Genomic DNA, 461,373 nt, shown 5'->3' with positions numbered 1-461,373 from the left:
GGCGATTTCCAGAATATCCGAATTAATGACTTCAGAAATGATTTTATTTTTTAGCAGCAAGCCTATTACTTTTTCAACCGATTCTCCTGTTATACCATATGATTTTTCCATGAGTTCCTTCAATTGTGCAACTTTTCTCTTCCCATCAATTTTTTCAAGCAGACAAATCATTTCATTGTTTATTAGGAAATTTTTCCTTCGCCGGGAATTCATAAAAAAAGCCGTCAGGTATTTTTCATCAGTAAGGAATAAATCAACAGAATCCTTTATCTTGTATATTTTTGAGTCTATTGAATCAATCAAAGTCATTAATGTGCTCCCGAATCGATAAAATATCATCAGAATTTGTTACAATCAGAGAATCAATCAATTGAATTCCTAGCATTCTTGCAAGATTTCCAATGGATTTTGTTGTACTTATGTCATTTGCGGTAATTTCTAAAACTCCGCTTGGGTGATTGTGTGCGACTATTATTTTTGAAGCATTTGATACAAGTGCCGTTTTTATAATTTGAGCGACAGGAATATTTACATTTTCAATATTTCCGATGGCCACATTTGAGTAATTTATAATTTTATTTGTGAAGTCAAGACACAGCAATCCTGCATATTCTATGTTGCAGGAACCGATTTCTTTTTGAAAGATTCTGCCGGCGGATGCAACACCATAAACATGAGCGTTTTCTATGTCAAAATCTGCAGAATATTTTTTTACAATTTCGAGTTGAACAATATCTATCTTCATAAAAATAAAGGCTGTCTGACAAGAAGACAGCCACAATTGAAAAAGTAATTTTAGTATTGAATTATACCGCCAGAAACTTCAAGGAATTTTCCCCACTCGGCTTCTGTGGCAACGTAATCATCTCTTGTACAGACTCTTGTGCAGCAGTCCGAAACATCCCCCGAGCAACCTGCGGTGTAATCCGCAAACATTTTTTCTTCAGAAATTTCTTCGAATTGAAGTTCCATATCTGTTCTCCTTAAAATTTGCACTTTATTTGTGTTGTGTTAATTTTCTAAAAATAAACTCAAGCACTGTTTAATATTTTAAATCAATACGAAAACATTGTCAATAAATTAAATTTTTACCCGCATAGGAATTAAGATTTTAATAAAGTAAATTATGTCTTTTTGGAAAAATGTTGAGAATGAATTGGAATATCAGAATATCAGCAGAAAAGAACTTGCAAACCAAGTCGGATTTGCAGTAAGTGGAATTTCTCTTGGACTTACGAATAATAGTGTTCCAAGTGCTGATGTTGCCGTTCGCATAGCAGAAGTTCTCAATGTTACGGTGGAATATCTTGTGACAGGAAAAACCAATGAAAAGACAGAACTAACTCCTCAATTGAATCAACTTTTTTCAAATATATTACATCTAGATGAGTATGATTTAGAAACTGTTTGTTTATTAGTTCAGCGAATTAAAAAAAAACAAAGTGATGAAAAATCTGTCTGATACGAATCCTTTGCTTAATACAAGGCGTTTAATTGTATCTCTGGCTGATTTTCGCTATAATTCCTTACATGGTAATCGCTTCAATCGACATGAAAGACGGACACGTTGTCCAGCTTAAAAACGGAAAGGATTTGGTTCTCCAGAGAGATGATTCTGATTCTTTGATTTCTGATTTCAATAAATACGGCGAAGTTGCAATAATCGACCTTGACCAGGCTCTCCGCAACACAGACGAAAAGGGCAACACAAAAAACACAGCCCTGCTTAAATCCCTGCTCAGAAAGGGAAATGTCCGTGTCGGCGGCGGCATCCGCGATGTCAAAAAGGCACGCGAGCTTATTTCACTTGGAGCAGAAAAGGTAATCGTTGGTTCAGCCGCATGGAATCCTTCTCCAAAAGCCGGCGAATCCGTTTTGAACGAAGCATTCCTTGAAGAACTCTGCAAGACAATCGGAAAGCAGCGCGTGATTATTTCCGTTGACTCAATCGGCGGAAAGATTGCCGTCAAGGGCTGGACTGAAACAGTCGATATTCCTTTGATTGAAGGCGCAAAACAGGCAGAAAAATACTGCTCTGAGCTTTTGTTTACATGCGTCGAAAAGGAAGGCTGCATGCAGGGAACAGACATGGATTCATGCCGTGCCCTCCGCGAGGCTGTAAAATGCCGCGTCGTTGTTGCTGGCGGCGTAAACACACTGGAGCAGATTGTTGAACTTGAAAAACTCGGCTGTGACGTTCAGCTGGGAATGGCTTTGTACACAGGCAAAGTCAACCTCAAGGACGCTTTCATCGGTTGCCTTAACTTTGAAAAAGTCGACGGAATGATTCCTGTAATCGCCCAGTCGCCAAGCGGCGAAGTTCTGATGATGGGCTATTCAAACAAAGAAGCATTCGAAAAATCATTTGATACAGGCAAACTTACATTCTTCAGCCGCACTCGAAACGTCCTCTGGACAAAGGGCGAGACAAGCGGCCACTTCCTCGAACTCCTCAAAATGCGCGTAGACTGCGACCGTGATACAGTTCTTGCCACGGTAATTCCTCATGGCGGCGTATGCCACACAGGAAGCTTCAGCTGCTTTGGTGCAGAACCGGATGCTAAATCAGACCTCGAGCGCCTTTACGGAACAATCGCAGAGCGTTTCGCAAATCCTCGTCCGGGCAGCTACACAGCCACACTTGATGCAAAACGAGTCCGTGAAAAAGTCATGGAAGAAGCCGAAGAGTTGTGCGACGATGCAGATTCAAAAGAAGAAGTAATCTGGGAAGCTGCCGACCTGCTTTATTTCGTAAGCGTCCTCATGTACAAAGAGGGCGTAAACTGGCAGGACGTCTACAACGAATTGGACAGACGACACAAAGAAAAATAGGAGCATATAAAATGAGCACAGCTGTACCAGAAATTTTTGGAAGCATGGTTTTTAACGATGATGTGATGAGGGCTCGTCTGCCTAAAGACACATACAAGTCGCTTAAAAAGACAATCCAGCAGGGCTCGCCACTGGAGCTTGACGTTGCAAATGTGGTTGCAAATGCAATGAAGGACTGGGCGATCGAAAAGGGTGCGACTCACTTCACACACTGGTTCCAGCCGCTCACAGGCGTTACTGCCGAAAAGCATGATTCCTTCATTTCTCCGAACGGTGCAGGCGTCATCATGGAATTTTCCGGAAAGGAACTTGTAAAGGGCGAAGTTGACGGCTCTTCTTTCCCTTCTGGCGGAATCCGCGCAACTTTTGAGGCTCGCGGCTACACTGCATGGGATCCGACATCTTACGCTTTCATCAAGGACGGCTCCCTCTACATTCCTACAGCTTTTTGTTCATATACAGGTGAATCACTCGACAAAAAAACTCCCCTCCTTCGCTCAATGGAAGCCCTGAACACACAGGCTTTGCGAATTTTGCGCCTCTTCGGAAACACAAGCGCAAAACGCGTTACAACTACGGTTGGTCCTGAGCAGGAATATTTCTTAATCGATAAGAAACTCTGGGAACAGCGCAAGGACTTGATTTTCACAGGCCGCACCCTCTTTGGTTCAATGCCGCCGAAAGGTCAGGAAATGGACGACCACTACTACGGCTCAATCAAACCGCGCATCGCTGATTTCATGGCAGACCTGGACAATGAGCTTTGGAAGCTCGGAATCTTGAGCAAGACAAAGCACAACGAAGTTGCTCCGGCTCAGCACGAAATGGCTCCGATTTTCACGACCACAAACCTCAGCGCAGACCAGAACCAGCTCACAATGCAGCTGATGAAACAGGTTGCCTTGAAGCACGGCCTCTACTGTCTTCTTGCAGAAAAGCCTTTTGCCGGCGTAAACGGAAGCGGCAAGCACAACAACTGGTCAATGAGCACGGACGACGGATTCAACCTTCTTGAACCAGGTGAAACTCCGCGCGAAAACGCTCAGTTCCTCTTGATTCTCACGGCTGTAATTCAGGCTGTAGACAAGCATCAGGATTTGCTGCGTGACAGCGTTGCTTCTGCCGGAAACGACCACCGACTCGGCGCAAACGAGGCTCCACCGGCAATTATTTCAATGTTCATCGGCGACGAGCTTCAGGCTGTCCTCGATTCAATCGAAAACGGCTCACCTTACAGTCAGAAGACAAAAGAAAAGATGCAGATTGGCGTTTCTGTCCTTCCTGCAATTCCAAAGGACACGACAGACCGAAACCGCACTTCACCGTTTGCATTCACAGGAAACAAATTCGAATTCCGTTCGCTGGGTTCTTCACTCTCGATTTCCGGCCCGAACGTCGTTTTAAACACAATCGTAGCAGAAACTCTTGATGAATTTGCAACAAGGCTCGAAAAATCTTCTGATTTGAACGCAGACTTGCAGGATTTGATCAAAGAAAAAATCATCGAGCATAAGAAAATCATCTTCAACGGCAACGGCTACGATGACGAATGGGTTAAAGAGGCAGAAAAACGCGGACTTTTGAACCTCAGGACTCTTCCGGACGCAATGGAGCGATACCTCGACCCTCAGAATGTTGAGATGTTCGCAAAATACGGCGTTTACAGCGAAAGCGAAATGAAGAGCCACCACGAAGTTAAGCTCGAAAAATACTCAAAAGTGCTTAATATCGAAGTGAACACAATGCTCGACATGATTTACAAGGACATTTTGCCGGCAAGCTACGCCTACATGAACGACGTTGCAGAAAGCGCAAGCCGCGTAATGGCAGTAGTTCCGAACGCAAAATGCAGCGCACAGGCAAATGTGCTCAAGGAAATTTCTGCCCTTGCAGACAGGCTCGACTCAGAGGCACAGAAACTTGCCAAGCTCCATAAGGAAGCAAACGCAATCGACGACGTGCCAAAGCAGGCAAGATTCTATGTTGATAAGGTAATTCCTCAGATGGAAGCAACAAGGCTTGTCGCAGACTCAATCGAGCCGATTCTTGGCGAAAAATACAAGCCATTCCCGTCATACGCAGATTTGCTCTTCCGAGTTTAGGTTTGGAAGATTAGAAGATAGAAAGAGGGAAAGAAACCTTTTTAAGGTTGCGTTCCCTCTTTTTTTATTTTAGTTTGATTCAGCTGCTCCCGGAAGACCGATGTCTTTTCGGAAGAACATTCCTTCAAATTTTACGCCGCTCATGGCTTCGTAAGACTTTTTCCATGCCTCTTCGAAAGTGTCTCCGTGGGCAGAACATGCGAGTACGCGGCCGCCTGAAGTGAGCAGGGTCGGAGAATTTTCCCGTCTGTCCTTTACGGCTCCGGCGATGAAGACTTTTGCTCCGGCTTTTTCAATCAGCGGTTTTGCGAATGTGATTTCCTTGCCTTTTGCATATTTGAGCGGGTAACCGCCGGAAACTGCAACAGGTGCAACCTGGAAGCCGCTCTTCCACTTCATTTCGAATGAATCAAGAGTGCCATTCATGATTGCCTGACACAATTCAGCAAAATCAAAATCCATCATCGGAAGGACTGCCTGTGTCTCAGGGTCGCCCAAGCGGACATTATATTCGAGGGCTTTCGGCCCGTCTTTTGTAATCATGAGACCGAAGAAAATAAATCCGCGGTAGTCCATCTTTTCAGCGATGAGGCCTTTGAGGGTCGGCTGAAGGATATTTTTTTCGAAGGCTGCCATTGTTTCTGGAGTTACGTCTTCGAGCGGACATACGGCTCCCATTCCGCCTGTGTTCGGACCTTTTGCTCCGTCAAGAAGACGCTTGTGGTCGCGGGCTGGCAGGAATGATTTGATGCAGGCTTTACCGTTTGCGGCGCTTTCTTCTGTAACGCTAACTGCTGCAAGGACTGAAATCTCAACGCCCTGCAAATATTCTTCGATTACGAGCTTGCTTGCCGCCTCTCCGAGACCTGCCATAAGGTCTTCGACGGCATTTTCTGCTTCTTCAAGTGTTTTTGCAACGACAACGCCTTTTCCTGCTGCCAGACCGTCTGCCTTTACTACGATTGGAGCGCCCTTCTTGCGGATGTAGGCGAGTGCGGAATCTTTATCGGTGAAAGTTTGTGAATCAGCGCATGCGACACCGTATTTCTGCATGAAAACTTTTGACAAATCTTTTGATGCTTCGAGGGCCGCACCCTTTGATTTTGGTCCAACGGTCGGAATTCCTGCATCCCAGAGGGCATCGGCAATTCCTTCGGCAAGAGGATCTTCCGGTCCGATTACGGCGAAATCAACTTTTTCAGACTTTGCGACTGAAACTGCGACTTCGTTGCGTGAAAGGTTTGCCAGAGCCGGACTGTCTTTGGGATCAATATTGCGGCATTTTGATTCAACTGCTGTTCCACCGTTTCCTGGAACGCAGATAACATCTTCAATAAGATTTGACTGGGCAAGACGCCATGCGATTGTGTGCTCACGGCCGCCGTTTCCGATTACTAAAACTTTCATATTCTTATATTTTACAGAATTTCAGAAAGTTTTCTAGCTACCAGAAGTGCAAATGTGATTTTGTCTTTTTTGAAGGTGCGGGCCGGCTTGTAGAGGTCGTAGCAAATTAGGAGATTCTCGCAGTTTTTGTTTTTGGTCAGAACTTCAATCGTGGAAGAAATGTTGGTCGAGCGGTAAAGGTCGTAGCGTTCTCCGTCGATTGAGTTGAGGACGTTTGTGTTGTCCAGATGCAGGAAATTATATTCGTTGAAGAATTTGAAGTAATTCTGCGTGTACCTGACATAATCTTCGCGGGAATTTACCTCGTCGATACCGGCCAGATAGAGAAGCTTGAAATCTTTGTCGTAAATCGTGATTTTTGAAATCTGGAGATAGGAAATCATCAGGTTTAAGATTTCGTAGACCTGTTCTTTTTTGCTGCTGTCAAGTTTTTGAATCTTATTGAGGATTTCCAGCTCCGAATTTACGCAGTCGAAGAAGAATTTGCCTGAGGTTACCCGGTCGTCAATCTGCTTGTTTTCGATGAGGATTTTGTCGTGCAGCTCAGGGCTGTAAAGAATGTATGTGTTGCGGCCCCGGTACTTTGCAATGTAAAGGGATTTGTCGGCAAGTTCAAAAAGATCCTCGTAGTTCTGGGCGTTGACCGGGAATTTTGCGATTCCCATTGAGCATGTGACTACGCTTTCAGGATCTACGTTTGTGATGCTCCACTGGATGCCGGTGCGGATGTTCCGTGCGATTTGATGAATGTCATCTTCGTTGTTTACGTCGAGAAGAATCAAAAATTCGTCGCCACCGATTCGGCCTGCTATGCCCCTGCCCTTTATTGCGTCATTGATGCAGTTGGCGATTGAAACCAGAACCCTGTCTCCAAAAATATGACCATAAGAGTCGTTGCATTCTTTGAATTTGTCGGCGTCAAGGATAATCAGCGAGCATGGAGATTTTTCTTCGTTGATTTTTTTGATTGCAAGCTCGGTGATGGCCTTTTTGTTGTAAAGACCTGTGAGACCGTCGCGGCTTTCGGAATAAGTGTTCATGACGGGCTCGTTTTCTTTGTGAAGGTTGATTGAAGCTACAATCAGCGAGCTGTGCCTGGTGCTTGTCTTAAGTGTATGAATTGTGAGGATTTTTTTGTCGATTTGAAGAAGGGTATAATATTTGCCCGCGTTGAAATTTTCGATGTTTTCAAACATGGCGTTGAGCTGGGCCTGGGTGTCTTCATTGCTGATGTTGATTTTGAAAGTGTTTGTTATGTAAATCTTGAAATCTTCCTGGGGGCCGTCAAAAATCGTGTTCAAATCCTTGGTGTTTTTGAGCGTATATTTTTTGCCGTCAAAAAGGAAATAGTAGGAATCGAAATTCTGCATGAGGGCCGTAAGTTCGCGGCTTTCCATGAGGGCTCTGTCCAAAAGCTGTCGTGAGTAAGAAAGTTCCTCGATGATTACGTTGAAATATTCTCCCGCCCTTGTAATCGTAAAAATGCAGGAAATATAGTTTTCAAAAGGCTTTATGGACGCAAGGAAACTTCGCGTGGGAAAAGAATCGTCAAAGTTAGCAAGAAAAAATTTGAAATTTTTGATGTCGGAATCTTCAAAAATGTATGAAAGATTAACGTTGAAATTTGTTTTGTGGATAAGGCGCAGGAAAGATCTGTTGCCGCTTTTGACATTTAAATCTTTATCGATGACAAAAGTGATGTCGCTAAGCCGCCTTTTTGCCAAAGGATCCAATTTTCTCTCCATATTTTTAAATAAACCTCAGTTTATTTTAACATGACTTTTTAAATTTTTCAAAATGAATTTTTTGCAAATTCATGAAAAATCAAGCAAATTTTTGATTGTTTTGCACAATATTGAAAATCTTCCGATAATAAAGGCATGGATTATTTCTTTTTGTTTGTTGGTTCGATAATTCTGATTTTAGCTTTGATGCTTTTTATGAAATTCAAGAAGATGCAGGCAAGGACTTCCCCGAAAGATAATGGACTTCGCACCCAGAAAAGCGAAAACGGCGTAGTTGAATTTGTCCGCTGCCCCCTCTGCTCTACCCCGCTCGCCAAAAATGAAGACATGTTTTCGCGCATTTACCGCCCCATGAACACTCCCGACCAGAGAATGACCGTTCACGGCTGCCCCCACTGTTATCCCCGCCCGGAACCAGGTGTAAAAAGAACCTGCCCTGTCTGCGGAAAGGAAGTTCCCCTCGAAGGAGAGCTGATTGCCCGCCTTTTTAACCGCTCGGAGGGCAAAAAACACGTAATGATTACAGGATGTAGTGTGTGCTATAGAGGACGAGGTTAAATGCCCTGCATGGATGCAGGGAAAAAGGCAGGAGAGAAAATTCTGTTTGCCTTTAGGTGAACAGAATTTTCTCGTAAAAACACAAAATACATGGAGGTATTTTGTGTTTTAGAATTTCATTCTTCCGCGGAAACTTCTTGCCAGGGTGAGCCTGTCTGCGTATTCGAGGTCGCCGCCTACCGGCAGGCCGCTTGCAAGACGAGTGACCGTAAGGCCTTCAATTTCTGATAAAAGCCGCTGGATGTAGAGGGCTGTCGTGTCGCCTTCAACCGTCGGGTTTGTCGCGATAATCACTTCCTTTACCGAGCCGGAACGGACTCGCTCCAAAAGCTGGGCAATTCTCAGCTGGTCAGGGCCGATTCCTTCGAGCGGGGCAATTACTCCGCCCAGAACATGGAAAAGCCCGGAAAATTCGTGTGAGCTTTCGATTGTGGCAACGTCCTGGGGCTGCTCGACAACGCAAATCACGCTTTGGTCACGCATTGGATTTGAGCATATCGGGCAGGGATCACTTTCTGTCCACGCGCCGCAAATTGAACATGCGTGAATCTTTTCCTGCAAAGTTGCAAGCTGATTTGCAAATCTTTCAATCCAGGCTGAATCTGCTTTGAGGATGTAATTTACGAGTCTTCCCGCTGATTTTTTGCCGATTCCCGGAAGGCGGGAAAAAGAGTCGGTGAGTTCGTCAATGGCAGTCATCTTAAAACCTAAAGTCCCAGGCCTGGAATGTTGAGGCCGCCGAGCAAGGCGCCAGACTTTTCTTTGATTCTTTCCTGAACCTTTTCCATTGCCGCATGGTGAGCCGCTACAATCAAATCCTGAAGCATCTGCACGTCTCGCGGGTCAACGGCAATAGGATCGAGCTTAACTGCCGTAACTTCAAATTTGCCGTTAAGCGTGACCTGAACGATATTTCCGCCCGAAGAGCCTGTCTCGCTGATTTGAGCCAGTTCTTCCTTCATTGTGTTCATAGTTCCCTCAAGATTTTTGAGGTTCTTTACCATATCAAATGGATTCATATTTGCTCCTAAAATTTTGGGATATTTACTCTTTGATTATTCCTCGTCTTCTTCATCAGTAGCGTTTTCATTTTCTGTAGCCGCCTTTTCTGCGTTGCGCTGAGCTGCTTCATTGGCGATTTCCTGCTCGGTTTTCTTTGAGTGACCGATTATCTGACCCTTGAATGTGTCGCAGAGGATTTTTACCTGTACCGGTGCGTTCTGCTCAATCGGGGCTACGGCTACAATCTGCTTCAGAACGACTTCAAAGCGTACTTTTTCGCCCAGCAGTTCCGAAAGGAAAGCCGAGATGTTCTGTGCGTGCGAGTCCAGCTGCATTTTAAGGAATGTCGAGCTGACCTGAGTTGTAACGCTTGAACCTGATTTTATCCATTCACCAGTCTGCAAAAGGGAACTTCCAATCATTGGATCACGGATAGAAAGTTCCTTGATTGCAAGGCTTCGGAAATCTGAGGAATCATTGCTCTGGTTCGGTGTGGCTGCCGCTGTTTGTTGAGGCGGTACAGCTCCGCCGTAGCTAAAAGATGGCTGACTTACGCTCGGAGCAGCATCGGGTGGCGTGGGATCAGGTGGAGCAAAATCGTCTGTTGTTGTTCCCATGTCAGGAGGAACGGACTGGGTGTTGAAAAACTGAGGCGGATTGTTCGTCTGAGCCGAAAGAGGAGCCGTTGCATGATTTGAAGGAGCTGCCTGGGCAGGTGCGCTTTCTGCTGCCGGACTTGCCGGTGGTGGCGCGAAAATATTTCTTACCGGAGCCGAAGATGGCGCTGGCTGCGTATCTCTCGGAAGGTCTGTAATCACCCGGTTGAGGTAGGGATTTGCAGAAGCGCTTGCCTGAGCCGGAGAAGGCTGAGAGGCCGGAGCTGCTGAAACTTGCGGCTGAGGAGCCTGGACAGGTTCGCTCTGTGGCATGGAAATAAACTGGCGCGGACTAGGATTCTGGGGCTGGGCATGAGCCTGCTGTGAGCCATTTGCCATTGCCGGAGCCTTACTTCCCTGCATCAAAAGAGATTTTGCCTCATCAATTGCCTTTTTGACTTCGCTCGGAGAAACGTACTGGGAAAGCCAGCTCAAGCGTGAGAAAGCCAGTTCAAGCTCATATCGCGGAGAAAGGGAATAGCGGATGTCGCGGTAAAGCTGCAGAAGGATTGAAAGGGCGCGCTCAAGCTGAATCGGATTCCAGGCCTGCAAAACGACCTGAGAATAGCGGTCGCGTGACTGGCCCAGCAGGGCTTCTTTTGTGATTCCAGCCCTAATTAATAGAAGAGAACGCAAATAATCCGTGCAGTTTACGATGAACTGTTCGATTGAAACGCCGTTCTGCAAAAATTCGTCGATTTTAAGAAGGGCTTCCTGAGTCTTGTTCTGGGCGGCATCCTCAAAGATTGCGTTGAGGCGGTCGACTCCGACAAGGCCGAGCTTGTCACGGATTTTGTCGTAAGTGATATGGTCGCCACTAAAGGCTGCAACCTGGTCAAAAAGAGTGTATGCGTCACGGACAGAGCCGGTTGATTCGCGGGCAACCCAGTAAAGAGCCTCGTCATCAGCCTTGATGTTGATTTCTGCGGCGGCCTCAGCCAAAAGCTGCTTGACCCGTTCAATCGGAACGAGACGGAAATTGAACTGCTGGCAGCGGGACTTGATTGTAGCCGGAACTTTCTGCAATTCAGTTGTCGCGAAAATGAAAATACAGTATGGAGGCGGCTCTTCGATTGTCTTTAAAAGTGCGTTGAAAGCCGAGGTGGAAAGCATGTGCACCTCGTCGATGATGTAAATCTTGTATCGGGAACTCTGAGGCGGGAAAAGGACTTCATCCTTAATCTGGCGCACATCATTTACGGAAGTATTTGAGGCACCGTCGATTTCGATAACGTCAGTGCTGGCACCTTTGGTGATTTCGAGACATTGCTGGCATTTTCCACATGGAGTGGCGGTTGGCCCGTTTGCACAGTTGAGTGCCTTGGCTAAAATTCGGGCAGTAGAAGTCTTTCCACAGCCGCGCGGGCCTGAAAAAAGATAAGCATGTGCAATTTTCTGAGATTGAATCGCATTTTTGAGCGTTTCGGCAACAAATTCCTGACCGGCAAGAGCCTCAAACGCCTGTGGGCGACGGCGGGTCGCAGTAACTTCGTAAGACATAGATGTATTTTAGCCGAGCCTTTGAATTCTTTCAACTTGTCCGCGGAGAAGTCGATAAATTTGTAGGGAAGGCCCAACAGTTTGACGACCTGACGATGCTTGCGTTAAAATATAATGGTAGAAAACAATAGGAATCAAAAATGAAAAAAATTATCTCTCTTTTTGCGGGCATCTGTCTCGCATTCTCACTTCTTTCTTGCGGAGGCAAAATCGATTCTTCCGGCTGGCTCACAAATCTTGGGGACGCAAAAAAAGCGGCTTCAAAGGAAAACAAAAGAATTTTCCTCTTTTTCAGCATGGACGAAGACGACAACAAGAGCGCAAAACTCAAGGAAAATCTTTTCAATACAGAGGACTTCCTCAAAGCCTATACCGAAAAATATGTCCTTGTGAACATTGACTGCTCAAACAGCCTTTACGACACAAATCAGGAAGAAGCCAAAAAAAGACTGAGAATTTTTGACATTTACAGCGCAAAGGGCACTCCTTACTTTCTGGTCCTTTCTTCTGAAGGATATGTAATTACTCCGATTGCCTTGGCTGAGGATGCAAATCTTGATGAAGTACGACGCACTTTTAACGAAGCTGATGAAACCATCTCCCAGTTCGAGGAACTTCTTGCCCAGATAAAAACTGGCACAAAGGAAGAAAAACTTGCTGCTATCAACAAGCTTGTCGAGCTTACGGATCCGTCGGTTGCATACCACGTTACTCCGCTCAACAAACTCTATCTTTCCCTCGACAAAAATAACGAGTCGGGCGACTGCCTCAAGCACCTGATTGCAATAACTTACGCAAAGGCCGAAGATCATTTCCTCAATGACGAGCCGGAAAAGGGCAGCGAGGAATTTGTCAAGCTTTCAAAAAACAAAATCCTCACCGATGACGACAGGCAGCTTGCCCTTTATACGGCCGGCTACCTTCTCGCATCAAGCGGAAGCGATGATTTACAGAAAATCCTTTCTTATTTCCAGCAGTCTTATGACATCAATCCTGAGTCAGATGCTGCACAGAACATCAAGATGTCCCTCAATTATGTCCAGACTTTGATTGACGGCGAGGGCGATGATGTTCCGAATGAGCAAGCGGCTGCTGAATGATATTCCGATTCATCCTTGCGGCAGTCTGTATTACTCTTTCTTCACTTTTTTCGGCCAGTGAGAGTGCCTTTTTAGGTCTTAACAAACTTCGCGTACATTTTTTGCGTGAAAAGGGCGACAAGCGGGCAACCAGGGCCGGAAAACTCCTTGAGCGCAAGGAAGAATTGCTCAACATGCTTCTTGTCGGCAACGAAATCGTAAACGTTGCCCTTTCCGTTACCCTCACGGCGATTTTCCTTAAGCTTTTCGGCACGGCTGGTCTTCCAATCGCCACCTTTATTGCCACAGTCCTTCTTTTGATTTTCGGCGAAATCACTCCAAAAAGCGTAACGACGACCCACCCGGAAACATGTGCCTTTGCCCTCAGCGGCTTCGTAAAGATTTTCTTCTATCTCTTGCGGCCTTTCGTGATTTTTTTCACCTTTATTTCCCGCATAATCCTGCGCCTTTTTGGAATCAGCACAAAGAAAAAGGCCGTTTCCTTCACCGAAGATGAAATCAAAACCTTGATTGACGTGGGCGGCGAAGAAGGTGTTCTGGAAGCAGGCGAAAAGAAAATGATGAGCCGGGTTTTCAAATTCACTGACTTGAACGCCACCGACATCATGATTCCCCGCCTCAAGGTAATCTGCATCGATTCAAGCATGAGCTACCGCGATGTAGTCCAGCTTTCCGAGCAGACAAGAATCTCGAAATTCCCGGTTTACGAAAATGACGACATCGATAACATAATCGGCGTACTTTATGTTAAGGACATGCTTTTCTTTACAGAAGTCCGCGACGAATTTTCAGTCCGCAAGGTCATGAGGCCGCCGCTTTTTATTCCCGGAACCACGAAAATGTCTTCGATTCAGGAACTTTTGCACGAAAATCACCAGAGTTTTGCCATCGTAATTGATGAATATTCGGGCACCGACGGAATCCTTACGATTGAGGACATTGAGCAGGAAATTTTCGGGGCTGTGGCCGACGATATTTATCACGAAGAAGAAATTGAAGAGCGGGAACCAAGTGAATTTGAGGAATTTTTCTCAAAGTCGATTGAAGGTTCGACCCGCCTGATTGATTTGAATGAAATGCTGAGAATCAAGCTGGAGTCCAAGCTGAACGAAACGATTGCCGGCTACATTTGTGAAAAACTCGAGCGAATCCCCATGGTCGGTGAAAGCATCGAGGAAAGCAATTATGTCTTTACGGTCGAAAAACTTGAGGGACACAGAATTGCCAAAGTCCACGTTGAACAGCATATTGAGCGCGATGATGAGCTTCCCCTTTCTGAGAATGGCGAAGAATTAGGGCATAAGGGAGGCGATGAATGAACGGACTCAATCTTCTGATCGAAATCATTCTCCCGGCTGTCGCAATTTTTCTGCTAGTGGGCGTGGTCGCTTTCTTTGCGGGCAGTGAAACGGCCTATCTTTCAATTACCCGACTCATGCTCCGTCACCTGCAGAAAAAAGACCTTTCCGGCAAGAAAAATTCTCCTGCCAAGAAAATCACCTTCCTCAAAAAAGATACGAACAGGCTTCTTTCTCTGATTCTGATTGGAATCAATTTTGTCACTTCCCTCGTTTCTGGTCTGGCGGCGGCGCTTGCAATCAAGCTGCTGGGAAGCAAGGGAGCCACAATAGCCACTTTTGCAATTTCCTTCATTTTGATTATTTTTGGTGAAATCGTGCCAAAGACGATTGCGGCTGTTCATCCGGTGGGCTTCGCCTCTTTTACGGCAAGCACTTTGATTTTCCTGCAAAAAGCTTTTTTCCCGATTGTCTGGATTTTTTCGAAAATCACTGATGGAATCACTTCCTTCTTGCAGATTTTCTTCAAAAATTCAAAGGAACTGATTACCGAAGACGAGCTGAAATCACTGATTGAAATCGGTGCCAAGGAAGGAACTCTTGAATCGAGCGAAAAAAAGATGCTCTACAAGATTTTTGATTTCACCGACCTGCACATCAAGGACATAATGAGGCACAGAAGTCTGGTTCAGTTCATTCCGATTGATGCGGATTATGACGAAGTCGTTAGGATTTTTGCCCTTTCCGGCTATTCCCGCCTGCCTGTTTGTGACGGTGATTTTGAAAAAGTCGAGGGAATGTTGTTTTACAAGACGGTTTTGCTGAAGGCTCCGTCAAAAGAAGTGAATTCCCTGCGCTCAAAAAAATCTTTTGCCCGAAGATACATGCGCCCTACCCTTTTTGTGCCGGAAACTCTTTTTGCCACCGAGCTTTTGCAGAAATTCAAATCTGAAAAACAGAATTTTGCGGTTGCGGTAGACGAAAACGGCTCAAATTCAGGAATCGTTACGATGGACGATATTTTGCGTGCTGTTTTTGGACGCAGCATCAACTCGATTCACAACGAAACTCCGCCTGAAAATAGGATTCACCCGGTTTCAATCACGGAATATCTCGTGCCCGGCGACATCAAAATTGACGATGCAAATGAACTTTTGGACTTGGATTTGGAAAGCGAAAATTATACCACTTTTGGCGGATGGCTTTTGGAACAGTTTGGCGAGCTCCCCGAAGTCGGAGCCGTGCTTAAAAATGACGGCGTGATTTACAAAATCGAGGAGCAGAGCCAGAGGCGGATTCAGAGCGTGAGGGTTACTTTGCCTCACCCGCCTGTTACTTCAAACCGCAGAATTCAATAAGATTTTTGTGATAGCCTTCTTCGTCGATGAAATAAGCGATTGCGTGTGGACAATGCTCGACAAGGAAAAGCTGTTTTTCACTGGTGCAGTACTGGAAATTTGCGATTGTCATTTCAATCGGAACGAATGCATCTTCGGTACCGTGAATGAAAAGTACCGGCAATTTGTTGTATCGTAAGCCTTTAAATGTATCGTACTCATTAAAGTCAAAATCGGCCAGGGCATTTGCCATGAGGTTTCCGACTCCAAGAATGAGCCTGACCATTGGTACGTTTTTGTCTTTTCGGGCGACTTTCCACATGATTTCATAGGGCGAAGTGTAGCCGCAGTCAGCGACGACAGCACGGATGTTTGAAGGCAAGTCGAATCCGAGAGTCATGAGGACTGTGGCGCAGCCCATGGAAATTCCTTCGAGGTAAAGGGGACTTTTGTCTCCGTAAATTTCATTGATTTTGAGAATCCAGTCACGCATGTCGTAGCGCTCCTTGATTCCGAAAGTGATGTAAGTTCCCTCGCTTTTTCCGTGAGCCCTCTGGTATGGAAGGACGACGTTGTAGCCGATTTCATGGAAAAATTTTGCAAGCCCGGCGAATTCACGCAGAGGGCCCGACTGATGACCGTGAACCAAAAGCCAGGTGCCTTTGGCGTTTTCGGCAGGGAGATTGTAAGCCAGCAGTTTTAATCCGTCAAAGGAATCTACGGTAATTTCTTCTGGATTCTGTGAGTAAAACCATTCTGTGTCAGCCTTGTTTTTCTCTTCATTTTCTTTGGTCAAAAAATGATTAGCGTCCATTGCCGTATGGCTTCCGCGCATAAAATTGGGCTTGAAGAGGACGTAGTAAATTACAAGGGTAAAGCCGATGATGAGTCCGAAAAAGATTCCAACTGGGATGGAAATTTGCTTGATGAGAGATTTTGTTTGTTTAGTCATAAATTTTTACCGCCGAGACCATATTAGCAGAAAAAACTTACTTTGACGACACAAAATCTCCATGCAGGCGACTATTGTCTTTTCAATTTATTCGATTTCGTAGCTTTCGCCGTACTTTACAATCTGGACTTCCGGGAAGCCGTGCTCCTTCAGATGCTTCTGGAAGAATTCCTGGGCGTCCTTTTCACCGTGAACCAGGAAGATTTTCTTGAGTCGGCTTGTGTCGATTGCTTTGAGCCACTTGGTACATTCCTCGTAGTCAGCGTGGGCAGAAAAGGCGTTGATCTGCTCGATTTTTGCCTTAACGTCGAATTCGTCGCCCATGATTTTTACGACTTTTGCTCCGTCCCGGATTTTTCGTCCCAGAGTGTTTTCGGCCATGTAACCTACGATGAGGATTGTGTTGCGCGGGTCTGAAATGTTGTTGGCGATGTGGTGAACGATTCGGCCGCTTTCACACATGCCGTCGGCTGAGATGATAATCATCGGACCTTCTTTTTTGTTGAGGGATTTTGACTCTTCCAGACTGTTGACGAAGGAAAGGTTGCCAAAGCCGAAGGGGTTTTTGTGGTGCTGGAGGAAGGCCTCGTGAACGTCGTCTGAATAACATTCCTGATGAACCTGGAAGATAGACGTGGCATTGACAGCCATTGGAGAATCGACGTAAATCGGAATGTTTGGAATCTTTTTTTTGTCTACGAGAAGGTGCAGATAGTAGACGATTTCCTGAGTGCGTTCAATTGCGAATGAAGGAATGATGATTTTGCCCTTCTTTTCGATTGCGCGGATTACGATTTTGCGGAGTTCGTCCATTGCGATTGCCGTGTCCTCGTGCTTGCGGTTGCCGTAAGTGCTTTCGAGGAAGATGTAGTCTGGCGGCGGAACGTTTGTCGCCGGGTCACGGATAATCGGCTTCATCTTGCGGCCCAGGTCGCCTGTGTAGAGGATGCGGATTTCGTCCTTTCCTTCGCGCCTATCGTGTCCGCTTCGACGTTCAGGGCCTGTGTAAGCGGCCTGCTCTTCTGGAGTTGCCCGGCGGCGGTCCGGAGTGCTTCGTTTTTCATCCTTTTTCCAGCCGAAAAGCTTGTTCCAGATTCTGAGGGCTGTGTTGTCGTTGTTGCCCAGAGGCTTTCCGTTGGCATCGCGCTGGCCCTTGATTGTGATGTAAGCGTAAGCCGAACCGAGAATGTGGCCTGCATCAAAATATTCAAGCTCTACTTCCGGTGAAATGTACATTTTGCGGTTGTATGAGAGCGTGATGATTTGATTAGCGGCTTTGAGGCAGTCCTTTTCGGTGTAAAGCGGAGTCCAGTTGAATTTTTCACCCTTCTTTTGAGCCTGCTTGCGCAGATATTCGGCGTCGCGGGCCTGGATTCGGGCACTGTCCATCATTACAAGGTCTGTGAGGTCGCGGGTGGCCGGGGTGGCGTAAATATTTCCGTTGTAGCCCTTTTTGACGAGAAGCGGAAGAAGACCGACATGGTCGAAATGGGCGTGGGTGAGAATGACGGCATCGATTTTATCGACAGGAATCTCGAAATTGCGGTTTTTTTCGTCTGATTCGGCACGTTTACCCTGAAAAGCTCCGCAGTCAATCATGTATGAGCGTCCGTTGATTTCGATGATGTGCTTTGAACCGGTGACTTCCTGTGCGGCACCGAGAGAATATACATTTACAGCCATAGTTGCCTCCCCAGAATCTTCTATATTCTATATATATTTTCCCCCATAATTGTGAAATTCACAAGGAAATTTTTCAGCTAGACTTTTATTCTTTTTACTTTTACAATTAGAAGATTAGAAATTTTTTCAGAGGATATTTTGTATAACAGAGAAATCAAAACGCCACCAGCAAAGATTGTTCACAACGGCAAAATTGAGTTTGGTACTTTTTCCGGACTTTTGCCGCGTCTTGATATCCGTGGTGTTCGGGCTCCTTTCGCGGGTACCCCTCTTCCGACAGTAATTACAAATTTTCGCATTCAAAGCTCGCTGATGTTCCTTTTCAACATCGGTTCTTACATTGGCACTGTCGATTTCTTTGACCACAAAATTTTCGGTTTTGCAGACGTTGTTTTCTGGAACAAGGAAAACGGCCGTAAATTTGCCTACCGTTCCTTCATGGGCCCCCGCCGCCGCTTTATTCCCCACAGCATGGAGACTGGATTCTGCGCGAGTTTTAACAAAAAGCGCTATATTCGTGTGAGCTGGGATCATCAGCGTGATAAATTTTCAATGATTTTCAATTTAAAAGGCGATTCATCACGACCCACGACTCAGGCTGCCTTTGTTGCCCATTATTCAAATCCCCTTATGTGCGAAATTTCAACGGTCGTTCCGGCTCCGTCAAAGCGCCGCTGCTCTGCAACATATCTGTCAAATCCGCAGATTCACGGCTCAATTACCATGGAAAAAACCAAGCTTTCCGAAGAAGCCAATCAGGAAGACCTGGACGGAACAGCACTTTTAAGCATCAACCGCGCTTACTACAATCTTCATTCGCTTTCAGAATTCGTAGTCGCCTCTGGTGTAATCGATGGCAAAAATTTCAGTTTCCAGATTTTTACTACGCAAGAAAATGCCGTAGATTCCGACAATATAAATGGAAACATTCTTATCGTTGACGGAGAATGTACGCCTTTGCCGCCTGTTACAATCACTCATCCTTTCGGACTTTCAAAAAAATGGGTGATTCAGGATTTTGAGAATATGGTCGATTTGACTTTCACTCCAGTTTCTGATATCCGCAGGGATGTGACTTTCCTGGTTATGAAAAGTCAGCTCCGTACAATTTTTGGAACTTTTGAGGGGGTAATAAAAACCAAAAACGGAGAAGACATAGTTCTTCATAATTTTGAAGGCGTGGCAAAAAATCAGCTTTTACGATTGTAGGGGAATTTTATGGGAGATAAACCAGAAGCAAAATGGGAACCAGGAACCCTTGATAAAACAAGGCAGAATATCGGTCCTATTGATGCAGAAGAAGCAAAAAGGATGATGCAGAAACTCGGCGGTGAAGTCTTTGCCGAAAAATCTGCCCCGATTGACTATTCAGCATTTCCAAAAGCAAAAGAATTCTCCAAACGCGTTGTAGGACGCTCTGCTTCAAGCATTGCCTCTCAGACAGCAGCTTCTGTTCCATCCGGCGGAAAAGTCGGTTATGCCCCAAAAGAAAAGAAAAAGCGAACCGGTTCTTTGCCGGAACTTACCTCAAAAGAAAGACACTTAATGGACAGAATCATGATGAGCGAGGATTACAAAATCAAGACTAACCTCGGCCTCTTCAATTTTGTCCGAAGATTCAAGAGAAACGGCGATGAATTAGTCCGCAAGAGCTTTGTCGAATACAATCTGCAAAAGCACGTTGAGCATCTTCAGGAATTCATCACTACGGTCAAATCAATAATTCAGATTGCCCCTGACACCTACAAGGCAAAAATCGTCAGCAGCAACGAAGATAAATTCAGATTCCTTAAAACCGTCGGTTCGTGGACCATGCGCGACATCAAAAAATACTATTTCGACGTTCAGAATTCGGCGGATGAGTGTACTGTTGCCATGCTGATTCCTTTTGTAAAGGAAGTTTACCGCAATCTGATTAAAATTTACTACATCGGTGAGACAAAAATTTCTTCATATTTCAAAGATATTTACAATGATCTGGCAAAATATCCGAAATTCGACCTTAAAAAAGCGCAGACTCTTTCAAAAACAGGCATTACCGAGTGGTTCTACATCTACAGCCAGGTAATCAAGGGCCTTTATCCCCTTCTCATGCGCATGTCCAGCTCAAAATTCGATTATTTCCAGGACTTTTTCTTAGTTCAGACTGGAAATATCCTTACATTCCTTGAGCTTACAAAATTCGACCTTCTTCTTCCGAACAAAAAAGGCGACCGCCAGGAAGAAGGCAAGGCAGAAGAAGAAAAATCCGAAGAATCTGCTGAAAAGTCTGCCGAAAATGAAAAAAAGGCCAAGACTGCCAATAAAAAGAGTGAGCTGGTTGAGGCCGGCCTTAAGCTTTTGGACAACCTTTTCCCGGAAGCTGGATTCGACCAAATTGAAAAAATGCCGGATATGTTCCCCTATTTCCAGCCGATTTATCAGTTCCGCGACGGTTACAATCTTCTTGCGCCGGAAAATCCCCTTCAGGTTACGGTTACTTTGCTTCGAATCACCGAGGATATTTTCCAGGGCTGCCGAAACATTGTCTTTACTGAAGAAAACGAAGAAGACGTTACCAAAACTGATGAAAAACTCTCTTCAGTCCTCAGCGAATGGTCTGTTTACCGTGAAATTCTTTTTGAAAGGGACTACTCTGACCAAATCACTGACTTTGTAAATAACGAATATTCCCAGGGTGACTACAAATCAACCCTCTTTGGCAAAAAAATGCTCACTTCAATCCTCTGGCAGACCAAGTACAACTTCCTTCCATATTTTGAATTCGAGCAGCTGCTTCTTGAAAAGCCCAAGAACGACAGTCAGTATCGGCCAATGTGTATCCGCGTAGGATTCTTGTTCCGTTACCTTACAATGCTTTCAAAGAATATTGACTCGGCCAAGGGGCAGGGGCTTGTCATGGGCATTCAGAATCCATGGGACAAGTACAAATTCGACATTCCGAATGCGATTTCAAAGCGAATGGACGTTCTTTTGGGAGCGAAAAAGCCTGATTCGGCTGCGACAAATGCAAACCTCATAAAATACGCCCTCATGATTATCGCTGTTTTGGACTGGTGGGTTAATAATCCTGAAAGTCCGGCATATTCAACTGATTCTACAAAAATCTACCGAATCAATGAGGAAGACGGTGCTCCTGCATTCAGCGTTCCAACCCGCACGGACCAGAACAAACTTTTTGCGGAACGTGTAAAAAAGAACATCGAAAAGAGCAAGTCAGCATCTGCACCACAAAAGGCATAAAATGGAAAAGGAAACAGAAGAAAGATTCATTGCATTGGAAACGAAAATCGCCTTTATGGACGATTTTATCACCAAGCTGCAGGAAGAAGCCGTTGAAAATCAGAAGATGATTCAGTTTTTGCGGGAAGAAAATCAGATTTTGGCGGGCAGGATTCAGGATTTGTCAGAGAATCTGGAAATCCCGAACCGCAGGCCGCCACACTATTAATCCCTGTTTTTAATCCAACCTAAAAGGGCGAGTACCCAGCCTACGATGATGATAATCAAGCCGATGCCTGGTTTTGAGCCGGTGGCTTTTAGGCCTAGTTTTACGGCTCCTTTTAGGAGGGCGCCGCCGTTCATGTAGCAGATCCAGACGTAAAGACCGCCTACGATTGACGCTGCAAGGGAAATCAGTTTGAGCGGCAGTTTTACGCCGAGATTTACGAAGCAGAATACTATGCCTGCAATTGCACCGCCGAGGGCCAGGATTGAGCCGATTTTAAGGTCGCCGGAACCGTTTGTGATTGCCTTGAATGCACTTGAGCCGCCGCCGAAGAATTTACTTGCCGTGAGCGGAAGGAAACATCCGATTACGACGAGTACCAGACCAATCAGATAAAGATTGAGATTTGATTTTTTAGCCATTTTTGAATTAGCCTCCTTTCTTTAATTATAGCTTAAAAACACTATTTTTCAATTATCTGATACATTCGACATCCATGTCGTGACGAGAATTTCCATTCGGAAATTCTCGCAGCCAGCTTGCTTTAGCTCGCATCCGTGCGAGCAATTATCTGATACATAGGAGTCTCTTTTGGTTTAAGTTCCAGAATGTGCTTTTCACACGGCAAGGCTTCGCTTGGGTCGTGGGTGACGTGGAGGATTGTCGTGGTGCCGGTTTCTGCTACTGTCTCAATCAGGTCGAGGATTTTCTGGCGGTAGTTTTCGTCAAGTCCGTGGCAGGGCTCGTCTAAAATCAGAACTTTGGGGCTTTTTACGGCCGCCCGCAAAATCAGAATTGCCCGCTGCTCGCCGTAACTCAGGCTGCCGAAATTTTCGTGCTCGCGTCCCTCAAATCCGCCCAGCTTGAGCCAGAGCCTTGCCGCCTGAATTTCAACGTCGGTTTTCTGCTCGTAAAGGCCGATTGAGTCTTTAAATCCTGAAATGATTACGCTTTCCAAATCCGTGCCGCCGACCATCCTGTATTCGACATGCCAGCGGTAGCTTACGATTCCGAGATTCTTTTTGATGTCCCAGATTGTCTCGCCTGTTCCCCTCTTGCGGCCGTAAATCCAGACGTCGTTGCAGAAAACCTGATGGTTGTCGCCGGTAATCAGTTCAAGCAGGGTGGTCTTGCCGCTGCCGTTGGGGCCCCGGATAAGCCAGTGCTCGCCTCGCTTTACTTCCCAGTTAAAATCAACAAGAACGCGGTGGTCATCCCAGCCTACGTTTACATTGCTCATTTTGACAAGGCTTTCGTTTGCATCGCTTACGGCATTTTGATTCTGCAAAACTTCGGTTTCGCTCTGGATTTTCTTCAACTCGCTGATGAATTCATTTCTTTCTTTTTCGCGGGATTTTGACTTTTCGGCTTCTCGCTCAGAAATCAGCTTTTCGTATTCAGCTTTTGTGCCGCAGAAAGAGATTTTTCCGTCAGCAAATTCAAGAACGTTTGTGATTGTGTCCGGGATTTCGTGGTAGCGCTCCATTCCGAGGATAATCGTTGTACGCGGGTCGTTTGAAGCGGAATTCTTCTGCTTTCCGACAATCGTTGCAAAAAATTCAAGAAGAATCGTGCGGCTCTGTGCGTCCAAGCCGGCAAAAGGGTCGCTCAGAATCAGGAGCTTTTTACCAGAAAGAAGGGCCCGGCAGAGCAAGGTTCGCCGAATCTCGCCTGTGGACATGAATTTGAGCCCCCGGTCGAGGATTTTTTCGACACCGCAAAGCTTAACTTCAGGCAAAGTTTCAAGCCGCTCCGCAATCGCTGGCAGAGGAAGGTGTCGGTGCTTGGCATCCGGGCCTCCCAAGACCTCGCAGATAAAGCGCCTGCCAGTGCGGCCCTCGTCAATCTTGTTGATGTATTCGCTTTCGTCCAGGTCTCGTTCTTCCTGAATCAGGCTGGCAGCCCGCTCCAGAGAGACAATTTCGACCGAATTTTTAAAAAGACTTGAATAGTCGCCGGTAGAATCGTTGGCAAGAATCTGTTTTTCACCAGCCAGAGCCCGCAAAAAATCAGCCTTTCCGCCGCCGTTAGGTCCGATTACAAGCCAGGCCTCGCCAGCTCGCATTTCCCAGTCAAGTGAAGGAATTTTTGTGCCGTGCAAATCCTGAACCCGGCAATTGTTTATGTAAATCAAGGAATTTTCTTTCATAATAGGTGAAGTATAACAAAAAAACTGAAAAATGTTATACTGAAAAAATGAAAGGCAAATTTTTTCTCGCAATCCTGATCTTTTCTTCTATAAATATCCAGTTTTTTGCAAAAGACTACACGCAGAAAATCTTCCTCTGGGACGGCGTGCCCAAAATGGAAACTCAGAAACGCGACACGATTTTGTATTATGTTCCGGCGAAGGACTCTCTTCCTGAGAAAAAGCCCGCCGTCATCATCTGTCCGGGGGGAAGCTATCACCATCTTGGGATGCCGCATGAGGGCTTTGCCTCGGCACGATGGTTTTCTTCACATGGAATTGCTGCTTTTGTTTTGCGTTACCGCGTGGCTTATAACTGCCACCACTATCCTGACCAGCTCGAAGACCTTCAGATGGCAATCGTTTACGTCCGGGAGCATGCGGAAGAATTTGGAATCGACAAAAATAAGGTCGGTGCAATCGGTTACAGTGCGGGCGGACATTTGGTCACTATGGCAGGCGAATTTGCCTCAAGTCACGATGAACTTTCAAAACTGGGCATTAAAACTTCGGAAAGTCTCCGGCCTGATTTTGTGATGCCGATTTATCCCGTGGTCTCGATGCAGGACGACATAGGCCACAGATGGAGCCGCAGGAGTCTTCTCGGTCATCAGTGGAAAGAGCCGAATGCGACAAAGGGCTGGTCTCCCCTTAATTTCTGGGGACACGCTTATTCTCAAAGTCTCAAAGATGAATTTTCGATGGAACTTAATGTTCCAGACGACATGCCGCCAACTTTTATTCTTGCCTGTGAGGACGACCCGGTCGTAATCTACGAGAACTCGGTGAGGCTTGAAGCGGCACTGGCAGCCAAAAATATTCCCCATCTATTTGTGAGTTATCCAAAAGGTGGCCACGGATTCGGCATGAAGGAATCAAGCTTTATTATGGAAGAAAGTCACTGGAATGACGAAAAACTGCTCCCCTGGCTCAAGGAAATTGGTGTTCTTGAATAAAACTTAAACATAAAATAATTTTCTTGACAATTTTTTTTTTCATATTATAAAATAATCATAAGATAAAGAGGTCGCATGAGTTTTTCTGCGGCCTTTTATTTTAAATAAGGAGTCTTTATGGAAAAAGCTCAAAATCCTAAAAAGATGTCTCTGGCGGCGCAGATTTTAATTGCGCTTGTTCTTGCTGTGATTGCAGGTTTGCTCTTGCAGAAAATGCCGGAAGTTGCCGGAAATTACATTAAGCCCTTCGGTACGATTTTTCTGAATCTCGTTAAATTTATCGTCGGCCCGATTGTTTTATTCTCAATCATGGCAGGCATTGTTTCAATGAAGGATTTGAAAAAGCTGGGAGCGATTGGCGGCAGCACTTTGATTTATTATTTCTGCACTACGGCGGTTGCGGTTACAATCGGTTTGATTGTTTCTTCAATTTTTAAAGGTTCTTTCCCAGCTCTTTCTACTGCAAGCCTTACTTATACTCCGCCAAAATCGGCAAATGCTTTAGATACGCTTGTAAATATTTTCCCTTCAAACTTCATCATTCCGATTTCAAGCGCAAACATGCTTCAGGTCATCGTAATGGCAATTCTTATCGGATTTGCGGTTATTTTGCTTGGTCAGAAGGCAGAGACTGCAGTCAATGCAATTAATCAGCTTAACGACATTTTCATGAAGTGTATGGAAATGATTCTTAAGCTTTCTCCAGTCGGCGTTTTTTGTCTGCTCACTCCGGTTATCGCGGCTAATGGTGCTGCTGTAATCGGCTCACTGGCAAAAGTCCTGTTCGTTGCATATATCTGTTATCTTCTCCACATGCTGATTGTCTATTCTTTTACGGTCAGAACTTTCGGTGGAATTTCTCCTCTCAAATTCTACAAGGAAATGGCTCCGGCAATCACTTTTGCTTTTTCAAGCGCATCATCAGTCGGAACTTTGCCGCTCAACATGGAATGTACAAAAAAACTCGGTGTTCCAAAGGAAATTTCTTCTTTCGTTCTTCCGCTCGGTGCAACAATCAACATGGACGGAACTGCAATTTATCAGGGTGTCTGTGCTGTCTTTATTGCAGCCTGCTATGGAATTGATTTGACTTTAGCTCAGATGGTTTCCATAGTGCTCACGGCAACCCTTGCTTCAATAGGTACAGCCGGCGTTCCTGGTGCCGGTATGGTTATGCTGGCAATGGTTCTTACATCAGTAGGACTGCCTGTTGATGGAATCGCCCTTGTTGCTGGCGTTGACCGAATCTTTGACATGGGACGAACAACGCTCAACATCACAGGCGATGCCTCATGTACCATTATTGTTTCAAACCTGATAAAAAAACGCGAAGCAAAACTTGCCGCTAAAAACCAACAATAATCTTCACAAGAAGCAGGGCTAAAACAAAGATGATGAGGGGCTTTACGATTTTAGGGCCTTTCGTCATCACAAGCCCTGAACCGAAATAATTTCCAAGCATGTTGCTCGCCGCCGCCGCAATTCCCAGCGGAATCAAAACCTGTCCGTGAAGCAGAAAGACAACGAGGGCGGCGACATTTGTCGAAAAATTAATCACTTTTGTGTGGGCGTTTGCCTGTTCAATCCTCATTTTTGCGAAAACTGTAAAGGCAATAATCAAAAATGTCCCGGTTCCGGGGCCGTAAAGTCCGTCATAGGTTCCGATAATCAGGGCAGAAATCATTACTATCAGAAAAGTCTTTAAGTCGCACTTGAGTTCTTTTGTTTCTCCGGCTTTAAAAATCTTTTTGTTGAGGACACAAAATGCGGCTACCGGAAGAACGGCAAGGAGAAGGTATTTGAGTACTTTTTCCGGTACAAGAAGAGAAAGCCTGGCTCCGATTGCAGATCCGAGAAATCCAAAGAAAACCGAAGGAATTGCAAGTTTTGCGAGGACAAGTCTTTGTTTGATAAAACGCGCCGTTGAAAGGGCTGTTCCGAAAGTGGAAGAAAATTTGTTTGTGGCAATTGCTGAATGAATCGGAAGTCCTGCAAAAAGATAGGCTGGAAGCGAAATCAGGCCGCCGCCGCCTGCAATGGAATCAACAAAGCCTGCCAAAAAGAGCATGGGGCAGACAATCAAAAAAGAATAAAAAGGCATGACGTGATTGTAGCAAAAAGGCAAAAAATGGGCAAATTGGAAATAAAAAGTCACCGAAGCAATCGCCCCAGTGGCTGTGTAAAATTAATTTCCTGATTTATTCATTTTCAGCGCCATTTTGATACCAATGACTTTTTCTGTATTTTCTGGTATAATAAGGTGAAATGAAAATAACACCAGACTATACCGTAATTTATAATGATGATGACATTGTTGTCCTCAACAAGCGGAGCGGGCTTTTGATTGCCGCCGACCGCTACGACGAAGACGCACCCCGCCTTGATTTGGAGGCAGAAAAAGAATTCGGCAAACTTTTCGCCGTTCATCGAATCGACAAAGACACTTCAGGCTGTGTAATTTATGCCAAAAATCCGGAAGCTCACCGCGATCTTTCAATGCAGTTTGAAAACCGCGAAGTCACGAAGATTTATCACGCCCTTGTCCTCGGCCACCCAATGTGGGAAAGCAAAAAGGTGGATGCCAAGCTTTTGGTTGACGGAGACGCCCGCCACCGCACGATTTTGAACCAGCGCTACGGCAAAGTCGCAATCACTGACTTCAAAAATCTCGGAAACTGCGGTCCTTATTCCTGGATTGAGGCACGGCCACACACAGGCCGCACTCACCAGATCCGCTCTCACTTGCAGTCACTGGGAATTTCAATCGTCTGCGATCCCCTTTATTCAGGCAATCAGCACCCGGTCCTGCTTTCAGAAATCAAAAAACGCTGGAACGGCAATGCTGACCAGGAGCGCCCTCTCTTGAGCAGGCTGGCCCTTCACGCATACAAGCTCACTATCAAGCATCCAAAGACAGGCGAGCAAGTCACTTTCACGGCCCCCTACCCCAAGGACATGGATGCAACCCGCAAGCAGCTGAGTTCAATTTTTGGCGTTGACCCGCTTGCGTAACATACGCTGAAAAATCCTTGCAAAAACTGGAATTTCCGCTATAATTGAACTATCGGTATGACGATATATCGTTTTACCGATAGTTTGTTTATGGCAAAAATCCAAATTTTTCACGGCTCTGAAAACATTATACCTTCTCCTCAATTTAATTTGGGAAATCCCAAAAATGATTACGGGTATGGTTTCTATTGCACCGAAAATATTGAACTTGCAAAGGAATGGGGCTGTTCCGAAGAAAAAGACGGATTTGCAAATGAATATATTCTTGAACTTGAAGGTCTTGAAATTCTAAATCTTTCTAACCATGAATACAACATTCTGAACTGGCTTTCGATTTTGCTTGAAAACCGCACTTTTGAGCTTTCTTCTGATGTCGCACGAACTGCGAAATCTTTTCTCCTGGAGAATTTTTTTATTCCTTATCGGTCTTATGATGTTATAAAAGGCTACCGTGCTGACGATTCTTATTTTTCCTTTGCGAATGCATTTTTAAACAACACGATTTCGCTTCAAAAACTCAACCGTGCCATGTACCTTGGAAAACTTGGTGAGCAAATTGTCTTAAAATCAAAAAAAGCATTTTCGCACCTTGAGTTTAAAGGAAGTTTAGTTGCCGAACGAAGCATTTATTATCCAAAAAAGATGTTCCGTGATACAACGGCACGGAAAACATTCTTTGAGATGCGTTCAAAATCAGAAATCACTGATTCAAATGCAATTTTCGTTATGGATTTAATCCGAGGAGATATAAAACATGGTGATCCGCGCATACCAGCAGTTTTATTTGAGTGACGCTCAACAGAATCTTGCGGTCATGTTTGACTATGCAATTCGTTCCCTTTGTTACGAGCCGAATCAATTTTTCCTCTATTTTATTCAGTCAGGAGTTGCCGAAAAATTTGGACACGCTAACCCAAAATACATAGTTGGCATGTCTGGAATTGACCTGTGCGAACATGTCCTTCAAAAAATTGGCTCAGAAGTTCCTGTTGTGCCCGAAGTTTTTTTTGTCGAGCAGGGGGCAGAATTCTGGCTTGGCTGGGTGCTTGCTTATTATCAGTGGTATTCAGGACTTAGATTTTCAGATTTTCAGGAATACGGTCTTGTACCTTCAGAAATTCTTCCACGATATATTCTTCATGAAGCCGACATCTCGAAATTCGTCACGGTTGCAAATAAAATCATCTTGACAAATAAAATGGCCTCGCCGACGCACCTTCAGAAAATACGCAAGTCTCGCGGGCTTACACAGAGACAGCTTGCAGAGCTTTCAGGCGTTTCTCTGCGAATGATTCAGCTTTATGAACAGCGCCAGAACGACATCAACAAAGCGTCTGGAAGTGTAATAGATTCGCTTGCACGGGCTTTATGCTGCAATTTTTATGAAGTTATGGAAATCAATCTGAATGACTAATATGAGTTTCTTTGATAGAATAAAGGGAACTGAATCATGAAAAAAATTATAATAATCCTTTGTTTATTTTTTACAATTATCAATAATTTTTTTTCTCAAGCTGCAATAAATGAAGATGATTATATTACTGTTTTATCGCCTGATTTAGACTCACTTTCTAAATTAAAAGTTACTGGCAATAACTTAATTTTGGATGAATCGGTTTCACGTCAAATAAAAGACCGAATCATATCCAACTTAAAAACATATACAAAATTTAAAGTTACTGATGAATCTTCGTATCTATCAAACTATGCAATAATTTCCTATGTTGACTGTGTAAATTCATTATATATTCTATCTCTAAGTATGATTTCTTTTTCGACAGCTGAAATTCTTTTTAATGTTCAATCAGAGGGAAGAAAAAAAATTGAGGATATTTGGTTTTCATCCCCTTCAGCCGTTGATGAAGTTACCATGCTTTTTTGCAAGCAATTAAATATTGAGCCTTCATTTGATAAAAATAAGAAAGTCTCACCAAGAAAGACATTAAAACCAAAAGACGAAAAAAAATCAGCATTTTCCCTTTCTGTCGAACCTCTTTTTGGCATGAGATGGGGTCAGATAAACGAATATGTTTTTTTGAAGGAATCATATTTTAAACGGGACAAGCTGAGTGAATTAAACTGGGAAATCAAGCCGGAATGGTACTACGGAGCCAAAATTTCCGGTGGCTGGAAGAATATTTTTTTAGAGACAGGATTTAAAATCGGCATTCCGATGAGAAGCGGAAAAATGATGGATTCTGACTGGCAGAACATTCAGTTCGCTGCGGAAGACGGCGGAAATACCTGGAAAACGAATTATTCCGAGAGCAAAAACTATCTCGAAGAAGATTTTCAGTTTTCCGTCAAAGCCGGATATGACTTTCATCTTTACCAGATTGTTAAAATCAAGCCTGCGGTCGCTTTTGACTATCAAACGATAAAATTTATGGGAAAGGGCGGAACCGGCTGGTATGGAAAATCCATGAATCAGGCCGGCGCTCCTTATTATCATTACTCAGATACTTCGCATCAGGAGATAAAAGATTTTTCAGGTCGGAAGGTCATTGGCTACAGGCGGGTTGCTGACTATCTGTGGCTGGGAAGTGATTTTTCTATTGATTTGCCCATGAATTTTGAGGCGAATACAGGATTTTTCTTTGCTCCCTATGTTTATGCAGTTTCCTACGACAATCATTTCTTAAAATCTGTTGACTATGCTGATTTAACTTACGGATATTTTGCTGCCTTTAAGTGGAATCTCGGACTGTCTTACACAATCGCCAAAAGACATTCCATTTTGTTCAACGCAAATTATTTCTTCATGCGGGTTCTTCGTGGTGAAGATTATTCCAAAAGCAGTTCAAAAAATTCATACGATCTTGCAAGCGGTTACGAAGGTGGTGCCGGAGCAAGATATTTCGACATGACCCTCTCTTACCGTTTCAAAATTTTCTAGCAATTCGATTTTATTTTGACAGTTTTGACAAAAATGTCATTTTCGTGTAGACTGAGCACATGAATACACTTATAGCATTATGTGCCGTTGGCGCAGAAAAAATCTTAGGAAACGAAATCAAGCTTCTTGGTTACAAGCTCGCTGGCAATGCCCCGGGACGTGTTTTTTTTACAGGTGATGATGACGCCCTTTTCCGTGCGAACCTCTGTCTCCGCACAGCCGACCGCGTCTATCTTGAAATGGCCCGCTACCACGCAGAAGATTTTGACCAGCTTTTTGACGGCGTTTACTCAGTTTCATGGCAGGATTTCCTCAAAAAAGATTCAAAGGTAACTGTTGATAAAGTAAGGACTTACAAATCAAGACTGAACTCAGAGCACGCAGTTCAGGGAATCGTACAGAAGGCAATTTACAAAAAGCTCGGTGATGTCTGGCACATGTCCAGCCTTCCTGAGTCCGGCGAAGAAAGCGACATCCGCGTTTTCATCACTGAAGATGAGGCACAGATTTGTCTCGATTTGAGCGGACTTCCTCTCCACAAGCGAGGCTACCGTACAGACGGCGGCGTTGCTCCATTGCGCGAGACGACGGCAGCAGTCATGCTCCAGTTCATGCTCTGGAGACGAAAAACTCCCCTTCACGACCCATTCTGTGGTTCAGGAACTCTCCCAATCGAAGCAGCCCTCTTTGCCCACAATGTAGCACCGGGATTCGGCCGCCGCTTTGCACTCGAAAATCTTCCTATTTTTAACGCAAACCGTGCCCGCGAAATCAAATGTGCCGAGGCAGAAAAAATCCGCACAGACGTTGAATGCAGAATCACAGGCACCGACATCGACCCAAGCGCAATTCAGCGTGCAAGAACCAATGCCGAACATGCCTGCGTAATGGCCGGACGCGCCCTTCAGATGATTGGAAGCGACGCAAGAATCGAACGCCCTGATTTTGACGTGGCAGATTTTAAAGACCTTCATGCACCATACGAATCAGGACTCATCATCTGCAATCCGCCATACGGAGAGCGACTTGGCGAAGAAGAGCAGGCAAAAGGGCTTTACCGCGATATGTCTTCCCTCTTCACTGACTTCCCCAAGTGGGAAATCGGCGTAATCACATCGAACAAGCATTTCCAGGAATGCATCGGTCACTACGCAAGCACGCTCAAAGACCTTAAGGCAGGAAACCTCGACACCACCTTCTACATGTACAACGGAACTGAAAAGGCAAAAAAGAGCCGTCCTGAAGGAAATGGTGGCGAAAGAAGCGACTGGAACCGAAAGCCATCCCGCAATAAATTCAATTCCAACCGGGGCAAAAAAGAATGGCGATAGTCGTTGAGCATGACAAAAGAAAACATGAGATTCTCGAAAAATCGCTGGAGCTGTTCACCCGCGAAGGCTACGATGACGTAACCTTCCAGAAAATCGCAGACGCATGCGGAATCACCAGAACCACGCTCTACATCTACTTCAAGAACAAAAAGGAAATCTTCACCTGGAGCATCAAGCAGATGACAGGCGAGCTTGAAGGGAAACTCATGGAAATCCTCGCAGACAAAAGCCTGAGTGCCGAAGAATGCCTGCGCAGGATTATGCACTGGATTATCGACATCTGCGAACAAAACCGCCCGCTTTTCAACGTCCTTTTGATTTACCTGATTAACCTGCAGAAAACCGGAGCCAGCGCCGAAGAACGTGTAAACCGCCGGGTCATCAGAATCAAGCACCTTCTGAGCATGATAATCATCGAGGGCCAGAAACGAGGCGACTTCCAGAAAATGCCGGTCAAAACAGTAAACAACATGCTTTATTCGCTGGTAGAATCCGCAATCTTCGAAATCGCCGTCCTCAACAAGAAAGACGTCTCCGAGGTCAAAGCCAGCATAGACTTGGTGATTAAGGGAATTGTGGCGTAGGAAGGGGGCGTTAAAAGGTAACTCCGAGAACGATGGGCGTTACCGCCGCAAGCGGCGGTCGGGTGTTCCGCCCTTTCGCTGTCGCTTCATTCCTGCGCTCATCATATTCGCTTCGGAACTGCTTCGCAGGGGCTACATACCCTAACGCTATTTATTACTCTTGGTATTATTGCAAACACGACAAAGCATCTGTAAGTTTTCATAAACAGTTTTACCACCTCGACTCCACGGAACAATGTGGTCACCTTGCATTTCAGTAAATTCAAAATGTTTACCACAAAGCTGACAAATACCTTTCTGTTCTTCATATTTTTTGCGTTTCATTTTGTCATCAAATTCGCGCAAACTTAAATGATTATCTTTTCTGTCAAACAGATAATAATAAATGCCTTTATGGTTTGTAACTTCCTCATTATCAATTAAAGAAACAATTTCATTTTCAAGTGCTTCCGGATCATAATCGTTATCATGATATTGATTATACAAGCTTCCCCAATCAATACCCTTCATTTCTTTCCTATAAATTGGAAACAAAGCCTTAACCCATGCAATTACAAACTGAAAATAAACCCATAGCTCATTAGCATTAGAATCATTTTGGTGTTTACCCATGTAATTACAAATCAGTTTATCATCTTTTCCGACAAACCATCCCAAAACAGTTTCCAGCAATTCCTGACGAATTGGATTTCCATTCACATATTTATCGCCTAAAAGTTTTGCAACACAATTCGATTTTGAAAAAATCTTTTTAGCTTCAGCAGTCCATGAACCGGCATAAACAGCATTTCGGATTTCTTGCTCAGTAAGTTTTTCACCGGCAATATTAATGGTTTTAAACCAGCCTAATTTTTCACTGTCTGTTCCTTCACAAAAATAGACCTGTAAATCATAATTCAAAATCTGTTCTTTTTCGTCAGGTTGCAGATTTGTAAAGTAACGCATATTGTGAGAGTAAGTTCCATTAACGTATCTACAAATCGAAATAGTTCTCTGTTGTCCATCCAGAACTTCATAGCGACCATCTTCACGAACAACCCAGTACATTGTATTCAGCGGAAAGCCATTAGTAACAGTATCCATTACAGCCTGTTGTTGATTATCGTTATAACAGAATTCTCTTTGATAGGGTGGACGAATATCAAGCTTTCCGTCAAAGCCAACAACTCCAGCTTCGTCATTATCCTGATATCCATTTACAAGTTCTCGAACCTTAATTGTGTGCAAAGTAATTTCCATTTTTTCTCCTGATTTTATGTCACGTTATGTCATGCGGATTCAAAATTGCTAACGCAATTTCATTTTTTACGTTTGATTAGAATGCGTGCATAAATGCTTTGATATAGTTCTCCAGTTTCGCAGTCTTTAAATGCTGCTGGTTTCTTATCCGAATCCAGATGTTTTCTGTACAAAGTTCCTTTTGCATTAATTGTAAACTTTCCTGTTGGAGTCCCATTTTTATCAAGAATTTCCATTCGTCGCTCATTTGTAAATTCGCAACTTCCAACAATTCCTAACCCTACTATTTCAAATTGGTCAGGACTATATTTGTCAAGAAATGTAATCGGAACACCAATCACACCGTCATAATCCATAGGAATGTCAGTCGATTTATCAACATTTATAGCATCATAGTTTTCATAGTGTGGAAATTCCTGTTCTGTATAGGTCTTATATAATACTAATTCTTCATGCCGTTTTTTAATATCAAGATTCGTGAACCAAACAACTCCAGAAACACGAATCATACCTTCTTTATGATTTCCAGCTGCGGCATAATCTTCATAGTGTTTATTAATAAAGTGAGCTGCGCCACCTTTAAATCCATAACCTAGCCATATCCGGTTTTCCTTTATTAAAGCAAAAATTTCTTTGTAGGAAATTGCATTTTGATGTCCTACAATTATAAATTTCTTGTCATATTTTATTAACTGAGCAACATATTCGCGAAATAAGCTGAATGGTGGATTTGTAACAACAATATCAGCTTGCTTTAATAACTCAATGCATTCTTGGCTTCTGAAATCTCCATCTCCCTTTAATTGCTTAACTTCAATTGTCGAAAAGTCTGTAGAAGTTGGATCATTAGGATTTCCTGTATATTCAATATAAACAGCTTTTTCACAGTCATTTTGAGTGAATAAATCTACATCTTGATTTTTATAACATGTAGAAATAATCTTTTTGATTCCAAAATTATTAAAATTCAACGCAAAGTATTTAAAGAAATTTGAAATTCGCGGATCATCGCAATTACAAAATATTGTTTTGTTTTTAAAATTTTCTTTGTAGTGCCCCAGTTCTTTTTCTATATCTTCAAGACGAGTATAGAATTCGTCATTCTTATTTCTTTTCGCGTTATCGAATCTTTCGTTTGCCATACTTTTCTTTCCTGAATAATTGTTTAGTAAAATTGGTTTTATTTACTTTAGTAAAGTATATCACAAAGACTTTACATTTGAAAATTTTTAATAGAAAACTGAACAATTATTTATAAATATAAGAACTATGAGTGATTTTTGGCGTAGGGTTGATGAGGAATTAGAATATCTCGGTAAAAACCGAACTTACCTTGCAAACAAATGTGAATTCAGTCTTACAAATTTTAATCTTGGAATAAAAAGAGGCAGCATCCCTTCCGCCGATACTGCTGTCAAAATCGCCGCAGTTTTAGGAGTTTCCGTAGAATATTTGGTGAATGGAACAGACAACGCGAACTCATCAAAAAATCACGAAGAGGAACAGAATCAACTCCGTCTTTACCGCAAGCACTCAGAAATAATAAAAAAATGTGAAGAACTGTCCTCGGAGAAAGAAAAACTTCTTGTCGATTTCCTAGATAAATTTAGCAAGTGTTAGGATTGATATAAAAACGCGTTAGGATTGTAGTCCCTGCGAAGGCTGGGCGGTAACGCCCATAGTTCTTGGCATTTTCTTTGATTGTTCTTAAAATTCCCCAAAATCCCGCTTTTTCTTGCCTTTCTGCATACATTGTGTTACATTTTCTATGAAAAATAATACATTTTGGAGGCAATCTATGGCAACAATGAGCATTAGGACAAATGACGAACGCAAATATTCTTTTGAAGGATTCTGTGACTCAATCGGTATTACTGTAACTTCTGCTGTAAATATGTTTATGACCGCTTGCCTCAGAGAAAACCGCATTCCTTTTGAAATTAAGGCTGATCCATTTTGGAGCGAAGAAAATCAGGAAAGGCTTAGAGTTTCTTTAGAGCATGCAAAACAGGGGAAACTTACCAAGCATGAAATCAGCGAGGTTATCTGATGGATAAACTTTGGACTGACGAGGCATGGGAAGATTTTTTGAATTTGCATTCTGATAAAAAACTCGTAAAAAGGCTGGATGCTCTTTTAAAAGATATTGATCGTAATGGTTATTCTGGAATAGGAAAGCCTGAACCTTTGAAAGATGATTTGTCTGGTTATTGGAGTCGCAGAATTGATGAATATAATCGAATTGTTTATAGAATCATTGAAGAATCCGAAAAATCTTATGTAGAAATTTTACAGTGTGGAACTCACTACCATAAATAACTAAGGATTTGCAAATAATTCTTTCTTTTTCGCGCAAATTCCATTATCTTTATAGAAAAGATTCGTTGCGTGAGTAGAAAGCCGTGGCGAAACAGGAGTAATTTATGACAAAAGAACAGGAAAAGACAGTTTTAGAAGCACTTGATATGTTCCGCCCACAGCTTCAGGCAGACGGCGGCGACATGGAATTCGTTTCAATCGACGACCAGAACCGCGTACACTTGCGTTTGACAGGCGCATGCGGCTCTTGCCCGATGGCACTCATGACACTCAAAATGGGCGTAGAGCGATACCTCAAAGACGCATGCCCGGAAGTTTCTGAAGTCGTTCAGGAGCTGTAAATTTTTTGAATTCTTTCCTTCCAGTTTCAAAACAAGACCTTCTCGATCGCGGCATAAGCGAAGTTGACTTCGTTTTTGTTTCTGGTGACGCTTATGTTGACCATGCTTCTTTTGCATCGGCTCTGCTGGGGCGGCTCCTTGAGGCTAACGGCTACTCTGTGGCCATTTTGCCTCAGCCGGACTGGAAGAACGTCGAGGAATTCCGCAAATTTGGCAGGCCAAAGCTGGGATTTCTCGTCAGCGCTGGAGCCATGGACAGCATGGTTTCCAATTACACTGCAAACAACAAGCCCAGGAGCGAAGACGTCTATGCTCACGGCGGAGTTGCCGGACACAGACCGGACAGGGCGCTCATCACTTATGTTTCAAAAATCCGCGAGGCCTACAAGGGCGTAAATGTTTTAATCGGCGGAATCGAGGCCAGCTTGCGGCGCACTAGCCACTATGATTACTGGTCAAACACCGTGCGACGTTCAATTCTCCTTGATTCAAAGGCTGATTTGCTCATGTACGGCATGGGCGAGCACTCAATCCTTGAAATCGCGGCCAAGCTCCGGGAAGGCATTCCTGCAAAAGCAATTCGAGGCGTTCGCGGTACCGTCTGGTACACAAGCAAGACCGAAGAATTTCCGGAAAATGCCATAATGTTGCCTTCTTACGCTGAAATCAGCAAAAACACTCCCGAATGCAAGAAAATGTTTGCCGAAAGCTACCTCATTCAGGAGCAGAACACTGATGCCGTCAACGGCCGGCCTCTTGTTGAGCCTGTTGATGCCCGCTTCATCGTTCAGGAACCGGCGGCTTTCCCCCTTACAACCGAAGAATTTGACTCAATCTACGAGCTTCCCTTTACGCGAAAGTGGCACCCCATGTACGATCAGCCTGCTGAAAACGGCAAGACTGGAATCCCTGCCCTTTCCGAAGTTCAGTTCAGCCTTGTCAGCTCGCGGGGCTGCTTCGGTGCATGTTCTTTCTGTGCGATTACCTTCCATCAGGGCAGGCGCATTCAGGCACGGAGCCACGAAAGTCTTTTAAAAGAAGCAAAAATCATCACCGAAAATCCTGATTTCAAGGGCTACATTCACGATGTTGGCGGTCCGACGGCGAATTTCCGCCACGACGCCTGCCGCTTCCAGAAAGAACGCGGTGCATGTCAGAACAAGGACTGCATGGGAACAAATCCCTGCAAGAACGTGAACGTCGACCACACCGAATACGTCGAGCTTCTGCGTAAACTGCGCGCTCTTCCAAAAGTCAAAAAAGTCTTCATCCGCTCTGGAATCCGCTTTGACTATCTCATGATGGACAAGGACAAGACTTTCTTCAAGGAACTGGTCGAGCACCACATTTCGGGTCAGCTTAAAGTCGCTCCTGAGCACGTCTCAAACAAGCTGCTCCGTCTCATGCGAAAATCAAGCCACGAGCTTTACGAAAAATTTGCCGAAGAATACGCCGAATGGAACAGAAAACTGGGCAAAAAGCAGTATCTCGTGCCCTATTACATCTGCTCTCATCCGGGTGCAGGCTTGGCCGAAGCAATTGAAGTCGCCCTTTACCTCAAAAAAACTGGCTTCGTGCCTGATCAGGTTCAGGACTTCTACCCTACTCCGGGCAGTCTTTCAACCTGTATGTACTGGACTGGCTTAAATCCGCGTAACCGCCTCGAAAACGGTGAATTTGAGGAAGTTTATGTCGCGCGGGGAGCACATGAACGCCGTCTCCAGCGAGCCCTTCTGCAATTCAACCGCCGTGAAAACTGGCCTCTTGTAAAGGAAGCCCTCGAAAAAGCTGGCCGCAAAGATTTGATAAAGGTCCTTTTGAAGTAGAAAACATAAAATTTTCTTTAAAAATTTAAAAACCGCAGTTATAATTATCTTATATTAATTCTGCGGAGAGTGTCTTTTATGAAGAACCTTGAGATAAAGATAGCGTATCTTGATAAAGACTTGAAAATCATTGACCGGAACAAAGAATTCTACGGCTATTTTGAAAAGGTTGGTTTTTACTACACGAATTTTGAAGACCTTGTAATCCCAGAGCAGAGGGAAGCCTTTTCAGAATTCGTCAGGTCGACACGCAATCAGAATGATTTCCGCTCATTTACCTTCAAAAAAGAAAACGGAGAGACTCAGGACAACATCGTCACGGTCGGTAACGGAAGCCTCAGCGACAAAAAATATCTTACTCTTCGAATCTTTGAATTTTCAAAGGTTTTGGATTCCTTTCACGAAGTTGAGCTTGCCGAGCACCAGCTTAATTACGTTCTCGGCATTACAAGCGAGTATCTTTTCCTCTATCAAAAATCAACGAACAGGTTTAAAATCAGCAGCTTTTTGCAGAAGAGCAATGTCATACTCTACGATCAGGATATTGATTCCTGGAAAAAGAGCATTATCGAAGACGATTTAATCGATAAAAACGACATTCTTGAATTCGAAAGCAAAATTGATGAATTAAAGGCCTGCGACGAATCTTTTTCGATGACGATTACCACTTCCCTGCGCTTCAGTCACTCAATGTTCGAAAAACTCACTTTTAAGGGAGTAAGGCTTGAAGACAACGATGAAGTCTTTATGGTAGGCAGGATTTTGCCCGAATTCTACGTCGAACATGTTGAAAAATCCAGTGAAATTCTTCATGAATTGAAAATCGACTCGCTGACCGGAGTTTACAACAAAAAGACGGTAACTGATTTTGCCCACAAGCGCTTTGTTCCGGGCACAAAAGAAAACGCCATGCTCGTTATCGTTGACCTTGACCACTTTAAGCCAGTAAACGATGCCTACGGTCATCTTGCAGGTGACAAGGTCTTGAAAAAGGCCGGAGAAATCCTCAAGAAAATTGTCGGTGACGGCGGAATCATCGGCCGCTACGGTGGAGACGAATTCCTTCTGATTCTCGAAGACATGAATGATGAAAACACTTTCCGGGGAATTTTCCATGCTTTCATCAGTGACATCCGTGCAGCCTTTAAAAACGACTTTACCGACATAAAGCTCACGGCCTCCGTTGGTGCGGCAATGTACCCCAAAAACGGAAAGACTTTCGATGAATTGTTCAAAAAAGCTGATTTCTGTCTCTATCGTGCAAAAGACAAGGGCCGGGACCGATATGTCTTCTACCGCGACGACCTTCATGGCGAGCTTTACAAAAAGGCCAGCGAGGCAAAAACCGAGGGAATCAAATACGATGTGCGTGAAGTCCGGGAGCTAAAAAGCATGGCGGATTTCCTCTTGAACCTGAGAAGCCAGCCCAAAAATGCGGTCAAAACTGTCCTCGAGCACATGCTGAAAACTTACAATCTCGGCGCAATCAATATTTATTACGGCGAGGCTATGAAGAGGATTTTCTGTATGGGCGAAGAATCCCCTGCCCTTTCTGATGCCTGCTACGTCTATTCCAGGGAATTTGTGGAAGCCCTCGAAGGAAAGGCTTATATCAGGGTTGATTTTACCATCGAAATGACTAAAAATGCCCAGGCTTTCGGCTCGATTCTTGAAAAACGCGGCATACAGTCTTCGATTCAGTGCATTCTGGGAACTCTTGAAAAGCCGGTCGGACTTGTCACCTTTGACCGTCTTCAGGAAGGAGCCTTGTGGGCTGAATACGAAATGAACTGCTGCATCATGTTTGCCGCCGCCCTCAATCTTCTTCCAGACGGCGAAATTAAAGAAATTTTCGAGTAGATTTTATCTCGTTACGTTTCTAAGCCACTTGCCAGACTTAACCCGCCAGATTCCGCACAGAGTCTTTAAAAACTGTTCGGTTTCAAAACAAAGCATAATCTGCCAGGCAGGGCAGTTCCACCAGAAAGTCGCGGCACAGGCAAGAGGAATCGCAAGAAGCCACATCCAGCCGTTGTCAATCAGGAAAGAAAATACCGTGTCTCCGCCCGAACGACAGATTCCCACGATAATAAGCATGTTGAAGGCCCGGCTTGGATACATGCCCATGAGTACGAGCATCATTGACTGAGAAATGCTTATAATATGAGGACTTACGTTGAAGAGGAAGGGTAAAAGCCTTGAAAGCGGGAACAAAAGAATTCCGATTGCAGCGCCCATGACCGGCATGAACCAGCAGAATCTGTGTGCAAAGGCCCTCGCTCCTTCTTCTTCCCCAGCGCCGATTTTCTTTCCGAGAATAATGCCCGATGCGTTTCCCATTCCGATAAAAAATACCCAGGTGAGCTGGTTTACCGTGTTCATAATGCTGAAAGCGGCAAAAGAATCAGTTCCGGCGTGAGAAAAAATCGAATTCTGGGTAGTGATTCCAAGTCCCCAGAGGCTTTCTGAAATCAAAACCGGGCTCGCAATTTTTATCAGCTTTATGATGAAGGCCCTGTCAAAAGAAAGAAGTTCACGGACTTTTCCCATGACTTCAAATTTCCGTGCAAGTGCGACAGAAACCGTGATGACAGTCTCAATCAGTCGCGAAATTACTGTTGCAAGGGCGGCACCGGCAACTCCCATCCGTGGAATTCCCAGCGGCTCAAAACCGAAAATCAAGGCCGCATTGAGCACGACGTTTGTCACAAAGGAAATCGCTGTCGTAACCACAGGAAGGACGACGTGCTCGGTGCTTCGGAAAGACATCTGGCAGGAAGAAGCGATAGCAAAAAGCGGATAAGAGAAAGCGACAATCCGAAGATAGATGCTTCCCTCGCTGATTACCGCCTGGTCGCTGGTGTAGAGGCGGAGAAGCTTTTCTGGAATCAGGACAGAGCCTGCGAAAAAGACGAGCGAAACGGCAAAACAGACCGAAAGCATGATTCCAAAAGTCTTTCGGATGCCGGGAATATCACCCGCTCCCCAGAACTGCGAGATAAAAATCGTAGCGCCGGAAGAAACGCCGAAGCTGACCATAATCAGCATGAAGAAAATCTGATTTCCGAGTCCTACACTGGCAATGGCAATCTCGCCCAGCCGTCCGACCATGACCGTATCAATCATGTTCACGAAGGTCTGAAGGAGATTCTGCAAAATTATAGGAATCGCAATCGAGAAAAGAGTCTTGTAAAAACCAGTGAGAAGGGAATTTTTGTTCATAAATATAGAAAAAATGCCCCGCACGGATGCGGGGAAACAGCAGAGAGAGAATTTTCGTTAGAAAATTCTCGTACGAATCCGAAAATCCACGGATGGATTTTCGGTTCGCTAGTTTCTAAAACTGTGAATCGGTGCAGGAATTCTGCCGCCGCGGTTGATGAAGTCTGCGCAGCTGAATTTGCTTACAGGCATTACCGGGCAGCCGCCGAGCAAGCCGCCGAACTCAATCCATTCGCCTGCTTTTTTGCCAGGTGCCGGAATCAGGCGGACTGCGGTTGTCTTGTTATTGACCATACCGATTGCAAATTCGTCTGCCATGATGCCGGAGATTGTTGTTGCAGGTGTGTCGCCAGGAATTGCAATCATGTCCAAGCCGACTGAGCAGACTGTTGTCATGGCCTCAAGCTTTTCGAGGCAGATTGAGCCCTGTTTTACTGCGTTAATCATGCCCTCGTCTTCTGAGACTGGGATGAATGCGCCTGAAAGACCGCCTACGCTTGTTGAAGCCATTACGCCGCCTTTTTTAACCATGTCGGTGAGCATTGCAAGGGCTGCTGTTGTTCCAGGACATCCTGCTCCCTCAAGACCGATTTCCTCGAGGATTCGGGCAACTGAGTCACCTACAGCAGGAGTCGGTGCAAGTGAAAGGTCGAGGATACCGAAGTTGACGCCCAGGCGGTTTGCGGCCTCTGTTCCTACGAGCTGACCGAGACGGGTGATTTTGAAAGCCATTTTTTTGATGCCTTCTGCAAGTTCGTTGATTGGGCGGCCCTTGTATTCGCGGGCTGCGGCAAGGATTACGCCAGGGCCAGAAACGCCGACGTTGATTACAGAATCAGCTTCTCCCGGTCCGTGGAAAGCACCAGCCATGAAAGGATTGTCTTCCGGTGCATTGCAGAATACGACGAGCTTTGAACAGCCGTTTACTGCACAGTGTGCGCTGGCTTCTGAAGTCTTTTTGATTGTCTCGCCCATGAGTTTTACGGCATCCATGTTGATTCCTGATTTTGTAGAACCGACGTTGACGCTTGAGCAGACAAATTCAGTTGTAGCGAGGGACTCCGGGATGGAATCAATCAAAATGCGGTCAGCAGGAGTGATTCCTTTCTGAACGAGGGCAGAAAATCCGCCGATGAAGTTGATTCCAAGTTCGTGAGCACATTTATCGAGAGTCTTACAGTATTCGACATAAGATTTTGCTTCGCTGGCTCCGGCTACAAGGGCAATTGGAGTGACGGAGATACGCTTGTTGATGATTGGAACGCCAAGCTCTTTTTCAATATCCTGACCGACTTTAACAAGATTCCCAGCCTTGCGCATGATTTTGTCATAAATCCGCTGGTTGGCCTTTTTTGAATCTGAATCAGCACAGTCCAAAAGGGAAATACCCATTGTAATGCAGCGCACGTCGAGTTTGTGGCGCAAAAACATATTTACAGTTTCTTGAATTTCATTAGGTGAAAAGAGCATAAGTCCTCCGCTATTATTAGTCCTTATGATAGTATAAATCAGCGTATTATTCAAATAGATGTCGTTTTTTTCTATTGTGAACGGAATAGTCTGCTCTTATTATAATATTGTAGATTTTTAATTCGAGAGGTATCTTATGGCTTCAAATACACTTCCGTCAAAAAACACTTCGAAGTTTGACTCACTCCCAATCGCATTGCAGATGATTATCGGAATCGCAATCCTCTTGCTCATCGCTGCTGTTGGATTTGCCGTATTCTTCGCAGTTGATATTCTTCTTCTTGATTTTGACCCAATCGGCAAGCTCGCAAGCGCAATCTTTGGAAAATAATTTTTCTTCCTTTTAATAACTTTTGATTCTGAATTTTTAGGCCGCGTCTTCATGCAGGATGCGGCTTTTTTTGTCTTTATAAAGAATTATCCGCCTATTTTTTCAAAAAAAACTCAAATTTCTTAATTTTTTTTGCAAATTTCGCTTAAGTTAATTTTTCAAACTCCGACATTATAACTGTAGGGCACAAACTCCAATGGGTGGGCGCCTAACAATAAAGGCAACAGGTTTCTGAACGAAGACCTGTCGTTAAAAACCAGATAGTGATATAAGGAGATAAACTATGGTTATTAATCACAACATGAGTGCAATGTTTGCACAGCGTTCAACAGGTCTCACAGAGCTGAACAACACCAAGAACATGGAAAAGCTTTCATCAGGTATGAAAATCAACCGTGCTGGTGATGACGCTTCTGGACTTGCTGTTTCTGAGAAAATGAGAGCTCAGATTCGTGGTATGAACAAAGCTTCTGAGAACGCTCAGAACGCAATTTCATTCATCCAGACAACTGAAGGCTACCTCCAGGAAACAACTGACATCGTTCAGCGCATTCGTGAGCTTGCTGTTCAGTCTTCAAACGGTATCTACACAGACGAAGACCGCATGCAGATTCAGGTTGAAGTTTCTGCTCTCATCGCAGAAGTTGACCGCATCGCTTCACAGGCTCAGTTCAACGGTATGAACCTCTTGACAGGACGCTTCGCTCGCTCAACAGGTGAGAACTCAGTTACAGCTTCTATGTGGTTCCACGTTGGTGCAAACATGGATCAGCGCATCCAGGCTTACATTGGTACAATGACAGCTGGTGCTCTCGGACTCCGCAATGTTGGAAACGAGCAGATTATGTCTCTCGAGACTCCAGACGAAGCTAACCGCGCAATCGGTACTTTGGACGAAGCACTCAAAAAGATTAACAAACAGCGCGCAGACCTCGGTGCTTACCAGAACCGCCTCGAGAAAACAGTAGTTGGTCTCGACATCGGTGCTGAGAACCTCCAGGCTTCTGAATCACGCATCCGTGATACTGATATGGCTAAGGAAATGGTAGACTTCACAAAGAACCAGGTCCTCCAGCAGGCAGGAACAGCTATGATCGCTCAGGCAAACCAGCAGTCACAGTCTGTATTGAGCTTGCTCCGCTAAGCCAAATAGCTGCTTAAAAACAGCGAAGACCGCTCTCAGATGAGGGCGGTTCTTTTATTTTAAAGAAATTGTGTTTTATTGAAGAAATCCCATGGCATCCAGAATGATTGAGCTTGCCACTGTTGCCGCCGTTTCCGTGCGCAGGATCCGGCTTCCCATAGAACAGAGGGAAAAATCCGCACTTTCAAGCAAATCCCGCTCGCGTTCAGTCCAGCCCCGCTCGCTTCCGATTGCCGCAATCACCGAATGAGCCGATTCGTGAGCCAGAAAATCGTGCAATGAAGAAGATGCCCGCCTGTTATCCAAAGCGATTTTTGAGGCCATTTCCCATTCAGGAGAACTTGTTTTTAAAACCTGGTCCAGAGATTTTGCAACTTCAAGAAGAGGAACGTGGGTGCTGGCTGCCTGAGCCGTTCCGTCCAAAAGCATCTGGTATGCGCTTCCGTCGCTGACAACGTTTGATTCAAGATAAGATTTTTCGGTTAAATCTGTGCCGCAAAGAATGACTTTCTGCACGCCCAGCCCTGCCACGTCCCGCAAAAGGCGCCTGAGCTGAATGGGCCGCGGAAAACCGATAATCAGCGTGAGGGGGTAAAGCTTTTTGCCGGCTGTTTTTGGCTCAAAAGAAAAGGAAATTTCGCCATCTTCAGAAATCGAAGTGATTGTTGCGATTCCTGCTGCCCCGCCGATTATTCCTGCGTCAAAAGTGTCGCCTTCCTTTTTGTGAAGGACTTTGATAATGTGTTTTGCCCGTTCGTCATTTTTTTTGAGAGAATTCTTAATTTCTTCTGATTTAAAAAGGCATATATTCATGTATTTTCCCTTGTTTTCTTGTAAACTGTATTATACTATTTATTGTAGAATTAAGTAACTATGAAAAAGCTGCTAGTAAGCGTCCTCGCAATTGCATTTTTCTCTCTCTCTTCCTGCAATAACATAATGGATCAGGTGCAGGAAGGTCAGACAGGTACTCAAACAAGTACTCAAACAGGCACTGATAAAAGCGGACAATTAATCGAAGCAACGAAAACTTCCTCGGTTAAATATCAGCATGATGATGATAAGCCAAACATAATTGAAGTTTCATCTGATACATCAAAACTGGAAATTTCCGGGCTGAAAACCGGTCAAAAAATCTGGCTTTCAAGAACAAATCCCACAAATAAATCAATTTCTTCTATATATACGCGCTATGTTGACTCTGCATCAAACATTACACTTTCAAAAAACAAGAGTTCGTTTTCAAGAGAGGCCGTAGATTTAAGTCCGTCATTTTCATGCATGAGTCTTGATTTCAATGCCAGCCTTCCCTCTCTTGACCAGTTAGCTGACCGAAGCGCCTATTACGCAGCGGCCGGCACCGTGGAAGAAATAACGCCAGTGGTAAATGAGACTGAAAAAACAATTTACCTCGATAAGGATTCTAAAATAGAAAAATTTGAAAAAAAGAAAATCACTCTCCGGGCGATTGGAAAATATTGCTATGTCTGGGTTGCCGGTGATAAAGACGATACGACTTATTGGACTGATGGAGGTTTTGTAAAATCTACTCAGAATGTTAATTCTGAAATTGTGCAAAAAATGGCTGACTGTTTTGATAAAGTTTATCCGCTTGTAAGAAAAGTCTTCGGCAATGAATCAGATGAAATGTATTTTCAGGCTGGAATCGTCAGCATGAAGGATTACAGCGACACGGGCACAAAAGTCAACATCGTAATTCATGATATTGGAAATGATTTTGGTAATAATTCTAGCAGTGGAATGGTTGGTTATTTCCATGGAAAAGATTTTCATCATAATTTCACAGCCGGTAACTTGCAGTATTCAAATTCCGGTAAATACATTTATATTGATGCTTATTATGCTGCAAATAATACCAACACTGTTCTTTCGACCCTGGCACATGAATTTCAGCACATGATTCATTTCGGTATAAAAACAATAAATAAAAGACTTCCTCAGTCGACATCAGAAACTTACACTTGGTACAACGAAATGAAATCAATGCTTTGTGAAGACATAATGATGAATTATTTCAAAAAGCTTTTCCCGAAGGATTTTACCGAAGAAGATTCTCCTTTCCAGCGACTTCCCCTCTTCTGCCGATATTATCATGAGATTGGCCTTGAATATCAGTCCAGCGGAAACAAACTTTTATATTCCTATGCGAATAATTATGCTTTCGGGGCCTGGGCCATGCGCAATTACGGCGGACTTTATTTCGTTAAGCAGATGGCTACAAATGATTCTCTAGGTGTCGAATCGATTCAAGATGCAGCCGGAGTTTCAATCGAAGAAATGCTTAAGGAGTATACGGCGGCCTTACTGATTAAAAAAGAAGGTTACGGCTTCAATAAAAAAATAATCCTGTCAGATACCCCTGATTTTGCAGAATTCCTCTCGGACGATTATGATTATACGATTGACGCGATTGATTTGTGGAATCTCAGTAAAATTGTGTCAAAGTCATATTATGAAATTTTTCCTCCTATGATCTACTTCAAGGATCCCGGTCCGGTTTGCTTCGTTTATAACGCCCGGTACGATTTGCGGCCTTATGGCATTGGGCTTGTAAGCGTCGGTACGGTAAATTTTGCAGACGAAAACGAGTCAAGTGTCACCTTGAATTTCAATACAACGGGCATCGACAGCGCGCAAAAAACTTACATTATCATCGAATAGGCAGAGGCTAGAACTTTCGTTGCAAACAAAGCGATAAAACCGTAATATCCGCAGTTATCGACAAAGATTGCACTTTTCATTAAAATACCCTTCAGACAAAATTTTGGAGGAAAAAGATGAAAATGGTAAAAAGCATTGCGGCTCTTTCAGTTGTAGCTCTGGCTTTGATGGGCTGTGGCTCAAAGAACGCAACTATTAAATTTGGCTCAATCGGCCCTCTTTCTGGTCCTTACGCTGTTTACGGCGGTGACTGTAAAAACGGTATCGAACTTGCAGTAAATGAAATCAACGCTGCAGGCGGAATCAACGGTCAGCAGATTGAACTCATCGCAGAAGACGACGAAGGTGCTGCAGAAAAATCAGTTTCTGCATACAAAAAGCTCGTTACAAAAGACGGCGTAAAATTTATCTTCGGTTCGCTCACATCTGGTTGTGCAATTGCAATCAGCCCGCTCGCTCAGGCTCAGAAAGTAATTCAGATTGCTCCAGCTGCAACAGCACCAAAACTCACAGATGCTGGCAATTTCGTATTCCGTGCCTGCTACGATGACCCGTTCCAGGGCGTTGTTGGCGGAAAATTCGCTGCATCAAACCTGGGTGCAAGAACAGCAGCAGTTCTCTATGACATTTCAAATGACTATTCAGTTGGCCTCACAGAGAACTTCAAGTCTGCTTTCGAAGCAAACGGCGGCACACTCGTTTCAATCGAGACTTACTCAACTGGCGACAAAGACTTCAATGCTCAGCTCACAAAAATCAAGAATGCAAACCCGGATGTAGTTTATCTCCCGGATTACTATTCAACAGTTGCCCTCATCGTAAAACAGCTCCGCGCACAGGGAATCAACACTCCAATCGTTGGTGCTGACGGCTGGGACGGCCTCACAGAAAACGCTGGTGACGAGGTTCTCAACGGATTCTACTCAAACCACTACGCAGCAGACTCAACAGAGCCAAAAGTTAAGAATTTCGTAACAAACTACAAGGCAAAATACAGCCTCACACCAACAGCTTTCGCAGCTTTGGGATATGACTCAGTTTACATGCTCAAAGACGCAATCCTCAAAGCAGGCAAAACAGACAGCGAGTCAGTAAGAGCCGCACTTGAGGCAACAGACGGCGACTACGTTACAGGTCACCTCCGATTCAACGAAAAGCACAACCCGGTTAAGGGCGCCGTTATCGTTGAGCTCGTAAAAGGCAGCGACGGAAAACTTACAACAGTTTATAACACAACAGTTAATCCGTAACCGGCTTAAATAAAAACATGCTCCCAGCGGGAACATGCCACTTGAATCCACGGTTGTGCGTATAAGGTATCTGACTCGCTTACGCTCGCACGCACAAAGTGGATTCGTGGCATAACCCCGCTTCCGCATGTTTTTGCTCAATTTGATATGGATTAAATGTTGCTTTATCTTTATAATAAATGAGCTCGCAATGACGCGATTCGTTATTGCGGGCGTTTTTATTTTAAAATATAATAGAAAGGAAAAAGTATTTTCTGGAGAACACATTGAATTCAACTTCTATTTTTATTCAGCAGTTCGTGAACGGGCTTTCACTGGGAAGCATTTACGCGCTGATTGCGCTTGGCTATACAATGGTTTATGGAATCGTCAAACTGATTAACTTTGCCCACGGCGATGTAATGATGATTGGTGCCTACGCAGGCTATTTCGTGCTCACAGCTATGGGCACTACCGCTTTGGGAATGAGCCTTGCTTTTGTTGCGGCCATGGTAACTTGCGCGCTTTTGATTATCTTGATTGAGCGCGTTGCATATCGTCCGCTCCGCTCTGCCCCACGACTCAACTCTCTTATCACGGCAATTGCCATCGAGCTGATTTTGCAGAACCTCATGCGGGTTCTTCCTTTTGTCGGCCCTAACCCACGCCAGTATCCTACAATGGCAACAGTCAACTTCAACTGGGGACTGGTTTCAATCTCGAACATTCAGGTCGTCGTAATTCTTTTGAGTGCGGCCCTCATGATTATCCTCAATTATATCGTAAACTACACAAAGGTCGGCAAGGCGATGAAGGCCGTTTCCTTTGACATGGGAGCTTCAAGCCTCATGGGAATCAACGTAAACAAAATCATCACGCTCACTTTCGTAATCGGCTCAGTCTTAGCTGGTGCGGGCGGTGTTCTTTACGCTACGGCTTATCCTCAGATTGACCCTATGATGGGCTACATTCCAGGCCTCAAGGCTTTCGTTGCGGCAGTTTTGGGCGGAATCGGCTCAATTCCGGGCGCAATGGTCGGCGGCATGATTCTTGGAATCGCAGAGACAATGGTAAAGGCCTACTTCCCTGCCCCACAGTACGCAGATGCAATTTCTTACTGTATCCTGATTCTGATTCTGTTGGTTAAACCGGCAGGCCTTCTGGGAAAACGCACAAGGGTAAAGGTTTAAGGAGCGGCAGACATGAAAAACATTCAGACAAGAAATACTTTGATTTTAACAGGAATCGCCCTTTTTGCGATTGTCGTGCCCTTCCTTTTGATCCGGGCAAACATCATCAACGCATACACGGCTTATGTAATCACACTCGCCGGAATCAACGCGATTATGGCGATTTCAGTAAACGTAGTCAGTGGAATCACAGGGCAGCTCACCCTGGGTCAGTGTGCTTTTGAGGCAGTCGGTGCCTACATGACCATGATTCTCGCACAGGATGTTGGAATTCCTCTTCCAATCGCGATGATTATCGCTCCTCTCGTTGCGGCTTTCCTGGGATTTTTAATCGGCTTCCCTACCCTCAAGCTTGAAGGCGACTATCTTGCAATCGTAACTCTGGCTTTCGGTGAAATCATCCGCGTCGTTCTGGTAAACCTCAAACCTGTAACTGGCGGCCCGAACGGAAAGAGCTTCAAATTCTCCTTCCTGCGTGACAGCCTCGACTGGGGTGCAAGCCTTTCTTACCTGGTAATCATCGGCGCGCTGGTTTTGATTATCGTCTTCCTTCAGAACTTCCTCCGCTCAAGCTACGGCCGGGCAATCATGGCAGTCCGCGAAGACGAAATTGCGGCAAACTCAAACGGTGTCAGCGTTTTCAAATACAAGATGATTGGTTTCGTCGCCGGTGCCTTTATCGGCGGTATCGGTGGCGCACTCTACGCTCCTTTCATCGGTCTTATCAAGCCGGAACTTGCTTCTTTCAACAACTCAATCAACGCCCTCATTTTCGTAGTTTTGGGCGGCATGGGCTCAATCACAGGCTCAGTTATCGCGGCATTCGTACTCACTTACATGCAGGAATTCTTGCGCTTCATGCAGAACTACCGCCTGCTTTTGTACCCGGTAATTTTGATTCTCGTAATGCTCTTCCGTCCGCAGGGCTTGCTGGGCATGAAGGAACTTTCTTTCATCAAATGCTGGGACGGACTTCCTGGACTGATTAAAAAAATCAAGGCAAAAAAACTTGCAAAAGCTGAAACAAACGAAGGAGGCGCAAAATGAGCGAAAAGAGACCAATTTTAACCGCTTCCGACATTTCAATTGTATTCGGCGGATTGCGTGCCGTCAGTGACTTGAACATGGAGCTGACAAAAGGCGAACTCGTCGGCTTAATCGGCCCAAACGGCGCCGGAAAAACTACAGTTTTTAACATGCTTTCCGGGGTTTACACACCAACCAGCGGTCAGATTACTTACATCGACAAAAAGAATCATCTTCACATCGTAAACAAGATGACACCGGCTCAGCTCAACAAAATCGGAATTGCGCGTACATTCCAGAACATCCGCCTTTTCGGAAACTTGACTGTAGCTGACAATGTACGAATCGCAATGCACGCCCAGAGAAAGGCAAATCCACTCCACATCCTCTTCCGTACTTCAAAATTCCGCAAGGACGAGGAAATGATGACGAATCAGGTCCGCAGCCTTTTGAAACTCTTCGGGCTTGCAGAAAAAGAGAATGAGCTTGCCAAAAACCTTCCATACGGTGAGCAGAGAAAGCTTGAAATTTGCCGTGCACTTGCAAGCCAGCCGCAGATTTTGCTTCTGGACGAACCGGCTGCCGGCATGAACCCGCAGGAGACAAAGGAACTCATGGAACTTATTTCCTTTATCCGCAAGGAATTCCACCTCACAATCCTTTTGATTGAGCACGACATGAAGCTGGTTATGGGAATCTGCGAAAGGCTTTACGTTTTGAACTACGGTCGGGTTCTCGCAACAGGCAAACCAGAAGAAATCCAGCAGAATCCTGAAGTTATAAAAGCGTATTTGGGTGCTGATGCAGCGGGGGGAAAATAATGGAAAACATGCTTGAAGTAAAAGATTTAAAAGTTTCTTACGGTTCGATTCTTGCGCTCAAGGGAATTTCTTTTGACGTCAAAAAGGGCGAAATCATTTCTTTGATTGGCGCGAACGGAGCAGGGAAGACGACAACTCTTCATTCAATCTCAAACCTGATTAAAAAACAGAGCGGAAGTGTCACATTCAAGGGCGAGGACATCACGAACACAAATCCTGACAAAATCGTAAAGGCCGGACTGATTCACGTTCCTGAAGGCCGCCGGGTTTTCGCAAACCTTACTGTTAAGGAAAATCTTGAAATGGGTGCCTACTTGCGCAACGACACGGCTCAGATTAAAGCAGACCTGGAACATGTTTACGAGCTTTTCCCGCGCTTGCGTGAGCGTGCAAAGCAGCTTGCAGGAACCCTTTCCGGCGGCGAACAGCAGATGCTTGCAATGGGTCGGGGTCTCATGTCAAAGCCTGAACTGCTTCTTCTGGATGAGCCGAGTATGGGTCTTGCACCGATTCTGGTTGACGAGATTTTTGACATCATTCAGAAAATCAACAAGGACGGAACGACAATCTTGCTCGTAGAACAGAACGCATTCAAGGCGATGAGCATTGCAAACCGCGTTTACATTCTTGAGACAGGAGAAGTTTCTGCCTCTGGTGACGCCAGCGTAATGATTCACGACGAGAGCGTCAAAAAGGCATATTTGGGCGGCTAAAGCGCTAGGGATTGGAGCACCGCCGCAGGCGTACCGCTTGCGGTATGGAGCGATAGCGGAAGTGCGGAAAGCCCGACGGCGAAGCCGTAGCGCCCAAATGCTAAAAATCTCTGCTTCCGAAACTTGCAATCAGCTCCTTGTGGGTTGAAAAGCCTGTCTTGTTGTAAATGCGGCTGATGCAGTTTTCGACGGTGCGCTTGTTAATCCCAAGTTCTTCCGCAATCTGAACATTGGATTTATTCTGCAAAATCAAGCGGAGAATCTCGTTTTCGCGCTGAGTGAACTGGGATAGAGTTTTTTCAAAAGTAACAAGATTCGGGGCAATTTCCGGATCAACATAACGCTTTCCCAGAACGGCATTTTCAAGGGCGTTTTTGAGTTCCGCTTCGTCGCTCATTTTGGAAACAAAGCCGTCACAGCCCGCTTCCAAGGCTCCGCTCACAATGCTGCCGGCTGAATGCATGGAATAGACCACAATCCTTACGGACGGAAAGGCGGAACGGCAGTTTTTAATCAAGGAAAGACCGTTTTCTACGCTGCCTTCGATATTCAAATCAGTAATCAGGACAGAAGGAAGACCGCCTTCGCCCTGAGAGCGCATGGCATCAAAAAAATCCCTTGCATTTGAAGAGTAACCGATACATTCAAAATCAGAATGTTCCGCGAGAAAGCCCATGATTCCCTGCCTCATGAGGCTGTGGTCTTCTACAACATAGAAAGTCTTGTTCATTTTTCAAAAACTCCAATGGGAATAAAAAGCAGAATCCTTGTGCCAAGGCCTGGTTCAGAAAAAACAGAAAGCGTGCCACCCGTCTGAGCCGCACGCATTTTCATTCCCTTTAAGCCGAAGTGAGAAGATTTATCCGATGTCAAAAGATTTTCGGGAGTAAAGCCCCTGCCGTCATCCTCTATATATAGGTATAGCCCCCCCCCCGTTCGTTCTTATAGTCTTTTCTGGCAAAAACCGAAACCTCACAAGTGCCGGCGTGTTTCTGAATGTTGGTAAGCGATTCCTGCACGATCCGGTAAATGCTAAGTTTCTGCAATTCGGAAAGAAAGTTTGAGTCCAAAAGTCGGGAAGCCTCTTCCTTAAAGAAAAAAGAAACTTCAAAGCCTGTTTTATTCTTAAAATTATAGCACAAAGAATGTAGGGCGGAAGAAAGTGACTGACCCGAAAGCTCCGGCGGAACAATCGAATAGCATATTGAGCGGATTTGTGTAATGCACTTTAAAAGAAGCTCCCTTGTCTCACAAACTGGCTTGTCACTCTCTAAAAAAGTGACGGCTGCCTTTAAATCCTGAGCCACGGTGTCGTGAAGTTCGGCGGAAATTCGTGAGCGTTCTTCTTCCTGCGCGTTAAGCACATGCGAGGCATATTCCGCAGTTTCCTTCTGGCTGTCATCTGCAAGCCGCATTTTGATTAAAACGGCAATAATTGCAACGAGGGCTGCAAAAAAGACAAGTGCAAGTATGATAAAAAAGAGGATGAAAGTCTGAACTATGCCGTACAAAGCCTGTGCATCGTTGGCAAGGCTGGACATATCAAAAAGATTAGGCATAATTCATTTTAGCACGGAAAGAGAGTTTTTTTAAGAGCAGGTAGAGCCCCCAGCCTGCGAAAGTGCAGATTAAGCGGTCAAGAACCGTAACAGGGATTCGCGTGATAAAACAGGCAAGAAAGAGCCCGCTGTTGCCGCCAAGAAAGGCCTGGACAAAAAGCGTTACAGGATTTGAATAAATCTGATTGTTAAAGATGATTCTCTGTGCGGTTTCAATTCCTGCTCCAATCAGGCTTGAGGCAAATGATGAAACAAGCACAATCAAAAGAAGGTAAAGGACGGTAAGAAGCCTGCAGCTCCTGAAATTTGAGTTTTTATAGATAAATACCCAGGTGCAAAAAGCGATTACAAGACCGCAGAGGGCGTACATCATATCCCAGGGATAGGCAGGATTTCCCATTAGAACCATGAGTAAGACGCGTAAAACGTTATAAAAGCCTGCGACAATAAGCCCAGGCACAAGACCTGCATAAAAAACAGTCACGACCGTACCGATTGTATCCAGAAAAAGCGGAACATGAAGCATATCGCCGAAAAAATACGCGCTTGCAAGGTTAAAAAGAAGGGCGAGAAGGCAGAGAAGGATTGTTTTTATGAGAGAAATGTAAATTTTGTTTGTCGAACAGCTCATGGAAAGATTATACATTTTTTTGAAAACTTGAGGGGCTGTCCAAAAAGTATATGTCATTGCCGTACTCGACACGGCATTCTGTTGCAACATAAGCAAATAGATTTTCGGGTCAAGCCCGAAAATGACAGCTTTTGAACTTATTGGACAGCCTCTTGTGGTTTATTTACGAATTAAGTTTTGCGTAAATGTAAGCATTCTTATAATTAGTATTATACGGTACTGCACTCCAATCAGTAATTTCCTGTGTGCAATTACTGTCGCTATATATTTTATAGCCGTTCAGAATGGCAGGAAGGAATTTATTAGGAAGCTTGCCTAAAGAATGATGGCTATCGTCTGAAACTACAGAAACACATACATTTTTCGACTCCCCACCACTGTATGGGCTGCCCATATATGAGCTACTTATATCAGGAGAAGAATTATTTAAATTATAGTATCCAATCATAATGTATCCATCATTCTGATAAGTAAAAAGAGAAGATTTCAGAGCAGAACGCTTGATAAAGCATGCCATGTACTTCTTATCAGGTGTCAGCAAGTATAAAGTCGATTTCCGGCTAATTTCAGCGAATTTGAAAGTACCATCAGAATATGCTACGACTAAATCTGTCCTACCATCAATTTTGGTATTATCATCAAATCTTGTTGTCGTGTTAGCTGACTCAAACTTATAGTATTCCATTTTCGCGTGTGCAAGACAGAGTTCTGCTGTAGTTGGAACTTCGTAATTGCCTACATATTTAATTTCTCTGTTACTGCCAATGCTGTCGGAAACATAGTACTTGTCTCCCTTTTTGGTGACGGTGACAGTTTCTTTATCTGATGTGGCATCACCACAATTATCCGCAAGCATTTGGGTATTATTTATTGTGTACCCATAATCTCTATAGCATTTGTTTTCTGTGAAGATATAAAATCTCCAGTCATCAGTTTTACCTGTAGTATACCTGTAGACTTTGTTGTTGAGTTCTGTGCTGTTGAAAGCAAGTTGTGTTTCTACGCTTGTGTCTGTTGAGCCAGTGTTGCCTGATCCAGAGTCTGCAGATGAGTTACCGGAATCTGAACTGCTGTTTACACGTATGAATGAGCCATAGGTGTTTGTAAGGACTCCATTTGTAATTACACAGTCGATGATTTCTGATTTTGATTTCCACGAACCATTTTTGTATTCTTGATTTTCATTAAGCCTCATGGTGCCGTTTGTAAAATCACCTGTCATTGTGTAAGAGCCTTTCGCTTCTTCCTGACCATTGCAATATTGTACATAAGTGCCGTTGTTGAATTTAACGGAGTATTTTCTTCCAAATATAGTTGCTTCGAAAGTGGCTGAACCATTGGCTGCTGTAGTATCCTTGTATTCTGGATATGAGCGTGTATATTTCACGTCTCCAATTGTCATAACACGATCTTTAATTTCGTTACCAAAATAACCGTCTGAGAATTTTATTTTACCGTCAAACCAATCACCGGATTTTGAATATGTAGAAATCTCCAAAACATTTATGTTTGTATAATCGCCTGCAGTTATAATAGATAAAACTTCATAAAGATATTTTCCGCTAGAGCTATCATAATTATAGAAGACATAAAGTTTTTCTTTTGTATAATTATCTCCTTTTTCTTCAGGAGCATCAAAAATGGCAGCGATTTTGTCATAGTTTATGTACTTCTCTTTTGAAGTAAAAACATCGGCATCGAATCTATATTCTCTTTTGAAACCATTGCTGAGGTAAACTCTGTCAAATTCATCTTTTTTAATGGTATCACTGCTTGTATGACCATCTGATGCAATTGTAACGCTGGAAGAGGTTCTCTTGTTCATATCTATTACACCAGTATATGTTCCTGTATTTAGCACGGAAGTCTGGATACCGCTGGCAGAGTCTGCTTTTTTGGTAGACAGCCATGTGTTGTCTGAGAAAAAGAAAGTTGCTATTTTTCCAAGGTAAATTTTATTGGACTCGCTTGTTTCATCGTTTGTAATAAATAAACCGACAATCTTTTTTTCAGAATACTCTTCATTGTCAGGGAAGTACACCATTTCCGGGAATACATTTTTATCAGCTCCGCTTGCAATTTCCTTCACAGAATACTTATAGTAAGAAATTTTCAGCACTCCATCAGAAATTACATATACGCTTGATTCAATATTTTTGTAACTTGATGTGCTGCTGTTTTTTATTGCGACACAGCCATTGTTCCAGTTCCCAACGAGCGAATATGTACCTGATTCGTTACTATAGTCGTTGTCTGAAAATTTGAATAAAAATGTGTTATCTGAATAAAAAGAAATAAGGCTCAGATTGTCATAGTTGTATTCCGCAAGAAGTTTTTTTTCAGTCTGGGAAGGTTCTTTTCCAGAATTACCGCTTTCGTCAGACGGAGTCTTAAGCGTTCCGCCAGTAAGGATATATGTCTTGCTACTGAAAGTTATTTTCTTTTCTGAAATTGTTTTAGTACCAGTAAATGTCTCTTGTTTTTCACCAGATGTGGCATTCAATGAGATTGTACCGTTTTCCCAGTCACCGGATACAAATTTATATGTTCCGGCTGCCTGAGGTTCAGATTCGCCACTTACAATTACTTTGAAAGTAGAGTCATTATAAAAGGTCAGGGTTCGGGTATCATAACCACTGTTGCAGGTAAAAACAGCTAAAGCAGAATTTGAGTTGCTGCCACCGCCGCCACTAGAGCTGTCGTCATCTCCGCCTCCGCAAGACACAAAGCCAAAACCAAGTGCCGCTACTACTGCGAGTGCAGCCAGTGTTTTAAAAAGTTTTTTCATTATAAAAACCTCTTTTTAGTTTGTTTTAAAAGGCATACGCCCTTTTTTAAGAAAAATATCAGATTTCAAAAAGATAGTGTTAGTGTGAACGCACAGGTTTTTAGTGCGTTAACGCACGGGTGGGAGAAATGGCTGTTGGCATGAAAAATTCCTATTGAATTCCCAAAATGTGTGCTATCATATATAGGAAAGAAATAGGAGGCGCTTATGATTGTACGCGATTTTATGACCAAAAACCCGATTTATACAACCCCCAAAGAACTGATTTCCAATGTCAAAAGCACCATGGACAGGGAGCAGATTACAAAAGTTCCTGTCCTCGATGATTCTGGCAAACTTATAGGCGTTATTACGAAGACTGATTTAAAGAAAACCATGCCTTCAAACGCCACAACCCTCGATATTTACGAATTGAGCTATCTTCTTTCAAAAATCACCGTCGAAAAAGTGATGAAAACGCACCCGATTACGATTCAAAAGGATGCCACGATTGAAGAAGCCGCAAAAATCATGTCGGAGAAGGGGATTTCCAGCCTGATTGTCATGGACGGCGAGGTTCTTTCGGGAATTCTTACAAAGACTGATCTTTTCAAGGCTGTAGTCGATATGTTCGGATTCAGATATGAGGGAGTCCGCGCAGAAGTCGAAGCAAACGATAATCCGGGCGAGCTTGCCAAAATCAGTAAGGCAATCGCTGACAAGAACGGCAAGATTGTCTCTGTAATCACAGCTGATGGAAGCGATGTAAGCAAAAGAATTATCACACTAAAGATTATTGGAATATCAAAAGAAACTGTCGGGGAAATCCTAAAAACTCTTGGTGCAGACATTAAGGATTTAAGATAGTTTTTCGGATCAAGACCAATAATGACAATGCCATTTCATTCCCCAGGCAAATCCAGTAAATTACCGCACGGGATTGTAGTGGCGCGTAGCGTTCAGCGTAAGTCATGTGCAGCATGGCTTACGCTGAATGGAGCGCGGTTAGCGCGGAACCACGGAAAGCCCGCAGCCGCTTAATTTGCGCCTATTTTTCTTGTTTTTTCTGGCTCAGAGAGTTGAGGTACTCGCGGCTGAGGTTTTCGTGGTCTTTGAGCATGGCATAAGGAACGCCGTAAGCCTTTTCAACCTCGTCGCGGGTGAGGACTTCTTCTGGAGTGCCGAGCGACATGTCGCGGTTTGGATAGAAAAGCAGAACCGTGTCAGCGTATTTTTTTGTTAAATCAAGCTCATGCATAGAGATATAAATCGTGGTGCCTGTCTTGTGGACGTATTCCTTGAGGTAGGCGAGGGCAGCTTCCTTTTGATGAGGCTCCATCGCAAAAAGAGGCTCGTCCATGAAAAGTGACGCGCTGCCGTAGAGGATGCCGAAAGCAAGCAGGACCCGCTGAATCTCGCCCTTGCTCAAATGGGTGAGCGCGTGGCCGAGGACATCCTTGAGCTCGAAAATATCGATTACTTCGCCGAGAAGATCGCCGCCCTCAGTTGACTCGCGGATTGCCTTTGCATTGCCTTTTAGGGCGCCGTTCTGATAAACAAAGGAAAGAAGCTCGCTAACTTTGTCTTCGGTTTCAAATTCCATGTTCTGATAAATTACAGATGCGAGAAGATTTTTCTGCTCGTCGTCGAGTTTTGCAGGATTCTGCCCAAGAAGAGAAACAGTGCCGCTCTGAGGTGTGAGCCGTCCGCTTGCCAAAAGCATGAGAGTAGTTTTACCGCAGCCGTTCTGTCCGACAAAGCTGACGAATCCTTTTGGAAGTTTGGCTGAAAAATGCTCAAAAATCGGCTTAGGTTCAATTTGTTTGCCGTTCTCGTCCAAATCACCCTCAACAGCAGGGTAGGTAAAAGTTATATCGTTAATTTCAAGAAAATCTGTGTTATTCATGGTTTAAAGATAATGAAAAATCGGGAAAAAGGAAAGTAGAAAATAGGGAAGTGGGAAAAGTAAAAACCTCGTCGCAAGTAAAATCACTTACAGCGAGGTCACTTTTGTTTCTTTTTCGCCACATACTTGTGGCACATTTCTTTTCCAATAGAGGAATAGGGAGGGAGCTCTTGGTGAAGACTTTCCCCCTTCCCATTTAATTTAGTTAAAGTACCTTACGCCAGCCCTAAAGAGGTTCTGGCATGAACTTGCTTCCTTGTTGCAGGCGATGTTCTTAATCAGGTCTGCTGTGTAGCCGCCGATGCCGACTGTTCGCTCTGAGTGGCCCATCTTTCCGAGAACGAGACCGTCCGGGCTTGTGAGACCTTCGATTGCGAATGCTGAGCCGTTCGGGTTTTCTGGTTCGAGCATTGTCGGTTTGCCGTTTTCGTCACAGTACTGGCTGTAAACCTGACCGTTTGCGAACAATTCTTTTGCGAGCTGCTCAGAAATGAAGATTTTGCCCTCACCGTGGCTTACCGGGATATAATGCGGTTTTTCTTCGAGTACAGAAGCGTCCAAAGCCCAAGGAGAAGCGGCGCTTACCATGCGGGTCCAGACCACGCGCGAAATGTGCCGGTGGATGTCGTTGAATGTAAGTGTCGGTGTCTCTGCGCTTGGCTCAGTGATTTTTCCGTATGGAACGAGGCCTGTCTTAATCAAAGCCTGGAAGCCGTTACAGATACCGAGAATCAGGTTCTTCTTTTCGAGGTGAGAAGTGATTGCGTCTGAGATTCGTTTTTCGCGGATTACGTTTGCGATGAATTTTCCTGAACCGTCCGGCTCGTCACCTGCAGAGAAGCCGCCTGCGAATGCTACAATCTGTGCCTGCTCGATTTCTGCCTTGAATGCGGCGAGTGACTCTTCCAGGTCTTTTGGAGTTCTGTTTTTGAAGACGAGGATGTGTGAGTCAGCTCCTGCAAGGTTGAATGCGCGCGCCATGTCGTACTCACAGTTTGTGCCCGGGAATACCGGAACGATTACGCGTGGTTTTGCCTTGCTTGGATCGATTACTGTGAATGTATCTTTCTTGGCTCGTGCTTCGCCCAAAGATGCGTGCTCTTCTTTTGCCCATTCCGGCAAGTTTTCTTCCTTTTTAACAGAAGAAACTGGCGGGAATACTTTTGAAAGTTTAGATTCCCATGCTTCGTAGAGGTCAGAAAGTTTGATTTCTGCCTTTGGAAGAGGATCAACGCCCTTCATTTCGAATGAGATGATCGGGTCTTTCTGTGTGTTACCGATTCTGAGGACTGTTGTGTTTACAAAGCCGCCGTTCTCGAACTTGTCGTCGTCTGTCTCAACGATGATTGAGCCGTACTGCGGTGTGAAGAGGTCTGCAATTGTGTCGTTTGCGTTGCGGTGGAAGCCGATGACTGTTGCTGATGTCGGAATCTGTGTGAGCTGAACGCCGATTTTGTTTCCGAATGACATCTTTGTGATTGCCTCAGCGATTCCGCCTGCTCCAACCGGGTACATTGCGTTGATCTTGCCGGCTTTGTTGAGCTCGTAGAGGGCATCTGAGTTCTTTTTGAAAGCGTCCCAGTCTGGTGCGAGTTCTTTTGAATATGGAATCTGAACGAGATAGATGTAGCTTCCGCTCTTTTTGAATGAACCTGACTGAACATTCTTTGCCTCGTCGTGTGCTACTGCGAAAGAAACGAGTGTGTGAGGAACGTTGATGTGCTCGAAAGTTCCTGACATTGAGTCCTTACCGCCGATTGAAGCACAGCCCATTTCCCTCTGAGCGTCGATTGAACCCAAGAGTGCTGCTGTCGGATAGCCCCAAGTGTGCTCGCTTACGGCACGGCCGAAGAATTCCTGATAGCTCATGCGGCTTGTTGTTGCCTTACCGCCGATACAGGTGATTTTTGCGAGTGAAGAAAGGATTGCTGTCTGAGCTCCATGCCATGGTGACCACTGAGCAACCCGCGGGTCGTATCCATAAGACATGAGAGAGACAGTTGATGTTTCACGAGGAGAGATGACCGGGATTTTTGCCGACATAGCACATTCCGGAGTGCCTTGGTACTTTCCGCCGAACGGGAAGAGGACAGTGCTTGCTCCGATTGAGCCGTCGAATCGTTCCTGAAGACCGCGCTGAGAACAACATGCGAGGTCACGGATGTTTTCGATGAATGCTTCTTTAATCTGCTCGGCTGTTGGTTTTTCGCCGCCTGCTTCACCAGTTGCGCTTGCACATTTGCCAAGAACCTTTGCAACTGAGTCGAGTGGTTTTACGAGCGGTGAATCGTGCTGTTCTGTAGGAGATTCAATAGAAGCTTTTGCTGTGTGAACTGCACCAGCTGAATCGAGGAATGAGCGGTCAATGTCGACGATTGTCTTGCCGCGCCATTTCATCGTGAGCTTGTTTTTGTCGGTTACGGTCGCAACAACGACAGCATTCAGGTTCTCGTCATTACAATATTTGATGAATTTATCTACATCGCCTGGGCGGACGACTACAGCCATTCGCTCCTGGCTTTCAGAAATTGCAAGTTCTGTTCCGTTAAGACCTTCGTACTTTTTTGGAACTGCATCGAGGTTGATGTCCAGTCCTGGGGCAAGCTCGCCCACAGCAACAGAAACACCGCCTGCACCGAAGTCATTTGAGCGGCGGATCATGTGGCTTACTTCAGGGTTTCGGAAAAGACGCTGAATCTTTCGTTCTTCAACGGCATTTCCCTTCTGAACTTCGGCAGCCGCTGTAGTAACTGATTTTTCTGTGTGAACTTTTGATGAGCCTGTAGCACCACCGATACCGTCACGACCTGTTCCTCCACCAAGAAGAATGATGATGTCGCCCTTTTCTGGAGTTTCGCGCATTACAGTCTTGTAAGGGCTTGCTGCGATTACGGCACCAAGCTCCATTCGTTTTGCAAGGAAGCCCGGGTGATAAACTTCTGTGACCTGACCAGTTGTAAGACCAATTTGGTTTCCGTAAGAAGAGAAGCCTTGTGCTGCTTCACGACAGATTTTCATCTGAGGGAGTTTTCCGTGTAGAGTTTCGCTCAAAGGAACAGTAGGATCAGCAGCGCCAGTTACGCGCATTGACTGATAAACCCAGGAACGGCCGGAAAGAGGGTCGCGGATTGCACCACCGATACAAGTTGCGGCGCCACCAAATGGCTCGATTTCTGTCGGATGGTTGTGTGTTTCGTTTTTGAACTGAAGGAGCCACTGTTCGACTTCTTCTTTTCCCTCTGGCAAAGGATTTCCATTTTCGTCAGTAGTGTAGTGAACATCGATGAAAATAGAGCAGGCATTGTTTTCTTCAGAAACTTCCATGTCTTCGAGCATTCCGTGCTTGCGAAGATATTTTCCGCCGATTGTAGCCATGTCCATAAGGGTGAGAGGCTTGTCCTTGCGTTTTGCATAGATGTCAGTGTGCATAGCCTCGTAATTTTTGAGGGACTCTTTGAAAAGCTTAGCGTAAGGACCTTTTTCTACCTTAATGTCCTTGAGGACAGTGTTGAAAGTAGTGTGACGGCAGTGGTCAGACCAGTAAGTATCGAGAACGCGGATTTCAGTTTCGGTCGGATCGCGCTTGATTGACTTGAAATAATCCTGAAGGAACTGAATGTCAGCGAGGTCCATAGCAAGACCCATTTTCTCGCGGTAAGCATCGAGCTCTTTTTTGCCAAGCTTGATGAAACCTTCGACAGTCGGGATGTCGGCTGGAGTTTCAGTTTTCATTTCAAGGGTTTCAGGGATTTTAGAATCAGTAAGACGGGAATCGACAGGATTGATAAGATATTTTTGAATTTTTGCAACTTCATCGGCAGAAACAGTTCCGCTCAAGATAACCATTTTGGCACATCTTACGCGTGGTGGCTCTGTTCCGACTTTTGCAGTAGAACGCATAGATTCGCGGAGCAAAGAAAGACACTGCTCGGCAGAATCCGCCCGCTGATCGTACTGACCCGGCAGATATTCCCAGATGATTACAGTGTCGTTTGCATCGGTAGGAAGCTCCGTGTAAACAACAGAATCACTCTGCGGCTCAGAGAAGATTCGCAAGGCCGCCATTTTTGAGACATCTTCGCTAGTATTCTCGATGTCATAGCGGTTGAAATAACGCACTCCCTTTACAGAAGAAATGCCCAAAAATCCATTGATTTCACTCAAAATGCTCTGAGCTTCACTCTGGAAGCCCGGCTTGCGCTCTACATATATACGAAACATAAGGGTATTTTACTGTTTTTTACGGTTTATTGGAAGATAAGGAAAAGGAAAGTTGAAAAAGGAAAATTGAAAGTTGTCGGGCGTTACCCTCACTTCGTTCGGGTCGCTATGTCCGCCCTTCGCTAACGCTCATTCTTCCGCTCCCAAAGGTCGCGCCAGAACGCCTCAGGCGAGGCTACCAGCGCTAACGCAACATCTCCACCGCCGTTTCAATCGGTGCTAGGCTGCTTGTGGGTGGGGGAGATGATTTTTTTCACCATTTGCGCCTTTTTTTATTTTCGCCATGTAAAACACGTTGAGCCGGATAATCTTTGCGACGTAATACACGCCAAACATAAAAAAAGAGTTCCGGTTGTGCTTACAAAAGAAGAAGTTCGACGTGTTATAGATAATCTCGAAGGAAACAAACAGCTTGCCGCTGAATTTCTTTAACCGGGGCGTCAAGGAAATAGAAAGCCCGCTTGATGAAATCTTAGACGGACAATGAGACGGTGATTTTAGGCGGAACCGCATAAGCAACTGACATCTTCTTATTTTTTTTATATTATAGTAAATAACGTATTTTGTAATAAATCTTATACGGCATTTATCACATAAGACGATTTACAAAGGATACGGAGAAAAAATGTTATACTCACACGCCACTGGCGAGGTATAATATAAATAAACTATGGAGATGGAAAAAAATGGAACAGAATCTTGTTTGTGCAAATTGTGGTGGTACACTTGCAGTAGATTCAAATGGAGAAATTGGTACCTGTATTTACTGTGGAACAAAACGACAATTAGTAGAGAAAGTTGTAACTGTAGTTGAACATACAGGTAAAGTAGAAGTTGATGGTATTGCTACTGCTGCTTCAAAACTTACTTCTGCATATCAGTGCTTGCAAACAGGAAATGTAGAAAAAGCCAATAGACTTTATAAAGAAATAACAGAATTAGAACCTCAAAATGCTTATGCCTGGTGGGGAAGATATCTTTGTGAAGAAAGCTTCGCAAAATATTATGGATTCAGAGATAAATATGGAAATTCAGATAACATTACAAAAGCGAATCAGGTTCTCGAAATTTTAAAATATGCCGATTTTGCAATTCAATACGCTGAAGAAGATGTTAGACAAAAATATATAGAAGAAACACAAGAATATAGAAATTTTGTTGAAATGGTCAGAAATCAACCTGCAATTCCACCACAAAAAAAGCCAAATAAGAATGTTATAATTGGGATTATTGTTGCAGTGATAATACTAATTATTATTGCAACAAATTTATAAGGTTATTATGAGTTTTTTCCAAAACTTAATAATAAAAACAGTTCGATGGTATCAAAGAACTGCACCAGAAACTTTACGGCAATCATGTAGATTTACACCATCCTGTTCTGAATATATGATTTTAGCGGTAAAAAAGTATGGTACAATTAAAGGTGTATTTATGGGATTAAAACGGATTTTCCGTTGTCATGCCCCAAATGGTGGCGAAGACTATCCATAAAAACATCAAAAACTAAGGAGTTTATTATATGCAGTACAAAACAGTTGCCGCTCCAGTTGGATTGACAATTAAAGCTGGCGATCCTGCCGGATGTTCAAAAGCAGTAGCTCAGTATGCTGATTTAATTCAGAAAGAAGCTGTTGGCGGATGGGAACTTGACATGATTCAGTCAATTCCAGTTGAAGAGAAACCTGGTTGTTTGGCAGGTTTGTTCGGCGCAAAATCTGTAACAACATACTTCAATATGCTTGTTTTCAAGAAACAGGACTAAAATAATAAAGTGGCTTATGGGATGGCATAAACCACTTTTCATATATGGAGAAAGAAATGGGCATTTTTAAGAAAAATCCGAATGAAGTAAATTATGTTGGTGGTCAAAAACATTGGACAGATGTTATAAAAAATTCATCTAATGGAAATGAGCTTTTATGGCTTAACCCCGAAGAAGATTTTAATACTAATTCAACTTTAATTGTTGCAGAAAGTGAAGAAGCATTATTTTTTAAGGATGGAATAATAGAACAGGTTTTTGAAGGTGGAAAATATACACTTTCAACAAATAATTATCCTTTTATTTCTCGAATAGCAACAGCTTTTAGTGGTGGTATATCAGCATTTAATTGTAAAGTTTATTTTGTTCGAAAAGCCCATTCACAAGAAATTTTGTGGGGAACAGATTCCCCTGTTCAGGTAAGAGATCCAAAACTAGGTATAGCTACATCTTTACAAGCTCGGGGTTCATATAAAATTCAAATTGATGATTCAAAGAAATTTTTAGTAAAAATGGTTGGAAATAATATCCAGAATTTCCAGCAAGATTCAGTTACACAGTATTTTAGAAATGAATTTTCACAATATATTAAATCTGCAATTGCCCAATCAGTAAAAAAATCAAATGAAGAAATTTTAGGAATATGTTCAAACCAAGTAGAATTGGCTAAAAGTATACAAGAAGAATTGACTCCTATAATGAATGAATATGGAATAAAACTTATTACATTTGCACTAGCTGCAATTGATATTCCACAAAATGATCCTAATCGCCAGAAGCTTGAGGCTGCTTTTGCAACTAAGGGTGAAGCTGCAATTTATGGTGAGGACTATAACAGATTTGTTTCGCGAGAAATTCTTACAAATATTTCTAATAACGATGGTGCCGGAATTGCCGCTATGGGCGCTGGTTTAGGAATGGGTGTTAATGTAGGTAATCAAATTGCCGGTATGGCTAATCAAATATTCCAGACTCCACAATCACAAAATAATCAGGCAACTGTTATATGTTCAAAGTGTAATGCACAAAATCAAGCAGGTGCAAAATTTTGTTCTTCTTGTGGAGAACCTATTCAAGCTAAAAAACTTTTCTGTTCAAATTGTGGAACAGAGCTAGCACCAGGAAGTAAGTTTTGTTCTTCATGTGGCAATAAAGTTCAGTAAGGAGATATGAAATGATAAGTTTTTTAATAAAATTAATCTTATTAGCTATTTTTAATATAAGTTTCTTTACTATTACAAAAGCTGAATGTACAGTTTCAATGTGGATTTCATATTCATTTATACATTTTGCTTTCTTAATGTTTTTTTTATCACCACTTTTTACTAAAAAAAGTAAATCTCGTCATGTAGCTATTGAATCTGTCGCTCTTATAACTGCGTTATATTTTATAGCAACATTGGCTGTCGGTCTTTTCTTCTTGGTTCATCCTTATCTTGTTTTGTATCAATATTCAATTGAATCATTTATAACGGGTGTTTATCTTATTGTTTTAATTATTTCCATTGTTATAAATAATAATATTGCAAATAATGAAAATAAATCTGATGAAGAAAAATTATTTCTAAATAATATTTTTGTAAAGGCTGAATTCCTAAAAACAAAAGCTACAGATGCGTCTATTATTAAACAATTGGAAGATTTGCAAGAAGAATCTAGATACTCTCCTACAAAATCTAGTTTATCTGTAAAAGAATACGAAAAACAAATTCTGTCAAACCTCGATGAAATTACTTTAAACATTGAAAAATTAAATACAGAAGAATTAGTAAGTAATGTTTCAAAAACAAGAGACCTATTAAAGCAAAGAAATTTAGTACTAAAGAAAGGTCTTTGAAACAAGAAAAAAAAGCATAACATGCAGCTCAAATCCGACAAACCGGTCAAGCCGGTTTGCGGTTTAGCTGCGTAGTTATGTGGACGCCCGCATTGGGGCGCGCTTAAAAAGGAGAAATAAAAGTGACAAAAGAAGAATTAATAAAATCGTATATTGAGCAAGTAAAAAACTCAAAAAATCCGAAAGATGAAATAAAAAAAATTATTCGAGAAATTGATAATTTAAAATATGAAAACTCTAATACTAATATCTCAGATGCTGATAAAATTGCATTAATCAAGGGTATAAACCGACATTTTAAACTAATTGAAGACTCTACAGAAGTTTATAAATCATTTAGTCAAGATAGAACTCGAATTTGTTCTGCAACAGATAATTCAGAGATAATAAAAATGCTTGATAATGCAGAAAATGCTATTAGGGGATAATTATGGACAAATCATTAGTAAAAGATATTATCATTCCAATCGTATCATTGATTATTTCTATTTGGGCAATTATAAAATCATATATAACTGACGCAAAAGCAAACAAATTATCTGAAGAAAATACAAAGCTGGCAAATGCTAATATTGAATTAGAAATTAGGAATTTGATAAGAGAGACCAGAAAAGATTTAGATGATAAACTTGCAAAATTTCTTTTTTTAAAGGAAAAAGAAAAAAAGAATTCATTAACACAAGATGAGAAAATTAATCTGCCTATTTGTGAAAAGCAATTAAATAATGCAAAGCAAGAATATTTAAATGCATATGAAGAAGCTTGTATGAAATATATTGATGGCAAAATTGACAAAGAAAGATTTAAGAAAACATATGTTATTGAATTACGGAATATTGTAGGTTCAGTTTCTTTAAAAAAATATATTGATTCAACATCATCTCCATATAACGCAATAAAGAAAGTGTATACTGAATGGAATAATTTAGAAGAAAACACATAACAAAGGTTCGTAGCCGACAGGCAGTCAAGCTGCCTGCGGTACAACCCATTGTTATGTGGACGAGCCACTGGTCCGCTTATTGGTAATAAGTAAAGTTCTCTGACATTATTTTGCTGAAATAAAGGAGGCGTCTAGTACTATGAAAACAATTTATAATAACGAAGCAATAGGGTCTTATTTAGAATTCGTTAATCGTGTCGTAAAAAATAAAAATACTGAAGAAACAAAAATTCAGTATGAAAGATTTGTAGAGCTTTTTAATCAATATATGACTGATGAAATCCGTCATCCAATTTTTGATGGTTACGATATAGAATCATATGGAAATGTTAAAATAGAAATTGAATACAATGGAATTGAACAAATTTGGGCCATTATTCATTATTGCCTGAATAAAATAATTGGGATGGAGGACTATTCTCCTGATGGAATTTATTTAAACACTTCATTTACTGACTATACTCTTGAAGATGTAAACAAAATAGGGGAAAGCCTTGCCCAACTCTGGTATTTAACAGATAGCCCTGCTTACATTATTCATGAACCATTATGGATTGCGGAGAAAGAACCTGAATTAACAAAAGAACAGTTTCACACTATACTCGCCCCTGAATCAGAATGTTATAAACTTATGGATGAAAACAATTCTGCGATTATCGCTACAGAATTTACTGAAGAGATGCTAGATGAAATAAAAACTGAAAAATCTATTGCTTTCACGCATACGGTCAGTAAACTTGTTGCAAACATATACGGAACTCTTAATTTAAGCGACTTGTAAGAAACAGCTTAGTAAAGAATTGAAAAGTTGACAAAAGAGGGGTTGTTATGTATATTTAGAGAAACGGGGACGCAAAGCAATTGAGCGACCGCCTCCGTAGCTAGTATTACAAGCCCGTCCGAAGTTGGTAGCTAAGAGGCGGGCTTTTTTTTATGCTCTTAAGTTCTATTTTATCAGGAAGGTGAGCAGGTCTATAACAAGTGCTATAATTGCAATGACAAGCATTGCCTTTTCGTACTTTGTCACAGACGGCCTCCTTCATTCACGAGAAATCGGAGGCAAGCCGCCACAATTTACTAAGTGTCCCCTATGAGATGTATAGTACATGAAAAGTATGAAATCTACAAGGCTTTGTAGAAAAGAAAAATCGCCTAACAACGCCTTCAAAGCCGACAGGCAGTCAAGCTGCCTGCGGTTTAAGCAATTGTTATGTGGACGCCCGCACTGGGGCGCTTTGGATATAGAATGGAATTAATTATTATTACAAATAAAAAATTTTATTCCCAATTGGATGAAGAATCATTTGAATATTGCTTAAAAAGTATATCTAATAATTTTCAGTTTTTTTGGTTCGAAAGTAAAAGTACAAATATATAAAAGAACTTTTAGTAAAGAAAAATTACGGAATATATTTGGACTAAAAGAAAGATATGGAATTATAATTGAACATCTTGATAAGTTAATAACAGAAAAAACTAAGGATTATATACTTAATCCAAATATGTATTGGTATAAATATTTTAATAAGTAAAAAACTGTTAGAGTTCTTGAATATGTTGACATAATCAAAATGTCGACTTATATTATAAGTATGAAGTTCACAGTTGAAAAACTGCCGCAAGTAATAACAGAGATAGAGGCTCTGGAACAATCTCAAAAGGATATGCTTGAGGCAGATTACAAGAAAATACAAGAGCAAGGAATTGAATTTGTTCGCGTAAAGCCAATCCAAAAAGAAATTTTTGAAATAAAAACAAACGAACTTCGTTCATTATTCAAATATGCTGCTGGTAGAATTATTGTGGTTGGAGTTGTCTTTGTAAAGAAAACACAAAAAACTCCAAAAGAAAAAATAAAACTTGCTAAACAGCGTCTGAAGGAGGTCTGATTATGGATTATGTTTTTGTAAAAGATTCGGATGGTTATGTTTTCAAGAAATTGGAATCAGAAATTTCTCCAGATGAAAAAATCATTTCTGAAAAAGAATACATGAAAATTTCAGGTCTTGCTTCTTATGAAAAGAAATTCGGTCATGGAGGAGCACGAGAAAACGCAGGAAGAAAACAGAAATTTGCATTGCCGCTTAAATTTCAAATTCGCGTAACCAAAGAAGAAAAAGACTTTATTGCTTACGCAAGGGAACATAATTTAAATTATTCTGCGCTGATGCAGATGTAGAAAACATATAACGTATTCTTCAAGTCCTTCCGTAACGCTTCGCCCCTCGCTAACGCATTTGCTTTTAACAAAAAACTTGTGGATTCTTTAAGGGTGGTTTAAGATAGTATATATTTTTTTCGGAGGAATTTATGAATACTAAGTGCACTGAAAATTTGGTTATTATTGCGCTGGAAGGCAGAATTGATACAACGAATGCTCCTCAGGTAGAAAGTGAAATTTCTGCTGTCATTTCAGAAAATCCAAATCTTACGCCTGTTTTTGATGCTGATTCCCTTGCTTATATTTCAAGCGCAGGCTTGCGTGTTTTGATGAAATTCTGCAAATCCACGGGCAAAAAACTTTCTGTCACCAATGTTTCAAAGGAAATTTTTGAGATTTTTGATACTACCGGCTTTACGAACATCCTTGACGTGCAGAAAAAGCTTCGTGAAATCAGCGTTGAAGGCTGCGAGCTTTTGGGACAGGGCGGAAACGGAAGTGTATATCGTCTTGATGATGACAAAATCGTCAAAGTCTACAAGCCTTACATGACCCGCGAAGTAATCGACCGTGAGCGAGAGTTTGCAAGAAATGCCTTTATGAACGGCGTTCCGTCTGTAATTGCCTACGATTTAGTAAGGTGCGGAGATTCGTTCGGCGTTGTCTTTGAAATGATTAAATCAAAAACACTTGGCGCGACAATCAAGGACAATCCAGATAAACTGGAAGAATATGTTGATAAATATGTGGCTCTTGCAAAGCAGCTTCATTCCGTCCATGCTGCTCCGGGAACTTTTTCAAATTTAAAGACGGTTCTGCATGAAAGGGTGCCTCTTCTGGCTCAGTGGTGCTCAAAGGAAGAACTTTCCCTGCTGGACAGCCTGATTGACTGCATTCCGGACTGCGACACGCTCATTCACAATGACCTTCACCCTGGAAACATAATGATTCAGGACGGCGAGCTTCTGCTGATTGACATGCCGGAAGTAACGACTGGTCCTGCCCTTTACGATCTGGCCGGAATTTACCGCGATATGATTCTTGCGACACAGGGAAATTCATCTTCTGAGATTGAACGAAGCGTAGGTCTTCCAAAAGATGTGATTTTCAAGATTGGAAACATGTTCTTCCAAAAATACACTGGAATCACGGACAAGGCCAATCTTGAAAAGTATTATCAGCAGCTTGGGCTTATCTGTGCATTTAACGTTACGCTTGTTGTTGCAACCGGTGCGGAAAAGGCAATGCAGCTGGCTCCTATTCTTATGGACAAAATGCTCAGGGGCGTTGTGATTCCTAACGAACAGGCGCTAAGGCATATTCTTTCTTCTGCAAAATAAAGTTCTGTGCGACTGAATTTATCCGCGGCCTTTTAGACCTTACACAGTTACAATCTTGTTCCTGAAGAAATCAGCTACGGCTTTTTTGATTTCTTCGGGGGACATCGTTTTTAAGATGTAGCCCTGGGGTTTAAGAGGCGCGACTGTGACAACGCTTTCCTTGTCGTTTTTGGCGGTCAGGAAAATCACGGACAGGTTTTTAAGATTGCCGTCTCCCCGGATTCTTCTCAGGACTTCCGGGCCTTCCATGGTCGGCATTTTGTAATCGAGAAGAACTAAATCGACCGGGTGCATCAAAAGGAATTCCAGAGCCATTTCACCGGAATTTACCAGCGAGACTTCAAAATTATCTCCGAGCCAGGTTTTTATGCTCCTGAGCACAATCGGTTCATCGTCAACGACGAGAATACGCTTTTTCTCGATGTTGTTTTCTTCAATATGAGAAAGCAGGAAAGCCATTTCAAAGGAATATGATGTGAAGCGGACGGAAGGAATTTTGTTGAAATATTTGTCTTCTTCAATTCCGAAAGAAAAATTGACTCCGATAAAGTAAATGTAGAATTTAAATTTTTTCTGGGCTGCGGCTATGTGACGGACAACCTCAAAATCTATTTCTTCCCAAAGACAAACTACGACATGGGAGTTCTTATCCATTTCATCGAAGACAAGCTGCTCTTCATCCGGGAATACGACCGTAACCATCCAGTCAACGGCCGCTTCCTTGAATTTCTGAATGAAATTTCTGACTACGAGTCGTCCTTCATCACCAATAACGTAAATTTGTTTTGCCATAAATTTCTCCTATTCAACTTTTTTTACTAAATCAATGTCTTTAATGTCGCAAAGTCCACGTTTTCTACACAGCTGCGTATTTTTTCGAACTTTTTGGCATATTCTTTCGGGATGGAATTTTGTGAAAGTTCCTGAATGACAGAATCAAGTCCGTCAATGTCAAAATCTTTCACCATTTCCCCGATTTTATTCAGTTTTTCCAGGAAATTTGCCTCTGAAATCTCTGCCTTTTCAGAAGCCCCTTCTTCTTCAAAAAGCGGGCGGAGTTTTTCTTTGAAAGCTGAAAATTCCTGCATGAAAGGGGCGTGCTTTTCGCGAATTTCAGCAATGTCTCCGTTGTCGGCACAGTGCTCCAGGTGCTCGGCCTGGGAAGAAAGCGAGAGTGCGCCGATAATCCGCGAAGTGGTTTTGAGGCCGTGGACTTTGGTGCAGTAAAGCTTCCAGTCCTCGCTGTCGTAGAGTTCCTGAAGTTCTGTGGCCCTGCTTTCAATGTCAGCGTTGTATTTTTTAACCGAAGACTCCAGAAGTTCTTCGCTCACGCAGTTTTTGAGTGCCGCATCCAAATCAATTTCTTCTATTAATTTGAGTTTTTCAAGGAAAGCACTTGCCTGGGCCTCGTCAGTCTGATTGTCCTGAGCCTCAGCCGAGTCGTTTTCTTCGATATAATCTTCCGGCAGATATTTTCGGATAAGGTCTGCGAGTTTTTCGGGATCAACCGGCTTTGAAAGATAGTCCGTGAAGCCTTCCCGAAGGTACATCTGCCTTACGCCAGAAATTGCGTTTGCCGTGAGGGCTATGCAGGGCTTGTCCTTGCACAAATTTCCTTCGAGAGACTGCAATGCGTGGAAGGTTTCGATTCCGTCCATTTCCGGCATACGGTGGTCGATGAAAAGGATGTCGTAAGAATTTTGGGTAACGAGCTCCAGAGTTTCCATTCCGCTCAGGGCCGTGTCGATTTTGATTCCGGTCTTTTTGAGGAGCCCTTTTATGACTTCGAGATTCATTTCGGTATCGTCTACGAAAAGAAGGTGGGCTTTCGGGGCATGAAGTTTTTCCTTGTAGCCAGCCAGCTTAATCGCGTTCTTTTTGTAGGCCTCGTTGATGTCGCCCACGCAGGTCCAGTCAATAACTTTCTGCTCCAGAGTGAATGAAAATTCCGAGCCCTGACCGTAGACGCTTTTGATGTCGAGTTTTGTTCCCATCATTGAAAGAAGCCGGGTTACGATGCTCATGCCCAGGCCGGTTCCTTCAATCGTCTTGTTCCTGTCCTCTTCGATTCGCTCGAAAGGAGAGCAGAGCTTTTCCATGTCCTCGTCTTTAATTCCGATTCCGGTGTCCTTTATGCTGACTGTGAGTTTGATTTTATCGGACTTGTTGGGGATTTTTTCAAAATTGACCGAGAAAGTAACGCTTCCTTCCTTGGTGTATTTGACCGCGTTTGTAAGAAGATTCAAGATGCACTGCTTGATTCTTACGCTGTCTCCATAAAGGGTTTTTGGAAGGGCGGGATCGGCATTGATGATGAATTTCAGTTTTTTAGCTTTTGCCCTTTCGCTTGTCATGTTCACTAAATCGACCACAATCGAAGAAATGTCATAATTTTCCGGCAGGATTTCCATTTTTCCGGCTTCGATTTTGCTGAAGTCGAGGATTTCGTTTACGATTTCGAGAAGATTTGCACCTGCGTTCTTAATGTTGGCCGCATATCCCAGAATAGCCTGGTCTTCGGTCTCGCGCAGAATCATCTCGTCCATGCCAAGAACTGCGTTAATCGGCGTGCGGATTTCGTGGCTCATGTTGGCAAGGAAAGCGCTCTTTGCCTGGTTTGCGGCGGCGCTTTTTTCGGCCTCGCTTCTCAAAAGCTCACGCTCAGCCCTTTCGGAACTGACGTCCTCGACTGCCCACAAAACGTGATGCAGGCTTCCGTCCTCATTTCTATCCATTAAGATAAAGCGGGCTCGGCACCAGCCGCCGGTAATGCTCAAAAATTCGTGGGCGATTGTGATTTTGCCCTTTAATCGTTCTTCAAGAGTTTCAAAATTAATGAAGTCCATGAAGTCTTCGCGAGGCTTGCCCTTGTCCTTGACCCGGTTTTCCATTACGCGGCGGAGTGTTGCCCGGGCATTTTTGAATGAAGTTCCGATAGTTTTCGCGACGTCCGTTCTTGAATGAATTTCCGTAAAGACGTCTTCGTTTAAGTCCATTTCGTGCAGGGAAATATACATGCTGGCCAGGAATTCACTTTTGTTCCTGCTTTCGGCGATTGCTTCTTCCTTTGCCTTGCGTTCTTTTTCCGTCTGCTCGCGGATGTAATCAAAATAATCGCGCATCTGGCCGGTCATTTTGCGGATGTTGTCGGCAAGGGTTCCCAGCTCGTTTTTTGACTTATAGGATAAAGTCGTGTTCAGTTCTCCGCGGGAAAGGCGGAAGGTTACGTCGGTCATTTCACGAACCGGATTTATGATTTTCCTTGCGGAATAGATGTTTACAAAAAGAGCCAGGATGAGGACGAGGATGAGGACGGCTGCCAGCATGATAAAGACTTTGAGCTGGAATTCCTTGAGTGATGAAGAAGGAATTCCTGTAATCAGGGACATGCCGTTATCAAGAGTCTGGATTTGCCCGAAATATTCTGCTTCTTCCCAGGTGAAGCGCTTGTGTTTTTCGCCGTTGTTGCTTGAGATTAAGTCCATGATGGCATCGGTGTTTGCGGTCTGGGAAACTGATGGCTTGAGTGAGTGATTTGTGTTGGTGTAGATGATGTTGTTTTCGCTGCCAATCAAGAGGCAGAGCATGTTTTCAAGCGGAACCGAGTCTATGATTTTTTTTATTGTCGCAAGGTTTATGTCCATGCCCACGATTCCGAGAAGCTGGCCCTGCTTGTAAATCGGGATTATGTAGGACATCATGACGATGTTGATGTTTTTGTTCTCGTAGGGATTGGTCCAGACAGGCTTTTTTGCCCAGACGGGGATGTAATACCAGCCGACATGCTCCGTATCGTTGGGAGAATATTCCAGAAGACTGGTGTTTTTGACTCGGATAAAGCCCTGTTTGCTGTTTCCGGTCAGAAAAATTCCCCTCGCATCCCCGAACCTGTCGTGCTCAAGTCGGAAATAAAGGGCAACGGCATCGCGGGTTCCCCGGGAAAAGCGGATCATCTCTTCTTCGAGTCGGTCCATGTATTCCTTTTCGTAGGCAAAGTCTTTTTCAATCCTCTTGTCGTCCAGGGTCTTTAAAATGAAATCTTCTGAAAGACGCACTGAGTTTTCGATTGCCTTTAGGGTGGCGGTCAAATCAAGCGACTTGTTTTCCTTTACAAGCTCAATCGTCCGCTCAAAGTCCGCCCGCTCTTTTTTAATTTCCGGGAAAAGGACTGCAAAGGCTGTGAGCCCGAAAGTCAGGAGAACAGTAGCGACGATTACAAAAATCATCCTGAATCTAAGAGAAGTTTTTATGATGCCTGTCATTGTTCAACCCTTACTCCGTTTCCGCCATCAATCTTAACTTCGTAACAAAGTTTGACTGCCCTGTGATAGTTGTTCTTAATGCTCTTTGAAAGATTTACTGCTGCAATTCCTACTGAAATTGTGACGTCGAGATTTTCTTTGACCATTGCGCAGAGCTCAGTGAACTGCTTTTCGGCCACTTCCAGCTCTTCCTCGTAGAAAATTACGAATTCGTCGCCGGCCCATCGGAACATGATTCCGTTTTCGCCGATGATTTTTTTTGTGTATTCAACGATTGAAAGCAGGATTTGGTCGCCCTCTTTTGATTCGTTTTCGATTTTAAATTTGTCGATGTCAAACATTACCAGCGTTTTGTAGCGGGTCGTGTTGAAAATTCCCATTTCGCCGAAAGATGTCTTGAGGTAGTTGCGGTTTGGAAGATGGGTGAAGGTGTCTTCGGAGAGGTTTACCTTTTCAAAATGATGCCCCTTGTCTTTTTTGCCGCCGATGAGGGCTGTTATAAGTAAAATGGCCAGGAAAATAAAGGCAAATGTGAGGGTAATGCTGGAACCGGCGGAATTTTTATTTTTATCGCCGAAATGCTGGACTACGAGGAACCATTCCAAATCAGCCATGTAGCGGGTCATTCGCCAGACTCCGGGCTTTTTTTCCGTGTAGGTGAAATCATCGGCCCCGGCCTTGTCAGCAATCGCTTCGTGGATGTAAGCGTTTTCGATATTTGCCGAATTTGAGTCAACCTGAACCAGTCCGTCCGGGTCAATCAGGTTGATTTTCACGCCGAATTCCTTTTCTGTGGCAGAAACCAGAGTCTGAAGCTCATCCATAAAAACGCCCACGCCGCAGACTCCGAGAAGCTCGCCGTTTTCACCGGTAATCCTGAAATTGATGAAAACAACCCAGCGGTAATCGTTTGTCTGGTCGCGGTCAGTGTCCAGGTCGTAAGTTTTGCCTGAATCGACGAAAATCTTGTACCAGACGTCGTAGGGGTCGCTCATTGGGTTCATGACTTTTGAAATTCCGTTCGGCGTGTAATATCTTTTGGTCTTGTGGGAAACGATAAATGCCGCCATGTAGCCGAATTCGTTGCGGATTTTTGTAAGATAGTCCGTAATCGCCTTTTCAGCGGCCTTTTCTGAAAGTTTTTCCTCTTTGTTCAGAAGATCGATAAGGAAGGAGTCAACTGAAATCGTCTGGGAAATCGTAATCGGCTTTTTTATGCTTGTTGAAAGGGAATCATAGAGGTGGGCGGCTATCAGATTGTTCTTTACCATTTCATCGTTTTTAGCGCAGTCCATTTTTATGATGTGCAGGATTAGAGAAATTCCAGTAAGAACGATAAGAAGGATTGTAACGATTTTTTTTGCCATGAAAAACTCCCCGATTTATAAATACCGAATGCCAACAGAAACAGTCCATTTAATTATAACATGGCTTCCGTGGCTTTTAAAGAAAAATTTAAGAATCTTTGATGAAAAAGCCTGTCTGACTTGCATTTCATCGGCCGGAGATTGCATCTTGTCGAAATTTAAGTTGCATATTGGGACTTCTGGTGTAAAATATTGAAATCTCTAAAAAGGAAGGAAAAAAATGAATTACATTTCTGCTGCTGTTTATGTTCTGCTTGCCTTTTCAATGGCGATTGGAATCAAAATTGCACGACCAAGGCAGTTCAACGAAGATGCCTTTTCTCTGGATGCCATGACCTGCTTAAAGGGCGTAATGGCACTTTTCGTCGTCTTTCACCATCTTTCACAAAAGAAGCTTTTTCAGGAAACAGGGACAATTTCTCTTTTTGAGCAAATCGGTTTCCTTTTTGTCGGAATTTTCTTCTTTACTTCGGGCTACGGACTTTACAAAAGCTTCGTGACCAGACCAAATTACCTCAACGGTTTTTTGAAGCGCCGCGTTCTTCCGATTTTGATTTCATATTATGTGATGATTGCAGTTTATGCCGTCTACCACATCATTTCAGGAAGCACTTTTACCCCGGTTGAGTGGATTTTCAAGCTTTCGGGCCTGATTCTGATTAACTCTCAGGGCTGGTTCGTTCCGGTCATCATCCTCATGTATCTTACATTCTACTTCGTCTTCAAAAGCGAGAAGCTGCGCAAATACGGAATCCCGATTCTGCTTGCAGTCACAATCATTCAGGGAGCGATTTTCTGCATTATGAATCACTTTGCCTGGTATTTGGGCGATGGAGCAGGCTGGTGGATGAAGGATGGCGCCTTTGACAATATTCCTTGGTGGGGCGGTTTCTGCGTTCTTCCATTTGAAGGAGAGTGGTGGGTCAACTCGACAATCGGCTTCGTCCTCGGAATTGCAATCGCAAAGCATGAAAAGTCTTTCCTTGAGTGGCTTTCAAAGAAATTCCCCTTGAAGCTGGCCGGAGCTGCCCTTCTTTTTGTTCTGGCGACTGTTCTCGGACTTTACTGCCTCTGGTTCGTCGGTTATTGGACAGAATTCGACGGAAGCGGTTCCCTCGGCGTTAAGAACAAGGTGATTTGCTATCTGGTTCAGTGCATTCAGGTTGTCGTCACAGACCTTTTCATCGTGATTTTGATGCGAAAAGTCTATGTTCACAACAGATTGTATTCTTTCTTCGGAAAACGTAGCCTTGAAATGTACCTCATGCAGGAAATTGCCCTCTTCAGTTGGCTTTTCCTGATTGAAGACAAGGGAGCGCCAATCTTAAAGCCACACAACTGGAACGTGATTGTTTACATGGTAGTTGTTTTGGCAACAGTCACCGCTTCGGCAACAATCTACAATCTGATTAACAAGACTCTAACAAAGCGGTTGAAAAAATAAAAAAAAGGGAGAAGTCTCTCCCTGTCTCCAATACCACTCACTACGCGAAAAGACCTGAGCAAGCTCGGTCACTTTCTCTCCGTTCGGGTATTTCCGACACCCTCTCTGCGGGGCAGATTAACTTGCTTTTTGCCCCGCAACGCCCCGGTTTTTTCTAAAATCCCATTTCTTTCAAGGCCTTTTCGGCTTCAGAGATTTCATCGTACGGCATCACGCGGTCTTTGAAGATGATGCTGTTCTCATGGGCTTTTCCGAGCAGGAGAACGATGTCGTCCTTGCCTGCCATTTTGAATGCCTGACGGATTGCAGTCGGTCGGTCCGGTGTGATGAACAAGTCTTTGTCCAGGACCTTGCCTGCCTTTTCAGCACCAACGGCAATGTCCTTTAACAGTGCAACGCTGTCTTCACCGCGAGGATCTTCGTCCGTCAAAATCACAACGTCACAGAATTTTGCCGCAATTTCTCCCTGGAGAGGGCGTTTTTTTGTGTCGCGCTCACCGCCGCTTCCGAAAAGCGAAATCATTTTGCCTGAGCAGCGTCGGCGGAGTGGCGGGAAGATTGTCTCGAAGCTTGAAGGAGTGTGGGCGTAGTCAACGATAAGCTCGAAAGGCTGGCCCTTGTCGATTACAGTCATGCGACCTTTTACCGGGACGAGTTTTTCGACCAGAGCGGCGATTTTTTCGATTTCAGTTCCTGTGAGGCGGCTTACTGCCTCAATCGCTGCCATGAGGTTGTATGTGTTGAAAGCGCCCGGCAGGCTGGATTTTACGTGGAAAACTTTCGGCGGAAGAGGCTTTGCGTTTGAATCGATGACATGAGGTTCTGTCATGTCAAAAGTAAGCCCGAAACGTGCCGAAGCGATGTTCCGTCCCAAAAGAACCGGGATTGAGTCAGGAATCTTCGGCAAAGGAAGTGCGTCTGCGCCCTCTGCGGCTGATTTTCCTGCCTTTCCTTCGGTAGTAAAGCCCAAAACCGGCTGCTTTGTCGCCTTGATGAAGTAAGTTGCGCTCGGGTCTTCAAGATTTACGATTCCAAATGAAGGAACCTTTACCTTTTTGCCGAGGATTGTTTTTTCGTGATTGTGCTCGTCCAGCTTGCGGAAAAGATTTGCCTTGTCATCGCGGTACTGCTCGAAAGTTCCGTGGAATTCAAGGTGCTCCAGCGTAACGTTCATGAAAATGCCGGCATCAAAAAGAAGGTTTCCAGTGCGGTTGAGCTTTGGTGAAAGTCCGTGGCTAGAAGTCTCAACGACAGCATATTCACAGCCGTTTTCGACCATTTCATAAAGCTGCCTCTGGATGATTGTAGCCTCTGGAGTAGTCTGGTGCTGGGGATTTGCGATTGCCTCGCCGCCAAGCGAATACTGAACCGTAGAAATGAATCCTGCCTTGTGGCCGGAAAGCTGCAAAAGCTGCCATACGAAAGAAACCGTTGAAGACTTGCCCTCAGTTCCGGTAACGCCGATTACGGCAAGTTTTGAAGAAGGATTGTCGTAGAATTGAGCCGCAACAGGTGCCATTACCTTGCGCGCATCGTCCACGCGGATGAAGACAATATTTTCCGGCAGGGACATGTTCTCGTCCAAGTCACCTTGAAATACAATTGCTGCTGCTCCGTTTTCAATTGCCTTTGGAATAAATACGTTTCCCGTAGTGTGAGTGCCCGGAAGCGCAAAGAAAAGAGAACCTGGCTTTACGTCGCGGCTGTCAAAAACAAGCGAGTTTATTTCCGGATTTGCAGATTTGTCTGATTCGATTGGAGTTTTTCCGTCACAAGCAACGACGGTGTAATTAATAGAAGATAATGCGTCAAAAAGATGTTTAGTCATGATTTTCCCCACCAAAATACAGTTTAATGCTTTGGGCGAGGAGTTGCAATAAAAAAAGTCCTATGAAAGTGGCGTTTAACACTCTCATAGGACTCTCTCTCCGATTAAAAGGATATTAGCCTAATGTGATCTCAACATTGACTTCTTTCTTTCCTTCTACGAATGGAACTACGCAGCCGTCAACTGCTTTGCCGTCTACAACCATGCTCTTTACGCCCTTGCAAACGTGGCTTGGGTTTTTGATTGTGATGTTGTACTTAGCACCGCGGAAGAGGCGTGTTGCTGTGAAGCCGTCCCAGTTAGCAGGAATTGAAGGATCTACTTTGAGACCGTCGAAGTCCGGCTGGATACCGAGGATGTACTGGCTGATTGCAACCATGTTCCATGCTGCTGTACCTGTGAGCCAAGAGTTTTTGCCCTGACCAAAGTTCTTTCCTGTTTGACCGATATCAGAACCTGCGTCCTTACCGCCAATCATCTGGCCGTAAACATAAGGCTCTGTCTTGTGGAGGTCAGAAGTTTCTTCTGTGTAAGCAGGAGCGATTTCTGAGTAGTATTTGAATGCCTGGTCACCTTCACCAGCGTAAGCGGCAGCACAGATAATCCATGCGTTGTTGTGGGTAAAGATACCAGCGTTTTCTTTGTATCCGCCCGGATATGTAGAGATTTCGCCGTACTGAACATAGTATTTTGTGAAAGCAGGGTTGTTGAGAACGAGACCGTGCTTTGTGTTCAAGCGCTCGTCGATTGCAGCAAGGGTTTTCTTTGTTGCGTCCTTGTCGATGTCAGACATGATTGCAAAGCCCTGTGGCTCGATGAAAATCTGTCCTTCTTCACATTCTTTTGAACCCATCTTCTTGCCGTAAGCGTCGTAAGCTCGCATGAACCAGTTTCCGTCCCAAGCTGAATCCATCATGACTTTCTTCATCTTGTCGATTTCTGCCTGAGCTTTTTTAGCCTCGTCTGCCTTGCCCAAGTGGTTCAAGATTCCTACGAAGTTTGGTCCAACGTAAGTGAAGAGGGCTGCAACGAATACAGATTCTGCAACCTTTGAGTAGCCGCCTTCTGCCTTGAATTTTGGGTTTGTGTATGTCTGGAAGCTTTCGCCCGGTGTGTCAGAGAAGCATGAAAGGTTGATACAGTCGTTCCAGTCTGCGCGCATTGCAAGTGGCAGGCCGTGTGGTCCGAGGTTGTTTACGATGTGGTAGAAGCTTACTGTAAGGTGGTCGAGCATTGATTTTGCTTTTGACTCATCGTTGTCGTAAGGAACTTTTGCGTCGAGGATTGACCAGTCGCCTGTTTCCTTGATGTAAGCAGAAACAGAGAGAATCATCCAGAGTGGGTCATCAGAGAAGTCACCGCCGATGTCAGCGTTACCTTTCTTTGTGAGTGGCTGATACTGGTGGTAGCATCCGCCGTCTTCAAGCTGTGTAGAAGCGATGTCGATGAGGCGCTCGCGTGCGCGGTCCGGAATCTGGTGTACGAAGCCGAGTATGTCCTGGTTTGAATCGCGGAAGCCCATTCCACGGCCAATTCCTGATTCGAAGTAAGAAGCTGAGCGAGAAAGGTTGAAAGTAACCATACACTGATACTGGTTCCAGATGTTTACCATGCGGTTTACTTTGTCTTCCGGTGTGTTTACGTTGAGGATGCCCAAAAGCTTGTCCCAGTAAGCACGGAGTTCTTTCATTCCGGCTGCGAATTTCTCAGGAGTGTTGTATTTTTCGATCATTGCAAGAGCTTTTTCTTTGTTGATTGTCTTGCCGTCAGCCTCGAATTTCTTTTCAACAGGCATTTCTACGTAGCCGAGAACGAATACGAGAGTCTTTGTTTCGCCTGCTTTGAGTGTGATTTCCTTGTAGTGTGAAGCGATTGGAGCCCAGCCGTCTGCGAGAGAGTTGCCGCATTTGCCGTCCAGAACCTGCTGAGGATTGTTGAATCCGTTGTAAAGACCGATGAATGTGTCGCGGTCTGTGTCGTAGCCGTCAATTTTGTCGTTTACTGAGTAGAATGCGAAGTGATTGCGGCGGTCGCGGTATTCTGTTTTGTGGTAGATTGTTGAGTCTTTGATTTCAACGCGGCCTGTTGAGAAGTTGCGCTGGAAGTTTGTGCAGTCGTCCTGTGCATCCCAGAGACACCATTCAGCGAAAGACCAGAATTTGAAAGTCTTGTCTGATTTGCTCTCGTTTGTGAGGACAACTTGCTGAACTTCGCCGTCGTAGTCCTGTGGAACGAAGAATGTAACTTCTGCCTTGAGGTCGTTCTTTTTACCGGTGATGACTGTGTAGCCCATACCGTGACGACATTCGTAAGCGTCAAGTTCTGTTTTTACTGGAGACCAGCCCGGATTCCAGATTGTGCCATTGTCGTTAATGTAGAAATAGCGGCCGCCCATGTCGATAGGTACGTTGTTGTAGCGGTAACGTGTAATGCGTCGGAGGCGAGCATCTTTATAGAAAGAATATCCTCCCGCTGTGTTGGAAATTAACGAGAAAAATCCCTGTGTTCCGAGGTAGTTAATCCAAGGATACGGTGTGCGAGGTGTTTCGATAACATACTCGCGGCGTGAATCATCAAAGTGACCGAACTTCATTTACATCTCCTATTTTCTTACGAAATCGTTGTAGTTAGATTATATTGTAGTATCAGAGATTATGCAAATGAAAAATAAAGAAAATTTGAAAATTATTTTAATTTTGCGACAGTTCCGCCCTTTAAAACGCGTCCGTCGATAAATTCTTTCTTGGGCGTGAATTGTGAACCCTTTTCAATCTGGTCAAAAAGGGCATCTGCCATTGCTTTTCCAATCAGCTTGCCGTTCTGCTCGTAGGTTGTGAGGGGAGGAATCATCATTGAAGTGAGGTTGATTCCGTCGTAGCCGACAATGCTGATGTCCTTGCCGAGGGTGAGGTGCAGTCTTGAGAGGGCACGCATTCCGCCAAGTGAAGCATAGTCGTCGGGGTAGAAAATGCAGGTGGGCGCTTCAGGGAGGGAAAGAAGTTTTTTGGTTGCTTCAGCACATCCGTCTGCATCATGATAGAGGACTTCGAGGAAATATTCTTCGGGAATCTTGATTCCGTGTTCTTTGCAGGTCTTTTTGAATGCTCCGACACGCTGCTGGGTTACCCATGTATCTTCACCATGAACAAAGGCAATCTTTGTATGTCCCATGGAAATTACGTACTCAGTGAGTTCCTTTACGCCGGCTGCAGAATCGCTGAGGACTGCCGAATGTTTGGAGTCAAAATAATAGTCTAGCGTGACGACCGGAACGTCACTTTTCAATAAGTCAACGATTCCCTGAGAATCAAAATCGCAGGAAAGGATTGCAACGCCGTCATAATTTCTGGCAAGGGCATGTGAAAAATAATCGTAGTTTTGAAGGGAATTTCCGCCTACGAAAGTGATGTCATATCCTTTTTGAAAGGCGACTTTTTGAATTCCTGAAATAACGCTGGCAAAATATTCGTGCTGAAGACCGACACCAGTTTTTTCCTCGAAGATGAGGCCGATGTCATAAGTCTTGTTGGTGCGGAGGGTTCTTGCGGCAAAATTCGGATGATAGCCGAGCTCGCGGGCTTTTTTCTGAACGAATTCGGTTGTCTCATGGCTGATTTCCGGGCTGCCTTTGAGAGCCTTGCTCACTGTTGAAAAAGAGACCTTACATTCCCGCGCTATGTCTTTTAAAGTGACCAAAATCCTCTCCTTAGCTTACTTTTTGCCATATACAACGTTTTCGCAAAATTATAACATGCTTTCTATCCAAAATAAAGAAAAATCGATATAATTTTTATGAAAATAGCGACATTCTGGGCAAGGCTCAGAACTTTTTTGGGGTAAAAATGGATAACGAAGAAATCAAACAGAAACTTTTGCAGATTGAAAATACTGATTTGGAATTCACGGTCACGATGACAGGCAAGGAGAGTACCCGCGTAAACGGTCTTTACAAACCTGAAACACATGAAATCCTTCTTCACAACAAAAATTTCAAGAGCGACATGCAGCTCATCTACACGGCAATCCATGAATACACACATCATCTTCTGACCGAGGAATTTTTGGCTGAAACCGGCGGAAAACTCCCTATGAAAGGAAGCAAAGTCCACACGGCAGCCTTTTGGGCAAAATTCCACACACTTTTGGAAAAGGCCGAGGAACTTGGAATCTACAAAATCGATCTTGAAGAATCTCCTGAGCTTAAGGAACTTACCGAAAAAATCCGCAAGGAGTATATGGAAGTAAACGGCAAGCTCATGCAGGAATTCGGAAAGTTGCTCGCCGAGGCCCATAAGCTCTGCGAAAAGGCAAATATCCGCTACGAAGACTATCTTGACCGAATCCTCTGCCTGCCGCGCAATTCCGCAAAGGACATCACAAAACTTGGTGCGGTTGAAGTTGACCCGGCTCTGGGCTTCGACAACATGAAAAAGGTCGCCATGCTCAAAAAACCGGAAGACCGTGCGGCCGCAACCCAGTCAATTTTGGGCGGAAAGGCGCCTGATACAGTCACCGAGCTCATGAAAAAATGCTCTTCAAACAACGACCCGCGCGCCAAGCTCGAAAAAGAAAAGAACCGTCTTACAAAGACGATTGAAGCCCTTCAGCAGAGGTTGCAGTATGTCGAAGAAAGTCTGGAACAGTTGTAAAAAGATTTTCATTTCAGCAATGATTTTCTGTGCATCAGCATTCAGTTTGCCTGCGCAGAAAAAAGCCGATGAAAAGCCGAATTCAGTCACCATGCCGTCGATGCCGAAAGGTCCGTCACTTTCCATGCCCAGCGTTGGAAGCGGCTTTTACTCTCCTGGGCGGAGTGACTTTTATTCCGGGGCAAAGCCTGTCGCACCAAAAACGCCAAAGACACCTTCTTCTCAGGCAGAAAATACGACTCAGAGCCACACGGTGACATCGACAAACGGCCAGAATCAGAGTACAGACCCTCAAAAAGCCCAGACAGAGGCAAAAAAGCTCAACACGCTTGCAAAGTCAGCTTCATCTTCACTCAACATGCTTTCTGCCGACGATATTTCTTCCTTGAGCAATCTTGGAGCATTCAGTCAGCTTTCTGGGCTTTTGGGACGGGGAAATTCCAATCTTGAGTCAAAACTCCTTGAGTCTCAGAATACAGTCACCGCTTCGACCGTGGATTCAGCAACCCTCAAGCAGATTCTTTCGGAGCTCACTGAACTTAAAAACCGCATGGCATCGGCAACAGGCGAAAGCGTTACAAAGACAAGCGAACGCAAGGACGACGCCGACGTCTTTTCAAATGTGACCAAAAAAGAGCCGAAAATCCTGCGCTTTGTGGTAAACGGCTACGACCTTCTTGCAACCTGCAAAAAAATTTATTTTTCCGATTTGGAGACAGACGGAACCTTCCTTATGACAGGCGACCGCAAGTACTTGTCCGAAAATAAAGTCCGCACTGAAACATTCTATTTTTACTTCCGGGCCAAAGCAAACGACAACGGAATCATAAAATACGCCGTAACGCCAGCCGTAAGCCAGGACTACGAAAACGAATATTCATACCTCTACCAGCTTACCAAAAAGACCGACCTGTCCGCCGACCGCACAGGAAACCTGGTCACAGTGCGCGTATCCGAAGGCAGCTGGAACATGGACCTGCTGATTTCTTTGGATAAGTAATTTTTTTTGCTTTTTCTACCATCGTTAATTTCCCGAAACGGAATTGGTATAAACCAAGTCTGCTTTCCCACTGCTCTTTTGTGCCTGCGAAGTTGATTTCCGTGAGAGCCTTACAATTGGCGAAAGCCTCTTCTCCTATTTACATCCTCCATGGCCTGCATTATGAATATAGATTCATTTAATTGCAATATATTTAAAAGATACCATGATTTATGCTACAATCATGACATGAACACACTTCACGAAGGACTTTTGCAGCTCGGTTTTGAGGCCGGAGAATTTTCTGGAATTCAGATTCTTCCGATTGATGAGCTTGAGGCAAAGATGGAAAAATACATTTCCATTCTGCAGGAATACAATGCCAAATTTGACTTGATTAACACTGACGGCCACGATGAAATTGCCGTTCGCCATATCCTGGACAGTCTTTCGGCCCTTCCAAAAATCTGCTCGATAATTTCTGGGCGTTTTGCTTCTCTTGCGGAAGACCAGCTTTCCCTTGCTGATATCGGGAGCGGGGCTGGTTTGCCGGGAATTCCACTTGCATCAGCCCTTCCTCAGTTTCACTTTACTTTGATCGAGCGCATGACAAAGCGCTGCGGATTTTTGAATCACTGTGCGGCTGAGCTTGGCTTAAAAAACGTCACCGTCGAAGAAAATCAGGCGGAGCGGCTTGAGCAGAAGCTTTTTGACCTCTGTGCCTTCCGGGCCTTCCGTCCTCTCGAAAAAAAGATGGCGAAAGTTCTCCTGCGCATTTTGAAAGATGGCGGCTGTCTCTGTGCCTACAAGGCAAAAAAAGCCAATATAATAGAAGAAATGGAAGCCCTTCCTCAAAAGCCGAAGTATGAGATTTTCCCTCTGGTCGTGCCGTTTTTGACCGAAAATGCCGGCACCGAAGAAGAACGTGAAAGAAATCTTGTTGTGATTGAAAAATGAGCAAGTTACCGCGTTAGGGATTGTAGGGGCGCGAAGCGTTGCCGAAGGCAATGAAACCCCGAAAAGCCCGACGGCGAAGCCGTAACGCCCATCGTTGTCGGCGTTACTTGAACGCCAGTCGTTGTCGGCGTTACTTGAACGCCCTAGCTGTCTAACCAGCCACGGAGTACGTTTGCCACGTCTTCTGGAGTTTTTGGGATTTCTCGCTTGAGGGCTTCGATTTTGTCGTCTACCATGAGGAAACCGCCGTTCTGAGGTGCGACTTCACGGTAGATTCCGCGCAACTGGCCGTATTCACGAACTTCTTCAAGGACTGAAGTTTCGCGCTGAACATGGAAAAGATTTCGCGGGTTGTAGCTGCCGAGGGAAAGAATCTGTTTGCTGATTTTGTTCATTTCGGCCGGTGAAAGCTTGAGGATGTGAAGGATTTTTTCGCTTGCCTCTGCGCCGAGTTCCGTTAAAAGAATAGCAATTTTTTCATATCCTGTCATTTTTTCCCACCTTTTTCAATTTTATATGATATAATAATTTCGGAGAAAATTCCATAAAAACTTAGTATTTCAAAAAATCGTGTCACTTCGGGTGCAAAGGAGGCATAAAATGAAAAAATATATCACAATCAGCCGCGAATATGGTTCTGGTGGCCGCCTCATCGGCAAAATGGTCGCTGAACAGCTGGGCTATGCTTTTTATGACAAGGAAATCATCGATATGGCAGCCGAGGAAAGCGGTCTTTCTGCCGAATTCATCAAAAAAACTGAGCAAAACCTTTCTTCGGGCTGGCTTTACAACCTTCTTTTGGGAACAAGTTATGCCGGAACCAGCGCGGGTGGCGTAGGGCAGCCTGTCGGTCAGGCTGTTCTTCCTCTTGCAGACCAGATTTTCAATGCCGAGCGCAAAATCATTCTGGGCCTCACAAAAGAGCCTTGCGTTATCGTTGGCCGCTGCGCTGACTACATTCTTTCAACTTCCGACCAGATTGACAACAAGGACCTGCTTAACGTCTTCATTTATGCTGACATCGAAGCAAAAATCAAGCGAATCGAAGAAATTTACAAAGAAACAGAGTCCTGTGCCAAAAAAACAATCATTCAAATTGACAAACGCCGTGCTAACCATTATAACACATTCACGGAAAATACTTGGGGAGATAGAAAAAACTACGACATGATGATTAACAGCTCAACTGCTGGAATCGAAGCCACTGCCAAGTGGATTGTCGAAATGGCAAAATATTAATCTTCATGTGTCGCCGATAAGGCTGAACAGGAAAACGATGTTCAAGAAATTTTTTAATCTCTGCTTTAACCTTTATTACATTTCCCCGCTGGATTTGGCCGATGCTGCGGAAACGAACAGGATTCATACTCTTTTCATGAGTGTCATTCTCTTTTTGTTCGGGCTTACCGGGCTGGTCATTCATAATTTCATTCAGGAAGTGAATCCCTTTAATTACCGCATTTATTTCGCCCTTTTTATGCTGGTAAGCCTCTGCGCATTTTTTATTTCTTTAAAAACGAAGAATGTCGAAAGAAAAAAGGCGTATATATGGAAGACTCTGCCTTTTTACATGGATTTTTGTCTTGGAATTTCTGCGGGCGTCTACAATTTCTATATCCTGGGCCAGCCTTTCAACGGCTTTATAGTTTTTTGTATCACAGGTTTCATCGCTTTGTGTGCATTTTCATTTTCGCCATTTCTGTTTTCTATTTGTCTGACTATTGGATTTGGCATCATGATTCCGGGGCTTTACGCAAATTTTGTCTTTACGGGCATATTTGATTCTGTTCTGGTTCTCTTTACCATGTATTTCCTTTCCCTCTATAAAAGGCGGGCAGAGAAGAAATTCATACTGATGCTCAAAAAGCAGAAGAAGAGCCTTGAAGCCAGAACATTCGGGAATTTCACGCTTTTGTACGAGAACAAGGTCATCAAATTTGCAAGAACCAAATCAACCGAGCTCATGGCCTACCTCATTTTCAAAAACGGAAGCTCTGTGCGCACCAAGGAATTGATTTCCGTGCTCTGGGGCGAATATGCTGATTCAGCACGTTACGGAGCAAGCCTTAGAAACCTTATCGTTGACATAAAGCACAGCCTGGCCGAGCTTGAGATTCAGCAGTTCTTTATTGCGGAGTACAACAACTTCCGAATCAACCCGGAAATCATCAAGTGCGACTACTATGATTTTCTGGCAAACGATCCCCAGGCGATAAAAAAATTTGCCGGTGAGTTCATGAACCAGTACAGCTGGGCGGAAGACGTTACCGGCTTCCTTGAGCGCAAGGTTTTGAAGTAGGCAAAAAAAATCGGGGGAGTCTGAAAAGCGCGAAGCTTCAAGACTCCCCCGAAAAAAGTTAATCTCTCCGATACAATGCATTGGCTAGCAATGTAGCAACTTTTTTAATTCGTTGATTATTCTACCCCACGAGCCGCACAAAATCAGCACAGAATGATAAAAAAACTAGCACAGAATCAGCACAAAGTGAAAAATAAGGAAAAAATATGACTTACACAGTAAATTCAAGCGATTCTCTTTCAGAAATTTTCTCTCAGATTGAAAAATCCGCTCTTCCGGCCAGCGAGGAAATCCGCATCCTTCTTTCGGACGGCGAGCATCATGGGCTGGAGCACGAAAGGCTTTTTTACAACCTGGCCAATCCCCTTTTGATTGAGGGACTTTCGGGCGATTCTTCAAAGTGCGCTCTGCGCTCAGAAAACTGCGAGGCTTTCCACAAGGACACCGAAAACCGGGCCGTCCTCACATTCGGCGAAAATTGCACTTCCGTCACCCTCAGGAATTTTACGATTGAAAACACCCACGTCAAAAGCTGCGACGACGCTTCTTTGGGCAATCAGGCTGAGGCAATCTGCTTTCACTGTCCGGCTGGAAAACTTTATTGCGAGGGAATGGCTTTTATAAGCCGCCAGGACACGATTCATGTCAAAGGTTTTTCCCGCTTTAAAAACTGCTATGTAACCGGCGACGTCGATTTTATCTGGGGCTATTGCGACACGGCCGTTTTTGAGGACTGTAAGATTCATACCCGCGAGGACAACCGGGGAATGGGGCGGCCGGCCTACGTTTTGCAGAGCCGGGCCCTTAACGGAAAACCGGGCTTCGTTTTCATCAACTGCGAATTTACGGCGGACGACAGGGGAGAGGGGGCTCAAATCTTTATCGGCCGTTCTCAGGGAACTGGAAAGCCAGCGAGCGTTGACAGATGGGACTCAATCGCCCTGATTGACTGCAAAATTTCCACAGAATACGACCCGGCTCTTTGGACTGACGAGGACGGAACTCGGGCCGTTTACCCGGAAAAAGGAAGCGCTTTGACCGGCTGGCGGCAGTTTGGAAGTCAGATTTTGCATAAAAACGGCACTCTTTCCGCCTATGATGAGGCTCTTCAGGAAAAGCACGGCTACACAATGTCTGAAAATGAAAAAAATCTTTTAATTTTGCGTATAAATGAATGAAAAGTACAAAATCATGGCATAATGCTTAATTGAGAAGTAATGAATCCTCTGTAAAATAGTCTTTGTAAAAAACAGAATGAGGATTGCTATGATGGAAATCAATTTAAAGGATTTTGGCGGAAAATGTAACGGAAATTTTGATAATACCAATTCCTTTAAGAAGGCTTTTGATAACCTTGCAAAAAATGGCGGCGGAAAACTTGTCGTTGATGCAGGAACTTGGAGAACCGGGCCTATTGATTTAGTTGATAATACAACGCTGGAACTCAAAGAAGGAGCGGAACTTTCTTTTGTTACCGATCCAAACGCATATCCTCCTGTCTTTACCCGCTGGGAAGGCGTTGAGTGTTATGCAATGCATGCACTTATCCGTGCTGATGGTTGCAAAAATGTCACTGTAACCGGAAAAGGAACAATTAACGGCAACGGAAATGACTGGTGGGGAATCCTCAAGGCCAAAAAATCAGTCGGCCAGTCAAAACCGATGGCATCTTACGAGCTTGCACTTGCAAAATTGAACCCGGATTACGAAAATCAGCCGGGCGGTGGCGGCGGACGCAACATTCAGTTCCTTCGCCCTTGTCTCGTTGAATTCAGAAACTGCCAGCACGTTGTTTTTGAGGGCGTCCAGCTTAAAAATTCTCCTTTCTGGACAGTCCATCCTCTTTATACAGATGATTTGATTCTCCGCGATTTGGTTATTGAAAATCCATATTCTGCACCGAACACAGACGGAATCGACGTTGACTCATGCACAAACGTACAGATTTTGAATTGTTCGGTAAGCGTTGGTGATGACGGAATCTGTCTCAAATCAGGTTCTGGTGCTGACGGAATCCGCGTAAACAAGCCTACTGCAAACGTTACGATTAAGGACTGCAAGGTCCGCTTTGCTCACGGTGGAATCGTCTTCGGTTCTGAGACAGCTGCCGGAATCCAGCACGTTCTCGCTGAAAACTGTGATTTGAGCGGAACTGACCGTGGAATCCGAATCAAGAGCCGCCGTGGTCGTGGCGGAGACCTTTATGACATCACACTCAGCAATCTTTTGATGGACGACACCCTCTGTCCGATTGCAATGAACATGTACTACAAGTGCGGAATCACTGACACAAAATCTCCTTTGTTCAGCCTGGAAAAACAGCCTGTCACAAGCGAAACTCCGCGAATCCATGACGTAAAAATCATTGGCTGTAAGGGCAAAAACTGTAAGGCCAGCGCCGGCTTCATCGTCGGTCTGCCGGAAATGCCAATCGACAACCTCGAAATCCGTGACTGCCACTTCACTACGGATGAGTCTTCAAACTGCTCACCGATGGAAAGCGACATGTTCTACGGATTGCCGGAAGTTACTGTCAAGAGTTTCCGCGTAAGAAATGCCCCTGATGCCAAATTTGAGAATGTAGTAATCGAAGGTCCAAAAGAAACATTCATCTACGAGTAAAAATTTGCCGACAATAAAAGTCGGGAGCAAATATGAAAAAATCGCTTAAATTTTTACTTTCTGTACTTTTATTGAACATCTTCGTTTTTGGAGCTTTGTTTGCTGAGGGCTATCACGTTTGTGTGGCTTCTTACAAAAACCTCAAAAATGCCGAAACCATGGTTCAAAAGCTTGAAAAGCAGAGCATGGCGGCATTCATCAGCGAAAGCAAAGTCAAAAATCAGAATTATTACCGTGTCCTTCTTTCCAAGGAATTCAAAAAAATTGAAGACGCACGAAAATATCGTGATGAAGTCAAAAAATATTCCTTTGTAAAAGAACTCGGTCTCAAGGGATTCTGGGTTTGTGAAGGTAAGAAAATGCCTGTCGCAAAGCCAGCCCCTCTTCCACCTCCACCGAAACAGGCTCCAAAGCCAGCGCCGAAACCTGAGCCAAAGGTTATTCCTGCACCGGAGCCACTTCCTCCGCCACCAGCACCTCTTCCAGAACCTATTCCTGAGCCTCCTGTTGTTGAAGTTGCGCCAGAACCTGAGCCAGCTCCTGCCCCAGTGCCGGAAGTTCCTGTTGAAGCCGCTGAGCCTGCGCCAGAAGTTCCGCCTGTAATCATTGTTGAGGAGCCGAAAACCCTCGACAAGAATGAAAAGGCTGTTCTCAGCGAGGAAACTCCATATTCAGTTTTGGTTCGTTCCTATAAATACAATCAGTTCGCAGAAAATGACAGCAGCCGACTCAAGGAACTTGGTTTCGAGCCATACCTGCTCAACACTTTTGACGAAAAATCATTCTTTGCCTTCAATATTCATGTAGGAGCTTTTGCAAACCGCGAGGAAGCAGAGGCTTTGTGCAGCCAGTTCACTGATGCCGGAATCGCTGACACCCAGGTTTCTGATTTCCGGGAAATTCAGGACAAAATCAAAAAATATGATGAAGTCATCGCAAATGAGAACGTTACTTTTGACGATGGACGAAAGGAAGTGCCGGCTGGTCTTTCGGAATCTGTTGAAAAGCTCGTAAAACTTTTCCCTGCCAACAAGAATTTCCCGATTCAGGACATTTTCATTCTTGATTTCGACAATTACCGCGTAAGTGACACAAAACCTGATGCAGCAAGTGCAATCATCGACTATTTTGACGGTGAGGAAGGAGTTCATGCGGCTTTGCTGGCAAAATACCGTGACGAATTGTACCGCAAGGAAGTCAGCGTTTTCCTCGCAGATGCAGAAAATTTCCCGAAAGACGAAGTTACTGGCGAAGTTGAGAACATGCAGTTCGGAGCAAATGACGGCGTATTTGAATGTGAGTTGTACGAAAATGCAGGCGAATGGATTCTCAGCGGCCAGAATATAGCCCAGAAACTCTTCGTTAAGGTTACGACAAAGGATTTCGTCAAGGAAGACTTCATCAACTTCCTGATTGATTCATTCAGCGACGGTTCTCTTTCACTTTATCCGCAGATGAGAAGGTCATTCTTCGTTCTCCCGGACAAAAATCCTGAGCTTGCAAGGGATTTTATCTGCTTCAGCTTCAAGAAAGTTGCTGAAGATTATGCCAGCGAGCGGGGAAATGTTGACTGGGCTCTTCCGATTGTCGGTCACTCACTTGCAAAAACATATTACGTTCAGAACAATAATCTCTTCTGCTTCGGTTTCTATGATTTGGACTATGATTTCAACGCAAGAAATGTTCACCGTCAGTTCATGGATGCTAAAAATAAAGTCGAGCTTTCTGACGTAAATCAGCCTGTCGAAGTGAATGGCATGGAGGGTTGGTATCTCGTTAATACAAGCCAGAAGGAAGTTTCTTTCTCAACTAAATCTTATGTAATCACAATTGACTCAGAGCCGACAAGCTCTTTCTCTAAGGAAGATTTAGTTCAGCAGGGAAAGGATTTGAAAATCTGGTAAAAAGTCTTGAAAAAAAGCGGCCTATCATCAGCTTAATGTGTTGATGATAAGGTTTGCTACTGCAATTTTTTTGGCGCCGGTGTCCATCGCTTCTTTTTCGATGTAGCGGTGGGCTTCGGCTTCCGTCATTCCCTTCACCTGCATCAAAAGCATTTTCGCACGGTTTACGATTCGGATTTCTTCCATCTTTTCCTTTAGTTTTGTAGTCTGGCTTGAAAGAACCTGTACCTTGTACTGAACCGCAATCGCCACTTTAATCATATTATAGAAGTAAAATTGATCGAACGGAGACGTGAGTGTAAGAATTCCGTAGCCTTCGACCTTGTAGCTGATCTGGTCAAAGTGCTCCTGGGGGGCAAAAAGCAGAATCGTGCTTGAGGCGTCGGAAATGTCAATGGCAAAATCCGTGCCTTCGCCCTCTGCAAAGTCGACCAGAACGATGCTGAAAACCCTTTCGTCACATTTGCGGCGGGCCTCGTTAAAATCCTGGCAGACTGAAAGCTCAAACATGGGCGGGAAAAGCATGGCGCTTACGAGAGTGGATATTTTTGTGTCTTTTGTCACAAGAAGGACTGAATAAGTGTCACCCGTCATTTGCTAGCACAAAATTCCTTTTACAAATTCACTGTTTTCTGCGATTGCCTTTGCTTCTTCGAGAGTGTCAGGAATTGTTTTGTAGCTCACTTTTTTAGCAACTTCCTTGTCGAAGAGGTTTTCTGTTGCGGCTTCACTTGCCCGCAGATTGTTTTTGATTCCGTCAATTGCGGCGTGAATCAAAAGGGTAAAGGCGATGTAGGGATTGCAGGTTGGATCCGGTGAACGGATTTCAATCCTTGGATTTTTGTCAGCAGGGATTCTTAAGAGGGCTGAGCGGTTTTCCCGGCCCCAGCAGATGAATTTCGGAGCCTTTGATTCTCCCAGCCTCTGATAAGAATTTTCAGTAGGGTTGAGGTAGTAGGTGATTTCCTCGATATGCTTGAGGATTCCGGCCATGATGTTCTCAGTTTTTGATTGATCAGAGCAGGAAATATTGATGTGCATCCCGCAGCCAGGTTTGTCCTGAAGGGGTTTTGGTGAAAAATCAGCGTAAAGGCCGCTTTCCTGAGCCTTTGTCCTTACAATCCATTTGAAAGTTGAGGCGTTGTCAGCTGAGGTGAGCGAGTCTGAATAGCGGAAATCAACTTCGTTCTGGCCCGGACCTTCCTCGTGGTGGCTTGACTCAGGTGTGATTCCCATCTGTTCGAGCGTAAAGCAAATGTTGCGGCGGATGTTCTCGCCCTTGTCTTCCGGAGCAAGGTCCATGTAGCCTGCGTTGTCGAATGGAATTTTTGTTGGCTCGCCGTTTTCGTCCAATTTAAAGAGATAGAATTCAAATTCTGTGCCGAACTGCAGGTCGATTCCACATTCAGCCTTGATTTTTGCAGCGGCTGTTTTGAGCAGATAGCGGCAGTCCTTTTTGTATGGTGTTCCGTCCGGGTGCTTGATGTCGCAGAACATGCGGATTACTTTGCCTGCACTTGGGCGCCATGGAAGGACAGAAAGTGTTGAAGCGTCAGGATATAAAATCAAATCAGAGTGATTGGCTTCCTCAAAATTTGGAATGGCAGAGGCATCGAAAGAAATTCCGTCTGCAAAAGCCCTTGGAAGCTCGCTTGCCATAATCGTGGCGTTCTTCTGCTTGCCCGAAAGGTCAAAGTAGGCAAGGCGCACGAATTTGACATCTTCTTCTTTTACATAATCCAAAACTTCTTCTTCTGTGTAATACATGCTTTTCTCCAGTAACAAAAAAGGCCGTAGACTTTGCGCCGATAAAAATAGCTCAAAACCTACGACCTCTTTGCCGTTATCCAAAATATTTTAGCTGATATTTCCTAGAATGTCCAGCATACGCCGATTGTCGGCTGGACTCGGAAATATCCGAACAAATCGGTGTGATCGGTCTTTTTGTCGGTGCGGTCAACTCTTGATGTGTGGTAAGAGTAGGAAGCCTCGTCTTCGCCCCAGCCGCCGATTATGTAGCGGGCAGAAAGGTTTGTGAAGACTCCGAAGTGCTCTCCCATTGTGTGGCGGACGAAAAAGTCAGCGCCGAAGTTCAGGGTAATCAGTGAGAGGGTGCGGTCGTAGTCAGCCTTTTTGTCCTCTACGTTTGAGTAATTGTATTCAACGTCGTCGTCTGAATCCTTGAAGATTGAAACGTCTGCACCGAACATTCCTGTGATTGAAATAAGCCATTTGTCTGCCGGCTCAAAAGAATATCCTGCGCCAAAACTTGTATTTGTGAGGAAACCGACGTTTGTCTTGTGATCCTGGATATGGATGTCCCTGGTGGTTGTGAGTGCGATGGCATAGTCTCCCTTGACGGTCAGACCATTTTCGTGGCGGCCGATGTAGAATCCTTCCAGACCGTAGCAGAGCTGGGTAATATCATCGACACCTTTTTTGTCAACTCCGATTCTTGAGACTGGAACTGTAAAACCAGCACAGACATTGCTTTCCCAGGTTTTTGCGAAAACATTCAAACCGAGAAGAGAAAGGGTAATAAAAATAGCAAATCTTTTCATATCATAACCTCGTTAATTATTAGACACCCTAAGCTATGAAATATGTTACTGAAAAATTCAATTTTGGTCATAAAGATTCAGAATAAATTTACTTTTTTTCTATTAAATTGCTGATTTTTAAGATGACGGCTAATTTTTATTGCTAAAAGGTATTGAAAGTTATCAATAGGTAATATATATTATTTTGTGATAATTATCAGAGGATAACAAAAGATAAGCTATGATACCATTAGTTTTTGCAAACTCAGGGGAAGAGCAGGTCATCAAGAAAATCGGTGGAAGCGAGGAAGTCCGTCATCATCTGGCAAACCTCGGTTTTAATGTAGGCGGCACGGTCATGGTAATCAACTCGCTTTGCGGAAACGTAATCGTCAAAGTCAAAGAGTCAAGAATCGGCATAAGCGAAGAAATGGCGCGAAAAATCATGGTTTAGAAAATGTCAGCAAACAATTGGAGGAAAATAAATGAAAACATTGCGTGATGTAAAAATCGGTGAGACTGTAAAAGTCGTCAAGCTGCACGGAGAAGGTGCGGTAAAGCGAAGGATTATGGACATGGGCGTGACGAAAGGCGTTGAAATCTTCGTCCGAAAAGTTGCCCCGCTCGGAGACCCTGTTGAAGTAACTGTCCGCGGCTACGAGCTTTCTCTTCGCAAAGCTGATGCAGAAATGATAGAAATCGAGTAAAAAAAGGGAGAAATTATAAAAAATGGCAGAAAATATTCGTATTGCACTTGCTGGAAACCCGAATGCGGGAAAAACTACGCTTTTTAATGCGCTCACAGGCTCAAATCAGTTTGTCGGAAACTGGCCTGGAGTTACTGTTGAAAAAAAGGAAGGAAAACTCAAGAAACATGACGGCGTTATCGTAACAGACCTTCCTGGTATTTACTCTCTTTCTCCATATACACTTGAAGAAGTTGTCGCAAGAAATTACCTGGTTGGCGAGCGGCCTGATGCAATCCTGAACATCGTTGATGCAACGAACCTGGAGCGAAACCTTTACCTTACAACACAGCTCGTTGAGCTTGGAATCCCGGTTGTAATTGCCCTCAACATGATGGATTTGGTTAAAAAGGCCGGAGACAAAATCAATGTTGCTGAACTGAGCCGCCAGCTTGGCTGCAAAATCATTGAAATTTCAGCCCTCAAAGGCACTAACGTAATGGAAGCGGCCGAAGAAGCAATCAAAGCCGCAGCACAGACAAAAACTGTGCCTCAGCATGTTTTCCCAGGTCCTGTTGAGCACGCAATTGCTCACATTGAGGAAGCTGTTGTTCACAATCTTCCGGAAGAGCAGCAGAGATGGTACGCAATCAAAGTCTTTGAGCGTGACGATAAAGTTCTTGAAATGCTTAAAATTGAAGCAAACACACTTGAGCACGTTGAGACTGATATAAAGGCTGCTGAAAAAGAGCTTGATGATGATGCAGAAAGTATCATCACGAATGAACGATATATCTACATTGCACAGATTCTCAAGTCAAGCTATAAAAAGGCAAACGCCGGCTCTCTTTCAAAATCTGACAAAATTGACCGTGTTGTAACAAACCGCTGGCTTGGTCTTCCGATTTTTGCCGTAATTATGTTCGCGGTTTATTGGATTGCAATGATTGGCGTTGGTGCTCCGGCTACTGACTGGGCAAACGACGGTCTTTTTGGTGACGGTTATCATCTTCTTGGAATCGGAAGCGCAGCTTATGAAGAGGCTGCAGAAGAATACGGTGATACACCGGCAATCCTTGAGGCTCTTGAAGCTGGCGAAAAATCTTATGTCACAGTAGATGACGAGACTCTTGAAACTTCTGATCCAATCGAAATCACAGACGAAATGGCAGAAGAAGCAAAAGCAATGGCAGAAAAATACGGCGAAGAAGGTCCGGATCCTGCAAATTACGGTGTTTGGGTTCCTGGTGTTCCGGCCGTTATCGGCGGATTGCTTGAAAAGCTCGGAACTTCTGAATGGTTGAGCGGCCTTATCCTCGACGGAATCGTTGCAGGTGTTGGTGCAGTTCTCGGATTTGTTCCTCAGATGCTCGTTCTCTTCCTCATGCTTGCCTTCCTTGAGGCTTGTGGTTACATGGCTCGAATTGCCTTCGTCCTTGACCGAATTTTCCGAAAATTCGGACTTTCAGGAAAATCATTTATTCCGATGCTTGTTGGCGTTGGTTGTGGTGTTCCTGGAATCATGGCAAGCCGTACAATTGAAAACGAGCGTGACCGCCGCATGACAATCATGACAACCACATTCATTCCTTGTGGCGCAAAAGTTCCTTTCATCGCGATGATTGCAGGCGCAATTTTTGGCGGAGCCGCTTGGGTCGCAACATCCGCTTACTTCATCGGTATGGCAGCAATCATCATCTCTGGCGTAATGCTCAAAAAGACAAAGATGTTCGCAGGAAATCCTGCTCCGTTCGTAATGGAACTTCCGGCTTATCACATGCCGACTTTGGGTAATGTTCTTCGTTCAATGTGGGAACGCGGCTGGTCATTCATCAAAAAAGCAGGAACAATCATCTTGCTCTCAACGATTGTTGTCTGGTTCACATCTTTCTTCGGCTGGACAGAAGAAGGCTTCGGTATGCTTAGCGAAGAGCAGCTTGATTCTTCTATCCTTGCAAAAATTGGTTCTTGCATCGCATGGATTTTCGCACCTCTTGGATGGGGCAACTGGCAGGCTGCGGTCGCCTCAATCACAGGTCTTGTCGCAAAGGAAAACATCGTCGGTACAATGGGAATCTTGTACGGAAGCGGAGACGTTACGGCTTATCAGGCTCTTGCGCAGGCATTTACTACTGTTGCAGGCTTCTCATTCCTCGTATTCAACCTTTTGTGCGCTCCATGTTTTGCGGCAATCGGTGCAATCAAGCGCGAGATGAACAACACAAAATGGTTCTGGTTTGCAATCGGCTATCAGTGTGGTTTCGCATATCTCGTTGCATTCATAATCAACCAGTTTGGAAAACTCTTCACAGGAAATGTGAATATCATTGGGTTTGCTCTTTCAGTAGTCGCTCTTGTTGGAATCATTTACATGCTTTTCATCAAAAAGTATACTGAGGCAGATAAACTCACTGTCAATGTAGGGAAATAACCGGGATTAGATTGAGTCGGAATGCCGGAATGTGCTTCCGGCTCAGTTCAATCACCTCAAACACTGGAGGATAAAATGGGAAATATCATTGTCGGTTCCATTTTGCTTGTGGTCGTTGCTGCCGTAATCGTACGACTCATAAAAAACAAACTTAGCGGAAAATCTTCCTGTTCATGCGGCTGCGGAGGTGGAAGCTGCCCGCATTGTGCAGGCGGCTCTTGCAAGACTGATGTATAAACTGGGAAATCCTGCTATAATGCCTGTATGACATTGCAGGATTTACAGTTGAATACCGAGGCGGAGATTGTCAAGGTTGGTGGAAATGGCGAGCTTCGTCAGCATTTTCTTGATATGGGCGTTATCCCGGGCGCTAGCGTAAAAAAAATTAAGCTTGCTCCTATGGGCGACCCTATGGAAATTCAAATCCACGGCTACGAGCTCACAATGCGGCTTGCCGATGCTGCCAAAATCGAAGTTAAACTTTCCGACGGCTCTCTTTCCGGCAAAAATAATTCTTCTGTAGAGCAATCTTCTGACAAAGAATCACATCCTGGTCTTGGCGAGGAGGGCAAATTCCATTCAAAAGGTGACGGAAATCCTCTGCCTGACGACGCTTTGCTCACTTATGCCCTTGTTGGCAATCAGAATGCCGGCAAAACTACTCTTTTTAATCAGCTCACAGGTTCAAATCAGCATGTCGGAAACTTCCCGGGCGTTACAGTAGACCGAAAAAGCGGCCAGATCCGTGGAAATCCGCGCACTCTGGTAACGGATTTGCCCGGAATCTATTCAATGTCGCCGTACACGAGCGAAGAGCTTATATCACGCAATTTTGTTTTAAATGAAACTCCCTGCGGAATCATAAACATCGTTGACGCCACAAACATCGAGCGCAACCTTTACCTTACGATGCAGCTTCTGGAGCTTGATATTCCTATGGTAATCGCCCTGAACATGATGGATGAGGTTGTCGGAAATGGCGGTTCTGTTGATGTAAATAAAATGGAGCGACTTTTGGGCGTGCCTGTCGTTCCAATCTCAGCGGCAAAAAATCAGGGCGTGGATGAGCTTGTAAAGCACGCGCTTCATGTTGCCCATTATCAGGAAAGGCCTCTCTGGCAGGATTTTTGTGATGAAAATGAAAAGGGCGGTGCGGTTCACCGGGCTCTGCACGCGGTAATCCACCTGATTCAAGACCATGCTGAAAGGGCAAAAATTCCTGTCCGCTTTGCGGCAAGCAAACTTCTCGAAGATGACAAGCGGATCCTCCATCAGCTTGATTTGGATGTAAACGAAAAGCAGATTCTGGAGCACATTCTGATTCAGATGGAAAAAGAGCGTGGCCTGGACAGAAGTGCGGCAATGGCAGACATGCGATTCTCTTTTATCAGGAAGGTCTGCGAAAAATCAGTTAAAAAGCCCCGAGAATCCAAGGAAAGAATCCGCTCCCAGAAAATTGACCGCGTCCTTACCGGGCGTTTTACGGCGATTCCAGTTTTTTTTGCGGTGATGGCGGCTGTTTTCTTCCTTACATTCAATGTAATCGGAGCCTTTTTCCAAGGCCTGCTCGAAAGCGGAATTGGTCTGCTTACAGATCTCACTGATTCTGGGCTCACTTCGCTTGGAATCAACCCGGTCCTCCACGATCTGGTCATAGACGGCATTTTCTCCGGCGTTGGAAGCGTTCTTTCCTTCCTTCCGGTTATCGTCACCCTCTTTTTCTTCCTTTCTTTGCTCGAAGATTCGGGTTATATTGCCCGCGTTGCCTTTGTGATGGATTCTCTTTTGCGCAAAATCGGGCTTTCGGGGCGGAGCATTGTGCCTTTGCTTATCGGCTTTGGCTGCACGGTTCCGGCCGTTATGTCCACGCGTACCTTACCTAGCGAGCGTGACCGTCGCATGACAATCCTTCTCACGCCTTTTATGAGCTGTACGGCAAAACTTCCTGTTTACGCATTTTTTGTAAGCGCTTTTTTCCCCAAGCACGGCGGACTGATTATGACTTTGCTTTACCTTCTTGGAATCGTCACGGGAATTGTAATCGCCCTTTTTTACCGAAAGACTTTGTTCAAGGGTGAGGCCGTTCCTTTTGTCATGGAGCTTCCTGATTACAGGCTTCCGGGCCTGCGTAACGTTTCCCAGCTTTTGTGGGAAAAGGCAAAGGACTTTTTGCAGCGGGCCTTTACGGTAATTTTTATTGCGACAATTGTTGTCTGGTTCCTGCAGAGCTTTGACTTGCACCTGAATCTGGTTGATGATTCTGCCCAGAGCATTCTTGCAAAACTCGCAGGTCTTTTGGAGCCCCTTTTCCGGCCCATTGGACTTGGTGACTGGAGAATCTGTACTTCCTTTATCAGCGGATTTATTGCAAAGGAAAGCGTTATTTCTACCCTCGGCGTCCTTTATCCGGAGGGAATTTCTGATGTTTTGACTTCTGCTGCTGTGGCAAGCCTGCTTGTCTTTAGCCTTTTGTACACGCCATGTGTTGCGGCAGTTGCTTCAATCAAGAGGGAACTTGGCGGAAAATGGGCCGCTGCCCTTGTATTCTGGCAGTGTGCCGTGGCCTGGCTGGTGGCATTTCTGGCCCGCCTTGTGATGCTTTTATTTTGAGACAAATTCGATAGCGGAATCAGCTGCGATTTTACCGAAGATACAGATGTCTGCAACTGCATTTCCGCCCAGACGTTGACCTCCGTGTACTCCGCCCGTAACTTCTCCAGCTGCAAAAAGGCCTGGAATCGGCAGTCCAAGCTTGTTCAGCACCTGAGCCCTTGTGTTGATTTTGAGACCGCCCATTGTGTGATGGATTGCAGGCTCGATTTCGATTGCATAGAACGGCGGATTTGAAAGAGTCCTTTCCATGCTTTCCGGGTTTCGGCCAAAATCCGGGTCTTTTTTTGCCTGTACGGCCTTATTGTATTGGTCAACCGTGTATTCAAGGGCGACGGCATCAACTGCAATTGCCCTGGACAGTTCGACGAGATTTGCACCTTCCGAAAGAAGATTCTGATTTGCGTAAGTTTCAACTGCCTTCAGCGAGTCGCGGACACTCTGGTCAAAAAGAAGGTAGGCTGACCTTTCTGGATTTTTCAGAACTGCGGCCGAAACGATGTCACGGGTTTCCATTTCATTGACGAATCTGCGGCCAGCCTTGTTGACGAGAATTGCTCCGTTTCCGCGAAGGGCTTCCGTAATCATGATGCCGGTTCCCTTTACGACCGTAGGATGAATCTGAATCTGCTCCATCTGAATCAGCTGGGCATCAAATTTTTCGACCATTTTAAAGGCGTCGCCGGTGGCACCCTTGTGATTTGTCGTGGCGAATCCTGCAAGTGAGGCCTGATAAAATTCAATCATTTCTGGATTGGCACCAAAGCCGCCTGTCGCAACGATGACAGCCTTTGAGTGGACTGTGTATTCGCCGCCCTCGTAGGCAACCCTTACGCCGCAAGCCCTTCCGTTGTTAGAAAGAATATCAATTACCTTGTTGTTGAGACGAATTTCTGCCCCTTGTTTAAGAGCCGCTTTTTGAAGCAGCGGAATGAGATGTGCACCGATTGCGCCACCGCCTTTGGGCCTGTGAATACGTTTGTTCGTAGCACCGCCAAAAGCCCCGACATCGCTCAAATCCGCTCCAATCATCGGAGTCTGAAGCCATTCCACCATAGCAGCTGAATTATCAATCAAAGTGCGGACAAGATCAGGATCGTTGAGATACTGACCGCCCCTCATCGTGTCGTTGAAAAAGACTTCTTTTGAATCTTTGATGCCCAGTCTTTCCTGCTCTTTTGTGTAGCAGGCGTTGATTCCGCCGGTTGAGAAATTTGAATTTCCGCCGACAATAGGCATTTTTTCCAGGACCAGGACTTTTGCTCCCCTGCTGGCCGCTTCTGTTGCTGCCGTGAGACCAGCCCCGCCTGCTCCGATGATTACAATGTCACATTCGCTGTCTTTGTAGATGATGGAAGTTTTTTTGATTCCCTGGGAAATTGCGATTGCTTCATCCAGGGCGTCGAGGATTGCGTTTGAAGTGATTGTGGCTCCGCTTACCGCATCAATCATTGAGGTTGAGCCGTCTCTGAGGAATTTTTCGATAATTCTTTTTTTGGCAATCTCGGCAATATTTGGGCTTTCGATGTCCTTGATGATTTCGGCGTCAATGATTTTGCCGCCGCTTACGGTGATTGAAACTTCGACCGTGCCGTTCCTGCCGTGGCCCTTGCCGATGAACATGCCGTCACGGAGAGAACTCTGCTCTTTTTCACAGGAGACGAATAAAAATAAAATGCTTAAAAATAATGAAAAAATTTTAGATAACTTCATCATAAATATTGTAAATTCAAATATCTGCTTTTGCAAATTATTTGCTCTTGAAAATTATGCTGGAATTTGCTTAAATGATATCAATTTGGGAATCATTTGCAAATTATGACTTATAATACCGAACAGCGTACTTCATTGCTTTCTTTTTTGACTGAAAATCCAGACAAAACTTTTTCTGCAAAGGAAATTGCGGTGGCTCTCGAGGGCAAAAACATCAGCAAGAGTTCCGTTTACCGCAATCTGGCAGAGCTTGAAGCCGAGCAGAAAATCAAGCGGGTCACAAAGGCCGGAAGCAAGGAGTCCTTCTATCAGTTTTACGACAATTCCGAGTGCAAGAATCACATTCATCTTTCCTGCACCAAATGCGGCAAAATCTTCCACCTCGAAAGCGAACAGACTGAAAAGCTAGTGAGTGAGGTCGAGCAGGCCGACGGATTTGAAATCAGCAGGGCAGAGACAACGCTGTACGGAGTCTGCAAGGATTGTGGAATTAAGAATTAGGCGTTACCGCGCTTCGCACGGTCGGGCTTTCCGGGGTTGCGCTATCGCTCCATTGCCTTCGGCAACTTACGCCCCTACAATCCCTAACGCTTTGCTAAATGGAGATTATATTTATATGAAAAAATTATTCGGTTTTGTTTTGAGTTTTGTTCTTTTATTTTCTCTTTTGAGCTGTCAGAAAAAATCCGGCTCGGAGAAGGCTTCTTCGGAAGGGAAAATCACTGTGCTTGCCACGATTTTCCCGGCTTACGACTGGGCCAAAAATCTTACGGTCGGCTGTGATTCAGTTTATGTCGACCTGCTTTTGAAAGACGGCGTTGACATGCACAGTTTTCAACCCTCTGCAGCGGACATCGTAAAAATCTCCACGGCTGACATTTTCATTTACGTCGGCGGCGAATCTGACGCCTGGGTTGAGAACGCCCTCAAAAACGCCGGCAATGAAAAGATGATTATTATCAATCTCATGGACAAACTCAAAGGCTTTATCAAGCAGGAAGAGCTTGTCGAAGGAATGCAGCATGATGAGCACGAACACGAAGAACACGGCCACGAGGAGCACGACGACCATGACGAGGAAATCGAGAATGACGAGCACGTCTGGCTTTCCCTGAACAACGCGATTGCATCTTCAAACGAAATTGCCCGAGCCTTAATGGAAAAAGACGAAGCACATTCTTCTATATATATGGCAAATCTGGTCTTTTATGTTGACAAGCTTGCTGCCCTCAAGCAGGAATATGCAAACTCATTCGGCGAAAAGACAATCATCGTCTGTGACCGCTATCCCTTCCTTTACCTCACAGACGAATTCGGAATCAAATATTATGCGGCTTTCAACGGCTGTTCTGCCGAAAGCGAGGCTAGTTTCGACACAATCGCCTTTCTTTCAGTCAAACTGCACGAGTTAAAGTCTCCGTCAGTTTTCGTAACAGAAAGTTCGGACAAAAAAATCGCAAAAACCGTAATTTCAAGCGCTGGCATAAAGGATTGCAAAATCATCGCACTCGATTCAATGCAGTCAACCACTTTAAAACAGGCCCAGAAAGGCAAGAACTACTATGACGTCATGCGCGCAAACCTTGAGGCATTAAAATAGAAGGAAAAAATGGCACAGCTTACTTGTGAAAATCTTACTTTGGGCTACGACTCAAAGGTTATAATCAGAAACCTCTCTTTCAGCGTCAATGCGGGCGACTATCTCTGCATCCTCGGCGAAAACGGTTCCGGAAAATCAACGCTGATGAAGACGATTTTGCATCTTATCAAGCCAATCGAGGGCAAAATCATGACCGGTGACGGTCTTCTCGCAGACGAAATCGGCTACCTGCCCCAGCAGACCATGATTCAAAAAGACTTCCCTGCCAGCGTGCGTGAAATCGTACTTTCCGGCTGCCAGTCCCGATGCGGCCGCCGTCCCTTCTATATAAAAGAAGAAAAACTTCTGGCTGCCCGGGCAATGGCAAAGATGGGAATCACCGACCTTGCCAAAAAATGCTACCGGGAGCTTTCAGGCGGACAGCAGCAGCGAGTCTTGCTGGCACGAGCCCTTTGTGCAACTCAGAAAATGCTCTTCCTTGACGAGCCTGTCAGCGCCCTTGACCCTGCTGCCCAGGAAGAAATGTATTCTTTGATTGAAGGTCTTCACAACGAGGGAATTACAATCATCATGATCAGCCACGACGTCGAAGCCGCTTTAAAATACGCAACCCACGTGCTCCACATCGGCGAAAGCATTTTCTTCGGAACAAAAGCCGAATTCATCCACAAGAGCACCTGCCCGGACTGCAACGGACAGATTAAAAAGATCTTCGGAAGACCGCAGCTGTAGGAGGACAAAATGTTACAGGATTTCATCTCTTTCTTTCACCTTAACTTTCCTTTCGTGCAGCGTGCCTTTATCGTCGGCATTCTGGTTGCACTCTGCTCGTCTTTGCTTGGAGTCACTCTGGTCCTCAAGCGATTCAGCTTTATCGGTGACGGACTCAGCCATGTTGCTTTCGGAGCCATGTCAGTAGCCGCCGTCCTCAACCTCACCAACAACATGTACCTGGTTCTTCCGGTCACGGTAATCGCTGCAATCCTTCTTCTCCGCACAGGCAAAAACACCAAGATTCAGGGAGATGCCGCCGTTGCAATGATTTCCGTGGCATCCCTCGCCCTAGGCTACCTGATTATGAACATCTTCAAGCCGTCCAATAATCTTTCGGGCGACGTCTGTACCACGCTTTTCGGCTCATATTCAATCCTCACGCTCACACCGGGCGAAGTCTGGCTCTGCGTAGGCCTTTCAATTGCCGTAATCGCCGCATTCATCGTCTTCTACAACAAGATTTTCGCCGTCACCTTCGATGAATCCTTTGCCCAGGCAGTCGGAACCCACGCTTCTGTCTACAACCTCGTAATTGCAATCATAATCGCAGTAATCATCGTGCTGGCAATGAATCTGGTCGGCTCCCTTTTGATTTCCGCCCTGGTAATTTTTCCGGCACTTTCGGCAATGCGGGTCTTCAAAAGTTTCCGCTCGGTCACAATCTGCTCGGTCATCATAAGCGTAACATGCTCACTGGCCGGACTTTTGATTTCGGTTCCAGCAGGCACCCCGGTAGGCTCAACAATAGTCGCCGCCGACCTGCTGGCATTCCTGACCTTCTACATCTGGGGAAAAGTAAGGAGTTAATATGAAAAAAATATATTTAATATGTATTCTTTTCGTTTTTATTTCCTGTAAAGGAAAATCTGCGGTTGAGACCAGCTTTGCCATTCCTGAAAACGCCATCACTCCCGAAGAAGCAGCCGTCGCCCAGAACGAAGCGACTTCCGCTAAATCCGCCCTTGCTGCAGACGGCTCCAAAATCGACTACGATCTTTCCGAGATGAACTCAAACATGGTCTATTCCCAGGTTTTCAACATGATGATAGAACCTGAAATCTACGATGACAAAGTAATCAAAATGAGGGGCAATTTCGCCGTCTATCCAAACTCGCCAACTGCAAACGGCGGTACATCCTATGCCGTCATAATTTCCGATGCGCTCGCATGCTGTCAGCAGGGAATCGAATTCAAATACGACTTCGGCGACAAGCTTCCAAAAGAGGGCGACATCATCACTGTTACAGGAGTTTACGTCACAGCCATGCTCCCCGGCGACATGGTCTTCAATTATGTAAAAGCCGATTCAGTGGAAATGTAGTTTTTTTCTGCCGATAATCAAAGCATGAAGAGATTTGCTTTTTTTATCGGATTTTTTTTGCTTTTTTCAGGATTTGTTTTTTCTCAGACTAAAATCGCTTATTCAGGTGACTCCGGCTACACTCTTGTCGAGCGCACCAATCTCCGCCGCTATGTGAACGGAAAATATTCTGGCCTGACCAGCCGAGAGGTACGCTCTTTTATCAGCCGCTCTTTTGCTCCGGAAGGGGTACGTTCTTTGCGCAGCGACCGCTGGTACGACGGCAATTTCTTTGTAATCGAGGAAACTTTGCGCAATTCCAAGGCGACGATGGCCGGAATCCACGAAGCAATTCCTTCCGTTTTCAAGATTTCCGCTGACGGCAAGATGACTATGTTCCAGGACAACGGATATCCGACTTTCCGAAGCTTCCCTTCATACTCGACAGAGCAGCTTAAGCCCGGCGATTCATGGAAGGGTGAGGGAGAGCGGGCTGTTGACCCGATGAATAAGGGCATTTTCACGAGGATGCCGATTCTTGTCCTTTATACTTTTGTGGGCGAAGAAAACTACCGCGGTGAGCAGGTTTACCGCATAAAGGCAATCTGGCAGACAAATTACGGATTTTCCAACTTTAATTTTGACCCCAAGGGCGATTCGACTTTGAAAAAGGCAACCGGCGGCCACAAGGCAGACATAATCGTGCGGGCATCGACCGGCGAGGCTATTTTAATCAATGACAATGTTGACGAAACTTTTGCCTACTCGGACGGAAGTCAGGTCAACTTGAAGGGTACAATCACCCTCTTTACCGAATATCCTCCTGCAATCGACCACGATAAGCTGATTTTCGCGCTTAACAGAATCGCTAAGGCAGACACTGGAGCGACTTCAAAAGCTGTGAAAGCGGATAGAAAGGCGGGCGGAAGTTCCGGGGCTGGAGAGAAAGTTGCTTCTGCAAAAGGTAATGGAACAGATGAGCGCGACTCTCTGGCTTGGGGCGGTAATTCTCAGAAAGGCGGAAATTCTACGGAAACCGACACTGCTTCTGTCTCTGGTGCTGGCACAGGCTTTGGTTCAATTTCAAGCAAAAAGGAAAAGTCTGGAAGTTCCGGGTCTAAGAACGTAAAATCCCGCCTGGATGAAAAATTCGCCTCTGCTAAAGGGGGGGCCGGCTCTCAAGGAAGCGGTTCTGACGGGAATGGCAGGGGCATCGACGGCTCAGTCTCAGACTCTTCATCTTCCGGCACGGACAAGAACAACATGGTTTACGAAGAAACGCCTGCCGGAATCCGACTTTCCGTGCGTGACATAAAATTCAAGCCTGACAGCGACCAGGTTCTTCCGGGCGAAAAATCCCGCCTCGATGAAATTGCCGAGGTCTTAAAGCTGGCCCCGAATTCTCAGTTCCTGATTGAAGGTCATACCGCGAGTGTAGGAAAACCTGCCGGCGAACAGAAGCTTTCGGAAGAGCGTGCAAAAAACATCGCAACCGAGCTCGCAAAACGCGGAATTCCTGCCGACAGGTTCATCTGTAAAGGTCACGGCGGCAACAAGCCAATCGCAAGTAACAGCACCGACTCAGGCCGGGCTCAAAACCGCCGTGTAGAAATCACGATACTGGAATAAAGTTTTTACTTTCGTTTTCCGGAGATTGTGATTGTCGCAACTGTTGGCGATTTTCCGCCTGCGATTGCACATTCACCGTTTCCGTCACGACCGTAGAGGGTTACGCGGATATTTACCGTGCTTCCCTTTTCAATTGTGTATGAAGCCTCGTAGCTCTTCTTTGCTGAGCGGGCGCTTCTTGACTCGTCGAGGACGATTTCCTCTTTCTTTGAGCCCTTGATTCCTTCAATCAGGACTGCCACGTTGCTTGTTCCGTGATTTCCGTATGCGGCATCAATCTGTGTGATTTCGATTGTTTCGTTTGCGGTAATCGGGAAGTCAACGTAAACTACATCTTTTCCTTCGATTGTTCCAGAATATCCTGTGTAGCTGATTCCACCCTTTGCGAAAGTTGCGTTGATTTTTCCAGAGTTGTAAGCCCAGTTTCCTTTTGACGGAAGGGCTTTTCCTGCTGCGGCGAGGGCATCGTTATCAGTCTTTCCTTCGAGGGAATTGCTTGCCTCAAGACTGTCCAGCCATGTTACAGCGAAAGAATTTGGATCCGGCTTCAAAATCTGGAGCTTGAATTCTGCGGAAGCGGCTTTTTCGTCCTTTGAAGTGGCCTTTACGAGAACTTCTGTGTCTTCAGCGACGTTTCCTGCCGTGAGGAAGCCGTTTGAGTCGATTGATGCCAGGCTTGAATCAGAAACGCTCCATTCATAGTCAGCATTTGTCGGGCGAGCCGGATTGAGTTTTGCGGCAAACTGGAGGCTCTTTCTTCCGTATATTGTCTTTACGTCATCTTCAGAAGAGATTTCGATTTTTTCAACCGGAATGAATTTTGCGGCTTTGTCAGATTCAACTGCAATTTTAGCGATTGTTGTCTTTTTTGAAGCTGTGATTGTAACTTCTTTTGCGCCAGTATAGACGACGTATGCTTTTTCTGTGAATTTTGCGCCTGAACCTGTGTTGAAGTCGTAGAATGCTTCTCCCTGTTTTCCAGCTTTTACAGTACCGTTTCCTGAAAGGCAGCCTGTTACGCTTACGACAGATTTTCCTTTAACCGGAACTGTGATTTTGCTTCCTGCCTCACCGACGAGCTTTCCTTCTGATACTGTGAATCCCTCAAGCTTGATGCCCTTGAAGTTCTTTTCGTCGTCAAAAGTGTAGACAGTGAGTTTTGCCTTTTCTTCGCCTGAAAGAACGGCTTTTGAAGAGTCTTTTGAAACTTTCCAGCCGTGTTCCTTTGCGAATGAAGCGACATCCCAGTAAGTTGCGATGTCTTTTTTGAATTTCAGTGTTGAAAGGTCGTAGTGGCGGTTGAGGATTGATTCACGTCCGCTGAATTCCTTTTTTACCTCGTCATCAGAGAGGATTCCTTCAGTTTCTTCCGGCTTCATTCCCATGCTTTCAACAGTTTTTCGGTCGATTTTCCATCCGATTACTGTTTCCGGGATTCCGTTTGCTGTGAGGGCGCTTCCTTTCCAGAGGGCAGCGTCGATGTTCTCGGCTGTGTTTCCGATGAATGCAACCTGATTGTAGTAACCTGAATTCCAGGGTGTGCGGGCAAGGTAAGTTGTCTGGTCTTCGTGTGAAGAAATTTTTGAATTGAAGATGACGAGACCCTTTGCGGCTGTATTGCTCATTTCCATTCGTGGAGCACCGATGTAAGAAACGTGAGTCTTGTTGTTTGAGTCAAAAACCGAGTAAATCTCACATTCCTCAAAGAGAGCGACTTTTCCAGAGTATTCCATCCAGATGAAGTCAGTGTCGCCCTCAACGTAGCACTGATAGAACCAGGATTTTCCAGTCATGCGGAGTGTGTCCTGGTGGCTCTTGAAAGCACAGTTGTAGGCTGCAAGGGTTCCTGTTGAATCGAATCCGATTGTCTCAGCCTGAGTGTTTGAGCCTTTTACAGAACCGCGGACAAATGTGTTCTGGAAGGTGATGTTTTCAAGAGTAAGGTTTCCAGTGCCCTCAAATTCGAAGACACAGCGGTTTTTCTGACCAGAAGAACGCTTGCATTTGAGTAAATCGCCTGAATTTGCAGCTGCTATAAGAACGTCCTCGCCGTATTTTGCGCTAGTATCGCCCGAAAGAGTGATGTCAGCAGGACCGTTGTAGTAAAGGATTTCCTCGTAAGTTCCCTTTGGAAGCGTGATTTTGTAAGAACCTGAGTTTGAACCGATAGAGTCCAGTGCTTCCTGAATAGTGGCGAAAGTCTGAGCTTTAACGTCCTTTCCAGAAAGCGTAACTTCAGCAGAAAGATTCTGAAGGGCAAAAGCAGAAATCAAAGCTGCCCCCAGAAAACCAGTTATTTTTTTCATTAAATATCCTCCATATAAATGATTCATAATTGTAGGAGAGGATATTTGAAAAAGAAATGGAAAATTAAAACAAGAATTTGATTAAAATTGTCATTTTTGGACAAAAGCGAGGCGCGCGAGATTGTCTTAAAATCCCGAAAATTCTGCATAAAGCTAATAAAATACAAAAAGGCGGTCGGGAGACCGCCTTTTTGTGTTATCTATTAAACCTTATGCCTGAATGTTAGTGTTTTTTACGACAACATCGTGTGCCGAGCCTTCGCTGATAGTCGTTGCACTTACCAGCGTAAGCTTTGCCTTTTCCTGCAGCTCAGGAATTGAAAGCGCGCCGCAGTTACACATTGTGTGAGTTACCTTGCGGAGAGTCATTCCGAGGCCGTCATGCAGGTGGCCGGCGTATGGAACGTAAGAATCAACGCCCTCTTCGAAAGCCATTGATTTTTTGCCGCCCAAATCGTAGCGCTGCCAGTTGCGGGCACGGTTGCTTCCTTCGCCCCAGTATTCTTTGACGTAGTTGCCGTTTACGACGAGTTTGTTTGAAGGAGATTCGTCGAATCGTGCGAAGTAGCGGCCGAGCATTACGAAATCTGAGCCCATTGCAAGAGCCAGTGTGATGTGATAGTCGTGAACGATACCGCCGTCAGAACAGATTGGAATGTAAATGCCAGTCTTCTTATAGTATTCATCGCGGGCCTTAGCAACTTCGATTGTAGCTGTAGCCTGACCGCGGCCGATACCCTTCTGCTCGCGAGTGATACAGATTGAACCGCCGCCGATACCGATTTTAATGAAGTCAGCGCCTGCTTCTGCGAGGAAGTTGAATCCGTCTGCGTCAACAACGTTTCCTGCACCAACCTTTACGTCCTTGCCGAATTTTTCGTGGATGTCCTTGAGGGCCTTTTCCTGCCAGTAAGAATATCCTTCGCTTGAATCGAGAACGAAAACGTCTGCGCCTGCTTCGAGAAGGGCCGGAACACGCTCCATGTAGTCGCGAGTGTTGATTCCGGCACCAACGATATAGCGGTGCTGTGAGTCCAAAAGCTCAAGCGGATGTGTTTCGTGAGTTGCGTAGTCCTTTCGGAAGATGAGTGAAACGAGGTTGCCGTTTTTATCAACGACAGGGAGCTGGTTGACCTTTTTGTCCCAGATAATCTCGTTTGCTTCGCTCAAAGTGATTCCTTCCTGACCTGTTACCATGTCAGCGAGCGGAGTCATGTATTCAGAAACTTTTGCACCCGGCTTGCAGTGAGAGATGCGGAAATCTTTTGAAGTGATGATGCCGACCAGCTTTCCGTGAGCAGAACCGTCTTCAGTAACGGCACATGTTGAGTGACCAGTCTTTTCGCTCAAAGCGATTACTTCTTCGAGAGTCTGGTCCGGGCGGACATTTGAATCAGAAGTTACGAAACCAGCCTTGTAAGCCTTAACACGGGCAATCATTGCAGCCTGGTCTTCGATTGACTGGCTTCCATAAATAAAGCTGATTCCGCCTTCTTTTGCGAGGGCGATTGCCATTTTGTCGTCAGAAACTGCCTGCATTACGGCAGAAACCATCGGGATGTTCATTGAAATCGGAGATACTTCGCCGGCTTTTTTATTGTATTTAACCAGCGGAGTACGCAAGCTAACATTGTCAGGAATACATTCCGCGCTAGAATAGCCCGGAACCAAAAGGTACTCACCGAAAGTGTGAGACGGCTCAGAAAAATAAAATGCCATGATTTTCTCCTGTTTTTTCACCAAATAAAATTGAAACAGTATAGCAAAAAAACATGGGAGGGGGAAGTCTCCCCCTACGCCCGCACTTCGTTGCGTTCTACCCTCTCTGCGGGCTCAAACGCCGCCCGCAACGCCCGCTTACTCGTGCCAGAATATCATTCCTTGCCAGTTTACTAAAACCTTTTCGTTTGTTTTGTATGGTCGCATAAACAATTCTTGTCAGTTGAGGTTACAAAGTGAGCGGTAAAGTGCAAAAATCTCCGTTGACCGCACAATAAAGTAGTGTTATTCTTTCACGGAAAAGGAAAAGAAACCGTCGGTTTAAATTTCCTTATACCCTAAGGAGGATAATATTATGAAAAAAATCGTAAGTGCAGTAGCATTGGCAGCCGCAGCAGCTTCTTTGGTAACTGCAGAAGTTAAGATTACAATGAACGGACGTTTGCGCCCAACTGTCTATGGTCAGCAGACTGTAGAAGGCGACGCAAAAGGTAAAACAGATACAAAAGCAGTAACAAAGAACTGGATGAGCCTCGACGGATACGCTGCATTTGAGGATACTCTCAAATTCGCTTTCAACAACGAGGACAAAACTGCAGGTCTTACATTCTCTGTAAACGTAAAGAACGGAAATGATACTACAAACACATCAAAGATTGCAAAAAAATCAGTTGATGGAACAAATCCTGAGAAAGATATCCAGTTGACTGAATCCAATAACAAACTTGGCAACTTCCTCACCCTCAACCAGTATGACATCTGGTCTACAGTATTCGGCACAGACCTCAAGCTCGGTGCTGGTAGCTGGAAAGATGGTAACGCAGACGGTGCTTACCGCGTAAAGAAAGACGTTGACGCTGGTAACTCAGAAGGCGTTGATTTTGAGCGATTCAAACTCGGTTCTGCTTTCAAAAATGCTCCATCTTTGTTCGTAGATGATATCGTAAACTTCAACGGTGGTTCAAATGCTCTCGCAGCTTATGCAGAGTACCCAATCGCCCTCAACGACGATATGTCTCTCAAACTTACAGCTGTTGCAATCAAAGCTGGTTACTGGTCAGGAACAGATGACGACACAACTACAAGCCACAATGCAGGTTTTGCGGGCCGTGCTCAGTTCAACGTTGCAGATTTGTTCAACTCTGAGTTGATTGTTAAAAAGCCTGTCGCAGGAATCACAACTTTCGCTTTCTATGCTATGCCAACTTTGCTTCCACAGCTCACAGCTACAATCGGTGGTTCTTACACAATGGATTCTACATCAGCTGAGACATGGAATGGTGCATGGGACTTCGACTTGCGAGCACGCTATCAGGTTACTCCAGAGCTTTCAATCACAACTTTCAACAAGATTGCTGGCCTCAAAGAGTCTGATGATGAAACAAAAAACAAAGCAGAGGCTGTTGTTAACGCAGGTATCGCAGGTCTTGACGGAAAAGCTGGTCAGTTGGTTGCTGGAAAAGACATCACAATGGTTATGTGGAACAACATTTCTGCCCGCTACAAGGTTAACGATTTTGTAACAGCTACTGTAAACGTTGGTTTGATGAACGTTCTTGGAACAGCTGGAAAGAGCGATTCTGACTACGGAATCAACTACCGTGTTACACCAGGTGCTCAGCTCTACCTCTCAAAGCCAGCAACATTGTGGGTTGGCTTCTCATACAGCGGAGCAAAATACAACGCAGGAACAAAAGATGCAAAAGATTTCACTGTATCTTCAATCTCTATCCCTGCAATCCTTCGTGTAAAACTGTAAGCCTAGTCTAAGCTAGAAAACAAAAATCCCGCTTCATTCACATGGAGCGGGATTTTTTTGTGTTACGCCTTTATTTGTGAAGCCAGCTCTTCCTTCAAAGCGATCACCTCGTCAAGCGGAAGAGAAACAGCCTGAGAAATTTGTTCAGGTGTACCAAGATTCATGAGCAGAAGGTTCTTCGCATTTGCAATGGCAGTTTCACGGGCACCCAATTCACGACCTTCTTCACGTCCCGCCTCGCGTGCGATGTCCTTTTCTTCGTCTATTGTCTGCTGCCATGTCATATACTGCCTCCTCCATGCCGCGTTCTTTTTTGCGAACTCAACTTTTTCCTCGATGCTGCGTGAAAGGCTTGTCTCGGCATTTTCGCCCTTCAGAAAATGGAAGAAATCACGCTCTTCCTTTGTTTTCAGTTTATCACACTCGGCCGCGTTGAAAAAGACTTTATAAGTCCTGTCGTTCAATTTTGTCTTTTTGTCCTCGCGGCAGATATTCTCGAAGGTGTAGACCGGCAGTGCCTTGTGGAAGATGTCGTCCAGGCAGAGGAAGATGACGTAGCTGTCCTTGAGTTTTGTGTAGTTCTCGCCTTTTGAAAGATTGTCCATGTCGATGATGCTCTGGTAGTAGCGCGCTCGTTTGGGCAGGTTTTTCGTGTCGGTGGTCTGGATTTCCAGGTCGAAAATCTGCCTGTCGTTCTTGGTATATACGTCGAACCGCACGCTTTTTGCCTCAATCGTTTCCTGCAAGGTCTTCTCGGCCTGCGGACTTTCCAGATGATCAATCTCGACGTGAAGAAGAAGCTCCAGAAGCTGACGGCAAATCTCCGGTTCACTTTCCAAGATTTTACAAAAAAGAAAGTTGTCCGCGAAAGTCAGTTCGTCCCATGATTTTGTTTTTCTTGTGTTTTCAGTCATAAATTATAAATGCCTCCATTTTTGGAATAAATTTATGTGAGACTCTTTTTGGATTTCACTACATATTTATTTCAAAAAAAAATCGATTTTCGGCAATGCAAATGAAAAAAAGTCAGAAAAATACAAAAATATTTTTCCTTGTAACCTCACTATCTGATTTTTATTTGGTATAATTAGATGAGGAAAATATGAAAAAATTTAACACTCTTTCTTTAGCTTTGGTGAGTATCGCTTTTGTTTTGACCAGCTGCGCTTCAACAAAAATTTCTTTGCAGGAATCTTCTCCTGTTGCCGTAATTTCTATCATTGGAAATACGCAGGTTCCATGGATTGACGAAGACGATCAGACGGTCCTTGCAACTGATGAACCTGAGGCCGAAAGCCTTCTTACCAGCATGGCAAGTCGAATCATTGACTCAAACAATCCCGAAATTCTTACTGCTGTTGACCGCCTTGATTACGCTTTTGACAGTGCCAGCATGAATATTCTTGAAATGACAGGTTGTGCGGTTCTTCCTAAGGAAGAAGTTCTTTCTTCTGAAGCCTACAGTTACATGGCGCCAAGTTATTTCAATTCACTTACTCCTACTAAAACTGCGACAGGTTTTAAAGATTTGACTACAATTGGAGCGAAAAATTCTCGCTACCTCATGGACTCAATCGGAGCAAAATCGCTTCTCATCCTTTCATTCACCTTCCAGAAAGATGTTGTAAAAGGAACAAAAACAAACGGAGCAATTGGTGGCCTTGTAACAATGAAGGCAAAATTGCTCAATAACCGGGGGCGAGAAGTTCTAAATAAGATTTTCGTTGCAAAAACATCCGAGCCGATTAAAATCATGCGAGGCCAATACAACAAAGATTCTCTGGTTGAGCAGCTTGAAAATACAATTGATGATGTGATGCGTCAGTTCTGTATGGAACTTTCAAAAATGTCCTCGGACGAACCTGTTTTGAAGGAGTCTGAAACCACTGAGATTCAAGCAACACCAATAAAATTGCGCACTGCCGAATAATTTCACAATTCGCAGCAAATTCTTTTTATATGACGTCTTAACGTTGCCGGTGCGACCCCAAGTTCTGCCGCAAGAGAAGATTTGCTGCGACCTTTTAAGAATTCTTCCTTGATATAATCATCGAAACGACTTAATTTGTAGTAAGTTGATTTTTGGCCAGGCCTGCGACCAACTTTCTTTCCTTCTGCTTTTGCCCGAACGAGTCCCTGTTTTGTTCGCTCTGAAATAAGTTGCCGTTCAATTTCTGCTGAAAGACCAAAAGCAAATGCCAGAACTTTTGACTGAATATCATTTCCGAGCCTGTAATTGTCCTTTATAGTCCAAACTTTAATATTTCGTTCTAAGAAATACTGCAGAATATTCATAATCATAATAAGTGACCGCCCGAATCGTGAAATTTCCGTTGATATTACTAAGTCACCTTCCTTACATTGATTCATTAAAATCTTTCCAAGCTTACGAAGCTCAGGTTTTTTCGTTCCGCTGATTTTTTCTTCAATCCATTTATCGATATGAATTCCGTTCTGAGCTGCAAATCGTTCAATTTCAAGTTGCTGATTTTCTAAATTCTGATGGGCCGTAGAAACCCGAATGTAACCGTAGACCATAATTTCCTCCTGCAATTGTTACTGAAGGGAGTATAACAAAAAAATCCCGCTCCATGTGAATGAAGCGGGATTTTTGTTGCTAGCTTAGGCTAGGATTACATCTTTACACGGAAGATGACTGGAACCTGAACAGCGAATACTGAAATATCTTTGTCAGATACTTTTGCAGAAGCACCGCTAAGAGCAATACCACCCCAGATTGAAGCGTTAGATGCTGCATAAACCTGAACAGCAGGTGTTACGCGCCACTCTGGAGAGTAGCTGTTGTCGTCGTTCTCAGCTTTTGAAAGTGGTGTGATAAGACCAACATTCAATGTAAGGGCGAGCAAATCGCTTACTTTGTAGCGAGCTGAGAGATTGTTCCACATAGCAGTTTTGAATTTTGGCTGTGTTGATCCATCAATTTTTGCAGCCAATCCTTCAGCACCTTTGTGTCCGGCAACACCTGCAGAAAGATTGCGGCCTGCCTTGAGATTTGTTCCAGAAAGGTTTGTGAAGAATGTGATTGAGAGCTCGTCTGTAGCCTGATAGCGGGCACGTACATCAAATGCCCAGTCTGTGTATCCGCCGTCATCTTCTTCATGGTTGTCGATTTCAGCTGCACCACCGATGTTGAGTGTAAGACCGTCAACAACTTTTGGCATAAAGTAAGCACCGAAGTCCATTACATGTGGAGCTGGTTTTTTGAAAATCAACTCAGCGTTAAGAGCTTCCATAGCCAACTGAACGCGTGATACGAAGAATGCGTCGTAGTATGTAGTTGTGTCGTCATCTACAACTGTATCGAATTTGTTGTAAACAGAGCCGAGCAAAACATTAACTTTTGCAGCGTCTCCAGCCTGGAAACCGTAGTCTGCATAGCTGAAAAGAGCTGAGTTGTTTCCGCCAGCTGCCAAATCGTCAATAAATGCAAGTTTATTGCTTCCTTTGAGAATTGAACCGAGTTTAAATCGCTCGAAGTCCATGCCTTCTGCGTTCTGTGCGTCTACATCTTTCTTTACACGGTAAGCACCATCTGCATAACCATCTTTCCAGTTACCAGAACCGATTTTGAGCTCGCCTTCTCCGAGTTCCCATTTCATCCATGCAGAGTACTCGTTGAGAGTATAAGAAGAAGCATTTGTGTTAAGGTTTGCTGCAAAAGTTGTACCGGCTTTATCGCCATTCAAAACAAATTTGAATGTGTCACTTGGGTTTGTTGCTTCCTGTTTACCTTTACCGTCATAGCCTTCCCAGTCAAGCCATTCTTTGTATACAGTTTTTGTGCCATCGTTATCTGTGCTTACCTGAGAGAAAGCGTCCAACTTTGTACGATAGTTCAATGTGATTTTAGCATCTGCTGCAAAAGCTGCACCGGCAACCATAGAAGCAACTAATGCTGCACTTACGATTTTTTTCATAATATTATCCTCCTTAGGGTATAAGGAAATTTAAACCGACGGTTTCTTTTACATTCATTTTCTGGTGGTTGATTTGGACATTTCCGTTTTTTTGGGTTTTTGTATTGATAAAAGGTCGAATTATGCTTAAAATAGTGAATAAGTTTATGCGTATTCGCACTGCTTTTAAAGGAGCATTAATATGGAAGAAAAATTCGATTTTACTGTTGAACAGCTTGGCGAGTGTAAAGTTCCTTCGCCAATCGAACTTTCAAAGGAACATGGTGATTTCCGTGCAAACTATGTAAAGGACACTTCTTTTGTTCGCTATAAGGTAAATGTTTTTGATGCAGACTCTACAGAAAATGAAAGAACAAAAGGCAATCTCATGCAGAAAGCCGGCCCTCGTGAATTTATTTACTTCAACCCGGCTCATGTAAACGCAGGTATCTGTACTTGTGGCGGCCTCTGTCCTGGTCTCAACGACGTTATTCGTGCCGTAGTTCGCTGTTTGTGGTATCGCTATGGTGTAAAACGAATTCGTGGTTTCCGCTATGGTTTCAAAGGTTTCTTCCCAGAATCAAATTATGACACAATCGAACTCACTCCAAAAGTAGTTGATGATATCCACAAGAACGGTGGTACATTCCTCGGAACAAGCCGTGGCGGTGGCAACCGTGTTGCTGACATCGTAGACGCAGTTGAGTCTTTGAGCATCAACATGCTTTTCATCGTTGGTGGTGACGGTACTCAGCGTGGTGCTCTCGACATCGCCCGCGAAGTAGAAAAACGCGGTCTTAAAGTTGCTGTTGTTGGTATTCCAAAAACTGTTGATAACGACCTTCTCTTCATCGACCGCTCATTCGGTTTCGAAACAGCTGTTGAAAAGGCTCGCGAGGCAGTAAATGCAATCCACATGGAAGCTGAGTCACAGATTAACGGTATCGGTGTTGTAAAACTCATGGGCCGTGAATCAGGCTTCATCGCTACTTCTACAGCACTTGCAAGCCACGAGACAAACTTCTGTCTTATCCCGGAAGTTCCTTTCGATATGGACGGACCAAACGGCTTCCTTGCTCACCTCGAAAAACGTCTTGAAAAACGCGGTCATGCAGTTATCATCGTTGCTGAGGGTGCAGGTCAGGAGCACTTGCAGTCAACAAACGAAACAGATGCTTCTGGAAACAAAAAACTTTCAGACATCGGCGTATTCCTCTGCAACAAAATCAACGAATACTTCGCTAACAAGCATATTCACGTCAACCTCAAATACGTTGACCCAAGCTACCAGGTTCGTTCAGCTGTTACAACTGCAAACGACTCTGTTTACTGCGAACGATTGGGTAACAATGCCGTTCACGCAGCAATGGCTGGTAAAACAAAGTGCGTAGTTGGTCTCGTTCATGACAAATACGTCATCATCCCAACAGAAATGGTAACACGCAAGCGAAACACAGTCGATCCAGAAGGTGCTTTGTGGCGTGACGCTCTTGATGCTACTGGTCAGCCAATTCTCATGGTTAACAACATCCAGTCAGTTATCGAGCACATGAAGAAAACTGCTGAAGAAGAAGAGAAAAAGGCTCAGGCAAAGAGCAAATAATCAATCTTAAGCTGTAAATGAAAAAGCTGTCCGAAAGGACAGCTTTTTTTGTGCATAAGGATTGTTTGGATAAGTCAGATAATGATATTTCTTGTTATCGTGATAGCCTGCATGTCATTACCTGTTTGACCCGGTAATTTTTTACAGCTTGTCAATCAGCATAGAACACTTGCCTGAAGGAATTGGAAGTGTCTTTTTCTTTTGATCCAGAATATTGATTGTGAAGTAGTAAAGCTTTTCGCTTTCCATCTGAATTTCCCAGCCGCGTGTACTTTTGTGGCTGAGGATTGTGATGAGGTTGCGTTTGAGCGAGAGCTTTTCGATACCCATGATTTCGAGGTTTGGAATAATCCAGTCAACAGTTTTGCGTGGGAGGGAAATAGAAAGTCCGATAACGTTTTCTATCATGAGGGCAACAGTTGAAAGGCCTACAGAAATCATGCAGCGTTTGTAAGGGAAGTTTTCGTCGCCGGTTTTTGATGCCGGTCCTTCTTTGTTTGGAAGGTATGCTTCGTACAAATCGCCCTTGCTTCCGTCGGCAGGCTGGAGTGCTTCGAGGATGAAGTAGAGGTGGCGGATTGCACATTCGCGAGCCAGGTCGAAGCGCTGGTACTTTTCGAGACCCTTGATGATTACAAAGTTCATTGCCGGATAGACAGAACCGTGATATCCCTCGCCGTTTTCGCTGTATTCAGGATGATCAACGCTCAAAGACGGGAATGGGTGCTCTGTGCCGAAAGTGGCAGGATTTGAAAGGTGAGCAACCAGTGCGTCTGCTTTGTCGGCGTTTGGAATTTCTGCGAGCAAAGGCCAGAATCCTGCAACTGTTTTGTGAGGAAGCTGCTGTTCGTCTTTATCAAGGTCGTGGTAGAAGCCTGTTTCTGCGTTCCACATGTACGAATTGATGCGGGTTTTGAGGCTGAAATACATGCGCTTGTACTGGAAGCTGAGGTCCTTGTCGTTGAGGATGTCTCCCAGAGAACTCATGTTGAGCGCGTTGATTGCCATGCAGGCGTTGAAGTCGATTGGATAGCAAGTGCCGCCTCGTGGAGAATCTTCCATGCCACATGCTTTTGCCGGAACTGCGTAAAGACCGTTTTCTTTTTTGAAGTTGGCGTCAATCCAGTCCATGTATTTTTGGAGAACCGGCATGATTTCCTTGACGCGGCGTTTGTTTGCGAGTTTGTGATAAAGATTGAATTCGGCCCATGCGAAAAGTGGCAGACCGATTCCTTCCGGGTTTTCGCCGTCTACAACTGGAGCTCCTGTTTTGAGGTCATACTTCCAGCGGATTGCACCAGATGCTTCCTGTTTGTCGTAGATATAATCGAGACTTTTCTCGGCGGCATAATTCTTGTTTGAATAAACCAAAAAGAAGGTTGAGAAAATTGATTCTGCTTGACCAATTACCGGCTGTGTTTTGTTGGGGTAAATGAAATAACCGTCAGGAGATACCTCGCCTGATTTTGGGTCTACCCATGAGTCTGCCAGCCAGTTCCATGTCTTGTCGTAAATGTCGACAAAATCCTGGTCATAAAAGTGAATCTTAGGAAAATCTTTCTTGCTCACAAAAACTCCACGGCTCTTTAAAAGAGCGACTAATTATATTATAGCATATATTTTTAAAAAATGTGCATAAATTTAGAAAAAATTGAGATTTTTATTATAAAGCTTATACTATTGCCCGTAGGTCAGCCGGACAATTTCTGTTTCTGATTTATGCCGTGATTTGAGGAAAAGCGCATTCTTGGTGTCATCGTAGATGAAGCCCGAAGAATTGTATGATTCAAATCGTGGGTCAGAATGGAATGAAAGGCCGTAAATTTCAATTTCACTGAATGAAATGATTCCGTTGACGATGATGTAGTTTATCTCGTTCTTTGGGAAGTTGATTGAAATTGTAGCGCTGTTGGCCTGTGCTGAGTAAGAAATTGAAGGAGCGCAGGTCCATGCCCAGATTACGCCGCCTGGAGTTCGTGAAAGAACCTTGTTATGCGGGTAGAAGGGGTTGTCCACAAGGATCGGGTAAACGTCGGCCATCGTAATTGAATCAAGGGAATTCAAGGAAAGAATTGAGTTGATGATTGCATAGCCGGCCTGTGAATATTCAGAAGCGTTGTTGAAATCACCCCAGCGGATAAGGGAATTGCCTGTCAAAATTGCCAGATAATTTGAAATCGTTACGTCTTTTGCGGTGAGGGTTAAGAGCGAGTCATTAAGGACGCAGGCTGACTCGATGATTTTGAGACACTTTTCGACTGAAGGCAAAAGAATGTCAGCATAGCTTGAGTGAAGTGAAGAAAGGCGGAGGTAAGTGTTCAAGACTCCTGTTGCCTGAGACAATTTTACCTGAGCGGCGGTCGATTCATCTTCGAAAATTCGTGACGGAAGGGCGAGCAGGCTTCGGAGATTTGAGCTGTCAGGAAGAATATTGATGTAGTCTGCCAGCTCGTTCACGCTGAAAATTGAAAGTGATGAAGACTCGATTGCGTTTGCGACCATTTCTGCCATGTTGTTTGTGTACATTTCAAGAGTAGGGTACATACTTGTGAGGGTGTTGAAATATGGTGCAGAAAGATAGGTGCGTTTGTTGCCCTTTTTGAATGAATCAGGTACATTTTCCACGGCTTCGGTATAGCGGCCCTGGGAAGCCATCTCTGCGACGTAGGCAATGACGCTTTTTTCTGATAAAGTTTGATTGTTTTTGATTGATTCGCTTACGGAAGTGACAAGATTGCTGCGCAAAGACCGGATGTTTGTATCATAAGTTGATTTTTGTGCTATAATCATGTCCGAATCTATGCTTTCAAAGCTGAACTCTATAGAAGGATTGTAAGCCACATAATTTGCAACAAAATTCTTTGATGAAAGGAAAATCGCGTGCTCATCAATTGATGATGCGGTAAATGCATAAGTGAGATTCTTTGAGTTGAGAATGAGTTTTGTGCGTGTTTTTTCAGTAACTGAAAAGCCCGAAGATGGTTTGTAATTTAAGTACAGGCCGGAAGATTCTGGCGGAAGACTTGCCGTGATTGAGAATGCGGCGGAAGAATCAGTTCCTGTGACTGCAAATGTGAGTGAAACCCCTTCCGTAAAATTAAAGGTATAGGAAAGCGGATTTCTTTGCTCGTAAGAAAGCAGGGTGAGGTTCTTTTTGGTCTGGAAGCCTTCTTCCGGGGACAGGTAAAGCTGTGCTGGATTTACTTCGTCGGCAATAAAAGAAATGCCTTTAAAAGCTACCTGGAGAGAGTTTTTGAGGGAAACTTCACCAGCTTCATTTTGCGACTGAGCGAATGAAATTGAAAGTAAGCCGATATTTTTGGAAACAACAGATTCATTTCTAAATTGGAGTACGAAAATTCCGATAATTATAATACTATAAAGAACGATAAGCCCGAACGATTTTCTAAATGGATGTCTGTACATTTTATTTATTTTATCAGATTGGGCACTGAATGTCGAGTTTAAGGAAGAAAAATGAAATTTACAAAAAAAACAGCCCTCTTTATCCTGATTGCTTTTTTTGCTTTTGCTGGCAGTCACGCTGCCCTTGCGGCCTCAAATGCTGAGGTTCAGTTCGTGCAGAAGCTGGAATCAGTTCTTTCAAAGGGGAGCCTCGAGGACGCCCTCGCACTTTTTGATACCATGCCGGCAAATCTTCAGGAAGACGTTGATTTGAACAGCCTTCACGCTTCCCTTCTTCTTTCTGCCGGAAAAACTGGTGATGCCGAGAAAATCGCAGTCAATCTTCTTACAAAAGACCCAAAAAATATCGACGTTCTCCTGCTCAATGCGATGATTGCAAAACAAAAAAGGAACAATGTCAAAAAGCAGCAGTACCTCAAGCAGATTCTTGCAATTCAGCCTTATAATCCCGACGCCAATATTGAACTCGGAAACGAGCAGGCTGTAAAACGAAATTACCGTAATGCCCGCGACTATTACCTCAAGGCCATCAAGGGTGACCCGAACAACATCGAGGCACTTTTTGGCCACGGAAAAATGTCTTATTACCTTCAGCGCGATGATGATTCAAAAAAGAGCTTCAATAAAATTCTTTCTTTGGATCCTAACAATGCTCCTGCCTGGTCATATCTTGCAAAATTCGAGTCTGAGTCCCGACATTTCAAAAAGGCCGTGGAATATGTCTCAAAGGCAATCGAAATCGACCCGACAAACAGCGATTATTACTTTGATTTGGGAAATTTCAACCGCGAGGCCGGAAAATACTCTGAGGCAGAAAAAGCCTGGACAAAGGCAACCCAGCTTGATCCGGACTATTTTTTGGGCTACGCATATCTTGCCGGCGTTTATGACGAGCAGAACAAATTTGATTTAGCCTACGAGAACTACAAAAAAGTCATTCAGAAAAATCCGAACTACTACTACGCCTATGAATCAATCGGAATGCTGGCCTGGCACTCTGGAAATTACCCTGAATCACGACAGGCTTTTGAAGCGGCCTACAATGCAAATCCAAACAACACTTCTTACGCCCTCATGATTGCGGCCTGCCTGCAAAAAGAAAAAAAAGTACAGGACTGTAAGAAATTCACTGAAAAAGCCATGAAGCCTTTGGACAGGAATTCTTTTGAATATCTTTCTTTGCGTCTGATTCACGACATGACAGGCGAGTCAACTTTGACCCTCAAAATCCAAAACGAAGAAAGCAAAAAGAAAAAGGGAAAATATCTTTATTATCTGGCGCTTTATTGGGCACTCAAGGGAAATGACAGCCTGGCTCAGAAATATTATTCCGAAGTAACAGAAATAAAGGGCGCTGACTTCTTTGAATTCCGTCTGGCTGAATGGGAACAGATGGCGAAATAGTTAAAAATGACGGAGAAAAAAAGTGTCTCAAATAAATTTGAATCTTAACGGAAAAGAAATTGTTTTGCTGGGGACGGCGCATGTTTCTCAGCAGAGTTGTGATGAAGTAAAGGCCGCTATTGCCGCTAAAAAGCCTGACTGCGTGGCCATTGAGCTTGATGAGCAGCGTTATGCTTCCTTGAATGACAGTGAGGCCTGGAAAAATCTCGACATCATTAAAGTTTTGCGTGAAAAGAAGGGCTTCTTGCTCCTTGCAAACATAGTGCTTTCAAGCTTCCAGAAGAGGATGGGCGCGAACGTGGGCGTAAAGCCTGGCGATGAAATGCGGGCTGGAATTGATGCCGCAAAAGAACTTGGAATTCCCTGCGAAATGGTTGACCGTCCGATTCAGACGACACTCCGCCGTGCATGGGCAAAAAACTCGGGCTACGGAAGGATAAAGCTCCTTTCGGCTTTGTTTGCGAGTGCGGCTTCAAAAGAAGAAGTGAGCGGCGATGAAATTGAAAACCTCAAGAACAAGAGCGAAATGGACGGAATGATGGCTGAGCTTGCGGACTTCATGCCGGGCGTAAAGGAAGTTTTGATTGACGAGCGTGATTTTTATCTTGCGGCCCACATCTGGGAAGCCGTTCAGAAGGAAGAGCGCAAAAGCGTAGTCGCAGTTTTGGGCGCAGGACATTTGCCGGGAGTTCAGGCACATCTTGAAAAGATTGCGGCAGGAAGTGAAAACACTGACACAGAAGAAATAAGCTCTCTTCCAAAAAAGAAGGTCGGGGCAAAAATAATCGGCTGGGCAATCCCGGTTGTTATCGTAGGCTTGATTGCAGCAGGATTTGTATTCGGCGGCATGAAAAAGGGCGCTGACTTGCTTAGTGCCTGGGTAATCTGGAATGCGGTTCTTGCGGGAATCGGTGCGCTGGTTGCAGGTGGACATCCGCTCACGATTTTGATGGCGGCAGTTGGAGCTCCCTTTACTTCGCTCTGTCCGCTTGTCGGCGTGGGAATGTTTGCCGGAATCGTTCAGGCCTTTGTCTGCAAGCCGAAAGTAGCCGACATGGAAAGCATGATGGACGACGTTTCAAGCGTAAAGGGCTTTTACAAAAACCGTCTGCTCCGGGTTTTGCTGGTCTTATTCCTTTCAAGCATCGGAAGCTCAATCGGCACCTTCGTTGGCGGTTCTTCGATTGTGGTGAGCATAGTTTCCTTTTTCAAGGGATTGTTTGGAAAGTAAACCGAAAATTTGAAAGTCGACAAAAAAGCCCCGCAGGATTTATTCCTTTCGGGGCCTTTTTGTGTCATTTTCTAATATGAGTAGTTAGATAATGTGACTTCCTTGTCTTTATATGAAGAAAGTTCGTCTGGCATCTCTGTGAATGTGAGGATTATTTTGCAGTTTTCTGTGCCAGTTCCCTCAGTTTTGTAAGTGCCCTTGATTGTACCGATTTTTTTGTATGTTTTATTACGGTTACTATCTCGTTCTACCTTAAAAATTGTAACTTCGAATGAGTCAGTGGTAAAAGTCGGACAGCCTACGTATTTTAGACTGCTATCATTTTTTTCGATTTCAATTTCAAGCTGGTTTTCATCAAGATAGATATAAAGTCCAGACGTGTAGTAGTAGAAATTCCCATTTGTTGGAAGCTGACCGTTGAAGTATGCGTCAAGTTCAATTTTATTACCAGAGATTTTGTATTTGTAGGTGCGAGGCAGAGAGAATTCGTTGTTCATCATTGCCACTTCATATTCTGTTGCATTGAATCCATACTGTTTTATTTTGCTAATGTATTCGCTGGAGCTTGACCACGAAACTTCTTGGTTGCCATTGCTTGTTTTTATTTTTGTAAGGGCAAGATAAATCAGGGATTTGTCAGCATCATAGGTGTAAGTGTGTGTTTCTGTGCCTTCATTAACTCCATTGTATGTGTCAATTGCTTCTACTGATGTGCCGTTGTCACTGAATTTGTATGTCTTAGTGTGACTTGACCCATAACCCCTATCAAGAGTGAAAGTCTTTCCTTTGAATGGGTTTTCACCACTTGATTCTGGAAGTTTGACTGGAGAAACCTGAGTACCGCCAGAACCAGAGCCACCACCAGAACCAGAGCCTGAGCTGTCACCGTCGCCACTTGAACATGCGGCGAAATTGAAGAGGATTGCAGCTGAGAGCAGTGCAAATGAAATTTTCTTAAATGTTTTTTTCATATTAGTCTCCTGTTGTTAAAAGCGGACTTAACTCTCAACTTTAAACTTACTATACAAAAAAAAAGCATTTTGCCAACGTTCCCTTTAAGAGATTCCTTACTTTTAAATAATTTTCGTAACGATAAGATTTTATCTTGTTTCTATAGATGAAAACTTAAATGATTTTTGGTAGAATGCAGCTATGAAAAAAGTTTTTTTGGCAGGGATTTTTTCTTTTTTCACAATTTTCTCAGGTTTTGCAGAGTCAAATCTGCCGGCCCTTCTTTTCGGCTATCTTAAAAACGACCTCACCCTTCAAAAATACACGCTGACGGCTCAGAGCAAGGCGCTTGATTACGATTCAACAAAAATTTCAAACGGCATCGCCCTTACCCTTTCGACAGGCACGGTAAAGATTCAGTCTTCGGCGAACGGAACAAAATACACTTTCACCCCTTCTGCTTCCCTCGCTCTTCCCGAACTGAACGACACAAAACTTACCGCAAGTCTTCCGATGACCAAAAAATCCGGCTATGAATCAGCAAATAATATAGAAGAAAATGGCACATTCCTTGACAACGGCAGCGTAAAGCTCAGCACGGGAATCGTCACTTCGGCTCCCCTCAAGCGGAAGGTCACGCTTTTGCAGGCTGAGCGCGCCTACATTGAGGCTGAGCGGGCTGCCCAGAATCAGGCTCTTACGGTCGAAAATGAATTCTACACGAACCTTAAAAACCTTTACAATTATGCGACAAAAGTCCTCACTGCAAGAAATGACCTCTACGACGACGAAATTGACTTGAAAGTCCTGACGGCTCAGGGCTACAGCAAGACGAGCGCTTCTTACCGGCGGAAATATCTTGAAATTCAGAGCGACAGGCGGAATGTCTTTGAGTCGCTTCGAAAACTTGAGAGGGAGACGGCGATTTTTGCAGTAAAGTGCGGTGCCGAATACGAGCAGGTCTTTAGTCCTGAAAATTTTGAGAAAATGAAGCCCGAGGAAATCGGAAATGCTGCTTTTGAGTCGGTAATGGCTTTTCTTCCGGCGGAAATTCCAGGCGTTGAAATGGAAGACGTGCTTTCCTACAAATCAGAAGACTACACAAAGACTGAAAATGCCGTTTGGTCAAAATATATCAGCGACATGAAGCGAAAAAGTGACTATTCTCTCGAAGTGGGGGCTTACGGCGGCTACACTTTCAACGAGACCAGCTCAAAATTCGACACGGTTGACGGCGGAATCACTTTTGACTGGCGGGGAATTTCTGCGAGTGCAGGCGTTTCACTTCCGACCGGGCAGAATCTTTTTCCTTTGAACGCAAGCACAAGCGGTCAGACTTCAAAATCACCGGTCTACACATTTTCACTCACGCTCACACCGAACACATGGCGGCTTGCCTCAATCGACAAAAAGCAGGACGAGCTGAACGAAAAAATCGATGAAATTACGGTAAAATCAGCGGCAGACGATTACGATACTGCGGTTTTGGACAAACTCACCGAGCGGGGGGATTTGCGCTGGTCTGGAAAATCCTATGCCGAAGAATACGAAATGTACTCGCAGCTTGAATACGACATGGACAAATGGCTGGCACAGGGCAGCGTAACAGAAAGCGACTACCTTGATGCCGCAAACAGCCGTGAAAAGGCAAGAATGAATCTTCTGATAAACGCGGTTGAAAAAATCATCTATAATAATAATGTTAAACTGATGTTCGTAAGGGAAAATGAAAACGGAAAAGCTAAAAATGAAAATTAAACTTGATAAGAAAAAAAAGATTATTCTCGGCATTGGAATTGCGCTTTTGCTTTTGATTGTGATTCTTAAAATTTCACGGCGCGCAATGGAAAAGAGGGCTGCTTCTTCTCAGGCGGTTTACCGGGTCCGAAAGGAAACTTACGAAAACGTGATTGAAATCGCAGGAACTGTTGCGGCGGCAAAATCACAGACCTTGAAGTCACTCAATGACGGAACGGTCGTTGGCGTTTACAAAAAAGAGGGCGACCACGTTAAGGCTGGCGACCTGATTGTCCAGCTGGACGACACAGAGCAGCAGTACAATCTTGCAAACCTGGACTACGAAATTTCGGTTGCAAGGCAGAATCAGACGGCGGGAAAGCTCAAGCTAATGGAAACCCACAGAACTTCGCTTGTCCGCAAGGTCGAGGACAGGAAAATCGTCGCCACTTTTGACGGAATAATCGCAAGCCTGGACGTTGATCCCGGCGATTATCTTGAGGCAAAGGACTCAATCGGCACGCTGGTTGACACAAGCTATCTCACCGCTGATGTAGAAATTGCCGAAACCGACGTTTCAAAGCTCAAAGTGGGTCAGAAGGTTGATTTCACCTTCCCGGCTTACAGCGAAAAAGTTGAGGGCTATCTTGTTTCATTCCCGGCAATCGGTGAAGTGACCAGCCGAGGGGCGACAATCGTAAAGGCAAAGGTCCGGATTGACAACGTTCCGTCGGGTGTCCTGCCGAATTTCAGTTTTTCGGGCAAAATCCAGATTACGGAGCCGGAAAACAAGCTCGTGGTCGAGCGTTACGCAATCGGACGTGATAAGGGCGTGGCATTCGCAGAGATTATAGGTCGTGACGGAAAGACGACAAAGGTTGAAGTCACGGTTGAGCCATACGGACTTGAATATGTAAACGTAATTTCGGGGCTTTCCGGTGGTGAAATGCTCAAGGCCCAGAGTGATTCGTCAAAGAGCGGCAGAATGAGCGTAACGAAGAAGGGGCAGAAAGCCGGCAATAACAACAGGAACAACAGAAATCAGGGCGGAATGATGGGACCGCCACCGTTCTAAATTGAAAGTTGAAAATTGAGGAGGGGGAAGTCTCCCCCTGCGCGTCCACTTCGTTGGCCGCTACCCTCTCTGCGGGCTCAGACGCCGCCCGCAACGCCCGCTTTTCAGGAGATTTATGTCAGAGCCGGTAATATTCATGGAAGATGTCAGAAAGATTTACTCGATGGGGGAGCAGGAAGTTCATGCCTTGCGCGGGATTTCTTTTTCCGTGGAGCAGGGGGAATTCATGTCGATAATGGGTCCTTCCGGCTCGGGTAAGTCGACTTGCATGAACATGATTGGATGCCTTGACCGGCCCACAAGCGGAATCGTTAAAATCGGCGGGCGGGAAACGGCAAAAATGACTGAAAAGAAACTGGCGGAGCTGCGCAACAAGACAATCGGTTTTGTTTTTCAGCAGTACCATCTTCTGCCGACCATGACAGTGCTTGAAAATGTAATGGTTCCGCTCCGCTATCAGGGAATTGAGCGTGCCTTGCGACGTGACATGGCACTTTCTGCCCTTGAAAAAGTGGGCTTGAGCGACAGAATCAACCACCTTCCGAACGAGCTTTCAGGCGGTCAGAAGCAGCGTGTCGCAATCGCGCGGGCTACGGTCACAAAACCTGCGATAATCTTAGCCGACGAGCCGACCGGAGCCCTGGACTCAGCGACAGGCAAAGCGGTTCTGGAACTCTTCGGCGAAATCAACAGCACAGGAACGACAATCGTAATCGTCACCCACGACCCGGGAATCGGAGCCAGCACAAGGCGGTGCGTTCGCATTCTGGACGGAATGATTCAGGGGGATGAAAAACGGTAAGTATTTGACACAGATAAACACGGATGGACACAGATGGGGCGTTGCGGGGTTGCCCCGCAGAAGGGGTAGCGACCAACGAAGTGGGCGCGTAGGGGAAGGCTTTCCCCTTCCCAATGGAGATTTTTTATGCTGGAAGATTTTTGCGACATCCATGTCGTGACGAGTTTTCGACAAGCAAAAACTCGCGGTCAACTTGCTTTTCGCCACATCCGTGTGGCAGTTTAGGTAGATATGATTGAAGATTTTATAGATGCGTTAAAAAATTTTGCGCGGTCTAAGACGCGGACTTTTCTCTCTTTGCTGGGCGTTATTATTGGCGTGGCTAGCGTTATTATCATTACTAGTATTGGGGCCAGTTCTACTAAGCAGATTCAGAATCAGTTCGGCTCTTCGGGGCTTGATTTGGTAAGCGTGAGTTCGGGCGGCTGGATGAGGCGGAATCGGGATGCCGTTAGCGTGAAATTTGACGAAGCGCTTCGTAAGGACATGTTCGACAGTGTTAAGAACATCAAAAAAATCTGGTACAAAAATTCCGTGAACTTTTCGGTTTCTTATGGCGAAACGACCGTTTCTTCAAATGCGACGGCGATTGAACCGGGATATCTTGAAATGTACAGTCTGGAACTCGATACGGGCAGCTATTTTACCGTGACCGACGACGTTGCGGGCAGTCAGAAAATGATTATCGGAAGCGAGGTGGCATCGTCTCTTTTTCCGGACGGAAATGCCGTGGGCAAGGGCGTGATTGTCTCGGCTTCGAAGGTGCCCTTTGCTTTTACTGTCGTTGGCGTGCTTAAGGAGCAGTCGGCGGGAATGGAATCCACAACAACAGGAATCTACATTCCTCGCGGATTTTACTCAAAGAAAATCAAGCCGAATCCAACGGCGGACACAATCATGGTTCAGGCGACCGACACGAGCCGTTGTTCCCAGCTTGTGACGGACATAACTTCTTATATGACAGAGAAATCCGGAACTGAAGGAAGCGTGAGCGTAAATTCGATGCAGACCATGATCGAGCAGATAAACAAGGCAATGGCGACCCTTTCACTCATGCTTTCGGGAATCGCCACGATTTCGCTTTTAGTCGGCGGAATCGGAATTATGAACATCATGATAGTCACTGTGACGGAACGCAAGCAGGAAATCGGCATCAGAAAGGCGCTGGGAGCAAGTCCATTTGCAATCTGCCGGCAGTTTCTGGTAGAAAGCGCAAGCATCACTCTTTTAGGTGGCGCCCTGGGAATCTTACTCGGAATCGCGCTGAGCCTTGCAATTGAATATGTGTCTACGGAGCTGCCCTACGCAATCAAAGTCTCGGCGTGTTTTGTTTCCTTTGTGTTCAGCGTGTTCGTAGGAATTTTCTTTGGACTGAGCCCCGCGGTAAAGGCAAGCAAACTGGACCCGGTGGAGGCACTGGCGGGGTAGGATTCTTTCTGCTATACTTCGCTCATGAAAGAGTTCACTTACCAGACAAATGGCACATGTGCCAGAGTAATTCATTTTGAAAAAGACGACGAAAACAGAGTTTATAACATTTCGTTTGAAGGCGGCTGCAACGGCAATCTAAAGGCAATCGCCAAACTCTGCGAGGGCATGAAAGCCGAGGAAATTTCTGCAAAACTGGCCGGCAACCTCTGCGGAAACAAAGGTACATCCTGCGCCGACCAGCTGGCAAAAGCGGTGATGGAGTAAGAGGTCTTTAGGCCAGTTTCTTCAGCAGCTCCAGTTCTTTTGCGTACATTTCGATTCCGCTTTTCCAGAAATCTTTTGTCGTGATGTCAAAGCCGGCTTTTCGGCAGAGATCTTCACAGCTCATGTTTCCTGTGTTTGAGAGAAGTTCTGCGTAGGTTTTTGCGAATTCGCTTCCTTCTTTCTGGTAGCGCGCGTACAGTCCAGCGGCAAAAAGCTGTCCGAATGCGTACGGGAAGTTGTAGAAATCGAGTCCGGTTGAATAATAGTGAGACTTTACTGCCCACATGTATTCGTGACGTTCGCTATTGAGGCCGCTTCCGTATGATTTTTCCTGGGCATCTTTCATTAAGCGGCAGAAATCTTCTGAATTTAGCTCGCCCTTTTCTCGTTCCTCAAAGACGCTTCTTTCAAAGTAGAAGCGGCAGAGGATGTCGACTAAAACCTGGCTTACATCTTGCAAATCCAAGTCAAGAATCTGAATCTTTTCGCTTTCCGTGCACTTTGAAATCATGTCCTGCTTTACGATTGTTTCGGCAAAGGTTGAGGCGGTTTCGGCAAGTGTCATCGGATATGAGAAAAATGCACTTGGTTTTCCCTTCATGCATGAAAAGTGGTATGCATGTCCGAGCTCATGTGCCAGCGTGATGATGTCGCTGAATGCGCCAGTGAAGTTTGTCATGATTCGGCTCTGGTGACCGAATGCAAAATCCTCGTCGTAGGCACCGCCGACTTTTCCGGCACGGACTTCTGCGTCAATCCATTTTTCTGCGAAGGCTTTTCTGGCAAAGTCACCCATTTCCTGGCTGAAAGAAGAATATCGTTCGATTATGTAATCGCGTGCCTCGTCGAAAGACCATTCTTTTGAAAGAAGTGAGTCCCCGGATTTTTCAGAAGTTTTTGACATGGGGGCAAAAAGGTCGTAGAAGGCAAGACCATTTTTGTCGCTGCTTTCTGTGAGCCCGTTTTTGTGAAGATAGTCCGCTTTGAGTCTGAAATATTCGCGCCACATCGGAAAGCTTTCTTCGATTGCACCAATAAGGGCGTCCAGAGTCTTTTGAGAAAGGCGGGCAGATGAGAGCGAGCGGTCGAGTGCTTTCTGCCATTTTCGGCGGCGGTTGAGGGTGAGCGTTTCGCCCTTGAGGTTGTTGAGGCAGGCTGCAAAAGCGATTTCATTCTGCTTGAGAAGGGTAATTTCCTTTTCGTAAGAAGATTTTCGGGTTACGGCGTCTGCTGAATAGGCATCATTACGAAGTTCGTTGAAAGTTTTGCCAGTTTCTGAGTCCTTGAGGTTTGAAATCAGCTGTTCATGAAGCCTGTCCCATGCGTCTCCGCCTGTCTGCTGAAGCTCGCCTGCAAGTTTTTCACATTCCGCGCTCATCTGATGCTTTGTTTCTTCGAGAGTTTCGTTCAAAAGGTAGCGGTAGTCTTCAAATTCCGGGAAGCGCTTGTAAAAGTCTTCGAGACGACCGGAATTTGCAAGCAGAACTGACTTAAAGCTCAAATCCAGTTGCCTGTAACGGAGTGTGAGGTTGTCAATCTGCGCGATGTTGTTGAGGAAAGCCGTGTTCGTGGTGTCTACGGAATAAATTATGTAGGCGTAGGCGTTCAAAGTGCCGCAGAGGGATGAAACTTTTTCGTCTGCTTCCAGAAAGCCCTTGAGCCAGACCGGAAAATCAAAATGCTCGTTCGCCTGAGTGATGAAAGTGCGAGCCGATTCCAAAAGTGACTCAAGGTTTTCCATGCCGGAAGTGAATTCCGCAAGAGCCGACTTGTATTCAGAAGAATTTATAGAAGAAAAAAGTGAGTCCAAGTTCCAGCGGGGAACTGGATTTCGGGAATTTGTGCTGTTCATAAGGGTATTTTAGCACAAAACTGGCGGAATTACACAAGAAACACGGATCAGATTCCTGCATTTTTCAGCATGCCGCGGAGTTCCTGCTTCCAGCGTTCAACAAAAGATTCCGGTGCGATTGGTTTTGCGTTTACCCCTTGTGAAAGAACCCATTCAAGAACTTTTGTTGATTGGGATGAAGAGAAGCAGATTGTCGTTGTATTCTCTTCTTCGATTTCGTAGAATTCCTGATCATCAGCCCAAATGCAGTCTTTTACAAACTGGCGGGCATCATCATAAAAATCGATTTCATATTTGACTTTTTCCGCTTCCTTGAATGCACCGAATCTTCCGCCGCCACAGCGTGAGGCAAATTCAAAATCTTCCGGCAGCTCAAAAGTCCGTCCGGTGTTTTCAAGATTCTTCATCCGGGAAAGATTAAAAAGTCTTTCGCCACCTTTTCCGCCGTCCGAATTTTCATCAAAACCGAAGACAAAATACATTCCTTCCTGCAACAGAACCTGATATGGCCTCAGCATTCTGTGCGTGGTCTCAGTTCTCCATCTTCCGTTGTAATCAAATTTTATGATACTGTTTTCCTGCAAACATTCAATCACGATGTTCCAAGCATCTTCATTCATCACAGCTTTTGGAAGAGGCGGGGCGGCTACTCGTTTCAAAAAATCTGACTTTCCGATTCCCTGTGAGTCAGAAAGCATATTTATAATAGAAGAAATTTCCTTGTAAATCGGGCTACCTTCATATTGCGAAAGAAGCTGCTTTGTAAGGGAAAGAGTCAACAGGTCTTTTTGAGAGACCATGTTGAGCGGCATGTCAAAGTTCTTCGAATAATAGTAGCCCCGGTGTGCGGCATCGTATTCAATCGGGGCTTCGAACCTGTCCCTCAAGAATTCTATGTCGCGGCTGATGGTCGGAACGGAAACTTCGTTGTCATAAGCAAGCTGATGAGTATTCGGGTAACAGCCTGATTTTATCTTCGTATGGATTTTTGATAGTCTTTCAAGCATCAAATGATTGTCGATACGGCGTTTTTTTGTAGGCATAGTTTCTTCCCCCATTAGAGTTGATTTAGTTCACATTATAGCACAGGCGGTCTATCAAGGCATGATAGATATTTTGTTTTAAATTGGTATTTCCTGATAATCAACTTTTTTAATTAAAAAAATGAGATGTCTATCACGCTTTGATAGTTCTATAGTGCTACACTATATCCAAGAGGTGAAATTATGGAATATTTTGCAATTGATTTTGAGACAGCCAACCAGTATTCAAACAGTGCGTGTTCGATTGGTGTCGTCCGTTTTGTTGACGGAGAGGAAAAGGACAGCGTTTATTCCCTCATCAAGCCTGCGAAAATGTATTTCAGACCAGATTTTATCGACATTCACCACATCAGCTATGAAGATGTTCGTGACAAGCCGTACTTCCCGGAGGTCTGGCAGAAAATTATTGAACCTTTTCTGGGAGCGGCCAAAGACAAGCAAATCAATTTTGTCGCTCATAATGCCCGCTTTGACATGGGCGTAATCAAAGGTTGCTGCGAGTATTTCGGAATGCCTTTGCCACAGGCGAATTATGCCTGCACCCTTCAAGCCGCCCGAAAAGCATGGAGCGAATTAGACTGTCACAGACTCACTTTTTTAGCCGATCACTTCGGAATTGAATACGATGCTCACAATGCCCTGGACGATGCCCGAACCTGCGGAAAGATTTTTTCAATGGCGGCAGAAAAATTGAATTGCAGCTGTGAAGATTTGTTTTTTCAGCAGGGATTCTGCAAGGTGCTGGGGGAGGAGTGAGATTTTTAAAATAGTAAATTGGTCAATCGCAGTTTGATAGTTCTGTTATGTATAATTTTTTCTGGAGACTAACTATGGAAAAAGAAAATGAAATTACGGAAATTGCAAAAACAGAATCAGGATTCTGTACTTCTATAAATGAAGCTCTGAATGCGACTCTAGATTGTATAGAGAAAAAAGCAAAAAAACGTGATATGAGTGAAACATTGCAAACAGGTTTTGGTAATTTAGATTTTCATAAAGGAGAGTTGATTATTTTAGGAGCCTGGCCATATATTGGAAAATCAACATTTGCGATTAGTTTAATAAAACAGATTGCTGTAGATAATAAGAATGCAGTTGGATTGATAATACCAGGAAACTTTGATAACTCACAAGTAAGTGAACGAATGATTTCGATGTGTTCTTATATACCGATTGAAAAAATACATAACGCAAAATTAGAAGACTCAGATATAAAAAAAATACACGATGCAGCAACCAAAATATATGATTCTCCACTCTATTTCATGAATACCCCCAACTGTAGCTTAATAGATATTAAGATTGCTATAGAAAGCATGGTTAAAAAAAAGGCAAAGCTTATTGTAATAGAGGGTTTTGAATTTTTGGAAGAATTAGTTGATTCTGAACCAGAATGGTATCGAGCTTCAATAGAAAGTATCCTTAACAACCTAAAAGCTTTAGCGATGGAATTTGATGTTCCAATTATGATTGTAATGGATTTACCACGCCCTGAAGACGCTTGCGAACCACGCCTAACAGATTTCAAGAAATATATGATTATTCCAAGAATCGCTGATAAGGTTTTATTTATCAATAGATATAGAAATAAAGATAACTTCATATGTCAAGAAGCTAAACTTATTATTGCAAAGAATAACAATGGTTCAACTGGAAATATCGCTTTATTGTATCAAATACGGACAGGCCTATTTCTTGATAGAGCTAGAGATTTAGAAGCTGTATAACATGTGTGCTTTTGTACAGTCTTTACTTGCACGTACTTTAAGTACACCAACTTTATTTTGCTTTTAAGAAAGACAGGTTGTATTATAAAAGGAGAAGGAAAATTATGAGTAATTTGATTTATTCCGTAAAAGAGATTTTTACTGACTATCTAAATGACAATAACTTCAATATTCCTGAGTATCAGCGGGGGTATAAGTGGACAAAAGAAGATGCAAAGAATCTTCTTGACGATTTGGAAAAATTTGAAGCTGCTAACAAAGATTCCAATTCTTTCTATTGCTTACAGAATATAACCATAGTGCCCGAAAAAAATATACTTAATGTTGTTGACGGCCAGCAGCGTCTTACAACTTTGTATATTTTGTTGTCATATTTGAAATATGGTATAGAAAAAAATGAAATTCCAGAGTTTAAGGGAAAACTTGAATACTCAATACGAAAAACAACAGGGGATTTTCTTAAAACCGACCTTATAACGAATAATTTTTGGAATAATGAGGTAGACCCTTCAAAAAGCAAATATCGTGACGAATACTACATCCGTGAAGTTGCAAAAGCCATAAAAGATTGGTTTGCTTTGCACTCTTTGTCTACAAACACAATCTTGAACCGCTTAAAGCTGATTGTAAATAAGCTTGATGGAAAAGCAGAAGAAACGATTTTTGCAAATATCAACGGTGGTAAAGTTCCTCTTGATGGAGCTGATTTGGTTCGTGCTATTCTTATGACAAAATCAGCAAAAGAGAAATTTGCCGAATTTAAGTCTATTGAAAAGACAAATGAATTCAGAGTCCGAATGGGAATGGAACTCGATGAGATAAACAGATGGTGGAGTAATAAAGATGTAAAAACATATTTTGAACAGTTTTTGCCAAACTCAACTGAAAATGACACAAATTTCAATCAGGACAACTTCCCTATCAATCTGCTTTACAAACTCTTTTATGAAATTTATAAGAATCAGATAAAAGATGAAAAAGGGAAAACTTTAGAAACGCAAACAGCATTCTCTTTCAAGTTCTTTGAATATGGAACTAATTTTGATGATAATTCAAAAAATGACTATTACGAAATGTATCAGAAGATTCTTTCCCTGCATCTGACATTAAAAGACTGGTACAATCATCAGCAGATTTATCATCTTTTAGGTTATTTGGTTTTCAATTTTAAGGAAAATGGTGTTTCATTAAAACTAATCTGGGAAATCTGGAATAATTCTTCTACAAAACAAAAGTTCATTCAGTCATTAAAGAATCTTATAACAGAAAAACTCCTGAACCTTTCGGATCAGAAAAATAAAAATCAAGAAATAGATAATTTAAAAAAACAGATAACAAGCATAGATTCTGATTGGTATGACAGCAATTTAACTGAAAAACTGCTTCCTCTGATGGATGTAATTCATTATTTAGAACCCAAAAGAACTGAAAGATTACGAGTAGATTATTTCAGACTTGCAGATGAAGACAAAGAACATATTATGTGTCAGCATCCGCGTAATGATAAAAATGAAATCATCACTAGAAGTAAATCAGAGGTTGAAAAATATCTAGATTCTTTATTTAAAAACGGAAGTGATGAAAAAAAAGATACGGAAAAATTGGATGAACTAAAAAAATTACTACCAATTAATAATAATGATGAAGTATCTATTGAAATCCAAGAAGAAATAGATAAAGAGTTGCATAAATACTGTTTGAATTCAATTGGAAACATAGTTCTCTTAAATAATAGTGTAAACAGAAGTTATAGCAATGCATTATATAACGAAAAAGTTACACGGATTGTTTCCGAGTTTTTCAATCCAAAAGTATACATTCGTCCATTCACAGCCAGTGTATTCCTGCAAAAGGATAGTAAAACTATAAAAGACAATTGGCATTGGGGAATAAAAGAAATCCAAGAAAACGCAAACAACATCAGCAAAAAAATATCAGAATTTTTAGGATGGGAGAACAAATAATGGAACTTAAAGAATTTACTATAAAAGAATTACTGAGCAATTATAAACTTATTATCCCGGAGATTCAGCGCGAATATGTCTGGGGAAGAAATGAAGCAGTTCTTGGAAAATTTCTATCAGAATTGAACAATAGTTTATCGAAGTCCGTATACTCGAAATCATTAGAAATTACGTCCCAAACTAACATTTATGATTTGAAAAAGCAGCTGGAAACAGCTTTAACGGAAGTAAATGGCGTTTATGAAACAAACATCGGTTTTCTATATTCTTACGATGCCGGAAATGACGAGCATTATATTATTGATGGACAGCAGCGTTTGACAACAATTGTCTTATTGCTCTTTTTCTATTCTGTGAAAGAAGATAAAAAATCAGATTTTATAAATTTACTTAACACTTCTAGAACTCTTATGAATTTTTCATATCGAGTCCGACCTTTGACAGAGCAGTTTCTGATTACATTGTTTAATGATGAAAACATAACTGAAGAATCTTTCAAAAATCTAAAGGATTCAAAGTGGTATGTTTCTGATTATGACGGAGATACCACAATTACATCGATTTGCAAATTATATGAATGGCTGTCTACTAAATGTATTGAAAAGGAATTTCAAAACCTCAATTACAATTCTTTGCTTAACCGCGTCAAGTTTTACTATTTCGATGTTCAACAGACATCACAGGGTGAAGAATTATACATCACAATGAACAGCCGTGGCGAACAGCTCAAAGACAACGAACAGATAAAGCCTTATATCCTCGAAAAAGTAGAAAACGAAAAAACAAAAGCTTGTGCAAAAGAATGGGAAGATTGGGAAGAGTTCTTCTTTGAAAGACGTGGTGAAAACTCTGTTGAGTCAATAGATATAGCAATAGAAAATATCATCAAAATCGCTTTGGAATTAAAAAAGTGTAGAGAATATGATAAAATAAACGCGGCAGAAGACTCAAAAACTGTTTCCTTTGAAGAAATAAAAAATGTCTATGTACCAATATCGGAAGTGATAAACTCAAGTAGTGATAAAATTGATGGAATCAAAAATCTTGGAGTGAAATCAGACAAAGATGAAAACAAAACACCTGAAATAATTAACTTTCTCTTTTCTAAAAACAGACAAGAACGAAAGTTGTTTGCTGTTGAAGCCGTCATTCGTATGTTACAGCTTGGTTATAAACTTGAAAATGAAGATGATGTTAAGAATATATATCGAATGCTACGTTTGATACATAATTCTTTGAATTACGGTGTTATGAATCATATACCACTGTTGATTTTTTTGAATAATTTGAAAAAGGATGAAAACCTTTATAATTATCTTTTTGGCTTATCTGAAGAAGAAATAAAGAATGTATTTATAAATGAAAACAACAAAGAAGAACTTTATAAGCTACAGGCAATAGTAAATAGGGATGCCTTAGAGGAAAAAATTAAAGAAGCAGAATCTCTAAATGTTTTTGATGGAAAAATTCATTTGCTTTATCGAGATTCATCTCGAAATATTTCATGGAAGAATTTAAGTGAAAAGATTACAAAGGCAAAAGAATTATTCAATGAATTTGGCAATGAAACAGTGAAAAAAGAAAAATACATTGATTTTGTTTACACCTTTATCCGATCATTTGATAATTGGGGACAATTGTATGGCTCTTTCTTTTTTAATAATAGTTTGAAGGATTATTGGCATAAATATCTCACAGATTATAAATATCTCGTTCCATTGACAAATATACTTCTGAACGAAAAAAATATCGTAAATGGTTATTCCGATGAAAATACACAGCCCATTCTTGATTTTTTCACTAATAAGGACAATATCATTTCCATCATAAACCAAATGCCGGGAGGTAGACTAAACTGGTATTCAGGGCGACTTGCCTTTTATCCTTATGGTGGTAGTTATGATGCAATTCTTTTTGATTGGGGAAATTTCAAAAGAAATCAAGATTTGAATGATTTACTTAATAAAAAAATAATTTCATTAAATGATGGAAAAATAAGGATAGGAAATTTTTTCAAAGGATGGAATATTACTTTTTCATATAATAATAAAGAATATGTCTGGACTTGGCAAAATGAAATAAAATGTGGCTCAGATGTTGTTCTTAAAATAACTGATGATAAGGATGTCAAAAACTTTTTCAAGTTATAAAATAAAAATATTTTAATATCTATTTATGGGCTATCTATCCTTCTATCACGATTTGATAGAGCAAATGATTTAAAATCATTACAAAGCTTGAGCTTTTTCGAGAATGACTGACGGTTGAACAGAAAGAGAGACTGCGAGTTTTTCAAGAGTTTTGACTGTTGGACTTGCGAGATTGTTTTCGAGGCGATACATGAAATGGCGGGAAATACCTGACTCAAAAGCGAGCTGCTCCTGACTGAGTCCCTTTTCTTTTCTTAAATTGATAATGGCTTGTCCGACATTCATGTTTATCAGTATATGATAGAGGGAAATATAATTACACACTGTTTACTTTCACGCATTATAGTTTTATTTATTTGCATGAAAAAATTAATGGTGGTAGAATTTAAATAAATGAATCTAAATCTGAGGAAAAAATGACAAAAGAAGAGTTGCAAAATAATTCCTGCAAAATATTTTGATGAATAAAATAAGCCAAAAAAAAGGAGGAAAGTTTTATGGCGAATTATTATTGTAAGTGCTGTGGTTCAAAATACAGCTCCATTTCTTCATTGACGGCAAATCATTGTTCGAGAAGTCCAAGTGGAAAGCATGTACTTTATGAGGGAGAAGAGCAATCAAATTATTATTGTGAATATTGTGGTTCAAAATACAGTTCACTTTCTTCACTAACTGCAAATCATTGTTCAAAAAGTCCGACAGAAAAACATGTTCCGTATGAGGGAAGCGAAAAATCCCAGTATTTCTGTGAGTACTGTGGTTCAAAATATAGTTCACTTTCTTCATTAACTGCAAATCATTGCACAAAAAGTCCAACAGGGAAGCATCACCCAGCAAGGTAATATATCATTTTGACGGTATTGTAATGATGCCGCCAGATTTTATTTAAATCGAGGTATTTATGAAAAACAAAAAGAAAAGCAATACAAAACTTTGGGCAATTCTTACGGCAGTTTTTGCATTTATCGCTCTCATTTATGTTGTAATTATTCACTCTAACATATTATCTAATTCTGAATTACCACTTCAATTGATTGGCACAATCATTGGAATGATTTTGTCGGCATTCATAACTGTTTTGCTTTTAAAAGGACAGACAGAAGTAGAGGAAGAAAATGACTTAGGGCTGCGTGTTTTTGAGAAGAAACAGGAAGTGTATTTTGAATTTATTGAGACTCTTGAAAAAATAACACAAGATGGACGGATAAATGTTCCGGGAATTGAGGGGTATGTTGCACCTAAAGCTGAAAATGAAATAAACGATGAACTTCAGCATCTTATTTATCAGCTGGGAAAACTTCGTATGACGGCTTCTGTAACTACAGCGAATGATGTAACTAGCTTGTTAGGTAAAATTATTGGTACGATTAATAATAAATCATCTATAAGAATTGCAGATAAATATTCGGGCTTTGCTGGGCAAATTTTTCAACTTGTTTCTATTCTACGAAGTGATATGTACAACGAGCCTAATGAGGAACAAACTGCATCTGATTCAGACAAAATGAAAGATGTTTTACAACTTGCAGGGTTTGATATAAAACCAAGTGAACCTGACGAGAATGTTCTTGCTAATTATCTTGATTTGTTGGTCGCGGAGTTTAAGGAAACTTATCATGCAATAGCAACGCATATCAACTTAAACGGCAAAGAGTCTACATCTTTTGATGCTGCAAAAGCATTCTTAAAACCAAACAGAGCATATATTCAGATAAGAACACCATTGAATGGAAGAGAAATCTTTGATTTTGAATTGGTTAATGATTCAAAATATCCTACAGTGCAAAATCAAGCAGGATTGAGGTCTGATTGGTCAAGTTGGCATAATGTTAAGCCGATTAATTTTATTATAAAAGATGCTGCCTTCTATGAATTTAGAGATGCAGATGAAAACGGCAGAAAGAAAATCGTCAAAGAAACTTTACATGCAATGGAAGGACTTGAAGAATTTTTCAAAAAATAAAACGCTTAATCCCTTATTCGTTGGATAAATATTCAGTGTGTAAATAGTTTTTCCCTCCCCAATCACCCTTTGATAGACCGCCTGTATTAATGTAATTGAACTTTGGTACAACTACGGCGAAGGTCTGTCTGAAGAGGAAGACGAACATTGGGGAAAGTCGGTGCGATGAGTTTTTATTAATAATTCCAAACCTTTAAATCAGGAGAAAAAAGATGCCAGAACACTCAAGAGAATATTTTGAAAACAACGATCTTTCTCATAAAGAAAAGACTCCATCTGTAGGGATTTTCTGGTTTTACAACGGTTCGCCTGTTTTCGTGCACGCTGTTCCAGTCAAGGAAGGGCTCCGCTATGACAAGGCAATTACCGGCATAAAAGACCACGCTGATTATTGGGAAGAACTTAAATCAACAGGACAGCTGGGAATATTGCCCGAAAATCTGAGGGAAGAATACTTTTCAATTCCACGCGGTCGGGTCGTTTATCATGAGGACAGGGATTTTTTCACGCTTTATCACGGGAACAATCTGACTAAGCGCGATTTGCAGAAGGTTGCAGCGGCTTTCTGCCTGCCAAAAGAAAAGACTCGCTTTGAAAAGGACATACATTATTGCGATTTGCAGGATGATGAATGGGAGCAGATGTTTTTATAAGTCGGCGAATAATGCTCATTCGTCTGACTTGTTTTACTAGGCAAGGGGGTTGCCGTATTCGTAAATTGAATCACTTGCGAGGTCAATGAAATCATTCCAAAAAACACATGTACGACTTTTATCAAGAGAATATTGTTTCCATAAGCCATGGATATTTACAAGGTCCTTAAATGACTCAAGCGTTTTAATATCATCCATGACATCATAGAGAACTTTTTTACCGTCATCAAAGAGGACTTCTAATTTGTAATCATCCCTATCAGAAAGGGATTTTATTCTTGGAATCATAGCTTACTCCAAAGCATCTAAATTATAACACAGATCACATCTTTTTAAGCAATAATTTTAAGTCTGTATAATCCGCATAATTAATTACTTGTATCAAAAATATTATCTTGACGGACGCACAACATTCTTTAATCAATCTATCATGATTTGATACCCATTCCGTGCTAAACTTTCTTTACGAGGTGAAACATGAAGAAACTGCTGTGGCTTGATGATTTTAGAAATCCTGCTGACTATGTTGTCGGTGACTATGAAATTTCTTGGGCAAAGAATTATGATGATTTCTGCAAGTTTATCTCAGAAAACGGATTGCCCGATATCATCTGTTTTGATCATGACCTCGGTGAAGAAAAGTCCGGCTATGACTGTGCAAAGTTTGTCGTAAATTACTGCCAGGAACACAACCTTGATATTCCGTCTTATGACATCCAAAGTTCTAATTCTGTAGGCAAGGATAATATCAGAAGCCTGATGAACAACTGGCATCGGGTGTTTGTGAGTAGATTTTGATACTCGTTTACCATTCTTTCTTTTTTAGGGCTTTCAGGTAGTTTTGCTTTAAATCACGCATATTACCAAAGAAAGTCATTTCGGAGTTGGAAAAAGTATTATTTTCAATTTTGAGCCTTATAAGTTCCATGGTGCAGATAAAGTCTGCAACCTGAAAGAGTTTATAATCAGAAGGCATTACTTTCCGAAATATTGGATTTTGCAAAAGGGCATTGAACACGGAAGAAAGAAGTCTGCTTACCTGAATCTGACCATTATCGTAATAAATCTTGACATCATCAAAAGTAAGAAAATCATTGTAATGCTCGCGGATAAACTGTGAAATTTGCTTTGAAAGTTTACCAGTAGCTTCAACAGAATCTTCAATATGCTTTTTTTCTATATAAAAGCATTTGTAATGAAGATCAATCGAACGAATAAAAGCCATCATTTTGTTGAAGATTCTACGGCGTTCAACTACATCCATATTCTTATATATTTCTTCTTTGCGGATAATAGGGCCTGTATGAATACAAAGATTGCTAAGACCTAAATAAGAAAGTTCATTATCAAGATGTTCAATACTCTTCGTGATATCTACAGCCTGATCATGGAAAACCATTGTAATGATGTAGTATGGAGAATGAAAACTGTATTCGCCAAAATCTCCGGATTCGTCTATAAAAATGCTCAATTCTTTCAAATCAGTTTCTCCAAAAAAAATGGCGAGGAACTTCCTCGCCGGTAGATGGACCTGGGTCTTTCGACCAGCCCTATAGTTATATTTTAGGTTATTTTGACTTTTTGTCAAGGTAACAAATTTCGTATTGCAGAAAATAAAGGCAAAATTTGTTATCTATAATTATTCGCACAAGGGATAGTAGCAGCGCGGGGCGTTGCCGTAGGCAATGGAGTGCGGTTAGCACGGAACTGCGGATAGCCCGACCGACTGCCGTAAGGCAGGCGGATGTGCCCTTAGAAAACTTTTTCTAAACATTTCCTATTTTTCTGTCACTCCGCAAATTCCTCATCTATGTATGCAATAAAATTCTTTCGCGTTACGGCGTCTTTGTTATTCTTGTACCACTCGTATGACTTCACCAGTCCTTCCTTCATGCTTGTAGTTTCTGGAAGAAGTTCTTTTTGAATCGTGACGTCGAGTTTGTATTCGTAATCGTAGAACGGAAAATACTTTCTTTGTTCGATATTGTCCCTTACATTTTTAATTTTCAGGGGAGATTTTGCTACGTCATAGCAAAGTTTTACCCAGTCGAGCGCGGAGAGGCATTCTTCGTTACCGACGTTGATAATGTGCTGCGGAATCTTCTTTTCGATTATCCTTTCGATGATTTTGCACAGGTCTTCTATGTAAAAGAACTGCAATTTCAGCGAACCGTCTTTTGGCAGGTAAAAGGGGCGGGAGTTTTCGGCACATTCAAAGACAAAGGCTTCTTCTGCTTTTTTAACGAGCATGCCTGCGATTCCCTCGCGGCTGTCATCAACAGGATTCAATGCCCGCCTTGACTGCCCCTATATATTATTCGCCAATTTCGTAGTCTTCCCAGTCGTCCTCGCTTACATCGCATTCGTGGACGGCATTTTTAATCATGATTCCGCTTTCTTTTACGCTTTCGGTTCTTCCTGTCACCAGCGGATGCCACTCTGGCAGGGGATTTTTGTAGTAAAGGCGGCGGTATGCGCAGGTTTCGGGGAGCCAGTCGCATTTTCCGACGTTGTTTTTGGTGAGGCGGGAACATTCTGCCTGCTTTTTGAAGCGGTTTTCGTAGTCACTGCAGCGGCAGGTCTTTAAGTCGAGAAGGTCACAGGCGATTCTTGTGAAGTGGATTTTTGTATTTTTGCCCCGCCCGGTGATGAATTTCCGGAAGCAGCAGAGCCCGCAGCCGTCGCACAGGGCTTCCCACTCTTCTTCGGTCATCTGGGCGAGAGGTTTTATTTTGTAAAAATCGTCTGAGAGAGCCATTGATTAGAAGAAAATCAATCCGAGTATGCCGAGCGGAATCAGGTAGCAGGCGAACCACTCGAGCTTGCCCTTGCGGATAAGCTTCATCAGAATCGAAAGTGAAAGGTAGCCCCATGCAAAGGAAGCAAGGCAGCCGCAGAGGACCGGGAGTACGCCGATTTGCGAGCCGACTTCGCCCAAATCCTTTGCCTCAAGCACGAAAGCGCCCAGAATTGCCGGAATTGATACGATGAAAGAAAATTCTCCGGCTGCGGCCCGGTTTACGCCTGCAAGCTGGGCTCCGGCGATTGTTGAACCAGAACGGCTTACACCAGGCAGAGTTCCGATTCCCTGCATGAAGCCGATGAAAAGTGACTGACGGATTGAGATTCCTTTTGCTTCGAGAGGCCGGTCGTGCTTTTTTGCCCATAGAGAGCTGAAAATCAAAAGACATGCCGTAAAAAGGAAACCCGCGCATGTGACTTTAATCGGCATTTCCGGAATCATTTTGCTTGTAACGATTCCCATTGCTCCGGTCACGACAGTCGCAAAAATCACCGCAAGAATTGTTTTTCTGCCAAGTTCGTCATTGCCTGCGAGAAGGTCGGTTTCGTCCCCGGCATTCTGTTCAGCCGGTTTTCTCATTACCCATCTGAATAAAATCACGAACAGGCGGGCGATTTTCTTTCTGAAATACAAAATTACCGCCGCCAGAGTTGCCAGATGCAGCATTACGTCAAAAAGAAGGGGAACATCGCTGAGGCCGAAAAGCTTTTGCGCTACGGCAAGATGACCGCTTGAAGAAATCGGCAGGAATTCCGCGATTCCCTGCAGGACACCAAGAATAATTGCTTGAAAGACAGACATTTTATACTCCTATGAAATCATTGGCTTGAGCCAGTTTATGAATAATTCGGGCCATACGGCACATTCTTTTTCGATATGGGAACCGTCGGCTTTTGCGCTTTCCTCATTTGCAAGTGAGAGTGCGTGCTTTCCGCGGTTAAAGAGGTGATATTCGCAGTCTATTCCCTTTTCGTAGAGGGCGTCCGCGAGCAGAAGTGTGTTTTTGGCTGGAACGGCTTCGTCCTGAAGCGTGTGCCAGATAAACGACGGCGGGAAATCATTTGTGACGTTCTTTTCGATTGAAACGACATCCCTCATGCTTGTGTGACCCAGCGACTTGCAGATTTTTTCGCCAGCTTCTTTTGAAATTGAACCGATTACATTTTGAATTGACTCTTCGTGGCAGTATTTTTCGTCCGCGGTAATCACAGGATAAGAGAGGCAGAGATAGTTTGGCCGGATTTCTTCGCTTGTGTGATTTACGTAGTCTTTTAAAAAGGAAGAATTCCAGAAGGCTCCGAGACTTGCCGCAAGATGTCCGCCAGCAGAAAAGCCGCAGAGAATGATTTTTGAAGGATCGACTCTCCATTCTTCTGCATTTTTTCGGATTAAGGCGACTGCGTTTGCGAGGTCTGTCAGGGCGTCAGGAAAGCGCATGGGGGCGATTGAATAGCATAAAACCGCCGCATGAAAACCGAGTGCGTTCATTCTGACTGCGACAGGCTCACGCTCGCGCTCGCCGAAATGATTGTAGCTTCCGCCCGGGATTACAAGGACCAGAGGCCGCTTTCGCTCCGGGTTATAGGAATTTTTTCCGAGAAGGTATGTTTGGATAAAGACTGAAGAATTTTCCCGATTCGGCAGGCCAAGTGTTTCGTAAACCATGATTGTATTATAGAATATTAAAAATAAAAAATCATCCTGTGTTTAAAAAGGAAAACCCCCGCTTAAAGGAGGAGAAAAGGCGGGGGCTTTGGGTGACATCTTCCAACGGAAGTGTCTGTTTCTTGCTGCTGATAATAATATAGACTTTTTAGAGATTTTAATCAATACTTTTTGATTGAAAATCGTTGAAAAATTTGGAGTTTTTTGCGAAAATCTTTGAAAATCTCGCAAAATGTGACATAAAGGAGCGTAAAATGAAGAAAATTGGAATTATTGGAGCGATGGAAGTAGAAGTTGACTTCCTCCGCAAGCTCATGGGCGACGGAATTAAAAAGACTGAAGCCGGCGGAATCACCTTCAATGAGGGAAAAATTCACGGCCTTGACGTTGTTCTAGTCCGGTCTGGAATCGGCAAGGTCAATGCCGCTTTGTGTGCCCAGAGGCTTGCCCTTCAGTTTGGATGCACGAATGTTATCAACACAGGAATTGCGGGCGCAATGGCTCATGGTCTTGGAGTCATGGATTTCGTTGTTTCAACTGATGCCGTATATCACGACATGAATGCGACAGGTTTCGGCTACAAACTGGGTCAGGTTCCTCAGATGCCGGTTTTCTCTTTTGAAGCTGACAAGGCTATGATTGAGACTGCTAAAAAGGCTTTTGAATCTTCCGAGCTTTCAAAAGGTCATAAGCTGATTGCAGGAAGAATTGCGACCGGCGACCAGTTCATCAGCGAAAAGGAAGTAAAATCACGGATTGCTAAAGAATTTGATCCTGCCTGCGTTGAAATGGAAGGCGCTGCAATCGCACATGCCTGCTACCTCAACAAAGTTCCTTTCGTAATTTTAAGATGTATGAGTGACGAGGCTGACGAATTGAGTAACAACGGCTACCAATTCAACGAGCCGGTTGCCGCAGAGATGAGTGCCCGCGTTGTAGAAAAAATGATTCAGTTGATATAAAATCAAAAAAGATTTTTTTTAGGAGAACCGTCATTTTATGGAAGTAGTTCAGAGTTTTACAATTGATCATAGACATTTAAAGCCGGGAATTTACATTTCCCGCGAGGACAAGGGATTCACAACTTACGATTTGCGAATCACAGAGCCAAACAAGGAGCCGGCTGTCGCACCTTCTGCGATTCACAGTCTTGAGCACCTCATGGCAACTTGGTTCCGTAATTCAGAAGTAAAGGACGATGTCGTATACGTCGGACCAATGGGCTGTCTCACAGGCATGTACATCATCATGCTTGGAAAATATTCCGTTGAGGACATGCGCCAGCTCACAATCCGCTGCCTGGAATGGATTATCACTCAGACTGAAGTTCCTGCAACCAAGCCGGAAGCATGCGGCAACTATCTCCTTCACGACCTTCCGATGTGTATCTGGGAAAGCAAGCGCTATCTCGACCGTCTCAAAAATGACTTCCACTGCGAGTACACAAAACTCCAGGTTACTCTTGATGACGGAAAAGTTTTTGCTGACGCATAATGGTCATCATAATAAATGAACATCTTCGCGAAATTTAAGGAAACTGCTTTTTCCGTCCTTCCGGTGATGCTTGTCGTGCTTCTTCTGGGGCTTACGATTGCCCCCCTGCATTTTGGCACGATGACACGTTTTGTGCTGGGCGGAATTCTTGTTATTTTTGGACTTACTCTCTTTTTGCTGGGCGTTGACATCGGAATCCTGCCGATTGGCGAGCGGAGCGGTGCGGCCCTTACTGCCAAACGAAATCTCAGGCTTTTGCTGGCGGCTGCTTTCTTGATCGGCTTTATCGTCACTGTTGCCGAGCCTGATGTTCAGGTTCTTGCCGACCAGGTTCGGGGAATTGCGCCGGGAGTCAGCAAATGGGGACTGATTTTCATGATTGCCGTGGGCGTAGGACTTTTCGTTGCCCTGGGAATTTTGCGCACTGTCCTTTCGATTCCTCTGAATATTCTGCTGACAATTTCCTACATTGGTGTCTTTGCCCTTGCCTTTTGTACGCCTGCAACTTTTCAGGGCGTTGCCTTTGATTCGGGCGGAGCTACCACAGGACCGATGACAGTTCCTTTCATCATGGCTCTGGGCGTTGGTGTTGCTGCGGTTCGTTCAAAGACCGGCAAAAACGGCAAAATCGCTTCATCTGCCGAGGATTCTTTCGGCCTCACGGGAATTGCTTCAATCGGGCCTGTTCTTGCGGTCATCGTTTACGGAATCATCCTTCATACTGAACCTGCTGTGGCTTCTGCTTCTGAAGCTGCTGGCGGTCACGGTCTTTCAGGCCATGGAATTTTCGTCTTTTTGAATCTTCTTCCTTCGATTTTCAAGGAAGTTTCGGCTGCCCTGGCTCCACTGGCGGCAATGGCTATAATTTTTCAGATTTTCCTTCTTAAAATGCCTCCCATGCAGGTCGTCCGAATGGTCCGAGGCTTTGTCTTCAGTTTTGTGGGCCTTCTTCTCTTTCTCTGCGGTGCTCACGGCGGTTTTATGCCGGCCGGTGAGGCTTTGGGCCAGGTTCTTGGCGGGGCAAGCTTGCAGGGGCCTTTCTGGACTACACTTTTAGTCGCTGTCGGAGTCGTTTTTGGTGCTATTGTCGTTTGTGCTGAGCCTGCTGTCTGGGTTTTGACGGATCAGGTTGAATCGATTTCCGGTGGCACAATCAAGCGTCGCGTAATGCTGGGGGCTTTGAGCGCTGGCGTTGCAATTTCAATCGGAATCTCAATGTGCCGCGTCCTTTTCGGATTTTCCCTCTGGTACATCCTGATTCCGGGTTACGCACTGGCACTCATTCTGTCTTTTATTTCCCCAAAATTGTTCACGGCAATTGCCTTTGACTCTGGCGGAGTTGCTTCGGGGCCAATGACAAGCACTTTTATCCTTTCTTTCACACTGGGAGCTTCTCAGGCAAGCGGCGGGAATCCAGCAGTTGATGCTTTCGGCGTGATTGCTCTGGTTGCCATGACTCCGCTGATTGCCATTCAGATTTTGGGAATCCTTTTCAAAGTAAAGTCAAAGCGTGCAGAAAAAGCAAAAATAAGGGCTGGAGGTGAAGAATGAGCAAATTTTCACTGATAATAAGCATAGTTCCTCACGATAAAGGCGAAAAACTTACAAAAGCAGCAGTTCAGGCTGGCTCTGGCGGCGGTTCCGTCATGATGGGGCGGGGCCTTGCAAAGTCAAACTTGAATGCGATTCTGGGAACTGGCGAAACTACGAAAGATTTGATTTTCATGGTCGTTGAATCCGAAAAAAAATCAGCGATATTAAATGCAGTTCTTCAGGCAGCAGAAAATGAAAAATCCGGGTTTGGAGAGATTTTTACGCTTGATGTTGACAATCTGATGAAAGCCGGCACAATCGCCGGAAACCTTGACGGAGGGAATGATATGAGCGAAGAAAATAAGAATTTGAATGAAATTCCGCGGGACATGATTACCGTTATCGTGAACAAGGGGTATGCCGACGACGTTATGTTTGCGGCACGAAAAGCGGGGGCGACCGGCGGCACTGTAATCAACGCTCGTGGAACTGCCCGCGAGGATGATGAAAAATTCTTCGGCGTCCACATCGTTCCCGAAAAGGACATGCTGGTAATTGTAGTCGAGCACTATAAAAAACAGTCCGTCCTGAAGGCAATCGGCGAGCTCAAATGCCTGAAAGAACCGGGCATGGGAATAGCCTTCTCATCTCCGGTCAGCGATTTCAGTCTTTTAGGAAAGAAAAAATAATGTCCACAAAAAACAGCGTCCTTCAAGCTCTAAATTCTCTCGGTGTCGGCGAATTTCTTTCCGGCGAGGAACTTGCTTCTTCCTGCTCGGTTTCACGCACGGCCATCTGGAAGGCGATTAAGTCCCTTGAGGATGACGGCTACAAAATCGAGGCTGTCACAAACCGTGGCTACAGAATTCTTTCTGCTCCCGACAAGCTTGATTCTTCAAAAATTTCTTCACTGATTAAAGAATCTTGTGGCGCAGAAGTTAAAACGCTCGCTTTTGACGAAATAGACTCGACCAACTCCGAGGCTAAAAGGCGGGCTGTTGAAGTCGGTTCTTTCCGTGATGCGGCTGGAAAGCTCACTGAAAAAGGAAAAGCCGCCCATCTTTCGCTTTTTGCGGCAGAAAGACAGACCGGCGGAAAGGGAAGGCTGGGGCGCACTTTTGTCTCACCCAGGGACTGCGGCGTTTATTTTTCCCTTTTGTACTCTCCGCGTGGCGGCGTAAAAAATCCTGCCCTTTATACGGCTGCGGCTGCTGTTTCTGTGGCCCGCGCGGTAAAAAAACTTTACGGCGAAGATTCTTCAATAAAATGGGTGAATGACCTCTTTCTGGCCGGCAAAAAAATCTGCGGAATTCTGGTCGAGGGAATCGCAAATTTTGAGACTGGCTCTATTGATGCGGCTGTCGTCGGAATCGGAATCAATATCCGCAAAAATCCGGAGCTTTCGGGCGAAATCACAAAAATCGCGGGCAGCATCGAGGAAGCAAAATCGCTGAAAGGCGAAAAAATGCCCCTTCTTTCAAAAAATGCCCTGATTGCCGAAGTCGTGAGCAATCTGATTGAATTTTACGGGGCCTTTGAAAACGAGGACGAATCAAAAATTAGCGAGATGATTTTTGAATATCGAAACGCCTCACTTTTGAACGGAAAAAGCGTTACTGTTAATCCTGTTGCCGGAACAAGCGGACAAAGTTACCGGGCAATTGTAAAAGATATTGATGAAGAAATGAGGCTGGTCGTCGAGACCGAAGCTGGCCAAATCCAAAAACTTTCCAGCGGAGAAGTCAGCCTGCACAGCTACGATTTCGTTTGAGCCGGAAGAAATCCTGCGCCAGGATTGGAGTGCCGAAGTAGCCGGAGGATATGAGCGTTAGCGAAGCACGGAAAGCCTGCAGCAAGGTGATTGCGCTAAAATAAAAAAAATTAATGAAAAATTTTAGACCCTGTGTTATAATTTAAATGAATTTTTATATTTTTTTTCGAGGATCGACAGATGACAGATCAAGATTTGGACCCAACGATTGCGGCTTTGCTTGCAGAAACTCAGGCTGACGCCGGACCTAGCGATGACTTGCCTTCTTTTAAGGATATTTCTGATTCACCTGCAGATAAAAGGGCAAATGAACCTGCTGATTCTGCTCACAAAGTCGATTTGTCTCTAACCGGCTTTAAGGAAATCACAAAATTTTACGAGGAAGAGTCAAATCACATTTTTGATGACAAGGCTTACTATAAAACCGCTCTTGGCGGCGAGGGAGACCAGGCTCAGCGAGTCCACAAAATCCTCTCGAAATACCTCACTTGTCAGGACCCTAAAGACCGCACCGTCTATCGTCAGCAGATTGTTACTTCATGGTGGGAACTTATCCGCGTAATGTGTCCCAAAACTGCGGACCGCAACCTGGAAAAACCAAAGCAGATGCTCCTGCGTTTCGGCGTTGTCCTGCCGTCACTTTTTACACCTGAGCAAAAGCAGCTTTTCTCAACCGTAATTCTGAACAACAACACAGGCGAGCCTGTTTATTACATGGACGAATGGTTCAAGGAAATTGCAACCGGCCGTCTCAGCCTTTCTGCAACCGACGAAGCCCGCACTCCGCGCAAAAATGATCCGGGTGCAGAGGCCCAGCGAATTCAACAGCTCAAAAACAAAAATGACGGCAAATTGCAGAACGCCGAAAGCCTGCTCAATTCAAAAGAAACAGAGCGCCAGATGCTCGAAAACGAACTTCGTAACCGAATCGATTCCTTGTGCGAGCACAGCCCGGTTCTCGGTCTTGAGCCCCACAAGCAGGGCTATACCGACGGTCAGAAGCGCCTCTTTGGAGAAATCCAGGAAAAACTCCGTGCCTTGCAGAAGGTCGATAAGGAACTGGTCGGCTACATGAAGGAATTTGAAGAGGCTAAGGCAATCGGTTCTTCCCTCGAAAGCAAGATGACCGACCAGCCTGAGGCAATCGAAGTAAATTCCGGCGATTTGATGATTGAATTTCAGACTGTCCGCCAGATGGCAAAGATGACTTGTGGCCGCCAGGGTAACCAGTTCCCTGTTTTCACACGCGAATTCTATCATTGTGTTCCTCGTCTCACAGGTTTCCGCGAAAATGTACTCAACATCCTCAAATGGGTCGAGGACAATGACCCTGAGTGCTTCGTCCGAATCCACAAAAATGCAAAGAACCGCATCGTTCCATATGTCCTCTGTCTGCCGACTTACGGCGACTTCGGATTCTGCTGGGAGCCTTTCGACCGCTACAACCGCGTAACAAGCCGTGGCCGTATCGTAATCCCTATGTACCCGCGCGACCTCAAAATCGCCATCCTCATGGCTGTAGCAGACTTGCGCTGGCAGGTTGCAAAGGAAAAGGCCAGCTACTACTGGATGGAAGAAGGCCTAACAGGTCAGTATTACCAGTGGATTGAGCGACAGAAGCTCAAGGGCGACCTCAAATCTTACTTCATCGCCGACTACGTTCTCTGGATGACAAAGGAGCTCGACGGTATTCAGCGAATGGACAAGGAACTTCGTGCTGTATTCTGGCGTTTCGTTCCGTTCAACCAGGCAAAGAAGGACGACCTCAAGATGCGAAGTCCGGTCTACGCCGAGCTTTACCAGCGTGATCTTAACCGTGCAATGAGCGACGGATATTAATCACAGAAAATGCAAAAAAATGTAGGAATTTTTTATTGATTCTCTTTGCAAAAAGACTAAAATAAAAAGGTCAATAAATTTTTATATATAATCGAGGCTAAAAATGGATTTTGTAAAAGAACTCCGTGCCAAGGCAAAAGCTGCCGGCAAAACAATCGTTCTTTGTGAAGGTGAAGACAAGCGCGTTGTAGAAGCTGCTTCACGCATCGTAAAAGAGGGCATTGCAAAAATCACCCTCCTCGGAAACAAGGCTGAAATCGAGAAATTCGGTTTTGACATGACTGGCGTTAACATCGTTGACCCAACAATTGATTCAAACGCTGACAAATATGCAGAAATCCTCTACAAGGCTCGCGAAGGCAAACTCAACAAAAAAACTGGTCTCCCGGAATACGCTGACGTTGCCGCTGCAAAAGCCGCAGCCCTCAAAGACTACACAATGTACGGCGCCCTTATCCTCAAGGCTGGAGACGCTGACGGATTCGTTTCAGGTGCCTGCCACTCAACAGCAAACACTCTCCGCCCGGGACTTCAGGTTATCAAGACAGCTCCTGGCTGCAGCACAGTTTCTTCATGCTTCATCATGGTAGCTCCAGAGAACAGCAACAAATACCTTCCAAACGGAATCGCAGTTTTCGGTGACTGTGCTATCAACATCAACCCGACAGAAGAGCAGCTCGCTGACATCGCAATTGCTTCTGCAAACACTGCAAAAGTAATCGCTGGTATCGAGCCAAAAGTTGCAATGCTTTCATTCTCAACAAAGGGTTCTGGTGCAGATCCAAAAGACGGCGACACAGTAGGCAAAGTTTCACGCGCTACAATCATCGCTCATGAAAAGGCTCCGGAGCTTGCTCTTGACGGTGAATTCCAGTTCGACGCTGCAATCGCTCCAGAAGTTGGCGAGCTCAAGGCTCCAGGCAGCTCAGTTGCAGGTCACGCAAACACATTCATCTTCCCAAACATCAACGCAGGAAACATCGGTTACAAAATCGCTGCACGCATGGGCGGATGGAAGGCAATCGGTCCTGTATGCCAGGGCTTCGCAAAGCCTCTCAATGACCTTTCACGCGGCTGCAACGTAGACGAAATCGTCGACACTGTTGCTGTAACAGCGCTCCAGGCATAATAAACTAGAAATATTTGCTGAAGCAAAAAAAAGACGGCCTCCCGTCGGAAACCTGTCCCGAACCTCGCAGTGAGCAAAGCTCAGGCGAGGTCGTGCCAGAACTCCGACTACTCCGGCCGTCTTTTTTTATGTCTATCGACTATGTTTAGTTTATTGTGCCTGCATCGTCTTTTTTGTAGTGGTCGATGACTTTTTTATCTAACTTGTCTTCCAAGTGGAATTTCCTGATGAACCAGCCTACTGTTTTTGTTGAAAGCATGATTGCCATGATTAGGCCTACGAGCATCATTACCGGGAGGGCGATCTGAATGTAGATGCTTTCGCCCATGTTCTGATTGTTGGTTTTGGCGATAAAGAGCAGGAAGAGGAAGAAGAAAATGCCTTCGATAATCAGGCCCAGCAAAATATTGTAGAGAATTACGCAGATATTAAAGAGAAAAGTACGTTCTTTAGTCGTCATTATTCATCACTCCCGCTGTTTTTAGCTTTTTTCATTGCAACCAAGAATGAAAGTACGAGTAAAATTCCGCAGACTACGACAGCCGCATCTGCAACGTTGAAGGTTGGCCAGCGCTCCCATCTCAAGAATTTGAAAGGAGATTTTTCGATACCGAACCATTTTACGTCGATGAAGTCAACTACGCCCTCTGAGCGGAAGAAGCGGTCGATAAGGTTTCCAAAGCCGCCGCCAGCGATTCCGGCTATTGCCCATCTCTGTAGTCTGGAAAAATCATCGTTACGCATGTAAACTCCGAGCACTACGATGATAACAATGAGGGGGATAATTCTGAAAAGAATGCTTCGGACTGCAATAGACCAGCCCTGCCCGATGCTGAAAGCAATTCCGGGATTGTTGATGTGAACGATTCGCAAAAATCCGCCGAAAAAAGATGCTCCCATTCCATAGAGCGGGATTGTGTCCGTGACAATGAGTTTTGTGAGCTGATCAAGAAGTATAACGACAAGCACAAGAATCAGCGGAATAAGTTTTTTAGATGTAAAATATTTTGGTTTAAATGCAACTTCGATTGTAGCGTCTGACATAGATTTATTATTATACTACAAACCGGTAGGAATGTCGATAAAAACAGTCTGTAAGCCCTTGTCTTCCTCCAGCCGCTTCTGAACGAGCTGAACTCCCACCGTTTCAGTGTTGTAGTGGCCGCCCGCAATTACGTTTATTCCTGATTCTTCGATTCCGTGATAATCTTCGTGAGAAACTTCGCCTGTAATGTAGGCATCTGCACCGATTCTGGCCGCCTGATCAAAATCTTCGCCCGCACCGCCAGAAATTACGGCAACTTTTTTAATTATTTCTTTGCCGAATGGGAAAATTTTTGAAGGCTTTTCGCCGTTTGGAAAGAGTTTTTTTGCCAGCTCGTCGATTTTGACTTCCTGGGGCAGTTCGCCGATTGCGCCCAGAGTCATTCCCCGCCATTTGCCGAAAGGACGGACTTTTTCAAGACCGATTCTCTTTGCGATTCCAAAGTTGTTGCCCACGAATTCATTTGCATCAAGGGGAATGTGATATGCAATCAGAGCCAGGTCATTTTTGATGAAAGCCGCAACCCTCTTGTAGTGATTGCCTGTAATGGTCTCGCAGTGTCCCCAGAAAAGGCCGTGATGTACGAAAAGAACCTGGGCTCCGGCCTCAGCCGCCTTTAATGCCGTGGCCTGGCATGCATCTACGGCAAAAGCCACCTTTGTAATTTCTTTTTCATTTGGGGCCGAATTCGAAATCTGAATGCCGTTGAGGGAAATGTCAGAATCGTAGTCTTCTTTGTGAAGGAAAGAATTGAAATAGCGGTTGAGTTCCGTCAGTGTCATAAAAGCCCCCTTATTTGCTTTCTGTGATTGATTTTATCGTTTTGTTTGCGACATATCTTGGAATAAAGAATTTGTTTTCCCTTTCGATTCCCATGCCGCGGGCAAGAAGCACGTCCGTCTGTTCGATGAAGCCGTAACCGCTGCTTGTGTATTCGTCGACCCGGTTCATTGAGAAAAAGCCCTTTGCGTTTGAGAATGGCTCCGTGTTGAATTCATCGATAACGGAATAAATTGAATCAAAATCAACTCCGTCTACTATATAGAAGACTTTGCAGTCGTCCCCGAAAATCTCAAGGGCCAGGTGGGTGAGGGCTGAATACTTTTTGCTGGCAGCCTTCTGTTCTTCGGAAAGAATCTGCTTGAAGCGCTCTGGATTGCTTCTTTCTTCCTTTAATGCCATGAATCTGCGAAGGAATTTTGACTCAACTAGATACTGGCCGACCTTGCCCTCTGAATATTTTGATAGGAATTTTAACTCCGGAACGTATAAATCTGCGGCCATGACCGTGTAGCCTTTCTGGGCGAGAAGCATGAAATATGGCTCGTAATTCTGGACGCTTGCTCGAAGGCCAGAGGCAAAAATCAGGACTGGATTTTCAGAATAAAGGGAGCGGGTGATTTCATCAGTTATGACCGGCTCGTAAATAAAAAGTGTGCCCGAAAAGCGTTCGCCTGTAAAAAAACTTTCCCGGACCTGGAGGGTTGAGAGGTTTCCGGTGAGGGTATGTTCTTCTTTAATTGCGTTGAAGTCACTGGCAGAGTATTTGACCGGGCGCACGAGGACAACGATGACGGCAAGGGCAATAACTAAAAGCAGGTTGAGAAGGGAAAAAATAATGAAAACGGCGTTGTAAGTATCAACGAGAAGTTTTGCGGAAAGCCTGAGCACGGCACGGAAATTTGTCGTAAAGACCAAACATGAAAGAGCGAAAAGGGCCAGGTTCAAAAGTGAAAATCCAAAGCAGAAGAAAATGCATACTGAAACAAGCAGGGAAAGGGGAGCAAAAGCGGCGAATGAATCAACCCGGGAATTTTTGATGAATAAAACGCGGACACTGCATAAAAACAGCATGATTAAGACAAGTATTTGCGCAAGAAAACAATCAAACATGTCTTATATTCTGATGAATTACAAGGATTTTTTCAATTGTATTTAATTATGTTTCCCAAAATTGAAAAAGTGTGATATAATCTTAAAAGTATGCAGCATGAGCAGAAGAATCAAAAAGTCAGTCTAGATAACTCAAAAATAAAGATGGCAATCCGTGCAGGAATTCCGCTGTCTATTACAACCTATACCCTGCCTCGTGAAATGTCAGAGTATATGGAACAGGTTCTCGCTGCATTCTTGAATGAACTTGGCCAGGAACACATGGGCACATACCTCAAGTACTGCCTCAACGAGCTGGTTACCAATGCCAAAAAGGCCAACACAAAGCGCATTTACTTCAAAGAAAAGAATCTTGACTTGTTTGACGACTCCGACTACGAAATCGGCATGAAGACCTTCAAGGACGAAACCCTCGGAAACATCCGGCATTACCTTGCAATGCAAAAACTTACCGGCCTTTACGTTAAGCTTATCCTGCAAACCCGCAACAACCGCATCAAAATCGAAGTCCGCAACAATTCTGTCCTTACTTTCCGCGAATACAAGCGAATGCATGACAAGCTCAGCCGGGCCCAGCAATATACTTCCGTAGACCAGGCAATGACTCAGGTCGTTGATTTGTCAGAGGGTGCAGGCCTTGGCATCATCATCATGATTCTCATGCTCGAAAAAATCGGCCTCACCGAAGAAAATTTCCAGATTCTCTGTGAAAACGGCGAGACAATCACGCGAATCATCCTGCCAATCAACGAAAAAACTCAGCGCAAGCTCAATTCCGCTTCCCACGAATTCATCAAGATTATCGATGAAATTCCTCAGTTCCCGGAAAGCATCATGAGGGTCAACCGCCTCATCAACGACTCAAACACCAAGATGAGCGAAATCGCAATGGCCATTTCAAGCGACGTTTCCCTCACAACGGACTTGCTCCGTCTTGTCAACTCTGTCACTTTTGCGCTTGCTTCCCCTTGCCGCAGCATTGCCGACGCCGTAAAGCTTGTTGGAATCCGCGGAATCAAAAACATGATTCTTTCAGTCGGCTCGGTCAATCATCTTCAGGGCTTGGGCGGCGACTCTCAAAAAACGCTTTTCATGCACGCCTATCGGGTTGCCTTCTATTCTTACAATCTGGCCCACAATTTCTGTGCTTCCGAGCGTGACATTATCGATGATTCTTACATCTGCGGTCTGCTTCATGACATGGGCAAGCTTGTTTTTGCAACTGCTCACCCGGGCTTCATTGATAACATCCGCGACATTTGTCGTCAGCGCAATATTTCCCAGGATATTTTCGAAAAACTTCTTGCAGGCGTAAACCACAGTGAAATCGGTGCCCTGATTGCCGAAAAATGGAATTTCCCGGACATAATTATTTCAGTAATCCGCCACCACCACGAGCCGGACATGGCGCCGCCGTCAAGCAAAAAGCTCTCTTCACTGGTTTATCTAGCGGATATGCTTGCTCATTACCAGACCAACGAGGTCGATTACTATCAGTTTGATTTGGATGTCTTAAAGCTCTTCGGAATCGGAAGTGAAAATCAGCTGCGGAAAATTTCAGACAAACTGGCCGCAGCTTTTAAAGAAGATTAGAGGGAAGATGCCTCTTCCCTGCGCCGCATTTCATTGCGCCGCACCCATCTCTGCGGACTCAAACGCCGTCCGCAACGCCTGCTTCAATGCTTTCCACCCATTTCTGCATCAAAATCCCATAAGCAACGCCCACGTTCAGCGAGGCTTTAAGGCCTTTCATTGGGATTGTAACCCGGCCGTAAGTCGCCTTGCTTAATGCCTGCGGACTGACGCCAAGCTCTTCGGAGCCGATGATGCAGATTCCTTTCTGAGGAAATTTAAATTCTTCGATTGAAGTTCCGCCCGTTTCAAGTACGAAAATCGGCAAATCACGTTCACGGGCAAATTCTTCGAGTTCTTCTACGCTTTTTCGTTCAAAACCGATTGTCTCGATGCAGCCCATACCGCTTCGCAATGCTTTTGGGTGGTTGGGATCAATGCACATGGGCGAAATCAGGACTTTTTCGGCTCCCATTGCTTCAGCCGTGCGGAAAATTGAGCCGCAGTTGAAGGGAGATCGGATATCTTCTGCGTAAACATAAACATCCGGGTAAAAATCACGCTGCTTTACGACTCCGTTTTCGTCAAGCGGGGAAGCATGCGGCGCGATAATCAAATCCCACTCGGCAGGGAAAGTTCCGATAATTGCGAGAAGATTGTTGCGTGCAAGATTGCAGGCCCGCTTTTCATTGAAAGGCTCAGTTTTCAGAACTTCTTCGAGCTGTTTTTTGCTGGCTTCGGGGAGTTCCTGGTCCTGAATCACGATGGAAATGAGTTTTTTGATGTATTCTGGGCGCGGAATGCTTTTAAAATTGTATTCGTTGCCTTTTTCGGGAATACCGTCAACATCACGCTCCAGGGCACCAAAAGTAAGCGCCAATTTCCGCCGTTTTTGTCCCGGCTGCAGCTGGTTGAGTTTATGCGGTTCAATCATAGTGTCTGCTTAGAACGCCGTTTTAATCAGTCCGAAGAGGTCATCGCTGTTCATGCTTCGTGGAAGATTGTTCACGATGTCCAGCTGGCCTGCGTCTTCTGCGGCGAGGGCTAGCTGTTCAAGCGAAATCGACAAATCCTTGAGGCGGGCAGGAAGGTTTGCCTTGGCGATTCTCTGGCGGATATTTTCTGCGAAAGCGTGGGCTGCTTCTTCGTCAGTCTGTTCCGGCTGGGCAATATTCATTTTTTTAGCGAGATAGGCGATTCTGTCTGCCTTGAATTTTGCACATTCTTCGACCATGTAAGGGAAGAGGATTGTTGTGACCAGGGAACGTGAAATCTTATAGCGGGCGTTGATGCACATTGCAAGGAGTGTCGCGATTCCGATTGAAGAAGTTGCGGCAGAAAGGCTTGCCATGCAGCCTGCCTGAGAAAGAAGTTCTTCCTTTGGAGTGGTGACTGTAAGCGTTTGTGAGCCGTCGAGGGCAAAGGCGAAAAGCTCGATTGATTTTTCGGCAATCATGTCGCTGAAGAAATTCTCGCGCTGAGAAAGATAGCTTTCGGTTGCGATACAGAGTGTTTCGAGTGACATTGAATCAAGCTGATTTTCTGTGAGGGTAGCCGTTAAAGTGGGGTCAAAGAGAACAAGTTTTGCGATTCCTGACTGGGCCTTCAGCAGCTTGAGGGTTGAGCTTCTGGCATCAACAAGTGGAATTGAATCCGTAAAGATAAAGGCGTCACGGATTGTAGTTGGAATACAAATCAAGGGTAGAGGCGATGTTTTTGGAGTTGCCCCGTCCAAAAAGTCGTAGAGGTCGTGAATTTCATTGTAAAGGGCACAGGTTCCGCGGGCAACGCTGATTGGTTTGCCGCCGCCGATTGCGATTATGCCGTGAACGTGGGCTTCGCGGGCCAGCTTGAGGCAGCGTTCAAGAATTTCTGAGTCTCCGCCCTTTGAAAGCTCGTCAAAAATGAAATAATCGATTTTTTTGTCGTCGAGAGCTTTTGTGATTTTTTCGGCAGCTCCGTTTTCGCGTAAAATCGGGTCAACGATGACCATGAATTTTGTTCCATAAGAAAGAACCGAAGAACCGATTCTGCTTGCTGTGTAAGAGCCTAAAAGAATGTTTGGTGAAACCTTAAATGAAAAATCAGCCATTTTGAAATCCTTATGAATAGATTACCGGGCTCCCCCGATAATGACAAGTAACTAAAAAAAAAGACGGAAAAAATCCGTCTTCTGTAAGCGACACCGTTGCCGGCAATTAAAGTCCATAGCTTGCAAGAATTCTGTCTGCTGTTGATGCGATAACAGCCTGATTCAAGTAGTTTGGATCCTTAATCTTTTCTTTGATGGCGGCAACGAGATCCTGACGAATATCCGGAGTGTCTGCCGCAACCTGATTGAGGTAGTAAGCTTCTGCTGCTGCCTTTGCCTCATCAGATACGCTTACTGAATCTGCTGTAGAATATGTATTATCTTTAGCCTGTGTGCGACGAACATTCTGAACATTGTTAAGAGGATTTACATTGTCAATTCTTCCAATCATCATAGCTAACCTGCCTTTTACTCTTTAAATATCGGCATCCTCATCAAATTCTTTAGAATTTTTTGAAGATTTTGAGATAAATACTGCAAATTCGCCCTGAATTTTACTCCTTGACGTAAAATCCTCGAGCAGTGTTTGAGCAGTCCCCTCTACTATCTCTTCGTGCAGCTTGGTAAGCTCGCGGCCTACGACTACACGCCGTTCACTATCAATATCGGCAATATCCGCCAGAAGTTTAGTGATTCTGAACGGAGATTCGTACAAAACAATTGCAGCCTCCATTTCCATGAGCTCGCGAAGCCTTGAACGACGGCGGCCAGGTTTGGGTGAAAGAAAACCTTCAAAAACCAGAGTTTTGCCGCCAGCTCCTGCAACGCTGACCAAAGAAGCAAATGCACTTGCTCCCGGAATTGGAACTACAGTGTGACCAGCCTTACGCGCCAATCCTGCTAAGATAGCTCCAGGATCTGAAATGCCCGGAGTGCCCGCATCACTGGCATAGGCTACTGTCTGCCCTTCGTCGAGCATTTTGATAATCTTCTGGCTCGCAAATTCCTCGTTCTGGGAACGGCAGGAAACGAGCGGTTTTTTGATTTCGAGGTGATTCAAAAGCTGAAGAGTGTGGCGAGTGTCCTCTGCCGCAACTACATCAACTGATTTGAATGTTTCAACAGCCCGAAATGTAATGTCACCGAGATTACCAATCGGTGTTCCAACGATGTATAAGGTAGACATCTTCTTATATTATACCAAGTTCCTTAAAAAGTCAAAAAAAACTAGCGAAGCATCGAGCAGAATGTTGTGATAAGGCCGTTGATTTCGCTGTAATCAGATTCGCTGTTGTTTTCGAAGAGTGAGCCTTCGCCGCTTTCCGGATTTGAGCGGATTTCAATCTTCTTTTTGGTGAGATAGTCATCAAGATTTGAAATCGTGAGGGCTGCGAACATTTTCGAGAGTGATTCGAGGTCGTTTTCTTCCAAATCGATGATTTTACCGGCTTTTGCAAGACAGCGGAGTGCAGTTTTTGACTGATTTACGAGTTTTTCGCGTGTTTCCTGGGCGATTTTTGCCGCAGCGGTTGAGATGTACTTTTCGCTCTCGATGAAGGAATAAATCTGTACGAGAGGCTCTTTTTCGTTCATCTTGAACCAGCGGTTTACGATGGCCTTCATTACGTTTTCGGCCGGGTAACGCTGAGAGATTGATTCAATATCCGTTGGAATGAAGTAAGTTTTGCGGTAGTAGTCGCCGCACCAGCGGATGCAGTCCTCGACCATTGCATCACGGCTTTCGTAGTGATTGTAGAGAGAGGCTTTTTTGATGCCAAGCCTTTCCGCAACGTCTGAAAGTGAAGTTCCGCCTGCATTTTTTGCAAAGCAGGAATCCAAGAATGCGAGGATAATCTTCTCGCGAGTAACTTTTTCTGATTTAGCCATTTTCCCACCCATTTTAAATAACTAACAAACATTAGTTTATTCTTGATATTGAAAATTGTCAACTTGAAAAAATTATTTTAAAAAACTACCCATTTGGGGAGTGGTTTTTTAACTTTTTCCTATGCTAATATCATTGCAGAGAGTTTATGAATCGGAGGGAAAATCGGGGAGAGTTTATGTTTTTCTTTGCTGATTTATAGGCGGCATCGGAGATACTGTTTTTCGAGAGGGATTCGTCCCTCTTTTTTTATTTGTAAATAATCCAGCGCCCGCTATGGAGTGGTGACGGCTTTAGCCGGCAGTGCGGCAGCACCGAGGGCACCGAGCCACGGAACAGCGGTAGCCCGTTGACTGCGCCCATATTTTCAATATTCTTGGATTTTGATATAATATACGACTATGGATTTATTGAAGAAACTCAAAGAATTGGACGCTCGTTTTGTTGAAGTCAGCGAGTTGGTTCAGGACCCGAACTTGGTAAAGGACCAGAAGAAATACAAGGACGTTATGCGTGAACATGGTCATTTGACGGCTGTCCTTGAAGTTGGCAACGAGTACCGAAAGTGTCTGCAGGGCATTGAAGACGCAAAAATGATGATTACGGCAGAAGATGATGCCGAAATGAAGGAAATGGCCCGCGAAGAGCTCAAAGAACTCGAAGAAAAGGTGCCACAGCTTGAGGAAGACATTAAGCTCAAGCTCATTCCGCCGGATCCTCTCGACGAAAAGAACATTATTCTTGAAATCCGTTCGGCTGCGGGTGGTGACGAGGCTTCACTCTTCGTCCGCGACATGTGGGAAATGTACATTCATCTTTGTGAGCGCAAGGGCTGGAAGTACGAGAACGTCGAGGCTCAGGAAACAGAAGTCGGCGGTTTCAACAAAATTGTCACTCAGATTACAGGAAAATTCGTTTACGGAACTCTGCGCTGGGAATCTGGCGTTCACCGTGTTCAGCGTGTTCCTGCTACAGAATCTCAGGGACGCTTGCAGACTTCTACAGTTACGGTCGCAGTTTTGCCTGAAGCTGAGGAAGCAGACATTAAAATCAATCCGGGCGATGTCCGCGTAGACGTAATGCGTGCCGGCGGTCCTGGCGGCCAGTGTGTCAACACAACAGACTCAGCCGTACGACTCACACACATTCCGACTGGTATTGTCGTTATCCAGCAGGATCAGAAATCTCAGATTAAGAACAAGGAAAAGGCATGGGAAGTTTTGCGTGCCCGACTCTTTGACTTTGAGCAGTCTAAGCTTGATGCAGAACGTTCTTCTGCACGAAAGAGCATGGTCGGAAACGGTGACCGCTCAGAAAAAATCCGCACCTACAACTATCCGCAGGACCGCGTAACTGACCACCGAATCAACCTTTCCCTCCACAACCTTCCGGGCTTCATGATGGGCAACATGGACGAAATGCTCGACGCCCTCAACGTTTATGCCAAGGAAGAAGAGTTCAAGGCTCTGGACGCATAAATTTTAATTGAGCAGAATAGGCGGGATTTTTCCCGCTTTTTTTATCTCCGGCTTACTTTTGAAAACAGCCAGTAAATCCCATATCCGGCAAAGGTGCAGATCAGGCGGTCTAGCACGGTGATGGGGATTCGCGGAAGAAGGAATGAAAGAAAATTCCCGAAATTGAAGTGCTGGAAGACATATGAAAAATCTTCGATGGGACCGAAAGGTGACGGTTTTCCGAAAAGCGGGCGGATAAAGGTGTCGAGGATGCTGGCTGAAATGCAGCTCACGAATGCCGAGGCGATGGAAATGGCCAGCAGATAAAGAATCGTTATCAGGCTGCTGGAGTGAAATTCCTTTTTGTTGCGGCTGAATACCCATGTGATAAGAACAATCAGCATCCCGCATATTAAATAGAGGAAATCGTAATAAAAGACCTGGGTTCCGTTTTCAGCGCAGTAAATTAAGGTCATAATCGGATTGTAAACTGCGGCAACAATGAGGCCTGGAAGAAGACCTGAATAAAAAGTGATTGCAACCGTGAAAATCGTGTCCAAAAAGACGATGAGGTGTAATTTTGAAACGGCATAAACAAATAGGACATTCAGCAGAATTGTAGTTAAATATAAAGACTTTTGTAAACGGGCAGATGGGGAAATTCGGGGAAAATTAATAAAATATTAAAATTATCAAAAATAGACCTTAAAATAAGTTGATATTTAGAAATTTCCATTATAGAATAAGTATATCTTTATTTTATATGAGGAAGTCTATGAAAAAACGTTCATTCTATTCTATTCTATTCTATTCTATTCTATTCTTTGCTGTAATTCCATTCTTTTCATGTTCGGATAGCGGAAGTGATGATTCAAGCGACAACAAATCAGAAGAAAAGTTCGATGTCGCTCTTTCGGATGTCAATTTTGATTTGTCGAAACTGACGCTTACAGCGAAAGTTCCCCTTGCAAACGGAACAGTTGTTACAGCTGCCTGCAACGGTTTTTCAAAAGAAGCTCAGGTAGATGAAGGTGTAATTTCATGGGATCTTGCGCAGGCATTTACAGCCAGTGTTCGAGCCGGAAAAGAATATAAAGTCAGTTTTTCAGCACCGAAATGTAAATTCAAAGATGAAAGCGTCTGGTATTTCACAGACATAAGCTACAAAATCAACTGCAATGACGAAATAGTGGTTTTTACGGATACGATTGATTCTTTTGTATTGCCTGTAATAAAAGTTAATAATTATGACGAAGCTGACGTTGAGATAAATGCAACCCTTAAAGCGAAGGGGTCAACTTTAGACCTTGAGCAGTTCAAAGCTTTGGTTAAGCAGGAACTTCAGAATCCCCCTGAAGATGAAACTGAGTTCAACAATGCACTTTCGGCTTCTTGCTATTGCACAATCACTCCCAAAAATGTAACAGATTCAGCTATAAAGTCAAAGTTATCCATTAGAAAAGAAATTGTCATAACATTCAAATACCAAGTCCAGGTTAAGTCTGTTAAAGCCGAGATCTATGATAACAGTTTGGAAGCGCTTTGTTTTGCGGAAGAAACTCCCCTTGAAGAAGGTGGTGAAACCGCTGGTGGAAAACTCAGCTATCAGTGGCAGTCTTCAACTACAGGAACAGTAAATTCTGCTAACATCGAGGAAGGTTGGAGCGACATTTCAGGTGCGACATCAAAATCCTATAACATAACTCAGGATACATTTGGAAAATACTTACGTGTAAAAGTAGTTCAGGCCTGGAACGATGTAAGTTCTGGGGCACAGACATTGGCACCAGTCTATTCTGCACCAACGGCAAAAATTTCGAACTTCGTAAACACATCATTTACATCGCTTGCTTATGACGGAGTCGTTCTTAAAGGAGAGAGCCCGGATTCATCAAAACTCAGCGGAACCATAATTGATATTTTGGGAAAAGAATTTAAGCCATCTGATTTTACTATTGAAGTAAAAAATAAAGACGGACTTAATTCCTCTGGTGAATGTATTTTTATACTTTCTAAAGCTGGCTATGAGAACAGCGAAGTGGGTGTTTTTGTTACGGTTCAGAATGTAATTTCAGAAAGTAATCTTCCGAAACTCTCAACTCAAACAGATGAAATTTCAGCAGGATTTATAAAATTTGATGGAATTGATTCTGGCTTGGAGTACTCGCTTTATAACAGTGGCAACTGGAAGGCAATTGATAGCGGCGAAATTTCTGCACAGGAAGGGCTCGTCTTCTATTTCCGTTATCCGGTAAAGGGCACTCCAAATACAGCCGGCTACATAAAAGAAAGTGAAGTCCTCAGCCTTACAGTCAGCAAGGATAATATTGGAAAGAAACCTAAGGCAATCGTACTCACGGATGTAAATTTTGATTTGACGAAGTTGACTCTCTCGGCTAAGACAAGTCTCGAAAAAGGAACCGTCATCAAAGCAACTTGCAGCAGCAATAATCATTTCGAAGAGGCTCATGTAGAAAACGGTACAATCTCTTGGAATCTTACTCAGGCATTCCCAGCAAATGTTCTTGCCGGAAAGCAGTATAAAGTTACTTTGACAGCCGACGGATACAGTTCAAAAGAAGAAAATATCTGGTATTACACAACCATAAACTACAAAATTAACTGTGATGACGAAATTGTGATTTTCACGGACTCAATCGAAACATTTGAATTGCCAGAAATCAAAGTCACTAATTATGATGCGGAAGATGTTACGATTGATAGTTCGTTCAGGGCGCAAGGGGCAAATCTCGGTCTTGAAGAATTTAAAGAACTGGTAGAAGAGGAATTGGGTGAGCGACCGGATCAAGAGTCTGATTTCAGCGAAGGACTCAGTGCAATTTACCGATACTCAATCAGCCCGAAAAATGTCAACGACCGCGACTTAAAGTCAAAGTTGACTATTGAAAAAGAAATCTCCATTACATTCAAATATCAGAAGCGTGTTAATTCTGTCGGTGTTGCTTGGTACGATGACACTTTGGAAGCTCTTTGTTTTGAAGAAAAATCTGTTCCAGATTCTGAAATCGAAACCGCAGGTGGAAAACTTAGCTATCAGTGGCAGTCTTCAACTAACAGCGAGGACGGCTGGTCTGATATTTCAGGTGCGACAGCAAAAACATTCCAGCTTACTTCTTCTTCATTTGGAAAATATTACCGTGTAAAAGTCGTTCAGACTTGGACCGATGTAAGTTCTGGTTCAAAAGTTTTGGATCCAATCTACTCTGCACCAACGGCAAAAATTTCTAACTATGTAAACACATCATTTACAACCCTTGTTTACGACGGGGTTGTTCTTAAAGGTGAAACCCCGGATTCATCAAAAATCAGCGGAACCATATTTGATATTTCGGGAAATGAATTACAGCCATCTGACTTTACTATTGAATTGAAGAATAAAGCTGGGCTTAATTCTTCTGGTGAATGTGCCTTTAAGCTTTCGAAAGAAGGTTATGAAAAAAGCGAAGTAAATGTTTTCGTTACGGTTCAGAATAAAATCGCAGAAAATAATCTTCCAAAACTCTCAACTCAAACAGATGAAATTTCTGCAAGGTTCATAAAATTTGATAAAGTTGATTCTGCTTTGGAATACTCGCTTTACAACAATGGCAACTGGAAACCATTTGAAAGCGGTGAGATTCCTGCACAGGAAGGGCTTGTCTTATATTTCCGCTATCCAGCAAACGGCACTCCAAACACAGCCGGCTACATAAAGGAAAGCGAAGCTCTCAGTCTTACCGTCAGCAAGGCAAATATCGGAACAAAACTTAAGAACATCATTCTTACGGATGTAAATTTTGATTTGTCAAACCTTACTCTTTCGGCGAAGACAAGTCTCGAAAACGGAATTGTCATCAAAGCAACTTGCAGCAGCAATAATTATTCCGTAGAAGCTCAGGTAGAAAACGGCGTAATCGCTTGGAATCTTGCGCAGGCATTCCCGGTCAATGTTCTTGCCGGAAAGCAGTATAAAGTTACTTTGACAGCCGACGGATACAATTCAAAAGAAGAAAATGTCTGGTATTTCGCAAATGTAAAATACAACATCAACTGTGAGAGACAATTATTGCTGTTTACGAACGCAATCGACATATTTGAATTGCCAGAAATTAAAGTCTTCAATTATGATGCGGAAGATATTACGATTGAGGCAAGTCTCAGGGCACAGGGGGCTAACCTTACACTTGAAGACTTCAAAGCTCTTGTTAAAGAAGAACTTGCAAATTCACCGGATAGTGAATCAGATTTCAACGACGGACTCAGTGCCGTTTATCGGTACACAATCACACCAAAACATGTTGAAGATTCTGAGTTACTCGCATCACTGACTGTTTCGGAAGAAATCGATATCACTTTCAAATATCAGGTTATGGTAGGCTCAGTCGGAATCAACCGCTATGATGAATATCTGACTGCACTTTGCTTTGAGGAGGAAACTGCTCCAGATTCTGATATAGAAAACGCAGGTGGAAAAATCACCTATCAGTGGCAGTGGTCACTAGACGGGTCTGACAACTGGCGTAACATTGAAGGTGCAACAACAAAAGACTTACTGCTTACTAGTAATTACAATTTTGTTGCTGCTCCAGATGCTAATTCCTGCTATGGAAAATTCTTCCGTGTAAAAGTCGTTCAGGAATGGATGGTGGCAGACGGAACTTACAGTGCTATGCCACCTCTTTTCTCTGAGTCGACTGCAAAAATTGTGAAGTATGTAAACACTTCTAAGTCAACGCTTACTTATGACGGAATTGTCATGAAGGGTGAAAAAGTTGATTTGTCAAAACTTAAAGGCGAAATCGTCGATATTAACGGAACAACGCTAGCTCTTTCTGATTTTATCATCACGCCAAAATACGATGAAGTCCTCAACTGCTCTTCTAAATGTGTATTTGTACTTTCAAAAACTGGGTATGAAGATGCAGAAATGACTGTCTTTGTTACAGTTCAGAATGTAATCAAAGAAGATAATATTCCAAACTTTGACAATGCTATCGATAAAATTTCTGCAGGCAACATAAAATTCGCTCAGCTTAATTATGACATGGAATATTCGAGGTTCTATCAGGGCAACTGGAAGCAAATCAGCGATGAGGAAGTTCCTGCATACGACGGCCTTAAGCTTTACTTCCGTTATGCAGCAGTCGGCACTCCAAACACAGTCGGCTACATAAAGGAAAGTGAAGCACTCTGCAGAACCGTCACACAGGAGTATATCGGAACGAAAACTTCTGGCTCTGGCATAATCGACGGCATTGAGAACACAAAACTCGTACTCTCTAAGAAAACGGACAGTCAAGGCAACATTACAATCAGTCCAATTATCAAAAATGAACCTTTGTTTGAAGGAGCTTACACATTTGATTACATGATTGACGACATGAAGTACTCTGCCTCAATCTACAGCGACAAAAACATCCGAATGTCAGAAAACGCCCTTGTTATTCCGGCAGGTGTGCTTGCAAGCGACACATATCAGATTTTGTGCACGGCAACGGTCAGTGTTAATGGACAGCTGGTAAAAGTTTTGTCTACCGTTTATTCACTTAAAATTAAATAACAGGAGGCATTTATGTTTTTCAAGAAATTACTTCCTTTAATTATTGCCGCTTCTTTGTTTAGCGCCTGTTCAGACTTTTCTTCGGACAATTCTCCTGCCGAAGAAAAAACGATGACAGAATCTTCTTCAAACGAAGTTTCTCTCAAAATCAATTTTGACAAGGCTGATGAGAGAACGGCCTTGCCACAAGTTGATACAAGTTCCCTCATTTACATCGCCCTGAGATGCAATTTCGACGAGAACACTTCAAAGATTCTTGGTGAATGGAGTTCCGAAGAAGAAATGAAGGCTAGCTCGATTGAATTTCAGACTGGAAAATATAAGTTTGACCTTATCGCAATGAACAGTGGTGTTGCATTGTATGACACACGGACAGCAGAAATCAAAGCTGGTGTAAACAGCCTGAGTTTTACGCCTAAATTGCAGATAGTCGATTTTTCTAATGGAACCGGAAGCCTCAATGTAAAAATCTCTTTTGATGGCACAAACGTCAAGAAAGTAACAGGCGGACTTTACGACCTCGACGGCGAAGCGTGCCCAGGCTACAACGATGAAGAACTTGAAATTGCAAGCGGCGGCGAATGCACCTATTCAAAAACTGGTGAGAATGCAATTAACGCTGGAAACTATATCGTAATCTTTAAGTTCTATGCGGATGAAGCAAAAACAAAGCAGCTTGGCAGTTACCGTGAGTACGCTTCAATTGCTGGCGGTTTGACAAGTGTTTCTAGCTGCCAGGTTTCTTCTCTTGCATCGCTTTACAACATTGAATACGAGCTGGACGGCGGAGTTTTCAAGGGCAGCTATACCGCTCCTGGAAACTACACGAGACGCAACCCTACAATCACTCTTCCAAAAGCCGAAAACATTGCCAAAGCAAATAATCAGTTCGGCGGATGGTATGACAATCAGGATTTTAACGGTGAGGCAATAACAGAAATACCTTCAGGTTCTACGGGAAACAAAAAATTCTATGCAAAATGGCTTGAAGAAGCAACAATTGTTTTCAATCTGAATGGCAAAGGAAGCATGGATGAGACAAGAAAATCTTTGACTGTTCTCAAAGGTTCAATAGCACTCATTCCTCCGTCAAGCGAACTTAAAATCATCAATCCAACTGATTCTTATTTCCACGGCTGGAGTATAAAATCTAGCTCTCAAACTGTTGAGTACGACGATTGGGATCAGATAACAGTAAATGAAAACACCACTCTTTACGCAGTTTGGGCGGTCACGTCGATTGACCCAAAAGATAAGACAGACAAAAAAGATTATGACGGTGACGGTCTTACCGATTACGAGGAAGTTTACATATATCATACAGACCCTTCCAGCAAGGACACAGACGGTGATGGCTGGACGGACTATGAAGAACGGGAACTTTACGCCGAAAACACTAAAATGTTCAGTCCTCTCATTGCAGACACTCCAGACCTCAAAGTCTACATTATAGGGGAACCTAGCGTAAGCTACTCATATTCAATTGGTAAAAGCGATACTGATACCGTAAATGAAAGCATGAGCGGTGGAAACACGGGAAGCAGCAGCTCTTCGAAGGCTAGCACAACCTCTGAGTCAGCGACAAGTCAGTGGAGCGAAAAATTTGGTGGTTCCAAGACTATTGGACTTAAGTCTGGTTTTGAAATCCACGGAGAAGTTGGAAAAACTAACACCGAAACAAACGGTGATTCCTATACTTATTCACAGAGTCAGAGTGAAGGCTGGTCAAAGAACTGGTCGAACGGAAAAACCAAAAGTGAAACCCGCACAAAGACCCTTACAGCCGCTTCAATCAAAGTGCCTATAAAACTCAAAAACCCAAGTGCAATCTCATACAACATAAGGAGCGTGACCCTATCGATTAGCCGGCTCGCAAACAATTCCGTACGCGCTTCTGGTCCTGTGGCAACGATTCAGAAAACCGATATCGGAGTCCTAGCCCCTGGCGGTGAAACCGGAGCTTTCGATATTAGCGCAACTCTTCCGAACACTGATGTCGGCACGGAGCTTGAAAAAGTTTTGAAGTATTCAGACGGTCTCAAAGTTGAAATTGTCGGATACACAATCACTGCGTTCAAGAGCGGTTCTAATATTGCGAATGACTTTACACATGAGCTGACAAAAGTAAAGGCAAAGACTGCTTCGGTCTACATTGATTGCGGAAAAGACAGCGGTCGCTCTCCAGAACTTTACAATGTTTCTGTAAAAAACCTTTACAATCCTCATGCTTCAAGCCTTGAAGACTTATACAAACCACTTACCCTCAAATATATTTTTGACAATGTTCTTAATCTTACGGAAAACTCTGCTTCGGGTTATGAACTTACTGACACAGGTTTCATAAAGTCAATTCACGGAGTTTCCAATAAGTCAGATTTGAAAAATGGCGCATGGTATGTAGGCATTAAGACCATCAAAGACGACAAGAAATGGATGTACCTTTATACGCCACACGCTGATGACCACGAAAAATTAGAAGACATAGTGGTTAAGGCTGGCGACTCAGTTTCCATAATCTACGATGTAGATAAGGACGAAGACTGTCTTTTGCGTAACGAAGAGCTTTTGCACGGCACAAGCGACGACAATAAAGACACTGACGGTGACGGACTTACCGATTACGAAGAAATTTACGGCTGGTTCAAGTCTGGCATAGGGCTTGTTGACACTTACTCAGAATCAAACAAGGTCTATACAAACCCGCGTCTCAAAGACACCGACGGCGATGACTATGTTGATTACAAGGCCTCTTCTGATAGCACAGAAACGCAAGACGCAGACCCAATGAAAACCAAATACAACACGGATACATCTTTGAAATCCGGCAAGTATTCTTTGGACGGCACTAATTTCACTTCTTTTGATGTGTCAAAAGTTGCTCCAGATAATGCGTTTGATACAGTTTACAAAGATTCCATTTATTTCGATATTGAGGCGAAAAATCCTTTGGCAATAATTGAAATAAGCACAGACAATGTAAAGTTTGTTGAACTAAAAAAAACCGACAAAATAGTTCCCAAAATTGGAGTAAATAATATCTATGTAAAATGCAAGGTTCCGAATGGGCCGAGTACCTATGCGGAAAAAGTATACCAATATGCATATAAATCAGATTTCGCTAATTTAAGTAATATTCAATATAAATTTAATGCAGACGGAGAAACGATATTCACATGGGACCAGTATATAGACAGTCGGGCGGAAATGGATAATTCCGGCTATGTTCTTGCATGTTCTCGTGGTGGGCTCATGATGCCTAAGTATGACAGATCTGTAAACGCCGTGGCTCAGAAGGAATTAAAGGATACTGATTCTCAAACAAAAGAGATTTTCTTTGTAAAACTGTCGAAAGAAACTCTTAAAACAGGCTTGTATAAGGTAAAACTTGCACCAGATACTAAGTATAATTTTACTCTGTGGGCTTACACAGGTAATTTTAATTCAAAAAGTCTTACCTGGCTTACAGATAAAACAACCGGAAAATCTTCTGAAGCCACACTGGTTTTCTGGGCACATTACATTGAAGATTTGGAAGATCATGACGCAGGATATGATTCGAGATATTACTGGACCTTCCAAGAATCAGAGTCAATTTTTGGGCTTAAAGTTTTGAATCTAGATCGAGACAGTAGCAAAGATATGGATGTTAAAGATGAAAAGTACTGGGAATTTGGTGGTAACGACAGACGAGACAAATCAAATCCGCCTATACCATTCTCAAGCACATCCAAGAGCTTTTCGAAGAACTTTAGCAGAAATGCGGACCACGACTTTACGATTTGGTTTACAGCTAATGAAAGAGATGCTTCTACTGATGATGATCATCTTGGAACTGAAAAGGCAGTATTCCATTACGATCATTACAGTGACACATGGACTTGCAAATGCAAAATAAGCCACCACGGAGATTCCAAACAATGTTATGAGGACAACCATAGTTATACCCTCGGTGCTGGACAGCGTTCAGAAAATTGCCGCATGGATGTTCGGTGCCCTGAAAATGGTGAGGTACGGTTCAGATGGGACTGGAGCTGGGATTACAAGGAAAAATAACATTAGAGGAAACGGCTTATGAAAATAAAGAAAACAATTGCACTGCTTACGGCTCTTTTTGCCCTGCTGGTTTCTTGTTCAGATGAATTTTTGAGCAAGGAAGAATCCTCTGGTAATGGCGGCAAGGCGGTTACGATTAAACTCTCGATGGATAATGGCAGCTCGCGCACGGCTCTGCCAGAAGTCAATATTGAGAGTCTTTCATATCTTATTCTCCGCTATTCAGATTCAAATGATTCTGAAAGCAAAAACATTATCGGAGAGTGGAACAGTGTTGCTGAAATGACGGCAAAATCACTGAGCTTCACGACAGGAACATACACATTCTCATTCTATGCCACAAACGGAGCATCTGTTTTTACCGACACAAAAGAATATGAAATAAAGGAAGGCGAAAACAACCTTTACTTTACTCCTAAACTGAGCATCACCGGAACGGAAAACAACGGAAAGGGAAACCTTGAGATTACGATGAACTGCAGTCCGATGAAGGGAACGGAACAGGTTATCAATCTTGTGACCTGCGCCCTCTACACGCTTGAAGGAAATATAGTCCCCGGCTGTAGCGAGACAGCTCTTGATTTTACTTCGGCAGGAAAATGCAAATACTCAAAGAATGACATTCAGAGCGGAATCTATGTCGCAGTTTTCAGGTTCTTCGGCGATACCGAAAAAACACTTCCTCTCGCAACTTACCGTGAATATGCGTCAATTGCCAATGGCTTTACGAGCAAGTCAACATGTACTCTAAGTTCAACAAGCGAAATCTTCTCGATAAACTATGAGCTTAACGACGGTCAATTTGCAGAAGGCTACACAACTCGTGGTTCATACACAAGAAAAGGCGAAGAAATTCTTCTTCCCAAAGAAGAAAATATCTCAAATACAGTCGGAAACAGAGAGTATAAGTTTTACGGCTGGTATGACAATCCAGAATTTGAAGGACCGGCCGTAACTTCAATTCCTGCTGGCTCAACGGGCGACAAAACTTTCTATGCAAAATGGCGCAAAGTCCTGACAATTACCTTTGTCAAAAATGACGGGGACGACACTCAGAAAACTCAGAACGTCTTGGAAGGAGAGCCTGTCGCTCTTGAAACTTTGGAAAAACTTGGATTTGCAGGTTCAAAAAAATTCTTAGGCTGGATACAGCGTCAAAATGCTCAGTCAACAGAAGAAACGACTCTTTACGGAGACGGAGACCCTGTTACAATCTATGATGATTCGATTTTCTATGCCACATGGGGAGCACTCGACATAGAAGCGGATAAAACAAAAGATACAGATGGTGATGGGCTTACCGATTACGAAGAAATCGAAATCTATCATACAGACCCAGCAAGCAAGGACACGGACGGTGACGGCTGGACGGACAAGGAAGAACTGAGCCTTTACAACGAAAACACAAAAACTTTCAGTCCTCTCATTGCTGATATTCCTAAGCTTGACATTGCAATCTCCGGTGAGCCAACGATTGAGTACAAGTTTACGAGCGGCACTTCTGAGGGCGACTCAGTAAGCGAAAGCATATCGGGAGGCTCTAGCGGAAGCCAGTCAAATTCAAAGTCCAACGCACACTCTCATTCACAAACCTACACATGGAGCGAAAAAGTTTCTGTAAAGCTATCACACGAATGTAGCGTAACGAAAGGTCCGAGTTTCGGCCTTACAATAGGCGGAGAACAGTCTTATGATCGCAAATCAACAAACGGAGACTCACGCACATATTCAGAAAGCCAGAGCGATGGCTGGTCTAAGTCCTGGTCGAACGGAAAGAGCAAAAGTTCTGGCAAATCAAAGACAGTTTCGGGCGGAACGCTGACAATTCCTATAAAATTCAAAAACCCAGGAAATATAGCCTATACGATAAAGAATGCCACGATAAGCATTTACCGCATTCCGACAAACAAGGCCGTTCCACATGAAATGACCTCAACCGTAGCAGGCTCTTATAACATAACGCTTGCTCCGGGTGAAGAAACAAGAGAATACAACCTTGTGGCGACTTTTTCTAATCCCGATAAGATTGAGCAGCTTTTGAAGTACTCAAACGGATTTTTTGTAAGTCTTGCGGCCTACAATATCACAATGATCAAGGATAAAAATTCGGCACTAAGGGTTAATGACTTCACGGAAGCACTCACGGAAGTAAATGCAAAGACAGCCACAATTTACATTGATTGGGGCCTTAATAGCGGACGCACACCAAAGACATACAATGTCGCAGTCAAAAGCCTTTACAATACAAAGGCAACCGGGCTTGACGACCAGTATAAGAAAACTTCTCTGGAATATGTCCTGAAGAAAATTCTAAAGGTGCCGGAATCTGAAGGAAACGGCTATACCATCGGTCAAAGAGGCCTCATAAATTCCTTTTACGGAATCAAGAACAATAGTGCTCCAAGAGATGGAATCTGGCTCATAGGTCACACAAGACCCCTAAGTTCCGAGGAAAAGCATGTTGATTTTTACAGCACCCCATACTCCGACCAGAAAATGAGCGATATCATACTCCAAGCTGGAGATGAAATCTCAATAATCTATACAGTGGATAGTGACGGTGACGGTGTGCCACTCCATGAAGAGAGTCTCAGAAATACAAGCGACGAAAAAGCTGACACTGATGGGGATGGAATCAACGACTACGATGAGATTCACGGCTGGTATAAAGAAAATCTCGACTCAACGAAATACAGCCCGGAAAACAAGGTCTACACAAACCCTGCTTTAAGAGACTCGGACGGAGACGGTAAACCTGACTATCAGGATTCAGACCCGATGATGCCAGAACTCAGCAACGATGCAACTCTTAAAACAATAAGCTATTCAACAAAGGCAAACGCAAGTTTCAGCGAAATCAAAATCAGCACGGCGGAAACAACTGAGGTTACTGTGCCGGGTACTGTCGAGGCAGCCTATATTTATCTTGATGCTCAGTCAACACAGCTTTTTACGGAAGTAAAGTACAGTCTTACTGGGACAGAGTTCGCAGTCTTGAAGAAGGACACTGCGATTCCACTCAAAATTGGACAGAACAAAGTGTACTTAAAATGCATAGCCCCTGATGAAAGGACGGAAAAAGAATACACAGTAAATGTCAATTCCAACTTCCTTCCGCTCGAAAAGTTCTCAATGAATGTCGGCGACAGCAAAAACAATGGTGTTTCTGGAGAGGTATCGTTTTCTTGGAATCGTTACACGGATGACCGTTGTGACGCTGAAAAATATAACGGAGGCTATCTTCTCTACATCAAAAGAGAATATTCTGCAAAAGAGTTTGACCCTCCGATTGAAGATGCCAGAAACACGATAACGACTAAACTGACTACAGATTTTACAGGCAAAACTCTTAAGGATAAAAAAGAATTTGTCTTCAGGCTGGATAATAAATACTTACAGGATGGTGGCTTTGCGTTCACTCTTCTGCCAGGAAAGTATTACAGCATTTACTTGTATGCCTTCACAGGAAGCAATTATAGAGATACCTATAAATACAAGTGCCTTGTCTCAAAAAATATCCAGACACCTAAAAGCGCTAAAGGAAAACTCACATTCTACGCCCATTATGTTGAAGATGTACGTGATCCGAGAGAATCGCATGTAGGGTCATATTACTGGACTATAACAGACACTTCCAATATTGGAATTTCGGCCTGTGCGCTTAACAAAAAGGATACAAAGAAATGGGATTCTCAAAGTGATACAAAGCCAAAATACTACGCATTTGGTGATAGTGTAAATAAGTTCCACACTGCTTATTCACGGCCTTTAAAATTTTCTGAGAACACAAAAAAAATTACTGGTGAATTTTCCCGATATGATAATTCAAGCTTCTCTGTTACTTGGTGTTGTAAAGACGATATCTTTTCTGTAGGAATAATCAAAACAGAATTTTACCATTCAGCTGAGAAAGATGAGTGGACTTGTAAATGTTTTTTGACGGAGCTAGGGATCGATTCAAAGAACGAATTACAAGAAGAATTTACAATAAAAAGCGGCCAGCGATCTGAAGGGAAAAAATGGGTTATTCATAAAAACGATTACGAAGGCAAAAACAATTTACCTTGGATTGAGTTCAACTGGGATTTAGGCTGGGATTACGAAGAAGAGTAACCAGCAATAATCATAAATTATTTTAAAGGAGGCTCATATGAGCAAATTTTCAAAAACACTGGCAGTAATTTCTGCCCTTGCAATTTTCATCGCAGGCTTTACATCTTGCAAAAACAACGACGATGATGACGACAACAAAACCCCAGCAGTAAACACAGGCTTCGAGGGAAAGTATTTTAATGTGCACGTCATCAATAAATTGAAAACCGGTGCGTACAGTGAGAATACAATTCCGTACGCACAATGTTCCGTCGAGGAAATCATCTTCAACTCAGACGGCTCCGGAACTTATAAAGTTGTGCATGAGGAATACGATGGAGAAGAAGGATCATGTTCAACAACTATCATTTCTGAATACATTGCTTATACAAAATCAGACTCGTCATTAAAATTCAAGCTTAATGACTATGGTGAATTGGAGTTCACTATTGAGTCTGATGATAAACTGTCTGGTAACGGAAGAACCTATGAAAAATACGAAATAGAAGAAATCTATGCCTATGTAAATATGACTGGTATGAGCAATGATGATACTTCAAGCAAAAAAGTAACAAGTAAAGCCATCATTTTAGGAAAAGACGGCTCAGCCTTTATAAGAAACATTGAGTCTGGTTTTGTATCTTTCGCTAGGGAACCAACTATTGAGACTCAAGACATACCTGGAACATACAAAAAAGAAGGAAAAAGCTTCACTTTCACAGGAGAAAAATCAAATACTGTAATAACAGGAAAATTTTCTGAAAGCGATGGCCGAACATATTTAAAAATTGGCGAAGAAAAATATCGCAAGCTCTAATTCCCTCTTCGTATGAAAATAAACGAGAAAGCAGGAAGCAAATTCCTGCTTTTTTTTATCATCTGCAAGTATTTTATTACAGAATTATAGTATTCTTGCGCTGATTTCAGGGGCTGTAATTTACCAAGCGGCTCAAAAAATGCTAAATTAGACTGATGACCATCCAGCAGGCAAAAATCTACGGAAAAAACGAACTTACTTCTTCTCCAAGCCCCGAGCTTGATGTGGCGGTTTTGCTTCAGCATATTACCGGCTTTGACAAAACGCACCTGCTTTTGAACCGTGATTATGAATTGACTTCGGAGCAGGAAGGGGATTTTCAGTCTGCGATAGAAAGGCGAAAGACCGGCTTCCCGATTGCCTACATCACCGGTCACAAGGAATTTTTCGGGCTGGATTTTTACGTTACGCCCGATGTTTTAATCCCCAAGCCTGACACGGAACTTTTAGTAGAACTTGCACTTGACGCTCTTGAAGACAAATTCCGGGCAAAGCCTGATATGATTCCGACCGTATGCGACATGTGCACAGGAAGTGGATGTGTTGCTTTGTCTATCGCCAAAGCAAGTGAGAAATTAGCAGGTAGCAATGAGCAGCTGGAAAATCAGCGTGCTGAAATAAAATTTACCCTCGTTGATATTAGTGAGAAAGCACTGGTAGTAGCACGAAAGAATGCCGAGCGACTTCTAGGGACGAGTGAAACGATGTCCCGAAAAGGATCGGACGAGCGAAACAATGTCCAGTCTTCAGGAGGACGAGCGAAGCAAAGTCCCGAAAATACTTTCCGCTTTCCACTTTCCACTTTCCACTTTATCCGCTCGAATCTTTTTGAGAACGTGTTGCCGACTTTCGACTTAATTGTGACTAATCCGCCTTATGTGCCTCATTCGGAGTCGGTGGAGCTTTTGAAGGACGGACGGAGCGAACCCCTTCTTGCCCTTGACGGCGATGTTGACTTGGACGGCAAGCCGAGCGGAAGTGACGACGGACTTGGGCTTATCCGCCATCTTGTGCCCCAGTGCTGGGAACACTTGAACAGGAACGGCGTTCTGATTATGGAAACCGGCGAGTACAACGCGGAAGAGACGGCAGAGCTTTTTAAGCAGGCTGGATTTCGCAACGTAAGAATAGAATACGACATGAATGAAATGATGAGAGATGTCGTGGGAGTAAAATAGATGACCCCTTTGGAAAAATACTACAACAAATTCAAGGAAGACCACCGGCTGACCACGCGGCATGGAATTGTGGAATTTACGGTTTCGATGAAGCATATCCACGACTGCATTGAGCTTGTACGCGCCGGACGGGAAAATTCTTCGGTCAAGCTGCTTGATGTCGGGGCTGGGACCGGGCGCTATTCCGTTGCGCTGGCCCGCGAAGGCTTTGACGTGACTGCGGTTGAACTTGTTGCCCATAATCTTGAGATTTTACGGGGCAAGCACGAAAACGTGAAGAGCTGGCAGGGCGATGCGCGGGACTTGCATTTTTTGCCGGACGAAACTTTCGACGTGACCCTACTTTTTGGCCCCATGTATCATCTTCACTCGGATGAAGAGCGTGGGGCGGCTTTGAGTGAGGCAAAACGGGTCACAAAAAAAGGCGGATTTATCCTTGTCGCCTACCTGATGAACGAATATGCGGTTTTAAGCTACTGTTTCCGCGAAGGAAAAATCAAGGAAGTGCTGGCAAAAGGCACGCTGACGGCTGATTTCCACACAATTACAAACATCAACGACGACTTGTACAGCTACACACGCCTTGAAGACACGGCTCGCCTGAACGAAAAGGCGGGGCTTGAGCGGGTAAAGATTTTTGCCCCGGACGGAGCGGCGGATTACATGAGGCGGGAACTTAACGCGCTGGACGAAGAAAGTTTCGCGCATTTTATAGAATATCAGATGGCGGTGTGTGAGCGCCCTGATTTGCTGGGGGCAAGCTCTCACACGGTGGATGTGCTGAGGAAAAATTAAATAATTCAGAAAATTATCAAGGAAACGCCCACACGGATGTGGGCAAAAGCAAGTTGACCCGCAAGAATTTTAGACCGTAGAGCGGTCTAAAATTCTTGTCACGACAGGATGTCGATCATTTCCCTAAAATAGTGATTTTCAATTCTGGCCTCGTTCATGAATTCTCCGAACGAGGCATATTTTTTGCCCTGGAAGCGCTCGCCGAAGACGATTAAGTCGTTGCCCTTGTCATCGCGGTCATAGGTGAGGTTGTAATTCTTTCCGTGGTAAGAGAATTCAAATTCCTTCTTCGTGTTTATCAGAAAAATCAAATCGTCTTTTGTCATTTTTTCAATTTCTCGCTGATTTTTGCCGCTACTTTCTCTCCGTCCATTGCCGAGCTTCCGATGCCGCCTGAATAGCCTGAGCCTTCGCCGCTTGGGTAGAGGTTTGCGATTCCCTCGCACTCCAGGCTTTCCTTGCTGCGGACGATTCTGACCGGCGTTGAGGTGCGGGTTTCGCTTGCTATCAAAAGTGCGTCGTCACAGATGAAGCCGTGCATGTTCTTGTCGAAGTCCTTGAAGCCCTGTGCCAGTCTTGAACTGATTTCTTCAGGGAGCCACTGGTCGAGGCGGCTTGCGACTATTCCCGGCTTGTAGCTTGTTTCCGGCAATTCTGTTGAATCTTTGTGACTTAAAAAATCCGTGAGTTTTTGTGCCGGAGCGAACTGTCCCCGGCCGTTTTTTAACGTTTCTTCTTCGAGCCAGGTTCGCCAGTAAAGGCCTGCCAGGGCAGGGCAGCCGTCTTTTTGTGCCTGTTCGCGGAATTTTTCTGGAATGTCTTCCGGGCGGCGTTCAACTACGATTGCCGCGTTGCTCCACTGGCTGTTTCGGCCGGAAGCTGACATGCCGTTGATTACGATTTGATTTTCTGCCGTTGCGCATGGAACGACGTAGCCGCCCGGGCACATGCAGAAGCTGTAAACGCCGCGGTCTTCGACCTGAGTTGTGAGCCTGTATTCCGCAGCCTGTGGCATTGTCTTTCCGTGGAACTGAATTGAGTCGATGAGGGCGCGTGGATGTTCGACCCGCACTCCGACTGCGAAAGTTTTTGCTTCGAGGCTGGCTGGCGAGATTTTTGCAAGCATCTGGTAGATGTCGACTGCGGAATGTCCTGTCGCAAGAATTACAGCGTCTCCTGTGAGGGATTTTTCTTCGCCGGAACGAAGGTTTTTAATTTTAACGCCTTTTGCCGTTGCATTTTCAACGATTAAATCAGTGCAGAGGGTGTCGAAGTGGAATTCTCCGCCGAGTTCGATGATTTTATTGCGCATTCCGCTGATGATTTCTGGCAGTTTGTCCGTGCCGATATGGGGATGTGCGTCCGTCATGATTTTTTCCGGGGCACCGAATTCAACGAAAATGCGGTAGATTTTACCGATGTCGCCGCGCTTGTTGCTTCTTGTGTAAAGCTTTCCGTCTGAGAATGTGCCGGCTCCGCCTTCACCAAAGCAGAAATTTGACTGGGCGTTGAGTTTTCCTGATTTTTCAAGTTCTTCGACGTCGCCCTTGCGTTCATCTGTGCAGCTTCCGCGTTCGATAACTACAGGCTTGATTCCGTCTTCGAGCAGGCGGAAGGCAGCGTAAAGACCAGCCGGTCCTGAGCCTACGATGATGACCTGATGCTTTCCGTCTGCCTTTTTCCAGACCGGGAGCATTTCTCCGTCTCCGTTCGGCTTTTCACCGATGTAAACTTTGTATCTGAGCAGGATTTTTATCTGTCCGTGGCGTGCGTCAATCGATTTTTTTACAAAAACAGAAATGACTTCTTCTTTTGGAGCGCGGATTCCCTTTTTTTCAAGTGCGCGCAGGATTTCTGAGTCAATCAGCTTCTGATTTTTTTCGTCATTTGGCTTGACGGTAATCGAAATGTCTGTAGTCATGCTTTTAATTATAGTAAAAAAAATCTGGGAAGTCTCCCCCTCTTTTGCAATCAGCCGCAGCGGAAGACTTTTCTTTCATCACTTTTCAGGAATTTGTAATTTAGTATGATTTTAATTGTAACAAAAGGGATATAAAATTCGTAAAAGGAAAAAATTCACAAAAAAAATTTGACAAAGGGAAAAAACTGAAACATAATGAGAAAAAAGAGTATGGAAACGTTTCCAAAATAAATAAAAGAGGAACCTTTCCCCACCCATCGCTAACAATTTTAGTTTTTAAAAGGAGTTCATCATGAAAAAATTGAACAAAATCGCATCAGTCATCGCTGGTGGCATGATGCTTGCTGGAACTGCAGGATTATTCACATCTTGTGGTGCAAAAAAAGCTGCTACAGTCCGCTTCCTCAACTTCAAGCCAGAGGTAACTGAGCAGTACAAAACACTGGCTGCCGAGTACGAAAAGGCAACAGGTGTAAAAGTCATCGTTGAGACTGCCGCAAACAACTCTTACGAGCAGACCCTCATGTCAAAAATGGCTACAAAAGAAGCTCCGACTCTCTTCCAGATTAACGGACCAAAAGGTTATGCACGCTGGAAGGATTACTGTGCTGACCTCAAAAATACTGACCTTTACAAACATTTGAGCGACAAATCAATCGCAGTTTCTGTTGGCGACGGTGTTTACGGAATCCCATACGCTATCGAAGGCTACGGAATCATTTACAACAAGGCCCTCACAGACAAATATTTTGCCCTCGCAGAGAAGGCTACAAGCTACAGCAGCATGGACGAAATCAACAATTTTGCAAAACTCAAGGAAATTGTTGTTGACATGCAGAAAAACGCTGAAAAGCTCGGAATCAAAGGTGTTTTCGCTTCAACATCACTCAAAGCCGGAGAAGACTGGCGCTGGCAGACACACCTCGCAAACCTTCCTGTTTACTATGAATTCAAAACAAACAAAACTGACCTTGCATCAGATGCTACAAACAAAATCGACTTCTCATTTGGTGACAACTTCCGCAATATCCTCGACTTGTATCTTGACTATTCTGTAGTTGACCGCAAAACTGTAGGTACAAAAACAGTTGTTGATTCAATGTCTGAGTTCGCTCTTGAAAACTGTGTTATGGTTCAGAACGGAAACTGGGCTTGGGGACAGATTGCAGGCGTTCAGGGAAACAAAGTTCTTCCAGAGAACGTAAAATATCTTCCTATTTACACAGGTGCTGACGGAGAAGAATCTCAGGGCTTGTGCGTTGGTACAGAAAACTTCTTCTCTATCAACTCAACAGCTTCAGAGGCTGAGCAGAAAGCTGCCGCAGACTTCGTTTACTGGATGTTCTCTAGCGACATGGGCAAAAACTATGTCACAAACGAATTCCACTTCATTGCTCCGTTCGACACATTCTCTGAAACAGAGCGCCCGACTGACCCATTGGCAAAAGAAGTTATCGCATGGACTTCAAAACCTGGAATCAATTCTGTACCTTGGAACTTCACTTTGTTCCCGTCACAGAAATTCAAGGATGACTTTGGCGCATCTTTGCTCCGCTACGCTCAGGGTTCAAAAGAATGGAGCGCAGTTGCTTCAGAAGTTGCTTCAAGCTGGGCAAAAGAAAGCGCAGCTGCTCAATAATATAGTAAAATAAATAAAAAGGAGTCGGTTGTATGAGAAAGTCTATAAGATATTTTCCAATTTTCGTACTTCCGACCCTGCTTGCGTTCACATTGTTTTTTGTCGTTCCGTTTTTGATGGGCATTGGTTTGTCATTCACGAAATTCACTACGGTCACGAATGCAAAATGGGTCGGTTTTGAAAACTACATTAAGGCTTTTACCTTTGATAAGGAATTCCTTCATGCTTTAGCTTTCACTTCTATGTTCACCCTTGTTTCGATGATTACGGTAAACGTGTTTTCATTTGCCCTTGCCCTCATGCTTGTCCGCAAGCTGCGTGGAACGACTTTCTTCCGCTCGGTCTTCTTCCTTCCGAACCTGATCGGCGGAATCGTACTGGGATATATCTGGAACCTGATGATTAACGGCGTCCTTTCAAAGTTCGGCGTTGACATCACTTTTAAGACTGAATACGGCTTCTGGGGTCTGGTCGTGCTTACAAACTGGCAGCTCATCGGCTACATGATGGTAATTTACATCGCCGGTTTGCAAAACGTACCTGACGAACTTCTGGAAGCGGCACAAATTGACGGAGCTTCGCCGCTTACGACTTTGTTTAAGGTCAAGCTCCCGATTGTAATGCCTTCCGTAACGATTTGTATGTTCCTTACTCTGGCCAACACATTTAAGATGTTCGACCAGAACCTGGCCCTCACAGCGGGTGCACCGGAAAATACGACTGAAATGCTGGCCCTCAACATTTACAACACTTTCTATGGTCGCGTAGGCTGGCAGGGCGTCGGTCAGGCTAAGGCGGTAGTTTTCTTCCTTATCGTTGCACTGATTGCCTTCCTTCAGCTCAAACTGACTTCAAGAAAGGAGATTGAACAATGAAAAAAAACAGACTTCCTTTGATGAATACTTTCCTTTTCGATTTTCTTGTTCTTCTGTCAGTTTTGTTTTTCGTGCCGATCGGACTGGTTTTCATCAATTCCTTTAAGTCGCGGCTTTTCATCTCTAGCAATCCATTTGCACTTCCAAAAGGAGAGATGTTTGTCGGCTTGTCGAATTATATCGCCGGTCTTTCAACTGCGGGATTCTTTCAGGCATTTTTGCGCTCGGCTTTCATAACTTTGATGTCTGTGGGCCTGATTCTGGTCTGCACTTCGATGACATCTTGGTTCATTGCCCGGGTCCGCAACAAGTTTACAAAGGGACTCTACTATCTCTTTGCTTTCAGTATGATTGTTCCCTTCCAGATGGTCATGTATACGATGACTTATGTTGTGAACATGCTGAATTTCGACAATATTCTGGGTATCAATTTCGTTTACCTGGGATTTGGCGCCGGACTTTCAGTATTTATGTTCACCGGTTTCGTAAAATCAGTTCCTCTGGATTTGGAAGAGGCTGCTGAAATTGACGGTTGTAATCCTTTGCAGACTTTCTTCCTTATTATATTCCCGGTTTTAAAACCGACTACAATTACTGTGGCTATCCTCAATGCAATGTGGATTTGGAACGATTATCTTCTTCCTTATCTCGTGCTTGGAACAGATGACAAAACCGTTCCTGTTGCGATTCAGATTGCGATGCAGGGAGCCTATGGTGCAACAGATTATGGCGGATTTATGGCCATGCTTGTTCTGGCAATAATTCCGATTATCACCTTTTATCTTTTTGCTCAGAAGTATATTATTAGTGGCGTTATTTCTGGTGCCGTAAAGGGTTGATATGACTATAAAAGATATTGCGAAAGAAAGTGGAGTAGGGCTTGGAACAGTTTCCCGGGTGCTTAACGAACAGAATGGTGTAAGTGAGGCTACTCGTGAAAAGGTTCAGGCCGTAATCGATAAATATGGCTTTGTACTCAATCAGAATGCAAAGCTTTTGAAAACGCAGGAGCGAAGAACTATTGTCATTCTGATAAAGGGTTCTTCAAGCATTTTCCTTAATTCTCTTTTGGAAGAAATTCAGAAACGCCTTGAGCCTTTGCCTTACACAACTGATGTTGTTGTACTTGATGAATATGACAATGAAGCTCAGTGTGCCTGCAGGTGTTTTTACGAACGCAAGCCTGCCGGTATGATTTTCTTGGGCGGAAATCCTGACATCCACAAAGACGATTTTGCGAAAGTTCAGATTCCATGCGTGATTATTTCCAACTTCGCATATTCTGTTGATAATCCAAATCTTTCCAGTGTCAGCATCGATGACCGTGAGGCTGCTGCCGCTATGGCGGAATACCTGCTCAAAAAAGGGCACAGAAAATTCGGTATCATCGGTGGAAACATGGATTCTCCGGAGCCTGCTCGCCGCCGTTTCGAGCATTTTACAAAGACTCTCGCTAAACACGGCCTTGTTTTTGACAGCGAAAAGAATTTCGTTGCCGCAAAGTACATGTTTGAGGACAGCGCACGGGCTGCAAAAACATTACTTAAGCAAGCGCCTGATATAACGGCAATTTTTACGATGGCTGATGTTATGGCCATTGGTGCAATACGAGCTTTAAAAGACATGGGATATTCTGTTCCTGAAGATATTTCTGTAACTGGTTTCGACGGACTGGACCTGGCAAAATTCTCTTGCCCGAGCCTGACGACGATTCAGCAAAAAAAAGACCTTCTGGTGGAGCAGGGGCTTTCCCTTCTTCTGGACCGTATGGAGCACCACAAGCCTTGCAAGCATATTTTGGTTCCTTTTGAATTTATTGAAGGAGAAAGTGTGCGAAACATAGGCGACTAATTCAACAAAAAGGTCTCTTTATGTCAGAACTAAAAAATCGTGCTTCGGGTGTACTCATGCACATCTCATCTTTGCCGGGATCGTGCGGAATCGGTACACTTGGAAAAGACGCATACGCTTTTATTGACAAACTTTGTATAGCGGGGCAGTCATATTGGCAGCTGCTTCCGATTTGTCCTACTGGTTACGGTGATTCGCCATATCAGAGTTTTTCGACTTCGGCAGGAAATCCATATTTCATCGACTTTGAGGAATTGGTTAAGGCCGGCTTCCTGGATTATTCTGATTACGAGCTTATAAACTGGGGCAAGGATGATCAGAAGGTTGATTACGGCCTGCTTTATGTCAATCGAAAAATCGTTTTTGAAAAGGTTCAGAAGAAATTCTTTGCCCACAAGCCGAATGACTATGATTCTTTCTGCATTGAAAACGAAGCCTGGCTCGATGACTACGCGCTTTTTATGGCCATCAAAGACGCACACGGCGGAGTCGCAATGTCTCAGTGGGAAGATGAAATTCGTTTCCGAAAGGAAGGAGCCCTTGCGGCTTTCTCTGCGGCTCACGAAAAGGAAATTTCCTACTATAAAATGCTCCAGTATTTGTTCTTCACTCAGTGGAATAGGGTAAAAAACTATGCCAATGACCATGGAATAAAAATTATTGGTGACTTGCCGATTTATGTTTCAAGCGACAGTGTTGACGTTTGGGCGGCTCCAAAAAACTTCATGCTGGATGACAATCTCAATCCGATTGAAGTTGCCGGCTGTCCTCCAGATTGCTTTGCCGCTACAGGTCAGCTCTGGGGAAACCCTGTCTATAACTGGAAGTATCTCAAGGAAACTGACTATGAATGGTGGAAAGCCCGCCTGGACCGCAGTTTCAAAATGTATGACATCATTCGAATCGATCATTTCCGCGGATTTGAGTCGTTCTATTGCATTCCAGCTCAGGACAAAACCGCTGAGCATGGTGTGTGGCGCGAAGGCCCGGGAATGGATTTTTTTGAGAAAACTGGAATCGTTTCCAAACCTGTCATTGCAGAAGATTTGGGCTTCCTGACTGATGGTGTCCGAAATCTCTTGAAAGCTACAGGTTTCCCTGGAATGAACGTGCTTCAGTTTGCCTTTGATACCCGCGATGAAAATGACTATCTTCCGGAGCATTACATCGATAATTCAGTGGTCTACACAGGCACTCATGATAACGACACGATTCTCGGTTGGACAAAATCTGCCCCTCAGAAAGATGTCGGAAATGCACTTGATTATTTCTCTCTTGAAGCACCGGAAAAACTTCCTGTCGCAATGATGGAAGCGGCTTTGAGAAGTAAGTCAAACACCTGTATCCTCACAATGCAGGACTTAATCGGAAAGAATGAGTCCGGCAGAATGAATACGCCATCGACCCAGAGCGGTAACTGGCAGTGGCGTGCTACAGAGCGCGAAATCGACAGCGTTGACTGGAAATGGCTTAGAAGCGTCACGGAAAGCGCAGAGCGATTGTCGTAAAAATAGAAGGAGAAACTTCGAGTTTTACCCGGAGTTTCTCCATTTACGAATTTTTCTTAAAATTTCTTTTAATCTAAGAAAAACTGATGTATAATATAGCATCATGGACAGCTTTTTTAGAGAAAATGAAGTTAAAACAGATTTACTCACAAAGGCTTATTCCCAGGAAGCCATTTTGGACTATGCCTCTTTTTTAATTGATAATAAACAGCCTTTCAGCTATGTTTTGCTTAATCTCGACAATTTTTCATACATAAAAGATGCTTTTGGTTCGGACATTGCCGATAAAGTCCTGAACAGCATTTCCCTTGAAATCATGGATATTATCGATGAGCAGGGAGTTCTTGGCCGGGGAGTCGATGATGACTTTAGCATCATTTTCAAAGGCCTCACGGAATACGATGAGCTTTGGAACGTCTGCCACACGATTCTTGTTAAGATAAATGAGCTCCAGATTGCAGAAATTGCCGACCAGACCCTCACGCTCACAATCGGTCTTTCCCGCTACCCTGAAAATGCCGAAACCGCCCAGGATTTGCAGTTCTGTGCCGAAAAGGCCCTTTACCGGGGCAAGACAAAAGGCCGCAATTGCTTTGTAATTTACATTCCCGAAAAGCATGCCAATATCATTCCCAAGGACGAAAAGCAGCGGGCTTTGGGCGCAATGAGCCTTCATTCAAACGTATTCAGATTCCTCACGGCAAACGAGGATTTGAGGCTGGGCATCATTTCCCTTTTCAATTTCATCAGTTCTTATTTTGAAGTTGACCACCTCTGCATCCAGACCGAAAAAAAAATCTGCATGCAGAAAATTCATCCTCTTTCAAAAAACAAGGATTTCAGGTACATCCGTCATGATTTGATCCGCTCAAACATGAACAAGCTCACCGAAGTCCTCTACATAAGCGACACCAAAAACCTTATCCGTGCCCACCATGATGACCTTTACGGCGTTCTTGCTGAGCAGGGAATTTCTTCCACCTGTTTCTGCGAAATTTCCTATCGCAATGAAGTATACGGAATGCTGCGTGCCGACATGACCTGTTCTGAGAACGAAAAACGCATGTGGCGCTATTCTGAGATGGACTTGCTGCTTACGGCGGCAAAAACGATAGCTCTTATTTTGCATTACACCGGCAAAAAAATAGAAAACTTATAAACTGGAGCGGTTTTATGAATGAGGATCAGAGAGAACACATTATCGAAGGTCGCAAAACTTTCTTTATTGTACCTGATGCAACTCTTATGCCTGAGACTTTCCTCGAAGACTTTATGGCCCGCGGCTATGAAACTTATATTGTCGGTGACGACCGATACTGTCCGCTCAAGGCTAAAGTTGAAGTAATCATCGAAACTTTCACGGATTCAATTCTTTTCTTCTATATAGATATGCCGATTAAGGGCATCAAATGGGAAAAATACATCAAGGAGCTCCAGGAAAAATACATGGGGCGAATCCTGATTGGTGTCCTTTACGCAAAGCGCCAGTCTGATGAAGAAAAGGCCTGGCTTGAAAAATATTATCTTTTTGACGTAGGAATTCAGTGCGGCTGTATCGCCCTCGAATATCAGAAGAATAAAAATTTCGCCCTGATTGATAAGGTCATGTACGCAAATCAGGCTTGTGGCCGCCGTAAAAACATCCGCGCGATTTGCGATACCCGAAGCAAAGTCAGTTTTGTAACAAAGCACGGCCAGATCAAGGGCAGCATCCTCGACGTCAGCCTCAGCCATTTTTCATGCATTTTCGAAAAGACCCTGGACATCCAGATGTACGAAAAAGTCCCGAAAATGCTCATAAACATCAACGGCCTCCATTTCGTTTCCGATGCCATTTTAATCATGCAGCGTAAAAAGAACGGCGTCATGCTCAATGTCTTCGTTTTCTCAAATTCCATGGGCCAGCAGGGAGTTGAAAGTGACTTGCAGCCGCGTCTTCTGGAGCGCATCTATCAGATGACGAGCGACAAGGCCAAATCCCTCATGCGCTTCAAATTTGAGGAAGCCCGCAAGGACTTAAAGAAATATATGAGCGACGATGATTTGTGGGAAGCAGGCTTCCGCGACTTCGAGCTTTAGCAGATTTTGTTTGAACAGGGCGTTGATTTTCAGTAAAATAGTTCTACTATGGAATTTACACAGGAATCAATCGACGCTCTCGTTGTAAACGAAGTCGAGATTATGAAAAGAATCGCTGCCGAGCTTAATATCCGTATTCAGCAGGTCAGCGCAGTTATCAGTCTGGTGAATGAAGGATGTACAATCCCTTTCATTTCTCGTTACCGCAAAGAAAAGCATGACAACTTGAACGAAGTCCAGGTCACAGACTGCGACCACTTGTTCAAATCCTATAAAAATCTTGAAGAACGCCGCCTTGAAATCGTAAAAGGCATTTTCGCACAGAACAAACTCACAGAATCCCTCTACAATGCCGTAATGAACGCAAAAACACTCACAGAGTTGGAAGACTTGTGGGCACCGTTCAAAAAGAAGAAGAAGACCCGCGGTATGGTCGCTGCAGAAAAGGGCTTGGAGCCATTGGCAGACTTCATCATCGCAGAAAACGACGACGCTGCTGTTGAAGCAGAAGCCGAAAAATACATCAAAACTGACAACGAAGACCCTGCCCTCAATGTTGAAAGCGCAAAAGACGCAATCGCCGGAGCTGAGGACATCATCGCTGAGCGCACAAGCCAGGATACAGACAACCGCGCTGCCGTTCACGACCTTTACATGTCAGCCGGCACAATCCAGACTAAGGGTATCGTTCCTGAAGGTCAGGATGCAACTGTCGCAGAAAACACATCAACTTACAAAATGTACTGGGACTACTCAGAGCCTCTCAATCAGGTTAAGCCACACCGAATTCTTGCAATCAACCGTGCAGAGCGCGAGAATGCTTTGAGCGTTACAATCGACGTTCCTGTTGATGATGCAGTAGCATTGCTCCAGAAACGCGTAAAAATCTCAAACAAATATCATTCTGAGGCAATCGAGGACGGTTTGGTTCGTCTTCTTTCACCGGCTGTTGTCCGCGAAATCCGAAGCGACGAAACAGACGAAGCTGACGATCACGGAATCGGCATTTTCAGCGAGAACCTCAAGAACCTTTTGATGACTCAGCCAATCAAGGGAAGCCGCGTTCTCGGTATCGACCCTGGTATCCGAACAGGTACAAAATGTGCCGCTTTGGACGAAACAGGAAAATACCTGGGCTACTTCAAAATCTATCAGGTTCAGCAGGCTGACGAGGCTTACAACCTTCTTAACGAAGCAATCGACAAGTACGACATTCAGGTTGTTGCAGTCGGAAACGGAACTGGCTCACCTGAGGTTCAGGCTTTGGTTTCAAAAGTCATCAGCGAAAACTATGCTGATTCAGACGTAAAATACACCGTCGTTGACGAATCTGGCGCTTCAGTTTACTCAGCAAGTCCTGTCGCAACAGAAGAATTCCCTGAGCTTGACCTTACAATCCGTGGTGCAATCTCAATGGGCCGCCGCTTGCAGGACCCGCTCGCCGAGCTTGTAAAAATCGACCCGAAGGCTATCGGTGTTGGTCTCTATCAGCACGACGTAAACCAGAAAAAACTTGCCGAGCAGCTTGATGAAGTCGTTGGCCGCGTTGTAAACCAGGTCGGCGTAAACTTGAACACAGCAAGCTACATGCTCCTTAAATACGTTTCTGGAATCAACATGAGCACCGCAAAGAAAATCGTTGCTTACCGTGACCAGAACGGCAAAATCACAAGCCGCGAAGAACTCAAAAAAGTTCCAGGCTTGGGACCAAAGGCATTCGAGCAGTGCGCAGGCTTCCTTAAAATCGCAGAAAGCTCTGACCCTCTCGATAACACCTGGGTTCACCCTGAAAACTATGATGTTGCCCGAGAAGTTCTTGATTTCGTAAAGAGCGGAAAACAGGTTCCGGCAGATACAAAAAAAGCCCTCATCGAAAAATACAACATCGGTGAGACAACTTTGAACGACATCATCGAAGAGCTTGGAAAACCAAACCGTGACCCACGTGACGGATATCCGGCTCCAATCATGCAGAAAGGCGTAGTTAAATTCGAAGATTTGACAGTCGGCATGAAAGTCACAGGCAAAATCAAGAACGTCGTTGACTTCGGTGCATTCGTTGACATAGGCCTGCACGAGACAGCCTTGATTCACGTTTCAGAGCTCAGCGATTCATTCGTTTCTGACCCGATGGACGTAATCAAAGTCGGTGATGTAAAGGAATTCACAATCATCGCGCTCGACAAAGACCGAATGCGAATTAGCCTCTCTCTCAAGAGCGACGCAAATACCCGCCTTGGCCAGACAAACGAAGGCAAAAAGCCGGTTTCTGGTGACGGAAAAAAACGCGTAGTAGTCGTAAAGAAGGGAACTGGAGCCGCAGCAGGCGACAAAAAGCCAGCATTCCAGAGCGATCGCCCGCGCAATAACGGCGGAAACCGCAACTTCGGTTCAGACGACGGAATGTCATACAACCCATTCGCTGCTCTTTTGAAACGATAATCGGCACACGGATGTGCCGCAAAGCCAGTTGACCCGCGAGTTTTGCCAAAGCAAAACTCGTCACGACATGGATGTCGAAGCTTTTGCTAAAATGAAAAAATAGACTGCCGCACGGTCGTGGCGAAAAGCAAGTTGACCCGCAAGGATTCCCAGATCGTTTTTCGGTCTGGGAATTTTTTTTGCGACACGATGTCGCAAAAATTCTCAAAAATCTCCATTTCCTACTAGATAATTGTCGATAATGAGTTATAATTGAGACGTATTCAAAAAGTCTCTATGGTTTTGGATTAAGCATTTTATGGGAGACGAAAAAAATGAAAAAAAAATTATTTTTCATTGGAATCTTTTTTTCACTGTTTTTTTTCAGTTGTTATGACTTTACCAACATTGAAACTCCTGAAACTGTGTCAATTTCAAGTGACGCAAAATATCAGCTTCCTGCAGGAAAAATTTCATTTACTTTAAAAGACAAAATCGATGTCAAAAAACTGAGGGAAATCATCGATAAAAACGCCGGCAGTTCTGCTACTGATGAAGCTTCTTCTGCAAAGGCATCCGCTGCGGCCAAGGCAATCGAGATTTACGATTACAATCCTACTCAAAAAGATGACGCCTTGCTTCAGTTCATCCTCAATTACCCGATCAAGGAAATTTCTCCATTTACTTCGCTAAATTCTGATTTGGGCGACTTCACCTTTGAGCGCAAATTCGACGTTCCTGATTTTAATCAGAGCATTAATTCAAATTTGAGCATTGATAATCAGACTGTTATGGTTCCGGAAGGAATTCCGGGGTCACTCACGGAAATAAACGAAGGGGAGCCTCTTTCTGCCTGGTTTAAAATTACTTCCCCGGATTTTAAGACAATGAAGCTTCGAACCGGAGCCTTGAATATTTCCATTAAAAAGCACGAGGGCACAAGTCCAAGTGAAGATTTTTCTTTGCTGGTTCAGTTTTCTCTGGTCGATAAGACAAATCATGCTCATGTAATTTCCAAGTCGTCTCAGGTTGACTGTGCGAACGGAGCTACAATTAAACTCAACCTGGCAAACGCTGACTTGCTTCCTGAAATGGAAATCCTTATTGACGGCACTCTTTCCGGCGGAACTTTTGCCGTACCGCCAAAAATAAACACTTACGACCTTTCTTTTAGCTTTGACGAGCTGAAACTTTCAGAAATCACCGGCCTCAATATGGATTTGGGCCCGGCTTCCCACATTGACATTTCACAGACCTTCCCTCTGTCAGGCATAAACAGCACATTCAAGCGGGCTTCAATTAAAAAGGGAAGCATGGCTTTTGCCTGTGTACTGCCCGACAACTGGAGCGGAATCAGCTGCAAGAATTCAGAATTCGTGATGAACGGCGGAATTACGATTCCAAAGGAGAATTTCAAAAACACGACTTCGGGTTCAGATTTCTTGAGGCAGGAAGCTGCTCTTGACGGTCTGGTAATTACTCCCAATGACGTCTCGCCAGAGGGAAGTTTCATCGAGTTTGAAGTCAAAGATGCCCATATCATTTTCCATGAGGAAGGGGATGCCCTCACTTTGAGCGGTGCCTGTAAGATTGATGAAGTTGAAGAAGTCATCCTTGATTTGAGCGCGGCTGGAATCGACATCAACCATACTGACGTCGTGGACACCGGCTTGAACATTTCAACGCTTTTGGGCGATTTTTTGGACGGTAACGATTCTTCAAATCTTATCAATAACATCAAATTCCCGGAAATTCCGGCTTATCTTTACATTACTCAGCCGTCGGATAACGAGGCTTTGAAGGCCCTGAGTCTGAAGGGCAAGGTTGACGCCCTCTATACGGCAAACGGCGAAGAAAAGGAATTGAATCTTGCGACCATCGATGAAGAAGGTCTTCCGGTCAAAAACACAAAGACTACTTTTGCAGGCCTAGCCGACGAAAATTTCATGGTGACTTCGGACACTCTTTTTACGCGGGAAAATTATTCCTGCAAGATTGAGGGAATGTCTGAGGTCTTTAATGCCCATCCTGAAAGCCTGAAATTCCGCTATGCGGTCGGTCTTTTGGGCGACAATTCTGAAATCAGGCTCACCAATGATGACTTCCAGATTTTCAAGACTCTTGGATTCAGGATTTCCCTTGCCCTTGTATTTCCTCTCCAGATTATTTTTGATGATGTCACGGATACAAATTCGGAAAGCCAGGGAGTACGTGATAATGTAATTACGATTCCAAACGTCCTTGAGCTTACCGGCAACACTTTTGACGAAGACATGCTCAAGCGCGAAAAATCTTCCGAGGGCGAAGACTGGCTGGATTATACGAAGATTATCGAATACATCGGCTTGGTTTATGAACTGGACAACGAAACTCCTCTGGAAAATATGAAGATCACTTTTGATTTGCAGACCAATCAGTCTTCGGAAGCTGAGGCTGAGCCGGTAAAAATTATCGAGCCGAAAGCCCTGGAAACGAGTGATGGAGAGCATGTCCTCAAATTCACGAACGAGGAAATAGAAAGTATTTGCAAGACTTACCCTGTTATGCCTCTTGTAAAAGTTGAGCTTTGTGATGCAGACGGTACAAGCCTCAGAAGTTTTAACCGTAATGCGCATATAGATTTTAAGGCTTCCCTTGAAATACAGACCAGCGGCCAGATGGTTAAAATCTGGGACAAAAATAAATAAAGTGGAGACGGGACTATGAAAAAGATTTTAACAACTTCACTTTTTGCATTTATTTTCTCTTTAGGGGCAATTTCACTGGGGCATTCCATCGAATTTTCCGGGGATTTGCTGTCTAAGCCGCACCGAGTCTTTGAAATTGGATTTGATTCTGATGCAAAATTTGCGAACAACACTCTGGGCTTAAAGGACATTCTTACAAAAAATGTTGAGATTGATTTGCAGAAAATGGCCAGCGACATGCCCAAATCAGGCTTTGACCTCGGCTTTTATGATTATGAAAAGGGCTTCGTGAATTTAAATATCAGCAGCCGCTTCAGGTTCTCTTTCTTTACGGAACTTGAATCTTCCATGAACCTGAACATTTCAAAAGACCTCTTCGATATTCTTGGTTCCGGAATTGAACTGGACGAGACAAATACCGTTGACGTTAATGCCTGTGCTGACGTTTTCTATACCATGGGAGCCTCATTCCAGACAATCATCAGTGGCTACGGAATCAGATTTACGCCCACTTACTTTGTTCCAATCATGTATGTGCCAAAGACTACGGCAACTGCAAAAACGACCATGACTTCCGAGGGCGTGATTGAGGCTTCGGCTACTGCAAACGTAGATGTTTACACGGCCGTAAATATGAAGGAATACAAGGAAGACAATAAATCTGTCAGCGACGAGGATATCGGGAATGTTCTTTCAAACGGCGGATTCGATTTTTCTTTTGAAATTGAGCGAAACTGGATGCACGGCTTGAACGCAGGCCTCTATACGAGAATTCCTCTGGTGGCCGGAACCCTCAACTATAAAATGAGCACGGTTGCCTATGCCAACTTCTACGAAGACAATCTTCTGGAGTTTGTTACTGACAAGGAAAAGGCAAAGCCTGAGCCAAAGCACGGCCACATAAAGCCCAGCACTTATGGAACTGATAAGGAAGAAGAAGGATTTGAATATTCCGAAGAATCATACAAGGCTTATCGCCCGCTCAAATTCGGTTTGAATGCTACTTATATGCCATGGGGCAAGTGGTTAAAGATTCAGCCGGCAGTCGGTTTTGCCATCAGAAATCCCTATACAAGCGATGCAATTTTCTACATGGAATACGCACTTGACTGTAAGCTTTCTCTGCTGAAGGAGATTTTCAACTTCAACTTTGGCACGGCTTATCAGAATCAGATTTTCCAGCACCGCTTTGGACTGGGCCTGAATATCCGTGCAATCGAAGTTCTGGCACAGGTCAGCATGTGTGGAACGAGCTTCCTTTCTACATTCCACACAAGAGGCTACGGTGTCTATGCCGGTGCAAGAATAGGCTTCTAGGACTTTTTAGAAGACCTGTTTTCCTGCAAAGAAAGTCGCATGGACTTTGCCGCAGAGTTTTTTGCCTTCGAGCGGGGTAGACTTGCCCTTGCTCGCAAAATTTTCGCTGTTTACAATCCATTCCTCATCAGGATTTACAAGAACCAAGTCCGCATTGTAATCTACGGCCAGTCTTCCTGCCTTGAGGCGGAGCATTTTTGCCGCATTTTCGCTCATGAGGCGGGAAACCTGCTTTAATGTGAATCCTTCTTTTTTGACTAAAACCGTATTGCATACAGCAAAAGCCGTTTCGATTCCGCTGAAGCCAGGAGCCCCGGCCGCCTTGTCGTCCTGGGTGTGGGGAGCATGGTCTGTGGCGATTGTATCAACAGTGCCGTCGCGCAGGGCTTCGATTATTGCCCGGCGGTCGTCTTCGCTGCGGAGTGGCGGATTTACAAGGGCCCGGATATTTGGAGCGTCTGTTCCGACAAGTCCCAGATGATGCGGCGTGACTTCAACTGTACAGTCAAAGCCCTCGCTTGTGTTGCCAAGTGCAATTTCTTCTTTTGCACGGCGGACGGCATCCATGCTTGCTTTTGTCGAACAGTGGCAGATGTGCACATGGCAGCCGGCTGTCTTTGCAATCTCAATGTTTCGGATTGTGGCAGTGTCTTCGGCCAGCGCGAGAAGTGAATTTGCCCGAGTGAGGTTGCCGTCAATCTCAAAATTTACGGCTGCAGGAACGTTTGGCGTTTCGATGTGGATTTTTCCGGCAGGGATTCCGTATTGCTTCATAAAGCTGAGTGCCCGCTGGCGGTAAGGTTTTGCCGCCTGAGCCAGAGAAGGATCCTCACAGTGGCAGCTTACGATTATTCCCTTTTCACCGGCCTTTTTCATGGCTTCGAGCATGACGGCTGCTGAAAGTACGTCGTGTCCGTCTTCGGTGATTACAGGAAATTCTTTGCCCTGGAGGTTGTTCAAGCCGCTTGTATCGTTGCCCTCAAAGTTTTTGGTGATGCTGACTGTCTGGAAAACGCGGGCAAGATTTTTGTCATTTGCCTCGTCCATAACTTTTTTGGCAGAGTCAGAATCAGAAATTACCGGGCTTGTGTTGGGCATGAGGACGACGCTTGTGTAGCCGCCCGCAATTGCCGCATGGAGGCCGGAATCCAGGTCTTCTTTTTGAGTCTGGCCGGGATAGCGAAAGTGAACGTGCATGTCGATGAAGCCCGGCATGACTGTCATTCCCTTGGCATCGTAAAATTCTGGCTTGGTGTCGGCCGGAGTTTCAGCCAGAAAGGCAGAAGCGTACATGATTGCAGTTTTTGCAGTCTTGCATTCTCCCAGAAAAACGCCGCGGATTTTACCGTCACCTATAATCAGCGTTCCCGGGCTGTCGATGTTTGAGTCTACGAGCCTGGCATTATAAATAATCAGAATTGAAGAGTCGGCCATAATTTTCTCCTGATATGTTGTCTAGTCGATTGACCCTGCTGTGTAAAGGGCATCGCAGTATTCACACGCATACTGGGCCTTTTCGCGGTTGACCAGTCTGAATGACGGCGTGACATAGTGCTCTGTGACAGTGATGCAGCGAGGATTTTTGCAGTGGATTACGTTCTCGACCTTTTCGGGAAGCTCCATCTTGATTTTGCGGACGATTTTTTCGTCTTTGATTACGTTGATTGAGATGTTGGGGTCGATAAAGCCCAGAACCGAGTAATCGATGTTGATGATATTGTCGATTTTGATGATGTCTTTTTTGCCGGTCTTTTTTGAGGCTACGTTCATAATCAGAGCGCAGGAAAAATCAGCCTTGTCCAGTCCCAGAAAGTGGAAAATCTGAGGACCGAAGCCAGCCTTGATGTGGTCGATTACAAGACCGTTTTTGATTGTATCTACGTTTAGCATAAAATCTCCTTACAGTACTCCGACAAGTTTTGCAATCAAGGCCATGCGGACGTACATGCCGTATTTGACCTGCTTGAAATATGCGGCCCTTGGGTCGTTGTCTACTTCCGGGGCGATTTCGTTAACGCGTGGAAGAGGGTGAAGTACAATCATGTTTTTGCGGGCGAGTGACATTTTCTGGTTGTCCAAAATATAACTGTCCTTGAGGCGGATGTAGTCCTGTTCGTTGAAGAAGCGCTCCTTTTGAACTCGGGTCATGTAAAGGATGTCCAGGTCGCCGATAACTGATTCCAGTCTTTCTGCCGTGGTGTATTCGATTCCTGCTTCGTCAAGTTCCTGGGTGACGTATTCGGGAACCTGAAGCTCGTTCGGGCTGATGAAAATATATCTGTTGTTTTTGTAGCGGCTCATTGCCTCTGCCAGTGAGTGAACCGTGCGTCCGAATTTGAGGTCGCCGCAGAAGCCGATTGTGTGTCCTTCAAAACCGCCCTGAAGTGCCCGGATTGTGAGCATGTCGGTGAGAGTTTGCGTGGGGTGATAGTGGCCGCCGTCGCCTGCATTGATAATCGGGCAGTTTGAGTACTGGCTTGCTACGAGGGCTGCACCTTCCTTGGGATTTCGCATTGCGATTACATCAACGTAAGAAGAGACCGTGCGGATTGTATCTGAAAGTGATTCGCCTTTTGCCGTGGAAGAATTTGCCGCGTCAGAAAAGCCTTCGACCGCACCGCCCAGGTGAAGCATTGCCGCCTCAAAAGAGAGCCTGGTTCTTGTGCTTGGCTCAAAAAAAAGTGTCGCAAGAATTTTCCCGCGACACACATCTGAAAATGAATTTGGGTCAACAATAATTTGTTCTGCAAGACCGCAGATTTCGTCGATTTCTGAAACGGTAAGATCGTTTGGTTTGATTAAATTTCTTCCCTTTAACATGATTCGATTTTAGCATATAATTTAATTTATGGAAATGGAAAATAAGAGCTATTATGAAGATAAAATTCGTGCAATAGATGCAAAAGTTGAGGCAATCAAAATCGCTTTTTCCCCGATGACTTTTCAGGCGATTCGAGCCTTGATTGAACTCGGCCTGCTGCAAAAGATTTCAGATGCCGGTGACAAAGGAATTTCAATCAAAGAACTTTCAGAAGCTTCCGGCATTTCAGAATACGGAGTCGGCGTGCTCGTAGAAATGGCTCTCGGTATGGGAGTCGTTAAAATTAATTCCACTTCTGATGAGGAAGCAGACGGAAAATCAGGACTTGGTAAGCTTGTCCTCGGTAAAATCGGCTGGTTCCTGCTCGAAGATGACTGCACCCGCGTCAATTTCAACTTTACCAACGATATCTGTTACAAGGGCGCTTTCAATCTGATTGATTCGGTCAAAAAGGGCAAGCCTGAAGGACTCAAAAACTTCGGCGACAAGTGGACTACGGTTTACGAGGCTCTTTCAACCCTTCCTGAGCGAGAGAAAAAATCATGGTTCGAATTCGACCATTTCTATTCTGACGTCGCTTTTCCGGAAGCCCTTCCTATTGTTTACGCCAAAAAGCCAAAAAATCTTTTTGACATCGGCGGAAACACAGCAAAATGGGCCATTACCAGCTGCAAATATGACCCGGACGTTCATGTTACAATCGTTGATTTGCCGGGTCAGACTGCTGTTGCCGAAAAAAACGCAAAAGATGCCGGTTTTGCCGACAGAATCAGCTTCGTGAGCGGGAACGTTCTGGACAGCGAGACAAAACTTCCTGCCGGAGCCAATGCCGTCTGGATGAGTCAGTTTTTGGACTGCTTCAGCCTGCATCAGATTACCAAAATCCTCACAAAAATCTACAACTCGGTTGATGAAAACTGCGACATTTTCGTGATGGAGCCTCTCTGGGACATGCAGAAATACGAGGGCGAAAGCTACGCTCTGCAGGCCACCAGCCTTTACTTCACCTGCATTGCAAACGGAAACAGCAAGATGTACCGCTACGGCGAGCTGGTCGAGGCAATCGAAAAGGCCGGATTCCAGCTTGTAACGGCACACCACAACCTGGGCAGCAATTTTTACTCAATCCTGAATTTTAGGAAGAAATAATGAAGGTTTATGTAACGAAATTTGCAAGTTATCAGCCTTCTCAGGAAAATCCGGGCGAAATGCCAAAACTTGAATATGTTGACGCTCTTTTCCGCCGCAGGCTCAGTCAGATCAGCCGCATGACCATTGAAGTTGTCCACTCTCTTCTTGAAGGTGATCCGGAAAGCTCAGGACTCAAGCTTGTCTTCGCTTCTTTTCGGGGCGAGATTGCCCGCCAGCTTAAAATCAACAAGGGCCTGGTCGAAGATGCCGACGTCATGCCGGCTCAGTTTTCGCTTTCTGTCTTTAACACGCCGCCTGCCGCCACTACGATTGCTTTGGGAATGAAGGCCGGCTACAATGCGATTTACCCCAGCGAGGATAATTTTTTATCCGCTTTGACTGCCGCCGCGAGTGGTATTTTAGCCGCTTCCGAAAAAAATGTGATTTTTGCCTACGCAGACGAAAAAATCCCCGAAGAATATTCCAAGTGCAGGGGCTACAGTCAGGATTTGCCGCTAGCCTTTGCCTGCCTGCTTTCTGCTGAAAAATCTGACGGCGCAATTGAAATTGATTTTGAGGACGAAAAGTTTTCTTCAATAAAGCCGCTTGAATTCCTTGATTATCTGAGAGTTTGTCAAAATGGACGAAAATAAAGAGCTTCTTTTCCCTGAAAAAAAAGTCACGAACTATCCTCTGTATTTTTACCGGATTTTCGGCAAGATTTTTGCCCTTGTGATTTTCGGCGTGGGAACGGTTTTGCTCGCCGCTCTTTGTTTTCCTATTTGCAAGCTGATTTTCCGGCCCAAGACTAAGTTCCGCTACCACACCCGCTATTTGATTTACATTCTTTTTAACGTCTTCATAAAATTCCTCTGGCTTCTGAGAGTGATTAGGATTAAAGTCGATAAAAAAAATTACCTCAACAAGCTGGAATCTGCCATTGTCGTTGCAAATCATTCGGCCTATCTTGATTCTTTTGTCATGCTGGCCCAGCTCAAGCACGCAACAATTATTCCAAAAGCTTCTCTTTCAGAAAGAAACGTCATGAAGCTGGTCATCAACGAGCTTTACACTCCAAATTCCGTGCCCTTTGACGAGATTGTCGAACGTGCAAAGGAAGATTTTGCCAACGGAAACACTCTGATTATGTTCCCGGAAGGTACCCGCAGCACGCCATACGGTCAGAATTACTACAAAAAAGGTGCCGCCCGCATTTCTCTTGCCACCGGAGTGCCTATAATTCCAGTTTACATCGGCGGAAACAGCAAAAAAGGTCTTGGAAAGGGCGATAAAATTTTCGAATACAATCATTCCAGCATCTATTCTTTTGACTTGCATATAAAGGAGCCGGTTTATCCCGATGAATTCAAGGATTTGCCAGGTCCGATTGCGGCAAAACGCCTGACTGACAAAATCCGGGACATTCTTTCGGACGAGGCGAACGCCCAATACCGCTATTAAAATCGTATTGCCTATAAAAAAACAAACCTTTATAATAGGAAGAATCTATCTTATTTGCAGGAATTTATCATGGACGAACTTAAACAGCAGATCAAAGAATGTATTATTTCTTCTCTCGAACTTGAGGATATTAAACCTGAGAATATCGTTGATTCTGAGCCACTTTTTGGAACTGGTCTTGGGCTCGATTCAATCGACGCATTGGAGCTTGGCGTTGCCCTCAAAAAGAAATTCGGCGTAAAATTTAATGCAGAGAATGCTGATACCCGCGAGCACTTTGCTTCTGTTGATGCTCTCGCCGCTTATATTTCTTCTGAGAGAGCAAAAGCCAACTAATTTAGACGGAAACAGCTATGACAAAAGACGAACTTTATTCAAAACTCAAAGAAATTCTCATTAATGATTTTGACATCGACGAAGATTTGATTAAGCCGGAAGCCCTCATTCAGGAAGATTTGGAGCTTGATTCCATTGATTCTGTCGACATGATTGTAAAAGTAAAGCCTCTCCTCAACAACAAGATTGAACCGGATGCTTTCAAGTCTGTCAAAACGGTGCAGGATGTCGTAGATATCCTTGAGCCGCTTACAAAGTAGTGAAACTTTTTTCAAAAATCCTTTTTGTAATCCTTTCAATTCTCTATCCGGCCGTGGTTTTTTCCTGTCTGGTGATTTTCCACGTGCCGCTTAAAGTCTTTTCTCTTTTCGTGGTTTTTATCGCCCTCGTCTACCTCTTGCTTGCAACTGGTGGCGGGGGAAATCTTTCTGCCCGGCTCAAAAAAAATCTTCGCCTGCTGGCCAGCGCGGGCCTGCTTCTTTTTGCAGGAATTTTCTGCCTTGCCACCGGAAAGACTCTTTTCATCAAGCTTTACCCGGTTCTGATGAACCTGATTTTTCTCTTTACTTTCGGCTCGACTTTGTTTTTGCCGCCCAACATCTGCTTCCGTTTTGCCTGTCTTGCCCAGAAAAATCTTTCAAAATCACACATAGCCCGCCGGGTCGAAAATTACTGCTTTAAGGTCACTCTGATCTGGTGTGTGTTTTTTTTCTTAAACGGAACTGTAGCTTTCTACACAGTTTTCTGGAAAAGTGATAAAATATGGTCCATATACAACGGCGGAATTTCCTATCTTCTGATGGGGCTTCTATTTACCGTTGAATTCATTGTCCGAATGGTGGTTAATTCAAAAATGCCTAAGCTTTCTTACATCACAAAATTTAATGCAAAATCTTATCCGCTTGAAAAAGTTGTCTGCTACGAGCACAAGTGGAGCGACAAAAAATATCTGACATGGGGCGATTTCCTTACTGAATCTGCAAAAATCCGAAACTTCATCAGGGATCAGGATTCTCAGTCTGGAACTTGCGAAAAGTGGATTCTTCATTGTGAGGATTACTGGCATTTTCTCTGCTCTTTCATCGCCCTTCTTCAGTGCAAAAAGGAAGTCCTGCTTACGGCCAACATCAGCCCGAAGTTTATCGAAGAAATTAAAGAGGGGGCTGGCGGAAAGGTCAATTTCTTTACCGACCAGACCGAAGTTGAAGGCAAAAAGATTGAAGATTCAATTTTCATCCCAAAGATTGTCGAAGAGGCAAAAGAGCCTTCTGAATCAGAAAAAATGAATGTACCGGAAATCATTTCCGACGAAACTAAAATCCTCATGTTCACTTCCGGTTCAACTGGTCATCCAAAGGCTGTTCACCAGCGCATGACCGAGTTTGAGCTTGATAACGCCTTTATCCTTTCAAAATGGTACGAGGAATTTGCTTCCCGCAAGGTTTGTGCGGTCAATTCCCAGCACCACATTTACGGCTTTTTGTTCACGATTTCTCTTCCATTCGCAGCCGGAGTTCCATTCCGAAGAAAGCGCGTGGAATTCCCGGAAGAATTTGAAGCCCTTGACGATGAATCTTACATGATTATCGCAGTTCCAGCTTTCTTAAAGAGAACCTGTGCCGAGATGGGCGAAAAACGCCTTCCCCTCAAAAATCCATGGATTTTCTCTTCGGGCGGAGCTGTCTCACCGGAACTTGCAGTCGATACAGAGCGGGTTTTCGGTTTCTGTCCGCTTGAAGTTTACGGCTCAACAGAGACTTCCGGCATCGCTTACCGCCAGCAGACAAAAAACGGCCTGGTCTGGACTCCTTTTGACAACGCAAAAATCTGGCTGGACAAGGACGACGGCTGCCTTACAATCATTTCGCCATACATCAAGGATCCGGCTGGCTTTAAAACCGGCGACCTTGCTGAAATGCACGAGGACGGCACCTTCCTTCTAAAAGGCCGGGCTGACTCAATCGTTAAAATCGAAGAAAAACGTATTTCCGTCACAGAAGTTGAAAACCGTCTGCTTTCAACAGGTCTTGTCGCTGACTGTTCAGTAGTTCCGATGTCGGACAGGCGGCAGTATCTTGCGGCGGCTCTCGTCCTCAACGCTGAGGGAAAGGCGAAATTCGAAGGAATGGAAAAATATCTGATTAACCGCTATTTCCACGACTATCTTTTGCAGTTCTTTGAAAATGTAGTCCTGCCAAAAAAATGGCGTTATCTTGAAAAGCTTCCGACCGATGTTCAGGGCAAAAAGCACAAGCCTGAAATTCAGGCCCTCTTTACTGGAGAAGAAAATTGATTCACGGAATCGGCGAAGAAGAAGTAATTGAAAAATCAGAAAGCTCAGTCTCACTCAGGGTAAAAATCCCTGCTGAAAGCGATTATTTTGACGGTCATTTCCCGGCTTTCAAGCTTCTTCCGGCTGTGGCCCAGATTGACTTGCTTGCTCATTACGCCCAAAAATATTTCGGCCTGCCCCTTTCAACGCCCAGCATCAAGCGCTTTAAATTTTCTGGCAAAATTTTGCCGGACACAGTGGTGATTTTCAGCATCCACTATGACAAAGAAAAGGGCAGGGTTACTTTTGAAGTGACTGACGCTTCAGACGGAAAATCTTATTCCAGCGGAGGATACAGTGTCTGACTTTAATCCAGTGATTTTGATTCCTGTTTACCGGCACGGAAAGGCTTGCGCCGAGGTCGTTGAGCAGATTCTTCAATATAATATCCCGATTATTCTCGTTGATGACGGAAACGCCGAGGAAACAAAGGCTTATCTCCGTCAGATTAAAGAAAAGCACGGCGAAATCGAGCTTGTCACCCTGGCAAAAAATCAGGGAAAGGGCGGGGCTTTCAAGGCTGGCACAATCCGTGCAAAGGAACTTGGCTATTCCCACATCCTTCAGGTTGACGCGGACGGTCAGCACGACAGCACAAAAATTCCCCTCTTCATTGAAAAGGCAAAGGCTTCTCCTGACAAAATGATTTGCGGCTATCCTGAATACGATGAAACGGCTCCCGGCCACCGCAAAAACGCCCACAAATTCGCAAATACCTGGTGTGCAATCGTAACATGGAGCGGAAAAATCGTAGATGCCCTGTGCGGCTTCCGGGCTTACCCGATTGAGCCGGCCTATCGCTTTGTTACAAAAAAAATTTTCGACAAGCGAATGGGCTTTGACGTCGAAATTCTTGTTCAGCTCATGCAGTCAGGCCTTGACGTTGAATTTTATCCGGTCAAAGTCACTTATCCGAGCGATGGAATCTCAAATTTCCACGCTTTCCGCGACAACGTGCGCATTTCCTGGGTCTTCACAAAACTCTGCCTCAAGATGTTCCTTCTTTCACCCGTCATGCTCTGGAGAAAACTGTTCCGATGAGCGAAAATACCCAGTGGTACGAAGTAAAGCAGAATCATAATCTCGGCTATGCACTCATGTTTTTTGTGCTCAAAATCTTTCCGGCAGGATTCATGCGTTTTCTCGCCTTTCCGATCGGATTTTTTTATTGGGCATTCGGAAAAAAGACGAGGCGGATCTCAAAAGATTATCTGCGCCGCGTTGCCACCGGCAAAACTTCAACTTTCAGGCACATTTCTTCCTTTGCGCTAAATCTTGTTGAAAACGTTCAGAGCTGGGCTGGAAAATTCTCCTTCAAGAACGTGACCTGGCAGGACGATGACGTTGGCGACCTAGTTGCAAACATCAACGCAGGAAGGGGCACTGTAATCGTCATCTCCCACCTGGGAAACGCCCAGATGATGAAGGGACTTGCCAGCATGGGCGAAAGCGGCACCGAGCGCAAGATGAACATCACCACGATTTCCGACGCAAAAATCTCCAGCGGATTCAACGCACTTTTGAATGAAATCAATCCGGATTCATCATTCAATCTGGTGAACTCAAACGACATCGGCCCGGAAACAATCCTGCTCCTTCAGGAAAGACTTGAAAAGGGCGGAGTTGTCGTAATTGCAGGCGACCGGGTGAGCGCGCACACAGACCGCAACCTTGAAATCGATTTCCTTGAGGCCAAAGCCCGCTTCCCATACGGAGTTTTCCTGCTGCTCGCCCTTTTGAAGGCCCCGACATATTTTGTAAACGGTCTTCGCCACAAGGATTTTACCCTCAGCCCCAAATATGACATGTTCGTAAAGAAAAATCCCCTTGATTTTGACTGCCCGCGAAAGGAACGTGAGGCCCGGATCCGGCAGACCGCAGAAAATTACGTGCAAAACCTCGAAAAACTCTGCAAAATGCATCCATATCAGTGGTACAACTTTTTTGATTTCTGGTCTGGAACGAATGATTGACGGCGTGTGATTGAATAAAACATTAAAATCTTCTAAAATACAGTCAATATGAACGATTTAATAACAGAATTTATTGAAAAAGATGCTATAGATTCCCTGAACCTCTTGCTTGCCAGCTCAGACAATGCAGAAATTGCAAAATCTGCGGCCGTCGTTGCTTCTCAGTTCGGCTCAGGATTTGACATTTCTACAGATGCAAGTGTTAAAAAGCTCATAACCAGTTTCAAAAAAAATCTTACACTTCTTATCCAGAAAACATGGGTTGACCACTCGGACGTTTCCCTCAAGGAAGAAATTCTGGTCAAACTCGAAAAATATATCGCATCCATCGAAGAAGACAAATGGGCCCAGGTTTCAGGCTCCTTCACAAAAATTCTTGACGACGTAATCTACCTCATGTTCGGTGCAATGGCAAAATCCCCCGATTTCCCAGAGTACGCCCTCCGAATCGACCCCGAATTCGGTATTTTCTGGTGGTACGTTAAAAGTCTCCCGGTCACAAACGACTGGTCAAACGAAAAGAACAAGGCGGTCATGTTAATCGCAATGTTCTTCCTGGCAAACTATTAGTAAATTGAAAAGGGGAGGGAGAAGTCTCTCCCTGCGCGCCCACTTCGTTGGTCGCTACCCTCTCACCTAAGGGGCTTCGCCCCTTAAAATCCCCGGATACGCCCCGATTGGAGGCTTTTATGAACATTAACGAGATTTCTGACAAACTTCGTGCCGGAAGCGAAATCCTTGCTCTTCAGACTGCTGCTCAAAAAAACATCGCTCTTTCAGCTGTAATTTCTTCTATAGACAAAAATCGTGCCGCAATTCTTGCGGCAAATGCTGAGGATGTCGCTCTTGCCCGCTCAAAAGGCACTTCAGAAGCACTCGTTGACCGCCTTTCCCTTAACGACAAGCGCATTGACGGCCTTATCGACTCAATCAAAATCATCATTTCCCAGACAGACCCGATTGGCGAGGAAATCACGGGCTGGAAGACACCAGCCGGCATGACAATCAGACAGGTTCGGGTTCCGCTCGGAGTTGTAGCAATCATCTACGAAAGCCGCCCGAACGTCACTGTTGATGCATTCGCACTCGCATACAAAAGCGGAAACTCAATCCTTCTCCGAGGCTCGTCAAGCGCACTCAAGTCAAACAAGGCAATTGTTGCTGCGATTAAGGAAGGTCTTGCTTCAAGCGAGGCTCAGGGCCTGGGTGTAGTTGATTCAATCGAACTTGCTCCATGCGAAAGCCACTCAGAAGTCGAAGAAATCCTCGGTGCAGTCGGCAAAATCGACATGGCACTTCCTCGTGGCAGTGCAAAACTCATCAACATGGTCGTAGAAAAGGCAAAAGTTCCTGTAATCGAAACCGGTGCCGGAATCTGCCACCTTTACGTTGACGAAACAGGCAACCTCGAAATGGCAGAAAACATAGCCTGGAACGCCAAAACCCAGCGACCTGGAGTCTGCAACGCAATCGAGTGCATCTTAGTTCACGAAAAAGTAGCTCAGGAATTCCTTCCGCGCCTTGCAAAACGATTTGCCGGTACAGTTGAAGTTCGTGCTGACGAAAAGGCATATAAAATCCTGGAATCTGCTTCAAAAGACTTAAAGCTCGTACACGCAGAAGAATCAGATTTCGGCTTTGAATTCCTTGATTTGATTTGCGCAGTCAAAGTTGTGCGAGACGTAAACGAAGCAATTTCTTACATCAACACCCACAACACAAAGCACTCAGAAAGCATCATCACGGAAACCCGCGCTACGGCACGACTTTTCCAGGCCAAAGTTGATGCAGCCTGTGTCTACGTAAACTGCTCAACCCGCTTCACGGACGGCGGCGAATTCGGCTTCGGTGCAGAACTCGGCATCTCAACCCAAAAACTCCACGCCCGCGGACCAATGGGAATCAAAGTCCTCACCACCACAAAATACCTCATAGACGGTGACGGTCAGGTTCGCTAGCCGTGGTTGCCATGTGGCAGGACATCAAAAAATATTTTCCTCATTGGTCATTAGATGACTACCCCCCCCGTTATAATAGTTTTAAATTTTATGAAAAAAGGGGGCTTTCAATGAAAGCAATTAAGAAAATTTTGGCAATCTTGCTTGCAGGAGCATTGGTTTTTGGCTTTGCAGCCTGTTCTAGCGATGATGATGGCGGAAACTCTAGCAGCGAAACAGTAAAAACAGATGAAAACTCTGGCAGCGAAACAGGAAAAACAGGCGGAAGCAGTGGCGACACGAAAGTTGAAAAGCCTGCTGCTTCTGAAATTCTGGCCAGCTTTAAGGGAACAATACCAACGAAAGGTGAATATGTCCTGTATTATCTAAAATCAAACCTTGCTGTTGTGGAAATCGTGGATAGGGAGATTTTTCTTAAAGGATCTTATACTGGTGACATTTCAAAAGACGGCGAAGGAACTGTTTATTTGAAAGCAGATGATGGTATTAATTATTTTTGGGAATTAACTGGAAATGACTTGAAGCTTTATGGAAAAGAAGCTGGCAGCACTTATGGAAAGAAACTGATTTCAACATTTACCAGAGTTTCTGAGAATAATTCAGATTCAGGAGAAACAAAAGAAAAGCCGAGTGAATCAGCTGCTTCTTCTCAGGACAATCCTTTTAAGGGAACTGAATGGATGTGCTATGATTTATCAAATGTGTATAATTCTGTTGACATTCAGATTGAAAAGGACAAACTCAAAGGGGTTATGATTTGCAGACTCTCGGACTATAAGGCGGACTATAAGGACAAGATTCTATCAGAATCTTACACAGTTACTAAAAACGGTGATTCCTATACTGCATCAAGTAAAGATTTTACTATTACAATAAATTCCAAAGACGCTAGGAATGGTGTTATTACCTGCAGTCACTTTGGCTTGAATAACGCACCAATTGCAAAACGATAGTGATAAGTGGCGGCAGGGGCTTTTCCTTGCCGCCGTTTTGAAATTCCTGCAAATCCGTGATATATTGCACACATGCCCGGTCACAAAACATCGCACACACAGCTTGAACGCTTCCGCCTGATTGATTCTCTCCTTTCTTCGGGTGAAACCATTTCCTTTGATGACATTCTTGAAAAGCTCCGTTCCATTCTTCGCGACCCGGCTCTTTCTGAAAGCACTCTCCGCCGGGATTTCCGCTACATGAAGAATGAGCTTGCCGCTCCCCTCGAATACGATGCAAAAAAGTATGGCTGGCATTACACAAAGACCTACAAACTTCCTTCATCCGGTTTTACTGATGATGAAATTCTTGCCCTGCATCTGGTTAAAAAATTGATTGGGCAACATTCTTCTGAGGATTTTATTTTCAAGTCAATTCAGACTCTTCTCGAAAAAATCAGTCCGTCATTGAATCTTGATGAAGAAAAGAAAGCCGAGCCTGTGAGAGAAGGTGAACTGGATTTTGAGGAAGCAGACTCAAAAGCTCTTACAATTTATGACCGGATTTTTGTTCCTACCCGTCCAAAGCCTGTTCTTGAAAAAGAGGCTTGTGAAAAAGTCCTTTTTGCGATTAAAAACAATTTTATGCTTGATTTTTATTACAACAGCAAATGGGAGCCGGAAGAACGCCACAGAAGAATCATGCCGTTTCAGCTTGTCCTTGATGAAGGTTCCCTTTATCTTTACGGAGCCAGACGCACAGAGCCGGATAATCCGCGCCTTTTCAACCTTTCCAAAATGCACGGCGTCGAAGTAATAACTTCCCGGAGTTTTGATCTTCCGCCGAATTTCCGCTTTCATGAAGAAACAGAGCAGGGCAGATTCGGGGCTTTTCAGTACGACGATTATTTTGACTTTAAAATTGAATTCTACGGTGATGCAAGAAAAATTGTCCGCGAATATGTCTGGTCGGACAATCAGATTCTGGAAGAAGATTCGGAACATGACAAATCGATTCTGACTTTCACGACTTCTCAGTGGCTCCCGGTTCAAAAATGGCTTCTTTCGTTTGGTGGAGAAGCAAAACCTCTTGAGCCTGACTGGTTCGTAGCCGAATGGAAGGAAATCGTAAGGAAAATGGCAAAAAATGCAGAATAATTCGAATATGTTGCTTGATATCCGTCGGTACGCCCCTCTTCTGGCCGCCGACGGGTTTTATTATCTTTTCACAGGTCTTTCATCTTCCGTAATCAACAAGGAAATCTACGCAGTTCTTTCTCCCCGGCTGCTTTCGCTTCAGAGCATAATCGGCTGGGGCGGCGGTGTTTTACTCGGCTTTATGTGGTCAAAATGGAACCGCAGGCTTCTTCCGCTCATGCTCCCGTTTTTTATGATGCAGGCAGCCGCAAGCATTCTCTATTTTGTCTATTCCGAAGCCACTTTGAACATGTTCATTTTCTGGATTTTGAGCATGGGAATGTACGTCTTTTTCGGCGGAATCAGCGACAAGATTTTTGAGGGCGCAAAAGCCTGGTTCTTCAAAAAAAGCGATGACCGGGCTTCCTACGACAACTTAATCGACATGACAGGCAGTATCGCAGGCTTTTCGGGCTATTTTATTTCGATGATTTACGTTCCGTCGTTAAGAGCCGCGATTTTCTTTAGTTTCATCGCAACTTTCAGCTGGTGCGCGGGAATCATTGCCTACACGCTTGCTCACAAGGGCGAATTGAAAACGGAACCCCAACATTTCTTGTAAAAGCCCTTCAAAATCAGCCATTATTATCTTATTTGCCCTCTCATACTTTAAGATTTTGTTTAGAGATTTTAAAGAATCGGGGATTTTAACTGATTTTTCTGCATTGACGAGTTAAGTTAAATTTGACCGAAAATAAGGGGGTATTATTTTGAAAAAATTAACAAAGATTTCTGTTTTGATTTCGATTCTTGGAGCTTTCTGTCTGAGTTCTTGTGCCACTGATGATGAGTCTGGAGATTCGGCTTCTTCCAGCTCAACTTCTGCTTCTGAGACGGATGAGGCTGCTGCTGCGGGACAGGAAAATTCCATTTCATCCATGCTTTATCTTGATTTGACAAATGGGAAAATTTCCTGCGACAATTCGCTTTGGTCAGAAATAACAAGCTCAAATTTAAAATTATATTCTGATACGATTTCTGTAAAATCCACAAAAACAGGTCTGATTAAAATTGATGCGACAGCTTTCACATCCGTTCTTTCCATAACCATTTCAGGAACGATGAATGCCGGTGGTATAAAAATTCAATCTAACGGAAGTGATTCGGTTACTGTAAATTTAAGCGGCGTAACAATCAATTCTTCAAATTATCCGTGTCTTGAAGTGACTAAAGGCTCGGCTGCAATCGTAAATCTAAGTGGAACGAACGTTTTTGTTGACGGAAGAAGCTACGGCTACGGCTACGGCGAGGAAGAATATGCGGAAACTTCACAGTATTATGTTGAAGACGGAAGTGATTCAAAAGGAAGTCTCTACAGCAAGGGAAACCTTACAATTTCTGGAAATGGCTCTCTTTCAGTCACACAGGCTTACAAAAACTGCATTGCCTCAAAAGACGGAATCCTTACGATTGAAAAGGGTACTTTAAATCTAAAAAATTATCTTTCGTCTTCTGAAACGGGAAAGAACGGCTTGTTCGGCGGTCAGGGAATTATCGTGAATGGCGGTACAATCACTTTTGATGGAAAAGGCATAATTTCGACAAGCGATGTCAGAAAAGCAAATGCATTTAAAACTGACGATGATGATTATCCGGAAAGCTATATCAAAATCAATGGCGGAACAATAAGTGCAACAGCTTACAATGGAAAGGGACTCAATGCCCCCTGCGTTTACATTGCCGGTGGTACAAATACATTTACTGTGAGCGGAGTAACTGGATTTACAGGCGATGACAACAGATCTGGTTCATGGTATGACGCGGATGGAGTTGCAGAGAGCGGAATCGTCAAATTTGCAGCTGAAGGAATCGAAGGCGAGTCCATCGTTGAAATTTCCGGCGGAAAAACTATTGTTTCAGCCCTCGATGACGGAATAAATGTAAGTGCTACCGGCGGAAATTTAAAGATTTCAGACGGATTCCTGCTCGTAAAGGCTCGGGGGGATGGTCTGGATTCAAACGGAAACATCGTGATTTCTGGAGGCACAGTTGTTGTAAGTCAGACCGGGGGCGGAAATTCTCCGATTGACTGCGGCGACGGAAGTTATTCTTTCAGCGTAACCGGCGGAACGGTCTTTGCCATGGGCTCATCGGATATGTTCAATGAATGTCTTCCTTCAAGCACAACCGTTCCTTATATTTATTCAACATCCTTTGGAAATTCGTCTTCATCGTTGGGCGTGAACGGAATAATTGCCCTGCTTTCCCCACAGACTTATTCTGCGGCCCTTTTAATCAGTTCTGAACTTGAAAATGGAAAGTCCTACAGCTTTGTAAAAGGCGGCTCTGTCAGTGGAACAGAAATTCTTTCCGGTTCAGGGCTTTACTTCCCTGCAAGCGTTTCAGGCGGTTCGAGCATTTCTGCAACTGCAACGACTCAGGCCTCTTCAATGGGCGGATTCGGTGGCGGCGGAAATCCAGGAGGCATGAATTCAGGAATGCCGGGCGGACGCAGGTAAAAATCTGCTGTAATTCAATAGGGTGCTGTTTCCAAATCCTCTGCAATTTGTTATTATCAAGAGTAACAAGGATTTATATGGACATCTCTCAAATCTTAAATGAATCACGCAAAATCGTAATCAAAATCGGTTCTAACACTCTTGCAAAGGAAGACGGCACCCAGAACACTGAGTTCATGCATTCCTTTGCCCGCCAGTGCAAGAACCTTATCGCAAAAGGCAAGCAGATTGTAGTCGTTTCTTCGGGAGCCCAGGTTTCTGGCGTTTCTACCCTCAAGGAATGGGCGCGCAAAAAGGACGTTCACTTCCGTCAGGCTTTGTGTGCTATCGGTCAGGTTGAGCTCATGGCTCAGTGGCGTAAGGCTTTTGCCGAGCAGGACCTTCACATCGGTCAGCTTCTCTTCACAAAAGAAGATTTTGAAGACAACCACCGCTCCCTCAACATCCGTAACACTCTTTTCACTCTGGTTGACGAGGGCGTAGTTCCAATCATCAACGAAAACGACTCGGTTTCCACCGACGAATTTGCAATCGGCGACAACGACAACCTGAGCGCAATCACTGCAATCCTTTGGAGCGCAGATTTGCTGATTCTTTTCAGCGACATTGACGGAATCTATACTGACAATCCAAAGACAAATCCTAAGGCTCAGCTGATTGAAAGCGTAAGTTCAATCGAAGACCTTCGCAAAAAAATCACAATCGGCGAAACAAACGCTTTCGGAACCGGCGGAATCGAAACCAAAATCCAGGCAGCTACAAAAAGCACAAAATACGGCATCCCGATGATTTTAGCCAACGGCGGCGCCGAAAATATTCTGGACAAGCTCGCCGACGGCACAGCCAAGGGCACTCTATTTTTGGCAGAATAAGAAAAACCTATGCTTTTTGGCACAAATTACACCAAAAAGCACATATCCGACTGATGCAAAGAACACAATAAACAGCAATGCCAAAAAAGTCGGAAGCGAGGTTGCGACAAAAACTCGCTTGAACTTGTTCACCGCGAGTTTTGTGGCGCGTTCTCGCTGGAAGACTTTTTTGACACAGCCGAAGATTTGTTCTTTGTGACAGCCAATAAATTCTTTTTGGAGTAAATTATGACAATATCTTGTATCGGAACTGGTGCTATGGGCGGCGCAATCATGCGTGCCGTTTGCAAAAAATTTGATAAAAATCAAATCAAAGTAACTGACAAAAACGCCGAAATGGGCAAAAAATTCGCCAAAGAAAACGGCTGTACTTTCGTTGAGACAAACAAAGAGGCACTCGCCGCAAAATACATTTTCCTTGCCGTAAAGCCTCAGTTTTTGGGTGATGTTTTTGATGAAATAAAGGACGCCATCGGTGCCGAATCAGTCGTAATTTCAATGGCAGCCGGAGTTAAAATCGAAAAATTGCAGAGCTATGCTCCGAACGCCCGCTTTGTGCGCATGATGCCCAACGTCTGCGCTCAGATTGGCGAGGCAATGACCGCCATCACCTGCAAGGACGACATCACAGAGCAGGAGCTTTCTCATGTAAAGGAAATCCTGGGAGCAGCCGGAAAGGTTGAAGAAGTGCCTGAAAAACTCATGGATTGCGTTACAGCCGTAAGCGGTTCAGGACCTGCCTTTGTATTCATGTTCATCGAAGCTCTCGCCGATGCCGCAGTCCGCTGTGGAATGCCGCGCGCCCAGGCTTACACTTACGCCGCCCAGACAGTCTACGGCTCAGCCGGAATGGTCTTGCAGAGCGGAACCCACCCGGCAGTTCTAAAAGATATGGTCTGTTCCCCTGCCGGCACAACAATCGAAGGCGTAGCCGCCCTCGAAAAGAACAATTTCCGCAACGCAGTAATCGAAGCCGTAACAGCCGCAAACAGCCGGTCCGTTGCTCTCGGAAAGTAAAACCCGCTCCGCCGTGTTCCGACATCCATGTCGTGACAAGAATTTTGCCTCGCAAAATTCTTGCGGATTTTCTAGCTTTTGCCCGCATCCGTGCGGGAATTTCTTAGTCTGCGTAACAGCGGCAGCCAGAAAAACTTGCGCCATTTTCTTTTATATAGCAAATGACAATTAAGCATATCCGTATAAGACAAAAAAGACGGCCGGAGTCGCGAGCACTTTCGTTATCGTGCTCGTTTGGATTCTGACACAAACTCGCCTGAGCTATGCTCACTGCGAGGTTTGGGGCAGGTTGTCGACGTAAGGCCGTCTTTTTTGATTTAAGCCGAATAATCCCTAATTGGTATTTGACTAGTTCTTTGCCTTGATTGTTACGATTCTTGAACCCTGAACGAGAATGCGGTAAGTTCCAGCTGGAGCGTTCTTCAATGTGATTGTTTTGATTGGGTCGTCCTGGTCAAGATTGTCGATTGCGAGGAGCTGTGTGTCGCCCTGTTTTACAACTACGCAGCGGCTTGGCTCTCTTCCACCGTTTCCTGTAACGCCGAATTCGATTGTTGCGGCGTCATCGATTGTGATTGCATACTCTGCCTTGCGTTTTTTCTCGATGTTTTCGATTCGTGCAGAAGAGCCGTTGTTGTGATAGATTGCAGTGATTCCGTCTTCAGTCTTGAATTTTGCCTCACCTTTAATCATTTCGAATTTTGCGCCTTTTACAGAACCTGTTCCGCTAGGAATCTCAAAAGCTTTTGCGAATACGTTCATATCCTCGCCGATTTTGCATCCTTTTGGTCGGCCGTTCCAAGCCCAAGTTGCGTCAACGCTGCCTGCAGAAGCTGCGCTTGCCTTCAAATCTGCTGATTCCTGAGCGAAAACCATGCCGCCAATCAACAATGCAGCGAGTGCGATACCAAATTTCTTAAACATTATATTCCTCCATGTCTGACAAATGTTTTTTTTAAGTATAAACGTTGTTACAATAAGAAAAATGCTGATTTTTTTGACAATTCCGATATACTGATGGTATGGATTTTTTCGAATTAAACGCTTTTTTAAACCTTTCTCAAACTTTGCACTTCGCCCACACCGCAGAAAAAGTCAACCTGAGCCCCTCAGCCTTGAGCCGCCTGATTTCTCGTCTTGAGGATGAAACCGGCACGACTTTGCTTGAGCGCAACAACCGCGAAGTCAAGCTCACTCCCCAGGGTTCGGAATTTGCCCATTTTGCAAAAAAATGCCTGGACGAGCAGGAAGATGTTCTTAATTCGTTTAAGTCTCAGGGCAGCGAGGTTGCCGGTTCCCTTCATGTTTACGCTTCTGTTACGGCCTGCTATTCGATTATGCCCCCGTTTTTAAAGGAACTTTCTGAAAAATATCCCCAGATTCATCTTGAAATTGAAACCGGTGATCCGGCTGGTGCAATCAATGCCGTAAAGGAGGGCAGGGCTGAGCTTGCAGTCGCCGCAATTCCAGAGACCGGGCTCAGCGGTTTTGACACCCTGCCAATCCGCCACACTCCGCTTGTTTTTGCCGCCAGTGTCGGTGGAAAGTACGAAAATGTTTCCGGCAGCCCCCAGGACATTGTTTCCTCAGTACCGCTGATTTTGCCCAAAACCGGTCTTGCTCGTGAACGTTTTGACACCTGGATTGCCAGCCGCAACGTAAAGCCTGTAATTGCCGCTGAAACCGAAGGAAACGAGGCAATCATGGCTCTTGTCCAGCTGGGAATCGGAATCGGCCTCATTCCCCACATCGTCCTCACAAACGGCCCCTACGACAAGGGCTTTACCTGCCTTTCTGCGGGCAATGCTCTTGGCTACTACGAAGTCGGCTTCATTCAGAAAAAGGAAATCACCGGCAGCGAATCACTCAAGCGAATCCGAAAGGCTGTGAACGAAATCTTGGATAAAATGCGCTAACTTTCTTCAAATCTTTTTCCGAAAATTAAAGAGAGAAAATTTATTTTTGGAGACCTCGAATGAAACGCTTCCGTCTTTTTTTGATTTCATTTCTTGCCTGTGCCATTTTGCCTCTTTCGGCTCAGAATAATAAACTTCGTGTTCCCGACTCATCTGTCATCCGAAAGGCTCTCGTCGAAAACTGGTTTGAGCAGCCTCTTGAAAATGTCCGCCAGAACCACACTGAACTCAGGGCCAACTCAATCGGGCAGGTTTTTCAGGTCCGCTTGGAAGAAACTCCTGAAATCTTTTCTATTATAGTAGCTCCGGAAACTGCAATTTCCGTTGACTTGTACACTCAGGACGGAATCCAAAAAAAGAAAGTGAACGAATATCCGCCTGACGCACCTGGAAGCTGGATTTTGATGAAGGATTCAGTTACTGGAAAGGCAATCCGAATCCGATATTATTTTGCCGCAGACAGCGACGTTTACGTTCAGTTCTATCCGGGTGGAAACAAGACCCTTGCCGACTATGTGATTCAGGGCTGTTTTGCTGCCCGCGGAGTTCCAATCGGAGTTTCCTTCGATTATTTTTACACCGCTTCGTTCGCATCAGTTCTTTCCCTGACAGAAAAATCCCTTCCATGGCAGTATGCTGATATTCATCCTGAGCAGTATCATGGAAATCTGGTCATGGTCAATGGAATCAAGAAAAACCTTGCAAGAATCAAGCAGGTTAAGGACGGCTGCTATGACGAGCAGGGAAAGCCTGTCTACATTGGCGGAAAACTTGCAGGAGAGCCCCGCGATGTTGATTTAGAAGATGTAAAAAATGACATCCTCACCATGAATCATTCAGGTTTTACAAAATGGGTCGTTGACGGAACGATCGTGCCTGTCTCTGGAACTTACACTTATCTTGCCCCTCTTCTCCGCCCGACAACTTCCGTCAGTCCTCTTGGAGTGGCAGGAATCAGGGGGCAGGACGAAAGTCTTTTCCATTCACTCGACTGGACCAGAAATCTGGCCGCAGCTAGCGTTTCCATCAAAACCCGGAGAAACTATCTTTACGAGCAGACCGGAGTTGACGTTAACATCGAGCCCTTCAGTGCTGAAGTTTCTGCAAAAGGAATTACGTCAGTTGCGGGCTACATTAAAAATTCCGGCTACGAAATCAAATACCTTAAGCCCTTGCTCTACGTTCTTGGCGTTAGCGAGCCGACTTATTTTTATCTTGCGGCCGTAAGAAGAACAGTCAAGGCTGGAGACGGACGGCCTGAGTTCAAGGTTTTCGACTCATCAGCAGTTATTTTCCCGTATTTTGACAAGAACTGTCAGTTTGGCTGCACTGTTTTCGAAAATGGTCAGGAAATGACGATTGCCCAGTTCACCAAAAAATATCCGGACTGCTTCATTCATTTGACGAGGGTGCTTTCTTCTGACCGCTTTTCTCCGCTATAATATTGCCGCTTATGAATAGAAGATTTAAATTTTCAGTAATTTTCCTGATTCTTACTTTTGTTTCTGAATTTGTCTTTTCTGAGAACAAAAATCTTTCTGCCCTCATGAAAGACAGTTACAAGGCAGGATTTTATCCGGGTGTCGTCCGATATGCCGAAGAAATCCTCCGCCACGAAAAAGATTCTTTGTCCGCTTTCCGGGCTGCGGTCTACGAGGGCGAAAGTCTTTTCAAAATGGGTCGCACCGAAGATTCAATCGCCATCCTTCAAAAATACCAGATGAAGGGCGAAAGCATAAATCCTGAGACCATCCAGCTCAACTCAGCAAAATTTTACTGGCTGGGCCGGGGATATTTCGTCCAGAGACAGTTTTCCAGTGCCCAGAAATGCTTTTTTTCATCCGCTGCGATTTTTAGGGAACTTGAAAAGGCAAGCTCAAAAACAGCCGAATCTTCCCTCGATTATTTTGCCCTTTCCATGCTTCACGGCGGAAAATCCTACATCGAATTAAAAGACTACAAAAATGCAATTCCCCTTTATGAATATGTGATTTCAAACGGCGGAAAATATTTCATCGAAGACTACAAGGATTCCGCGATTGCCCTGGCACAAAGCTACAATTTTACAGCTGATTCAAAAAATGCCCAGAAATGCGTAAAACTTGTCGCCTCTCTAGAAAACGCAAAATTCGATGACGAAACCAAATTCTCCCTGCTGATTCTGAAAGGCGAAGCTTACGAAATCCTCGGCTCTTACAAGGCCGCCTACGACGAATATTGCCGGGTAATCAAAAATGCTCCGGCTGCCCTGGCCGCAAGTGCCATGCAGAAAGCCTACGCTGTTTCTACGGCCCACCGGGATCAGGTTGGCTCTGAGGCTGGCGAAGTCCTTTCCCGCGCTGAATACCGTCTTGCAGAATTCCCGGATCTTCTTTCTGAATTCTGGACCCGACTTGCAGTTGACGCTTTTAACGCCAAGAATTACAAAAAATCACTGGAATATTTCAAGGACGCACAGAAAAACGCATCTTCCTCACAAAAAGAAATTGCCGCCGTTTACCGTGCCGAAATAGCCTACATCACAAACGAAGATAAAAATGCCGGAGCAAAGGCTGCGGTTGCCATTCTTGCAGAAGCCGCCCTTTCAAAGTCTGCTTCCAAAAACGAGACCATCCTGCTTTCAATTGCCCGCTTTAACGGCTACATCAAAAACTGGAAGGATTGCGAAAGCTACGCTTCAAAATGCCTCAAGTCCAGCAATCCGGAAATCGAAAAAAATGCAGTTTACTGGCTCGCCCTGGCAAAATACGAGACCGGCGAAGTTGCAAAGGCTTCTGCCGTAATCGAAAACTACAAAAAAGACAATAAAATCGAAGACAAGTCGCTCTTAAACCTTTACGCGAAAGCCCTTGCCAAGCAGGGAAAATACCACGATGCGGACCTGATTTTCTATTCGCTGGGTCAAAAAAATCAGCTTGATAATGACGGTCGACTCGACTATTCGCGCACCCTTTTGATTGCAGGCCACTACGTTTCAACCAAGCAGCAGGCTTCAAAGGCAAAGGGCGACGAGGCTGTCTATCTGAGTGCCCTGGCTTCATTCAACCAGCATAACTGGCGGGAGGCTCAGGCTTCATTTGCAAAAGTCCTTTCCTCAAAAACTCTGGACAAAGACTACGTTGCCTATGCTCAGTTTTATCACGGCTATGCCCTCTATCAGCTGGGAGAATACGAAAAATCCGTCTCCAGCCTCAACCATTTTATAGAAGAAAATCCAACCCACACCTTCATCTGGTCGGCTTACATGACGGTCGCTCGCGCAGCTGCCTTCTCAAAGAATGAAGGCCAGGCGGTTTCTGCCTCACAAAAGGCAATCAAAACTGCCAAAAACGAAAAGGACAAGCAGGAGTCAATTATTCTGGCCGCAGGAATCCTTTCAGACGGCAAGAAATTTGACGAGGCCCTCTCCCTTCTTTCTCCCCACATCAGCAAAAAAACTGAATTTGGCTGGGAGTGCAAGTACCGGAGCGCAGAAATCCTGGTTCAAAAGGGAAGTGCAGCCCAGGCCGACAGATATTTTGAGGAACTTGCTTCCCTCACAGAAAAAGAAGCGAATTTAATCGCCGAGGAATCTGCCTACCGCCGTGCCGAAATCGCTTACTCGGCCGGAGACTATTCAAATTCCGCAAGACTTTTCGAGTTCTACAGCAAAAACTGGGCGGACGGACGCTTTGCCTATGCCGCAATTTATTTTTCTGCTGATTCCCTTGCAAAATCAGGCAACGACGTAAAGGCAATCCTTCGTTACCAGCAGATTACTGATTCAAAAGCCGAAACTTCATACCGCTACGGTTCAGAAAAGAATCTCATCGAATTGTATCAGAAGACCGGCGACTACGTTTCAGCCCTGGAAATGGCCAACAGAATGATTGACGAGTACGGTTCTCAGGCTTTAAACGACGGAATCGGCAAAAAAGTCAGTGAATTAAAGAAACTTGGAGCGGGAAGCGCTGTTTCTATAGAAGACAAGGTAAAACTTGCAGAAAAATCGCTTGCAAAAACAAGGAATGATCCTTCAAAAAGCGAGGAAAGCATGAAGAACGCTATTTTCCTTGCTGATGCCTACAGGCTCAAAGGGGAGAACAAAAAATCTGCTGAAACCTATCTTGAGGCGGCAAAATTCTCCCGCCAGGCCGGAAATGACGAAAACGCAGCGAGAAGTTTTTACGGTGCCGTTGAATCTTTTGATGCGGCCGGGCTTTACGCTGACGAAAAAGCGACTTTCAAGGAAATGAAAAAACTTTACCCACAAAATAAATACACGCTTGATGCTGAAAAAATTGCGGGAGGACTTTAATAATGAAAAAAATATTACTGAATACAATTTTCTTTGCGGCGGCCTTTGCGCTTTCTGCACAGTCAAAAAATACGGCTCCAAATGAAATCATCGAGGAAGAAATCGAGCTTCCTGATGTAACAACCGTCGTAAACGGCAAGACTTTTACTGCCGGCAAGGACTCGGTTCCTGACTACACAAAGATTTTGCCGGAAAATTCTGCACCGGAAGTCCAGCTGCCGGAAATGGAAGGAGTTAAGACTCCCAAAAATCTGCCGGAAAACCACAACCGCCAGGAAGCACAGGCAAAGGACATTTACGCTCAGGGCGAGCTTGGAGCCGGCTATCCCTTCTATTTCAAGGGCGACTTTTCAATTTACCGGGCTTCGGGCAATTCTCCATTTGAAATTGACTTTAATCACGAAGGTTCTGAGGGCTTTGCCCGCAAAAAGGCTGACCAGGGCTATTTTGCCCGCGAGACATCCGTAAAGGGGAAAAAATCCCTCTTCGGTGAGCGAGGAACTCACCACGTTGAAGGCGAGTATAAAATGAGCGACGACGGCCTTCAGCTCAAGTCAGACTCATTCTCCGACATGGTTAAGCACACGATTTATGCAGATGCAGGCTCTGACTGGGAAACGGAAAAAGGCTTCCTCATTTCTTACGGGGCAAACGGCGCCTGGTTCAACCGCTACGGCGAAGTCATGCAGGACAGCGTAACCTACGAAAATTTCCTGGACAGTACAAAAATCGTTGACGTAAATCCTTATCTAGGCTTCGGCTGGACTGACGGCGACGGCTTTAAGGCCATGCTCACAGGCTTTTACGGCTTCCAGGGCAATCTGGCTCAAAAAGACAACCTCATGAAAATCGAAGAATCTTCCAGCTCGGAAAGGACACACCGCGGCCAGTTCAAGCTTGACGTCTCATGGGAAAACGACTTTATTTCCCTGGGCGCAGATGCTTCCCTGATTCTGGGAACTGCAATCGGCTCAAAATCTGTCCTTCCAGCCTGCACGGGCCGCCTCGATTTCAAGACAGAATCCTTCACCGACGACAGGTTCATCACAATCTCAGCCCGCGGCGGAATCGATTCATATCAGGAAAAAATCCGCAATCTTGAGAACAAATACAAATTTGCAGCCGCTCCGGCCCTTCCATGCGAAACAAGCGACTTCTTTACGACAGTCGACCTGAGCCTGCCGATCCTCACGGCTTTTGAGGCAAAAGCTGGCTTTGAATTCCGAAAAACTGCTTTTGAAAACGGATTCTGGCAGGTCAAATACAAGGAAGCCCTGCTTTCTCTTCCAAAAGAGGACGGAAACTTTACTCAAATCGGACTATACCAAATCGCTCCAGAAGAGCGCACCGAAATCAACACGAATCTTGCTTTCTATGCAGACATTTCAGCCTTCAAGCTCGGACTTCTGTGGAAATCATTCTGGAAAGACATTCCAAGCCTGGAAGACAGACAGAAAGTCACAGTCTCAGCTGAATACCAGAGCCTGAGCGCAAAATGGAACGCAGGAACCTCAATGGCAGTCGCTTTTGGCGAGGACGCCGACACTTGCCCCGACCTTTCAGCCTGGGCTGGAGTCCGTCTGGCACCGGCCTTGAGTCTTGCCTTTGAAGTCAATGATGTAATAAAATTAGCCAGTGGAAAAAGCCGCGACTGGGCACATTCCGAATTCATAACAACGTCTGGAAACGCGGTCTTGCTGGTAAAATTCCAATTCTAAAAGAGGAAAAATATGTTTAATTTGTTGAAATCTGGCGGAATCCTCATGATTCCAATTCTTATCTGTGGTCTTTTGGCGACTTACATCATCATCGAGCGACTCGTTTATTTCGCTTCAATCCAAAAAAAGGACCGCGAGCTCCGCAAAAATCTCGAGGAAGTTCTTGCTGGCGGAGATTTTTCTTCAGCAGAGGCATTCTGCATTCAGGCTGGCACGCCTCTTTCTCAGGTTGTCCGCAAGGCTCTCGGCTGCCGAAAGCTCACCGAAGACGACATGCGCGAAATCGTTCAGTGCGAAATCGATGCTGTAGCCCCACAGTTTGACCACTGGCTCACCCTTTTGAGCACAATCGCAAACATTTCTACTTTGCTGGGACTTTTCGGCACCGTAACAGGCAACATCAAGGCTTTCGGCGTTCTCGGCTCAGGCGGCACAATGGGAAACCCAGCCGTTCTCGCAAGCTCAATTTCCGAAGCCCTCATGACAACGGCTGCCGGTCTTTTCGTAGCAATTCCGTCGCTCATTTTCAGCAACGCTCTTTCCCGCAAGGCCGACAAATGCGTTTCCGAAATGGAAGGCACAGTCACAAAACTCATTCTCCGCCTCACAGGTCGTGTAATGTAGGCTGCCTATGAAAGTATCAAACCGAAAAAAGCGTGGCACGGCCGTTGACCTCACGCCGATGATTGACGTCGTATTTCAGCTGATTCTCTTCTTCCTGGTTTCGACCACTTTCGCGGTTCTTCCTGCAATCAACGTCAATTTGCCGGAAAGCGAAACGGCTCAGGGCGCGGACATAGCCGGAATCACAATCACAATCCAGTCAAACGGCAAAATGTGGTTCAATGACGAGCAGGTTTCATTCAGCACTTTGGGCAAAAAACTCGCCGCATTCGACACCGAGGGCAAAAAAAAGGAAGAATATCCGGTCACCCTCGAAGCCGACGAAAACGTAACCAATGGCTCAATCGTAAAAGTCTTTGACGTCCTCCGCACCGAAGGCTTTGTGAGCGTAAATCTTAGGACGACTGACAAATGAGAAAGGTCGAGCAGAAGCCGGCAATAGCAGGATTTGTCGGAACGATTCTAGTATGGATTTTACTTTTTCTCTTCTTTTATATTGGTGCCATTCTTTTTGCGCCCAAGCCTTTCAAGACAATTAAAATCCGTCTCGACGCTCCCACAAAATCTGAAAAACTGGTAAAAAAGACCGAAACATCAACTTCTCAGCCAAAAAAATCCGAGCAAAAGGGGGAAGTCTCCCCCTCACTACAGCCTGCTTCGCAGTCTTCCGCTACCCCCTATGCGGTGGACACTCCCGCAACGCCCCCGAAAGCAAAAGCGGCAGAGTCAAAGCCAAAGAGCGAGCCAAAGAAAACAGAAACTAAAAAGGCAGAAGCAAAGAAGGCCGAGCCTAAAAAGGCTGAGTCAAAGCCCGCTCCCAAAAAAGCTGAGCCTAAAAAATCCGAGCCGGCAAAATCTGCTTCTCAGCCGACAAAAAAAGCCCAGACCAAGCCGGTCGAGCATCCAAAAATGGTTGAACAGCAGCTTCAAAAGAGCATGGAAGAACTTTTGGCCGAACAGCAGGCTCCAAAAAAGGCTGCCAAAAAAGAATTCGACTGGTCACAGTTTGATGATATGGAAGGAAATTCTTCATCTTCAAATTCAAGCGCAGTCGCAAAGAATACATCTTCTGCATCTTCAAGCAAAAACGCCTTCTCTGGAAGTGCCGCCGCTTCTTCAAGCGAAAAATCAACGGCCGCAAGTTCGGCTTCAAGCTCTGCAAAATCAGCTTCAAGCCAAAAGGCAAGTTCGTCAACCGCCTCGGCCCTGGCTGGCGCAGTTTCAGCACATAAATTCTCTTCAAAATCAGGCGACGTTTCTTCAAATGTAACTGCAAATACAGGCACATCTTCTGACGGAAAAGTTTCCCTCCAGATGTCCGACGGCACTCCGCGAATCCTTTTGGAGCCGGCTGAGCCAAAAATCATCCTTTCAAAAGAAGCCGCAGCCCTGATTGACAGCACAAAACGCCTGACAGTCTCATTCACAGTCTCTGCAAGCGGAAATATTCCCGTCACAAGCGTAAAAATTTCCCCGGACATCCTTCCGTCTCTGGTTTCAATGGAAATCCGCGAGCAAATTTCCCGCTGGCGCTTCGCATCCGCACCTAATGACGGCCTCGCTCGCTTCGAGTACACCATCCAGAAGCAGTAATAGCGGCAAAAGGCACCCCAAAAAATTTCGAAAAAAAAACTTGACAAAGCGAAAACATGAGCTATACTTGAATTACAGTCTACAACGTTGTAGATTGTGTTGTTCAAAAAAAGGAGGAACAAAACATGAAAAAATTGTTGGCAGCCGCTTTGGCTATCACATGTGCGGCATCACTCTTCGCTGCAAAAAAACAGGGAAAAGTTCTTAACATTTACTGTTGGAACGAAGAATTCCAGAGCCGATTCAACAGCTACTATGCATCAAAACTTCCAGCTGATGTAAAAGTAAACTGGGTTATGACACCAAACCAGGGTGGCGCTTATCAGCAGAAACTCGACGAAGCTCTCTTGGCTCAGAAAAAGGCAAAAGCTGATGACAAAATCGACCTTTTCCTTGTAGAGGCTGACTACGCTCTCAAATATGTTGACACACCATACACATTGGATGTTAAGAAAGACATCGGTCTCAAAGATGCAGACCTTGCTAAACAGTACAAATACACTCAGGATGTTATGACTGACTCTAAAGGCAAACTCAAGGGTGTTTCTTGGCAGGCTTGTCCGGGCGGATTCATCTATCGTCGCTCAATCGCTAAAGACGTTATCGGTACAGATGATCCAGATGAAGTAGGAAAAGCACTTTCTGACTGGGATAAATTCGACAAAGTTGCAGCAGATGCAAAAGCAAAAGGATACTTCATGCTTTCTGGTTATGATGACGCATTCCGCGTATTCTCTGACAACATGAAATCAGCATGGGTAGACAAAAAAGGCAAGATCGTTATTGACCCACAGATCAAACGCTGGGTAACAATGACAAAAAAATACACAGACAACGGCTACAACAACAAAGCTAACCTCTGGTCAGCAGAAAGCTTCGCTGGTGCTACAAAAACAGGTAAAGTATTCGGATACTTCGGACCAGCTTGGTTCATCGACTTCTGTCTCGCTCCAGCAACTCTCGACAATCCAAACGGCGAGAAAGCTCTCGGAAACGGCTCATATGGTGACTGGGCATTCTGCAAAGGCCCACAGGGCTTCTCTTGGGGTGGCACTTGGATTTGTGGTGCAGCAGGTTCAGACAACATCGACTTGATCCGTGACATCATGAAGACATTGACATGTGACGGTGCAGTTGCAGAGAAAATCGCTAAAGAGGCTGGTGACTTCACAAACAACGAAGATGCAATGGCAAAAGTTGCTAACAGCTCTTACCAGAACCCATTCTTGGGCGGACAGAACCACATGAAGTTCTTCTTGGCTTCTGCTAAATCAATCAACAAGAACAACATGTCTATGTACGACCAGGGTATGGCTGAGACATTGCAGGCTGCAATGGCTGACTACTTCAACGGTAAAGTTGACGAGCAGAAAGCTTGGGACAACTTCTACATGTCAGTTACAGAGCGCTATCCAAACTTGAAAAAATAAGGATAGATAAAGTTCATTCAGATTGATGAACATTTTCTAAAAAAGCTGCCTTTCGAGGCGGCTTTTTTTTTGATTTATTCGGAAAAATACTGTATAATAGTTGCGTTATGCTCGGAAACATAAAAGTCGTGGCTTTTGATATTGACGGCACTCTTTATCCCTCTTTTTCTCTTTATATCCGCCTTATCCCATATATTATCCGGCATTTCAAATTTTATATTCATTACAATCGTGTGCGACGAATCATGCACAGAACGGCTCCCCTTCCTGATTTTTATGAGTATCAGGGCCGGCTCATGGCCGAAGAACTGGGCTGCTCTTCACTGAGGGCCAGGGCAATGATTAAGCTCATTGCTTACGACGGCCTCATTCCATATTTTGAAAAAATCAAGCCTTTCAAGCACGTTGATGAAACATTCAAAACCCTGCGCGAAAAAGGCTATAAAATCGCCCTTCTTTCTGATTTTCCTCCAAGCCAAAAGGGGGATATCTGGGGCCTTATTCCTTATTGTGACTTAATTCTTGGTTCCGAGGCTATTGGTGCTCTCAAACCGTCAAAATATCCTTTCGGTGTAATGGCAATGGCAATGGAAGTGGAGCCGAGTGAAATTCTTTATGTCGGCAACAGCGTTCATTTTGATGTCCGCGGCGCAAACAATGCCGGCATGAAAAGCGCCATAATTGCCTCTCCGCTAAAACGAATGTTCAGCAAAAAAATCAAAGAAGCTGATATTTCATTCTCGAACTATCGTCAATTTTTAAATAGTGTGTTATAATATATTTGACTAACTTTAAAAAAGTTTGGGTGGGGATAAAAAAGTGTTAGCTCTTGCAGTATTATTGTCTATTGTAGCATCTGCGTCCGTTTCATTTGTAATGCGAAAGTTGGGCGGCGGAAATCCAACAAATGATAACATCCGTGTCTTCGTCGAAAACAAAAAAAAGGAAATCGAGCGGCTGTTCGAGGAGCGCGGTCAGCGCTTAAATTCACTCTCAGCAAATCTTGAAACTCAGCAGGCTCAGGCTGTAGCGGCTGTCAAACGTCTTGACGGTCAAATAGAAGAATTTGACAAGGCCAGCTCCGAATTTGACAAGCAGTTTGAGGCCGTAGATACAATCAGTCAAAAAATAGACGCCTATGGCAAAGTCCTCTCTGAACTCATGGAAATGACTGAGAACGTCGAAGAGAACCTCATGAGGCTCAAAAAAGAGTCCGCCATCATCGAAAAACTCAATTCAAGGCTCAGCAGTCAGGAAAAGGCAGTCGACCGAATCGAAAACAAAATCCCCGAAATCAATTCTGCCTTCGAAAAACGAAACAACGAAAGCCTCAAGCTTATCGGAACAGAACTTCTCAATCAGTACAAGGAACAGGCTAAGTCCCTCGAAGAAGCTGCTAATGCGGCCGAGGCAAAGAGCCACGAACTTTTAAAGAATCTTGAAGATTCCATTCGCGAGGCATACCAGCAGGCTGCAAACCGCGCACAGACTCTGGAAGAAGCTTCATTCAATCAGCTGGCACAGGCTGCCGAAGCCCGCAAAAACTCAGTCCTCAAAACTCTCGGTGAGCAGGCTCAGAATCTTGCCGGTCAGATTGATTCTCAGATTCTTGCTTCTCAAAAAACAAGCGATGCCAAAATCACTGAGTTCGAGCAGGGAATCAATCAGAAAATCTCTACAATCACTTCTAATTTTGACAGCGAAGTCAACAAACTTGCCCAGGAGTCAAAGCAAAAGCTTACGGCCCTCACTGAAAACATCAACGGCGAAATCAGCAATTTTGAGCAGGACACAAAACAGAAAGTTTCTGCAATTACGGCAAATGTTGAAAACGATATTTCTGCAATCGATGCGGGAGTCAAGGAAAGGGCAAAGGCTCTCAATCAGCAGTTCACTCAGGGCAATGCGGAAATCCGTCAGATGCTGGGCGACGCTCTTTCTGCGGCAAAGGCTACGGCAAAGGAACTTGCGGCCGAAACAAGCGGAAACGGCAAAACTCTGGAATCTCTGCGGGCAAATCTCGGCAAGCAGATTCAGACCCTTCAGGAACGTTACGCCAAGCTTTATCAGAAGGCTATTGCAAATGCCGACGAAAAGGAATCTGCCGCTTACGAAAAATACCAGCAGATTTCAGACGAGCATCTTAATCTCTTTAAATCTCGCGTTGAAGAAAAAATCAACGGAATGCAGGGTGAAATCAATGAGCGCGTAACGAATTTCACCAGCGGAATCACTGAAAAACAGACCGAAGTTGAGTCAAAAGTTTCAGGTCTGGTCGAAAATGTCGAAAACCGCTTTACAAATTTCTCTACTGGAATCGAAAGCAAATTCAACGAGCTTGAGACAGGCGTTATTACAAAATTCAACGGTCTCACCCAGGGTGTCGAAGATCGGGTCACAGACTTGCAGCGTGACATGGTTACCAAAATCACCAACCTGCAGAACGAAGTCGACACAAAAGTCACCGATTTGCATGATTCTGTTGAGAACAGCGTCAACGAGATTCAGCGTGCAGTTAATGGAAGAGTTTCGAGTTTGCAGGGCGATGTTGATGTCCGCGTAACTAATTTCACCAACGATATTTTTGCCCGCCAGCAGGAAGTTGAAGATAAAGTTTCGGGCATGGCAGAAAGCGTTGAAAGCCGCCTTGCCAATCTTTCAGGCGGAATCGAAGGTAAATTCGAGGAATTGCAGTCTGGAGTCGTTTCAAAATTTGAAGGACTTGCACAGGGCGTCGAAACAAAGGTCAATGACTTGCAGCAGGAAGTTGTTTCAAAAATCACCGGCTTGCAGGGCGATGTTGACCAGAAAATCGAGTCAATCGAAAATTCAGTTCATGGTAAAATCGAAGAACTTAACGGTACTGTCGACGGCAAGGTAAATTCTCTTGTTCAGACGGTTGAAGACCGGGTCAACGGCCTTGATTACGATGTTGACGGCAAGGTTAACGAAATCGTCAGCGGAATCAACGAAAAGGTCGATTCTCTCCAGGGCCTTGTCGATTCAAAAGTTGACGGAATGGAAAACCGCGTAAACGAAAAAGTCTTCTCTCTTGAAAGTGCGGTCGATACAAAAATCAACGAGCTTGAGCAGAAGGTAAGCGATAAGGTCGCTGATCTTGATGATATCGTTGAATATAAAGTCAGCGGAATCGAAGAAAGCGTTACTCAGAAAGTTTCCGGCCTTGAGGGCGGTGTTGCACAGAAAGTCAATGACTTGCAGACGATTGTCGATTCAAAAGTCGGCGGCATGGAAACAGACGTTACTCAGCGCGTAAATAATTTGCAGAATATGGTAGATTCTGCCGTCTCTGGCCTTGAAAGCGGAGTCACCCAGAAGGTCAATGATTTGCAGTCAATGGTAGACACAAAGGTTTCTGGCCTTGAGGGCGGTGTTGCAGAAAAGGTCAACGACTTGCAGACAATGGTTGATTCAAAAGTTTCCGGTCTTGAAGAGGGCGTTACCCAGAAAGTCGAGAAATTGCAGGAAATCGTTGATTCAAAAGTCTCTGGCCTTGAAAACGGCGTTTCTCAGAAAGTCGGTGACTTGCAGTCAATGGTAGACTCAAAAGTTTCCGGTCTTGAAGGCGGCGTCACTCAGAAAGTCAATGACTTGCAGTCTATGGTTAATTCTACTGTTTCCGGCCTTGAAGACGGTGTCACTCAGAAAGTTAATGATTTGCAGACTATGGTTGATTCTACGGTTTCTGGTCTTGAAAACGGAGTTACCCAGAAAGTTGCAGATTTGCAGAATATCGTTGATTCAAAGGTCGCTGGTCTTGAATCCGGAGTTAACCAGCAGGTTACCAATTTGCAGTCAATGGTTGAGTCAAAAGTTGCCGGCCTCGACACTTCAGTTGCAGAAAAACTTGAAATCCTGCAGAACCTGGTCAACGGCAAGTCAACCAATCTTGAAGACGGCGTAATCGAAAAAATCACTGACCTGCAGCAGCGTGTTGAAAATTCAGTTTCAAGCCTCGAAGGTCAAGTTAACAACCGGGTCGTTGCCCTGCAGGACTTTGTTGAAGGCAGGGTCGGCGGTCTTGAAGGTGACGTAAAGGCAAAAGTCGACGAGCTCCAGGGAATCGTCCAGCAGAAAGTCGGCGGCCTGCAGAATATCGTAGAGTCAAAAGTCACTGTAATTGTCGATGGAGTTGCGCGAAAAGTTGCGGCTCTTGACGAAGAAGTTAATTCGAACGTTTCAAAACTGGACCAGGGCGTCGGTGAAAAGATGCAGCAGCTTCTTGATGCTGTTAACGGCAAGGTTTCTGAGATTCAGCAGAATGTCGTTGAGCAGGTTACTAATTTGCAGAACCGGGTTGATACAAAAGTCAACTCAATGCAGGAAGGCGTTCAGCAGATTGTCTCTGATTTGGAAGAGCAGGTTGATTCAAAAGTCAGCACCCTGCAGGAAAATGTTTCCGAAAAAGTTACTTTCCTTCAGGAAAATGTTGTTGATAAGGTCACTAATTTGCAGAGCGAGGTCATCGGAAAGGTCGAAAATCTTGAAAATGAGGTTGAGACCAGAATTTCTGCCCTCGAAAACAGTGTTGATACCCGCGTAACTGGCGCAAACGAAAAGGTTGAGACAACTCTGAGCGAAGTTAAGCGCAATCTTGAGGAATCAACGGAAGGTGCCAGCGAGGCTGCGGCTACAATCACAAAAACCGTTGCGGCTGCCACTGACCAGCTCAATTCTTTCAAATTGCAGTCTGACCAGCAGATTAAGTCAATCAACGAAATGCTCAAGGACATGCTTGAAAACATCGCGGCTTCTTACGATACCAAAAAATCAGAGCTTTTCACGGCTGTTGACCGTCAGCTCGAAGCCTATCAAAAGGAAATGCAGTACCGCTTTGACAAACTTGAGCAGACCGGTGCTGATTTCGATGCTCTTGAAGAAGAACTCAAGCAGGAACTTGCAAACACACAGAAGCGGGTTCTCGACGAATTCAATAAATTTACCGAGGAACAGGCTGTCCGCCACGGTCAGTTCCAGGATGCAATCCAGAAAGACTCAGAAATTGCGGAAGGCCGCCTGAACGAACTCGAAAGCTCGCTCAAAGTTCTTGAGGAATCGGCAAGTACAAACGTCAGCCAGGCCCTCAATGCCTTTGAAAAGAAATATGGCGAAGATTTGCGCCGACGAAGCGAAGAAATCGATGCCAATATTGATTCATGGCGCGAGAATTTCGATTCAAAAATGTCGATTTTGCAGTCTGACGAAGAAGAAAAACGCCGTCAGCTCGAAGTCAAATACGCCGAGGATTTGCGTACCCACACTACAAACCTCACTGAAAAGACACGCGAAACTCTTGAACGCTACGAGTCGATGATTAAAAAGACCAATGACGATTTGCAGGCTCAGATTATCGAAGTCGAGCAGAAAATGCATGACTTCCGTGAAAAGAACCGCTCTGATTTGGATGCCGCTACAACAAATTCGGATTCATACATCAAGGGCACACTCAAAACTTACGGCGAGCGACTCAACGAGCTCCTCACCAAATTTACTGATACAAACGAATCTAAAATCAAGGATTTGGAGCTGGACCTGCTCACCCGAAGCGAGGCAAACAAGGCCAACATCGATGCCATGGTCGGAGATTTCCGGGCATGGAGCACTCAGCTTAACAATCAGTTTGAGCAGTCAAAGGCTCTTTACGGCTCAAAATTCGAGAATATCAGCAAGTCAGCTGAGCAGGCTCTTACTGAACTCAAATCGAAATTCAATGCTGATTTCGAGGAATTCAAGCGTTCGGCAAATTCTGACCAGGAAGAAATCTCTGGAAATATCAGTCAGTTGAAGGACATGATTCAGAATTCTGTCGCTGGCTTCAAGGATGAATCAGAAAAACTGATTACCGACCAGCAGAAAGCATATCAGAAGATTCTTGCCGAAACCCAGGAGCGAATCAACTCACAGAATGCTGATTCCGCAAATGCAATCCGTGAGATTCAGACTCAGATTTCTCAGATGAAGGACAAGCTTGCTGAAAAGCAGGGCGAGACAATCATGCAGATGAACAATGCCGCCGATGCCCTTCAGAGCCGCTTCAGCGAAATCGACAGCCAGGTTAAGAATTTCGAAGCACGAATGCAGATTTATCAGAAAGCTGATGAATTGCAGGCCAGCCTCGAAAAGCAAATCGAAGGAATCAAGAGCGAGCTTGGCAGAATCGAAACATATCGTTCTGTCGTTAACGATCTTGAAAGTCAGTTCACCAATATCCAGAAAATCAACGGTGATATTGACCAGAAACTTGCCCGCTTTACGGCAGAAAAAGGTCAGATTGACTCAATCGAGCGTGATTTCAACCGTCTTGTTTCCCTCAGTGACAACATGGACCAGAAAATCAGTGAATTGCAGACAACGAACTCAGATTTGCAGTCTTTGCAGCTGACAGTCCGCAGCTTCCACGAGTCTCTGGATAAAATTTCCGGCCGCTGTGACAGCCTCGATAAGAAGCAGGCAATTCTGGAACAGATTTCCGGTGAAGTCGACAAAACATTTGATAACCTTAAGGATGTTGAAAGCCGTCTCGACAAAATCCAGAATCAGGCTGACAATCTTCCTTCAACAATCACAAGCATTCAGGCCCGCATCGATGAAATTACCGAAAATTCCGGCAAAATCAACGATGCCGTCGAGCAGATTACTTCCCTTCAGAAACTGCTTGAAGAGACCGAAAAGCGCACTGAGCAGGTTCAGAAGGCAAAAGAGGGAATCGTCAACACAGAAATCCGTCTCACAAATCTTTCTCAGGAAATCAACGAAAAGTTCGACATGCTTGAAAAGATTACAAAGACTGAAGTTGATGCTTCGATTGCTTCCGGCGGTACAACCGAAGTTGGAAATACCCGCCTTTCACCAAAAGACAAGGAAACAATCATTCAGCTTAAACGAATGGGCTGGAACGTCGATGAGATTGCAAAACGCCTCAAACGCAGCGTAGGCGAAGTTGAAATGGTAATCGAAATGGGGCTATAATTTTTCAAGAAGGCAGACCGACCAGACTTCTACGGCCCGGCTCTGGCCTACATCGCCAAGTTTCTCGCCGGTTTTGGCCTTTACGAAAATCTGATCTTTTGAAACTTCAAGAATATCTGCAATTGACTGACGAACCTGGTCACGGAAGGGCAGGAATTTGGGCTTTTCAAGGGCGATTACGCAGTCCAGGTTGCCAAGTGACCAGCCTGCTTTTTTTACATCCTGCCAGCATTTTTTGAGCAGCATCGCAGAGTCAGCGTCCTTCCACTGGGGATCCGAGGGCGGAAAATATGAGCCTATGTCGCCAAGACCTGCGGCTCCCAAAAGAGCGTCTGTGATTGCATGCAAAAGCACGTCACCATCTGAGTGGCCAGCCTCGCCTTTTTCATATGGAATTACTACTCCGCCTAAAATCAACTTGCGGCCTTCCGTGAGGACGTGCTTGTCGTAACCTAATCCAACTCGAATCATCTTAGTTTGTGAGTGATTTTAAATCTTCCGGGTAGGTGATTTTTTTGTTTTCCGGGTCGCCCAGAACGACTTTTACGCGGGAAAGAGACTCTCCGTTTTCGTTTTTGCGTTTGGCGGCAAATTCGTCCCAGATTTCAGTGTCGTCCGTGAAGACTTTTGTGCTTTCGGCTGCCTTTCGGTGAGCTTCAAGAATTGGTGTGAACTGGAAAACCTGTGGAGTCTGAACGGCTGTGAGGCTTGAGCGGACGAGATGCTTTGTGATAAAGCCGTTTTCGTCAATCTTTTTTTGTGTTTCAGTGGGCTGGAGGCCTGGAACTGAAGCACCGAATTCAAGGGCAGCGCGATATGTAAGTTCTACAGTTTCTGATTTTAGGAAAGGACGTGCTCCGTCGTGAATGAAGACCAGAGAGCAGTCCGGGTGCTTTTCTTCGATGGCTTCAAGGGCGTCATGAACTGATTCCTGACGGGTTTTGCCACCTGGTACAAAAATAAAATCTGCTTTGTAATTTTTAACGAAGTCGTCAGCGAACAAAGCTTCTCTGGACTTTTGCTCGCTGGCTTTTAGATCCTGGTCGTTGGAAGCGATTGGATAAGTAACAACTACTGTGCTGAAGTTGAGCGTGGACAGAAAAGCTTTTGCCGCACAAGAAAGTACCGTGCCGCCGTTCATGGCGAGGTATTCTTTTTTGATTTTTGAGCCAGTTTTGTCAAAACCGATTCGGGCAGAACTTCCTGCCGCAACAAGAATCAGCGCAAGTTCGTCGTTATTCGTCATCGTCACCTTCGTCTTCCATGTCATCGCCAGAATCAGACTCGTCTGAATCGTCATCATCATCAGAATCATCATTTTCTGATTCTTCTGAGTCGTTTATTTCATCGCCAAACTCGTCATCATCATCTTCGTCATCGTCGATAATTGGTGATTTTTTGGCAACAAGTGCTCCCAGCGGCTCCAGTTTGGCATGAAGCATGGCTTCAATTTCTTTGGATGGCTTGCCGAGGGCGAATGCGATTTCGTCTTCAAGAAGCTTTTTGGCATTGTCGTAAAGCTTGCGCTCCAAAATTGGCAGTTCCTTGACCTTTGAGCGGTGATAAAGACAGCGGACAATGCTTACGATATCGAAAATGCTTCCTTTTTTGAGCAAATCAAGGTTCATCTGGTAACGGAGCTTCCAGTCAGAAGTGACAGGTTCAATTGCTTCGCCAAGAATTTCGAGGGCCTTTTCTGCATCGGCTGCACAAACAATCGGACGAATTCCAATCATTGCTGCATTTGCAACCGGAATCATGACGATCATGTCGGAAACTTCAAGATAAATTTTGTAATATTTTACGGTATTTTCACCGACTTTCTTTTCGAAAATTTCTTTAATCTGACCGACACCCTGGCTTGGGTAAACAACACGCTGATCTACAGCGAATTCTACGATTTCTTCACTCATATTCATATATTATACCACCAATACTCTTAAAATTCAATCAAACAAGAAGGAACTTCATCGGCCATGAGCTGGCAGGCTTTTTCGCTCGGATGAAGATGGTCGCCTGAATCGCAGTCAGCGGCAAAGGATTCGCACTTTTTGGAATCGCGGACGGCCTTGTCAAAATCGATGCAGCCGTCAAAGTCTTTTGAAGTCCTGAGCCACTCATTGAATTCCTTTCGGACTTTCTCACGGTCTTCGTTGTAGGTTCGCCAGCCAAAAATCGGAAGCAGGGTTGCACTCCAGACCTTTAGGCCCATTTTTCTTGCTGGCTCGACGTAGATTTTTTTTACGCCGTCGATTAAATCCTGAACGGTCGGCATGTCGCTCCAGGGGCGGAATTTGTTGACTTCGACTCCGACCGGGTGGATTATGTCGTTGATTCCGTGGTGGATGATGATTCCGCTGGCTCCGGCGACCTTACTTTCGATTGGGAAGCGCTTTGAGCCCTTTAAGCCGTAAGCCTGATAGGTGATGCAGTCGTACTGGCGGAGGATTCTGGTTCCGCAGACGGCCCGGCGGATGATTGAGACATTACCGTTTCCATTTTTGAAAGCCCGCTCGCTCAGGAAATTCGGCCAGCTCAGGCAGGTGATTGAGTCTCCGTAGCAGATGAGGGCGTGATTTTTTTCTTCAGTAAAGACATCGATTGTGTTGAGGAAGTAAAAAATATTTGTGGACATTGAAAGGTCGTCCGGCAGTTCTTTTGACTCTGCCCAGTCACCGTAGGCAAAATATCCTTTTTCAAGATTTGTGAGAAGGGCTGTTCCGGCGTTCATCTGGGTAAAGCCTGCAAAATACATGCTGATTTCGACAGTGTCTCCGGCTGCCACTTCAATCGGAAGTTCGTCGCTTTCAATTTCCTTTCCGGCCGGGATTGTGAAAGATTTTGAGCTGTCTTTTGTGATGGCAAGAGGCTTGTATTCATTTGCCCCGCTTTTTGCACAGAAGGCTTTTGTGACTGTAACATCCTCGGTGCCAGTGAGGTTTGAAAACCTGAATCGGAGTTTTGAGCCCTTGAAGCAGATTTTTACCGGGTATCGCAAGGTGAGGTCTTTTGAATATGTGATTTCCGTTCGCCTGGTGATTGAAGTTGCGCTTCCCCAGCAGGCAACCCACTTTGAATATTTTGGATTATTAGCGGTCATGATTTACACCCTTCACAAAATTTGATTTGTTTTACTATTATAAAGATTTTTTTATGGGAAATAAAGGTTTATTTGATAAAGTTTGCGAAATATTCAAAAATATGCTTGCATTTTCAAAATAATTCCGATATAGTAGATTCCATTCTTAGGGGAGCAGAGGGCTCCCAATTTCTATGCGTGTCTACGCTTTTGTTTTCGCACAATAAAAATCCACTAACAGTACAGATTTTGCGATTCCCAAAGGCAAAGAACACGCCACAGGGGAACACAAATGGAAAATGAAGAACTTGACGGCACAGCTGTCATGAACGGAGAAGCTGTCTCTAATGCAGTTTCAGAGGAAGAGCCAAAATCGGCACTCGACAATTACATCGATAATTTAGACCGCGATTTTACTGACGAATCAGACGAGCCAGAGGAAGAAGACGACGGCGAAATTTCATTCGCTGACTTAGGTCTGGATGAAACAGTTCTTGCCGCAATCGAAAAGAAAGGCTTTAAGCATCCAAGTCCTATTCAGGTACTGGCAATCCCACGCCTTTTGAACGGAGACTCAAACATCATCGCTAAGGCCCGAACTGGTACAGGTAAAACAGCCGCATTCGGCTTGCCAATCGTTCAGCGCGTTCACGAAGAAAGCGACCATGTCCGCGCAGTCATTTTGGAGCCGACACGCGAGCTTGCAATCCAGACTTGTAACGAGCTTCAGACATTCACAAGCGGAAAATTCCCGCGAACTACAGTTTTGTACGGCGGTGCAAGCTACCGTGACCAGATCCGTGACTTAAAGCGCGGCTGTGAAATCGTAGTCGGAACACCTGGACGTATTCAGGATCACCTGGAGCGCGGAACTCTCAAGCTCGACCAGATTGACTACTTTATCCTCGACGAAGGCGACGAAATGCTCGACATGGGCTTCATCGACGACATCGAGCACATTTTCGAGCAGGCAAAACCTGACGCACGAATTCTTTTGTTCAGTGCGACAATGCCAAAACCAATCCTCCGCATTGCAGAGCAGTTTATGGGCGACTATGAAATCTGTGAGGAAGAGGGTTTTGTCGAAGAGCCGCTTTTGATTGAGCAGAAATACTGGTTTATCCGTGAAAGCGACAAAATTGAAGCTCTGGTCCGAATCATCGACATGAGCCCGAATTTCTACGGTCTTGTTTTCACACAGACAAAGAACGATGCGGACAACGTTACAAAAATGCTCGACGAAAAGGGCTATGATGTTGCGGCCTTGCACGGAGACATCCCACAGGGACAGCGAGAGAAGATTCTTGCCCGCTTCCGAAGCCGAAAAACCCGCGTTCTCGTTGCGACAGACGTTGCAGCCCGCGGTATCGACATCAACGGCCTTTCTCATGTAGTAAACTATTCCCTTCCATATGATGGAGCAACTTATATTCACCGAATCGGCCGAACAGGTCGTGCGGGAACAAGCGGAACGGCAATCACTTTCGTTCGACCAGAAGAGCGAAGAAAGCTTGAATTCCTCAAAAACACAGTCCGCAAGGCTGCAAAGGGCGAGCTCAACGAAGAAGAAGTTCCAAGCGTAAAGAAAGTTCTCGAAGTAAAACGCGAGCGAATGTTGGACACACTCAAAGTTCAGCTCGGACTTATGCGTGATCCTGCTGATGTAAAGGACGGAGTTGTCTACATCGGTGGCGGAAAGGCTCAGGTTGAGGGCGAAGACCTTGAAAAGCAGGATGATTTCGTTCCAGAGCTCAAATCAGTTGATGCAATCTACACAAAAATGGCGGCAGAACTTTGCGCCGGTCAGGATGCAGAGGCTGTTCTCGCTGGAATGCTAAGCGTAACTTACGGAAAATCACTCGACGAATCACACTACGGTGACATCACACCAATCCGACCAAAAGGCGACAGATTTGGTGACCGTGGCGGAAGAAGAGGCGAGCGTGGAATGGGCGGCCGTCGTGACCGATTCGAGGGCGAAGAGCGAAGCGACCAGAAGCGACTTTTCATCCAGCTTGGCCGCCGCGACGGATACAATGCCCGCGGAATCGCAGACTATTTCAGTGATTTGCTTCATATTCCGGGAAAACTTGTTGACCGCATCGACGTTTCAACAAACTTCTCTCTGGTAAGCCTGCCAATCGAAAGCGCGGACAAAGTTCTTGAGCTTTCAAAAATCGGACAGATTCCTCATGTTCACGTTGATTCAAAGAGCGGCGGGCGTGGCGGAAGAGACCGTGATTTCGATGATTTCGGTGGACGCGACCGTGGATTTGGCGGACGTCGTGACCGTGGCGGATTTGGCCGTGACAGAGACCGAGGATTCGGCAGAGACCGCGACCGTGGATTCGGTGGAAGAGACCGTGACCGCGGTTTTGGAAGAAAGACCCATGCTCAGACTGAGCGGACAGGAGCTTCTTCCTACAAAAAATCATCTCGGAAAGAGGAATTCTAGGAAGTGAAAAAATGGGGGAGACTTTCCCCCATTTTTTGTTTTATAATGACTCTGAGGACTATTGTGGCAGAAAAACTTTTGCGAATGGGAATCGATGTTGGTTCCACGACTGTTAAAATCTTAATTCTTGATACTGAAAAAAACGAAATTGTCTATAATCACTACGAGCGTCATCATGCGGAGCAGTGGAATACCTGTCAGCGTCTTTTGTGTGACGTTGCCGACAAATTTCCCGGCGCCCGCTTTAGAATCGCAATCTGCGGTTCAGGCGGAAAACCGATTTCGGATAAGATTGGCGCCCATTTCGTTCAGGAAGTCGTTGCAAATTCTTCTGCTGTCCGCGCGCTTTATCCTCAGAGCCGCACGGCAATCGAGCTTGGCGGTCAGGATGCCAAAATCATTTTCTTCTATAATGATGACGGTCGCCTTGTAACTTCTGACATGAGAATGAACGGAAGCTGTGCGGGCGGAACAGGAGCTTTTATCGACGAAATCGCCTCGCTGCTCAAAGTTCCGACCGAGCAGTTTGAAGGACTTGCGGCAGCAGGAAAGGAAGTTCATTCGATTTCCGGTCGCTGCGGTGTTTTTGCCAAAACTGACATTCAGTCCATGCTGAATCAGGGCGTTGCCCGCGAAGACATTGCCCTTTCGGCTTTTCATGCAATTGTAAAGCAGACTGTCGGTGGCCTTGCACAGGGCCTTGAGCTTAAACCGCCGATTATTTTTGAGGGCGGCCCCCTTACTTATGACCACACTCTCGTAAAGGCTTTCGCAGAAAAATTAAACCTTAAGCCAGAAGAAATTATCCGCCCGGAGCACCCGGAGACAATCGTTGCGCGGGGAGCTGCAATCGCTTTGGACGAACTTTTCCCCTGCGAAGAGGGTGAAGACGGAATTTTAATTGATGATGCAATCCACGCCCTCGATGGCGGAGTTGTTCGCGTTGAGCATGTCGGATCAAAAATCAAAAAGCCTTACTTTGAATCTGAAGAAGAATGCAGGGCCTGGAGACTGGCTCATAAATCCCCGGAACTTGCAAAAATTGACTTGAAAGCGGGTGACACTCTCAACGTTTACATCGGAATTGATGCCGGAAGTACGACCAGCAAAATGGTCTTGATGACCGAGGACGAAAAAGTCTTCGACCGTTACTATGCGAATAACCGGGGCGACCCGATCAATGTCGTTCGCCGTGGACTCATGGAACTTCATGCCAAATACGAGGCGATGGGCGTAAAACTCAACGTTCTCGGACTGGGCACGACAGGCTACGGTGAGCTTTTGATTGCAAAGGCTTACGGAGCAGACTATCACACAGTTGAGACAGTCGCACACGCAACCGCAGCCCGCCGCTTTGTTCCTGACGTAAGCTTTATTTTGGACATCGGTGGCCAGGACATGAAGGGAATCTGGGTTGCCGACGGAATCATCACGAACATTACGCTCAACGAAGCATGTTCTTCGGGTTGCGGCTCATTCCTTGAAAATTTCGCTTCTTCATTAAAGATTCCTACAGACAAAATTGCGGACGCGGCTTTCCGTTCAAAAAAGCCTGCTGACCTCGGAAGCCGATGTACGGTCTTCATGAACAGCACAATCATTACTGAGCAGAAAAACGGCTGCGGACCTGACGACATCATGGCTGGCCTTTGCCGTTCTATTATCGAAAACGTCTTTACAAAGGTCGTCCGCATTTCAAATACAAGCATACTCGGAAATAAAATCGTAGTTCAGGGCGGCACCTTTAAAAACGACGCCGTTCTCCGTTCTCTGGAGCAGTATCTCGGCGTGGACGTTCAGCGCGCTCCATACCCGGGCGAAATGGGCTGTATCGGTGCAGCACTTTTGACGAAAGAGAAGAGAGAAAATGCCGGGGTGTTGCGGGGTGTCCCCGCAGAGGGGGTAGCGGAAAACGGCGCTGGCGTTTGGAGCGAGGGGGAGACTTCCCCCATTCCAGCTTCAAACTTCATCGGATTTGACGCGCTCGAATCGCTTTCATATACACAGCGCGAAAACGTAATCTGCTCAAAGTGCGCGAACCACTGCTCACGAAGCCTGATTCAGTTCTCAAACGGCACGACCTACATCACCGGTAACCGCTGTGCGCGGGGCGAAGTTGTCCTGCCGGAAGAATTGAGCGACGAAGATAAAAATATCCGCCTTTCTGACGGAGACGAAGAGCAGGTTTCTGGACTTGGCGAGCCGGAAAAAACAAAGCCTGGCCTGATTCCTGAGTCAAAGACCCGCTATGTCCCGGACCTTTTTCTTATCCGCGAGCAGCTTCTTTTCAAAAAATGGGATTTCAAGCAGGTCTCAGAAAAGAAAAATATCACGATCGGTCTGCCTCGAACCCTGGAATTCTGGGATTCAATGCCTTTCTGGTCAACTTTCTTCCGTTCGCTGGGTTACGACGTAATTCTTTCCCACAAAAGCAACCGGGAAATGTTTGAAAACGGCATCCCTTTCGTTCCAAGCGACACAGTATGCTTCCCGGCCAAACTGGCTCACGGTCACATCCAGGATTTGGTTAAACAGTTCGAAAAAATCGAAGACAATTGTCGAATCTTTATGCCAATGGTCATGGAAATGCCTGCTACCGACAAGGCTAAGGCTTCAAATTATGTCTGTGCCGTCGTAAAGGGCTATCCGCTGATTATTTCCCACTCCGAAAATCCTGCGCGAAGGTGGAACGTGCCTTTTGACAACCCAATGTTCCACTGGTATTCGGAAAACGACCGCAAAAATCAGATCCTCAATTACTTTAGCTCAGCATACGGACTTGCAAAAAATGAAATCGAGGCCGCTTTTGAGCAGGGAGAAAATGCCCTTAATTCATTCCGGGCAAAAATGCGTGAGGAAGGTCAGAAAATCATCGACAAGGTGACAGAAGAAGGAAGTTTTGCCGTAGTTCTGGCCGGACGTCCTTATCACACGGATGCCCTCGTAAGCCACGACCTTTCGCGAGTCTTTACAAAGCAGTATATTCCTGTCCTTACGGTTGATTCCCTGCCGGAGCTCAACGACGTAAACCTGCGCTACACACGTGCTGAAGTTACGAACAACTTCCATACGCGAATGCTTTCGGGCGCTCTTCTTGCGGCAAAGTCACCGGTTCTCGAATATGTTCAGATTGTAAGCTTCGGCTGCGGTCATGACGCGATTCTTTCTGATGAAATTACCCGAATCATGACCGAAACCTCTCAGAAATCTCCGCTGATTCTCAAGCTTGACGAGGGCGGGGCGGCAAATTCACTGAATATCCGCGTAAAATCTTTCATTGAGACGATTACAGAAAGGCGGGCAAAAAAGGGAATCCTGCCGTTTAAGGATTTGGGCGACGCATACACTTCAAAATTCAGCAAGGAAGATTTGGAAATGCGCACCGTTCTGATTCCAAACGTCTCGGTCGCTTTCTGTAAGCTTCTTTCAGGCGTACTCCGCAAGCAGGGACTCAGGGCACTTCCTCTTTCACTGGGTGAAAACAGCCAGATTCAGGTGGGCAAAAAATACGTCCACAACGACACCTGCTTCCCGGCCCAGATGGTAATCGGCGAGGCAATTTCTGCCCTTCAAAGTGGAAAATATCCTCTCGACCGTGTTGCAATCGGCATGGCAAAATATCAGGGCGACTGCCGCCTTTCTCATTATTCGGCTCTGCTCCGTCGTGCGCTTGATGCGGCAGGCTTTAATCAGGTTCCAATCGTTTCGACTGACCCAGTTGACTCAAAGAACATGCATCCTGGATTCAGGCTGGGTGCCCTTTTCAATATCCGCTCCCTTTATGTCGTCACGATGATGGACATGCTGGAAGAATTGCGCCGTCAGATAAGGCCTTATGAGCTTAACAAGGGCGAGACAAATCGGGTTTTTGACCAAGTGATTGATGAAATTGCGGCTGGAATTGACAAGGGAATCCATGTGGCACTCAAAGCATTTAAGCGTGGAATCAAGAAATTCTGTCAGATTAAATATGACCGCTCAAATCCGCGACCGCGGGTTTTCGTGACCGGCGAATATCTCGTTACATTCCATCCGGGCTCAAATTTCCATGTCGAGCGATATCTTGAAGAGAATGGAATGGAAGTAATCCTGCCTCGAATGGCAAACGTATTCCGCAAGGATTTTTATGCCCGCGTTGTTGAGGCAAAAGATTTGAATGTCAAATTCAAGCCTGTGAACGCAATTTTCGACCGTGTGGCAGAAAAACTCTTTGCCCATGCAAACGCCGTCTGCGAAAAGGAAGCGGGCAAACATCCTCTCTTTGTAAAGGCAACTCCGCTCCCTCTTCTTGCAGCCGAAACCGACGAGATTATGAACCGAACCTTCCTTTCTGGTGAAGGCTGGTTAATTCCTGGTGAGATAAAGGAATACGCTCTTCGTGGCGTTCAGTCTTTCGTGATTTTGCAGCCTTTTGGATGCCTTCCGAACCACATTTGTGGCCGCGGAATCATGAAAAAGGTGAAGGAAGAATTCCCGGCCGTTCAGATTTTGCCTCTCGACCTTGACCCGGACACGAGTTTTGCCAACGTAGAAAACCGTCTGCAGATGCTGATTATGAACGAAAAATCGAGAAATTTATAAAAAGGAAATTTTATGATAAAAAAAGTTTTGAAATGGCTTCCGGCTCTTTTTGTTGCCTGTTGTAATATTTACCTTTCGAGTCAGGAACACATCAAGCAGATGCCGACTTTCTGGAATGCTGACAAGGCAGTGCATTTCTTTTGTTTTGCGGGATTTTCTTTTTGGGTTGCCTTTGCCTGCAACATCAAGTCTTACAAGATGACCTGGCTGCCCACGCTGATTATCAGTTTGTGGGCTGTGACCGATGAAATTCACCAGAGTTTTACGCCCGGCCGTGACGCTTCCGTTTTTGACTGGATTGCCGACACGACAGGCGCATTTTTGGGTGCCGTGATTTTTGTACTGCTCTTAACGAATGTTAAAGCCTTACTGGAACGCCGATTTTGTCCAAATCGCGTTTGATTCCGTCTACGGTGTAGCCCATTGAGTGAACCATGCTGGCGATGAGGGCTGCATCTGCCTTTCCCTCTGTGAGTACGTCAGCAAGGTGCTGGGGAGTTCCGCCGCCACCAGAAGCAATCACCGGAACGCTGACGTTTTCTGCAATCATTTTTGTGACTGTAAGCTCATAGCCCTGACGAACGCCGTCCGCATCGATTGAATTCAGGACGATTTCGCCTGCACCGAGGGAAACAGCTTTTTTTGCCCATTCAAGAGCATCCAAATCTGTTTTGACCCGGCCGCCGTTGATGTAAACGCGGTAGCCTGAAGGCATTTCGGCATCTTTTGCCGCATCCATTCCGAGGACGATGCACTGATTTCCGAAAATGCGGGCTCCATCGCGAATCAAATCAGGATTTTTGACAGCCTGAGAGTTGAGGCTGATTTTTTCTGCACCAGCAAGAATTGTCGAGCGGATGTCTTCGATTGTGCCGATTCCGCCGCCTACGCAGAAAGGAATGAAAACCTGCTCTGCAACGCGTGAAATCAGGTCGAGGATTGGGCCTCTTCCGCGGGCACTTGCCATGATGTCATAGAAAACAAGCTCATCAACGCCCTGCTCGTAATATTTTTTAGCCATCTCAACCGGGTCGCCGATGTCGATGTTGTTCTGAAATTTAACGCCTTTTGTAGTTCGTCCGTCCTTAACGTCGAGGCAGACGATTATTCGTTTTTTAAGCATAATTTTCTCTCATTTTTTATCCACAGATTCGCACAGATTAACACAGATGAAATACAAAATCTGTGTCTCATCTGTGTTAATCTGTGGATTTAATATAGTTCTCCAAAATCCTAAGTCCGGCTCTTCCGCTCTTTTCCGGGTGGAACTGGAATGCCGTGATGCTGCCGCTTGAAACGCAGGCCGGAACCTTGCATCCGTAGTCGGCGTAGGCCTTTACGATTGATGAATCACTTGGCTGAATCAGGTATGAATGTACGAAGTAGAAGTCGGATTTCGGGTCAACGCCATCGAAAAGGGGAGTAGAGCCGTTTACATATTCGAGGTTGTTCCAGCCCATGTGAGGAACTTTGAGGTTTGAAGCAATTTCTGAATCTTTCCACACGCTTTCAAAGTGGCGGATTGTGCCCTTGAGTAAGCCAAGACAGTCAACGTCGCCCTCTTCTGAATGCTCGAAGATAATCTGGCTGCCAAGGCAAATTCCAACCAGAGGTTTGCCTGCCTGTGCCCAATCGCGCAAGAAAGTGTCAAAACCTGTGAGTTTGAGCTGCTCCATGGCGTATTTTGCTTCACCAACACCAGGGAAAATCAGCCTGTCACACTTTTCTAAATCTGCCGGATTTTTTGAAAGCACATAATCAGCCTTCAAAAAGCCCAGCGCCCGCTCAACGCTCTTGATATTACCAGCGTTGTAATCAACGATTCCTACCATGCGAGAAAATGTAGCACAAAATTTGGAAAATAAAAAGAGCGCGAGAGAAAAAGAAACCTTTTTAAGGTTGCGTTTGCTCTCGTTTCTGCCGATAATCTTTTTATATGATGAATACACATGATTTTCTTCCTGTGATTAAGGCGGTTCTCTCAGACAAGCGCGTGATTATTACGGCTGTGATTGTGTTTGTCTTTATGGATTTGTGCGCGTACATTGTGCGTTACCGAAAAAAGCCAAAGGTCACTAAAGCTAAGAAAGTAATTGCCGCGCCCGCTCCTGCACCTGCAGAAAATTCCGACGAAGGTGGTGGAGACGATGCAGGTGGCGACGAGGAATAAGGGCAAGCAGATTTTTGCCTTTTTTCTTCTTTATAATATCCAGCCTGTCCTTCCAAAAGGTACCGCAGATTCTCAGCTTCTTTTCTGAAAAAAGTTGCGAGAGGATTTCTGCGGTGTCCTTTGCATCCCACACATTGATTCCAAAAATCCCCAGATTCCTTTTGTTGAAAAGTTCCGTAAGTTCGCCAGTGGCTTCCTGCCTGGTGTAAAGCCTGCGGTTTTTGCGGATAAAATTAAAGGCAAGTTCCGCATCCGGGGCTTTGTAGCTGATTTTTTGATTTTTCGCATTCACGTCACAGATGTCACAGCCTGAGCAGACGGTTTCTTCGCCTCCCAGATAGTCCAGAATCATCTGCCGGCGGCAAGTTTTGCTCAGGGCAAAGTCTCCCAGAGCTCGTTCCCGGCTCCCTTCCTCTGCCTGTCGCCAGCGCACAAAGTCCGCGTGATTCCAGATCAGCACGGAATTTACGTTCGCTCCGTTACGACCCGCGCGGCCGGCCTCCTGCACGAAGTTTTCAAGATGCTCGGGCGCGTCCAGGTGGATTACGCTTGCAATATCGGACTTATCGACGCCCATTCCGTAAGCACAGGTCGCCGTCAAAATTCCATCGGTTGAATTGAAAAACCATTCTTCAACGGCTCTTTTTTCTTCTCGGGTAAGGCCTGCATGATAGAAGCGGGTTTTTTCCCGACCGAAATATGACGAGCAGACATGGGCCATTTCCTCAGTGCGGCGGCGGCTTCCGCAGAAAATTATAAGGGGCTTTTTCATCGTGAGGGCAAGCTCAAGGGCCGCCTTTTTCTTGGCGTAGGCATAGCGGACGGCGTAGTGGATGTTGGCACGGTCGCTGGCTCCCCGCACAAGATGATAATTTCCGTCAAAAAGAATTTCGCCGATCCGGTCAAGGACAGGCTTGCTTGCGGTGGCGGTGAATGCCGTTATCAGCTTTACGCCCAGAGTTTTTATTACACGGCCAAGTTCAAGGTAGGAAGGGCGGAAGGAGTCGCCCCATTCAGAGACACAGTGGGCTTCATCAATCGAAATGTGAGAGATTTTGACTTTTGAAAGCCGTTCCAAAAGATTTTCGCCGCAGAGGACTTCCGGATTTGCGATGATTACTCGGGCAGGATTTTCCTTGTCTTCGAGGGCTGAAAAATTTTCCTCGCGCTCTTCGGCAGTCTGGCCGCCCTTAAAGACAACGCAGCGGATTCCGGCCTGCTCCATGCGGCGTTTCTGGTCGCTCATCAGGGCTAAAAGCGGATAAATTACGAGAGTCGCCCCTTCAAGAAGCAGGGCAGGCACCAGAAAGCACATGGACTTTCCAGCCCCGGTCGGAAGAAGGACAATCTGCCGGCCCCGGTATAAATCATCGTCGTCGTGGTTTTCAGAAAAATCTGAATCAGCCTGCAAAGCCGCCTCGCCGTCCATAATGTTTGCGATTACAATCCTCTGCCAGGGAAAAAGATAGCTGACATGAAAGCCAGCGCGGGCCGCCTGAACTGCCTTGTCCGCATCAAAAAGCTCGTCTGCACAGCCTTCAGCCACTCCTATCCCATCAAAGGAAACTTTCTCGTTTTCTGCCATAACTTTACTCCTACACATATATAGGAAAAATTTTTGCGTTTTCGGCAATGCAAAGGGAAAAAAAGTGAAAAATTTTGATTTTTTTTGGAATTTACTTGTCCAGAATCGTGATTTCTACCCGGCGGTTTTTGGCCTTGCCGGCTTCGGTGGCGTTTGAAGCGATTGGCACCCGTGCTCCGAATCCCTGGGTGAAGATGTGATACTTGTCCCTCAGACCGATTTTAATCATGTACTGGGCGACTGAATCCGCCCGCTCCTCACTGAGAATCTGGCAGCTTTCGGCACTTCCTGAAAGGGCTGTGTGGCCTGAAATCAGCAGGTCGTTGGGATAATTTTCGATGATTTTTGCAATCTTGTCGATTTTGGCTTTTTCGGAATCAAGGAGAAAGGCTGAGTTGGGCTTGAACTGGATGTTTTCAAGCGAAATTGTGAGGCCTTTTTCGCTCTTTGTAACGCTTACGTCCTGCAAATCCAGGTCCTTTACCTTTTCAAGAACCTGGGCAAGATTTTCGTCCGTGGCCGTGCGCTGAAAATCTGTTACCTCAGCGTGAGCCTTGCCGGTAAAGTCAAACTGATTTCCGAGATAGGTTTCCATGACGATGCGGAAATCTTCTGAATAATGGTCAATCTGGCCCTTTTCGTTGTCCCACCAGATTGTCTGATTTGAAAAGCCCATGGTCGTGACCGGGAAGTCGTCAATCATGCTTTCGGCGTTTTCTGGAATCGGACTTTCAAAGAAGAGGGAATATTTTACGCCAAGAACCTGAAATGTCTTTTTTTCATGCTTTGAGTCAGAAGAAACTCCTTCCTCGTCACGCAGATATGTGTATGAAGCTGTGAAAGGAACTTTGAAGGGCTCGTTGTTGGCAAAACTTCGCCGCAAATCGTGGGCTTCGTGACCGTTTGCAGTCCAGGTGTCGCCGGGTTTTACGGCTTTTTCCGGCAGAATCGGAACATCGCGCACGACAGGCATGAAATATTCCTTGCCGATTTCATAAATTCCCCGCTCGTCCCGCCAGTATTTGCTTTCGTATTCCTCGCCGTAAGTGAGGGCTCCGTTTGTGTCAGCTGATTTTGAATTTTCGAGGGTCACGAAAGTCGCTTCGTTCAGGCCCCGGCCGTCCTTGTCAATCGAGCTGATTCTGGCAGAAACGCGGTTTACGATTTCGGCTGTGTGATTTAGCTTGCCGTTGACTTTTACAGATTCGTTGACGGTGGAAAGAACGCGGTAATTGTCGCCTTCCTTGAATTTGAAGCGGAGAAATCTTTCGCCGGACTGTGATTGTGCAAAGCTTGAAAAAGCTGCTAAAAAGGAAAGAATTATAAATAATCTTCTCATAGAAATCTCCTTTCAGCAAAGGGCTAGGGATTGTAGCGGCTTGTTCGCGAAGCGAATGTAGCGATAGCGGAAACGCACTACAAATGATCCGCCAGCTCGTAGTTCCCGCCCAAAATCTGTTCACAGCGCTCTTTTGGCATCGGTTTGCCTTTCAAGAAGCCCTGAATGTTCTTACAGTTGATTTTTTTGAGGATGTCGAGCTGTTCCCGCTTTTCAACGCCCTCTGCAATCGTATCCAGCCCCATCTTCGTGACCATTGAAATGATTGAGTCCGTGATGTTTGCCTCGACGCCGCCCGCATCAGTAATGTTTGCGATGAAAGACTTGTCGATTTTGAGGGTTGTAATCGGAAGCATCTGCAGATAGCTCAAGCTTGAATAGCCTGTTCCGAAATCATCGAGGGAAAGACCGATTCCCAACTCGCGGATTTGCTTGAGCAGGTCAATCACTTCGTTTTTATTGTCAATGAAAACGCCTTCTGTGATTTCGATTTCGAGATTTTTGGTCGGAATGTTGTATTTTTTTACCAGCGAAATCAAATCGTAGAGGAAAGTCTGTTTTTTGAGCTGAACAGGGCTCACGTTGACGCTCATGATTCCGTCAAAGCCAAAGTCTTCAATCCATTCTTTGAGAGTTTTGATAGCTCTTTCTAAAATCCAATCGCCAAGAGGAATGACAAGCCGTGTTTCTTCTGCAATCGGAATGAACTGTTCCGGGCTGATCCAGCCTGTGTCCTCGTCGTACCAGCGCAGCAATGCCTCGAAGCCTCGCAATTTATTTGTTGCCACGTCAAACTGAGGCTGATAGTAAAGCTGGAAAAGATTTTCGTTTACGGCCGTGTTCAATTTTGTCTGAATGGCGATTTTTTCCATGAAACGCTCGCGCATTATGCTCTGGAAGAAGCAGACGTCGTTCTTTCCCTTGCGTTTTGCCTCGAACATAGCCATGTCGGCGTATTTTAAAAGGTCGCTGTAATTGTCTCCGTCGTCCGGACAGATTGCAATGCCGCCCGAAAAGTCAATTCCCTCTTCGTTCATGACTTCAAGAAGGAGGTCGCCTGCGTTCAGAATCGTGTCCTGTGAAATGATGTTGCGCATCATCACGATAAATTCATCGCCGCCGTATCTGTAGACCCGAAGGTCGTCTTTTTTAAAACGTTTTAGTATTTCAGCCGCGTGACAGATTATCTCGTCGCCCTCACCGTGCCCCTGGGCGTCGTTAATCAGCTTCATGTTGTCCAAATCCAGAAGAATCAGGCCGAATTTCTCATTTTTTGCCTTGGAATGTTCCAGCCAGTGCTCAAAATCCATCTTGAATTTCTGGCGGTTGCACAAATTCGTCATTCCGTCGTGATAGGCCATGTGCTCAAGCTGCTCGTTGAGGAAGGTGATGTTCTCAAGTTTGCTTTTTAATTCTTCTCGTGAGCTGGAAAGTTCGTCCGTGAGGGCTGCAAGGCGGAGGTTCTGCCTCAAAAGCTGCTGTTCCCTTTCCTTGTCCTTGCTGACGTTTACAATTGCGATGATGATGAAGCCGTTCTTGGTTGAGCTCATGTTGATTCGGAGCCAGGCTGAGCAGATTGTTGAATAGAAGGTTGTTTCCTGAAGTTCGCCGGTTTCGGTGCAGGCGCAGGCCATTTTGTACCATTCAACTTCTTTGGAAAGGCGCTCGACACATTGTTCCGTGGTGAATCCAACCTGAACTAAATCGCCGTAAGTTTTTACGAAAGTTTCGTTTACGAAGTGGACTGAGAATGAAGTCTTGAAGTCTGATTCGGTCGGAATCTTTTTGGAACTGTTTTCTTCAGAGAAATCCCCCTCATTTGATATTAATACAACTACGGGTGTTGATGTATTTTCGAGAACTTCTTTGTAGTCCCTATCCTTCATAAACGGCCTCTTTTTTAACTTTGGAATTTTTAGACGGTATTCCAATAACAATTATCGGCAGAATTCCTCTAAAAGTCCAAAATTATCGTGCAAAATGTTTGAAATAATCCTAATTTAAGTTATAATTAAACAAAAGGCTTTTTTGAAAATGGAGGCACTATGAAAAATTGTAATTCTAGAATTCCGAAAATACTTGTTCTTCTGTTCAGCGTAATGTTTCTTTTCTTTTCATGTTCGGATATTTTTTCAACCCGCGAAGAAACCGGTTCAGTCACATTCAGTCTGAGCCCGGAGCTTATTAAAGCCGTAGCTAATGCCTGCCGTGCTGCTGAGAACGACATTGCCCCTAGCGATGAACCCACTGTCACAGAGCAAGAAGGTGAAAAGAAAGACGGCAAATACAAATTGGAGATTGAGATTGGTGGAAAAGGCTATAACAAGTCTGATTTCAGAAGTGCTGACGACTTGAAAAAGCTGGAAGGCGAAGTTTTTCATTTTGATAAAATTCCTGTCGGTACAAAAATTCAGGCAGAAGCAAAGATTATAGTTGGTGAAGATCATCTCCAGTGGACTGTCATGAAAGGCAAGTCGGAAGAAAAAATAATTGAAGCCGGTGAGAACACGCTTTCATTCAATTTGCATCAGCTCGCAATGTGTAATGTTTACAATAATATTGATTCGGTTGAAACTCTTAGCGATATTGAGCGCATTTCCGTTTATGCCCTTCCAAGTGATTCTAAAGAGGCAACGGAAATTCTTGAACTTGTTGCTGCAGATACAGAATTGAACGATTTGAAGATAAAATCAAAACTTGAAAGCTACAAAGATATGCTCGTCGGAGATTATCACAATGACGCTGGTTCTGAATTGTCTCAATATTTTGCAGACGGATATGAACTTAAAGATGGCGGCGAATATTACTTCCTCAGCCTTGTTTACATCAAAAACGGTCCTGTTTATCTCGGTCAACCAGCAGCTACAGAAGAAGCTGTCACAAAAATTTCTTTCAATGGAATTAATTACATTACACTTTCTCTTACGGAAATTTTTTCAAATACTGAAAAAACCGTTTCTGTATCTGTAACATTAGACCTTAGTTCAGATCTTATCAGATCTGTGTCTAAAGCCTGCCCCGCGACTAATGATGGAGCCGACTCAAGTGAAGAAAACGCTGCCACTGAGCAGACTCAAGCCAAATACAAAGTTGAGATTGAGATTAATGGTGACTATAGAGCCTCTGATTTCAGAAGGGCTGATGATTTGGAAAAGCTAGATGGAAGAGTTTTCTGTTTTGATAATATTCCTGTTGGTTCAAAAATTTTTGCAGAAGCAAAAATTATTTTTGGTGAAGGTCATCTCCAGTGGACTGTTATAAAAGGTGAATCGAAAGAATTAACAGTCGAGAGCGGTGAAAACACACTTTTATTAAATTTGTATCAACTTGCTATGTGTAATATTTACAATAATACAGAATCAGTCGAACCTCTCAGCGATATTGAGCGCATTTCTGTTTATGCCCTTCCATGCGATTCTAGCGAGGCAACGGATATTCTTAAACTTGTTGCTATAGATAGTGAATTGAATGACTTTAGGATAAAATCAAAACTCGAAAGTTGCAAAGATATGCTCGTTGGGGATTATTACAAAGACGGTGATTCTGAATTGTCTCAATATTTTACGGGTAGCTATGAACTAAAAGATGGTGGTGAATATTACTTCCTCAGTCTTGTTTACATCAAGAAAGGTCCTGTCTATCTCGGTCATCCAGCATTTGAGGGCACAGATCCAGAACTTGCAGAAAAGGCTGTCACAAAGATTTCTTTCGATGAAATTAATTACATCTATCTTTCTCTCATGGAGATGCACCTTGAAAGTGAAGAGGTTGAAATCCGATTCCGATTCTGGGATGATGAAAAACAAGATTACGTAAAATTAGAGAAGTTCTCGGATCAGACAATGACGAACGATGATGACTTTGATGAAGAGTTTGACGAATTGGCAAAAACAGCTGTTGAACTTGGTTACACAATCAACGAAGATAAATCGGGCGAGATTGAATATGATGAAAAGGATGGAAAATACGTCATTTACGTCTATTTTGATAAAGATATTATTGAGGAATTGTTCTCGCTAAAAGGTACTGCGGTAGATACTGCAAAATATCCAGGTAGCTTCAAATTCGCGATTTACTCAAATTTAACATACGACATTACCTATAATTCAGACAGCATCAAAGATAAGATAGTTTCAAAAGGAACTATTTCAATTGCAGAGGATGATAGCAAACTTCCTTCTTCGATTATTAACTTCTCTATTACCGAAAAAGAATATTTTGCTTTCAAAGATATGTCATCAGATGTTTTGGAGACAGTAAAAGAGCCAAAAGAAAAGACCGTTGATTTGACAAACGGAAGCTTTGAATTTACTGGTGCATCAGGCGCAGTTATTAAATTCACAATTATGGATGAGCCAAAGATTGTTGAGCTTGAGCTTACAGATGGCGAAAAAAAAATTACTGCAGCAACACTCGCTCTAGGTGAAATTAAAAAAATTAAAGCTACACTCAAATATTCAGATGGAACAACGAAAGCAGCGACAATTTCGGAAGTTGTTAGCTCTAACAACAAGGTTGTGAAAGCAGGAGTTGTAGACGGCGCAGTTGCTCTCGAAGGTTTGGCTGTATCTACGGATGAAGAAATAGTAGTTAAGGTTTATTGTGAGGAAAATCCTGAGTTGACTGCTATTTGTAAAGTAACCGTTGAGGCGACAAGCACTTCAAGCGGAATTAAAGTCACGCTTGCGGAGTTTGACACAACAGATTTGGGTGCTAACTTCACAATGTCCGAAGAAACTGGTGCTGATGGCTCAATCACTTTGACTGCAACGCCAGAGGAAGTTGTATCAGGCTATTTATATCAGTGGTGGATTGATGGAAATCCTGTAGACGGTGCAACTACAATGTCATACAAATGGACAGCTGGAATGCTTGAAAATCTCGGAACTGGAGTCCACGATGTTATGCTTCAAATAACTGTTACTACAGATGCAGGCACTGAAACTTACTCAGCAACAACAACATTTACACTTACAGCGGAGTAAACAGAACCGCAAACAAAAAAAAACACCAGGCCATAGATTAAAAGGAGACCTGCACTATGAAGAACTTGATTACGATGTGGCGGAAGGCTTCGGCTCTGCTCACTTTGGTGGGAGTGCTGTTTGCCTCCTGTAATGACATTTCGGAAGAGGATTCCTCAGGTGCGGGTGGCTCCCAAAAGGCCCGCCTGTCATTTTCGTGCAATATTGATTCGCGAACGATTATGCCTGTGGACATGGCCGAGACCGACATCACGAAGATTGTGCTTAAGGCAGAAAAATCAGGCGAGTCAGCTTCCACGCAGATTGGAGAATGGCTTTCATCGGATGAAAAAAATGCTTTTTCCCTGATGGAAAGCGATGATTCTGTTGAGGTGGATGCAGGCTCTTACACATTCACGCTTGATTTGTACACTTCCAAAAATCCTAAATACAGGCTCACCCAGTCAGGCACTCTTTCAAAAACTGTCTCCGCTGGAACGAATTTCCTTTCTTTTTCGACATCTTATGTTCAGAGTGGAGATTTTTCTGTTGTTTTCACTTTTGCTGAAACTGCTAGAGTTGGCGCGATAAAGGCTGGGCTTTTCACAACTGAGAATTATGGCGAATCTCCGTTTGTGGACGGAGCTCAGTCATTTGATTTTGAAGAACTTGCATTTTCAGAAGGCGAGGACGGTACAATTTCCGCTGTTTATAGCAAAAATGAAGTGCCGAACGGAACTTATTACATCAAAATTGAAGTCTATGATTCTGATAAATCGACTGTCATCAATTCACTTATCGACGTCATCAAAGTTCACGGTTACAAAACCGAGGAAAATCTAAGACTATCAGAAATAAACACGCTTTATTCTATTAAATATAACACTGATGGCGGTGAATGGGAGACGGAATTTGTGCCTGTCACGAGCCGAAACGCAAACACAGGACTTCAGCTTCCGACAACTGTGCTTAGCAAAAGCGGACTGGTTTTTTCTGGCTGGTACACGGATTCTGCTCTCACAGAACGGATTGATTCAATCGGTACCGGCACTGAATATGCAAAAGATTTCACATTGTATGCCGGCTGGGTGGACGCTAATTTGTATGTCTCTGGCACAGGCGACGACACGGAAGGCGACGGAACGGAAGAAAATCCATTTGAATCAGTAGACAAAGCATGTGAAAAGATTATTGAGCTTGGAACGCCTTTGATTGACTGGACGATTTATGTGATGGGCGATGTCACAGGTCCGCATAGTTCTTCAAAAAAAGCGGGGGAACGTGGAACAGGCACAGCTGTAGAAAGAGATTATGGACGGAGCGTAATTCCTGCTGATATTACTTCTAAACATGCTAAATCAATTCTTCTTATTGGCTACCATGAGCTTGATGAAGATGGAAATCCACAGGATAAGATTAACCGAGGTATAATCGGAAACTCAACTTCAACCTCTACAACTGGAAATGTCCTTGCGGTTGCAACAGAAGTGCCTGTGACGATAAAAAATGTCCTGCTCACAGGTGGAAATACTTCTTCGACAAATCCTAATACTGATAATGATCCGTTCTATACAAGTGGTGGCGGCCTTTATGTTGCAAGCGGGGCAACGGTCACACTTGATGACGGTGTTATCATTACAAACAATAAAGCAATTAAAGGTGGCGGTGTTTATAACGCAGGCACACTTTATATCGTTGGTACTGCCGCTATTGGTGATAAAACAGTAGAAGAAGTAGCTAACGGTTATGTCAATAATGGAAAATGTTCTAATGAATACTCTACTGGTGGCGGTGTTTATAACACTGGAAAACTCTATCTTGGTACCACTGAAAGGGAATTGAGTGGCGGTATTTATTACAGTTATGGACTAACAGCTTCTGGTGGTGGTATTTACAACACAAATGACGGAATTACGGTAATGAGTTCCGGAAATATTGCGTATAATGACGGTGCGGCAAGCGGTGGTGGCGTTTATGTCAATTCTGGTACATTCACTATGACTGGCGGTACGATTGCCCACAATTCAACTGGCGGAATGGCTGGTGGTGTTTATGTTAATATAGATGCAACCTTCAACTTTAGCGGCGGAACAATCAGCGCGAACTGGGCTACAGGTGGTGGTGGTGGTGTCTTTGTTACTGCATCAGAAAGCAAAACTGGAATTATGTATATGTACGGTAGTGCTGTTGTCGGTGACGAAACTCAGACTTCTGCACCTTCTAACAGAGTTGGCGCAAATGCAACTGATGGGAACGGCGCGGGTATCTGTGTAAACGGCGGAAAGCTGTACATGGGCTATTCAAGCTATACGAGCGAATCTGTTAATGTTCCTGCGGAACTTACTGGCGGAATCTACTATAATTACTGTAATGGTTCAACCAGCCAGGGTGGTGGTCTTTTTGCAAGCGGATCTCAGGGACAGCCGGCATCTTCTTCCAGCGCAAATGCAACAGTGCGAATCCATAGCGGAACGATTGCAAACAACTATTGCGAACAGGGCGGTGCAATTTGTACTCCGAGCGGTGCAAAACCTCTTGTAATCGGTGGAAAAGTAAAAATTCCTTCCGGTTCAAATCATGGGAATGATGTGCTCATCTACGGAAACTATAACCGCTTATTCATAGAAGATTCTCTTGAAGGAATCTCTTCTGATGACCCGATTTATATAAAACTGTCTGCTTCTGATGGAAAATACTGGTCAAGTTCCGGCCTGATGCTTTCTCAAAATGCTTCAATTACCAGCCTTTCAGCAGTTTTGGATAAATTCGTTGTTGAACCTTTGGAAAATCCGTCAACAGGAATTGTCACGAACTGGGTTATTAACGCATCTGATGGTTTAGTCTATCAGAATACTTCAACTCTGTATGTAAGTGCGTCAGGCTCAACTGATAATGACGGACTTTCTGTTTCGACATCTCTTCCAACTCTTGAAGCTGCGGTTATGAAAATGACTGATGCATCGGTAGACTACACAATCATTCTTAACGGCGAGATTACAGGATGCCAGGCAATTTGTAACTGGGAAGAAACTTCCGCAAGCTCAATCACCGTTAAGGGAAAAACTGGCTCAACTACTGATATTATCAACGCAAATCTTGGTGATGATGAAGAAGGATCTGCCCTTTCAATTGAAACGGATGTTCCTGTAACTTTGAGCGGAATTACTGTCAAAGGCGGAAATGGTAAAATTGAATCTCCGACAGCTGTTTCTCCATGTGCAACTGAGGATACAATACTTGTGGGTGGAGGACTTTTCTTAGGCTATGGTGCAAAAGTTTCACTGGAGAGCAGTACAAAAATTATTGAAAATCATTCCTATTATGTATCAGATGGCGGTTGGTTAAGACCTGCTCCTGGCTGTGGTGCGGGTGCGTATGTTTCACAGGGCGCAAGTCTTTATATCGACAGTGGTTCAATAATATCTGACAATACCGGAACATGCTATGGCGCGGGTGTATATGTCGCACAGGGCGGTTACTTGCGAACTCAGGAAGGTTCTGGAAGCTACATTAAGGCCAACTCATTTAACGAAGAGTTTGTAGATTCAAGTAATGAACATGTTACTCCGTGTGGAGGTGGCGTTTACCTTGAAGACGGCTCAACTTTTGAAATGTACGGTTGCTACATCAGAGAAAACTCTGTAAATGGCGGATTAGGAAGCGGTATTTATGTAGGCAATGCTGGTTCTGATACTCCTGCCGTATTGAAAATGAGCGGTTATGGACAGATTAATTTGCCAAATGATGTTTACTTACAGGGAAATGCTCCGGTCTATATTGCGGGCAAAATTAATGCAGATCTCCCTGCACGCCTCACGCCGGAATCTTACGAAGAAGGTATCAGCCTTGTAGCACTTAGCGAGGAAGGTGAAGCCGCGAAAATCACTCTTTCAAGTTATGCAGGAAAATTTGAGGTTACGCCTCAGAATATTGACGATCAAACTCAGTATTGGTTTATCGATACTGCAAATTCATGCAAGCTCAGCAAGCAGACTGGTATGGCTGTGAGTGTTTCAATTCCAACAGGAGTCACGAATGATATTGAAGTCAGTGTGACTGCTGGCGGAACAGCCGTCGAAAACAACACAAAAATCACTGCAAAAGCGGCTCTTGTGTTCACTGCAACCACTGGCTATTCAAGCTACACATGGAAACTTGATGGTGTGGAGCAAACTGTTACAACCGAAAACATCCTTAGTCTCGATACATCAGATTGGAAGGCGGGCGTATACGACATTTACCTTGAAGCAAAAGATGCAGCCGGCAAGTATTATTCATACACCGCTCAGATTAGCCTTTCATCCAACTAAAGGGGGAGTTTATGAAGAATTATAAATCGATATTGATTGCAATAATATGTTTTTCTTTCACGCTTTTTTCATGTTCGGATATTCTGCAGGAGAAAACTGAGCAAAAATCAGATTCAAAAACATATCTCATGGTTCGTGCGGGCGGCGTTTCTTTGAATTCACGCTCCATTGATCCGAGCGAGGAATATGCCCTTGCAAATTTCAAGAACATCTATTTGTATGGAACAAAATCTGGCGGAAGCAAAAGGACTCTAGCTGGCGGTACCGGTGGTTTTGGAAGTCTTACGGATCTTTATAATTCGTTGATTCTTCTTGAAGATGGGGCGGGGACTTACAACTTTGAGCTAAAAGGTTCGGTTGATAGCGTTTATTTCTATCAGAAATTGGAAAATGTCACGATAGAAGCGAATAAAACGAATACAATTGAGTTCTCTCTTTCACCAGCGCAGGATTCATCACATCTTGATGCGGATTTCAGCGATGATGGCGGACTTTCCGTGACCGTAAAGTTCAACAAGACAAATATCAACAAAGTTACGGCCACTCTTTTCAATCTTGATAAAAATGAAGAAGTTCAGACAAAAGATTTCACTTCATTCAACTCAGTTTCCGATAGCATATATTCCGTCACTTACAAGCGCGTTGCTTCTTATTCAACGACGGCTTCTGACGGAAGAATCCCGACAGGCAATTATCGCCTCACATTTGACTTCTATGCTTATGATTCAAACAGCAAACTCTATATACTGGTCAATTCCATTCCATATGTCGTGCATGTTGTAAAAGGCTTCAATTCTATCGCCGAGCAGGAAATTGACCTCAATTCAGTTTACTCAATTACATATAACAAAAACGGTGGCTCGCTTGCAGCAGGTGAAGTTGAAATCAAAAAATACTCCCGCCGAAGCAACCTAAAACTTCCTGTCCTCACAAAGACAAATTGCACTTTCCTCGGTTGGTATAAAGATAGCGAGTTTAAAAATTTAGTCACGGAAGTTTCAAAGACTTGTGCGGAGAATCTTACCTTGTACGCAAGATTTGAGAATTCGGCATTTTATGTTGATTCAACCAGCGGAAAGGATGACGATACATCTTATGACGGCACATCTTCGGCAAAGGCATTCAAAACTCTCTCAAAAGCGATTGATGCGATAAAGATAAAAAATGAACCAGATAATGATTGGATAATCCATTTGAATGGAACGTTCACTGGAGCACAAACAATTTATGATATTTCAGAGACTGAGCCATTCCCTGCAAACTCACTTACTCTCGTAGGAGCTGATTTCTCAACAGAAGCCGATATGACTACGCTTGATGGCGGATTTACAGGAGACGCAAAAGGCTCTACGCTTTCAGTTGCAGCACAACCACCTGTCATCTTAAAGAAACTCAAAATCACTGGTGGCGATGCGACTTCTACTGATAATAGCGCGGGTGGTGGCATATATGCTTACAGAGGAAGCGTTGAAGCCCATGATGTTCTTATCACTGGAAATAGCGCAACTAGGGGTGGCGGTGTTTATGTAGGTAGCAATGCCACGTTCAGCATTAAGAGCGGAAGCATCGCTAACAATATTGCGGGAACTGGTAGCGGTGTCTGTGTTGATTCTAAATGGGATTCTACTCCTAAAAGTTATGGTACATTTATAATGAGCGGCTCGGCAGTTGTTGAGAGCGACAATGATGTGTACTTAAATAGAGGAACTCGTATTACAATTGGTGGGGCGCTTTCTGGAACACGCCCGGTAGCAAAAATCTTTTCGACAGTTTATGAAAACGGTACGGAAATTCTTGTTCTTGGCGAAGGAGCTGGAACGACAATCGAAGATGAGTATGAAAAATTTGACATTATTCAAAGAGATATTGAAGCTCAAATTACTAAAGAGGGAAAACTTTTACTGAATGTGGATTTGGAAGGTGTTACAAGCCAGATAACTTCTATGACAGAATCCGGCACTGTTGAAATTAGCGGCTATGTTGCTAACGGTGAAAGTTTTATTGCAAGTCTTTATTCGGCATTATTGACTTTGAAAACTTCTAGACCTTCTACGAAAGTCACAGAACTTGATATGCGCGGGGTTGTCGGCCTTACAACGCTTCCAGATGAGGCGTTCTGGGAAAATGGCACAACTAAGTCTGTTACAAATCTTGAGAGCATAATTTTGCCTGACAGTGTTACTTCTATTGGAAGCAGTGCATTTAGAGGTGCCGGACTTAAAACAATTTATATTCCAGCAAATCTTACTTCTATTAAGCCTGATGCATTCTTTGATTGCCAATATCTTTCAACTATAACCATTTCCGAAGAATGTAAGAATTTCAAGGTTGTTGATAATGTCCTATACTCAAAAGATGGCACAAAACTTGTAATGTATGGTGATAAAACTTCAGCAAGTGATTTCACAGTTCCTGCTTCTGTGACGGAAATTGGTACTTATGCGTTCTGCCAAACAAAAATTACAAGTCTATCATTTGAATCAGATTCGACTTTGAAAACTATCGGTTATAATGCATTTTATGGTTGTTCAGGACTCACCCAGCTGGAAATACCTGACAGTGTAACGACAATCGAATTATATGCATTTTATAGCTGTAGCAATCTTACAAGCGTAAAACTGCCTAATGGTACAACCTCATTACCTTATTGTTCTTTTGGTACCTGTTCAAAATTGGAATCCGTGATTATTCCTAAAACTTTAACTGAGATCGAAAGTGGTGCGTTCACTAATTGTAATGTGCTTAAAACCGTCTACTACTCAGGTACGGAAGCTGATAAAGCTAAGATGACTATCAGCGATACTGTGATTAAAGGAACGAGTGTGACTTGGACTTATCTTCACAAATCAGCTCCAGACACTGTGGGCGATATCGTGTTTAATGACGGCACTGCAATGACCTATATATCAGGTTTGACATTAACCGAAGAACAGAAAGCAGCCGCGGTTGCGGTAATTTTCTATGCGGGAAATGAAAGCGATATACTTGGAGAAAAGCTTCTAGGTATCGGACTTCATGAAAGCGAAGGAACTCTTGTATGGGCAAAGAGCGGTACTCTGGGATATTCAACTCAAATCACCAGCATAGCTATTAAGGGAAGCGAGTCTACAAACTTTGAGACAGAGGGCTCTGCTGCTTCATGGACATTTACATCTGACAGTGATTTGGATGGAAGCAACAACTGGGAAGAGATTTGCAAAATCGACTCTACCGCTTCTGAAAATGCAGCCGAAAATTATCCAGCATTCGATTGGGTGAATAAATATGCCTCTTCATATTCAATAGATGTAAACTCAGAAAAGAACTGGTATATGCCGACTATGGCGGAACATTCCATGCTTTACAGGGAAAAGACAACTGTTAATGCTGTCATTTCTTTGGCAGGCGGAAAAGCTTTGACTGGTCAATATTGGTCTTCAAATCAGTATAATGAGACCAGTGCAGGTAATGGCCCAACTTCCGCATGGAATATAAATATTGATAATGGCCGGGGATATTGGAGTAACAGCAACAAGGGCAAAGCTGGTAGCTTAAAGACCATCGCCATCCGCCAGTTCTAAAACAATCTCCTTAACCTGTTCTTCGCTCATCCCCAAAGATTTTGCGCAAGGGTATGTAGCCCCGAAGTTGCCGCTTGCGGCAATGAGCGTAGCGAAGGGCGGAACACCCGACCCGCCGAAGGCGGGATGCGCCCATAAATTTTAGAATCACTTCCAGTTCAAAAGATGTGGTAATTAATATTTGCTTAAAAAAAATTCTTCTCTTATAATGAAAGAAGCAGGAGAAATTATGCTTACAAATATCAAATCACTCAAAGATTACCTCGAAGAAGTTTTAAAACTTCCAGAAAAATGCATTAAGATACAAAACAAAGACGGTAGTGTTCCGGGGCCTAACAAAAGTATTCCGGCTTTTCTCAAAGAAGAATATGGAATTGAAAACGCTGACATCAAAGAGGGGCTTAAAAAGACGGCATCATTTAATGACAGCGTAACTGACATCATCGAGCGAATTGAAAAACTTTGCGGAGTTCCGGCTGCATGTATAAAATTCCTTGATGCAGATGGCAATGTCCTAAACGGAAACACTCACATCGATACTGTTCGAAAAAGTTTCGAAAAATAAAATTATAGCCGACTTTTAGAAAGGCTTTCTAAAACCTTATCTAAAGGTGCATTCATATCTTTTGCAGCTGATTCCGGCGAGACATTGTATTTTTGAACAAGGGTAATCGCATTCTCAACGGCCTTTTCATTTGCTCCTTCCTGCTTAGCGGCCCTGGTTATATCTCTGTCGTGTAAATTCATGGCGGCGTAGTCCCTCCTGAACTTTTCGTTGTCTTTAATCTGCTCAACCAGTGCGGAAAGACGGTTTGTAAAATCGTCCTTGCCTGGTTCGTTCGTGTGTATGAAGTGAAGGAAGGCTTTAACTTTCTCGTCCTTCTCTTCATTGTACGCACTTGCATTATAAATTACCTTCAACGATTTGTCATTCAAATTTACGGCCGGATTTTCTGAACATGTGTTTTTGAACGTGTAACAGGAGAGACCGTAGTGTTTCTCGCGCTCGTCCTTGAATGGGTCACGTTTGCAGATAAACAAGATGTAACTGTCCTTCAGTTCGGAATAATCCTGCCCTTTCATGAGACTGTCCATGTCTATCATGCTCTGGTAATATCGCGTGCGTTTTCGGCAATGCAAATGTGAATTTGTCAGAAAAATCCAAAAAAAATTGCCCATTTCTGATGTTCTGTTATCAAAAATGGGCAATCTAGTAAAATATGGAAAATTGGAATTTAGACCGTTACTTTTTGCTGCTCCAATTCTTCTTTAAGAGCAATAACTTGCTCCAGCGGGAGATTGCAACATCGAGCGATTTTTTCAGGGGGTAAATCTGTTTCCAAAAGAAAGTTCTTCGCATTTGCGATGGCGTTTTCTCGTGCACCGATTTGAATTCCTTCTATGCGGCCATCATTTCGGAGCGTCTCGTCATAAGATTCCTGATCGAACTCTGTATAAATGTCATCCAAAATCTTCATGCGCTTCTCCCGGAAAAATCCTTCCAGAAAGTCACCTTTGATTGCGAAGTCAACGGCCTCGTTTACCGCGCTATCAAATGTCATCCCTTGCGAAAGGTTTTCCTTCACTTGATTTACAAACTCACAATAATAATACAACGGCTCGCAGTTTTTTGAAAGACTTTCGTTGTGATTTTTATTGATATTTATCACAGTCGCCGTCCATTCAAAATCTGTAGCAAATGTTTTACCATCATTTTGAACCTGTTCATCCTTAATGAAAGCATCTGAGAGCCTGTATTTGATGATATCTTCCAGCTTCGTTTCACCGTTGTAGAATACGATAAACTGGGGAGCAGGAATCTTAACAAGCACGCTGCCGTAGAGGTTCTTCTTGTGTTTGTCGATGTATTGCTGATACAGTTGTGAGAAATACAACAATCCGCGGAGCGGCATGTTCGGATTCACCGTGCTCTGATGCTCGTACAGACACATCTGCGAGTGAATCAGGAACGACAAATCATTTTTCATCGAGACATAAATCACATCTTCGAGCGTGGTGATTTCCAAGTCTTCGATATTCGTGTGATTCTTCCCGCTCAGCGCATTGTACAAGGACAAAAGCCAGCGTTTACTTCGGTCATCTTTGCCACCGAAAATAGTTCTGAAAAGAGTGTCCCGGTAAGTACGCTTTGGCTCCCGTTTGCGCATTTTTCTGAACTGATTTTTCTTTTTGTTTCGAATTCGTTTTTTCATGAATTCCTCCAGATAAATAAGATTTGAGAAAAATCAGAAAACTTAGCGCGGCCGTCACAAAGTCTTCTTCAAGTTTCCATACCTATTTATTTCCTTTAAAAGTGCGTTTTCGGCAACGCAAATTCAAATTTGTCAGAAAAATCCAAAAAAATTTTCTCTACATTGAGCCATTTCGTTGTCCTGGCGATTTTTGTCGTGTTAAGCTGAAGATTTTGTAAATTTAATAGAAAAAAGGTTGAATTCATCGGAAAAAATGTCATAATAATAAACTAAGGATATTTTCAGTTTCCATTTAAAAAGGGGGAATTGTATGAAAAAGTTTTTTTGTGTTTCGCTGGTTGCGGCTCTGTCTTTGTTGCTTTTTTCTTGCAGCAATTTCTTTAGTTCTTCAAGTTCTGATAACGAGAGTGCGCCAAATGGCAAGGCTCGTGTTCACTTCTCCCTTGGCAAGACTGATGCACGCACGATAATGCCTGAGATTTATACCGAAGAGGACATTAGCTTGGTCGAGCTCACGGCGCAGAAGATTTCTGAAGGTGAGGCGATTGTCTACAAATTGGATGGCGAAAACGAAAAGCTTTCCTGGACTAGTCTTGATGATTTAGAAAATGTTTCTATTGATATTGATTACGGCACATATACTTTTGTCCTCAATCTTAGCATTGAAGATGGAGAAGAAAATAAAACAGTCTTGGTTCAGACCTGCACTCTTGAAAATCAAGAGATTAATGCTGGTACCAAAGAGCTTGTTTTCAATATGCAGGAAGATTCTGGCGATGTTTCAATTGCAGTTTCTTGGGAGCTTAGGGACGAAACGAACCGAATCGGCAAGATTAAAACTGGTCTTTATACAATTGCAAGCAATGGCGAAACCACAATTGGTATTTCTGATGCTGAAAAAACTCTTACGATAAAAGGTGCGGACACTTCGGTAACGGCGACAGGCTCGTATGCATCAGTTCCAAGCGGAAGCTACCTGATAAAACTATTCTTGTATGATAACGCAGATGCAACAAGTCCTTTCAATACAATCACGGACATCATCAAAGTTAACGGCTACAAAACAAATTACCGCCTTGATCTTGAATTTGCTAATTTGAATCTTCAATATAAAGTTACTTTCAACCCGAACGGCGGCCTTTGGGAAGGTGGCTCTGAAGACTCTATAACAACGACCCGCAACATGTATTCTGGCTTCATTCCTCCAAAAGAAGTTTCAAAGGATGGTTTTGTTTTGGTAGGCTGGTACTATTTTGAAGACGGCGAACTTTCCGCTGACCTTTCTCAAGGAATGTCTTCTGATGATATCATGGTTGGCCCTGAAATGGGTGCAAGAGACTACACTTTTTACGCAATCTGGGGCAAACAAGCGGGCGGAAATCTCAGCACTGACAACCGCGCGCTCATAATCAAAACCGACGCAGGGGATACGATTTATCAGAACAGCAAAATCAATCTCAGCGTAACAGATTCTGCTGGCGAGCCTGTTACGGATGGTGTTACATACGCTGCCAAGATTTTGTACAAGGGCGAGGATATTAACGACCTGGGTGGAAAGACGTATTATTCTGTAGAGGGTGGCGTTATCACATTGAACGGCATGACAACCCCGCTCCCAGAGGCAAACTATCAGCTTTATGTAACGGCATCGCGAGCACTTTCCGGTGCTGGCAACTCAGTTACAAGCAGCCAGACGTTTAATGTGAAATTGCTGGATGGAATTGAAACACAGATTGCGTTGTATAATTATAACAGGAATAATAGTCCTCCGTATCTTACTTATCTTGTAGATTCTTCTGAAGTTGGAACGGCTTCTTTGGCTGGAGACCCTTCCTTTTATTCAGACAACAATAACATTGCCTTTGATGCTCAGGGGAATTTCTATACGGCAAATTTTGATAGTTCTGGAACTAATCCGACGGTTACTGTTTATTCTGATGTATTAGATGCTGGCCTCAAGCTAGAAATTAAAGACGGAACAACGGATTTTACTGGTGGCTTCAAGAGTTTTGCAATTGATTTGTTTACAAATACGGCTTATGCCTGGACTGTAAGCTCCCCTTCGGACAAATACACATGGTATCTATTTAAATATCCAAAACTTATTTCTGAAGGTAAGGCAGATAATCCGGTTTTTTGGGCTTCAGTACAAGAGGATGGAGGAAGCTTTGTCCCAGAACAAATCTCTGTTAACAACAATATCCTTTATGTCCTTGGTACACTTTCGAGTGAGTACAAACTTTATGTATACGATATTTCCTCTGTTACAGCCCCCTCGAATCTTTCAACTTTTGATGTAACTACCTACATAACAGGCACAATAGGATTTTCTTCTTCTGCTACCGTCACTGATATTTATGCAATGGAAGGTGCTGTATATCTACTTGTTTCGGACTCTTCTTTCTCTGATAATGGTTGGGGATCTCCTGTATGGTCTTCAACAAACAAGGATATTTATAAACGCGGCTCTGTAATCGAATATGTTCCTTCGGCTGTTAGTGGCGAATCCGATGCGATCAGATATGTTCGTATTAAACCTAAGACAGTACCTACTGTTGCAAAAACTTCAATTACACAAATGGCTTTGTGGTATTATGATGGTAACAATATTACTGGAGATTGTCTTTTGACCCATGAACATTATGAAGATGGCAGGTCTCCAACTGGAAGCGAAACTGCTGTATTGTTGGATGGCTTGGAGAGTAAAGAGTATGATGGCAAACTCGCTCAAAATACCATTTTTCCAGATGTCTATTCAGTTACTGATGCAGAAAATACTGATGCAGAAAAATTCTTATCATCCCCAAGCAAAGTTGTTGGCATTAAGCCAAAGAAACTTGTGATTGCTGATGATGGCCTAGCCTTCTATACTGAAGCTGATGGTAGCCTCGCATACAAAAATATAAATCGCCTTGTTACAATTGATTTGGAAGAATTTGTAATCGAAAGTATTCAAGCAACAAATGCAACATTTAATTCAGAACTTTCTGGTTATTTGCGTACAGCTACAAACTTGGCTCCGATAGCAAGTGGCGGTGGAACTTTAGTAACTAATGTGTCCGAAGGTGCCTCTTGTTATTACTATGCTGGTAGCGGTATGGGATGGCAAGCTGTTGACGTTGCTACAAAAGCTGATTTTATCTATCTGTCAGTAAAACCAGGGGAGTAATGTGAATCCTCCGCTAATCACCGTCTGCATTCCTGTTTTTCAGACCGAGCCTTATCTTGCGGCTTGCTTGCGCTCGGTCTATATGCAGGACTTTGATAGCTTTGAAGTGGTGGTGCTGAGTGACAGAAGCCCCGGCAAGGACGAAAAAGGGCGGAGTGCCAAAAAAATCGTCAAGCTGGCGCAAAAAGAATGTGACGGATGGCGAAAGAGCCATAATCTTCCGCCTGTAAAAATCCGCTTTTGTGAGCACCGCGAAAACCGTGGCTGCGTGGAAGTGAGGCGGACGCTTGTGTATGAGTCGAAAGGCAAATACCTTGCGATGATAGACAGCGATGACGAGTATATGGAAGGCGCGCTTTCGTGCTTGTACGAGGCGGCAATTTCCAAAAACGCGGACATCGTGCACGGAACTTTTGTTTCGGGCGAATATGACAGCGAAGGAATCTTTCATGCTACGGCAGAAACCAAGTGCGGAAGGATTTTTTACGGCACAAAGGATGGACTGGACATTGCCCGCTCGTGGTTCTCAGGGCTTTTCAACGGGAACGTCTGCGGCAAGCTGATTGAAAAGAGCGTGTACGAAAAGGCTTTCGAGCAGATTCCGTATACTGAGTGCAACATGGCGGACGACCTTCTGATTTTCTTCTTTGTGGGCATGAACGCGCGCCGATATGTGGGCATCGAGAACAAAATCTACCGCTACCGAATCAACAGCGGCATGAGCTCGCACCGCAAAATCGACACGCTCAAAAAATGGAAGATGATTTGCACGTCATCAAGCGTGTTCAGCATCATCTCCCAGTGGCTAAAGGAGAACAACGATGGTCTTCTTTCGCCGAGTGACATTGAGCATCTTGGGAAGGTCACGCTTTCATATCTGGCAAACAACATCCGCCAGCTGAGAGCATCCGTAATCCCGGAGCTGCAGGAAGAAGCAAAACTTATGCTCTACGACTTCTGGGGCGAAAGCTTCGTGAAGAAGGTAGAGAACGCATTGGAATAAAAAATGAAAGTAATGAAAGGGGGAAATATGAAAAACGTGATGAAAAAACTTGCTGGACTATTGATGGTTCTCTCGGTTGCTTTGTTTGCGGGCTGTTCTGATTCTTCGGACAGCGCAAATGAGGCTCCTCAAACCGCAAAGACTTATACCGTGAGCGGCAAAATCTCAATCGGTAGTGCCGTGCCTGCAAGTGTGGCAAAGAGCCTTGCAAGTGCGTCCGAAGGTGCAAACTCAAGTGCCCGCACTGCCACAACTTCCTTTGATTTGGAGACGACAACGTATGAAAAATCAAAAACAAACTGGGTGGCTGAGGCAATTTCTGTAGATGATGATAACAATAGTGACAATGATATTTATATTTATGGCGAAATTGATCCAGTAGAAATGACATATTCTTTCAAACTCCCGGAAGGCAAGTGGAGTTTGATGCTGAGTTTGCGAGGAGAATATAGGGAAGGCGTTGGGGGAACTCTCATTTACAATAAGGTTGAAGTAATTGTTGAAGACAATATTGAAGAAGATATTATCCTTTCTCCTCAAGACTATCAGATATACAAAAATGGTGCGCTCAGTCTTCCAATTACAGACGGCACAACAGACCATAAAATCAAAACTGTAACCTGTGCCCTCGTAAATTGGACTGAACGAAATGCGGATGATGAGGCTCTAATCAAAGACAGTCTCGAAACTGCAATTGCAAACCTCAAAAAACCAAAAAATTTTTCTTCTAGCGGCACAGTGACAATCGTGCAGAACGACGTTCCTGCAGGAAGCTATGAAGCCACATTCACGTTCAAGGACGAAAACGGCAATGCGCTCTACGTCTGCAAGGAGTATATCACTGTTTTTTCAGGCTGGACAACCGACACATGGCAGGGTGCGGGCGCACATCTGCAACTTGTCGATGGAGAGACTAACTTCATGATTACGGATGCGTTGGTTGAAGGGTATGGAACGGAGCTTGTGTCGCCCACAAAAATGGCGTTGTTTAATGTTCATACCGAGATGAATGGAGACGGTACCATAGCATTTAACGGCTACAAATATTATATTTCTGCTGATGGTGATGATATTGATGAAAATACAGAAGAAAATTATAAAGCTTCAAATAGTGATTCTGCTTCTAATCCAATAAACTCTTTTATTTTTGATAATAATGGTTATTTCTATACTCTTCATATTACTTATTCGGGTGGAACTTCATATTACATATATACTAATAATCCAAAAGTAAGTGGTGAGCAAGTGGAAGTTTCTGCGACTTATAGTCCATCAAGACTTGCCTACGACTCAAAAACAGATATTATTTACTTGGTTTCTATAAATGAAGAGTCTATGTACCTTTATCAACTTCCGTCACTTGCATCCGAAGGTACTGTGAATGATATAAGACAAGTTTATTGTTCTGATTATTATAAGGATGGAGTCGCGGAATTTTCAAGTTGTCACTACAAAATGTGCATTGTTCATGATGGTGTAGTTTATTCGATTGTTAGAGGTAACTATGATTCTAAAGGGGTACGACCTGCGCTTGTTATTTCAAAAGTTTCCGAAAGCAATACAAATAAACCTGCAGCTTCAGGTGTGCAAATCCTCAGTACAGATATGAAAAATGCTAACGATAAATATGGTGATATTACAGACCTGCTTTATCAAGATGGTGCAGTTTATATGCTTTACAGAGATGTTTCTGACACTAGCAGCCGTGGTGCTTTGATACGATACGATGTAAAGTTTGGAGGCATAAAAGTTCTTGGACTTACAGATAACAAACTGGAAAAAGAAGATTTTACGAACGCGAAACTCGGTGTTTATTACAACGGTTCTCAGGTTTTAATGCATGACTCAACTGCTCCTGCAGTTTTTGCTGGAAATAATTCATGGACATCCAGGTCTGTAAATTACACTTTAAAAGATTTTATCAAAACATTGAGAACGCCAGCTCCTCTTAGTGAAACTCCTGATTTAACTGTAAAAGAATTCTTTGGTCCTGTAAAATTTATTGCGATTAAGCCTAAAAAACTGGTAATCGCAGATGATGGTATCGCTTTTTATACGGATAGTGACTTCTTGAAATACAAGAATGTAAACAGAATTGTTACAGTCGATTTGGAAAGTTTTTCTATTATTGAGGCATCACTGGTTAACGTGTTCTTTAACGGAGACGATTCTGACGTAAAACCTGTTGTTCCGATTCCAAATACTGGTTCAACAGCAACTCAAGATGTTGCTTTAATAGACGGAAGAAATGCGATGTTGCCTGCATCGTCTGGTGGTGAAGTAAGTACTACATACAATTATTTTAATACTGAGGGGGACTCTGTTGATCTCTCAGATGTAGTCTTCGGTATTCCATGTGGCGACTAAGAATAGTTCTTCACATCATTAAAAAGTGCTGGTGATTTCGTTTTTCATGTAACGGTTTCACCAGCAGTTTTCTTCATTTATGAAAAAATCACCCGCTCCATTTATTTCAGTTTGTCTTCCCGTCTACGAAACTGAGCCTTTGCTTGCACAGTGCCTTTCTTCCGTCTTTTTGCAGGATTTTGATTCTTTTGAGGTAATTGTCGTCTCCGATGCCAGCCGCTTTCATGATGAGGCGGGACGATCTGCAAAAAAAATTGTGAAGCAAGTGCATAAGGACTGTGAAAAAATCCGTCGGGAAAGAAATCTATCTCCTGTGTCTGTGACTTTCATCGAACATCGTGAAAACATGGGCTTGGTTGAAGTGCGCCGCTCACTTTTGTATTATGCCAAAGGAAAATACATCAGTTATGTTGACAGTGACGACGTTATGGCAGAAGGGGCTTTAAAGGCTTTTTTTGAAGCCGCCCAAGCTCATGACTCGGATATTATTCAGGGGCGGTCAATTGCCGGATTCTTTAGACCAGATGGCAGTTTTGTTCCCAAAAAAAAGAATATGTATTCAATCATCACTATAGGTGAAATCACTGGTGAGCCTATAATAAAATCCTGGCTGGCTGGTGGAAAGGTAGCTGGCGTACTTTGGGCAAAGGCCATGAAACGCAGCATTCTTGAAAAGGCATTTGAATGCATTCCTCACATTGAATGTAACATGACAGAGGATTTTCTTATTTTCTTTTTTACATCATTTTATGCTCAAAAATATGTCGGAATTGATAAGCTGGTCTACTATTATCGTGCCGCAAGCGGCATGAGCAGTGCCCGAAAAATTGATTCTATAAGAAAATTGCGGATGGTCTGCTCTTCCGCCAGTGTTTTTACCGTCATTTCTGAATCAGAAGAATTAAAATCCCTGAGCGAAACTGAACTGGGGTATATACGACGCTTTTCCACAAAACATCTTATGGATAATATCTTGCAGCTCAGAAGAAGTGTCATCCCAGAATTGCAAGAAAAAGCCCACGCCATGCTGTGTGCATACTGGGGCGCGGGCTTCGTCGAAAAAGTTGAAAAGATTATGGATTCAGCAGAGAACTAGCTTATAGGAGCTGTTACTGTAACTCTAGCACGGTTTCAAGCGGAAGACCTTCCCGTTTTGCAGCGCGTGTTATATCCCTGTCGTGTAAATTCATAGCGGCGAAACTCCAGATGTTTTTCCATTAATTATTTCTGCAACTTTTTCCAACGGCAAGTCTAAAGATTGCGCAATTATTTCTTGCGAAACTCCATTTCCCCAAAACTTCTTAGTCGCTTCAATTTTTGCTTTGCTCGCACCTTGTGCAAGTCCCTGTCGAAGACCTTCCCGTTTTGCGGCACGTGTTATATCCCTGTCGTGTAAATTCATAGCGGCGTAGTCCCTCCTGAATTTTTCGTTGTCTTTTATCTGCTCAACCAGCGAGGACAGTTGGTTTGTAAAGTCGTCTTCTCCTGGTTCGTTCGTGTGGATGAAGTGAAGGAATGCTCTCACTTTATCATCCTTTTCTTCATTGTATGCACTTGCATTATAAATTACCTTCAACGATTTGTCATTCAAATTTACGGCTGGATTTTCCGAACAAGTGTTTTTGAACGTGTAACAAGGGAGGCCGTAATGGTTTTTCTGCTCGTCCTTGAACGGGTCGCGTTTGCATATGAAGAGGATATAACTGTCTTTCAGTTCGGAATAGTCCTGGCCCTTCATGAGACTGTCCATGTCGATCATGCTCTGATAATATCTTGTGCGCTTGCCAAGAGCGTCCTGCGGATAGGATTGCAGCTCAACATCTATGATTTTGTCCGTGTCCTTTAGATACACATCGAGCCGTACGCCTTTCGTCGTGTAATACGGTGCGATTGTCTTTTCCAGCTCAGGATATTCGATGTGGTTCACGCGGACGTGCAGAAGCCGCTCCACGAGTTCCGCGCAAATCTCCGGGTTCCTCAAGACTTCCTGAAACATGCCGTCATCGGTGAATGTGAGTTCATCAACTGGTTTTGGGTAAAAAATGCTTTCTGTCATAAAAGCTCCTTTTTTGAAAATGTGATATGTAAGTTTCTTTTTCTTACATATATTTATTTCCAAAAAAATTCGATTTTCGGCAATGCAAATATAAAGTTGTCAGAATAATCCAAAAAAAAATGCTCCGCGGCACGCGGAGCAAAATAAATTTGCAGGAAATCAGGGAAGTGCTGGTTAACACTTGAAGCGATTAATCAGTGTTTCATTAGTTCACTTGCAATCTCAGTGCTTCCCACTTGCGGTAGTACATATCGAGATTTTCGCCGAGGTCGTCTTTGAGCTCACAATTGTCCATTGCGCTTGCCGGATAAAGCGGCTTTGTTTTCATGAACTTTTCTGCCTCGAGGTTTACGAAACATGGGAAGCAGAAGAAGTCAAGGAACTGTGCGTAGTTTTCTGGCTTGTGGATGAAATTGATGAATTCTGTGGCAAGCTCGGCTTCTTTTGAGTCTTTGAGGATACACATGCTGTCGAGGTAAGATGCACCACCCTGTTCAGGAATAAAGAAGTCAATTGTGCTTTCCCATTCATCCTCTGGAACTTCACCGTACATTACTTCAGCATAACCGTGGCAGAGCCACAAATTGCCGGCTGCAAAATCTTTTCCGAATCCTTCTGCGTCGAATTTTACGATGTTCGGGAGCCACTTGTTTTTTATCAAATCAACAGCTTCTGTAACTTCCTGCTCATTTTTTGAGCTTACGGCATATCCTTTGTATTTGAGGGCGTCGCCGATTACTTCACGGTAATCGTCCATCATTGATGCGTGACCCTTGAACCGCTCGTCTGCAAAAATGTTCCAGTTGCGTTCATAATCACCGGCAGGCATCTTCTTTTTGTTTACGCCGATGCCAGCTGCACCGAAATAATATGGAACTGCGTAAACCATTTCCGGGTCATAAGTGACTTTTTCAAGAACTTTTGGATTGATTTTGTCGCGGTTTGTGAATTTTGTTTGTACGATTGGCTGGAACATTCCGCGCTTCATCATGATTGAAACATAGTCCTGTGAAGGAACAACGATGTCAAAACTTTTTGCGCCGCCGTTAACCAGCTTGTTGAACATTGTTTCGTTTGAATCGTATTCTGTGATAACAACTTTGCAGTCGAACTCTTTTTCAAATGCTTCAACAACACTTGTTGGGGTGTAGTAAGTCCATGTGAAGAGTTTCAATGTCTTTTTCTGATTGCAAGAAGAAAGACCCAAAACAGCGGTAAATCCAAGTGCCGCCAAAGCGATTTTAGAAGAAAGTTTCATTTTTTTCTCCGAAATATTTTAATGTGCGGCTGCGAAACCTTTGAGGCTTTTTCTCAAAAGAACTGCAAGACCGCCGATTAGTAAAATAAGAACGAATGAAAGCGCGTTGATAACCGGGCTAACTCCGTGTCTGATCATATTATAAACATAAATTGGCAAAGTCTCAACATTACCATTTACCAAAGAAGTGATTACAAAGTCTTCGATGGACATTGTAACGCTCATCATAAATCCGCTCATGATTCCAGGCATGATTGCAGGAATAATGACTTTGAAAAGCGTCTGAGTTTCGTTTGCTCCCAGGTCGTGGCTGGCTTCGATGATTGAATAATCAAATTCGTCCACGCGGGCTGAGACCATGAGATAAACGAACGGAAGACAGAAAGTTGTGTGCGCGATTATGATTGTGCCAAGCCCCAAATCCATGTGGATTCCGCTGAGGAAGATGAGGAGGGAAACACCCATGATTACTTCTGGCAGTACCATTGGCAAGAAACTGACCGATTGAATATAAGAGCGGCCGAAGAATTTGTACCAGCTGTTTCCGATTGCGGCAAGACTTCCCAAAACTGTTGAAAGAATTGCTGAAACGAGCGCGACTACGGCGCTGTAAAAAAGAGACATCCACAATCTGCCCGACTTCAAGAAAAGCTCTTCATACCATACAAGTGAAACGCCTGTAAAATGCGAACCTTTTGATGCGTTAAAAGAATAGAAAATAATCACAAAAAGCGGAACGAACAGGAAAAGCAATGCAATCAGAAGAACTGTATTCGAAAATGAGAATGCCCGGCCACGTTTTTTCCAGCCGCGTTTAGCATGTTTGTTCGCCTCATTTTTGGCGACAGGATTTCGTTTTAAAAATGCAAGAATTACTGATATAAGAAAGTCCATTCTCTGCTCCTAGTCTTTTTTCATTTTTTTGAGGCTGGCTTCTTTTTTGTCAGAAGAAATCATGAACAAAATCGCAGCCATTGATACAACCGTAAGAACTACGCTGAATGCGCTGGCGAGCGGCAAATTTCGTGCTTTCTGAATCTGATCCATGATGATGTTTCCGAGCATGTAGCTTTCGGTTGAGCCGATAATCTGCGGAACAGTGTAGTTTCCGAAAATCGGAATGAAAGTGAAAATAAGGGCGCTGATTATGCCTGATTTGATTCCGGGAATCATTACTCGGAAAATCGCGCCTGCCTTTGTTGCACCCAAATCGCGTGCTGCTTCGAGCAGGGTGAAATCAAAACGGTCTACCGAAGTGAAAATCGGCAGAATGGCATAAGGAAGATACATGTAAATGCTGACAAGAACGACCGCAAATTTTGTGAACATGAACTTGTGGGGAACAAAAACGCCGTCGCTGTTCCGGCTCACGAAGAAGCAGAATTTTGCGAAAATTTCACAGATTCCGTTGAGCGCGCCGTTTTCGCCCAAAATCGTCATCCATGCGAAGATTCGGATCAGTGAGTTTGTGAGAAACGGGACGATTACAAGAATGAGCAGCGTTGTCTGATGCCGGCTGCGTGCAATCGCATATCCGCATGGAAGGGCAATCAGAATTGAAATAAATGTTGCCACGACAGTCATCCAGAGCGTGCGGAAGAAAATCTTGGCATAGGCGGCAGAAAACATCTGCTTGTAAGCGTCAAGCGTGAACTCGTGGATAACGCCGCCGAACATATCGCGCTTCATAAAAGAATAAGCCACGATAATAGCCAGAGGAACGACAAAAAAGAGCGAGAACCAGATTCCCATGGGGTAAGAATAGAATGGACCTGGATTTGACTTACGCATAAAAAATCTCCTCAAATCAAATCAATGCGCCACATGGAGGTGGCATAAAGGCAGTTGACCGCGAGTTTTCGGAAGAAAACTCGTCACGACAGGATGTCGATTATTTTTCGATGTCTTCAACGATATATCCGTCTTCGGCTGACCAGGAAATGTAGACTGTGTCCTTCCACTGAATCTCCGGGCCTTCGTCCAGGTAATTCTGGTGCTGCTTAAAGACTTTGACGATTGTGCCTGTCTTTTCGAGCTTGACGTAGAATTTTGACTGGAAGCCTGTGTAGACTGGTTCTTCGACGATTCCCTTGAAAACGTTGATATCCTTGCGGCCGTTTACGTTTGGTTCTTCGAGAGTGATGCGGATTTTTTCCGGGCGGACTGTGAATGCGACCTGCTGGCCTTCATCAGTGTGCTCATAGTCTGTAACGAGGATGTTTTTGTCTTCTTCTTTGGTGGCCTGTGTGTCGCCTGTGAGCTGGGCCTGCATTCCGAGTGCCGGAACGTTGAGGGTAACCATGTGCTCGATGTCAGCCTTGCCCTCGACCTTGTAGCTTTCGCATTTTACGACTTTTGCCTCAAAGAGGTTGGTCTCACCGATGAACTGGGCAACGAACTGGGTTGCCGGGCTTTCGTAAATTTCGAATGGTGAACCGACCTGAAGGACATGACCGTGATTCATTACGGCGATTCGGTCTGAGACTGCAAGGGCTTCACTCTGGTCGTGTGTGACGAAAATGAAGGTGATTCCGATTTTGTCGTGGAGGTGATCAAGCTCAACCAGAAGATTTGAGCGCAGTTTTGCGTCAAGGGCCGAAAGAGGCTCGTCAAGCAAAAGAACTTTTGGCTCGTTAATCAAAGCTCGGGCGATTGCGACACGCTGCCTCTGACCGCCGGAAAGCTGGTTTGGCTTTTTAAAGATATGCTCGTCGAGTTCAACAAGGTGAACGTACTGACGGACTTTTTCATCAATTTCGTTTTTTGGAAGTTTTTTGAGCCGCAATGGGAACGCAACGTTTTCATAGACGCTCAGATGCGGAAAAAGCGCGTAGTTCTGGAAAACTGTGTTTGAATGGCGCTTGTTCGGCGGAAGCCCGGTGACGTCAACATCATCAAAAAGAACGGCTCCGTCATCAGGAAATTCAAATCCTGCAAGAATGCGCAAAAGAGTTGTCTTGCCGCAGCCACTCGGGCCCAGAAGAGTGAAAAATTCACCCTGTTTAATGGTAAAATCTATATTGTCGAGTGCGACAAAATCTCCGAATTGTTTGTGTACATTTTGAATAGAAACCTGACTTCCTTTCAATCTTCTCGTGCCTCACGCCCTGAATTCCTGAGAATCCGGGCAAAGTAATTTTCTTCCATATTAAAATAGATTTTATCTACAAAGATTGCAATAAGAATTCTGATAAATTAATTAAAAATTTGACAGAATACAAAAAGTTTCCGATAATATTTAGGATAAATTTAATAAATTTATTCAGGTGGGAAAAGGAGAAAAAATGATTAGTTTAAAGTTATCTACCAAAATCAGCATTCTTGCCGCAGCCTCGATTATTATAGCATCCGTTGCGGTCGGAGTAATTTCAACTAATGTAACAAGTTCCGAAATAACAGAACTTACACTCGAAAATCTTGAAACTACAGAATTGGGCGTTATGGACAGTCTTGACCAGTGGCGCCAGCAGCTTCAGGTTGCAACTCTCGTTCTTGCCGACAAAACCCGTCTTGCTACAGCCTTGGATGACGGTGATTATGAAACCGCCGACGCCCTTACCACTGAGCAGAAAAAGGTTCTCGACATCGATTACCTCATTACAACTGATGACAGCGGCATCATAGTTGGTGGAAATGCTCCAAAAGGCACAAACCTCAGCTCTTCACATGCCGTAAATCATGCTTTGAAGGGCTTTGTTGAATACGCTTACGAGTCAAATTCCATCTATAATTACAGTCTTGTCGTAGCTTATCCGGTCAAGAAAGACGGGCGCGTTGTAGGTGCTGTTGTTGGAACTTTCAGCATGACAGACTCAGAATTTGTTGAGGCAATCAAAAAGAACTACAAAGTTGAATGTACAATGTTCGAAGGAAAAGTCCGTGCCGCAACAACTCTGGGCGCAAATCTCGTCGGAACAACCCTCGACAATCAGAAAATCGTTGACCTGGTTCTTACAAGGGGCGATCGCTACGATGGATTCAACACGATTGCAGGCAAAAAATACATGTCAGTTTACGCCCCGATTCGTGATTCAAGCGGATCAATTTCAGGCATGCTTTTCGTTGCAAAATCAATGGAAATCGTTAACCACGCTATTAACACGGTTATTCAGATTGTAGTGCCGATTATTCTTGGTCTTGCAATTGTTCTTGTCATCATCGCAACAATTTTCGTACGCACAATGCTCCGTCCTCTTAACGGCGTAAAGACTACACTGAACGACATTTCTTCGGGAGATGCTGACCTCACCAAGCGAATCGAGCTCAAATCAAAGGACGAAATCGGCGATGTCGTCAACGGATTCAATACATTTGCTGGCAAGCTTCAGAACATCATCGGGGACGTCAAAACTTCAAAAGACGAGCTCATGGTTGCAGGTGAAAATCTTTCGGGTGCAACTCAGGACACGGCAAGTTCAATCACACAGATTATCGCAAACATTGAGAGCATGAAGAAGCAGTTTGACTCTCAGAACCAGTCGGTAAGCCAGACTGCCGGAGCCGTAAACGAGATTGCCTCAAACATTGAGTCTTTGGAGCGCATGATTGAATCTCAGTCAAGCGGCGTCACAGAGGCTTCTGCCGCCGTAGAACAGATGATAGGCAACATTTCTTCTGTAAACGCATCAATGGAAAAGATGGCCGGCTCATTCAGCGAGCTCCGTGCAAATTCTCAGACAGGTATCAACAAGCAGAAGGCAGTTAATGACCGAATCGACGAAATTGAATCTCAGTCAGAAATGCTTCAGGAAGCAAACGTTGCAATCGCATCAATCGCTTCTCAGACAAACCTTCTCGCTATGAACGCCGCAATTGAGGCTGCTCACGCTGGTGAAGCAGGAAAAGGCTTCGCGGTTGTTGCAGACGAAATCCGTAAGCTTTCAGAAACTTCAACGGCTCAGTCAAAGACAATCGGTGACCAGCTCAACAACATCAAGGAATCAATCAATCAGGTCGTTTCGGCTTCAAGCGAATCAAGCCTCGCTTTCGAGACAGTTTCACGCAAACTCGAAGAAACCGATGCCCTCGTAATGCAGATTCGTGCGGCAATGGAAGAGCAGAACGAAGGTTCTCAGCAGATTACCGAAGCCCTGCACAATATGAACGACAGCACGGTTGAAGTCCGCAATGCATCAAATGAAATGTCCGAAGGAAACAAGATGATCCTTAAGGAAGTTCAGATGCTTCAGAATGCGGCCATGACCATGACCCAGAGCATGGATGAAATGGCAGCCGGTGCCCGAAAAATCAATGAAACAGGCGCCGCACTCACCGAAGTTTCCGGTCAGATCAACGAATCAATCAACAAGATTGGCGAGCAGGTTGATCAGTTCAAGGTTTGAAAATTACATCCTGTAATTTTCAAACCAACGAGAAAATTCAAACAAGAAAATCTTTCTGATTTTAGATTTTCTTGCGTTCACCCAAAGTCAAACACGGCAAAAATCGTTGACTTTGCCGTTTGAATTTTCTCTCTTTGCTTTTTCCCCGCATTCATGCGGGGTATTTTTTTGTAGTTATCAATGATTTGTTTATTTAGACTTCATTGTGTAAACGCCGTCCCAGACTTTCGGGAGACCGTTCTTGGTAAAGTCAACACAGCGCTCCATGAAGACCTTGGAACTTTCGTCCTGCGGGTACATTTCATCTGCCTGCTTGTAAAGGGCGTAGGCTTTCTTTAAGTCTTCAATATCTTTCGGCACGTTCGGAGTGTCCATGCCTTTGAGATACCACTTCATGCCCTCATTGAACAATTCCGTTGCCTTGATTCGCTTTTCGCTGAGCTCATTGCGCAGACCGATAATCGAATAGATTCCGACCGGCCTTTTGACGTTTATAACGCGAACACAGTCCAGCTTTCGGGCGACGATTTTTCCGGCATTTTCTCCGCGGTTTGCCGCTTCCCAGGTTGATTCAGAACACATAATCCATGATCCGTAAACTTTGTTGGTTCCTTCAAGACGGCTGGCAAGGTTTACGTTGTTGCCCATGATTGTGTAGTTGAGTTTTTTGACCGTTCCCATGTTGCCGACGACCATGTTTCCCGTATTGAGGCCGACTCGCGAATGCAGGTAGAAAGGCTCTCCTGTGGCCGGATTGATTGGCAGCTTCCTTTTGTTTTCTTCGTTGAAGCGGTATTCTGCCTGTAACATGCGGATTGCGGCTACACAGGCGTCATAGGCGTTGTTTTCATCGTGGATTGGAGCTCCGAAGAATGAAACGATTTCGTCACCGACGTATTTATCGATTGTGCCATTGTTGTCCATGATTGCGTCACTGAGGACGCCAAGGTAATCGTTGAGGATTGCTACCAGCCTTTCAGCGCCCTTATCCTCACCCTCTTCGTTGTTGATGACTTCCGTAAAGCCAGAGAATGTCTTTACATCGGAGAAAAGGGCCGTGAGGTTGTCACTTTTACCGCCCAAGCTTGCGACCTTAGGATTCTTAACAATCTGCTCAACGACTGCCGGAGCAACGTAGGCACCGAATGTTGTCTGCAGGAATTTCTTGTCTTTTTCGCTGGTTGCAAAGCGGTTGATTGTCATTGCAAGATAAGAAGTGAAGGCAATCAAAATGGCTGCAAGGGCCGGAATGTAAACGCTGAACATAACCATGAGAAGAACCGGAATTATAAGGCTTATAACGACGAGAATTACACCGGTAATATTCTGAATCAATGCCCTCTTTTCTGCAGGAAGAACGATAAGCAGAATGGCGAAAATGCTTGAAAGCACGACTCCCCAAATCCAGCTGACCGGATAGATGAAATCCTGATTCATGATTGTGTTGTAGACGTTTGCGTGGGTTCCGATGTTCTTGTAGGCTCGTTCAAATGGAATGGTACCCAAATCTGTTGTTGAACTTGCCGTGTGACCAAGAATACAGAATGAATTGGCGTAATTTGCCTTTTTCTCAGCGAAAATTGAATTGTAAAGGTTGATTTCATTTGAAAGCGTATCGAATGTTTTCGTGAGGTCTGTGACAGTCCTCTGATATTCATCTGGAGGAATTAATTCGCTCATGGCAAGAAGCTGCCCGGAAATTTCTTCCATTGCCATGCCGTTACATAATTCCGTGACGTTTTCGAAAAAATCTTTGCGGGCCTGGAAATACTGAACGTAATCAGAATATTCAACTCCGCCCCCGATTGCTTTTCCTTCTATATCATAGCCTTCGCACTTGGAGAGAAGGAATTCCTTAAAATCGCTGATGTCCTTGTAATCAGCAACAAGCTGACTTGTAGTCGCTGCGGCCATAAGAGGCTCAAGCCCAAGGGACTTATTAATCTTTGCCATTTCAACAGATTCAAGGAATCTCTCAAGACCTTTAAGCTCAATAACTATATTCTTTTCAAGGGAATCCAACTCGGCCAGGAAAAAGAGGCTTTCATGACGGAAAGAATCAATGAAAAGTGTGTGCAGCCAGTTGATGATGACTTTGCCCTTTGAATCCAGCGGAATCTTTACTGTTTTGCCGCCTGCTCCCTGACAATTGTTGAGCCTGATGCTGCCTTTTTCGCGGATTATCTGCTCAGGTTTTAAAATCCGAAGGATCGGTGCAAAAGCGAGCTGACCTGAATAGACGTCGTCTTTTTTGTTAAGAAGCTCGATTCGGCGGCGGGTTCCGTCCATGTCGATGATGACGTTTGTAAATCCTGCACCTGCCGCGTGGCTCATGAATTTGTTCATGGCTGGTGAAAAGCCGATGAGATATTTTTTCAGGAAGTCCGGGTTGTCCCAGTCAGGCTTTTCTTCTGTAAAATTGTCGATGAAAGAAGATTTGAAACTGTCTACGCGGCTCTGTCTGAAGTCTTTAAGAATCAGGTCGCCTTTATCTTCTACATTATAGAGGAATCTTTTTTTGACGTAGTCGATTTCCTCGTCGCTGTATTTCATGTTGATGGCGAGGGTATTGATAGTGAGCCAGGTGTTGCCGAAAAACTGAATGGCCCTCGCAAAGTAGTCATCGTTATCCTTTATGAAATTTTCGAAATTCGGACGACTGCCGTCAAAACTTGATGCGGCCTCGATAATTGCGTCTTCGTTGACGGCAAGGCTTGATGGCGCGAGGTACTCAATATCGAATACGGCCGCCGCAGCGCCAAATTCCTTCATGCGCATGAGTGCGTTTGCAAAGACGTTTCTCGGCCACGGCCAGGTTTTCATTTCCTCAAAGGAATCGTTACTCAATGAGGCATCGTCCGCTTCGACCAGAAGAATTTCCTTGCGTACGTCCGGGCTTTTTCTAAAGCCCAGCAGCAGGTCGTAGATTCGGTAATCGAATTTCTGCAATGCACCGATGGCACAGAAAACTGACCAGAACAAAACTGCACTAGCAACAATAATTGCGGCTACCAATTTGCGTGGAAAACTTTTTTCCGTTTCTTTTGATTTTTTTCGTCGTTTTTCCATGACAAATAGTATAACACAAGTTATAATATAACTGTAAATTTTCTTAATATTTTTTGGAAAATTTGATATTTCTAAAAGGGGAGCCTACAGAAATGAAAAAGTTTATTTCTTTTTTTGCAATTGCTCTGCTTGCATCCTTGTCAGTCTGTGCCCAAAGCTCAGAACAATTGTCCAAAATCCTAAAATCAGAAAAAGTCACTTTTGCAGAAGCTTCATATTTGCCTGCTATTTACGCAAAACTTGTTCCGGAAGAAGCCACTGAAGAAGAAACCTTCAAAGCCCTGCAGGATAACGGCTATTTTAATTCATCAATCAGTCCTGATTCTCCGGTCGCTCTGGACCAGCTTTGCAACATTTATATGAAGGCTTTTGGCATTAAGGGCGGCTTGTTCTATTCACTTTTCAAATCACCAAGATACGCATTCAAAGAGTTTAAGGCTAAGGCCCTGCTTCCGACTGAGGCAGATCCTTCAATGGTGGCTTCTGGAAGAGATTCCCTGGATATTTTTAACTGCTGTTTCGAAATCATTGAGGGGGAAGAAAAATGAAATTAAATCTCAAAAAACTTATTGTCTTTATTTCAGCCCTTGCCGCTGCCCAGTCACTCTTTGCTTTTGAAATTGGCGGTCTGCTCACAAATGATTCAAAATTCCTCAATGCCGAAAAGGACGGTTCCCTCAAGCTGGATCAAAAGAACGGCATTAACCTCTGGTTCCGAAATCCAGTCTCGGAGGACGGCTCAAGCTATCTTGCAGGCGAAGGTTCCTTCCAGTTTGAAAAGGATGCCCGCAAGGAAGACAGCGATAAGCAGCTTAAACTTTTCGCTGATTTAAACCTTTTCAAGCTGGTCGTAAAAAAAGAAATTGAATCCGGCAACATCACTTTCTCAGCCGGACGATTCTACAATTCTGACCTGACCGGCCTTATCTACACTCAGAACGGTGACGGACTTAAGCTCGACGCATCTTTGTCCAGCGTAGAACTTTCTGTTTTCGGGGCTTACACAGGTCTTCTCAACGCCAAAAACATCACGATTCTTGGCGATACCACCAGCCTCACTGACAAAGAAAAGACGGTCTACGTTATGGCAAACAAATTTTCTGTCGGAGCCTTAACGCTTTCCTTCCCGTATTTTGCCGCAAACCAGACCCTTTCTCTTGAAGGTCTTGCCGCGCTCTCACTTGAATCAACAAAATTAAACCGCTTCTACGGAACTTTAGCCCTCAACGGACCTCTTTTTACACCTGTCTTCTATAATATCTCTTCAACAATGGGATTTGCAAAATATGACGAGCAGGACATGGTAAAGGGCAACCTCACAAAGGGTTCGATTTCTGTCTATCCTGATTTCAAGTCAATGTCATTCTCCCTCAGCGGTCTTTATGCTTCAGGCAAGCAGGGCAGCTTTGAGGCTTTCCAGGGCTTCACTAGCAACACGGCTGTTAATTCTTTGAGCGAGCCTGAATATTCCGGCATAGTCCTTGCAGGCCTTTCTGCCTCAATCAAGCCGGTCGATAATTTCCTCTTCTTTGCCGGTGCCGACATTGTTTTCAACACTCTGGCTGGCGATGAAAAAAAGGACATTGAGAGAGCCGGACTTCAGTATACAGCCGGTTTCAACTGGCAGCTTGTCAGCGATGTATCTTTGGGAGCAAATCTTTGTCAGTTCATCGGCAAGGACAAATATGCTGATGGCAACAAAACTCAGTTCAGAATCACGGCCGCAATTGCGTTCTAAATGTTAAAACAAGGAGGTTCCTTTATGAAAAAACTTATTCTTTCAGTGATTTTATCAGCACTTGCCTTTACTTCATTCGCAATGCAGGCAACTGTTGTTTCAACAAAAGGTAAGGCAGAAGTTCAGAATGGCGGTGCCTGGGTTGCTCTCAAGGCCGGCGATTCTCTTGATCAGGGCTCTGTCATTCAAACAGGATTCAAATCAGAAGTTGTCATTAAAATCAAGGAGTCAACCGTTACCGTTGCCCAGCTTTCAAGAATCACCTTGCAGACTCTTGCGGAGCGTGAAGGCTTGAACGGCGCTCTGGGCAAGGATGAAACATCAATCTTCCTTGATACTGGCGCCCTCCGCTCAAACGTCCAGAAATCTATTGACCGGCGCGTTGGCTTCACTGTCCGCTCTCCGGTTGCAACGGCTTCTGTCCGCGGTACAATCTTTGACATGAAGGCTCGTTACCGGGCTGTAAATCTTTCTACAATTCAGGGCAGGGTTGCTTTCTGGAAAAATACTGCCAAAAGCGAGGCAAGCCTTAATAATGCTGAGCCAGGCCCTGTAGGTGAAGCTCCTGAAGGCAACGGCCCTGATGCCCTCACCGATGATAAGGCTCCTTCAAAAGCCGTCGTTGTTCGTGAAAAGCAAAATGCATCTGTTGATAAGGGAGGCGGCATGTCTTCTCCTGAGGCAACGGCTCATGGCAATTCTTCCGGCATCGGAAGGGGCACTCAGCCTGCTTCTGCCGCAGAGCGTTCTGCTCCAGTCGGTGGTGCTGCTATGCCTGGTCCTGGTGCTATCGGTGGCCCTGGAGCAAATGGTGGCTCTGGTAGCGGAGGCTTTAACAGCACAGGTACGCTCAATATTACTGTCGGTTTTGAAAACTAGTAAATTTTAATTGTATAAACGGTCGCACAGAATTTTTCCATGCGGCCGCTTTTTTTTGTTTTTTTGCTTTTGCAAAGTCCTTATATTTGATAAACTATAAACATGCTTAAAAAAACTTTTTTAATTTTTCTTGCAATCTCTGCAGTTTTTATTTCTTCCTGTAAAAAAGAAAAATCCCTCAAGGTTTCTGAGGCACTGGCATCCTCTGGCTCTGAGCCTGGAGAGAACGTCCCTGAAAAACTCAAAAAGATTTCTGCAGACACAAAAGCATATCTCGAAGGCAAAAATATCGTCGTAATTCTGGGCTACGGCTACAATGATGAGGCAAACATTTCAAAAATCACCCAGTCGCTCAACAACAATTTCGGTATTGAAACAGAAGAAAAACCTGCCTTGATTTCGGTTTTCGTTTATCCTGCTGACTTTATGGTTGCCGGAAAGGAGAGAATCAGTTCTCTTGCAGACCGAATCGAAGACAAAAATCTTGCCGGCATGGTCATTCTTGGTGCTCCGGAAGGCCTTCATATCGCCATGTCAAAGATTCAGGACAAATTCGAGGACGGCAAAATCCCTTATCCAGTCTTCACTTTCTTCTCTCAGGACGACGTGCTCGGCTCTGAGTCTACATCTGATTTCGTTCTGGACTATGCCCACAAGGCCGGTGTCCTCGAAGATGAAGTCACTGACTATATCCCGGATTTTGACGCCACCCAGATTCTTACAAACGCAATTTCATCTATGATAGAACTGCGCGAGCCACTAAAAGCTGATGCGGCCCTCATGCCATTCGTTCAGAAATTGCTGGAAAAAAATCGCACTCTTGTCCACTATGTTGATGGTGAAACAGGATTGCAGTCAATCAATCATTTTATTTTCGAGTAGGCATTGATAGAACTTATACAGCAGCCGAATCTGGCAATCGGCTCCCAGTCAGCAATAGAGGAATTCTCAAAAAAGGAACATGCAAAGCTTCTTGTGCTTTCAGATTCCCACGGAAATCCTCAGATTTTGCAGTCCATCATTACGTCCTTTGGGCCTCAGTGTGACGCCATGTGTTTTTGCGGCGACGGGGTGTTTGACCTGATTTACGCCCTTGAACTGGCTTTCAACGACAACGATTTCGGAGCCAAGATTCCGCCGGTCATCTATTTTGTGCGCGGAAACGGCGACAATTCAACTTCGACGATTTTTACAGACCAGAGGATTTCGATTACCGTGCCGGATTTTCAGGAATTTTATGTTGCCGGGCGAAAGATTTTCCTCACCCACGGTCATCGCTACGGTGTTTATTACGGTCTTTCTGAGTTGCGTTCAGAGGCTGTTAGCCGGGAATGTGACGTCGTTCTCTACGGCCACACCCACGTTCCAAATTCCCTTAAAACTCATGCGGTCAGGAATGGCAAAAAGGAATTTCTGGCTGTTTTGAATCCTGGAAGCTGTTCCCAGGCTCGCGGCGGTATGCCAAACACCTTTGCAGTCGTTCATGTTGATTCTGATGAAGAAAAAATGAGCTGTCAGTATTTTAAGGTTCTTTGGGACAGATACGGCGATACGGTCTTTTCTAAGATTCCAACTCCGCGCGGAGAAATAAGGCTTTTCTAAAATTAATAGTTTTCGGCCAGTGTAAAGCCCGTGTGGTCGTGGCCGGGATAAACTTTTGTGTCTCCCTCACATTCTTCCACGATTTTTGCAAGACTCTGGTGGATTTTGCGCTCGTTGCCGCCAATCAGGTCTGTGCGCCCCCATGACTTGAAAAAGAGGGTGTCGCCAGAAATCAGGATTTCTTCGACTTCATTGTAAAGGCAGCAGGAACCTTCGGTGTGGCCCGGAGTGTGCATTACATGCCAGTTTGAAAGGGCTGCTTCTAAATTTTCCGGGAATTTACAGTCTTCAAAAACTTCCTGCAGGGATTTGCCTTCTTCAAGGAAAGCCGTGGCTTCCGGGAGATTTGATACATAGGGGAGGAACTGATCAAAGCCCATCTGAGCCAGAGCCTGGCCCTGTGAAAGCTCTGATGAAGGACCGATCATGTCCGCGTCGTTTTTGTGGATTGCAATAGGAATTTTAGGAAAGGCTTTTTTGATGGCTGGAAGACCGGAAACGTGGTCAAAATGTCCGTGTGTGAGGACGATTGCCGCCGGTCTTAGTTTTTTTGATTCCAGATAGGAAACGATTGAACCTTCATCCCTTGAGAATTTGCAACCTGCCGGATCAACGATAAGGACATAATTCTCACAAAGAGGAATAAGAAAAGTGTTGACCCGAAGGGGGCCTGTCCGCAAAAGATGAAGGCTCATAGGCAATTACAGGTCTTCTGATGAAGAAGAGCGTGGTGCGCGGGCAGCAAGAATCTCTTCGTCTGTCATCTGTGCCTGAGCAGCGGCGAATGCAGCCTGCTGTGCCACAGTATCGTTGTTGCTAGATGTGAAGCTGTCAACGATTGGAGCTGATTCATTTGAAACGTTTGGAACTGGTTCGTTGTTCTCGTAGTTTTCTGCAGTCTCTTCTTCGGCTTCCTCACCTTCCGGGCGCTGTTTTGAATAGCTTACGCTCAACGGGCGGCCACGGTAAACATGTCCGTTCAGTGCGGCGATAGCTTTTTCTGCATCTTCTTTGAAAAGCTGAACGAATGAGTAGTTTGCGAGAACACGGATATCACCGATTCGCTCTTTTTCTACTCCTGCTACGCTGATAAAAAGACCAACAAGGTCGCGTGGGTAAACGCGACGGTTGCGGCCGATGCTTACGAATACAACTTCTGAATTTTCTGCTGGAATCTGAACTCTTGTAAATCGCTCGCGTGGAGCTGCTTCTGTTTCTCCAGCTTCTTCTGTCTGAGCTTCAGTGCGCTCGAAGCGGTTGAAGCGTTCTTCTCTGTTTGCATGGAAATCTTCGCGCTCGTTGAATTTGTTGAAACGGAAGATTGCGCCGCCGGCGTTTCGCAAAAGATAAGCGGCTACATAAGAACGCATTGTGAGAGGTACGTTCTTTTTGAAGACTTTCTTGAGTGCTTCAAGTTCATCAGGATTTGCCTTTACTTTTGAAACAACATCTTTAAGATAGTTGGCTGCCTGATCGAGATCAATCTCTCTGTTCTGTCTGAAATTTCTTCTGAAATTGCGTCTGAATGCCATAATAAAAAATCTCCTTTTTAAAATTTGGCTTACTTGTCTGTCAATTCTAGCATGTATGCGGAGCCTTTTTTTTCAAATCCACAACGGGCTAACAATGGCTCCAAATAATCTGGTATTACAGAATCAACAATAATAAAACTCTGAATTCCGCATCTCTTTAAATAGGAAATGCCGCGTGAAAAAAGCTCTCTGGTAATTCCTAAGCCACGGTAATTCTGATTTACAAAAACTGCGGTGAGAGCCACCACTTTTTCTGCAAAGGACTCGCATTTTGAAAATAAAATACAGCCGGCGAATTCATCTGACAGTGTGCGGCAAATAATTCCGTCTATGTCAGAAGGGGTTTCATAATTAAACTTGCGAAGCCAAAAATGAGCAATCGCTTTTGCCTTGTTGCCTGCAAAGTCTGATTTAATTTCTTCTGCGATAAGCTTCGCTTCACTTAAGACACAATCATTGTCCTTCTGATGATTGTAGGGGTGGAATTCAAAATCTTCCTGAGTCAGTTCGTTATATTCTTCAAAATCCTGATTCAGTTTTTCCAGGCCCCAAGATTCGCGGAGCGAATTGTACCAATCCACAACAACTGCACGCATTTCTGATTCTTTGAAAGCATGAAATCGTTTTTCGATGTGCGGGTACTGTTTTAGCACATTTTTAAAATTCCTGAATACCCCCCTTCCATTTGCAAGAACCTGCTGCAATTCCTTACGAACCTTGGGAACGCGAACGCTCTCTGCAAACTTTTCCATAATTTCAAATCCGTCGTCCGAATTCCAGGCCGGCAACGGATAAAGGTTTTCGTTTTCTTCAAAATCGCTTGTCTCAGATTCTTCTAAGGAATCCAGAGGCAGGACTCGGGCGTTTGCGGCATCGAATACGAACTCTGCATTTTGGTCTTCCATCGAGAAAATAATATCGTCAATGATAGATTTCGTAAGTTCGAATGCCATAATTGGCTACTTAAGGTCTGAGCGTTTTGAGATTACCTTGCTTACAAGACCGTATTCCAGAGCCTCGTCTGCTGTGAGCCAGTGGTCGCGGTCGCAGTCCTTTTCGACCTGTTCTTCGCTCTTGCCTGTCTCTGCTGCAATCAGTTTAATGAGCTTCTTTTTTGATTTTGCGATTTCTTCGGCCTGAATTTCCAAATCAGTTGCAACTCCACGCGCAACACCGCCGATCAATGGCTGATGGATAAGGTAGTGGCTGTTTGGAAGCGCAAAGCGGCGCTCTTTTGGAACTGAAAGCAAAATAATTGAACCCATGCTGGCAATAAGGCCTGTTCCGATTGTGTAAACAGGGGCATTGATAAAGCGAATCATGTCGTAAATGCCGAAACCTGAATCGATTGAGCCTCCAGGTGAGTCAATGTAAATGTAAATCGGTTTGTCGCTGTCGGCTTCGAGCAAAAGAAGCTGTTTGATGACTTTGGCTGTGTTTTCTTCGTTAATCTCGCCGCTCAAAATAATCTGGCGGGTTTTCAAAAACTTTTCGGAAAGTGAATCGTCCTTCTGTTCAGACTTTTTTTCTTCTTCGTTGTCGTTAAAAATTTTCATATTATAAATATACCCAAAAAAAGCTAAAAAGTAAATCTGAATTTCTCTTGAAGAACAATTTAGTCGTCGGCCCGGCGTGAATAACCTTCTTCGGTTTCGTGGTTGATGAATTCAGATTCCTGGGCGATTTCAACATTCTCTGACTCTTCCAGCTTCTTCCAGTTTGACAGCATTCGCTCTACGAGAGCCGGGAAAGACTCTTGTGAAACATGAGGAAGGAGGAAAAGATACTGATTTTGACGGATTCTCACCATGATGTCGCTTTTGCGCAGGGACTGGGAAAGGGTGTCGCCAAAAAGATCCGCTGCCATTGGAAAAAAAGTCAGATTGTTTGTAGGCGAAAGGGTCAGCAGGAGCATGTAGGCTGTTTCTTTGTAAGTCTTGATGTAGCGGAGGAAGAATCTGTAGACCTGAGTAAAGGCTTCCTGACCGATGAAATAGGCGCCTGAGCCCAGATTGCGTTCTTCGAAAATCATGTTGAGGGCGTGCAAGTCTGCCAGGGAAACTTCTGAGCGGACGTAAGAGTCCCTCTTTTCATGGATTGCAAAGCCGTGCTTGCCGTTCTGCTTGACCGTGTAGAGGGCGTGGTCGGCATCGTTGAACAAATCCTGGAAGTCAGTGCCTGAATTTGGAACTATAACAGCGCCGATTGAGGCGCCGAGTGGAATGTTCATGTCATCGCCGAGAATTTCCTTGGCTCTTTTTGAAATTTGAGAATTGAGCCGCTTGGAAATTGATGAAATGATTGAAATTTCTGTGGTTGAAACGCAGAACAGAACGAATTCGTCGCCGCCGATACGGCCGAGAACGTCGGAACTGCGGGTGGTGGAGCGGAGAATGTCCGCAAAGGCCTTTAAAATTGAGTCGCCGGCTTCGTGACCGTATAAATCGTTGACCAGCTTGAAGCTGTCCAGGTCAATCACCATAAGGATTCCGTCGTTCATTTTGCAGATGTCGGTCAGCTTGTCTGTGACGGCACCCTTGTTCAAGAATCCTGTGAGGCGGTCGGTGCAGGCTTCTTCCATCAAGTCCTTGATTTTATCGACTGTGTTGAGGATGTTTTCGACCCGCTGCAAAAGGACCTCGGGGCGGAAGGGTTTTCTGATAAAGTCAGAGGCTCCTGATGCGAACCCCCTTGCTTCTACTTCGTCGCCGTCCTTGCCTGTCATAAAAACAACCGGAATCGTAATTGAATAATTCTGTTTTAGTATTTCGTAAAGCTCAAAGCCTGACATTTCCGGCATGAGCAGGTCCGTGAGGATTAGGTCGGGCTTTTCGCGGCCGTATAGCTTGAGCGCATCGGCGCCGGATGTAGCCGTGACGACATCATATTTTTGAGACAAAATCTGGGCTGTGAGAGATAAAATTACTGGTTCATCATCAACTATAAGTATTTTCGCCATACTCTCTCCTGAATTTTCTGCTACTGCATCTGCTTTGCTTTATTCCAAAATTCCATCATGTCCATGTGATTTTTATGGTCCATATCGATATTGCTGTTCTTCATGTTTTCCTCAACAAAGCGGAAACGTGATTCGAATTTTTTCATTCCTTTCTGAAGGGCTATGCTGGGGTCAATTCCAAGCCATCTTGCGTAATTTATGAAGCACATGAGGGCATCGCCGTATTCTTCTTCGAGGTGATCCTGGGCCTTTTTCTCTTCTTCGGTCTTTGGGATGACTGAAAGGGGGTGCAGACCGTCATAATTGTGAAGCTGCTGGACGTCGATAAAGGCATCGTGCATTTCGGCAAGCTCTTCGCAGAACTTAAGCTTGACTTCGGAGATTGAATTCCAGTCGAAGCCAGCCTTTGAAGCTTTTTTTGCCATCTTGAAGGCCTTGAGAATGGGTGGGAAATTTTCCGGGATTGAGTCGAGGACTGACTCTGACTTGCGGCCCTCGACATTTTCCTTGATGCGCTCCCACTGATTGAGAACCTTTTCCGGATTGCCTGCCACGCTTTCTGTGACCTGAGACTTTCCCTCGCTCTGGGCAAAAACGTGGGGGTGACGACGGATGAGTTTTTCGGTGATGGCCTTGATTGTCTCGTCCACCGTGAAGAGGCCCTTTTCCTCAAAAAGATAGGCGATGAGGACTACGTTGAGAAGAACGTCGCCCAGCTCTTCCTTGACATGGGCGCTGTCTTCCTGAGTGATTGCGTCGATTGCCTCACAGGTCTCTTCGAAAAAAGTGGTGCGGAGAGAAAGAGGCGTCTGTTCCTTGTCCCAGGGACAGCCCTTGCGAACGGCTTTGACTATTTCAAAAAAGTGTGCGAAAGAGTTTTCTCTCATATTACTTCTCCACGATTTTCTTTTTGCTCCAGCCCTGCAGAATTCGGTTCGGATCGGTTGAAAGCAGAAGTTTGCAGAACATTTCGTTTGTGGGCGCGAATTCCTGGGCAAGAATTATGCGTTCGTCCGCGGTAAAATTTGAAAGCACGTAGTCGGCGATGTTTGCATTTGCAGGCTTTGAAATGCCGAACCTAAGCCGCCAGAAATCTGCTGTACCGAGAACGGCTTTTGCAGAGCGAAGGCCGTTGTGGCCGCCAAGACCGCCACTCCATTTGAGGCTGACTGTACCGATTGGAAGCTCCAGCTCGTCATGCACGACAAGGATTTCGTCGTTGTTGATTTTGAAAAAACGTGCAAGCTCGCCGATTGATTCTCCGCTGAGGTTCATGTAAGTGAGCGGCTTGAGGAAGTAAATTTTTTCTGGAGCTTCTTCGGGGACTCGCGGTGTGCCGCCGTCTTTGGTGGTATAGACGCCTGTTTCGCCCATCCATTCGGCCAGAACGCGAGTTTCAACAACTGCATAATCACCCTTGAATTTGTTTTGGAAATAGAATTTATTATAAAAAGGAAGCTGACTTGCAAATTGCCATGCAACATTGTGCCGAGAGTTTTTGTATTCTTCGCCGTAGTTCCCTAAAAATGCAACGAGTTTAATCATATCCTTATATTATAAGCCTAAATTCAGAATTTTACAATTACTGGGAGAAAAAAAACAAGCTCCCGTAGGAGCTTGTTTTGTAGTGGTCGGTAATTTTCCGTTTATTTTCTACCAATAACTACTGCCTTCTGTCGTTCGAGGCTTGCGGCTGGGTTGCGGTAGGTGGTAAAGAGGAAGATTGCTAGGAATACTACTGCTGCAATTACACCTACTGTGTATGAGATTGTGAGGCCTGTTGCGCCTTTGGCTCCGAGGTTGATACATTCTGGGGCATACATCAAATAGGTGATTGATACTGCTGACATGAATGTTGCCGGAATTGCGGCGATCCAGCAGCGGTTTTTGTTCTCGTAGTTGGTTGCGAGATAAACAGCCCCTGCCCAAAGAACAATCATTGCCAAAGTCTGATTAGACCATGAGAAGTATCGCCATACGACATTGTAGTTGATGAAAGAAATTGCGTAGCCGATAAGAAGCAACGGAATTGCCGCGCTGAGCCGAACTTTGATTTTCTTTTCATCGAGCTTGAACCAATCGAAAATTGTCATTCGTGCGCTTCGGAAAGCAGTGTCGCCAGATGTGATAGGACAGACGATTACGCCGAGCAATGCGATCGGGCCGCCGACTTTACCGAGCAATGCAACACACATTTCGTAGACTGAGCTTGAGTTTCCGCCGCCGATTGCTTTGAGGGCAGAAAGACCAGAGCCACTTCCGTCTTTGTTCCAGAAGAATGCTACTGCTGCACTAGCCCAGATGAGAGCGATGATGCCTTCTGCGACCATTGCACCGTAGAAAATCCTGCGGCCTTCTTTTTCACTCTTGATACAGCGAGAGACGATTGGTGACTGAGTTGCATGGAAGCCGGAGATTGCACCACAAGCTACGGTGATAAACATGAGCGGCCAGATTGGTTTAACGCCTGTTCCGTCAACATTTCCTGGGTAAAGGTTTTTGAGAGTAAGCTCCATCATTGGACGCTCGCCAGAATGAATCATTGTTCCGATGATGATGCCGACTGCCATGAGAATCAAAAGAATACCGAAGAATGGATAGACTTTACCGATGATTTTATCGATTGGAAGAAGGGTGGCAAGGAAGTAATAACAGAGGATGATGATTGTCCAAAGTTTTACGCTCATGCCTGGGGTAAGTTTTGCAAGAAGACCTGCAGGGCCGACCATGAATACAACGCCGACCAGAACAAGAAGAACAACCGAGAACACACGCATTACATTGTGCATTACAGGGCCAAGATATTTTCCAGTGACTTCGGAGATTGAAGCACCATCGTTTCGCTCGGAGAGCATACCTGCTGTAAAATCGTGGACTGCACCGGCAAGCAGCGTACCCGCTACAATCCAGATATAAACGCTAGGGCCCCACATTGCACCGGAAATAGCACCGAAAATCGGGCCAAGACCTGCGATATTCAACAGCTGGATTAAAAAAGCCTTTGCTGCTGGAATCGGAACATAGTCTACGCCGTCTGGATTGGCAACAGCCGGCGTGGGATTGTCCGTGGGCTTGAAAATTTTCTCAACGAGAGAACCATAAACGAAGTAGCCACCAATAAGGATGGCCAGTGCAACAAAAAATGTTACCATAAAACCTCCTAAGCTGGATGGGGAGCTTTTTTTAACTTCTCAAGCGGCTTTTTTTGTTTAAATTGTAAATCTAGTTTTTTGTATTGTCAAATTTTTTCTAATTTATAGAAGAAAAATACTGTGTGTCAAAATGATACAGAAAAGAATCTGAACCGAGCCGGTGTGTTATTTTGACACAAAGATTCCGAAACAAGTTCGGAAAGACAATAATCAGCCGACGCGTTAGGGAGTTGCGACATCGTGTCGCGACAAGAATTTTGTAAAACAAAATTCTTGCGGGTTTAACTTGCTTTTACCCGCCTCCATGCGGGGCAAAATTTAAGAAAAAAAAAGCGGAACCCCGGAAGACCCGGCCTTGAGCCTGTAAAAAGTCGTATTACGGGTTTTTACAGGCTCAAGGAAACGCCCAAATTCGCGAATTTTCATTTTAACTCTTTGATTTTAAAGAAGTTGGCACGAAACTTGCTATATTTTATATGTAAAAAACGAAACTTACAGGAGATTTGCTATGAAATTTGACGACGAAATGATGGACCTTTACCTCAAAGATATCAACCGGGTTCCGCTTTTGACTGCGGAAGAAGAGAAGGAACTGGCTGTAAAAGCACGAAATGGCTCAAAATCTGCAAAAAACAAGCTTGTAAACGCAAATCTCCGCTTCGTTGTGGCTATCGCAAAGACTTATCAGGGCCGGGGCTTTGAGCTGATGGACTTAATCAGTGAGGGCAACCTGGGGCTTATGACTGCCGTAGACCACTTTGATGTGTCAAAAGGATACAAATTCATTTCTTACGCCGTCTGGTGGATTCGTCAGAGCATCCAGAAGGCAATTTATGACCGAAGCCGTGCTATCCGCCTGCCGATGAACAAGGTCAACGAGCTTTACCAGATTGAAAAAGCCCGCACAATGGTTGAGACTGACATGGCAGAGGACGAGCAGATTACAGAAATCGCAAAAATCCTGGGAATGGAAGCCGGCTATGTCCGAAATCTGCTTAACTTTAACCGCGATATGCTCAGCCTGGACGCACCGATTGACTCAACAAAGAGCGATGCCGTCATGGGCGACATTTACAAAGACGAAATCAACCCGACTCCGGAGCAGGCCGCAATGGAATCTGCCCTCAAAAACGACGTCGAAGGTGCACTCAAAACCCTCAAGCCAAAGGCAGAGCGTGTTCTTCGTATGCGATACGGCTTGGGCGGTTACAAAGCAATGTCTCTCAAAGAGATTGGCGATGCATGTGGCCTCACAAAAGAGAGAATCCGTCAGATTGAAAAGGGCGCGGTTCAGATGTTGCAGTCACCGTCGAGAAGAAGACGATTGGAAGCGTACGTAGCTTAAAAAAAACGGGCTCCCGTCGGGAACGCGTCCTGAACATCGCAGTGAGCAAAGCTCAGGCGATTTCGTGCCGCAACCCCGACTCCGCCCGTTTTTTTATGCATCACCTGGCTATGAATCGACTTCTTCTTGGCTTATTATAGAAAACGCCTCGATTCTTGCTTCTTTCATAATTTTTTCATCTCTTGCCAGGTTGGCGATTTTGAATTCTAGGTCGCCGCTTTGGGCTGTGCCGGTGATTTCGCCGGGGCCTCGCAGTCTCAGGTCTTCTTCGGCGATTTTAAAGCCGTCGCTTGTTTCGTGGAGGGCCTTCATGCGGGCGATTCCGTTTTCCGTGATGTTTGAGCGGTAAATCAAAAAACAGTAGCTTTGGGCCTTTCCTCGGCCGACCCGTCCCCGCAGCTGGTGCAGGGCTGCCAGACCGAATCTGTCTGCCTGTTCGATTACCATGCAGGTCGCATTCGGAACATCAACTCCAACCTCTACGACCGTTGTTGCCACGAGAACCTGAATCTTGTTCTCGCGGAAATCCTGTAAAATCTGATTTTGACTTTCCTCGTCGATTTTTGAATGAATCAGCGCGCACTTGTAATTTGGATAAACCTGAGTTTGCAGGAAGTTAAAGCTTTCTTCTGCGGATTTGAGGCTCTGTTTGCCAAATGAATCCGAGCCGAATTCTCCTGAGTCCAGATTTCCTTCGATTGCCGGGTAGACAAAATATGCCTGATGTCCGGCATTGAGTTCCTTGCGGACGGCTTCGTATGCGTTGCGCTCGTTTCCGGCTTTTGAAAGATAAGTGACGACTGGCTTTCTGCCTTGGGGCATCGTGTGGATTGTGCGCACGTCGAGGTCGCCGAAGACTGTGAGGGCCAGGGTCTGAGGAATCGGAGTTGCGCTCATCATCAAAAGATTTGGCTCGCGGAAAGGGGGCTGGGCGTATTTGTCAGTAGCGACTACGGAAGTGCGGCCTTTGTCCAGGATTGCCGACCTCTGCATTACGCCAAAACGGTGCTGCTCGTCGATTATTGCGAGGGCAAGGTCGTGATACTGGACGTTTTTTGAGAAAAGGGCGTGGGTTCCGATTACGAGATTGATGTCGCCTTTTTTGAGGGCTGCAAGAAGATTGTCGCGCCCCTTTGTCTTGATGTTGCCGGTAAGATATGCAACGCTTACGCCAACCGCCTCAAGCTGTTTTGCGGCATTTTCGGCGTGCTGGCGGGCTAAAAGCTCTGTTGGAGCCATGAGGGCGACCTGACCTCCGTAATCAATCACGCGCAGGGCCGCGAAGAATGAGACGAGTGTTTTTCCGGAGCCGACGTCGCCTTGAAGGAGAGTGCGCATGGAGAAGTGTGGAAGAGAAGAGTGAGAGGGGGAAGTCTCCCCCCACGCCCCCACTTCGTTGGTCGCTCCCCTCTCTGCGGGGGCTACCCCCGCAACGCCCCCATAAAAACCATAATTTCGGTCAATGTCCTCGTTCATGAGGGCTATTACGCTCATCTGATCGGGCGTGAGCTTGTAAGGTAGTCGGGCAAGAAGATTTTTTTGCCTTGTCGAAAGATTTGCGACAAATTCTTCTTCGGAAACTTGCTTTTGTGTGCTTTCTGCGGTATCAACTTCGATTCTTGGCAATTTTCCCCGGTGGGCGATTGCCCGCTCAGCCAGAGTTTTCTGGAATAAAAAAAGTTCCTCAAAGACCAGGCTGTTTCTCGCTCCGATTGCCTCGGAAAGCGTTTTTGGAAAGTGAATCTGGCGGATTGCGTCTTTTTTGGAAAGCAGGTGTCTTTTTTCGATGATTTGAGCTGGAAGGTCATTTTCCAGGCCCAGCGAAAACTGCTTGAAAGCTGCCTGAATCGTTTTGGTCAGGATTTTGTTGGTGAGTCCTTCTGTGAGCGGATAAATCGGGAAAACCTTGCTGTTGGGAACGGCAATTCCTTCAAAAGCAGAAAGTTCACCGCCGTCCGAGATTTTTTCAAGTTCAAAGGAAGTTGACTGATATTTTCCGTATTTGATTTCGCATTTTGCCGTGAGGGCTGCAATCTGACCGACCGGGTGAGTTTTTTCCATGAAGGGGCGGTTGAATGCCACCAGCTCCACGAGTCCGCTTCCGTCGCTTGCAATCAGCTTCAAGGTCTTCATTTTGCCGTAGCCGAACCATTCATGGCCGACAATCTGGGCAATCGTGTGGACTTTTCCGGTCTGATTCTGCATGGACTGGGCAATCGTGGATTTTTGCGTGCGGTCTTCGTAATCGCGGGGGTAAAACTGAAGCAGGTCAGCAATCGTAAAGATATTGAGGCGGGAAAAGAGAGCCTGCTTGCTGGGGCCGATGCCTGGGAGAGTCGAAATGGAATTATTTAATTCAGAAATGTGCATTACGACCTCCAGACGGTAGATTTTTTAGAAAGGAATTAAACTGATCAGTGTTCCCAAAATTCGGATTGCGTATGTAATAACAGCTGAGAAGACGACCAGCGTGATGAATGAAGTGACAAGGGCCTTTACAAAGGAAATCGTGCTGTTTTTGAAGAAGATTCCTGCGATTCGGAAAATTATCGGTGAAATTGCCCTGTCCATGGCAGTCCAGATTGAATAAGAACCCTGACCGTCGCCAATAAAAAGATAGACAATCAGGCGGACAAGAATGATTACAGCCAGGAAGCCCAAAACCGAAGTGAAGATGTTTCCGACGAGCATTACCAGCATTGCAAGAATCGTTGAGAGGCGGAAGCCAACTCCTGTTGCAAGACTTGTGAAAAAGGCTTGTGCCGCCATGAGGATACAAAGCGCGATGGCCGGAGTAAAATCAAAGGAAGAAAAGCGCAGGAAACGGAAGCGGCGGAAAATATCGAGGTAGGGGTCGCACATCTGACGGAGAACCATGCCGAATTTAGAATATTCAGCACCTGGAAACCAGCTGAGCATGATGCGGATAAAACAAAGCAATGTATAAATTGAGACTACTGAAGCCAAAATAGAAAAAATATTCATATAAAAAATATAATGCTTTCTCTGCAAAAAGACAAAGAATTTTTTATACGCACCAGACATCTTTTACGAGAGGAATACCCTTCAAGTCTTCCAGAAATTCCTTGGTTGCCGGAGCCTGCAGCTGGTTCGATGCCTTGACGATATAATTGTCACTAGGCGTGTCGATGTGGAAATAGACCGAACAGGTTCCGTTGGCACCGAAAAGATATTCCTTGAGGCCGAAAATCTGCCTTTCATCAGCGAAATTTCCATCAACCTGAATGTGGATTTCTTCGATCGCCTTTTCCTGAAGGACATTCGGATCTTCGATTGAATCAACCAGCATACTCGGAGTTTCGCGGCTTGAGTCGATTTTGCCCTTGAAAGCGTAAATCTTGTCGTTTTCGATTTTGTCTTTTAAGCTAGCCCAAGTCTTCGGGAAGAAAGTCAAATCGAATGAGCCGTTGTAATCCTGAAGTTTTGCGAAGGCCATCTGATCGCCTTTTTTCGTGTTAATCTGCCTGAGTTCCATGAGCATTCCCACCGCAGACTGAACCCGGCCTGCGTTCCGCATCTGCCAAGGATTTCTGCCGCTGGCTGCCATGGCTTCCTTTTCAGCCTTGTCGTCCTTTGCAACACGATTGATTGTGAGCGAGTTGACCGTTGCCTTTTCGTAGGCTTTCTTGTAATCATCGAGAGGATGTCCCGAAACATAACAGCCAATCAGGTCTTTTTCCATGTTGAGCTTTTCGAGTCGTGAGCAGTCTTCTACCTTTTCAAAAACAAAGTCAGCGTATTCCTTTTCGTCCGTGTCGCCGAAGAGGGAAAGCTGTCCGTCATCAGCACCAAAGGCGATTTTTTCTGCATAGGCGTAGGCCCGGTCGAGGTTTGAAATCAGTGTCGGGCGGTTCTGGTCAAGATTGTCGAAGCCGCCGCATTTAATGAGGACTTCAACCGCTTTTTTGTTGATTGCGGTCTGCCTCATTGATTTTCCTTCTTCCTCGCTCTTTTCTTCGCCTGGAATTTCCTTGACTTTGATGACTCGAATCAGGAAGTCCATGAAATCCTTGTAAGGGCCGTTCTGCTCGCGCTCATAAACGATTGCCCTGGCAGCCCTGTCGCCCATGCCCTTGATTCCCTTGAAACCAAAAACGATGTGGCCGTCAACGACGTCGAAAATTGAGTCCGAGCGGTTTACGTCAGGCGGATCGACAGGAACTCCGATTCTTCGGGCTTCTGCGATGTAGGCCGGCAAACCGTCCGTGGAAGTGATTTCGTTTGTAAGGTTGGCCGCCATGAATTCAGCAGGCTTGTTTGCCTTGAGCCAGCCTGTGCGATATGCGAGGACTGAATATGCAGCCGCGTGAGACTTGTTGAAACCGTAGCCAGCGAATGGAATCATGATTTCAAAGATGTCCTCGGCGTGTTTTGCTTCAAATCCCTGGGCAACGGCACCTTCGACGAATTCCTTTTTCTTGCCCATCATGACTTCAGGCTTCTTTTTACCCATGGCTCGGCGAAGCATGTCCGCGCCACCAAGGGAGAAGCCCGCAATTTTCTGGGAAACCTGCATGATCTGTTCCTGATAGACCATAACGCCGTAAGTTTCCTTCAAAATCGGCTCAAGACATGGGTCAGGATAGTGAATTGTCTCCGGCTTCCATTTTCCGTCGATGTAGTCCGGAATACAGTCCATCGGGCCCGGTCGGTAAAGGGCGTTCAAGGCAACCAGATCTTCGAGCTTTTCAGGCTGGAACTGGCGCAAGATTTTCTGCATGCCCGGAGATTCAAACTGGAAGACGGCAGCAGAGTCGCCCCGCTTAAAGAGTTCGAATGTTTTGGGGTCAGTTTCGCTCACTTTTGCACAGATAAAGTCAGGTTCGCCAGGCTTTTTATGCTTGTTGATGATATTTTCGGCATAGCGGATGAGGGAAAGGGTTTTGAGACCCAGGTAGTCGAATTTTACGAGTCCGCACGGCTCGATGATGTCCATCGTGTACTGAACGCCGACTTTGCCCGTTCTGGAATCCATGAAGACCGGAGCCCAGTTAGGAAGCTCGGTGAGGCCGATAACCATGCCCGATGCGTGGAGTCCTGTGTTTCGCTTACAGCCCTCAAGCTTGATTGCAAGGTCGAAGAGCTTTTCGTAGCGCGGATCGTGGCGGAATTCTGCGAGCTGACCGCCGTCCTGGAATTTTTCTGTCGGCGGCTCAAAGCAGTTCTTGAGCTTGGCCTTTAAGTTTTCGGAAACTTTTGATTTGAGCATGTTGACTTCGGAAAGAGGAATGCCCAGAGTGCGGCCAACGTCGGCGATTACGTTTTTTGGCTTTAAGGTACCGAATGTGACGATGTGACCGACTTTTTTGTCTCCGTACAAATCGCGGGTGTGCTGGATGATGTCCTGGCGGTAGTCGAAGTCCATGTCAACGTCGAAGTCCGGCATGGAGACTCGCTCAGGATTCAAAAATCGTTCGAAAATCAGTTTGTAGCGGAAAGGATCGATGTCCGTAATCGTAAGGCAGTAGGCAACCAAAGAACCCGCGCCCGAACCTCGTCCCGGACCAATCGGCATGTAAGGCTTGGGGCGGTTGTTTACGTTGTCATAAGTTGATTTTGACCAGTTGATGAATTCCCAGACGATGAGGAAGTAGCCGGAAAAGCCCATCTTCAAAATGATTGCCATTTCGTATTCGCAGCGCTGGCGGATTTGAGGCGTGATTTCCTTGTAACGCATACGCAGGCCCTTTTCGACGAGGTGGCGCATGTAGTCGTCCTGGTTTTTGGCGTAATCTTCGCCGTGAGTCTGGAATTCTTCCGGCAGGGCAAATCGCGGCAAAGTGCCCTTGAGTTCCATCGTCTTGTACTGATGAATCGTAAGGTTGCACATGTTTGCGATTTTGATCGTGTTGTCGTAGGCTTCCGGGCAGTCCGGGAAGAGAAGACGCATTTCTTCCTCGGTCTTGAAATACCACTCGTGTTTTTCGCCGCCCATTGTCTGGTGAGGCTCGTTCATGTTCTTTTTAAAGCCGATACAGCGCAGACAGTCTTGGGCTTCCCAGTCTTCTTTTTCGATATAGTGAATATCGTTGGTAACGACAAGAGGAATATCAAGTTCGTGAGCCAGTTCAATCAGCTTTTTGTTGACGATTTTCTGGTCTTCGAGGCCGTGGTCCTGCAATTCGATGTAATAGTGGTCGGGGCCGAAAAGATTTTTGTACTTTAAGGCAAGCTCTTTTGCTTCTTCGTCCTTGTTGGCGAGCAAAAGCTGGGGAAGTTCGCCCGCGATACAGGCAGAGCAGCAGATTAAGCCCTCGTGATATTTTTCGAGAAGTTCAAAATCGATTCGGGGTTTGTACCAGGTTCCTTCCGTGTAGGCGATTGATGAAAGCCAGCTCAGGTTTTTGTAGCCGGTTTCGTTTTCGCAGAGAAGAATCAGGTGGAAGTAGCGGGCCTGCCGGTCTCCGTCCTCGCCCTTGTGTGAATATGGAACGGAATTTTTTTCGAGGTGAGAGCCGTAAGCGACGTAAAATTCTTCGCCTACAATCGGATTGATACCGTTTACATGGCAGAGATGCTCAAAGTTGAGGGCACCGAACATGTTTCCGTGGTCAGTGAGCGCAAGTGCCGGCATGTTGAGCCTTTTGGCCTTGGCGACCAAATCATCGAGCTTGGCACAGGAATCGAGCAAAGAATAATCCGAATGAACATGAAGATGAACAAAATTAGCAACCGGCGTGCCTTCCGGGGCCGGGTCAAATACGTGATAATCTGCCATAGAAGATTATTCTATCACGATTTTTAGGATTTTGTCTCTGTCAACTTCTGAAATCGCTTCTATCAGCTGGGCGAAATGATCCTTCTTTTCATCAGGGATTTTGAAATCCTTCATCATTGCTACAATCTGATCGGCCGTGTCAAAGTCAAATGCTTCGATACATTCCTTGATGTTCTTGACGGCCTCCGCGTATTGCTCCAGAGGCATTTCTTCCTTGTTTGAGTCATCCTGGGACTCAGCGCAGAGGGGAGCGAGGTTTTCTGTGTAGGAGCGGTAAAGTTCCAGCAGGGGCGGAGTTTTTTTGATGATTTCCGAAATGTTCTCGTCGTCTCCGCATTTTTCCAGATATTTTGCATCGTCAGAGAGTTTTGAGGCTCCAATCAGGCGGGCAGAAGATTTTAGGGCGTGAACCAGAATCGTGTAGTTGCGCCAGTCTTCCTCAACGACAAATTCCTGGATTCGGTCGGAATTTTTCTCAATGTTCTTGTAGAATTCCTTGAGGGTTGCTTCCAGAATGTCAGCCCCGCCGGTGTATTTGAGGGCGTCGTCAACGTTAATCCCTTTTATGACCGAGAATTTTTCTTTTTCGGCTCTTGCCTTGTTTGCCTCGATTTCGCCGTTCTCGTCGAGGGTCATGATTTCGTCGTCCATCTTGATTTCAACGTCTTCGATTAAATCTTCCGGCAGATATTTTAAAATCATTTCCTCAAGATTTTTGCCTTCGATTGGCTTGGTCATGTAGTCCGTGAAACCTTTGGAAAGATACATTTCCTTTGCACCGGATATTGCGTTTGCGGTGAGGGCGATTACAGGAACTCCCTTGCTCTTGTTTCCTTCGAGCCGGAGCATATTTTCGAAAGTCTGAATTCCGTCCATGCCAGGCATACGGTGGTCAAGAAAAACAATGTCATAGTGTTCTTTTTGAAGGGCTTCAAGGGCATCGTAACCGCTGATTACAGTGTCTACATTAATCTGAGTCTGTTTGAGCAGGCCCCGGACGACCGTAAGATTGAGTTCAGTGTCATCAACGACGAGAATCCTTGCCTTTGGAGCCGTGAAAAGCTCGTGGTAGCCTTTTTTGTTTTCAACGGCTTTTTTAGAGGTTTCTTTGAAGTCACCGATTGGTTCCCAGTCAATAACTCCTTGTAAAATAGAGAAATAGAAATCGGAACCCTCGCCGTACATACTGACGACTTCAAGGCGGGAATCCATGAGGGATAGAAGACTTTGTACGATGTTGAGGCCAAGGCCTGTTCCCTCGATGGTGCGGTTCTTTTCTTCTTCGATTCGCTGAAAGGCCGTAAAGAGCTTTGGAATGTCCTTGTCCTTGATGCCGATTCCCGTGTCAACTACATGAACTGTCAGCATGACGTGAGAATAATCGACCTTGCTGCCGGTGATTGAAAGGGAAACCGAACCCTCGTTGGTGTATTTGATTGCGTTTGTGAGCAGGTTAAGGCAGCACTGCTTGATTCGGACGTCGTCGCCGTAAAGAAGATGGGGCGTGGACTCATCGACATTAACCTTGAGGACGAGATTTTTGTCTTTGGCCCGTTTTGAAATCATGTTGACCAGATCGTTGATTGACGTGCTCAGGTCGTAGTTTGTCGGGATGATTTCAAGCTTGCCCGCTTCGATTTTTGAGAAGTCGAGGATGTCGTTTACGATGCTGAGAAGGCTCTTTCCTGCGTTTTCGATGTCGCGGGAATAGCCGGTGATTTCGTCATCCTTGCTTTCCCGGAGAATCATTTCGTTCAAGCCAAGAACGGCGTTGATTGGAGTTCGGATTTCATGCGACATGTTTGAGACGAATTCCGACTTGGCCTTGCTTGCCGCCTTTGCCGTTGCCAGCTGGGTTTCCAGAAGCTGGGAGCGTTCGAGGTTTTTGATGTAGCTTTCGGTGGTTGAAAGCATGTCTACGAGGGTTTCATAAAGGATTCCGATTTCGTCCTTCGACTTGATGTTGAGTGCCTTGATGTCGAGCCGGGGAAGGTCCCTCGTGTGCTCGGTCATGTTGCAGAGATTTGAGTCCTCGACGGCTTTTGCCATGAGCTGAAGGGGGTGACTGATTGAAATGTTCGTGTAAGAAAATGCAAAAAGAATCAGCGGGGTGGCAACAATCATCATGAGAACGATAAGCCGGGTTGCAAAAACAACCTGCTGCCAGCTTGTGACATTTCTGAACTGCTCAAGAAGTGTATTGGAGAATGCAAAACCTGCCACAAGGAGGACAAGTGCTTCAAGTATGATGAGATTAGAAAGTTTTTGACGAATTTGCCGCCCCTTTTTTCGCGCAAGGACTGATTTTAACAGCCTGAGTTCTTCGGATTCATAAACGCTCGCAAAAAAAAGATTTTTAATCTTCTCAGGAAAACAGTTATAATATAGAAAACAAAATGCACAGACGACGAATGAAGGAACAGCCGCCAGCGTAAAATGGAAGAGTTCTGCCTGGAGCAGAATATCCCTGTCTTCGAGAATGGCAAAGAGAATGTGCCAGACGTTGCCAAGAAAAATTGAAAAAATGAAATGCGCAAGAACTGTAGTCCAGATTTTTTTGTACCAGTTATGAAAGATTGGAAAGTTAGCAATCAGGGAAGAGAGCAGAAGAATGAACGTGTGGTACGGAAACATGTGCGCCGTTATCGTTTCAATGATGAAGAATAATAGCACCACAAGCGAACCGACAGCATAACCGGAGAGAGAAGTGAGGAGCATTACAGGAATAATCTGCAGGTAGACGCGGATATTGTGGACAAGCCAGCCATGAAAAGTGAAATCCGTCTGCCCGCCAAGATGTTCAATCAGAATCAAAAGAATGAGACAGATTGCCGTTGTAAGAGGAATCGTAATCTGATAATTCTTATTTCTCAGAAAAAAGTAAGAAGTATAGTCTTTTTCTGGCATGAATCCCCCATTGCTGAAAAATGAGAACTATTATTTGCCTTTAAAGAAATCGTCTACAGTTTTAAGGAGCATGTCTGGTTCGGAAGATTTAAGGAGATACTTTTCCGGACCTGCGGCAAGAACCTTCATGACTGTTTCCTTGTCATCCTTGGAAGTGAGGAATATTACCGGAATGTTTGAAAGGTTTACGTCGTGCTTGAGCATTTCGAAAATCTGAAGGCCCGAAGCGACAGGCATTTCGTAATCAAGAAGAATCAGGTCAACGTGGTTTGAAGAAAGGAACTGAAGGGCGTTGAGGCCTGAGTTTGCCATGTAAACTTCGTATTTTTTTGAAAGCCAGATTTTCATGGTGCGGAGCATTACGCCGTCATCATCTACGACGAGAATTTTTTTGCGGCCTGGTGTGCCGCCCTCTTCGCTTGTGATGAGCATGTTGAGCTTTTTAATGACGTCCTGAATGTTTACGGGGCGGCTGAATGAAGCTGAAACGAGGGATTTTGGATAGACTTCGTAGGCGGCTTCGATTTCCATGGGGTTGCCGATAAGGTAAAGGACCCGGTCGTGGCCTTCTTCGGTGACTAATTTTTTGAGGTATTTAAGGGTGCCGTTGAATTTGTTTAAATCGCCTTCGAGATAAACGATGTAGATGTCTGGAATGTTTTGAATCAGTGAAATTTCAACCATGTCAGGCTCGGCGGTCGATACGTCAAAGCGGGCTTCTTTGAGGGACTTTATCATTGCGGTAACTAAAAAGTTCTGAGCTTCGCTAACAAAAAGTATGCTTCGTTCCATTAAAACCTCTTTAAAATCTTTTTAAATTATACTACATGTTTTTAAATTTTCATAGAAAAAAATTAGATTTTAGATTTTTTAAAATTAACTTTATCCGCTTTTTCTTTTGATGCTAATAATTCTTTAACGTTTGTTGACATTTTTTACTTTTTTCTGCTAAATTTTTACCATGATTAAGAATATTGATGTTTTTGAGAAAGACCCGATTCCAAAGGCGGTCTTTAAGTTAGCTCTTCCTACCGTTTTAAGCATGATTGTTGCTGTCTTTTATAATATGGTAGACACTTTTTTCGTAGGAAGAACAGGCGACCCTAATCAGGTTGCTGCGGTGAGTGTGGCGACTCCAGTGTTTTTGTTTTTTATGGCTGCCGGAAACATCTTCGGTATGGGCGGCTCATCTTTCCTCAGCCGGGCTTTGGGCGAAAAACAATATGATAAGGCCAAGAAAATCAGTTCGTTCTGTCTCTACGCAGGTCTTCTGGTCGGCGTGATTGGCGCCATCCTCATGTTCGTTTTCATGAGGCAGATTCTCAACGCTGTCGGTACGAGTGAAAACACTTTCGGCTTTGCAAAGTCATACCTCTCATGGATTGCTTATGGCGGTCCTGCAATCGTAATTTCCACGGCTTTCACAAACTTGATTCGTGGAGAAGGTGCGGCTCAAAGCTCAATGAAAGGAATGATGGCCGGAACAGTGGCAAACATCATCCTCGATCCTATTTTCATCCTTGATTCTTTCCTCGGAATTCCATGTCTTGGTCTCGGCGTGGCCGGAGCTGCAATCGCAACCGTAATCGGCAACCTGGTTTCAATCGCCGTTTACTTCTTCCATGTCGTAAAATCTTCTTCCGTACTTACACTCAGCCCCAGGTATTTCCAGATTCGTGACGGAATCCTCAAGGGCGTTCTTTTGATTGGTCTTCCGGCTTCAATCACAAACATCCTCATGAGCTTGAGCAACATTCTCATGAACAAATTCCTTGTCACATACGGAGATGTTGCAGTCGCAGGCATGGGAATCGCGATGAAGGCAAACATGCTCGTAGTTTTCGTGCAGCTTGGTTTGGGTGCGGGGGTTCAGCCTCTGGTTGGCTACAACTTCGGTGCAAGAAATTTCCGCCGCATGAAGGATACCATGAAATTCGCAGTTCTCTGCAATACCATCGCGGGCGTTATTCTTGCCGTACTTTACTGGATTTTCACTCGTCAGATTGTAAGCGTATTCATTGGAGACGGAGCTGTAATCGATATGGGCGTTAAGATGCTCCGCGCACTCATGTACTCAAGTCCTCTTCTCGGAATCATGTTCGTATTGAACTTCTCCTTCCAGGCCATGGGCAAGGCAAAGGAATCTCTTGCACTTGCAGTCAGCCGACAGGGCTTTGTTTTTGTTCCGTGTACAATTATTTTAAACTCTATTTTCCATCTCGAAGGACTGATTCTTTCTCAGCCGATTGCTGACATTGTTTCAATCATCATGGCGATTTCGATGTTTATGTTCATGAACAGAGATTTCAAGAACGTCCTGTCCTAGTGTACTTTAGCTTACTTTTTTGTTAGAATAATTTCCCATGAAACGATTAATTCCCGTCATCTTCGTGCTGGCGGGTGCGGCTCTTGCTCTTTTGTTTTTCAGCCGTAATCTTTTTGTAGTCGATAAATCAATTTCTCGTGCAAAAGTCGTTGTTCCAATCGTCGGCAATCCCGAATCAGGGCCTAAATCCAGTGATTATTCAGACGGCCTTGAGCACACTTCATTCATTCAACTTTCAAACGGCGAAACTTTAGTCGGTACTCTGGAAATGGACATAGACGGAGACGGTGCGGACGACCAGATTAATATGGTAAAAACTACTTCAAGTCCATATATCGTCCTTATCGTCGGTCTTTACGATTCAAAAACAGGCACTTATACCCGCTCAAATTATCTTGCAACTCAAATCACACAGATGAAAACCTTCGCCTGCACCAGCATGGACGTAATCGGAAATCATAAAAATTCCCTGGTTTATCAGGGCGTTACTGATTCAGGCAATGTAGTCCTCAAGATTTACGAGGGAACGCGGAATAAAAAGGGCGAATTCCTTCTCAGGCCAATCGGTGATTTTGAGGCAGACGGCACGATTTTCATTCAGCAGACTCCCCGCCCGGAAAGTTACGAACTTTCTCAGTCTAGGGGCGAGAGCTTCCCGGTCTGGGTTTACACTTCTGACCAGAAAAATCTCGGTTCTGATTCTTCCCAGCTTGATCAGATTCAGACCATGTATGAGTGGAGCGAGGAAGAGGGCGCTTATATCGCAACAAGAACCCTCCGCGTATCAGGAAACCGGGTCGCCGCCAAAGAACTGGCCCGAATTCAGGACGGAACGGTCGCAACTTTCGGCAAATTCCTGGAAGGCCTCTGGTACAAAACAGAAAACACAGGCTCAAAAATCCGCTACATTTCCTTTGACTACGCCAATTCCGAAATCATCTTTGAATATGAGGATTCCGAGGAAGTTTATTCCTGGCTCAAAAGCACCCTGCGCCGCAACGGAATCTATTTTTCTGCGGTAAACAAGTCAATCGAAAACCTGCAGCGCCGCTTTGACATTTCCCTGGTCAGCACCGACGAAATCAAAATCAAGCTCCAGGACGACGTCCGCATGTTAATCAACGAAAGCACCCAGTGGGACGGAAATTACAAGAAATTTACTGCAAGGGAGCCGGAAAGGGCAGGGGCAAGTCCTCAGGCAGAATGCATTGCCCGCCTCATCGAACAGGAAAACTGGGAAACAAACGACCACACGATTCTTAAATTTACTGACGCAAATTATGTTGCAAACGGTAAGTCTTCTTACGATTCAGGCCGCTTTACGACAAACGAAATTACCGGCAGCACTCTGATTCAGTTCCGTTCTGCCCATGAGCTTCCCTTCTTTAAGGAAAATTACCTTCCTTCCTTCCAGTCGGAAAAGGACAGGGACACGATTCTTCTCAATCCGGTTGTAATCAGCCCAGAAGGCTTTTATAAAGAACAGAATGCACCTCTGGTCCTCAAAAAATACACGCCTCCAAAAGAAGACGAGGTTGCAAAGGTCGAGGAAATTCAGTCATTCGTTCAGTCAGAAGCCCCTCAGAATTCAAAAGAGCCAAAACTTTCTGTTGGAATTTCTCCGCAATATTTCTCACCGGATGGCGATGGCGAATATGATGATCTCACGATTATGGTAAAGGCCGAGTGTGATTCTCCGATGTCAGCATGGTCTTTCACTGTGGAAGATCCTGCAACGCTCAAACCTTTCTGGATAGCAAAAGGCACTGACAAGCTGCAGGAAAAAATCATCTGGAACGGAAAAAGTGCCCGGGGCGAGGTCGTTCAGTCGGCTACTGATTATCCTTACGAATTTACTGTAACAGACTCAAACAATCTTTCAAGTACGGTAAAAGGCTTTGTAAAGGTCGATGTTCTTGTCGTTCGTGACGGCGAGAGGGTCAAAATTCAGGTTCCTTCCATTACATTCCGAAGTGATGCCGCTGATTTTAAAACGACCGAAGAACTCATGCAGAATCCGAATTACGACGGAAAAACAAAGGGCCTCGACCAGAAAACTCTCGAAAACAACGTAAAGGTTCTTGGCCGAATCTCGGAAATCCTCAAAAAATTCCGTGACTACAATGTTCAAATAGAAGGAAATGCAAACAATCTTTCCGGAACTCAGGCCGAAGAGGACGAAGTCAAGCTCCTTTCTGAGCAGCGCGCCCAGTATGTCCGTGACTGGCTCGTAAAAGACGGAGTTACGGCCGCAAACCTCAAGGCAGTCGGCAACGGCAGCAAAAATCCCGCAACTCTTTCTACGGCCCTCGAAGACCGCTGGAAGAACAGACGTGTAGAATTTATTTTGAAAAAGTAGTAAACTCTTTAGATTATGACAGCTAATGAGTTACGCTCAAAATATATTGAGTTTTTTAAGTCAAAGAATCATGTTGAGATTTCTGGACAGAGCCTGATTCCAGAAAATGACCCTTCAGTTTTGTTTACAATGGCCGGCATGCACCCGCTCGTTCCTTATTTGCTCGGTGAAAAACACCCGGCGGGCACACGATTGACCGACTATCAGAAGTGTATCCGCACTGGTGACATCGAAGAAGTCGGCGACCCAAGCCACCTCACTTGTTTTGAGATGCTCGGAAACTGGTCTTTGGGCGACTATTTCAAAAAAGAATCAATTGCTTTCTCTTACGAATTTCTTACAAGCAAAGACTGGCTCGGCCTTGATCCAAAAAAGATTTCAGTAACTGTTTTTGCTGGCGACGAGAACGCTCCTCGTGATGAAGAAGCCGCTGGTTACTGGAAGGAAAACGGCATGCCAGAAGATAAAATCGCTTATCTTCCTGCAAGCGACAACTGGTGGGCAGCAGGTCCAACAGGTCCTTGTGGTCCAGACACAGAAATTTTCTACTGGGTTGGCGAAGGCTTGCCTCCAGTTGGCTCAAACAAGGGCACAGATTCTGCAAACTGGATGGAAATCTGGAACAACGTCTTCATGCAGTACAACCGCATCGACGAAAAAACTCTCCTTCCATTGGAGAAAAAGAACGTTGATACAGGCATGGGCCTGGAGCGCACAAACTGTATTCTCCAGGGCAAAAAATCTGTTTACCTCACAGAAGTTTTCCAGCCAATCATCGCAAAAATCGAAGAACTTTCTTCATATAAATACGGTTCAGACGAAGAAAAGGACAAGTCAGTACGAATCATCGCTGACCATGCCCGCGCATCTGTCTTCATCATCGGTGACGTCCGCGGTGTAAGCCCGGATCGCGTTGGTGCAGGCTATGTTCTCCGCCGCTTAATCCGCCGTGCTGTCCGCCACGGAATGAAGCTCGGAATCGAAAAGGCCTTCCTTGCAGAAGTTGCAAATGTCGTAATCGAGAACTTCAAGTGCGCTTACCCTGAGCTTGAGACAAACGGCGACAAAGTCCGCAAAGAGCTCACAGCCGAGGAAGAAAAGTTCCGTGTAACACTTTCAAAGGGTGAGGCAGAGTTCCAGAAACTCCTTCCAAACCTCATGAAGAATCCTAAAAAAGAGATTTCTGGCAAAGTTGCCTTCCGTCTCTACGATACATTCGGCTTCCCTCTTGAGCTTACTCAGGAGCTTGGCGCAGAAAACGGCTTCACAGTCGATATCGAAGGCTTCAAAGAGGCAGAGCGCAAGCACCAGGAAGCTTCAAAATCACTCGATGCAGGAAAGGCTAAGGGCGGTCTTGCAGAGCAGAGCGACACAACAACAAAATATCATACCGCAACACACCTTTTGCAGCAGGCTCTGGTCAATGTTCTCGGCGACCAGGTTGCTCAGAAGGGCTCAAATATCAACAACGAGCGTATGCGTTTCGACTTTACTTTTGAGCGCCCTATGACAAAAGAAGAAATTCAGCAGGTCGAGGACATCGTTAATGCCAAGATAAAAGAAGATTTGCCAGTAACAATGGAAATCATGTCTCTTGAGGCAGCTCAGAAAGAAGGTGCACGAGCCCTCTTCACAAACAAATACGGCGAGGACGTAAAAGTCTACACAATCGGAAAAGATCCGAAATCAGACTGGTTCTCAAAGGAAGTTTGTGGCGGTCCTCACGTTCAGCACACAGCACAGATCGGCGAATTCAAAATCCAGAAGGAGCAGTCAAGCTCAGCCGGTGTACGCCGAATCCGTGCCGTAATTTCAGGCGGATTGCCGCTCGATCCACAGTAAAATTTGTAACGAAATTTGGGTATCTTTGTTATTACCCTTAGAGGAATTTTTAAATGAAAAAACTTGTAATTGCTGCAACACTTGCTCTTTCGATGGCGTTCGGTGCGTTCGCTCAGTCGGATTTACAGCCGTTGGCTGTCGTAAAACTCAATAAATCTGAGACAATCACGCTTAAGCAGCTTAAAAACCGCGTTGAAATTTATCAGAAGCAGAACAACACTTCAAATTTCACTGTAGAGCAGAAGAAAGAAATTCTTGACGCAATGATTGATGAAAAACTTGTCGTTCAGGCAGCTCAAAAGGCCGGCATGTCAATCACAGATACTCAGGTCAATCAGTACTTCCTTCAGAACGTCAGCCAGCAGGTTGGCCGTCCTGTAACAGAGTCAGAATTCTCAGAAATCGTTAAAAAGCAGACAGGTCAGTCACTCGATGACTTCATGAAAGTTCAGGTCGGAATGAACGTTGCTGATTACAAGGCATATCTCAAAAATCAGCTCATTGCCCAGCAGTATGTTCTCCAGAACAAAAAAGACGAAATCGCTAAACTCGCTCCAAAAGACGAGGATATCCGCAAATTCTACGACTTGAACAAGGCTTCTTTCGTACAGAATGATATGGTCAAACTCTTTCTGGTAGTTGTTCCAAAAGGTGACAACGCAGCCGGTGCAAAAATCAAGGCAGAGGCTCTTCTCAAAGGCGCAAAAGACAAATCTCTTTCTTACGACAAAATCAAGGCAGACAGCGGAAAAGACTATCAGGGCGGAGACCTGCTGATCGGTAAAACAGCTCAGCACGCTCAGCAACTTGGTATTTCTTACAATGATTTGCTTGAACTTTTCACACGCGATATCGGCTACATGTCAAAGCTCAACGAGACAGAAACTGACTTCCAGTTCTATGTAGTCCGCCAGAAGTACGCTGCAAAAATGCTTTCAATTTCTGATTTGGTTCAGCCGGAAACAACAATCACAGTTTACGACTACATCAAGCAGAATCTTACAAATCAGATGCAGAGCCAGGCGCTTATCGCCGCAGTTCAGGACATCACAAAAGGTCTTCGCACACCGAGCAACTTTGAATACAAGCAGAAAGAAGAAAAACTTAAAAAATTGCTTAACTGGGAAAAATAATGTCACGAAGAAAATCTAGAATTACCGCATTCCAGGGGCTTTACTCTTGGGATGTCGGCGGAATGAGTGAAAAAGACGTTCTCGAATTAAACTGGGTTGAATCAAATTCAACAGAAGCACGCGAGGGTGATGAAAACGAAGCCGAAGAATCGGCTCCAAAAGCAAAGTTTGATGACGAAAGTGCTGCTTTTACCCGCATGCTGATTGCCGGAACAATCGAAAACATCGAAAAGATTGACGAAACGATTAAAGCCCACCTCACAAACTGGGATTTCAGCCGCGTCAATAAAGTTACAATTGCTATTTTGCGAATGAGCGTCTATTCCCTCATGTTCACAAAAGATGTTGAGCCATCTATCGTAATCGATGAGGCAATTGACATCGCAAAGAACTACGGACCGGACGACTCATACAAGTTTGTGAATGCCATTCTCGACAATATAAAAAAAACGCTATAAAATGGAATGAAGATTAAAAATTGGAGTTCCACATGAAAAAATGTCCTGCTGTAAGAAAAATATTCGCTTTATGCACAATTCTTTTTCTGGCAGGAATTTTTTTTGCTTCCTGCTCAAAAACTGAAGATTCTTCATTTATGAGCGGAATGGAAAGCATCGACATTTTCATCAAGAATGGTGATGCTTCCGAAGCAATGCGTCTTCTCAAAAAATACGAAAAAAAGGCCTACAGTTCTTTTGCCCGCCTTGGAATTTACCGCCGCTACATGACTCTTGGCGAAGAAAAGCGGGCTGAAAAGGTTCTGGTAAAGGGCCTCAAAAAACTCCCCGACAATCTTGAACTTACAGCCGTTTACGGTCATTTCCTGCTCAGGCACGGTCAGCTTTTAAAAGCAATCGACATTACGAAAATCCTTGAGGGAACCAAATACGGCTCAATCCGTTCCGAAGCAATCATGAAAAAGCTCTTGCAGAACGAAAATCTTCAGGAACTTTCCAAGCAGCTTCTTTCCCGGGAAATTTCTTCCGCTTACTACGACACTTATGTCGGCACGAATGACAGCCGCTGGCTCCGTAACTGTGCCCTGATTTATCTTCTTCGTGGTGATTACGGCCTCGTTTCTTCCTTGCAGCGTGATCTTGAGGATTCACAGGATGCCCTTTTCTGGGCTTATGTTCAGTATGATTCAGGCAATTATGATATAGCTGTCCGCAATCTTGAACAGGTCCGCTCGCCAATCTTGAGGCCAAGCGCAGCCCTTCTTGCTTCTGATGCTTATATGATGCTTGATGATGAAGAAAGCGCTCAAATCAATCGAGAAGCCTTTATTTCTGATGCTCAGAAAAACGGAACAAAGATTCCGCCGTCAATTCTGGTCAATTCTTCGCTTTACGCCTTCCGTCATGAGCAGTACCGTAAGTCTTACGAAAACCTGATTGAAGCCCTTATCGAAGTCCCAGATTATATTCCTGCCCTCATCACTTACGGCAAGCTTTCCTGGAAGGACTCTCAGCCCCTTCAGATGTCGGAGCTTGAAAAGGCCCTTCGAAAAACAAGCCTGCGCACCAATAAAATGCGGGAATATGACGAGCGGCCAAAATTTACGATTGCCGATGCCCTTTACCGAATGCAGGACACCCTTGAGCGGGAAAGCAAGGCCGGAATCAAGCACAACGATGATTTGATTGTCGAACGCCTTTCACTTTATCTCAAAGACAACCCGGAGCTTAATCTCACTCAAAAAACTGCGGCTATTTGGGAAGAACTTGAGCAGAACGAGCTGGGCACAAATCTTTATCCGTCTCATCTGGTTCAGTTTGCGGTTCAGAAATTCCTGTCACTCGGGTTGATTGAAGAAGGCCGCGAGCTTTTCATGAATTATATTGATGCCAAATTTGACTTGAACTATCGGAAGAAGGCCAGCGAAGCTGGTACAAGCGAAATGGTTCAGACCGATATTTTTGGTGGCGAAAAGATTGAAAGGGTGTCCGTGATTCCAGAAAGCGTTGCCCGCCTTGCCTTTGGAGACCGGGCAGCAGACAAATCAGACCGGATGGAAATCTGGGAAATTGAATTTGCGGCTTATTTCTCCCTGCTCGAAAAAAATATTTCTGCGGCAAAACGCCTTTATGAGTACGTGCTTTTTGAAACCGGCGGCGTAAAAAATGCAAATGCTTCCGGAAACATCAGCTCGATGTCACCACTGGCGGCTTCTTCGAGCGCGGCAAATCTTGCGATGATTTATTCAAGCACTGGCGAGCGCAAAAAGGCTCTTGCACTTTATTCTCTGGCTGCAGGAAAGTCAAAATCCAGGGAAATTAAGTCAAAATTACTGTATAGAAATGCAAAAATTCAGGCTGAAATGGGTGATTTGGATGCGGCAAGAACGTCTTTGCGCTACAGCCTTAGTTTGGATATGAGCAACGCGGATGCACGATTACTAAAACGTCAGATAGAAAATAAATAGGTTTTTACAATTTTTGTGATAAAACAAAAAAAAGGCTTCCAGTCGTGAAAACGGCTTATCGAAACCGCAGGCTAGCCTGCTACACGCGTTTTGTGCTTGTAACTATATACGTTTGCCGCTTACGCGGCAGCACAAAACGAGTGTTTTCGTAAGCCGTTTCACTCCTTCACGCCTTTTTTTTGCATTTGTCTGCAAGTGAAAAATATTTTATTTTCTTCTTTTACTACTCTACTACGGCGATGATGTCGCTGTTCTTAACGATGAGGTAGTCCTCGCCGTCCATTTTTACCTGGACTCCGGCGTATTTGTCGTACATTACTCGGTCACCGACTTTTACTGTGATTGGGTCTTTTTCTGTTCCTGGACCTACGGCTTCAACTGTGGCTGTCTGAGTTTTTTCCTGAGCTGTCTCTGGAATGATGATTCCTGAAGCAGTTTTTGTCTCGGCCTTTTCCTGTTTGAGAAGAACGCGGTCAGCTAATGGTTTGAGTTTCATATATTTCCTCCAAATATTAAATCATTTTGATACTTTAAAAATATAGAATTTTCCGCAATTCGGCAAGGAAAATTTTTCTTTATCCCAAAGCAGCAGCCAAAATGTAAGATATTTCTTATTGACCCACCAGCATTTTTGTTGAAACTAAATTTTTTTGCCGATGTTATAAGGGTATGAAAAGTAAAATTTTGGTGTCGGTGGTGCTACTTCTGGCTTCATCGATGAGTTTCGGACAATCAGATGAGGCTGTCCGTTCGCTGACTGTTGATGAGGCGGTTGAGCTTGCAAAAAAGAACAATGTTTCGGTTGCCCGCTCTCAGATTACTCTTGATGCGGCGGCGAGGGCAAAATCTCATTCCTGGAACAGTATAAGTCCAACGGCTAGCCTTTCTGCTTCGTCTACTGTTCCTATTGATGCTTTGAGTGATGTGGATTCAAATTACACGGCTAGCTTTGGTCTTTCGGCGACAGTTTCCCTTTCTTTGAGCGCTAATCTTTACACTTCCATGAACGCGGCGAAAATTGCATATGAATCCGGCAAGCTGACTTTTGATGATGCGGTTAAATCCGTGGAACTTGGCGTGCGCGAGGCTTTTTACGGTCTTCTGTACGAACGTGAGAACATTGTCTTGCAGGAACGCAACCTTGAGATTGCTAAAACTCAGTACAACAACAACCTTGCAAAATACAATCAGGGACGGCTGAGTGAAATCGACGTTCTTTCTGCGGAAGTAAATTACAAGAGTAAGATTCCGACACTTGAGAGCGCGAGAACGACTTTTCTGAACGACATGGCAAGTTTCAAGCAGACTCTGGGCCTTAAGCTCAACGAAAAAATCGAGCTGGCCGGAACTCTTGATGATTTGATAAACCTGAACGAAATTTCGGTTGATCTGAAAAGCGTGCAGTCTTCTTCCATTAAACAGCTTGAGTACAAGATTGAAAATGCGAAGAATTCCGTGCTGAGCAAGAGGTTTTCGGCATACGCCCCGAATTTGAACGCTTCATTTAACTGGAGCGATGAAAAGTGGTATGTCGGCTATGACGGAACGCCTGAGGATCCGAAAAAATCTGCTTCAGTAAGGCTTTCGGCTTCAATTCCTCTGGACGGCATTCTTCCCTGGTCTGAGCGAAATGATGCGATTGATACGGCAGAGGACACGGTCAAGGATCTGGAACTTCAGCTTGATAATGAAAAGAAAAATCTGGCACGAACAGTAATGTCGAGCTTACGGTCGATTAAGCAGAGCCAGGAGTCAATAAAATACAAGCAGGCTAACGTCACTTTGGCGCAAAAGACTTATGACATGACGGCTGAGGCCTACAATCGCGGTACAAAGGACCTGCTCACCCTGCAGAACGCGAATACATCTTTGCTGAACGCACAGGTCTCCTTGAAGAGCGAGACATTAACGCTGATTAAAGCTATTTTGAATCTTGAAAACACTATCGGCGTTGAATTCGGAACATTGGGAAAATAGGAGTTGATTATGAAATTGAAGTTGACTAAGCCGCAGATTGTTGTCGTGGCTGTGCTGGCCCTGCTGGCCCTCTGCATTGTAATTGCCAAAAAACAGGCCGGAGCAAATCAGGGGCCGGGAGCAATGAGGAGGGGACGAGGCGGAAATTCTGTTGTCTCGGTAAAAACTCAGATTCTTGAAGAAACTGTCCTGCACGGTTACATCTCGACAAACGGTGAAATCGAAAGTCAGAACTCGGTAAACGTTTTCCCGGATGTTTCAGGAAAAGTCATGGAAACGAACGTAATGCTGGGCTCTCCTGTTAAGCGCGGCGACATTATTGCCTACATTGACCCGAGTGCGCCAGGTCAGTATTACAAGAAAAGTCCGGTTTATGCTCCGATTTCAGGAAGCATCATTTCAACTCCCCTTAAAAACGGAACTACGGTCTCGACAAATACGACAATTGCAATTATCGGTGACATAGCGAATTTGCAAGTCAGCGCGAATATTCCTGAACGTTTTGTAGCAGTCCTAAAAACAGGACTTAAGGCTGACATTTCAGTTGAAGCCTATCCCGGTGTGATTTTTAAGGCGACCGTTACTAGAGTCAGCCCGGTTGTCGACACGACCAGCCGTACAAAGGAAGTTATACTTCATTTTGATTCTAAGGACGAGAGGGTTAATGCGGGAATGTTCGGCAAGGTTAAGCTTTTTACGGAAGATTACACGGGTCAGGTTGTAATGCCAAAAGATTCGCTTGTTCAGAACGGAGACAGCTATTTTGCCTATGTTGTGAACGAGGATTCTACGGTTTCAAAACGCGAAGTTACCCTTGGAAATACGGTTGATGGAATCGTTCAGATTTTGACAGGCGTAAAGGCTGGCGAAAGGGTAGTTGTTCAGGGACAGACATCTCTGGGCGACGGTTCCAAGATTCAGGATATTACGAATGGAGTAAGTAGGTAGCAATGAGCAATTAAAGGGGGATGTCTCCCCCTCGCTCCAAAGCGTTGCTTTTCCGCTACCCCCTCTGCGGGGCCTCCCCGCAACGCCCCATTTTTTATTATTGAGGACTTTTTATGAGTATATCTAAAAAAACGCTTGATCATCCTGTGCTCACGCTGATTGTCTTTGTTCTTCTCCTGATTATGGGATTGTTCACGCTCAAAAATGTAGCAATCAGTTTGATGCCGGATGTTGAGAATCCTTACATCACGGTGCGAACTTCATACACGAACGCAGGACCGGAATCTGTCGAAAAAGCCGTAACTAAGGTACTTGAAGGACAACTTGTTTCGGTGAGCGGACTCAAAAATCTTACTTCGACTTCTTCAGCAGGCTCTTCTTCAATTTCTCTTGAATTCAATTATGGAACCGACCTGGATTCTGCGACCAACGACGTGCGCGACAAAATCAGCCGCGTAACAAGGAATTTGCCGGATGAGGCAGGAACACCGACTATTTTTAAGATGGATTCGGATTCCATGCCGATTATGCGAATTGCGGTGCGGGGAAACCGTTCAAATGATGATTTAAAGCAGATTGCCGAAGACCAGATTGTTGACTTGTTCGAGCAGGTTGACGGCATTGCTGAAGCCAGCGTTTCCGGTGGACGGCAGAAAATCGTTCGCGTGGACATTTCCCAGAACAGGCTTGCGGCTTACGGCCTTACCATGGCAGGCGTTTATTCGGCTCTGGGTAAGCAGAATCTTGAGCTTGGCGGCGGAAAAATCACAGAGGGAACCCACGACTACACAATCCGAACGACAGGCGAATTTGCCAGCATCGATGAAGTAAACAATACGATTATCACGACCTTGAACGGCTACGGAGTTAAGCTCAGCGACATAGGCCGGGCCTACATGGGCTACAAGGACAAGTCCAGCGAAGTTTACATCAACGGTCAGCAGGGCGTTTATGTGAGCATCACCAAGCAGTCGGGCAAAAATACCGTTACTGTTGCAAAGGCGGCCCGGGAAAAGCTTGCTGAAATCCAGGAAATTTTGCCGAGCGACATCCGCCTTGAGATAATCCGCGATTCTTCCACATCAATCAACGATACAATCAACACTCTGATTGAGTCAGCCTATACAGGTCTCTTGCTTGCGGTCATAATTCTTTTCCTCTTTTTGAAGTCGGGCAAGTCAACGATGATTATCGCGATTTCGATTCCGCTTTCCATCGTTATTACCCTTTTGTGCATGAATTTTGCCGGAATCACCCTCAACATGATGACTTTGACAGGCCTTATTCTGGGTGTCGGTATGATTGTAGACGCCTCCATCGTTATGATTGAAAATATCTACGTCTACAGGACCCGCGGGGCCCAGCCAAAAGTTGCGGCGGTTCTCGGTTCCCAGGAAATGGTCATGTCGGTCGTTTCGGGTAACCTCACAACAATCTGTGTTTTCATTCCTTTCCTTTTCTTCATGAAGAATCTGGGCATGATGGGACAGATGTTCAAGGGAATCATTTTTACGGTCGTAATCGCCCTTGTCTCTTCACTTTTCGTAGCGATTTTCCTTGTTCCTGTTCTGGCGGGCAAATTCTTCCCCCTCACCAACCGCAAGGAAAAGCCGGTGACTTTCAAGCCCCTCAAAAGATTCTATGAACTGCTTGAAATTCCACTTGTTAAGCTGACTGGCCTTTACCGCCGGGCCCTTAATTCAGCCCTTTCCCACAGGCTGGTCACCTGTATTGTCTGCGTCAGCGTCCTTTTGATGGCATTTGTCTTTATTCCGACTCTGCGAATCCAGATGATGACCGGCGGCAGCGATGACAGCGTTACTTTGAACCTGACCATGCCGATCGGAACCACTCTGAGCGAAACTACAGCCGTCATCAAGTCTTTTGAAAAAATCTGTGAGGAAGAAATAAAGGGATACACAACCCTGATTACTTCGATTGGAACCGGCTGGGGCTCAAGCTCATCCTACAAGGCTTCGATTCAGATAAACCTGCCTTCAACCGAAGAGCAGATTGACACCAGCGAGACGATTCAGCAGAAACTCCGCGCCCATTTCGGGGATTTCACCGATGCCCGCTTCTCTTTCTCCCAGGGATTCATGCGGCAGATGACAGGTGCTTCCTTCAAGCTGAAAATCCGCTCGGACGATTTGGATGCGGCCCTCAAAGTTGCTGCCCAGGTTCGTGGCGTTATGGAGACGATTCCTGATATCGGTGAGGTTTCGATTGATACCGAGGAAGGCTTGCCAGAGGTTGAAATTGAAATCGACCGCCAGAGGGCCTATTCTTTCGGTGTTGACGTTACGACGGTCGCAAGGGAAATCAACTATGCGATTAACGGCGTTACTGCCACAACTTACCGCCAGGACGGAAAGGAATACAGCATGGTTCTGCTTTACCAGCCAGGTGACAGGCAGAGCGTTTCTGACCTGGAACAGATTTATGTGAACGGCAGCAAGGGCAAGGTCAGCGTGGCGAACTTTGCGAAAGTCGTAAAGGGACTGGGACCGGTTTCAATCCGACGTGCAAACCAGACCCGGGTTGTCACAGTTAGCGCGGACAACAACGGTAAGCGAAATGACTACGAGGTCGAGGATGACATCAAGGCCGGAATTGCCAGCACCTTCATCGTGCCGGACGGAGTTACGATTTCTTACGAGGGCAACTGGAAGGACACTCAGGAGCAGGGAAGGGTTTACGGTCTTATCATATTGATGGCGATTCTGCTCGTTTTCGGAGTAATGGCCGGAACCTACGAGAGCTTTAAGGCTCCCTTCATCAACCTGATGACAATTCCGTTCCTGATTATCGGCGTTGTATTCGTTTACAAGCTGACCGGACAGGCATTCAGCATGATGAGTGCGGTCGGTCTGATTATGCTGGTTGGAATCGTCGTAAACAACGGAATCATCCTCGTTGACTACACGAATCTTTTGATTGACCGCGGCTACAAAATGAAGGAAGCCTGTCTCGAAGCCGGTGCAAGCCGACTGCGCCCGGTTTTGATGACAACCCTGACCACGATTTTGGGCATGGTCCCCATGTGCTTTGCGACAAGCGGAAGTGCGGGCATGGTTCAGCCAATCGGTGTTGCCGTAGTCGGTGGCCTTACAAGTTCCACCTTCATCACCCTCTTCTTCATCCCGGTCTTGTACTCGCTCATCATGAAGGAAAAGAACATACACAAGAGCAGAATCAAGGTGCTTCTGGCGGAGGATAAAAATGACTAGATGTGAAATTATCGCCAATCAATCCGTGCAGGACGAAATCGTCTCGCTCATGGAAGAACATATTCCCGGCGTTCTTTACACAATCATTCCGACTGTAGTGGGCCGGGGCAAAAATTCCTACAAAATGGGAAACGGCACCTGGCCTGAGACCAACTTTATCCTTGTGAGCTACATCGAGGATGAGCATGTCGCCATGATGAAAGCAATAATCAAGGCTGTAAAGGAAAGGTTCACAGGCGAGGGAATTAAGCTCTTTCTTGTAAAGGCGGAAGAAAGCGACGGCGAATAGCTTAAAAATGCGTTATAAAAAAGTTCCTTCCGAGTATTATTACTTTCTCATGAACAAGGCTGCGGGCGAGGTTTGTTCCACTGTGAGTGACAGTCACCGCACTGTCTATGAGCATTTTTCACCCGACCAGCTTATTTCAAACGGCGCAAAACTTCATTCCGTGGGGCGGCTGGATTGTGACACGGAAGGACTCCTGCTTTTCACAAACGACGGAAAACTTTCAGACTACCTGACCCGCCCGGAAAACAAAATCGAAAAGACATATTTCGTCCGCCTGAAAAATTTGGTCACAGAAATTCAACAGAAGGAATACTGCCAGAAAGCCGGGCAGGGCCTAACCCTTCCTCCAGAAAAAAAATCCCCTGAACAGAAATCCAGCGGAGCCCAAATCCACTGGCTCTCCCCCAGCGAATGCCAAATCACCCTGACCGAAGGCAAATTCCACGAAGTAAAAAGAATCTTCCGCGCTATGGAAAACGAAGTAATTTACCTAAAAAGAATCCGCTTCGCCGGCCTTGACTTGGACAAAAATTTAAAACCAGGCGAGTCGCGCCCTCTCTATGAAAGTGAAATCTGTGACTTGAAAATCACTACTCGTCTTGATTTTCAAGTTCCGCTTCACGGTGCGCTATTTCCTTCATCTCGTACATGAGCTTGTCTGCGTGCGTGAGGAAAGTGCGGAAATCCTTGAATTCCTTTTTGTAGTAGGTGTAGCCGACGCTGATTGAGATTTTATATGGTGCGTTCAGCTCTTCGTTCTTCTTTTGAATGAGGTCGTGGATTTTTTCGTTGAGAAGATTGGCTTCTTCGGGCGTAAAGACAACGCCGATTACGAATTCGTCGCCACCAAAGCGGCTCATGATGCACTTTCGGTAAATGTGGGAGCAGGCCTGCTTGAGCACGTCGGCGGTTGCAATCAAAGCCCGGTCGCCCTCGTTGTGGCCGTAAGTGTCGTTGATAGACTTGAATTTGTTGAGGTCCATCATGAAGAGGTAGAGGCAGTCGATTGTGGAATGAGGTTCCTCGTTTATGCGGCGGATCTGCTCCTGGAAAAATCGCTCGCCCTGCCTGCGGTTATTGATTCCGGTGAGGGAATCGATTGTAACCAGGTCACGCATCTGGAAAATGTAGATGATGAGGGTGGCGAAAGTAAAGCCCATGGCAAACGATGGCAAAGTCCAGTATTTGGTGTGCAGATAAGCTCCGATTAAAACTGGAACTGCGTAAATTGCCGCAAAACTGTATTGTTCCTTTGCGAAATCATTCTGGGTTTTAAAATAGAAAACAAGTGAAATTATCGCGAAGATAATTATGTAGCCGAACATGAAGGTCATGTAGAGGCTGTACAGAGGCCCTTTGAGCAGTACGCCAATTGAATTGATGCTGAAAAAAAGGCCTGTCAAAGGGGTTGTGAATGTGAGAATGATGAAAAATACAAAAGGAATGAAAACCAGCTGGAGCTTTTTGGGCAAAACTCCGCTTGTGACAGACTCCCAGATTGAAAGGAAAAAACGACAGATTGTGTAGGAGCAAAATGTCATGACTGTGTAAGTGAAAATGTTGGTGAGGTAGCGCGAAAGTTGAGTGCATGGAATGACCACATTGCTGAATGCCAGCACCCAGATTACGTCTGCAAAGCAATAAATGATTACCGTGATCAGTACAGCGAGAAGATGAAGCCTTTTGTTATTGCGCTCAACATCTGACAGTGTTGTATAAAGCAAGATTCCCATTATGCCGGCACAAAATAAATCGGCTAGTACATAAAAGAAAGCAATTGCCTCACGAGGACATGAAAAAAACATAGCTAATCTAATTATATTTCAGTATAACACGGTTTTGAACAAAACAACAAGGATTTTTTCATATCCCGTGATAATTTTGGGCGCAAATTTGCCTGCTGATGGGCTTTTCGCCCTTCGCTAACGCTCATTACCGCGCAGCTTCCGACATCGCGTAAGCAACACGGCAACTTCGGGGCTACAATCCCTGCGCAGTCTTTTTTTATTCCAGGGCCGCATCCGCCAGACTTGAGGTATAAGATTCGTCCCCTTCTGAACCGCCAGTGCCAAGCTGAGCCTGAAAGATTGTCTTCTTTGGCTCTTTAGTCTCATTGCGTTTTTCAAGCTCGGCCCGGGCAGCCAAAAGAATTTCGCTTGCTTCCGGGGCACGGATATGCAAAACCTGGGCAATCCGGGCTTCCTCGGCTGCGGCAAGATTTTCGAGTGTTGTAAAAGTCTTGATGAGGATTTTTTCCCTCTTTTCGCCGACGTGAGGAAGATTTATGAAGACTGAGACCGTGTTTTCCTTTGTGCGCAGAGGCTGGTTGCGGCTTGTCGCAAAACGGTGGGTTTCGTCACGTACGCGCTGTAAAAGCCTGAGTGCATCGCTCCGCCGCGGCAGGCAAATCGGATGGCTTGCATGGGGCCGCCAGATTTCCTCGTCGCGCTTGGCAAGACCCGCAATCGGAATGTCGAGGTTAAGCATTTTGAGGATTCCGTCAACGGCGTTTACCTGACCGATGCCACCGTCGATAAGGATAAGGTCTGGAAGCTCGGCGTTTTCGTTTGAAAGCCGGGAATATCTTCGGGTGGCGGCTTCTCTCATTGAGGCAAAGTCGTCGATTACGCCGTTAGTCGTTTTAAGCCTGAAGTAGCGGTAATTTTTCTTATCAGGATTTCCCTTCCAGAAGCTGATAAGAGATGCGACCGGGAATTTTCCGCCGATATGGGCAATATCAAAGCCCTCGATTCGCTCAGGCAGCCGGGGCAAATTAAGCAAATCCTTAAGTTCCTGCAGAGCCGGCATGTCTCCGCGCTCTCGTATCCGCCGGATGATGTCTTCCTTGGCGTTCTCGCGGGCCATGTTCAAAGCCGCAATATCACGAGAGGAGTTAGGAGTGAGGAGGGAGGCGTTATGCTTTGCTTCGTCACTTCGTTCCTCGCAGTGACTAGCGCTGGAACTTCCGCTACCTGCTTCGCTCCCCGCAGAGAGGGTAGCCGATTCTTTAGATGAGGCGCAGGGGGAGACTTCCCCCTCCAATTGTTCAAGCCATTTTTCGAGGAATTCCGTGTTGTCCTTTTCGTCGATAAAAATCTTGGGCGGCAGGGAATCTTTGTCCGTGTAGTAGGCCCGTGCAAACTCTTCGAGAAGCTCGTCGTCTTCGTTCAGGCTTTCGACCCGGTAATTGTCACGGCCCAAAAGCTTTCCTCCTCGGATTTTGAGAACCGTAAAGCTAACAAGCTCGCCCTCCCGCCAGTGTGCTATGTAGTCCCGGTCCTCGGCGGCAAAATCTTCGACTATGTTCTGATTCTGCATGATTGTGAGTGCACGGAGTCCGTCACGCAGTCGGGCCGCTTTTTCAAAGTTCAGGCTGGCGGCTGCTTCCTTCATCTGGGCTGTGAGTTTATTTACTGTTTCATCGCCTTTCCCCTCAAGTAGAGAGCGAATTTCTTCGATATATACATTATAGGTCTCTTTATCGATTTTATTGCAGCACGGAGCTTTACAACGCCCGATGTGATAATACATGCAGGGAGCCTCACGCTTTTTGAAAGTCCGGCAATGCCTTACGGGGTAAACCTTGTAGAGGCTGTCGATGAAAGTGTCGAGGGCGCCTGAATCCGGATAGGGACCGAAATATGTGGCACCATCAGTGCGATGAACCTGGCGTGTTTTGTAAAAGCGCGGAAATTCCTCGTTTGTGATTTTGAGAACGGGGTAAGATTTTCCGTCTTTGAGCTGGATGTTGTAGCGGGGATTGTACTTCTTGATTAAGTTGTTCTCAAGAAGAAAGGCCTCGTACTCATTGCTTGTTGTGATGTACTCGATTGATGCCGCATTTGAGACGAGTAGCTGGGTTTTTATGCCCCTATCGCCCGAAAAATAAGAGGAGAGCCTGTTTTTCAGGTTCTTTGCTTTGCCAACATAAATGACGGTTTCTTCGTGATTCCGCCAAAGATATACACCGCTTGAGGAGGGCGCCCTTAACGCAGTTTCGTGAAGTTTTTCATATTCTGATGTTTTGGTCGTAAGCATAATGAAAGTTGTATCTAGTTTAATGAATTTTTCAAAAAGTGTCAGTGAAAGACTGAACGGTCTGGCAGGCTTGAGAAAACTCTTTCTCATTGCCAATTTCTCATTGCTAATTTCTAATTTTTCTTTTGCCACACCGAAGACTCTCGTGCTTGGCGGAGACAAGGGCTGGGGCGAGATTGCTTCGATGAACGGCGTAATTGTAGGCAATCAGAACGGCCAGTTTGGCTACGATGCGGTTGAGCTTTCTACGATGACTACAAATGTCGATTACGCGACTGACATGCTCATCACTTTTGATGACGATAAATTCTGCGATGTCATGGGAAATTACACCGTGATGTCAAACAACCTGATTCCGACTCACGATGCTGTCAAGGGAACTGGCGCAGGCCTCAGCCGGGGCAGCAAAAAAGGAATCATCCTCAGCGGAAACAAAAACGCCCTCTTCGGCCATGACGGTCTGGCTGGCTCATTCACGATTGAATTCTGGCTCTGTCCTTCACTTGCAGAAAACGGCGAAATGGTTTTGTCATGGCGCTCTTCCCTGAGTGATGACGTTCATTCAGAATATCAGATGATTTCGGCCTCTTTCTTTAATAACCACCTTGAATGGGTATTCAATAATATTTTCGTTCCTTATCCTGGACATGAGATTCACCTTTCTGGAGTCAGCACGGTCGTTCCAAACAAGTGGACCCGCCACACCCTTTCTTTTGATCAGGAATCAGGTCTTCTGGAATATCTCGTTGACGGACGAACTGAGGCAATCAGATTCATCACTGACAACGGACATGAATATGGAACTGTCTGCTATCCGATTTTTGGCGTAAAGGCAGGAATCGAGCTTTGTCCTGATTATGTCGGCAAAATCGACAACTTCAGGATTTCACGCTCAAGCGCAAAGAATGAAAGAAGCGATATTTTTGCAAGCGGAAATGAAAAATACAGAATCAACGGCGGAAAATTCGTAACAAAACCTCTCCTGGTTTCTCAGGCCGCTGTCGTAAACGAAATTGAGGCCCTGATGAACGTGCCTTCACAGACTGACATCAGGTTTTATGTCCGCTCAGGTGACAATTGCTACGGCTGGACTGACACTTATCCTGTTTGGCGGGAAATCGTTCCCGGTGAGAAAATCAGGGGCGTAAAGGGGCTCTACTTCCAGCTTTCTGCCGAGCTTTTGCCGGACGGTGCCGGAAGCCGAAGTCCGCGTCTTTCTGAAATCGTCATAAAGTATGATGAGCAGAACGACCCGCTGCCACCATTCGCAGTTTCTGCAATTCCGGGAGACGGTTCGGTTACACTCAACTGGAGCCATTCGGTTGATGACAATGCAGGCGGATATTATGTTTACTACGGAAACAGACCGGGCGAATATCTGGGAAGGGTTGCCGTTCAGGGAAGTTCACCTGTCAATGTCGGAAACGTGACCAGCGTGACCCTTACGGGGCTTGATAATGGAAGGATTTACTATTTTGCGGTGAGCGCATATTCCAAAGTGGACGGAAGAATCAACGGAATGCTTTCAAAAGAAGTTTTCGCCCGTCCAAGCTCGCGGCTTTCACAGGGATTGTCCAAAAAATAAAAAAACGGAGATAAAATTATGTCAGATTCAAACACAATGTTGGAACGCGCAAAATCAGCGTTGCTTGCCCATGATTACAATCTTGCGGCAAAAATCTATAAGAATTTGATTCTTGAAGAACCTGAAAATATAGACTATAAAATGCAGCTTGGTAATCTTTACGTTAAGGCTGGTAAAGACGACCAGGCTTTAACCCTTTTTAAACAGGTCGAAAAAGCTGACGATGAAAATCTTGACGTTTTGGTCGCAATCTCCGGAGTCTACCGCCGCCAGAAAAGGTATGAAGAATCTGTCGCCTTTCTTGAGCAGGCCCTTGTAATCTGCGAGTCAAATCCTAAGTCGCGGGCAAAAATTTCTTACAACCTCGGTTTCACCTATCGTCAGATGGGAAATTATGAGGAAGCCATAAAGTGCTTTGAGGAAGTCGTTGATGAAAATCCGTCCGACGTTCTTGCAAACAACCACCTGGGCGCAATCTATGCCCTGCAGGGAAATCACGGAAAGGCAATCGAAGCCTACAACCGCGGATTGAAATATGACCCCAACCATCCGATTCTTCAGTTCAACATTGCCAAAAGTTATGCGGAAATCGGTGAGACGGCAAAGGCTCAGAGCTGCTTTGAAGGTGCCCTCCGCGCAAAACCGGGCTGGACGGAAGCAATCGAGGCTTATGCTGACTTGCTTTTGGGCGAAAACAAGGTCGCTGAGGCTGACACAGTCGTAAGCCAGGCCCTTGAGCTTTATCCTGATGATGTAAAAATGCACACGGCCAAGGGTAACGTCTATAACCGCCAGAGCATTTTTGACCACGCGGAAACTGAATTCAAAAAAGCCCTTGATGTTGATGAAAACTACAAGAACGCCCTCACAGGTCTTGCGACTTCCCTTGAAAAGCAGGAAAAATATGATGAGGCTGTCGAGACGATTTCTAAGGCCGAAAAACTCAATCCAACTGACGTGCGAATCATGAAGCAGGCGGCTCACATCCATCTTTCTGCTGACAAACTTGAATCTGCATACGAAAGAATCGTCAAGCTTCAGAAACTCATTAAAAACGACGTACAGATTGTCAACCTTCTCGGCCAGTACTATATTTGCAAGGATGATCCTAAAAAGGCAGAGGAATGTTTTGCAAACATCAAGAAACTGAATCCTGATTACAACGAAGTTTACCGTGACTGGGCTGAGCGTTTCATTCAGAAGGGTGACGACAAAAAAGCTGAGCCATATCTCCATGCCGCAATTCAGAAGAATCCTGTTGATTCTACGGCCATGGTTCACTTGGGAAAACTCTACGAAAGACAGAATCAGCTTGGAAAAGCCCTGCAGTTCTACAAAAAGGCAAGTTCTGCGGATGAATTCAACAGCCTTTCACGCCTTTCTTCCGAGCGAATTCTTGGAAGCGATGAAAAGATGGCAAATCTTGATTCGGAAGGATTTTTCTCAAAGGCAATTGATTATGATTCGATTTTCTCAGGCGGAAAATTTGAGTCTCCAGTTGAGGGTGCTCCTGTTTCAGATGCTCTTGAGGCAGACAAGGAAGAACTGAATTCAGTCGTGCCGGAAGATTTGATTTCTGATGCCGGTGAAATTTCCCTTGCGGAGAATGACGCTCAGTTTGGCGACGATATTCTTGAAATCCCTGAGGAAGTTGAAAAGCCTATTGATAGCGACGAGGAATTTAATTTCGATCAGTTTGGCATGGAAAAGCTGGCTGATAAAAATTCTGATTCCGAGGATGTCGGTTCTGTCGCTACTTTAATAGAAAGCAATGAAAACGCATTTGAGTCAGCTGATTCTTCTGATTTCGACGAGCTTATCGATGACGGTGCTCCGATTGACGAGGAAGATGCCGTTGAGCCTGCATTTGAGCCTCTTCCAGATGGAACTGAATATATAGAAGATTCAAATCCTGACTATGCAGCAGCTTCATCTTATGCTCCAAATCAGGGGGCTGCTTCAAATTCTCCTTCCGAAGATGATTACAGTTCAAGCGTTGAAGTCGAGACTCCGAGTGCCCAGAAGCGGGAAATTTCTGAGGAATCTCTGGACCAGCTTGAAGCCCAGATAAAGCGAGCCTCAGAGCTTGCAGAAAAGGCAAATTATGCTGCTGAAAGTGCATGGGAGGCTGCAACTCAGGCTGCGGATGCGGCACAGGCGGCTGAAGAAGCAAAGAAATATCCTTCGGACCCTCTGGATGCTGAGGAACCGGCAGCTACGGCTGATCCATTGGTAGGACTTTCAATCGAAGAGCGGCTTGAGGAAGAAATGTCGGAAGATGAATCCCTTGCCGATTCTGACTTGCTTGCAGCAGATGAACTTCTCAATGAAGATGATATTCCTGATGTCGAATCTGAGGACGACATTTTGGACGATATTCCAGATTATTTGCAGGAAGATGAGCAAGAAAAACTTGCAGAATCTGAAGAAACAGAGGAAAATGGAAGTATATCAGGAGAGGAAAAGCCGGAGGATAAAATGGAAGAAATTGCCTCAGAAAAACAAGTTCCAAAAGTTGACGACCTCACATTGCGTCGTGCAATCGATATGCTTCCTTCAATCATTGCAGCAATCGAAGACCGTAGCGTAATTTACAGATTCCGCGCATTCCTCTCAATGTTCAAAACTTTGCGGGAAATGCTTGAATACTTGCCGACAGAGCAGCGCCACGAGTTCATGACGAGCCGAAACCGCCTGCTTTTGGATTACGTCATTTCAAAACTTTCGGGTAAGCCTGGCTTGTTTGCAACCACCAAGGCCCTTCTCCGCTCAGGCTTGATTCACGAAAATCCTGAAAACAAGGCGAGCGAAAAAGAGGGCATCGAGCTGGTTAAGGAAGTTCTTGGTAATCTCCGCGAGTTGAGCATGAGCCTGGAGGATGAAACACTCCGCGAGGTTCTCAACGCAGAGGCCGATACACTCGAAAAGGCTATTTAGAAATCAGCGGATAAAAGAAAACGAGCTTCATTTGGAGCTCGTTTTTTTTATGCATTTTGCCCTTTTCTAAAAGCTCTGCCCGATTATATTCTGATAATCTTTGAGTGTGTGATGACCTCATTGCCTTCTTCGGTGATGAGGACGTCGTTTTCAAGCCGAACGCCGCCCAGTTCCGGGTCGTAAAGGCCTGGTTCCAGAGTGACAATCATGCCTGGCTTAAAGAGAAGGTCGTCGGGGTGCTTTGGCGTTACCCTCGGGAACTCGTGGATTTCAAGACCGATTCCGTGCCCCAGAGTGTGGGGCATTGACCTCTTTGCCTTTGAGAAGACTAAATCAGCTGCTTCGGCTGCTTTTTTTATCGGTGAGCCTGCCTTGTAGAGAGGAAGTGCCTGTTCAGCGGCTTTTTCTACGAGAGAAATGAGTTCTTCCTGCTTGGCGTTGAGAGGACCTTTTGCAACTGTGAGAGTTGTGTCGCTTGTGTAGCCTTCATAGACAACGCCGAAATCGAGGATTGAAAGCCCTTGAGCCGGCCAGGGGGCGTTTGTGTAGCCCGGGAAAGCGTGGATTGCATAGCTTCGAGCAGGTCCTGCTGCCAAAGTGTCAAATCCTGTGCGCTCGCAGCCGCATTTTCGCAGTTCTGATTCAATCAAAAGTGCAACATCGCTTTCTTTCTGGAGCCAGTTTTCGCGGATTCCCCGCTCGATTTCCGAGATAATCCAGTCACCGACCCGGCAGGCTTCTTTGGTGCACTCGATTTCGTATTCATCTTTTGTGCAGCGCATGTCTACGACGAAATCATGCGTGCTGTTTTCGCGGCAAAGAACGTCCCAGCCTTCAAGGGCATCAACATACTGCAAGAAAAGCGGGTAGGGGGTGCTTGGCGGAATTTCGACCTTGAGCCGCTTTGATTTGAGTCTGAATGATTTGAGGACTTCTTTTACAGCCCGAATATTTCGCCGCTCATATTTGTTGTAGGGCAAAATTTCGATGTCGACGGCACGTTCCTTTGCAAGATTTTCATCCCAGGGAATGAGGGCGCATTTTCCGTTCTGCGCGATGATGAAAAGCGCGTCTGTCGGGTGGCCTGTGAAATATCGTACGGCAGGATTGCGGCGCTCCTCACAGTCTTCAAAAACAGCTGCCGTGATGCTGTTTTCCGTCATGTAGGCAAGGAGCTTTTCCCTGCGAGCCGAATAGATTTTTTTAAGTTCTTCTTTTGTGTATTCCTTCATGATATTTTTCCTTTCTATCTGTGTTTGAATTTCCTGATTATTACCCTTACGATTTCATCTTTCGTAATCACAAGCATTGCCACGCCTGCAATCGCGAAAACCATTGCACAGGCGAAGACTGGTACGCCGAAGTCAATCAGTCTTCCTCTGCCTGCAAAAACCGGGTTCAAGGCGTTTCTTACGAAGAAGGTTGGAACTGCGGCGATTAGTGAAAAAACAATCAGCTTTAGCGAGTAGAAAATCGTTCCCTTGGTGACTGCCTTTACATCGAGATTTTGATTTTTCTTCAAGAAGATGAAAAGCGCGACCGTGTTTGCAAAGCTTGCGATTGAAAGTGCCAGCGCGATTCCGGCTCCCGTTCCGTCATTTCTGAATGTGACGACTGCAACTGCAAGCGCGATGTTTACCGCAAAACCGAAAATTCCCGCTACTGTCGGAGATTTTGTGTTTCCCTGGGCATAGAAAGCCGGTGAAATGATTCGGTTGAGCGCGATGAAAAAAAGACCTGCGATGTGCATTCTGAAAGCCACCAGCGTTAGGCGGACTGATTCATCTGAGAATTTCTTTGACTTGTAGACGAGCGAAATGATTTCTTCGCCGCAGACGAGTGAGAAAAAAGTGACCGGAATCGAAATCAGAGCCATGATTTTTGAAGCCTGAATCAGCATGGCGTTGAAGTCAGCCCACATTTCTTTTTTGGCAAGACCGCTCAAATCTGGCAGAATTACAGTTCCGATTGAAACTGCGAAAATTCCTAAAATCAATTCCTGAAGACGAAGCGAATATTGCAGGGACGAGACGATTCCAGTGCCAGCCTTTCCTGCAAGGGCTGTTGAAACGACATCGTTGAGCTGGTATGCCGCCATTCCGATAATGGTCGGAACAATCAGCTTCATTACCCGCCTTGTGCCCGGATTCGTGAAAGCCTTTTTGAGCGTGGTGAAGTGAAAAGTCCAGCCTGTTTTGAGAACGAAGGGAAGCTGAAAGAGGGCCTGAACGCAGCCGCCAGAAATAACGCCGATTGACATTGCACGGGCCGCCATCTGAGCTTTTACTTCGCTGTCTTCGATATTGCCGGTGAGAATCGGCGTGAGGATGTAAGTTGCCGCGATTACGACCGAATTGAAAAGAACCGGCGTGAAGCCTGAAGGAGAAAAAATCTTTACGCCGTTCAAGACTCCCTGAAAGAAAGCCGCAATCGAAATGACCACGAGGTAAGGAAACATGATCCTGGTGAGGATTGTGGTCTCGGCGAGCAGGCTTTTGTCGTCGTTATCAAGAAAAATCCTGACAATCAGCGGAGTGAGAAGGATTCCTGCCAGAACGACACAAGTTGTCAGAAATGAAATCAGCGTGATTGTCGCGCTCAAAAAATCGTGGATAGTCTGTTTGCCCTCGCTTGAGTCAGAATCTTCAAGATAGCCCTTGAAAGTCGGAATAAAGGCAACGGAAATCGCATTTTCAGCAAAAAGACGGCGCAAAAGGTTTGGAATCATAAAGGCAATTCCAAAGGCATCGGCATATTTTGAAGTTCCCAGGAAAGCCGCCTTTGTCATTTCGCGCACAAGACCTAAAATGCGTGAACAAAGCGTAAAAAATGAAAGTGAAAGCCCGGCACTAAGCAGCGAGCGTGATTTTTTAGATGACATGGGGATATTATAGCGAATATTTTTTCCATATAAAAGCAAAAGTTGACGGAATGAAATGTGTATTTTACAATTACTGGCATGAATGTATTGATTACCGGGGCATCCGGTGGAATTGGGGCGGAACTGGCCCGGCTTTTTGCGAAGGACGGCTATAATCTTCTTCTTGTTGCCCGCCGGCTTGAAAAACTGAATGAACTTAAGGCTGAACTTGAAGCAGAATTTCAAATTCAGGTAACGACATTTGCTCAGGATTTAAGCACGATTGATTCTGCAAAGAACGTATTTGATTTTGCCAGTGCGCAGAATCTTTCAATCGATATTCTTGTGAATAATGCCGGCTTCGGAGATTTCGGCTTGTTTGCCCAAAGCAATCTGCAAAAACTCCAGCAGATGATTCAACTGAATATTGCCTCCCTCACTGATCTTACTCATTATTTTCTTCCCCAGATGATTTCCCGAAAAAAGGGAAAGATTCTTAATGTCGCTTCAATTGCATCATTTATGCCAGGACCCAAAATGGCTGTCTATTATGCGACAAAAGCCTATGTCCGCTCATTTTCAGAAGCGCTTTCTGTCGAGCTCAAAGGAACCGGCATTAGTGTAACCGCCCTTTGTCCTGGTCCTGTTACGACAGATTTCTGGGAGCGGGCAGAAGCGGGTTCTTCAAGCCTTTTCAAGCATTTACTATTTGCGGACTGCAAAAAAGTCGCCAGATACGCTTACAAACGATTAATGAAAGGCAAAGTTCTTGCAATCCCATACCTTTCAACCAGATTTTTTGTTCTGCTCGTTAAATTTCTCCCGGCTTCTTTGGTCAGAAATTTAATCTATGCAGTGCAAAAATAAGGTAAATGTTGTATAATGCTTACATGGCTAAAAATACAATTCCTACACGAAACGAAGTCCCTGCAAGCGACAAATGGGACTTGTCTACCTTATATAAATCTGACGAAGACTGGGAAAAGGCTCTTTCTTCTATTAAACCGCTCACAGAAAAGGTTGTGGCTTTCAAGGGCAAGATGGGCTCTTCTTCGGATTCCCTGCTCGGCTGCCTCAAGGCTAACGAGGCTCTTGAAAAGGTAATCGAGACCGTCTACAACTACGCTTCACTCCAGCACACCGCTGATGAAAGCGATTCGGCTGCCCAGGACCGTGAAGGCCGGGCTATGATGGCTTATGCCGCAGCCGAGAGCGAAACTTCTTTCTTCTCGCCGGAACTCATGTCAATTCCAGACGAAAAAATCAATTCTTGGCTCAATTTGCCGGAATTTGCTGATTACAAAATCTTCTTGCAGAAGGAGCTTCATCACAAGCCGTACATTTTGAGCGAAAAGGAAGAGAGAATCCTTTCCCTTCAGGCAGAAAGCGGCCAGACTGCGGACAAGGCTTTCTCCCTGCTCACGAACGTTGACCTTCAGTTTGAGGCCGTAAATGCAGACGGCGAGGAAAAGCCCCTAACCCAGAGCACTTTCACGACTTTCCTTCACAATCCAGACCGCTCTGTCCGAGAAAAGGCTTACAAAAATTTCTACAAGGAATTCGTAAAGCACGAAAACACAATCGCCTCTCTTTATGCAGGAAGCGTAAATCAGGACATTTTCCAGGCACGCGCCCGGGGCTACAAGTCTTCCCTCGAAGCTGCCCTCTACGGAAACAAGGTTCCTGAGTCAGTTTACCGAAATCTCATCGACACGGTTCACAAAAATCTTCCGACCCTGCACAAATATTATTCACTCCGCAAAAAAGTCCTCGGCGTTTCAGAACTCCGCCACTATGACGTTTATGTTCCTCTTGTAAAGGACGTTGAGTGCAAGACAAGCTACGACGAAGCTGTTGAAATCTGCCGTAATGCGCTCAAGCCACTCGGAAAGGAATACACTGACATCCTCTGCGACGGCCTCAAAAACGGCTGGGTTGACCGCTACGAAAACAAGGGAAAGAGAAGCGGCGCATTTTCTTCGGGCTGCTACACAGGCTACCCATACATTCTCTTGAACTACAAGGACGACGTAATCCGCGACGTGTTCACTATGGCTCACGAGGGCGGTCACTCAATGCACAGCTATTATTCTGCCCATAACAATCCATTCATGTGCTACAACTACACGATTTTCGAGGCTGAGGTCGCTTCAACTTTCAACGAGGAACTTGTCTTTGAGTATCTCTTGAAGGAAGCAAAATCGCCTGAAATGAAGGCTTATCTTCTTTCAATGCGGGCTGACGACATTCTTGCCACCCTGCACCGCCAGACAATGTTCGCCGAATTTGAGCTTAAGGCACACGAACTTGTCGAAGCTGGCACTCCTCTTTCAGCCCAGGTCTTGCGAAAAATCTACCGCGAGCTTTTGGAGCAGTATTTCGGAAGCGAAATGCACTTTGAGGACGAAAGCGACATGGAAGGATTGCGCATTCCTCACTTCTACAACGCATTCTACGTCTACAAGTACGCCACAGGAATTTCTGCAGCCCTTGCCCTTGCAAAACGCGTCACTCAGGGCGGAGATGCAGAGCGGGAGGACTACTTCAAGTTCCTCAAGAGCGGTGGAAGCCGATATCCGATTGAAAGCCTCAAGGTCGCCGGCGTTGACATGAGCACGACTGAGCCTGTTCAGGCAGCCCTCGACGTATTTGCGGATTTGGTTAAGGAACTTGAGCAGTCTCTATAAATTCTTTAACTTTTCCGTGGAATCTGCCGATATTTAAGTTAGAATAAAAATTGAATTCTAATGGGGCTGGTGAATGAATAAATCAGAATTTTACAAGTTTTTCAAGGACATTCCAAAGGCGGAGCTTCATATCCATATTGAAGCCGTAATGAGTCGCGAGACAATTAAAAAACTTTATCTCAAAAAGAACGGTGTTGAATTTTCTGACTCTGAGATTAAAAAGCTTTTTTCTTATTCTGATTTAAACGGGTTCATTGCCGCTTTCCTTAAAGTTCAGGATTTGTTTACAGAAGTCTCTGATTTTGACTTAATTTTCGACGATTTGAAGAATTATCTCGTCCGCAACGGCGTCGTCCACTGCGAAGCTTTCTTTGCTCCATCTGCTTTCATCAAAAAAGGCTTCGACTATGCTGAAATGACAAAGAATTTCGAAAAGAACCTCAAAAAAATCAAGAAAGAGACCGGAATTACCGTCTGGCTTTTGGGCGATGTTTCACGCACATTCGGTCTTGAAAACGCCGAGAACAACTACAAAATGTTCAAGGAGCATCCTTTCGAGGGCTTTATCGGAATCGGTTTGGGCGGAGCAGAGCAGAAAGGTCCTTCAAAAGATTTCGGACCAGTCTTTGAAAAAGCCCTTGCTGACAAATATCACGCTGTAGCACATGCAGGTGAGGATGTCGGCCCTGAGTCAATCTGGGACGCCCTTCGAATCTGCCACGCCGAGCGAATCGGTCACGGAATCACATCAGTTCAGGATCCTGAGCTGGTAAAATACGTCCGCGACAATAAAATCCCGATTGAAGTTTGTCCGACAAGCAATGTCTTCACAAAAAAATACGTCAAAAAAATGGCCGAGCACCCGGTTAGAGAGATGTTTGATAAAGGAATTCCGGTTACAATCGCAACTGATGACCCGATTTTCTTTGGTGCCGAGCTTTTGGACGAATACTGGAACCTTTATTCAAAACTCCACTTCTCAAAGAAGGACATGAAGCAGATTATCCTCAACAGTTTCGAAGATTCTTTCCTTTCTGATGAGCAGAAAACTAACTTCAAGAATAAGGTTGAGGAAAGCTGGAAGTAAATCTTGGCAGGAATCTCTGACTTCATTAAGATAGCAAAAATTGACTCTTGCAAGCATCTCAGTTCCGGCATGCGCTACGACTCTTTTGTCCACTGGGCCGGTTTTATCATTCCGAATTTTCAGGAGAAGCTTCTAAAAGATCCTGGAAGCGTGGATGATCTGGCATTTCGCAAAGAAGTTTTTTCCTATATCAATCTGCGCGTTGGAACCCCTCACGACCTTTTTCTTCTCTTTTGTCATGCGATTTCAGAAAGCGTGAGCGAAAACGTAAAGGTCCTCAACGGCACGGTCAATGTTGACTTGCTTTCAAATTTAAATAATCCCTCTGATTTTATCGATGCGATTAAAAAGAGCTGCGAAAAGTATCAGGACAAAGTTACGGTCAGACCATATCTGGGCCTGGATTCAAACAGCGAGAAGCACATAAACCTGGCCACGATGCTTTTGGAAAGCGGAATTTTTGCCGGAATCGAGCTTTACGGAACCGCCTTTGCCGAAAAACCGGAAAAATTTCTTACGATTTTTAAAACTGCCCGAAAACTGAACATCGAATCAAGAATCGGCAGCCTGGGCTTCAGAAATTTCACTGACAGGGAATCGATTCTGGAGATTGTTCAGAATTTGCAGCCCAGCGTGATTTTGAATCCCAACATCGTGATTAAAAAAGACAATCTCCTGATTTTTAAAGACGGAAAGATTTTGCCGGAAGTCATAAATTTCTTGAAAACAAACAATATCCGCACCGAGTTCAGCCCGGCTCCCTTCCTTTCAAAGCAGAATTCCGAAGAAAAAACGCGTGTAATCCGTGAATTCGCCGAAAAAGGCCTGGACTTCAAGCTCTGCAGCGAAGACATGCTCTTCCTGAATAAGTCCCTGAGCGAATTCGCAGCCGATTTGTGCAACACCGGCGTTTTCACTCAGGAAGAACTTGTCGAAATTATTTCAAATAGACCATAAGCAGCATAATGTCAGAGTTTCGGATTCCTGAAATCCTGCTTGCCTGACCGAGAGTGAGAGGGCGGACGGCTTCGAGCTTCTGGCGGCTTTCGCCTGAAAGGGCTGGGATTTTTCCGTAATCAAAATCTGCCGGAATGTGGAAATGCTCCATTTTGTGCATTTTTGCGACCCGCGCGTCCTGCTTTTCTATGTAATACTTGTATTTTGCGTCTTCCTGGGCGATTTCCCAGACGATTGCAGGGAAGCCAGGGTTTTCAGCATCTGCCTTTTTGAGAAGGATTTCCGTTGCTTCCTCAACCTGCTGGTATTTGAGCTTTGTCGCCTCAAACTGGGCTTGGGTTTTGATTCCAACCTTAAATGCCTTTTCTGCAAGCCGGCGGTCTGCCGTGTCGTGGCGGAGCTTTAGGCGGTACTCTGCGCGGGCTGTGAACATTCGGTAAGGCTCTTTTGTTCCGAGGGTAACCAGATCGTCAATAAGAACGCCGATGTATGCTTCATCCCGACCCAAAATCAAAGGCTCGTATTCCGGAATCTTGTGGAAATTCTCATTTCCCTGCTGTTTCTGGAAGTCTTCGAGAAGCGAGTTGACCGCGTGAGTTTCCTTTTCTGAAATTTCTGCAAAGTGCTTGATTTCTTCGAGGGTAAAGTGTGATTTGAAAGCAAAGGCGTTTGGCTCTGCGCTTGCCGGGACCTGACCCATTCCAGATTTTGCCATGCAGAGGCTTCCGCACTTTTCCTTGTGGCTTCGGGCGTAAAGGGCAGCGTTGATTCCTGCGACCAGGCCCTGTCCTGCTGCTTCCTCGTAGCCTGAAGTTCCGTTAATCTGACCTGCGTTAAAAAGGCCTGCGACACGTTTTGTTTCAAGCGAAGGGAAAAGCTGGGTCGGCTCAACGTAATCGTATTCAACGGCATAGCCCGGGCGGGCTACATGGCAGTTTTCAAAGCCGGGAAGGGTGCGCAAAAATGCGTCCTGAACTTCTTCCGGCAGGCTTGAAGAAAGACCGTTGAGGTAGATTTCATCGGTTGCAAGGCTTTCCGGCTCAACGAAAAGCTGGTGTCGTTCACGCTCGGCAAAGCGCATTACCTTGTCTTCGATTGAAGGACAGTAGCGCGGACCGATACCGTGGATTTTTCCCGAGTAAAGTGGTGAGCGGCCGATATTTTCGCGGATGATTTCGTGAGTTTTTGCGTTTGTGTAGACTAAGTGGCATGGAACCTGAGGGCGTGTAACTTCTTCGTCTTCAAAAGAGAATGGAACGATTACGTCGTCTCCTGCCTGAATCTCAAGGCTTGAAAAATCGACCGTGTGCTTCAAGATTCTAGGCGGAGTTCCTGTCTTTAAGCGGCCTGTCGTAAAGCCCAGTCGGTTGAGTGACTGGGTGAGGCCAAAGGCTGCCTGCTCGCCGATTCGACCGCATGGAGCATCGTATTCGCCGATGAAGATTCTTCCGCCCAGAAAAGTTCCTGTAGTAAGGACGACAGAACGAACTGGAATCAATCTTCCTCGTTCCGTGACGACGGCCGTAATTTTCTGTCTTTTACCGTTCTTTGCGGCTTCTGTTAAAACGTCTTTTTCTGTAAATTCACCCGGAATCTGACCTGACTGGGCGCTTTCGGCTGGTGGAAGCGGAGTCTCGCTTTCTGTTGTGAGCAAATCTACAACTGTGTCCATGAGGGTAAAAAGATTTGGCGTAGTTTCAACAGTCTGGCGGGCAAGGCTTGAATAAAGGAGCTTGTCTGCCTGACTTCGAGGAGCCTGAACCGCAGGACCGCGGCTTTTATTCAGCATTCGGAACTGAATCATTGATTTGTCGATGAGCTTTCCCATTTCGCCGCCGAGGGCATCGATTTCGCGCACGATGTTGCCTTTTGCAATTCCACCGATTGAAGGATTGCAGCTCATTCGTGAGATTGAGTCGACAGTCTGAGTAATGAGAAGTGTTTTGAGTCCCATGCGGGCAGAAGCAAGTGCCGCCTCAATTCCGGCATGACCGCCGCCAACGACAGCCACGTCATAAAAATCATAAAATCCAGCCATAGTAGAAAGATTATAATGAAAAAGTGACGATGTTGAAAGAGCAGGCGTTGCGGGTAGCGTAAAAGCGTAGCTTTGTAGCGAGGGGGGAGACTTCCCTCTGTGTACTCTGTGGGATTTTTTCTATATAATAGTTTCACTATGTCTAAGAAAATTTTTCTTCTGATTACAGCTTCCCTTTTGATAGGGCTTTTTTCATCTTGTGGCAAAAATCTTGGTTACAGCGTGCTTTTGTGGAGCAATTCTGAGCATGAAATTGCTGACGGCACGATTTTGAAGGTGCACATCAAGTCTAATATTTCTCAGGTTTATGTCGTTTCTCTTCCCGGCGTAAAGGAAAATTTTGAGGTTCCCCTCTGGCAGCTTACCGAACCGGAAAGCAAGTCAAAGGCCCTCAAGCAGCAGAAGCGGTTTTCTGAATTTGAGCACACTTATGCCAGCGTAAAGCTCGACGGTCTTCCAATCCGCTCCGATGCCGTCAACACTTCAAAACAGGTTTACCGTCTGCGAGAAGGTGAAGTCATCCGCTGTCTTTATCGTGGAGCCGGTGCTGCCGTAACTAACGGAAAGGGCAACATGGAAGGCGAGTGGCTCCGAGTCCTCACAGAGACCGGCACTTACGGCTGGTGCTTCTCACACAATCTGGCTCTTTTTCAGGCGGAAGGTTTCGACGTTTCGGCAGAAAAGCAAGATTCTTCTATTAAAATGGATGATTTGAAGGGCGAAAACAGCGGCGACCGGGCAATCATCACGGCTTTAATTTCAAAAAAATGGTACCCGGAAAGCTTTGCCAACATGATTAAGGTCGGACGAATCGACATCAACCGCATGAACCCAAGCTACGGATTTTCTTTCGGCATCAATCTGGAAGAAAACGCCCAGCCTGATTTTACAGGTACTGCAGTCCTCAACACGGAAACTGCAGGCGGAAGCTGGCCATACACTGACATCGTAAAAAAAGCCGAAAAGGAATACGAATTTACTGGCAGCAAGCTCAAGATGTCTATCCGCGGTGCAAATTCAAACACGATGATTCTTCAGTACATGGAAAAGGGCCGCACAAAGCAGGAGACCCTCATCGCCCTCGAAGAAGACATTGATTCCCTGATTGAAAACGAGCTTGCCCGCCGCCAGACAGAACTCAAGCGCATTGCTTCTGCCGGTCCGGTTTTCAAAAGCTCGAACTACGGCACAATCAAATTCAACAACGAGAACAGCGTGACATGGACGAATTACAAGCTTTTGCAGCCGTCCATCATCTCAAACAAGGCAATCGGCTCAGTCACAGTCACTCTTGATTACTTCATCTCGAACTCACTCAAATCTTCTTACGACGGCGTAATCACGATGCACTTTACCGGCATGGAAGAGGGCGTAAACTTCCTCTACAAGCTCACGGACACTGGCCTCCGCCTGGAAGACGCTTCGAAGGCTCCGCTCAAAGATGGCGTTGTCACAGCCCGAAGCGCAAGTCCGATGATTTTATTCTTTGAAAAAAAATAGGTTAGTAAAAAATTATGGCATTCGTACAATTCAGCAAAGTGTCGCTGGCTTTCGGCGACCGCGATATTTTAAAAGATGTTTCCGTAAACCTTGCCGCAGGTAGCAAGGCAGCCCTCACCGGCGCAAACGGAACAGGTAAATCAACCCTCATAAAAGTAATGGCAGGTCTTGTCGCTCCTGATGACGGAACCCGCGCAGTCTCAAAAGATGCCCGAATCGCATACCTTCCTCAGAGCGGCCTTACCCACCACGGACGCACTTTACGCGAAGAAGCCGACAAGGCTTTTGATTTCGGCTACAAGCTTCAGGAAGAACTCGACAAAATCGGCGATGACTTAAAGGCAGGCGTCGGAAATCAAAAAGTCCTTCTAGAACGCCACGACCAGATTCTCACTGAAATGGAAAATTCCGGCTTCAACAGGCGCGAAGTTACGGCAGAACAGATTTTAATTGGTCTGGGCTTTTCCCACGACGACCTGGACCGCAACTGTGAGGAATTTTCCGGCGGATGGCAGATGCGAATTGCCCTTGCAAAGTCGCTCATGGTCAACCCGGACATTCTCCTTCTCGACGAGCCGACCAACTACCTCGACATCGAAGCCCGCGAATGGCTTGAAAAGTTCCTCAACAATTATTCGGGCGGCTTTTTGCTCGTAAGCCACGACCGCTACTTCCTCGACCACACAATCAATGAAGTCTACGAGCTTTTTAACGGCGACCTTCACCGCTATCCGGGCAATTTCACTCACTACGAAAAAGTCCGCGAAGTTGAGCTTGAAACTTTAATCAAGGAATACGAAAAGCAGCAGGAAGAAATCCGCCATTTACAGGAATTCATCGACCGCTTCGGCTACAAGGCAAGCAAGGCGGCTCAGGCTCAGGAAAGGCAGAAAATGCTCGACAAAATCCTTGAGCACGAAATCGTAATTCCGGAAAGCCTCAAAAAGATTCACTTTAAGTTTCCGGCCGCTCCGCATTCAGGCAGGCTTGTCGCAACCCTCGAAGGAGTCACAAAATCTTACGACGGAGAGCACAAAGTCCTCAACAATCTAGACCTTCTGCTGGAAAACGGTGACCGGCTTGTCGTTGCAGGTCACAACGGTGCCGGAAAATCGACCCTTCTTCGAATCCTTGCCGGAGTTGACCCGGATTTTGAAGGAAGCGTAAAGCTGGGCGCAGGCGTTTCAATCGGCTACTTCTCTCAAGATAACGCCGAAAGCCTCAAGGGAAGCGAAAGCATACTCGAATGTGTCGAAAGGGACGCTCCTCTGGAACTGATTCCCCGCCTCCGTGACATGCTGGGCGCCTTCCTCTTCCGCGGTGACGACGTTTTCAAGAGCATTGACGTGCTTTCCGGCGGTGAAAAATCCCGTGTAGCCCTTCTCAAGCTCCTTTTGAAGCCGGTAAACCTTCTGATTCTCGACGAACCGACCAACCACCTCGACATGCACTCAAAGGACGTCCTTCTCGAAGCCCTCAAGGATTTCGGCGGCACGGTAATTTTCGTAAGCCACGACCGGGGATTCATCGAAGAGCTTTCAACCCGAGTCCTTGAGCTCAAGCCGGGGCTCTTCCGCACTTTCCCCGGCGACTACCGCTATTACATGGAGCGTCTCGAACGGGAGGCAAACGGCGAAGAAATCAGCAAAGAGGGGGAAAGCCTTCCCCCTGGTTCGCACTCCGTTGCTCACACACCCCCTTCTCCTAGTGACTCCGTCCCTAAAACCCCGGTTGATGAATCCAAGTCCTCAGCCCGCCTTTCTTACGAAGAAAAGAAAAAACTGGAGGCAGAACGCCGTAAGGCTGAAAAGCGCGTGAGCCAGATTGAGGAAGAAATCGCCAGGGTTGAGGAAGAAAAATCAATCGAAGAAAATAAAATGGCAAATCCAGAAGTCTACTCGAACGGCGAAAAGGCCAAGGCCGTACAGGCAAAGATTTCCGAGCTTTCTTCAAAACTCGACGAGCTTAACGCCGCCTGGGAAGAAGCCGCAATGGCTTTGGAAGAATTTTAGGTTGAATGTAGAGTTTCACTGGCGGAAAATTCAAAAAAGACGGTCGGAGTCGGAGTTCTGGCACGAAATCGCCTGAGCTATGCTCACTGCGATGTTCGGGACAGGTTTCCGACGGGAGACCGTCTTTTTTGCTTTATCCAATAGATTTAAAACTCGATATTCGACCTGATATTTCCCTTGCGAAAATTCAGAATATGACGGATAATTGAATCTAACTTAAAATTGAGAGGGTTTTATGTGGGATTATAGTTTCGTCCTTCCAGATTTTATTATTCTCTATATCTTTTTAGTCTATTTTTTTGCACACCCGCGTCTGCCAATCAAACTGAATCATTCCTTTCTTCGTGTCATAATCGTAGATTTCTGTGCCATTTTTTTTGATACTTTTTCAACCCTTGCCCTTGAAAACTCCGTGCATTTCTCACCCTTTATCCTCCGCGTCCTCAATAGCTTTTACTTCATCTTCTTTATATTCCGAATATTTTCTTTCTTCATATTTACTGAAGATGCCTGTGGAGTCAGGCGGCGGCGCAAGTCTCTGATACGCATTTTATCATTCGCCGTCTTCCTGCTTTTTGAGGCAATTGCCGTCTCCAACCTCTTCTATGATGTTATTTTTTCAATTTCGCCGGAAGGCATTTATTCAAGGGCACCTTATTATGATTCAATTTACGTCTGTGCTGCCTTTTTCATCATTTTTTCTTTTATCTGCATAGCCCTTTACCGCAAAAAGCTCAATCCTTTTGCAAATTTCGCCCTCTTTGCCGTAAATTTCACCATGCTTGTCGGATATGTTTTAAGGATTCTTCTTCCAACATATCTGATTATGAATCTTTTTACCCTGATTGCAATCATCATCATATTCATAAGCTTTGAAAATCCGGTTCTTTACCTGGCCGGAAAAGCAAACGCATTCAACAAAAAGGCTTTTTACTCGCTTTTCCTGGAATTTGACGAAAAAGATTCGCCCCTTGTGCTGGGCTTTGTAATCAACAATTACAACGAGCTCCGTGAAGTCTACAGCGGCAAGCAGATGGACCGGGGAATTTCCCTGATCTGCCAGTATTTTGCCAGAACTTATCCAAACCTTGTCCGCTTTTACCTGCATGACGGCCGCTTCGTTTTTGTTGGCCGCGACAATACTCAGACCGAAAAGCTGAAAAAGGAAATCTCCGAGCGTTTCAAAAAATCCTGGTCTGCCGGAAAGGATGTCGAAATCTTCCTTGAACCCAAATTCGTTCAGATTGCCCCGGATGTAAGCTTCAGAACGGCTGAAAAAATCGCCAAGTCTATCTTTGTCGGTCTTAAAGAAGCCGAAAAGCTGGACAACCTGAGCATCATGATAAACCGGGAAACCTTAATCACAATCGAAGAAAACATTTTGATTAAGCGTCACGTTGAAAAGGCTGTTGAGTCAAACAGGGTAGAAATGTTCCTGCAGCCATTGATGAGCAGCCGCAATTACAGGCTTATCGGAGCCGAAGCCCTTGCCCGAATCCGTGACGAAGAGGGCAATCTGATTCCGCCGGTTAAGTTCATTCCAATCGCCGAAAAGAACGGCCGAATCAGCGTGCTGGGTGAGCAGATGTTTGAGCAGGCCTGCAAATTCATTCACGACCACGACATCGATAAAATGGGACTGGACTGGATTAATGTCAATCTGTCACCGATTCAGTTTTTGCGCCCGGACTTAAACGAAAGATTTACTTCAATTCTCGAAAAATACGGAGTCCCTGCCGAAAAGATTCATCTTGAAATCACCGAAGAGACCATGATTGACTACACCCTCCTTAAAAAACAGATTCAGGAGATGCAGAATTCAGGCTTCCAGTTTGTTCTTGACGATTACGGAAGCGGATATTCAAACGTAAGCAGAATCAAAAAATGTCCTTTCATAAACATCAAGCTGGATATGGAGCTTGTGCGCGACTATTTCAAGGAACGCGACACCTTCCTGCCTCATATGGTCCAGGCTTTTAAACAGATGAAATTTACGGTAACGGCTGAGGGCGTTGAAACTCTGGAAATGGTTGAAGCCATGAAAAAAATCGGTTGTGATTATCTTCAGGGCTTCTATTTCTCACAGCCATTGCCAGCTGAGGAATTTGCGAAGACTTACGGAAACAACATGTAGCATCAGGAGGTCAACTTATGTTTACCATCAAAAAGAAAATCATCTTTTCCAATCTCGGAGTTGTGATTGCGGCCAGTGCCTTGATTGCGATTCCTGTTATCCGAATGCAGACATCTTCAATAGAAGAAAGCGTCACCAGCAACGCTCATGCCCAGGGAGCTCAGGCTACGGCAAAAATCAATTCTTTCCTGCTCAAGCCTATGACAATCGTAAACGACATGGCGGTCTTTGTGGCTTCTCATGAAATCGAAAAAGAAGAAACTCAGGACGCTTTTGACGATGCAATCAAGGGAGATTCTGCACTTTACTCGCTCTATTTTTCCGATACGGTTCCAATGAAAGACGGCGGAATCATGTATTCAAACGACAAATGGGAGCCGGGCGAAGATTATGACAAGTCCAGCCGGGAATGGTACCAGAAGGGCATAAGAACCCTTACCCCGGCTGTCACTGAGCCTTACGTTGACGCTGACACCAGACAGCCGGTCACGACCATTGCCCGAGCGGTTCAGAAAAAGGGAGCAAATTACGGTGTAGTTGCAATCGACATCCTGCTCGGTGACTTGACCGACCTCATTTCAGAGACAAGGCTGTCAAAATCCGGGGAATCTTTCATTCTTGATGCCAACGGAAATTACCTCACGAATTCTGATTCAAGCAAGATTCTGGTTGCGAATTTCTACAATGATTTTCCGGGCATGGCGGCTTACAAAAACGAAATTTCAGGCGACAAGGCTTTTGTAAATCTTTATGCGGGCGGTGGAAAATATTTTCTTGCCCAGAAGATTTCGGATGCGACCGGCTGGACTTTCGTTTCAATCGGCCCTTCAAACGAACTTACGGCCCAGCTCCGGGGTAGCGTCACTCTTATCCTGATTCTGCTTGCGGTCGTACTTGGTGTTTCAGTTCTTGCGGCAATCGGTGTTTCCCTTCCCATTATCAAGCCAATCCATACGGTTGATGTGGCCGTCAATGAAATTGCTTCGGGTAATGCTGATTTGACAAGGCGAATCAAAATCTCGACAAAAGATGAAATCGGCAGTCTGGTCGGCGGCTTTAATAAATTCGTCGAAAAATTGCAGGATATCGTTTCTCAGATTAAGACTACCCGGGACGAGCTTGGATATGCAGAAAATGACCTTCAGGACAGCGTTTCGGACGTTTCTTCTGCGATTGACCAGATTATTACCAACATCAGCAGCGTGGACGACCAGATGAGTGCCCAGGCAAACGCCGTTTCCCAGACTTCTGCGGCGGTTGCGGAGATTGCCGAAAACATCAATTCCCTCGAAAGGATGATTGAAAATCAGTCCCGCGGCGTAACCCAGGCTTCTACTGCCGTCGAGGAGATGATCGGAAATATTTCTTCTGTAAACGGCTCTGTTGCAAGAATGGCCAGCACTTTCGACCAGCTTTCACAGAATGCGGAAACAGGCGTCGAGCAGCAGAAAAAGGTTGAGGAGCAAATTATTTCTGTTTCCGAGCAGTCAAAAGCCCTTCAGGATGCAAACAAGGCGATTGAGGATGTCGCAAGCCAGACAAATCTTCTTGCAATGAATGCGGCGATTGAGGCGGCTCATGCTGGCGAGGCAGGAAAGGGCTTTGCGGTCGTCGCTGATGAAATCCGTAAGCTTTCAGAAACATCTGCGGCCCAGTCAAAGAAAATTTCCGCTGAGCTTACAAAAATCAGCTCAACGATTGCAACAGTCGTCGAGTCTTCAAAATTGAGCAGCGTCAGCTTCAGGCAGGTCAACGAGCAGATTATCAGCACGGACCAGCTTGTAAGGCAGATTCGTGCGGCAATGGAAGAGCAGCAGGTCGGAAGCCAGCAGATTGTCGATTCCCTCAAAGTTATGAATGACGGAACCAGCGAAGTCCGGGTTGCAGGTCATGAAATGGCGGAAGGAAACCAGCTGATTCTCGACGAAATCCACAACTTGCAGGAATCAACCGGCGTAATCAAGGAAAGTGTAAGCGAAATGTCAGCCGGAGCCGAAGAAATCCGAAAGACAGGCAATAAGCTTTCTGAAATTTCTAACATGATGAAGAAGTCCGTTCTTGCAATTGGCAAAGAAATAGATTTATTTAACTCTTGATTTGTGATATAGTGTCAGCGACAGGAGACTACATGAAAGTTTTAGTAATTGGCGGAGCCGGATATATCGGCAGCCACGTTGTTAAGGAATTGATGGCTAACGGCCACAAAGTTACAGTTTTTGACAATCTCTCAAGCGGTTTGCGTGAAAATCTTTTTAAGGAAAATGATTTTATCTACGGAAACATTTTGATTGAGCGTGATTTGGACCAGGCTTTTGCCCGCGGTTTCGATGCTTTCGTTCACCTAGCGGCTTTTAAGGCAGCTGGCGAATCAATGGTTGAGCCGGAAAAATACTCAATCAACAACATCACAGGCACCCTCAACATCATGAACGCAGCCACAAAGCACAAGTGCAATATCATGATTTTCTCTTCAAGTGCGGCAACATTCGGTGAGCCACAGTATCTCCCGATGGACGAAAATCATCCTCAGAATCCAATCAACTACTACGGATTTACCAAGCTTGAAATCGAGCGCTTCATGGAATGGTACGACAAAATCCGCGGCCTCAAATTTGCCGCTTTGCGCTACTTCAACGCAGCAGGCTACGATCCTGAGGGCGTAATCACAGGTCTTGAGCAGAAGCCTGAAAATCTTTTGCCACGTGTAATGGAAGCAGCCTTGGGCATGCGTGAACTTAAAATCTTCGGCACTGACTACGACACACGCGACGGCACCTGTATCCGCGACTACATCCACGTCACAGATTTGGCACGCGCTCACGTCATGGCATTGGACTACATCGCAAAGAACGGAAAGAGCCTCAAGCTCAATCTGGGAACAGAAAAGGGCACAACCGTAAAGGAAATCATCGACGCAGCCCGAAGAATCAGCGGCAAGCCAATCCCTGCAGAAGAAGCACCTCGCCGCCCGGGTGATCCTGCAAGCCTCTACGCAAAATACGATCTTGCAAAAGAGCTGCTCGGTTGGGAGCCAAAATATTCCGACGTAGACACACTGGTTGAGACAACCTGGAGAGCATACAACAAAAATCACGTCCTGTGATTTTTGTTGTTACGAGAAAATTCTGTTCACCTAAAGGCAAACAGAATTTTCTCTCTTTGCTTTTGTCCTGCATCCATGCAGGGTATTTTTTATTGTCTTACAACAAACTTGTGTATTTCCAGTGTATTCAAAAAATGCACTACCCGGTTCAGCATTTTTTCGCTTTCATCCGGGAAGGCTTCTTTCATCTTTTGAAGAACGTCGTTTACTGTAGACTGTCCGTCAAGTGCAAGCCAGACTTTTGTGCCGTATTTATCCAGCGCAATGTGGCTTATTCGAGGACGCTTGAAAAATTTCTGTGCGACGGCGTTGAAAAATCCTCTGTTTTCCATATCGACTTCTACAAGGCCGTCTTCCCGCAACCTCCAGGGACTGTCTCCGCTCCGAACGAAAACAATATCCATGTAGTTTGCAGGAAGTTTTTTTGTTTTTTCTTTCATACTCTATTCAAACGCTTAGTTTGACTTTTTCTTGTTGCGTGTGAAGAATACAATCGAAGCCAAAAGCAATGCGAAGAATACTACGCCGCCGATGTTTCCAAGTACGCCGCCCAAGCTGAGAGTTTCGAGCAATGATTTTCCGTTTGAAAGTGGAACGATTGCGAATACAGCGAGAAGAATTCCGATAAGGCCTTCACCAGCGATGAGACCAGAACCGTAAAGAATGCCTTTTTCTGTAATTTCTTTTCCTTCATCACCCTTGCGGTCAAAGAATGCACGGAGCAAGCCGCCTGCAAAGATAGGTACAGAAAGGTGGATTGGAAGGTAAAGACCGATTGCAACAGGAAGAACAGGGATGTTAATCAATTCAAGAGCGATTGCAATTCCAACGCCTGCAAGAACGAGAATCCATGGCAAGTTTCCGCCCATTACGCCCTCAACGACCATCTTCATCAAAGTAGCCTGTGGAGCAGGAAGTTCTTTTGAACCGAATCCCCATGCTGCGTCGAGAAGGTACATGATTCCACCGATTGCGAGTGCTGAAACAACACAGCCGACAAGCTCACCGAGCTGCTGGTTGCGTGGAGTTGCACCTACGATGTAACCAGTCTTCAAGTCCTGAGAAATGTCACCAGCCATACAAGCGATGATACAGATGATTGTTCCGATACAGATTGCGCTTGTCATGCCTGCAACGCCAGTGTGTCCTGTTGATTTGAGAAGGGCTGTAGCGATGATCAATGTTGCAATTGCCATGCCAGAAACAGGGTTGTTTGAAGAACCAACGAGACCGACCATGCGGCTTGAAACTGTAGCGAAGAAGAATCCGAAGATTACGATGATGAGTGCGCCCAAAAGTCCGACCGGAATTGCCGGCAAGAGCCAGATTACGATTACGATAAGGAGTGCGCCGATCAAAAGTCCCTTCATTGGAAGGTCGCGGTTTGTTCGCTCTTCAACAGCTTCCTTGTGACCAAAGCCGCCGATTGCCTTTTTGAAAGTATTAACGATAGTCGGGAATGACTTAATCAGGCTGATGATACCGCCTGCTGCAACTGCACCAGCACCAACGTAGCGGATGTATGTGCTCCAGATTCCCCATGCGCCCATTTCTGAAACAGGTTTGATTGAAGGAGCGAAAATTGAATCAGCACCGAAGAAGTTGATCAAAGGAATTACAACGAACCAGCCCAAAATTCCGCCGGCGAACATATATGAAGAAATTTTCTTTCCACAGATATAGCCGACACTTGCGAGAGCCGGGAGAACGTCTGCACCAAAGCCTGTTCCAAGTTTTTTGATGCTCCAGTCGATTTCTGAAGGGAAGAGGCAGAGACCGTCAGCGATGAATTTGTACAAAGCTGAAATTCCGAGTCCTGAGAATACGATTTTTGACTTTTCGCCGCCTTCTTCACCTGCAAGGAGAACTTCTGCACAAGCAGTTCCCTCAGGGAAAGGCAAAACTCCGTGCTCCTCAACGATGAGTGCTGAGCGAAGCGGAACCATGAAAATGAGGCCGAGAACAGCCGCACAGAGGGCGATGATTGCAATTACCCAGAATGATGGTTTTGAAATGCTGTCACTTTCTTTAGCCCACATGAAGAGAGCCGGCAAAGTGAAGATTGCACCTGCAGCCAGAGACTCACCGGCAGAACCGATTGTCTGAACCATGTTGTTCTCAAGGATTGAATCGCGCTTCATGATGATGCGGATGATGCCCATTGAAAGAACGGCAGCAGGAATTGAAGCCGAGACGGTCATGCCGACCCGGAGACCCAAGTAAGCGTTTGCCGCACCGAAGAGCACGGCAAGGATAATTCCGAGACCGATTGAAACCGGAGTAATCTCAGGCAGCACGCGGTCAGCGGAAATGAAAGGTTTGAATGATTTTTCTTCCATAAAAAGAAAATCTCCAACTAGAGCATAGGATTTAAAAAACTGACAAACTCGGTTTAAATGTTTAAATAGATAAACCAAACCATTATACTCTAATAAGGGATTTTTTTAAAGCAAAAAGATAGTGTTACTATCAATAGTATCGAAAAGGCAAAATCTTCCGCTAAAAGATGCTGCGGTCTGACACAATCGCTTTCTTATGATAGAATAGATGCTGAAAAATAATCTTGGAGAAGCAAATGAATTCTATCGAAACTTTCAAAGAAACTCTTGAAAACTTTCGCCCGCTCATGATTGAACTTGAGCGAGTCCTTTCTTCGATTCCGGCCATTGCGCCTGAGTCTGGCGGTGACGGTGAAAGCAAAAAATGTGCGGCTCTCGAAAAATGGCTCTGCGAGGCAGGCTTTGAAAAATCACAGATTGAGCACTACGACGCTCCTGACAAGCGCGTTTCTTCCGGTGTAAGGCCAAATGTTATTCTTACGATTCCTGGAAAGTCCGACGACTATGCGATTTGGGTAATGGCTCACATGGACGTAGTTCCGCCGGGAGATTTAAAACTCTGGAAAAGCGATCCTTTCATGGTTCAGTACGACGAAAAAACTGACAGGCTGATTGGTCGTGGCGTTGAGGACAACCAGCAGGGCCTGGTTTCCGGCGTAATGGCCGCCCTGACTTTGCTCAAAAATAAAATTACACCTGAGCACACCGTAAAGCTTCTTTTTATGGCAGATGAGGAATTCGGTTCAGAGTACGGAATCAAATATCTGCTTCGAAAGCATCCTGAGCTTTTCAGCAATCACGACCTGATTTTAATTCCGGACGGCGGCGATGAAAAAGGCGAGACTATCGAAGTTGCCGAAAAGAACATCCTCTGGCTCCGAATCCACACAATCGGTCAGCAGAGTCACGGCTCAATGCCAAACAAGGGAAAGAATGCCCATCTTGCGGCCTGTGACCTGGCCCTCCGCCTCAATGACTTGGAAAATTTCTTCAACGAAAAAGATGATTTGTTCAGCCCGAATTATTCGACCTTCCAGCCGACCAAAAAAGAGGCAAACGTTGAGACCGTAAACATCATTCCTGGTGACGACGTCTTCTACATGGACTGCCGGATTTTGCCGAGATACTCTCTGGACATGGTTCGTGCCGAAATCAACAAGCGGGTTGCTGAGATTGAATCAAAATATGGCGTTAAGATTGAAATCAGCGAGCCCCAGGCCCAGCAGTCTCCTGCAACTCCGGTTGATGCTCCTGTCGTCAAAAAACTGGCAGCCGCAATCAAAAAGGCTCACGGATTTGAAGCCCGCCCAATCGGAATCGGTGGCGGTACAGTCGGTGCGGAACTCCGCTGCTGCGGTTTTAACGCGGCAATCTGGTCAACAATGGACGAAGTCTGCCATCAGCCGAACGAATATTGCTATGTAAGGAATATCATCGCCGATGCAGAGACTTTGTGCGCATTGTTCACAGAAGAATAACGCCTAGCGTACTTTGAAGATAATACCAAGAACAGCCACGGTTATGAGAATCTGAATAATCAGGAATTTAATTAAAACCTGTGTTGGACTCCAGCCGTGGTTTTTTCGCATGTGGTCGTGGAGCGGGAAGCGGATGTTCGTGAAGATTGAAATCTTGAAGAAACGCTTCAAAAATACTTTGACCAGTCCCAGACCGCCGTTGACGAAAATCAGTGAAGAAGTTGCGAGAATGATGAAGGGGTTTCGGGTGACCATTACGCAGACGCCGATGTAAAAGCCCAGTGCCCGGCTGCCCGCATCGCCCATGAGAACGTTGCTTGGGAAAGCGTTGTGCCAGAGGTAGCCCATGAGTACGCCTGCAAGTGCAAAAGTCATTACAGCCCAGGCCGCACCGTCCTTAATATGTGGAACCAGAAGATATTCGGAAATGTCCTTGTGTCCCAGGATAAAATAGAAGACGACGCCCATTGTAATCAGTGCGACGAGAACGAGTGTTGATGAAAGTCCGTCAACGCCGTCAGTACAGTTTGTCGTGTTGATTGAAGCCCAAATCATGATTGTCGAGATAATCACGAAAAGCCAGGGCGCAACGTAAAGTTCATGAGTAACGAATGGAATCCAGAAGTAGATTTTTCTGTCGCCCGAAGAATAAATCAGATAGAATGCGAGCAAAACAGAGGCAAGGACTGCGATAAAAAGGTCGAGAAGGGCCTTGCGGTATTCTCCCCAGCTGTTGATTGAGTGGTCGTCGAGATAGCCCGTGAGCATCATGAGCCAGGTTAGAATCAGGCATGAGCATTTCATCCAGTCAAGGGGAACGAAAATCAGGCTCAGAATTACGAAGGCACTGACCCAGACAACGCCTGCTCCGGTCGGCTTTCCTTTTGCGGCCTCGGCATTTATTGTAAATTCACGGCCCCGGTCATGAGGCAAAAGATTGTAAAAAGACGGCAGGAAATAGCGGACAATCAAAAATCCGCTGTAAAGTGCGAGTGCAATGAGAATCGTGTAAGACTGCAGCAAGCGTGCAGGACCAAAATATTCAGTTAAAATTCCACCAAGATAATAAAGCATACTTAGATTATCGGAACAAGCTAGTCTTTTTTTAGCAATCCCTTCTTCAAATCTTCAGCCGCGCGTTTTTTTATCTCGAAATGCTTTTTTTTGCCTGTGGCTGTCTGCGGAAGTTCGTCTATCAGGGCGAAATAGCGGGGACGTTTGTAGGCGGAGAGCATTTTATGATTTGTGCAGAAATCGAAAAGTTCCTTGATTGTAAGCGATTTGTCGGCCGGAACGACGTAGGCAACTACTGCCTGCCCGCGGATTTTGTCCGGAACGCTGGTGACGATTGTGTCCTTGACTTTTGGATGCTCGTTGATTGCTTCTTCGATTTGAGTGGGATAGATGTTTTCGGCACTCGTGATGATCATGTCGTCCTTGCGGCCGCGGACTGTGACAATCAAGTCCTGATTCCAGACGCCGGTGTCGCCAGTGTAGAGCCAGCCCTTGTAGAATTTTTCGGCTGACATTTTTGGATCATCGATATAGGTGAAGGTCGTTTTTTCCGGGGCGTGGATTATTATTTCTCCCTCGCTCTGGTTGTCTTTTTCGACTGTTTCATCGGGTTCGGCTTTTCTGTCATCGAAGACTTTTACAACCCTGACTTCATCATCCGTGCAGCTTGCTCCGACTGAGCCTGCTCCGTCCGGGAGATTGTAGGGGCGGAGAAAGGAATTCCAGAAAGTCTCGGTCGTGCCGTAGCCGTTGAAAATGTTGGGCGTGAGGATTTCCATGAAGCGGATGCAGTCTACCTTTGAAAGAGGGGCTCCCATCGTGACTAAGCCCTTGAGACTTTCAAGATTGAGCTTTGTCTTTTCCTGGGCCCGGGCAAGAATTGCAAGGTTTGAGGGGGCTCCCATGAGGTAGGTGATTTTATATTTTTCGACCCATTCCAGGGCCTTTGTCGGCTGAAATTTTCTCATGACTACGGCGCAGGCACCGGCATAGAAAACCGGGCAGACACCGCCTGAATGGCAGCCTCCGCGATGGAACCAGGGAGTCATGTTCATGGTCACGTCGTTTGAGTTCATCGGATAGTGCATGATTACGTCGTGGGCCGAAAGAACTTCATTGATGTCGTTGAGTGGGACAAGCTTGGGAAGGGCAGTGGTGCCGCTTGTGCAGAGGCGGAGAACTTCATCATAAATGTGGGGACGGAAAGAGATTTTGGGCTCTTCTGTACCGGCCTGTTTTATGAAGTCTTCGTAGAAAATGTGGCCCTGGGGGAGCTCTGCCTTTTCAACATTGTCGGCTAGAATGAATTTTTGTGGCTTCCACTGGGCAAGTTTTTCTGCCTCGGCTATGATTTTTGCTATGTTTGCTGAGTAAATTACGGCTTTTGGCTTGTTTTGATTGATGAGAAGGGCCAGCTCTCCTGCTGCAAGATTGAAATTTGCGGCCAGCAGAATGGCACCGATTTTGCGCGGACCAATGTATGAAAAAGCGAATTCCGGACAGTTGCGGAGGGCGGACATTACGATGTCATTTTTGCCGATTCCAAGTGACTGAAGGGATAGGGCCAGTCTGTTTGATTCCTGATTTAGAAGTTCGTAATCCCAGAAACGGTTTGTCTCCGGGTCGATGAGAGCATTTTTGTGTGGGAATCTGGCGACATTCCGCATGAAGCCCTTGAGCCAGGTGTATTCATGCTCGAAAGTGTCAATAAACATCGAGTCGTCGTAAGTGCGCATACGGCTATTCTATATAATATTCGGTGCTGACTCAACCTTTACTTCTTTGAAATAGAGGTATTTGAAGGGATGAATGTCGAGCGCGTTGACGTACCAGCCGCCGACCTGCTGCAAATTGACTGCGTGCAGGCTGATTGAATGTGTAATCGGCATGACTTCGCCCTCGTCCAGCAAAAGCTGCTCTGCCTGGGCAAGATATTTGTAGTGCTCGCCGTTGTCTGTGCTTTCATTTGCCTTTTGAATCAGCTCTTCAAATTTTTCGTTCTGCCATTTTGACGGATTGAGGGTTGAATTTGCCCGGAAAAGCTCAAGGAAAGCAATCGGGTCGGCAAAGTCGCCAATCCAGGAATAGCTGAAAATATCTGCGTTCCAGCCCGGAATTGAATCGATGTAGCGGTCATCCGGCGTAGTCTGGATTTTAAGCTCGACTCCCAGAGGCTCCCAGGCTTTTTTGAGTATTTCTGCCTGAGATTTCTGTCTTTCTGAAATTGATGAAATGCCGAAAGTTACGGTAAGTTTTTCGTCCTTTGAAACTCCAAGCTTTTTTCGGGCTTCTTCCATCATTTCCAGGGCGTCTTCTCCGGAAGTTTCTGTGATTCCGTTGACTCCCTGATAGCCAGCTAGCGGATAAATCAAAGTGCTGGCTTTTACAAGACCTGTTTTGCGAAGTTCTTCCCAGGGAACAGCTGTAATCAGGGCGTTTCTGAAATCAGCATCGTTCCAGGGCTTGTTTTTGCAAGAGAAGAAAAGAAATTCCGTGCCAAAGATTGCCGAAATGCGGATTGAGTTTTTGTTGAGCAGGGCATTTGTGTCCACCATGCCGGAAAGCCAGTCCGCGCTGCCGTCGTTGTAGCTCCAGGAATTTTCCTTGACTTCGTTGGACTGCTTTATCGTGATTTGCGGAAGGTGAACGTTTTTTGCGTCCCAGTATTTTTCGTTTTTTTCGAGGACAAGGGATGAGCCGGTATTTTCCTTGATTGTGAAGGCTCCAGAGAAGACTGAAGTGTCCGTGCTGCCATTCTGGTTCAGGCTGCAGACTGCAAATGCGTGGTGGCAGAGAAGCTTTGAAAAGTGGGCGGTCGGATTTATGAGCGATACGACCAGAGTTTTTTCGTTGCGGGCATTGATTCCAACTTCACTGTCGCTGATTTTTCCTTCGCGGTATTCAGCGGCTCCCTTTATGCAGTCCAGCATTGAAGCATAAGGTGCATTGTGGGTGCGCAGGAGGGAAAGCCAGGAATTTTTTACAGTGTAGGCATTGATTTTTTCGCCGTTTGAGAATTCCAGATTTTCGCGCAGGGTGAAAGTCCAGCGTTTTTTGTCGCGGGAAATCTTATAGCTTTCGGCAAGGGCCGGCAGGGGTTCAAGAGTTTTTGGGTCATAAGAAAAAAGCCCTTCGTAAAGTGAATCCAGAATTTGAGCTTCGCTGGAATAAGTTGCCGTATGGATGTCGAGGTTCCAGGGTTGCTGGGCTGTGATAATTGTGAAATTGCGCTGAAGTGAATCGATGATATTTTTATCGTCAGACTTTTCAGATTCGACGTCAATTATCGTATCCTGATTTTCAACCGGCCCTTGGTCAGCACTTTGTGAAAAGACGAAATTTGCAAAAACAAAAGAAAAAATAATAAAAAAGAAGCGGAGTGAATATTTTTCCATATATTTCATAATACTATTAAAACAGACAAAAGTCGATTTTGTTTCAGCGATTTTGGGGTTTTAGGGGTACCCCCTAGGAGAATGGGGTGTGACGCAACGAAGTGCGGCACAGGGGAAAGGCTTTTCCCCTGAAAAAATTCTACCCCGAGATGCCCAGGCGCTTCATTTGAGCTTCTTCTTCGATGTAAGAGGTGTATTCAACTCGCTGCTGGTTTGCCTTTACAATCGAATTTTTGAGTGTCGTGATGTCGATTTTGAGGCCCTTGATCTTTGACTTGTTTGCCGGAGCGGCCGCACTCTTGAAATAATCGTCCAGAGAATTCAAATGAACCATGAGGCGGTTGCAGTCTGTAATCTGGGCAGAAACGAATTCCGCGATTTTTTCTTCCGGCATGGACATGATTTTTTTGTAGCCCGGAGAATTTGGCTGGGCAACCGAAGCATAGCGGCGTGATTTTGTCGCAAGGTCGGTCATGAAGGTCTGATAGTTCAGTTTTTCCGTTCGTTTAGCGCCAGTTGTCTGGTCAACGATTATGATGTTGTAGAAAAGCGGTTTTTCTGCGATACCGAAGGCCTTTCTGAGGGCGCGCTTGAGCTTGTCCATGAAGGAATTGTGCTCGCTTTCAAGAACGTCGTGATTTTCCTGAATTTTCTGAGCGATTGCTACGATTTGAGACGGAGTTGAGCCGAGAACCTGAAGGGCGCCCATAATCAGAGCCTTTGTATCGATTCTCTTTTCGACTTTTTTGTCGGCTTCCGATGAAACGTTCAGTTTTGCAAGCAGTCTTTTCTGAAGCTCGTTCTTTTTTTCGCCCTGATCTTCCTGAATGATTTCGTCGACAAGTTCATTGTAGAAGGGAACTTTTCCCATGCCTGCCGCAAAATTCTTTTTGATTTGCTGAAGTTCTGAGGCAGGATCTGCATAAGCCTTGTTTCCGTCAAAATTTGCACTGAGGATTACGGTTTTTCGAATTTGGGCCTTGTACCATTCCTTCTGGAAGTCGGTGTATTCCTTTAAGGCACTGTTGATTTCATTCTGAGCCTGAGAAGCCTTTGAAAGGTTGTCGTTGATCATGCTTGAAGTGAGGGCGTCACTGTTCTGCCTTGCCGAGAAGACCATTGTTGCGAGGACGCGGGTGTTCACTTTGTTGGAATTTGCGGAAAATGAGTTCCATGAGATTGAATTGTTCAGGTCAACGAGTTTTTTGATGTTTGAAAGAGAAAGCTGGGAAACGGAAAATTTGTAATAATTGCACAAAAAGTCGAGGGTGCTTTCGTAATCAGAGAAACGCTGACCCATGACGACAGAACGTTCATTTTCAACAAACTGGACGCTGTCTGGAGATTTGATGTCGGAAATTTTTTTGTCGAGTTTATAAGGATCCGGTGTAATCAAAGCCTTTTTGACCAGAAAATCAAAAACAACTTTTATACATGTGTGAAGAAGCCTGTAATTATCGAGAATTCTAGGCAATTCTTCCATGTCATACCATTGAGCCTTTGCATCGACAGCCTGAATCAAACTTTCGTTAAAATTATTTCCATTTTCCATATTTTGAATATCGGCAAATAAATTGAAATAATTAGAAATTAAAAATGAGGGGGATGTCTCCCCCTCGCTCTAGACCGCAAGCGTTCTTACGCTACCCCCTCTGCGGGCTCAAACGCCGCCCGCAACGCCCGCTTTCTACAGCCCGTTTTTTTTCAGTTGAACTTTCTTCTATAAAATACTATTCTATATACATTATTTTAAAATTTAAGGAATTCACTTACTGGTGATTCCGAAAAGAAGGTACAATTATGGCAGTTGATGAAAAACTTCAGATTGTGCGTCACTCTTGCGCACATGTTATGGCGGAAGCCGTCAAGCATTTGTTTCCGGGAACTAAGATTGCAATCGGCCCGGCTATCGACAACGGATTTTATTATGATTTTGATTTTACCACCGCCACTACCAAATTGACCGAAGATGATTTTGGTGCAGTCGAAAAAGAAATGAGAAAGATTCTTGCGACTGGCGCAGAATTCGTACGCAAGGAAGTTTCAAAGGAAGAAGCCCTCAAGCTTTTCGCCGATGAGCCTTACAAACTTGAGCTGATTAACGATTTGCCGGAAGGTGAGACAATCTCTACTTACGAGCAGGACGGATATTTGGATTTGTGCCGTGGTCCACACGTTGCTACAACAAAAGAAATCAACGGACAGGCATTCAAGCTCGACAAAATTGCAGGTGCTTACTGGCGCGGCGATTCAAACCGACCTATGCTCACACGAGTTTACGCCCTCTGTTTTGAAAAACCGAACGACCTCAAAGAATATCTTGCAATGCTGGCAGAAGCAGAAAAGCGCGACCACCGAAAACTGGGAACAGAAATGGACTTGTTCCATGTAGACTCAGAAAACCCAGGTCAGGTTTACTGGCACCCGAACGGATGGACAATCTACACAACAATGCAGGATTACATGCGAAAGATGGTTCGACGCGACGGATATCAGGAAGTCAACACTCCTGCAATCATGCCACGCACACTCTGGGAGCGCTCAGGTCACTGGGATCACTACCAGCGCAACATGTTCATTACAGAGTCAGAAAAGCGCCTCTTCGCAATCAAACCGATGAACTGCCCTGGCGCACTTGAAATCTTCAAGAGCCGACAGCGCTCATACAAGGACCTGCCTTTGCGTCTGGCTGAATTCGGTCACGACGTTCGAAACGAGGCAAGCGGCACTCTGCACGGTGTAATGCGCGTTCGTGGATTCGTTCAGGACGACGCACACATTCTCTGTACAGAAGAGCAGGTTGGAGCTGAGGTTGCAAAATTCTGTAAGCTCCTCAAAAACGTTTACCACGACTTTGGCTTTGACGAGTTGGTCGTTAAATTCTCAACAATGCCGGAAGACCACGTCGGTGATTTGGCAACTTGGGAGCGTGCAGAAAAGGCTCTTGCAGACGCTTGTCACGAAGCTGGATTGAACTACGAAATCCAGCCGGGCGAAGGTGCTTTCTACGGTCCAAAACTTGAGTTCAAGCTTTATGACTGCCTCGGCCGCGAATGGCAGTGCGGTACAATCCAGGCTGACTTCCAGCTTCCTTCTGCTGAGCGTTTGGACGCAACATACATCGGTGCAGACAACCAGAAGCATCATCCGGTTATGCTCCACCGCGCTATCCTCGGTTCATTCGAGCGATTCCTCGGCATCTTGATTGAGAACTTTGCCGGTGCATTCCCGACATGGCTCGCATTTGAGCAGGCCGCAGTCGTTCCAGTTACAAACGACTTCGACGACTACGCAAAAGAAGTCAACGACGCACTCCTTGCAGCTGACATCCGCTCAAACGCATACCTTTCAACAGACAACATGCGAAGCAAAATCAAGGTGATTACAAAAGAGCACAAGACTCCGTACATCCTGATTGTCGGCGAAAACGAAAAGAAAGAGCGCACAGTCTCAGTTCGCTTCCGCCAGTCAAGCGGCCTCGAACAGAAGACAATGAAGCTCGAAGACTTCATCGCTTACGTTCAGGACAAAGTAAATACACATTTTGTTGGTATTTAAGGATACCCTACGAGCATAGCTCTCCGGGAGACTCGCTAAAAACAGTCCGCCCCGTACTGTAAAAAGTGCGGGGATTTTTTTTGCCCTATTTATCCCAAATCTGCAAGTCTTTTGCCAAGTCTTTCAGCGCTTCTTCTGAAAAACAATCCGGCTCATATGAATTTATTGCGATTATGTAAGATTTTTTTGCGAAGGACAGTTCATTGCTGGAATTAAGGAAGTGTGACCCAACATACCAGCCTGGTTCATCAAAAATGTCTGACGGATGATTTTTTTCATCGATTGAAATTGCTTCATGTGCTTCCATAAACTGGGTATGGACTTGCTTTGAATTGTAATCATAGTCCAGGTCAAAGAAGCCGGTTGTGATTTTTTTACCATCCTGTATAAAGTATGAATTTGCTTGCCAATGGCCGACAATTGCCCTTGCCCAGTTTACATAGCCACGCTCTTCTGCATAATCGTCACCAATTTGTTTCAGCTTGAAGTAGACAAAATCCCTTTTTGTGGCAGAAGATTTTTTCGGCAGAGTCAAAAGATTTTTTCGGACTTCGGGATAAATGAGAAGATTGCTGTCGTTTGTCATGTCTCCCAAAAGAGCGGTAAATTCTTCGTCGGAAAAATTAAGTGCTTCCATTGATATAAGCTGGTTTTCGTCCTTTGTTGTTCCAAGCAGATTGAAAACGCCGTCTTGCTTATAGAAATAGCAGTTGAAAACCTGAGTTTTTGCCCAAAAGTCGACCTGAAAAGCCTCTTTCCCTTCGTTTGGAAGAAAATTATCTTTCATGCCAGCAAAACGGCCGTCGCTGCCTGAAAAAATCCTTACTATAATCTTTTTGTTGTAGAGGTCGTCCTTGTAAACAGCCTTGGAAATTGCCGAAACATTGTCAAAATTATTGATTAGAGAGCGTTCATTGATAAAATCCGATTCGGAATAGCCTGTTTCGCTGATATTTTCAACATCAAGGATTTCGATGGTTTCAATCTGGAAGTTGGGATTTATCGGGAACTCGGAGATTAAGGTTTTCACTTCTTCTGGAAAAATATCCGGGATTTCAGTCACGCCCTCTCCATACGAGATGTTTGTTGAGGAAGCAAGACTGTTGAATTTTTCGACGGAATCTTTTATGTCTTCAAAGTCAGAGACTTTTGTTCCCTGAATGCCGATATTTTCAAGTTCTTTTTGAAGTTCTTCTGACTCTTCTTTTGTCTTGAAGGCTCCGGCATGAAGATCGAATGAAATGTAAGTGTCGTCATCGTAAGTCTTTAAAATATATGCATCGATGTTCTTTGCCTGAAGTCTTTCCTGATCGCGTTTTGCAGGCGATTCTTCTTTGTAGCTTCCGACTTGAACTGAATATGGTTTTTCGTCTGAAAGTGGAATCTCATTTATGTCGTTGGATTTGAGTGAATCAGCGGAATTTGTTTTGCCGTAATCGTCAAAGGACAAGAATTCATCGGCAGTACAAATCCAGAGGTCATCAAGCTTGCAGGGAACGGAGTAGGGCCTCTGGTAAATCCTTTCGGAAAGCAGCCTGGCTTTTTCCTTTGAATCGCAGACTGAATCGTATAAAACGCGGTAAACTTTTCTTCCATTTACTTCCGCAAGGGCAATTCGATTTTTGAAAAAATTTGCTTTTAGCAGGAGGGAATAATTCCGGGCATTTTTGAGGTCTGAAAAAGAGCCGAGACAAACGAACCAGTCTTCGCTAAAAGAAAATGATGTGACAAAGAAAAAAATGAGGATTGTGAAAAAATGTTTGAGTTTCATGATCTTGTCCTATTATTAAAATTATACCACAGAAAATGAATAGTAAAAGATAATAATTTCCCGACTTTGCCACTAGATTGACACGGGTGCAAAAAAATTGATAAAATATTTTCACTTTGGCGGATGATTTTTCACCCGCTCCCGCCGACTTAGCTCATCCGGTAGAGCAGCGCCCTCGTAACGCGCAGGTGGTTGGTTCAAGTCCGACAGTCGGCTCTAGAATCCTGTGGAAGCACAGGATTTTTTATTTACAAGAAATCCATCTGAAAGCAGGTTCTTGAACCAACCTCCGGAGTGAGCGCGCGACAGCGAAAAGGCGGCAAGGAGGCCGCCGGCAGCGAACGCAGGCGGGGTCTGGCGGGAAGCAACAGGAAGTTGCGACCAGAAGACTTGGTTCAAGCCCGACCCGCTGAAAGCGGGGAGCCGCCAAAGTTTTTCATACGCCCACTATCCAGATTGGTAAAAATTCTTTTTTCTTTTATAATAAATCCTAATGCAAAATCAAACTTCCCTTCAAAAAATGCTCTCTGAGCCGGTTGGTTCGCTCATAATCAAGAACGCGGTTCCTACGATCATCACTATGATGATTACGGCAATTTACAACACCGCTGACACTTTTTTTGTCTCAAAGCTCGGAACTTCTGCGAGCGGGGCTGTTGGCGTTACTTTTACGCTCATGTTTTTGATGCAGGCCTGTGCTTTTACAATCGGAATGGGGAGCGGCTCAATCACAAGCCGTGCTCTGGGCGCGGAAGATTTTAAAAAGGCGAATACTTACTGTTCAACCGCGATTTTTACCGCATTCACTGTGGGCGTTCTTTTTACTATTTTTGGGAATCTTTTCCGTGAGAGCCTTGTGCGCCATCTTGGTTCCACGCCCACGATTCTTCCTTATGCGCTCGATTATGCCCGGTATATTCTTTTTGGCGCGCCATTTATCATCACTTCCTTTGCGATGAACAATCTCATGCGCTTTCAGGGACGGGCGGCTTTTTCGATGATTGGAATGATTTCCGGCGGAATCCTGAACATGCTGCTTGACCCGCTTTTTATTTTTGTCTTCGGGATGGGCATTTCCGGGGCAGCGATTGCCACTTTAATCAGCCAGATTGTGAGTTTTTCGATTCTGCTTTCAATGTTTGTCCGAAAAAAGTCCCTTGCTGAGCTTTCGCACAGACACATTTCCCGCTCACTCAAAACTTATTCTGACATCATTACGACAGGCCTTCCTTCCTTCTTCCGTCAGGGAATGGGCGCGCTTTCGGGCATTTTTTTAAACAGGCAGGCGGCTTTTTGGGGAGCAGTTACGCTTTCGCTTGCAGCTACTTCGGCACTTGCGGCGGATGCGGGAGTAGCGGGCATGGCAATCTGTAACCGCGTGGACAAATTGTTACTTGCTATTGCAATCGGATTGGGGCAGGGATTTCAGCCTGTGTGTGGAATGAATTACGGAGCCAAAAAGTTCGACCGGGTTCGCCAGTCTTATTCCTTCCTCGTAAAAGTGAGCGCGAGTGTGATGACTGTTTCCGCTGTCCTTGTCTTTGTTTTTGCACCGGAGATTGTGCGCTTCTTCCGCGATGACGATGCTGTGGTTGCCGTGGGAGCTTTGGCTTTGCGTGCCCAGGCCTGTGTCCTTCCTTTCCATTCGCTGATTTTCGGCACGAACATGCTCCTTCAGGTGGCCGGTGAGAAAAAGAGCGCGACTTTCCTTTCATCGATGAGACAGGGGCTTTTCTTCATTCCGTGTATTTTTTTGCTTCCTCATCTGGTCAAGCTTTTTGGTGCAGAAGAAATTCTCGGCGTGCAGCTCACGCAGGCTGTCTGTGACATGCTCGCCGCAATCTGTTCAGTGCCGTTTACGGTGAGTTTTTTTAGAAAGTTGAAAAACAAAGGGTAAAAGATGGGCGCCACCTGCTACCCTTCGACTTCGCTCAGGGAAGCAGGTCGGCTGTTCCGCAGTTCCCTAACGGTCAGCCGCTTCCCTCGCTCACTTTCGTTCGCTCAGTCCAGTGGCCCGCTTCGCGGCTGCTCCATAGCCTGGCGCATGGATTAAAAACTTTTGATGTATAGCTTCAATAGAGCAACCTCGGTAAAATACTTAAATTTTTATTTGTAAATTCTGTGTTGTCGCTTTTAGACGAAGTATTTATTAGGATATTGTATTCCTGATTTCATGAGAAATAAGAGGTTTTAGTTTGTTGAACAGCTTGTTCGAAAGTTCATTGATGTATTCTTCTTTTGAAAAAGTCTTTATATTTTCGGGTGAAGCCCGGTCATCAAATAATTGAATCGGTTTTATCTGTAAAACCATGCAAAGTTGCTCAATTACATCGAATGATGGCATCATCTTTCCCTGCTCAACACTATTGATGTAGTTGTAGCTTTTATCAATTGCAAGAGTGAGTTCGTTCTGCGTTAATCCTTTTTGCTTACGATAAAATTTCAAATTGTTTATGAAAATTTGTTTCAAGTCCATTCTTTTACTATGAATGTTTATTAATTAACAATAACAAAGTTTGAGTATTTATTTAATCAAAAATACTACTTGAAAAATATTAAAAATATTTTATAATACAGTTTATAAATCTGTTTTTATTCTAAAATCCAATTCAAACAGATTTATAAATAAAAATTCAGGAGATACTTATGGGAAGAAAGAAGGAAGCCGTTGGAACAAGCGGTGGTTTGATTGCAGGGGTTATTGCTGGTGCGAAAGTTGGTGCGGGAGTAGGAATTGCTGCAGGTCCATTAGGGGCTATAGCAGGAACTATTCCTGGTGCGATTGCTGGCGGATTGATTGGTGCACTTGCAGGAAATAAAGTTGGTTCTGAGATCGACCGTCATGAGGAAAAAAAGTAAAAAATTTTAGAAGTCAATAAAAATGATTCAGTCTTTATTATTCGACTTGTTTTAGCTTTTGTAGTTGCAAGTGGTGAAAGTAAACATTGAAGTTTTTAAAATTCTTTGATACTATAATTTGTATAGGGGATGCAAAATAATTGTGGCGGCTTAACTCCGATTTCTCGTGAATGAAGGAGGAAGTCTGTGACAAAATACGAAAAAGCAATGTTAGTCATTGCAATCATCGCAATTGTTATAGACCTGCTCACCTTCCTGATAAAATAGGATTTAAGAGCATGAAAAAGCCCGCCTCTTAGCTACCAACTTTCGGACGGGCTTGTAATAAACAGCTACGGAGGCGGTCGCTCAATTGCTTTGCGTCTCCGTTTGTTTAAATATATATCGTTATAACATTTTCGTCAACTTTTAATACAAATCCCTAGGCCATTTATCGTGAGATTCTTCAGGAAATTAAAGACCGAAGAGTAAAAATCCATATCTGAAAACTCTGTCCCAAAACCTTGTCTAAAGCCCGCCCTGCTTTTTCCGAAAATAATATTGGGTGGAATTCTAAAAGTGTGCTTTAGTACAAAAAGGAGTTATTCATGACAAATGGTATTGATGATTCAAAAATTGTTCAAAAAGTAAAGGGAATCGCGATTTTTTTAGTTGTTGTGGCTGTGCTTTCCTTTTTTATCGGGTCGGGCAAAATTTCTCATTTCAGCGAGACAAATCCTGTCAGGTATGAAATGAACTATAACCGCCTGTCAAACACTGGAAAAACTGTAGCGACTTCAATGAAGAAAACTTCTGAAGTACAGGCAAGACTTTTGGGACCTACACGCGGCAACGGAAACGGCGGTTCAAAATTCTTTGATCAGGTCGGCCGCAACCACAGTTCACGAAAATAAGTTATGCAGAATTCTTTTGAGTCAGTAAAATGCGACTGTCTGAGTCACAAATTCGAGCAGGCTGTCACCCGTGAAATCCCGATTTATTCACGCGGCAACGGAATCCGCTCGGAATTTGAGCGCGATTACACACGACTTCTTCACTGTCAGGCATACAGCCGCCTCAAGCACAAGACCCAGGTCTTTTTCGCACCTCACAACGACCACGTCTGCACCCGAATGGAGCACGTTCTTCACGTTGCTTCTGTCGCTTCGACCATTGCAAAATATCTGGGCTTAAATCAGGAACTTACCCAAGCGATTGCAATCGGCCACGACATCGGCCACGCACCTTTTGGTCACTCCGGCGAAGACATTCTGAACGACCTTCTGGGTAAAAAAGAAGGAGCAAATGCCCCGAAGAAATTCTGGCACGAACGCAATTCTCTTTTCTTTGCTGACTTTATCGAAACTCTAGACGACCCTAACGGAATCAAACGCCCGCTCAACCTCACTTACGCAGTGCGCGACGGACTTATCTGCCATTGCGGTGAAATTGACCAGCAGGGAGTAAAACCGCGCGAAGAGGCAATCAATCTTTACGACATCAAGCGGCCGGGCCTTGTTCAGCCATTCACCTGGGAAGGATGCGTCGTAAAAATCAGCGATAAGATTGCTTTTTTGGGGCGTGACATTCAGGATGCCCGCGCCTATCACCTTCTCGACATGGGAAGCTACCGCCAGCTGCGAGAAATTGTCACAGAAACCTTAGGCATGACCCGCGGCGGAAAGACTCTTTCCCACAGGAGCGGCAGGGCAGTCAATCCGAGCGTCCTGATTAACGACATGATTGTCGACCTCTGCGAAAATTCCAATCCCAGCGAAGGACTTTTCTTCTCCCAGAGTTATTTCCGCTTCATCACCGAGCTTAAAAAATTCAGTTACGCCAACATCTACAACCACTGGCGGCTCGTAGAATTCCAGAAGTACGCAAGAAATGTCCTCGAAACGATTTTTAACACGCTTCAAAGGGCACAGATTTTCGTTCAGAAAGGAAATGTCGAGCTTCAGCTGAGCCCCTATCCCCGCCTCGGCGACGAATACACAAAATGGCTCCTTCACTACACGAACTACGCCGAAAAAACGAACCAGAAAAAGCCGTCGAACGCAGAAACATCCGCAGTTTTCGACATCTTCGACAACGAAAGCTACAAAAAGTGCGTGATTGAATTCATCTCCGGCATGACCGACATGTTTGCAATCGAGTGCTTTACGGAAATAATCAGCTTTTAGAATAAAAAAATCCGCACCAAGAAAAATCTCAGTGCGGACTTGCTTAATGAGAATTACGTATTAGTAGTCCATTCCCATGCATGCTCGCTTACGCGAGCTAACGAGTTTTCTTTCAGAAAACTCGCAGGGATTTCCTTGCTTATTAGTACATTCCGCCCATGTCAGGAGCAGCTGCCGGTGTTGGTGCCGGTGGCTCTGGGATGTCTGTGATAGCACATTCTGTTGTAAGAAGCATACCTGCAACAGAAGCTGCATTCTGGAGTGCAGAACGTGTTACCTTTGCCGGGTCGATGATACCTGCGTCCATCATGTCTACCCATTCGCCTGTGTAAGCGTTGTAACCAGTGCCTTTCTTCTCGCTCTTAGCTTTGTCAGCGATAACAGCACCGTCAACACCAGCATTCTCTGCAATCTGGCGGATTGGCTCTTCGAGAGCACGGCGGACAATTCGGAAGCCGACTTTCTCGTCTTCGCTCAAGTCTTTTGCAGCGTCGTCTGTGAGGGCTTTTGCAGCCTCAATCAAAGCGATTCCACCACCGCAAACGATACCTTCTTCGAGAGCAGCGCGAGTTGCGGCAAGAGTATCCTCAACGCGGAATTTCTTCTCTTTCATTTCAGTCTCAGTGATAGCACCGATGTTGATTACGGCTACACCACCAGAGAGTTTAGCAAGGCGCTCCTTGAGCTTCTCTTTGTCGTACTCAGAAGTTGATTTTTCAACCTGAGCCTTGATTTCTGCAACGCGGGCAGCGATAGCGTCTTTTGCACCAGCTCCGTCAACAAGTACAGTGTTGTCCTTGTCGATTTTAACAGATTTAACCTGACCGAGCTGAGCAAGTTCTGTTGTCTCAAGCTTGAGTCCGAGCTCTTCAGAAATTACAGTACCGCCAGTCAAAATAGCGATGTCCTGAAGCATTTCCTTTCGGCGGTCACCGAATCCTGGAGCCTTAACGGCAACGCACTTCAAAGTACCGCGGATAGAGTTCAAAACGAGAGTAGCAAGAGCCTCACCGTCCATGTCCTCACAGATGATTACGAGAGGTTTACCAGTCTGAGCAACTTTCTCCAAAACAGGGAGAAGGTCTTTCATTGTAGAGATTTTTTTGTCGTGAATCAAAATGAAAGCGTCGTTGTAGTTAACTTCCATGCGCTCACGGTCAGTTACGAAGTAAGAAGAGATGTAACCGCGGTCGAACTGCATACCTTCAACAGTCTTAACGGTTGTGTCCATGTTCTTTGACTCTTCAACAGTGATAACGCCGTCTTTGCCGACCTTTTCGATAGCATCAGCAAGGATTTTACCGATTTCAGGGTCGTTGTTTGCAGAAATTGTAGCAACGTGAGTGATGTCCTCACCGCCCTTAACTGCGCGGCTGTTCTTTTTGATAGCCTCAACAGCAACAGCAGTAGCCTTGTCGATACCGCGTTTGATTTCGATTGGAGTCATACCGGCAGAAACGCTCTTCAAGCCCTCGCGAACGATAGCGTAAGCCAAAACTGTAGCAGTAGTAGTACCGTCACCTGCAACATCGTTTGTCTTAGAAGCAACTTCCTTAACAAGCTGTGCGCCCATGTTCTCATAAGGATCTTTGAGCTCAACTTCTTTTGCAACAGAAACACCGTCTTTTGTGATTGTTGGTGCGCCGAATTTTTTGTCGAGCATAACCAGTCGGCCACAAGGTCCGAGAGTTACTTTTACAGCGCGGGCAATCTGCTCAACGCCAGAAAGCATCTTTTTGCGAGCTTCTTCATTAAAAATCAACTGTTTAGCCATTTTTATTTTATCTCCTATAAGACTTGCCATGCCGGAATTATTTCAGCATCAGCAAGCCGTTATTTAATTTTTCTACAACAATAAAAATACAGAAAATAGCAGAATTCGGCAAGAAAAATTTTATAAATTCGGGGGCTCCCGCGCTCCGCACGGTCGGCTGTTCCGCCCTTCGCTAACGCTCATTGCCAGCAAGCTGGCAACTCCGGGGCTCCATAGCCTAGCCCGCGGAAAAATCATAGATTTTTCCGAGACCCGCACAGCCCGATTTGCCAAAAAAATTGACACTGGCTCTATTTAGTATTATTATTTACTTACTGGGTATTACCAAGGAGTATATTATGACTACACTTTCAATCAAAATTGATAATGAAGAGAAACTTGACTTTGAAAGAATCTGCAAGGCAATTGGACTGAATATCACGAGTGCAGTCACAGCCTTCGTAAAAGCCACGATTCGTGAAAACGGCATTCCTTTCGCCTTAAAAGCTGGAGACTCACCGTTTTATTCTGCCGAAAATATGAAAGTTCTTTCGGAATCAATCAGTCAGGATAAAGCCGGACTAGGTGAAAGACATTCAACGAAACGGCGTGGATAAAGGAATTGGCAAGCCCGAACCTCTCAAATATGAAATGTCAGGTTATTGGAGTCGAGAAATTACAGGAAAAGACCGTCTTGTTTATCGTATAGATGATAACGGAGTTTTACATATCGTTCAGTGCAAAACCCATTATCACAAAGGCAAATAAACGAAACTTTAAGAAAAACTTCGCAGCCACTCCATAGCCTAGACCGGAAAAACTTCCTATTTTGATGTGATTGTCGTTAAAAGTTGCAGAATTGCCTTTTTATCTTCTGATTTTGCTTGATTCAATAGATATATTATTTTTGCATTCTGGGATTCTTTTTCATTTTTGACTGGAGCTTGATTTTCACCAACCAGTTTTTCTACCGTTGTGTTAAGAACTTTTGCAATTCGACAGGCATAATCTGCTGGCGGCATTGATGAACGAGAATTCAGATAATTATCAATCGAGCGGCGTGGAATTTTCGTTTGCACGGATAAATCTTTTATTGAAATTCCGTTAAATTCTAATTCTTCTCTCAGATTCTCTTTAAATGAATTTCCCATGTAGCCATTTTACTTCAATTGAATATTAATTTTGTCTTTACTTCATCTGAAAAGATGATATAATAATGCTTATTCATTCGTTTGAATGAATTATATTTTTCCAATTTCACTACTTTGAGTATTAGCTTTTAAGTTTGTGAGTGCAGCTTTTCCTTAAAAACACGGAGGATAAAATATGAAACTTAGAAACGAAAAATTGAGAATCAGTAGGATAATTTTCTTTTTGCTAGTTGTGATGATTGCTGTGGCTGAATTTATCAGCTGTACTACGGGTGATAATGAAAAAAGTAGCGAAACAGTTACAAGGTACGGATATAAGCTTAATTATAATGATTCATATCATCGAGTTGTAAAGTATACTGCAATAAATGATGGAGACGACACATTTGAAGTAAAGGAGTGTTCTATTCATTTTTTTTCGAAATCAAATGAAAACTATCAAAAGCGAACAGGCGCTGAATTATGTGATATTGTAGCTACGAATGCTGTCCCTCCCTCATCTTCAAAAACTCTTATAGCGGAAAAGGAGTCTTTCCAAACTCTTAGAAGTAGCATGTCAGATATAGTCCAAACTTTTCATATTAATAAAGGGCTGAAATATACTATTTATTACTATTTCTAAAGAGGCAGAAATTGAAACGAATTCTTTTTATAATTCAAATAATAATCCTAGGAATACATGCGTTCCCTGAATTAAAATATATCGAAATAGACTCAAAGCAAAATCTTCCGATGATTCGGATTAAAACAGTTGATGACTTTGAGGCAATAATAAAAGCCTATGATATTTCCTTGATTTTTCTTCAATCTGATTCCTATTCAAAACCTGGTTCTTCAACGGTACCAAAATCCTCAGATGCATTTGTGATCGCTGGAAATACATATTTTATCTTCTCTCTTGAAGGCTACAAAACTTTGGCAGATTACAAAAAAGGAAAAAGTGAAGGATACAAAAATCCTTCGGATTATGAAAAAGCAAAACAGCTTGGAATCGAAAACGGAGAATTCTTCTATTATTGTGAAAGAAATTCATTTACGAATCTCGAAGATGCTGAAGATGCTTACAAGAATGGATTTGTATTATATTCAACTGTAAAAAAACAATCTTCAGTGGAAAAAATGGTTTCCCCATTACAAAGTCTCATCGTCTTTAATGAAAATCCCCCGAAGAATAAAGAATCAGAAGCTTATTACGGAGCCAAAGAACTTGGTTATGTAAATTATGTAGATTACAAGGATTATCTTGACTATACATCAAAAGGTTTCAAAACAAAAGAAGATAGTCAGATTGCAGAAAATAATGGTTTCGAAAAAGGGGATGATTATTACAATGCTAAGGAAAAAGGTATAGAGAGTTATGATGATTATGAACTGACTAATTTTTCTTCACCAATAAAATCTGAATATACCCTGTCAGAAAAATCTGATGTTCTCAATTTTATTTGTCCGATTGGAACAAATATTTATGCAGCAATGTCTGGCAAAGTAACTTCTATTGGATATGATACAAGATTTGGAAATTATGTCATTGTTACGCACAATTCCAGACTTAAAACAATTTACGGAAATATGAGCTCAACAAGATGTAAGAAAGGCACTTATATAACAGAAGAAACTAAAATAGGCTCTGTAGGAAGTACTGGTGACTCTAAAGAACCTCATCTTGGATTTCAAATCTTAAGAGATGAGCAAAATATTTCTGGCAAGAAACTTATGGAAATCTTTAAGAAATAAAAATAATTGTAAAATTATGCTTTTTTTCGGCTAGGGATTGTAGGGGCGCGAAGCGTTGCGAAACGAAGTGGAGCAATGAAGCGGTAGCGTAACCCCGAAAAGCCCGCCCCTCTGGTTGGTGAGTTTTGTCGAACCAGCCAGAGGGGAGCCGCCTTTATTCCTTCTTAAACCTCTCCCCATAAAAGCACTTCACCGCCTTTATCATGCTTTCCACGTCTTCTGCTCCGGCGCTTTCGTATGGTGAGTGCATTGCCCACTGGGCTAGTCCTATGTCAACGCATGGCACTGAAACGTGATTCTGGCTGATGTTTCCGAGCGTGCTTCCGCCTGCTATGTTTGAGTTGTTTGTGAAAATCTGGAACGGAACGCCTGCTTTCTGGCAGACCAGCTTGAAGAATCCTGATGTGACGGCATCGGATGTGTATTTTTGTGCTGCGTTGTATTTGATTACGATTCCGCCGTTCAAGGTCGGGCGGTTGACCGGGTCTGCGCTTTCGCTGAAATTCGGATGGACGGCGTGGGCGTTGTCTGCGCTCAGCATGAAGCTTTTTGAAAGTGCGATTTTGTATTCTTCGCCTGACCAGCCGAGTTTTTCTGAAATGCGCTCAAGTGTGTCCGAAAGGAAAGTTGAGTCCGCGCCCTGTCTTGTGGAGCTTCCGACTTCCTCGTTGTCAAAAAGGCAGTAAAGCGGAATTGCAGACGGATTCTCAGCAGAAACAAATCCCTGAAGGCAAGTCCATGCACATTCCAAATCATCAAGTCGCGGGGCGGAAATGAATTCTTTTTCTGCTCCCCAGCGGGTCGGCTCTGTCCTTGCGTAAAGGAAAAGGTCTGAGCTTAAAATGTCTTCCTTCGGAACTTCTGCCTGCTCCGATATAATAGAAAGAAGTGAGGCTTTTTCTGAAAGTGAAAGCACAGGCTCAATCTCTTTCTGCACATCGATTTTGTGCCCCTCGTTTGCCTCGCGGTTCATGTGGATTGCAAGATTCGGAATCACGAGCAAATCACGGTCAATCGAGACCAGCTTTTCCTTGATTCCTTTGTCTCCGTCTTTATAAACGATGCGCCCCGCAACCGAAAGGGGTCTGTCAAACCAGGGCTGAATCAACATGCCGCCGTATTTTTCGACATTGAGCTTTACGCAGCCCGCATCCTTTCGCTCAGGATTTTCCTTTATTTTGAACGAAGGAGAGTCGCTGTGGGAAGCGGTTAGCATGAAAGCCGTGCCGCCATTTACTGAATCCGGCAAAATGAATGAAATGAGGGCAGAAGAGTTCCTGCAAACAAAATATTTTCCGCCCGGAGCAATTTTCCACGGTTCCCCTTCAGAAAGTTCCGTAAAGCCCTGTTCTCTCAAAATCCCGCTGACATTAGCCACTGCATGAAAGCTTGTCGGGCTTCTTTTTATAAAATCGAATAATCCGTTTACTGTCTCGTCTGCCTTTTTCATTCTTTCAGTGTAACATTTCCTCGTTTTCCTGTATACTTTCCCAATGGAAAAAATAATCGTATACACTGACGGCGGCTGCTGGGGAAATCCTGGCGTGGGCGGCTGGGCTTGCGTTGTAATTGCAGAAGGCGAGGCCCGCGAACTTTCCGGCGGCGAAAAACTCACCACAAATAACCGCATGGAACTTACGGCCGCAATCTCGGCTCTCACGGCAATCTACAATACCGAGCGCTTCCGAAATATCCCTGTTCTCGTAAACATCGACAGCCAGTATGTCAAAAACGGAATCACCAGCTGGATTCACAACTGGAAGAAAAACGGCTGGAAAACGGCTGCAAAAAAGCCCGTGCTCAATCAGGAACTCTGGCAGAAACTAGACGCCCTCAACGCCTCTCTAAACGTGGAATGGAACTGGGTCAAAGGTCACGCCGGGGTAGAGTACAACGAAAGATGCGACCAGCTTTGTCAAATGGAAATGTCTAAGTTGAAGTAGACTTTTCTCCGACAATAAATATATGAAACTGTCGAAAATCACACTGACTATATTTTCCATCTGCGTGCTGTTTTCAGGCTGCGGCAAAAAGACTGCCCTTGAAGAACCCATGCAGATGCAGCAAAAATCCAGCGACCACAAGTGGTTTTGCTTTGCAAATGACTCCATCGTTGAGGTTGAACTGCCTCAGAGGGCGTCGATTCAGTCGCTCAAGCCATGGACTGAAAGCGTTCGTATCTGCGATGCCAATGTCACGGCTGACGGCAAGGCAATCATGCTGGTAAATCATCTGGGTGCCCTTTATTTTGATGACACGGACAACCCCCTCTTGATTCAGGACTACCAGCTTTTTTCAGATTCAACGGCCGGAAACCTCGTTTTTGAGGGCAATGTCCCGTATTTCACGCTCGTAAAAAATTCTTTCTTCAATAAAACTGCAAATAAAAGCCAGAATCAGGGCCAGAGCCACATCATCCGCCTTTCTCTCGCACAGAAAATGTTCTTCCCAGTCGTCACTTACGGCGAGCTTAACATCGAGCAGAGCGGGGAAGTCACAAGCACCTTCTTCGACGGCTCAGACTGGTTCAGTTCCGTAAAATCAACCAAAAACAACAAAGTTTCCTTCCATTATATTAAGTGGAAATCTCTGGTAGACCTGGCAAGCGTTCAGCCATTTTCATCAAGCCAGAACTCGGGCAGCATCGCGGTCTCAGAAATCAGCGAGTCAAGTTACCGCAACCTCGTAACGCCGGAAGATTTTTCAAAAGCCCCGGTCCGACTCAAGGAACTTCTCAAATCGATTCCAAAAGATTTCAATTTCGTGCTCACATGCCGGGATTTCGGCGGCTCTTCTCCGAGATATTTTTCAAGCGGCAAGGATGACGGTACAATCGCCAACGCAATCATCAAGGACAACTGGATTTGCGCGGTTTTCGGCGACGGCACGACCTATTTTGCGGGCTCAATCGACGGCCACCCCCTCATAAACAACGGCAAAAACGTGGCCTTCCGCCTCCCAAAGCTCCCCCGGCGCTACTCATACCAGGCATTCGCAATCAGCGGCAAATATTTAATCGTCTCATGGGAAGAAAGCGACTTCTACAAGACCGGCCGCTCCGGATTCCTCACCGTTGATATGGAAAAATTGTTCTATACAAAGTAGAATATAAGGGCGCACCGGCTAAAGCCGTCGGGTGTTCCGCCCTTCGCTAACGCTCATTGCCAGCAAGCTGGCAACTTCGGGGCTACATACCCTTGCGCGGGGCTGCAATGAAAAAATTTGTCCTGTTTTTATCGTTTTTCCTGCTTTCTCTTTCGTTTTCTGCCGGTCAGGAAAAAATCCCTGAGAATGAAATTTCTGCCGAAGAAGCAGACTCATCTGCTGAGCCAAAGGAATCCTTTTTTTCAAAAATTGATCCCACTCTTTTCTTTACCCTGGGCCCCAAGCTCATGCTCAACACCGATGACCACACAAAGTCTGCGCCCAGCCCAATCATGTATTCACTTGGAATCGGCGGTGATTTTCTTCTCGAGAATAATATTCTTCTTCAGGCCCACGCCTCTTTCTTTACGAATTACTACCTCTGGGACGGCGAAAAGGCCCAGCCTGCCGAAGTCGAGAACCGCACTGCCACGGCCCTTTCCGCAATGATTGATTTGACCGGCGGCTACACGCTAAAACTCGGTCAGGAAGAAAAGCACCTTCTTTCCCTCAATGCCGGCCTGGGATTTTTGGCCCGCTATGCAATTCTTTCGGGCGGAGTTGACGAAGATTCGCCCAACCGCGACACAGGCAGCAAGGCCGGCGATGATATTTCAGACATCAACAGCTGCTTTTTCAGCGACTTGAACTTTCTCTACCCGGAAGTAGCCCTTTCTTATTCATATGTCCTTTCAGACCTTTGGAAAATCGGCGGCGAATTCCGCACCTACATTCCCCTTGGCTCCCTCATGAATGGCAATGGAGCTGATTCAATGATTTTCTCCCTAGCCCTAAAGATTTCCCACAAATAAAAAAAACAGCCTGACTCACAGATTGCGGAAAATCCTGCAATGCCAGTGTTTATCAGGCTGCTTCTTTGACTGTCCCTAGCGGGCAGTTTCTCTATCTGTCATTATCGGGCTTGACCGATAATCTTATTTCTTTTGATCTGATCTTGACTCAACGATTCGCTGCATATCGGCGATGTTGTTTACAATGATGTAAGTGTCGTAAATCTCGATTTTGCGCGATACGACAAATCGTTTGAGCTCGTCTTTTGCTGTCTGTGCTGGCAATCCAGACCAGTGAACGATGTCTGATTCTGTTACCATGAATTTTCGGCGGCGGTCTGCAGTTGATGTTACAGGATTCATTTCGTTGAACATGCAGAATACGTCTGCCAGTCGGGCCTGTGGGTCTGAAATTACGAGAATTCTCAGGCGGCGCTTCTGGTCGTAAATTCGTTTACAGAAGATTTTGAGAAGGATGAGGGCAAGCTGAGGGTTGCCTGTGATGAGCATTTCAAAGTTTGCCTTGTTGAACTCAAGACACTCAACATGACCGCGGGCAACACAAGTAGCAGAACGCGGAGTGTTGTCGAGGATGGCCATTTCACCAAAGAACTCGCCCGGTTTGAGGATGTCGAGGTTTTTGTTTGATTCGTTGATACATTTTGTGAGCTGAACATTGCCGCTCTGGATGAGGTAGAATGTTTCGCCGCGCTCAAACTCGGAAATGATTACCTGACCGTTTTCGTATGTTTTCTGGAAGCGTTTGAAAGCCGGAAGCTCGAACATTTTGATTGATGTTCCGCCACCTGATACGGCCGCGATTTCTTCGGCTGCGGTTGAACTTGAAATGCCTTTTTTAACGTAAGCGTTTGATTTGAGCAGCATTTCCTTGAGTTCTTTATTGTTTGCTTCGGTTGGATATAATCTGAGGTAGATTTTGCAGACGTCCTCACAGCTCTGCCATTTTTCGTCGGAATAGAAAGCTTTTGCAACTCCGAAAAGACCGTCCATCTGATTGAAGCTTTCGTTGTTGTTCATGACGGACTCAGTTTTTTTATGAATCTGGCGCAACTGATTTGAGAAAACGCGGAGCATCTTCATGATGAGCTGCTTGTTATTGCTGAAAAGATTTTCGAATTCCAGTGACGACATTGAAATACAGACTGCTTCATCGAGCGTCATTACGGTTTCTTCACGAGGAAAATGACCGATTGCCGATTTTACACCGAAAAACTCACCCTGCTTGATTTGCTCACTCGTCTGGAGTTTTGTTTCAACATCGGTTGTGGTAATGACAACATGCCCTTTCTGGAGAATGAAAACGCGATCGTCTGTATCTCCTTCAAAGTAAATGATTGAACCTTTTGTGTAGGACATTGCTTTTGGCATAATCTTTTTAAACTCCTAATAAATAGTATAACACAAACCTTAAAATTATGCTATTATTTTTTTTATGATAGACTTACATTCTCACTCTTCTGCATCGGACGGGCTTTTTTCGCCAAAAGAATCGGCAGAATATGCAATTCAAAAGAAACTAAAGGTCTGGGCCTTGACCGACCACGACACCACTGACGGACTGAGTGAGGCCGCCAGAACCTGTGCCCAGAGTGACAGCGGAATTTTCTTTCTGCCCGGAATCGAAATCAACGTCCGCTGGCCCACAGGCGAGTTCCATCTTCTGGGGCTTGGACTGCGCAAAAATTCCCAGAAATTAAAGGATATAGTCGCTGATTTAACTGAAAGCCGCCGGGTTAGAAATCAGGAAATCGTAGACAGAATGCAAAAAGATGGAATCGACGTCACTCTGGAGAAAATCGAGGGTAAATTCAGTGAAAGCCAGATTGGCCGCCCTCATTTTGCGACTTTTTTGATGCAGATTGGCAAGGTCAAGCACCGTCAGGAAGCATTCGACCGTTATCTTGGAAAGGGACGTCCCTATTATGTCAGCCATGAAGGAGCGGATCTGGACGTGGCCGTAGAAGCCATTTGCTCAGCCGGCGGAATCCCTGTTCTGGCCCACCCCCTTTCACTTTATGTTTCTTGGGGCAAAATGGAAGAAACGATTGAAAAAATCAAGAGGCATGGCGTTGAGGGCCTTGAGGCATGGCATCCTGCAGCCCGGATTAACGAGGGCTTTAAATTGGAAGAACTTGCCCACAAACTGGGGATGTTCGTCACGGCAGGAAGTGATTTTCATGGTAGGGGCGTGCGTGCGGACCGGCATCTTGGCAAGACCAGTGGCGACCGTAAAATCGACGACCGTTTCTGGTTCGAGGAACTAGCTCCCCATCTCGGTGATTTTGATTTCCGCGAAAGTGAATGGTGTCACCTTTCATAGCTTGAGTTGATGTTGAGCTCTCCCCGGTACTTTGCGACTGTGCGGCGGGCCACTTTGATGCCCTTTTCAGCCAGAATGTCAGAAATCTTCTGGTCGGAAAGGGCTTTTTTGTCGTTTTTGTGCTCTTCCAGAATCTGAGCGATTTCGTATTTTACGCCCTCTTTTGAGGCTGGCCCTGAACTTTCGCCTGCCGCTGTGCTTTTCTGGGCCTGAGCCTTCTGGTCAGGATTTGCCTTGGTGTTTCCGACTGCATTCGTGAAAAAGTAGCTGATCGGGAAAATTCCCCATTCGCAGGCCAGATATTTTGAGCTTGCCATGCGGGAAATCGTCGTTTCGTGGACTCCCAGCTTTTCGGCTATGTCTTTCTGGCGGAGGGGGGCAAGGTAGCGGGCTCCCTTCCTAAAAAACTGGGCCTGTGCCGAGACGATTTCCTGAGCTGCTTTTAGAATCGTGCTTTCCCGGTAGAGGACGCTTTCGATGAAGACTTTTGCCTCGTTCACGCTGTTGCGGGCAAATTTTACTTCGGCCTTTTTCCGCTCGGATTTGTCGCTTGTGTCGCCGTCTTTGATTTCAGCGGATTTTATGAGCGAAGTATAGTCCTTTGAGATTTCCAGGCGGGGCAAGAATTCTCGGGCAAAGGTGACAGTGAATTCGTTTTCGGCTTCGTCATCATCGTTTTTGGTGACGATAACATCCGGTGAAATGAAATTCGTCTGGCTGCTTCCGAAATTTCTGGCAGGGTAGGGGTCTAAAGTCCTGATAAAGTTTAGTGCGAGTTCAATTTCTTCTATATTAATGTCATCTTTTTCCAGTGAAATTCCGGCTTTCTGCTTGAATTTGAGTTTTTTCTGGGCTGAAAGGTAGTCTTCGATTTTCTTTTGGATTTTCTGCGGCTGAGGCGGATTCAAAAATTCAAAATGTTCCTGTGATTCCAAAAGGAAAAGACTTAAATCGCTGGCCAGCCCGGAAATTTCTGCCTGAACAAAAAGACTTTCCCGGTAGTTGTTGGTGCAGGTGCCGATGGGGTCGAGATTCTGCACGATTTTGAGACAGTGTGATAAAAATTCTTCGTTATGAAGGGGATTTTCGGGATTCAAAAATGAAATCGGGGCGAGGATGTGAAAGCCCTTCTGGTCGAGGTTGTAAATCAGTTTGAGGCAGAGGGCCTTTTCTTCGGCGGAAAGCTTCATTGAGTTGAGCTGATGCTCCAGATGGTCAGTAAGCGGTTCCCGGTCGTCAGCGTTGCTTTCAAGGGCTGCCTGAAAATTGTCACTGGCAGCTGCCCCCGAAGCAGAAGTGGAGCCGTAATGTGTGTTGTCCGAAAAGCGGGAAGAAGCCGAAACTTCCGTGCGAGAAGATTTTACGCCGCTTTCGAGGGAATCTGACTTTATCTCCAGGGCAGGATTTTTTGCCACATAAGAATAAATTTCATTCCGCAAGTCCGCTGAGCTCATGGCAAGCAGATTGAGCGACATTATCTGTGTCTGACTCATTCTCTGGACTTGAGCCTGTGACATTGTTTGAGAAGTTCGCTGCTGAAAGCTCATCTGCGGAAAATCGGCCATACAATAATTATATAGATGAAAAGGGAAAAATGAAAGTTGGAAATTGTTTTTGATTGACCCCTTTTGTATTTTTCTTCTATAATCAAGCTATGGTAACGATTATTTTTGGAATCGCCTGCATTGCGTTAACTGTTTTTGCCTGTCTTCCGATGGGGCTCAACTGGAGCGCCAATGTTGTTTACGTTTTAAAGGGGGCTGCTCCATTGCTCGCTGCTTTTGTCGGAATCATCGCAATTTTGATTGGAATTGCCGACATCCGTGACCGCAACGAAGCCAAACGTGAAGAACTTGAATCAATTAGCAATGAAAAACAGGCTTAAATTCTATTGATTTAAAACTTAGAAAATTCTATACTATATGTCCCCGTATATTCATTGTGAGCGACCGCTCATCGCTTACAAAGTGTCAAACTGAAGATGCAATCAGTGCGATACAAAAGAATCTATATTGAAGGTTAAAAGAATGAAAACCATTTTCGTTAAAGACTATGAACAGAAACGTGACTGGTACCTCATCGATGCGGAAGGAAAGCCGCTCGGTCGCGTTGCAGCAAAAGTTGCTTCAATCCTTCGTGGAAAGAACAAACCAACTTACACACCAAACCAGGAAATGGGTGACTATGTTGTCATCATCAATGCAGAGAAAGTTGCAGTTTCTGGTAACAAACGCACTGATATGCTTTACCGCCACTACACAGGTTTCGTTGGTGGTTTGAGAAGCTACACATTCGAGAAGTTGATTGAACGCCACCCAACAGATCCTTTGGCTCGCACAATCGCAGGTATGCTCCCGAACGGCAAACTCGGCCGCCGTCTCATGGGCAATGTTAAAATCTATGCTGGTTCAGAGCATCCACATGCTTCACAGAACCCAAAAGTAATTGAACTTTAATAGGAGTCTATCATGGCAGTAAAAAATATTGCAATCGGTACAGGAAGAAGAAAAACATCTGTTGCCCGCGTATTTGTTCGTGAAGGCTCAGGTAAAATCGTTGTAAACGGCAAAGACGTTGCTGAGTACTTCCCAACAGAAGCTCAGATTCGTGCAGTTCACCAGCCACTTCTCGTAACAAACTACGAGAACAAATACGACATCTTGATTAACGTTCAGGGTGGCGGTCTCAAAGGTCAGGCTGCAGCTTGCTTGCACGGTCTTTCACGTGCTTTGCTCCAGATTGATCCGGATGCTCGCGCATCTCTCAAAGCAAACGGTTACCTCACACGAGACAGCCGAATGGTAGAACGAAAGAAGTACGGTCAGCGTGGTGCTCGCCGACGCTTCCAGTTCTCAAAACGATAATTTTCATTTTATCGATACGAAATGCCTGCCAAGTGCGGGCATTTTTTTTAGGTTTTTATGGAAGAAATTACAGAACCGGCTGTTAAGCTTGCTATAGAAGCTGCCGCAAGATCTCTGGCCCGCTGCGAGCAATGCCGTGCTTCTTTGGAGCGGAAGCTTCTTCAAAAAGAATTTGACGAAGAAACAATAAAAGAGGCCCTGGATTTTCTTGAGTCCAAAAAATATCTTGATGATGCGCGTTATGCATCTTCCTGGATTCGAAGTCACACCGCCTTTAAGCCCCGTGGCAGCATCCGTCTGGTTCGGGATTTGTGTGCCCGCGGTGTCTCTCGGAAAATCGCCGATGAAGCGGTCAGGGAATATTTTGAAAATGTTGATGAGTATGAATTGTGTGAGTCTGCATTAAAAAAGCTGCTTCCCAAAAATAAAAATGCTAAAAAATTGCTAAAATCGCTTGCAGATAGTGGTTTTTCGTATAAAATTATACAGAAGGTATTTAAAAACTATAAAGTAGGTTTTGATTGTGACTCAGACTGATAATAAAACTATTCTGTATTCTGCACTTGAAGTTGCCAAACTTTGCGGTGTAGTCAATCAGACTGCAATAAATTGGATTAAAAATAATCATCTCAAGGCTTTTAATACTCCAGGCGGTCAATTCAGGGTTTATCCGGCAGATTTAATGGAATTCATGCGCTCCCGCAATATTCAGGTTCCGGATGAAGTTCGGATTGCCTGTGGCGAAAAGGTTTCTGCTCCTGACAGCATTCTGATTGTTGATGATGACCGGGGCTTAAATTCAGTTGTTGTAAAATACATAAAATCAAAATTTTCTGCCCTTACTGTTTATCAGGCTTTTGACGGCTTTGAGGCTGGTTCCTTGATGACCGAAAAGCAGCCGGGAATTTTGATTCTTGACCTTGATTTGCCTGGCATCGATGGCTTTGACTTGTGCCGCAGGATTAATGAAAGCGAGCGCTTTGGAAAGCCATCAATAATAGTAATCACGGCTCTCGAAAATGATGAAGTCGAAGCCAAGGTAAAAAATCTTGGTGTAAAAAGTTTTATGAAAAAACCATTGGATCTGGCGAAAATCGTCGATACCGTAAAAAAAATTGTTGAAAATGAAAAAGCATAAAATCCTTTCCATTACCTTCCTATTCTTTTTGACTTTGCCTCTTCTTGCTCAGGAAAAAGCCCTTTCTGCCAAGTCAGTGATTGAAGCTGCCGCCAAAAAATCTTCTGTTGTGGATTCAATTTTTTACATCAAAAAAAATCTTGCTTCCGTTAGTGCGGGGGCAGAAAAACGCGCCGTCTATGCTTTCCTGGCCGCAGTCTTGGAGCAGCAGGGCCAGTATTCCGAAGCCCAGAAGAATTATGCTCAGGCCGCTTCGATTCAGGGAAGTGCCCAGGCTGTTCTTGATGGAGTGCCCAATAAAAATTCCGAAGAGCTCGTCGTTGATGCTGTTCGCTGTGCCTTGTGCGCCGGAGACTATGCCTCTGCTGACAGTTACCTCAATTCTGCCGTCCGCAACACAAAAAGTCAGGATATTTCGGCTCATGTAAAGCTTTACGAACAGTGGAGCGCCCTTTGCAAGGCCCAGAAGGAAGATGACACAAAAGAAAGCATAGCCATGCTCAAAACATATTCGACTCTTGATTCAATGAAAATCGTCCGTCCGTCAATCCTGCTCACTCTCTGGCATTTGACAGGTCAGGCTCAGTTTTCTGAAAGCCTCAAAAAAAATTACCCCAAAAGCATGGAAGCGGCAATCGTAAAGGGCGAAATCCAGACTTTGCCTACTCCATTCTGGTATTTTGTTCCAAGAAACGGCGTAGATCTGCCTGAAATCTCAAATGGAGGCCAGGCGGCTGTAATAGCAGTCGAAGCAGAAAAATCAGAAAAAGCAGGCAAGGTTGAAAAATCAGATAAAAGTGAAAAGTCCGATAAATCCGAAAAGATTATCCGCCAGCAGCTTGGGCTTTTCCGCGATGAATCAAATGCAAAGGCTCTTGCAGAAAGAGTCCGCTCAAAAGGCTTTAATGCTGAGATTGCAACTGAAGTCCGACCAAGCGGCACAAAATATTTCCTCGTCGTCGTAAATGAAAATGCCAAGGGCACTATCGGCGAAGAATTGCGCACGGCCGGCTTTGAATGCTATCCGCTCTTTGACTAGCCCATAATTTTCTTTCGATACTAAGCATTATTCAGACTCTCTAAAGATTATTTGAAGATTTGCCGATATTCTATAATAGCTAAATTTCTTGAAATTATATAAAAATACGTTAAAATTAGGATGTACGGATTATTTGGTTGGATGAATCTGTCTTCCTTCTTTTGGAGTGTCGGAGCAAGTGCGAAAGCTATTTTGTGCTTTTTTTATAATTTTTTCTTTTTCTCTTTTTGCTCAGGAAGCAGGCCTGCATAATCCGGAAGATACGACAGGTCTTGTGACTGGGGATGAAGCAGAAATCACCGGCAGCTCAGAGTCTTCAGAAAGCCCCAAAAAAGATTTGACCCAAAACTATCTTGCAAAATCAGCGACTCCGGTAAATGCCCTGGGCTGGACACAGGACGGCAAATATTTTGCGACCAGCTGGAACAACTCCGTTATTCTCTGGAATGCGGGCGCAAACACAATCGCAGCCGTCTATTCAAATTCAGTAAACGAAAATTCAAATCCCCTTGCAAACGTAGTTTCCTTGCAGTTTACAAGTGACGGCCGTTACATGCTCAGCGTTCGTGACGACAACACCGTTTTGATTCACAGCATCGGTACCAATTCAGACTCAACTTTAATCAGCGGAACAGGAAAATCAATCCCGGATGCGGTCTACGCCGGTGATTACAGGATTTTGCTCCCCCTCGACGGTCAGAATTTGTACGAAAGTTTCAGGCTGGCTGAGTCAGGTCAGCATGTCATCGAAGAAAAGCTTGATGTTGCTGACGGAATCTGGGCCTTGAGCGCAAGCCCCACCGGAAAAAGGCTTTTGATGTCGAGCGAGTCCGGCAAAGTCAGGTTTATCGATACAACCTCATGGGAAGAACTTTCAAGCTTTGACCGCTACATGCTCACACGGATAAAGCCGCGCCTTGCTCCCGACGGAATCCATTTCGTTGCGGCCCAGGATAAAAATACTCTTGTTGTTGCATCAGCTCTTGACGAGTCTGATTTTTTGACTTTGGAAGACCTTGCCGGATTTTCATACTGCGCGGAATTTTCAAGCGATTCTTCAAAAATTGTTGCGGGAATTAATTCCGGCTGTGTAAAGATTTATGATATTGCGAGCGGACTTGAGGAAAACTCTTTCCAGCTCATGTACGGTGACAGTGCGAAAAGCCTTGCCTTCAGCCCGGACGACGAATATGTAATCATCGGTACGGAGCAGGGCTACATTTACCGCTGGGTTTTGAGCGGCGAAGACTTTGTTCCCGAGGATGAAAGGGATGATTCCGGCCTGCAGAATGCCCTTGTCCTGAGCCTTGGTTACAGCAGGCTCAACAGCAACTACTACCTGGGAAGCGGAGTTCTGGGAGTGGGCTACCGCAATTACTTCCGCACTCCTTTCTTCTGGGGCATCCAGGGCTCTTTGGGAGCAGGGCTTCCCGGCAGCGAATTCCCTTACAGCTATTATGAAGACGGTGAATCTTTGAGTTCGCCTTTTGTATACACGACTTCAATCGGCGGTCTGATTGGTCTTGTTTATTACAATGAGCGCCTTGATTTACAGGTTTTCAGTGAGGCCGGTCTGGGCGCAAACGTGAGAATCCTCTACAATAACAGCATGAAGTATGCCCATTCAAGCAAGCCATATTTCGGAGTTTACGGAGAACTTCTTGTGGGAATGCAGTGGAAATGGGCCAGGCTTTGGGGCGGAGTCCAGTATGATACAAACCTCAACTGGCTTACAAACGTTCATGTCGGTGTAGCTATGCCGACCCGCACATTCAAAAGGAAAAAACAACCTGTGAAAAGCACAGGAGAAAATAAAGAAGAGTAATATGATTGACATTCAGTAATGGACTATGTTGACGGCAAACTGATTGTCGACCCGGCCAAAATGATGAATGATTTCTTCAAAGTCAGCGGAAGCGTCACAGCCTTTCTTATAAGCCTCTGGTACGCCACACCGATTGTGATTACAAAACTCACAAAATCTGACTCCTAGAAAACTCCTCTCAAAAAAGTGAAATACTTAAAAAAGATTGTTATTACCTATTGACACAGTAGGTTTATGGGGTTAGAATGGAATCATAATAAGAAAACTGAGGAGAAAAATATGGCAAAGATTTACACAGCAGCTGACCAGTTGATTGGTCATACACCGCTTTTGGAACTTTCACGCATTGAGAAAGAATTCAACCTTCAGGCAAAGGTTATTGCAAAACTTGAATATTTTAACCCGGCAGGAAGCGTTAAAGACCGCGTTGCAAAGGCAATGCTTGATGACGCTGAGGCAAAGGGCATTTTGAAGGAAGGTTCGACAATCATCGAGCCAACTTCAGGCAATACAGGAATCGGTTTGGCTTCTGTTGCGGCTGCCCGCGGTTACCGTGTCATCATCGTTATGCCTGACACGATGAGCGTTGAGCGACGCCAACTCATGAAAGCTTACGGCGCAGAACTCGTTCTTTCTGAGGGTGCAAAAGGCATGAAGGGAGCAATTGCAAAGGCTGAGGAAATCAAGGCTACAACTCCAAACAGCTTCATCGCAGGTCAGTTCGTAAATCCGGCTAACCCTAAGGCTCACCTTGAGACAACAGGTCCTGAGATTTGGGACGATACGGACGGAAAGGTTGATATTTTCGTAGCAGGTGTTGGTACTGGCGGTACAGTTACTGGTGTCGGTCAGTTCCTTAAATCTAAAAATAAAGATGTAAAAATAGTGGCTGTTGAGCCGAAATCGTCTGCAGTCCTTTCAACAGGCGTTGCAGGCGCACACAAAATCCAGGGTATCGGTGCAGGATTCGTTCCAGATGTACTTGATACAAAAGTTTACGATGAAATCATTGCCGTTGAAAACGATGATGCTTTCAAGACAGGCCGCCTCGTTGGTACAAAAGAGGGCGTTTTGGTCGGTATCTCTTCTGGTGCCGCTTTGTGGGCTGCAATCGAAGTTGCGAAGCGTCCTGAGAACAAAGGCAAGAACATCGTAGTTCTCTTGCCGGACACAGGCGACCGCTACTTGTCTACACCATTGTTTGCAGACTAGTCGAAGAGCTTCCAGGCATTTGTCTTTTTTAATACCTTGTGCTATACTAGGTTGAATGAATCACCCTATAGCATGAGGTTTTTTTTATGATTGTTTCTACACGCGGGCGTTATGCTCTCAGAGTTTTGATTGATCTGGCGGAACACAGCGAGGAAGAACGAATTCCGCTTAAAGATGTTGCCGAACGCCAGGGAATTTCCCAGAAATATATTGAGTCGATTATGACTCTTCTCTCAAAAAACGGATTTGTTGACGGCGTTCACGGAAAGGGCGGCGGCTACAAACTCAACCGTGCTCCGGAAGATTACAGGGTCGGGGACATTTTGCGGCTCACTGAGGGCACTCTTGCACCTGTTGCCTGTCTTGAAACCGGGGCTGAACTTTGTCCCAAAAAAGCGACTTGCCGCACAATCGGAATGTGGACGAAACTCGACGAGCTGATTGAGGGATATCTGGATTCCGTTTCGGTAGCCGACTTAATGAAAAAATGATAATTGAATTGACGGATAATTTTCATTATAATAGAAAAACTCTAACTTTATAGGAAATTGAAAATGGCAGAAAAAGATTTGTGTCCTTGTGGCTCTGGAAAAAATTATGGAGATTGTTGTGAGCCTGTAATCAAAGGAACTGGAAAAGCAGCAAGTGCAGAAGCATTGATGCGCGCACGCTACACAGCTTATGTAAAACAGGAAATTGACTTCATCATCAATTCATGTGAAGAGGGCGAGAAGATTGCCGAAATCGACCGAAAGGCAACTGAAGACTGGGCTAAAAATTCTACATGGCACGGCCTCAAAATCCTCCGCACAGAAAAAGGTAAAGAAGCTGACGAAGAAGGAATCGTAGAATTCGAAGCTACTTACACAGATAAGGGCGGCTTGCGTGACGTTCATCACGAAGTCGGCTACTTCAAGAAAATCAACGGCGAGTGGCTTTATTCTGTCGGCAGCGTAAAACCGATGACAGTCGTTCGTGAGGGCGCAAAAATCGGACGAAACGATCCGTGTCCTTGCGGAAGTGGCAAAAAATATAAGAAATGTTGCGGTCGTTAAATGAGACAAATTATAACTGGCTTTCATGCCATTGAAGAGAAGGTCCGCTCTGCCTGCGAAAGCGGTGTGATTGACGGGCTTTCTCTTTCTTATTCTAAGATTGGTCCTCGTGTAAAGAAGATTCTTGATGTCGCAAAGACTGCGGGAATTCCCTGCTCTCAGGTTGACAATAAAAATCTTGACTCGCTTGTTCAGTCTTTGCCGGAAGTTGCCCGAGACCACCGCGGAATCGTGCTTTGTGCCGAGGGACAGTCTGATTCAGCTCAGAACGAAGTGAATTTTGACACATGGATTGCTCAGACAGCCCTTTCAGAAGAAAAATCCACAATTCTCGTACTCGACTCAATCACTGATCCCCACAATGTCGGTGCAATTTTGCGTTCATGTGACCAGTTCGGCGTTGACCTGGCGATTATGCCCAACCGAAACAGCGTGAACAATGTAAGCGAAAACGAAATCATTGCCCGAAGTTCAGCAGGAGCCAGCACTTACGTTCCTTTCTGCGTGGCAAAAAACTTGAACCGAGCCGTTCAGAAAATCAAAGAGGCTGGATTTTGGGTTTACGGTGCAGATGCAGGCGGCGAAAGCGTGCAAAAGCTAAAATTCCCGGCAAAAACTTGCATCATCATGGGAAGCGAGGGAACTGGAATCAGCCGCTTGCTTGAAGAGCAGTGCGATTCAATCGTTTCAATTCCGACATGTGGCAAAATCGACAGTCTGAACGTATCTGTTGCGACAGGCGTTCTCTTGTACGAGCGTTACAGACAGTCTTTGGCATAATCATAATAAGGTACTAAAATTGATTTCACTTTCTTTTCTGTTTACGGTCTTTCTTGCTGTGTTTGTGGCGGAAATGGGCGACAAGACGCAATTGCTTTTGATTGCGCTTACTTCAAAATACAAAGTTCGTGATATTTTGATTGGAACTACGGCTTCAATTCTGGTGCTTAATGCATTGGCGGTTCTTGCGGGCGGCCTTTTAAACGAATTTTTGAGCACGCATATTTGGATTGTAAAGCTGATTGCATGTCTTGCTTTCTTTTATTTTTCGCTTACATCGCTTTTGAAGGATAATGAAGAAGAAGAGGCTTCCGGCTGCAGGATAAAGTTTGCGCCGCTGGCTGTTTTCTGCATTTTCTTTATTGCGGAATTTGGTGATAAAACTCAGCTCACGGCAATCACTTTTGGAGCAACGAACGGTCTCAATTTAAACGCAATCGGAATTTGGCTTGCTTCGTCAGTCGCGCTTTTGGTTGCAGATATAATCGGTCTTTGTGTGGGATATTTCCTGCATGGAAAGACTCCTGATAAATTTTTCAATATCCTTGCATTCATCGTATTCGCTGTGTTCGGATTTGTGAACCTTTACGTTGTTTTGACTTCATTGAAACTTAATTCTCTTATGATTCCAATAATTGCTGGTGTTGGAGTTGTTTTTACTGCAATCTGTGCTATAATTTTAAAAAGAAATTCACGCGCGGGATTGTAGTGGCGGCGTTAGCCGTTCCGAAACGAACGTAGTGAGTGTAGGAATGGAGCGAAAGCGGAACCGCGAAAAGCCCGTAGCAAGTAGAGTCGCGCCTAAATATAAAGGAGAATTTTATGTTTAGAATTTCAACTAATAAAACCGAAGAATCTTGGTCTCGAAATGATATAAAAAAAGCAAAACCCAGCGAGGATTCCAACGAAATTTTGGAGCGAATCAATAAGCTGAGCACGGAAGGCATGTCTTACGACACGGCTATTGACTTCTTTAAGCTTCAGCTGGCAACCTGGCGGCGTTTTTATAAGGAAGATGACAAGGTTGATGTCGATGAGGCTTACACGGCTGACAATAAGCGTGTAACTCAGGTAAAGAGCCTCAACATCGTCTTTTATGTCCGCGAAATCGGCCCGAATGAAATCAAAATCACCAGCGGTTTTTATGACACGATAAAAACTTCCTGCAAAAAACTTTTTGAGGATTTGGAGCCTCCGGCAGACGGAAAAGATCCTCTGGAAATGCTTGAAAGCGCAAAGTAACAAAAGAAATTCCTGCCACTTTTCTAAACTAAAGTAGTAGACATAATTTTTGTTTTTGTATATAGTAACCATAAGACAAAGGCGTCGTAAATTAACCGCTATAGGTGTGTCCATTTGGATTTACCGTGGCGTTTAGTTTATGACGCCTTTTTTTGTTTCTTTATGAAGCAAAAGACGCCGGTAAATCGGCTAACAAAAATGCCACGAATAGGAGAAAAAAATGGCAATCAAAGAATTTAACGTTAAGAACGCTTATTGTAAGCGCGTTTGGGAAGAGCTCAAAGGCCGCTATGCTGACCAGGAGCACTTCTTGCAGGCAGCTGGTCTCGTTTTGGAGACTCTTTCACCAGTTGTTGACACAATGCCTGAGCTTGAGGCAACTGCTGTTCTCGAGCGCTTCGTTGAGCCAGAGCGCATCATTATGTTCCGTGTACCTTGGACAGATGACCAGGGTAAACCACACGTAAACCGTGGTTTCCGCGTTCAGTTCAACTCTGCTATCGGACCTTACAAAGGAGGTCTCCGCTTCTCTCCAGAGGTTGGTCTCGACGTTCTCAAATTCCTCGGTTTCGAGCAGGTTCTTAAAAACTCTTTGACAACTCTCCCAATGGGTGGCGGCAAAGGTGGTTCTGACTTCGACGGTCACGGAAAATCAGACGGCGAAATCATGCGCTTCTGCCAGAGCTTCATCACAGAACTTTACCGACACATCGGTGCTGATACAGACGTTCCAGCTGGCGACAAAGGCGTTGGCGGAAAAGAAGTTGCTTACATGTTCGGTCAGTACAAGAGAATCACAAACCAGTTCACAGGCGTTTTGACTGGTAAAGGCTTGGACTTCGGCGGTTCATTGATTCGCCCGGAGGCTACAGGTTACGGCCTCATCTACTTCGCAGAGTGCATGCTCAAAGCTGCTGGTACAGACTTCAAGGGCAAGACAGCAATCATCTCTGGTGACGGAAACGTTGCTCAGTACGCTTGTCAGAAAGTTACTCAGTTGGGCGGAAAAGTCATCACATTGTCTGACTCAACAGGTTACATCCTCGACGAAGACGGAATCGACGCTGAGAAACTCGCTTACGTTATGGAATTCCGCGGTCGCCGTGAGAAAATCGATGCTTACGTTAAAAAATATCCAAAAGCAAAATTCTTCAAGGGTGAAAAACCATGGGGAGTTAAAGCTGATCTCGCATTCCCATGTGCTACACAGGACGAAATCTACATGGAAGATGCAGAGAAACTCGTTGCTAACGGCGTAAAACTCGTAGCAGAAGGTGCAAACATGCCAACTCGTGCAGATGCAATCGCATTCTTGCAGTCAAAGGGCGTTCTCTTTGCTCCAGGAAAAGCTTCAAACGCTGGTGGTGTAGCAGTTTCTGGTCTCGAGATGTCTCAGAACTCAGAGCGCCTCTCATGGACACGCGAAGAGGTTGATGCAAAACTCAAGCAGATCATGACAAACATCCACGACAACGCATACGAAACAGCTAAAAAGTACGCTCCAAGCGCAACAGTAGACTACGTTTCAGGCGCAAACATCTACGGATTCTTGAAAGTAGCCCGCGCGATGATGGCTCAAGGTCTCGTTTAATACGAGCCAATAAATACCTGACGCTGGAAGTAGCAAGTGCAATGTAGGGAGCGACCCCGCTTGCGGGGGCAAAACGCTTGAGAAGCGTTTTGAGCGAGTCTCCGAGCAGCTGTGCTGCGAAGGCGTTGGCCTGATTATTCCCGCTTCTTATTTCGAGGAGCGGGATTTTTTTAGCATTTCTTCAATGTCCCGCTGGGCATCTTCAAGGCCTTGCGTGACTGTTTTTTCGTCATCAATAATCAACTTCATTTCCCGGCCCAAAATAGTATAGAACTGACTCCATTCTTCCATGACAGGGCGATAAACCCCGGCTTCAAGAGCCTTGCGGACTGCTTCGTATTGCGGGAATTTCTTTAAGATTTCAGGATCCTTGAGGCTTGAATAGCGGCAGGGAACTCCGCCACTTTTGACGGTCGCTTTTTGAACGTCCTTGTCCATGAGGTACGTGAGAAGCTTGACTGCCTGCTCCTTGTTCCTGCTTGCCTGAGGGATTCCGATTGTCCAGATTCCGTAGATGTTTGAGTTGTAGGCCATTCGGTCATCACGGTAGCGGCCGCTCAGGGCAATGTAATCCATCGAAGAATTGCGTGTGGGCGTGTACCAGCCCGGCCATCCGATTCCGATTGCGGCAGATTTATTTGCGATGGCTGCAATCAGGTCGTCTTTTTTGGCTGCTCGCCCTGTTTTAATCAGTGACTTGTACATGTAAATGGCTTCTGCAAATTCATTTGTGTTGATTGTCGGATTATTGTACACGTCAACGACATAAGTGCCCCTCGAAAGCAAAATCGGCAGGAAATCAACTACGATATTGTTTGCCGTGTCCCCTCTGAACATAAAGCCGAGGTTATGGCGTTTTTTCTGGAAGCGACAGATTTTTAAGATGTCTTCGATTGAGTTTATGTCTTCCGGCTTGTAGCCCGCTTCCTTAATCATTAGCTTGTTATAGAGCAGGACGGTTACGTTTCCGTAGTAGGGGGCGAGATAAAGGTTTTTATTGTGGTAGCAGATTGTTTTTGTGGCAGGAATTATGTCATCGTCGAGGTCGTAGCCAAGTTCAGTCAGGTTTGCAAGGATTCCCTTGGAAGTGTATTCCGCCATCCAGGAGCCGTCTACCATGCAGAGGTCATATTGCCCTTCCGTGTCCGTGGCGATTCCTGATTTGAGCCCGCCCTCACTTAAATCAATGACATTGCACTGAATATTGTTCTTTGCCTCGAATTCTGGGAGACATTCCTTGATGACCTCAGAATAAGTGCCTGAACGAAGGGCCAGATTGAGGACGGCGACAGGATTCTGCGTGCAGAAATGCCTGCCCGAGCCTTTTGAAAAGCAAGATGTAAAAATCAGGTTTCCTGTGGCTAAAATGAGTGCGAAAAAACAATATTTGAAAATTCTTTTGCGGCAGATTCTTTTCATTCAAAAATCCTGTGCTGATTGACCGTGCCAATTACCAGCGGAAATCACCCGTCTGATATTTTTTCATTCTGTTGCGGACATCGTTCATGCAGGCAGAAACCTTTTTGCGAGGAATTGAACAGAAAATTTCCACAAGCCTTGCGTCGAGCTGGGAGCCAGAAACAAGCCTCAGTTCCGAAATCGCACTTTCGTATGAAAGAGAAGGCCGGTAAGACCTGTCCATCGTGATTGCGGAATATGTGTCTGCAATTGCAAGGATGCGTGATGCCAGCGGAATTTCTTCGTTTTTAAGGTGATAATAGCCGTTGCCGTCGACCCGCTCGTGGTGGTATTTGACCCAGTAAGTGACCGTTGTAAAGGCAGGGAGACGCTCAAAAAGTTCGACACAAATTTCGGGGTGGCGCTGAATCAGTTCCTTTTCCTGGGGAGAGAGCTTGCCCTTTTTATCGATGATGCTGCGCGGAATGCCCAGCTTGCCGATGTCGAGGAAAAGGGAAGCGTACTGAAGGTTCATGGGGTTGATTTTCTGCCTGTCAAAGAAGGGCAGGTAATCATAAATCAGCATGGTGAGGTTCTGGACATGGAGGGAGTGACCGTCGAGATTTTCGTCACCCGCTTCGATTACGCCCACCAGGGTTTCAAGAATTTCCATTGAGCGGATGCTGATACCCCGCAGCTGGATGAAATTCCAGGCAAGCAGGAGGGTGAAGAGGACTGTGCAGGAAATTATCGGCAGGGCCATATGAATGGATATGTTTTCGAAAGGGATAACAACAATGTCGAAAATGATGAATATGATTTCAAAAATGAGCAGAACCAGATTGGCGACAAAATGTGCACCAGAATCATTGTAGAGGACATCGCTTCGGAGAAAGATGGAGAAAAGCGTGACTCCAAAATTGACGACCATAAGAATGATGGCGGTAATTATGAGGTATTCTGCAACTGTGATGGAATTTATGAGAAAAAGGCTTTCCATAATTATGCGTCTCCTGGCAATGCTTTTGTGCTGAAGTGAATCTGATTTTTGCCCGCACGCTTTGACTCGTAAAGGGCTTCGTCAGCACGCTTGTATGCGTTATCGATGTCTCTGTCGGTGCTGATGATTTCCGTGACACCGAAAGATGCGTGAATTCCGTTGAGTTTGTCGAACTGAACTTTGTTGAGGGAATCAAGCACTCTTTGAAGCAACTCGCGGACTTCGTTCTGTGTCTTTTTGCCCCGGATGAAGAGAATGAATTCGTCTCCGCCCAGACGGCCCGCAATGCTGATTTTTTGCGTTAAATCCCATGATGAAGTCATTTCGGATATGTAGTTTTCAATTCCCAGCTGCTGGATTAAAGTTTTGCCGACAGTCTGGATTACCTTGTCGCCCATCTGGTGGCCGAGGTTGTCGTTGATGCCCTTGAATTCGTCCAAGTCCAGGATACAAAGGGTGATGTATTCGCTTGTCTTGGAACGGAGGACTTCTTCGGTGATTGCGAAAAATCGGCCTCTGTTGAGAAGGGTGGTGAGGGCGTCAAAGCTTGATTTGATTTCAAGTTCCTTTTGAATCTGCAAGTCACGCTGGTAAAGAATGAACTGGGAGACTCTGGTGCGCTGGAATGTGTAGTGGAGGCCGAAAACCAAAGTCATGACTACGACCGCATTGTAAGTGTCGTTGTAGGCGATTGAAAAAGTTTTGAAAAGATATGAGGTCGTCAAAAAGATTCCGACTGCTAGAATCGAAAGACAGATCATGATGGCCATTGTCCCGATGTAGGAAAGGGCTGTGAGGGCAAGAAGGACAAGGAACATGGTGGCAGGCATGTAGGGCGCGAAGATTGAAGTCAAAATCCCGTAGGAAAGAAGCCCGATAATGGAAGAAAATACGGCAAGGTAATTGTGCCTTTCGGCGGTTTTTGGAAAGGCTGTGAGCCAGATTTCAAAAACAATGCCCGCCAGAAGGTAGGCGGCGTAAAAAGGAATGCGCTCCTGATTTACGCCAAAGAGATTGAGATAGGAAAACACAAGATAGAGCAGGTTGATGAGAATGAACCATGTGTTTAAAATCGTAATGTGTTTGCGGTTAGTCGTTCGAATCAAATCGGAGCATTCCAGATAGGATTCTTTGGTGTAACCGTAATAATTGAAACTTCTCGCCGTCATGCAGAATTCCTTTCAGATTATTTTATTAATTGTAAGGGTGAATTTCTGATTTGGCAAGTTCATTTTCAGATTATTTTTGATTTATTTTCTTGCTACGATTACCATTGTCCTTGCGTTCTGATTGTAGGGCGAAAAGTCAAAGTCACCATAAATTTCAACTGACTTGAAGCCGATTCCAATCATCAGCCGCTTTAATTCGATTGCTGAGTAGAGGCGCTGTATGAATTCATGCTCGATTCGCTCGCCTGTCTTGTTGTCGATTAAAATCCATCTTGAGCGAAGACCTTCCCAGGCTCCCACAACGCTGAAATCAGTGAGAACCGTTTTGCCGGCCCGCTCGAACCATTCTCCCTCGGTAAAGTCCTTGATCGCAATTTCCCGGCTAATATTTTCCAGAATGAAGAAACCGCCGTCACGGACTGAGTCAAAAATCGACTTGAGGATCTGTGCGTCTTCTTCGATGGTGTCGCAATATCCGAATGATGTGAAGAGATTGATTGCACAGTCAAACTTTTTTTCGCTCTTGAAGCTGCGTAAGTCTGCCTTGATAAGCTCAAGGTCGACTCCCTCTGCACTTGCAGTCTCAGCGGCCGCATCCAGTTCGCTCTGAATCAAATCAACGCCGGTAACTTCAAGGCCGAGGCTGGCAAGCTCAACGGCAATTCTTCCAGGTCCGCATCCGGCATCAAGAATCTTTGCCCCCTTGCTCAATCCTGCGATTTTACAAACGCTGTCGGCAACTGTGGGTGCTTCTGCCCAGCGGGCTGCATCAAACATAATGGGACCGTAATTGTTCCAGAAATCTTCCTTTTCAAACCATTCTATTTTTTTCTGCGGCTTTTGCTCTGCCTTTTTCTTTTTTGCCATAAAATCCTCACTTTTTCTTTCTTCTATTATAACATATATATTCCAATAAATTACATAAAGTTACAGAAAAAATTCAGCATTTGACATTTTTCATTTATCAGATTAGAATCCTTACATGAACGTTCTTTTTGGTCTTTCAGCATCCGGTGGTATCGGAATTGGCAGGGCATTTATCATCCCTGAAGCAGAAAAACGTATTATTTCCTCAAAAAAGATCAAAAATGAAGAAAAGCCCCAGCAGCTTGTCCGATTTGAGCGGTCACTTTCAAGAATCGTAGCTCAAATTTCAGAACAGCTTGAAATTGTCAAAAACGATAAAACCCAGTCAGAAATTTTTGAAACTTACTTCCTCATGCTCAATGACCCGGAATTTTTGGGCGATGTTCGTAAGACTTTTGAAGCATCAAACTTTTCCATCGAATATGTCTTAAATCAGAAAACTGAAGAATATGCCAACAAGCTCCGTTCCAGCGGTAACGCCTACCTTGCTGAGCGGGCCGAAGACATCTGTGACATTTTCGGCCGGGTCTTAAATGACTTGCTCGATTTCCATCCGTTTAATATCGAGAATATTCCGGACGACGTTGTAATCATTGCCAAGTCAATGGCTCCGAGCGACACTGTTATTCTTTCAAAGCGTCGTATTGCGGGAATCGCGCTCACTGACGGCGGTGTTTCTTCTCATGTCGGTATTCTTGCCCGCAACTACGGAATCCCGGCCGTTTTTGATATCGATAATATCCTTGATGAAATTTCAAATGATTCCCTGATAATCGTTGATGGTGACACTGGTGAAGTTATCGATGATCCGGATGAACTCACTCTTGCCGACTATCAAAAGAAAATCGACATTGCCAAAGAACACGCCGAGCGTCTCAAGAAATTCCGTGACATTCCGGCCAAAACAAAGGACGGCGAACTTTTCCAGCTCATGGCAAATATCGGTACTGTTGATGAAGCCAAAATCGCTCAAAAAGAGGGGGCTGATGGAATCGGTCTTTTCCGAACGGAATTCCTTTTCATGAGCGAGTCAAACAAAAACATGGGCTCGGCTCACTCAAAGATTGCGGCTTTCAGCGAAGAAAATCAGTTCAACGCATACAAAACTGTCCTCGAAACAATGAAGGGCAAGCCGGTCACAATCCGCACCCTTGATGCAGGCGGTGATAAAATCATTTCTGCCCTGGATATTTCTCACTCAACAAGCGAAGAAAAAAATCCCCTTATGGGCTTACGGGCAATCCGCCTCACTCTGGCAAATCCCCAGCTTTTGCGCACTCAGTTCCGGGCATTGTATCGTGCAAGTGTTTACGGCAATCTCAAAATCATGCTTCCGCTTATCACGAGTGTTGATCAAGTCGAAGAATCTCTTGCAATCGCTGCAAAAGTCCGTGAAGAATTAAAGTCAGAGAATATTCCGTTCAATCCTTCCGTTCCAATCGGCGTAATGGTTGAGACCGCCGCCGCCGCCATGATTTCAGACTGTCTGGCAAAAATCAGCGACTTTTTCTCAATCGGAACAAACGACCTCACCCAGTATACCTTGGGCGTTGACCGAGAAAATTCCCTGGTCGCTCCCCTTTACGATGAATTCCATCTTGCCGTCCTTCGGCTTCTTGACAAAACGATTTCCGCTGCCCACAGTGCGGAGATTGACGTTTCAGTCTGTGGTGAAATGGCCAGCCGCCCGGAAAGTGTCATGGTTCTTGCAGGCATGGGCGTGCGCACTTTGAGTATGAGCCCCAAATTAATCACAAAAATCAAAGAACTTCTATCAAAAATCAGCATGGAAGAGCTAAAAGCCATTTCCTCAAAGAGACTAAATAGTTTATAATAGTTTCATGGCAAAAGCAAAACGAAAACCAGATTTCTCAAAACCAAAGCCTCAGAAGACTAGCGAGGTTATTGAGCAGGAAGAAGTCCTTTCTCAGAATGTCGAAGAAGAAGCAGATGATGATTCAGATGATTGGAATTTAGAAGACACAAGCAATATTATAGAAGATTCTGAAGAAATTGCGGCATACAAGGCAGAAGTAGAAGAAGCCGGATATGACACTTCAAAATATTATGTGAACCTTCCTTTAGTTGTAATTGCAGGCCGTCCGAACGTAGGAAAGTCAACTCTCTTTAACCGCTTCATGCACCGCCGTCTGGCAATTGTTGACCCCACTCCGGGCGTTACTCGTGACCCTGTAGAGGCAAACGCATTCATCATGGGTAAGCCTGTCCGTCTCGTTGATACAGGCGGTTACAAGCTTGACCGTGACCCAAGCAGCCGCGAGTCAGAAATGGACGAACTTGTAGTTCAGAAAACTCTTGCAACAATCAAAGAAGCCGATAAAATTCTTTTCCTTCTTGAAGCCGGAACAATCACCGGTGAGGACGAAGAATTCATTCAGCTTTTGCGCCCATATTGGGACAAGCTCATCGTAGCCGTAAACAAATGTGAGGGCGGACGAGGCGAATCTGTCGCATGGAACTATCTCCAGTACGGATTTAAAGAGCTTCTTTTTATTTCCGCTGACCACGGCGACCACATCACTGACCTTGCCAAAAAAATCACCCAGGACCTGGATTTTTCAAGGGTCGAAGAAGGCGAAAAGCCGGAAGAGCCAATCCGAATCGCGATTTTGGGCAAACCGAATACAGGCAAGTCTACCCTTTCAAATCGCCTCACTCATTCAGAAAAATCAATCGTCTCTGATTATGCCGGAACCACCCGCGATGTAGTCGAAGGCAAATTCCAGTATGCAGGACGAAATTTCGAAATCATGGACACGGCCGGAATCCGCCGCAAAAAGAAAGTCCACGAAAACGTCGAGTATTATTCAGTCAACCGGGCAATCAAAACCCTGGACAAGTGTGACGTCGTCTTCCTCATGATTGACGCTCAGGAAGGACTCGCCGACCAGGACAAAAAAATCTGTTCTCTGGCTTACGAGCGGGGCAGGGGAATCATCCTCGTCCTCAACAAGTGGGACACCCAGGATCAGAGCCGCAAAACTCTGCGCGACACAGTTGATTACATCAAGACTATGTTCGGTCACATGAACTGGGCACCGATTCTTCCTCTTTCAGCCCTCAACGGCGAAGGAATCAAGGATTTGCTCAACAAGGCAATCGAACTTTACGGTCAGCTTACACGCAAAGTGGACACATCTGCCCTCAACAAGGCACTTGCGGACTGGCTTTTCCATTATCCGCCACCAGCAAGCAAGGCAATCCACTTCAAGATACGCTACATGACCCAGACCAGCACAAATCCGGTCTCATTCCGCATTTTCTGTACCAGCCCGGACAACGTTCCGGAAAGTTACGTCACATATCTCAAAAACTCAATCCGAAAAGACCTGGGCTTTGACCAGATTCCGGTTGAGCTGAATATGAAGGCCAGCCGTAAACGCTGGGAAAACAGATTCGAAACGGAAAGTTAAAAATTGACTTACACTATTGGAGATGTTGAAGAACTGAGCGGTGTTCGCCAGAATGTTCTCAGGTACTGGGAGACCATCATTCCCGGTTTTGCCCCGCGCAAGGATTTGGGGGGCAGACGGGTTTACACCGAGCGTGATTTTGAAATCGTCCTCCGCCTCAAATATCTGATTTACGAGCGAAAATTTACGATTGAAGGTGCCCGAAACGAAATTTTGAGGGAAGCCCAGGCCTACGAAAACAACGCCGAGGCAATGAACCTTATCCGGGAGCTGAGGGGCGAGCTGACACAACTTTACTTTGATATCAAGAGGTCTAGAAATGAACGAAAATAATGGAAAAGCCGGAAAGGCATCGCGGGCAAGAAGTCATGCCCACAGAATCGAAAAACGCGATTCATTAAAGTCAAAGGCGGCCTCAATCAGGCGGGAAATGTTCAAGTCAGATTCAATCCCTGCCGAAAGCAAAAAAATCATCGAAAATTTTGAAGATATTGTCGCAGACGTCCGCAATTTGAGCGGCAAGCAGAAGGTTTCACTTTACGGGGCAATCAAAAATCTTTCCCACCAGCTCACTGACGACAGAAATTCCCGCCGTCTGGGCTACATGAACGAAGCCAGCTTCATAAGCGCATACATCAGCTATTTCATGTGGTGGAATCTTGTGCGCCAGGTAAGTCTTTTCTCAAATCTGCCCAAATCGGCTTTCACTTCACTTGAAAATTCCGAAAATCCAGTGGCAATCGACGTTGGAAGCGGCACCCTCACAGCCGTAATTGCCCTCTGGCTTGCCCGACCGGAGCTTCGCAGCAAAAAAATCACCTGGTACTGCATGGATTTGAGTCAGACGGCCCTGGCTGCAGGCGAAGACCTCTATCTTTCAATCGCCGCAAAGACTTTAAAAGGGGAAAGCCTTCCCCTCGCTACAAGCGCTGACGCGTTTTCCGCTACCCCTTCTCCTGGGGCTGCGCCCCAAGCCCCCGAGTCAACTGAGCCCTGGAAGATTGTCCGGGTTAAGGGAGCTTTTGGCACGTCAATCAAGGAAAAGGCTGATTTCATCACTTGTGCCAATGTTTTCAATGAGATTATCCAGAACAAGGAAATGCCAACAGACTTCCTTGCCAAAAAATACACGAAGGAACTGCTTTCCTATCTCAAAAGTGAGGACTCAGCCGTCCTGCTCGTTGAGCCGGGGGACCCGCATTCAGCAAGATTCATTTCGCTCATGCGCGATGCTTTAATCCGCCAGAATTACAGCCCGGTAGCCCCCTGTCCTCACAGCGAGGCCTGTCCAATGGCCGGAAGAACCAGCGGCAAAACAACGAACGCTTATGGCAAAAACGCCAAGTGGTGCAACTTTGCCTTTGACACCGAAGCGGCCCCTGCAAAACTCCTCAAGCTTTCTGAAAAAGCAGGTCTGCCCAAAGAAAGGGCTTCCCTCAGTTTCATCGTGGTAAAAAAAGCGGCAGAAAAGACGGAAAAGAGTGACAAAAAACTCGCTTCCGAAAAGACCTTCATCCGCATTGCATCAGACTTTATCCGCCTGCCGGAACTGCACAAATCAGGCTACTACGCATGCAGCCAGTTCGGAATGCTGCTTGCCGTCGATGAAAGCCACGTCCAGCCCAAAAACGGCGAACTCCTGCAAATTAAAACGCCCTCCGACCTGACCCAGCGCGACAAAAAATCCGGTGCGATTATCGTTCGAATTTAGCAAAAGTGTGCGTTGAACGCACACTTTTTTGTGAGGACACACTACCACTTGTTTTTAAATTCATGATATTTTTCTTGGAAAATGATGGAATGGTCTTGTGTAATCAAGACTGTTCACATAATTCAACAGGAGGAAACTCATGAAAAAATTCATTAAAAAAATTTTGGTTCTCATGACTTCTGCCGCACTTGCCTTCGGCTTTGCGTCTTGCGGAAGCGGAGATGACGACAACTCTAGCGGCGGCGGCAACTCAAATTCTGCTCTGGCTATTTTTACCTGCAACAGTGGTTATGATACCCGAACCCTGACCTTTTATAATGACTCTACTTTCAAAGTAATTGTAAGTGACGAATCTGGACCTCAGGCAGCCGGAACATATAAATTTGTATCCGGTGACTGGGAAAACGGTACAATCACATTGAATGCTACATCTGGTTACAAACAAGAGACATTTACTGGTACTAAAACAATTTCAGAAAAGAAAATAACTTTCAGTACCAAAACTTATACCCTTACTGGCGGAACGCTTAAGACTCCGTCTGACGAAAGCGGTAATTCTGGAAAAGAACCTTCCCAGACTGAAAAAAAACTTCTTGCGGAATACATCTATGACAATCTGAGCCTTATTTCCTTTTATTCAAACAACACATTCGAATTCAAATATTCGGACCGCGACTATAGTAAAGAATCAGGTACATATTCGCTCGTTGGAAACTGGAACAATGGCTGTGTCGCAATAAAAAACAGCAGTACTTCAAATTACCCCAAAATTGAATCAGGCGTACATGTAATTTCTGATGGAGTGGTGAAAATTTCTTACTATAAGTATTCTGTGAAGGAAATTGCAAGCGGAGCCGATAAAAATGTATTTCCAGAAATGGTGTACTTCCCTGACAATGAAGAGTATTCTGAAAAAAAGATTGTCAATTTATTTATTACAAACGATGAAACAAGCGAGTCTAATAAAATTTACCTTGGAAAAATAGCAACTTTCTTTTTCTCAGACAACACATGGCTGTCTACCAAAAAAGCAGACTCTGCCAGCGGTATCCAGACTTCCGTGCTAAATACAGGAACATATACTGGTGTAATAGATATGAACAATAGAAGCTATTCCGACATTACACTTTCATCAGCTGGGGCTCCAAGTGCAAGCACATATACTCTTGAAAAAGATAATTTTGGCAGAGTTATCCTCAGAAAGTCTTTTATAAGAGAATATAGATTCGATGCCGATGTTTTTGCTTCAAAAGAGAAGTACATAAACTATGACAAAATCAATGCCATTTTTGATGCTCCTGAAGAAAAAGGAGATAATTATACAAAAGAAAAACTTTATGTCTTCTATAAATATGATAGCTCTAGCGGAAAATCTCTTTATGAAGTTTTATCTATTATAACTGCAGGCGATTATACAAACATAGAAGTTTTGGAGTCCTCTACATATTCACTATCTTCTGGTGACTGGTTTGATGGTAGCATAAAATTCTCAGATGGTTATTTTGGTAACGAAATTAAAGATCGTGTTATGACAATTGAAAACGTGAAATATACACGCTCATATCCAGAATACAAGGATACTACAGCAGCCAATGGTTCAGCCGCTTTCGCAGCAACTATACTCGGAAGAAAATATGTCGTCAAATTCGACAACGGCACTTATGTACAATATTGCAATGGTCAGGAAGAGGCAAAAGGCACTTATACAATGACAGGTGATTTTACAAACGGAACCATGAGGCTTAATGAAAATCAAGAATATAAAAATGGTTCATGGAAAACAAAATCAGAAATAATCAACTGTACGATTACAAATGGAACTCTTAAAAACACCTATGGTTCATTCACGGCTGTAAGTAGTGATTATGATGTTTCGCAGGATAGTTCAACAAGTACAGCATCTGATGTCTATTACGAATCATCATTCGGTGAATCCGCCGTTGCTGTATTCAGATACAAATATGAAGATTCAAGTGGCTATGAAACAATTTATTTCTATTCAGATGGAACATGGAAATGCCGTGAATACACTTATGGATACCGAAGCACAGATTATACAGGCAAATGGTCTAGAACATCTGGAAACTGGACTAATGGCGTAATATCTTTTACTGCAGAGACACATAATAAGAGAACTGCTAATTTTGGAACAATTCCTTTAACCATAACAAATGGCAAATTCAAAATGGAAATTTGGGACACTCCGAGCATAGAATCAACAGATTCCAGTCCTGAGTATATAAAACGGTAAATTCAACTAATTGAACTTAAAGTCCGTCTGTCGCGTGCAGGCGGGCTTTTTTTCAGGTCTTACAAGTGAACACAAACAATGCTATAATCCTTTCTATGGATAAACCAGCCAGCAAACATATTACAATTTTTCTCTGTATTCTCGCCGAATTTTTCAATCTGCTTACGGCCTGGGTTCTTGGCGATGTCATGCATATTCCGCTTTTTATGGACACAATCGGCACGGTTTTCATCGTCTTATATGCGGGGCTGCTTCCGGGGCTTTTGGTCGGCGGGCTTTATAACGTGCTCCGGCTTCTTCTCATGGTAGCGGCAGGCAATTCCTTTTATCCCTGGGAAATCATGTATTCCCTTTGTGGATTTGCGATTGCTTTTTTTACCTGGCTTTTTTCATGGCGCAACAACAATCTCTATCTTTCAAAGACCCTTACTATTCTCTACCTTATCTTGATTTCCCTTGTTACGGCTTTTGCTTCGAGCATCATCGGCGGAATGATTGAAACCTTCCAGCGCATTCTTTTTGACAATCAGGTTTATGTAAATCCTGTAAAGAATTTTGTCATGGCTTTTTTGGGCGAAAATCTCGGTCTTTTTGTCGCCTGTACTTTCGCCAGAATCCCGGTCACTGTTCTTGACCGCCTAATCTGCACCTTCCTCGGTTTTATACTTTATCAGCTTGCAAGGAGAAGGGGCTCAGCCGATGCACGCCAGTAATTTTCATCCCCGCATATCCAGCGAGGATCTAGCTTCCCTTTATCAGACGATTCATTCTTTTACGCTCTTTTTTATAATTCTTGCCTTTTTGTGCTGTGTAGGTCTTCTTGCCGTGGTAATTGCCCTTATCAGGATTTCCCTTGCAAAACAGCATGAAAAAGAGTCCAACGAGTATGCTTCCCACGTCATTACGGCCCAGGAAGAAGAGCGTGCCCGAATTTCTGCGGAACTTCATGATACGGTAGCCCAGGATTTGTGCGTGGCCCTTTCAATGGCGGCGAATGAAAATCAAAGGAAAATCCTCCATGACAGCATTGCCCAGATCCGTTCCCTCTGCTACATGCTGGTTCCTCCTTCCCTCACAAAACAGTCGCTTTCTTCGGCTCTCAAGGGCTTCTGTCTTAATTTTATTGATGAAACCAAAATCGACCTGCATTTCCTTATCCGTGAAGATGCTGCAGCCCTTTTAAATTCAGAAAAATTTTCCGCCCAGCAAAAACTGAACATCTACCGCATCGTCCAGGAATCCCTGATGAACGTTAAAAAGCACGCGAATGCAAGTGAAGTTTCTATTTTTGCACGACGCGAAAACAAGTCTGAAAATGAAGGAGTTTATCTTTTTATTGAGGACGACGGAAACGGCTTTTCACAGGCAAAACTGGCCGGCAACCACATGGAAAAGCATTTCGGACTGCGCGGCATGAACATGAGGGCCCGGCAGACAGGGGGAATCCTCACGATAAATTCGCGGACGGAAGGTTCGGAAATGGGCAGCGGAACGGAGATTCAGCTTTTTATCCCAATCGGAGCATTTGAAAAATGAAAAGACAATATTTTCTCGTAGAAGACCATATGCTAATGAGGCAGGGCGTTGTCTCTTATCTTTCGGACCAGTCTGACTTTGAATGTGCGGGCGCGGCTGCCACTCCCCAGGAATTTTTTGATTTTATGGAGCAGGGGGAATCCAGGGAAAAAATCAAGCTCCTTATCACTGACTTGAACATTAACGGAACCGTTGACTGCGGTCTTTCTTTCATCAAGGAATGTAAAAGCCTCTTCCCGGAAATGAAAATCGCCGTTTATTCAATGCATTCTGACATCGGAATCGTGGGCGCGGCGATAGAATCCGGGGCTGTAGCCTTTGTCTCCAAGATGAGCGATGCTTCTGAGCTAAAAAATGCACTTGAATCCCTTGTTGGCGGCAGAAATTATATCGAGCCGAATATTGCCCGCGGTCTCTTTTTCTACGAGCGCACTCTTTCCATGTTTTCCCACCGTGAAAGCGAGATTTTGCGGAAAATCCTTCAGGGCAAGCAGAATTCAACGATTGCAGATGAACTTGGAATAACCAAAAGAACCGTTGAAAACTGCATAAGCAAAATCTACAACAAGACCGGCTTTTCAACGAAAGAAGAGCTTCTTGAGCACTTCAAGGACGGAGTATAAAAAAAGCCCGGCTGAACCGGGCATAATCTTATTTGAAAAGCTTTTTAATCTCGCCAGAATAAATCTCGTTAATCCTGTAGCGCATGATTTCCTGTTTTGCCGAAAGCTCTACGCCGACTTCAAATGGCTTTTCGAGCAGACCGACTTTATTGATTCGCTCGTAAGACTTGAAGCCGTTTTTGGCGTTGATTCGGGTGGCAACTTCGGTTTCAATCAAGTGCAGGACTTCCGGGCTCTTTACCATTTCGGAATATTTTTTGAATGGCAGGCCTGATTCCTTGCAGAAGGCCTCAACTTCGCTCTGTTCAGGAACAACAAGGGCCGCAAGATAGCGCTGATCCTGACCCAAAACTACAGCCGTCTGGATGAAGCGTGATTCCTGCATTTTCATTTCGATTGGCAGAGGTTCGATGTTTTCGCCGCCGGTCTGGACGATTGTGTCCTTCATGCGGCCGCAGAGTACGATTTCGTTGTTTGCAGTGAGCCGGGCCAGGTCGCCTGTGTCGAACCAGCCGTTTTCATCGATTGCCTTTGCGGTAAGCTCAGGCTGCTTGTAGTAGCCCTTCATGACGGTGCCGCCCTTGATTTCAAGAACGCCTTTTTTGCCGCGTTTGAGTGGCTTGCGTGTGAGCGGATCAACAACCCGGGCAGAAACTCCGCGGACTGGAGAGCCTACGTTGCCCAAAACAGGGCGGTCAATCGGTCGGACTGAGATAATCGGAGCTGTTTCCGTGAGACCGTAACCTTCAGAAAGCTTGATTCCGATTGCCCAGAAGAATTTATCGACATTTGGAGGAAGGGCACCGCCGCCCGGAACGCCTGAGCGGAAGCCTGTTCCCAGCATTTTTTTGATTTTTCGGAAAATGAGTACGTGACCAAGAAGCTTAATCGGGTAGCAGAAAAGCCATGGCAGCACGAATGCAGGCCACTGAAGCCAGCGTTTGTCCATTCCGTAGCGGGTTGTGCGGTCAAAAAGAACGCGGTCGAGCTTTGAATGGAAAAGAGCGATTGCAACGAAGAATTTGAAGAGACGGAAAACTGTGCCGCCTGTTTTTCGCATGTTGCGCCAGATTCCGTCGTAGACAGCCTCGAAAACTCGCGGAACGGCAGGCAAAACCTGTGGATTAAGGGTCTTGAGGTCAGAAAGGAGGATTGGTCCAACCGGCTTTGAATAGCAGATTGTTGCTCCCTGATTGAGAACGACATATTCAACAGCTCTCTGATAAGCGTGCCATACAGGAAGAACCATGAGACCGCGGTCGCCAGGATACAAATAGATTCGCTCACAGACTTCGTCCAGCTGAGTGATAAAGTTTCCGTGAGAGAGCATTACGCCCTTTGGCTTTCCGGTTGTGCCCGAAGTGAAGATGATTGTTGCAAGGTCATCCCATTTGCCCTTGTCCATTTCTTCTTCGACTTTGCCGGGATTTTCAGCGTTGTATTTTTTGCCTTCTTCAATAAGCTGGTCAAAAGAATAAAGAGAGACTCCGGCATTTTTTGTAAGTTCAAGTTCCTTTTCGCTTGGTGCCTCAAAAACGATAAGTTCTGTTACGAGGGGAAGCTTTTCCTTGATGCCGATGATTTTTTCGATTTGAGCCGCATTTTCAACGATTACGCGCTTACAGTCGGCAAAGGAAAGAATATATTCCAAATCACCGATTGTTGCGTCACAACCGCGGGGAACATCAATTGCACCCAGCATCATCAAGCCCATGTCGCTCTGTTCCCATTCCTTGCGGTTGTCTGAGATAAGACCGATGTGCTCTTCGCGAACGACTCCGTGAGCCAAAAGACCACCCGCAAAATTAACGGCAGTCTCGTATGCTTCTTTGTAAGTCGTAGGTTCAAAATGTCCGTCCTTAAAACGGCTCATCTGAAAGGCAAGTTCAGGGTATTCAGAAGCTCTTTTTCTAAAAAGGCGGGGCAAAGTTGTTTCCATATAAAATCTCCAAAGGTAAGAAAATGCGACATTAGCAATCAGGCTGATTTTTTACCTGACTGCTAATCCCTGATTGAACTATGCCGTAGTTGCCGGGACAGCGTTCTTTGCATCGATTGGATCGTCGTCCACAAACTGGGCTCCACCGCTTGCGTACTGGATGATTGGCTCTACTTCGCCTTTCTTTGTCCAGATTTTGCCGTTCGGAAGCTCATCAGGGTTCTTGCCGATTGGGGCATTTGAAAGAAGAAGTTTGAGACGATTAAGCTGGTTGACTTCGGATGCACCCGGATCGTAGTCGATTGCACTGATGTTTGACTCAGGGAATCGGCGTCGCAGCTCTTTAATCATGCCCTTACCGGTGATGTGGTTTGGAAGACATGCGAATGGCTGGACACAGGCGATGCTTGGTGCACCGGAGTGAATCAATTCTACCATTTCGGCAGTGAGGAACCATCCTTCACCGGAAATGTTTCCTGTCTGAATCAAGCCCTCTACGCTCTTCATCATGTCCCAGATTGAGTGAGGCGGCTCGAAACGGCGGCTCTTACGCAGGCACTTCTTCATGTAGTTTCGGTAAAGCTCCAAAGCCCAGACGAAGAATTTTGCATTTCTCTCTTCTGATTTTGGGAAAGCCAGCTCTTTGTAGCGGAAAACGCCGTCTGAGAATGTATAGAAGAGGAAGTCTGCCAAATCAGGCATTACACATTCTGCTCCCTCACGCTCGATTACGTTTACCATGTCGTTGTTTGCCGTCGGGTGGAATTTTACGAGAATTTCACCGACAACGCCGACTCTAGGCTTTTTAATCGGAAGAATTGGAAGACGGTCGAAGTCACGGATGATTCCATGAATCAGCCTTCTGTATTTGAAAATTGAATTTGATTTGAGCATTTTTTCGGCTTTTGCATTCCACTTTTCGTAGAGGCGGTTTGCGCTGCCTGGTTCTGCTTCGTAAGGTCTTACCCGGTAGAGGACACGCATGAGAAGGTCGCCGATGAAGGTTGCCATCATTGCCTTGTGAACCATTCCCGGAGTGAATTTGAAGCCAGGGTTCTTTTCCATGCCCAAAGCGTTGAGTGAGATTACAGGAACATGGCTCCAGCCAGCGTCGTTCAAGGCACGACGGATAAAGCCGATGTAGTTTGTAGCTCGACAGCCGCCGCCAGTCTGAGAAATGATTACGGCCGTTTTGTTGATGTCGTATTTTCCTGACTCAAGGGCTTCGATAAGCTGGCCTGTTACCAAAATTGAAGGATAACATGCGTCGTTGTTTACGAATTTGAGGCCTGCATCGACTGCCTTTGGATCAACAGAATCAAGAACAACGAAATTGAATCCTGAATACTGGAAGGCCTTCTGCAGAAGACGGAAGTGAATCGGTGACATCTGCGGAGAAAGAATCGTGTATTCGTGCTTCATTTCTTCGGTGAAGATTACACGCTGATAAGCCGAGCTCTTTGACTCAAGTTTTTTAGGATTGCGCTGGCGGGCCCTTACTGCCGCAATAAGAGAGCGGATTCGGATTCGGACTGCACCCAGGTTGCTTCCTTCGTCAATCTTGATGAGGGTGTACATGCGGCTCTTTGACTTCATGATTTCGTCAACTTGGTCAGCTGTTACGGCATCAAGACCGCAGCCAAATGAAGTGAGCTGTACAAGTTCCAGGTTTGGCATTCCTGAGACGAAATTTGCCGCACGGTAGAGTCGGTTGTGATAAGTCCACTGGTCAATGATTCGAAGCGGTCGCTCGACTGAGCCAAGGTGTGCCACTGAATCTTCTGTGAAGACTGCAAGACCCAATCCGTGAATCATTTCCGGGATACCGTGGTTGATTTCCGGGTCAAGGTGATATGGACGGCCTGCAAGAACGATACCGTTGCCGCCGGTTACGACCAGCTGTTCAAGGGCTTCTTCTGCTGCCCTCTGAGTATCAACCTTAAACTGTTCCTGCTCCTTCCAGCCTTCATCGACTGCCGCAAAAACCTGTTCCTTCATCAAAGTCGGGAAGTGCTTGTGAAGTTCTTCGTAAAGACGCTCACGCAGGCGAGGCAAATCATAAATCGGCAGGAATGGATTCATGAAGAGCAAATCTTTGTCTTCGTTGATTGAATCGAGGTTGTGCTTGAGGACTTCAGGATAAGAAGTGACGACCGGACAGTTGTAGTGGTTGCCGGCTCCCTTGTCCTCGACTTTTTCGTATGGAATACACGGATAGAAGATGAATTTACAGCCCATTTTGAGCAGGGATTCCATGTGTCCGTGAGAAATTTTTGCCGGATAACAGACTGATTCTGATGGAATTGAGTCGATACCGCGCTCGTAAATCATTCGGCTTGAGCGAGGTGAGGTTTTGACCTGGAAGCCGAGTTTTGTAAAGATTGTAAACCAGAGCGGATAATTCTCGTACATGTTGAGTACGCGTGGAATTCCGACTGAGCCCATTGGGGCTTCTTCCGGTCTGAGCGGGATATAATGGTTGAAAAGGCGTTTGTACTTCCAGTCGAAGAGGTTTGGAAGCTCGTAGCCTGTAGACTCGACGCCTGTGTTTTCCTTGTTTGAGCCGTCGACTGTCTTTGTGTTTTCGTCTTTGAGCTGATGTCGTTCCAATCCCTTTTCACAGCGGTTTCCAGTGATGAACTGACGTTTCTGGCCGCCTGTAGTGAATGTGTTGATTGTGAGAAGACAGTTGTTCTGACAGCCGCCACAGCGGGTAAGCTCAAGGTCAACTTTGAACTGCTCAAGCTGCTCAAGAGTTGCGATGTTTGATACGATTTTTGGCGGAACCCAGCCTTTTTCCTGGCCCGGTTTTGGAGCCGTGAGGTCAAGCCACTGATCGTAAGCGATGAGGGCTGAACCGTAAGCACCCATGAGACCTGCAACATCCGGACGGAATACGTTTACGCCCGCAATTTTTTCGAATGCACGGAGAACCGCGTCGTTATAGAAAGTGCCGCCCTGAACAACGACTTTTGTGCCGATTTCAGAAGCACGGCGGAGTTTGATTACCTTGAAAAGCGCGTTTTTGATTACAGAGTAAGAAAGACCTGCTGAAATGTCGTCGATTGTAGCACCTTCTTTCTGAGCCTGTTTTACGCGGGAATTCATGAAGACTGTACAGCGTGAACCCAAGTCAACCGGCTTTTTGGCAAGAAGGGCTCTCTTTGAGAATTCCTTGATGTCGAGGTTCATTGAGTTTGCGAAGTTTGCAAGGAATGAACCACAGCCTGCTGAACAAGCCTCGTTGAGCTGAATCGAAGTGATTGCTCCGTCCTTCATGCGCAGACACTTCATGTCCTGACCGCCGATGTCGAGAAGGAACTCAACGCCCGGAACAAAGAATTCTGCGGCGCGGTAGTGAGTGATTGTCTCAACTTCACCGGCATCAACGCCAAGGGCTGCCTGGAAAAGAGCCTCACCGTAACCTGTTGAAACGGCACGGGCAATGTAGCAGTCTTTTGGAAGAATTTTGTACAAGTCTTTGAGGACCCGGACTGCAAGGTCAACTGGATTTCCGGCGTTTACATCATAGAAATCCCAGAGGATTTCGCCGTTTTTATTTACGAGAACTGCCTTTGTTGTTGTTGAGCCTGCATCGAGACCCAGGAAGAGAGGGCCTGAAGCTGAATTCAAATCGCCGCGCTTAGCCTTGTCTTCGCCGTGGCGGGCACGGAATTTTGCCAGGTCTTCTTCATCAACGAAAAGAGGATCCAGTCGCTGAACTTCAGAAAGCTCTGCTCCCTCAAGATTCTTAAGGCTGTCCCTGAAGTCTTTGATTGTAGGGAAGGCTTTTGGCATTGAAGAAGAAAGTGGATTGCAGACCTTTTCTGCAGAATAAGCTGAACCTGCCGCAACGAAAAGCTGTGAGTCTTCTGGAACGATGATTTCGTCATCTTTGAGTTTGAGTGTTTCGATAAAGCGGACACGGAGCTGGTCAAGGAAGTGGAGAGGTCCGCCCAAAAATGCTACATGACCGCGAATCGGTTTACCGCAGGCAAGACCAGAGATTGTCTGGTTTACGACTGCCTGGAAAATTGAAGCCGCAATGTCTTCACGGCGGGCACCTTCATTGATAAGAGGCTGAACGTCTGTTTTTGCGAATACACCACATCGGGCCGCAATAGGATAAATCTGCTGACAGCCGGCTGCAAGCTTGTTGAGGCCTGGAGCGTCTGTTTCGAGAAGGGCTGCCATCTGGTCGATGAATGCGCCTGTACCGCCTGCACAGGTTCCGTTCATTCGCTGCTCGACACCGCCTGTGAAGTAAGTGATTTTTGCATCCTCACCGCCCAGCTCGATTACAACATCAGTCTGGGGAATGAGTTTTTTGACGGCTGTAGTTGCCGCAACGACTTCCTGGATGAAAGGAATGTTGAGCCACTGAGAGACAGAAAGACCGCCAGAACCAGTTACTTTTACAGAGACTGTGTGCTTGTCGCCAAGTTTTGCAGTTTTTTCAACTTCATTAAGAGCCTGTGTTACGACATTTATGATTGTATTACGAATATCCGCACGGTGACGCTGATAGTCGCCGTAGATCATTTTATCATTTTCATCAAGACAAACGACTTTTACTGTAGTAGAACCGACATCAATACCAATTCGGATAGGTGTGACCGCTGGTGTGAATACTGTATTAGTTGTTTCCATATCCTTATATAATAGCTTTTTAATAAGAAGAATTCAACTAATACTTTTTCGCCTATTTTTTTGCCTGATTAGGGATTGCGTGTTATAATGTTATTTTAAGGAGTTGATATGGAAAACATGAATCAGATTGAAATGGCCAAAAAAATGCGCAAGGTGGGCTTCTGCATGAATTTCTTGATGGGCATAAGCCTGAGTTTCTTTCTTTCGCTGATTGGAATGGCTTCTTCCGGCCACTTTGAAGTTAAGGGCTGGCTGCTAAGTTTTGTTGCCAGCTGTATTTTGAGCATACTGATTGGTTTCTGCCTGCCCATCCACAAGGTCGGCACTTTTCTGGGGAATAAAATCGGCCTCAAGGAAAGGACCTTGCCCTTCCATCTTTTTGAATCCCTAGTTTCCGACTGCTTTTACACGCCTCTCCTGAGCTTCTCCATGGTTGCCCTTGCTTATTTGGGAATGAAAAGACAGCTTGCGGCCGCCATTGCCAACGGAGCCCCGGCGGATTCCCTTCCTCAGATTACATTTCTGCAGATGTTTTTGCCCAGCCTCATCCTTACTATGATTGCGGGATATTTCCTGATTTTTATCCTTCAGCCCTTGTTTTTGAAAATCCTGCTCAAAAATCCAGCCCCTTCAAAAGACTAGATTTGCTGTAGCGGAGGCTTGTTTCGTCGGTCTACGTCGCTGTGCATCTTGTAGAAGTTTTCCTTGTCACGGTACATGGCTTCGTCTGCAAGATGCATTGAGTGCCTTAGGTCTTCTCCGTCTTCGTTCCAGTCTGAGCCGACTGCAAGACTGACTTGTGAGCCGTAGCAGCTCTTTGACTTGAGCTTTTTGACCTTTTCTTCAAATTCTTCTTTTGAGCATGCCGGGCTGATTATTACGAATTCGTCTCCACCGGCACGATAGATTTCGTCTTCTGTAAAAACACTTTTGATGCAGTTGGCTGCGGCTTTGATAAGGACGTCTCCTGCCGCGTGACCCTTCTTGTCGTTCATCTGCTTGAGTCCGTTTAAGTCGGCAAAGACAACTCCGAAAGGTGCCGCGATTTTCTGCTCTCCTGATACGAACAGATCGACCCGGTTGTTCATGGAATTGCGGTTTTTTACGCCTGTGAGCAGGTCTTCGTGGCCCAGCCTTTCCAGCTTTTCGACAAGAATATGCTCTGAAATTTCGGATGTGAGGAAAAAGGCCGTGAGGCTGGCAAGTTCCTTGATTTGTACCAGCTTTTGGGTGTCAAAATTGGCTATGAAAAGGTAACCCATGGCCGTTTTGCCCTGCATGAGCGGAAAAAGGATAAGACTTGTGACTAAAGTTTGCTTGAGGTTTTCTGCCCAGAGGGGATTAATCTTTTCGAGGGCCAGCATGTCGTGGTTGTCCTTGAGGATAATGCCGTCACTTCCGCCTATCGTTTCATCCCAGGTTTCGACAACTTCGTAAGGAAGAAGATGCCTGTGCTCCTTCATGGAGGCTTCTTTGCTGAAGAACTTTTCACAGAGGACTTCATAATCCCGGTTTTTTCGGTCAACTTGAATGATGCAGGTCGCAACACCGCCGCTTTTTATGAGCAGGTCTTCCAGAACCAGGTTGAGGCTGGAATAAAAGTCGGTTGAACTTCGCAAAATCACGCAGTTTTTGATTACAGCGGATGCTATCTCGGCCGAAATTGTGGACATCCGGCTGGCATCAGGCTTTTTGGTGAATTCAAAGAAGAAAGCGCAGTAGGAAATGTTGTCATCGCCGCCTTCAAGAGGCAGAAAAGAGATGTCCGACCAGCAGTTCATGTAGCGGGTTTCGACGTAAGTGTGGAGCTTTTGCTTTTGAACGGCACAGCGGTAGCAGAAGTCTTCGAATTTGTCGTCTTTTGGAACCATATCCGAGTAAAGCATGTCATCCCGGTAGCGGGCAACTCCCATCGTTTCCTTGTAGAGGTCGTTTGCCTTGTGGATTCGAACCTCACTCGGGTGACCCGCCAAACCTTTTTTGACTGAGAGGACGGCACAAGCCGATGAAAATGTGTTTACGAAGACTTGAAAATCCATTGCTTTTTATTATAGTCCGAGAAAAAAGATTTCGCAAATATAAATTTTCAGAAAATTTAAATTAATTTCGCAAAGAAGGGCATTACGATGACTGTCAGAAGCCCGGAAACGGCGATTGAGAGTCCGCTCATGGCCCCCTGAACTTCGCCCATTTCAAAAGCCTTGGCCGTGCCCATTGCGTGACCGGTTGTGCCGCATGCAACTCCGCAGGCAACAGGCTCTTTGATTCTGAAAAGCCTGCAGAAAATGATGCCGAAGATGTTTGCCATGTTGCCGTTGATTGAAATCAAAAGGACTGTAAGGGCTTCGATTCCGCCGTTCTGATTTGAAAGGGCGATTCCGATCGGAGTCGTGATTGATTTTGGAAGGACTGAAACGTATTCCGTGTGACCGAATTTAAAGATGCTGCACATGGCGAAGATGAAAAAGGCGTTTGCGAGGATTCCTGCCAGAATTCCAAGGATGATTGCAAGCGCGTTTTCCTTGAGCTTTGAAAACTGGCGGTAAAGGGGAATTGCCAGGGCAACCGTACATGGAGTCATAAGGTAATAAAGAAAACTTGCCCCTTTGAGGTAACTTTCGTAAGGAATTTTGAGAAGAACGAGAAAGATGATGATGAAAGTACATGATGTGAGAAGGGGAGCGAGAAGGACGATTTTCGTCTTTTTGTAGACTATGTCTGCAATCCAGAAGGCGCCGAGAGAAATGAAAAGTCCGAAAGATGTTGAATTTGTCAGAAAATTGCTGATTTCAGTCATGCTGTCCCTCCTTGCCATTGAATTTTTTCATAATTCGTATTACGAGCTGGGTGACATGTCCTGCCGCAAAGAAAACGACGATGCTGCCCACGATTCCCATCAAGAGGAACTGAAGCCAGCGGGCTTTGAGGATGTCCCAGGCCAGAATCAGTCCCACGGTCGAAGGAATGAAGAGAAGGGGCATGATGCTGAGAATGGCGTCCGAAGCCTGGTCAACGGCCGAAAGGGGCATGATTTTTGCCTGCAGGGCCAGAAACATGAGGACGAGTCCGTAAATGCTTGCCGGCACCGGAAGCGGAATAATGCGGTACAAAATTTCGCCGATAAAGCAGACCGTAACTAAGATAGTAAATTGTTTTACAAATTTCATTCTTGCCCGTTCCAACAATATGTACATAGCTTGCAGTGGTCGAGGCCGGTTGAGTCCAGCATGTCGTCCAGGCGGTGGAAGCGGAGGGTCGTGAAGTGGAGCTGCTTTCGGATTTCTTCCTGCATTTTTGCGTATTCAGGAGTGTCCGGGTCGCAGTATTTTGCCAGAGTTTCCATGCTTACGTTGTCGCCCTCAAACTGCTTTACGACTCGGCGTGAAATCAAGTCCATCTCGCTTTTTGAGCGGGAGAAGTTGAGGTATTTGCAGCCGAACATGATTGGCGGACAGGCCGGGCGCACGTGAACTTCCTTTGCTCCAGACTGATAGAGGAAGTCCGTAGTTTCTCGGAGCTGGGTGCCTCGTACGATTGAGTCGTCGATAAGAAGGATGCTTTTGTCCTTAATCAGCTGCTGAACCGGAATAAGCTTCATGTGGGCGATAAGGTTTCTCTGCTCCTGGTTTGTCGGCATGAAAGAGCGTGGCCAGGTCGGTGTGTATTTGATGAATGGGCGTGTGAATGGGGGATTCCGGCCTCGTTTGCGTAACCTACAGCGTGAGCGGTTCCCGAATCTGGAACGCCTGCGGCGCAGTCAGGATGAATGTTGTCGTCCTTATCGCGTTTTGCGAGGTATTTTCCGCAGTTGTAGCGCATTGCCTCAACGTTTACTCCCTCGTAGCAGGCTGTCGGGTAGCCGTAGTAAATCCAGAGGAAGGTACAGATTTTCATTTCCTTCTGTGGTTTCTGCAAAACTTCGTAGCGGTCGGCTGTGACATATACGATTTCAGCAGGGCCAAGTTCGTGAAGGTCTTTGTAGCCAAGATTGATGTAGGCAAAGCTTTCGAAAGAAAGACAGTGGGCGAGAATTGTGCCCTGAGCGTCTTTTTTGATGCCGATCTGAAGGGGAGTGCGGCCCATTTTGTCGCGGGCTCCGTAAATTCCTTCAGGGGTTGCAACGAGCATTGTGATTGAGCCCTGAATTTTTGACTGAACGTAGCGGATTCCATCAAGAATTGTCTTTTGAGTGTTCATCAAGGCAAGGATAAGCTCGGTCTGATTGATTTCACCGCCGCTCATTTCAAGGAAAGCACCGCCGTTGTCAAGAAGTTCCTTTACAAGCTCTTCCTTGTTTGTGACCACGCCGACAGTTGTAACGGCAAAACGGCCCAGGTGAGAGCGTGCCAGAAGAGGCTGAGGCTCGTAGTCGGAAATACAGCCGATTCCAAGATGGCCCTTCATTTCCTCGATGTCTGCTTCAAATTTCGTTCGGAAAGGTGAATTCTGAATGTTGTGAATTACCCTCTGGAATTTTTCGTCCTTGCGCCAGACTGCAAGACCGCCCCTGCGTGTTCCCAGGTGGGAATGATAGTCAACGCCGAAAAACAAATCCAAAGAACAATCGTCTTTTGAGACAACTCCGAAAATACCGCCCATTTTTTACCCCTTTATATTATTAGAAAATATATGTCCAGAATAAGCCTGTTGACCAGCACTTGCGACCCTTGCCGTCAAATGCAGTCCTGTGCTCGTAATCGAAGTATGCCGCGAAAGATGTGTGACTTGTGTAGTTAAATGTGATTTCCGGGCGAACGTCGAAAATGTGGCCGCCGTCCCAGTCGTCAGTAGCACTGTGGTCATCCCAGCGCTTGTCTTTTGAACCGAATGCGATTGAGCTCCAGAGATTGAAACCGATGTCTTTGTTGATGTCGAATGAAAGTGAGCCGCCTGTATACCATGCAGCTGTGTAATTGTCATCCTCGAAGAAGTTGACTCCGATTTCCGGGCGGAGGGTAACTTTTGTGTTTGGAATTACGAATGTGATTGCAGCTCCTGTTCCGTAAGCCTGGTCATTTTTTGCATTTGTGAAAAGTGAATCTGCCGCATAGTAAAGGTCAAGAATGAATTTGTCGAAGCCGATTGTAGCTCCTGTGTAGAAATTTGAGCCGTCGTCCAGGGCACCTTCGATTGCAGCTGCAAGAGAAAGCCATTTTGCCGGATTGAATTTGATTCCTGAGTTCAAAACCGGGTCGTCTGTGTTGAAGCCGTTTGGAAGGGCTGCACCGATTTCAAGCATTTCGCCGTCAGCAATAAAACGGACTCCCAGCGCTCGTTTTGCGTATTTGTTTGCGAAAGGAACGAAGCCGACAACATCTGCTGTTCCAGGACGGTTGCCTGCCGCATGAACGTAATAGCGGTAATTTCCGACTGCTTCTGTTGAAGTCTGTGCGAAAACTCCAGAGCGGTCATCGTATGAAGTTGAGAAGCCGCCCTGACGGATGTGAGCGTCGTTCTCCCAAAGCCAGCTGCCGTATGCTGGGGCCGGACCTACCTTCCAGTTGAGTTTTGTTCCGACTCCGAAATCAACATTTTTTGTGATGTGATAAAGGAAGTTGACGTAGTAAGAATCCTGAAGTGTGTTTTTGACGTTTGCGTGATTGTTGTATTCACCGTCGATTGCTTTTGCCGCATTGCTGACGCTGTTTACTCCCCAGTTGCCGTATTTGATTGAAAGGGGATTGTTGTTTGATGTTCCGAACTGGAAATTGTCTACGTTGTATTCGTTATCGTAATTTGCAAGGAAACTCCAGTTGAGCATTGCTTCAACAGTGAACTTGCCGCGGTCAAAACGTGTCTGGAATGTGTCTGTGAAGCCGTAAGCCATTGCATCGCCACCGAGAGGAGCACCAACTCCAACCCAGGCTGTGTTTTTCATCTGTTCTTTATCGAGGACCTGTGCGTTTGCCCCGAATCCCAAAATTGCAGAAGCTACAATTGTCGCAAGAATTTTTTTCATTTTGTTTCTCCTGAAATGTTCGTGTGCGCAAAGAATAGCATAAAAATTAATTTGAGTGAATCAGAAAAATGATTTAAAATAAATCTATGTTTGAGAAAAAGATAAATTATGACATCTGCGATTATATTGACTGGCGGGGCGACCTGTCCTTCGAACTTTCTCCACTGAATGACGTTGACGCCCTGATTTTTGCCCAGCTTTCCTACTTGAATTTCAACGGACTTGCTCCGAACGACTATAATTCTTCTATTAAATTGTCCGAATTATCAAAAATGTTTTTCGGTTCGAGTGATTTTGAAAAACGCAGCGACTTGGGCATGCTGATTGACCCCAAATCCAGCGAGCTTTTGAAAAAGGCCGGAGAGTCCCTCCGCTTTAAGGATGTCGAGGTTATGGGCTTTGTCAGCCGTTATGATTCGCAAAAGGAAGAACAGTTTTCGGCGGTGACTTTTGTTTTAAATGAAGGCTCATTTTTAGACAAGCAGCAGGTTTTTGTAGCTTTCCGGGGCACTGATGATACTCTTGTCGGCTGGAAGGAAGATTTCAACCTTGCTTTTCTAGAGCAGGTTCCGGCACAAAAGGACGCCTGTGCATATCTGGAAAATGTCATTTCTGAATTTAAAAAGGCCGAGCTTTTTGTTGGCGGTCATTCTAAGGGCGGAAATCTGGCTATTTTTGCTTCCGCATACCTCAACGAAAAATCCAAAAAAAATCTTGTCCGTGTTTACAATTTCGATGGCCCCGGTTTTTCGCAGGCTTCTCTCGACAGCGATGAATTCTTTTCTATTAAATCACGCATTTACTCTGTTTATCCGCAGTTTTCGATAATCGGAATGTTGTTCCATCATTATGACTCGTGTAAAATCGTACTTAGCAGTGAAAAACTCGTGATGCAGCACAATCCGTTCAGCTGGTTCGTAAAGGGAACCGAATTTGAAACAAAGGCTGAGTTTGATTCTGGAAGCGAGATTTTCTTCAATTCGTTCAACAAGTGGTTTGAGGAACTTTTGCCGAATCAGCGTGAGCAGTTCGTGGAGACGCTTTTTGGTCTTCTTGAATCCACGAATGCAATCACAAACACCGATTTGAACAAGGACAAACTGAAGAATACAGGCAAAATAATCAAAGCTTTCGCATCGCTTGATTCTGAAATCCGTGACGGAGCAATGAAAATTGCAGGAGATTTTGTAAAAACAATAGCCAAAGAAAGCATAAATTTGTAAAATAGCTTTATGAACGCGATTATTACCGTCGTTGGAAGCGACAAAGTTGGAATCATTGCAGAAGTAAGTGCTCTTCTTGCAAAAAATAAAGTCAATATTGCTGACATCACTCAGACAATTCTCTCTGGAAATTTCGTTATGATGATGATGGTTTCTCTCGAAGGAGCCGCAGTTTCAATCGACGAGCTCCGCACAATTCTCGGCAAAGCTAGCGAGGAAATGGGAGTTGAAATCAACGTTATGGCAGAGAAGGTCTTTTCTTCAATGCACCGTATCTAAATCCACATTTTAGTCAAAAACTGTAATTTTAATTGCAAGATAAATCCGCACTTTTGGTTTATGCTCATCAAAAGAACCAAAAGGAGCGGATTATGTTCAAAACCTCAAAAGAAATCAAAAAAATTGTCGTGCTTGCATTTGCAGCGGCGTTAATTTTCTCTGGCTGTTCCGTAGAATCAAAAGGTAGTGATTCTGAGCCGGAATCTGTATCTGATACGGATGATTCAAAAACAGGCGAAGAAGATTCTGAAAAAAATGAAGCCGAAAAATCGATAAAACTTGGTGATTTGCCTGTGGGATATGCTTCTGTCAGCGTTCAGGGCGGAGAAGGAACGACCGTAACATCAAGAGCTGAATTGCTCAGCGCAGTTTCAAAAGGCGGCTTGATTTACGTGAAGGGCACGATTGACATGAGTGACGGATGCCTGCCCGGCGAGGCTGGTGGTTCAACGGCGGCTTTGGATAAATTCGTTGCAGAAAAATCAAAAGGCAAATTCGCAGACTATGCTGAGTTTAAGGAAAAGTATGCGGCCAGCTGCTCTTCTTCTACGGATGACAAAACTTCTTCAAATCCTCAGTCTTCTCTTGGCTCTGAAATGTGGAATCTGAACAAAAAATATGGCGATGTAATTAAAATAAAAATCAAATCAAACACTACAATCATTGGTCTTGAAAATGCAGTAATCAAAGGCGGCACAATTCAGATTTCAGGCGTTTCAAATGTAATCCTTAGAAACCTTACGATTCAGGACGGATATGACCCCTTCCCTCATCACGAGAAAAACGACGGATTCAATGCTCAGTGGGATAACGTGGCAATTTTGGATTCTTCGGAAAACATTTGGATTGATCACTGTACTTTTGAAGATACAATGAAATATTCGATGGTCGATACTTCAAGCGGCTCTGAAAAGTGGCAGACTTACGACGGACTTTGTGACATTACAAAATCAGCGAAAAATGTGGTCGTCTCATACTGCGTTTTCAAAAATCATGACAAGACAATGCTGATTGGTTCCAGCTCAAGCGATTTAAGCGGCGGAAACATTACGATTCATCACAACAGATTTTTGAACTGCGGACAGCGGCTTCCTATGACATGCTACCCGAACATGCATATTTTCAACAACAGCTACGAGCGTGATTCGAACGCATATTATTCTCAGCAGGCTTCAATTGCGGCTCGTTACGGAGCATACACAATCATCGCAGAGAACAATTATTTTGGGAGCGGTGTGAAAAAATGTATCACGGCTTCAACAAATGCCTCGGGAAAATGCTATGAGAGCGGAAATAAATATGTGAGCGGAAGCTGTTCTTTGGAGACTCAGGACGAAAAGCCTTTTGCAATCAGCTACGCTTACAATTTGGACGATGCTTCAAAAATCAAAAATATCGTTTATGAAACTGCCGGAGCCGGCTGTACTTTAGCCGAAGACTAAGCGGGAGTTGCGGGCGGCGTTTGAGCCCGCAGAGAGGGTAGCGAAAGACAGCTTGCTGGCTGTAGCGAGGGGGAGCCTTCCCCCTCTTTTTTTATTTCTTGCCCAAATCTTTACATATCATTAAACTATCTCTTATGGAAAACTCAAAAAGAACAGTCACTTGCGGTGAATTGCGCAAGGGCGATGTTGGTAAGAATGTTGTATTGAACGGATGGGTCAGCCGGTCACGAGATTTGGGCGGCCTTGTTTTTATTCAGCTCCGTGACCGCTACGGAATCACTCAGGTCATGGTCGGCGACGGTGCAAGCGACGAACTCAAAAAAATCGCATCTTCACTCAAAAGCGAATATTGTATCGCAGTTGCAGGAACAGTTGCTGCCCGCAGCGAAAAAGATGTTAACCCTGACATGGCAACAGGTGAAATCGAAGTTGAAGCAAAAGAAATCGAAATCTTCACAACTTCACAGGAATTGCCTTTCTCAATCGAGGAAGTCCGCCAGAAGGACGGAACTGTTGTTCTTCCAAACGAAGATTTGCGCTTGAAGTACCGCTATCTTGACTTGCGCCGTGAGCCGATGCAGAAAAACATCATTCTCCGCTCACAGGTTACTTTCGCTACACGCGAGTACCTCACAAGCAAGGGATTTTTGGAGATTGAAACTCCTACATTCATCAAATCAACTCCAGAGGGAGCACGAGACTATCTCGTTCCTTCACGCGTTCACCCTGGAAAATTCTACTCTTTGCCACAGTCGCCACAGCTTTACAAACAGCTTTTGATGGTTTCAGGCTTTGACAAATACTTCCAGATTGCCCGCTGTTACCGTGATGAAGACGCACGCGGTGACCGCCAGCCGGAATTCACACAGATTGATATGGAGATGAGCTTCACAAACCGTGAGGAAGTTCTTACAACTACCGAAGGAATGATGCAGTACATCTTCAAAAAGACTTTGAACTACGAGCTTCCAGCAAAATTCGACCGCATTTCATGGGACGACGCATTTGACCTTTACGGAAGCGACAAGCCTGATTTGCGCTTTGAGCTCAAGATGCAGGACGCCGCTTTCATGGCTGACTTGAGCGACTTCAACGCATTCAAGGCTGGAGCTGCAAACGCCGCCAAAGAAATCGAGCGACACAAGCGAAGCGGACTCAAAGCCCTCGTCGTTAAAAACGTTGCTGACAAATACAGCCGCAAGATGATTGAGGCTTTGGAATCAGTTGCAAAAATCAACCACGCAAAAGGCCTGGCATGGATGAAGGTTGATGCAGAAGGCAAATTCGAAGGCGGAATCTCAAAATTCTTCGCCGGAAAAGAATCAGAAATCTGTGGAAAACTCGGTGCAGAAAAGAACGACTTGCTCCTTTTCGTAAGCGATGAAAAATGGCAGGTTGCCTGCGTTGCTTTGGGTGCAGTCCGAAAGCAGCTCGGAAAAGACCTCAACCTCTACAATCCAAAAGACGAATTCCACTTCGCATGGATTATCGACTTCCCATACTTTGCATGGAACGAAGATGAAAATCACTGGGAAACTGAGCACCACATGTTCACTCTTCCACAGAAAAAATACTGGGATACTCTGGAATCTGACCCGGGTGCAGTAAAGGGCGACCTCTACGACCTCGTTTTGAACGGCTACGAGCTTGCTTCAGGTTCTATGCGTATCAACGATCCTGCCTTGCAGCAGAGAATCTTCAAAATCGTCGGATACTCAGAAGAGCGTGCCCAGAAAGCATTCGGCTTCCTCGTTCAGGCATTCAAATTCGGTGCTCCTCCGCACGGTGGTATCGCTCCTGGTCTTGACCGCCTCGTAATGCTCATGCGCCACGAGGAATCAATCCACGAAGTAATCGCATTCCCGAAGAACAACCTCGCCGCTTCTCCAATGGACGAATGTCCGTCTGTTGTTGACCAGCAGCAGCTCGATGACTTGCATTTGAAGTGCACTGAAATCGAGAAGGAATAGTCGGGGGCGTTACGGGGGGCTTCACCCCCGTAGAGTGGGGGGGCGGCACAACGAAGTGTGACGCAGGGGAGAGACCTCTCCCCTAATTCCTCATTCCTGATTTATCCTTACCCCATGCTCTGGGGCTTTCTCCTGTGTTCTTTTTGAAAACATTTGAGAAATAATTGCTGTTCTGGAAGCCAAGACGCTCTGCAATTTCTGAGAGAGTGAGCTTTCCTTCCAGAATCAAGTCTTTTGCCAGTTCGATTTTTAATTTTTCGTGCAGTTTTTGCACCGTGTATCCTGTGGCCGCTTTTGTCTGCCTTATCAATTTTGTTTTGTTCATTCCGAGTTCGCTGGCCATCTTTTCAAGATTTGTTTTTTCGCCGATATGCTCCAGAAGATACGATGAGATTTTTTGAACGCCGAGTTTGTTTGTTCCCAAAAGATTGGTTTCATTTCCTTGCAGCGAGAGAATTCCTTCGATATTTTTTGTGTTCAGCTGCATGGAATGTGCTTTTGTGCGGCCTTCTTTGAGATAGATTTCGTAAAGCGAGTGACACAAAAGGGAGCGGATTGAATCGTAGAGAGCCATGTTTTTATTGCGCATGTGCATGAACGCGAATCCAAAATAACGTTCGTTGTAATACAAAATCTCAAGCACTACGGAATAGCGTTCTTTTTTGGGGAAAAATGATTTCGGGAAATTGGCAACGTCATTTATCCGGTATGGGAGCTTAACCTGATCGATTTCACTTGGTTCCGGTATAATCAGTTCTACGTTGCTTGTTTCCAAATCTGTTGTCATGTTGTCGCTCAAAGAAAGGATGATTCCGGGAATTCCAAGTTCAGAAAGATGAGTTTTAAGCGCGCTCTTCATCTGGGTTCCGGTCGAGACTGATGCAAAGTGAATTGCGGCCGTAGTAATATTGTTGAAGGTGTAGGGGCTTTCGTTCCTTGCCTTGATTTCGTAATCCGATGTGACCGCCGAGAGAACTCTGAGCTGATTTGTGATGCTTTCCATTCTCTGTCGCTGGATTTCGTTTGAGCCTGCGAGGGCTATGAGACATGAATGAAGGGCTGTGATTTTATCCTGACAGAAACTTGCTGTAAAATATGCTCCGCGAAGTTTGTTCAGAAATTTCCGGTACCAGCACAAAGTTTTGGGCGGACTAAAACTCTCGTATAAATCTTTGAAAATTGCTTCGACCAGGCTTTCTTTGCTTTCGTGGCTTTCTTTTTCAAAAATCTGATTGACCTTCTCGAACAGAAATTGTTTTGCTTCCTGTTCGGTGGAATCTTCTGGCAGAATCGGGAAGTCTGTATTCGCCGCGTCAAGAATTTCTTTTTCAAAACAGCCGCAGCTTTCGCGAACAATCAGCGATGTTGGAATTTTTATCAGCTGTTCAGAGGAACTTCCGTCCATGATTCTGTTTATCAGAAGTTCGACGGCCATGTAGCCGCGTTTGAAATATTCGAGGTTGATTGTGGTGACTGGCGGGCTGCTTGTGATTCCCTGATACTGATTGTTGAAGCCAGTGACAGCAATATCCTCCGGGACGTTTATGCCCCTTTTCTGCAGAAATTGAATCAGAGAGGCGGCGATGATGTCGCTTGTTGTGACGATTGCTTCGATTCTCTCTGATGGCGACTTGTCTTTTATGCACTGGGCGAAAAGTTCTTCGGAAGCGTGCATTATTTCTGCTTCTGTAAGTTCTTTTGCCATAAAGACCGGAACGTTATTTTGATTCTGTCCGAATTTTGGCAGAGCTTTTTTGAATGAAATGAGCCGGTCTTGATGGGGGCGAGAACCTTCTGTGCCGAGAAATGCGATTCTCTTGAAAGAATGGATTTTTACAAGATGCTCGACAATCAGATCCATGGAACATGTGTTGTCGATTCGGAGCGCAGTGACTCCCGGAATTGAAAGATAGCCGATATCGACCATGGGGAGCGGTGATAGTGCTGAAAATTTTTGGATAATCTGTTCATCCGTGAGATAGTTTGCCAGCGACGAAGCCCATGTAATCAGACCGTCCAGAAACGGAGCCTTCATAAATTTGAATTTTTGGGAATATCGCGATAAAAAATCTGCATCATCAAAAATCGAATATTTTACAGCCTGACTCATGTTGATGAAATTGATGTCATAGTCCTCGCAGGCTTTTACGATTCCAGAAATGTATTCTTGCCCGATAAAGCTCCTGAAATCGGCGATGCACGTAAATCCTATTGTGAGCCTGTTTAATCCTCCGCTGCCATGCCTTCTTTTTGAGAGAAATTGTCTTCGTCTGGTGATTTCTGGATTCATTTCTTTATTATAAATCTGGTTTGCAATATTTTGTATCTTTTTTGGCAATAAATTATAAAAAAAAGACAAAAAATACAGTCTTAAGCGAGTCTTATGGAAAAAACTTCAAAATTCACTACTAAAAAATTTATATTTTGTATACACAAATTGATGGTTAGGAAATAAAGTAATGTAAGAAATTAGCGTTAAAATCCAAAAAATTATAGTATTTGGATAATAACGAACTAATTTAGGACAAAAACATCATGAAAAATTTGGAGGTATGTATGAAGAAAAACAAGTTTCTTCTGAACGCTATTGAATCAGGTTTGTGTGCAGCCGCATTACTTTTTGGAGCCGTTTCATGTGCAGACAACGATGATGATGACTCTACACCAGCAAAAAAGAGTTTTGGTGTGCTCGCTGACGGTTCTGATAAAGGACGAAAAGCTGTTACTGCTCCGTCAACACAAGGTACAATTACGCTCACAGTTGGAAGCGGAACAGGCACAACTTATCCTACAATCGCTGCTGCTCTTTCTGCCGCAGCAAGTGCTAGTGGTGACTGTGTAATCACTCTTGAAAAGGGTACATACAAAGAGGATGGACTTTCATATTCTGGAAACAATAACCTCAAGATTTCTGGTCAAACAACTGCAGAATATGGCCTTGATGTCGTTATTCTTGGACAGGGAAGCGACACTTCAAGTGAAAAAGGTCGCTCAACGCTCGCAATCGCAGGAAAAGGAAACATCGTTCTTGAGAACCTCACAATCAAAAGCTCTCGTCAAGAAACAAAGGGAACAGCACAGGCTGAGGTTATCGGAACTGACGGAACAGGAAATCTTGCTGCATACAACTGTTCATTCTTGAGCGGTCAGGACACACTCCGCACAGTAGCTAAGGCTTGGTTCTACAAATGCTATATCGAAGGTGACGTTGATTTTACATGGATGGAATATACAAACGGTGTTGTAGCCCTCTATGAAGAGTGTGTTCTCCGTGCAATCGGAACAAGAACTGATAAAGCATATTTCACAGCACCTCGTCTTGGACTGACTTCAAAAGTTGGAAAAGGTTTGGTTATTTACAACAGTACTTTGGAAGCGGAAAGCGGACTTAAAGAGCTTTATCTTGGTCGAAATCCGTGGGCTTCTTCTAATTTAAAAGACTATTATGAGCAGGTTGCTTTTATCGGTTCAACACTTAATCTTCCTGAAGGCGTAACTTTGAATGCTGATGTTTGGGCAAGCCAGGCAAACGGTACGTCTGACCAGAAATACATCGGTTTCAAAACAGATGACTACTTCCCTGCTGGAAAATATGGAGTTGTCCTTAATTCTTCTTTCGTAGCTAAAGAATATGCTGGCCGAGAGAATATCTTGAACCGATTGTTCGTTGTTGCTTCATCAAAATTCCAGAAAGATACAGACGGCTACTGGGATGTTAAAAAAGTAATTTCTGACAACGGCTGGGATGTAAAAACTGATACTTCAAAATCTTTGTTGGATGGAGAAAAAGAGGTTGTAAAGACTGTTTATGATTTCTCTACAGCTGATGCTGGTGCGTATGTTGATTCAACAGTAACTATCGATGGATTCTCTAAACATTCAGGTTCTGAAAATGCAACTGGTGGAAGTGGGAAAACAATCACAATTCCAGTTGCAGGAAAATGTGTAGTAACAGTAAAAGGTGATTACTCTGGCTGGGGAACAATCAAGGCTGGTTCTCAGGGAGAAGGTGTCTATAACATCAATTCTGGCTCAACATCTAAATATTTGGAATGTGGTTATGTTGTTTATGACGCTGCTGCAACTTCTGTTGTGATTACAGCTGCTACAACATCTTACATCAATTCTATTAGTGTTGAGTATGATGATACTCTTTCATTCGTGCCAGTGACAGAAATCTCAGTTGCTGCTGCTTCAAGCACGTTTACAGTTGGTGTTGCAAACTCTATGAAAGCAACTGTAACTCCTGATACGGCTTCAAATCTTGCTGTAAAATGGACATCTTCTGATACGACTGTCGGTACAATCGATGAATTCTCAGGAGAAGTAAAATTCCTCAAGGCTGGCGATGTGACATTTACTGCAACAGCCCGAGATGGAAGTGGTGTGTCAAAATCAATAGTTTGCTCTTCTGAAGCTGCTACTTGGACAAGTGCTGAGTGGTATGATTCTAAAGACTCTTCTTCATCAACAAAGAGTGGAAGCGGAACTGGTCTTGGCGGTGCTGCGGGAACAAACAATTCTGTATTTGATACAGGAACTGCTGGCGGAGTTACACTTGGTAGCGTAAAATCAGTTACTTTGATTGATGGTTCTGTTGCTTCAATTTCTACCGGACTCAAAATGAATTCTTCTGGAAAAATTACTTTCTCTGTTACAAAAGCAGCGACTGTAAAAGTTTTGACAGGTTATTGTTCCGACTCAAATAAAACTAACGATACATGTGGCATTACATCAAGCGATGGCGGAGTTGCTACTGCTGATAGTTCTAATTCAACAACAGCACCAACTTCTGATGCAGCATATATTTGGACATTGACACCTGGAACTTACACTGTTGGAAGAGTAGGCGCAGGATATGCTCCTTCAATTTATTATGTAAGGGTTGATCTTAATAACTAATTCTGGATAATTTTTCCCTCACCTTTGGATGATGAGGGATTGAAAGGGGGAAGAAACCTTTTGTGAAAGGTGGCTTTCCCCTTTTTTAGTTTCTATTTCGATAGCTTATCAAATCCTGCGAGAAGCTCTTGTGCAACTTGCAGGATTTTTTTTGCGTCGCCGACTCGTTCGCCTTCGACATTGAGTGGCATTACCGGGTCGTGCAGGGATTTTCTGAGCAGGAGCCAGCCTTTTTTGTCTTCGCTCTGGAAGCTGATTCGAACTCCTTCGTAAGACTTTGGCATAATCATGCCGGCTTTTTCTGCCCTTGCCTTGAATTCCTCAAGAACTTTGTCGCCGTAAGAGCCGAAATCTTCGCAGTTGATTTTGTAGCGGAGTTCCTGAGCTTCGACGAGAGGATCCAGCTTTTCAATCAGGCTTGCCAGAGTTTTGCCCTGGGCTTTTGCGTTTGCGAGCGCGATTACGATTTTGACTGCGAGGAAGGCTCCGTCATCGAGGTAGAAATTGTCTTTGAGTGCGCCGTGACCGCTTGTTTCCATTGCGAGCGGAGAAACAATTCCTTCCTTATTAAGGCGTTTGCATTCGTTGATTACGTTTTTGTAGCCGCGCTTGAAACAGTGGTGCTTGAGTCCCAGGTCTTTTTCGAGGAAGCGTGTAAGCCTGTCTGATGTGACAGAGTCAGTTATAATGGTAGAATTCGGATATTCCGGGGCCAGGATTGCGGCAACGAGCGCGATGATTGCGTCACGGTTGACTTCTGTTCCGTCCGGCAAGACTGCTGACATTCGGTCAACGTCCGTGTCGAAAATCAGGCCCAAATCAGCCTTGTTTTTGAGGACTGCCGACTGGATTGCTTCCATTGCCTTTGCGTTTTCCGGGTTTGGGATGTGATTTGGGAAGGTGCCGTCCGGCTCGAGGAACTGGCTTCCTTTTGTTTCTGCTCCGAGCTGGTCAAGAATCTTTGAAACGAAGAAGCCGCCCGCACCGTTTCCTGCATCAACGACGATTTTGAGTCCTTCGAGGGGCTTGTCGCCTGAATTTACGCCCTCTTTGATTGTTTTTACAAGATGATTTGCATAAAGTGAAATGAGGTCAAATTTCTGAGCGCTGACCTTTCCTGATTTTTCTGAAAGACCGACAGCACCTTCAAGAATTGCCGTGATGTCCTCATGCTCCAGACCGCCGTCCTTGTCGAAGAATTTGAGTCCGTTTCGGTTGAAGGGAAGGTGGCTCGCTGTAATCATGATTGAGCCGTCAAATTTTGTTTCCGGGAAGACGATGCTCATGAACATGGCCGGAGTTGTCGCCATGCCACAGTCAACGACCTTTACGCCGCAGGAAGAAAGTCCTGCAATTGCCGCATTTGACAAAGCCTCGCCTGTGATTCGAGAGTCACGGCCGATTCCCACGGTCAATGACTGAACCGGCTTGCCGCATTTTTTTGAAAGCCAGGCCGCAAAGCTCTGGGCGATTATATTTGAAGCGAGGGGAGTGAGGTTTACGCTCTCGCCTGCAATTCCTTCACAAGCAACGCCACGGATGTCGCTGCCGTTCTGTAATTTCAACAATTCCTTTGATTCCATAATGGTTTAAGAATAGCACATATTTCATGTTTATGTCATATATTTTTATTTTCTACTTGTTTTTATTTTTTCAGAATAGTATTATTAATAGAAAGTGAAAATATTCTTAAGAGGTCTTTCCTGCTTTTTAATATCATTTTTAATCGTTTCTTGTTCTCATGAAAAACCTAGGTACGAACAGCTTCTAGGAACTATTTGTTCTATAAATTTATTTGATGATGGAAGTGATGAGCTTTATAATAAAGTTTTCGCCCGCCTCCGTGAAATCGACGACGAATTTGCCCTCGACAAAAAACATTCAGATTTATACCGTATAAATTCCCGCGCTTATGTAGAGCCTGTCACTGTCGGTGAAGATGTCTTTTCGGTCATGGAATTTGCCCTGCTTCTTTCTAAAATTACCGACGGTGCCTTTGATGTTTCCGTTGAGCCGCTTGTCAAATTATGGAACATAAATTCAGCTGCTCCCCATGTGGCTTCCAAGGAAGAGCTTGATGAGGTTCTTCCCCTTATTGATTACAGAAATATCGTGATTAACCGCGAAAACCGTTCAGTTCATTTCTTAAAGGAAGGAATGGGCCTTGATTTTGGCGGAATCGCAAAAGGTTTCGCCGCCGATGAAGTCATCAAAATCTGTGAGGAAAACGAAGTCCGCCGGGCAATTATTGATTTGGGCGGAAATATTTACGTCTACGGTAAAAAGTCAAATTCCAAGGACTGGAACGTAGGCATCAAAAATCCTGAATATCCTGATTCTGCCCCCCTCATTCGTGTCACAGTCCCTCAAAACTCAGTCGTCACAAGTGGAATCTACGAGCGTTATTTTGAAGCTGGCGAAAAGCGATATCACCACATTTTCTCTCCATTCACGGGCTGCCCGGTTGAAAACGAGCTTTCCTCAGTAACAATCATCTGCAAAAATTCCATGCTTTCCGACGGTCTTTCTACGGCATTCTTTGTCCTTGGCGAACGCAAGTCCCTTGAACTTATCCCCAAGCTTTCTTCTGTCTTTAACCTCAAAATTTCGGCCATTTTCATCACAAATAACCGTGAAGTCAAATTCTCACGACGTTTTCCTTATACAAGGAGCATTCTTTATGATGAGTGGAAAATTAAAAAACTGTATGAATAGGAGTATCTCAAAAATCTCCAAAATATTTAAAGATTGCTTTTATAATTTTAAAATATAATTTTTTTTGATTGAAAAATGTGAAAACTCTTAAATCCGTGTTATACTATTAGCGAAGGCTTTTATGTATTTTTTTTCGGGGAATAAGAGACGGTTCAACTTTTTGCGCTGAACTTAATCTAGATTATGCATGAAGGTTTTTCTACTTTCTAAGGATTGCAATGAGTTACGGATTGGAAAATCTCGAATCGAGACAACTGGAAGGAATAGTCACAATTCTCAATCAATGTACGGATTCATTTTTATTTGTTTTCGACCTTACTAAAGACACATATTTCATCTCTCCATTTGCAAGAAATATTTTTAATTTTCCAGAAGAAAAGATGGAAAATGCCACGCACGAAATAATGAAAATCGTTTACCCTGAAGATCAGGCGGCTTTGCGTGCGGATTTGGACTTGCTCAAAACAGGAAAAAGAACAGAACATAACCTTGATTACCGCTGGATTAACAGGAACGGCAAGCCTGTCTGGATTCGCTGCAGGGGCCGTATCATTCCAAACGATGACGAGGAGCATAGGATTCTGATCGGAGAGGTTTCAATAGTGACGGAAGAAGACAGAACCGATTTGCTTACCGGTCTTGCCACAGAGTCTCAGCTTCGAATTGATTACAGTTCGGTCTGGACTAAAAAGCAGGCTGTTTCGGGCTTCATTCTCAAAATCGACATTGATAATCTTGGAGCAATCAACGAGCAGTACGGTGTTATGACCGGCGACGTTATTGTCTCTAAGGTTGGCGATTGCTGCCGCAAAGTCTGTTCTGGTATCGCAAAATCATACAAGCTTTCAAGCGATGAATTTGTCATCATGAATTTGACTGGCAAATCAGCTCTTGTCGGTCAAAAAATGTATGAGAATTTGCGCCGTGAGATTTCCGAGGCTGAGCACGGTCTTGGCTACGACATAATCTTTACGGTTTCGGGCGGAATGGTCGCTTTTATGAACGACACTTCCCAGCTGGACGGTCTTATCCGCAAGGTAAATTATTCACTTAATTCGTCAAAACGAAACGGCCGCAACAATCTCGCTACTTTCAATGCCGTTGACTACACACAGCACCTTAAGACACTTGATTTCCAGGAAAAAATCCGCGATTCAATCCGCAATAACTTCTCAGGCTTTGAGCTTTACTATCAGCCTGTTGTTGATGCCAAAAATCTCTATCTCGATGCAGACAAAACAGTCCTCAACGTTATCGGCTGTGAGGCCCTTATCCGCTGGACATGTCCTGGTTACGGCATCCTTTCTCCGGACGAATTCATTCCGATTTTGGAACGCACCGGCATGATTGTATCTGTCGGCCGCTGGATTTTGAGAACGGCTTTTATGCAGTGTGCCGAATGGAACCGCCTGCAAAAAGATTTCCATGTAAGCGTAAACCTTTCATATATTCAGGTCAAAAAGAGCGACATTCTTCGTGACGTTGAGACAGCTATGCTGGTTTCCGAAGTCAATCCAAAGAACGTCACTCTTGAGCTTACAGAAAGCGGTTACATCGACAATGGCGACGAGCTTCAGCAGCTCACCGAAGCCTTTGCAAACATGGGCGTCAACGTTGACATCGATGATTTCGGTACAGGCTATTCAAACCTCCGCTATTTGCAGTACCTCAAGGCAACAACTCTCAAACTTGATTATACATTCGTTCAGAAGGCCACAGCCGGCAACGAAGGTGACCGCAAAATCATCAAGCACATCACTCAGATGGCTCACGAACTCGGAATGCAGGTTTGTATGGAAGGTATCGAAGAAAAGAGCGACATCGAAAAGCTCATAGAATATTCCCCAGACAAATTCCAGGGCTTCTACTTCGGTCGTCCATGCAACAACATCGACTTCCGCGAGCACCATCTCCGACTCGACGTCAACAAAGACATCTATAAGAAATCAAAATAAGCGGGCGTTGCGGGCGGCGTTTGAGCCCGCAGAAAGGGTAGGGCGCAATGAAATGCGCCCGAAGGGAGAGGCTTCTCCCTTTTATTTTAAATATAATGCTTCAACTCAATCTTGTCGATTTTCTTGGTTTTAACGGCTACAATGTAGTTTCCTGTGATTGAAGACAGAACGTCGAATGCACAGGCGAAACTGCACAAAATCGGCATTGCCGGTCTTAAGAGAAGGTATCCTGCCTCAAAACCTCGTCCGTACATTGCGCAGATTACTGTGAGTGAAACAAAAGTGCCGCCAACCGGGAAACTTCCGAGCGCGAATGAAGTGATGAATGAAACGGCAAAAATCCAGATTACATCGAAGAAAGTGAAGCCCAGACTTGAGTAAGAGCGGAGAATCGTAACGAAACAGATTGTCGTGACTAAAGCAGTGCCGCCGCGGGCAAAAATCGAGAACAATGGAAGGGTAAAATTGTTTGTCTCGTCGTGGATTCCAAGGCTTTCTTTGCAGTGGCGGGTGTTTGTGAGAAGGCTGATGTTTGAGTCGCCTGTGAAAAAGCCAGTGATGATTGAACAGAGGCTTGCATAAAGAACGTGGTAAGGGCGCAAATCCTTGCAGAGAAGACGCAGAATCAGAGGATAGATGAGACCTGCTACAATCACAAAATCAACCAGAAGCATGAGGAAAATCGGAAGAAAGGTCTGTGAGTCGAAAATCGTGCGAGCCTGAAGCATCCAGTAGCAGGAAATTGCAATCATGCCGACCGAAAGCCACTCCACGAAGAAGGCTGACATGGTCTGACAGAGCTTCATTGCCGAGTCGAAAACGCTGAGGATTGGTTTGGAGTCGTTTGGATCAGAAGCACAGGCACCGCCAGCAAAAGCCGCAAGTACAAAAGCCGGGAGCAGGTAAACTCCGTCCTTGAGGGAATCAAAGCCTGAGAAGGGGAATACGTTGAGAATCATCTGCTTGATGTCGATTTGCGGAACTTCAGAGATTTTTTCGACGCTGATTGGAATGCGGGGAAGTGAAACAAGAAGAATTGAAAGCAGACCGAGGGCTACGAGAATCAAAGTTGAGCCTACGATTGTGCCCGCAGTCCAGAGACTGGTCTTCAAAATGTGCTTTTTGCTTCGGAGATTGAACATTGACATGGCCGTGCCAAAAAAAAGCAGGGGAATGACTGCATATCTGCCGAATCGGATTGCAATTTCGGATAAAGTGGAAACTGCTGAATCAACAGAAGGAATGTTGAGCGGGAGAATTACAGCCGCCAAAAGACCAAGAACTAAGCCAATCAAATATTTAATCCAAACTTTCATAATTTTAGTATATCAAATTGCTAATAAATCTGCTATAATAGTTCGTTATGGGAAAGATGATTTTGTTCGCAGGCAAGGAATTTCCTGCCGGAAATGATATGGCTTCGGGAGCTTCTTTTCAGGGGCGCAAGGTTATTGCTACAAGCATCGCTCTTCCTGCCGAAAAGGAAGGTGAGGGCGAGAATAATGGAGAAGTCCAGAAAGCTGGCGGAATTCTTCTGGTCAACTGGAACCGCGCTTCTGCCCTTTCATGCCGTTCTCTTGCCTTGAAGTGTGAGAACGAGGGCGGTATTGATGAGGCCGTGCTTGTCTTTGACGAATTCTATCTGGCTACAAAATACCGTGACGTTGATAACAACGCGCAAATCCTCGAAGAACTTGTGGCAAGCTATCAGTATCTTGCTCAGGAATTGATTGCCCGCTTTAACAGGCAGCCAAACCGCATGCGAAAACTTGTCTTCCTTTATAAATCAAATTATTCCCTTGCCGACGGAATCAATTCATCAACCGTCCGAGCTTCAGGCATTGAGCTTTCAAATCCACTGATTGCCGCCGCTGCAGGAGCTTTCCAGGCCTATGCGGAAAATCTTGCGGCTCGTCTTGCGGCCGGGGCAAACATCACGCCGATTCTGGTTTCATGCGATTCTCAGAACGACCTTTCCAAGCGTGATTCATCCCTTTCAGTCTGGCTTTGCGAGTACATGGATTCAATCGACGCCCTCAAAAAGCCGCTTTCGCCCAAGCAAAAAGTTTCATGGGTAAAAGCCGGTGCCAAAAATCCAAGCGGATTTGGAATCCTGGGATTTTAACGAATTTAACTCTTTTTTAACGGAAATTGAAAATTGGATTACTCTAACCCTCTTATCGTTCAAAGCGACAGAACTTTACTTCTCGATGTTCATGCCCCCCGTGCAACTGAATGCCGTAACGCGCTCATTCCCTTTGCTGAACTTGAGCGTTCGCCTGAGCATCTTCACACATACCGGCTCACGCCTCTTTCTTTGTGGAACGCAAATGCGGCGGGGTTTTCTCCTGATGATGCCGTAAAGGTCCTGCATGAATTTGCCCGCTACGATGTTCCCCAGAATATCGAAATGTGGATTAAGGAAACTGCCGGTCGTTTTGGAAAATTGCGCCTTGTTCCTGCTCCCTGGATTGAAATCCCTGACCCAAAAAAGCCGGCTGAAAAAATCAAGGAAGAATACCTCTACCTGGTTACGGAATCGATTCCTGTCTTTAAGGAAATCGGAGCCAGCCTGGTCGGAAAAAAATACCTTACCCTGTGCGAATACGAAGAACCCCAGGACGAGCTTATGAAGAAAACCCTCGTCTCTGAGGAAGAAAAATCCCACTGCTTCCGCCTCAACCTCACAGACCGGGGCACCATCAAGCAGGAACTTCTGCGCATGGGCTGGCCTGTAAAGGACGATGTTCCTTTGATTGACGGCGAGCCTCTTGAAATCAATTTGCGCCAAAAAACTCTGGGCGGCCGGGATTTTGTCCTCCGCCAGTATCAGAAGGAAGCGGCTCAGGCAATCGTGGGCGACAAGGGGCCTGGAACCGGCTTTGGCACAATCGTTCTTCCATGCGGTGCGGGCAAAACAATCGTCGGCATGACCGTAATGGACCTGCTTAAAACCAGCACGCTTATCATTACCACGAATATTTCTGCGGTTCATCAGTGGATTGACGAACTTATCGACAAGACCAACCTGACCCGTGATGACATTGCCGAGTACACCGGCGAAAACAAGACCATTAAGCCTGTCACCGTGGCGACCTATCAGATTCTCACATGGCGGCCGGAAAAGGACGGACCTTATCCTCATTTCTCACTTTTCCGAAAGCGAAACTGGGGCCTTATTGTTTACGATGAAGTCCACACGCTTCCTGCTCCTGTTTTCCGTGTTGCGGCAGAAATTCAGGCCGTGCGCCGGGTTGGTTTGACGGCTACTCTGGTCCGCGAAGACGGCTGCGAAGGTCATGTTTTCTCTCTGGTCGGCCCAAAACGCTACGATGTTCCATGGAAGGATTTGGAAAGCACGGGCTTTATCGCCACGGCCGAGTGCATTGAGGTGCGGATTGATCTGGGCGAAGAAAAGGAAATTGAATACGCCGTTGCTGATTTGCGTAAAAAGCACAGGATTGCCAGCGAAAATCCCAAAAAGCCTGAGTTCGTAAAGACTCTGGTCGAAAAATCACCGGACGACAAGATTCTGGTCATCGGCCAGTATTTGAGCCAGCTGGATGAACTTTCAAAAATGCTGGGCTGCCCGATTATCACGGGAAAAACGCCCAACGAAGAGCGCGATAAAATCTATGCTGATTTCAGGAGCGGGGCAATCCGCGTGCTGGTTGTCAGTAAGGTTGCAAACTTCGCAATTGATTTGCCGGATGCCAGCATGGCCATTCAGGTGAGCGGCACTTTCGGAAGCCGTCAGGAAGAAGCCCAGCGACTGGGTCGTATTCTCCGCCCGAAAGAGCGCAAGTCAAGATTCTTTACTTTGATTACTCGAAACACCGTCGAGGAAGAATTCGGCTCGAACCGCCAGAAATTCCTTGCAGAGCAGGGCTACCAGTACAGGCTCATCCGCTGCAACAATCCCTCTGAGCTTGGCGAAGTTCTTGACGGCGAGCAGCTCTGCCTGAATTAAGGGCTTTAGTCAAAAATCAGCGGACCCTGATATCCGTGAGCGCCACCTGGTCTCCTGTGAGGGCAACGTAAACTTCCTTGCTTCCGTCGTTGATTCTTGTGGTGTTCTGGATGTAAATGCCCTTGTTCTGGGTTTGCAGGGTCACTTCGTTTCCGTCTTTAAAGAACTCGATGTGACATTCATAGCCTGCCTTGTTCTGCTCTTCCCAGGTGTCCCAGCTCTTAAAATTTTCGGTTCTCCTCATGATGAAGGTGTTTGTGGCTGCATCCGATGAACCGTTTTCTTCTCCATCCAGCTTTATCAGTGCAAATTCACGGTAATTCTTTCCGTAGACTTTCTGATCGTCAGAGTAGTAAAGAAGGACGTAAGGGCAGTGCCAGACAAGGTTTGCATCCGGCAGACTCTGGGCGTGGAAATAAAGCTTTAACCTTTCCTTGATTTCTATGGCTCTGGTGAATTTTGACAGAGGCTTTACAATCTGAACGTTTGGAATGTCAGATTCAATCCTGTTGATGTAGTTAACTTTTTCTGTGAGGCGTGGAATTGCATTCTTATCAAGTTTCTGCTCTTTTTTTAGAGTTTTTATATTGCTGATGTGGACGTTTTCGCCTGTAATTCCGATGTAGGCCGCTTTTGACTCGCTTGGCAGGGCAACGATGACTTCAAAAGTCTTTTTGGAACTCTGCATTTTTATCAAAAGATGGTCTTCAAAACGGCTGGCAGTCACTTTATATGAAGATGATTCGCCCCCTGCTTCCTCGCTGACATTGCGGATTTCCATGTTTTTTGCGCTCGTTGAAATTATATGGGAGTCAAACCAGAGTTCCCCATATTCAAGATATTTGTGGGCGTCAATTGCTTTGGGAGTTTCGTAAACCTGTCCGTCCGAAGAATCAAAAAGAATGATTGATGGTGCCGAAAAAATCTTTTCTTTTTCGATGCTTTCGCAGTCAAAAGTAATCTCCGTGACCTTCTCCCCGACAGAAATTCCTGTGGTGATGTTTTCCCGGTAATCGTGGCAGAGGATTTCAGTTTCTGTCTTCTGGGACATTTTATCAAAGACACCGTTGTTTGTTCCCAAGTCCAAAAGCTGATAGGCGGCCTTCGCGTAAACAGGGTCGTACTTAAAGCCTGCCTCGCGGATAAATTCCTCACGGACGAAGAATTTTGAAAGGGTCGCGTCGTTTATCATGGTCTCGTAATCTCTGGCAACAGTGGCAATCCTTGCATACAGAGGAAGTTCATCGCCTTTCTGGGGATGTCTGTTACCCTTGCCGTCATAACGTTCGCCGACGTAAATGGCAGTCTCGCTTAAAAAAGGAAAGTCTTTGATGCAGTCGAGGACTTCCGGGGCGACATCGCAGACATAGGCGGCGTAGAAGGCTTTTTCACAGTCTTCCTGGCTGCAGCCTGCTTTTTTTGCAATTGCCTTGGCCATTATTGCCGTGCGCTCGTAATGTCCTTGCAATTCCTTGTTGTTTTTTTCCAGTAATTTTGCAAAAGCCGCCGCTGTCTCAGAAAAAATCCTCTTCATGTTCTTGCGTTCGGCCTTAAAAATCTGGATTTCAACATTGTGGGCCCTTACAACTTCATCATTTATATCAAGATAGGTGAAGAAGTAAAGTGAAACTGAAACCAGAACGATTGCCATGTTGACGATTGAAATTCCATAGGAAAAGAACTGAATCAGCCCGACTATGACCGGAAAGAAAGTGTAGAGGAAGATAGCCGTGTTGATGAATTTACTGAAAGACTTCCTGTGCTTGAAGATTGCCGAAAACTGAATGATTGGGCAGATGGTCGGAATTATGTAGCATATGAAAAATGCCGGACTTCGGTGATAGAAATTGTGGGCGTCAAAGTAATAATAAAGGCCTGTGAATGCGGCGATGATTGCCAGGAGCATGCCGACGGCAGAAGCAAAGAAAGTAACCCTGAGCCGGCGGGGAATGACAGTCATTTTTCCTTCGTTTGTAAGCAGGTCGGTCAGGTAAAAGTTAAAGCAGAAGACGATTGCGCTGGTCATGAAAAATACGATGAAATTCGAAAGGCGCATCATGATATAGCCCTTATTGGACGGAAGTCCTGCGTAAATATAGGTGAACCTGTCAAAATAAAGCAGCAGGGTAGCGACGATTTCCATGCCGATTATAATCCACTTGCGTTTTTTGGGAAGAAAGCGCGTGATAAAAAGCATAATCGTCATTGAAGTGCTGAAGGCACAAAGAACGAGCATTATATTGAGCTGATGGAGCCTTATAAAATTGAACATTTTATTCCCCCGCTTTGTCTTTTTTTGGAATTTCCATCATTTCTTTGGAAAGATGACGCATAATCGTTTTTTCCAAAAGCACAGGATCAACAGGAAGGGTCAGCATACCGCCGAAGCCTTTGGATTTATAAAAATCTTCGCCCGAAGATGCATTTTCTGTGATGACGTAAACCGGAAGATTTGGCTCGTAGCGTTTGACCTGGGCAACTATCTCTTCGAGCACCTTAGAGTCATTTTCAAAAAGCAGATGGTCGATGAAGGCCACGTTGAACTGATTTCCCCGGATTTTGTCTAAAAAGTCCTGTCTGCCGTTTGCCCGCGTTACAAAAACCTTTGTTGCTTTCAAAAGATTTTCGATTGAGCTCAGGTTGGTGAAATTCTCGCTGGCTACAATAACGTCCGCGTCAGGAGCGATGAATTCCGGGGTGTAAGAGCCGCCTTTTTCTTCCTCATCAGTTTCCGTAAAGTTCCCGATTGGAGTCTGGTCGATGATTTTCTGGGTGAGGGTAAAGATGAATTCTGAGCCCTTGCCTATGTCGCTTGTGCAGACAAGAACTCCGCCCATGAGTTCCGCAAAGCGCCGTGAAATATCGAGGCCCAGGCCGGTCTTTAAATGGAAATCCTTTGCTTCTTTTTCAAAAGCCCCGTAAGCATCAAAAATCGTTTCGATTACTTCGGGTTTCATGCCGTTTCCTGTGTCACTTACCCGGATGCAGAGGTCACACTTGTCATTGGTCCTGCTTTCCATCGAGATTTGCAGACTGATTCCGCCTTCCACCGTGTATTTTATGGCGTTGGAAAGAAGATTCAAAAGGACGTGCTTGATTTTGCCCACGTCGCCGTAAAGCCTGCTTGGCAGAACCTTGTCGATGGAGACGTCGAACCTTAAGTCTTTGTCCGAGCTCTTTATGCGGTTTGAGATTATGACCGAGCGGAGCAAGTCCTTTACGTTATATTCGGTTTCTGAAAGCGAGAACTTGCCCGATTCAATTTTGGTCATTTCGAGCAGGTCGTTGATGAGGTTCAAAAGTGACTCTGCTGCCGTGTGGATGGTCTGCCCGTAGTTCATGACAGAAAGGAAATAGTCTTTCGGAACGTCTTTAGCGTTTTCCCGCCGTATCATTTCGTCCATGCACATAATAGTGTTGATAGGCGTTATGATTTCCTGAGACATGTTTGAAAGGAAGCGGGACTTTGTTTTATTTGCAAGCTCGGCTTCTTCTTTTGCCTGCTGAATCTGCCTGTATTGCTTTGTAATGACTGTTGACTTCATGGTGCGCCAGACGATAAAGCCTGCAATCAGGACCAGCATTGAAATCAGTGACACCTTTACAAAGAAGATTTCATAAAGCTGGGGCGTTTTGATGATTTCGATGGCCTTGTCGAGCATGACTTCCTTTTTGTTGTGGCTCAAAACCTGAATATGGAATCTGTAGCTTCCGTAGGAAAGGCCGGTGTATTCAAGAGGGTAAAGGGCGTTGCGGTTTACAGTGATTCCGTCTCCGTCGGCACCCTCCAGAAAGATTCTGACGGGCGGATTTGACATTGTGTAGTCCATTACCGAGGCCGTGAGCTTGATTCGCTCTTTTGAGGCCGGAATGATGTAGACACCCTTTTCGTTGGGCATGATTTTTTTGTTTCCGCAGTAGATTGAATTGACAGCCGCCTTTGCCTGGGAAGTCTGCTCCGAATAATCGTTGATGTTTACGCAGGTGACTCCCTCTCGGCAGCAGATGTAGAGGTTGCCGTTTGGCTCCAGAGTGCTGAAGGAATTTGCCGTGACCGTGCTTGGAAGGCCGTTGGCAACCGTGTAGAGCCTGTAGTCGTTCACTTCGTCCGAAAGCAGGTCTTCGGCGCTGGCAGTGTAGATTCCGCTTGAGGCAAGAACCCATAATTCATCGCTCTTATTTAAATAAAGGTCGTAGTTGTTGTTATATGGAAAGGAAGATACGTTTTTAATCATGCCGTGCTGCATGTACTGAAGGGAATTTGAGGTTACAATCCAGAGCACGTCGTGTTTTCTGTCTTCTTTGATGCGCATTACGACATCGCTGGTAAGACCTTCATCGCGGCCGTATCTCGTGATTTTTGAGCCGTCGATTACATAGATTCCGTCTCCGTTGCTGCCTGCATAAATCTTTCCGTCTGAGGCTTCTTCGACCGTGAGCAGAATGGGGTTCTTTATGATTTCTTCTGTGCCGAATGTTTTTATGATTTTTTTGTCTTTGATTATGGCAAGTCCGTTGTTGGTTCCGCAGAGCAGGCTTCCGTCTCTTGAAATTTTGAGGGTGCGGATCATGTTGCTGGGCATGCCGTTTTTTGTGGTGAATGATATGATTTTTCCGTCCGGCTCCTGGCAGACAAGACCTTTTTCGTTTGTGAAAGTTCCAATCCAGATGTTATTTTCCTTGTCCTCGCTCAGACACCTTATCCTTGAATCGCCGATGAATTCCGTGAGCTTGTTTTTGATTTCTTTTTTGTCCCTGTCGATGATGTAGAGGCCGGTTTCCGTTCCGATGTAAAGCCTGTCTCCGTGAATGCAGTTGGCGTATATCGTTTTTTTGGGGAGTTTTGCTTCCCTTGATATGTTGACGAAATTGTTTGAGACGACCTTGATTACGCCCTGAGTTGATGAGCAGGCCCAGATGTTCCCCTGATAGTCCGAGGTGAGCATTTGAATGGCGCTTGTTAATGGAAGATTTTGAAGGAGAATCAGCTTCTTGTCGCTGTCGATGTAGCCGATCTGGCTGGCCGAGCAAATCCAGACCCGGCCGCATTCATAGCTTATCCACTGAACGCTTTTAACCGGAAGAATGTCGATTTTAAGCATCTGGGAGCTTTTCTGACCGAAATCACCGTAATAAATGGAACCGCCCTCGTCGCAGAGATAGAGCTTTCCCGGATTGAAGGGGTCTACGAGCATGGCGGTGATTCTCTGCATTCCAAGTTCTTCGCTTGTATAAACTTTTGTGATGTTTCTGTTTATGATGACGAAGATGATTCCGTTTGTGGTCTGACCGTAGACTTTGCCTGTCGAATCCGCCTCAAGCTTAGTGACTTCTTCTTTTATCAGGCGGGAATCAGAAAGGGGGTATAAAAGACCTGTGTCCCTTACGAAAGCCAGCCCGGATGAAGTTGCGATGAAAATGGTTCCGGCTTTGTCTTCCGCAAAACTTCTGATTGAAGAGGCCGGAAGTCCGTCCTTGTAGGTGTAGCGCCGGGCCTTTTCACCTTCCATTACGACGACTCCGTTGTCATTTGTGCCGACCCAGATGCGGTTCTGGCTGTCCTCAAAGAAAGTGCGGCCGCTTGTAAGTCCTGCTGACGTGGAAAGCCTTTCAAAATAGCTGCCGTCGTAGCGGATTACGCCGTTGTAGCCGCCCAGCCAGACATATCCGTCTTTGGAGCCGAGGATATAATTTGCGTCGGAAGTGGGAAGTCCGTTAGTGGCGTCATAAAGCTTGCTTGTGTAACCGATTCCGCTGAGCTGACCTGTGGCTGCAAAACCTCCGCCGAATTTGTCAAAATTTTTTTGCACGGAATATGCAGAGAATGCCGTTAAAAAGCAGACCGCTGATAAAATGAGGCTTTTCAATGATTTATGAGCTGGATTTCGCAAAATCAAATCTCCTTCATTATGCCTGAGGCGCCGGGTTAAATTTCCTCAAAATCATCTTCACTTCGGAAAGTGATTCCATGAAAACTTCAACGCATTTCGGGTCAAACTGGGTGCCGGAACCTTCCTGCAAAATCGCAAGTGCCTTTTCGAGCGGGAAAGCCGGTTTGTAGACTCGCGGAGAAGCAAGGGCGTCAAAAACATCGGCTACGGCCATGATTCGGGCAGAAAGCGGAATTACCTCGCCGTGAAGACCTTCCGGGTAGCCCCTGCCGTCCCAGCGTTCGTGATGATAGGCCGCCATGTTGCGTGCTTCTTTGAGATAGCTTTCACCCTGAACCGTAGAAATTGCCTTTTCAAGAATTTTCTTTCCGGCCGTGGTGTGGGTTTTCATGATTTCAAATTCTTCGTCCGTGAGCTTTCCAGGCTTGTTGAGAACCTCGTCCGGAATATTGATTTTGCCCACGTCATGAAGAGGGGCCGAGCGGACTACGTCTGACATGAACTTTGGCGTGATTTTTGAGGCGTAGTATTCCTTGCGCTTGAGTCCTTCCACGATGATTCTGACGTAGGCGGAAGTTTTCTGGACGTGGGCGCCTGTGTCCGAATCGCGGTTTTCGACCATGTCTGCCATTGTGATGATAAGTCCGTCCTGCATGGTCATGGTTGAATCTGAAAGGCGCCGTATGTCTCGCACCTGTTCCGTCTGGTTGAGGGTGAGCTGGCAGATTGCGTCGTAAAGCTTTTGAATTTCGTCTCCGCTTTGAATGTCCAGTGAGCGGATTTGCCTTACGTTTTCATCAAGCTTGTCCTGTTCCGCAACGGAGTCAGAGAACAAATTGATACAGGTAGCCATGGCACTGATTGGGTAGGAAATCTTTGTGCCGATTGTCCAGATTATGTAAGAAATGATTACGATAAAGAAGCCCGCCATAATCAGCAGAACTTTAACAATGAAGCTGCCCAGGTATTTTGAAAAATAATCCAGGTCGACTCCAGCCGTGACATAGCAGACGCATTTTCCTTCAGAATTTAAAAGCGGGCGTGAAACTATGACCTGACGCTTAAAAATGGAGCCGGTTAAAACAGGTTCTATTTGATTTCCTTCTATTAAATCATCTTTGTATGGCTCAAATTCCTTGCTGTAAGGAATGAGTTTTCCGAATTCTACCGGATTTTCCGTGCTTTCATGACTGTCAACGTTGAAAATAAAGCGGGCTCCGTCTTCTTCATTTTTGACGACGCAAAGATAAGTTACCGAAGAAAGCTGCCAGGTTTTTGAAAGAAGGTTGAGCGTTTCCTTGTAGCCTGGGGCGTGTTTTCCGAACTTGACGAAATCATCGATTCTTGACGCATCAATAAATTCACTGGAAAGCCTTACGCACCTTGCCGCAGATTCAATCCTGTCATTTTTGGCGTTTTCTGAATAAAGGTTAATCGTGATTATAATTGTCAAAAAAACAAGAAGGGCTGATATCGTTGTAAAAAAGAGGGTGAGCCTTGAATGGAGGGCGTGCTTTATGTCGCTTCGCCTGTCAGCAATGTATGGCTGCGAATTTTCGGGGCTAAAGCGCTGCTTCCAGATTCCTTCTTCAAATGAAGCAAGAAAATCTTTTGGAATGGCGGAAATCAGGATAAGTACGAAAATGCAGATAAAGCCCTTTTCAAAGAAATAAAGCAGGAAGTTTGTGATTGCGAAACTTAAAAGAAAGGGAATTGATGCCACTGAAGAAAAAGAGCGGGCGTTCTGGGCAATGAGGGATGGAACCTGCTGGCCGTAAAGGGCGTATTGGGCAAAAGTTGATGAAAGGGTTGCGAGAACAGCCACGATGAAGGCGTAAAGCAGAGTTTTCCTGATGTTTTTTATGCCGTATTTTTGAATGAAGGCTACGGTTATGATTGCGATGACGGAATTAAAGAAAGATAGATAAATTGATGCCTCACAGAATAAAGCGCAAATGATGCTTGAAGCGACGGCAGTACATATTGATGGAAAGAGAAGGCCGCTGATTGCCGCGACGATTATAGTTCCAACGCTGTCCAAAAAAAGCGGGAAGCCCAGTTTGAACATAATGAAAGAGAAAAGAACATTTATAAAAAGGCCGCAGAAAGCAATGATTGCACGACGAGAACGTATTGATAGTTTTCTGCGTTTTGCCTTGACCTGTGATTTCAAATAATGCCTCTCAATACTTTAAGTCTAAATTATACCACCGGACTTTAAATTTATAAAGAATAATTTCAGAAAACTTTTACTTTTTTTTTAATTAAAATTTTCTGTTTAATTTTTCCTGATTTTATGCTATTCTTCCATATCGCGATTTTTTAGGAGCTTTTTATGCAATTAGACCCGAAGGTACAGAGAATCATTGACTGGCGCGAGAGCATTGCGGTACTGCCGGACAATCATTTTTTTGAGATTATCCGAATGTACTTGGGCGAAATAAAAACTCCCTTCAATAAACAGAAGCTGATTGAGGAACTTGGGGCTTTTATCCGCCGTGAGGAAACCAGGCACACCCTGATTTCACTTTTGAGCGAGACTGATTTAAGGATTATTTCTGCGGTCAAGTATATTTCAAACGCCACCCAGGAAAAGCTTTATTCCTTTTTTGCGGGCACTTATTCCTTTGCAGCCCTTTACGAGCGTCTTTTGAACCTTGAGGAAAGGCTCATCCTTTACCGAAAAAGCGACAGAAACGGAAAAACCGTAGTCCTTATCAATCCCCACCTTGAAGACGACCTTGCCCCTTACACCAAGCAGTCAGTCCTTCTTGAGCCTCCTGAGTATGCGGGCCTATCCTATGAGGCTCCTGCCAGCCTTTCACCAGAGCTGATTGCGGCTTTCATTTCCTTCATCCATAAAAACCGGGATTTGTGCAAGGCTGACGGCACTTTTAAAAAACGCACAGAGGCAGAAATCGAACGGCTTTTCCCTGGCAAAACCGAAATGCTTTACAACCTCACCAAGGCATTCATCAATCTTTCACTGATTCGTGAAGTGAGCGAGGGCTATGAAATCGACAAGAACAAATTCCTGGCTTTTGCCCGCCTCGATGAGCGCCTTCAATACGCATATTTTTGCGTGGCAAGTGCAGGCCGCTTTTCCCGCAGTTCCCTTGTCCGCCAGGCAAGGCTCCTTCTTGAAGTTGCAAGTTCCATTCCCCGCGAGGGATTTTCACGCAGCATAATCCTGCGCCTGGCATATTTGATTTCTGAAGACCAGAGCGACGGTACAGGCATTCCTTCTCTGGGCACTTCTTCCCGCTTTTCCGCAATTTTGAACCGGGCCCGCGAGGCAGAGGCTGACAGCGCGATTGTTGAATCTGATTCCGATCTTTCTTCAATCCTTGACCGGCTGATTGAATGCGCGTCACTTTTCGGAATTTTGTCCAAAAAAGGTACTGACATTCACGATGAGTCAATTTATGTTTCAGGCACAATCTTCGAGCCAAAGGAATTTGAAGAGACTCCGAAAGTTCTGAGCGTTGACGCCGGCTTCAATGTCACTTTGATGCCGGGCCTTTCCCTCGAAAACCTGATTCCGCTCATGGATTTTATGGAGCTCGTTCAGTTTGACACGGCCGCTGTTTTTGAAATCAACAGAAAGTCGGTCATGCGGGGCTTTGATGCCGGGCTTAGCGCCAACAGAATCTTCTCCCTGCTCAAAAAATACAGTCCTTACGAAATTCCTCAGAACCTTGAGATTTCAGTTGACGACTGGAGTAAGTCATATTCTTCGGCAACGATTTACAAGGGCTATGTTTTGCAGGTCAGTGCCGAAAAAGCTGCAATTACCGAAAACAATCCTGCAATTGCGCCCTTTATTGCGGCCAAGCTTGCGATGGGAATTTATCTTCTTTCTGTTGAGAGCGACGAGCAGGCTCAGGCCATTATCGCCAAAAGCGGACTCGATTTCATCGGCAAAATCAAAACTCCTGAAAAGACTTACGAAAGCATCGGATTCCCTGAATTCGCCGTTCCTGAAAAGACAGACCGTTTTGACACGAGCGAAGAACCGGCCCCAACTTCCGATGCAGAGCGGGCTGCACATTTTGAGGCAATGCGGGCCGAACTTGAAAAGCTCAATCTTCCCCAGGAGAAAAAGGAAGGTCTTGCCCAGCGAATCCAGCACAAAATCATTTTGTCGCCGGTTCAGCTCAGGGCAGACAGCGTAAAATACGAGCGGATTGAAGCGGGCGGCATGGATTTTTCTGGCAAGCTCCACATCGTTGAAGGCTCAATTTCCAACAACAGCATGGTCGAGCTCCAGTTTGACGACCGCGTAATCGTTGGCATCCCGCTTTCAATCACAAAAACAGGCACGGACGCCACAGTTTTAATGGAAGTAATGCCAGACCGCGACGAAAAAGTGCTTTCAATCGGCCAGGCCAAGTTCGTCAAGCGAATCCGCGGCAGCGTGCTGAGGTAAGGGGCAAAGTTTTACTCTTCCCCCACGATCGAAAGAATCTCCTTTCCGAATTTTTCCACCTTCTTTTCGCCGAGTCCGTTCACATCAAAGAGGGCGGCTTCGGTGCGGGGCTTTTTCTGCGCTATGTCGTTCATTGTCTTGTCGCCGAAAATTACGTATGGCGGCACGTTCATTTCTTCAGCCTTGCGCTTGCGCCACTTTTTTAATTCCGCCTGGATTCTTTTGCCTTCTTCGTCATCGCTGAAATCAACTTCCTTTTTGTGCAGGACAAATCCTGTTTTGGGAGTGGAAGATGACTGTGACCAGGTAAGCGAATGCGACGATTTTTTCTTTTCCGGTTTCGGGAACATCAGTCCGCCGTTTGCACCGCTTGAAGCCCTTGATTTTGGAATGAAGGTTCCCTCTGCCTCAAGACTTCCTGTAAAGCCCTTTGAGCCTGAGCCCCGGCTCAAGTTGAATGGCAGCATGATTTTGTCACGGTTTTTCAAGGCCGCAAGCCCCTCGTTTGTAAGCAGCAGGATGTTGTAGTCTCCGTACTTTGTCACGTAATTCTTTTCTATTAATAGATTCACGACTTCGTGCCACTGGTCTTTGTCGAGTTCCTTGCCGATTCCCCAGGTTGAAATCATGTTGTGCTCGTTTTCGATGATTCTCTTGTTACGGCTTCCAAGAAGGACTTCAATCACATAAGCTGCTCCGAAGCGGGATCCTGTCCTGATTATGCAGCTCATGAGTTTCTGACAGGGAATGGTCATGTCCATTTCCGGAATCGGGCCCAGGTCGCAAAGGTCGCAGCAATGACCGCTCTTTTCTGCCTCATTTTTGCCTTTAAAAGTTTCTCCAAAATATGAAAGAAGAAGCTTTCGGCGGCAAGTCCTTCCGGTCGCATAGGAAATCATTCCCTGTAAAAGACTTTCGCATCTTGCCTTGTCAGCCGCTTCCTCAAAGAAATAGCGGATTTTATGAATGTCTCCGGCCGAATAAAGCAAGAGTGCCTCGCTTGGTAAGCCATCTCTGCCCGCCCGTCCGATTTCCTGATAATATTGCTCCAGGGACTTTGGCATGTCGTAGTGGATTACGAAACGCACGTTCGGCTTGTCGATTCCCATTCCGAATGCAAGGGTGGCGACCATAATCTGAACCTGATCGCGGATAAACTTTGTCTGATGGTCGGCCCGCACGCTGTCCAAAAGACCTGCGTGATAGTTTGAGACCGAATAGCCAAGGTCAGAAAGCTGGTCTGTGAGCTCGTCAACCTGCCTTTTTGAAAAGCAGTAGATGATTCCGCTTTCGTCATTGTGGCGTTTTATGCATTCGATTACCTGCTCAAGCGCATTTCTGCCCTTTTGCCTCACGTCGAGGTAAATGTTCGGCCTGTCAAAACTTGAGACCAGAAGGGCAGGATTTTTCAGCTTGAGGTTTTGAATTATGTCTTCGCGGACATGAGGTGTTGCCGTTGCGGTGAGGGCAAGGAAGACCGCATTTTTGAACTGGGCGCGGAGAGAAGAAATTTCAAGATAATCCGGACGGAAATCATGGCCCCATTCTGAGACACAGTGGGCTTCGTCAATCGTGATGCAGCTCACCGTGACTCGCGGGTCGTGGAGAAGGTCGTTGATTTTCGGTGTCATGAGTCCTTCGGGCGAAACGTAGACGATTTTAGTCTCCCCCCGCCGGATTGAATTCATGGAGTCCTTGTAGTCTTCCCATTCGACCGTTGAATTCAAAAAGACCGCGTTGATTCCGTTTGCGTTAAGGGCTGCAACCTGATCCTGCATGAGCGAAATCAGCGGAGAGACGACGACCGTAAGCCCTTCAAAAATAAGCGCCGGAATCTGATAGCAGAGTGACTTTCCGCCGCCGGTAGGCATAATCGCAAGCGTGTCCTTGCCCTTCAGCACGTTTGTAATGATATCTTTCTGAAGAAGCCTGAATGAGTCATATCCAAAGACCGATTTCAAGACGGCTTCCGGCTTTGCACCTGTAAAATCCATATTTCCCATAATTTCCTTTTTTAGTCACAACTTATCTTTTCTGTAACCGCCATTTTATTCATTTTTTTATTGTAATTCTATCCAAAGCTCTTGATATTCTCCAAGTTTTTTGTTATTCTTTTTCCACTTGCCGGGTTGGTGAAATGGTAGACACTACAGACTCAAAATCTGTTGCCTTCACGGGCGTCTGAGTTCGAGTCTCAGACCCGGTAAAATCTAAGCTTGTTGAGTTTTCCTCAGCAAGCTTTTTTATTTTTAGTCCCCGTTGAAGAGATCGAGCGGCCCGCTGTCCAGCCTGAGTGAAATTGCTTCCATTAAATGCTCCTTCTTGATTTTTACCGATTTTTCCATGTCAGCGATTGTCCTTGAAAGTTTCAGAATTGAACTGACTGCCCGCTGAGAAAAATCATGGTTATCAATCGTGCTGTCCAAAAGTGCCTGTTCCTCACGCCCGAGCTTACAGAAGTCGAGAATCTCCTGTGGTGAAAGCCTTGCATTCCTTTTTCCCTGCCTTTCCCTCTGAATCAAAATCGCATCTGCAATCTGCTCACGAAGTTTTGCCGTTGAAAGGGGCTCTTCCTCTTCCTCAATTCCCACCAGCTGAATCTTCTCGCACTTTTCGCAATTGGTCTGGTCGCAGCAGTTTTCGCAGGGGTGGGGCGGATTTTGGTCGAGAACCGTTATGTTTTCAGTATTGTTGTCCACATGAATACGGATGTCGATTCTGTCCAGAAGGGGACCCGAAAATTTCCTCCAGTATTGCTCAACGCTCTTCATCGAGCAGAGGCAGACTTTGCTTGATGAACCGTAATTTCCGCAGGGACAAGGATTTGTTGCCACCAGCAGCTGAAAGCGGGCCGGATAAACCGTTGTCCTTCCCGCCCGGCTGAGCGAAATCATTCCGTTTTCAATAGGAACCCTCAGCATCTGCAGCACGGAAGACCTGAACTCTGCCGCCTCGTCAAGAAAAAGCACTCCGTTGTGGGCCAGTGAAATTTCCCCCGGCCTGCAGTGAATCCCGCCTCCGCACATTCCTTCCACGGATGAAGTCTGATGGGGAATCCTGAAGGGCGGAATTCTCAGCAATGGCTGGTCCGGCCGCAAAAGTCCTGCAAGCGAATGAATTCTTGTCGTTGCCTGTGATTCCTCGACGGTCAGAAGGGGCAGAAGGGCCTGAAACCTGCTGAGCGCAAGTGTTTTTCCGCAGCCCGGCGGACCGTAAGCCAGAATATTGTGGCCGCCTGCCGCCGCAACCTGCAGGGCCCTCACAAGCTTTTTCTGGTTTTTAATGTCCGCGAATTCCATGCACCGGTCTTCTGCCGGGAAAAGGACTCCCTTTACATTCACGCTTCCTTCCGGTACGAAAAAGTCATCCTTGTTTTCTTCTGTTCCGGTGAAAAGTTCAGGTTTGGAAAGAGCCTCGAAAGCCTCGGTCAGATTTGAAGCCCCGAAAACCTGCATTCCGGCAACCTCCCTGGCTTCTGCCGCATTTGCCTGAGCCACTATACATTTTGTGATTCCTGCCTGAATGGCCGTGCTTGCAGCCGCATGAATTGCCCGGACTGGCCTGATTGAGCCGGAAAGCTCCAGTTCTCCCACCACGAGAATCTGCTCGTCTGCCTCATCTCCCTCACTTCCTTTCTCAGACTGATTTTTGTCATTCTGGGCTGAGAGGACTGCAAGTGCAAGCGGCAAATCAAAGCCTGAGCCTTCTTTTTTCAAGTCCGCCGGTGAAAGTGAAATCAGAACCCTCTCCATGGGAAATTCAAATCCCGAGTTCCTGATTGCAGACCTCATCCTTTCCCTTGATTCCTTGACCGCATTGTCCGCAAGTCCAACGATGTCGATTGCAGGAATTCCCCGCCGCAGATCGACTTCAACCGTAACCAAAGCTCCTTCATAGCCGAATGGTGAAAATGAATAAATTGCCATATAAACTCCTTAGTTTTTGTTCTGCCTATTAATTGCAAAAAAAATTCGATTTTCGGCAATGCAAATCGAAAAAAATGCAAAAAAAGTGAAAAATTTTTAAAAAAATGAGAAAAATAAAGAAAAAGGGGAGAAATCGCCTGCCGACGTCCCTGAAAAGTGACCTGAAAGAGCGTTTGAAATCTTTAAAATAAATTTTACGATTTTGAAATTCCGTTGTATAATGAATTGTCGGGTTGAGAGCCCGCCTGCCATTTCCAATGGCTTCGTCGCAAGTTTTATGGCAGAAATTCCCTTTTTAAGGAGTACTAAAATGACTAAATCAGTTTCAGCCGTCGGCTTTGTATTTGAGGAAAAACAATCAGACATGATCGAGAAAAAACTTTCACGCATCAGCTATGCAGATGATTTAATCGTGGATTTGATTCTTCGTGTAAAGCATGACAAGGCATATAGTTTCGACTGTACCGTCAATTTCAAGTGGGGAGCACAGGCTCATGTTGCTTCAGAAGATTTTGATTTTGGCGCTGCTTTGAACAAATTGATGGACGTTCTCGACACAAAAGTCAAAAAAGAAAAAGACAAGATTCAGGAAAAGAAGTAATTGATTGAAGGGCGCGGATTTAGCGCTCCAGAAGTAATTTTTGCTTCCTAACTTGTTATATGCACCACCCGAAGTCAGTCTTAAGATTGATGGCGGGCGGTGCTTTTTATTAAAATTTTCAAGTAATTTTATAAATTCCTGCTTGCTTTTTTTGCTTACAAAATGTATAGTACAAAACATGGCGGACAAAGTTTTTACCGTATTAGATTTACTTGACATGGAGCTTCCGGAGCACAGTCAGCTGCATTTAAGGTGCATTGGTGGCCGTATGAGCCTCTCTAACGTTATTGCTGCTCCCGAAATCAATCGCCCCGGTCTTGCACTTACAGGTTTTTACGACTCATTTACCAGGGGCTGTGTTCAGCTTTTCGGCAGTGCAGAGAGCGCTTACCTCAAAAAGCTCTATGACGAAAATAACACCCAGTCTCTTGCAAAAATGTTTGAGTACAGCATTCCCTGTCTTATTTTTTCCAGGGATCTTACTCCGCCAGACAATTTTGTTATTCTTGCTGAGTCTTCCGGCTGTGCTATCCTTAAGACAGAGCTGGATATAAACGAATTTTCACTGCGTCTCATGCGGGTTTTTGCAAATGTATTTGCTCCCAAAAAGACTCTCCATGGCGTTTTGGTCGAAGTCTACGGTATCGGCATTCTGCTCACAGGTCATTCCGGCGTAGGTAAGTCTGAATGTGCCCTGGAGCTTGTCGAGCGCGGTCACCGGCTTGTTGCTGATGACATCGTAGAAATCCATTGCGTAAACGGCAATTCTATTTTGGGACAGGGCGCAAACAAGCTCATTTCCCACCACATGGAAATCCGCGGTTTGGGCATCATCAATATTGCACAAATGTATGGTGTCGGTTCCATCCGCGAGCAAAAGGAAATCCAGCTGGTTATCCGTCTTGAGGAATGGGACAATTCCAAGGTTTATGACCGCGTAGGCAACAATCTGGAAACACTTGATTTCCTTGGCGTAAGGGTTCCTACAATCGAGATTCCGGTCAAACCTGGCCGAAACCTTCCAATTATCATTGAGGCCGCCGCCATGAACGAGCGACTCAAAGCCCGTGGCTACAACTCAGCCCGTGATTTCAACCAGAACATCCTTAAATGGATTGAAACAGGCGAAGTTCAAAACGCATACTACGGTATGGATGATTCATATTAGTTCCGCGTAGCGGAGTTTAAATATAGGAGACAATCTTATGACAGAGAAGTTTTTGACAGTTCTCAATCGAGCTGGAATTCATGCCAGACCTGCCGCACTCATCGCGCAGACTGCAAACAAATTTTCATCAGAAATCACAATCGAAAAGGATTCGGCCTCTGTGAATGCAAAATCAATTATGGGTGTCATCACAATGGCAGCCGGATACAATACACAGTTAATTCTTAGAGCCGACGGTGAAGACGAAAAACAGGCTGTTGAGGCAATCTCTCAGCTTTTTGAAAGCAAATTTGAAGAAGACTAACGGTTTTAGAAGGAGTTTTCTATGAAGCAGATTACAGGTCGTCAGCAGGAAGTTTTGGATTTTATTTCAGGCTTTACAAAGACAAATAATTATCCGCCGACAGTCCGCGAAATTGGTGAGCATTTCAACATTTCCTTGCGCGCTGTTCAGGATCATATTGCCGCATTGCAGAAGAAGGGCTTTCTCGCCCAGACACAAAAACGCGCTCGTTCCCTCAGCGTCATCAATGGCTCAAATGTTTCATCTTTGCCTTTTGTCAGCAAGGTTCCTCTTTTGGGCACTGTCGCTGCAGGCAAGCCTCTTTTGAGCGAGGAAAATCTTGATGGCTACGTTAACCTCACTGAGCCATTTGTCCGTCCTGGCAAAAGTTATTTCGCCCTCCGCGTGCGCGGTCAGAGCATGATTGAAGCCGGCATCCTCGAGGGAGACCTGGCTGTCATCGAGCAGGCTCAGACAGCAGTTGACGGTCAGATTGTCGTTGCTGTAATTGACAATGCAATCACACTCAAGCGCTTCTACAAGGAAGCCGACCGAATCCGCCTGCAGCCGGAAAATTCTGCCTTCCAGCCGATTTATTCACGGGATGTCACAATTGTCGGCATTCTTTCGAATATCGTGCGGACATACTAGGGAGCCCTGCATAAATGTCAGCTCCGATTTATCTCTATACGGGGCCGGAAATTGGCAACCGTAACGAGCAGGTTGAGTCAATAAAGTCCAGTCTCATTAAAAAGTTTGGTGATGCAGATAATTATCTTCTTTACGCATCTGATTCCAAAATCGAGGATATAATCGCCAAGCTTCAGACAGAATCTCTTTTTGTTCCTGCAACCTGTGTTGTTCTTAGAGAGGCGGAGCTCATTAAAAAAAAGGACGAGATTGAGCTTATTGCCGCCTGGCTCAAAAATGCCAGGGAGTCGGCCGTCCTCATCCTTGTTTCCGACGAAATCTCAGTCGATTCCAAGCTGGACAAGCTTATTCCCAAAGAAAACAAGCAGATTTTCTGGGCAATGGATGAAAGCCGTCTGGGTTCCTGGCTCCAGGGCTATTTCCGCAAAAACGGCTATTCAATTGAAAGTGAGGCAATCGATTCAATTCTTGAGCTCACCGAAAATAACACCGAAGCCCTTCGCGCTGAGTGCAGCCGCTTCTTCTTGTGCTTCCCAAAAGACCATCTGATTACAGAAGAGGACGTGGAACAGATTCTGGCCCACAACCGCGAGGAGTCAGCCTTTACTCTTTTCGATGCCATGGCGAATCCTTCCGAATCTCCCACTTCTCGGCTTGAGTCGGCTCTCTCAATTCTGCAAAAAATTCTCCTCACCAAAAACAACAGTCCTGTCATGATTCTTGCAGGCCTTGCATCTTGTTTCCGCAGGCTGGAACTTTGGCATTCAATTCATGCAGACGGGGCATATCTCGACGATTTTGCCCTCAAGACAAAAGGTTTCGCAAGCAAAACTGCGCGCAATCAGTATTCACGCGCTTCAAGAGTCTGGAATTTTGGTCAGTGTGCGGCAGTCCTTGCATCAATCGCAGGTGCTGATTCTGAAATCCGTTCCGCCGGCACCACATTGCAGGACACCCAGCTTTCTATTCTTCTCTACGAAATCATCATGAAGAATGGCGGGCGCGTCGCAAAATACGAAGCAGTTTGATTTTTAACTAATTTATTTCGATTGAGTTGAGCAGATCCCTCAGCTTTGTGAGTTCTTCTGCAGTGAGGGTGATTCCCTTTCCCATCTTCTGGTGGTCGCCGCTCCAGCTTCTCAAATCGTATTTCGCCGGCTTTTTATTCCACGAAATTTTGTTCAGTTCAAGATTCCATCCGCCGCTTCCTTCAGCGATTTTAAGATGGTCGCCAATAAAATCATAAGTAAAATTCTCAGCCATTAAAAGCCTCCGCCTATATTATACCCCCATTTCCGCTTAAATGCACTTTTTTTGCAAAAAATGAAAGAGTCTTTTGGTTGCGAAGCATCAGTTTCTATTCTATAATGCACTAGATAATAAAATAAATATCTAAAAATATTGGAGGACTTAAGTGAAAAAATCTTTATTTCTATTACTAAGTGCTGTCACAATTCTTTCGTTCATTTCCTGTGGTTCAACTCCCACGGCAGAACCAGAAACAAAGAAAGAAGCGCCAAAAGTCGAAGAGCCCGCCCCTGTTGTAGAAGAGCCGGCTCCAGAACCAGAGCCTGCCGCCGAGGATTTTTCAAAAGCAAACGAAGAACTTTTATCAAAAGCTGATGCTGCAAGACAGAAGGCAATCGATGCAGGTGCAGAAAAATACTTCCCTGAAGTCCTTTCTTCAGACGATAATTTTTACGACACTGTAAAAGCCGAAATCACGGAAAATCCTTCTGCTGACCATTCGGCAAAAATCAATGAAGTAATCAAGCGGTATGAAGCCCTCGCTACAGCCTGCATGGCAAAAGAATTAAAGGAAAAGGCTGACGAACTTGGTCTTTCTGATGCTGATGCCGAAAAGGCTCTTGCTGATTTCGAAGGCTCAGACAACGGTGCAGATATGCAGACAAATGCAGAAAAGGCTTTGAGCGCATATTCAGCACTCCTGCTCAAGCAGCTCGCCGCTATGGCAAAAACTGAGCGAAATGCCGCTCTCGAGGCTAAAAAGAAGGCTGACAGTGTAAAAGCCGGTGTTGCCAAAAAAGACGAATACACTGGCGCATCAAACACTTTCAAAAAAGCTGATTCTGATTTTGTAACAAAAAATCTTGAGGGTGCCTACAAGGGCTACCGCTCAGCAAAAATCACTTTCAACAATCTCTACGAGACAATCGCTGAAAAACGTGCCGCAGCACAGGCCGCAATTGATCGTGCAAAGCAGCGTGTTGCCGAAGCCGAAAATTACACTCTTGAAGCTGACTCAATCGCTCCTCTCCAGGGGGAAGTTGCCGGAATCGAAAAGGAAGACGCTGTTCTTCTTGAAGCCGATAATTTTGCAAATCCTGATGACGCCGTAATTGATGTTGAATCAACTGAAGAAGCAAAAGAAGCTGCTGCCATCGACGAGGAAATTAATTCTGCTGCAGAGGCTGCTGAAGGAGATGTAAAATGAAAAAAGTTTTAGCTGTACTGTCATTGATTTTTAGCGGCGCTTTGATTTTTGCTGCAAGTTATAAAAACAATACTTATCAGAAGCTTGCTGATGAATACACCCGCAAGGCTCAGAATGCCCTCGATGCAGGTGAATATGTTCTTGCCGAGGAATATGCTGCCAAAGCAGAAGAAAATGCTCGTCTTTCCGAGGAATTCGTCAAAAAAATGCTGGCCAAGTCTGAGTGTGACGCCATCATGAAACAGGCTTCCAAAAAACTTGAATATGCCAAGAGCATCAACGCAGAGCGAAACTTCCCGATGGCTTATTCTTCTGCTCAGAAATCTTTTGCAAGTGCACAGGAGTCTTACGGGGCAGAAGATTATGTAAGTGCAACGGCCTTTGCAAAACAGGTTCTCGAAGCACTTGCCGACATCAAGGAAATTACTCCTCTGCCAGAATTCTATGTTGTCCGCCCGTGGGCAGAAACCCGGGACTGCTACTGGAACATTTCCGGCCGTCCTTATGTTTACGATAATCCTCTTCTCTGGGAAAACCTCTATCAGGCAAACAAATCAAACATGCCTCGCCCGAATGATCCTAACCTCATTCTTCCTGGCATGAAGATGAAAATTCCAAGCATTACTGGTGAGTATCGCGAAGGAATCTACAATCCTTCAAAAAAATATGACCCTTATTCTGCAAACAGATAAGAGTCTGTAAAAACAGTGAATTGGCTCCAGCCGGCTGTATTTTGAGCCCGCTGGAGCCTTTTTTTTATTTTGCGCCCATTCTTTTGTAAACCGTGTATTTAAGGAGGGCTGCCATCATCAGGGCATGCGGGTATTCTTCGCCGCCGATTTTTGTGTAGACTTCTCCGATTGGAATCTGCAAAAAGTCAACATATTCGTCTTCATCGAGATTCTGGTCGCCGGTCCTCTGCAAATCTTCTGCCGCAAAAAAATGAACCCTGTTTTCCATCAAGGCTGGATTGGGATTTGCCGAACCCAGATATGTGAGTTTTCCTGCTTTGTGGCCGGTTTCTTCCTCTAGCTCCCTGTTTGCGGCGATTTCAGGTTCTTCGTCCTTGTTTACGACACCGCCCGGAAATTCGATGCTCAGTCCGTCATGCGCGTGACGCCACTGTTTGACCATGAGGAAGTTTCCTCCGATTTCAGGAATGACAATTACCCAGTCAGGAGCGTCTGTAACAATATAATGCCCCTCCTGTCCGTCCGGTGAAAGAGAAGTCGTTTCCTTTACGGTGAACACAGGTGTTTTCAAAAGTTCTTTTTCTGCAGTTACTTTCCATTCAAGATTCTTCTCGCTCATTTTTATCATTCCTCTTTCTAAAAAATAGTTTTAAAATTTCCGATAAGTATTATATAATAACTTTCAAAGATTTAAAGCAAATTGTAAGATTATTTTATAGAAAATTTTACGATTTAAGGGAGGCAGAATGGCAATTATCACAATTTCACGGCAACTTGCTTCTCTTGGTGACGAAATTGGTTTAAAAATCTCCCAAAAGCTAGGCTATAAATTCTTCGGCAAAAAGGAACTCGAAAAGCGCATCGTTTCTCTTGGCTTTCCGGCTTCCAAACTTTCAAAATTTGACGAAAAGAAAATCGGTTTTTTTGCAGGACTCACCCGTATTCGCGATGAATATTTGAATTACCTGATTACAGCGATTCTTGAAGCCGCCGCTGAAAACAATTGCGTCATCGTTGGCCGGGGTTCTTTTATCATCCTCAAGGACCTGGAAAATCACATTTCCTGCCGTTTTATCGCCGACGAGCAGTTAAGGACGGAACGCCTGAGCCGTGAGCTCAACTGCGATTCAAAATGTGCCCGCAAGAAAATTACCGAAAGTGAAATGCAGCAAAGGTCTTTTCACAAGGGCTTCTTCAATTTTGACGTAAACGCCCCTGAAATGTTTGATTTGATTGCAAATACGTCAAAAGTTGATGCAGACTCAATCGCTGATTCCGTCATCAGCCTCACAAAATCCTATGTTACTCCGGAGCGCGATGCTGAAGGACAGAAAAAGCTCGATGAGCTGTTGATTGGCCAGCGGATTGTTGACATTCTTGTCTTTATTTACAACCTCAACATCGAATTTCTCCGGGCATCAATGGATGGCAAAAAAATCAGTCTTCACGGCATTGCTGACAGCAAAAAGACCCTGGATGCGGCCCTCACAATCGTCGAGGCGGAGCTTCCCGGCTACGAAATCGAATCTCACATCAGCATTGCCAGGGATTTTAACCGACGATGATTTTTCCCTTCCGCATTAATCCCTTTACGGCTCAAATTCTGGCACTTTCCTGCATCTTTTGCATAGGACTTTCCTTTGCCAGTTGCGCGCGATTCTTTTTTCATTCAAAAAAATCTCCGGCAAAAGCAATCCGTTTTTCGTCAGCATGTTTTTTTCTGACCCTTGCCGTTATCTTTTACACGATTCTGATTTTTTATTCCGAGTCTCTCTTCTGGATTTCTGATTTTAGTGAAAAAAATCCGGCTTATTACCAGATTCTGACCGCAGTTTTTCTGCTCGGCTTTGTAATTTCATTTTTTTGGAAAGTCGCACTTCCACTTTTTCTTGTCCTCTACCTTTTCCTGACTTTATTCACGAATTATATCCTGGCTTCGGCCTTTGGAAATCAGAAGCTGGCAATTCCAATTCATATTGAAAAGGAATCTGACAAAAAATCGATTGATTTCATCTCCTGCCATCTTCCGGACACACTGATTTTGCCTGTAAAACGAAACTGGTTCTGCCTTCCGGAAAATTTTTATAAAAAAGCCGACGGCAAAAAGGACAGAGGAATCCTGAAAAATCCCCCTGTTGATTTTTATATGACGCAAATCCTCTTGAAAAATCTTTCCGGGCCTGAATCATTTCCACTTCCAGAAAATGATTTTTATCCGGCCCTTTATTCTGCCCACATCAGTTTTGATGATGACCGGCTCGCCTGTCAGATTACGCTTGATTTGTAGTCTTTTCATTGAAGATGCATTTACTTACGGCAATTTACTTTTTCGAACAAAAAAGTTATAATCTCTGAAATGACACTTTCGAATCGCTTTACTTTGGCTCGAGCCATTTTTGCACCTATTTTTTATGTGCTTTTTAATTTGCCAATTTGGTTAAATTCTCATACTCTTGGAGTCGTTTCGGCCTGTATCATGATTCCTCTCCTCGCTGTAATTGAGGTCACGGACTATTGGGACGGCCACTACGCCCGCAAATACAATGAAGTCAGCGATTTCGGCAAGCTTTTTGATCCTTTCGCCGACGTAATCCTCAACCTCACTGTCTTTTTGTGTGCTGTTGAAGCCGGTTACATGCCCTTTGTGCTTTTCGTACTCATTTTTTACCGGGAATTCTCACAGACATTCCTTCGTATGGTAGCCCTCAAAAAAGGAGTTGCCATTGCAGCCCGCATGGGTGGCAAGCTTAAAACTGTATTCTATATCATCGCGGGATTTTTCTTCCTTACGCTTGAGTCTTACACACGTTTCGCATTTCCATTCATACCAGAATTTATCGACAATATCATTAAAACATCACTTCTTTGGTCCACCCGCACGCTTTTTGTAATCTGCGTTCTTTTGAGCTGGGGTTCCTTCATTGATTACATAAAATCATTCCATTCAATATTGAAAGGTTCAGACTAATCTGCAAAACCGCACCTTCATGAAGGTGCGTTTTTTTTTATGCCTTATGACGTGTTTTTCCTGCCAAAAAAAATAAATAAAAAAACAGAAAAAAAAGTGAAAAAAAATTCAAAAAAGTGTTGACAGAAAAAGTAGTGCGTGATATATTCATTCTCACCCGCTGACAACAAGCGGCGGGCACTAAGTTCTTTGAACGGCATATCAGTGAAGGAAAGAAAAGACAAGAACGTGGAGCAGGCTGAAAAAGCCTGGTTCATCGTGTGGCATTAACGCATACATACAAAACAAGCCAGCGGGGAGAAATCCCCTGTTGGAGTTCCTAATCAATTCAAGCTTAAATGAAATGATAAGGTCAGGCAAAGATTTATGGTGAAATCTTCAGTCCCTCGGGACTGTTAGAATAATCATGGAGAGTTTGATCCTGGCTC

373 protein-coding genes and 2 tRNA genes (1 of these 375 only partly in view) are annotated in these 461,373 nt (G+C 44.9%); 235 read left to right on the top strand and 140 right to left on the bottom strand.

The features are described 5' to 3' along the window. The 3 genes in view from HNP76_RS01865 to HNP76_RS01855 are tightly spaced (at most 50 nt apart) and all read right to left on the bottom strand, a layout consistent with a single transcriptional unit that may run on beyond the window. Positions 1-309, bottom strand: the 5' portion of a protein-coding gene (locus HNP76_RS01865) for a HesA/MoeB/ThiF family protein (RefSeq protein WP_184656887.1). Its footprint begins 813 nt before the window's first position; the window shows 309 of its 1,122 coding nt (coding positions 1-309); it begins with the start codon at positions 307-309; its stop codon lies beyond the left edge, outside the window. Beyond that, complete coding sequence (locus HNP76_RS01860; protein ID WP_184656885.1) at positions 296-745, bottom strand: JAB domain-containing protein; 450 nt, start codon at positions 743-745, stop codon at positions 296-298. The genes HNP76_RS01865 and HNP76_RS01860 overlap by 14 nt, the downstream gene beginning before the upstream one ends. 50 nt (positions 746-795) lie before the next feature. Beyond that, entirely contained in the window at positions 796-972 is a 177-nt protein-coding gene (locus HNP76_RS01855) for a hypothetical protein (protein ID WP_184656883.1), read from the bottom strand. A gap of 154 nt (positions 973-1,126) precedes the next feature. Here HNP76_RS01855 and HNP76_RS01850 point away from each other — a divergent pair, with 154 nt between their 5' ends. The 3 genes from HNP76_RS01850 (at position 1,127) to HNP76_RS01840 (ending at position 4,934) form a co-directional block, all read left to right on the top strand. After that, positions 1,127-1,462, top strand: a complete 336-nt coding sequence (locus tag HNP76_RS01850; protein WP_184656881.1) for a helix-turn-helix domain-containing protein — start codon at positions 1,127-1,129, stop codon at positions 1,460-1,462. Between the two features lie 68 nt (positions 1,463-1,530). Further along, positions 1,531-2,832: a bifunctional phosphoribosyl-AMP cyclohydrolase/phosphoribosyl-ATP diphosphatase HisIE gene (gene hisIE / locus HNP76_RS01845; protein WP_184656879.1), complete on the top strand. Its 1,302-nt coding sequence runs from the start codon at positions 1,531-1,533 to the stop codon at positions 2,830-2,832. Positions 2,833-2,843: 11 nt separating this feature from the next. Then, positions 2,844-4,934 (top strand): glutamine synthetase III family protein, encoded by a 2,091-nt coding sequence (locus HNP76_RS01840; RefSeq protein WP_184656878.1) that lies wholly within the window; start codon positions 2,844-2,846, stop codon positions 4,932-4,934. A gap of 69 nt (positions 4,935-5,003) precedes the next feature. On the opposite strand, the gene purD is transcribed toward HNP76_RS01840, so the two are convergent. Together purD and HNP76_RS01830 are read right to left on the bottom strand one after the other, a co-directional pair. Continuing rightward, positions 5,004-6,341, bottom strand: coding sequence for a phosphoribosylamine--glycine ligase (gene purD / locus HNP76_RS01835; RefSeq protein WP_184656876.1), 1,338 nt, complete (start codon positions 6,339-6,341; stop codon positions 5,004-5,006). Between the two features lie 11 nt (positions 6,342-6,352). After that, positions 6,353-8,074 (bottom strand): GGDEF domain-containing protein, encoded by a 1,722-nt coding sequence (locus HNP76_RS01830; RefSeq protein ID WP_184656874.1) that lies wholly within the window; start codon positions 8,072-8,074, stop codon positions 6,353-6,355. 147 nt (positions 8,075-8,221) lie between these two features. On the opposite strand from HNP76_RS01830, the gene HNP76_RS01825 reads away from it, so the two are divergent. Beyond that, positions 8,222-8,644, top strand: coding sequence for a hypothetical protein (locus HNP76_RS01825; RefSeq protein ID WP_184656873.1), 423 nt, complete (start codon positions 8,222-8,224; stop codon positions 8,642-8,644). Between the two features lie 108 nt (positions 8,645-8,752). Here HNP76_RS01825 and recR read toward each other — a convergent pair whose 3' ends face one another. From recR to dnaX, 3 genes are read right to left on the bottom strand one after another with little or no spacing between them, the layout of a single operon-like run. Further along, positions 8,753-9,343 carry a recombination mediator RecR gene (gene recR / locus HNP76_RS01820; protein ID WP_184656872.1) on the bottom strand — a complete coding sequence of 197 codons (591 nt, stop codon included), beginning with the start codon at positions 9,341-9,343 and terminating at the stop codon, positions 8,753-8,755. An 8-nt stretch (positions 9,344-9,351) separates the two neighbouring features. Then, entirely contained in the window at positions 9,352-9,663 is a 312-nt protein-coding gene (locus HNP76_RS01815) for a YbaB/EbfC family nucleoid-associated protein (RefSeq protein WP_184656870.1), read from the bottom strand. A 36-nt stretch (positions 9,664-9,699) separates the two neighbouring features. Next, positions 9,700-11,802 (bottom strand): DNA polymerase III subunit gamma/tau, encoded by a 2,103-nt coding sequence (gene dnaX, locus HNP76_RS01810; protein WP_184656868.1) that lies wholly within the window; start codon positions 11,800-11,802, stop codon positions 9,700-9,702. Positions 11,803-11,942: 140 nt separating this feature from the next. Here dnaX and HNP76_RS01805 point away from each other — a divergent pair, with 140 nt between their 5' ends. The 3 genes from HNP76_RS01805 to HNP76_RS01795 are packed head-to-tail and all read left to right on the top strand — an operon-like array spanning position 11,943 to position 15,558. Continuing rightward, positions 11,943-12,902: a thioredoxin family protein gene (locus tag HNP76_RS01805; protein WP_184656866.1), complete on the top strand. Its 960-nt coding sequence runs from the start codon at positions 11,943-11,945 to the stop codon at positions 12,900-12,902. Next, on the top strand, positions 12,899-14,221 hold the full coding sequence (locus HNP76_RS01800) for a hemolysin family protein (RefSeq protein WP_184656864.1): 1,323 nt from the start codon (positions 12,899-12,901) through the stop codon (positions 14,219-14,221). The genes HNP76_RS01805 and HNP76_RS01800 overlap by 4 nt, the downstream gene beginning before the upstream one ends. Then, positions 14,218-15,558 (top strand): hemolysin family protein, encoded by a 1,341-nt coding sequence (locus HNP76_RS01795; protein WP_184656862.1) that lies wholly within the window; start codon positions 14,218-14,220, stop codon positions 15,556-15,558. Before HNP76_RS01800 ends, HNP76_RS01795 begins: the two co-directional genes overlap by 4 nt. Here HNP76_RS01795 and HNP76_RS01790 read toward each other — a convergent pair. Continuing rightward, entirely contained in the window at positions 15,533-16,489 is a 957-nt protein-coding gene (locus HNP76_RS01790; RefSeq protein WP_184656860.1) for an alpha/beta hydrolase, read from the bottom strand. The two genes, HNP76_RS01795 and HNP76_RS01790, sit on opposite strands and share 26 nt — an antisense overlap. 87 nt (positions 16,490-16,576) lie before the next feature. Next, a complete protein-coding gene (locus HNP76_RS01785; protein WP_184656858.1) occupies positions 16,577-18,172 on the bottom strand; it encodes an MBL fold metallo-hydrolase RNA specificity domain-containing protein in 1,596 nt (531 codons plus the stop codon). A 138-nt stretch (positions 18,173-18,310) separates the two neighbouring features. Between HNP76_RS01785 and HNP76_RS01780 the strand changes: the two genes are divergently transcribed. The 3 genes from HNP76_RS01780 to HNP76_RS01770 are packed head-to-tail and all read left to right on the top strand — an operon-like array spanning position 18,311 to position 21,623. Then, positions 18,311-19,381, top strand: a complete 1,071-nt coding sequence (locus HNP76_RS01780; protein ID WP_184656856.1) for a DUF2804 family protein — start codon at positions 18,311-18,313, stop codon at positions 19,379-19,381. A 9-nt stretch (positions 19,382-19,390) separates the two neighbouring features. Beyond that, positions 19,391-21,415 carry a hypothetical protein gene (locus HNP76_RS01775; RefSeq protein WP_184656854.1) on the top strand — a complete coding sequence of 675 codons (2,025 nt, stop codon included), beginning with the start codon at positions 19,391-19,393 and terminating at the stop codon, positions 21,413-21,415. Position 21,416: 1 nt separating this feature from the next. Next, the gene (locus tag HNP76_RS01770; protein WP_184656852.1) at positions 21,417-21,623 is read left to right on the top strand and encodes a SlyX family protein; all 207 of its coding nucleotides are present in this window, start codon (positions 21,417-21,419) and stop codon (positions 21,621-21,623) included. Here the strand turns inward: HNP76_RS01770 and HNP76_RS01765 are convergent. Then, positions 21,620-22,042 (bottom strand): hypothetical protein, encoded by a 423-nt coding sequence (locus tag HNP76_RS01765; protein WP_184656850.1) that lies wholly within the window; start codon positions 22,040-22,042, stop codon positions 21,620-21,622. The two genes, HNP76_RS01770 and HNP76_RS01765, sit on opposite strands and share 4 nt — an antisense overlap. A gap of 122 nt (positions 22,043-22,164) precedes the next feature. Then, positions 22,165-23,769, bottom strand: coding sequence for an ATP-binding cassette domain-containing protein (locus HNP76_RS01760; protein ID WP_184656848.1), 1,605 nt, complete (start codon positions 23,767-23,769; stop codon positions 22,165-22,167). 47 nt (positions 23,770-23,816) lie between these two features. Here HNP76_RS01760 and HNP76_RS01755 point away from each other — a divergent pair, with 47 nt between their 5' ends. Both HNP76_RS01755 and HNP76_RS01750 read left to right on the top strand, forming a co-directional pair. Beyond that, positions 23,817-24,764, top strand: a complete 948-nt coding sequence (locus HNP76_RS01755; RefSeq protein WP_184656846.1) for an alpha/beta hydrolase — start codon at positions 23,817-23,819, stop codon at positions 24,762-24,764. A 117-nt stretch (positions 24,765-24,881) separates the two neighbouring features. Then, positions 24,882-26,126, top strand: coding sequence for a dicarboxylate/amino acid:cation symporter (locus tag HNP76_RS01750; RefSeq protein WP_184656844.1), 1,245 nt, complete (start codon positions 24,882-24,884; stop codon positions 26,124-26,126). Here the strand turns inward: HNP76_RS01750 and HNP76_RS01745 are convergent. Further along, complete coding sequence (locus tag HNP76_RS01745; RefSeq protein WP_260309052.1) at positions 26,110-26,865, bottom strand: TSUP family transporter; 756 nt, start codon at positions 26,863-26,865, stop codon at positions 26,110-26,112. The genes HNP76_RS01750 and HNP76_RS01745 overlap by 17 nt on opposite strands. 164 nt (positions 26,866-27,029) lie before the next feature. Between HNP76_RS01745 and HNP76_RS01740 the strand changes: the two genes are divergently transcribed. The 6 genes from HNP76_RS01740 (at position 27,030) to HNP76_RS01715 (ending at position 32,587) form a co-directional block, all read left to right on the top strand. Next, positions 27,030-27,776 (top strand): RluA family pseudouridine synthase, encoded by a 747-nt coding sequence (locus HNP76_RS01740; RefSeq protein WP_184656842.1) that lies wholly within the window; start codon positions 27,030-27,032, stop codon positions 27,774-27,776. Between the two features lie 90 nt (positions 27,777-27,866). After that, a complete protein-coding gene (locus tag HNP76_RS01735) occupies positions 27,867-28,568 on the top strand; it encodes a DUF3990 domain-containing protein (protein ID WP_184656840.1) in 702 nt (233 codons plus the stop codon). Next, positions 28,531-29,190 (top strand): helix-turn-helix domain-containing protein, encoded by a 660-nt coding sequence (locus HNP76_RS01730; protein ID WP_221301042.1) that lies wholly within the window; start codon positions 28,531-28,533, stop codon positions 29,188-29,190. The genes HNP76_RS01735 and HNP76_RS01730 overlap by 38 nt, the downstream gene beginning before the upstream one ends. Positions 29,191-29,538: 348 nt before the next feature. Beyond that, on the top strand, positions 29,539-30,672 hold the full coding sequence (locus HNP76_RS01725) for an omptin family outer membrane protease (protein ID WP_184656838.1): 1,134 nt from the start codon (positions 29,539-29,541) through the stop codon (positions 30,670-30,672). A 59-nt stretch (positions 30,673-30,731) separates the two neighbouring features. Next, positions 30,732-32,003: a THUMP domain-containing class I SAM-dependent RNA methyltransferase gene (locus HNP76_RS01720; protein WP_184656836.1), complete on the top strand. Its 1,272-nt coding sequence runs from the start codon at positions 30,732-30,734 to the stop codon at positions 32,001-32,003. Then, entirely contained in the window at positions 31,994-32,587 is a 594-nt protein-coding gene (locus HNP76_RS01715) for a TetR/AcrR family transcriptional regulator (RefSeq protein ID WP_184656834.1), read from the top strand. The genes HNP76_RS01720 and HNP76_RS01715 overlap by 10 nt, the downstream gene beginning before the upstream one ends. A gap of 147 nt (positions 32,588-32,734) precedes the next feature. Here the strand turns inward: HNP76_RS01715 and HNP76_RS01710 are convergent, their stop codons facing one another. Continuing rightward, positions 32,735-33,826: an HNH endonuclease family protein gene (locus tag HNP76_RS01710; RefSeq protein WP_184656832.1), complete on the bottom strand. Its 1,092-nt coding sequence runs from the start codon at positions 33,824-33,826 to the stop codon at positions 32,735-32,737. A 59-nt stretch (positions 33,827-33,885) separates the two neighbouring features. After that, the gene (locus HNP76_RS01705) at positions 33,886-34,968 is read right to left on the bottom strand and encodes an adenine-specific methyltransferase EcoRI family protein (RefSeq protein ID WP_184656830.1); all 1,083 of its coding nucleotides are present in this window, start codon (positions 34,966-34,968) and stop codon (positions 33,886-33,888) included. Between the two features lie 127 nt (positions 34,969-35,095). Here HNP76_RS01705 and HNP76_RS01700 point away from each other — a divergent pair, with 127 nt between their 5' ends. From HNP76_RS01700 to HNP76_RS01675, 6 genes are all read left to right on the top strand, one after another. Beyond that, positions 35,096-35,446, top strand: a complete 351-nt coding sequence (locus tag HNP76_RS01700; protein ID WP_184656828.1) for a helix-turn-helix domain-containing protein — start codon at positions 35,096-35,098, stop codon at positions 35,444-35,446. Positions 35,447-35,624: 178 nt separating this feature from the next. Continuing rightward, entirely contained in the window at positions 35,625-35,876 is a 252-nt protein-coding gene (locus HNP76_RS01695; protein WP_184656826.1) for a type II toxin-antitoxin system RelB/DinJ family antitoxin, read from the top strand. After that, positions 35,876-36,145, top strand: coding sequence for a Txe/YoeB family addiction module toxin (locus HNP76_RS01690; protein WP_184656824.1), 270 nt, complete (start codon positions 35,876-35,878; stop codon positions 36,143-36,145). Before HNP76_RS01695 ends, HNP76_RS01690 begins: the two co-directional genes overlap by 1 nt. 104 nt (positions 36,146-36,249) lie before the next feature. Further along, positions 36,250-36,486: a NifU family protein gene (locus HNP76_RS01685; protein WP_184656822.1), complete on the top strand. Its 237-nt coding sequence runs from the start codon at positions 36,250-36,252 to the stop codon at positions 36,484-36,486. A 5-nt stretch (positions 36,487-36,491) separates the two neighbouring features. Then, positions 36,492-38,312 carry a YgiQ family radical SAM protein gene (locus HNP76_RS01680; protein WP_184656820.1) on the top strand — a complete coding sequence of 607 codons (1,821 nt, stop codon included), beginning with the start codon at positions 36,492-36,494 and terminating at the stop codon, positions 38,310-38,312. A 78-nt stretch (positions 38,313-38,390) separates the two neighbouring features. Then, positions 38,391-40,172 (top strand): GGDEF domain-containing protein, encoded by a 1,782-nt coding sequence (locus tag HNP76_RS01675; protein ID WP_184656818.1) that lies wholly within the window; start codon positions 38,391-38,393, stop codon positions 40,170-40,172. 3 nt (positions 40,173-40,175) lie between these two features. Here the strand turns inward: HNP76_RS01675 and HNP76_RS01670 are convergent, their stop codons facing one another. Next, positions 40,176-41,534, bottom strand: a complete 1,359-nt coding sequence (locus HNP76_RS01670) for an MATE family efflux transporter (RefSeq protein WP_184656816.1) — start codon at positions 41,532-41,534, stop codon at positions 40,176-40,178. A gap of 108 nt (positions 41,535-41,642) precedes the next feature. Further along, positions 41,643-43,004, bottom strand: a complete 1,362-nt coding sequence (locus HNP76_RS01665; RefSeq protein WP_184656814.1) for a PFL family protein — start codon at positions 43,002-43,004, stop codon at positions 41,643-41,645. A gap of 136 nt (positions 43,005-43,140) precedes the next feature. On the opposite strand from HNP76_RS01665, the gene HNP76_RS01660 reads away from it, so the two are divergent. Next, a complete protein-coding gene (locus HNP76_RS01660; protein WP_184656812.1) occupies positions 43,141-43,335 on the top strand; it encodes a hypothetical protein in 195 nt (64 codons plus the stop codon). A gap of 283 nt (positions 43,336-43,618) precedes the next feature. Beyond that, positions 43,619-44,479 (top strand): flagellin N-terminal helical domain-containing protein, encoded by an 861-nt coding sequence (locus HNP76_RS01655; RefSeq protein ID WP_184656810.1) that lies wholly within the window; start codon positions 43,619-43,621, stop codon positions 44,477-44,479. A 75-nt stretch (positions 44,480-44,554) separates the two neighbouring features. Here HNP76_RS01655 and HNP76_RS01650 read toward each other — a convergent pair whose 3' ends face one another. Further along, a complete protein-coding gene (locus tag HNP76_RS01650; protein WP_184656808.1) occupies positions 44,555-45,292 on the bottom strand; it encodes an RsmE family RNA methyltransferase in 738 nt (245 codons plus the stop codon). A gap of 60 nt (positions 45,293-45,352) precedes the next feature. Here HNP76_RS01650 and HNP76_RS01645 point away from each other — a divergent pair, with 60 nt between their 5' ends. The 6 genes from HNP76_RS01645 (at position 45,353) to HNP76_RS01620 (ending at position 52,140) form a co-directional block, all read left to right on the top strand. Continuing rightward, the gene (locus tag HNP76_RS01645) at positions 45,353-47,161 is read left to right on the top strand and encodes a M30 family metallopeptidase (protein ID WP_184656806.1); all 1,809 of its coding nucleotides are present in this window, start codon (positions 45,353-45,355) and stop codon (positions 47,159-47,161) included. A gap of 116 nt (positions 47,162-47,277) precedes the next feature. Beyond that, positions 47,278-48,411, top strand: coding sequence for an ABC transporter substrate-binding protein (locus HNP76_RS01640; RefSeq protein ID WP_184656804.1), 1,134 nt, complete (start codon positions 47,278-47,280; stop codon positions 48,409-48,411). A 266-nt stretch (positions 48,412-48,677) separates the two neighbouring features. Beyond that, positions 48,678-49,580 carry a branched-chain amino acid ABC transporter permease gene (locus HNP76_RS01635; protein WP_184656802.1) on the top strand — a complete coding sequence of 301 codons (903 nt, stop codon included), beginning with the start codon at positions 48,678-48,680 and terminating at the stop codon, positions 49,578-49,580. 12 nt (positions 49,581-49,592) lie between these two features. Further along, on the top strand, positions 49,593-50,627 hold the full coding sequence (locus HNP76_RS01630) for a branched-chain amino acid ABC transporter permease (RefSeq protein WP_184656800.1): 1,035 nt from the start codon (positions 49,593-49,595) through the stop codon (positions 50,625-50,627). Next, complete coding sequence (locus HNP76_RS01625; RefSeq protein ID WP_184656798.1) at positions 50,624-51,427, top strand: ABC transporter ATP-binding protein; 804 nt, start codon at positions 50,624-50,626, stop codon at positions 51,425-51,427. Before HNP76_RS01630 ends, HNP76_RS01625 begins: the two co-directional genes overlap by 4 nt. A gap of 8 nt (positions 51,428-51,435) precedes the next feature. Then, complete coding sequence (locus tag HNP76_RS01620; RefSeq protein ID WP_184657174.1) at positions 51,436-52,140, top strand: ABC transporter ATP-binding protein; 705 nt, start codon at positions 51,436-51,438, stop codon at positions 52,138-52,140. Positions 52,141-52,240: 100 nt separating this feature from the next. Here HNP76_RS01620 and HNP76_RS01615 read toward each other — a convergent pair whose 3' ends face one another. The 5 genes from HNP76_RS01615 to HNP76_RS01600 form a co-directional block, all read right to left on the bottom strand. Beyond that, positions 52,241-52,870: a response regulator gene (locus HNP76_RS01615; protein WP_184656796.1), complete on the bottom strand. Its 630-nt coding sequence runs from the start codon at positions 52,868-52,870 to the stop codon at positions 52,241-52,243. Further along, positions 52,867-53,013 carry an ATP-binding protein gene (locus tag HNP76_RS14495; protein WP_375781882.1) on the bottom strand — a complete coding sequence of 49 codons (147 nt, stop codon included), beginning with the start codon at positions 53,011-53,013 and terminating at the stop codon, positions 52,867-52,869. The genes HNP76_RS01615 and HNP76_RS14495 overlap by 4 nt, the downstream gene beginning before the upstream one ends. A gap of 35 nt (positions 53,014-53,048) precedes the next feature. Beyond that, positions 53,049-53,699, bottom strand: coding sequence for a sensor histidine kinase (locus tag HNP76_RS01610; RefSeq protein WP_184656794.1), 651 nt, complete (start codon positions 53,697-53,699; stop codon positions 53,049-53,051). Continuing rightward, positions 53,692-54,330, bottom strand: a complete 639-nt coding sequence (locus tag HNP76_RS01605) for a hypothetical protein (protein WP_184656791.1) — start codon at positions 54,328-54,330, stop codon at positions 53,692-53,694. Before HNP76_RS01605 ends, HNP76_RS01610 begins: the two co-directional genes overlap by 8 nt. Positions 54,331-54,493: 163 nt before the next feature. Further along, complete coding sequence (locus HNP76_RS01600) at positions 54,494-57,118, bottom strand: hypothetical protein (protein ID WP_184656790.1); 2,625 nt, start codon at positions 57,116-57,118, stop codon at positions 54,494-54,496. 207 nt (positions 57,119-57,325) lie between these two features. On the opposite strand from HNP76_RS01600, the gene HNP76_RS01595 reads away from it, so the two are divergent. Beyond that, the gene (locus HNP76_RS01595; protein WP_184656788.1) at positions 57,326-57,964 is read left to right on the top strand and encodes a CBS domain-containing protein; all 639 of its coding nucleotides are present in this window, start codon (positions 57,326-57,328) and stop codon (positions 57,962-57,964) included. A 181-nt stretch (positions 57,965-58,145) separates the two neighbouring features. On the opposite strand, the gene HNP76_RS01590 is transcribed toward HNP76_RS01595, so the two are convergent. Both HNP76_RS01590 and HNP76_RS01585 read right to left on the bottom strand, forming a co-directional pair. After that, positions 58,146-59,003, bottom strand: a complete 858-nt coding sequence (locus tag HNP76_RS01590) for an ATP-binding cassette domain-containing protein (RefSeq protein ID WP_184656786.1) — start codon at positions 59,001-59,003, stop codon at positions 58,146-58,148. 201 nt (positions 59,004-59,204) lie between these two features. Continuing rightward, complete coding sequence (locus HNP76_RS01585; RefSeq protein ID WP_184656784.1) at positions 59,205-63,224, bottom strand: phosphoribosylformylglycinamidine synthase; 4,020 nt, start codon at positions 63,222-63,224, stop codon at positions 59,205-59,207. A gap of 243 nt (positions 63,225-63,467) precedes the next feature. On the opposite strand from HNP76_RS01585, the gene HNP76_RS01580 reads away from it, so the two are divergent. The 12 genes from HNP76_RS01580 (at position 63,468) to HNP76_RS01525 (ending at position 71,270) form a co-directional block, all read left to right on the top strand. Beyond that, positions 63,468-63,656 carry a hypothetical protein gene (locus HNP76_RS01580; RefSeq protein ID WP_184656782.1) on the top strand — a complete coding sequence of 63 codons (189 nt, stop codon included), beginning with the start codon at positions 63,468-63,470 and terminating at the stop codon, positions 63,654-63,656. Positions 63,657-63,910: 254 nt separating this feature from the next. Next, entirely contained in the window at positions 63,911-64,498 is a 588-nt protein-coding gene (locus HNP76_RS01575; protein ID WP_184656780.1) for a TFIIB-type zinc ribbon-containing protein, read from the top strand. A 7-nt stretch (positions 64,499-64,505) separates the two neighbouring features. Then, complete coding sequence (yidD, locus tag HNP76_RS01570; protein WP_184656778.1) at positions 64,506-64,718, top strand: membrane protein insertion efficiency factor YidD; 213 nt, start codon at positions 64,506-64,508, stop codon at positions 64,716-64,718. A 28-nt stretch (positions 64,719-64,746) separates the two neighbouring features. Further along, positions 64,747-64,989: a hypothetical protein gene (locus HNP76_RS01565; protein WP_184656776.1), complete on the top strand. Its 243-nt coding sequence runs from the start codon at positions 64,747-64,749 to the stop codon at positions 64,987-64,989. Between the two features lie 56 nt (positions 64,990-65,045). After that, on the top strand, positions 65,046-66,152 hold the full coding sequence (locus HNP76_RS01560; RefSeq protein ID WP_184656774.1) for an SPFH domain-containing protein: 1,107 nt from the start codon (positions 65,046-65,048) through the stop codon (positions 66,150-66,152). A gap of 11 nt (positions 66,153-66,163) precedes the next feature. After that, a complete protein-coding gene (locus tag HNP76_RS01555) occupies positions 66,164-66,826 on the top strand; it encodes a hypothetical protein (RefSeq protein ID WP_184656772.1) in 663 nt (220 codons plus the stop codon). A 122-nt stretch (positions 66,827-66,948) separates the two neighbouring features. Beyond that, positions 66,949-67,254, top strand: a complete 306-nt coding sequence (locus tag HNP76_RS01550; protein ID WP_184656770.1) for a hypothetical protein — start codon at positions 66,949-66,951, stop codon at positions 67,252-67,254. 2 nt (positions 67,255-67,256) lie between these two features. Next, positions 67,257-67,769: a hypothetical protein gene (locus HNP76_RS01545; protein ID WP_184656768.1), complete on the top strand. Its 513-nt coding sequence runs from the start codon at positions 67,257-67,259 to the stop codon at positions 67,767-67,769. A 139-nt stretch (positions 67,770-67,908) separates the two neighbouring features. Next, positions 67,909-68,550 carry a hypothetical protein gene (locus HNP76_RS01540; RefSeq protein ID WP_184656766.1) on the top strand — a complete coding sequence of 214 codons (642 nt, stop codon included), beginning with the start codon at positions 67,909-67,911 and terminating at the stop codon, positions 68,548-68,550. Between the two features lie 811 nt (positions 68,551-69,361). Further along, a complete protein-coding gene (locus HNP76_RS01535; RefSeq protein WP_184656764.1) occupies positions 69,362-69,658 on the top strand; it encodes a type II toxin-antitoxin system RelE/ParE family toxin in 297 nt (98 codons plus the stop codon). A 2-nt stretch (positions 69,659-69,660) separates the two neighbouring features. Next, positions 69,661-69,948 (top strand): hypothetical protein, encoded by a 288-nt coding sequence (locus HNP76_RS01530; protein ID WP_184656762.1) that lies wholly within the window; start codon positions 69,661-69,663, stop codon positions 69,946-69,948. Positions 69,949-70,079: 131 nt separating this feature from the next. Further along, positions 70,080-71,270, top strand: coding sequence for an anti-sigma factor antagonist (locus HNP76_RS01525; RefSeq protein ID WP_184656760.1), 1,191 nt, complete (start codon positions 70,080-70,082; stop codon positions 71,268-71,270). Positions 71,271-71,309: 39 nt separating this feature from the next. Here the strand turns inward: HNP76_RS01525 and HNP76_RS01520 are convergent, their stop codons facing one another. Genes HNP76_RS01520 through HNP76_RS01510 form a run of 3 tightly spaced genes read right to left on the bottom strand, consistent with a single transcriptional unit; the run spans position 71,310 to position 76,899 of the window. Further along, a complete protein-coding gene (locus HNP76_RS01520; protein WP_184656758.1) occupies positions 71,310-72,062 on the bottom strand; it encodes a response regulator in 753 nt (250 codons plus the stop codon). Positions 72,063-72,088: 26 nt separating this feature from the next. After that, positions 72,089-75,532, bottom strand: a complete 3,444-nt coding sequence (locus HNP76_RS01515; protein WP_184656756.1) for an ATP-binding protein — start codon at positions 75,530-75,532, stop codon at positions 72,089-72,091. Beyond that, positions 75,529-76,899, bottom strand: a complete 1,371-nt coding sequence (locus HNP76_RS01510) for a sensor domain-containing diguanylate cyclase (protein ID WP_184656754.1) — start codon at positions 76,897-76,899, stop codon at positions 75,529-75,531. The genes HNP76_RS01515 and HNP76_RS01510 overlap by 4 nt, the downstream gene beginning before the upstream one ends. 220 nt (positions 76,900-77,119) lie before the next feature. On the opposite strand from HNP76_RS01510, the gene HNP76_RS01505 reads away from it, so the two are divergent. Continuing rightward, the gene (locus HNP76_RS01505; RefSeq protein ID WP_184656752.1) at positions 77,120-78,343 is read left to right on the top strand and encodes an acyltransferase family protein; all 1,224 of its coding nucleotides are present in this window, start codon (positions 77,120-77,122) and stop codon (positions 78,341-78,343) included. 154 nt (positions 78,344-78,497) lie between these two features. Here HNP76_RS01505 and HNP76_RS01500 read toward each other — a convergent pair whose 3' ends face one another. The 3 genes from HNP76_RS01500 to HNP76_RS01490 all read right to left on the bottom strand — a co-directional run bounded on the left by HNP76_RS01500 (position 78,498) and on the right by HNP76_RS01490 (position 83,867). Next, positions 78,498-80,171: a Mur ligase family protein gene (locus tag HNP76_RS01500; protein ID WP_184656750.1), complete on the bottom strand. Its 1,674-nt coding sequence runs from the start codon at positions 80,169-80,171 to the stop codon at positions 78,498-78,500. A gap of 115 nt (positions 80,172-80,286) precedes the next feature. Continuing rightward, positions 80,287-82,764 (bottom strand): glycoside hydrolase family 94 protein, encoded by a 2,478-nt coding sequence (locus HNP76_RS01495; RefSeq protein WP_184656748.1) that lies wholly within the window; start codon positions 82,762-82,764, stop codon positions 80,287-80,289. A 92-nt stretch (positions 82,765-82,856) separates the two neighbouring features. Continuing rightward, positions 82,857-83,867, bottom strand: a complete 1,011-nt coding sequence (locus HNP76_RS01490; RefSeq protein WP_184656746.1) for a LacI family DNA-binding transcriptional regulator — start codon at positions 83,865-83,867, stop codon at positions 82,857-82,859. 146 nt (positions 83,868-84,013) lie between these two features. On the opposite strand from HNP76_RS01490, the gene HNP76_RS01485 reads away from it, so the two are divergent. The 3 genes from HNP76_RS01485 (at position 84,014) to rsmG (ending at position 86,756) form a co-directional block, all read left to right on the top strand. Continuing rightward, positions 84,014-84,820, top strand: a complete 807-nt coding sequence (locus HNP76_RS01485; RefSeq protein ID WP_184656744.1) for a hypothetical protein — start codon at positions 84,014-84,016, stop codon at positions 84,818-84,820. After that, positions 84,792-85,820: a hypothetical protein gene (locus tag HNP76_RS01480; protein ID WP_184656742.1), complete on the top strand. Its 1,029-nt coding sequence runs from the start codon at positions 84,792-84,794 to the stop codon at positions 85,818-85,820. The genes HNP76_RS01485 and HNP76_RS01480 overlap by 29 nt, the downstream gene beginning before the upstream one ends. A gap of 228 nt (positions 85,821-86,048) precedes the next feature. After that, on the top strand, positions 86,049-86,756 hold the full coding sequence (rsmG, locus tag HNP76_RS01475) for a 16S rRNA (guanine(527)-N(7))-methyltransferase RsmG (RefSeq protein ID WP_184656740.1): 708 nt from the start codon (positions 86,049-86,051) through the stop codon (positions 86,754-86,756). A 143-nt stretch (positions 86,757-86,899) separates the two neighbouring features. Here the strand turns inward: rsmG and HNP76_RS01470 are convergent, their stop codons facing one another. After that, entirely contained in the window at positions 86,900-87,247 is a 348-nt protein-coding gene (locus HNP76_RS01470) for a magnesium and cobalt transport protein CorA (protein ID WP_184656738.1), read from the bottom strand. Positions 87,248-87,356: 109 nt separating this feature from the next. Between HNP76_RS01470 and HNP76_RS01465 the strand changes: the two genes are divergently transcribed. The 5 genes from HNP76_RS01465 to HNP76_RS01445 all read left to right on the top strand — a co-directional run bounded on the left by HNP76_RS01465 (position 87,357) and on the right by HNP76_RS01445 (position 93,581). Beyond that, positions 87,357-87,995 (top strand): cytidylate kinase-like family protein, encoded by a 639-nt coding sequence (locus HNP76_RS01465; RefSeq protein WP_184656736.1) that lies wholly within the window; start codon positions 87,357-87,359, stop codon positions 87,993-87,995. 37 nt (positions 87,996-88,032) lie between these two features. Beyond that, a complete protein-coding gene (locus HNP76_RS01460; RefSeq protein ID WP_184656734.1) occupies positions 88,033-89,055 on the top strand; it encodes an AfsR/SARP family transcriptional regulator in 1,023 nt (340 codons plus the stop codon). Positions 89,056-89,261: 206 nt separating this feature from the next. Next, entirely contained in the window at positions 89,262-90,233 is a 972-nt protein-coding gene (locus tag HNP76_RS01455) for a pectinesterase family protein (RefSeq protein ID WP_184656732.1), read from the top strand. Between the two features lie 88 nt (positions 90,234-90,321). Next, positions 90,322-91,677, top strand: coding sequence for a glycoside hydrolase family 28 protein (locus tag HNP76_RS01450; RefSeq protein ID WP_184656730.1), 1,356 nt, complete (start codon positions 90,322-90,324; stop codon positions 91,675-91,677). Positions 91,678-91,709: 32 nt separating this feature from the next. Continuing rightward, positions 91,710-93,581, top strand: a complete 1,872-nt coding sequence (locus HNP76_RS01445) for an SPOR domain-containing protein (RefSeq protein ID WP_184656728.1) — start codon at positions 91,710-91,712, stop codon at positions 93,579-93,581. Between the two features lie 27 nt (positions 93,582-93,608). On the opposite strand, the gene HNP76_RS01440 is transcribed toward HNP76_RS01445, so the two are convergent. The 3 genes from HNP76_RS01440 to HNP76_RS01430 form a co-directional block, all read right to left on the bottom strand. After that, positions 93,609-94,175 (bottom strand): ANTAR domain-containing response regulator, encoded by a 567-nt coding sequence (locus tag HNP76_RS01440; RefSeq protein ID WP_184656726.1) that lies wholly within the window; start codon positions 94,173-94,175, stop codon positions 93,609-93,611. A 3-nt stretch (positions 94,176-94,178) separates the two neighbouring features. Continuing rightward, positions 94,179-95,348, bottom strand: a complete 1,170-nt coding sequence (locus HNP76_RS01435; RefSeq protein WP_184656724.1) for a glutamine synthetase family protein — start codon at positions 95,346-95,348, stop codon at positions 94,179-94,181. Between the two features lie 104 nt (positions 95,349-95,452). Further along, a complete protein-coding gene (locus HNP76_RS01430) occupies positions 95,453-96,142 on the bottom strand; it encodes a hypothetical protein (protein WP_184656722.1) in 690 nt (229 codons plus the stop codon). Between the two features lie 220 nt (positions 96,143-96,362). On the opposite strand from HNP76_RS01430, the gene HNP76_RS01425 reads away from it, so the two are divergent. The 5 genes from HNP76_RS01425 to feoB (HNP76_RS01405) all read left to right on the top strand — a co-directional run bounded on the left by HNP76_RS01425 (position 96,363) and on the right by feoB (HNP76_RS01405) (position 101,848). Then, positions 96,363-96,575: a FeoA family protein gene (locus HNP76_RS01425; RefSeq protein WP_184656720.1), complete on the top strand. Its 213-nt coding sequence runs from the start codon at positions 96,363-96,365 to the stop codon at positions 96,573-96,575. Between the two features lie 31 nt (positions 96,576-96,606). Beyond that, on the top strand, positions 96,607-96,828 hold the full coding sequence (locus HNP76_RS01420; RefSeq protein ID WP_184656718.1) for a FeoA family protein: 222 nt from the start codon (positions 96,607-96,609) through the stop codon (positions 96,826-96,828). A gap of 22 nt (positions 96,829-96,850) precedes the next feature. Further along, positions 96,851-99,238: a ferrous iron transport protein B gene (feoB, locus tag HNP76_RS01415; RefSeq protein WP_184656716.1), complete on the top strand. Its 2,388-nt coding sequence runs from the start codon at positions 96,851-96,853 to the stop codon at positions 99,236-99,238. A gap of 75 nt (positions 99,239-99,313) precedes the next feature. Next, positions 99,314-99,475 carry a FeoB-associated Cys-rich membrane protein gene (locus tag HNP76_RS01410; protein ID WP_184656714.1) on the top strand — a complete coding sequence of 54 codons (162 nt, stop codon included), beginning with the start codon at positions 99,314-99,316 and terminating at the stop codon, positions 99,473-99,475. A gap of 27 nt (positions 99,476-99,502) precedes the next feature. Beyond that, entirely contained in the window at positions 99,503-101,848 is a 2,346-nt protein-coding gene (feoB, locus tag HNP76_RS01405) for a ferrous iron transport protein B (protein ID WP_184656712.1), read from the top strand. Here feoB (HNP76_RS01405) and HNP76_RS01400 read toward each other — a convergent pair. Then, on the bottom strand, positions 101,840-103,561 hold the full coding sequence (locus HNP76_RS01400; RefSeq protein WP_260309034.1) for a flavocytochrome c: 1,722 nt from the start codon (positions 103,559-103,561) through the stop codon (positions 101,840-101,842). The genes feoB (HNP76_RS01405) and HNP76_RS01400 overlap by 9 nt on opposite strands. A gap of 105 nt (positions 103,562-103,666) precedes the next feature. Between HNP76_RS01400 and HNP76_RS01395 the strand changes: the two genes are divergently transcribed. The 6 genes from HNP76_RS01395 to HNP76_RS01370 all read left to right on the top strand — a co-directional run bounded on the left by HNP76_RS01395 (position 103,667) and on the right by HNP76_RS01370 (position 108,864). Next, on the top strand, positions 103,667-104,062 hold the full coding sequence (locus HNP76_RS01395; protein WP_184656708.1) for a Fur family transcriptional regulator: 396 nt from the start codon (positions 103,667-103,669) through the stop codon (positions 104,060-104,062). 115 nt (positions 104,063-104,177) lie between these two features. After that, complete coding sequence (locus HNP76_RS01390) at positions 104,178-105,161, top strand: metal ABC transporter substrate-binding protein (RefSeq protein WP_184656706.1); 984 nt, start codon at positions 104,178-104,180, stop codon at positions 105,159-105,161. Between the two features lie 9 nt (positions 105,162-105,170). Next, a complete protein-coding gene (locus HNP76_RS01385) occupies positions 105,171-105,893 on the top strand; it encodes a metal ABC transporter ATP-binding protein (RefSeq protein WP_184656704.1) in 723 nt (240 codons plus the stop codon). A 9-nt stretch (positions 105,894-105,902) separates the two neighbouring features. Further along, positions 105,903-106,742, top strand: a complete 840-nt coding sequence (locus HNP76_RS01380) for a metal ABC transporter permease (RefSeq protein WP_184656702.1) — start codon at positions 105,903-105,905, stop codon at positions 106,740-106,742. 1 nt (position 106,743) lies between these two features. Then, positions 106,744-107,256: a hypothetical protein gene (locus HNP76_RS01375; protein WP_184656700.1), complete on the top strand. Its 513-nt coding sequence runs from the start codon at positions 106,744-106,746 to the stop codon at positions 107,254-107,256. Between the two features lie 24 nt (positions 107,257-107,280). Next, positions 107,281-108,864, top strand: a complete 1,584-nt coding sequence (locus HNP76_RS01370) for an OmpA family protein (RefSeq protein WP_260309032.1) — start codon at positions 107,281-107,283, stop codon at positions 108,862-108,864. A gap of 5 nt (positions 108,865-108,869) precedes the next feature. Here the strand turns inward: HNP76_RS01370 and HNP76_RS01365 are convergent, their stop codons facing one another. Together HNP76_RS01365 and HNP76_RS01360 are read right to left on the bottom strand one after the other, a co-directional pair. Further along, complete coding sequence (locus tag HNP76_RS01365) at positions 108,870-111,170, bottom strand: pectinesterase family protein (protein WP_184656698.1); 2,301 nt, start codon at positions 111,168-111,170, stop codon at positions 108,870-108,872. Positions 111,171-111,380: 210 nt separating this feature from the next. Beyond that, entirely contained in the window at positions 111,381-112,889 is a 1,509-nt protein-coding gene (locus tag HNP76_RS01360) for an IMP dehydrogenase (RefSeq protein ID WP_184656696.1), read from the bottom strand. Positions 112,890-113,244: 355 nt separating this feature from the next. Here HNP76_RS01360 and HNP76_RS01355 point away from each other — a divergent pair, with 355 nt between their 5' ends. Further along, positions 113,245-114,648 (top strand): hypothetical protein, encoded by a 1,404-nt coding sequence (locus tag HNP76_RS01355; protein ID WP_184656694.1) that lies wholly within the window; start codon positions 113,245-113,247, stop codon positions 114,646-114,648. A 62-nt stretch (positions 114,649-114,710) separates the two neighbouring features. Here the strand turns inward: HNP76_RS01355 and HNP76_RS01350 are convergent, their stop codons facing one another. Next, on the bottom strand, positions 114,711-115,562 hold the full coding sequence (locus HNP76_RS01350) for an Rpn family recombination-promoting nuclease/putative transposase (protein WP_184656692.1): 852 nt from the start codon (positions 115,560-115,562) through the stop codon (positions 114,711-114,713). 188 nt (positions 115,563-115,750) lie between these two features. Between HNP76_RS01350 and HNP76_RS01345 the strand changes: the two genes are divergently transcribed. Next, on the top strand, positions 115,751-116,578 hold the full coding sequence (locus tag HNP76_RS01345) for a hypothetical protein (RefSeq protein WP_184656690.1): 828 nt from the start codon (positions 115,751-115,753) through the stop codon (positions 116,576-116,578). Between the two features lie 2 nt (positions 116,579-116,580). Here HNP76_RS01345 and HNP76_RS01340 read toward each other — a convergent pair whose 3' ends face one another. Further along, positions 116,581-117,186 (bottom strand): recombinase family protein, encoded by a 606-nt coding sequence (locus HNP76_RS01340; RefSeq protein ID WP_184656688.1) that lies wholly within the window; start codon positions 117,184-117,186, stop codon positions 116,581-116,583. Between the two features lie 95 nt (positions 117,187-117,281). Next, the gene (locus HNP76_RS01335) at positions 117,282-118,586 is read right to left on the bottom strand and encodes a hypothetical protein (protein WP_184656686.1); all 1,305 of its coding nucleotides are present in this window, start codon (positions 118,584-118,586) and stop codon (positions 117,282-117,284) included. Positions 118,587-118,767: 181 nt separating this feature from the next. On the opposite strand from HNP76_RS01335, the gene HNP76_RS01330 reads away from it, so the two are divergent. Then, positions 118,768-120,168 carry an ATP-dependent 6-phosphofructokinase gene (locus tag HNP76_RS01330; protein WP_184656684.1) on the top strand — a complete coding sequence of 467 codons (1,401 nt, stop codon included), beginning with the start codon at positions 118,768-118,770 and terminating at the stop codon, positions 120,166-120,168. A gap of 141 nt (positions 120,169-120,309) precedes the next feature. Here the strand turns inward: HNP76_RS01330 and HNP76_RS01325 are convergent, their stop codons facing one another. Both HNP76_RS01325 and HNP76_RS01320 read right to left on the bottom strand, forming a co-directional pair. Continuing rightward, positions 120,310-121,737, bottom strand: a complete 1,428-nt coding sequence (locus HNP76_RS01325; protein WP_184656682.1) for an MGH1-like glycoside hydrolase domain-containing protein — start codon at positions 121,735-121,737, stop codon at positions 120,310-120,312. A 108-nt stretch (positions 121,738-121,845) separates the two neighbouring features. Next, on the bottom strand, positions 121,846-123,594 hold the full coding sequence (locus HNP76_RS01320) for a hypothetical protein (RefSeq protein WP_184656680.1): 1,749 nt from the start codon (positions 123,592-123,594) through the stop codon (positions 121,846-121,848). A gap of 51 nt (positions 123,595-123,645) precedes the next feature. Here HNP76_RS01320 and HNP76_RS01315 point away from each other — a divergent pair, with 51 nt between their 5' ends. Beyond that, on the top strand, positions 123,646-124,998 hold the full coding sequence (locus tag HNP76_RS01315) for a tetratricopeptide repeat protein (protein WP_184656678.1): 1,353 nt from the start codon (positions 123,646-123,648) through the stop codon (positions 124,996-124,998). A 22-nt stretch (positions 124,999-125,020) separates the two neighbouring features. Continuing rightward, complete coding sequence (locus HNP76_RS01310; RefSeq protein WP_184656676.1) at positions 125,021-126,229, top strand: TraB/GumN family protein; 1,209 nt, start codon at positions 125,021-125,023, stop codon at positions 126,227-126,229. Positions 126,230-126,300: 71 nt separating this feature from the next. On the opposite strand, the gene HNP76_RS01305 is transcribed toward HNP76_RS01310, so the two are convergent. Further along, positions 126,301-127,200: a hypothetical protein gene (locus tag HNP76_RS01305; RefSeq protein WP_184656674.1), complete on the bottom strand. Its 900-nt coding sequence runs from the start codon at positions 127,198-127,200 to the stop codon at positions 126,301-126,303. A gap of 181 nt (positions 127,201-127,381) precedes the next feature. On the opposite strand from HNP76_RS01305, the gene HNP76_RS01300 reads away from it, so the two are divergent. The 5 genes from HNP76_RS01300 (at position 127,382) to HNP76_RS01280 (ending at position 132,489) form a co-directional block, all read left to right on the top strand. Further along, positions 127,382-128,938 carry a hypothetical protein gene (locus tag HNP76_RS01300; protein ID WP_184656672.1) on the top strand — a complete coding sequence of 519 codons (1,557 nt, stop codon included), beginning with the start codon at positions 127,382-127,384 and terminating at the stop codon, positions 128,936-128,938. Further along, a complete protein-coding gene (locus HNP76_RS01295) occupies positions 128,928-129,992 on the top strand; it encodes an efflux RND transporter periplasmic adaptor subunit (protein ID WP_260309024.1) in 1,065 nt (354 codons plus the stop codon). Before HNP76_RS01300 ends, HNP76_RS01295 begins: the two co-directional genes overlap by 11 nt. Before the next feature lie 115 nt (positions 129,993-130,107). Next, positions 130,108-130,794: an ABC transporter ATP-binding protein gene (locus HNP76_RS01290; protein ID WP_184656670.1), complete on the top strand. Its 687-nt coding sequence runs from the start codon at positions 130,108-130,110 to the stop codon at positions 130,792-130,794. Positions 130,795-131,025: 231 nt separating this feature from the next. Next, the gene (locus HNP76_RS01285; protein ID WP_184656668.1) at positions 131,026-132,222 is read left to right on the top strand and encodes an ABC transporter permease; all 1,197 of its coding nucleotides are present in this window, start codon (positions 131,026-131,028) and stop codon (positions 132,220-132,222) included. A 24-nt stretch (positions 132,223-132,246) separates the two neighbouring features. Then, the gene (locus tag HNP76_RS01280) at positions 132,247-132,489 is read left to right on the top strand and encodes a TIGR03905 family TSCPD domain-containing protein (RefSeq protein ID WP_184656666.1); all 243 of its coding nucleotides are present in this window, start codon (positions 132,247-132,249) and stop codon (positions 132,487-132,489) included. A 7-nt stretch (positions 132,490-132,496) separates the two neighbouring features. Here HNP76_RS01280 and HNP76_RS01275 read toward each other — a convergent pair whose 3' ends face one another. Together HNP76_RS01275 and HNP76_RS01270 are read right to left on the bottom strand one after the other, a co-directional pair. Beyond that, positions 132,497-134,341, bottom strand: a complete 1,845-nt coding sequence (locus tag HNP76_RS01275) for a M3 family oligoendopeptidase (RefSeq protein WP_184656664.1) — start codon at positions 134,339-134,341, stop codon at positions 132,497-132,499. Positions 134,342-134,388: 47 nt separating this feature from the next. Further along, a complete protein-coding gene (locus HNP76_RS01270; RefSeq protein ID WP_184656662.1) occupies positions 134,389-135,384 on the bottom strand; it encodes a helix-turn-helix transcriptional regulator in 996 nt (331 codons plus the stop codon). A gap of 183 nt (positions 135,385-135,567) precedes the next feature. Here HNP76_RS01270 and HNP76_RS01265 point away from each other — a divergent pair, with 183 nt between their 5' ends. The 4 genes from HNP76_RS01265 (at position 135,568) to HNP76_RS01250 (ending at position 141,225) form a co-directional block, all read left to right on the top strand. After that, the gene (locus tag HNP76_RS01265) at positions 135,568-136,140 is read left to right on the top strand and encodes a 3'-5' exonuclease (RefSeq protein ID WP_184656660.1); all 573 of its coding nucleotides are present in this window, start codon (positions 135,568-135,570) and stop codon (positions 136,138-136,140) included. Positions 136,141-136,214: 74 nt separating this feature from the next. Next, a complete protein-coding gene (locus tag HNP76_RS01260; protein ID WP_184656658.1) occupies positions 136,215-137,111 on the top strand; it encodes a DnaB-like helicase C-terminal domain-containing protein in 897 nt (298 codons plus the stop codon). Positions 137,112-137,215: 104 nt separating this feature from the next. Then, positions 137,216-139,075, top strand: coding sequence for a GmrSD restriction endonuclease domain-containing protein (locus HNP76_RS01255; protein WP_184656656.1), 1,860 nt, complete (start codon positions 137,216-137,218; stop codon positions 139,073-139,075). Then, a complete protein-coding gene (locus tag HNP76_RS01250; protein ID WP_184656654.1) occupies positions 139,075-141,225 on the top strand; it encodes a DUF262 domain-containing protein in 2,151 nt (716 codons plus the stop codon). The genes HNP76_RS01255 and HNP76_RS01250 overlap by 1 nt, the downstream gene beginning before the upstream one ends. A gap of 78 nt (positions 141,226-141,303) precedes the next feature. Here the strand turns inward: HNP76_RS01250 and HNP76_RS01245 are convergent, their stop codons facing one another. Next, positions 141,304-141,510 (bottom strand): helix-turn-helix domain-containing protein, encoded by a 207-nt coding sequence (locus HNP76_RS01245; protein WP_184656652.1) that lies wholly within the window; start codon positions 141,508-141,510, stop codon positions 141,304-141,306. A 212-nt stretch (positions 141,511-141,722) separates the two neighbouring features. Between HNP76_RS01245 and HNP76_RS01240 the strand changes: the two genes are divergently transcribed. From HNP76_RS01240 to HNP76_RS01230, 3 genes are all read left to right on the top strand, one after another. Continuing rightward, positions 141,723-142,067: a hypothetical protein gene (locus HNP76_RS01240; protein ID WP_184656650.1), complete on the top strand. Its 345-nt coding sequence runs from the start codon at positions 141,723-141,725 to the stop codon at positions 142,065-142,067. A 59-nt stretch (positions 142,068-142,126) separates the two neighbouring features. Beyond that, on the top strand, positions 142,127-143,188 hold the full coding sequence (locus tag HNP76_RS01235) for a hypothetical protein (RefSeq protein WP_184656648.1): 1,062 nt from the start codon (positions 142,127-142,129) through the stop codon (positions 143,186-143,188). Positions 143,189-143,400: 212 nt separating this feature from the next. Further along, positions 143,401-143,841, top strand: a complete 441-nt coding sequence (locus HNP76_RS01230; RefSeq protein WP_184656646.1) for a hypothetical protein — start codon at positions 143,401-143,403, stop codon at positions 143,839-143,841. Positions 143,842-143,877: 36 nt separating this feature from the next. Here HNP76_RS01230 and HNP76_RS01225 read toward each other — a convergent pair whose 3' ends face one another. After that, positions 143,878-144,129: a DUF2442 domain-containing protein gene (locus HNP76_RS01225; protein WP_184656644.1), complete on the bottom strand. Its 252-nt coding sequence runs from the start codon at positions 144,127-144,129 to the stop codon at positions 143,878-143,880. Positions 144,130-144,318: 189 nt separating this feature from the next. Here HNP76_RS01225 and HNP76_RS01220 point away from each other — a divergent pair, with 189 nt between their 5' ends. After that, positions 144,319-144,639, top strand: a complete 321-nt coding sequence (locus HNP76_RS01220; protein ID WP_184656642.1) for a cyclic-phosphate processing receiver domain-containing protein — start codon at positions 144,319-144,321, stop codon at positions 144,637-144,639. A gap of 7 nt (positions 144,640-144,646) precedes the next feature. Here the strand turns inward: HNP76_RS01220 and HNP76_RS01215 are convergent, their stop codons facing one another. The 5 genes from HNP76_RS01215 to HNP76_RS01195 form a co-directional block, all read right to left on the bottom strand. Further along, positions 144,647-145,321, bottom strand: coding sequence for a DUF3800 domain-containing protein (locus HNP76_RS01215; RefSeq protein ID WP_184656640.1), 675 nt, complete (start codon positions 145,319-145,321; stop codon positions 144,647-144,649). A gap of 308 nt (positions 145,322-145,629) precedes the next feature. Further along, the gene (locus HNP76_RS01210) at positions 145,630-146,130 is read right to left on the bottom strand and encodes a hypothetical protein (protein ID WP_184656638.1); all 501 of its coding nucleotides are present in this window, start codon (positions 146,128-146,130) and stop codon (positions 145,630-145,632) included. 25 nt (positions 146,131-146,155) lie between these two features. Continuing rightward, entirely contained in the window at positions 146,156-146,599 is a 444-nt protein-coding gene (locus HNP76_RS01205; protein ID WP_184656636.1) for a YcgN family cysteine cluster protein, read from the bottom strand. A gap of 3 nt (positions 146,600-146,602) precedes the next feature. After that, entirely contained in the window at positions 146,603-147,445 is an 843-nt protein-coding gene (locus HNP76_RS01200) for an undecaprenyl-diphosphate phosphatase (protein WP_184656634.1), read from the bottom strand. Positions 147,446-147,454: 9 nt separating this feature from the next. After that, complete coding sequence (locus HNP76_RS01195) at positions 147,455-148,309, bottom strand: alpha/beta hydrolase (RefSeq protein ID WP_184656632.1); 855 nt, start codon at positions 148,307-148,309, stop codon at positions 147,455-147,457. A 254-nt stretch (positions 148,310-148,563) separates the two neighbouring features. Here HNP76_RS01195 and HNP76_RS01190 point away from each other — a divergent pair, with 254 nt between their 5' ends. The 7 genes from HNP76_RS01190 (at position 148,564) to pta (ending at position 156,075) form a co-directional block, all read left to right on the top strand. Next, positions 148,564-149,271, top strand: coding sequence for a 5'-methylthioadenosine/adenosylhomocysteine nucleosidase (locus HNP76_RS01190; protein ID WP_184656630.1), 708 nt, complete (start codon positions 148,564-148,566; stop codon positions 149,269-149,271). A gap of 37 nt (positions 149,272-149,308) precedes the next feature. Further along, complete coding sequence (locus HNP76_RS01185; protein WP_184656628.1) at positions 149,309-149,803, top strand: S-ribosylhomocysteine lyase; 495 nt, start codon at positions 149,309-149,311, stop codon at positions 149,801-149,803. Between the two features lie 15 nt (positions 149,804-149,818). Then, positions 149,819-151,354 (top strand): DUF1538 domain-containing protein, encoded by a 1,536-nt coding sequence (locus HNP76_RS01180; protein ID WP_184656626.1) that lies wholly within the window; start codon positions 149,819-149,821, stop codon positions 151,352-151,354. Further along, a complete protein-coding gene (locus HNP76_RS01175; RefSeq protein WP_184656624.1) occupies positions 151,351-152,025 on the top strand; it encodes a P-II family nitrogen regulator in 675 nt (224 codons plus the stop codon). The genes HNP76_RS01180 and HNP76_RS01175 overlap by 4 nt, the downstream gene beginning before the upstream one ends. Then, a complete protein-coding gene (locus tag HNP76_RS01170) occupies positions 152,025-153,107 on the top strand; it encodes a biotin--[acetyl-CoA-carboxylase] ligase (protein ID WP_184656622.1) in 1,083 nt (360 codons plus the stop codon). Before HNP76_RS01175 ends, HNP76_RS01170 begins: the two co-directional genes overlap by 1 nt. 180 nt (positions 153,108-153,287) lie before the next feature. Continuing rightward, positions 153,288-154,946 (top strand): DUF8511 domain-containing protein, encoded by a 1,659-nt coding sequence (locus HNP76_RS01165; RefSeq protein WP_184656620.1) that lies wholly within the window; start codon positions 153,288-153,290, stop codon positions 154,944-154,946. 103 nt (positions 154,947-155,049) lie between these two features. Further along, on the top strand, positions 155,050-156,075 hold the full coding sequence (pta, locus tag HNP76_RS01160; protein WP_184656618.1) for a phosphate acetyltransferase: 1,026 nt from the start codon (positions 155,050-155,052) through the stop codon (positions 156,073-156,075). 145 nt (positions 156,076-156,220) lie between these two features. Here pta and HNP76_RS01155 read toward each other — a convergent pair whose 3' ends face one another. The 4 genes from HNP76_RS01155 to HNP76_RS01140 are packed head-to-tail and all read right to left on the bottom strand — an operon-like array spanning position 156,221 to position 159,013. Continuing rightward, the gene (locus HNP76_RS01155) at positions 156,221-156,535 is read right to left on the bottom strand and encodes a hypothetical protein (protein ID WP_184656616.1); all 315 of its coding nucleotides are present in this window, start codon (positions 156,533-156,535) and stop codon (positions 156,221-156,223) included. Then, the gene (gene lspA / locus HNP76_RS01150; protein WP_184656614.1) at positions 156,535-157,119 is read right to left on the bottom strand and encodes a signal peptidase II; all 585 of its coding nucleotides are present in this window, start codon (positions 157,117-157,119) and stop codon (positions 156,535-156,537) included. The genes HNP76_RS01155 and lspA overlap by 1 nt, the downstream gene beginning before the upstream one ends. Before the next feature lie 15 nt (positions 157,120-157,134). Next, positions 157,135-157,902, bottom strand: a complete 768-nt coding sequence (locus HNP76_RS01145) for a Nif3-like dinuclear metal center hexameric protein (protein WP_184656612.1) — start codon at positions 157,900-157,902, stop codon at positions 157,135-157,137. 10 nt (positions 157,903-157,912) lie between these two features. Continuing rightward, complete coding sequence (locus HNP76_RS01140; RefSeq protein WP_184656609.1) at positions 157,913-159,013, bottom strand: hypothetical protein; 1,101 nt, start codon at positions 159,011-159,013, stop codon at positions 157,913-157,915. Between the two features lie 90 nt (positions 159,014-159,103). Here HNP76_RS01140 and HNP76_RS01135 point away from each other — a divergent pair, with 90 nt between their 5' ends. After that, positions 159,104-160,606, top strand: a complete 1,503-nt coding sequence (locus tag HNP76_RS01135; protein WP_184656607.1) for an HDOD domain-containing protein — start codon at positions 159,104-159,106, stop codon at positions 160,604-160,606. A gap of 58 nt (positions 160,607-160,664) precedes the next feature. Here HNP76_RS01135 and HNP76_RS01130 read toward each other — a convergent pair whose 3' ends face one another. The 5 genes from HNP76_RS01130 to HNP76_RS01110 all read right to left on the bottom strand — a co-directional run bounded on the left by HNP76_RS01130 (position 160,665) and on the right by HNP76_RS01110 (position 164,504). Further along, complete coding sequence (locus HNP76_RS01130; RefSeq protein WP_184656605.1) at positions 160,665-161,519, bottom strand: TrmH family RNA methyltransferase; 855 nt, start codon at positions 161,517-161,519, stop codon at positions 160,665-160,667. A gap of 9 nt (positions 161,520-161,528) precedes the next feature. Continuing rightward, positions 161,529-162,677, bottom strand: a complete 1,149-nt coding sequence (locus HNP76_RS01125; RefSeq protein ID WP_184656603.1) for an iron-containing alcohol dehydrogenase — start codon at positions 162,675-162,677, stop codon at positions 161,529-161,531. A gap of 106 nt (positions 162,678-162,783) precedes the next feature. Further along, positions 162,784-163,071 (bottom strand): flagellar biosynthesis anti-sigma factor FlgM, encoded by a 288-nt coding sequence (locus HNP76_RS01120; protein WP_184656601.1) that lies wholly within the window; start codon positions 163,069-163,071, stop codon positions 162,784-162,786. A 21-nt stretch (positions 163,072-163,092) separates the two neighbouring features. Beyond that, a complete protein-coding gene (gene rsmI, locus HNP76_RS01115) occupies positions 163,093-163,803 on the bottom strand; it encodes a 16S rRNA (cytidine(1402)-2'-O)-methyltransferase (RefSeq protein WP_184656599.1) in 711 nt (236 codons plus the stop codon). A 41-nt stretch (positions 163,804-163,844) separates the two neighbouring features. Continuing rightward, positions 163,845-164,504, bottom strand: a complete 660-nt coding sequence (locus HNP76_RS01110) for a TetR/AcrR family transcriptional regulator (RefSeq protein WP_184656597.1) — start codon at positions 164,502-164,504, stop codon at positions 163,845-163,847. A 399-nt stretch (positions 164,505-164,903) separates the two neighbouring features. On the opposite strand from HNP76_RS01110, the gene prfA reads away from it, so the two are divergent. Continuing rightward, the gene (prfA, locus tag HNP76_RS01105) at positions 164,904-165,980 is read left to right on the top strand and encodes a peptide chain release factor 1 (RefSeq protein WP_184656595.1); all 1,077 of its coding nucleotides are present in this window, start codon (positions 164,904-164,906) and stop codon (positions 165,978-165,980) included. Positions 165,981-166,021: 41 nt separating this feature from the next. Here the strand turns inward: prfA and HNP76_RS01100 are convergent, their stop codons facing one another. Next, positions 166,022-166,519 carry a hypothetical protein gene (locus HNP76_RS01100; protein WP_260309015.1) on the bottom strand — a complete coding sequence of 166 codons (498 nt, stop codon included), beginning with the start codon at positions 166,517-166,519 and terminating at the stop codon, positions 166,022-166,024. 215 nt (positions 166,520-166,734) lie between these two features. Here HNP76_RS01100 and HNP76_RS01095 point away from each other — a divergent pair, with 215 nt between their 5' ends. The 6 genes from HNP76_RS01095 (at position 166,735) to HNP76_RS01070 (ending at position 182,454) form a co-directional block, all read left to right on the top strand. Continuing rightward, a complete protein-coding gene (locus HNP76_RS01095; RefSeq protein WP_184656593.1) occupies positions 166,735-171,519 on the top strand; it encodes a DUF8696 domain-containing protein in 4,785 nt (1,594 codons plus the stop codon). A 12-nt stretch (positions 171,520-171,531) separates the two neighbouring features. Then, positions 171,532-175,572, top strand: coding sequence for an InlB B-repeat-containing protein (locus HNP76_RS01090; RefSeq protein ID WP_184656591.1), 4,041 nt, complete (start codon positions 171,532-171,534; stop codon positions 175,570-175,572). Between the two features lie 18 nt (positions 175,573-175,590). Then, positions 175,591-179,685: an InlB B-repeat-containing protein gene (locus HNP76_RS01085; RefSeq protein ID WP_184656589.1), complete on the top strand. Its 4,095-nt coding sequence runs from the start codon at positions 175,591-175,593 to the stop codon at positions 179,683-179,685. A 37-nt stretch (positions 179,686-179,722) separates the two neighbouring features. Beyond that, entirely contained in the window at positions 179,723-180,481 is a 759-nt protein-coding gene (locus HNP76_RS01080) for a hypothetical protein (protein ID WP_184656587.1), read from the top strand. Positions 180,482-180,636: 155 nt separating this feature from the next. Further along, positions 180,637-181,659 (top strand): N5-glutamine methyltransferase family protein, encoded by a 1,023-nt coding sequence (locus tag HNP76_RS01075; protein ID WP_184656585.1) that lies wholly within the window; start codon positions 180,637-180,639, stop codon positions 181,657-181,659. Then, on the top strand, positions 181,660-182,454 hold the full coding sequence (locus HNP76_RS01070; protein WP_184656583.1) for a class I SAM-dependent methyltransferase: 795 nt from the start codon (positions 181,660-181,662) through the stop codon (positions 182,452-182,454). It begins immediately after the preceding gene. A 98-nt stretch (positions 182,455-182,552) separates the two neighbouring features. On the opposite strand, the gene HNP76_RS01065 is transcribed toward HNP76_RS01070, so the two are convergent. After that, entirely contained in the window at positions 182,553-182,780 is a 228-nt protein-coding gene (locus HNP76_RS01065; protein ID WP_184656581.1) for a hypothetical protein, read from the bottom strand. Next, a complete protein-coding gene (locus HNP76_RS01060) occupies positions 182,777-184,375 on the bottom strand; it encodes an NAD(P)/FAD-dependent oxidoreductase (protein WP_184656579.1) in 1,599 nt (532 codons plus the stop codon). Before HNP76_RS01060 ends, HNP76_RS01065 begins: the two co-directional genes overlap by 4 nt. A 292-nt stretch (positions 184,376-184,667) precedes the next feature. Here HNP76_RS01060 and HNP76_RS01055 point away from each other — a divergent pair, with 292 nt between their 5' ends. The 10 genes from HNP76_RS01055 to HNP76_RS01010 all read left to right on the top strand — a co-directional run bounded on the left by HNP76_RS01055 (position 184,668) and on the right by HNP76_RS01010 (position 198,752). Next, positions 184,668-186,014 (top strand): ABC transporter substrate-binding protein, encoded by a 1,347-nt coding sequence (locus tag HNP76_RS01055; RefSeq protein ID WP_184656577.1) that lies wholly within the window; start codon positions 184,668-184,670, stop codon positions 186,012-186,014. 32 nt (positions 186,015-186,046) lie between these two features. Beyond that, positions 186,047-186,889, top strand: coding sequence for a carbohydrate ABC transporter permease (locus HNP76_RS01050; RefSeq protein WP_184656575.1), 843 nt, complete (start codon positions 186,047-186,049; stop codon positions 186,887-186,889). Next, positions 186,886-187,728: a carbohydrate ABC transporter permease gene (locus HNP76_RS01045; RefSeq protein ID WP_184656573.1), complete on the top strand. Its 843-nt coding sequence runs from the start codon at positions 186,886-186,888 to the stop codon at positions 187,726-187,728. The genes HNP76_RS01050 and HNP76_RS01045 overlap by 4 nt, the downstream gene beginning before the upstream one ends. Position 187,729: 1 nt before the next feature. Next, positions 187,730-188,740, top strand: a complete 1,011-nt coding sequence (locus HNP76_RS01040) for a LacI family DNA-binding transcriptional regulator (RefSeq protein WP_184656571.1) — start codon at positions 187,730-187,732, stop codon at positions 188,738-188,740. 20 nt (positions 188,741-188,760) lie between these two features. Next, a complete protein-coding gene (gene malQ / locus HNP76_RS01035; RefSeq protein WP_184656569.1) occupies positions 188,761-190,248 on the top strand; it encodes a 4-alpha-glucanotransferase in 1,488 nt (495 codons plus the stop codon). 103 nt (positions 190,249-190,351) lie between these two features. Then, positions 190,352-191,407, top strand: a complete 1,056-nt coding sequence (locus HNP76_RS01030; RefSeq protein WP_184656567.1) for a GGDEF domain-containing protein — start codon at positions 190,352-190,354, stop codon at positions 191,405-191,407. Positions 191,408-191,421: 14 nt separating this feature from the next. Next, complete coding sequence (locus HNP76_RS01025) at positions 191,422-192,327, top strand: hypothetical protein (protein WP_184656565.1); 906 nt, start codon at positions 191,422-191,424, stop codon at positions 192,325-192,327. A gap of 48 nt (positions 192,328-192,375) precedes the next feature. Then, complete coding sequence (locus HNP76_RS01020) at positions 192,376-194,769, top strand: helix-hairpin-helix domain-containing protein (protein WP_184656563.1); 2,394 nt, start codon at positions 192,376-192,378, stop codon at positions 194,767-194,769. Between the two features lie 314 nt (positions 194,770-195,083). Further along, positions 195,084-197,435, top strand: a complete 2,352-nt coding sequence (locus HNP76_RS01015) for a hypothetical protein (RefSeq protein WP_184656561.1) — start codon at positions 195,084-195,086, stop codon at positions 197,433-197,435. Between the two features lie 15 nt (positions 197,436-197,450). Further along, positions 197,451-198,752 (top strand): hypothetical protein, encoded by a 1,302-nt coding sequence (locus HNP76_RS01010; protein ID WP_184656559.1) that lies wholly within the window; start codon positions 197,451-197,453, stop codon positions 198,750-198,752. A gap of 6 nt (positions 198,753-198,758) precedes the next feature. Here HNP76_RS01010 and HNP76_RS01005 read toward each other — a convergent pair whose 3' ends face one another. Genes HNP76_RS01005 through pyrB form a run of 3 tightly spaced genes read right to left on the bottom strand, consistent with a single transcriptional unit; the run spans position 198,759 to position 201,572 of the window. Beyond that, positions 198,759-200,186: a dihydroorotase gene (locus tag HNP76_RS01005; protein ID WP_184656557.1), complete on the bottom strand. Its 1,428-nt coding sequence runs from the start codon at positions 200,184-200,186 to the stop codon at positions 198,759-198,761. A gap of 21 nt (positions 200,187-200,207) precedes the next feature. Next, on the bottom strand, positions 200,208-200,642 hold the full coding sequence (locus HNP76_RS01000) for an aspartate carbamoyltransferase regulatory subunit (protein WP_184656555.1): 435 nt from the start codon (positions 200,640-200,642) through the stop codon (positions 200,208-200,210). A 9-nt stretch (positions 200,643-200,651) separates the two neighbouring features. Beyond that, positions 200,652-201,572 (bottom strand): aspartate carbamoyltransferase, encoded by a 921-nt coding sequence (gene pyrB, locus HNP76_RS00995; RefSeq protein ID WP_184656553.1) that lies wholly within the window; start codon positions 201,570-201,572, stop codon positions 200,652-200,654. Positions 201,573-201,600: 28 nt separating this feature from the next. On the opposite strand from pyrB, the gene HNP76_RS00990 reads away from it, so the two are divergent. The 17 genes from HNP76_RS00990 to proC all read left to right on the top strand — a co-directional run bounded on the left by HNP76_RS00990 (position 201,601) and on the right by proC (position 217,241). Then, positions 201,601-202,722: a class I SAM-dependent methyltransferase gene (locus HNP76_RS00990; RefSeq protein WP_221301041.1), complete on the top strand. Its 1,122-nt coding sequence runs from the start codon at positions 201,601-201,603 to the stop codon at positions 202,720-202,722. Beyond that, positions 202,722-203,357: a beta-ketoacyl synthase chain length factor gene (locus tag HNP76_RS00985; protein WP_184656551.1), complete on the top strand. Its 636-nt coding sequence runs from the start codon at positions 202,722-202,724 to the stop codon at positions 203,355-203,357. The genes HNP76_RS00990 and HNP76_RS00985 overlap by 1 nt, the downstream gene beginning before the upstream one ends. After that, entirely contained in the window at positions 203,344-204,165 is an 822-nt protein-coding gene (locus HNP76_RS00980) for a lysophospholipid acyltransferase family protein (RefSeq protein ID WP_184656549.1), read from the top strand. Before HNP76_RS00985 ends, HNP76_RS00980 begins: the two co-directional genes overlap by 14 nt. A 69-nt stretch (positions 204,166-204,234) precedes the next feature. Then, positions 204,235-204,501 (top strand): phosphopantetheine-binding protein, encoded by a 267-nt coding sequence (locus HNP76_RS00975; RefSeq protein WP_184656547.1) that lies wholly within the window; start codon positions 204,235-204,237, stop codon positions 204,499-204,501. Between the two features lie 17 nt (positions 204,502-204,518). Beyond that, positions 204,519-204,761, top strand: a complete 243-nt coding sequence (locus tag HNP76_RS00970; RefSeq protein WP_184656545.1) for an acyl carrier protein — start codon at positions 204,519-204,521, stop codon at positions 204,759-204,761. Next, on the top strand, positions 204,761-206,794 hold the full coding sequence (locus HNP76_RS00965; RefSeq protein WP_184656543.1) for an AMP-binding protein: 2,034 nt from the start codon (positions 204,761-204,763) through the stop codon (positions 206,792-206,794). The genes HNP76_RS00970 and HNP76_RS00965 overlap by 1 nt, the downstream gene beginning before the upstream one ends. Beyond that, complete coding sequence (locus HNP76_RS00960) at positions 206,791-207,138, top strand: ApeI family dehydratase (protein ID WP_184656541.1); 348 nt, start codon at positions 206,791-206,793, stop codon at positions 207,136-207,138. The genes HNP76_RS00965 and HNP76_RS00960 overlap by 4 nt, the downstream gene beginning before the upstream one ends. Continuing rightward, on the top strand, positions 207,131-207,874 hold the full coding sequence (locus HNP76_RS00955) for a glycosyltransferase family 2 protein (RefSeq protein ID WP_184656539.1): 744 nt from the start codon (positions 207,131-207,133) through the stop codon (positions 207,872-207,874). The genes HNP76_RS00960 and HNP76_RS00955 overlap by 8 nt, the downstream gene beginning before the upstream one ends. Further along, the gene (locus tag HNP76_RS00950) at positions 207,871-208,806 is read left to right on the top strand and encodes a lysophospholipid acyltransferase family protein (protein WP_184656537.1); all 936 of its coding nucleotides are present in this window, start codon (positions 207,871-207,873) and stop codon (positions 208,804-208,806) included. Before HNP76_RS00955 ends, HNP76_RS00950 begins: the two co-directional genes overlap by 4 nt. Positions 208,807-208,854: 48 nt before the next feature. Continuing rightward, positions 208,855-209,376, top strand: a complete 522-nt coding sequence (locus HNP76_RS00945) for a hypothetical protein (RefSeq protein WP_184656535.1) — start codon at positions 208,855-208,857, stop codon at positions 209,374-209,376. A gap of 119 nt (positions 209,377-209,495) precedes the next feature. Continuing rightward, a complete protein-coding gene (locus HNP76_RS00940; RefSeq protein ID WP_184656534.1) occupies positions 209,496-210,764 on the top strand; it encodes a glutamate-5-semialdehyde dehydrogenase in 1,269 nt (422 codons plus the stop codon). A gap of 11 nt (positions 210,765-210,775) precedes the next feature. Continuing rightward, positions 210,776-211,717: a hypothetical protein gene (locus HNP76_RS00935; protein ID WP_184656532.1), complete on the top strand. Its 942-nt coding sequence runs from the start codon at positions 210,776-210,778 to the stop codon at positions 211,715-211,717. Between the two features lie 72 nt (positions 211,718-211,789). Then, positions 211,790-212,854 carry a helix-turn-helix transcriptional regulator gene (locus HNP76_RS00930; protein ID WP_184656531.1) on the top strand — a complete coding sequence of 355 codons (1,065 nt, stop codon included), beginning with the start codon at positions 211,790-211,792 and terminating at the stop codon, positions 212,852-212,854. Positions 212,855-212,861: 7 nt separating this feature from the next. Further along, on the top strand, positions 212,862-213,455 hold the full coding sequence (locus tag HNP76_RS00925) for a hypothetical protein (protein WP_184656529.1): 594 nt from the start codon (positions 212,862-212,864) through the stop codon (positions 213,453-213,455). 148 nt (positions 213,456-213,603) lie between these two features. Then, positions 213,604-215,352, top strand: a complete 1,749-nt coding sequence (locus HNP76_RS00920; protein ID WP_184656528.1) for a carbohydrate-binding domain-containing protein — start codon at positions 213,604-213,606, stop codon at positions 215,350-215,352. A gap of 77 nt (positions 215,353-215,429) precedes the next feature. After that, positions 215,430-216,224: a glutamate 5-kinase gene (proB, locus tag HNP76_RS00915; protein WP_184656526.1), complete on the top strand. Its 795-nt coding sequence runs from the start codon at positions 215,430-215,432 to the stop codon at positions 216,222-216,224. Positions 216,225-216,452: 228 nt separating this feature from the next. Continuing rightward, complete coding sequence (proC, locus tag HNP76_RS00910; RefSeq protein ID WP_184656525.1) at positions 216,453-217,241, top strand: pyrroline-5-carboxylate reductase; 789 nt, start codon at positions 216,453-216,455, stop codon at positions 217,239-217,241. Positions 217,242-217,589: 348 nt separating this feature from the next. On the opposite strand, the gene HNP76_RS00905 is transcribed toward proC, so the two are convergent. Then, positions 217,590-218,165 carry a hypothetical protein gene (locus HNP76_RS00905; protein WP_184656523.1) on the bottom strand — a complete coding sequence of 192 codons (576 nt, stop codon included), beginning with the start codon at positions 218,163-218,165 and terminating at the stop codon, positions 217,590-217,592. 98 nt (positions 218,166-218,263) lie between these two features. Here HNP76_RS00905 and ilvY point away from each other — a divergent pair, with 98 nt between their 5' ends. The 10 genes from ilvY to HNP76_RS00855 all read left to right on the top strand — a co-directional run bounded on the left by ilvY (position 218,264) and on the right by HNP76_RS00855 (position 235,809). Then, positions 218,264-219,157 (top strand): HTH-type transcriptional activator IlvY, encoded by an 894-nt coding sequence (ilvY, locus tag HNP76_RS00900; RefSeq protein ID WP_184656520.1) that lies wholly within the window; start codon positions 218,264-218,266, stop codon positions 219,155-219,157. Between the two features lie 59 nt (positions 219,158-219,216). Continuing rightward, a complete protein-coding gene (locus HNP76_RS00895) occupies positions 219,217-220,599 on the top strand; it encodes a DUF8515 domain-containing protein (RefSeq protein WP_184656517.1) in 1,383 nt (460 codons plus the stop codon). An 11-nt stretch (positions 220,600-220,610) separates the two neighbouring features. Next, complete coding sequence (locus HNP76_RS00890) at positions 220,611-223,454, top strand: tetratricopeptide repeat protein (protein WP_184656515.1); 2,844 nt, start codon at positions 220,611-220,613, stop codon at positions 223,452-223,454. Positions 223,455-223,456: 2 nt separating this feature from the next. Then, positions 223,457-225,172, top strand: coding sequence for a hypothetical protein (locus HNP76_RS00885; RefSeq protein ID WP_184656512.1), 1,716 nt, complete (start codon positions 223,457-223,459; stop codon positions 225,170-225,172). Positions 225,173-225,184: 12 nt separating this feature from the next. After that, on the top strand, positions 225,185-225,796 hold the full coding sequence (locus HNP76_RS00880) for a MotA/TolQ/ExbB proton channel family protein (RefSeq protein WP_184656510.1): 612 nt from the start codon (positions 225,185-225,187) through the stop codon (positions 225,794-225,796). A gap of 7 nt (positions 225,797-225,803) precedes the next feature. Further along, the gene (locus HNP76_RS00875; protein WP_184656509.1) at positions 225,804-226,211 is read left to right on the top strand and encodes an ExbD/TolR family protein; all 408 of its coding nucleotides are present in this window, start codon (positions 225,804-225,806) and stop codon (positions 226,209-226,211) included. Further along, on the top strand, positions 226,208-227,389 hold the full coding sequence (locus HNP76_RS00870; RefSeq protein ID WP_184656507.1) for a hypothetical protein: 1,182 nt from the start codon (positions 226,208-226,210) through the stop codon (positions 227,387-227,389). The genes HNP76_RS00875 and HNP76_RS00870 overlap by 4 nt, the downstream gene beginning before the upstream one ends. Positions 227,390-227,514: 125 nt before the next feature. Beyond that, positions 227,515-228,819 (top strand): type 2 periplasmic-binding domain-containing protein, encoded by a 1,305-nt coding sequence (locus HNP76_RS00865; RefSeq protein ID WP_184656506.1) that lies wholly within the window; start codon positions 227,515-227,517, stop codon positions 228,817-228,819. Between the two features lie 107 nt (positions 228,820-228,926). Beyond that, positions 228,927-229,595, top strand: coding sequence for an HAD family hydrolase (locus tag HNP76_RS00860; RefSeq protein WP_184656504.1), 669 nt, complete (start codon positions 228,927-228,929; stop codon positions 229,593-229,595). Positions 229,596-229,638: 43 nt separating this feature from the next. Then, positions 229,639-235,809 carry a SpiroCoCo family coiled-coil protein gene (locus tag HNP76_RS00855; protein WP_375781881.1) on the top strand — a complete coding sequence of 2,057 codons (6,171 nt, stop codon included), beginning with the start codon at positions 229,639-229,641 and terminating at the stop codon, positions 235,807-235,809. On the opposite strand, the gene ispF is transcribed toward HNP76_RS00855, so the two are convergent. From ispF to HNP76_RS00835, 4 genes are read right to left on the bottom strand one after another with little or no spacing between them, the layout of a single operon-like run. Next, positions 235,804-236,280 (bottom strand): 2-C-methyl-D-erythritol 2,4-cyclodiphosphate synthase, encoded by a 477-nt coding sequence (gene ispF / locus HNP76_RS00850; protein WP_184656500.1) that lies wholly within the window; start codon positions 236,278-236,280, stop codon positions 235,804-235,806. The genes HNP76_RS00855 and ispF overlap by 6 nt on opposite strands. A 1-nt stretch (position 236,281) precedes the next feature. Then, positions 236,282-237,127, bottom strand: a complete 846-nt coding sequence (locus HNP76_RS00845) for an IspD/TarI family cytidylyltransferase (protein WP_184656498.1) — start codon at positions 237,125-237,127, stop codon at positions 236,282-236,284. Further along, positions 237,045-237,722, bottom strand: coding sequence for a CarD family transcriptional regulator (locus tag HNP76_RS00840; protein WP_184656496.1), 678 nt, complete (start codon positions 237,720-237,722; stop codon positions 237,045-237,047). The genes HNP76_RS00845 and HNP76_RS00840 overlap by 83 nt, the downstream gene beginning before the upstream one ends. Positions 237,723-237,748: 26 nt before the next feature. Continuing rightward, the gene (locus tag HNP76_RS00835) at positions 237,749-238,909 is read right to left on the bottom strand and encodes a GDSL-type esterase/lipase family protein (protein WP_184656494.1); all 1,161 of its coding nucleotides are present in this window, start codon (positions 238,907-238,909) and stop codon (positions 237,749-237,751) included. Between the two features lie 271 nt (positions 238,910-239,180). Here HNP76_RS00835 and HNP76_RS00830 point away from each other — a divergent pair, with 271 nt between their 5' ends. From HNP76_RS00830 to HNP76_RS00820, 3 genes are all read left to right on the top strand, one after another. After that, on the top strand, positions 239,181-241,343 hold the full coding sequence (locus tag HNP76_RS00830; RefSeq protein WP_184656492.1) for a DEAD/DEAH box helicase: 2,163 nt from the start codon (positions 239,181-239,183) through the stop codon (positions 241,341-241,343). Between the two features lie 63 nt (positions 241,344-241,406). Beyond that, entirely contained in the window at positions 241,407-245,924 is a 4,518-nt protein-coding gene (locus tag HNP76_RS00825; protein ID WP_311732993.1) for an acyl-CoA dehydratase activase, read from the top strand. Between the two features lie 12 nt (positions 245,925-245,936). Continuing rightward, a complete protein-coding gene (locus HNP76_RS00820) occupies positions 245,937-246,326 on the top strand; it encodes a VanZ family protein (RefSeq protein WP_184656489.1) in 390 nt (129 codons plus the stop codon). Here the strand turns inward: HNP76_RS00820 and hisF are convergent. From hisF to HNP76_RS00795, 5 genes are all read right to left on the bottom strand, one after another. After that, positions 246,283-247,047: an imidazole glycerol phosphate synthase subunit HisF gene (hisF, locus tag HNP76_RS00815; RefSeq protein WP_184656487.1), complete on the bottom strand. Its 765-nt coding sequence runs from the start codon at positions 247,045-247,047 to the stop codon at positions 246,283-246,285. The genes HNP76_RS00820 and hisF overlap by 44 nt on opposite strands. 76 nt (positions 247,048-247,123) lie before the next feature. Beyond that, a complete protein-coding gene (hisH, locus tag HNP76_RS00810) occupies positions 247,124-247,756 on the bottom strand; it encodes an imidazole glycerol phosphate synthase subunit HisH (protein WP_184656485.1) in 633 nt (210 codons plus the stop codon). Between the two features lie 249 nt (positions 247,757-248,005). Continuing rightward, complete coding sequence (locus HNP76_RS00805) at positions 248,006-249,679, bottom strand: RecQ family ATP-dependent DNA helicase (protein WP_184656483.1); 1,674 nt, start codon at positions 249,677-249,679, stop codon at positions 248,006-248,008. A 91-nt stretch (positions 249,680-249,770) separates the two neighbouring features. Continuing rightward, entirely contained in the window at positions 249,771-251,018 is a 1,248-nt protein-coding gene (locus HNP76_RS00800) for an OmpA family protein (RefSeq protein WP_184656481.1), read from the bottom strand. A gap of 77 nt (positions 251,019-251,095) precedes the next feature. Next, positions 251,096-252,904 carry a putative bifunctional diguanylate cyclase/phosphodiesterase gene (locus HNP76_RS00795; protein WP_184656479.1) on the bottom strand — a complete coding sequence of 603 codons (1,809 nt, stop codon included), beginning with the start codon at positions 252,902-252,904 and terminating at the stop codon, positions 251,096-251,098. Positions 252,905-253,063: 159 nt separating this feature from the next. On the opposite strand from HNP76_RS00795, the gene HNP76_RS00790 reads away from it, so the two are divergent. The 4 genes from HNP76_RS00790 to HNP76_RS00775 all read left to right on the top strand — a co-directional run bounded on the left by HNP76_RS00790 (position 253,064) and on the right by HNP76_RS00775 (position 264,417). Further along, a complete protein-coding gene (locus HNP76_RS00790; RefSeq protein ID WP_184656477.1) occupies positions 253,064-256,003 on the top strand; it encodes a hypothetical protein in 2,940 nt (979 codons plus the stop codon). Between the two features lie 56 nt (positions 256,004-256,059). Then, positions 256,060-260,292 (top strand): InlB B-repeat-containing protein, encoded by a 4,233-nt coding sequence (locus tag HNP76_RS00785; RefSeq protein ID WP_184656475.1) that lies wholly within the window; start codon positions 256,060-256,062, stop codon positions 260,290-260,292. A gap of 11 nt (positions 260,293-260,303) precedes the next feature. Next, positions 260,304-263,852: a leucine-rich repeat protein gene (locus HNP76_RS00780; protein WP_184656473.1), complete on the top strand. Its 3,549-nt coding sequence runs from the start codon at positions 260,304-260,306 to the stop codon at positions 263,850-263,852. Between the two features lie 229 nt (positions 263,853-264,081). Further along, positions 264,082-264,417, top strand: coding sequence for a hypothetical protein (locus HNP76_RS00775; protein ID WP_184656471.1), 336 nt, complete (start codon positions 264,082-264,084; stop codon positions 264,415-264,417). A 2-nt stretch (positions 264,418-264,419) separates the two neighbouring features. Here the strand turns inward: HNP76_RS00775 and HNP76_RS00770 are convergent, their stop codons facing one another. Both HNP76_RS00770 and HNP76_RS00765 read right to left on the bottom strand, forming a co-directional pair. Continuing rightward, positions 264,420-264,956 (bottom strand): hypothetical protein, encoded by a 537-nt coding sequence (locus HNP76_RS00770; protein ID WP_260308993.1) that lies wholly within the window; start codon positions 264,954-264,956, stop codon positions 264,420-264,422. 131 nt (positions 264,957-265,087) lie between these two features. Beyond that, complete coding sequence (locus HNP76_RS00765) at positions 265,088-266,065, bottom strand: RpnC/YadD family protein (RefSeq protein ID WP_184656469.1); 978 nt, start codon at positions 266,063-266,065, stop codon at positions 265,088-265,090. A 352-nt stretch (positions 266,066-266,417) separates the two neighbouring features. Between HNP76_RS00765 and HNP76_RS00760 the strand changes: the two genes are divergently transcribed. The 4 genes from HNP76_RS00760 to HNP76_RS00745 all read left to right on the top strand — a co-directional run bounded on the left by HNP76_RS00760 (position 266,418) and on the right by HNP76_RS00745 (position 273,700). Further along, positions 266,418-269,234: a TdpA family lipoprotein gene (locus HNP76_RS00760; protein ID WP_184656467.1), complete on the top strand. Its 2,817-nt coding sequence runs from the start codon at positions 266,418-266,420 to the stop codon at positions 269,232-269,234. A 1-nt stretch (position 269,235) separates the two neighbouring features. Then, the gene (locus HNP76_RS00755) at positions 269,236-270,237 is read left to right on the top strand and encodes a glycosyltransferase family 2 protein (RefSeq protein WP_184656465.1); all 1,002 of its coding nucleotides are present in this window, start codon (positions 269,236-269,238) and stop codon (positions 270,235-270,237) included. Positions 270,238-270,240: 3 nt separating this feature from the next. Next, entirely contained in the window at positions 270,241-272,604 is a 2,364-nt protein-coding gene (locus HNP76_RS00750) for a TdpA family lipoprotein (protein ID WP_184656463.1), read from the top strand. A gap of 79 nt (positions 272,605-272,683) precedes the next feature. Further along, a complete protein-coding gene (locus tag HNP76_RS00745) occupies positions 272,684-273,700 on the top strand; it encodes a glycosyltransferase family 2 protein (RefSeq protein ID WP_184656461.1) in 1,017 nt (338 codons plus the stop codon). 90 nt (positions 273,701-273,790) lie between these two features. Here HNP76_RS00745 and HNP76_RS00740 read toward each other — a convergent pair whose 3' ends face one another. The 5 genes from HNP76_RS00740 to HNP76_RS00720 form a co-directional block, all read right to left on the bottom strand. After that, entirely contained in the window at positions 273,791-274,660 is an 870-nt protein-coding gene (locus HNP76_RS00740) for an Rpn family recombination-promoting nuclease/putative transposase (RefSeq protein ID WP_184656459.1), read from the bottom strand. 205 nt (positions 274,661-274,865) lie between these two features. Continuing rightward, on the bottom strand, positions 274,866-275,918 hold the full coding sequence (locus HNP76_RS00735) for an extracellular solute-binding protein (RefSeq protein ID WP_184656457.1): 1,053 nt from the start codon (positions 275,916-275,918) through the stop codon (positions 274,866-274,868). An 18-nt stretch (positions 275,919-275,936) separates the two neighbouring features. Then, positions 275,937-276,812 (bottom strand): ABC transporter permease, encoded by an 876-nt coding sequence (locus HNP76_RS00730; RefSeq protein WP_184656455.1) that lies wholly within the window; start codon positions 276,810-276,812, stop codon positions 275,937-275,939. 9 nt (positions 276,813-276,821) lie between these two features. Next, on the bottom strand, positions 276,822-277,709 hold the full coding sequence (locus tag HNP76_RS00725; protein WP_184656453.1) for an ABC transporter permease: 888 nt from the start codon (positions 277,707-277,709) through the stop codon (positions 276,822-276,824). 100 nt (positions 277,710-277,809) lie between these two features. Beyond that, entirely contained in the window at positions 277,810-279,006 is a 1,197-nt protein-coding gene (locus HNP76_RS00720) for an ABC transporter ATP-binding protein (protein ID WP_184656451.1), read from the bottom strand. A gap of 196 nt (positions 279,007-279,202) precedes the next feature. Here HNP76_RS00720 and HNP76_RS00715 point away from each other — a divergent pair, with 196 nt between their 5' ends. Further along, positions 279,203-281,260 (top strand): methyl-accepting chemotaxis protein, encoded by a 2,058-nt coding sequence (locus HNP76_RS00715; protein ID WP_184656449.1) that lies wholly within the window; start codon positions 279,203-279,205, stop codon positions 281,258-281,260. A gap of 189 nt (positions 281,261-281,449) precedes the next feature. Here HNP76_RS00715 and HNP76_RS00710 read toward each other — a convergent pair whose 3' ends face one another. Further along, positions 281,450-284,329: an adenylate/guanylate cyclase domain-containing protein gene (locus HNP76_RS00710; protein WP_184656447.1), complete on the bottom strand. Its 2,880-nt coding sequence runs from the start codon at positions 284,327-284,329 to the stop codon at positions 281,450-281,452. A 92-nt stretch (positions 284,330-284,421) separates the two neighbouring features. Here HNP76_RS00710 and HNP76_RS00705 point away from each other — a divergent pair, with 92 nt between their 5' ends. From HNP76_RS00705 to HNP76_RS00685, 5 genes are all read left to right on the top strand, one after another. Continuing rightward, positions 284,422-284,877 carry a hypothetical protein gene (locus tag HNP76_RS00705; RefSeq protein ID WP_184656445.1) on the top strand — a complete coding sequence of 152 codons (456 nt, stop codon included), beginning with the start codon at positions 284,422-284,424 and terminating at the stop codon, positions 284,875-284,877. Further along, on the top strand, positions 284,874-286,067 hold the full coding sequence (locus HNP76_RS00700) for a hypothetical protein (protein WP_184656443.1): 1,194 nt from the start codon (positions 284,874-284,876) through the stop codon (positions 286,065-286,067). The genes HNP76_RS00705 and HNP76_RS00700 overlap by 4 nt, the downstream gene beginning before the upstream one ends. A 24-nt stretch (positions 286,068-286,091) precedes the next feature. Beyond that, positions 286,092-286,946, top strand: a complete 855-nt coding sequence (locus HNP76_RS00695; protein ID WP_184656441.1) for a FecR domain-containing protein — start codon at positions 286,092-286,094, stop codon at positions 286,944-286,946. A gap of 102 nt (positions 286,947-287,048) precedes the next feature. Then, on the top strand, positions 287,049-287,828 hold the full coding sequence (locus HNP76_RS00690) for a hypothetical protein (protein ID WP_184656439.1): 780 nt from the start codon (positions 287,049-287,051) through the stop codon (positions 287,826-287,828). Positions 287,829-287,831: 3 nt separating this feature from the next. Continuing rightward, positions 287,832-288,548, top strand: coding sequence for a YfcE family phosphodiesterase (locus HNP76_RS00685; protein WP_184656437.1), 717 nt, complete (start codon positions 287,832-287,834; stop codon positions 288,546-288,548). A 2-nt stretch (positions 288,549-288,550) separates the two neighbouring features. On the opposite strand, the gene HNP76_RS00680 is transcribed toward HNP76_RS00685, so the two are convergent. From HNP76_RS00680 to HNP76_RS00645, 8 genes are all read right to left on the bottom strand, one after another. Continuing rightward, positions 288,551-289,243 (bottom strand): MBL fold metallo-hydrolase, encoded by a 693-nt coding sequence (locus tag HNP76_RS00680; RefSeq protein ID WP_184656435.1) that lies wholly within the window; start codon positions 289,241-289,243, stop codon positions 288,551-288,553. A 6-nt stretch (positions 289,244-289,249) separates the two neighbouring features. Next, the gene (locus HNP76_RS00675; RefSeq protein WP_184656433.1) at positions 289,250-290,080 is read right to left on the bottom strand and encodes a DbpA RNA binding domain-containing protein; all 831 of its coding nucleotides are present in this window, start codon (positions 290,078-290,080) and stop codon (positions 289,250-289,252) included. A gap of 29 nt (positions 290,081-290,109) precedes the next feature. Next, the gene (locus HNP76_RS00670) at positions 290,110-291,033 is read right to left on the bottom strand and encodes a GNAT family N-acetyltransferase (RefSeq protein WP_184656431.1); all 924 of its coding nucleotides are present in this window, start codon (positions 291,031-291,033) and stop codon (positions 290,110-290,112) included. Between the two features lie 6 nt (positions 291,034-291,039). Further along, complete coding sequence (locus tag HNP76_RS00665) at positions 291,040-291,636, bottom strand: ATP-dependent Clp protease proteolytic subunit (RefSeq protein WP_184656429.1); 597 nt, start codon at positions 291,634-291,636, stop codon at positions 291,040-291,042. Positions 291,637-291,695: 59 nt separating this feature from the next. After that, positions 291,696-293,039: a GGDEF domain-containing response regulator gene (locus HNP76_RS00660; RefSeq protein ID WP_184656427.1), complete on the bottom strand. Its 1,344-nt coding sequence runs from the start codon at positions 293,037-293,039 to the stop codon at positions 291,696-291,698. Between the two features lie 20 nt (positions 293,040-293,059). Further along, the gene (gene mazG / locus HNP76_RS00655; protein ID WP_184656425.1) at positions 293,060-293,926 is read right to left on the bottom strand and encodes a nucleoside triphosphate pyrophosphohydrolase; all 867 of its coding nucleotides are present in this window, start codon (positions 293,924-293,926) and stop codon (positions 293,060-293,062) included. Position 293,927: 1 nt separating this feature from the next. After that, on the bottom strand, positions 293,928-294,584 hold the full coding sequence (pth, locus tag HNP76_RS00650) for an aminoacyl-tRNA hydrolase (protein ID WP_184656423.1): 657 nt from the start codon (positions 294,582-294,584) through the stop codon (positions 293,928-293,930). A gap of 101 nt (positions 294,585-294,685) precedes the next feature. Continuing rightward, a complete protein-coding gene (locus tag HNP76_RS00645) occupies positions 294,686-296,191 on the bottom strand; it encodes a carbon starvation CstA family protein (protein ID WP_184656421.1) in 1,506 nt (501 codons plus the stop codon). 508 nt (positions 296,192-296,699) lie between these two features. Between HNP76_RS00645 and HNP76_RS00640 the strand changes: the two genes are divergently transcribed. After that, positions 296,700-297,536, top strand: coding sequence for a sigma-70 family RNA polymerase sigma factor (locus HNP76_RS00640; RefSeq protein WP_184656419.1), 837 nt, complete (start codon positions 296,700-296,702; stop codon positions 297,534-297,536). A 108-nt stretch (positions 297,537-297,644) separates the two neighbouring features. Here the strand turns inward: HNP76_RS00640 and HNP76_RS00635 are convergent, their stop codons facing one another. Genes HNP76_RS00635 through HNP76_RS00615 form a run of 5 tightly spaced genes read right to left on the bottom strand, consistent with a single transcriptional unit; the run spans position 297,645 to position 307,974 of the window. Next, positions 297,645-299,906 (bottom strand): ATP-dependent DNA helicase RecG, encoded by a 2,262-nt coding sequence (locus tag HNP76_RS00635; RefSeq protein ID WP_184656417.1) that lies wholly within the window; start codon positions 299,904-299,906, stop codon positions 297,645-297,647. Between the two features lie 24 nt (positions 299,907-299,930). Continuing rightward, on the bottom strand, positions 299,931-300,521 hold the full coding sequence (locus tag HNP76_RS00630; protein WP_184656415.1) for a YggT family protein: 591 nt from the start codon (positions 300,519-300,521) through the stop codon (positions 299,931-299,933). A gap of 43 nt (positions 300,522-300,564) precedes the next feature. Further along, complete coding sequence (gene dnaE / locus HNP76_RS00625) at positions 300,565-304,275, bottom strand: DNA polymerase III subunit alpha (protein WP_184656413.1); 3,711 nt, start codon at positions 304,273-304,275, stop codon at positions 300,565-300,567. Positions 304,276-304,281: 6 nt separating this feature from the next. Continuing rightward, a complete protein-coding gene (locus tag HNP76_RS00620) occupies positions 304,282-307,182 on the bottom strand; it encodes a response regulator (protein ID WP_184656411.1) in 2,901 nt (966 codons plus the stop codon). A gap of 30 nt (positions 307,183-307,212) precedes the next feature. Next, positions 307,213-307,974 carry a response regulator gene (locus HNP76_RS00615; RefSeq protein ID WP_184656409.1) on the bottom strand — a complete coding sequence of 254 codons (762 nt, stop codon included), beginning with the start codon at positions 307,972-307,974 and terminating at the stop codon, positions 307,213-307,215. 169 nt (positions 307,975-308,143) lie between these two features. Here HNP76_RS00615 and HNP76_RS00610 point away from each other — a divergent pair, with 169 nt between their 5' ends. Genes HNP76_RS00610 through HNP76_RS00585 form a run of 6 tightly spaced genes read left to right on the top strand, consistent with a single transcriptional unit; the run spans position 308,144 to position 317,267 of the window. Next, entirely contained in the window at positions 308,144-309,508 is a 1,365-nt protein-coding gene (locus HNP76_RS00610) for an MATE family efflux transporter (protein ID WP_184656407.1), read from the top strand. A gap of 37 nt (positions 309,509-309,545) precedes the next feature. Then, positions 309,546-311,867 (top strand): pallilysin-related adhesin, encoded by a 2,322-nt coding sequence (locus HNP76_RS00605; protein WP_184656405.1) that lies wholly within the window; start codon positions 309,546-309,548, stop codon positions 311,865-311,867. A gap of 15 nt (positions 311,868-311,882) precedes the next feature. Beyond that, positions 311,883-313,709, top strand: coding sequence for an alanine--tRNA ligase (locus HNP76_RS00600; RefSeq protein ID WP_184656403.1), 1,827 nt, complete (start codon positions 311,883-311,885; stop codon positions 313,707-313,709). 53 nt (positions 313,710-313,762) lie between these two features. Continuing rightward, complete coding sequence (locus HNP76_RS00595) at positions 313,763-314,842, top strand: MOSP complex formation periplasmic protein, TDE1658 family (RefSeq protein ID WP_184656401.1); 1,080 nt, start codon at positions 313,763-313,765, stop codon at positions 314,840-314,842. After that, positions 314,842-315,300 carry a transcription antitermination factor NusB gene (gene nusB, locus HNP76_RS00590; RefSeq protein WP_184656399.1) on the top strand — a complete coding sequence of 153 codons (459 nt, stop codon included), beginning with the start codon at positions 314,842-314,844 and terminating at the stop codon, positions 315,298-315,300. The genes HNP76_RS00595 and nusB overlap by 1 nt, the downstream gene beginning before the upstream one ends. A 32-nt stretch (positions 315,301-315,332) precedes the next feature. Further along, positions 315,333-317,267, top strand: a complete 1,935-nt coding sequence (locus HNP76_RS00585; protein WP_184656397.1) for a tetratricopeptide repeat protein — start codon at positions 315,333-315,335, stop codon at positions 317,265-317,267. Between the two features lie 223 nt (positions 317,268-317,490). Here HNP76_RS00585 and HNP76_RS00580 read toward each other — a convergent pair whose 3' ends face one another. Next, on the bottom strand, positions 317,491-317,763 hold the full coding sequence (locus tag HNP76_RS00580; protein WP_184656395.1) for a co-chaperone GroES: 273 nt from the start codon (positions 317,761-317,763) through the stop codon (positions 317,491-317,493). A 173-nt stretch (positions 317,764-317,936) separates the two neighbouring features. On the opposite strand from HNP76_RS00580, the gene HNP76_RS00575 reads away from it, so the two are divergent. From HNP76_RS00575 to HNP76_RS00555, 5 genes are all read left to right on the top strand, one after another. Beyond that, positions 317,937-319,244: a TolC family protein gene (locus tag HNP76_RS00575; RefSeq protein WP_184656393.1), complete on the top strand. Its 1,308-nt coding sequence runs from the start codon at positions 317,937-317,939 to the stop codon at positions 319,242-319,244. A gap of 9 nt (positions 319,245-319,253) precedes the next feature. After that, positions 319,254-320,192: an efflux RND transporter periplasmic adaptor subunit gene (locus HNP76_RS00570; protein ID WP_260308972.1), complete on the top strand. Its 939-nt coding sequence runs from the start codon at positions 319,254-319,256 to the stop codon at positions 320,190-320,192. A 113-nt stretch (positions 320,193-320,305) separates the two neighbouring features. Next, positions 320,306-323,422: an efflux RND transporter permease subunit gene (locus HNP76_RS00565; RefSeq protein ID WP_184656391.1), complete on the top strand. Its 3,117-nt coding sequence runs from the start codon at positions 320,306-320,308 to the stop codon at positions 323,420-323,422. Next, positions 323,415-323,711, top strand: coding sequence for a PG0541 family transporter-associated protein (locus HNP76_RS00560; protein WP_184656389.1), 297 nt, complete (start codon positions 323,415-323,417; stop codon positions 323,709-323,711). Before HNP76_RS00565 ends, HNP76_RS00560 begins: the two co-directional genes overlap by 8 nt. A gap of 7 nt (positions 323,712-323,718) precedes the next feature. Continuing rightward, on the top strand, positions 323,719-324,363 hold the full coding sequence (locus tag HNP76_RS00555) for a pseudouridine synthase (RefSeq protein ID WP_184656387.1): 645 nt from the start codon (positions 323,719-323,721) through the stop codon (positions 324,361-324,363). Here the strand turns inward: HNP76_RS00555 and HNP76_RS00550 are convergent. Together HNP76_RS00550 and uvrC are read right to left on the bottom strand one after the other, a co-directional pair. Further along, entirely contained in the window at positions 324,302-325,516 is a 1,215-nt protein-coding gene (locus HNP76_RS00550) for a GGDEF domain-containing protein (RefSeq protein WP_184656385.1), read from the bottom strand. The two genes, HNP76_RS00555 and HNP76_RS00550, sit on opposite strands and share 62 nt — an antisense overlap. 199 nt (positions 325,517-325,715) lie before the next feature. After that, positions 325,716-327,749, bottom strand: a complete 2,034-nt coding sequence (gene uvrC / locus HNP76_RS00545; protein WP_184657162.1) for an excinuclease ABC subunit UvrC — start codon at positions 327,747-327,749, stop codon at positions 325,716-325,718. A gap of 103 nt (positions 327,750-327,852) precedes the next feature. Here uvrC and HNP76_RS00540 point away from each other — a divergent pair, with 103 nt between their 5' ends. Beyond that, positions 327,853-329,334, top strand: a complete 1,482-nt coding sequence (locus tag HNP76_RS00540) for a fibronectin type III domain-containing protein (protein ID WP_260308968.1) — start codon at positions 327,853-327,855, stop codon at positions 329,332-329,334. A gap of 18 nt (positions 329,335-329,352) precedes the next feature. Continuing rightward, on the top strand, positions 329,353-332,271 hold the full coding sequence (locus tag HNP76_RS00535; protein WP_184656383.1) for a tetratricopeptide repeat protein: 2,919 nt from the start codon (positions 329,353-329,355) through the stop codon (positions 332,269-332,271). 83 nt (positions 332,272-332,354) lie between these two features. On the opposite strand, the gene HNP76_RS00530 is transcribed toward HNP76_RS00535, so the two are convergent. After that, positions 332,355-333,503, bottom strand: a complete 1,149-nt coding sequence (locus tag HNP76_RS00530; RefSeq protein ID WP_184656381.1) for a M24 family metallopeptidase — start codon at positions 333,501-333,503, stop codon at positions 332,355-332,357. Positions 333,504-333,517: 14 nt separating this feature from the next. Beyond that, entirely contained in the window at positions 333,518-335,152 is a 1,635-nt protein-coding gene (gene murJ / locus HNP76_RS00525) for a murein biosynthesis integral membrane protein MurJ (protein ID WP_184656379.1), read from the bottom strand. Between the two features lie 78 nt (positions 335,153-335,230). On the opposite strand from murJ, the gene HNP76_RS00520 reads away from it, so the two are divergent. The 4 genes from HNP76_RS00520 (at position 335,231) to HNP76_RS00505 (ending at position 339,862) form a co-directional block, all read left to right on the top strand. Next, positions 335,231-335,998, top strand: a complete 768-nt coding sequence (locus tag HNP76_RS00520) for an SDR family NAD(P)-dependent oxidoreductase (RefSeq protein WP_184656377.1) — start codon at positions 335,231-335,233, stop codon at positions 335,996-335,998. Between the two features lie 23 nt (positions 335,999-336,021). Continuing rightward, positions 336,022-337,818: an oligoendopeptidase F gene (gene pepF / locus HNP76_RS00515; protein ID WP_184656375.1), complete on the top strand. Its 1,797-nt coding sequence runs from the start codon at positions 336,022-336,024 to the stop codon at positions 337,816-337,818. A gap of 73 nt (positions 337,819-337,891) precedes the next feature. Further along, the gene (gene add / locus HNP76_RS00510; RefSeq protein WP_184656373.1) at positions 337,892-338,905 is read left to right on the top strand and encodes an adenosine deaminase; all 1,014 of its coding nucleotides are present in this window, start codon (positions 337,892-337,894) and stop codon (positions 338,903-338,905) included. 3 nt (positions 338,906-338,908) lie between these two features. Continuing rightward, complete coding sequence (locus tag HNP76_RS00505; protein WP_184656371.1) at positions 338,909-339,862, top strand: hypothetical protein; 954 nt, start codon at positions 338,909-338,911, stop codon at positions 339,860-339,862. On the opposite strand, the gene HNP76_RS14550 is transcribed toward HNP76_RS00505, so the two are convergent. Then, positions 339,843-341,900, bottom strand: a complete 2,058-nt coding sequence (locus tag HNP76_RS14550) for a tRNA uridine-5-carboxymethylaminomethyl modification enzyme MnmG/GidA (RefSeq protein ID WP_184656369.1) — start codon at positions 341,898-341,900, stop codon at positions 339,843-339,845. The two genes, HNP76_RS00505 and HNP76_RS14550, sit on opposite strands and share 20 nt — an antisense overlap. A 138-nt stretch (positions 341,901-342,038) precedes the next feature. Here HNP76_RS14550 and HNP76_RS00495 point away from each other — a divergent pair, with 138 nt between their 5' ends. The 5 genes from HNP76_RS00495 (at position 342,039) to galE (ending at position 350,649) form a co-directional block, all read left to right on the top strand. After that, complete coding sequence (locus HNP76_RS00495) at positions 342,039-343,400, top strand: SH3 domain-containing protein (protein ID WP_184656367.1); 1,362 nt, start codon at positions 342,039-342,041, stop codon at positions 343,398-343,400. Positions 343,401-343,414: 14 nt separating this feature from the next. Then, on the top strand, positions 343,415-345,412 hold the full coding sequence (gene abc-f, locus HNP76_RS00490) for a ribosomal protection-like ABC-F family protein (RefSeq protein ID WP_184656365.1): 1,998 nt from the start codon (positions 343,415-343,417) through the stop codon (positions 345,410-345,412). 235 nt (positions 345,413-345,647) lie between these two features. After that, entirely contained in the window at positions 345,648-347,546 is a 1,899-nt protein-coding gene (locus HNP76_RS00485) for an EAL domain-containing protein (RefSeq protein WP_184656363.1), read from the top strand. Between the two features lie 17 nt (positions 347,547-347,563). Continuing rightward, positions 347,564-349,642: a methyl-accepting chemotaxis protein gene (locus tag HNP76_RS00480; protein ID WP_184656361.1), complete on the top strand. Its 2,079-nt coding sequence runs from the start codon at positions 347,564-347,566 to the stop codon at positions 349,640-349,642. Between the two features lie 32 nt (positions 349,643-349,674). Then, positions 349,675-350,649: a UDP-glucose 4-epimerase GalE gene (gene galE, locus HNP76_RS00475; protein WP_184656360.1), complete on the top strand. Its 975-nt coding sequence runs from the start codon at positions 349,675-349,677 to the stop codon at positions 350,647-350,649. Positions 350,650-350,738: 89 nt separating this feature from the next. Here the strand turns inward: galE and HNP76_RS00470 are convergent, their stop codons facing one another. Further along, positions 350,739-351,089, bottom strand: coding sequence for a PqqD family protein (locus HNP76_RS00470; RefSeq protein WP_184656359.1), 351 nt, complete (start codon positions 351,087-351,089; stop codon positions 350,739-350,741). A gap of 15 nt (positions 351,090-351,104) precedes the next feature. After that, positions 351,105-352,988, bottom strand: a complete 1,884-nt coding sequence (locus HNP76_RS00465; RefSeq protein WP_184656358.1) for an OPT family oligopeptide transporter — start codon at positions 352,986-352,988, stop codon at positions 351,105-351,107. A gap of 236 nt (positions 352,989-353,224) precedes the next feature. Between HNP76_RS00465 and HNP76_RS00460 the strand changes: the two genes are divergently transcribed. Then, positions 353,225-354,466: a M20 family metallo-hydrolase gene (locus HNP76_RS00460; RefSeq protein WP_184656357.1), complete on the top strand. Its 1,242-nt coding sequence runs from the start codon at positions 353,225-353,227 to the stop codon at positions 354,464-354,466. Positions 354,467-354,469: 3 nt separating this feature from the next. On the opposite strand, the gene HNP76_RS00455 is transcribed toward HNP76_RS00460, so the two are convergent. The 4 genes from HNP76_RS00455 to HNP76_RS00440 all read right to left on the bottom strand — a co-directional run bounded on the left by HNP76_RS00455 (position 354,470) and on the right by HNP76_RS00440 (position 360,427). Then, a complete protein-coding gene (locus HNP76_RS00455) occupies positions 354,470-355,540 on the bottom strand; it encodes an MraY family glycosyltransferase (RefSeq protein ID WP_184656356.1) in 1,071 nt (356 codons plus the stop codon). Between the two features lie 20 nt (positions 355,541-355,560). Next, a complete protein-coding gene (locus tag HNP76_RS00450) occupies positions 355,561-357,216 on the bottom strand; it encodes a class I adenylate-forming enzyme family protein (protein ID WP_184656355.1) in 1,656 nt (551 codons plus the stop codon). A 9-nt stretch (positions 357,217-357,225) separates the two neighbouring features. Then, a complete protein-coding gene (locus HNP76_RS00445) occupies positions 357,226-358,875 on the bottom strand; it encodes a peptide ABC transporter substrate-binding protein (RefSeq protein ID WP_260308960.1) in 1,650 nt (549 codons plus the stop codon). A gap of 139 nt (positions 358,876-359,014) precedes the next feature. After that, a complete protein-coding gene (locus HNP76_RS00440; protein ID WP_184656352.1) occupies positions 359,015-360,427 on the bottom strand; it encodes a TP0584 family protein in 1,413 nt (470 codons plus the stop codon). Between the two features lie 248 nt (positions 360,428-360,675). Between HNP76_RS00440 and thrS the strand changes: the two genes are divergently transcribed. Next, on the top strand, positions 360,676-362,433 hold the full coding sequence (thrS, locus tag HNP76_RS00435) for a threonine--tRNA ligase (RefSeq protein WP_184656351.1): 1,758 nt from the start codon (positions 360,676-360,678) through the stop codon (positions 362,431-362,433). Positions 362,434-362,518: 85 nt separating this feature from the next. On the opposite strand, the gene HNP76_RS00430 is transcribed toward thrS, so the two are convergent. Next, positions 362,519-364,204, bottom strand: a complete 1,686-nt coding sequence (locus HNP76_RS00430) for an SPOR domain-containing protein (protein ID WP_184656350.1) — start codon at positions 364,202-364,204, stop codon at positions 362,519-362,521. Positions 364,205-364,347: 143 nt separating this feature from the next. Between HNP76_RS00430 and HNP76_RS00425 the strand changes: the two genes are divergently transcribed. Both HNP76_RS00425 and HNP76_RS00420 read left to right on the top strand, forming a co-directional pair. Next, positions 364,348-364,420, top strand: a tRNA-Thr gene (locus HNP76_RS00425). Positions 364,421-364,697: 277 nt separating this feature from the next. Next, entirely contained in the window at positions 364,698-366,101 is a 1,404-nt protein-coding gene (locus HNP76_RS00420; protein ID WP_184656349.1) for an MATE family efflux transporter, read from the top strand. A 252-nt stretch (positions 366,102-366,353) separates the two neighbouring features. Here HNP76_RS00420 and HNP76_RS00415 read toward each other — a convergent pair whose 3' ends face one another. Then, entirely contained in the window at positions 366,354-366,680 is a 327-nt protein-coding gene (locus HNP76_RS00415) for a helix-turn-helix domain-containing protein (protein ID WP_184656348.1), read from the bottom strand. A 170-nt stretch (positions 366,681-366,850) separates the two neighbouring features. Here HNP76_RS00415 and HNP76_RS00410 point away from each other — a divergent pair, with 170 nt between their 5' ends. The 3 genes from HNP76_RS00410 (at position 366,851) to HNP76_RS00400 (ending at position 369,228) form a co-directional block, all read left to right on the top strand. Continuing rightward, entirely contained in the window at positions 366,851-367,063 is a 213-nt protein-coding gene (locus HNP76_RS00410; RefSeq protein WP_184656347.1) for a hypothetical protein, read from the top strand. Positions 367,064-367,650: 587 nt separating this feature from the next. Beyond that, positions 367,651-367,956, top strand: a complete 306-nt coding sequence (locus tag HNP76_RS00405) for a hypothetical protein (RefSeq protein ID WP_184656346.1) — start codon at positions 367,651-367,653, stop codon at positions 367,954-367,956. Between the two features lie 3 nt (positions 367,957-367,959). Next, entirely contained in the window at positions 367,960-369,228 is a 1,269-nt protein-coding gene (locus HNP76_RS00400; RefSeq protein ID WP_184656345.1) for a deoxyguanosinetriphosphate triphosphohydrolase family protein, read from the top strand. A gap of 142 nt (positions 369,229-369,370) precedes the next feature. Here the strand turns inward: HNP76_RS00400 and groL are convergent, their stop codons facing one another. After that, positions 369,371-371,002: a chaperonin GroEL gene (gene groL / locus HNP76_RS00395; protein ID WP_184656344.1), complete on the bottom strand. Its 1,632-nt coding sequence runs from the start codon at positions 371,000-371,002 to the stop codon at positions 369,371-369,373. A 338-nt stretch (positions 371,003-371,340) separates the two neighbouring features. Here groL and HNP76_RS00390 point away from each other — a divergent pair, with 338 nt between their 5' ends. Then, a complete protein-coding gene (locus tag HNP76_RS00390; protein WP_184656343.1) occupies positions 371,341-371,598 on the top strand; it encodes a type II toxin-antitoxin system RelB/DinJ family antitoxin in 258 nt (85 codons plus the stop codon). Further along, positions 371,567-371,749, top strand: a complete 183-nt coding sequence (locus tag HNP76_RS00385; RefSeq protein WP_184656342.1) for a Txe/YoeB family addiction module toxin — start codon at positions 371,567-371,569, stop codon at positions 371,747-371,749. The genes HNP76_RS00390 and HNP76_RS00385 overlap by 32 nt, the downstream gene beginning before the upstream one ends. A gap of 56 nt (positions 371,750-371,805) precedes the next feature. Here the strand turns inward: HNP76_RS00385 and HNP76_RS00380 are convergent, their stop codons facing one another. Next, positions 371,806-372,132, bottom strand: coding sequence for a helix-turn-helix transcriptional regulator (locus tag HNP76_RS00380; protein ID WP_184656341.1), 327 nt, complete (start codon positions 372,130-372,132; stop codon positions 371,806-371,808). Positions 372,133-372,307: 175 nt separating this feature from the next. Here HNP76_RS00380 and HNP76_RS00375 point away from each other — a divergent pair, with 175 nt between their 5' ends. Further along, on the top strand, positions 372,308-372,754 hold the full coding sequence (locus tag HNP76_RS00375) for a hypothetical protein (protein ID WP_184656340.1): 447 nt from the start codon (positions 372,308-372,310) through the stop codon (positions 372,752-372,754). An 11-nt stretch (positions 372,755-372,765) separates the two neighbouring features. Beyond that, positions 372,766-373,866, top strand: coding sequence for a M23 family metallopeptidase (locus tag HNP76_RS00370; RefSeq protein ID WP_184656339.1), 1,101 nt, complete (start codon positions 372,766-372,768; stop codon positions 373,864-373,866). 154 nt (positions 373,867-374,020) lie between these two features. Here HNP76_RS00370 and HNP76_RS00365 read toward each other — a convergent pair whose 3' ends face one another. After that, a complete protein-coding gene (locus tag HNP76_RS00365; RefSeq protein WP_184656338.1) occupies positions 374,021-375,316 on the bottom strand; it encodes a M18 family aminopeptidase in 1,296 nt (431 codons plus the stop codon). A gap of 43 nt (positions 375,317-375,359) precedes the next feature. On the opposite strand from HNP76_RS00365, the gene rnhA reads away from it, so the two are divergent. The 3 genes from rnhA to HNP76_RS00350 all read left to right on the top strand — a co-directional run bounded on the left by rnhA (position 375,360) and on the right by HNP76_RS00350 (position 377,822). After that, positions 375,360-375,809, top strand: coding sequence for a ribonuclease HI (gene rnhA / locus HNP76_RS00360; protein WP_184656337.1), 450 nt, complete (start codon positions 375,360-375,362; stop codon positions 375,807-375,809). Between the two features lie 22 nt (positions 375,810-375,831). Continuing rightward, a complete protein-coding gene (locus HNP76_RS00355) occupies positions 375,832-376,971 on the top strand; it encodes a DUF8086 family protein (protein ID WP_184656336.1) in 1,140 nt (379 codons plus the stop codon). Positions 376,972-377,078: 107 nt separating this feature from the next. After that, positions 377,079-377,822, top strand: coding sequence for a hypothetical protein (locus HNP76_RS00350; RefSeq protein WP_184656335.1), 744 nt, complete (start codon positions 377,079-377,081; stop codon positions 377,820-377,822). Between the two features lie 123 nt (positions 377,823-377,945). Here the strand turns inward: HNP76_RS00350 and HNP76_RS00345 are convergent, their stop codons facing one another. Then, positions 377,946-379,190 (bottom strand): Crp/Fnr family transcriptional regulator, encoded by a 1,245-nt coding sequence (locus tag HNP76_RS00345; protein WP_184656334.1) that lies wholly within the window; start codon positions 379,188-379,190, stop codon positions 377,946-377,948. Positions 379,191-379,254: 64 nt separating this feature from the next. On the opposite strand from HNP76_RS00345, the gene HNP76_RS00340 reads away from it, so the two are divergent. After that, positions 379,255-380,142 carry a PHP domain-containing protein gene (locus HNP76_RS00340; RefSeq protein WP_184656333.1) on the top strand — a complete coding sequence of 296 codons (888 nt, stop codon included), beginning with the start codon at positions 379,255-379,257 and terminating at the stop codon, positions 380,140-380,142. Here HNP76_RS00340 and rpoN read toward each other — a convergent pair. Next, positions 380,130-381,707, bottom strand: a complete 1,578-nt coding sequence (rpoN, locus tag HNP76_RS00335; protein WP_184656332.1) for an RNA polymerase factor sigma-54 — start codon at positions 381,705-381,707, stop codon at positions 380,130-380,132. The two genes, HNP76_RS00340 and rpoN, sit on opposite strands and share 13 nt — an antisense overlap. 89 nt (positions 381,708-381,796) lie before the next feature. On the opposite strand from rpoN, the gene HNP76_RS00330 reads away from it, so the two are divergent. The 15 genes from HNP76_RS00330 (at position 381,797) to gdhA (ending at position 392,888) form a co-directional block, all read left to right on the top strand. Continuing rightward, positions 381,797-382,027, top strand: coding sequence for a hypothetical protein (locus HNP76_RS00330; protein WP_184656331.1), 231 nt, complete (start codon positions 381,797-381,799; stop codon positions 382,025-382,027). Between the two features lie 142 nt (positions 382,028-382,169). Continuing rightward, positions 382,170-382,598 carry a 50S ribosomal protein L13 gene (rplM, locus tag HNP76_RS00325; RefSeq protein ID WP_184656330.1) on the top strand — a complete coding sequence of 143 codons (429 nt, stop codon included), beginning with the start codon at positions 382,170-382,172 and terminating at the stop codon, positions 382,596-382,598. Positions 382,599-382,610: 12 nt separating this feature from the next. Further along, positions 382,611-383,006 carry a 30S ribosomal protein S9 gene (gene rpsI, locus HNP76_RS00320; protein WP_184656329.1) on the top strand — a complete coding sequence of 132 codons (396 nt, stop codon included), beginning with the start codon at positions 382,611-382,613 and terminating at the stop codon, positions 383,004-383,006. A 57-nt stretch (positions 383,007-383,063) separates the two neighbouring features. Beyond that, the gene (locus HNP76_RS00315) at positions 383,064-383,543 is read left to right on the top strand and encodes a regulatory protein RecX (RefSeq protein WP_184656328.1); all 480 of its coding nucleotides are present in this window, start codon (positions 383,064-383,066) and stop codon (positions 383,541-383,543) included. Then, positions 383,530-384,144 carry a response regulator gene (locus HNP76_RS00310; protein ID WP_184656327.1) on the top strand — a complete coding sequence of 205 codons (615 nt, stop codon included), beginning with the start codon at positions 383,530-383,532 and terminating at the stop codon, positions 384,142-384,144. The genes HNP76_RS00315 and HNP76_RS00310 overlap by 14 nt, the downstream gene beginning before the upstream one ends. Further along, positions 384,131-385,183: an SPOR domain-containing protein gene (locus tag HNP76_RS00305; protein WP_184656326.1), complete on the top strand. Its 1,053-nt coding sequence runs from the start codon at positions 384,131-384,133 to the stop codon at positions 385,181-385,183. Before HNP76_RS00310 ends, HNP76_RS00305 begins: the two co-directional genes overlap by 14 nt. Before the next feature lie 178 nt (positions 385,184-385,361). Next, the gene (locus tag HNP76_RS00300; protein WP_184656325.1) at positions 385,362-387,008 is read left to right on the top strand and encodes a WD40 repeat domain-containing protein; all 1,647 of its coding nucleotides are present in this window, start codon (positions 385,362-385,364) and stop codon (positions 387,006-387,008) included. Between the two features lie 18 nt (positions 387,009-387,026). Next, complete coding sequence (locus HNP76_RS00295; RefSeq protein ID WP_184656324.1) at positions 387,027-387,176, top strand: hypothetical protein; 150 nt, start codon at positions 387,027-387,029, stop codon at positions 387,174-387,176. A 111-nt stretch (positions 387,177-387,287) separates the two neighbouring features. Beyond that, positions 387,288-388,220 (top strand): cysteine synthase A, encoded by a 933-nt coding sequence (cysK, locus tag HNP76_RS00290; protein WP_184656323.1) that lies wholly within the window; start codon positions 387,288-387,290, stop codon positions 388,218-388,220. An 86-nt stretch (positions 388,221-388,306) separates the two neighbouring features. Then, positions 388,307-388,711, top strand: a complete 405-nt coding sequence (locus tag HNP76_RS00285) for an RrF2 family transcriptional regulator (RefSeq protein WP_184656322.1) — start codon at positions 388,307-388,309, stop codon at positions 388,709-388,711. A 63-nt stretch (positions 388,712-388,774) separates the two neighbouring features. Beyond that, the gene (locus HNP76_RS00280) at positions 388,775-389,275 is read left to right on the top strand and encodes a YchJ family protein (RefSeq protein WP_184656321.1); all 501 of its coding nucleotides are present in this window, start codon (positions 388,775-388,777) and stop codon (positions 389,273-389,275) included. After that, positions 389,276-390,055: a 23S rRNA (guanosine(2251)-2'-O)-methyltransferase RlmB gene (rlmB, locus tag HNP76_RS00275; protein WP_184656320.1), complete on the top strand. Its 780-nt coding sequence runs from the start codon at positions 389,276-389,278 to the stop codon at positions 390,053-390,055. Next, the gene (locus tag HNP76_RS00270) at positions 390,006-390,764 is read left to right on the top strand and encodes a TMEM165/GDT1 family protein (protein WP_311732989.1); all 759 of its coding nucleotides are present in this window, start codon (positions 390,006-390,008) and stop codon (positions 390,762-390,764) included. The genes rlmB and HNP76_RS00270 overlap by 50 nt, the downstream gene beginning before the upstream one ends. A gap of 113 nt (positions 390,765-390,877) precedes the next feature. Beyond that, positions 390,878-391,297 carry a hypothetical protein gene (locus tag HNP76_RS00265; RefSeq protein ID WP_184656318.1) on the top strand — a complete coding sequence of 140 codons (420 nt, stop codon included), beginning with the start codon at positions 390,878-390,880 and terminating at the stop codon, positions 391,295-391,297. A 220-nt stretch (positions 391,298-391,517) separates the two neighbouring features. Then, positions 391,518-392,888 carry an NADP-specific glutamate dehydrogenase gene (gene gdhA / locus HNP76_RS00260; RefSeq protein WP_184656317.1) on the top strand — a complete coding sequence of 457 codons (1,371 nt, stop codon included), beginning with the start codon at positions 391,518-391,520 and terminating at the stop codon, positions 392,886-392,888. A 147-nt stretch (positions 392,889-393,035) separates the two neighbouring features. Here the strand turns inward: gdhA and HNP76_RS00255 are convergent, their stop codons facing one another. The 4 genes from HNP76_RS00255 to HNP76_RS00240 all read right to left on the bottom strand — a co-directional run bounded on the left by HNP76_RS00255 (position 393,036) and on the right by HNP76_RS00240 (position 397,322). Then, positions 393,036-394,307, bottom strand: a complete 1,272-nt coding sequence (locus HNP76_RS00255) for an extracellular solute-binding protein (RefSeq protein WP_184656316.1) — start codon at positions 394,305-394,307, stop codon at positions 393,036-393,038. Positions 394,308-394,338: 31 nt separating this feature from the next. After that, a complete protein-coding gene (locus HNP76_RS00250; protein ID WP_184656315.1) occupies positions 394,339-395,286 on the bottom strand; it encodes an HD-GYP domain-containing protein in 948 nt (315 codons plus the stop codon). A gap of 2 nt (positions 395,287-395,288) precedes the next feature. Next, positions 395,289-396,455 carry a GGDEF domain-containing protein gene (locus tag HNP76_RS00245; protein WP_184656314.1) on the bottom strand — a complete coding sequence of 389 codons (1,167 nt, stop codon included), beginning with the start codon at positions 396,453-396,455 and terminating at the stop codon, positions 395,289-395,291. Positions 396,456-396,536: 81 nt separating this feature from the next. After that, positions 396,537-397,322: a class I SAM-dependent methyltransferase gene (locus HNP76_RS00240; protein WP_184656313.1), complete on the bottom strand. Its 786-nt coding sequence runs from the start codon at positions 397,320-397,322 to the stop codon at positions 396,537-396,539. A gap of 115 nt (positions 397,323-397,437) precedes the next feature. Between HNP76_RS00240 and ptsP the strand changes: the two genes are divergently transcribed. The 8 genes from ptsP to HNP76_RS00200 all read left to right on the top strand — a co-directional run bounded on the left by ptsP (position 397,438) and on the right by HNP76_RS00200 (position 406,877). Then, entirely contained in the window at positions 397,438-399,156 is a 1,719-nt protein-coding gene (gene ptsP, locus HNP76_RS00235) for a phosphoenolpyruvate--protein phosphotransferase (RefSeq protein ID WP_184656312.1), read from the top strand. A 7-nt stretch (positions 399,157-399,163) separates the two neighbouring features. Next, positions 399,164-400,756: a ribosome biogenesis GTPase Der gene (der, locus tag HNP76_RS00230; protein WP_184656311.1), complete on the top strand. Its 1,593-nt coding sequence runs from the start codon at positions 399,164-399,166 to the stop codon at positions 400,754-400,756. A gap of 3 nt (positions 400,757-400,759) precedes the next feature. Further along, positions 400,760-401,089: a MerR family transcriptional regulator gene (locus tag HNP76_RS00225; RefSeq protein ID WP_184656310.1), complete on the top strand. Its 330-nt coding sequence runs from the start codon at positions 400,760-400,762 to the stop codon at positions 401,087-401,089. Then, positions 401,076-402,467, top strand: a complete 1,392-nt coding sequence (locus tag HNP76_RS00220; RefSeq protein ID WP_184656309.1) for a small ribosomal subunit Rsm22 family protein — start codon at positions 401,076-401,078, stop codon at positions 402,465-402,467. Before HNP76_RS00225 ends, HNP76_RS00220 begins: the two co-directional genes overlap by 14 nt. Before the next feature lie 139 nt (positions 402,468-402,606). Further along, positions 402,607-404,718: a hypothetical protein gene (locus HNP76_RS00215; protein ID WP_184656308.1), complete on the top strand. Its 2,112-nt coding sequence runs from the start codon at positions 402,607-402,609 to the stop codon at positions 404,716-404,718. Positions 404,719-404,813: 95 nt separating this feature from the next. Beyond that, the gene (locus tag HNP76_RS00210) at positions 404,814-405,431 is read left to right on the top strand and encodes a hypothetical protein (protein ID WP_184656307.1); all 618 of its coding nucleotides are present in this window, start codon (positions 404,814-404,816) and stop codon (positions 405,429-405,431) included. After that, the gene (locus HNP76_RS00205; protein ID WP_184656306.1) at positions 405,418-406,254 is read left to right on the top strand and encodes a sensor histidine kinase; all 837 of its coding nucleotides are present in this window, start codon (positions 405,418-405,420) and stop codon (positions 406,252-406,254) included. The genes HNP76_RS00210 and HNP76_RS00205 overlap by 14 nt, the downstream gene beginning before the upstream one ends. Beyond that, complete coding sequence (locus HNP76_RS00200; protein WP_184656305.1) at positions 406,251-406,877, top strand: response regulator transcription factor; 627 nt, start codon at positions 406,251-406,253, stop codon at positions 406,875-406,877. The genes HNP76_RS00205 and HNP76_RS00200 overlap by 4 nt, the downstream gene beginning before the upstream one ends. 28 nt (positions 406,878-406,905) lie before the next feature. Here the strand turns inward: HNP76_RS00200 and HNP76_RS00195 are convergent, their stop codons facing one another. After that, positions 406,906-408,816: an AMP-dependent synthetase/ligase gene (locus tag HNP76_RS00195; protein WP_184656304.1), complete on the bottom strand. Its 1,911-nt coding sequence runs from the start codon at positions 408,814-408,816 to the stop codon at positions 406,906-406,908. Between the two features lie 78 nt (positions 408,817-408,894). Beyond that, a complete protein-coding gene (locus HNP76_RS00190; protein WP_184656303.1) occupies positions 408,895-413,466 on the bottom strand; it encodes a 2-hydroxyacyl-CoA dehydratase in 4,572 nt (1,523 codons plus the stop codon). A gap of 108 nt (positions 413,467-413,574) precedes the next feature. Here HNP76_RS00190 and HNP76_RS00185 point away from each other — a divergent pair, with 108 nt between their 5' ends. Continuing rightward, on the top strand, positions 413,575-414,108 hold the full coding sequence (locus HNP76_RS00185) for a hypothetical protein (protein ID WP_184656302.1): 534 nt from the start codon (positions 413,575-413,577) through the stop codon (positions 414,106-414,108). Here HNP76_RS00185 and HNP76_RS00180 read toward each other — a convergent pair. The 6 genes from HNP76_RS00180 to HNP76_RS00160 are packed head-to-tail and all read right to left on the bottom strand — an operon-like array spanning position 414,105 to position 419,425. Continuing rightward, complete coding sequence (locus HNP76_RS00180; RefSeq protein ID WP_184656301.1) at positions 414,105-415,505, bottom strand: GGDEF domain-containing protein; 1,401 nt, start codon at positions 415,503-415,505, stop codon at positions 414,105-414,107. The two genes, HNP76_RS00185 and HNP76_RS00180, sit on opposite strands and share 4 nt — an antisense overlap. Positions 415,506-415,561: 56 nt before the next feature. Continuing rightward, on the bottom strand, positions 415,562-416,263 hold the full coding sequence (locus HNP76_RS00175; RefSeq protein ID WP_221301039.1) for an LrgB family protein: 702 nt from the start codon (positions 416,261-416,263) through the stop codon (positions 415,562-415,564). Beyond that, complete coding sequence (locus HNP76_RS00170) at positions 416,256-416,633, bottom strand: CidA/LrgA family protein (RefSeq protein ID WP_184656300.1); 378 nt, start codon at positions 416,631-416,633, stop codon at positions 416,256-416,258. The genes HNP76_RS00175 and HNP76_RS00170 overlap by 8 nt, the downstream gene beginning before the upstream one ends. After that, on the bottom strand, positions 416,630-417,103 hold the full coding sequence (locus HNP76_RS14290) for an amidophosphoribosyltransferase (protein WP_260308937.1): 474 nt from the start codon (positions 417,101-417,103) through the stop codon (positions 416,630-416,632). Before HNP76_RS14290 ends, HNP76_RS00170 begins: the two co-directional genes overlap by 4 nt. Continuing rightward, positions 417,061-418,065, bottom strand: a complete 1,005-nt coding sequence (locus tag HNP76_RS00165; protein ID WP_260308934.1) for an amidophosphoribosyltransferase — start codon at positions 418,063-418,065, stop codon at positions 417,061-417,063. Before HNP76_RS00165 ends, HNP76_RS14290 begins: the two co-directional genes overlap by 43 nt. Positions 418,066-418,084: 19 nt before the next feature. Next, positions 418,085-419,425 (bottom strand): hypothetical protein, encoded by a 1,341-nt coding sequence (locus HNP76_RS00160; protein WP_184656299.1) that lies wholly within the window; start codon positions 419,423-419,425, stop codon positions 418,085-418,087. A gap of 86 nt (positions 419,426-419,511) precedes the next feature. Here HNP76_RS00160 and HNP76_RS00155 point away from each other — a divergent pair, with 86 nt between their 5' ends. The 4 genes from HNP76_RS00155 to aspS all read left to right on the top strand — a co-directional run bounded on the left by HNP76_RS00155 (position 419,512) and on the right by aspS (position 424,339). Continuing rightward, on the top strand, positions 419,512-420,648 hold the full coding sequence (locus HNP76_RS00155; protein WP_184656298.1) for an Mbeg1-like protein: 1,137 nt from the start codon (positions 419,512-419,514) through the stop codon (positions 420,646-420,648). 9 nt (positions 420,649-420,657) lie between these two features. After that, complete coding sequence (locus tag HNP76_RS00150) at positions 420,658-420,927, top strand: ACT domain-containing protein (protein ID WP_184656297.1); 270 nt, start codon at positions 420,658-420,660, stop codon at positions 420,925-420,927. Between the two features lie 92 nt (positions 420,928-421,019). Further along, a complete protein-coding gene (locus HNP76_RS00145; protein WP_184656296.1) occupies positions 421,020-422,369 on the top strand; it encodes a pectate lyase family protein in 1,350 nt (449 codons plus the stop codon). Between the two features lie 134 nt (positions 422,370-422,503). Further along, positions 422,504-424,339, top strand: a complete 1,836-nt coding sequence (gene aspS / locus HNP76_RS00140) for an aspartate--tRNA ligase (RefSeq protein WP_184656295.1) — start codon at positions 422,504-422,506, stop codon at positions 424,337-424,339. Positions 424,340-424,421: 82 nt separating this feature from the next. On the opposite strand, the gene HNP76_RS00135 is transcribed toward aspS, so the two are convergent. Further along, positions 424,422-426,629: a substrate-binding domain-containing protein gene (locus HNP76_RS00135; protein WP_184656294.1), complete on the bottom strand. Its 2,208-nt coding sequence runs from the start codon at positions 426,627-426,629 to the stop codon at positions 424,422-424,424. Positions 426,630-426,895: 266 nt separating this feature from the next. On the opposite strand from HNP76_RS00135, the gene HNP76_RS00130 reads away from it, so the two are divergent. After that, positions 426,896-429,241, top strand: a complete 2,346-nt coding sequence (locus HNP76_RS00130) for an Ig-like domain-containing protein (protein WP_184656293.1) — start codon at positions 426,896-426,898, stop codon at positions 429,239-429,241. Between the two features lie 92 nt (positions 429,242-429,333). On the opposite strand, the gene HNP76_RS00125 is transcribed toward HNP76_RS00130, so the two are convergent. Next, positions 429,334-430,824 (bottom strand): phosphohexomutase domain-containing protein, encoded by a 1,491-nt coding sequence (locus tag HNP76_RS00125; RefSeq protein ID WP_184656292.1) that lies wholly within the window; start codon positions 430,822-430,824, stop codon positions 429,334-429,336. A gap of 94 nt (positions 430,825-430,918) precedes the next feature. On the opposite strand from HNP76_RS00125, the gene HNP76_RS00120 reads away from it, so the two are divergent. Beyond that, positions 430,919-431,956, top strand: coding sequence for an FAD:protein FMN transferase (locus tag HNP76_RS00120; RefSeq protein ID WP_184656291.1), 1,038 nt, complete (start codon positions 430,919-430,921; stop codon positions 431,954-431,956). 218 nt (positions 431,957-432,174) lie between these two features. Beyond that, positions 432,175-433,911 (top strand): GGDEF and EAL domain-containing protein, encoded by a 1,737-nt coding sequence (locus HNP76_RS00115; protein ID WP_184656290.1) that lies wholly within the window; start codon positions 432,175-432,177, stop codon positions 433,909-433,911. Between the two features lie 86 nt (positions 433,912-433,997). Here HNP76_RS00115 and HNP76_RS00110 read toward each other — a convergent pair whose 3' ends face one another. Then, positions 433,998-435,227 carry a dicarboxylate/amino acid:cation symporter gene (locus HNP76_RS00110; protein WP_184656289.1) on the bottom strand — a complete coding sequence of 410 codons (1,230 nt, stop codon included), beginning with the start codon at positions 435,225-435,227 and terminating at the stop codon, positions 433,998-434,000. A gap of 47 nt (positions 435,228-435,274) precedes the next feature. Between HNP76_RS00110 and HNP76_RS00105 the strand changes: the two genes are divergently transcribed. Both HNP76_RS00105 and HNP76_RS00100 read left to right on the top strand, forming a co-directional pair. Next, positions 435,275-436,036 carry a hypothetical protein gene (locus HNP76_RS00105; protein ID WP_184656288.1) on the top strand — a complete coding sequence of 254 codons (762 nt, stop codon included), beginning with the start codon at positions 435,275-435,277 and terminating at the stop codon, positions 436,034-436,036. 33 nt (positions 436,037-436,069) lie between these two features. Beyond that, positions 436,070-437,881, top strand: a complete 1,812-nt coding sequence (locus HNP76_RS00100) for a DNA repair helicase XPB (RefSeq protein ID WP_184656287.1) — start codon at positions 436,070-436,072, stop codon at positions 437,879-437,881. A 16-nt stretch (positions 437,882-437,897) separates the two neighbouring features. Here the strand turns inward: HNP76_RS00100 and HNP76_RS00095 are convergent, their stop codons facing one another. The 3 genes from HNP76_RS00095 to HNP76_RS00085 are packed head-to-tail and all read right to left on the bottom strand — an operon-like array spanning position 437,898 to position 445,945. Beyond that, complete coding sequence (locus tag HNP76_RS00095) at positions 437,898-440,153, bottom strand: HD-GYP domain-containing protein (RefSeq protein WP_184656286.1); 2,256 nt, start codon at positions 440,151-440,153, stop codon at positions 437,898-437,900. A 1-nt stretch (position 440,154) separates the two neighbouring features. After that, on the bottom strand, positions 440,155-443,772 hold the full coding sequence (locus HNP76_RS00090) for a two-component regulator propeller domain-containing protein (protein ID WP_184656285.1): 3,618 nt from the start codon (positions 443,770-443,772) through the stop codon (positions 440,155-440,157). A gap of 16 nt (positions 443,773-443,788) precedes the next feature. Then, positions 443,789-445,945 carry an HD-GYP domain-containing protein gene (locus tag HNP76_RS00085; protein ID WP_260308925.1) on the bottom strand — a complete coding sequence of 719 codons (2,157 nt, stop codon included), beginning with the start codon at positions 445,943-445,945 and terminating at the stop codon, positions 443,789-443,791. A 162-nt stretch (positions 445,946-446,107) separates the two neighbouring features. On the opposite strand from HNP76_RS00085, the gene HNP76_RS00080 reads away from it, so the two are divergent. Beyond that, a complete protein-coding gene (locus HNP76_RS00080) occupies positions 446,108-448,201 on the top strand; it encodes a helicase-associated domain-containing protein (protein ID WP_184656284.1) in 2,094 nt (697 codons plus the stop codon). 11 nt (positions 448,202-448,212) lie between these two features. Here HNP76_RS00080 and HNP76_RS00075 read toward each other — a convergent pair whose 3' ends face one another. Continuing rightward, complete coding sequence (locus tag HNP76_RS00075) at positions 448,213-450,195, bottom strand: RecQ family ATP-dependent DNA helicase (protein ID WP_184656283.1); 1,983 nt, start codon at positions 450,193-450,195, stop codon at positions 448,213-448,215. A 129-nt stretch (positions 450,196-450,324) separates the two neighbouring features. On the opposite strand from HNP76_RS00075, the gene HNP76_RS00070 reads away from it, so the two are divergent. Further along, positions 450,325-450,407: transfer RNA gene (locus tag HNP76_RS00070), tRNA-Leu, on the top strand. A 43-nt stretch (positions 450,408-450,450) separates the two neighbouring features. Here HNP76_RS00070 and HNP76_RS00065 read toward each other — a convergent pair. After that, positions 450,451-452,127 carry a YifB family Mg chelatase-like AAA ATPase gene (locus HNP76_RS00065; protein ID WP_184656282.1) on the bottom strand — a complete coding sequence of 559 codons (1,677 nt, stop codon included), beginning with the start codon at positions 452,125-452,127 and terminating at the stop codon, positions 450,451-450,453. A gap of 310 nt (positions 452,128-452,437) precedes the next feature. Between HNP76_RS00065 and HNP76_RS00060 the strand changes: the two genes are divergently transcribed. From HNP76_RS00060 to holA, 5 genes are all read left to right on the top strand, one after another. Continuing rightward, the gene (locus HNP76_RS00060) at positions 452,438-452,728 is read left to right on the top strand and encodes an HPF/RaiA family ribosome-associated protein (RefSeq protein WP_184656281.1); all 291 of its coding nucleotides are present in this window, start codon (positions 452,438-452,440) and stop codon (positions 452,726-452,728) included. Positions 452,729-452,906: 178 nt separating this feature from the next. After that, the gene (hprK, locus tag HNP76_RS00055; RefSeq protein ID WP_184656280.1) at positions 452,907-453,896 is read left to right on the top strand and encodes an HPr(Ser) kinase/phosphatase; all 990 of its coding nucleotides are present in this window, start codon (positions 452,907-452,909) and stop codon (positions 453,894-453,896) included. A 37-nt stretch (positions 453,897-453,933) separates the two neighbouring features. Continuing rightward, positions 453,934-454,200 carry an HPr family phosphocarrier protein gene (locus tag HNP76_RS00050; RefSeq protein WP_184656279.1) on the top strand — a complete coding sequence of 89 codons (267 nt, stop codon included), beginning with the start codon at positions 453,934-453,936 and terminating at the stop codon, positions 454,198-454,200. A 21-nt stretch (positions 454,201-454,221) separates the two neighbouring features. Beyond that, positions 454,222-454,830 (top strand): transcriptional repressor LexA, encoded by a 609-nt coding sequence (gene lexA, locus HNP76_RS00045; protein ID WP_184656278.1) that lies wholly within the window; start codon positions 454,222-454,224, stop codon positions 454,828-454,830. A gap of 14 nt (positions 454,831-454,844) precedes the next feature. Beyond that, positions 454,845-455,858: a DNA polymerase III subunit delta gene (holA, locus tag HNP76_RS00040; RefSeq protein WP_184656277.1), complete on the top strand. Its 1,014-nt coding sequence runs from the start codon at positions 454,845-454,847 to the stop codon at positions 455,856-455,858. A 7-nt stretch (positions 455,859-455,865) separates the two neighbouring features. Here the strand turns inward: holA and HNP76_RS00035 are convergent, their stop codons facing one another. After that, positions 455,866-456,093: a YdbC family protein gene (locus HNP76_RS00035; protein WP_184656276.1), complete on the bottom strand. Its 228-nt coding sequence runs from the start codon at positions 456,091-456,093 to the stop codon at positions 455,866-455,868. 151 nt (positions 456,094-456,244) lie between these two features. Here HNP76_RS00035 and HNP76_RS00030 point away from each other — a divergent pair, with 151 nt between their 5' ends. Together HNP76_RS00030 and HNP76_RS00025 are read left to right on the top strand one after the other, a co-directional pair. Then, complete coding sequence (locus HNP76_RS00030) at positions 456,245-457,285, top strand: hypothetical protein (protein WP_184656275.1); 1,041 nt, start codon at positions 456,245-456,247, stop codon at positions 457,283-457,285. Next, positions 457,282-457,977 (top strand): LysM peptidoglycan-binding domain-containing protein, encoded by a 696-nt coding sequence (locus tag HNP76_RS00025; RefSeq protein WP_184656274.1) that lies wholly within the window; start codon positions 457,282-457,284, stop codon positions 457,975-457,977. The genes HNP76_RS00030 and HNP76_RS00025 overlap by 4 nt, the downstream gene beginning before the upstream one ends. A gap of 64 nt (positions 457,978-458,041) precedes the next feature. Here the strand turns inward: HNP76_RS00025 and HNP76_RS00020 are convergent, their stop codons facing one another. After that, positions 458,042-458,596: an NUDIX hydrolase gene (locus HNP76_RS00020; RefSeq protein WP_184656273.1), complete on the bottom strand. Its 555-nt coding sequence runs from the start codon at positions 458,594-458,596 to the stop codon at positions 458,042-458,044. Positions 458,597-458,723: 127 nt separating this feature from the next. On the opposite strand from HNP76_RS00020, the gene HNP76_RS00015 reads away from it, so the two are divergent. From HNP76_RS00015 to pgsA, 3 genes are all read left to right on the top strand, one after another. Then, on the top strand, positions 458,724-459,542 hold the full coding sequence (locus tag HNP76_RS00015) for a cytidylate kinase-like family protein (protein ID WP_184656272.1): 819 nt from the start codon (positions 458,724-458,726) through the stop codon (positions 459,540-459,542). After that, the gene (locus HNP76_RS00010; RefSeq protein ID WP_184656271.1) at positions 459,539-460,264 is read left to right on the top strand and encodes a hypothetical protein; all 726 of its coding nucleotides are present in this window, start codon (positions 459,539-459,541) and stop codon (positions 460,262-460,264) included. Before HNP76_RS00015 ends, HNP76_RS00010 begins: the two co-directional genes overlap by 4 nt. Positions 460,265-460,333: 69 nt before the next feature. Further along, complete coding sequence (pgsA, locus tag HNP76_RS00005; protein WP_184656270.1) at positions 460,334-460,945, top strand: CDP-diacylglycerol--glycerol-3-phosphate 3-phosphatidyltransferase; 612 nt, start codon at positions 460,334-460,336, stop codon at positions 460,943-460,945. Positions 460,946-461,373: the final 428 nt, after the last annotated feature.

It is taken from the genome of Treponema ruminis (assembly GCF_014201975.1).
Classification (GTDB): Bacteria; Spirochaetota; Spirochaetia; order Treponematales; family Treponemataceae; genus Treponema_D; species Treponema_D ruminis.
Note: the sequence above shows the minus strand (reverse complement) of the source record. Positions and strands in the feature narration are given on the sequence as shown.

Bases quoted from the DNA above. Each gene is read 5' to 3' on its own strand.
- HNP76_RS01500 (WP_184656750.1), bottom strand. From the start codon at position 80,171: ATGACTAAACATCTTTTTGACGCATTATCTTCTATTAATTACACCGTC.
- gdhA (WP_184656317.1), top strand. From the start codon at position 391,518: ATGGCAATCAAAGAATTTAACGTTAAGAACGCTTATTGTAAGCGCGTT.
- HNP76_RS00695 (WP_184656441.1), top strand. From the start codon at position 286,092: ATGAAAAAACTTATTCTTTCAGTGATTTTATCAGCACTTGCCTTTACT.
- hisH (WP_184656485.1), bottom strand. From the start codon at position 247,756: ATGGTAGGAATCGTTGATTACAACGCTGGTAATATCAAGAGCGTTGAG.
- HNP76_RS00830 (WP_184656492.1), top strand. From the start codon at position 239,181: ATGGAAAATGAAGAACTTGACGGCACAGCTGTCATGAACGGAGAAGCT.
- HNP76_RS00880 (WP_184656510.1), top strand. From the start codon at position 225,185: ATGTTTAATTTGTTGAAATCTGGCGGAATCCTCATGATTCCAATTCTT.
- prfA (WP_184656595.1), top strand. From the start codon at position 164,904: ATGGATTTATTGAAGAAACTCAAAGAATTGGACGCTCGTTTTGTTGAA.
- HNP76_RS00350 (WP_184656335.1), top strand. From the start codon at position 377,079: ATGAAAAAATTTGTCCTGTTTTTATCGTTTTTCCTGCTTTCTCTTTCG.
- lexA (WP_184656278.1), top strand. From the start codon at position 454,222: ATGAAGCAGATTACAGGTCGTCAGCAGGAAGTTTTGGATTTTATTTCA.
- HNP76_RS00745 (WP_184656461.1), top strand. From the start codon at position 272,684: ATGAAAAAATCACCCGCTCCATTTATTTCAGTTTGTCTTCCCGTCTAC.
- HNP76_RS01225 (WP_184656644.1), bottom strand. From the start codon at position 144,129: ATGATTCCAAGAATAAAATCCCTTTCTGATAGGGATGATTACAAATTA.
- HNP76_RS00870 (WP_184656507.1), top strand. From the start codon at position 226,208: ATGAGAAAGGTCGAGCAGAAGCCGGCAATAGCAGGATTTGTCGGAACG.
- HNP76_RS01715 (WP_184656834.1), top strand. From the start codon at position 31,994: ATGGCGATAGTCGTTGAGCATGACAAAAGAAAACATGAGATTCTCGAA.
- HNP76_RS00215 (WP_184656308.1), top strand. From the start codon at position 402,607: ATGAAAAAATTCATTAAAAAAATTTTGGTTCTCATGACTTCTGCCGCA.
- feoB (WP_184656712.1), top strand. From the start codon at position 99,503: ATGACATTGCAGGATTTACAGTTGAATACCGAGGCGGAGATTGTCAAG.
- HNP76_RS00130 (WP_184656293.1), top strand. From the start codon at position 426,896: ATGAAGAAAAACAAGTTTCTTCTGAACGCTATTGAATCAGGTTTGTGT.
- rpsI (WP_184656329.1), top strand. From the start codon at position 382,611: ATGGCAGTAAAAAATATTGCAATCGGTACAGGAAGAAGAAAAACATCT.
- HNP76_RS01380 (WP_184656702.1), top strand. From the start codon at position 105,903: ATGTTACAGGATTTCATCTCTTTCTTTCACCTTAACTTTCCTTTCGTG.
- HNP76_RS01605 (WP_184656791.1), bottom strand. From the start codon at position 54,330: ATGAGCTGTTCGACAAACAAAATTTACATTTCTCTCATAAAAACAATC.
- HNP76_RS00105 (WP_184656288.1), top strand. From the start codon at position 435,275: ATGGGAAAGATGATTTTGTTCGCAGGCAAGGAATTTCCTGCCGGAAAT.
- HNP76_RS01535 (WP_184656764.1), top strand. From the start codon at position 69,362: ATGAAGTTCACAGTTGAAAAACTGCCGCAAGTAATAACAGAGATAGAG.
- galE (WP_184656360.1), top strand. From the start codon at position 349,675: ATGAAAGTTTTAGTAATTGGCGGAGCCGGATATATCGGCAGCCACGTT.
- HNP76_RS00115 (WP_184656290.1), top strand. From the start codon at position 432,175: ATGAGTTACGGATTGGAAAATCTCGAATCGAGACAACTGGAAGGAATA.
- HNP76_RS00145 (WP_184656296.1), top strand. From the start codon at position 421,020: ATGTTCAAAACCTCAAAAGAAATCAAAAAAATTGTCGTGCTTGCATTT.
- HNP76_RS01080 (WP_184656587.1), top strand. From the start codon at position 179,723: ATGAGCAAATTTTCAAAAACACTGGCAGTAATTTCTGCCCTTGCAATT.
- holA (WP_184656277.1), top strand. From the start codon at position 454,845: ATGTCAGCTCCGATTTATCTCTATACGGGGCCGGAAATTGGCAACCGT.
- HNP76_RS00680 (WP_184656435.1), bottom strand. From the start codon at position 289,243: ATGAGCCTTCATCTTTTGCGGACAGGCCCCCTTCGGGTCAACACTTTT.
- HNP76_RS01510 (WP_184656754.1), bottom strand. From the start codon at position 76,899: ATGGCAAAAAAAATCGTTACAATCCTTCTTATCGTTCTTACTGGAATT.
- HNP76_RS01235 (WP_184656648.1), top strand. From the start codon at position 142,127: ATGAAAAACAAAAAGAAAAGCAATACAAAACTTTGGGCAATTCTTACG.
- HNP76_RS00480 (WP_184656361.1), top strand. From the start codon at position 347,564: ATGTTTACCATCAAAAAGAAAATCATCTTTTCCAATCTCGGAGTTGTG.
- HNP76_RS01455 (WP_184656732.1), top strand. From the start codon at position 89,262: ATGACTTACACAGTAAATTCAAGCGATTCTCTTTCAGAAATTTTCTCT.
- abc-f (WP_184656365.1), top strand. From the start codon at position 343,415: ATGGCATTCGTACAATTCAGCAAAGTGTCGCTGGCTTTCGGCGACCGC.
- HNP76_RS01000 (WP_184656555.1), bottom strand. From the start codon at position 200,642: ATGCTAAACGTAGATACAATCAAAAACGGTCTTGTAATCGACCACATC.
- HNP76_RS00980 (WP_184656549.1), top strand. From the start codon at position 203,344: ATGGACGAAAATAAAGAGCTTCTTTTCCCTGAAAAAAAAGTCACGAAC.
- aspS (WP_184656295.1), top strand. From the start codon at position 422,504: ATGGAAAACTCAAAAAGAACAGTCACTTGCGGTGAATTGCGCAAGGGC.
- rplM (WP_184656330.1), top strand. From the start codon at position 382,170: ATGAAAACCATTTTCGTTAAAGACTATGAACAGAAACGTGACTGGTAC.
- hisF (WP_184656487.1), bottom strand. From the start codon at position 247,047: ATGCTTAAAAAACGAATAATCGTCTGCCTCGACGTTAAGGACGGACGA.
- HNP76_RS00210 (WP_184656307.1), top strand. From the start codon at position 404,814: ATGGATAAACCAGCCAGCAAACATATTACAATTTTTCTCTGTATTCTC.
- HNP76_RS00380 (WP_184656341.1), bottom strand. From the start codon at position 372,132: ATGGGAAATTCATTTAAAGAGAATCTGAGAGAAGAATTAGAATTTAAC.
- HNP76_RS14290 (WP_260308937.1), bottom strand. From the start codon at position 417,103: ATGCCGACAAACCAGGAGCAGAGAAACCTTATCGCCCACATGAAGCTT.
- HNP76_RS00200 (WP_184656305.1), top strand. From the start codon at position 406,251: ATGAAAAGACAATATTTTCTCGTAGAAGACCATATGCTAATGAGGCAG.
- HNP76_RS00220 (WP_184656309.1), top strand. From the start codon at position 401,076: ATGAACGAAAATAATGGAAAAGCCGGAAAGGCATCGCGGGCAAGAAGT.
- ispF (WP_184656500.1), bottom strand. From the start codon at position 236,280: ATGATTCGAGTTGGATTAGGTTACGACAAGCACGTCCTCACGGAAGGC.
- HNP76_RS01825 (WP_184656873.1), top strand. From the start codon at position 8,222: ATGGATTATTTCTTTTTGTTTGTTGGTTCGATAATTCTGATTTTAGCT.
- HNP76_RS00675 (WP_184656433.1), bottom strand. From the start codon at position 290,080: ATGGCATTCAGACGCAATTTCAGAAGAAATTTCAGACAGAACAGAGAG.
- HNP76_RS00535 (WP_184656383.1), top strand. From the start codon at position 329,353: ATGTCAGATTCAAACACAATGTTGGAACGCGCAAAATCAGCGTTGCTT.
- HNP76_RS01800 (WP_184656864.1), top strand. From the start codon at position 12,899: ATGATATTCCGATTCATCCTTGCGGCAGTCTGTATTACTCTTTCTTCA.
- HNP76_RS01505 (WP_184656752.1), top strand. From the start codon at position 77,120: ATGAATTACATTTCTGCTGCTGTTTATGTTCTGCTTGCCTTTTCAATG.
- HNP76_RS01410 (WP_184656714.1), top strand. From the start codon at position 99,314: ATGGGAAATATCATTGTCGGTTCCATTTTGCTTGTGGTCGTTGCTGCC.
- HNP76_RS01585 (WP_184656784.1), bottom strand. From the start codon at position 63,224: ATGTTTCGTATATATGTAGAGCGCAAGCCGGGCTTCCAGAGTGAAGCT.
- murJ (WP_184656379.1), bottom strand. From the start codon at position 335,152: ATGTCATCTAAAAAATCACGCTCGCTGCTTAGTGCCGGGCTTTCACTT.
- HNP76_RS00620 (WP_184656411.1), bottom strand. From the start codon at position 307,182: ATGCCAGAAAAAGACTATACTTCTTACTTTTTTCTGAGAAATAAGAAT.
- HNP76_RS01725 (WP_184656838.1), top strand. From the start codon at position 29,539: ATGATTTCTTTTTCGACAGCTGAAATTCTTTTTAATGTTCAATCAGAG.
- HNP76_RS00390 (WP_184656343.1), top strand. From the start codon at position 371,341: ATGACTACACTTTCAATCAAAATTGATAATGAAGAGAAACTTGACTTT.
- rsmG (WP_184656740.1), top strand. From the start codon at position 86,049: ATGAACACACTTCACGAAGGACTTTTGCAGCTCGGTTTTGAGGCCGGA.
- HNP76_RS00670 (WP_184656431.1), bottom strand. From the start codon at position 291,033: ATGGCATTCGAACTTACGAAATCTATCATTGACGATATTATTTTCTCG.
- HNP76_RS01645 (WP_184656806.1), top strand. From the start codon at position 45,353: ATGAAAAAGCTGCTAGTAAGCGTCCTCGCAATTGCATTTTTCTCTCTC.
- HNP76_RS00460 (WP_184656357.1), top strand. From the start codon at position 353,225: ATGAATTCTATCGAAACTTTCAAAGAAACTCTTGAAAACTTTCGCCCG.
- pyrB (WP_184656553.1), bottom strand. From the start codon at position 201,572: ATGTTAAAGGGAAGAAATTTAATCAAACCAAACGATCTTACCGTTTCA.
- HNP76_RS00630 (WP_184656415.1), bottom strand. From the start codon at position 300,521: ATGAATATTTTTTCTATTTTGGCTTCAGTAGTCTCAATTTATACATTG.
- HNP76_RS00365 (WP_184656338.1), bottom strand. From the start codon at position 375,316: ATGAAAAAGGCAGACGAGACAGTAAACGGATTATTCGATTTTATAAAA.
- pta (WP_184656618.1), top strand. From the start codon at position 155,050: ATGGATTTTGTAAAAGAACTCCGTGCCAAGGCAAAAGCTGCCGGCAAA.
- HNP76_RS01075 (WP_184656585.1), top strand. From the start codon at position 180,637: ATGACCATCCAGCAGGCAAAAATCTACGGAAAAAACGAACTTACTTCT.
- HNP76_RS01200 (WP_184656634.1), bottom strand. From the start codon at position 147,445: ATGTCTGTCTTTCAAGCAATTATTCTTGGTGTCCTGCAGGGAATCGCG.
- HNP76_RS01730 (WP_221301042.1), top strand. From the start codon at position 28,531: ATGGTGATCCGCGCATACCAGCAGTTTTATTTGAGTGACGCTCAACAG.
- HNP76_RS01240 (WP_184656650.1), top strand. From the start codon at position 141,723: ATGGCGAATTATTATTGTAAGTGCTGTGGTTCAAAATACAGCTCCATT.
- HNP76_RS00050 (WP_184656279.1), top strand. From the start codon at position 453,934: ATGACAGAGAAGTTTTTGACAGTTCTCAATCGAGCTGGAATTCATGCC.
- thrS (WP_184656351.1), top strand. From the start codon at position 360,676: ATGGCAGTTGATGAAAAACTTCAGATTGTGCGTCACTCTTGCGCACAT.
- HNP76_RS01630 (WP_184656800.1), top strand. From the start codon at position 49,593: ATGAAAAACATTCAGACAAGAAATACTTTGATTTTAACAGGAATCGCC.
- HNP76_RS00875 (WP_184656509.1), top strand. From the start codon at position 225,804: ATGAAAGTATCAAACCGAAAAAAGCGTGGCACGGCCGTTGACCTCACG.
- HNP76_RS01545 (WP_184656768.1), top strand. From the start codon at position 67,257: ATGGACAAATCATTAGTAAAAGATATTATCATTCCAATCGTATCATTG.
- HNP76_RS00770 (WP_260308993.1), bottom strand. From the start codon at position 264,956: ATGATAGACATGGACAGTCTCATGAAAGGGCAGGATTATTCCGAACTG.
- hprK (WP_184656280.1), top strand. From the start codon at position 452,907: ATGGCGGACAAAGTTTTTACCGTATTAGATTTACTTGACATGGAGCTT.
- mazG (WP_184656425.1), bottom strand. From the start codon at position 293,926: ATGAGAGAAAACTCTTTCGCACACTTTTTTGAAATAGTCAAAGCCGTT.
- HNP76_RS01055 (WP_184656577.1), top strand. From the start codon at position 184,668: ATGAAAAAATTGAACAAAATCGCATCAGTCATCGCTGGTGGCATGATG.
- HNP76_RS01720 (WP_184656836.1), top strand. From the start codon at position 30,732: ATGAATACACTTATAGCATTATGTGCCGTTGGCGCAGAAAAAATCTTA.
- HNP76_RS01315 (WP_184656678.1), top strand. From the start codon at position 123,646: ATGAAATTTACAAAAAAAACAGCCCTCTTTATCCTGATTGCTTTTTTT.
- HNP76_RS00790 (WP_184656477.1), top strand. From the start codon at position 253,064: ATGAAAAATTGTAATTCTAGAATTCCGAAAATACTTGTTCTTCTGTTC.
- HNP76_RS01855 (WP_184656883.1), bottom strand. From the start codon at position 972: ATGGAACTTCAATTCGAAGAAATTTCTGAAGAAAAAATGTTTGCGGAT.
- purD (WP_184656876.1), bottom strand. From the start codon at position 6,341: ATGAAAGTTTTAGTAATCGGAAACGGCGGCCGTGAGCACACAATCGCA.
- HNP76_RS00690 (WP_184656439.1), top strand. From the start codon at position 287,049: ATGCTTAAAAAAACTTTTTTAATTTTTCTTGCAATCTCTGCAGTTTTT.
- HNP76_RS00410 (WP_184656347.1), top strand. From the start codon at position 366,851: ATGGGAAGAAAGAAGGAAGCCGTTGGAACAAGCGGTGGTTTGATTGCA.
- HNP76_RS00580 (WP_184656395.1), bottom strand. From the start codon at position 317,763: ATGAAACTCAAACCATTAGCTGACCGCGTTCTTCTCAAACAGGAAAAG.
- HNP76_RS00025 (WP_184656274.1), top strand. From the start codon at position 457,282: ATGAAAAAAGTTTTAGCTGTACTGTCATTGATTTTTAGCGGCGCTTTG.
- HNP76_RS00010 (WP_184656271.1), top strand. From the start codon at position 459,539: ATGATTTTTCCCTTCCGCATTAATCCCTTTACGGCTCAAATTCTGGCA.
- HNP76_RS00740 (WP_184656459.1), bottom strand. From the start codon at position 274,660: ATGACAGAAAGCATTTTTTACCCAAAACCAGTTGATGAACTCACATTC.
- HNP76_RS00735 (WP_184656457.1), bottom strand. From the start codon at position 275,918: ATGAAACTTTCTTCTAAAATCGCTTTGGCGGCACTTGGATTTACCGCT.
- HNP76_RS01060 (WP_184656579.1), bottom strand. From the start codon at position 184,375: ATGACTACAGACATTTCGATTACCGTCAAGCCAAATGACGAAAAAAAT.
- HNP76_RS01295 (WP_260309024.1), top strand. From the start codon at position 128,928: ATGAAAATTAAACTTGATAAGAAAAAAAAGATTATTCTCGGCATTGGA.
- HNP76_RS01655 (WP_184656810.1), top strand. From the start codon at position 43,619: ATGGTTATTAATCACAACATGAGTGCAATGTTTGCACAGCGTTCAACA.
- HNP76_RS01700 (WP_184656828.1), top strand. From the start codon at position 35,096: ATGAGTGATTTTTGGCGTAGGGTTGATGAGGAATTAGAATATCTCGGT.
- HNP76_RS01795 (WP_184656862.1), top strand. From the start codon at position 14,218: ATGAACGGACTCAATCTTCTGATCGAAATCATTCTCCCGGCTGTCGCA.
- HNP76_RS00345 (WP_184656334.1), bottom strand. From the start codon at position 379,190: ATGCCAAAAGCAATGTCCTACACAAAAGGTTCAATCATTTACTTTGAA.
- dnaX (WP_184656868.1), bottom strand. From the start codon at position 11,802: ATGTCTTACGAAGTTACTGCGACCCGCCGTCGCCCACAGGCGTTTGAG.
- HNP76_RS01130 (WP_184656605.1), bottom strand. From the start codon at position 161,519: ATGATTGAACCGCATAAACTCAACCAGCTGCAGCCGGGACAAAAACGG.
- HNP76_RS01030 (WP_184656567.1), top strand. From the start codon at position 190,352: ATGGACAGCTTTTTTAGAGAAAATGAAGTTAAAACAGATTTACTCACA.
- HNP76_RS00905 (WP_184656523.1), bottom strand. From the start codon at position 218,165: ATGTTTAAGAAATTTGGTATCGCACTCGCTGCATTGTTGATTGGCGGC.
- HNP76_RS01020 (WP_184656563.1), top strand. From the start codon at position 192,376: ATGGAATTTACACAGGAATCAATCGACGCTCTCGTTGTAAACGAAGTC.
- HNP76_RS00465 (WP_184656358.1), bottom strand. From the start codon at position 352,988: ATGGAAGAAAAATCATTCAAACCTTTCATTTCCGCTGACCGCGTGCTG.
- HNP76_RS00565 (WP_184656391.1), top strand. From the start codon at position 320,306: ATGAGTATATCTAAAAAAACGCTTGATCATCCTGTGCTCACGCTGATT.
- HNP76_RS01305 (WP_184656674.1), bottom strand. From the start codon at position 127,200: ATGAAAAAAACATTTAAGAAAATTTCATTTGCACTGCTCTCAGCTGCA.
- HNP76_RS01170 (WP_184656622.1), top strand. From the start codon at position 152,025: ATGTCCACAAAAAACAGCGTCCTTCAAGCTCTAAATTCTCTCGGTGTC.
- rnhA (WP_184656337.1), top strand. From the start codon at position 375,360: ATGGAAAAAATAATCGTATACACTGACGGCGGCTGCTGGGGAAATCCT.
- rpoN (WP_184656332.1), bottom strand. From the start codon at position 381,707: ATGGCCGATTTTCCGCAGATGAGCTTTCAGCAGCGAACTTCTCAAACA.
- HNP76_RS00255 (WP_184656316.1), bottom strand. From the start codon at position 394,307: ATGAAAAGAATCTGCCGCAAAAGAATTTTCAAATATTGTTTTTTCGCA.
- dnaE (WP_184656413.1), bottom strand. From the start codon at position 304,275: ATGGCAGATTATCACGTATTTGACCCGGCCCCGGAAGGCACGCCGGTT.
- HNP76_RS00785 (WP_184656475.1), top strand. From the start codon at position 256,060: ATGAAGAACTTGATTACGATGTGGCGGAAGGCTTCGGCTCTGCTCACT.
- HNP76_RS01540 (WP_184656766.1), top strand. From the start codon at position 67,909: ATGAAAACAATTTATAATAACGAAGCAATAGGGTCTTATTTAGAATTC.
- HNP76_RS00250 (WP_184656315.1), bottom strand. From the start codon at position 395,286: ATGGAAAGCCTTTTTCTCATAAATTCCATCACAGTTGCAGAATACCTC.
- HNP76_RS00840 (WP_184656496.1), bottom strand. From the start codon at position 237,722: ATGAGTGAAGAAATCGTAGAATTCGCTGTAGATCAGCGTGTTGTTTAC.
- HNP76_RS01565 (WP_184656776.1), top strand. From the start codon at position 64,747: ATGCAGTACAAAACAGTTGCCGCTCCAGTTGGATTGACAATTAAAGCT.
- HNP76_RS00285 (WP_184656322.1), top strand. From the start codon at position 388,307: ATGATTGTTTCTACACGCGGGCGTTATGCTCTCAGAGTTTTGATTGAT.
- nusB (WP_184656399.1), top strand. From the start codon at position 314,842: ATGTCACGAAGAAAATCTAGAATTACCGCATTCCAGGGGCTTTACTCT.
- HNP76_RS00020 (WP_184656273.1), bottom strand. From the start codon at position 458,596: ATGAGCGAGAAGAATCTTGAATGGAAAGTAACTGCAGAAAAAGAACTT.
- HNP76_RS00730 (WP_184656455.1), bottom strand. From the start codon at position 276,812: ATGGACTTTCTTATATCAGTAATTCTTGCATTTTTAAAACGAAATCCT.
- HNP76_RS01805 (WP_184656866.1), top strand. From the start codon at position 11,943: ATGAAAAAAATTATCTCTCTTTTTGCGGGCATCTGTCTCGCATTCTCA.
- HNP76_RS00930 (WP_184656531.1), top strand. From the start codon at position 211,790: ATGCCCGGTCACAAAACATCGCACACACAGCTTGAACGCTTCCGCCTG.
- HNP76_RS01450 (WP_184656730.1), top strand. From the start codon at position 90,322: ATGATGGAAATCAATTTAAAGGATTTTGGCGGAAAATGTAACGGAAAT.
- HNP76_RS00185 (WP_184656302.1), top strand. From the start codon at position 413,575: ATGGAAAACATGAATCAGATTGAAATGGCCAAAAAAATGCGCAAGGTG.
- HNP76_RS01705 (WP_184656830.1), bottom strand. From the start codon at position 34,968: ATGGCAAACGAAAGATTCGATAACGCGAAAAGAAATAAGAATGACGAA.
- HNP76_RS01695 (WP_184656826.1), top strand. From the start codon at position 35,625: ATGGCAACAATGAGCATTAGGACAAATGACGAACGCAAATATTCTTTT.
- HNP76_RS01145 (WP_184656612.1), bottom strand. From the start codon at position 157,902: ATGACACTGACGGAACTCAACCGCTATTTCAATTCTTTCCTTCACAAA.
- HNP76_RS01220 (WP_184656642.1), top strand. From the start codon at position 144,319: ATGAAGAAACTGCTGTGGCTTGATGATTTTAGAAATCCTGCTGACTAT.
- HNP76_RS01355 (WP_184656694.1), top strand. From the start codon at position 113,245: ATGAAAAAAATCGTAAGTGCAGTAGCATTGGCAGCCGCAGCAGCTTCT.
- HNP76_RS00560 (WP_184656389.1), top strand. From the start codon at position 323,415: ATGACTAGATGTGAAATTATCGCCAATCAATCCGTGCAGGACGAAATC.
- HNP76_RS01790 (WP_184656860.1), bottom strand. From the start codon at position 16,489: ATGACTAAACAAACAAAATCTCTCATCAAGCAAATTTCCATCCCAGTT.
- HNP76_RS01590 (WP_184656786.1), bottom strand. From the start codon at position 59,003: ATGAATAACACAGATTTTCTTGAAATTAACGATATAACTTTTACCTAC.
- HNP76_RS00170 (WP_184656300.1), bottom strand. From the start codon at position 416,633: ATGAAATTTGTAAAACAATTTACTATCTTAGTTACGGTCTGCTTTATC.
- HNP76_RS00715 (WP_184656449.1), top strand. From the start codon at position 279,203: ATGATTAGTTTAAAGTTATCTACCAAAATCAGCATTCTTGCCGCAGCC.
- HNP76_RS01090 (WP_184656591.1), top strand. From the start codon at position 171,532: ATGTTTTTCAAGAAATTACTTCCTTTAATTATTGCCGCTTCTTTGTTT.
- hisIE (WP_184656879.1), top strand. From the start codon at position 1,531: ATGGTAATCGCTTCAATCGACATGAAAGACGGACACGTTGTCCAGCTT.
- HNP76_RS00355 (WP_184656336.1), top strand. From the start codon at position 375,832: ATGAAACTGTCGAAAATCACACTGACTATATTTTCCATCTGCGTGCTG.
- HNP76_RS01745 (WP_260309052.1), bottom strand. From the start codon at position 26,865: ATGCCTTTTTATTCTTTTTTGATTGTCTGCCCCATGCTCTTTTTGGCA.
- HNP76_RS01610 (WP_184656794.1), bottom strand. From the start codon at position 53,699: ATGCCTAATCTTTTTGATATGTCCAGCCTTGCCAACGATGCACAGGCT.
- HNP76_RS00035 (WP_184656276.1), bottom strand. From the start codon at position 456,093: ATGGCTGAGAATTTTACTTATGATTTTATTGGCGACCATCTTAAAATC.
- HNP76_RS01460 (WP_184656734.1), top strand. From the start codon at position 88,033: ATGTTCAAGAAATTTTTTAATCTCTGCTTTAACCTTTATTACATTTCC.
- HNP76_RS00615 (WP_184656409.1), bottom strand. From the start codon at position 307,974: ATGGAACGAAGCATACTTTTTGTTAGCGAAGCTCAGAACTTTTTAGTT.
- HNP76_RS01650 (WP_184656808.1), bottom strand. From the start codon at position 45,292: ATGAATATATGCCTTTTTAAATCAGAAGAAATTAAGAATTCTCTCAAA.
- uvrC (WP_184657162.1), bottom strand. From the start codon at position 327,749: ATGCTTACGACCAAAACATCAGAATATGAAAAACTTCACGAAACTGCG.
- lspA (WP_184656614.1), bottom strand. From the start codon at position 157,119: ATGTCAGACGCTACAATCGAAGTTGCATTTAAACCAAAATATTTTACA.
- HNP76_RS00125 (WP_184656292.1), bottom strand. From the start codon at position 430,824: ATGGAATCAAAGGAATTGTTGAAATTACAGAACGGCAGCGACATCCGT.
- HNP76_RS01250 (WP_184656654.1), top strand. From the start codon at position 139,075: ATGGAACTTAAAGAATTTACTATAAAAGAATTACTGAGCAATTATAAA.
- HNP76_RS00845 (WP_184656498.1), bottom strand. From the start codon at position 237,127: ATGATGATTCTGATGATGATGACGATTCAGACGAGTCTGATTCTGGCG.
- HNP76_RS01350 (WP_184656692.1), bottom strand. From the start codon at position 115,562: ATGACTGAAAACACAAGAAAAACAAAATCATGGGACGAACTGACTTTC.
- HNP76_RS00660 (WP_184656427.1), bottom strand. From the start codon at position 293,039: ATGGCGAAAATACTTATAGTTGATGATGAACCAGTAATTTTATCTCTC.
- HNP76_RS00750 (WP_184656463.1), top strand. From the start codon at position 270,241: ATGAAAGTAATGAAAGGGGGAAATATGAAAAACGTGATGAAAAAACTT.
- HNP76_RS00155 (WP_184656298.1), top strand. From the start codon at position 419,512: ATGTTTGAGAAAAAGATAAATTATGACATCTGCGATTATATTGACTGG.
- HNP76_RS01735 (WP_184656840.1), top strand. From the start codon at position 27,867: ATGGCAAAAATCCAAATTTTTCACGGCTCTGAAAACATTATACCTTCT.
- groL (WP_184656344.1), bottom strand. From the start codon at position 371,002: ATGGCTAAACAGTTGATTTTTAATGAAGAAGCTCGCAAAAAGATGCTT.
- HNP76_RS00570 (WP_260308972.1), top strand. From the start codon at position 319,254: ATGAAATTGAAGTTGACTAAGCCGCAGATTGTTGTCGTGGCTGTGCTG.
- HNP76_RS01135 (WP_184656607.1), top strand. From the start codon at position 159,104: ATGCAGCATGAGCAGAAGAATCAAAAAGTCAGTCTAGATAACTCAAAA.
- HNP76_RS01385 (WP_184656704.1), top strand. From the start codon at position 105,171: ATGGCACAGCTTACTTGTGAAAATCTTACTTTGGGCTACGACTCAAAG.
- HNP76_RS01860 (WP_184656885.1), bottom strand. From the start codon at position 745: ATGAAGATAGATATTGTTCAACTCGAAATTGTAAAAAAATATTCTGCA.
- HNP76_RS01095 (WP_184656593.1), top strand. From the start codon at position 166,735: ATGAAAAAACGTTCATTCTATTCTATTCTATTCTATTCTATTCTATTC.
- HNP76_RS01140 (WP_184656609.1), bottom strand. From the start codon at position 159,013: ATGTTTGATTGTTTTCTTGCGCAAATACTTGTCTTAATCATGCTGTTT.
- HNP76_RS00635 (WP_184656417.1), bottom strand. From the start codon at position 299,906: ATGCACATTTCTGAATTAAATAATTCCATTTCGACTCTCCCAGGCATC.
- HNP76_RS00160 (WP_184656299.1), bottom strand. From the start codon at position 419,425: ATGAAAAAAATTCTTGCGACAATTGTAGCTTCTGCAATTTTGGGATTC.
- HNP76_RS00280 (WP_184656321.1), top strand. From the start codon at position 388,775: ATGGCAGAAAAAGATTTGTGTCCTTGTGGCTCTGGAAAAAATTATGGA.
- HNP76_RS00205 (WP_184656306.1), top strand. From the start codon at position 405,418: ATGCACGCCAGTAATTTTCATCCCCGCATATCCAGCGAGGATCTAGCT.
- HNP76_RS01390 (WP_184656706.1), top strand. From the start codon at position 104,178: ATGAAAAAATTATTCGGTTTTGTTTTGAGTTTTGTTCTTTTATTTTCT.
- HNP76_RS01070 (WP_184656583.1), top strand. From the start codon at position 181,660: ATGACCCCTTTGGAAAAATACTACAACAAATTCAAGGAAGACCACCGG.
- HNP76_RS00970 (WP_184656545.1), top strand. From the start codon at position 204,519: ATGACAAAAGACGAACTTTATTCAAAACTCAAAGAAATTCTCATTAAT.
- HNP76_RS01015 (WP_184656561.1), top strand. From the start codon at position 195,084: ATGAAAAAAAAATTATTTTTCATTGGAATCTTTTTTTCACTGTTTTTT.
- pepF (WP_184656375.1), top strand. From the start codon at position 336,022: ATGGCTAAAAATACAATTCCTACACGAAACGAAGTCCCTGCAAGCGAC.
- HNP76_RS00245 (WP_184656314.1), bottom strand. From the start codon at position 396,455: ATGACGGCGAGAAGTTTCAATTATTACGGTTACACCAAAGAATCCTAT.
- HNP76_RS01320 (WP_184656680.1), bottom strand. From the start codon at position 123,594: ATGTACAGACATCCATTTAGAAAATCGTTCGGGCTTATCGTTCTTTAT.
- HNP76_RS00455 (WP_184656356.1), bottom strand. From the start codon at position 355,540: ATGCTTTATTATCTTGGTGGAATTTTAACTGAATATTTTGGTCCTGCA.
- HNP76_RS00820 (WP_184656489.1), top strand. From the start codon at position 245,937: ATGATAAAAAAAGTTTTGAAATGGCTTCCGGCTCTTTTTGTTGCCTGT.
- HNP76_RS00520 (WP_184656377.1), top strand. From the start codon at position 335,231: ATGAATGTATTGATTACCGGGGCATCCGGTGGAATTGGGGCGGAACTG.
- HNP76_RS01665 (WP_184656814.1), bottom strand. From the start codon at position 43,004: ATGCTCTTTTCACCTAATGAAATTCAAGAAACTGTAAATATGTTTTTG.
- HNP76_RS01520 (WP_184656758.1), bottom strand. From the start codon at position 72,062: ATGGCAAAACAAATTTACGTTATTGGTGATGAAGGACGACTCGTAGTC.
- HNP76_RS01465 (WP_184656736.1), top strand. From the start codon at position 87,357: ATGAAAAAATATATCACAATCAGCCGCGAATATGGTTCTGGTGGCCGC.
- HNP76_RS01760 (WP_184656848.1), bottom strand. From the start codon at position 23,769: ATGAAAGAAAATTCCTTGATTTACATAAACAATTGCCGGGTTCAGGAT.
- HNP76_RS01255 (WP_184656656.1), top strand. From the start codon at position 137,216: ATGAGTAATTTGATTTATTCCGTAAAAGAGATTTTTACTGACTATCTA.
- HNP76_RS00665 (WP_184656429.1), bottom strand. From the start codon at position 291,636: ATGAAAATTTTTAACGACAACGAAGAAGAAAAAAAGTCTGAACAGAAG.
- HNP76_RS14550 (WP_184656369.1), bottom strand. From the start codon at position 341,900: ATGGCTGGATTTTATGATTTTTATGACGTGGCTGTCGTTGGCGGCGGT.
- HNP76_RS01125 (WP_184656603.1), bottom strand. From the start codon at position 162,677: ATGGCTGATTTTTCATTTAAGGTTTCACCAAACATTCTTTTAGGCTCT.
- HNP76_RS00595 (WP_184656401.1), top strand. From the start codon at position 313,763: ATGAAAAAACTTGTAATTGCTGCAACACTTGCTCTTTCGATGGCGTTC.
- der (WP_184656311.1), top strand. From the start codon at position 399,164: ATGGCAAAAGCAAAACGAAAACCAGATTTCTCAAAACCAAAGCCTCAG.
- HNP76_RS00725 (WP_184656453.1), bottom strand. From the start codon at position 277,709: ATGCGTAAGTCAAATCCAGGTCCATTCTATTCTTACCCCATGGGAATC.
- HNP76_RS00775 (WP_184656471.1), top strand. From the start codon at position 264,082: ATGCTTACAAATATCAAATCACTCAAAGATTACCTCGAAGAAGTTTTA.
- HNP76_RS00585 (WP_184656397.1), top strand. From the start codon at position 315,333: ATGAAAAAATGTCCTGCTGTAAGAAAAATATTCGCTTTATGCACAATT.
- HNP76_RS01620 (WP_184657174.1), top strand. From the start codon at position 51,436: ATGCTTGAAGTAAAAGATTTAAAAGTTTCTTACGGTTCGATTCTTGCG.
- HNP76_RS01025 (WP_184656565.1), top strand. From the start codon at position 191,422: ATGAATGAGGATCAGAGAGAACACATTATCGAAGGTCGCAAAACTTTC.
- HNP76_RS01785 (WP_184656858.1), bottom strand. From the start codon at position 18,172: ATGGCTGTAAATGTATATTCTCTCGGTGCCGCACAGGAAGTCACCGGT.
- HNP76_RS00975 (WP_184656547.1), top strand. From the start codon at position 204,235: ATGGACGAACTTAAACAGCAGATCAAAGAATGTATTATTTCTTCTCTC.
- HNP76_RS01175 (WP_184656624.1), top strand. From the start codon at position 151,351: ATGAGCAAATTTTCACTGATAATAAGCATAGTTCCTCACGATAAAGGC.
- HNP76_RS01580 (WP_184656782.1), top strand. From the start codon at position 63,468: ATGATTTTTTTCACCATTTGCGCCTTTTTTTATTTTCGCCATGTAAAA.
- HNP76_RS00445 (WP_260308960.1), bottom strand. From the start codon at position 358,875: ATGGAAAAATATTCACTCCGCTTCTTTTTTATTATTTTTTCTTTTGTT.
- HNP76_RS00135 (WP_184656294.1), bottom strand. From the start codon at position 426,629: ATGAATCCAGAAATCACCAGACGAAGACAATTTCTCTCAAAAAGAAGG.
- HNP76_RS01335 (WP_184656686.1), bottom strand. From the start codon at position 118,586: ATGAAAAAAATCGTAAGTGCAGCATTAGTTGCTTCTATGGTTGCCGGT.
- HNP76_RS01430 (WP_184656722.1), bottom strand. From the start codon at position 96,142: ATGAAAAGATTTGCTATTTTTATTACCCTTTCTCTTCTCGGTTTGAAT.
- HNP76_RS01365 (WP_184656698.1), bottom strand. From the start codon at position 111,170: ATGAAAAAAATAACTGGTTTTCTGGGGGCAGCTTTGATTTCTGCTTTT.
- HNP76_RS01480 (WP_184656742.1), top strand. From the start codon at position 84,792: ATGTCGAAGAAAGTCTGGAACAGTTGTAAAAAGATTTTCATTTCAGCA.
- HNP76_RS00885 (WP_184656512.1), top strand. From the start codon at position 223,457: ATGAAAAAAATATTACTGAATACAATTTTCTTTGCGGCGGCCTTTGCG.
- HNP76_RS01065 (WP_184656581.1), bottom strand. From the start codon at position 182,780: ATGACAAAAGACGATTTGATTTTTCTGATAAACACGAAGAAGGAATTT.
- HNP76_RS01190 (WP_184656630.1), top strand. From the start codon at position 148,564: ATGAAGAAAATTGGAATTATTGGAGCGATGGAAGTAGAAGTTGACTTC.
- HNP76_RS01110 (WP_184656597.1), bottom strand. From the start codon at position 164,504: ATGGCTAAATCAGAAAAAGTTACTCGCGAGAAGATTATCCTCGCATTC.
- HNP76_RS00925 (WP_184656529.1), top strand. From the start codon at position 212,862: ATGTTGCTTGATATCCGTCGGTACGCCCCTCTTCTGGCCGCCGACGGG.
- HNP76_RS01485 (WP_184656744.1), top strand. From the start codon at position 84,014: ATGGATAACGAAGAAATCAAACAGAAACTTTTGCAGATTGAAAATACT.
- HNP76_RS01395 (WP_184656708.1), top strand. From the start codon at position 103,667: ATGACTTATAATACCGAACAGCGTACTTCATTGCTTTCTTTTTTGACT.
- HNP76_RS00940 (WP_184656534.1), top strand. From the start codon at position 209,496: ATGAACATTAACGAGATTTCTGACAAACTTCGTGCCGGAAGCGAAATC.
- HNP76_RS01290 (WP_184656670.1), top strand. From the start codon at position 130,108: ATGTCAGAGCCGGTAATATTCATGGAAGATGTCAGAAAGATTTACTCG.
- HNP76_RS01050 (WP_184656575.1), top strand. From the start codon at position 186,047: ATGAGAAAGTCTATAAGATATTTTCCAATTTTCGTACTTCCGACCCTG.
- HNP76_RS01615 (WP_184656796.1), bottom strand. From the start codon at position 52,870: ATGAACAAGACTTTCTATGTTGTAGAAGACCACAGCCTCATGAGGCAG.
- HNP76_RS01205 (WP_184656636.1), bottom strand. From the start codon at position 146,599: ATGGCTCTCTCAGACGATTTTTACAAAATAAAACCTCTCGCCCAGATG.
- HNP76_RS01750 (WP_184656844.1), top strand. From the start codon at position 24,882: ATGGAAAAAGCTCAAAATCCTAAAAAGATGTCTCTGGCGGCGCAGATT.
- proB (WP_184656526.1), top strand. From the start codon at position 215,430: ATGGACATCTCTCAAATCTTAAATGAATCACGCAAAATCGTAATCAAA.
- HNP76_RS01180 (WP_184656626.1), top strand. From the start codon at position 149,819: ATGAACATCTTCGCGAAATTTAAGGAAACTGCTTTTTCCGTCCTTCCG.
- HNP76_RS01040 (WP_184656571.1), top strand. From the start codon at position 187,730: ATGACTATAAAAGATATTGCGAAAGAAAGTGGAGTAGGGCTTGGAACA.
- HNP76_RS01185 (WP_184656628.1), top strand. From the start codon at position 149,309: ATGGAAGTAGTTCAGAGTTTTACAATTGATCATAGACATTTAAAGCCG.
- add (WP_184656373.1), top strand. From the start codon at position 337,892: ATGAATAAATCAGAATTTTACAAGTTTTTCAAGGACATTCCAAAGGCG.
- HNP76_RS00315 (WP_184656328.1), top strand. From the start codon at position 383,064: ATGGAAGAAATTACAGAACCGGCTGTTAAGCTTGCTATAGAAGCTGCC.
- HNP76_RS00095 (WP_184656286.1), bottom strand. From the start codon at position 440,153: ATGTTCAATTTTATAAGGCTCCATCAGCTCAATATAATGCTCGTTCTT.
- HNP76_RS01375 (WP_184656700.1), top strand. From the start codon at position 106,744: ATGAAAAAAATATATTTAATATGTATTCTTTTCGTTTTTATTTCCTGT.
- HNP76_RS00180 (WP_184656301.1), bottom strand. From the start codon at position 415,505: ATGGATTTTCAAGTCTTCGTAAACACATTTTCATCGGCTTGTGCCGTC.
- HNP76_RS01275 (WP_184656664.1), bottom strand. From the start codon at position 134,341: ATGAACAGCACAAATTCCCGAAATCCAGTTCCCCGCTGGAACTTGGAC.
- HNP76_RS01165 (WP_184656620.1), top strand. From the start codon at position 153,288: ATGACAGATCAAGATTTGGACCCAACGATTGCGGCTTTGCTTGCAGAA.
- HNP76_RS01360 (WP_184656696.1), bottom strand. From the start codon at position 112,889: ATGGCATTTTATTTTTCTGAGCCGTCTCACACTTTCGGTGAGTACCTT.
- HNP76_RS01400 (WP_260309034.1), bottom strand. From the start codon at position 103,561: ATGAAGTTATCTAAAATTTTTTCATTATTTTTAAGCATTTTATTTTTA.
- HNP76_RS01285 (WP_184656668.1), top strand. From the start codon at position 131,026: ATGATTGAAGATTTTATAGATGCGTTAAAAAATTTTGCGCGGTCTAAG.
- HNP76_RS00330 (WP_184656331.1), top strand. From the start codon at position 381,797: ATGGTAACGATTATTTTTGGAATCGCCTGCATTGCGTTAACTGTTTTT.
- HNP76_RS01265 (WP_184656660.1), top strand. From the start codon at position 135,568: ATGGAATATTTTGCAATTGATTTTGAGACAGCCAACCAGTATTCAAAC.
- HNP76_RS00780 (WP_184656473.1), top strand. From the start codon at position 260,304: ATGAAGAATTATAAATCGATATTGATTGCAATAATATGTTTTTCTTTC.
- HNP76_RS00985 (WP_184656551.1), top strand. From the start codon at position 202,722: ATGAAGGTTTATGTAACGAAATTTGCAAGTTATCAGCCTTCTCAGGAA.
- HNP76_RS01045 (WP_184656573.1), top strand. From the start codon at position 186,886: ATGAAAAAAAACAGACTTCCTTTGATGAATACTTTCCTTTTCGATTTT.
- HNP76_RS00420 (WP_184656349.1), top strand. From the start codon at position 364,698: ATGCAAAATCAAACTTCCCTTCAAAAAATGCTCTCTGAGCCGGTTGGT.
- HNP76_RS01840 (WP_184656878.1), top strand. From the start codon at position 2,844: ATGAGCACAGCTGTACCAGAAATTTTTGGAAGCATGGTTTTTAACGAT.
- HNP76_RS00340 (WP_184656333.1), top strand. From the start codon at position 379,255: ATGATAGACTTACATTCTCACTCTTCTGCATCGGACGGGCTTTTTTCG.
- HNP76_RS01120 (WP_184656601.1), bottom strand. From the start codon at position 163,071: ATGATGATTGGAAGAATTGACAATGTAAATCCTCTTAACAATGTTCAG.
- HNP76_RS00835 (WP_184656494.1), bottom strand. From the start codon at position 238,909: ATGACCGCTAATAATCCAAAATATTCAAAGTGGGTTGCCTGCTGGGGA.
- HNP76_RS00705 (WP_184656445.1), top strand. From the start codon at position 284,422: ATGAAAAAGTTTATTTCTTTTTTTGCAATTGCTCTGCTTGCATCCTTG.
- HNP76_RS01495 (WP_184656748.1), bottom strand. From the start codon at position 82,764: ATGAAGTTCGGTCACTTTGATGATTCACGCCGCGAGTATGTTATCGAA.
- HNP76_RS01005 (WP_184656557.1), bottom strand. From the start codon at position 200,186: ATGGCCGACTCTTCAATTCTGATTATTTATAATGCCAGGCTCGTAGAC.
- HNP76_RS01515 (WP_184656756.1), bottom strand. From the start codon at position 75,532: ATGACAGGCATCATAAAAACTTCTCTTAGATTCAGGATGATTTTTGTA.
- HNP76_RS01685 (WP_184656822.1), top strand. From the start codon at position 36,250: ATGACAAAAGAACAGGAAAAGACAGTTTTAGAAGCACTTGATATGTTC.
- HNP76_RS00015 (WP_184656272.1), top strand. From the start codon at position 458,724: ATGGCAATTATCACAATTTCACGGCAACTTGCTTCTCTTGGTGACGAA.
- HNP76_RS00165 (WP_260308934.1), bottom strand. From the start codon at position 418,065: ATGGGCGGTATTTTCGGAGTTGTCTCAAAAGACGATTGTTCTTTGGAT.
- HNP76_RS01370 (WP_260309032.1), top strand. From the start codon at position 107,281: ATGAAGAGATTTGCTTTTTTTATCGGATTTTTTTTGCTTTTTTCAGGA.
- HNP76_RS01435 (WP_184656724.1), bottom strand. From the start codon at position 95,348: ATGTATTACACAGAAGAAGAAGTTTTGGATTATGTAAAAGAAGAAGAT.
- HNP76_RS00470 (WP_184656359.1), bottom strand. From the start codon at position 351,089: ATGAAAGAAAAAACAAAAAAACTTCCTGCAAACTACATGGATATTGTT.
- HNP76_RS01330 (WP_184656684.1), top strand. From the start codon at position 118,768: ATGGAAGAAAAATTCGATTTTACTGTTGAACAGCTTGGCGAGTGTAAA.
- HNP76_RS00265 (WP_184656318.1), top strand. From the start codon at position 390,878: ATGTTTAGAATTTCAACTAATAAAACCGAAGAATCTTGGTCTCGAAAT.
- HNP76_RS00375 (WP_184656340.1), top strand. From the start codon at position 372,308: ATGAAACTTAGAAACGAAAAATTGAGAATCAGTAGGATAATTTTCTTT.
- HNP76_RS00990 (WP_221301041.1), top strand. From the start codon at position 201,601: ATGGAAATGGAAAATAAGAGCTATTATGAAGATAAAATTCGTGCAATA.
- HNP76_RS01625 (WP_184656798.1), top strand. From the start codon at position 50,624: ATGAGCGAAAAGAGACCAATTTTAACCGCTTCCGACATTTCAATTGTA.
- HNP76_RS01770 (WP_184656852.1), top strand. From the start codon at position 21,417: ATGGAAAAGGAAACAGAAGAAAGATTCATTGCATTGGAAACGAAAATC.
- HNP76_RS00485 (WP_184656363.1), top strand. From the start codon at position 345,648: ATGTGGGATTATAGTTTCGTCCTTCCAGATTTTATTATTCTCTATATC.
- HNP76_RS00450 (WP_184656355.1), bottom strand. From the start codon at position 357,216: ATGCGCACTTACGACGACTCGATGTTTATTGACACTTTCGAGCATGAA.
- HNP76_RS00110 (WP_184656289.1), bottom strand. From the start codon at position 435,227: ATGAAAGTTTGGATTAAATATTTGATTGGCTTAGTTCTTGGTCTTTTG.
- HNP76_RS00060 (WP_184656281.1), top strand. From the start codon at position 452,438: ATGACTAAATCAGTTTCAGCCGTCGGCTTTGTATTTGAGGAAAAACAA.
- HNP76_RS00430 (WP_184656350.1), bottom strand. From the start codon at position 364,204: ATGAAACTCAAACATTTTTTCACAATCCTCATTTTTTTCTTTGTCACA.
- HNP76_RS01775 (WP_184656854.1), top strand. From the start codon at position 19,391: ATGGGAGATAAACCAGAAGCAAAATGGGAACCAGGAACCCTTGATAAA.
- HNP76_RS01675 (WP_184656818.1), top strand. From the start codon at position 38,391: ATGAAGAACCTTGAGATAAAGATAGCGTATCTTGATAAAGACTTGAAA.
- HNP76_RS00895 (WP_184656517.1), top strand. From the start codon at position 219,217: ATGAAACGCTTCCGTCTTTTTTTGATTTCATTTCTTGCCTGTGCCATT.
- HNP76_RS00575 (WP_184656393.1), top strand. From the start codon at position 317,937: ATGAAAAGTAAAATTTTGGTGTCGGTGGTGCTACTTCTGGCTTCATCG.
- HNP76_RS01560 (WP_184656774.1), top strand. From the start codon at position 65,046: ATGGGCATTTTTAAGAAAAATCCGAATGAAGTAAATTATGTTGGTGGT.
- HNP76_RS01245 (WP_184656652.1), bottom strand. From the start codon at position 141,510: ATGAATGTCGGACAAGCCATTATCAATTTAAGAAAAGAAAAGGGACTC.
- ilvY (WP_184656520.1), top strand. From the start codon at position 218,264: ATGGATTTTTTCGAATTAAACGCTTTTTTAAACCTTTCTCAAACTTTG.
- HNP76_RS01755 (WP_184656846.1), top strand. From the start codon at position 23,817: ATGAAAGGCAAATTTTTTCTCGCAATCCTGATCTTTTCTTCTATAAAT.
- proC (WP_184656525.1), top strand. From the start codon at position 216,453: ATGACAATATCTTGTATCGGAACTGGTGCTATGGGCGGCGCAATCATG.
- HNP76_RS00890 (WP_184656515.1), top strand. From the start codon at position 220,611: ATGAATAGAAGATTTAAATTTTCAGTAATTTTCCTGATTCTTACTTTT.
- HNP76_RS01670 (WP_184656816.1), bottom strand. From the start codon at position 41,534: ATGAACAAAAATTCCCTTCTCACTGGTTTTTACAAGACTCTTTTCTCG.
- HNP76_RS01085 (WP_184656589.1), top strand. From the start codon at position 175,591: ATGAAAATAAAGAAAACAATTGCACTGCTTACGGCTCTTTTTGCCCTG.
- HNP76_RS00240 (WP_184656313.1), bottom strand. From the start codon at position 397,322: ATGGCAAAAAAGAAAAAGGCAGAGCAAAAGCCGCAGAAAAAAATAGAA.
- cysK (WP_184656323.1), top strand. From the start codon at position 387,288: ATGGCAAAGATTTACACAGCAGCTGACCAGTTGATTGGTCATACACCG.
- HNP76_RS00945 (WP_184656535.1), top strand. From the start codon at position 208,855: ATGAACGATTTAATAACAGAATTTATTGAAAAAGATGCTATAGATTCC.
- HNP76_RS00645 (WP_184656421.1), bottom strand. From the start codon at position 296,191: ATGGTAACATTTTTTGTTGCACTGGCCATCCTTATTGGTGGCTACTTC.
- ptsP (WP_184656312.1), top strand. From the start codon at position 397,438: ATGAACGTTCTTTTTGGTCTTTCAGCATCCGGTGGTATCGGAATTGGC.
- HNP76_RS01815 (WP_184656870.1), bottom strand. From the start codon at position 9,663: ATGAATCCATTTGATATGGTAAAGAACCTCAAAAATCTTGAGGGAACT.
- HNP76_RS00405 (WP_184656346.1), top strand. From the start codon at position 367,651: ATGACAAATGGTATTGATGATTCAAAAATTGTTCAAAAAGTAAAGGGA.
- HNP76_RS00865 (WP_184656506.1), top strand. From the start codon at position 227,515: ATGAAAAAATTGTTGGCAGCCGCTTTGGCTATCACATGTGCGGCATCA.
- pgsA (WP_184656270.1), top strand. From the start codon at position 460,334: ATGACACTTTCGAATCGCTTTACTTTGGCTCGAGCCATTTTTGCACCT.
- HNP76_RS01660 (WP_184656812.1), top strand. From the start codon at position 43,141: ATGGCTTCAAATACACTTCCGTCAAAAAACACTTCGAAGTTTGACTCA.
- HNP76_RS01340 (WP_184656688.1), bottom strand. From the start codon at position 117,186: ATGGTCTACGGTTACATTCGGGTTTCTACGGCCCATCAGAATTTAGAA.
- rlmB (WP_184656320.1), top strand. From the start codon at position 389,276: ATGAGACAAATTATAACTGGCTTTCATGCCATTGAAGAGAAGGTCCGC.
- HNP76_RS00935 (WP_184656532.1), top strand. From the start codon at position 210,776: ATGTGGCAGGACATCAAAAAATATTTTCCTCATTGGTCATTAGATGAC.
- HNP76_RS00400 (WP_184656345.1), top strand. From the start codon at position 367,960: ATGCAGAATTCTTTTGAGTCAGTAAAATGCGACTGTCTGAGTCACAAA.
- HNP76_RS01595 (WP_184656788.1), top strand. From the start codon at position 57,326: ATGATTGTACGCGATTTTATGACCAAAAACCCGATTTATACAACCCCC.
- HNP76_RS00765 (WP_184656469.1), bottom strand. From the start codon at position 266,065: ATGAAAAAACGAATTCGAAACAAAAAGAAAAATCAGTTCAGAAAAATG.
- HNP76_RS01710 (WP_184656832.1), bottom strand. From the start codon at position 33,826: ATGGAAATTACTTTGCACACAATTAAGGTTCGAGAACTTGTAAATGGA.
- HNP76_RS01010 (WP_184656559.1), top strand. From the start codon at position 197,451: ATGAAAAAGATTTTAACAACTTCACTTTTTGCATTTATTTTCTCTTTA.
- HNP76_RS01345 (WP_184656690.1), top strand. From the start codon at position 115,751: ATGAAAAAATTTAACACTCTTTCTTTAGCTTTGGTGAGTATCGCTTTT.
- HNP76_RS00710 (WP_184656447.1), bottom strand. From the start codon at position 284,329: ATGGAAAAACGACGAAAAAAATCAAAAGAAACGGAAAAAAGTTTTCCA.
- HNP76_RS01230 (WP_184656646.1), top strand. From the start codon at position 143,401: ATGCCAGAACACTCAAGAGAATATTTTGAAAACAACGATCTTTCTCAT.
- HNP76_RS01530 (WP_184656762.1), top strand. From the start codon at position 69,661: ATGGATTATGTTTTTGTAAAAGATTCGGATGGTTATGTTTTCAAGAAA.
- HNP76_RS01280 (WP_184656666.1), top strand. From the start codon at position 132,247: ATGAAAGAGTTCACTTACCAGACAAATGGCACATGTGCCAGAGTAATT.
- HNP76_RS01300 (WP_184656672.1), top strand. From the start codon at position 127,382: ATGAAAAAAGTTTTTTTGGCAGGGATTTTTTCTTTTTTCACAATTTTC.
- HNP76_RS01420 (WP_184656718.1), top strand. From the start codon at position 96,607: ATGAAAACATTGCGTGATGTAAAAATCGGTGAGACTGTAAAAGTCGTC.
- HNP76_RS01575 (WP_184656780.1), top strand. From the start codon at position 63,911: ATGGAACAGAATCTTGTTTGTGCAAATTGTGGTGGTACACTTGCAGTA.
- HNP76_RS00550 (WP_184656385.1), bottom strand. From the start codon at position 325,516: ATGTTTTTTTCATGTCCTCGTGAGGCAATTGCTTTCTTTTATGTACTA.
- HNP76_RS00305 (WP_184656326.1), top strand. From the start codon at position 384,131: ATGAAAAAGCATAAAATCCTTTCCATTACCTTCCTATTCTTTTTGACT.
- HNP76_RS00175 (WP_221301039.1), bottom strand. From the start codon at position 416,263: ATGACTGAAATCAGCAATTTTCTGACAAATTCAACATCTTTCGGACTT.
- malQ (WP_184656569.1), top strand. From the start codon at position 188,761: ATGTCAGAACTAAAAAATCGTGCTTCGGGTGTACTCATGCACATCTCA.
- HNP76_RS00555 (WP_184656387.1), top strand. From the start codon at position 323,719: ATGCGTTATAAAAAAGTTCCTTCCGAGTATTATTACTTTCTCATGAAC.
- HNP76_RS00950 (WP_184656537.1), top strand. From the start codon at position 207,871: ATGAGCGAAAATACCCAGTGGTACGAAGTAAAGCAGAATCATAATCTC.
- HNP76_RS00440 (WP_184656352.1), bottom strand. From the start codon at position 360,427: ATGGAAAATGGAAATAATTTTAACGAAAGTTTGATTCAGGCTGTCGAT.
- HNP76_RS01260 (WP_184656658.1), top strand. From the start codon at position 136,215: ATGGAAAAAGAAAATGAAATTACGGAAATTGCAAAAACAGAATCAGGA.
- HNP76_RS01640 (WP_184656804.1), top strand. From the start codon at position 47,278: ATGAAAATGGTAAAAAGCATTGCGGCTCTTTCAGTTGTAGCTCTGGCT.
- recR (WP_184656872.1), bottom strand. From the start codon at position 9,343: ATGACTGCCATTGACGAACTCACCGACTCTTTTTCCCGCCTTCCGGGA.
- HNP76_RS00860 (WP_184656504.1), top strand. From the start codon at position 228,927: ATGCTCGGAAACATAAAAGTCGTGGCTTTTGATATTGACGGCACTCTT.
- HNP76_RS00605 (WP_184656405.1), top strand. From the start codon at position 309,546: ATGAAACGATTAATTCCCGTCATCTTCGTGCTGGCGGGTGCGGCTCTT.
- HNP76_RS01600 (WP_184656790.1), bottom strand. From the start codon at position 57,118: ATGAAAAAACTTTTTAAAACACTGGCTGCACTCGCAGTAGTAGCGGCA.
- HNP76_RS00805 (WP_184656483.1), bottom strand. From the start codon at position 249,679: ATGGCAGAAAACGAGAAAGTTTCCTTTGATGGGATAGGAGTGGCTGAA.
- HNP76_RS01155 (WP_184656616.1), bottom strand. From the start codon at position 156,535: ATGACGACTAAAGAACGTACTTTTCTCTTTAATATCTGCGTAATTCTC.
- HNP76_RS00795 (WP_184656479.1), bottom strand. From the start codon at position 252,904: ATGAAGGATAGGGACTACAAAGAAGTTCTCGAAAATACATCAACACCC.
- HNP76_RS01690 (WP_184656824.1), top strand. From the start codon at position 35,876: ATGGATAAACTTTGGACTGACGAGGCATGGGAAGATTTTTTGAATTTG.
- yidD (WP_184656778.1), top strand. From the start codon at position 64,506: ATGAGTTTTTTCCAAAACTTAATAATAAAAACAGTTCGATGGTATCAA.
- HNP76_RS00080 (WP_184656284.1), top strand. From the start codon at position 446,108: ATGCAATTAGACCCGAAGGTACAGAGAATCATTGACTGGCGCGAGAGC.
- HNP76_RS01195 (WP_184656632.1), bottom strand. From the start codon at position 148,309: ATGGTTTACGAAACACTTGGCCTGCCGAATCGGGAAAATTCTTCAGTC.
- HNP76_RS00530 (WP_184656381.1), bottom strand. From the start codon at position 333,503: ATGAAGGAATACACAAAAGAAGAACTTAAAAAAATCTATTCGGCTCGC.
- HNP76_RS00600 (WP_184656403.1), top strand. From the start codon at position 311,883: ATGACAGCTAATGAGTTACGCTCAAAATATATTGAGTTTTTTAAGTCA.
- HNP76_RS00495 (WP_184656367.1), top strand. From the start codon at position 342,039: ATGTCTAAGAAAATTTTTCTTCTGATTACAGCTTCCCTTTTGATAGGG.
- HNP76_RS01270 (WP_184656662.1), bottom strand. From the start codon at position 135,384: ATGCCTACAAAAAAACGCCGTATCGACAATCATTTGATGCTTGAAAGA.
- HNP76_RS01525 (WP_184656760.1), top strand. From the start codon at position 70,080: ATGAATACTAAGTGCACTGAAAATTTGGTTATTATTGCGCTGGAAGGC.
- HNP76_RS01740 (WP_184656842.1), top strand. From the start codon at position 27,030: ATGAAAATAACACCAGACTATACCGTAATTTATAATGATGATGACATT.
- HNP76_RS01445 (WP_184656728.1), top strand. From the start codon at position 91,710: ATGAAAAAATCGCTTAAATTTTTACTTTCTGTACTTTTATTGAACATC.
- HNP76_RS00610 (WP_184656407.1), top strand. From the start codon at position 308,144: ATGATTAAGAATATTGATGTTTTTGAGAAAGACCCGATTCCAAAGGCG.
- HNP76_RS00640 (WP_184656419.1), top strand. From the start codon at position 296,700: ATGAAATTTGACGACGAAATGATGGACCTTTACCTCAAAGATATCAAC.
- feoB (WP_184656716.1), top strand. From the start codon at position 96,851: ATGGCAGAAAATATTCGTATTGCACTTGCTGGAAACCCGAATGCGGGA.
- HNP76_RS00150 (WP_184656297.1), top strand. From the start codon at position 420,658: ATGAACGCGATTATTACCGTCGTTGGAAGCGACAAAGTTGGAATCATT.
- HNP76_RS00075 (WP_184656283.1), bottom strand. From the start codon at position 450,195: ATGGATTTTACAGGTGCAAAGCCGGAAGCCGTCTTGAAATCGGTCTTT.
- HNP76_RS01470 (WP_184656738.1), bottom strand. From the start codon at position 87,247: ATGACAGGATATGAAAAAATTGCTATTCTTTTAACGGAACTCGGCGCA.
- HNP76_RS01440 (WP_184656726.1), bottom strand. From the start codon at position 94,175: ATGACGGGTGACACTTATTCAGTCCTTCTTGTGACAAAAGACACAAAA.
- HNP76_RS00700 (WP_184656443.1), top strand. From the start codon at position 284,874: ATGAAATTAAATCTCAAAAAACTTATTGTCTTTATTTCAGCCCTTGCC.
- rsmI (WP_184656599.1), bottom strand. From the start codon at position 163,803: ATGTCTACCTTATACATCGTTGGAACACCGATTGGTAATCTCGGTGAC.
- HNP76_RS00065 (WP_184656282.1), bottom strand. From the start codon at position 452,127: ATGGCAATTTATTCATTTTCACCATTCGGCTATGAAGGAGCTTTGGTT.
- HNP76_RS00415 (WP_184656348.1), bottom strand. From the start codon at position 366,680: ATGGACTTGAAACAAATTTTCATAAACAATTTGAAATTTTATCGTAAG.
- HNP76_RS01425 (WP_184656720.1), top strand. From the start codon at position 96,363: ATGATACCATTAGTTTTTGCAAACTCAGGGGAAGAGCAGGTCATCAAG.
- HNP76_RS00195 (WP_184656304.1), bottom strand. From the start codon at position 408,816: ATGGAAACAACTTTGCCCCGCCTTTTTAGAAAAAGAGCTTCTGAATAC.
- HNP76_RS01555 (WP_184656772.1), top strand. From the start codon at position 66,164: ATGATAAGTTTTTTAATAAAATTAATCTTATTAGCTATTTTTAATATA.
- HNP76_RS01850 (WP_184656881.1), top strand. From the start codon at position 1,127: ATGTCTTTTTGGAAAAATGTTGAGAATGAATTGGAATATCAGAATATC.
- pth (WP_184656423.1), bottom strand. From the start codon at position 294,584: ATGATTAAACTCGTTGCATTTTTAGGGAACTACGGCGAAGAATACAAA.
- HNP76_RS00190 (WP_184656303.1), bottom strand. From the start codon at position 413,466: ATGGAAACAACTAATACAGTATTCACACCAGCGGTCACACCTATCCGA.
- HNP76_RS00800 (WP_184656481.1), bottom strand. From the start codon at position 251,018: ATGAGAAGATTATTTATAATTCTTTCCTTTTTAGCAGCTTTTTCAAGC.
- HNP76_RS01765 (WP_184656850.1), bottom strand. From the start codon at position 22,042: ATGGCTAAAAAATCAAATCTCAATCTTTATCTGATTGGTCTGGTACTC.
- HNP76_RS00295 (WP_184656324.1), top strand. From the start codon at position 387,027: ATGGACTATGTTGACGGCAAACTGATTGTCGACCCGGCCAAAATGATG.